The sequence below is a fragment of the Microbulbifer mixtoriginis (SeqCode) genome, from assembly GCF_052466715.1.
On sequence record NZ_CP174288.1, the window covers coordinates 1,441,482 to 1,902,854 of the forward strand.

A 461,373-nucleotide genomic window follows, 5' to 3' on the forward strand; every position below is an offset into this window, starting at 1 on the left:
GATATCAGCATTGCGGTTTTAGATTACAATGCTGATGGCCGTGCAGATATTGCTGTATATGATGACCGTTACGCCAGCAAAACTTGGCATGTCTATCTTTCTACTTATGTGGGTTCCCAATGGAAGCTTTCATCCGATCCAATAGATACCGGGGTTGGAGAGAGGGATGGCGTCTTTGTAGATGTCAACTCAGATGGTCTGTCTGATTTGGTTGTGGTGGCTGGCCGAACTTTACTCGTGTATCCTTTGCAGGTTGGTTTAGACCCAATTAGTTCCAAGACTTATTATCGGTATGGCTCAGCTAAAAGCTACTCATTACCGTTACCCTCCGATAAGTACGTAAGCCGTTTGACTAATTCCCCATTGAAAGCAGCTACTGCAGATTTCAATGGGGATGGGAATATTGATATTCTGATTGCTTTGGAAAAGCCTTATGTTAGTGGCTGTAAAGATTCTCTCAATAAAGTGTTGGACTTGGATCTTTGCCTTGATTCAAATGGGGATTTGAAAAGCGGTTATTCATATATTTATTCGGCAGGTCCTTCTGGGCATGCGGCTTTTGTATATAACGCTGAAACAGATAGCTACGACCTTTTTGCAAGCCTGGGAGGTAATACTGCAAAGTCTCATGTCGCAGCGGACTTTAATGGTGATGGTTTAACTGACCTGCTATTGCAGGAATCTTCTTCGTCAAATCTTTATCTCAGTACTGGGAAACAACTGGTAAAAGTAACCCCTAGCAGGTTTGCTTCAGAGCAAGCTGGAGCCCTGGACTATAACCAGGATGGGATGCTGGATGTTTACTGGCCTGATCATGATGCGGGATTGTTGCGGGTAGAACTTTGGGATCCCCAGACTTCCAGCTTTGGAAAGTCTATCTCTATTCAGACTGTGCCCAATAATGACGATTACCTACACATCTTTGCTGATATCAATGGGGATAATCAGCCGGATTATCATAAGATAAGCGATGAAGGCTTTTTAACATCCTATGTATCCAACTATGGGAACTCTGCAAATAGGGATATTCCCAACAAGGTATTAACCAAAATTGACAATGGGCTGGGTAATACCACTGATATCTCCTATACCAGCACCATTAGGAGTTGGTTCTATAGTCGCCTTGAAATGTCGAAAACCCTTGAAGGTAAGGAGTGTACTACTACTCCGTCTGAGAGAGATGAGAACGGCGTAGAGATCCCCGGAAGTACATATTGTTATCTAAAGCAGGCCGCTAACACGGCGGACTTTTATACTGCACTGAATGGTCCATGGGTCCTTCCGGAGGATAGTGTCACCCTAGGAAAAGATACACCGGTTCTCGATGTGTTGATACCGATGTACTTAGTTTCTAAAGTGGAGAGTACTTCTCCAGCTGCCGGCTCCTCTCCCGGTGCTGTTGATTACACGGCGAAAAGTGCTGTTTCGTATGAATACGCACAGATGAAACTGCAGGCTGCTGGGCGAGGGATGCTGGGCTTCCAGAAGATCTCCACAACTGATGAGCAAACGGGTGTAGAGACATCCACTTACTACCGCCAGGACTACCCGTTCACTGGTATGCCCTTGCAAACTGAGGTTCGGTCTGCCTCAAAGGCATTGATACGAAAGGCTGCCAATACCTGGAGCTTGAAGGGTTGGAATGGTTCTGACACCTCTGTGTATCCTTATCAGCCATATCTAGAAAAGGTAGTAGAGGAAACCTATTCTCTTGAAAATAACGGAAGTTCACATGGTGAGCACCTGCAAACCGTTATCACAGAGAATAGTTATGATAATGATGGAAACGTTACCTCAATAAAATTAAGAACTATTGATGAGGCCACTGGTGAGCAGTTTATTAAAAATACACTCAACTGCTTTGGCGGTTCTATGGCTGTCCATCCGAGCTCACTTTGTTCCGGTGGCACTAATTGGGAGTCAGAAAAGGGGCGCTTGAGCTTTACCAGGGTAATCAACAGCCGCCCGGGCCAGGCAGATCATGTTCGTGAATCTGCCTTTACTTATCATACCGTTGGAAGTTTAAAGGGCCTGCTCCTTACTGAGGTTGTTGAGCCAAATAATACTGAGTTTACGCAAACTACTACTTATGAATATGATGGCTTCGGTAACATTCAGAAGAAGACTTTGAGCGCAGAGGGTGAACAGAGTCGCTATACACGGACTGTTTATGATATTTCTGGGCGTTTTGCGAATAAGAATTACAATAGTCTTGAGCATTTAACAGAAGAAGTAATCAGTCGAAATGCATATGGAGCGCCCTTGGAAGTTCATGGGCTGAATGGCTTTAAGAGTTACTTTAGCTATGACGTGTTGGGCCGTGAGACTTATCGCTACGATAACTCTGGAGCGGATGCACGAACTCAATATTCACTCTGTGGTTCAGGTTGTATTACCGGTGCAAAATATAAGGTTGTAAAAAGTAACAGCACTGGATCTACCTCTGTCGAGTATATGGATGCGCTTGGAAGAGCAATTCGTACAGAAACTCAGGGTTTTGATAAAACTATTTATATTGACCAGGAATATGACAGTCTTGGCAGGGTGAAATATGTCAGCGAGCCTTACTTTTCTGGTAATGGCCGGGTTTGGAGTAAGACTGAATATGACCTGTTAGGGCGAGCAGTAAAAGTTACTGCACCTGATAGTTCGCAGTCCTCAGTCATTTATGATGGTCTCACGACTGTTACAGTAAATGATAAGGTTCAAAAGAAAACAGAGAAGAAAAATGTTCTCGGGGAGTTGGTAGAAGTTATTGATGCGCTTGATGGTCGTATCAGCTATGAATACGATAATCAGGGCAATCTTCATAAAGCCCACTCTTGGGGACTAACAAATTCGGCAGGAACACATGTTGAAGAGAATGATGGCCTCACCTATCCAATTTCTGTTGTAATTTACTACGATGATTTGGGCCGCAAGACCAGGATGTATGATCCAGATAAGGGTGAGTGGTCCTATACCTATACCAAGTATGGCGAAATCGAAACCCAGACCGATGCCAATGGTCATAAGGTCGAGTTCACTTATGATACTTTGGGGCGCAAAAAAACTCGTATCGATCGCCGCAATGGCAGCACTATTACCGGTAATGTAACTTGGCATTACGATACCGCCAGCAATGGGGTGGGGCAGCTCGAGTTGGTGGAGGACTCCATTAGCGGCTACCAAGTGCTCTATCAGTACGATGGTATTGGCCGTAACAATACACAACTGGTGGATTTCGATGGTACTGGCCCGCAAGTGGCTTATGTGACTACCACAGAGTTTGATAATTTTGGGCGTATAACTAAAACCTATGATGCTCTAGATGATTTATTGGTTGATAGTCAGTCTGGCACTGAAAACCATTACAACAGTTATGGGTACCTTGAGAAGATCACTGATCTGGCTTCGGGGGATTTGGTTCAACAGGTGTTAGAGCATACTGCCAGGGGGCAATTAAAGCGCCAGCTATTGGGGAATGGTGCAACGAATGCTTACGGATATGATAATGAGACTGGATATTTGTTGACTCAGACCTCAGATGTATTGGGGATATTCGGTGTTCAGAATATTAGTTACAGCTGGGATACTCTTGGGAATTTGAGAAATCGCCATAACCAGAGTGGCAGTAAAGATCTCAGGGAAAGTTTCTGCTACGACGCCTTAAATCGGCTGGTGAAGAGCCATATCGGCTCGGGTGACTATAACTGCTCAGGATTGGCCTCTTCTCAGCAGGATCTGCGTTACAACACTATCGGTAATATTGTCTATAAAGCCGGTGTTGGTGATTACACATACGGAAATAATGCGGGCCCACACGCCGTTACCTCTGCTGGAGGTGTCGCCTATCGCTATGATAACAATGGCAATATGGTTTCCGATGATTTTGATGGTGGTCGTAAAATTGAGTACACCACCTTTGATAAGGTAGAGCGAATCGAGAAAGGAAACCATATAACTGAGTTTCTCTATGGTACTGAGCGTTCTCGTTACTACCGTAAGGATACCAATGGCACAACTGGTGAAGTCACTGAAACCTGGTATATCGGCAACATCGAGCGTATTGAAAAGTCCTCCAACCCTGGTGAAATCCAGTGGAAGCGTTACCTTGCGGGGACAGCGATCTATACCCTGACTACAAACTCTAACTATGCAGTACAGTTTACAGAAAAAGTATTCCAGTACCTGGATCACCTGGGCTCAGTAGACTTGCTCACCGATGAGGGCGCAAATGTAATTCAGCAAATGTCCTTCGATGTGTGGGGGCAGCGCCGCAATTCTTCGGATTGGAGTGCGCTGAGCCAGTCTAGCCTAGCTGGCTTTGATACCGTCAATACTACGCGGGGATATACCGGCCATGAGATGCTGGATGCAGTAGGGCTCATTCATATGAATGGGCGTATCTACGACCCAAGGCTGGGGCGCTTTATGCAAGCGGATCCGTTTGTCCAGGCGGCAACGGATACCCAGATGTATAACCGCTATTCCTATGTGCGTAATAATCCCCTGAATGCTAGTGATCCTAGTGGTTATTTTCTGTCTATCCTGATAGACCAAGTTATAATCAAATCTCTGCCGGCCCCTGTAGCAGATATGGTTCAGTTATTTGGATCAATTATTACTAGCATATACTGTGGGCCTTGTTCGATAGCTTTTAATGCCTATTTTTCAGCTCAGCGTGGCTATGCTGCTACCGGTGATTTCGGTGCTGCCATGAAAGCAGGGCTTGTTTCCGGTGCGAGCTCGGCGGCATTTTACGGTATCAGTAATGCAACTGGCCTTACTGGAGGAGAGCGTATCTTTGTTTCGGCTGCGGTAGGCGGAATAGTTTCTGAACTCCAGGGGGGTAAATTTGGACACGGCTTTGTATCTGCAGGTTTATCAGCCTGGGCGGGTCAAAGTGAGACTTTCGGGGGGGGGGGTGGTCCCACACCGGAGGGAGCAATTGTGGCAATGCTTATTGGAGGTACGTCTACTGCAATCTCGGGTGGGAAATTTGCAAATGGGGCGGTTACTGGAGCTATGTCATATGTAGCTTCTTCCATCAGGCAAGTGGGGACTGAAGGAGATGGAACTGTACCAACACCTTCCCCTGTTTTAGCTGGTAATAAAGAAAAGAGAATGGCTCTTGATGCAGAACTGGCGACAATTAATGAGAGTGCTGCACAAGAAATAGCAGATAATCCGGATGGGGTTGCTCAATGGCTGCATGACAAAGCTTACGGGATTTCCACAAGATATAAAGTGGAGCTTGGTGCGGGAGTTCGTAAATATGGGGATGGGTATGGTTTTGATCAAGTGGTAACAAGCTATCATATTGATAGTGTTTCCATTGGTAGAACTCCAAGAAGTGCTGGTTGGGCTGGGAGGTGGCATACTCATCCAGCTTCAGCCAGCAAGTTTCATTCTTGGGATTTAAGATACCCTATAATGTTTGGGGTTAATGGGTATCTTTCGAATCAACAGAGTTTATATAAGTTTAATTGGTCCTCATTCAATAACGCAATGAGCAAAGCACTACCTGTTTCTGCAACTAATGCACAAATAGGGAGATTTATCAAAGACGTAAAATCTAACGGAGGAGCCCCCTATGTCAGTGAGCTCTAAACTTTCGGTTTTATTACTATTCTTTTGTAGTAGTGCTCTCGGATATGAGAGTCTAACCACTGAGGTTAATTTTTTCTCTTTAATGGCATCTCCGGCAAAATATAAAAATAGAGATGTTGATGTGGTTGGTGTGCTGGGGCTCGGATATGGACGAGAAGGGCATCTCTATTTCTCGAGGGAGCAGTATGAGGCAGGTATTACAAATAATGCCATTAAGGTAATCCTCCCAAAGGGGTTTCAATGCTCCGGGAGCTGCGGAAAATACTATCTTTTATCCGGTACGGTGAGGGTCGACAATGGAGGGCAGTTAAGGTTTATAGATGATGTGCAGTATATTGTTTGGGCTGGTAATTATCTGTGGCCGGCTGAGAGAAAGATAGAAGAAGAGAGTGATAAGTAGGTTTATATTTGGTGGTAAATGATAGTGCCAGTTGAGTCTTATAGTAAGATGTTTAGGGCTCTCAGGTTTTTCTGAAGCCCTTTCTCCATTCCTTATTGCTTTCCCTATATATAATAAAAAACAATTACCGCATACGTAGTCTGACAAATTCAGCTGCACTACCTATGCAGGAATCACTTGTCTGAAAGTCGATGGTACGGTTTGCCGCCTGGGCTGCTAGGGCGATAGATAGCGCGTGGGAACAGTAAGAATTTTCCGTTGAACAGGCTATGATGGCATTGTACTTGGCGCAGGACGGTTGCTTATTCATTGATTCCATCAAGTGGATATAAACCATATTGCCACTAAGAGCCTCTACCAGGCGAACAGCCTTATCTTCGTCATCCAGTGCAAAGGCGCCGGTGGAGATGGCTGATAATACACACAGGCCGGCTAATTTTTTGATTGTGGTTTTGAATTTCATTTTTTACTCGTTAGTAGTTGGTTTTTCTGTAATTGGTTATTGGAATTTTGCTGGAAAATTGGCATTACGAGCTAATAGAGGGTTCTCGGTTGCCCAAGTCTTTAATTGGTGAGATTCCAGTTTAACTTACCCAGTAGTTCTGAAAATGTCCCTTTAGGTGTCATATTAATCTCAAATACCGTTTCACTTATCGGGTGCATTATTTTAAGTTTGGATGCATGCAGTAACAATCGTGCGCAATCATATTGTCTGGCAAAAAACCGGTTGTGTGAAGACTTCCCATATTTGGGACAACCGATAAGTGGGTGGTGGATATGCTTGAAGTGCCTGCGGATCTGGTGGCGGCGGCCGGTTTTTAGTTGGATTTCAACCAGGGAGTAACGGCTGGTGGGGTATCGATCTACTTCATAGGGTAGCTCAACGGTATCCAGTCGGCGGTATAGGGTGATTGCTGACTTGCGTGGTAGATCAGTTTTGGGGCGCTTGCGTTGATGTTTGAAATCTGCGACAGGTGGTAGAGGGTAGTCGATAACTCCCTGTTCAGGGCAATAGCCCCGGCATACTGCGAGGTATTTTTTGATGGAGTTTTCGCTTTCCAGCTGTTGCTGTAAAAGGGTGGCCATCTCACTACTCTTGCCAAAGATAATAATCCCAGAGGTAGGCTTGTCCAGGCGATGTACAGGGTACAGGTGGTGACCGCTCAAGTCCCGCAGGTATTGAAGTAAAATACGATTTTCGTTGCGGTCTATTTCTGAGCGGTGCACGAGCCAGCCCTCTGGTTTAAATGTTGCCAGAAGGTAGTCATCCTCGAAAATGATTTCAGGTTCGTTGTTCATCCGTAAATAATATGTACCATATCGCGGGGGCATTGTATGGCGGTATGGCAATCATTGCATCTGGAAATGTTTAGCTGCCTTCTTTTAGAGTTGTGGGGAATAATTTTCTAATAAATAATAAATTTTAAGGTTGACAGGCCTGAATTAGCGAATAAACTGCATGGGTAGTTTAGTAACCATTTAGTTAAACGTGGACAGCAACCACGAAGGAGCCATGAAATGCGAAATGTGGATATTAACAACCTGTTTTTTTGATCGCTTTTCATGTGCATCTGCTTGAAAAGTGATTGAGCTTTTCAAGCCAGAATTCTCTAGAGCCCTGGCATTTGCCGGGGCTTTTTTGTTTAGGGCTTTGGAGAGCTTTTAATGATTTATTGGATCAATCCAAGGACTCTATATGCCTGTAAAAATTGTGCTAAATAAAAATGCACAGCAAGGTAGTGTGCCGGTAAAAATATATACCGATGAAATCGAGCCGCAGGCCTTGCAGCAGCTAAAAAATATTGCTCAGTTACCAATCGTACACTCCCATATTGCGGCAATGCCGGATGTGCATTTAGGAAAAGGGGCAACCGTTGGTTCTGTGATCCCAACAGTAGATGCGGTAATCCCATCAGCGGTAGGGGTGGATATTGGCTGCGGAATGAATGCGGTGCGAACTTCGTTACATGCCCATCAGTTGCCAGACAACCTGAAAGCATTGCGGGAGGCCATTGAGGTGAAAGTACCCATTGGACAGGGTCGTCACAAGATGATCAGTGCCAGGGAATCTGCCTGCAAACTTTTAGCTCCCGGTGTGGATAGGTTGTTTGAAAAACATCCTGGGCTTTTTAAAAAGCTGCATCAGCCACAGAAAACATGGGTTACCCAGATGGGGACCCTGGGTGGCGGCAATCATTTTATTGAAATTTGTCTGGATGAAAATAATGCGGTTTGGGTGATGCTGCACTCAGGCAGTCGAGGTGTTGGCAATGCTATTGGACAGCACTTTATCCAGTTGGCTCGAAAGGATATGGCAGGACATGTACGTAATCTGCCAGAAAAAGATTTGGCTTACTTTTCCGAAGGTAACCACCATCTTGATGATTACATCGAGGCGGTAAGCTGGGCCCAGGAGTACGCTAGAGTTAATCGGGAAGAAATGATGAAGTTGGTTTTGAATTGTCTCAAAAATCATCTGCCAAAATTTACGCTCACCAGTGAGGCAATCAATTGCCATCACAATTATGTCGTGCGCGAACGCCATTTTGAGCAGGATGTTTTTATTACCCGTAAAGGGGCGATCAGTGCGAAAAAAGATCAGCTGGGAATTATTCCAGGCTCAATGGGAGCCAAGTCCTATATTGTGCGTGGACGTGGTATTGCCGAATCATTCCACTCATGCGCTCATGGAGCTGGCCGCAAAATGAGTCGTAGCGCAGCGCGCCAGAGGTTTACCAGGCAGGATCTTGAAGAACAAACTAGGGGTGTTCAATGCCGTAAAGATAAGGGAGTGATTGATGAAATTCCGGCGGCCTATAAAGATATAGATCAAGTTATGGATAATCAGTCAGACCTTGTCGAAGTGGAGCATACCCTGCGTCAGGTAATATGTATTAAGGGGTAGACTTCTAGTTTGTAGCAGTTTTGAAAAGGAGTTATTTGATGTGGCATAAGCCGGTTACTTGGCTGAGACTAGCAGGAAAATACCTTGGCTGTTGGCACTTGGCTGCCAAAATTTTCGATAAAGGAGAATGTATATGAAAAAAAATCCACCTAAGGGGAGTGGGAAAATTCGCAATTATATCGCGCGTAATCCACTTATGGGGAAGGGCGGTGCGCACGTTAAAGCAAAGTCAGGAAAACGTTTTCTAAATAAACAAAAAATGAGGAAGGAGGTGCGGGAGTGGAGGGGCTCCCGCGATACTTACTCTCTTGTAGTTGCAGTTCGTTTTAATTTGCCACTGACTCTTGCCGGTTTTTAGGTTCTGCCTTCTTCAGGCCATCCGGGGAGCGCTTCCAGATACACCCACTTTTTTTTATAGAGTTTGAACAGGGATACTTCATGAATTACATGTTCCTGCTCATTTTCTGAATACCACGCCTTAAACTCTACCACCGATCTCTTCAGGCCAGCTTTGCTTTTAATAACCTCCAGTCTCGTCCACTGGGTCTCCAGGTCCTCCTGGCGAAGATCCGGACAGGTGTCTGGATGCCAAGTTTTGCGCAGATAGGCCAGGTTTCCCATCGCATAAGCACAATAACGGCTGCGCATCAGGTTCTCTGCAGTATTTGGATAGGCTTGCCCAGAGAGGAAGAGGTTGCAACAGCTCTGAAATTTCTTACCTGAGCCGCAGGGGCAGGCGTGATCCGTCATAAGTAACTCCGTAATCGGGGGCGCTCACTTTCACTGGTTCGGTCAGCGCGTTTCGTAAACACTTTTTAACCTTGCTTGACGGTGACAGAGGGTAGCATAGCTTGATCTTTTGCTGAGGAGCGTTAAGATACCGACCAGCCGGTTGGTTTGTTGGGTAATCCCGGGAGGTCATGTGTCCAGAGTCGATAAATCTGCCATTGTCCGTGCTGCCGAAGAGGTGGTGCGAGAGAAGGGGGCACGCAAGCTCACTCTCGATGCAGTGGCTACCCAGTGCGGGTTAAGTAAGGGTGGTTTAATTCATCACTTCAGAACCAAACAGTCTCTTCTCAAAGCGATGTTGGAGGCAGCGATTGCCAGGGAAGATGCCAGTGCTGAAGCTTGCACCAAAGCTGGCGGTGACTTGTTGACCTCTCGGCTTAGTTCCATTTTTGAACTAATGGAAGATGATGAAGGCTTGCCCCGTTCATTGCTTGCAGCAGTAGCCGAAGATCCGGCGCTCCTGGAACCAGTTAAGGTTAAGGAGGCTGAATTGCGCAGTGAAATCTCCCAAACCTACAAAGACTCCGAGTTTGCACAGCTGTTGATTCTCGCAGCCCAAGGTATGTTCTTTGGGCGTGTGTTGGGTGTGGTGGAGCCAGAAGATCCGATGCTCACCCGTTTACGCGAACGTTTGTTGATGCTTTCTGCAGATCTCACCTGATTTTTTTCTTAAACACGCTTTTTGGATGACGAATATGAAATTGTCGGTAAGTTCTCGTGCCCCACTAGCCCTGCTTATGGCAGCGGTGGTCATTCTTGCGGGTTGCTCCGGCTCGGAGAAAGAAGAGCAGCGCGCTGAGCGGCTGTGGCCGGTGAAAGTAGCCACCGTTCAGAGCACCAATAAAGTGGCAGACCGCCAATTTGCAGGCAGGGTAAAAGCTGTGCAGAGCGTGGACCTTTCTTTTCAGGTTGGCGGTAAGCTCGATAAGCTAAATCTTCGAGAGGGCGAAATCATTCCTAAAGGCACTTTGATTGCCGAGCTTGACGATCGCGATTACCGGCGCCGGGTAAAGGAAGCTCGGGTAAATGTAGAGCTTCTGGAGAAAACATTGAATCGACAGCGCTCACTGGCAAGTTCGAAAGTGATTTCCCAGCAGCAGCTCGATGAAACCGAGAGTAACTTTGACCTTGCCAAAGTAACCCTGGAAAGAGCGGAACAGGATTTAGCTTATACCAAGCTGACGGTTCCCTTTGATGCGTTGGCAACACGGCAGCTTGTCGAGAATTACACTAACGTTCAGCCAGGCCAGCCCATTGTGCGCTTACAGAATATTTCTGAGGTGCGTATACAAATTTCTGTGCCGGAAAAAATGTTGGCTACTGTCAACGAAGAGCAAATAAGCTCAGTGTTAGCGGAGTTTGAGTTTCTTCCGGGTGAGCAGTTTGCTTTGCAATACCGTGAACACCAAGCGGAAGCCGACAGTGTAACCCAGACCTACGCGGTAGAACTGGGGATGCCGCGACCGCAGAATGTTCAGATTCTTCCTGGTATGACTGCCCGAGTGACGGTCAAAATGAAAGAGGGCAGCGGAGATTTTTGGATTCCTCTGGCGGCAGTGCAGAGCAATAGTGATGGGAAACCCTATGTCTGGCAAATTAATAAAGATCAATCGGTTTCCAAAGTTCAGGTGGCTCTTGGTCGTACCAATGGTGAAGCCGTACAGATCACTAAGGGCTTGTCAGCAGCGATGAAGTTGGTAGCCGCGGGCGGTCAGCATCTCTATGACGGTGCAAAAGTTCGCAATTATGTACAGCACTAATTTTTTGCTTGAGAGCTCTGGCCCTGTGAACAGGGGGGAAATGTTGTGAAGATTTCTGATACATTTATCGAAAAGCCGGTTTATAGCTGGCTACTAATGTTGATTTGCCTGATCGGCGGACTCTGGGGGCTTTCGGATATTGGCCGCCTTGAAGACCCTGCCTTTACCATTAAAGAAGCGCGAGTGTATACCTTCTATCCCGGCGCCAGTGCACAAAGGGTGGAAGAGGAGGTTACTGAAAAGCTTGAGGTCGCTATCCAGCAAATGGGACAGCTGGATAAGGTTTCCTCTACCTCTAGTCCGGGAATGTCAGAAATCCGTGTAGAAATTAAGGATCAATACGCCTCCGCAGAACTGGCTCAGGTATGGGATGAGCTGCGTCGCAAAGTTAATGATGCCCAAAGTGACCTTCCCAGTGGGGCATATCCCTCGGTGGTCAATGATGACTTCGGTGAAGTCTACGGTATTTATTATGCGATTACCGGTGAGGGTTTTTCCCTGACCGAAATGCGTGAAATCACCAAAGCGATTCGTCGTGAATTGCTCGGTGTTGAGGGGGTGGCGAAAGTTTCCCGTTCTGGAATCATTGATGAAGTCGCCTATTTGGATATTGATGAGTCCCGACTCGCTCAGTTTGGTTTCTCTCTCGATGATCTAGCCCAGGTTCTGCAATCGGAAAGCTCCACACAGAAAGTTGGAGAAATCGGTGGTCAGGATTTGCGCACCCGTATCGTAGTGGATAATCCTGCAAGTGACTTGGAAGCAATCCGTAATATTCTTGTGGGCGTACCTGGTTCAACGGCAATGTTGGCCATCAGAGATATCGCAGATATCTCCCTAGGTTACGATGAAAGCCCTAGCTTTATCGCCCGTTATGATGGAAATCAGGCGGTATTACTTGGTATAGCGGGAGCTGAAAATACCAATATTGTTAATGTTGGTAAGGCTGTAGAGGCCAAGCTTGAGGAGATAAAACAGGCACTGCCGCTGGGGGTGGAAATTCACCCGGTTTATGCCCAGCACCAAGTGGTAGAAGAGAGTGTCGATGGCTTTCTGTTTAATCTCGTCTCTTCAGTTGTGATCGTTACCCTCGTACTCTGTGTATTTATGGGCTGGCGCTCTGGCGTGGTGGTGGGTACCGTGCTTGGTCTTACGGTTCTGGGTACCGTATTAATAATGAACCTGTTTGGTTTGAACCTGCAGAGGATTTCTCTTGGTGCCCTCATTATTGCCATGGGTATGTTGGTTGATAATGCTATCGTAGTTGCAGAAGGCATGTTGATGGGGGTTCAACGAAATGAGGAGCCCAAGAGTGCTGCCAGCCGGGTAGTGCGCCAAACATTCTGGCCGCTTTTGGGGGCCACTGTAATTGGTATTATGGCTTTCTCTGGTATTGGACTGTCTGACGATGCCACCGGTGAATTTCTCTTCTCTCTGTTTGCTGTGATTGGGATTTCATTGCTGCTCAGCTGGATTCTCGCTGTAACTGTAACGCCCTATTTGGGGTATCACCTGTTCAAACCCGGTAAGAATTCAGATTCTGAAGACCCCTATAATGGTCGTTTTTACAACATGTATTCCGGAGCCTTAGCAGGAGCATTAAGGCATCGTGGCCTCACCATCGGCTTACTCGTTGCTGTTACATTAGTAAGCTATTTTGCTTTTGGGTTTGTAAAGCAGGGATTCTTCCCCAACTCCAATGCACCGCTGTTTTATGTGAATTACTTCTTGCCACAGGGCAGTGATATCAATCGTACTGATAAGGCTCTTCAACAGGCAACAAAGTATTTTAAAGAGCAGGATGAGGTGGTTTCGGTAACGGCTGTAGCTGGTCGGGGAGCCGATCGCTTTATGCTCACTTATGCTCCTGAACCGCCCAACGCTTCCTATGGTCAGCTAATTGTTCGCACTGAGAATCGCGAGCAGATCGCTCAACTGATAGCGAGGGCAAAGGCGCAGTTACGTGAAGAGCAGCCTGAAGCATTGATTACCTTTAAGCGCCTGGTGTTTGGCCCTGGTGGTGGTGCCGATGTGGAAGTGCGAATTTCTGGTCAGGATTTTCAGACCTTGCGTGCGCTTGCCGTAGATGTTGAGCAACAGTTTCGCGAGAAGGGCCTGGAAGATATTCGCCATGATTGGCGCAGTAGAGAGCCGACTATCCATGCGCACCTTGATGATGAGCGTGCTCGCGTAGCTGGTGTCACGAATACCGATATTAGCCGGATGATTCAATTTGCCTCTGCCGGTTATACCGTGGGTGATTTTGAGAGCGGCGATCGTATTATCCCTATTATTGCGCGAATGCCGGAAGGGGATAGGAACCAAGTGGGTTCCCTTGAGGATCGTTTGGTCTGGAGCCCTAACGAGCAAGGGTATATTCCGGCGGGACAGTTGATCACGGATTTTGAGGTTACTGCAGACGAGGGCCTGATCCAAAGGCGCGATAGGGTTCCGACCATCACTATCAGTGCCGATGCTCCGGAAGGTGTTACTGCTATGGCCGCGTTTGGGAGAATTCGTCCCTGGGTAGAAAGTATGCAGTTGCCACCAGGCTTTAAAGTGGAATTTGGTGGTGAGTATGAAAGCTCTACCGATGCACAGAAGTCACTGGGTAAAGGCTTGCCGCTTGGCTTCCTAATCATGATCCTGGTATCGATCTTGTTGTTCGGTACTGTACGTGAACCCGTGATCATCTGGTTGGTAGTTCCCATGTGTTTGGTGGGCGTAGTTGTAGGCTTGTTGGCGACGGGGCTACCTTTCGGATTTATGTCACTTCTTGGTGTATTGAGTTTATCCGGAATGCTGATTAAAAACGCTGTGGTTTTGGTCGATGAGATCGAAGTACAAACACATGCGGGCTTGCCAAGACTCACTGCTATTCAACGTGCTAGCGTAAGTCGCTTGCGTCCGGTCTTCCTTGCAGCTGTGACCACTATTTTAGGAATGTCGCCACTGCTATTTGATGCTTTCTTTGCGGATATGGCCGTAACCATTATGGGGGGGCTGGGTTTTGCCACTGTGCTTACGCTGATTGCTATTCCTGTTTTCTACGCGGTCTTCCACAAGGTTAAACCTAATGAGGTGGAAGGTAATCTAGATGAGATGAATTTAAAGTCGCAGCCAGCCCCTGCTAAAGAGGTTGTCTCTGTATAGTGCGATGAGCCTGCGTTGATGGTGGGTAATTCGAGATCCTGCGCAATGCCTTTTTGAGTATTGCGTGGGATCATCCTTCCTTTCCCAGATACTAGTGGTTTCTAACTGCCTCCGTTGCGCCGGTTCATACACTTATCTTTTCCTTTCGCTGTTTGTAGGTAATTAATGGTTTCGTTTTTACCTCAGTTTGAACCGGTACATACAATCCCGATCAGTTTTCTAGTAATCTAAAGATCTGATTTGATTGGTAGTTGATGTATGAGTGTTCGGTCAATTTCAAGATTTTGTGTGTGCTTCTTTTTATTTTCTTTCAGCTTTTCTGCTCTGGCGATTAGTTATGAGAGATCAGAGTGGTTACCCAAGTGGTCTGATACAGATAGGGATTGCCAAGATACCCGACATGAGCTGTTGATACGGTACTCCCTTTCGCCAGTTACTTATACTCGCGCCAACGGCTGTAAGGTGGATACTGGGTTGTGGCTAGATCCTTATACCGGCAATTTTTACAGCAAAGCTTCTGATCTGGATGTGGAGCATATTGTGCCCCTTAAGTGGGCTCATGATCACGGAGGAGCTGGGTGGAGCCGCGCAAAGAAAAGGCGCTTTGCTGAGGATATCGATAATCTCTGGTTGGTGGATGATGGCCGCAATCAAAGTAAAGGGCACAAAGGGCCTGATGAGTGGATGCCACCCTATGCGCCCGTCGGTAAAATATATGTTCAGCGATTTATTTCTATCGTAGAGAAATATGGACTGAGCCTGAGTCGAGATGAATCTCGCAAACTACGCACAATAGCGAGTGAGGGCTAGCCAGTCTAAATGCCAACTGGCACATTGAGTGGGGAGTGTCGTCCCGGTGGTACAATTTCGGGCAGGACTTTGCCTCTAATTGGAAGCATGGATGGTTATGCGGGACTCCTCCAAGTTGTTGGTCGAATATTTCAGACGCTGCTATCAGGCGGATAGTCATGATTTATCACTGAGTAATATTGCCCGGCTAGCGGGTAATCGCCGGGTATTTTTCAGAGAGCGGGACTTTTTAGCCAGTGGAGAGTTACCCAGAGTGCCATTGGTGGGGGCCTCGGCTACTAAGCTCGTAGAGCTAACGGATGCTTACCGAAAAGAGCGCAGTTTAATCTATTCGGTGTTCTTTATCTCTGGTGAACTCCCGAGCCAGCTGGGGCTTAGTTCCAAGCGTCAATTGTGTGCCCCGCTATTGTATTTTCCTGCCCGTCTTTGTTCTGACGAAGAGTATTTTGTGGAGGTCAACTCGGCTGATCTCCATATCAACCTTCCACTGCTGCGCTTGATCCTTAAGCCGGATATAGACTCGAGAGTGACAGATAGCTTCCCTATACCGAGCTTTCCGCTGGATAGTCCCCAGGTGGCAGCCATGGGGCGCTGGCTGGTACAAAACAGTCGGTTAACCGGTATTGAAGAGATTAGTCGCTGGCCGAATCTACAGGCGGTTGATTGTGATGAGTTCGGTAGGGCTCCAGCTCTGGCAATAAGTAGTGCTTGCGCCCTCATTCTGGCTGATAGGTCGCGGGGATCGCGAGGTGTCCTTCATGAGCTGAAACTTCTAGGCCGAGAACGAAACTTTTCTGCTCCATTAAATTTGGCCCTCGGGGAGGAAGTTGTTGATTTCCGGCAAAGTGATAGTGAGCCGGAGATGTTGCCGGGACTTTTGAGTGAGGCTCAGGAAAGGGCATTGCAAAATGCTGCGAAGATGCCCTTGAGTCTGGTTTCCGGCCCGCCAGGCACCGGTAAGAGTTTTACCATTGCCGCAATGGCGATTGACCAAATGCTGCATGGCAATACTGTTTTGGTAGTTTCTAAAACCCCCCAGGCCATAGATGTTGTGCGGCAGAAGTTGCGTGAGGCCTATGACTTACAGGAAGGGTATGTACATGCAGGTGAAAAGGGGTTTATACCCAGCCTGAAATTTCATCTGGATTCTTTGCTCAAAGAAGGGGTTGAAGCTCCCGAGGTGAGCGCTGCCAACCTAAAGCGTGGTCTTAAAGTAACACTCAAATCAATGCGTAAAGCTGAGCGCCGCTTTAATGGGGCGTTAAGAGCTGCTCAGAAACTCGGCTCCGATGGTTTTGGTGCTTGGTTAGTGGCATTGAGATTGCGTATTTTAGGTCGGCAACTGGATACGGAATCACTGTGGGAATTCCAGGAGGTAATCGGGACCTTGCGTAAAAATTTTGAGAGGCATGCGTCTCGATTTATTAATGCTTACCGAAAAGAGGCCCTTCTAAATCTTTTAAAGCATGAAAGAAGGCATTTATCGGCTTTCAATCAGGCTCTCAGGGCTAGAACCTCCAAAACGCAAGCAGAGCGTTTTGCTCAAACGAATATGCAGGTTGTTTTACAGGCGTACCCAATTTGGCTTGTGAGCCTGGATGAGCTAAATGAAGTATTGCCTCTCTCTCGCGAGCTCTTTGATCTCGTTATCTTTGATGAGTCCACCCAGTGTGATATCGCCAGCGCCCTACCAGCATTACACCGAGCAAAACGTGCGGTTGTCGTCGGGGATGGCAAGCAGCTGCGTCACGTCTCCTTTTTATCTGTGGCGCAACAACAACAGTTGTGGGAAGACCTAGGCAGCCCTGAAGAATTACCTATGAAGTTGAGTTACCGGGACCAGTCCTTGTTGGATATTGTCTCTGACTCCCTGGGTAGTCAACAGGCCGTTACCTTACTGGATGAACACTATCGCAGTCAGCCGGAGTTAATTGCTTTTAGCAATAACGCTTTTTATACAGATCGACTCAAGGTAATGCAGGCTAGACCAGTAGCCTCCAGTGAGAGGGCTTTAACTCTGCATTACTTGGAGGGAAAGCGAGCAAAAAGCGGCAGAAATCGGCTGGAAAAGGATTGGATACTTGAGCAGCTGCGTGAACATACTCATCGCTATGCCGACTCACCACTTAAGCCAACGGTTGGAATTCTTTCTCCTTTCAGGGAGCAGGCGGATTATCTGGCATCCGAAGTGGATAAGGCCTTCCCTGCAGAAGTGCTGCGCAGTTTCTCCGTCTTGGTTGCAACCCCTTACGGATTTCAGGGAGAGGAGCGGGACCTGATGCTCCTGTCTTTTTCTGTAGACAATCAGTCCCTGCGTGCAGCGACTTATCTTAATCGTGCTGACATGTTTAATGTTGCTGTGACCCGGGCTAAAGAGAGGCAGTTGGTGGCTTATTCCATCAGCCCGGAATCCCTGTCACCTGAGCACTTGCTGCGCCGCTATGTAGATTTTGATCATGAGGCGGGCCTAAGTGCTCCACAAAAAGTTTTTCCCTGTGAGTTTGCCGAAGAGGTGAGCGCGAGCCTGCGGATGGCGGAGGTCAGACATTGGGTAGCATTCCCTATCGCCGGCCAGCGTGTTGATGTGGTCTGTGAATACCACGGTCGGGTCCTGGGGGTGGATTTGATCGGTTTTCCTGGGGAGTATCGGTATCACTTTACTACTCAGACTTATAAAGTGTTGCACAGGGCGGGGGTTACTGTTTTGCCATTACCCTATGCCAGCTGGAAGCGTGACCCAGAGAACTGCCTTAGACGTATTCTTGCGGTTTTGAAGAGGGATCACCTTTAGGGTAGTGGGGGGCTCACTCTTAGAAGTGGATACACAAAATGAAAGTTGCGCCGGGGCTGCTAGGCTTTATAGGAGTTCAGCTTGCAGTTTAGCCGAGTACGCCTATGAAATTGTGGTTATTAATACCCTGCTTTTGGGTGACTGCCGTAGCAGCTGTGGATGTGATATTTGTGGATGCCCAGCAGCAACAGGGGGTGCGAAGCCCGACCTTAAGCTTTTGTCAGGCGCGATTCTATGAGGAGGATGACGGCCGCCTTTACTGTAACTGGGCAGTCAATTTTCGCTATGCCTGTTTTGTATGGTGGCCAACCAATAAAATAATACCGGCAGGAGCCAAACTCTCTGAACCAGAGGTTGTCGGTAAGTGTGGTAACGGTGAGCCGGTTTATAAGCTCCATCACTACTAGCTATTCAGCGGGCCTGGTTGCTAGATTTTATAGCATGCTCTGTCTTTGAGTTTAGCGATTTACTTCCTATTGGTACTGCATGATAGAGCATGTTAGCTTCTCTATTGTTCGGTATTGAGTCCTTGATCTTGCAGTTCTCGCGCTTGCTTAAGGATTTCAGGCATGGCGCTGTCTTCCACCGATAAGGCATCAATGATGGCTGCCAGTAGATCTGCAGAAAACATGCATTTGCTCACCTTGCTACGCAGGTTTTCCGTGGTCATTGAAATCCCTCTTTCGGCCAGGGCCTGGGCGAGATCCCCGTAACGCATACCCCGCAAAGCCATAGATGCGCGCACATAGCGGGCGATAGCCTGTTTGTACGGAGCCAGTGCTTGCTGGTTACTGAGGCTTTGCTTGTGGTCCATGGGCTCGACTCCGTTACAGTTGATGTCACTTATGTGGTAAATATTATCTTTGTGTGTATTATTTGCAACATAAGTTTGAAATAAGTTATTGACCGCCTTTTTTTTGATGCTATATTTGTGACTAATATTCCACAGCGAGGGAGTCGAGATGACCTGGAACCATGAGAATCTACGCCATTTGGCGGAAAGCCACACCGGATGGGTGGTGGAATCTGAGGGAGAGTGCCTCAGTATTTCCAATGACGAAGGAGTCGATGCATTCGTTTATGTCGGTGAGAAGCAGATCGTTGTCGAGAGCATCTTGTTCCCGGTTAGCCAGGTAGCCGACGTGGTCGCCCTTAATGAGTTGATTCTCCAGACTCATCAACTGGTTCCCCTGACGTCGATCGCCATCACCATGATTGGCGGTGAGCGTTACTATGTCGCTTTTGGCGCTTTGTCTGTGTCCAGTAAGGACGAAGTGGTAATTGAAGAAGTTGAAACCCTGTTCTCCAATGTGGGTGACTTCCTGGATTTATATGCTGATCATTTTGAAATGGAGGGTGTAGCATGAGCCTGAGAAAAATTTGGACTGCCTTGAAAGGCGCGGTCAATGAAGGAACTGAAGCCGTTGCGGACAGCCAGTCTATCCGTATCCTCGATCAAGAACTGCGGGAGGCAAAGGCCGAATTGAAAGCTTGTGATGAGAACCTGACTAAAATCATGGCCAAGCGCAAGCTGGCAGAAAGTAAGGTAGAGTCTCTAAAAGCCGATATTGAGACTTACAGCAACCACGCAATCAGTGCCAGCGAGAAAGGTGATGATAGCCTGGCTTTGGAGTGTGCCGAGCGTGTTACTGAGCTGGAAGCTCAACTTGAAACGGAACAGAGCCTCTTGGATGGCTTCATCAACTCTGAGCGTACCCTGAAAGGGAATATCTCCAAGGCGAAAATTAATGTCCGCCGTATGGAGCAGCAGATTGACCAGATCAAGGCCACCGAATCTGTACAAAAGGCCCAAGTAGCCGTTTCCTCCCGCCATATGGGGGCTAACAGCAAAATCAAAACGGCCCTGGACAGCCTTGATCGTATCAAGACCAAGCAACAGGAGCGTGCTGCGGAGCTGGAAGCTGCTGAAGAGCTGGCAACAGAGGAAAGCGGCTCTGGTCTGGACGCCAAGCTGAAGGCGGCGGGCATTAAACCCGGTGGCCAGGTCAGCGGCAGCGACAAGCTGGCCCAGCTACTGGCGAGCCGCCAAAAGGCCTGATCCAGTGCTACTTTATCGAGTGCGGCGCCTTCTGGCGTCGCTTTTTGTTAAGGCCAATATACTAACCATTCTTGTCGGCGTGCTGGGTTATGTAATGGGGAGTTACCTATTACTCAGTGCTGCAGGGGAGCATGAGATTGTTGACCCCGCCAACTTTATATATTGGCTGATAGTGACTGCTTCCACAGTAGGCTATGGCGATTTCTCGCCGGTAACGCCCGCAGGTAAAGTGGTTGTGGCAACCTGGGTGATCCCCTTTGGATTGAGTCTATTCGCTTTGGTGCTTACCAAGGTGGGCTTTGTAATTTCAGAGTTTGTGCATAGAGGAAAGAGAGGGTTGCGCATGACAAACCATGTAAATCATACGGTTATAATTGGCTGGAATGGAACGCGAACCCTTCGTTTGATAGAGCTGCTGTTATCGAAAACCAATGGTACAGCAACAGATATCGTGCTTTGTGTCGAAGCCGATATCGAGAACCCTATGCCGGGTAAAATTGATTTTGTCCGGGTTGAATCCTTTTCCCATATTGAGAGCATGCAGCGCGCCGCACTTGTCGATGCCGCGCGAATCATTATCGATAATCCCCTGGATGATGTCACGCTCACCACAGCTTTGTTCTGTGACAAACTCAGTCCCAATAGCCATAAAACAGCCTATTTCCAGGATGAAAATGTCGGTGAGCTATTGCGCTCACACTGCCCGAATATTGAATGCATCCCCTCAGTAGCGGTGGAATTACTGGCTAAATCCTCCCTGGACCCCGGTTCTGCCAGATTACACCGGCAGCTTCTGGATAGCACTTATGGAATGACTCAGTACAGTATTGAGTATCAGGGTGAACGGCCATTGTTATTTTCTGCTCTGTTTGATCATTTTAAAAAGAATTTGTCCGCAACCTTGATTGCGGTACGTCGTCAGGGAATAGTTAAAATTGATGTAAACCCCGCGTTGACCGATGAGGTGAACAGGGGGGATATGCTCTATTACATTTCTGCTAAGCGGCTTACAGAAAAGCGCTGCTTCGATATAAAAATGAATGAAGGAGAGGGGACAGGTACGTGTTTACCAAGCTGATTGACAAACTCAAAGGTAAAGATATTCCAAAGGTGAAAACCCCGGAAATTATGGGATTGCGACTCGGCGCAAGTTTTGAACTGGACCCATTGGCTATTCGCCTGATACTGGATGAACTCACTATTGAATCCTGTTCTCCAACGCAGATTATCAAAGCGGCCGGAATTGTAGAGCTCGATGGAGCCTGGGTTTATCGGTTTTATACTGATGACGATGCCTGGCTACAGGTTGTGGCAGAAGGCGGTCAAAGTGATGAGCATGTAGTAGACGTAAAGCTGTTTCACTTTTACGATACCCTCGATGTCGCTAATCAGCAGGTTTGGGACAGGCTTCTAAAGCAGGAAATCGGTGCAGCTAATTACCAATTGCAGGACCGTAACTATCAGAGAGTCTGGACTGCTACTGGTGATTATCACAACCCGGTGCATATGGCCGAGAAGACCTATGACGCCGATGGGGACTATTCCCTTACCGACCAATTCACCATGCTTTTTGAACGCGATTTGTCCGATCAGCGTACCGAATCCCTGTTCCTTTCAGCGGAAGAGAAAGAGGAGGACGCTGGTTACCTGAGTCGCAGCTTGGTGATTAGTACCGGTATAACTTTGACACCATCACAGCTGACTATTCACGGATAATAAGGAGATGTATTAATGGACCAGCCCTACGATTTGATGACTGGTATCCTCCATTTTGCGGCCTATTTTGGCCTGTCACTGGTATTTTTAATCGCGTTTAAATTTCTTTATGCACTAGTGACACCCCATGACGAATGGAAGTTGATCCGTGAAGACAAAAACGCAGCCGCTGCCATTGGATTTGGTGGTGCGGTGCTGGGTTTTGCCATTGCTGTTGGCGGCGCTGCCAGTAATTCTGTTTCCATTATTGACTTTGCCACTTGGGCAGTGGTTGCTCTAATCGCTCAGCTTATTGCCTTTGCGATTATTCGTTTTGGCTTTATGCCACGTATTGTTGAGCGTATTGAAGACGGTGAAGTTAGCGCGGGTATTATGCTGGCAGCTACCACTATTTCTGTTGGTGTCCTCAACGCGGCTTGCATGAGCTATTAAGCGGAGGTGAGGATGAAGCGTAGTAAAAATATTAATCTTGCGCGGATGCGCAAGGGCAGGGGGGCAAGTTTTGTTTTACGCCCCCTGGCTCTGGGTATCACCGTGGCTCTGGTGGGCTGCTCCTCCGATGAAGAGGTTAAGGTGGTGTCCTCTGTCGAGGACTGTGTGAATAATACACAGCTTGATGAAGCCCAATGTGAGGCGGCCTACCAGAAGGCCCTCGCGGAAGCTGAGCGGACTGGACCCAAATATGCCAATTTGTCCCAGTGCGAGACGGAGTTCGGTAGTTGTCGCGAGAGTAGCAGCGGTTTTTGGATGCCACTGATGACCGGTTTTATGGTCGCGTCCTTATTGAATGATAATGACCGGCGCTATCACTCCTACGGTCATTACAACCCGGTATACCGTTATTCTGCCTCCGGCTCCCGCTATTATGATCGCCTGATGACCGCTGATGGTCAGGTTATCGGTCGCTACGGTAAAAACTCCTATACCGTAGATAAGACTGCGATGGATCCCAAGCCCAAGGTTACCAAGACGGTTTCACGCGGGGGCTTTGGAGCAGTCGCTTCAGCCAAATCCAACTGGGGTGGCGGACGCTCTAGTAGCAGTCGCTCCCGAAGCTGGGGGGGCTGATTGGTGCTGAGGTTGCCGATCGGTGAGCGCCCGCGCTGGAAAGAGCGGGCGCAGGAGTTTGGTTTTCATTTTCACACCATGTATGGGGAGCCATACTGGGATGAAACTGCTTACTATCAGTTCACTTTGGAACAGATAGAGCAGGATATTGAGGACCCCACCGAAGAAATCCACGCAATGTGCCTGGATGTTGTCGCTAAGGTGCTTGAGGATGAGGCGTTGTTAAGGCGCTTCCGCATACCGGAGCAGCACTGGGATTTTGTCCGCGATTCCTGGAAAAACGGTGACCCCAGCCTTTATTCTCGCTTGGATTTTGCCTATTCGGGGCAGGGTCCGGCCAAACTTTATGAGAATAACGCCGACACGCCTACCAGCCTATATGAAACGGGATTTTGGCAGTGGCTTTGGTTGCAGGATAATGTAGATAGGCGGGCACTTCCCCTACAGTCTGATCAATTTAACAGCCTGCAGGAAAAGCTGGTTAATCGCTTTCGCGATGTACAGTTCCTGACCCCTGGTCGAGAACTACATTTTGCCTGTTGCAAAGATACGGTAGAAGACCGCGGTACGGTTCAATATTTGCAAGATTGTGCCAGTGAAGCCGGCATCACTAATCATTTTGTATTTATCGAAGATATTGGTTGTGATGCGCAGGGAGATTTTACCGATTTAGACGATCAGGTAATTACCTGGATGTTCAAACTGTACCCTTGGGAGTTTATGTTCCGCGAGGAATTTGGCTCTCTGTTGGGGGGCAATAACGTACGTTGGTTGGAACCACCCTGGAAGGCGATATTATCCAATAAAGCACTCCTGCCCATGTTGTGGAAGTTGTTTCCTGGGCACCCCAACTTACTACCTTCATTTTTCGAAGATGAGCTGGATAAAGCTGAGGGCTATTCGGAGCTGGTTAAGAAGCCCATTTTCTCCCGTGAGGGAGCCAATATTTCAGTAGTACGCGGAAAAGATGTGCAATCGCTTTCGGATGGGCCCTATGGAGAAGAGGGCTTTATCTATCAGGCTATGCATCCACTGCCGAAGTTTGGTCAGAGTTTTACCCTGGTGGGTAGCTGGCTAGTGGATGATATGGCTGCGGGTATTTCAATTCGCGAGGATAGTAATCTTATAACTCAGGATATGAGTCGCTACCTTCCGCATATTATCCTTTAAAATACTTGCCAGAGTAATTTCTCTGGCAAGTATTCGTGTAAGTGTGCCATTTTCATAGAGTAAATGGCTTTTTTGCTTTAAGACACAAGTCATTTTAGATATTCAAAGCGCTGCTGTTATCAGTTGCCCGCTTAAAATCAATTCCTCAATTTTGTTGCTGAGCCTATCGTAAGTAAAAGGTTTTTGGATACAGTCGAGAACCCCATCTTTGATAACTTCCTGGACTTTGCTATCGACACTAAACCCGGTTGAAAGCAATGCTTTCACCTCCGGGTTGATGCGCTGCAGAAAGGCGAATAGTTCCTGGCCATCCATTCCGGGCATAATCATATCGAGAATCACCAGGTCTACCTGATCGTAATGCTGTCGGTAATAGGTGATCGCCTGTTCCGCCGAAGCGAAAGTGGTTACGCTGTGGCCATTCATTTCAAAGAGTGTTTTCGAATAGCTGCGGACAATGGCTTCATCGTCCACCACCATAATACGAAGTTGGCGTTTGGCAGATTGCGGTACAGTTTGTTTTTGCAGTCTACTTACTTTTGCTTCGGCAATCGGCAGGTACAAATTAAAGGTGCTGCCCTCTCCCTCAATGCTATGGCATTGTATGGCCCCCTTATGCAAATGGATGGTGCCATGCACTGCGGCGAGACCCAGTCCGGCACCCCGGCCGCATTCCTTAGTGGTGAAGAAAGGCTCAAAAATTCTGCGGCGCACTTCAGGGGGCATACCTGTACCATTATCGCGAATGGTGATTAACAGGTAATGACCAGGTTGCACTTCAAAATCTGCGATAGTAGTAATTTTTTCAAAGGTAATATTACTACTACTAAAACGCAGAGTGCCTCCACTCGGCATGGCATCCTTGGCGTTGATGCCGATATTTAATAATGCACTTTTCAACTGGGCGGGATCGCCGACTACATGAGGCCGGCCAGCTTCTAGTTGCTGTTCAACGCGAATACGCCGATCAATGGTGCGCTCAAGCATGGCACAGACATCGCGGGTGATTTCATGGGTATTGCAATCTTTCAGTTGATAGTTACCTTTGCGAGCAAAGGTAAGCAGCTGCTTAGTCAGCTCAGCGGCATGGCGGGCAGTAGTGAGTATATGATTAGTGTATTCGCTGATACGGGGATCTTCCGCTATCTGCTGGATAACCTCGGCATAACCACTGATTCCATGAATCATATTGTTGAAGTCATGTGCGATGCCGCCGGCTAGCTCGCCAATAGCCTGCATTTTTTGCGCTTGGCGTAACTCCTCCTCCAGCAGGCGCTGTTTGGTGATATCGGTTCCAATACTGAGTATGCCTGTTGGGCAGCCACTTTCATCTGAAAGGATTTTATTAGTCCAGGCAATCCAAACCCTCTTGCCAGACTTGGTGATGTTCTCGTTAATGTTGTAGCGATGTTCTTGTGGATTATCGCAAACATGTTGAATGAGTTGACGTAGATCCCGGCCGCTGGACTCGCAGGCGGGCACTATGGTGCCGATCAGGTGCCGCCCAATAATTTCTGCTTCAGAGTAGCCAAAAAGTTGTTGAGCATATTCATTAAAAGAGGTGATTCGCCCGTGCCTGTCGCAGCGCATAATGATGGAATTCGCATGCTCAACCAGTTCGCGATAGCGCTCTTCACTTTTACGTAAAGCCTCATAGACTTGCTGGGAATCCCGGCTTTGGCTACTGGTGACATAAGTGGATGTGGGGAATACCGGCAAGCTGTTTTCCTTGATCACCTATTCTCCTCCGGAATAATTATTGAGTATTTTTTCACCAGAAACTGCATCATGTAGAAACAAAAAAGTATATAGGGAACCTGGGGCCTTTTAAGAGCTGGTTTGCAGTCTTTGCTGACATGCCGACATTTATAAACCCTTTTGTAATTGTGTGTTTATTCAAATGTGATGGGTATCCACTTGCAGAGCAGATGAGTTTCTCGTTAATTCTTTGGGGCTTTTCTTCTCAGAAGCGAACTTTTCTTCTCTAAGTAGTGGCTAAGGTCAGACAAACTGATAGCATTCACCGCCATCTTCAAAACCATTGGATGAATAACTATGCAGCTGCATTCTCGAGTTTTCGGGCGCGGCATCGCGGCTTTGCTTTGTGCCTCGCTGTTGGTGTCTGCCTGCGGAGAGAAGAAAGCCGGGAGTGAGCAGAGATCTCTGGATTTTGCTCGCCTGGATGCTTTCCCTTCAACTTATTCTGTTACTCAGTCCCAGCCGGTGCTGATTCAGGATGCCACTTTGCTTACTGGGACAGGGGAGCAATTAGAGAACACAGACCTTTTATTGAAAGGCGGAAAGATTGCAAAGATCGGTCAAGATCTTGAGGCTCCCAAGGACGCCCTGGTGGTCGATGGCAAAGGTAAGTGGGTGACCCCCGGAATTATCGATGTGCACTCTCACCTGGGAGATTATCCCGCCCCCTCTATTGAGTCCTCTCAGGATGGCAATGAGATGACATCCCCCAACACCGCGCAGGTATGGGCGGAACACTCTGTATGGACACAGGATCCCCAGTTCCCCTTAGCCCTGGCTGGCGGTGTGACCACATTGCAGATTCTACCGGGCTCTGCCAACTTGTTCGGTGGCCGCAGTGTAACCCTCAAAAATGTACCGGGTCGCAGCGTACAGGACATGAAATTTCCCGGTGCGCCCTACGGTCTGAAGATGGCCTGTGGCGAGAATCCGAAGCGTGTTTATGGTGGTAAAGGTACTTCCCCATCAACCCGTATGGGTAATGTAGCTGGCTACCGCAATGCCTGGATTGAGGCCAGCAATTATAAGAAGAAGTGGGAAGAATATGTAGAGAAGGGTGGAGATGAACCAGAGCGAGACCTGGGCCTAGAGACCCTGGCAGGCGTTCTGAACGGCGATATCCTGGTACACAATCACTGCTATCGCGGAGAGGAAATGGCGGTGATGATGGATGTCGCCAAGGAGTTCGATTTCCAGATCTCTACGTTCCACCACGCAGTAGAAGCATACAAAGTCGCCGACCTGCTGGCGGAGAATAATGTATGTGCTGCGATGTGGGCTGACTGGTGGGGCTTTAAGCACGAAGCCTTCGATATGACAGAGGCAAATATTGCTATCGTCGATCAGGCCAAGGCCTGTGCGATGATTCACTCGGATTCGGGTGTGGGCGTTCAGCACCTGAATGAAGAAGTTGCTAAAGCGATGACCGCAGGTCAGCGCGCAGGTTTCGATATTCAGCCAAAGGATGCTGTGACCTGGATGACCATGAACCCCGCTAAGGCACTGGGTATCGATAAGCAAACCGGCAGCCTCGAGAAGGGTAAGATGGCCGATGTTGTTATTTGGTCTGGCAACCCGTTCAGTGTTTATACCCATGTTGATCAGGTCTTTATCGATGGGGAGCTGATGTACGATCGCTCCGATAAAAAGCGCCAACCGCGCAGTGATTTTGAGCTTGGTATTCTCAATGCAGAGGGAGAGCGACTGTGAAAAAAATAGCTGTATTCTATGCGCTGGCCCTGGGGGTTTTGACAGCAGGGGCTCAGGCGCAAAGTATCCTGATTAAGGGCGGCAAGGTACACACCCTAGCTGATATGGGTACACTGGAATCTGCCGATGTGCTGGTAGTGGACGGTAAAGTGGAGCAGGTGGCTCCCTCGCTGAATATATCTGCCGATCGGGTAATTGATGCGAAAGGCAAGGTGGTGACTCCTGGAGTTATTGCACCCATTTCTGAATTGGGGTTGGTGGAGATCAGCGCAGCCAGTGGCACCAACGACCATTCGGTAACTGGTGAGAGTATCGGCAGCGCCTTCAATCCTGTACCCGCATACAACCCCAAATCTACATTGATCCCTTTTAACCGGGCTGGTGGTGTTACCAGCGCCGTGGTGTTTCCAGCTATCAGTACTTGGGATAGCGCTGCGGTAGAGGCCCAGAGAGTGTTTGCCGGACGCGGCTTTGCTATCAAACTCAATGGTGAGTTCGATAGTGTCGAGGCGGAAGATGTTGCCCAGAAGGCTTATTTGGGTGAGGCCGGTGCTCAACTGGCCGGTGGTAGCCGTGCAAACGCCTATGCGAAAATTGAGAATGCCTTGAATGAGGCTAAGGAGTACCGGGACAATCGTGCAGCGATTCGTCTGGGAGAGTGGCGAGAGCTGAATTATAGTCTTGCGGATCTCGAGGCCTTACAGCCGGTGATTAATGGAACGGAACCGCTATTAATTACAGCCAATCGTGCCAGCGATATCCTTGCAGCTATTGAGTTGGCCAAGACTTACAGTGTAAAGCTGGTGTTGCTGGGGGCGGCTGAAGGTTGGATGGTGGCGGAGCAGCTGGCCCAAGCTCAGGTGCCTGTCGTGATTGATGCGATTAACAACCTGCCCATTTCTTTCTCCAGCCTTGGCGCCCGCCTGGATAATGCTGCTTTGTTAACCAAAGCTGGTGTGAAAGTTGCCATTAGTGGTCCCGACTACGCTTCTACTCACAATGTATACCTCTCACGTCAGTCTGCTGGTAATGCTGTTGCCCACGGGTTGTCCTACGAGGAGGCTCTGAAGTCTATCAGTACAAATGTGGCAGATATCTTTAGCCTTAGTGGCGGTACCCTGGAGAAAGGTGCCGATGCTGATATTGTAGTTTGGAGCGGTGATCCACTGGAAGTAACCAGCTACCCTGAACAGGTACTGATTGAGGGAGAGCCCCAATCTTTGGTTACTCGTTCAACCCGCCTGCGCGATCGTCATCTTAAGCCGAGCAAGGGGCACGACTTTGGCTATCGCAATTAACTAGTGCTTAGTTTGTGAGCAGATGAAGAGCGGGCAAAGCCCGCTCTTTTTTTGGAGTGACGAAAAATGAACAAAAAGGTCCAGCCACTTGTTTAGCATTGGTGTGGTGGGCTGTGTGGTGATAGGGATATATTTACATCTCGTATTAATAAGAAAAAGGAAAATGCCATGGTAAATATTACAGCGCTATATGCCAGCCTCTGTGCAATCCTCATTATCTACTTGGCAGGCCGGGTCGTTCAGTTTCGTCGCACTAAGCGAGTAGGCATTGGCACTGGCGAGGATCGTCATAATGAGATTCGTGTGCGCGTGCACGCGAATGCGGTTGAATATACCCCCATCGCATTACTTCTCTTGTTGCTTGCGGAGCTAGGGGGCTTATCTGCACTGTGGTTGCATGTCTTTGGAATCGCCTTTTTTCTATCCCGCATTTTCCACGCCTATGGCCTGACAGCGGGTAAGGGAGGTACCCATGTCGGACGCTTTTGGGGCACATTAATCAGTTGGCTGGTGATACTAATACTCGCAGTGATCAATATTGTGATATCGATAAGATCTCTGTAAAAGCGTTTGTAGCAGTAAAGAATTTTTTAGGCGATCTGGAACGATTAACGATCTTTATGCGGTGAGAGGCTTCAGCTAAATACTGAAGCCCAGCAAAAAAGCCCGGTTGAACCGGGCAGAGTACAGGGATGAAACTTTAAATTACTACCAGAAAATTTCTTCTGGCAGTTTTACTGGTTTGCAGCAAAGGGAGTAACGGTCTCGTCGGAGGACTCTTCACTGCTCTCATCTTCTTCCAGCAGAACTTCTGGTTTGCCTTTGCAGGCCTTGGCCAGGGCATCGCGACGCTTGGCCAGCAACAGGCCGATCTCTTCGCTCACCTGCTCATCAATACCCTCAATACTGCGCTCAATGAGCGTGGTAATGTTGGCTGCAAGCTCCAGCATCTTATCGTGTTCTTCAGCATCTTTTTTGTTGTCGAACATTGCTCCGTCTCGATCGCATTTCCAAACAGCTACTACGGCCATGATATGCCTCCCAATTGCCTTTAAGACATTCCAGTTTGCTTGTATGGCTATACGGTAACTGTATAAATATTCAGTGTCAATGGTGGTTGGAACCGAAGTGGCGGCTGTTTCGTTGCGCTCAAGAGAGTGGCTATTGCGATGATTCGTCTTTAGGAAGCTGTCGTAACTGTCATAATGCGCCACTGCAGCCGGATGTACTCCCCCCAGGCATCCAGGCTGCAACCTCCGCACTGTGCAGGCCCGTTTGCGGGCCTGTTTTTTTTGGAGTGCCTAATCATCATTCTTGCGGGGGTAAGTTTCGATTTTGGCACGACTGTACGGAGATGGTGCTTAGGTCCTACCCACTAAATAGTGAATACCAAACGTGCGGCCAAGCCAATCAGGAGCAGACCAAACAGCTGCTGGATGCGGTGGCCGAGGTGCTTGCTAACCAGTTGACGTTTGCGGCTGGCATGAACTGCCAGGGCAACGATGCAATACCAGAGTGTATCGACTCCTGAAACCATGGCAGCCATTCCGAGCTTGGTCGTGAGAGCCTGCTGCTCAGATACGAACTGGCTGAATAGGGCAGTAAAGAATACCGCGATCTTGGGATTAAAAAAGGCCACCCCGAAACCTTGTACGATCGAGCGGCGAACACTCATGTGGGGGGCTTCCAACTGGGTCGTTCCCGAGCCGGGAGCCGGGGCTCGGAAGGCCTTCCAGCCCAGGTATACCAACATGGCTGCACCGGCCCACTGCAGAATACTGAATAGTAGTGGAGAGCTGGTAATCAGTACTGCGAGGCCAAAGGCTGTCAGCGCAGCGTAAACGGCAACGCCCGCGCCGTGCGCAATGGCGCTGGCGAGGCCCTGCCGAAGACCGGAGGCGGAACAGCGCATTACGATAAGCAGGCTAGGGCCTGGTGACATTGCGCCTAGGGCACAGATTCCTGCAAGTGATAACCATCCGAGTAAATCCATTATTTAAAGCCGCCCCCTTGTGCCAGCCAGTGCTTTTCTTCTTCAGTGGAATTGCGGCCTAAGGCCGCATTGCGATGCGGATAGCGGCCAAACTGCTCGATAATCGCCTGGTGGGCCAGGGCGTATCGATAGTGGGTGGCAAGATAAGGGGCGATGGACTCATCATCCCCGTACTGCTTCTGCAACTGGGCGAAGTATGCCACGGAGCGCTGTTGGATAGCGGAGTTTTCACTGTGCTCAAGAGGCATGCCGACAAAAATCTGCTGAAACAGCCCAAGTTTTTGCTCATCTGCCCTCTGTAGAATCGACTCGGTGATATCGAGAGCCAGTGGGTCCCCCTTAAAGGCCAGAGAGTTACCGCGGTGGATATTGCGGGCGAATTGATCGCATAACAGCAACAGGGCCAGCTCGCCCTCCAGACTTTGACGCCAGTGATCCAGCTTTCCCTCAAGGGCCATATTGGTGATCTCGGTAAAGTCTTCAGCCATTTGCTTGTCCAGCTTTGGGTCTGCCGAAAACCACCGCTTCTGCCGTTCAGGTGTAGGGCGGTAATTTAAAGCGGGATCACCAAACCAAAAGATCAGTATTTCCTTAATACCGGTCATCTACGCGCTCCCCAATGGTTACAGGCCGATTATTGCGACTTTTGTACTTATTGGTCCAGTAGCCATAGGAAGAAGTCCTCTCACAAAATGTTTAAAAAAATATTTTTGCGCCTGCATCCAAAATCGGTTCTGGCTCCGTCATAGAGGTGTACAAGGAAAAGCGATCTGGAGGTCACAATGTTTACTGCGGGATCATTTAAGAAGGTACAATTTTGCGCCGTACTGATTTTGGCGCTTGGCGGCATGCAGGCCGGAGCGGCGGAGCTGGGATTCTCGGTGGATGATATTCATCGTCAGCTCACTGAGAAAACAGACCAGCACTTTATGCAAAAGCTCAATGAATGTAAGTCAGGCAGTGAGGTTGAAGGCAGCGGGCTTCCCTACCCGGTGCGGATTGCCGAGGAGAGAGCTCCCCAAGGCGCTACCCCCGGACCTTACAGCCGAGGCCGCATAACAGTGATGTAGCGTGCAGGGCTTCCCCGGGCTGACGGTTAAACAGTACAAGAAAGACAACGATTAGAGAGTAACTAATGAGAGCGAGAAATTCACAATCCCTGCGGGTAGCTACCTACTGGTTGGCGGCGCTGGCAGCTACTTTTGCCGCGATGGGCAGCTGGGCACAGGATGACAGCAGCACGATACCCAACCCGCCAAAGCCGCCGGCAATGGAAAGTGAGGCATCTAAGCCAGATACGCGCGTACGCATCATGCGTGATGAGGAGGGGGTGCTCACCATCAAAACCCAGGGAGAGGACGGCGAGCGCAGTGAGGTCCAGGTGGACTTGGGAGCTGAGTTCGGAGGCCCTCTGAGCCAGCGCATTATCGAGAAACTGGAGCGCAAGGGGATTCTCGATGAGCGGGGACAGGTGGCTGAAGAGGCTCTAGATAGTGTGCCAGACAATGTGCAGATTGGCCTGTCAAAAAAATATGACTCTTCACATGAGGGCTGGGAAGAGTCTCAATCAGATTCTGGTTTCCACCAAGTGGTGACTTTACCAATTCTGGCCTTACTTTGTGTGTTCGGTATGCCGGTGTTGATCGTGTGGCTGGTCACTCGCAATAGCTACAGGAAGAAACAGCTGGTGATGGAAAATATCAATAACATGGTGGCTGATGGTCGGGATGTGCCGCCTGAGATGTTGGATATGCTGGAAGATAGCAGCCCTAAGAATACTGGGGACAGAGGGATTACTCTAATCGCAGTGGGTGCTGCAGTGTTTATCTGGCTCACTTCCCTTGCAGGATTTGGGGTAGGTAGTCTGGGCTTGATCCCACTGTTTATCGGCCTGGCCCGCTTTATCAACTGGAAGCTCGATACTAAGCAGGCGTAGGGACCGAAATATGGACCTCAATGATGAGGATTTGATCAGGCGCACCGTCAAAGACGGGGACCAGCGGGCATATGCCCAGCTGGTGCGTCGCTATCAATCCCAGCTGCGATTCTCGCTCCGCAAGCTGTGTGATGGCGATCAGGGCCTGGCCGATGATATGGCGCAAGAGGCCTTTATTAAGGCCTATAAGGCGCTGCCGGCATTTCGGGGAGATGCCCGCTTTAGCACCTGGTTGTACCGGATCGCCTACAATCTCGTCATGAGCCACAAACGCAAGAACGCTCCAGAAGTGGATCAGGAGGCGGTCGATCGGGCCCAGGCGGAAGAGTCGGTTGAAGAGTCTCAGCGCCTGGGGATGGCCCGGGACCTGAACTCCGCAATGGACTCTTTAAGCGATGCCCAACGCCAGGCGATACACTTGTGTATGCAGCGGGGCTTCTCCCATGAGGAAGCGGCAAGTATTATGAAGTTGCCGCTAGGTACGGTAAAATCCCATGTCAACCGCGCGCGAGCAAAGCTACAGAGCTTGTTGCAGCCGTGGCGCGAGGAGGTGGTCAATGGTTAACTTTGAACAGCGCAACACAAAGGGTGGCGCCTTGGGCGATTTAACTATAGAGGGCAAAGACCCACAATTTGATGCTTGGCTGGCAGAGCAGCTGCAGTTCGATGAGCCCTACCTGGACGATGACGGTTTCTGCGAGAGAGTCATGGCAAAATTGCCAATGCCCTCCAAGAAGAACGAACGTCGCGCCAGTCGTGTTCAATACATCGCTGTGCTGGCGGCTTCGGGTATTGTTGCCTGGCAATTTCCTTTTGGCGAAGTGCTTAACGAAGCCGCGCGCCAGTCTATCAGTCTTTATAGTTTGGTTGGTGTGGGAATGCTTTCCTCGCTGGTAGTGATGGCCGGCGGTATCTTTGCCGCTCGTCGCTGATCATCTTGTAGCGGGGAAGCACACTACACAAAATCTGTGCCGCCTCTAATGATGCATTAGAGGCAGACTATTATGCCTTATACCCCCGGGCTTCTATGGGCTTGGAGATTCCTCTCTTCAAAAGCCCGATGTCTTTTATAACTTAATGCCCCGATTTACTGAGCAGCGCTAATGCATTCAGCATTGAGTTGACTTGAACGCTATATTTTCTAAGCACCTTGATTGGCTGGTGTGGAGATATGGCGGTGCACCACATGTCACGATTTTTCCAATTTGATAAAGCAGAAAGTCGCTCGAACAGTATCACGAACTTCCTTGCCATCGAGAAGAGTGCCACCACACTTAATATGGCAGTGGGCAAAGCCTGTTTAACGCCCTGCGGTAATATTTAATTCTTCTAATTCAAACAGTGATGGAGCCTTAAAGGGTGGCTGCCATTCATCAAAGCTCTCCATAGGCTTTACTGGCCATTTTTTCTTAAATTTTATGTTGGCTGGCATGGATGAATTAGGTTGGAACTTGTGGCTCTTAAAAGGCGGCAAGCGAAAGCTATGATTTTTCTCTGAATGGAAATTCTAGATTACATCTTTAAGAATTCTCGCTATTGAAAGCTATAGCTTCATCAAGTTGCAGTGTATTTCTGAGTCTTTATATTTAAATAAATTGCTCAGTACTATGTATGATAAATAGGATTCTTGTGGCGGGTGACGGTATGCGTTTTCCGTGAGATTATTCTGTCAGGAATATAATTGACTCGCTTTATTCGCAGAGCCATGGGCTTGGATCTTGGAGGCTGGCTCTGATAACTATCCGATTCGCGCTGCTGACTTTAATTAATTATCAAGTATATATTCCAGTAGCCGCTGGATTGCGGACTTGTCAAGACAAGTCCGCTTTTTAGATTCACTCAAATGGTTTTAGGCGCTCCATAAGAAGCTTGCGGATATCTTTCATTGATTTTTCTGCAGTATCACCAGCAGAGTTCATCGCGATTAGAAAAATTATGTTGTGCTTTGGCATGATACGTGCGTCGGTGAGCCAATAGCCGTTACTTCCGGTGTGTGTAAGCAGCAATAACTCTGGATCGTACAATGCCCCCCAGCCCAGTGCGTAATGACCATTTACGGGTGAGTGTAGTTTGCGATAAGTTTCGGACTTCAGTAATTTACCGCGGCCATGTACGCCATTGAGTTGGTCCTCTGCGAAGAGAATCCAATCTTTAAGAGAAATATTGATTGTGCCGGCGGGGCCGAGCGCTTGAGGATTATCACTTTGTATGTCAGCGGGATCGAGTGGTACGAGCTTGCCCCACCAGATTTTTTTATGACCACGCGGTTGGTCCAACTTTCCAGAGGATCCGGGCGCTGCAAATCCTGCATTCTTTATGCCAAGCGGAGTAAAGATCTGTTCCTTGATGAGATCCTCCCAAGTCTTGCCTGTTCGTGCCTCGGCGATGGCACCCGCGATAATGTAACCGAGATTGGAGTATTTAAATGAACCAGTTGCGGATGTAGGTGGCATTGCAAGGTAACTGCGTGCAACCGCAATACGTTGCGCCCGAATACTGGGTACTGACTCGATTAAATCTTCAAATTGAGGAAGTTCATTATTGTCGGTCAGAGGTGGTAAACCTGCGGTATGACTGAGCAATTGCGTGATCGTAATATTGCGGTAAGCGGGGTCCATATTTTTTGCGAAAGACGGAAAAGAATCAGCAAGTGTATCCTCAAATCGCATGATACCTTGCTCAACTAAGCGTGCGATCATTGTTGCAGTTAGCGCCTTGGTATTCGATCCAATATGCCAACGATCGTCGATAGTGACTGGTTCCATATGACCATGCGCACGAAAACCGTCTGCAGCTATAGCAGTAGTCTTGCCATCGATTTGAATCAGCGCGGCGACGGCAGGAAGATCGTTTTTGTCACGTGCTGTGGTAAGTGTCTGTTCGAGAAATTTCTGCAGTGCTTCGTCCGCACGTACAGTAATGGTTACTGCTAAGAGTGCGATTGTAAGAAAAATCTTTGACAGAATTTTTGTGTGCCGACTATGCATCATGATAAACCTGTATTAAAAGTAACTTGAAAACTGAGTCAGATCTTAGTTACCGCTAAAAGTGGTACGAAATTTCGAGGTTATTGGCGTACTACTTCGATTTCCGACTGGATCGTTTTGTTTAAGTCCCTAAAGAGTATGTAATTGTGAGGGGGAAATCCTATGCAGAAAATTATTGGCGGTAATTTAAACCGTAATCATGATATTTATAACCTTCCAATACTAAGAAGCTGCTTGTGCAAAGCTTGTAAAAGAGGTTGAGAGTATAAATAGGATAAAAAGCATTTGATAGAGTGTCTTTTAAAAATAATATCAAATAATTTATTTAAGTCATGCGTTTATAAAATTATTGGAAATAGTAAGTTGTTGATGGTCTGCTATATCTAAATCAGATAAGCCGCAGTAGGAAATACCTGCGTACAACTTTAAGAATCTTCTAGAATTTTTCTTATTGATAGATTTTGAGAGTGAGGAAGCCGGATGTTTGTAAAAGCCAGCTGCCCGAAGGCAGCACAATGAAGTAATTGCTCAGCCTAAGCCCAGTTCTTGCTCAATTTGGGCTTTGCGCCAAACGGAATAGTGAGAAGGCAGTTTTGCTTCTTTGGTGTTATCAGCAATGATGGCACGTTTCATACTGGGCCAGGATAAGACGGCTAAAATTTTCGGAGCGATCACCTGAAAGACTTTGGGCGGCCCCATCAGAGTTTTCAGTTTCTGGATCAGCGGAAGCCAAGAGGCGGGAACTACTTGCTCGGCGATTGCCCAGGATGCTTGGGGTTCACTACCCAACTGTTTGGTAAGGGATTCGTAGCGCAGGGTTGCTGCACGCAGCGCTGCTTGAGGGGGTGCCACTAATACAGTACGAGCTCTCCGCTCGGCGCAAAGAAGGCAAATTTCTCTGGGGAGACTACTGAGTTCAGCCAGCTTAGGGTTAATCGCCCAGCCGTTGGCATTAATATGGCACTGACAAATTGAGCAGGAATACCTCGGGGGTTCAGTGGTGAATAGTGCAGTCACTTTTTGTGGGCGTTCACCGTTGCGCCAGAAGAGTGGGTATTTTTCAAAAATTGCACCGGCAAAGTATCGTGCGTAAATTAACCAATCGATAGCGGTAACATTACCAAAGCGGTCTTTGTGCAGTAAATCTGGAATATCCAAACTATAAAGGTGGCGCAAGCAGTGCGGACAAGACTTTAGGTTGTCTCGCGGAAAGGACTTTTGTACGGCGGCGAAGTCGCTGCTCGCCCAGAGGGGCCCTTGGTAATTACTTACTGAAGGGCATTTGGGAGAAATATGGACCTGCCCAAAAGAATCTTCCTGTGTTGAGGGTGAATACTCAAGACCAAATACAAATACTGGGATGCCCCGGTAGCGCCAACCGCAAGAAAGTATATCGAGGTCTGAATAGTCCAGCTGAATACCTAAACGAATGGCGCTCGCCAAGCTATTTCGACTCGGCTTGCAAATAGTTAAAGGCTTCTGTTCGGGATTGAGAAGATTTTGAGAGCTTTGCCTTTGACGCTTATGAATAGGCCGCAAGTCGGTTAGTTTCACAGGGCCTCCTCAAGAATCTGCAAAATGTGGCTTTCAGAGTCTCGCACTACTCGGAATGCAACGCGACGAGAGCGATCTGGATCCTCAATACCACTGTTATTGAGGACTGGGCGGGCGGATGAATAACCTACGGCTGCAACTTTTGCACGTACTAAAACGGCTTGATTTGGGGGTAGTAGCGAGTGGGCATATTGCATTACCGCCCGTGACCGCTGCTGAGAAAGACGTAAGTTATGAAAATACCCCTCCTCTGGCGCCGACTGCTCACCCCACTCAGAACTTGTGTGACCTTCAATTTGTATTGCAGCAATGGAATCCATATAGGGGGTCAGTGCAGCAATATAGCGGGGCACAAATGAGGACATAATTTCACGCGCATTGTCACTCAAAGTAAAATCCCCAGTCTTGAACAGCGCATCACTATTGTTAAAAGAGATAGCTAGGGTCTGTTTATCCAGAGAGGCTCCCCAGCGAGTAAGGTCGCGGGAGAATTCCTGTTGCAAAGTTTGATAAATCGCCAGCTGTGTATCGCGATAGGACTCGGCAAGTTCTCGAATTTTGGCTCGTTCATCTATTAGGGAACGCATCACGAAGACGGCAATACAGAGAAAGACCATCATTAGGCCGGCCATCATGTCAGATAGGCTGATCCATTGGCTTTCACTGGATTCACTGTTGGAGTGAGCGCTCTCAAACATGCTCCTCTCCGGCGGCCTGCTTCACTTGATTGTCAATTCTTTTCATTTGCTGGATTAACTGGCGAAAATCCCGTGAAAACTCACCGCTCAAGGTACCTAGGGCATCACCCATCGCAGCCATTACACTCTCAACTTCGCTATGTAAGCGTTGATCCAGTAACTCATACTGGCGCTTGATGCTTACGTCTGCATTGGTCAAATCACGAGTGATCACTTGGGATAATTCAGTAATCATCTGTTGATGGGTCTTGGCAATAAGCTGCGCAAGCTCAACCATTGATTCACGATGGCTGTTTGCAGTCTCTTGTATAATGTTGGAAAAATGGTTGGGGTCGATATTATTCAGGACATCGGCAAGAGCAACGACCTTATTCGTCCTCTGTTCAAAGACTTTCGCCTGGGTTTCACTCAGGGATATTAGATGTTGAACTTGAGTGCCTAACTGCTGATTCGCTTTTTCGATTCCCTGGGTAATCGACTCAAACTTGGGTGCGATATCCGGAATAGATTTTTGTAGTATTTCAATGGATGCCTGCTGTTCATTAAGCATGACAGAGATTTGTTCGGAGTGAGTGCGCTGCTGTTCAATCAGCGAAGGAATAACGTTAAAGATTTTCGGTAATTCAGTAATACGTTGATGTAACTGCAGAAGATTCTCCTGCGCACCGTTAATTTCAATCAGTAGAGATGTAGTTTGCTCACGGTAGATTGCAGCAAGCTCGGCGTGTTGCTCATGCTGATCGATTAATGCTTGCAAGGCAGGGGATACGGCCTCCAGCTGCTGAATAAACTGCTGTAAGTTATCACCCATTTGTGCGTTCAGCCCCTGATTAAACTTCTCCACAACTGAAGTTAGTGACTGCAGAACCTCTTCACTAATACTGTGTTGAAACTTTGCCAAATCCTGGCGCTGGTGATTGATCGCTTGCAAAATATCATCTGCAGAGGCTTTGGCTGGCTGATCTTTGCTGAATATTTGGAAGATAGTGCGCAAGACCAATGAGAGGAAAAGGCCTAAGATGCTAGTCATAAAGGCGGTTTCCAGACCTTGCATAAGTTCTGAAATTGAGGTGTCGATATCAGCAAGGTCAAAACCATAGATACCAAGAATAATACCGATAAAGGTACCCAGAATTCCAAGAGCGGTCAGTAGAGAAGGCGTTTCTTTTACGAAGCGTGGAAACTTGCCAAATGGGTAAAGGGTCAAGGCTATAGTGCCAAGGGCAAGCATAACTATAAGAAAGGTGTCTGTTACCTGCTCAGGAGATAACTTAGTCAACCAGTGGTAGAAAAACTGGGTCATTATTGATCCTTTACAACTTTCTGCATTGTTATTTCGTGATAAAAGGGCCCGTTGGGTATTCTTCCAGTGCCCTGACTTAGAACTTTCATTTGTGGTAGTGCTTTCACTACATCGGTAATAGTGCGGAACTTTGCCTGCTTATTTCCAGCTGCTTGGATATAGGTTCCAACAAGGCCTGATGGCTGAATCTCGAAAACACCACAATTAACCGGAAGTCGCTCTTGCTTGAACAACAGAAAATGCATCACAGCGCCATTGCTGAGATACTGATATAGCGCATGCGTGATTAACTGAATTTGTTCAGTGGAAAAGAAATTCAGAAGATCCCAGAGTAAAATACAATCCAGGTTTTCAGGCAGGGTGGCCTGTCGTAATGCTGCCTGTACCGCGCTATCAAAGGGTACCTTGCGGCTACATTGCCAGAGAATTGCAGAATAGAGATCGGAAATAAATAGTTCACCCACTTCTCGCTGGAGGTGCTGCATATTCCTACCAGCTTTTTTCCCTACATCCAGAGCTTTACTGACGGGAGAGCGCTTGGCGTGCATTAATGCTTTATCAAGTGCTGTCAAAGGGATTTCGGTAAGGCTTGTTTGTCTAAAAGCGGAAATTGCAGCTGAGGTTCCCCCCGCACGTATAGCGTTTTGTGACTTTACATTACCGTATTCAAACATCAGCTCAATAAGGTCTTTACGCATGCCTTTTCTATGCAGGAGAGAGGAGCGCAGAGAAAAGTTACCCATGGTTTTCATCAGATTGAGCGAAGAGTATCGGTATGTAGGTAATGGCTCCGGCAGTGCTAGGGGGGCTGAGTTAAAAGTGAAGCCGGACAAACGCTTGAAGTCAGCGGGGGCTTTAGGCATTGTGCCGGTGTACAGCATTGTGTGGAAGACAGTGCCAGCTTTTAAGTGAGGTCGGATTTCCTCAATTAATTGGGCAATAAGCTCGGGTTCCATAAAGTTGAACAGGTCCCAGCAGAGCACGACATCAAGTTTTACCCGTTGTGGCTTTCTGGTCAGGTGTTCAGTTAACTTTATAGTTCGTGTCTGCAGGTCAAATGAGTGGATTTCAAGTAGCAGGCTACGTAAATCCTCAATAAATGTCTGGCAGGACAGTTCCAAAAAGGTTTGTGTAGTGCCAAATGAGAGGCACCCCAAATCCAATACTTTACCACCTGGTTGAACCACCTCGTCCACCAAGGCGGCAATACCAAACGAATGATGCTGCAACATACTTTCACACCAAAAGATAGAGCCCCGGCAATAGCCGGGGCTCGTATGGAGGATTAACTGAGGAAGTTAACTCAGCTCTCCACTGTTTCCTCTTCAGTCTCCTTGGTACCGAACAGATAGTCGCTGGTATCGGATAGACGGGATGAATCACTCGCAGTTGAGCTGCTAGAAGTGTAGGAGGCGTTGTTCTGGGAGCGATTTGCTGGCTTGTCTTCCGTTGCCGGCAGATCTGGGTGCACCAATCGGTCTGAGAATTCCTTGTGGCGTTCTTTCATTTCGGAGTCGGTATCTACCATATCCATAGAGCCACGGAACTTACCACCGTCGTCGAGTTTGATTCGAGGGGCAATCAGGTTGCCGTTTACCTGGGCAGTATTTCTGATCTCAATTAACTCATCGGCAAGTGCGTCGCCGTCCAATGTGCCTTCAACAACAATATTTTTTGCATGGATGTTTGCAGTTACTGCGCCGCCGGTACCAACAGAAAGGTTGTGACCAACCATAATTACTGTACCGTCTACGGTGCCTTCTACATGAAGATCTTCGGTGCCAATCAACTCACCGCGAAAATTGATACCCTCACCAAGCACTGATTTGGCGCCTGAATTCGAGAGAGATGATTGCTGTTCACCAGCGCTCATGCCTGCTAGAAAAGGTGTGGAGTCATTACTTTTGTCAGTGCTCATCTAAATAAATCTCTTCGTTGTGGAAAAAGTCAGCGTTAAAACTCTTGTAGCCAGGCCCTCGGCTGAAGTCTTATCCGTAAGCCAGGTAATACATTGAGTCGAAAAATTACGAAAGCTCAATGCGGGAACCGTAATCTCTCGATGGCAAAAGATATATGTTCATTTTTTCACAGAAACATGGATATCATTACGCAAATATTTTCTACTATTAAGCCATCTTTATCTCTTATCCATGCTCTTGGCATTGGAGAATTTGGCTGAATACACATTTCATTCAGCAAGAAAAAGTACGTACATATGGTTTCACCTGTACATAAATCTCTGGTAGATTTTTCATACCTACTCTTAGTAGCTTCAACTTTTTCACAGGCGGTTTGTGCCAGGCTAGAAAATTAATTTAGGCCAGTATGGGAGCATGACAACAGTGAGCACACCAAGTAATTTACAAAACTGAACCCGCAACCTTTAACTGTACAAAAATAGTCCTACTACCTAATTCTAGTGACGATGAATTGCTGGGATTGCTCGACATAACGTCACATTCTTACTTTTACATTAAGGTGTAATTTGTAAGTAAATATTTACTTTTTGTTGTGGAGGGCATACTGCTTATTATCTGCTGATGGGTATTGAGTTCTACTGGGCATACATCAATATAGATTGAGTTGTTACTACCTTACAGCGCGAAAGCCACCGTAAAACGGCTCGGCAATCAATCAAGCTGACCTCGACTTGAATGGGCTGAATTTAGCACGGATTCCACGTTAAAAGTGTGACATAGAGCACTTTTTCCCAGCCCTGACCTGGCTTGCAGTTGCTTTGGTGTTCCAGGTGCAGCAGTGTCAGTGCCATATGCTATTAAGGAGTGTGTTGCTGGGTAGGTAATATGAAGCGTGGAACAATTCCTCATGTATTATGAGCTGACAAAGATGATCTTTTGAATCTAAACCACAAAATACGGATAGTGTCTATGCGTAAATGGGGAAAGCATAAATGAAAGTTTCCGGAAATAAAAATTCCAGCTAGAAAACACTTTCTGGTCGGTAATATTTCGCTCATCGGGTGCGCTGTACATAAAATCCGGACTCTTTTTTGTGGTTATTAAATAATGATCGATTTGGAAAAAGGTTATTCCTTAATTAATGGCATCTTTCCGGAAGGCCAGCTTGAGGTTCTTCAAAATGAGTTTGCAGATTTAAAGCTCGCTAAGCGGACGGGGGGTATACGCAATGTAGAGAAAAAGTATAGCTCTATAGCGGCCTTGGCTACATCGGACTTGATTGTAAATTTAGCGCAGAAGTACTTAATTCAGCGCCCTCGATTGGTAAGGGGTATCCTATTTGATAAAAATGAAAAATGTAACTGGCTTGTTACTTGGCATCAGGATAAGACTGTAGCGGTCTCTTCAAAATTTACTAAGTCTGGATGGGGTCCCTGGAGTGTTAAGGATGGCTCTCACCATGTGCAGCCTCCCCTGCATGTTCTTAAGCAAATGATTACGATCCGTATTCATCTGGATGATATTGATGCTAATAATGGCTGCTTAAAGCTTATTCCTGGCAGCCATCAACATGGAATTTTGAAGAAAGATGAAATATATCAATATGTTAAAGAGCATATCCCAGTTGCCTGTGAGGCAAAATCCGGTTCTGCACTAATTATGTATCCTCATATTCTTCATGCTTCAGATAGAGCTTTATTCCCTAGGCGTCGCAGAGTGATACACTTGGAATATAGTTGCTATGAGTTGCCAGCTGAGGTTACTTGGGCATAGTGCAACTAGATTCAGTTTTCAGTAATAATGTACGACTTAACGCCCATTACACTACCTTGCTATCAATTAAGATGTTCGTGCTGTATGTTACGATCGAAATTAAAACATGAAAGGTCGTGTGGCGTTACCTATCGGGGCGCGGTCCACTGCTTTTGCTTTCTTCTTGAGATTGGGTAAAAAATATAATTATTTACATAGTATTCAGGTTTTCTGAAGGGTTGGTCGGCGATCATGTTTTCTTAAATAAGTCGATGATTTTTTAGTTGTCTTGGCTGATTTAAGGGCGCTTTAAGTGTTGGGAGTTACTGTTGACTGCTTATCAATTTGTTGTTTAGGTCTTTCCTATTGTTGTATTTTTTGTCTTGGATTTTATTTTTTCTTATTTGAAAATTTAAGATTTGTTTTTTTATTGGTTTCTCTATTTGGTGGCATTTCGTCTGTTAAAATCATCTGCGGTCAGATAAGGGGTTGGTTTATTTGATTGGATGGAGGGTTTTACCTTCTGAATATAAGAATGATCATATTGAAAATGGTGAAAAATGAATAATCAAATAATAAGGCTTTTAGCTTGCTGGGTGTTTCTATTGGGCTCTATTCAGGCTAAGGCATTTGAGCCTAAATCAGATTTATCGGTGAGCTTGGAGCGTGTCCGCTACTGTCAAAACCTTTGGTGTACCCAGCAAGCTACTCAATCTGAGTATCTAGCTTGGGAGCAAGAAGGTGTCAGTAATACTTATCAATTATACACTCAGATTGCAAGAGTGCGGGAGCCAGAACGAGAAGATGTGCGAAATTTGGTATTTATTGCAGCTGGGCAACAGCCTCCGGGATACGGTTCTGAAAGTGCGGTAACAGGCCAAGGGGATAACTATAAAAGAAACTGTGGTATCTCAGAAGAATCCTGTTCCAGAAGCATAGATGGCCGCTCGCTTGCCCGGCAGGTTTTAGATTCAGAGTATTTTCCAGCAGATGACACCTTCTTTGCCGTAGCTTTTGATGCACAATTTAACTATATGGTGAATAGTAGTGAGAAATCGCGTATAGAAAGTGCCTACCTTAATTGGTTAAAGTCAAAAGCTTATGTATCAAACCTAGAAACCATCTACTTGGCGGGATCATCCAGAGGGGGCTGTTTAGCAATGCGCTTGGCAAAGGCTCTGCGTAATGATCCGGACTTTCGTAGCATTCGAACTATTGTTCATAGTTTTGATGGAGTCTGTAAATGGGATCAGAATGAAATGGGAGTAACTTCTTCTTTTTTCCGCAACCCCGAAAACTCAACTTATTTGAGCTACTATACTGATCTCAATGCTCAGTTCCCCTATAAAGACAATTTATATATCCGTCAACTGGCAGGCGGTGACGAAGTTATCGAATTTACAGGGGTGCACTCTTTTGTCTATGCAGCAGAAGATATCAATCTAGGTTGGTATGCTCAAAGTTGGGTCAATTTGGATCATATTACTATTGATCGGGATATGTACCCAGCTGTGAGAGATCAAACCGTGGTACCCTTTTTAAAGCATTTGGAAGAAGTTTTTTAATTCGTTACCTTGACTTTAATTAATCTAAAATTCAATATTTGCATGTCTAATTGATTGAGTGTGAGGGCTGCTGTTAAGCAGCCCTCATTAACTAGTTAAGCTTTTTTCTGTGGAGTTCTAATAAGTAAGTGATTAACTGTACTTACGCCGGGTAGTGGGTCAGTTGCTGAGCCAGTAAATGATAGTTTAATATAGCCAGCCTGTTCTGAAGGAAATCCCTACGTATACGAATAGAACGGAGAGAAGTGTTACTGGAATTATATGATAAGCGAGAGCTTTTAGGTTTCTGGAGGAAAGATTCGGAATGATCCTGAGTCTTGCGTCAATAGCAAGAAGGAATGTACAGCCCAATATGATTAGCTTATACGAAATAAGTCTCGAAACCGGATTCGAGAAGTTAAACCACTGGGATATATCGGGCAAGAGATTGAAAGCAAGATAGATACCAGAAATAATCTGTACAAGAAGGGCAGGGATGCCAATTTTTTCATAGCTGCTTTCGAACCTTGAGATAAATTCTATATCCTGACTTCTTAGGGCGGAAGGGAGGATTGTACATGCCAGCACCAGATGTCCCCCGGTCCAAATAGTTGCACCTAGAAAATGCAAAAAAAGTACTACCTCGTACATCTTTATTCCTTTTTGGGTCCTTTTAAGCACTATATCTATAAATGTAATGGGTGCCCACTAATTTCTTAGGTTGGTAAGCTGAATATTGTTGATGTGTCACTTGTGAGATTGTTTCAATTAATATGAGATGGTGATTGATATAAATCAAGAGGACACACTGGATCAGATGGTATTAGTTTACTGTCTTCTAATTAAATAGTGCCGAGATCCTACGTCTTTTGTGCATTAGTACTTGAAAAATTCTCATCCCCACTCCACTCGATAATTACCTTAACCTGGCTCGGGTCCTTATCTATTGTCAGAGGCTCTTAATTTAATGCCAATAGATTTTTAAAGTTAAAAATGAAGTCGGTTTAAGCTCGATAAATACTTAAGCTTTTTAGTGGACCTGATCGGCCGGCAAAGTTATAGGTTAGGACAACAGCTTATTGTTGGAATACTTGTAATGAGTCAAAACTAAGCAATCATCACCAAATCCCAAAAAATGTATATGTGATTACAGAAGAAGAAAAAGTTAATTGTTCGCGATTTAGAAACACCAAGCAATCAATGTGGAAACAATAATGTTTAACCTAGTTCACAAAATGGAAAAAGAATGTTCTTATAATTTTGCTCCAAAATAAGTGTGATTGAGTCTGTAGAGAACAATATGAACAATCTCTCTAAACTTCTAATGGTTGCTGTTTTGTCCGTTTTCGTAGTTGCCTGTAGTGGAGGTGGTTCTAGTGGCAGCAAAAGCAATAATCCTGAAGTAACTAATAATGGTGGTGATGCTGGATCCAACCCAGATCCAGACCCAGATCCAGACCCAGATCCAGACCCAGGTCCAGACCCAGGTCCAGACCCAGGTCCAGACCCAGACCCAGACCCAGATCCCAACCATGGGGTCATTAGTGGTGGGGAAGGTTACGTTAGTGAAGATAATGTAAAGTCTGCTACTGGCATACTGATTGATAGTACAAACCCAAATAGAATTTTTGAGGAAGTTAATGAGTGGGGGAAATACGGCCGCCTCCAAGTTCTCTCAGATGGCACCTGGAAATACACTTTGGATAGTAATCTTTCTGATCCGCTTAGTGAAAATGAACTTGCTACAGATAAATTTTCAATAGCTGTGGGAGCTGGAAATGACTTTACAGTGATTGTTATCGAAGTAACAGGTGCCGATGATGCCTATATTTTCGAACCAGACTCCCCCCTGGCGACATTAATTGTAGGGAGCAGGGGAAGTGCTAATGGTATTTTGTCGCTGCATGATGTGGATGGTAATACGCCGGGCTTTTCAGAGAAAAATATAGAAAGCACTTATGGTAATTTTAACATTAACAGTAGTGGTGATTGGGAATATATCCTTAATGATAAGGCGGATAGCATAAAAAGTGGTGACTCAGTAAAAGATACTGTTAATTTCCAGTTAACCGATGGTGCTCAACAATCTGTTACATTTTCTATAGTAACTTCAGACCCCAATGGGTCTGGCCCTTTTGAGCTTTCACTGGATCAAAAACGGGTAATGCTCGATAGGCATAATCACCTTCGTCAGAGATGCGCCAGTGGTCAATCTGGAGAAGGAGAAGGGCCTAAAACTGCCGGAAATATGCAAACTCTTTTTTGGGATAATGCCTTGGCTAAGATGGCGAAGGAACGGGCATCGGCCTGCTATTTTGGACATTTAGGCGACTCTACGGGTATTAGAGATTCTTTTGATAAAGTAAAAAGTGAAGTATCTTTTGTGTTGCCCGCCGGTTACGTTGAAATTGGTGAAAATGTAGCTATTCATTTTACCAATCCTCCAGCATCTCAATATGGTGCCGAGCAATGGGCTGGTGCGGTTCAGGCTTGGTATGATGAAAGTTACGCATATAATTGGGAGGATGGACAATGTCACGATGACACCTGTGGGCACTGGGCTCAAGTCTGCTATGGGGAAACTCGTTATGTTGGATGTGCGGTTGCTGAGTGTGACAGTATCAATGGTGTTGATGATCCTGCATATAACGATGGCGCGCATGTCACAGTCTGTAATTATTTCCCCGCAGTCGATAAGTCTGTGTTGCCTTTTGTAGATAATTTTGGGTATGAAAACTGCAGAACTTGCCTCAATTATGATATGCCCTTTTGTGCCGATAATATGTGCACTGGCGGAATAGCAAAAAATTGGAATGCATCAGGTAAAACCGACAAAAATATTGATCAGTGTACTGATGGCTTAGGCAGAGATATTGTACCTTGCAAGTATGGAGATCATCCTCCACCCGCTAAGGTTAGTGGCTTTAAATATAGGATAGATGGAATGCAAGTGTTTCTCTCCTGGAATCACACTATTGAAAATGGTGGTGTGCTCCATTACGAGTTATCACGTGATGACGACTTGCTTTTAAAAACACGAGAACCTTCATACAAAGATTCAGATTTAGAGTTGGGGAAAAACTACCGCTATAAAGTCATTGCGGTGGATCATTCTGGTAGAAAAAGCCAAGAGTCCGCCTTCCTTGATGTTACGATAAGTAATAATTAGGTGCTTTATAAGCAGATTTTAAATACGACTAATGAGTTAATGGAAGGGAAATACGGATATGTCCATCGAAAAGGTCATTATCGACACTGCTGCTAATAAAGCATAATCAAACAGGCTGCCCCTAGTAAATTTGCACGCTAATATATTACTTGGTATGGATTTCCTAACTGCCAATAGCCTATTCTAGATAGGTGCAATTCGCTTTTGTGGGGCGCAACCTAAAATAAATAGGTTTTCTAACCTCAATAATAAATAGTTGGATTTTATTTTGAAAAAAATATTATATATCTTCGTGTCTGTTCTTTTAAGTTTAAATGCCTATGCTAGCAATGGAAAAGTGCTTGTTGTCGTTTCAGCAGCTGACCATTTGACCCTAAGAAATGGTGGTGTAGTCGAATCTGGGTATTTTGTGAGTGAGCTATCAGAAACCTTGAGGCAGCTGGAAGCTAATGGATATGAATTTGATATTGCCACACCAAAAGGGAAAACTCCTGTAGTTGATGGTTTTGGCTTGCAAATGTATTTTTATAAAGCATCAGTGGTATCAAATTGGCCTCAGTATGCTTTAAACCCTAAGATAAAAGCCGAGGAGGAGCGCTTAAAAGATATCGCTACAGCAATGAAATATTTCGGTAGGCTCAAGTTTGCTAATCGTTACGCAAATGACGAAGTATCTGCTTTTCTAGATGATGTTGAATACATAATGGAGCAGCAGCAACTTACTGAAAAACCTTTGCTCTCGCTGGAGTCATTGACACAATCAAAATCTTTAGAAAAATATGATGGAATCTATATCCCGGGAGGTCATGCGCCAAAAACAGATCTCCTGTTTAGCGAGGAGCTGGGTAGTATCTTAACATATTTCCATGAAACCCAAAAGCCGACTGCTATAATTTGCCATGCTCCGATAGTGTTGTTGACAGCAATGGAGGGTATCTATGATCCATTTATCCCCTTAAGTGAAGAACAAAAAAATAACTTCATTTACAAAGGATACAACATTACACTGGGTAACAAGTCTGAAGAGTTAATTCTTGAGAACTTTCTTTATTTAAAAGGCAGTCGCCTAGAGTATTACGTTGCAGAAAAAGCAAGAGAGGCTGGCCTTAAAGTAAGTAATTTTCGTGTACCCTCAATGTCGCGAGTAATCGAAGACAGAGAGCTGGTCACTGGAGCGAATCCGTCCTCGGTTTATTCTCTGGCGGATAAATTTATTTATAAATTGCAAAATAGGCAGTAGCTTAGCCAGTAAGCACAGTTCATTAGCATAGGAGGAATCACGATGTACCTAAAGTGGAGTGATCTCCTTTAAAACGTTTCTGAGTAATTTCTTAACTTGAAGGTTACAGATGTTAAGCGCAACTCTTGTGGGTGGATATTGCCTAGCAAGACCTAATAACTGTAGCCTTCAAGACCTGTCCTCTGGGGTAAGTCGGTCACATACAAGCCTGCCTGATTTCAAGGAAAAATTATTTCTTTAGAAAGAGCTCATCCCGGCCGGAATTTCCTGAAATTGATTTACGACAGCTTGGTATTTTCTTTCTGTTCGGAAGCAGATAATTCTTCGTATCATTATCATCCATTTAAGTATTATAAAAAGCTACAAAGCCTCAAAGTTGCCGGGTTGCCAAGAAGTGATTCCTTTCGGTTATTTTATTAGATCTTAAATTTGAAACCTAGATAATAAGTCACTTTGTTATCCCCGCAATTCGAATTATAAAGCCCGCAGCTATTGTTTTGTAAATTTTGTAAAGGGCTGCGACCATTCCGATGACTACCATTTGCAGCCTTTGCGACCCGTAAAGACATTGCGGAATTATGAGCGGACCTCCTTGATCTTCAATCTTTCTAATGTCGCTTTTAATAAGTTTAATTCTATTTAATGGTACAAGTCTGCAGATGAATTCCTGATGGGTTGATTTATTGTTCGTTAATTAGAAACCGGTTGTTGTGAAATTTGAGACAATAATCTATTGTCAGCTTCTTACTTTAAAAGATTCAATCCGTTTTATTTTTATGTATATTGTTGCTTTTGTACCAATATTATTTTTAATAGTAGGATGAAATTATTTATTTTCTGTTTTGTTTGTGAGGTTTGAGCTGGTCGGATTAAATTAATATCATTTTTGCGCCATTTAGGGTCTCTTTAGTTTTTATATCCTTTGCATCTGAGTTTAGAGTTTATTTTTTGGGGAATGTATTGCTTTATTGATAATTAACATTGCCATTGATTATTTTAATTTTGTGTTAAGGGTGGGAGATCTTGCTCGGCATATCCTTTTATCAAAAAAATTAAATTTTGGATTTAGTTATGAATTTTAAGAGAGCCGGCCTGTATATCGTGTATATCATGCTCCTATCTAGCTTAATCATGCCTACATACGCTCATGCAGGCATGTGGGATAATTTCACAAGCTGGATTGCTGAAACCTGGGATAAAGTTGAAGAGAGTGCTGAAGAGACTATCGAAGATGTAGTCACTACAGTAGAAGATGCCGCAACTGCCTCTGTAGGATTCTTAGTAGACACTGGTGAATGGCTATATGATGGCCTGACAAATTCAGTTGAGGGGTCATTTGATTTTTTCTTTGGGGTAGCTGATAACTCAGTTACCGCACTAAACTATTTTGGTCTTGATGTCGATATATCTGATTGGTTTAGCACGGGGCCCCGAAACTCTGAAGATGGCGCACAGCCGTGGACTTTAGCAGACTACGATACTGGATCATACCCAGCCTATCTAGCAGCCTTCCGTGAGCGCCAGGCGGCCTATATAGAGCGGGTTTTCGATTCAGCGAGAGAGGAGCCAAATAATGACCACATGGTTCTCAGGGCTTATCTTGGTTTGCCCTTGGATAGGGCAGCATTGGCTCAGCGATTAACAGAACTTTTCACTCCGGGCAAGCATGCTTATAAAAATCCAGACATGCAGTTGATTCTATATATTCGTGTGTTGGCGGAGAGTGATGAGTACGATGACTTGATTCTAAATGAAATTAATAAGCTCCCTTATTGGCAGGACGAAGACACCGAGCGAGTACGTGTGTATACCTCTGAAAATCATGTGCTTATGTGGCTTTCCACTAGCTGGTTGTTATGGGAAATGGAGGGATGGAATATTGGGGGCGGGCCACAGAAAATCAAAGAGCGCCTTATACGTTATTTAGAAGTTAAAAAACGTTATGGTGTTTATGAGTCTACTTCAAATACCTATAGTGGATTTTCGATATCCGCGCTATTAAATCTTTACGACTATGCCAAGGATCAGGAGATTAAGGAGCTAGCCGGGGAGGTCGCATTAATAATTCTCAATGATATAGCTATGGTGACAAATGATCTTGGCGCTGCAACGGCTGCAGATTCAAGGAGCTATGCGGGAAGTTATGGAGGAGTAAACACTATGAAAAATAGCTTCTCAGAGTATATGGCTTTAGTCACCGGCATGGGTCCACAGGCATTTACCGCTGGTAACCATATAGATATATTTGCCATGACTAGCCTTGATGCTAGCAGTGTTGCTTATAATCGTCTGGAAAAACTAAATGGCGAGGTCAATATCAGCTATTACTCAGGCCACCCCATCACTGAGGTGGATTCGGTATGGGCAGGTCTAGATTTGCAAGATAAGATTATTTTTTCCCAATCTGCTGGTGCCTATGCTCATCCTGAACTGGCTGATGAAATGTTGGAATACTACCTGACGCCTGTTGCCGGATTAAATTTCTTCTTTGAAGATATTATCGTGGAATCTAATCTAGCAGACGATTTGGTTGATATGTCTGGAGTCCTGCTTACGGAGACCAGTGCGCCCTTTACTACCAGTTCTGTAATTTCAGAACAAACCTTGGATCTCTATCGCCATGGTGTAGTGCAGTTGAGCTCTTACCAAGATTACCATGCGGGCAATGCCGGTTGGCAACAACAGCCTTGGGTTGCCACAACCGGCACGCTTCAGGTTACCACGCGTTCAGGAGCGGGAAATGGTGGTTGGAAAGCTGGTGGCCAGAATATGATGAATACGAACTTGCCCTATATCAAGCAAAACAAGAATGTGGCTCTGGTATTGTACAAGCCGGCTATGGAGTTGCGCTTTATGGATGGCGTAGGTAACGCCACGGATTTTCTACCGATTGATGACTTTGTTACGGAATCAGTTAATTTAACTTGGCCAGCTGATAAGTTTGATGAAACATCCAGCTTCAATAACTGGTTATTTGCAAGAGAAGGGGAAGGTTACGTAGCTGTCTATCGTCATTGCCAGGATACAAAAACCTTTATAGATCACGGAAAAACAATAGAGATTTACAGCTGCAATGACGATGAGCAGGTTTGGGCAACCGTTGTTGGTAATACTCAGACTCATGGAGATTTTAGTAATTTTATATTCACAGTTTCACAAGCCAAGATCCAGAGCAAGTGGCGTTGGAGTTGGGCAGAAAAGCGACATGTATGGGAAACTACTCTTGAAGTAGACGGAAAAACACTGGGTTACAGCTGGGAAGCCAATGTCGATGATTTAACCGATCAGGAAATGTGGAATCTGGCGGGTGCCAATAGCTCATCTACCATAGAAACGGCATCTGTGCGCGGTTACCAGGTAAATGATGTAACTAGTAATTTGACTCCTACAGGCCAAGGTAACTGTGAAAGCCCGAATGATGTTCTTCTACATCAAAATGTGAGCTACCATGGTTCTGATCCAATTATTTCACGAATATCGGAAGACGCTAACGGCGAGTGCTTTCTGCTGAATGTGGAGGAGCAATCTTTGGATACTGAAACTGACCACGGCGGTGAACAAATCGATGTGGTGCATTTTCAGAATCGACGTTTTGTTGGAGGGGAAGCGGATAAAGTCTATGCTGTAGACCACGAATGGACCACAGTTCAGCTGGATTTTAGCTATACCAACCCAGTGGTATTCACTTCTGTCATTGGTATCTCCGGTCCCGACCCTATTACGACTGAAATTCGCAATATAACCTCCAATAGTTTTGAAGTTCGGGTAGCAGAATTTTCATGGAATGATGGTGTTCACTTGCCTGAAACTCTGCATTATGTGGTGATGGAAGCCGGCACTTATACAACAGCTAATGGCGCTGAAATTCATGTGAATGCTGTATTGCTGGAAGATAATCTAACTGGTACCCCTGAGTTTCAAACCGTAGGTATTGATTTACAGGATTACCTCCTAGTGAGCCAAGTGCAAGGCAAGAATATGAATGAAACAATTGGTGCTCGTATCAAGGATAAACAAACAGGTTCTTTTGACATTAGTTTAATGGTGCAAGAGGCCCACAAAGAAAAAGGAGAAAATCTGAAAGCCGTAGTGGGTTATATAGCTATTGGTAAACCCGCGGTTAAATCAATGAAAATTGCTTTAAGGGGCCACCATGGTAAATATTTGACCGCAACTAATAATGGTGGTAGTGGGCAAACAGTCAATGCCAATGCTTCAACAATCGGAAGCCATGAGACTATTATTCTCAGCGGTATTAGCAACCAGCAGGGCTGCTTTGTCGATGGTGACGATGTGTGGCTGCAAACCACCGATGGTTATTATTATGGTGCCCAAGAATGGGGAGCACATGATGTAGCCGTTTCTGCCAGATATAGCTGGGAAACATTTAAATTAATTAATCATACGGACAGAACAGGCTGTTTGGAGGATGGTGATCGGATCTCCTTGTTCAATGTCCGACATGGTAACTATATTGTTGCTGAAGAAAACGGTGGTGCAAATGCAAATCGCAAGAATCTTGACATATGGGAGATGTTTACTGTACATAACTTGATCATTCATTAAGCAATACGAAATGGGCACCTCAACTTGATGTGGTGGGGTGCCTTAATTGATTATGAAGAATCTCTCTCTTGGTTGGATTTTTGCACTCAAACTAAACGAGCCCTTCATATAGGAGGGCTTACTTGAGTAAGAATTCCTATACGAGGACAGCTAGTCTGAACTTATGAATTTCTTAATTTCCAAAATTGAATGCCGACTACACCTTGTATTGGTATGGAAGGTAAGGCTTCCACTTCTCCATTTTCATTAAGGATATTTCGGAGCTTATCTTCACCTATGAAAGCTGGATAGCTGCAGGTGATGGCACCTTCGGTGACTGGAGGCAGTGTGAAGCTGGCGAACTGAACTAACTACTGATTTAATTGGGTATGTTAAGAAATTTCTGCATACCCAGGTTAATAGGCATTTATACGGTAAGGGTGTCGATCTTTGATCAATCTTAAGACCGACGCCTTTACTAACTGTAACAATACTCTTCTTTATACTTGACTCCTGAGAGTCTGAATAAAAAGTAATACTTAAAAGCTTGTTTGTTTCCATTCATTCACAGCATTCAGGAAAAATTTCTGACCAGTGTCACTACTATTGCACCTATAAATTTGAAGTTGTTCTCCATTGTCGGCACTTACCCCTGGTGTATCAATACAGTATTGCCAATCTTTGTCGCGATTTTGAATAATACCGCTTTCCTGTACCTGCCATTTTTCTGAATTGCCACCATCGCAATCCCACAGGTGCATTTTATCACCATTGTCTGCAGAGCCTGAGTTGTAGTCGACACAGTATTTATTGTTGCCTTTAGGTCTTAACTGTCCCTCAGCGGTGTAGACAAACTGCTGTTCGTTGCTCGAGTTGCAGTTGGCCAAAGTCAGGTTGGAGCCATTGCCATAGCCTTGAGAAACATTCATACAGAGATTTGGGTTTTGAATGGACTGGATACGAAAATAACCAGGTAGGCTTTTTCGCACACCGACAAAGGGAATAGCTTGGCCGGTATAGCTGGGCGTGTCATTGACGGTATTTGGGTCCATGCCAATAGCGCTAGCGCCGTGTGCAACAGCGATATAGGAATAGCCAAAATCTGTATTGCTGAAGTCGCCAGAGCTGCTCCATAAATGCATCAATTGTTTACTGTTGGCCGCTTCATTGGCTGTTATTTGGTAGTGATCACCGGCTTTTACATTACCGCAAAATATCTTCTGGGAGCTGCTGGAATCCATGGAGTCGACATTGCCAGAAAACTCTTCAGGATCGGCAGTATCTACATCAGGGCAGAGGAAGGCATGTAATGGGTAGTTATCCAATGCCGATTCCATACGATCATTGACGTTGCCACTCTGGCCACCGGTAAACATGACGAGGACTTTCTTATTCTGCGATTGCAGCTCGCCCAAAGTAGGCCAACCTATATTCTTTAGGGTGTTTCGATAGTCGGAGGAGGGGGAGCTTGCCTGTAGATGTGCTAGTAAGTCCTGGTAGCTGAATTGCAAATCGCCCAACTGTTGCTTGATATATTGATCCAACACATATATCTCATCGGCATACCAGGCAGCGAACCAATTACTGTCTGGCTTCATATCAATATAAAGCATTAGCGGTGCATTGAGTTCGTTGTTGTCAAGCCATGCCTTGATGTCGTCAAGGCAATGAACCAGTCGATCATTGTCACCATTACTACGACACATATGATTGCCGATATCATTCTGGCCGTGGGCTACATAGGGCCCATGATTACTACCCTGCCAGGGATCGTGATCGACTATATCCAGTTCAAGGGAGCGGAAACCCTTATCCAGCCAGTCTGTGAGCGTTTCACCGGCTTCCAGGCGCTCGTAGCTGTTGTGAGGTTGGAGGTAGTAGAGTTGGTCGATACGGTGATTACTATTAGCAGTAGTGGCCTGAATCGCTGAGTTTGCAGTGACTGGTAAATAAGTACCACAAATAATCATAAATGTTAAAGCGTGGAGGTTGAAGTAATTCCTAGTCATATGTGGCAAGTGTCTCAAAAGGCTTCGTCAGAATTAAAAAATTAAGTCAAGGATTTTAAGTTCGATAAATGAAGATCTGGTTACATTAGTTTTTGAGGTGACTGTGGTTTAGGTTTGTTCGATTGTGAAAGTGGTTGTCAGTGTCATCAAATGGACGCTTCCAAGGTTTTGGTGCTTACGTATATGGGTTGTTTCATGACCATTGTGACTTTTTAGTAGCTATAATTTTTTCTAGCTGCTACTCATAACGTTTCCTGAAAGCCATTGTTTTAGAGGCTAGTTTTTTAATTTGTGAAGTCATTAGAATTTTAAGAAATCTTTTTTTGTTCCAATTGCTTTTCTGTTGAATGGTCAATTTTTCTTGTGTAGCTTTGTGGCACAGTTGTAGATCAAGCAGTAGTTGTAAAAAAATGGATTTCTCTCAGTCCAAAAGTAGTGTGGACACAGGCCTGTCCTCATTCCTGTTGGTGGCACGTTTCCACCAAACCCCCGCAGATGCTGATCAGCTGCGCCATGAATTCTCTTGTGAAGGAACACTCTTTTCTGAAACAGAGATCGTTCGGGCCGCAAAGTATCTAAAGCTTAAAGCGCGTACTTTTAAGACCTCTTGGAATAAGCTCTCTGGCCTCGCCTTACCCGCTATTGTTTCAATGAAAGATGGTACTTTTGCTGTATTAGCGGGAGTTCAAGAAGAAAAGGTGCTTGTTCATTTTGGGTGTGGCGGGCAACCAGAAGAAATGGAAAAAGAGGCTTTCCTTTCTTCATGGGACGGCCGCACTATTTTGGTCGCAAAGCGATCACTATTACCTGGAGGCAAAGGAAAGTTTGATATCAGTTGGTTTGTTCCAGCAATCCTAAAGTACAAACACCTGCTGAGAGACGTAATAGTTGCCTCTTTCTTTATTCAAATTTTCGCTTTGATAACACCCCTTTTCTTTCAGGTGATGATTGATAAGGTTTTAGTGCATAAAGGGGTGACAACGCTTGATGTGCTGGCATTTGGACTAATAGTGATATCAGTGTTCGATGTGCTGCTGAATGGCTTACGTAACTATATTTTTACCCATACTACCAATCGAGTGGATGTTACGCTTGGTGCAAAGTTATATCATCATTTGACGCGATTGCCTGTTGCCTATTTTCTTGCTCGGCAAGTGGGTAATACTGTTGCTCGTGTTCGTGAGCTGGATACCATTCGCAACTTTATCACCAGTTCGGCTCTTACATTGGTGATTGACTTATTTTTTACCATCGTTTTCTTCGCGGTAATGTACTTTTATAGCCCAACACTCACCTGGATAGTGCTGGGCTCTATACCATTTTATGTGGCGCTTTCAGTTTATATCACCCCAATTCTGCGAAATCGACTGGATGAAAAATTTAAGCGTGGTGCGGAAAATCAGGCATTCCTGACTGAATCAATCGCAGGGATTGAAACGGTTAAGGCAATGGCGGTAGAGCCGCAGATGCAGAAACGCTGGGAAGAGAATCTCGCCGCTTATGTTGCCGCATCTTTCAAGGCAAGCAACCTGGGAAATATCTCCGGTCAGGTTGCCCAGCTAATCAATAAGATCGTCACTGTATTGATTCTATGGGTGGGAGCCACCCTAGTGATGAGCAATGAACTCAGCATTGGGCAGTTGATCGCTTTTAATATGATTGCTGGGCGGGTAAGTGGCCCCATCCTTAAATTGGTTCAGCTTTGGCAAGACTTTCAGCAGGCGGGAATATCTATAGAACGCTTAGGGGATATTCTCAATACACCAGCGGAGCCTGGCCACAACCCAAATCGAACCACCTTGCCAAGAGTCACGGGCAAAGTAACTTTTGATAATGTCTCTTTTCGCTACGCTCCGGGGCAGCCTCAAATCCTTCGCCAGCTTAATCTTGAGGTGAAGGCTGGTGAGGTTATTGGTGTTGTTGGACGCTCAGGTTCAGGTAAAAGCACGCTTACCAAGCTAGTGCAGCGTTTGTATGTTCCAGAGAGCGGCCGTGTGTTGGTAGATGGGATCGACCTGGCTCAGATGGAACCATCTTGGTTGCGCAGACAGGTGGGTGTTGTTCTACAGGAAAACCGTCTGTTTAACCGATCGGTGAAAGAAAATATCGCCCTGGTAGATCCAAGTTTACCAATGGAAAGGGTGGTGCAGGCAGCAAAGCTAGCAGGTGCGCACGACTTCATTGTGGAGTTACCGGAAGGGTACGACACCCAAGTGGGTGAGCAGGGAGCGTCTCTGTCTGGGGGGCAAAGACAACGTATTGCGATTGCTCGCGCTCTTATTACTAATCCTCGGATTTTAATTTTTGATGAAGCCACTAGTGCCCTGGATTATGAGTCTGAGCGTATTATTCAGGAAAATATGAGACACATTTGTAAAAATCGCACGGTCTTTATTATTGCCCATCGACTTTCTACCGTACGCCATGCAGACCGGATTATCGTTATAGATAAAGGAGAGATTGTTGAAAGTGGCCCCCATGAGGAGCTAATAGAGAGGGAAGGCTACTACGCCCGCCTGCATAGCTATCAAAATCATACCCCCAAACTTAAGGCGGTGCCACAAGCGGCAAAACTGGACGAGGGTCAGCTATGAAATGGTTGCCGGCATCCTCAGATAAAAAAGAGATTTTAAGTGATAAGGAAATCCATAGCTTTCGCCCGGCTGCGATTGAAGTGGAGCAGACACCTCCTTCACCTTTGGGGCGTGCAATTATGTGGGCCATTGTTTCACTGTTTATTATCGCGATTCTTTGGGCTTGTTTTGGTCGCATCGATATTGTTGCCACGGCTCAGGGTAAGGTGATTCCCAGTGAAAGGGTAAAGACCATCCAGCCGCTGGAAACCGCTGCGGTAGCAGCCATTCACGTAAAAGAAGGGCAGAGGGTAAAAGCCGGTGACCCGTTAATTACTCTGGATACCTCCATTACTGCTGCAGATGTTCGCAGGCTTAACCAAGAGTGGCGGGATGCGGCTTTGCACCGCAACCGATTAGAAGCTCTAACGAACTGGTTTTCTTCTGAGCGGCAATCATTGCCCAGCATTTCTGTACAGCTCCCAGAGCTCGCTCCCTATATGGGGAAATATGAAGCTCTGCTTCAGCAGGAGGCAGCAGAATTTACTGCAAACCTGACGTCTCTTCAGGGGGAGGCGGCACGCATGGCCGCTGAGTACAAAATGACTGAGGCGGAAGTTACGAAAAATAAACGACTGCTAGAAGTGTTGAATGAGCGAGTCAGCGCTTATGAAATCATGCAGAAGAAAAAGCTTGGGGCTCGCATGGAATATTTAGAGGTAAAGCAGAGCCAGATTGAAGTTGAACAAGATATCAGTATCCAACAGGCTAGTTTGCTTCAGTTGCAAGCAAGCATGGCTGCAAATGAAGCCCAGCAAGATGCGCTTCTACATCAGCAATATAAGTTAGCTCTACAACAATTGCACGATATTCGTACTCGTGAAGCTTCTCTCTATGAGGAAAAGCTTAAAGCGGAGCAGCGAAGCAAGCAATACCATTTAACTGCTCCAATTGATGGCGCAATACAGCAGCTAGCCATACATACGATTGGTGGTGTGGTAACTCCTGCGCAAGAATTGATGTTGGTCGTTCCTGAGCAAAGTGATATGGAAGTCGAGGCTTATATTCTTAATAAGGATATAGGGTTTGTTCATGAGGGACAGTCGGCAGAAGTTAAGATCGATACCTTTAACTTTACCAAATATGGGGTAATTGATGCGGAGCTTGTAAATCTCTCTGATGATGCTATTCAAGATGAGCAGTTGGGGTTGGTATACAAAGCACGCTTAAGGTTAAAGCAAAAAGGACTTTCTGTGAAAGGTAAATTTGTAAGCCTCTCTCCGGGGATGTCGGTGATGGCAGAAGTTAAGACTGGTAAAAGGAATATTATAGAGTTCTTCTTGTCTCCTTTGTTAAGGTATAAAGATGGCTCTCTCACTGAAAGGTAGGGGCGATTTTTTGATGATTTTATTCGAGTCTGCGCGTGGTGTCTTTAAAAAGTAGGTTCTATTTTTTGGTATTCATTAAGAATTGGATGTGTAATTGGTCGAGGGCCTTGTGGTCGTTAAATTCTATTTGATTGTTGTTTTTTTATTATTAAGTTCTCAAGTTGTATTCGGGCAAGAGTTGGTCGAGTGTGATGAGGGTATGGTAAGTGTAGGAGTGTATGATGATTTTTTATTGGAGGATATGAAAGGGCATCTATTATTACAACCTCCCGGTCAGAGCGAGGCTTATTTTGATATTTTTATTGATAGAGTTTTGTCGAGTTTTTTAGATAGGTACTCTAAGAAATTATGTCATCTTAAAGGCGTGGCGGACCCTTTGGTTACCATTTCTTTCATTAATAGGCCCATGGTGGTTTGGCCGTCTGTATCATTTAGGAGGACGAACGCCTTAATGAAACATCGAAAATACCTGGAAGAGATGGGGAGGCTGAAAAAGAAAGTTGTTTCGCCAGAATTTATTGGTGTTCCATCTGAGATAATGCCTGATGAGGAATATTCTTGTAATGTTAAATCTCCATGGGTGAATCTTTCATCGTACTATAATAATGGCAAAGAAGTAGTGCATATTGTTATAAACTGGTCTGTTCGTCAGCAAGTCTTTGATCAGTATTTGATGGTTCATCGTAAAGATCTTGGTGGTTTGAATGAGCTGACTATTTTTAACAGTAAATATAGGTCGTATATAAATTACTTCTCTGGTGCTTGGAGGCGATTAAATCCAAAAGATAGGGAAGCTTATTTTTCCAGAAAAATCCCTCCGGACCTTACTTGGCTATTCTCGACTTCGCCAAATGCAGGAGCAGATGATTCAACTTTTCCTGATTTGTATCAAATTGAGGAGCATGCATTAGTTGTTTATCCGGATTTTATTTCCAATTTAATTGGTGTTTGTTTTGAAGGGGGGAGTGGTGTTTTAAAGATTAATAATATTTTGGATGCTGTTGAATATATTGGTGGCGATTCATTCAAGATTGATCGAGATCCTTAGGGTTCTATAATTGATTGCTTTTAGTAGAGGGATTTGTATATGTCTTTTTTTGAATTTAAGACAAGGTTGAAGTTAACCGGCTATTCGGACGCCGATAAAGGTGTGGTGTTAGGCGCCCTTGAGAATATCTATAACGGTTCAAGTACGTTTAGAAGTATGCTTGATAGTTATTCTGGATTTGTTGAAATAAAATATGCCCCTGGGGAAGCAAAAGTTACGGGAGGTATGGCTTTTCGGCATGTAGAATTTGATCCGGCTATAGCAGATAATACCTTTTCATATATCTCCTCAGGAGGTACTGCGGTCGCATATTCTGTTGAATCAATTTTAGTGCATGAGCTTGTACACCTTTTTGAGGATGTAGTGGACAATTGGGATGATCAATTAGATTATCAAGGAGATACTCTTAGAGCAGAGGCTCCCATCTATGATGAGCTTGGTATTCCCAGGCGATTATCCTACATTGGGTCTGATAGAACTGGCTCTCTAATAGCAGGCCAGAACTATACCGGGGGGGAGGAAATTGATCGTGCAGTAGTTGTTCCTTTTCATGATCAGCGTACTGGTGGGGATTATGTGGGATGGGACTCTACCCCTGCCGGCGATTCTCGAGACCTCTTAGTAGGCAGAGACGCTGATGGGCAGAATTTATCCTCGGGAGATGGGGATGATTTTTTATATGGTTTAGGTGGGAATGATTTTCTTCACGGTGGTAAAGGCGAAGATAAGCTTTATGGCGGTGATGATAATGATACTTTGTATGCTCAGGATGAGTTTGATACAGGCGACACATCAAAAGATGAACTTTATGGTGGTGCAGGAAACGATAAACTTTATGGAGACAGTGGAGATGATCTTCTTGATGGAGGAGAGGGCGCTGACATCCTAGAGGGCGGAAAAGGTGATGATATTTATAAGGCTGATGACGAGGATGAGATTACTGATGAAGATGGAAATGGAAGTGTCTATTTAAATAATCAGCTTCTTACTGGTGGGTCTCGAAAGGAAGATGATCCTGAAAATGAATATAAAGATAGTCGTGGTAATGTATATGTCTTAAGTGGTAGTACATTAACTATCAATGGCGGTCTGAAAATTCATAATTATGATAAAGATAACAGTTCCCTGAATATTGTTCTGGAAGATGAAGATGAAGATGAAGATGATGAGGAGGATAAGCAAGAGGATGAGACTCCAGATACTGGTGATGCGGAAGATACAACATCACCTATCGTTATAGATCTGGATGGTGATGGTATAGAGACTCTTGCTATCGGTTCCAGCTATTTTGATTTAAATGGTGATGGACTGAGTGAATTGTCCGGTTGGATTAGCCCGGATGATGGATTTTTAGTATACGATTTAGACGGTGATGGTCGTATAACAAGTGGCGCGGAGCTATTTGGAAATCACACTATTTTGGACAATGGTGAAAAGGCAGAGCATGGATTCTTAGCTCTTGCAGAGTACGATTCCAATGGCGATGGTGTCATTGATGCCTCTGATGCCTCATATAGTGCATTGCAAATATGGCGAGATACCAATGGTAACGGCATAAGCGATGCTGGTGAATTATATAGCTTGTCTGATAGTGGAGTGCTATCAATAGGTACTTCATATTCCACGTCTGATTTTACAGATTCTCACGGCCATGAGCATAAGCAGATTTCAACCGTTATGCTTAGTGATGGCACTGCTTCAACTGCAGCAGATGTATGGTTTAAAGTTGACTCTACTCGCCGCAAAAATAATGGTGCAGTTGAGTTGTCATCTGATGTGCTATTTATGGCTAATGCGAAGGGTTTTGGTAATGTGCATGACCTTCATCAGGCCATGTCATTAGATCCTGAGTTAAAATCCCTTCTGGAAGAATATATTTCTGCCCCTGATGAGATAAGCGGGGATGCCGCTTTGGATAATTTGATTTATCGTTGGGCTGGCGCAGAAGATGTTGATCCCTACAGTCGAGATCCTAGCAAAATTTATGGTCACGTAATGGATGCTCGCCAGCTTGTGACTTTAGAAAATTTGGTGGGTCGTCCTTACATGGGCACTTGGTGCTGGGGCGAACGTGACCCAAATCCTCATGGGCAGGCTGCTCCCATTCTGATTGCTGAATATCAGGAATTTAAACGATTTACAGCTGCGCAAATCCTTGCACAAACAGAATACGCCGAGGAGCTTGATATTATTCAGTCTGCCTTCGGTTCAGATGCTCACTCGATCACTGTCGATTGGGATAGCTTGCAAGGTCGCCTAATGACCATGCTTGAGAATGGTGAAAGTGAGCGTATTGTTGCCATTATTGGCGTTCTTACGGACTTGGGCACCTATTCTCCCAGTTATCGAGATAAAAGGGATGCGGCTTTCCAGGCGATCGCAGCTGCCAGTGTTGACCTGGCTCCTTTCTTTGACTTTTCATCAATGATTGGCACCTCTAATAATGATTCTCTGAATGGGGTTGGTACTGGCACTATATTTTATGGTCTTGAAGGAGATGATCGACTTTATGGATATAGTAGTAGTGATAGTTACCATTTTTCTTTTGGGCATGGTGATGATGTAATCCTTGACCGCGGCGGGCTTGATCAGATTGTCTTTGGTGAGGGGATTAGCCAGGAGAACCTTGAATTTTCTAGAGACGCTACCTCGGTTTGGATTTCAGTTAAAAATCTAGATGGCAGTGATGCTGGCTCAGTACGTATAGATAATTTCTTTGACTTTGATGGCACCTTAGATTTTGGTGTGATTGAAAAAATATATTTTGCTGACGGAAGTGCATTAGAGCAGTCGGAGATACTAGATCTGTTAATAGCATCCTCTTTGACTGAAGATAGTGATTTAGTATTTGGCTCCACTACCAATGATACGATTGATGCTTTAGGCGGCGATGACAATATTCATGGTTTGGGAGGCGATGATCGTCTGTCTGGTGGTGAAGGTAACGATACTTTGCTGGGAGATGATGGCAATGATCTTCTTATAGGTGGGGCTGGAGATGACAGGCTTGTCGGAGGTCGAGGCAGTGACACCTATATATTCGAGGTGGGCCACGGTAAAGATGTAATTGATAATGCTGCTGAACCGGGAAACAAATTGGACCGGTTGGAATTTGGTATTGGCATAGATCCAGGTTTGGTGGATGTAAAGCGAAGCGGCGATGATCTACTTCTTATTACCTCAGAGAATGATAGTGTTCTGCTAACTGATTACTTTAGGGGAGAGGCTGGTGATGGGACTGCAATTGATGAAATTGTTTTTAATGATGGAACCCTATGGACAATCGCAGATGTAAAATCATTTGTTTTACAAGCTAGCAATGACAATGATTTAGTAGAAGGCTATAGCTCCGACGATGTTCTCAGCGGGTTAGCTGGTGATGATGAACTTTACGGGCATGGAGGTGCAGACACCCTGTCCGGTGGGGAAGGGCAGGACACCTTGTATGGTGGATCAGGTAATGATCAGCTATTTGGCAATGAGGGCAGTGATGTATTGAAAGGTGAGGAAGGTGATGACCTGCTTGAGGGCGGTGGCGAGCGCGATTTTCTCTATGGAGGTGCCGGTAATGATTCTATTAAAGGCGGTTCTGGCAGCGACCAACTAGATGGTGGGGCAGGGAATGACACTTTATACGGTGGGGAAGATAACGATTCTATTACGGCTGGAGCTGGTAATGACTTTTTAGCTGGGGGTAAGGGTAATGATCATCTAAACGGAGGAGCTGGTACAAACAGTTACTTATTTGTTAAGGGTGATGGCCAGGATACTATTGTTGACTCCTATGAAGATGTTGTAACCATCTATGTGTCAGAGCTCTCGCTGGAAAGTTTAGTTTTCCGCCGTAGTGGCACGAGCTTGGAAATTACATTTGCGGATAGTCCAAATGATAAGCTGAGTTTACAGTCATTCTTCATTGATGAATCTCCAGTTGTCGGTATACGCATAGAATATGGAGCGGGCCAATCACTATCTATAGGTCCGGACCAATTACTATTACTCACCTTGGATGGTACCGAAGCTTCAGATCTTATTTATGCTTACTCTAGTGATGATGTCATTGAAGCGCTAGGGGGAGATGATATTGTTTATGCTGGTGATGGTAATGACACGCTGGCAGGCGGGGCTGGTGATGACCAATTAAGTGGTGGCGAGGGCAACGATATTCTCTCAGGGGATACCGGTAGCGACAATATTTCCGGTGGCGCAGGGGATGATATTTATCGCTTTAAGCGCGGTGATGGAGTCGATACTTTTAGTGAAACCTCCGGTGCAGATCGTGTGGAGTTCACTGATATTGCCTCTAGTGAAGTTTTAGTGCGTCGTCAAGCGGCCAATCTGGTCATTAGTATCCCCGGTTCTTCTGATGCAATTACCCTAAGTAATCAGTTCCTTGGGGAACAATTAACTGCTGCAAGCTCCAGCTTTGAAACTGTTACTTTTAGTGATGGCGTAACTTGGGACTTTGAGGCATTGATGGCCCAGGCAATAGCCGGTACTGAGAGCGCTGATACTATCCAAGGGTTTAGTTCAAACGAAGTGATTCAAACCTTAGGCGGTGATGATTTGGTTAATGCTGGTGACGGAAATGACCAAGTTGAAGGTGGTCAGGGTAGTGATGAGCTACATGGTGAGCTTGGCAATGACACTCTGAAGGGCGGCGACAATAACGATACCCTTTACGGCGGTATTGGAGATGATGAGCTTCACGGTGATGCCGGAGAGGATGTCCTTGTCGGCGATAGCGGTTCCGACACTCTTTACGGTGGAACTGAGAATGACGACCTTTCCGGCGGGAGTGGTGAAGACACTCTGAATGGCGGAGATGGAGACGATACCTTACGTGGCGGCCAGGATAATGACACCCTGTATGGTGATGCAGGTAATGACACCCTGTATGGGGATAGTGGCACTGATGAGCTTCATGGTGGTGAGGGTAATGATGAGTTGTACGGTTCTGGTAAGCTCTATGGCGATGCTGGTTCCGATAAGCTCGAAGGTACAGGATTGTTGGATGGCGGTGCCGATAACGACGAGCTGTACGGGCTCGGTGCAGCAACATTAATTGGGGGCTCAGGAGACGATACCCTGGTTGCTGACACTGATACCTGGTCCGGCACGGCAACTACCCTTGCCGGTGGAACCGGTAACGATACCTTGTATGGCTCTTTCGGGGATGACATTTACCAGTTTAACCTTGGGGATGGTAGAGACACCCTGATCGAGCGCCGCGAGGGCGAGAACTTTAGTAATGTTGATCCCTCAATGGATACCTTACAGTTTGGTATGGGTATAAATGCTGCCGATCTGGAATTTATTCGTCAGGGAGATGACCTGCATATTCGCCATCTTAACGGCACTGATGAAATCACGATAAGCAATTGGTTCCGCGAACCAAATGATCACTTCAAAATTAACCGCTTCGAATTTACTGATGGAACGGTCCTTACTGATGCGGATCTTGAAGCGCAGATGGTGACATTGGGAACGGATAGTGCTGATTCATGGATAGGTTACCGAGATCTTAATGAAGAAGTATTTGCTGGTAACGGTGATGATAAGGTTTGGGGGCGTACGGGCAATGATGAACTCCATGGTGAAGCCGGAGATGATTACCTAGATGGTGAAGAAGGTGATGATAGACTCTTTGGTGGAGACGGTGTAGATAATCTGGTTGGCCGTGTTGGCAATGACTATCTGGAAGGCGGCCTTGAGGGAGATACTCTTCAAGGTGGCGAAGGTGCTGATCAATTATTTGGTCAGGATGGCAAAGATAGTTTGTTTGGTGGCGAAGGCGACGATCTATTGGATGGTGGTGCTGATAATGACTACTTTGAAGCCGGAGAAGGTAAAGATACTTTGCTTGGTGGAAGTGGTGATGACCAGCTAAGTGGTGGTGCCGGTGATGATGAGCTGACCGGTGGCACTGGCAATGATACGTATGTATTTGGAGCTGGTGATGGCCATGATGTTATTCACAATAGTGATGGTGGTTCTGATGGTGTGTACTTTGCGGATGGGCTAAGTGAAGACCGCCTGACATTTACCCGTGATGGTGATGATCTGCTAATACTTATCGACGATGGTAGTAGCGATAGTGTCCGTGTTAAGAATCATTTCCTTGGTGGCGAAGCTTCAATTGATTGGGTACAACCATTTGGCACTTCGATGATTAATACCACTAGGATTAATCAGTTGGTAGCTGGGGAGCAAAATGGTGATTTCGATAACGTAATTACTGGTAGCAATAATGGTGAGCAACTGGGCGGCACTAATAATCAGGACCTTATTCAGGGGCTTGATGGTGACGACTCTATCTTTGGTATGGGAGGTAACGACCAGATCGAAGGTGGCGAGGGCGCTGACCAATTATATGGCGGTAATGGCAGTTACTCTGGTAGTGGTGATGACGTAATCATTGGTGGTGCTGGTAATGACATTCTTGTAGGTGAGGATGGAGATGATCAGCTGGCTGGTGGAGCAGGTGATGACCACTATTATTTTAAGGCTGTGCCTGGGGTGAATACCATCGATAATAGTGGTGGTGGTACCGATGGTATCTTCTTCCTTGACGGGCTCCAGAGGTCACGTCTTAGCTACCACCGTGATGGCGATGACCTGGTGATATTGATTGACGAAGACTTGCAGCAACAAGTGCGAGTGACCGATCACTTCTTGGGTGGGGACTATGCTATCAGTTTTGTTCAGCCAACAGATGGTGGCTTCTCAATAAGTGCTGCAGATATTGACTCCATGCTAACAGTATTGCCCACTGATGCCGGCAATGGAGATGGAGACCAGGGTACAGATCCTGGCACAGGAGATGGTAATACCGATCCCGGTGATGGTGATACTGGATCGGGTGATGGTAATGGTAATACCGATCCTGTTCCTCAACCTGGGTTAGGTGGCAATGATGTACTCACCGGTACTGCGGGGGATGAGCTACTTGTAGCTGGCTCCGGTGATGACACTCTTACCGGTGGTGCAGGAAATGATGTTCTTCGTGGCGGTGAGGGGGATGATATTTATATCTTCACCGGTGGGCAGGATATTCTTGAAGAGCTGGGAGGCGTTGATACATTACGCTTCTCGGGAGGCATTACATGGAATGATGTCGCTTCAGGTTTAGTTGGGTCTGGTGATGACCTGATTTTACGAGTTAGCGGAGGACCGGATCAGATTACACTTAAGAATTTCTTCTTGGGAGGGGATAACCTAGTTGAAACGATTGAGTTTGAAACCGGCGGCCAATTGACTGCGAGTGATATTTTTGGTGCCTTCGGAATGGCGATACCAACTCCTCAAGAAGCTTTTGAGCAGGTTATTGATGGTGGCTCCGGAAATGATAGCTCCTTAGATGGGACCGCTAATGTTGATTTAATCCGTGGCTTTAATGGCGATGATCAACTTAGTGGTGGCGCAGGTAATGACCAGCTTGAGGGAAGTAATGGTGCAGACCAATTAACTGGCGGAACCGGTAATGATTTGTTAATTGGCGGTCGTGGAGATGATGTCTATATATTCAATGCTGGAGATGGTCAAGACATTATTGATAATACCGGGGGGGGGCTGGACGTCCTTCGATTTGAAGGTATTGGTTTTAATGATATTGCCAGTGGCTTATTAAAGTCTGGAGATAATTTGATCTTGCAAGTAAGCGGTTCTAGCGATCAAATCACTCTGAAGAACTTCTTCAAGGGTGGAGATCATGCTATCGATAAGATCGAATTTGCCTCTGGTCAAGAAATATCTTCCGACCAACTCTTTGGAGTTTTTGGCATTAGCAATCCTGACTCCCAAGGTTCTCCAGACTATAGTGGATTACCGGATGAGCGTAGTTTTGGCACTATGACTTCTGGTAGTTTTGCAGACGAAGTTATTGTTGCCTCCTCAGATGCTGACTTTATTGATGCCGGAGCTGGTAATGATCATTTGTATGGAAGTACAGGTAATGATTACCTTCTTGGCGGGGAAGGGGATGATGTTTATCACTTCGCCGCAGGTGATGGCATAGATACCATAAACAATTTCTCTAACACCTCTGGCACTGACGAACTGCAGTTTGCCGACGGTGTTGATGAAGCTAATTTATGGTTCAGCCAAAATGGTAATGACCTAGTTGTAGACTTGCTAGGTAGCCAGGATCAGGTGGTCGTACAAGATTGGTTTGCGAATACCGCCAACCAACTTGATAGCGTACGAACTAACGATGCTGTGATCTCCAGTAGTGATATTGAGCAGTTGGTTTCGGCGATGGCGTCCTTCGGCGCACCTTCTGGTGGAGAGGTTACATTGACCACAGAGGAGCAAGAGCAAGTTAATACTGCAATTGCCTCTACTTGGCAGGCTAGCGCTTAAGTCTAGGTAATTCTGGTGCTTTGCTTAAGCGAAGCATCAGATTTTTTATTGAATGGCCTGCTCGTAAATGAGTAGGTCATTTTTCCATCAATAGGAAATCTAGAGTGAGGATTTTTGAGTCTGTATTTTGTGCTGTTAAGTGTTAAGAGGGGAAGGCTAAATCTTGCTGGCTTTTTAAAGGAAGCGTGTTTTCGTACCCTTGGCTGATGAATATCTTTATTTTTTCTCCATCCTCTTCTCTACCTGCTTTTTCTCCCACTCAGGCCCAAACAATGTAAAAGGTTTAAAAGTTCGCACAGCGTGGGAGGCGATTCCGATGCCCCAACCAAGGGCTGCCCAGAGAGACCAAAGGTACTCTGGGATGAGGATTAAATTAGCTATTAAAAGTCCAGCAATCACTATCAAATAAGTAATTAGGTGTTGGTAAAAGCCTTTGAGCTTTCTTACATGCTCGATGGCTTCCTTCTCTCTTGCAGAAGTTGCTTGCTCAGGCTGCATTTTTTGATCTCAGTGATAGATACTGCGGTGGTTATATTTTATTGCTTATGTGCAGAATCTTAACCACTGCGCGCTATGGTGGGCAAGTGTAAAAGCTGGGATAACAGTTGAGTTTTGTTAAGAATTTTATGACTGGATATTCATGTAAGCCAGAGCCCGGAGAAGCCGAGATCTGGCTTACTTAAATAGACTATACAGTGCTATCGGGCTGTTTTTCGGGGTGAGCATCAATAAAAGCCGCTAATTCGTTACAGGCCTGGGTGATCTTTTGTATTTTGGGGTACTGATTCATATCCATACCAAAACGTTCGGCGTTATACACCTGCGGTAGTAAGCAGCACTCAAAAAGCCCGGGGGTGTCACCAGCGGCAAAAGGCGCGGGTTCTAGCTGTTTCTCCAGGGCGGCAAATCCCAAGTGAATCCAGTGCTGAATCCACTGAATTTTCTGCTCTTCAGTCACTTTGAATTCAGAAATCAGATATTTGAGCACGCGGAGGTTTTGCAGGGGTTGGATATCGCTGGCAATGCTTTGTGCCAGGGCTCGAACATGGGCGCGAGCCTCGGCATCTTTGGGTAAGAGCGCTGGCTCTGGGTGAGTTTCTTCCAACCACTCCAAAATAGCCATAGATTGAGTGAGGCTGATGTCCCCGTCATTGAGCGTTGGCAGAAGCCCCTGGGGGTTTAGCTGGCGATACTGCTCGCTGTGTTGATCGCCTTTCACTAGATTGACTGGGAGATAGTTATAGCTCAGGCCTTTTAAATTTAGCCCAATACGCACTCGGTAGCTTGCGGAGGAGCGGAAGTATCCGTAAAGGTCCATTCTCTTTCCTTTATTGTCAGTCATTATGGTGGCGGCTGGGAAAGCTGCCGATTAATTTATTAATTCTTTCCCCTGTTATTGTGGCGTTTTCCAGGAGTTCACGTAATCCTCAAACTCTATCGCCTCGGCATCCGGCAGTATATCCCATGGGGTGCGGCTATCGATCATGACCGCCACTTCATCGGTTGCCTTGCGGGCATGTTTTGCGCCGGTGGCAAATGCCTTTGGGTGGGGCCCGTGGGTGAATCCCATGGGGTGCAATGTGAGCATGCCGGGGTGAATATTATCCCGGCTGAAAAAATTGCCGCGGTGGTAAAAGATAAGCTCATCGTAATCGTCATTACTGTGAAAAAACGGTACTTTTAGAGCGCCGGGATCACTCTCAATGGGGCGCGGCACAAAAGTGGCTACGACAAAGCCCGGGCCCACAAAAGTGGTGTGGGCAGAGGGGGGCAGATGGTAGCGATGACTCATTACTGGGCGAATATCTCTCCAGTTGATTCTTACTGCGAGGTTGTCACCGGTCCAACCAGTGGCATCTAGTGGGTTAAATGGGTAGGTGATCTTGGAGAGTTGTTGGCGTGCCTTCACCACTACCTGCCACTGGGTGTCTCCCTGTTGGGCGAGAAAGGCTTCGTCGATGCTCGGCACATCCAAGATTGCCTCGTCAAAGATAGCATTGGGGCCGAGAATCCCCTTCTCTGGGAGCTGGAAATGCCCACCGCTTGCCTCGATCAGCAGTAATTCCAGGGGCTCGTTTTCAGTAGGGGAGAGTCTCCACATGGTCCCGCGCGGTAGGAGTATATAGTCACCATCGCGGATACTCAGCCGGCCAAAATCACAGAACAGCTTCCCACTGCCGTTGTGGACGAAGAGAAGTTGGTCGCCATCGGCATTGCGTATTAAATGGTCCATGGGTTCCCGGCAAATCCACAGGCCCACCAGGCTATTTTCATTGCGCAGAAGGGGTTTCTGGTCCCAGGGGCTATCGCCTGAATGTTGCAGTTTGGTGCTATCGAAGGCGTGTGGTCGCAGTGGGCCTGTGAATTGGCTCCAGCCTGTGGGGGGATGGCTATGGTAGAAATGCGTACAGGGGCCAAAAAAGCCCTCCTTGCCCATTTCCCTCTCAAAGGTATTGGCCGGGAAATCTGCATGGGCCTGTCGGCTGGTCTTCCCTTCTACGCGGGGAAAGCGAATCCACTTGTTCATGGGCGGCCTCGCATCTTGCTCGCAGGGCGGCTGGCGGAACATTGATCAACTCGATGGACTGCCACGCATGTTTTTTGCGTTTAACCGGCAGACTGGTAACAAAAATGGCGCTGAAAACCCTATACTGTGCGACCAATTTTGTCCGGTGCTCCAGGATGTTGCTGCGCAACATTCGTGTGCGCAGTGGTTACAATTGAAACCAATGTTAGTTAAATTGGACATCTGGTACAACCGGGGTTCGAAGATAGGCAGGTGTGAGAGCAGCCATGACCAATGACCACAATGCGCCGGATGCGGCGGTAAAGCAGGATGAGTTGCGCCTGGAGAAGTTCTTGCCATATCGCCTTTCGGTGCTCTCGAACCGCGTGAGTAACGCCATCTCTCAAGCGTATGGTGCGCGCTTCCATCTCACCATTCCCGCCTGGCGGGTGATGGCCATTCTCGGGCGCTTTCCCGATCTTTCCGCTGCTGAGCTGGTGGAGCAGACAGCCATGGATAAAGTGGCCATTAGCCGCGCTGTTTCCTCTCTACTTAAGAATGATTACATCACTCGCAGTGAAGACCCTGCGGATCGCCGTCGTCAGGTGTTGAACCTGTCTGAGCTGGGGAGTGAGGTGTATGCGCGCATAGTGCCGCTCGCGCAGCAGTATGAAAATGATTTGATTGCCTCGCTCTCCTCTGAGGAGCGGGAGCAACTGGATGGCATTATCGAAAAACTGATGGTTCGCGCTAAGGAGTGGTCCGAGCGCGGCTTGATAGACCAATAAATAGGATAAATAAAGGAGTTTTCAAATGTTTGAGCATTTAAGCAGCCTACCGCCAGACCCAATTCTCGGCCTGCTGGCCAGCTACCGTGCGGATGAAAACCCCAGCAAAATTGACCTTGGGGTAGGGGTCTACAAGGATGAGGCCGGCCACACTGCCGTTTTACAGGCGGTAAAAGAGGCAGAGACTCGCTTACTGCAAAGCGAGGAAACCAAAGCCTATATTGGCCCTGCGGGTACCCCAGGGTTCAATTCGGTGATGCAGGAGCTGATACTGGGCGCTGGCCATCCGGCCATGATTGGAGGCCGAGTGCGCTCAGCGCAAACCCCCGGTGGATGTGGAGCCCTGCGCGCTCTGGCAGAGCTGATCAATCGCGCCAAGGCCGGGGCCACGGTTTGGGTGAGCGATCCTACCTGGGCAAACCATGTTCCCCTTCTTGGTAACGCTGGCCTCAACATCAAGAGTTACCCTTATTACGACCGCGCTACCAGCAGCTTGCAATTCGACAAAATGGTGGAGACCCTAAAGAACGTGGGTGAGGATGATGTGGTTCTGTTCCACGCCTGCTGCCACAACCCTTGCGGTGCGGATCTTTCTCGCGAGCAGTGGAAAGTACTGGCAGAAATGGCGCAAAAACAGGGCTTCACCCCATTTATCGATATGGCCTACCAGGGCTTTGGCGAAAGCTTGGAAGACGATGCCTATGGTCTGCGCCTGATGGCTGAATCTGTGCCCGAGATGTTAGTGGCAGCCTCCTGTTCTAAAAACTTCGGCCTCTACCGTGAGCGTGTAGGCCTGGCGATGGTGATCTATGCCAACGGTGAGAGCGCTGATAAAGGCCATAGCCAGATGCTGAGTGCCATTCGTGGGAACTATTCCATGCCACCTTCCCACGGTGCAGCGATTGTGGAATCTATCCTTACAGATGCAGGCCTTAAAGCGAACTGGGAAGCGGAATTGACCGAGATGCGTGAACGTATCAACGGGCTACGCGCCGGTTTGGTAGAAGGCTTGGCCGCTGCCGGAGCTGCTGGTGATTTCGGCTTTATTCGCCAGCAGAAAGGCATGTTCTCCTTCCTGGGCATTAGTCCAGAGCAGGTGCAGCAGCTGCAGAAGGACTATTCCATCTATATGGTGGACTCCAGCCGCATCAGTATTGCCGGTTTGAGCTCCAACAATATGGAATACTTCTGCAAGGCAGTTGCCAGCGTGCTGTAAATTCGGCACATTTGGGGGTGAGCGTATTGCTCACCCTTAAGTTTTACCTAAAGATGTAAGAGTGAAAGATGGAAGTTGAGCTAGGAGTCCCAGTGTCTGAATCCCCCACCCAAATCTGGACCCCGCAGAGCTGGCGAAACTTCACCGCACACCAACAGCCCAAATACACCTCCACCGATGATGTTGCCCAGGTTGCCAAACAGTTAGCTGGCCACCCACCTTTGGTATTTGCTGCCGAAGCGCGTGAGCTGCGCCGTCAATTGGCCCAGGTAGCGGAGGGTAAGGCGTTTTTGTTACAGGGCGGCGACTGTGCCGAATCTTTTGCCGATTTCAACGCAAACCGCATTCGCGATACATTTAAAGTGCTGCTGCAAATGGCTGTAGTACTGACGTTTGCAGGTAATTTACCCGTAGTAAAAGTGGCTCGGATGGCCGGCCAGTATGCCAAGCCCCGATCTGCCGATACTGAAACGATTAATGGTGTTGAGCTGCCAAGTTACCGTGGAGATATTATCAACGGTATCGACTTCACTGCGGAAGCTCGCCAGCCAGATCCTCAGCGTATGGTCACCGCTTATAACCAGTCGGCGGCGACTCTCAACCTGCTGCGCGCCTTCGCCCAGGGCGGCCTGGCTGATTTACATCAGGTGCATGGTTGGAACCTGAGCTTTCTTAAGAACAATCCGCAGCGTGAAAAATACGCACTCTTAGCCGAACGTCTGCAAGAAGCGCTGGAATTTATGGCGGTGTGCGGCGTTACCTCAGAAAATACTCCCGCAATTCGAGAGACGGTGCTTTACACTTCACACGAAGCACTATTACTGGAATACGAGCAGGCGCTCACTCGCACCGATAGCCTTACCGGTAAATGGTATGACTGTTCTGCGCATATGCTCTGGATTGGTGAGCGAACTCGCCAGCTGGATGGTGCCCATGTGGAATTCCTCTCCGGGGTTTGCAATCCTATCGGCGTAAAAGTCGGCCCCAATATGCAGCCTGATGAGTTGCTGCGCTTGATTGATAAACTCAACCCTGAGAACGAAGCTGGCCGCCTTACCTTAATTACCCGTATGGGAGCCGATATCCTCGCCGATAAGCTGCCCTCACTGGTACGTGCAGTGCAGGCAGAGGGGCGCTCTGTGGTCTGGAGTACCGACCCCATGCATGGCAACACGGTAAAAGCTGGCAATGGCTACAAAACCCGCGATTTTGATAAAGTTTTACGAGAGATCCGCGACTTCTTCTCGGTACATTGGTCCGAAGGCAGTCACCCCGGCGGTATTCACCTGGAAATGACCGGTGAACATGTTACCGAGTGCACTGGTGGCGCCTGGAAAATTTCCGAAGCGGATCTTGCCAGCTGCTATCGCACCCAATGCGACCCAAGACTGAATGCCGACCAAGTGCTGGAGCTAGCTTTCTGCGTATCTGAATGGCTGCGTGCAGGGCGAATTGCCTAACGGCTTAATGTAAATACTACTACATTAAAACCCCTTGCTCTGAGATCGACAATTGGACAAGGGGTTTTTCTTTACTGGAAATAAAGCTGAGAGTTCAAAGCCGGGAGCTAAGAAATGGCCCCCAGCTTGAGTGCCAGTTAGTAGTTCCAGAGTTCAATAATTTCAAATTTGAAACCTACATCCATTTCGTGACCCAAACAGACCAGAGATTTCGGTCGTCGTGACCGTTATTTCTGAGTATTTGTAGATTGGTGATGAAAGCCTAATGAAATCAACGGGTTGGATGCGGCAAGAAATCTGTGATAGTGGTCATGATGACCATTTTTCCATTTGTGAAGATGGTGCCACTTGATTGTATCTAGTTGATTTTTGAGGGCAAGTCAGAGCCATGGCGGGAATTTGCAACGGAAATAGTAATCAAGATAATAGTGGTCGTGATGATCACTATATAAATGTTAAGTTTTCACAATGAAAGCAATAAGTGCAGAAGAATACAAACTACTAGGTCTTTTTGAGCGGGAGCCTGAAAGGCAGGGGCTAGATGACTTATGGTTGTTTGATGATTCAGTTTATACCGCAACTCAAGAAAATCTGAAACTAACGGTTGCTATTCATCCGTATCATAAAGATGTTCGCATAATACTATGGCTAGGCGACAGAGAAGTTTACGAATATTCTGCGATAGACGTCCAGGATATAAAAGTGCATAAAGATAGCTTTCGCATAGATATAAATCCTAATCAGGCTATCAACATAAACATAAGGCCTTCAATTGGCATTAAACATGAAGCCACAAAAACTTAACAAGTAAAGGCAGTCGGACGGCTGCGCCGCTCGCTGCTTTGGGCGTTATTGGTGCCGGCAAATTTTTTCCGTTTATCCGAGGTTGCTGGAGTTTCAGTGCCAAAAATAGCATCCAGTATTGATGCCAGTTTGGCAGGTTGCTATTCAAGTATGTTCGTTCCTAGAGCGTTCGCTCAGGTCCGGCAGGATGGGGCAACTCAGAGTATTCCTCTAGAGTGCCCGTAAGATAAAAAATAGTTGGGGAAAGCGCGGTATTCTTTCCTCGTAAATTTTAGGCAGTGGCCAGCCAATTCGTGGCTGGCATAGTGCTAGTAGCTGGTTCAGAGTGCGGCCACAATAACCAGGCTAGGCAAGATCGCCCAAGGCCCCTGCGGGGCCCCGGGCTGGACAGCCTACGCTGTGCTCCGGCTGCCCCTGCTAGCGGCGTTAGAACTCCAGACCGAGAAGCGAGATGGATTTAGATACCTTTTGTAGGCAAATTAAGGAAACCTATCCTGAAATATCAGCACATGCTGACAAGTTATATGATGACTATTGGAACAGGTTGGTCCAAACGGAATTCTCTTCATATTCTTGGTTTGAATCACTAGCGAATGCCCTGAATAGCGAAATGAAAAAGAAAGTGGCAGCTGATAATTATCAGGCACTTCTTGAAATCATTAGTTCAGAGTACGAGCACGGTGAAAGTGGAATAATGAAAGCAATTGACGTCGCGTTCGTAGAGAATCTGTTTTGGCAAGTTAATAGCGATAATGCTCGGCCGTACTGGGAAGTAATGCCTAAGAATCTAAAGGGGCTCTATGTCGGGTTTCACGGGCAAGCACCGCTCTAACAATCACAGGCACGTTGCTACGGCCCTGCGGGCCTCTGCAGGACGGCCTACGCTGCGCTCCGGCCGCCCGTGCTGTGGGCGTTAGGCATCATATGGAAATAATAACTGAGCAAGATGCTTTCTTCCTTGTCGCTCTAAGCGCATCAGAAGAGTCGTCCCTGATCGAGCTTAGATGGGAGTTCGAGAAGTGGGATCATAGCTCTATTGAAGTAACCACCATCATAGAAAGCCTCATTAAGGACGGTACCATTTTACTAAGTGAGCGCGAAGGTGAGAGCTTTAGTGACTACTCCGTAAATGACTCCCTGGCTATAGCAGTGACTTGGAGTAAATCTGAGTCTTGGAATACCATCCTATTTCTAACCGAGGCTGGTGATCAGCGGTGGAAAACCGACGATTGGGGCATTACCACTAAGCGTGCAAAACATTTAATGTTTTCAAACAAAGGGAGCGTTACCCGTGTTCAGTAGCTGCGTAGAGAGCATGCCTAACAAAACGCTCAACTACACTCCGGCCGCAAGTGGCCTCCGTCGGACAGCCAAAAGCGTGCTTCGCACTGGCTGCCGGTTAGCTCAGCGTTATGTGTCATGAGAAGGGTATGAAACCTAAAGGTTCAAGTATTACAGATAGTTTGTTGTGGTTTTTAATAGCCATATTCCTAGCTATATGGCTTGGCAGCCAATTGTATTGGGCAGCAGTAAATTTAGAGATTCAAGACCTACGGGTTGCAGCTGTGGTTTCGTTCAGCACACGCCCAACCTGGTTCTCTTTTGTTGTCAGTATTAAGGCAGTCGCATGGTGTTTTTCCATTTTTGTGGTTTACAAATATGCAAAATCAAAACTCGTCAAATCAAACACATAACCAGGTGCAGCACAACGCGGCTTCGCCGCTCGGACGCCGCAAGCGGCGCCCGTGTGCACGGCGTTATGTGTAAATCGAGACCCGAATGAGCAAGAAAGCCAGGCGTATTTTTATCGCAACATATTTTATTCTTGGGGCCGTTGGCATCCATTTTCTCGGCGAGGTACACGCGTCAAGAATGATGGAAGTATTGACTAAGAATCCGTCACCTGACTTGTATGCTAATAATCACGGGTTCCAATACGTAGCGTTCTGGTTTCCATGGGGTATAGCCTTATCATTTGCTCTAATATTTTCAACAGCATTACTCTACAGGGTTCTGAACAGGAAAAATGCCAAAAGCACATAACAAAACGCTCAACTACACTCCGGCCGCACGCGGCCTCCGTCGGACAGCCAAAAGCGTGCTTCGCACTGGCTGCCGGTTAGCTCAGCGTTAGGGCTCTGCGAGCATGATTCGAATACACAGTCTGACAAATTGGCGTTCAAACTATGAGTCACGCCTTACCGGAAGCGAGGTTATTCTTGATGCTATTGTCCCCAAATTCGGTACGACGCTCAGAGTTGAAATCTCTCGGTATGAATATGCAGTTGAGGGTGATGCTAACTTACTTTGGTGTCCGCCGGATTCAGAGTTAAATGGGTGGGAATGTAGGCCTTCAGAGATTCTTCATAGCTATATAGTTGAAGGGTATCTATCTGAGGAAAAGAACGGGGTATTTAGCTGTAATATTAAGTCCGTGACTCCGCTACTAGATGTCTTGGAATCAGCAACTAATTCAGGCGACTTTAGCTTTCCTCGCTGTGGGGAAGTGGATGGAACTAGCTTTAATCTGTGGGAGAGAGCTTATTCGGTACAGTCAGCAGCAATTGGTCGCTATATTTACTTATCGGGCTCTGAATGTGAAACGAGTCTTGAGGCAATATTCATAGAGGGTTCATCTGGGTTAACACTCTTGTATCACGCTATGATTCCTCCTGCTACAACAGAAACCGTAATTACTCAGCATGCACTATCAACCGAAGAGCAAGCACTCTTTAGGAAACTAATTAATGGGGCAGAGAAAATTGTCGAGTCTAGTGCGTGTTATCTGGTGTAGCCCTAACAAAGCCAGCCAGAGGGACCAAAAAACCGCCGCTTCGCTCTGGTTTTTCGGCCCCTGCTGGCGGCGTTATGCCAACCAAGGAAAATAATATGCAGCTAGACATGACGCTCGATGAGGCACAAAAAAGAGCTATCGAAAGTGGGCTGCTTTCGGACGAGGAGATAGAGTCCCTAAATAATTCTCTGGTTGAAATGAGGAAACTAGCCGAGAAGGATCGACTTTCCTATCGAGAAGAGAAAGAAATGGAAAGGTTAAGGTATATATTTGACGATTTGGCGGTAAAAGGTATGCCTGAATTTGAGCATTTGCGTCCCAAGCCACAAAGTCTATTTACTAAAATACTGCCATTTGTGGTCGGAATCCTATTCGTAGCTGTATATTTCTGGTGGGAAGTTACAAATGCATAACAAAGCCAAGCACGACCGCCAGCAAAGCTGGCTGGACCTCCATTTCGGGGCTTCGCCCCTGCATTGCGGCCCGTGTTGGCGGCGTTACGCATCCTGGTATAGAAAATGAGAGTTGAGTTATCTTACGGTTGGTTGGGCTACTTCATGAAGTATTTTGGGGGAGTCATCATGTTGGCTTTGAGTCTCACAGTTAGTGGTTTAATGGTAGCTGTCCTCGTTAAGGAGACCTATCATGATGATATTGCTAATTTTGCACTTATCTGTTCTGTCCTCATCCCAGTAGCTATTATCTTCAGTAGATCTTCGTACCTACTATTTAAATACGCCACTTTATTCACGAGAAATTTTGTCGTGACAGATAGCTGTCTTTATATTAAATCTTCTGAGAGAATTACTAGACAATATTCATATGCTGATCTTGAAAAAATCGTGTACATTAGACTTCTAAATGTTATTGAGCTGCATTTTTCAGCATCTCCAGAACGGCCTGTCGCTTTAATGAATAATAAAAACTACATCACAGAAGAGTTTTCTGAAATTAAAGATTTTTTCTTGGGGAATCCCAAGATCCAGAAAAAGTGGATTTAGCTAAATGCATAACAAAGCGCTGCAAAGAGACGGCTTACTTTGTGCACTTTATGTGCCGTCGCTTCGCTCCAGAATTGCACATAAACCACACAAGGCAAGCCGCCCCCGAGCGCGGCGTTAGCCATAAGGTCGTCTTAGAATGAAGATATTCATAATATTATTATTGCTGTTTAAAGCTCAGTTGGCGTTCGGTTGCTACTGCGTAGATGCTCCGCTTGAGGAGAGATATTTGGAATCTGACTATGTTTATCTCGGTCAGGTTCAGTCTTCAACACTTGGTGAAAATGGCGTAGTCACAAACGAACTAGTTGTATTAGAAAAAATTAAAGGCGTAGCAGATACCAAAACTGTCAAAAATACATTGTTTTCCGAAGATATGTGTGCGTCTCACATGGTGGTAGGATACAAGTATGTAGTTTTTGGGAAAACTGGTTCGATTCCAGAAATTAGTTCCTGTTCAAACACTCGCTCGCTCGGGGATATCGGTAAAGAGGGACTGACGCAGCTCCAAGAAATGGCTAACAAGCGCAAGCAGTAAGCTACGGCCCTGCGGGCCTCCGCGGGACGCCCAACGCTATGCACATTTTGTGCGGTCGCTGCGCTCTCAGTTTCGCACAAAATGTGCATAGCATTGGTCGCCCCTGTTGCGGGCGTTATTGGTCGCTCGCTCCAGTTTTGTAGGGATTCAATTAAGAATAGCGGGTGATTGTTAGAGCGCTGTATAAATAAACAGTATTGGCGGGAAAGCCCATAGTCAACGGTTCGACCTTCGTGTAAGCTTCGAAGCTTCAGCGACGCTCGCATAACGAAGTTGATGCGGACGGCGCAGCCACTTCGAAGCAAGGCCGCGAACCAAGTGCTGCTAATTTCTCTCTCCGAATCGTGGTAGACAGTAAGAAGAAAGGTATTTGTAGTGAATTTGTACAGAGTACCACGAGCAACAAATAACAACCCGATGATGCGGAAACCTAAAAGTTGTCATTCCCTTTGCTTGGGCAAAGGCACTGCCAACTTTCTTAACGGTTCCGCATATCTATTTTCGTTATTGTGGCGGTCAATTTTTAGGTAGTTTGTTGTTGCTGCAAGCACCAATCTCTTCCTGAGCACATTTCTCCAGAGAGTTTTCCTGCAAGTGGGCACCGTAGTTCCGTTCAAGTGCCTTCGTTTTAAGCCAACAAGTTCTGCAAGCTAGCTGCATCATTGTGGAGTGCCAGTCAGTTAGTTAACTGGTGGGGAAAGTATGGTATTTTTCCCAGTAAATTTATAGGGCAGTTGCCAGCCAAAGGTGGCTGGCAAAGAGCAAGTAGGTCGTTAAGTACGCGCCAGCTATAACCAGGCCAGGCAAGATCGCCCAGCCGGAGGCTGGGCTGGACAGCCTACGCTCCGCTTCGGCTGCCCTTGCTGGCAACGTTATGCATCGGATAAATTGATTTCATGAAAGTTGTAGCATTTGGCCAAGAACATACAAAAGGCAAACATGAAAGTGATATTTTCAAAGTTAGTGACGATGAAAATGGTTTAACAATTACTGTAGATACGGTTGATGTAAAGGGAAGCCGTATGTACCTCATTGTAAATTTTGAATTCGTTCGCGGCTATCGCTATCTAGATGAGGGCGATCTAATGTGCTACTGGGAAAGTGATGCTTTTACTTCACCTGTTCACGTCTTTCAAGTTTTGGCTGGCGGTTGGAGCAATGGAGAAGCTTGCGAGCCTGGCGTGCTAAATATAAGTAAAGCTATAGACATTAAAGAGTGGTTTGTAGGTACTACAAATGGTTGTATTTCTATACTTTCTGATGCAATCCCAACGATCGAGAGCAAAAATGCATAACAAGCACCGGCACAATCAGCCACTTCGTGGCTTGGACTCGCAATAAGTTACTCGCCTGTGCGGTGAGCATTATGTTTCAGAGTTACCCACGAAAAGTAGACGCCAGTTTCACAACCATGAGCAAGATTGATCTGATAAAAGAAGAGTTGATGAGAGTTCGTGAGGAGCTAAAGCTTAAAGCTGAGTCTGAGCTAGACACTCTCGGTAAAAACATGCTCGAACGGACATACGATATCTTTGGCAAGGAGTATCCGCTTCTGGCATGGAGCGAAAGAGACCCAGATGGTGCCCTTGCAGTAATAATAGAACTCCGTAAAAAGTCCTGGTTTGGTTCAATCTCATGTTTTCAGTCTGGCTTTAGGCTTAAAGACGGAGCCTCAATAAACCTGAGTGAAGCGGAGCTTTGGGAGTATGACTAAAAACATAACAAATCAATCAACTTCGCCCCTTCGGCGCCGGATAGCTTACACTACGCTTCGCTTCATTCCAGCTGCCGGTTATTGAGGCGTTATGAGCCTAGATGGACATTGTAGATGGAAGTGATTCCTGGAATTGGAACTGACATTATTCGATTCGGTGTTACGGAAACCGAAGCTATTGCTTTGCTAGGTCGGCCTAACAAGGCATATAGGACTGACGAAGGCTGCAAAAGGTTACAGTTCAACATACTGAGCTTAGAGCTTTCATTTGAGCCAGATAATGAAGATCGCTTAAGCTGGATAGAGATCCATAATCCTGAGCTTTCCCTAGCTGGAAAAAAATTAATTGGCGTATCACAAAACAAGGCTTTAGCTTACGTTACCGAATTTCTGAAAGAACAGGCTGAATTTGAAGATTATGGTTCATTTATTTCTGCGTCTTACGATAAACATTGGTTGGAGCTGCAGTTTCAGTTTGGCCGTCTTGATTGTGTAAATGTCGGGGTGCTTTACGATGACGTGGAGAGCCCTATTTGGCCCAGCTCATAACAAAGCCGGGCAATTTGCTCCGGGCCTGCGACCCTCCGCGGGACAGCTTACCTTGTGCACTTTTTGCGCAGGTCGCTGCGCTCCCATTTTTGCGCAAAATGCGCACAAGGTAAGCAGCCCCTGCCGGCGGCGTTATGATTCTTAGAGAGCGTTGAAATGAAAATCAAAGTTATTCTCTGCATTGCAGTACTATTTTTGACCTCATGTAGTACAAATCAAGTACGAGAGGCCTCGCGCCTTGACTATAGTGCACTAAAAGTTGGCGAAGCTTCTCAGGAAGATACAATTGCGCTACTTGGGAAGCCTGCTTATATAGACAACAATCCAGATGGTAGAAGCGTGTATATGTATGACACTGCTACGAACGAAATATCCGGATTTATGTTTAATGAAGCGGGGGTTCTCACTAAAATTGTAGTGTATAGAAAGTGAGGAAAAATCATAACAAATCAATCATCGACTTCCCTGCGGGGCTGGACTTTCACTCCGCGGCTTCGCCGCTACGTTCCGGCCCATTATTGAGATGGTCAATTTTTAGATATTTTGTAGTTGCTGCAAGCATCAATCTCTATCTGCGCATGCTTTTCCTGAGAGTTTTCCTACAAGCTAGCACCGCAGTTTCGTTCAAGTGCCTTCGTTTTAAGTCAACAATCCCTGCAAGTCAGTTGCACCATTATGGAGTGCCAATCAGCTAGTTAATTGGTGGGGAAAGTATGGTATTTTTCCCTGTATATTTATCGGGCAGTGGCCAGCCATAGGTGGCTGGCAGAGAGCAAGTAGGTCGTTCAGTGCGCGCCAGCTATAACCAGGCCAGGCAAGATCGCCCAGCTGCTGGCTGGGCTGGACAGCCTACGCTCCGCTTCGGCTGCCCTTGCTGGCAACGTTAGCATTATGAAAATCATCGAACTTAGATATCGCGGAAATGGAGTTGCTCAGATAATACTTGGGGGAGCCACAATAGCGGGTGCTTATCTGTTTTGGGCTTCATCTATGAATCTTAAAACCCTGGCCTTCTTCAGCATATCTGTTGGCGTTTTTGGGTTGGCCTTCATTTTACTTGGGCTGAAGACACTTCGGTATAAGCCACTTTCAATAAAATATGGTAATGGTGAGGTTTGGCTTCCAGAGAATGTTGGCTCAAGAAATTATGTAAAAATAAAGGTTCATGAAGTTCAGAAGGTTTTCATAAAATCACATGTTCCTAATTATATTAAATCCCTCGAGGTATTTTCGGCGGATGGAGCATCGTCAATTTCACTTGAAGCAATACCAAAAATTCAATTAGGTGAGCTGCTCAATTATCTCGGAGAGCACCAATGCTAACAATCGCAAGCAGTATGCAACGGCCCTTCGGGCCTCCGCGGGACGCCCAACGCCATGCGCATTATGTGCGGGTCGCTACGCTCCCAGTTTCGCACAAAATGCGCATAGCATTGGTCGCCCCTGTTGCGGGCGTTATGTGCCCCAAACATGAGAGATATATTTTGAGCAAGTGGCTCTATTTGATTGTTGTTTTCGTGCTCGCTGGTTTGCTTTACCCGGCAATCTATCTGTTTGGCCTTGATGGCTTTCGAGACGGCATCCTATTCAAAGTTCCCACATTAATTATCTACGGAGTTCTAGCAGGGTTCTTTCTGTACCCCTTCGTTGAAGGCTACAGGCGATACAAAGCTGGGAGTAAGCGCGTAGCCTTGGTTATGCTCGTTTTTGGTATTATCTTTCCCGTCGTAAGTGGGGCGTTCTTAATAGTTCTCTTTGAATCAATGTTACGCGAAGGAAACAATAGTGGGCATAGCAGCACATAACCAGGCCAGGCAGTACGCTCCGGCGCTGCGCGCCTCCGCGGGACAGCCCACGCTGGCAACGTTATGCGCTTAAGGAGAGCTATCATTGAATATCAAATATCATGACGTAGAATTTTCTTTAGAGATCGAGGAGATTGACGAATATATTATTCAGGGGCGCTTAATTTTAGATCCAGACAAGGAAAAAATATTTCGGAAACTTCACGAAGCAGAGAGCGAAAGTTGGTATTTGAGTAAAAATGGAGAAAGATTAGAGTCAGAAGAACTATTTGAAGCATCTCCATGGAAATTTAATAGCCCGAACGGAGAAGTAAAGTTGCTTTGCCGTTTTCATGATATGTACACAGGTGAAATTCGTTTCAATACGCAAGATGGCTACGGTGGAGAACTATTTAAATGGGTACGAGAGTAATAGATTTATCGCATAACAAAGCAAGCCAAAATCGCACCTTCGGTGCTGGACTCGCTATCGCTCGCCTTTGCTTGCGGCGTTATTGGTGCCGGCAAATTTTTTCCGTTTATCCGAGGTTGCTGGAGTTTCAGTGCCAAAAATAGCATCCAGTATTGATGCCAGTTTGGCAGGTTGCTATTCAAGTATGTTCGTTCCTAGAGCGTTCGCTCAGGTCCGGCAGGATGGGGCAACTCAGAGTATTCCTCTAGAGTGCCCGTAAGATAAAAAATAGTTGGGGAAAGCGCGGTATTCTTTCCTCGTAAATTTTAGGCAGTGGCCAGCCAATTCGTGGCTGGCATAGTGCTAGTAGCTGGTTCAGAGTGCGGCCACAATAACCAGGCTAGGCAAGATCGCCCAAGGCCCCTGCGGGGCCCCGGGCTGGACAGCCTACGCTGTGCTCCGGCTGCCCCTGCTAGCGGCGTTATGCGAGAGAGAGATCGTGAGTACACCTCAGCATAGTAAAATCATCAACAAAGTTGCACGAGAAATTTTAAAGCCCCTTGGTGTGAAGCGAAAAGGACAATCACGCATTTGGCTTGATGATAATGGCTGGTGGATCACTGTAATTGAATTCCAGCCTTCGGGGTGGTCTAAAGGAACATACCTAAATATCGGGATAAATTGGCAATGGTATCCCAAAGAGCACTATGCATTTGATGTCGGTTACAGAGAGCAAGGCTTTGTAGAGTACGAAAACGACCAACAATTTGAAGAAGGTGCGAGATCATTTGCGGAACTAGCGAAATCTAAAGTATTGGAGATACGAGAGTCACTTTCTACTCCTGAAAGTATGAAGAGGTATATCATCTCCGCTTTCAAAGAAATTAGACCTACGATATGGGGCGAGTTTCACCAAGGACTTGCATGCGCTGTAGCAAGAGATAAGGCTCAGGCAATTTCATTTCTTCAGAGCGTTGTTTCAAACTCGCTTGATACGGAATGGGCGTTAGAGTTAAAAGATTTCTCCAAAAAACTCATAAATCTAATAGAATCGGGTTCTGATTATCATACATACCTTGATGAGGTAGTAAGCAAGTCGCGAGAACTCAAGAAACTTGAAACAACGGATATTAAAATTGCAGTAATCGCATAACAAGTGACTATGGTCCTTTGTCAAGTATTTAAGCCATTTTCTCATCCCAGTAAGTGTTGTTTTTTACCATCGTATTTAGAATGGTAAGTTGCTTCCTCATACATGCGATAAGGGCTACTTTCTTTGGTTTACCAGCAGCGACCAGGCGCTCATACATTGGCTTTAATTTAGGGTGGCATTGTATTGCCGACATCATAGAAACAAACAAAACCGTGCGTACACGATGTCGCCCACCTCGAATATAGCGCTTACCTTGGAAGCTGCCGCTATCACGATTCATCGGGGCGATACCCACAAGTGCCGCAATCTCTTTGCGGTTCAGCTTGCCCAGCTCAGGAAGTTCGCTCATTAGCGTGTAAGCCAGTACATTGCCGACTCCTTTAGCGCTTAATAAGAGATCGCGTTTTTGTCGCCACTCGGCAACGCTGTTAACAAGTTTATCAAGTTGCTTATCGACTCCTTCTAGCTCTTTTTTGATGGCCTTTAAGATAGCCTGAATGGGCTTGCGAACAGACTTAGGCATTCTCTTGAGGCGATTCTTTTGCATTGTGCTCATTTCTAAGCACTGGTTCCTGACCGTCAGCAAATCACTGATATTTCTTAGTTTTTCAGGTTTGATCGATGACAATCTTGGCTTCATTGCTTCACCAAAATGTGCGATATCAATTGCATCCAGCTTATCTGTTTTTGCGAGCCGCCCTGCTGACTTTGCAAAGTTTCTTACTTGTGAAGGATTGCAAACAACTATCGGCAGTCCCGCTTTATGAGCAGCACAGACAAATTCTAATTCTAGCCTTCCTGTGGACTCGATCCATACTCTTTCAGGTTTAAGAGGTTGTAGTTGTTTAATGGCATCCTTAATACCATTTTTATCATTGGTAACACTATAGAATTGGCCAATAGGTCTCACATAAATATCGAGTTGTTTACTGCTGGTATCGATACCGACATTGATCTCTTGAGGTTCCATAAGATAAGCTATCTCCGCCTTGCTATTCGGGCTCGAGGCCCACATGACTATTCGAGTTATGCCTAGTGAGTGCTTATCACGTTCATACTTGTTATCGGTCTTTTACGAACCGGCCAGGCAGCGAACTGTGATAAACAAGGCCTTGGGTGGCCGCCGAAGGTGGGTCTCAATTTACCCGTTAGCGAAAAGGATTTTCAACATCAGAATCGGGCAAGAACAACCATACAAGGCCAAGCAGCGCCGCACACCTCGTGTGCTGGACAGCTTTTCCGCGGCTTTGCCGCTACAAATCTGCCGCTGTTGGCAGCGTTAACTTACTATGAAGCATCCTTCTGGATACACAATTGAAGACGTAATTGAGCTTGGAAAAGAAAAGCGATCTCAGTTCGATTATAAAATATTTAACCCTGATTTCATGGGGCTGGTGTTTTTAAATGAAGATAGAGGTTGGCCTATAACAAGCAGTTATCGCCCAGCTCATCAGGTAACACCTGATATCCTTACTACTGGCGAGCAAATGTTTTTTGAAAACGACATATTAATACCTGGGGAGTCCGCACGCGCATATATAAGATTACTTTCCCCTGAGCACTATCCGCACTGCTTGTATATTGGAAAAGAACTAAATATTAACGAGGGTTCAAGAGTTGTTGGGCGAGTAAAGGTTTTGGAGGTCTACAATGATCTTTTGCTGGCGGCCAGTTAACAAGTTGTGGCAGCGAGGGCGCTTTGTGCAGGGACAGCTTACACTGCGTTCCAGCTGCCCCTGCACAAAGCGTTAAGAGGCAAGTATGAGGCTAATTAAATACGGTGTAATCTGGTATCTTATGGGTACATTCAGTTGGTACTTGTCCGGCGTTGCTATTAGTTTTTTTGAGGGCCCAGAAATTTATTTTAAAGGAATCGCCTTACTAGCTAGCCCTATAGTTGTACCGTTTACTTTGTATGATTTTATATGGAACTCTCAGGAAAAGTTAGAGAGTAGCATCGTTCCTATGGGGGTATGTTACGCGCTTGCTTTAATTCTAGTGTTAGTATTTTGGTGTAGAAATAAAAATGCCTCTTAACGAGGCCAGGCAAGATTGCCTAGCCGGTGGCTGGACAGCCTACGCTCTGCTTCGGCTGCCCTTACTGGCAGTGTTAGGCGTACGGATGGAGTATCATGACAATCAAGATGTTCGGCTCGGGGGTATCGTAGAGTTAGGTATGCCAGATGGCCGAGAAAAAGCAAGAGTTGTTATGCTAGGTGATGACTATAAGCATCTTGAACTTGAGGCCTCTTTTGAGTCGTGGGTAAAAAAAGATAAAATTTTAAAATCTGACTCAATTGTAATTGAATGGCTTGGTAAAAACCCTTTAGCTCATAGTGACCCAAACTATGCTCTGGTTGGTAATTATTTGTTTACCGGCGTTAGTGCAGATTTAAAACTCATTGGTAGGGCTAGGCATGAGTAAAACACCTAACAAACAGCAGCACGCAAGCCCGGCAAAAGACGCCGGGCAGGACGGCCTACATTGCGCTTCGCTTCATTTCGGCCGCCCGTGTGCTGGGCGTTAGGTGCTACCTTGATCCAAATATTTGGGCTTCTAATTACATTACTAGTGGTCGGCTGCAGTACTCAAACAGTTCAGGAAGAGAGATTGGCTAAGCTGCCATGCTATGACGGATGGAGCAGCTATAAGACTGGAAGTAGTGTGGTCTATTTGCCTAACGAAGTAGAAGTGCTCAATGTTAAAAAACAGCTAGCTGTAGATCGAGAACTGGGTTATTGGCATCTGAAACCCTCTAGTGAAATAATTGTACTGTCAGTTGATTCAATTGGTATTGCTCGTTCAACTGAATTTGTTCGAGAAAAAGAAGGTCTAACCAAAACTAATAGCCCGGAGGAATTCATTGTTTAAGTTCATTAGTACTATCGCACCTAACAAGGCGCTGTTGTCGCAGCCTGATCTTGCCCCGTTTTAACGGACACCAAAGTCAAACAGACGAGGTGTCTTATGCCGAAATACAACAAACCTAGAAAGACTTGGCAGTATTCAAACGAATTCAAAGTGAAAGCGGTAATGCTTAGCTTGATAGAGGGTGTTCAAGTTAAGGAAGTGGCCGAAACTCTCGACATTCACCCTTTCATGCTGTCACGATGGCGAAAAGAGTTTCAGGAGGGGAAGATTGTGGCAGATAAACGAAGAAAGCTTACTGGTGTAGTCTCTAAAGCAGAGAAAGAACTTTCTAGGGTAAAGCGTTTAGAGGCGGAGAATCGTAAATTAAAGCAGGAGCTTGATTTGTTAAAAAAGTGGCAACGGTTTCTTGCGGAGGAACATCAGCAAGATATCGATTCATCCATAGGTTCGGATCAGAACTAGGTATCAAAAGAACTTGTCAGTGGCTGGGAGTATCGCGCAGTGGCTATTATGATTGGCTGAAGAGGCAGCGATCGCACCGAAAACACCAAGATGATGATCTAAAGGTTCAGATTCAAAAGATTTCGGATGACTCTGCAGGGCGCTATGGTAGTCCAAGAATTTGGAAAGCCCTGCTGACCAAGGGATATGAAGTTAGCCGTAAGCGCGTAGCCCGGCTGATGCAGGAATTAGGAGTCGTAGCCAGAGTTACGAGAGTGACACGTAGAGCAACAGGCATAAAGCGTTTCCTAGCCTCTGGGGAGAATCTTAGACCGGATGGAGCTGTGCCTAAAAGCAAGAATCAAGTTTGGTTTGCTGACATAACCTACCTTAAGGTTAAGGGTCAATGGCAGTACTTGTCAGTGGTGATGGATTTGTATTCTCGCCGAGTAATCGGTTGGAGTTTAGATACGAAAAGAACAACAGAATTAACCCGAAGAACCCTGATGAATGCTGTAAGGAAAAGAGGATCAAAACCGGGATTAATATTACACACGGACAGAGGTGTAGAGTACAGAGGGTCCGAGTATCAAAAAGAGTTGAGAAAATATGGAATCCAGCATAGCTTGAGTAGAGCGGGTAAATGTACGGATAATGCCCATATGGAGTCGTTCTTCCATAGCTTAAAAGCTGAACTGATTAGAGGAACTAGATTCCAGACAATGAGCCATCTAAAGTATGCTTTGGCTCGATATATTAATGATTTTTACAACCGTAGGCGGCTGCATTCAGCTCTAGGCTATCGATCACCAATGGAATATGAGCGAATAGCAGTATGAAAAGTAGTGTGTCCGTTTTATCGGGGCAAGATCAGCCTTCGGCTGCTGGGACGGCCTGCTACACAGTCCGCCCAAAGCTTAGTGTTATGGTTCCTGAGAATCCATGAGAAATTTAATATTTATGCTGGCTGTATTTCCAATTTTTGCAGCTGCTTATGACACAACCAGATTACATTCACATCATGTCTATGTTGAAGGCGTCCTCCCTGAGCCATATAAAAATGTATCTTTGAAAATTGATTTAGATCCAGAAAATGATGATTTAAAGAGCATCACTCTTAATGTAGATGGGAAATTAATCAGTTTCCCCGAGTCAGAGAGGGCAAAGCTTACTGATCTTGATTTACATACATTGCAAATTGAACACGGCATATTTAGTGCTCATGATAGTGAAGTGGGCGATGTTCTTTATATAAAAATCGCAAAAAAAGAAAGAAAGTCAATGAAGTGCAATTTTGATCAAGAAGGCCTAAACCACGGTGTCTACGATGTTGCATTAATCCAGTATAACTTCGAAGCCCCACCCGTTGTCATGTTGGATAATCCGTACAAATATTATGTTGGAAGTTACCGGTGGTGCATCGAGGGGTAAAAACCATAACAGTCGCAGGCAGTTTGCTCCGGCCCTTCGGGCCTCCGAGGGACGCCCAGTGCTATGCACTTTTTTGTGCAGGTTGCTGCGCTCCCAATTTAGCACAAAAAAGTGCATAGCAGTGGTCGCCCCTGCTGCGGGCGTTATGCATATTCTGGTGATTCATGAGCTGGTTTCGAAGACAGGACAGTAAAAAGAACAGTGACTATCTTCTCGAGGGTTTGCTCGCAGGGATGGCAGTCTCTCTTGGAAGTTCATTATTAGTCATAGGAGCTTTGGGTGGCTGGTTAGGATTTGTATCCTTTGTCGCTCTTTGTACTGCTACCTACTGGTGTGCAAAGATATTTATATACAAAAAGAAGCTTTTATCGGGTATCGGAAGAAGCGAATTTTGGTGGCTAGGTTTTTTCGCTGGCGGCCTTATCTTCATGGGCTACGGTTTTGCCGCATTGGGAGTGGTAAATGCATAACAAGGCGCTGTTGTCACAGCCTATGGCTGCTGGGACGGCCCACTGCGTGGTCCGCCCCAAAGCTTGGCGTTATTGGTGCCGGTCGGTATTTTTTTGTTTTTCGTGGTTGCTGAAATTTTAGTGCCACTAAATAGCTTCCAATATTGAGCCGTTTTGGCCGGTTGCTATTCAATCAGTTCCGCTCCTAGAGTGTTCGGTCTGTTTCAGTAGAAGAGGGCAGTCCTTAGTTATCTTTTGGAGTGCCATTAAGATGGAAAATGGTTGGGGAAAGTGCGGTATTCTTTCCTCGTAAATTTTAGGCAGTGGCCAGCCAAGTCGTGGCTGGCATAGTATTGGTAGCGGGTTCAGAGTGCGGCCGCAATAACCAGGCTAGGCAAGATCGCCCAAGGCACCTGCGGGGCCCCGGGCTGGACAGCCTACGCTGCGCCCCGGCTGCCCCTGCTAGCGGCGTTAGAAGCACTTAGAGATGGCACGAAGAAAACAACTTAAGGGAGTCGCTGGAAATATAGTCCAATGGTGCTTGGGCAGAAACTTTGACTGTCAAGGGTACTGGGCTGTCGGCCAGCTATATGCCTACGCCCAAGAAAATGGCACCAATGAGTGTGTAATAAATCTTGTAAACGAGCATGTGCCAAATGAAGTTATGGATGTAAAGTTTTCAGGAGCTATCAAGCTATTGTCACGTATTTTACAGCGTGACCTTGAATCACTGAAAATACCCGATTGGTGGGTAAAGGAAGTGAAGGTAATCTTTACCTTTAATACTGATTATCAGAAAAAGTATCACCTTCTGGCATCTGGCCTTGGTGGAAAACCAGCAATTTGTCTGGTTGAAATTACTACTGACCTAGGTAAAACATATACCAAAGAAGGTGGTTGCAATGTTTGGGTTCACAATCCAGAAAAAGAGAGTCGTCGCTATGGCTTCTAACAAAGCCAAGTACTCGGACAAATTACTCGCTGCGCTCCTAATTTCCCGGTGTTGGCGGTGTTATGTCTCAAGGAAGTAAATTATGGAACTGAAGAATTATATTAGTTCGACTATTGAAGAAATTGCTAGAGGAATACTCGATGCTAGTGAAAAGCTAGCGGATACTAATGCAGTTGTCAGTCCAACTGATTTCCAAATAAATTCTAAGGAGTCTCAGGCGTTTGGTAGAACGAAGTCACCTCATATTCCAGATCATGTTGGAAAGGACACTAGAGTTGTTCAAAAAGACGACTTTGACATAGCCGTGACGGTTGATGAAGCAGATAAATCAAAAGCTGGTGCAAAAATTTCGGTACTCTCTATCGGTTTAAGCGGTGATCTCGAGTCATTATCCAAAACTGGCACCAGCTCAAGAATTAAGTTTGCTGTTCCTCTTGTATTGCCAACTAAAGAAACATAACAAACCAATGTAGTTCGTGCTTTACACAGGACAAATAAGAACTGCGCGCTAAAAGAAATTTGCCTCTAATTAGTGGCGTTACGTGTAATCGATAAGGTGGTGAGGCCCTAGTAATGAAAAGAGCAATATTGTTAACAGTATTTCTAGCGGGATGTGCTACGAATCCAGAGATGCATCAACCGAATTTAAATAAAGTGATCTTGGTTGCCCAAAATGATGCGTGGGGAAAGTCATTTATTCCACTAGAAACCCAAGCCAATACACGGATTGAATCAATTGATGGTGAGAAGGTATCGGATTTCTTCAATAGTACAAAAAATATTTCCATTGATTCTGGAGAACATAAGGTAGTGGTTTCTTGCTATCTCCGAAGGGGGGGACTTCATCAAAAAGCGGAGCACGAGTTCACCCAAATTTTCAAGAAAGGCATAGTGTACGTTTTTGCGGGTAAGCTCGGTAAGGGCGCAGAATGTGAAGTTGATATTGAGCAACGTACATAACAATTACAAACAGGTTGCTACGGCCCTGCACGCCTGCGCGGGACAGCCTACGCTATGCTTCAGCCGCCCCTGCTGTGGGCGTTAAGCGTCAATTATGACTGAACAAGAATTTATAGAATCAATTGACTTTAGCTTTCCATACAATGACAAAGAGAAAGCTATCGAGCTGATCGTACAAGGAAGAACCATATCAGCAAATGCTACGTTCATGGTTCTTCACGAAATAGTTCGTTCGCCTAGTGAAGTCAATAAGGTAACTAAATAGTCACTTTTTAACCATTGGAGCAAAGGATTCTCTAATGAACTTCTGCCTCAGGTGAAAGAGGCTGCGACAGCACTTCTAGCAAACGAAGAACTACCCGTTGAGCGTGCTATAGAGCTAATGGAAAAAATAAAGAATCATACGGGTGAGTTTTGCGCTCTTAGTATTGTCTACTTTTCGTGCGATGATGCAGAGTGTAAAGCAGACGAAAAATACAATCAGATAGTTGAACAATGGCAAAGCGCTTAACAGGCAAAGGCAGCATCGATCTCCGGTCTGGACGCGCTAAAGCAGCGTTGCTGCTTTGGACGTTAGCTGCCATTTAGCATTTACTTTTTTCGGAGAATTGAAATGGATTGGAACAATATTTTTACGTTTATTGCTGTGGCAACATTGCTCGTGATTTCTCCTGGGCCTAATGGATTCCTCATAACGAAAACAGTTCCTTTGTCAGGGCATCGAGCTGGTTTGGCCAATATCACGGGGTTCGTGGCTGCTTTCTATGTACATGGTACGCTATCTATATTTGGTATATCTATTCTCTTGGTGCAATCTGCAAACGCCTTTCTTGTTTTTAAAATACTGGGCGCTGCATATTTAATTTGGCTGGGATTAAAAGCACTCAGAAATGCTACAAGTAAAAGCACAGCTGCAAATAACTTAGAGGCAGTATTGCAGCAAAAGCCAACATCTATAAAAGGGGCTTTTTTTGAAGGCTTTTTAACTAATACTCTTAACCCTAAAGTATCAATCTTCTATCTCGCTGCTTTTCCGCAATTTATTTCCGTAGATGGCAGTGCTTTCAGTGCATACTCTCTTGTTACTGCACACTCACTAGTTAATGTTGTATGGTTTTCGGCTATGGTCTTCATTTTAGCCAAGGTAAAAAATACTACCAGCCACCCTAAATTCAAAACTTGGTTAAACTCTATTACGGGTGTTGTATTTATTGGATTTGGCACTAAATTGGCCTTGGCGAAGAGCAGCTAACAAACCAAGTAAGCGGGAAAATTATACGTGGTCTCCCGTCACTCCGTTCCGTATTATGACCCACCTGTTATTGCCCCATCTTGGGGTGTTAGATATACATAAAATCATGGCGACTCTATCAAAACTAAAGCAAGCTTGAGGGTTATCGGAGATGAATTATTACCTGACGAACTCAGTGAGTTATTAGGCTGTGAGCCTACAGCGAAGATGATTAAAGGTGAGCCATTTTCGTGGATGCGTAGTGGAAAACCACGCATAGTAAGGTCTGGAATGTGGCGTATTGAAACTAATGAAAAAGTGCCAGGTGATTTAGATTCTCAAATATTCGAAATTCTAAATAAGTTGACTCATGATTTAGAAGTTTGGAAAAAACTCTCAGAGAAATATAGGTTAGATTTTTTTTGTGGTCTCTTCATGGAGCGCTCGATGGAGGGTATAAGTATAAGCTCAGAAGCGCTGCTTGCGTTGGGGCAGCGTGGAATTGAAGTAGATTTTGATATGTATGGCCCGGATGATGAAAATGTATAACAAGTGACTATGGCTCTTTGTCAAGTATTTAAGCCATTTTCTCATCCCAGTAAGTGTTGTTTTTTACCATCTTATTTAGAATGGTAAGTTGCTTCCTCATGCATGCGATAAGAGCTACTTTCTTTGGTTTACCAGCAGCGACCAGGCGCTCATACATTGGCTTTAATTTAGGGTGGCATTGTATTGCCGACATCATAGAAACAAACAAAACCGTGCGTACACGATGTCGCCCACCTCGAATATAGCGCTTACCCTGGAAACTGCCGCTATCACGATTCATCGGGGTGATACCCACAAGTGCCGCAATCTCTTTGCGGTTCAGCTTACCTAGCTCAGGAAGTTCGCTCATGAGCGTGTAAGCCAGTACATTGCCGACTCCTTCTAGCTCTTTTTTGATGGCCTTTAAGATAGCCTGAATGGGCTTGTGAACAGTCTTAGGCATTCTCTTGAGGCGATTCTTTTGCATTGTGCTTATTTCTAAGCACTGGTTCCTGACCGTCAGCAAATCACTGATATTTCTTAGTTTTTCTGGTTTGATCAATGACAATCTTGGCTTCATTACTTCACCAAAATGTGCGATATCAATTGCATCTAGCTTATCTGTTTTTTCGAGCCGCCCCGCTGACTTTGCAAAGTTTCTTACTTGTGAAGGATTGCAAACAACTATCGGCAGTCCCGCTTTATGAGCAGCACAGACAAATTCTAATTAACACACAGGTAAACCACCGCCTCTGGCGGTGAGACTTGACAAGGCTCAGCCGTTCCGGCGTGCAGAGTAAAAATATGGCCTCCATGAACGGGCAAGTTCTAGAAGGAGGCCATATGCGAGATTGGCAGTGCCAAGCTCACGTGAAACATTATTGCAGGTACCACGTGGTATTTGTGCCCAAGTATCGAAAGAAAGCGTTATTTGGGACATTGAGGCGGGAGATTGGAGCAATATTCCGAGGCTTATGTCGTCAAAAGGGCATTGAGTTAGTCGAGGGGTACGCAATGAGGGATCACATTCATATGCTGTTAATGATTCCTCCGAAGTTTAGTGTTTCCAATACGGTTGGGTTTCTGAAAGGGAAATCTGCGATCCAGATATTTCGGAAGTACAAGCATGTAAAGAGAAATTTCACAGGAAGACACTTTTGGGCTCGGGGTTACTGCGTGAGTACAGTGGGGCTTGATGAGCAGATGATTCGAGAGTACATCAAGAATCAAGAGGTCGAAGAACGCCGGCAAGAGCAGATTCAACTAGCGGGGTTGTAACTAGCCCCCTCTGGGGGCTTTCACCATACCACCCGCTATGCGGGTGGTTGCTGATTCTAGCCTTCCTGTGGACTCGATCAATACTCTTTGAGGTTTAAGCGGTTGTAGTTGGTTAATAGCGTCTTTAATACCCTCTTTGTTATTGGTAACACTAAAGAACTGGCCATTAGGTCTCACATAAATATCGAGTTGTTTACTGCTGGTATCGATACCGACATTGATCTCTTGAGGTTCCATAAGATAAGCTATCTCCGGCTTTCTATTCAGGCTCGAGGCCCACATGACATGCCTAGTGAGTGTCTGTCACGTTCATACTTGTTAACGGTCTTTATGAACCGGCACAGCAACGAACTGTGACAAACAAGGCCTTCGGTGGCCGCCGAAGGTGGGTCTCAATTTACCCGTTAGCGAAAAGGATTTTCAACATCGGAATCGGACAAGAACAACCATACAAGTACAACTGGCCACTTCGTGTCTTGGATCTCCAAATCGCTGTGCAGCTTTCCCGCCTGTCCAGCAGGCGATAGGTGATCATGAGTACAGAAGGAATAGCCTTAGTCAGCTACATCTTATTTTTAATATCTGGTATCACCGCGTTGGCAGTTGGGTCCATTGCTTTTTTCTATAGCTTGGAGGTGAACAAGAACATGAAGGAAGGAAGGAAGAAGGTGGGGCGCGATGATGCCGTTTGCAGTTTTTATGCCTTTGTTTTTTCTTGTGCTGCGAGCGTTATGTATAAAACTTACCCATGGAAAAGAATCTTTACCTGATGAAATCCAATAAAGAAGATTGGAGAGCGATCACATTTGCTTTTTACTCCCTAGTACATAATGACCTAAGAGATTGGGGAAAACTTCCAGATGAATTGAAAAATAGTGAGATTGGAGGTTTATGTCAGAAATATATTGATACTAAAGATATCCGGTATTTAATAGAGGCAGGCGAAATGCTTGCAGGTAAAAACTGGTATACAGCTCTCGGAAGAACATTTTGAGCTTTAAAATAAAATGAAAAAAGAGTTGATACTTAAGGATTGTTTAACATTGCAAAATCAAGTGTGATTGTGTCGCCTTATGTCTACACATAAAGAAAAAATGCTTCCGATCTAGGTTGAGCTAAGTGTCTCAGGTGGAGGCATTTAATTTAAAACGGTCCATCTCAGTATTCTAGGGCAGACGTCGCTTTTCAAAGAGTATGTGTTAGGCTGCTTTATCAAGAGTGTAGTAAAAGCAAAGTCTCCCATTTGCACGAAAATAAGGGGGTTGAATTTTGTGATGCGCCAGTTCAGTAACTTCTCAAGTGAAAAACCAAAGAGTTTGGCCTTGGTAAAATTGCCTCTTTTACTGTTTAAAAGTTCGACAAAACTAATAAAATGCTGAGAGCTAGGATATGGTTTACTTGGGTTCAAAATTTGAGGTAATATGAAAAATTTCGTATAACCTGAGTAAAGGTGGTATCTACATTAAAATAGCTCTCCCTAAGCTTGCTAGGTGATCTGTTGATGTTTTAAGTTGGTGATCGCTAGATATAATTTTTAATACATTTTGTTCGTGACTTTCTTGGTGTAGTTTTAAAAGGTTGAAATTGTATGGGAGGGTGTTGGATGAAAGTGTTTTCTTTTGGGTATTAATTTTTATTGATGGATATAGAAAATTGAAGGTAAAAAGCAGTCGAGGAATACTTCTCAGTATTGCAGCTATGCTCTGTATAGCTGGTATGGATGCAACCGGTAAACTACTTGTTCAAACCTATCCTATTGTGCAAATTATGGCTGTTCGATTTGCATTTTTTTTTATTGTTGTAATGCTCATAGCTTCACTCAAAGGTGATCTCAAGCAAGTTCGAAGTAATATTTGGGGTACTCAAGTTTTAAGGTCGCTTTTACTTGTGGTTGAGGTTACGGTATTTATACTTGCCTTTAGCATGATGCCATTAGCTGATGTCCATGCTATCGCTGCAATGGCCCCATTGTTCGCCATACTAATGGCTGGATGGCTTCTTGGGGAGAAGGTAGACCGAAGAAGCTGGATTGCCGTTGCTATTGGCTTTATAGGTGCTTTGATTATCATTCGCCCTGGATTGGGTGTTATGAGCTGGTATGTTGTTATACCGATCAGCGGGGCTATTTTATGGGCATCCTATCAAGTCCTTTCTCGTCGTGTCAGCCAATTTGATAGTTCCGCTACAACAGTCTTTTATACGGCCTTTATAGGTCTCATTGTATTTGGTGGGCTTGCTCCCTTTAACTGGGTAGAGCCGACGTCGATTGGCTGGCAACTATTAATACTTAATGGACTGCTTGGTGCAATGGGTCATTATTTGTTGATTAAAGCTCTTGCCTATGCTCAGGCTTCAACTTTGCAGCCTTTTAGCTATACCTTGTTATTTTGGGCTATAGCAATAGGCTTTATTTTATTTGATGAACTGCCAGATGAGCTCACACTGATTGGTGCAACTATTGTGTTGAGTGCGGGGATATATGCTTCGGATGCTGGACGGAAAATTAGTGAAATTTATTTGGCTGGATTTAAAAAGAGGTTTCATAGTGCACGAACTACGCCAAAGATAATAGATTGACATTTTTTATTAAAAGATGGGTGCTGTTTTAGATGTCGCAAGCAATGTTTTATTGTATATCCTAAAATTCATTTTTAATTTTACTGACTTGACATAGATCTAAAAATTATTTGCTTAAGGTATAGTTTTACTTTTTTCAGCATTAGAGGAGGCTGAAATCAATGTACCTTCATATATCAAGTATTGCTTGATTGTGAGGCTGTAAAGTGTTTTATTTAAAGTTTCAAAAAAAGAATGGGATGTGTTGAAAGGTTAATCTTAATTATATTTGGAGGGTGGTAGTGCATATCCTTATCCCTGTCTACTTTATGGCGCCACTGGGCGGACTTCATTCTCATGTATATGCTCAAGCAAGAGCAATTGTCAATGAAGGGTGGCGCTGTACTATATTGTGCAAACCTGGCCCTTTCGCTCAACAATGTCGCAGTAATGACATAGAAGTTATTGAAGACGATTTTAGCAGTCCTTTTGCATCGGCCGATCGAATTGCTGAGACTTATGATTTCGATCTTATACATACACATCCCTTTGCTTCTAGGGAGATCGGGCAGCGTATTGCTAAAATATTAGATATTCCCATAGTTCTAACAATTCACGGTAAGTATACCGATTCTTTGGAAGATGATTGTGAGGATTTTAGTCGTATTTACTGCGTTAGCCTTGGTGTAAGGGATCATCTTGTAAAAAAGCGAGTCGAAAATCTTCATAAAATATTGGTATATCCAAATGCAGTGAATACCGATATTTTTTATTGTGACCATATCAGTCAAGAGGATAAGGTAGGCCTTTTAAGGGATTTGATTTCTAGCCCAATCAGGAAGGATGATCGAATAATTGTTTTTACGTGTCGAATGGGGCCGGATAAAAAATTTATAATTAAATGCGTTATAGATGCCTGGAAGGATCAAGGTAAGAAGGGGTTGGATTCTTGGCAATGGATAGTAGCTGGTGATGGCTCGGAGAGAGATGAGTTGATATCTGCCGCAAATACTTTGAACAAAAATCTTGATCGTCAATGTATAACCTTTTTAGGATGGCAGTCGGAAGATAAGTTAAACACCCTTTATCAGTCGGCAGACTTAGTTATAGCTCCCGGAAGGAGTGCTCTAGACTGTATGGGAAGTAATAAGCCAGTAATTGCTATCGGTTCTAAGGGTTATATTGGCATTATAGATGAGGAAAACTGGTACAGGGGGGCCTATTCAAATTTTGGTGGTGTTGGTGAAAAAGATTATATTTCTGGCAGGTTATTTCAGGATATTAATACCATTATCAATGATGATGAGAGGCTTGCAGCGCTCGGTAGATTTGGTAGAAAACAAATTTTAAGCTTTTATAATCAAAAATATTGGGATAATTTTTTGCTAAACCAGTATCGTGAAGTTGTGACGCTACACAAAAAAGTTATCCCTCACCTTAGTCAATCAAAGAAAGATTTAATCTCGCTTGATATTTGATTTAATTCTAGTAATAGTTTCTCGGCCAATTTTTAAATTGGCCTATTCTGGTTGATAGAATACTGTGTCGTATTTTGCCAAGTATATGTCGATTAGAATACTACTTTTTTGATGTTCTGATGTATACACCATTAGCTGACAATGAATTAGGTTGGGGATATGCGTGTGCTTAAATATATAAATGTAGTGGAATACCTTAAGAGCAGTTGGTGAGGTCGTAGCTACATTTGCAGCAGTTGCTATCTTGGTTTGTCTCGCTGATTTGATCAGGGCACAAAACAAGGAGCCGAAAATAGCTTCTTCGTATGGAATATCTGTCGTATATAGGGAGGTTATGACAGCCATCTGTGAGTGAGATATGGCATATATCTATGCCAAAGTGATGAAAGAGTTTGCCTTCCTGCCCAGAGCAGATACTTTACGACTTATAGGGTTTGTATGTGGATTTTTTAAGGTTTAGGTTGAAGTCTTTTTTCAGTATAAGACTAATTGATTGGATGTTATCTCTTGGGGATCAAGGCGGTATAACAATTAGCAATGCCTGAGTCTAGACAAGTGGGAATATATTAAGGCTAATGTGAGATATCTGAAAATGAATGATATCTTTTATAGTTACCATAAGTTTCTAGTAGAAGATTCGTAGCAGCATAAACTCTATCAATCCGCTAAGGACACCTAAAGAAATTTTAGGGAGTCTGCTCCATGATTATATCTAAATCCTTCACACAGGGAAGGGGGGGTACTCCCCCCAGGCTAGGCATCGACGAAGATTACTTCGCCAGTTATAAATCCATCTACAGAACGCTCAAAAGCTTTTCCGACCAAGTGCCCCGGTACGGGCTCAAAGCCTGGCATCATGTCACCGTAGACATCCCAGGCTTCTTCCAATACCGTCGGATTAACCGCATTGATTCGAATCCCCCTGGGGAGTTCATAAGCAACGCATTTGACAAAGGTATCAATTGCTCCACTGGTTGTTGCATCGGCAATTGCCATGGGGATCGGCTTTATGTTTAGAATGCCGGATATTAGCGTAAAGGATCCTTTATCGGCGATATACTTTTGACCGATTCTTACAAGATTGATTTGCCCCATCATCTTGCTCATTACCGTTGTCATCCACTGTTGCTCAGTCATATCGACAAAGTTTGCGTATTCACAGAAACCAACGGTGTTTACGACAGCATCGAAGTCACCCACTGTCTCAAACAGTCGTCTGATAGACTCTTTATCAGTAATATCAACCTGATGGTCACATCCCTTGCCCGAACGACTTGCTGTGATAACCCTATGGCTGCTTAACCCTGTTAAAGCGGCCTGTCCCATTTTACCTTGTGCGCCAATGAGGATAACGTTTTTCACTCTAAGTACCTGTTTTATATGAAGAATTTACTATTTTCCGCAATGCGATGCTGCTCAATTACTAGGAGAATGCTAGTTTTATTGTGATACAATGTTAAACAGTATTTATTTGTAAGAGATACAAGTGTGAACCAAATAAATCGATTGGAGGTCAAGCAGCTCCGAATATTCCAGGCATTAATATCTGAAAGAAGTGTATCTCGTGTCGCAAGTCAGGTCGGCCTTACTCAGCAAGCTGTTAGTGAACATTTAAAAAAGTTGAGAGATATTTTTAGTGATGAACTTTTTCTCCGGAAAAGCAATGGACTAATTCCAACGCCGACAGCAATAAACTTAGGGAAAAAGGTTGATGCGATCCTCCAAGGGTTAGATAAATTGTTGGAGCCAGCAGTTTTTGAGCCATCTAAAATAGCACAAACCTATACCATCGCTGCGACAGATTACTCCCAACAAGTGGTGCTTCCCGGCTTATTGCCTAAACTCAGAGCGCTAGCTCCCAACTTGAAAGTGGTAATACGGGATATTGCTACAGACAGACTGGAAGAGTTAATGAGTGAAGCCAAGGTGGATTTAATAGTTGCAGATTCGGATATAAATTCTGACCTGTACTCTTCTATCACATTATTTACTGATTACTATGTCTGCGTTGCGGCAAAGAGTTCGCCTCTGGTAAAGAAGAAGCTGGGTTTGGAGGAAATAGCTTCTGAGCCGCATCTTATGGCATCTCCTGTTAAGTCTGGAGCATCAGGAATTATTGATGGTTGGTTTGCAAAGCACCGTTTGCATAGAAATGTAGTTATGTCTACACCATGTTTTACCACGGTTCCACAATATCTCAAGAAAACAGATATGCTTGCTTTTTTACCTAATCGGATAGCGAGTGATTCAAACCTTGCCATTCTTAATCTGAAAAACAAACCGATAGAGTTTGATGTTATAGCCGCATGGCACCCACGTTCAGATCATGATGCTTTACATAATTGGGTTGTAAACTTGTTGAGAGAGAGTGCCTAGAAACTGTTTCATAACTTCTTTAGCGTAATTAACATGCAGGCAATATAGAAAAAAGCTCTGTATGAAGATAAGTAGCGATCCCACCTGACGACTAAACGGCGGTAGTTCCCTAGCCATGCAAAAGTTCGCTCAACTTTCCAGCGTCGCACATATCTCCTAAGCTTTCTGCCATCTTGTTTCGAAGGTTTTCTTCTATTCCTGCGGTGAGGGCAAATTAGGTCAATTTCACGGCGGGCCAAACTATGGCGTAGTGGATCAGAATCTGCAGCCTTGTCGTACACCAGTCGTCGAATTTTTGTATTTTCATAGGTAACATCGAGTAGTGGATGTAATAAATTTACTTCTGCTGGTGAGGCCGAAGTAACGGTGCCTCCCAATGGAATACCTTCGCCATCGACCACCACCATCCACTTTGTACCCTTGCCTCGCTTAGTTTTTCCGACTTCTGCTCCCCTTTTTTTGCTGAAGCAAAGCTACCATCCGAAAAGACTTCTTCCCAATTGAGCAGGGATCTTTGATCGAGCTGTCCGAGAAATTTTCTCCAAGCCTCCAACCAAGCGCCTTGCTCTTCCCAAAACTGGAGCCTTCTCCAGCAAGTACTCGGCGAAGGGTAAGATGGGGGGAGATCCTTCCATCGTGCTCCTGATCGCAAAATCCACAAGATACCTTCAAAACATGCACGGTTATCAATGGGTTTGGGACCTCCTTTTCCACGTTTTAGCTGGGGAAGGCAAGGCTCAATCAATTTCCACTGAGCGTCGGTTAATTCTGACTTAAATCTACTCACACTTACTGGTCTTATCATTCCATGAGGTCGCAAGAATAACTGATTTCAAGTTATGAAACAGCTTCTAGTATTCTGTAGTTGATATTAAAGTGCATAAAGGTACGAGAGGGCATAGAGAGTTCTGGGGTTACTGAATAAATGAGATCTTTAGAAACGCAATTTTATCAGAAAAACAAATGACTTTTGATTTTTGTTCGTGCAATAAGAAGTTGAATATGAGGGGCACGTCGGAGAGAGTGGCGTAGAAATATATCAAGCCCTTAAATGTAGAGATTGTAATAGAGCATGAGACTTTGCTATTCCTGTTGGGATGCCACAGTTTAGCTCTGTGGGTGAGCATGCCCATTGTGATATTGAGGAGATGTATATCATTTTAAAAGTTAAAGGTACTATGGCTATCGAAGGCGAGAAGATACGAGTTTCCACTGAAGGTATAATTTCAACTAAAAAGCTGGAGCCCATGGATTAGTTAATGACTCATCGAAAGAGATGGAATTGTTAATTAATCAAGCCATTTTGAAGTGGTACCAGCTTAGTAGGTCAGTTAATTTGACGGTAGAAAATTACCCGGCTTTAATGCCCCAATTTTCATTGGGGTGACGATTTAACAGCGTGATTGGGAGTAGGGAAGAGTGTTGAAAATACGAAACTTCTTAAGAATGGTCTTTATTGGGATTGGTTTATCTGTGGTTAATGTGGCTGCAGAAGAAGTCGAGATAGATATAGACCTCACTATTTATTATGAACAATCGGGGAGTGGCGATACTGCCATTATTTTTATTCCTGGCTGGATGATGTCGGCAGACGTTTTTGAGCATCAACTTGCCCACTTTAAAGATTCTAAAAAGTACCGCGCGCTGGCATATGATCCCCGTGGGCAGGGCAAATCATCAAAGCCCGTCGAGGGACACACCTATCAACAACATGCTAGAGACCTGGCTAAGTTAATAGAGACATTGGATCTAGACAGCGTGATCTTGGCAGGTTGGTCATATGGCGTAACAGAGCAATTGGCCTATTTGAATCAGTTTGGTTCCGATAAACTGAAAGCGATGATCATGATTGATACTGGACCAGATATAGCGGGAGCAAGTCGTGATGAGTGGGTTTGGTATCTAAATGATGATTCGGACGGCTATTCACGCTCATTTACTGAGGGCATTATAGAAGATCGAGATAATGTAATTAGTGAATTTGTGAATTGGATGCTTGAAAATCCTTCAAAGGAAAATATTGCCTGGGTTACCCAGATTGCTAATCAGACCTCTAGTAGTGTCGCTTCAATTACCAACGCGACCGGGTTTTACCTGGACTATAGTGATGATCTTGTAGCATTGGAAGGTAAATTGCCCCTATTGTATGTTGTGAGAGAGGAAGTTAAAAGCGTTGCGGATAAATGGATTAAGGCCAATACACCGTCTGCCACTGCTGTTTATATGGGAAAACACATGATGTTTTGGGAGAGACCTAGAGAGTTTAATCAGGTGCTCGATCAATTTCTTTCTGCCATGGAGAATGATAAATAATATATAAGCCCCTGCTTTACTTGACTTGTATTTAGAGTGGTTTCGTGGTGATAAACACAGAGGATCAGGAAAATCTGGTTCTCTGTAGTTTTGTTTCAAAAGTTAAAGTGCTCCCCAATGGGAAATGATTTGTAAAGCGCATATTATGTCTAGAAAAATATTATCCTTAAAGGTAAAAAGAAATACGGAACCTAAAAATATTGATAAAAAGCAAGAAGATACTTCTGATCCAAAGAAGCGGTTCTTAAATGGCGTAGCTATTAATCCATCTGAGCCTATTCGCCTTGAGTCAGGTTCTCAGCAACTTACGGTACGGGCGATGGATTTGATTACGCCAATTGGCAAGGGGCAACGGGGCTTGATTGTGGCTCCACCGGGCTGTGGCAAAACCACTATCCTTAAGCATATCTGCCAAGCAGTGGGGAAGGCTTACCCCGAAATAAAGCTGTACGCTTTGCTTATTGATGAAAGGCCAGAGGAGGTTACTGACTTCAAGCGAAGTGTACCGGCGGAAGTTTATGCGTCCTCTTCTGATCATAGCTATAAAGAGCATGTGCGGGTAGCTAATGAACTCCTTGATAGGGCCTGTAAGGAAGCCGGTGAAGGCCAGGATGTAATGATTGTGGTTGACTCGTTGACAAGGCTATCACGGGTGCATAATGCGCAGCAGAGTGGTAGGGGACGTACAATGTCAGGTGGGATAGATGCCAGGGCTATGGAGATACCCAGAAAGCTGTTTGGCGCTGCGAGAAAGATTGAAGATGGTGGATCACTTACGATTCTGGCAACGATACTCGTGGATACGGGAAGCCGAATGGACCAGGTGATATTTGAGGAGTTTAAGGGTACGGGAAATATGGAGGTAGTATTGTCAAAGGAAGTTGCGAGACAGCGAATTTTCCCTGCCTTGGATATTACTAAAAGCAGTACTCGCCGTGAGGAAGTCCTGTTTAACTCGAAAGATATTGCAACGATAAGAGCTTTACGAAGAACGCTTGCCAGCCTCAAGACTGTAGACGGCACTAAAAAACTTATTGAGCTCCTTAAAAAGTACCCGACTAATGCGGAGTTACTTGGCCATTAATTTTGGTTAAGTTTAAGGGGAGTATTTAGCCGCTTAGCATTTAAGGAGTTAGTTACTGAACGCCCGAGTCCTTATTATGACAGCTGTTAGTCAGTCGGGGGCTTCACACTTCAATTCTATGGTGTGTTTTTGCAGGATACTCTTCAATGGCTTCCCCCTCTAGTATTTCACTACCAGTTTGGTAACGCATTGTCATCTGGCCAGTTGCAAGCAGAGTTCCTACACTGTCATAAACTTCGGTATAGGAATAAAAGATTTTATGCCCCGAGCTGGTCAACTTACCTATGGCGGTTAACTGGTTGGTTTTGGCTCGACCGGTGAAATTAGTTGTTAATGAAAGCGTGAGGGACTTACGCCGACGATTTGGGTATGGGCAGTAGAGACCACAGTAGGAACCGGCAATATCAATTAACGTTGTAATAAATCCCCCATGGGGTACTCCGTGGCTATTCAAATGCTCAGGAAGTACGGTTACGCTGATCACTACACGGCCTTCCTGCCACTCATCAATTTTTACACCCAAATGATCATTAAACGGTGGTTGTTTTTTATTTTGCCAGCTCATTTCGACTTACCTTTTGGGAAATTAGTTAGGAACAGGGTGCGTTCGGGCAGCCTGCTGGGTGGAGAAATACACTGTGAGCAGGCCTGCTGTGACCACTATACAAATTCCTATCAGCGCAATTGTGTTAGGCAGATGTTGCCATATCAGCCAGCCAAAAATGCCCGCAATAACCACTCCAAAATAGCTGATTGGTGAAACTACACTGGGTTTTGCATAACTATAAGCTTTGGTATAGAGCCATATCGCTAATAAAACAGAAACCCCATTAAAAGCCAGGTAGGGAATAGTCCAGCTAGGTATTGATTGCCAGTAGTAGATACCCAGGGGCAGGCTGCACATAAATGAGATAAGGACATAGTAAAACAAAATAAGACTCGACTTATCAGTGTGAGACAGAATACGTGTGCCCACCATAGAGGCAGCTAGAGTAATACCTGACAGTAAGCCGAAGGCGTGGCCACTGCTGATACCATGGATATCAGGTTGAAGAATCAGTGCGATACCAAGTAGCCCAAGCACAATGGGTAGCCAGCTTGCGGCGGGAATCTGTGCGCGCGCCCAAAGCCAGGCTACAAGCGGAACAAAAATAGGGGCGGCATTGCGCAGTAAGCCTGCCTCCATCAATGAAATACGGCTGAGTGCATAAAAGTAGGAAAAGAAGCAGAGCCAGCCTGCAAAGCCGCGCAGTAAATGGGTTTTCCAGTGTTGTGTTATGAGCTTTTGGGGTGACTGGCGCACCAGCCAGGGAATAAGTAATAGTAAGCAGATGCTGTATTGGCTGAGCACTATTAAAGGTACTGGTACGGCGGGTGATATCCATTTACTGGCTGCGGCGGCTGTACTGGCAACCATAGCGGTGGCCAGTGCGTAACCTATGCCTTTCCAATTGTTTCTCTTAACCCTGGCTTGGATCGCTTTGTGGTGATCTGGCGGTTCTGGTGACTGTTCGAGCTGCAGCTCATTAAGACGCATTTGGCTCGGTCGTAGTTTCGATTCTATTAACGTATCAGGCCTTATCATTGTGCTGCCAACTAAAAATCTCTCAACTTTGGCAAAAAGGGTAACCGGTACTTTTACCGGTTACCCTTGAGAAGCGAATACTATCGCTGATCGTCTGCCCAGTCCGTAAATGTTTTACCTTCTTTTGCCAGTTGGACGAGCAATGGTGCGGGAGTCCAGTTGGCTTCGCCATGTAGGTCACGGAATGTGCAAATAGTATCGTAAATCTTTTTCAAGCCGATGCTATCTGCGTAAAACATGGGGCCGCCACGATGGGGGGGGAAACCATAGCCATAAACATACACAACATCAATATCACTGGGACGTTGGGCTATTCCATCTTCCAGAATCCTGGCTCCCTCATTAATTAGGGAGAAAGTAAGGCGACTAAGAATTTCTTTATCAGAGATTTCTCGCCGCTCTATCCCGTGCGCTTTGGCTTGAGCCTCTATAATTGCTTGGACTTCGGGGTCACTGGTACGAGCGCGAGTTTCTGGGTCATAGCGGTAATAACCGGCTCCACTCTTTTGGCCCAGGCGTCCCATCTCTACTAAAGCATCCGCAATGCAGTAGGTTTTGGGGTCGCCTTTTTCTGCTTCGCTCAGACCCTCGCGGGCCTTGTGGCCAATATCGAGACCGGCCAAATCTCCAACCGCTATGGGCCCCATGGCCATGCCCCAGGATTGCATTACGGTATCTATTTGCTCCGGGGTGGCTCCTTCTATCAAACAGAGTTGCGCTTCGCGGGCATAGGGCCGCAGCATCCGGTTGCCAATAAACCCATAACAGTTTCCGGCCAGCACGGGAACTTTCTTGATAGTTTTTGCCAACCGCATTGCGGTAGCAATAACATCGTCGGCGCTCTTTGAGCCACGAACGACTTCTAGAAGTTTCATAACATTGGCGGGGCTGAAAAAGTGTAAGCCGATAACATCTTCTGGCCGATTGGTAGCAGCGGCGATCTGGTCGATATCCTGGTAGGAAGTGTTTGTTGCGAGAATGGTGCCAGGTTTACAGTATTGGTCCAGCTTGGAAAAAATTTCCTTTTTAAGCGTTACATTCTCAAACACAGCTTCGATAACGAGGTCTACTTCTACCAGGTCGGAATAGTCAGTGGTTCCCTGGATTAGTGAGAGACAGTGTGCTTTTTGGGGCTCTGTAATCTTCCCCTTTTTCATACTGATATTGTAATTCTTGTCGATTACTGCTAGGCCACGTTCTACGGCAGCTTGATCGATATCTAGCAGCTTGACTGGGATACCGGCATTGGCAAAATTCATGGCGATACCTCCCCCCATCGTGCCGCCGCCAATAATGCCAATACTGTTTATTTCTCTGATAGGGGTATCTTTGGAGAGACCCTGAACTTTTGTCGCACGTCGCTGGGCAAAGAACATATGCCTCAGGGCGGCAGACTGACTTGAGAGTAGACATTCGATGAATAGATCCAGCTCTTTAGCCAGCCCTTTATCGAATGGCAGCTTCACCGCTGCCTCCACACAGGAGACAATATTCTGTGGGGCCAGTTGACCAGGTGCTCTTTTTTCCAGTCGCTGGCGGAAATCCTCGAACAGGCCCTCTGGAATACTGGCAGGATCTATTGTGATGTCCCGGACTCTGCGTGGTGGGGCTTTCTGGTCAATTAGCTCGCGAGCAAAGGCGAGGGCCCCTTCGAATAGATCATCATCAACCACGTGATCGATCAGCTTCATGCTTTTGGCTTTCGCGGTCGGGATTGGGGCACCTTTGGTGATCATTTCTAATGCAGCCGCAACGCCGGCCAGACGTGGAGTGCGCTGAGTACCACCGGCCCCAGGCAATAACCCCAATTTAACTTCAGGCAGGCCGACTTTGGCAGATGCCAGGGCACAGCGATAGTGACAAGCCAGTGCCACCTCAAAGCCCCCGCCCAATGCGGTACCGTGAATAGCGGCAATCACCGGTTTACGAGAGTTTTCGATTTCGGTAATCACTTCAGATAAGGCAGGTGCCTGTGGAGGTTTACTAAATTCTGTGATGTCTGCACCAGCAATAAAAGTGCGGCCTTCACATATTAAAACCAGTGCCTGAGAGGCATCTTCCTGGGCACTCTTGATCGCTCCCCAAATGCCTTCGCGCAGCCCGTGGGAAAGCGCGTTGACAGGGGGGTTGTTAAGTCGAATAACACCAATATTGCCAATAAGTTCATAATTTACGGTAGACATTGTTATCTCCAGATCTTAAATGACTATTAGATGGTCTTGCCGGTTTTTATATACGCTCAATAATCACTGCGATTCCCTGACCAATACCAATACACATGGTGGCTAACCCGTAGCGTCCACCGCTACGCTCCAGCTGACGTAATGCTGTGAGTAGAATGCGGGCTCCGCTGGCGCCGAGGGGATGCCCAACTGCAATTGCACCACCATTGGGGTTTACCCTGGAGTCCCCGTAATCAATCTCGAGCATTTTCAGGCAGCCCATAGCCTGTACAGCAAAAGCCTCGTTAAACTCCATGACATCCATATCTGCCAGGCTCAAGCCTGCACGAGCCAATGCCTTACGGGTAGCCGGGACCGGGCCTAAACCCATTACTCTTGGCTCCACTCCCGCAATAGCACTGGCGAGAATACGTGCGCGGGGCTTGAGATCGACGGCCTGGCCGGCTTCCTGGCTGCCAATAATGAGTGCTGCGGCACCATCGTTGATTCCGGAAGCATTTCCAGCAGTCACTACGCCGTCTTCAAACAATGGGCGTAGTGTTTGCAGGCGCTCCAGGCTAGTATCGGGGCGGGGATGTTCATCAGTATCGATAAGGCGGAGTGGTTGCTTTCTGCCCTGTGGCACCTCGATAGGGATAATTTCATCAATAAAAAAGCCATCAATACGCGCACTTTCATATTTTGCTTGTGAAGCTAGTGCAAAGATATCGCACTCTTCCCGCTGAATATTCAGGTCTGCGGCGATATTGTCTGCAGTTTGCGGCATGGTATGGCTGCCAAATTCTGCAACAATATCGGGATTGGTGAAGCGCGGACCCAAAGTGGTATCCGCCAATTGCTGGGTGCGATCGAAAGGGCTGCTTGCTTTGGAGAGGACCAAGGGGGCACGGCTCATGGATTCAACACCACCGGCAATGAACAAATCACCTTCCAAGGCCCTAATGCAGCGGGCTGCATCGGCAACGGCAGATAAGCCTGAACCACATAGGCGGTTTACCGTAATACCACCGGTGGAGATTGGCAGTCCTGCAATTAGCCCGGCAAAGCGGGCGATATTACGACTGTCCTCACCGGCCTGATTGGTATTTCCGGCAATCACATCCTCAAATTGCTTGTGATCGAAATTATTACGTTCAACCAGGGCTTTAATGACATGCGCGAGCATATTGTCTGGCCTGATACTGGAAAGGCTACCTCCATGGCGACCAAAAGCACTTCGGCCGCCATCATAGATATAAGCTTGTGGCATTGTCAGTTTTCCCAATGATTGATTATTGTTTTGTGAGCAGTAGTAAATGTCCGCGCTTAATCAAACTCCAGCGCTACCGGAATATTTTCCAATGCCTCCTCTGCTACCGTTTTAGCTGAAGGTTTTTCCAGACGAACTTTTGCAACCTGGCCCAGGGCACTATCAAAACGGGCAGAAAACTCTGCAGATATATTTTTTTCCTGAAGTGCCTGACCAATAACATATTCGGTAGCGCGATTGCGCAAGGCGGGTTTGAATACCTTGGCTACAGCGGTTAGGGGGATTTCATCAATAATCTCTACCCGCTTGGGTATCGCTGCACGTTCAGAAATCTGGGTGCGGCAGTAGTCGATAAGCTGCGCTTCTGTGGGTGGATTTTCGGACGGGTATAGAGTGACGTAGGCCACCGGAACCTCACCGGCATAGGCATCGGGCTGGCCAACGGCAACGGCCATAGCCACGGCGGGGTGACGGCTTAGCGGTTCTTCAATCAAGGCTGGATCTATATTGTGGCCGCCACGAATGATTAAATCCTTGGCTCGCCCGGTCAGATAAAGATTGCCATCGCCATCGACATATCCCATATCGCCAGTATTAAACCAACTGTGGTCAACCCAAGCCTTGGCGTTATCCTCTTCGGAGAGATAGCCTGAAAAAATATGTGGCCCTCGTGCAAGTACAATACCGACTTCACCGGTGTTACAGGTTCTCACTAGCCGGTTTCCATCCACTTCGGCAATTTTCATTTCCATATAGGGGAGGCGGCGGCCGACGCTGCCCTCGGGTGCTTGCATATCTGTTGGGGGGCGGGCCAGCAGGCAGCTGGACTCTGTCATGCCATAGCCGTTACTTACCGTCACATTGAATTTTTCCTCAAACGCACTCTTAAGCGCTGGGGGTAAAGGCGAGGCCCCGCAGCCAACATCTGTCAGGCAGCTGATGTCATTGTCGCCCACAGGGATTTGCATCAAGATGCCGAGAATAGTGGGCACGGCGCCAAAGCCCTGTACACGGAAGCGGGCGACGTGATGCCACCAGTTGGGGAGCACATTGGGGGAGCGAAAACCTGAGGGGGTCATTATAACAATCGTGCGGCCGGCGAGCAGAGTGCCTATGCCGGCGACCACAGTGCCGAAAATGTGAAACAGAGGAAGGCCACTGAGGGTAGCAAATCGCCCCTTACTGGATGTCGTGTCCACACTCAGCTGTGCGACAAATGCAATATTGCTGTGGGTCAGGCGTGCAATTTTAGGCCGCCCGGTTGTTCCTCCGGTGTGGAAGTAACTGGCAATTTCATCGCCTTGAATAGTTCTCCCACTAATTAAATGGTCATTTGGCTGTTGGGCAATAGCCAATACAAAATTCTCTACCTTAATGCCGGAAGGTATGGATAGGGTGCTAACCGGTTTTTTACTGATTAGCAGCAGTGCCTTCAAGGTTGGAACCTGCTTAATAACCTGCGCAACCTTTTCCCAAATCTCCTCACTGAGATCCTGCCCAAGGCTGACTAATACCTTGGCTTTGGTGGCATTCATGATCTCGGCGATATGCTCCGGTTCCAGCAACGGATTGATAGGGCTGGCGATTCCCGCGGCTTGTCCACCCCAGAGTGCAAAATGCGTTTCAGGAAGGTTGGGTAATAGTAATGAAACGGTATCTGTCGAATTAATACCGAGAGAATGGAGTAGATTGGCGGTTTGGTGAACTTTTTCGGATAGCTGCGAGTAGCTCACAGTCACACTTTCTTCATCTGGTACAGCGGTGGGAAGAAATTCGATGGCTGCATCTTGTTGGTAAAGACGGGCGGCCTGCCGAATTAAATCGTAGGTGTTTTCCCAGGGATAACGTTGTAACAAAGGTACTTTTTCATATTCCTGGATTTCTGCAAGAGATTGCAGCATGGGACTGCCAGTGGAAGTGGACGTGATAGACATGGGGGCTTCTCTCACTATGGTTATTATGTTGATGACAATATCAAAAGTGAAAAGAGCATTCCACTCTGCGGAATTCAATGGTAATGTTTTGTGCGTCGAGTGGTTATTTAAAAGCTAATTGGTGGGAATTGGCGGATAAATATTTACATCAGCTATATATAAACGCCACTAAGTAGAAAGTTGCGTCAATAGAGTTGGCTCGATAATTGAGGACCTACTTGCGTGAGTCGGAAAAAGTCAAAATTGCGATGCTCAGATATCAATATCATCCTGAAATTGTTTGTAGATAGGTTTAATTAAGACAAAGAGTGGAGCTCGCCGAGCCAGATCGAAAGTGAATTTATTCCGCTTGTATAAGGGAACTTCCGAATTTAGTACATGTTGATTGTGCAAGTTGGTGAAGGAAGTTGGCTGAAAAATCTCTGCCAATTGCACCCATATAAACAGGAGCAAGCGAATGAATATAGATTTTTCCCCCGAAGAATTAGCTTTTCAGCAGGAAGTTAAGCAATTCCTGCAAGAGAAGCTTCCGGCGGATATCAGTGAGAGGACTTTGGATGAAATTCCCCTGGGAAAAGAGGACTATGAACGCTGGCAAAAGATCCTGTACGAACAGGGTTGGGCTGCGACTAACTGGCCAGTTGAATATGGGGGGACCGGTTGGACGCCAACACAAAAATACATCTGGGCCAATGAGTGTGCCAACTTTGGCGCGCCAGATGTAATTCCTTTCGGCTTTAAAATGGTTGCACCGGTTATCTTCACTTATGGTAGTGAAGAGCAAAAACAGCGGTTTTTACCGGATATTTTGGCAAGTAATGTTTGGTGGTGCCAAGGGTATTCGGAGCCAAATGCGGGCTCTGATTTGGCGTCGTTAAAAACCACAGCAGTGCGAGATGGCGATGAGTATATCGTTAATGGCACCAAAACCTGGACTACTCTGGGACACTGGGCCGATTGGATTTTCTGCCTGGTTCGTACCGGAGGCCCCGAAGTCAAAAACCAGGCGGCAATCACTTTCCTGTTAATTGAAATGAACCACCCAGGCATTACTGTATCGCCCATTATGACTTTGGGCGGTCATCATGAAGTGAATGAAGTGCATTTTGATAATGTACGGGTACCCGTGGCCAACCGTATTGGAGAGGAAGGTCACGGCTGGACCTATGCCAAGGTACTGTTGACCCATGAACGCACGGGCATTGCACGGGTTGCCACTTCCAAAAAACGTTTACAGACTTTAAAAAAACTGGCAGGTGATACTTGTGATGGTGACGCCAGCCTCCTGGAAAATCCAGCCTTTGCGCAAAAGCTCGCAGAAGTTGAAATAGATCTTTTAGCTTTGGAGTTTACTGAGCTAAGAGCGCTTGCGGCAGTGAGTACCGGTAATGCACCGGGACCGGAATCCTCCATTTTAAAAATTAAAGGAACTGAAATCGCCCAACTTATTGATGAACTTTACATGGAAACTGCGGGTTACTACGGAATGCCATTTGTCCGGGAGCAATTTAAAAGCGGATTTGATGGTGAGCATGTAGGCCCTGGAGTTATTACCAGCAGCGTGCCCCGTTACTTAAATAACCGTAAATCCTCGATTTATGGTGGCAGTAACGAAATTCAAAAAAATATTATCAGCAAGTGGGTACTTGGCCTGTAAACGTGACGTTTAATGAGGATTGGAACGATGGATTTTTCCTATAGTGAAGAGCAGCAGATGCTACAAAGCAGTGTGAGCAAATTTATTCAACAGGATTATGACTTTGATCGTCGCAGTAAGTTAATAGACAGTGATACTGGGTTTAGTGAAGATAACTGGAAGTTATTTGCTGAGCTGGGCTGGCTAATGGTTCCATTTAATGCAGAAGACGGTGGTTTGGGTGGCTCTGCTGTTGATCTGATGGTAGTGATGGAAGAGTTTGGTCGTGGCCTGGTAGTGGAACCCTTCCTGGCCAGTGCAGTTTTAAGTGGTGGACTAATAGCAAGCGGTGCCAATGAGGCGCAGAAGCGAGAGCTAATTAGCTTGTTGATGGAAGGCCAGTTGCAGCTGGCATTTGCATTTGCTGAGCCCCAGAGCCGTTTCAATCTGTCTGATATTGCCACTAAAGCTATAAGGAGCGGAGACAGCTACGTAGTGAATGGCCACAAAGCCGTTGTTTTGAACGGCTCAGCCGCAGATAAACTATTGGTGGCAGTACGTACTAGCGGCGGCCAACATGATTATGAAGGTATCACTTTATTATTGATAGATGCCAACTCTGAGGGTGTTCACCGCCAGGGGTATGCCACTGTGGATGGGCACCGTGCGGCTGAAGTAAAGTTTAATAACGTCATGGTTCCTGTGGCAAACCGGGTTGGAGAGGAAGGAGCCGCTTTGCCAGTAATGGAACAGACAATTGATCGGGCCACACTGGCGCTGTGTGCCGAGGCAGTAGGGGCCATGGAGAAAATATATAAAAAGACCGTGGAATACACAAAGACCCGGGAGCAGTTTGGCGTTCCCATTGGTAAGTTCCAGGCCTTGCAACACCGGATGGTGGATATGTTTACCGAATATGAACAGGCCCGCTCTATTCTATTAATGGCAGCGTTACAGTTGGATGTGAATAATGGCGTTGCCCCTAAGGCAATTTCTGCAGCAAAAAGCCGCATTGGAAAAGCTGCCCGGTTAGTAGGCCAGGAAGCAATTCAGTTACATGGCGGTATAGGGGTTACAGAGGAGTTGGATGTGAGCCACTACTTTAAACGTTTAACCACAATCCAGTATTTGTTCGGTAGTACAGATTATCATACCCGCCGATTTGCCGGGCACTAGCGAGGCAGGCAGCCGTGAGGTGATGAGTTATCCCCCAGGTTGGTCGCATTGCGCTACTAACCTGGGGTTAAGCTATCTAGTAGCGGATCAGCATGGCCTCTATATTGCCGACCATATTCTTCAATAAGGGGGCGACTTCTTCTTCCAGGAATTCTGGACTCAGGCGGTAAGCAGGTCCGCCCGCATTAAATGTATAAATGCGCCCCTGGCTTAATTGTAGGGGGACAGCAATACCATTAACATCGCGGTTCCAGTCGCCAAAGGAGCTACAAAAGCCGCGCTGCTTATAGCTTGCTACCGCTTCTTCAATTCCAACCTTGATTTTAGGCCAGCGCTCGCTATTCCTTTTCTCCAGGTGTCCATAAAAGTACTCGCGCTCCTCTTGAGGTAGCGCTGCCAGGAAAGCCCTTCCTGAACCACTGGTAGCTAAAGAAACACGGTTACCTATTTCGTAGCGAAAAGTCGTAACATTAGCGGCTGCACAAAACTCGACAAATATCATGTCGAGTCGATCACGGTCAGACAGCCCTACAGCAGTTCCTGTGGAGTTTGCCAGGTCTTGCATTAGGGGTTTGGCAACCTGCCGAATAGCCAGATTAGAGACGAAAGAGTAGCCCAGCGCTAGTACGCCACTACCTAATTGGTACTTTTCCAGTCGGTCTGAGTAGGTCAAATAGCCTAATTTTGTCAGAGTATAGGTTAACCGTGAAATACTGGAGCGAGGCAAGCCTGTGCGTTGGGCGATTTCAAGGTTACCCAGAAAGCCATCACCGGGCTGAAATGCCCGCAGAACATCCAGTCCTCGGGCGAGGGCTTCAATAAACTTGCGATCGGGTTCTGCGCTTTTCTTTCTTGGGAGATCACTCAGCGGAGCCATGGTCTTAAATCCTGCTTCTACAGTAGCAAGTATACAAATTTTACTCCTGGATCTGAAGTTAGATACTTAGCCTTAAAGAGAAATTTAGGCCTGTGAAGGGTGTTTGGAAAATAATGAGCAGTAACGTAAATTGTGGTTGTACTTGGAGGGCAACTGTGAGTCCCGGGCAAGAGTGTTCTTTAAAGCAGATATGGTTTAATTGTATTTTTTGCGGAATACCTATATATACATTCTATTTATCGTATTTTGCATAGTTGCTCCTTGTTTCAAAGATGAAATTAGTGTTTGAATCCGTTGCCAGTGAACTTTTCCAGGTTTGAGCTCATTTAAAAAAGAATTTTAGATATGACAATAAGGCTTCTCATTAGTATCACAATGGCTTTGATTGTCGTTAGTAACTGTTATGCCATAGATGATAATGTTGGAAAAGAAATAAAATCAGCTCTGGAAGAGCTGTCTAATAGCAACCGCTTAATTGGCTCACATTTTGTTGCGGTAGTTGATAAGAACGGGCTTGATTTCTTTTATGCCTATTCTGAAGGTGGCCCTCAAGTTACAGAGAACACGCCCTTCTTAATCGCAAGTCACACAAAGTCTTTTACCAGTACTTTGATGGCTATCCTGCATAACTCGGGCAAGTTAGATTTAGATAAACCCATATCATCTTATAAGCTCCAGCTGGGGCTTGAGGGAAAAGTTGACACCAATAAAATCAGTGTTAGGGATTTACTTACCCATACGTCTGGATTTACAAGTGTTCAACATACCTTCAAGTCAGCTTTTTTAGGTTATTCCGGTCAAGAGGAGCTGGTACATTCATTAAGTGAGAATCTACTTATAGCGCCAGATTACAGCTTTAGGTATTCAAATACGGGCCCGATAGTCGCGTCGATGATTGCAGAGAATGTCACTGGAAAAGCTTGGGGAGAGCTTATAGAGAAGTATATAGCTGAGCCTCTGGATATGAATTCGACTACGAATAAGGTATCCAAAATGGATAATTTTCTTCCATCTATTATCACCTCCAGTGATGGTAATATCTTTACTTTAGGACATTTCAAGTCTGATCTAACGATGCACCCCTCAGGAGGCTTGGTTTCTACTGTAAGTGATTTGGCGACATGGCTTCAGGTAAATATAAACAAAGATAGGTCAAATGTATCTAAGATTAATATTTTTGATGACCTTCATGAAAAGCAGGTAGATCAATCAAAAACCTATTTCACCTATAAGAGAACAGGCTACACCTTGGGGTGGGATCTGGCAGAGTATAATGAAGAGACTCTTTTAACTCGGTTTGGAAATTATGGTGGATATAGCATCCATGTATCATTTATACCAGAAAGAGAGATAGGTGTAATTGCATTCACCAATCAGGATGCGGCTTATATGTTACCCCATGTAATAGCGAATTATACTTACAACTCAATTTTAAATAAAGCAAATAGGGATACGCTGTTTGAGCAGGAGATGAATCGACTGAAGAAATCTGTTCGAGGCGAGCTATTGGAAGCGCCAGATCCTGCCTTGGTTGTGAGCGCCGAAAATTTTCCAGGAAACTTGCTTGGTATCTATGTGAATAGTAATGGCTGGCCGGAGCAAAAACTCTATATTGAGGGTGATAAAATAATGGTTGGTTGGGGAGGGCTCAGTGAACCATTGCTAAAAACTGGGGAGGTATATAAGGTGCATTTAGGAGCGCTCCAAAGAGATCTTTCATTTCATTTTCAGGGTAAGGGCGTTGTAATGTCTCAGAATGGATCAGTCAAGTTTATTAAAATATAAGCTGGGTGCTAAAGAGGTGTTCCATGAAAGAAAATACAGATTTTTTTGTCAGTAAATCCTTGGCCTCCTGGGATGAGGCTGGGCCTGTTCACTGGGAATTCAGCAAGCGGCTACTTGAGAAAGTCTCCGAGTCTAATTTTAATGCCTTAGAACAAGACTTTGATGGCATGTTGGATGGGTTTGATCTTTCCGGAAAGTCAGTGGTTCAAATTTGCTGCAATAATGCGAAAGATTTAATCTCCATCAAAAAGAAAGGTGCCGGGCTCTGTGTGGGGATTGATGGATCCCAAGCTTTTGTCGATCAAGCTCGGCTTTTGGTAAATGCCTCAAGGTGTTCGGATGTAGAAATCGTATGCTCTAACATCTATGAGTTGCCTGATGAGTATATCGGCCGTTTTGACTTTGCGGTTATCACTATTGGCGTACTTAATTGGATGCCGGATCTAAAGCAGTTTATGAGAATTTGTACTTCCTTGCTGAAGCCGGGTGGCTATCTTTTAATGGAAGAAATACATCCGGTTCTAAATATGTATGAGGAAGGTAATCCCTCACACATTGCCATGTCTTATTTCAATCGCGAGCCGCAAAAGGATGATCAAGGTTTGGGCTATTTGGATGGTAGAAAATATCAGGCTAAAGAAAATTATAATTTTCATCACACCTTGTCAGATATTTTGATGGCGGCAATTGAAAGTAATCTATCTCTACAGAAGTTTGTTGAACTCGGGAAGAATGTGGGTAATTGGTGTGGAGATTTGGAAAGCTCTAAATGTGTTCCGCCAATGGCAATGCTGGCTTGTTGGAAAAAGGACGTATAGATTTTGACGTTCACCAAGGTCCTAAGCTATAGAGCCAGTAGAAATAGGCTAAGAAAAGAGGCCTGCCATTAAAGTTGAGTCTTAAATTCCTTAATTTTTGTATTTATACGGACAATATTTCTTCCGGCGGTGAGAACTCAACATTTTAGCGGGCGTGCCACTGTTGTCTACTTGGTGTTCTGTAGATTTCTTGGGTAACAGCATCTGCATTGAGATCGCCCAACTTGCTTTATTGTGAGGCTAAATGAGCCACATTGGCTAATTATTCGAATGATTTATAAGTTAAAATGAAACCACTTAATAACTCGTTATCAAGATAAAGTATACTCTTTTTGCCCATGGTGGCGCCGGTAGTCCAAAGGGGGAGGTTGTCGCACAAATCACTCACTTAGCCGCAGTTTCAGACTGCTGAGACGGTAGAATTGGCCGGCATAGGCCAAGAGAGGGTAGAATCCCGCTCTTAAAACTATTAAAAGACCCTTTTTTACGAGGAGATAGCAAATGCGTCAGACAATGATCGCACTAGCCGTAGCCGCATCCCTGGCGGTTGTGGGCGGTTGTGGTGAAAAGGCAAAACAGGCTGAGGTAGCTAAAGACACTGTGAAAGCCGAAGAGTCCATGGCTGTAACTCCAGAGCACGCCAGTAACATGCTGCTGGCAGAGTGGACTGGTCCCTTTGGTGGTGTACCTGCGTTTGACAAGATGAAGCTGGAAGATCTCAAGCCCGCAATTGAAAAAGGTATTGAGATAAGCCTTACCGAGCTAGGTGCGATCGCTTCAGATTCCGCTAAGCCAACCTTTGCTAACACCATTGTGCCGATGGAGCGCAGTGGCGCCGAGCTAAGCCGCGCAACGGCTTACTATGGAATCTGGGCTGCGAATATGTCTTCACCAGAGTTCCGCAAAGTTCAGCAAGAGCTGGCACCGATCTGGGCTGATTACGAGTCCAAAATTTACCAGAACAAAGACTTGTTTAAGCGCATCAAGGCGATCTACGACCAGCGCGACGCGATGGACCTGGATGCTGAACAGAAGCGTGTGGTTGAGCTGATCTATACCCAGTTCTCTACCAATGGTGCCACCCTGGAAGGTAAGGCCAAGGAGCGCTATGCGGAAATCAACAAGCGCCTGGCTGAACTTTATACCAAGTTCTCCAACAATGTACTGGCCGATGAGGAAGGCTACGATATCTTCCTGAGCAAAGATCAGTTGAGCGGCCTGCCGGAATCCTTTGTTGCAGCGGCGGCAGCTCTGGCGGAAGAGAAGGGCGAGAAGGGCAAGTACGCAATAACCAATTCCCGCTCCTCTATGGATCCATTCCTGACTTACTCCGATGATCGCGAGCTGCGCAAGCAAGTATGGACCAACTACTACAGCCGTGGGGACAATGGCGATGAGCACGATAACAACGCCATCATCGCTGAAATCCTGAAGCTGCGTGATGAGCGCGTAGGCCTGCAGGGCTTCGATAACTACGCTCAATGGCGCCTGCAAGACCGTATGGCTAAAAATCCTGAGCGGGCCATGGACCTGATGGAAGCGGTATGGCCCGCAGCAGTTGCCCGCGTAAAAGAAGAAGTAGCTGATATGCAGGCGGTGGCGGATGCCGAGAAAGCCAATATCACTATTGAGCCCTGGGACTATCGTTACTACGCCGAGAAGGTTCGCAAGGCCAAGTACGACCTGAACTCCGATGAAGTGAAGCAGTACCTGCAGCTAGATAACCTGCGTGAAGCCATGTTCTACGTAGCTGGTGAGTTGTTCAACTTCAAATTCACCCCGGTGAAAGAAGGTTCCGTACCGGTATTCCACGAAGATGTTAAAGTCTGGGAAGTCACTGACAAGACCAGTGGTGACCATATCGGCCTCTGGTACCTGGACCCATTCGCCCGTGCTGGCAAGCGTTCCGGTGCTTGGGCAACCATGTATCGTGACCACTCCACCTTTGATGGCAAGAAGAACGTCCTGTCTTCTAACAACTCCAACTTTATCAAGGGCGCGCCGGGTGAGCCTGTGCTGGTGAGCTGGGACGATGCCGAAACCTTCTTCCACGAGTTTGGCCACGCGCTGCACTTCCTTGCTTCCAACGTGACTTACCCGACCCTGAACAGCGGTGTTCGCGACTACACCGAGTTCCAATCCCAGCTGCTGGAGCGTTGGTTGTCTACCGATGCGGTTATCGATAACTATCTGGTGCACTACAAGACTGGTGAGCCTATTCCTGCGGATCTGGTGAAGAAGATTAAGAAAGCCGCCAAGTTCAACTCTGGTTTTGCCACCACTGAGTACCTGGCCTCTGCGCTGATTGATATGAAGTTCCACACTGCTGATCCAGAGGGTATCGACCCAGATAAGTTTGAGCGTGAAACTCTGGATAAGCTGGGCATGCCGAAAGAGCTGGTCATGCGTCACCGCACCCCGCACTTTGGCCATATCTTCTCTGGTGAAGGTTATGCAGCTAGCTACTACGGTTACATGTGGGCCGACGTGCTGACTTCCGACGCCTCTGAGGCCTTCTCCGAGTCTAAAGGTGGCTTCTACGACAAAGAGGTAGCAGCCAAGTTGGTGAAACACCTGTTTGCACCGCGTAATGCTGTAGACCCCGCTGATGCTTATCGTGCTTTCCGTGGTCGTGATGCCAATATCGAAGCGTTGATGCGCGATCGTGGCTTCCCGATCCCGGAGAAGAAAGAGAGTACGGTTGCCTCCAAGAACTAGTTTATTGATTTAATAAATTGTTCATGAAAAAGCCGCATCTTTGGATGCGGCTTTTTTTGTTTAAGTGGTCTTTGAGTTAAGAAGTGCTCGAGAATAAAAATTCATTAACCATATGTTTGCGGCATATGCAATCTGCATTGTAAAAATTTCCTATTCAATATTGGTCTCGTGATCCCCTCTTTGGCTGGTTAGTAGATACCCAGAAGTTATTTCTAGGACGAATTTTCAATACTGGGCAAGGTCTTCATTTCTAAAAGTAAGTCCCTGGCTATATCTGCTGCCCTCTATTTTTAGCGGAATCAGATAGCTGGTTCTTTTGTTCCATTTTTTATTGGTCGTTGTTTTTTTGTTTTGTTATTTGTTAAAAAAATTTAACTAAAAATATTAGGTTGCTTGTTGAAGTGTTCTTATCTTTTTCTGCCCTTGTGCTTATAAATTAGCAATAAATATCCTATCGACCTTAAATTTCAACGGCTGTATTCTTGCCCGCGTCGACATGCCCATTGATATTTTATTATTTTGACTTATATCAATTGGTTTTGTCGTCTTTCAAAATCTTAAACACCAGATTAGGTTACAAATTCGTGAATTTTCAGAGAAGGAACATGAAAATGAAAAAGTTAACCGGTGCAGTGCTGGGGGTTACCACAAGCTTGGCCTTATTAAGTCAATTGACACTGGCATCAAGCCAGGCAGTGGCTAATAGCATTCCAAACTTTACCGAGAATGAATTTGCACAACTGGAAGAGCAATTCTCCTCAAGGAAGGTGATGGTTGATGGCAAACTCTATCAGTTAACTGGGGATATGCTGGAACTGGTTCCACAGGAATCTGGGCAAGTCAGTATTAGGTCGGCCTTTGAGTTGTCAGCAAATAAGTGGCCTGAAGGTATTGTCTATTATGATTTTCATGAAGACGTAACAGAAGAAAACCGCCAGCGATTCGTTGATGCTACCAAGGTCTGGGAAGAGGTCGCAGATTTACATTTTAAATTGCGCAAAGACCAAACCAATTATATCTACGTGCGAAATGGCAGTGAAAATCGATCTATGGTTGGAATGTCTGGTGGCGGGCAGTTTTTCAGTATGAAAGACTGGAGTATGAAATATATTATTGTTCATGAGCTGGGTCATGCCATCGGCATGAGACATGAGCAGCAGCGTTCTGATCGGGATCAATATGTGATGATCCTGGAAGACAATATAAAGCCAGCGTACATCTACAATTTTGATGTTCGCCAATCACACAACTACAGCGAATACGACTTCCTGTCAGTCATGCACTATCCCTCCCGCACATATAGTGCTAATGGGGGTGCGACAATTGTCCCCAAAAAAGGCTATGAGAAATATGATGGCATTGTAGGGCAGCGCGTTGACCTCGGAGCTGGTGATCAGGTAGGGGCGGCTTTTCACTATGGTGCTGTGAATATCAACATTCCTGATCCGGCATTTAAATCTTATTTGCTTGCTTACTTTGATGCAGATAATAATGGTGAAATCAGTAGTTTAGAGGCGGCGAAGGTTGAGAAAATTCATACCCCTGGAAACGGTGAAATTCAATCTTTGCAAGGTATACATCTTTTTCGATATCTAAAACATCTTACTGTTGCTAGTGAAAATCTAACCGAGGTTCCTGAGTTACCCAAGCGCTTGGAGTCTATGAATTTCTCTGGCAACCATTTGGATTCCGTTCAATTTGAGTGGGTAATGGATAAGCCTTTCCTAAAAGAGGTAGATTTCACTAATAATTTATTGGATGTTTATTCCTGTGAAATGCTCACTTTTATCAATGGTGTGATCGAGGGCGGTAATATCCAATACAGCCCGGTTAAGGGTGGTGAAACATTTATTTGTGATGAAGAGGCGGAGCGAACACTTATTTCTGGCAAACCAAGGGTCGACTTACGGGGGAAAGATGGCAAGCTATTTCACATTGATGTCCCTGAAAATGCTCAAAAACTGACTATTCAAACAGAAGAGTCGGAAATAGGCGGTGAGATGAATGTATATGTGGCTCATAACCGCCTACCCGACACCACAGATTTTGACTACAAGTCTGAAAATGCCGGTAATATCGAAAACATACAGATCATCTCGCCTCAGTCAGGCCGTTGGCATGTATTGCTCACTCCGGTAGAGCGTTCATTTGAAGGCGTGGATCTAACCGCGACTCTGGATTTGGGAGGTGAGCCTGGCAACCAGCTAGTCAACCTTCAGGAAATAGGTGGGTTGGCTGCCAGCAAGGGGGAGGCCTTGTATTTCACCATGAACGTTCCCCAAAATACTAAAGATCTACAGTTTGCCATGAATGGCGGCAGTGGTGATGCAGATCTCTATGTGCGTTTTGGTGAGAAGCCAACGGAATCTGTCTACGACTATCGTCCCTATATAGGTGGTAATGACGAAACTGCTTCAATTGCTAATCCCAAAGCCGGTGTGTGGCATATTATGCTATTGGGCTATGCTGATTTTGAGCAAGTCACTTTAATGGGCTCCTTCAAAACGTTTATCCCAGAAGAATTCCTCGTAGCTGGTGAGACCATTGCAGACTTGGATGGCAAAACGGGTGATGCGATCACTTTTAAAGTTCAAGTGCCAGAGGGTGTAGCTAAACTCTCTATTGCCACCGGACCTTCATTTATCTCTTCTCTTGGTGATGCAGATTTGTATATAAAGTACGGTGAGGAGGCTTCTGTGAGCAACGCGGATTTCACTTCAGAAAACTGGACCAGTCATGAGTCTATAAATGTGAGTGCGCCTCAAGCAGGGGTCTGGTATGTCACCGTTTATGGCTATACTGATTTTGAAAATCTCTGGTTAAGTGTTGATTATTAACGGCTAGGTAATTTATTTATTTTGGGTGATGGGTTGATTTAAATTTAAATCAACCCATTGCCTGCTTTGCTTTTAAAAAATTGATCAATTGCAATATTTTGTGTGTGTGCTTGATTCAGTGAATGCTATTTAGGGAAGGTTGGGTCATATTTTATTGGTGATATTAGTTGAAACTACTTAGGGCTTCATCCTAGGAGGGGTTAAAGCTCAGTTGATCTCTCACTTCCATAAGTGCAAAGCCCATAAGGTTAAGGCCTGCCCAGGTTCTTGGGTCTTGTATTGTCGAGCTATCCTGCGCTTGACCTATCCCCCAAATTTTATCAACGGGACTAGCCTCCACCAGGATCCTATCTTTTGTATTGAGCAGAAATCTCTTCAGGTCATTATTTTGGGAAAACTTAGCAAGGTTTCCATTAACGACAATCTCAAATCGTTTTTTTATCCAGATGTCATGGCTAAAACCAACAACCTGCCGGCCTAACTCCTTGGCTTTACCAGGGTGATCTGAAGTTAGAATCTTTTCACAGGCCTTGTGGTCCTTAAAAAGTTTGGCCTTGTGGTACATCATGTAGTGTTCAGCGGTAATAAAATGATATCCATCTTCCTCGAATTTGGTGTCATACCACTGGCTAAGACAGCTCTTTGAGATCTGGTTATCTATTTCTTGATGCCCCCAAAAAAAGACATACTTAACTTTATTTCCTTTGTCTACGAAGTCGATAAGTTGATCTCTTGACCTTATATTCATTTTTCATCCATTTAAAGATTGTTTTGGTGTAAAACTCTTTGCTCGGAGAGTTTGTTACTGAAAAGCTATAGATCCACTTTTAATGGAACATTATAGATATAATTGGAGCCGCTGGAGCTCCAGATCACATACTTTTAGTATGAGTTTAGACAAGTATCTGGGGATTTATGCAGGGAATATAACTCTTAGCTAATTATAATAATTGCTGAGATTCTTTCTCTCCTTCAATCCAAGTTTGCAAAACCTATACTTGCCAGATTTCTTGTGAGTCAATTTCAACAATTCATAACTCGAAAGATAAAATCGGCAAACTTTCTGGGCGGTAGGCCGCCTATGATCTCTTCCTGATGGCTGGCATAGGCTGCATTCAGGGAAAAAGTATATAAAAAGCCTCAGAGCCATTTCTTCTATGGTACGCCAGCCTCTACTGGGGGTACTCAGGTGGTCAAGACGGATTACTATTGTATGGAGGCAATCAGGGGGAGCTGCAGGAAGCGGATAATATCTCCACCTCAACCACCTGCGCTGGCAATATCCTTACTGACTTTTCTTTTTATCCAGGGTCTTAAGAGCTCTGAGCACGATGTGGTTGGCTCTACAGCCAATTTCATGTTCGTTTGCCTGAAAATTGTTATCAATGGCCAGCTTTAGTCGCGATAACAGTTTTCTCTCTGGGTAGAGCTGCAACCCTTTCTCCTATCAGTAGTCGTGATAGTATTCCAGAAGCGCCGCGCCACGCCTGCCCAGGGCGCCATCGGTAGATAATTTAATACTGCGTATGTAGTGTCGCGCATCAAAGTTGATACTAAGAATTTTGTTCTTAAATAATATTTTTTAGAAAATATATTTCTAGAATTAATCTTAAATAGAGGAAAAGTTACTAGAGGCTGTTTCATAACTTGAAATCGGTTATTCTCACGTAATTACATAGAAAAAAGTCCAGCAATAGTGAGCCGATTCAAGTCAGAGTTAACCAATGATCAATGGAAATTGATCGAACCTTGTCTCCCTGAGTTAAAACGAGGAAAGGGAGGCCCAAAACCCATTGATAATCGAGCTTGTTTTGAAGGCATCCTTTGGGTTTTACGTTCTGGAGCGCGATGGAAAGATCTTCCTTCACACTATCCATCACCGAGTACATGCTGGAGAAGGCTTCAGTTTTGGGAAGAGCAAGGAGCTTGGCTACAGGCATGGAGAAGGTTCCTGGAGTTGTTGGATCAACAGTCTTTGCTTAACTGGGAGGAGGTATTTTCTGATGGCAGCTTTGCACCAGCAAAAAAGGGGGCTTCGAAATCGGAAAAACCAAGCGGGGCAAGGGTTCAAAGTGGATGGTGGTGGTCGATGGCGAAGGTATTCCACTGGGAGGCACCATTACTTCGGCCTCACCAGCAGAAGTAAAGTTATTGCATCCATTACTTGATGTTACGTATAAAAATACAAAGATTCATCGCTTAGTTTATGATAAAGCGGCGGACTCTGATCCTCTTCGAGATAGCCTGTTGAGTCGTGGAATCGACCTTATCTGTCCACACAGGAGAAATAGGAAAAAAGCCTCAAGGCAGGATGGTAGAAAGCTCAGAAGGTATACTCGCCGTTGGAAAGTTGAGCGGACTTTTGCGTGGCTGGGAAATTACCGCCGCTTGGTTGTTAGATGGGAGCGATATTTATCCACTTATCGTGCTTTTTTCTATATTGCATGCATGTTAATTACGTTGAAGAAGTTATGAAATAGCTTCTAAGGGGCAGTTTTTTGACTTGGCTAGTAGTTTGTTTTGCCATTTGAGTGCAGCACAAAGCTAGTATGAGCGCTCAGATCCACTGAAGGTCAACATGGTTAGATGAAAGGAAATAAGCTCAGGTCTTTCGTGTCATTATTTTAAGTCCGAACTCATCATAATTGCATCGCATTTCTTACTTGCATGTCACTTGCGGTTAAATGTTGACGCTTATTGTTATGTTGTGGCGTGACACATCATTAATTTTTTCAAGGCGGTTAACTAAGGTATTTGTTCGCATCGTATTTTAGCACGCTGGGCGAGAATGTGTAAATAAGCTCCCTAATGTTGTGAATTTTTTGAGGATCTTACATATTCTTATTTGGCATGGTTGAAAAGTATTTGTAAATGGCGACAATATTTTGTGATTGAAATAAAAATTTCTTTTAGATTAATATAAAGCCGAATAAAATGAAAAAAATAATTTACTTTCCCTTGCTGGCTCTTTCTTTGGCTGTAAATGCTGAATTCTATGATCCTATTGATGTGGATACTTTTATAGTATCAGATACCTATAAAAAATTGAGATTACAAAGAGATTTCAATTTAAAGACTCCATTTTCGCAGCAAAGTTTTTGGGGGTCGCACAATACTTACAATACTTACTCTCATAATTACCCATGGCCTAACCAGGGTATCAGTATATTTGATCAGTTGCGAATGGGGGCTCAATTCATTGAACTTGATTTGAGTTACGAAAGGAGTGAAATTCGACTATGCCATGCAGTTTGTGGGACTGTTGATCAGAGTTTGAGCGATGGACTTTTAGAAGTAAAAAACTTTCTTGATAACCCGTCTTTTAAGAATCAAGTTGTTATAATCTATTTGGAAGATAGAAATAATAATGTAGGTTATAGTGATAACGCAAGTGCCGAGTTGTTGGATACAATTAACAATACGATTGGAAATTATGTCTATAAAAGCAATGGCATTGGTAGTATTCCGAAGAATTTAACTCCGCAAAATGTTTTGGCTCAAGGCAAACGCGTGGTTATTTATAAAGATCGTGATGTCAGTGTTAACGGTACATTAAATAACATGCTGTTTACTGGCTTGGGGCATATTGGTAGGAGCGCAGAATCAATTGCTAATGATTTTATTCCTCCCCAGAACCCATGGGAGAGTTTTAAGAATTTTGACTTCGATAAAATTCAAAATATTCACAGAAGTAACCAAGCTAATCTAGTTAATCTTGACCATATTGGTGGAGAGTACGATGACCTTACCGCAATGGTTTGGAGTTGGGATCCACTAATGAAAGGAAATGCAACTGGTGATAGTTACTTGAGGGCTATTGCTTCTGATGGTGTGTACCTCAATTCTGGCTGGAACGTAAGTAGTAATACATCTGAAAAGGCGCGATTTGCTTGTACAGATGGGAATACCTGGAGGATTACAGCTGGGGAGAACACATTTAATACAGGCGAGACGACCTGTCAGAATGAATTTAATGAGGGATATCACTTTGCGTATCCGAGAAGCGCCTATGAAAATCAGCAATTAATAAATGCAATTACGGAATTGTTTCCCGATAGTACTTCTCTGATTGTTTATGACAACCAGCACAAGACTGGCGAGTCAAAGGTCATCAATGTTGAGGGTAGTTTTGGAGGAACCATAAATTTGAGTGAAGACTGGCATGACCGAATAAGCTCTCTGGTGGTTCCGAGTTGCTGTTACATAACAGCATGGACTGAAGAAGATCAAGGTGGGATTCCACAATTTTTCTACGGAGGAACATATAATACCATTTCGAATGGTTTTGATAATGCAATCAAGAGTTTTGCCATTTCTGAGAGGGGGCCTAGCGATCCCTACCGTCCGCCGGTAAAAGTGTGGTTAGCATTGACTGTGGGGGACAATCAAACTACCACTACTACCACACAGGCTTTTTGCGGCCAATCTGAATTGCCAGTATCAGATAGCCTGCCAGCAGATCATACAAATTTTTACAATGGTGAAACTCTGCTAGCCACTAATAAGGCTCGCCTTGAATTTAGTGGTGGGGAATTGAATTACTATGTGTGTGAAAAAAGAGTATGGACTTCTCCCAATTGGAGGCCTACTAATGACTCTCCAAGGGTGGTTTTCCAGGGGGACGGACACCTTGTAATTTATGGTTCATTAGAGGGTGGATTCCATCATCCCGTTTGGGGGTCGGGGACACATGGTAAAGGTGTTACCGCGCTTCGTATAGACGAAAACTGTAAGCTTGTATTTGAGGATCCTAGCGGCGTAGTTAAAAAAATATTAGTTGATGGGTCATCTAACTGTTCCAAATGATCGGCAACGAGTCGCTCTTAATTGCAATAATAAGATTGAGGGTCCTTGTTGCTTCAATTTAATCGAATAAATCTTAGTGCAAGTATTTCTTCTATAAAGTTGAAACATATTTTCCTTGCTTTAGATAAAAACTGATAAATCTGCAGCTTATCGATGCACAACTTAGATCGCTCAGACTAGTCTGAGCGATCTGTTTGTGAAAAAGTAAATAGGGAGCTAGCAAGTCCTTGTAACTATTTACTATGAACTAAGATCTGCCCTTTAATACGATATCTGTAGAGTCGCGCCTTTAAATTTATGGATCCGAATCCTGCAGTGGATATTCGTTGACCACTCAGGGCAGGAGAAGTGTAGACAAACCTATAAAAACGTATTCTGGTATACCCTTTTCCCCTCAACCCAGGTCTCCATTACTTTTACTTTCCAGATTTCCTGAGGGTCAATCTTAAAGATATTTTTATCCAATAAAATAAAGTCTGCAAATTTCCCTGCTTCAAGGCTGCCAATCATTTTCTCTTGGTGGCCGGCATAGGCTGCATCCAGGGTAAATGCGCGTAGGGCTTGCTCCAGCGTCATTGCTTCTTTGGTGCGCCAGCCTTTGCTAGGGTTACCCTGGCGGTCGCGGCGGGTGGTTGCGGCATGAAGGCCAAACAAAGGGTTAGCGGGTTCAACCGGGAAGTCGGAGCCAGCGGCTATTGGTGTGCCCTGGTTGAGAAGTGTTTGCCAGGCGTAGGCGCCGATCAGGCGTTTATCACCAAGGCGGTCACCCGCCATATTTTTGTCGCTAGTGGCGTGGGTGGGCTGCATGGAGGCAATCAGGTTGAGCTGTGCGAAGCGGGGAATATCCTTCACCTCTATAACCTGTGCGTGCTCTACGCGGTGGCGATACTCTTGCTGGCTTTTCTTTTTATCCAGGGCCTCAAGATGGTTGAGTACGATATGATTGGCTCTATCGCCAATCGCATGTACGTTCACCTGGAAGTTGTTATCCGTGGCCAGTTTCAGTAGCGATAACATTTTGCTCTCTGGGTAGAGCAGCAACCCCTTCTCCTGTGGGCGGTCGTGATAGGGTTCCAGAAGCGCTGCGCCACGGCTGCCCAAGGCACCATCGGCAGATAATTTAATGCTGCGCATATAGAGTCGCGTTTCTGGGCTGCCGATATGGCCAGCCTTCAGTAACTTAACATAGTTGTGGCTGTCCACCGATAACATTGGATAAACCCGCATAGGAATGGCGTTTTCCTTGGCCAATTCTCGGTAGGCAGTGAGGGTTTGTTCGTTGATACCCGCATCGTGCACACTGGTCAATCCCAGAGAAAGCGCCGTAGTAAAGGCGTTTTGCAGGGACTTTTTTTCCTGGGCTAGGGTGGGGGAAGGTACTGCCTGTTGTAGCAGGCTCATGGCGTTGTCAATTAAGATCCCAGTGGGTTCCCCTTCGCTATCCCGCAGAATCTCTCCGCCCTCAGGGGCCTGCGTGCTCTTATCGATACCGGCAAGATGCAGGGCTTTGGAGTTTGCCCAGCCTGCGTGGCCATCTACCCGACGCAACCAGATGGGATGATCAATCTCCAGAGCGTCCAGTTGCTCTCGACTAGGGAATTGTTTACCGGGCCAGGTGACTTGGTTCCAACCGCGGCCAAGCAGCCACTGGCCTGGTTCCAGTCTCTTTGCTTGGTGTTTTATCGCCGCGAGGGAATCCTCCAGAGAGTGGTCGCGCAGATCCAGTAATTCATTAAGTTGCCCAAGGCCCAGCATATGTCCGTGAGCATCAATCAGGCCGGGCAATAAGGTCTTGCCCTTGGCATCTATCCGTTCAGCATCTGAATACTTTTTATCCAGCTCAGTAAAATTACCAGTCTCCAGCACCTTGCCCTGGTCGAAGGCCATGGCATTGAACTGAATTAACGCTTTATCCGTGGTTTGGTACCCTGAAAAGTTATGGATGAGTGTCACTGCCTGGGAGCTGATAGAAGTGGCGGCAAGTAGTATCGCCGCCAAAGTTTGGGCTAGACGCATATTGGAATGCCTTGTTGTTTTCGTTATTGGCCATTCTATGGTGGCTTCATGCCCCCTGAAAAGTAGATTAAATGGCTACTGGGTTAATGAGTGTGGGAGTAGGGGGCTTCTTACTGATCGGGTTCTATACGAAGTAAATGGCCTTGGGGTCCATCGGTGATGATGTAGAGATTGCCGTCTGCTCCAATTTCAGCGTCTCTAACCCGCTCACCGATGACAATTCTTTTCTCAATATTCAGCGGATCCCCTTGCGGATTGATTACCCGCAGGTCTTGGGTGACCAAACCAGCGGAAAGGAGGTGACCACGCCACTGTGGAAATGCTGTGCCGGTATAAATGGTGAGGCCGCCGGGGGCATGAGTATCAATCCAGGCAAGGAAAGGAGAGGTAAATTCCGGGCTGGCAATTTTGAAAGAGATGTTGGATCCATCCCGATAATCCCTACCAAAGGTCACTCTAGGCCAACCGTAGTTAGCGCCTTTTTGAACTTGGTTTAATTCGTCGCCAGCTGCAGGACCGTGCTCTGAGGACCAGATAACCTGGCTTTCAGGGTCGATAGCAAGCCCCTGAGGGTTGCGGTGGCCAAAACTCCAAATCTCTGGGAGGGCGCCTTTGGTACTTACAAAGGGGTTGTCATCAGGTACTGAGCCATCAGGGCCAATACGGATGATTGAGCCAAAGTGTGTTTGTAGATTTTGTCCCTGCTCACGGGCAAAGATGTCGAGAAAATCCTGTGGGGGATTGCCGCCGTCCCCAATACTGGCCAGCAGGGTACCGTCAGGGAGAAAGGCAAATCTCGAACCAAAATGTGCGCTATTCTTTTTACCTTGGGCTGCCTTGAATATCTCTTGAAAGTCCGCCAGCTGGCCACTTTGCCACCTTCCCCTACCAATAGTTAGGCGGTTATTTTCGGTATTGCCACTAGCGTAACTGAAATAAAGTAGTTGGTCTTTGTCAAAGTTTGGGCTGGCAATTACATCCAGAAGCCCTCCTTGCCCCTCAAAGAAAACCTGCGCTGGAAAATCAATAGCTTCGGAAAGGGTATTGCTGCTTATGGTGCGTAACTTACCATCTCGCTGAGTGATGATTAGAGTGCCATCAGGGAGCAAGGCTATACCCCATGGATATGGAATAGGGCCTGTCACCTTACTAATCTTAATTTTGTCTATCACGGGGATCGCGCCCCGGGAAAGAAAAGTATCAGCAGAGCTTACACCAGAGATGATTGTGCAAGTGAACGCTAATAATGTTGTATAAAAAGAAACCCTTCTCACTTTAGGCGACCCCTGGGGTAGGTGGGTGTGCCGAACAGTATAACAATAGGGCTATTGACAACAATATCGATTTGCCCAGTGTAGTGAGCACTACGCATTGCATGAAGAGTCTCTTTCTTAGTGGTACCTAGTCTATACTGAACTATTTTTTATTTTGTAAGAATTCAATAGTGAAATAATCAACCGTTTCAGCCTATCAGCTAAAAGTAGTAGGAGAATAGTTTACCCAAAATTTTTAGGTTTTTCCGCTTTCTACTTATATCGAGATTGTGATAATGGTAGTTAAATTAGTTGATGTGACGCCAAAATGCTCCTGACCTGTGGGAGTGGATGGGAGTCAATTAATAGTAGATAACGGGGGGGATAGCAGGTCTTTTGGTGAAAAACCAGTAAAGGGAGGTAGTTGTTTTAGGAGGTGTAATTGGAATTTATAGACTTTATTGTTCAACGGGGGTGATTTTTCTGGTTATCAATACGGTCAAACAAAATCCTCTGTTTATGGTTAAGCGGTATTTTAATTGAGCGTGGTATGTAATACCTATGTTAATACTATGGCCTTCATTTTCTGGGGTTTAAGATCTACATTGACAGGCCTTAATAGTCAAGCAGGCTATAGCAACTCTTAAAGAGTTCTTCTCAAGGAAATCTGATGTTTCAGCGGATTCTACCCCAGCCTCATTGAGGCTAAACAAAGAAGTTAACTCCCTTCTTTTTGAAAGCAAGCATACATGTACTCCATGTATCAACCAAGGAGTAATGGCTACCGGCACAGGCTGGAGTTAAAGAAAGCCTGTTGCTTTTCCTTTCATTGGTGAATAGCTGTTACTCAGGCGACTAATAATTTAGTTTTACGCTAGATAATAAGCCATATCTACTAGTTAGGGTTGTTATTTGTTGAGATAGAAATAACGTGTTAAGCAGCTCTTTATATTTTTATTTTAAACAAAACTATTTTAATACTTTTGTCTTAGTGACGATTGTTGTGTTTAGCAGTTGCTTTTATATTTGCCACTTGCCTTACCCCAAGCCCGAACCTTTTGGCAACTGCTGATCGAGATTCACCAAAGTGCAAAGCTTGTAAAATCTCACGATTACGTGCCTGAATGTCGATTTGTCGTGATGTGGGTAAGGTGAGATAGGTACCGCCATAGATGTCACTAAGGGTTTGCAAGGATTGGATGGGTAGTATATCTATCAGCTTGCTTCTCTCTGGATATTTAGGGATATAAACATCCTGCCCTCCAAAAGAAGCTATCAGTATAAGCATATCGCTATAGCCAATTAGCTCGATAAGCTCTTGCATCAGATCTGGTAGCTTCTTGTGATCAATCTCCACACTATAAAAGCGGTTTTGGTTCCCTTGCTGCATTTTGTCATCCTTGTCAGATATAACATGCAACGAGAGTACGATTAACGATATACCCTGGCGTAGAGTGAAATGGTTCCCAGTGCGTTATGGTGTGGCTTTGTGCTCTTTTGATTTTTTAGGAATGGATGAAAGTGAAAAAAGATTTTATGATGAAAGGAAAGGTAGTATTTACAAGTTGTGGGGAAAAGTAACAACGGAGTTTGCAGTATCCGGGATTGAATTTTGATTTTTGATCTTTGTAGATATTTAGGAATTATATGTGGGCTCAAAGGCATTGACCTACTAGCCGATAGCCAAATACTTTAATTCATCGTTCTATGGTAGCTCGTTGTTAATGATGAATGTTGACATTTTCAATAAATGTCAATGATTTAATGCTTCTTGGTTGGATGGAATTAATCATTGGTTTATCTCTACTTGAACTTTTCTTCTTTTAAGGGGCGTTCTATGAAGCAAGCCCTCTTGAAATAATTGTCTGGGAGAGGAGCTGATAAAAGTTAGTAGCCGCTTAAAACCATGTAGATGCAACCATCAGAGGGGTATTGTTTGCCCATACTCCTAGGAGTCAATCCTTTGGTGCTTTATGCTCTTTAGCTGTGATTTATAAGTAGGGCGATTCTAAAAGATGAAAGAAAATGTTCACTTTAGAGAATAGTTGTTAGTTTATTGGGTGAGGGGTGGTATTCAAGAGTTGAATACACATGCCTCACGCCCTTCTATCATTCTATGGGAAGAGAAGTCTATATAGGTGTTTGAGGCTTCTTTACTCCCTATCTTCTTTGCTGCCTATCTTCTTTGCGGTACAGGCTTTACTTTATAGCTTATGAGGATGCTCTATTTGTCTTTTTTTGATTAAAAGAGGTAAATAGAGAGTAAGAGTTTAAAAATTTATTTTTGAATTGTGATGTAGTTCACCTGCTGTGTAAGTGAATTACATTGATGTGTAGAGTTTAAGTCTTAAAAATTTGCTCCATGTAGGACCGTAATAATGTTTGTGGGGTGTTGTTGCTCTATGAATTTATTAGTTTTTTCTTAGAGACGTCAGAGTTTTTAATAAATTTTGGTTTTGAAGCTGGCTAAAAACTATTTTGTAATTAGGAGGGTGGTTGTCTGGATATGATAGGTGGCACTGTATGGTAATGTTTAATGTAGATGCGCCCAGCGTATGGCCAGGCGCTATTTTCCTACTGAGTGTCAGGTCTGTTGTACAAGGTGTCTTCAGGTTCTAGCAACTTTTCGCTGTTTGAATTCCTGGCTGCATTGGGGGCAAAAAATAACTCTGCGCAAACCCATATTGCTCCAATGCCTGGTATGGCAACGATCAACATACGACGGGGTAGCCCAGAACTGCGAAGGCGTTTGCTGCATACTGTTAGCGAAACCCAGATTATGCTTAGCTGAACCGGGACACTGACTACCGCCATAAATATTTCTGCAGTTTTCCAAATTCCATCGCTGAAATTAAAATTGCCATATTCCAATATTAGCCCAGTAATAAACTGAATGCAGAGCACCGGTATTATAAAAAGCAGCCAGAACTGTCGCCGCGTTACGTTACCATCAAAGTTGAAATAAAAATCCAGATAGTCTTGATCCCTCATGAGCATTTCCTCATCTGATTGTCAGAGCTTATATGGTGTGGTTCCGAGGTGATGTATTATCATCGGGAATTGCTTCACTGTTTTTCTTAAGGCTCTCAAGTTGGGATCGATAAGCGGCTTCTCTCTGAAATATTTTGCGCACATAATGACGGGTTTCCGTGCCGCGGCAATAGCCATATTTTACCTCTGGACTATTGTAGAACTCTGCTTTTTGCAAGAGTACGATGTAATCTTCAACTCCTTTGCTGTTGCTGGTTGAGAACCATTGGTTAGGGTTCACCCCATCCTGCAGTGCTAGTCGGCGGGCATCTAAGACATGTCCTGCACCTGCGTTATAGGAAGCAAAAGTAAAGGCCATGGCATCCCGTTTCGGTAAATTCATCCAACGTTGATATTGATTCAGATTGTACTTGGAGCCACCTTGGATATTTTGTGCCGGGTTAAAGTTATCCTTTACTCCCATTTCATTGGCAGTTTCAGGCATTAACTGCATGAGCCCCTGTGCCCCGGCGCGGGATATGGCATTAGGCCTAAAGTTGGATTCTGTAGATGCTTGTGCGGCGAGCCATACCCAATCGAAAGGTTCAATTGCATAGCGTTTAAAGAGCTTGTCCCAGGGGCTTAGCGTGTTATTGGGTAGGATATATTCTTGTTGGTAGCCTATTCTTAGCTTGTTCGGTTGGCTCAGAAATTTCTGGAGTATTGTCTGGGCCTCAGCACTTTCCAGCCAACTGTTGAGGTCGTCTAGGAGAGAGGTATCATTATCCTTAGTTAAAGCAAAAGCAACCTTTCGATTTTCCCCAAATACCAGCGAGGTATCTAAGTTATTTCTGTAACCATTACTTCCATTCACGATATGTTCATCGGCGATAGTGAAATCTATTTCCCCCATGCTAACGGAATCAATGAGTTCAAGAATTGATACTGCTTTATCCGCAAAACCAATTCTGATTGCTGTCATGTTTTTTGCGTTTCCGGGATAGGTCAGGGGAATTTCTTGAGATAGGGCTTTCTCCTCTATTTCATCAAGATAGGCGCTATCTTGATGAATAGTGAGTGTTTTTCCTTTTAGATCCTTGAATACTGCTAAAGCTTTTTTTTTGCGCTGTACGAGTACCTCTCGTGTTTCAAATAATGTGTGACTAAACGTTATTTGTTTTTCCCGTTTGCGGGTGTGAGTAAGATCTGCAGCTGCTATATCTACGTTTCCTTCTTTCACTAAAGTTAAAATTTTTTTAATCGATGACGCTTTTTTGAATTCAATATTTACGCCCAGGTGCTCTGCATAAGCTTGTAGTAAATCGCATTCCAGCCCGGCAGGCTGACCACGATGATAATAACAGCCCACCCCATCCATTCGTGTGGCGACAGTTAACGTATCTATTGCCAGGATACTGTTGAGTCGATTCTTCGGGATCTTGCAGGCATAGATAATGACTCCTGAGAGGATCATTGCTGAGAGAAGGAAAATCCAACTTTTATTGAATGACTTCATGATAGCTCCTTGACTTGGTTTAAATCTTGGAGCCTATCGATGTCTCGCTAAGCCAAAAGGAGGAAGCAATTCCCGATTAACTGGTTATAAATCGCGGTTTAGAGTGATCGGGCTACATACCTAGCAACCCTCTAAGAGAAGGAAAAAACATGTCTGATGAAACTGATAGCAACTTGGAAGGAATTGATCCCTCGCCTTACCGGGATCGGCTCGACCCCAAAGTATCTGATGAAACCACTTCAAGTGCTGCGAAAAGCCTAAATCTAGATGGATTGCGCGATCTGTCTGCACTTTCCAAATTACAGGTACGTGAATTTACTCATACCAGTTCTACCCAGATGCAGGCCACATCCAATGCCATGACACAAATGGCTGCGGCTGGCGCCACTGCGGTAAATGCTATTTTGGGTAATGGTAGTAAAGGGGAAGGGCAGAAAGATACTGCACAGCTATCTAATCGCTGATGGAGAAAAGTTTCCCGATTATCAGTGATTGGGATTTTCCGTACAGTGATATAGCCCAATAACTGGGTTGATTAATTAACTGATTGAAAGGAAAAAATTATGTCTGATGAAACCAATACTGTAGACGGTATTCAACCTTCCCCTTATCGCGATCGTGTTGACCCTAAAGTGTCTGACCAGACAACCAGTTCTTCAGCACAAAGCCTGAATCTGGATGGTCTACGTGACCTGTCTGCGCTCTCCAAGCTGCAGGTTCGTGAGTTTACTCACACAGGTGCAACACAAATGCAAGCAACCTCCAATGCTATGACGCAAATGGCGGCGGCAGGTGCAAAGGCCGTAAATTACATCATGGATGGCGGTAAGTAAGGTTTTTGACCTTCAAGGGGTAGCGGTTTATCGCTACCCCTTAATAAAAGGAGCAAGTTATGAGAGATACTTTCCGAGATCGCCTGGCGACTAAAGTGGTTGATCAGATGGCAACTTCTTCAGCACTTAGCCTTCATCTAGATGGTCTGCGCGATTTGTCTGCACTATCTAAACTACAAGTGCGTGAATTTACCCATACCGGCGCAACTCAAATGCAGGCAACAGCAAATTCAATCCTGCAAATGTCGGCAGTTGGGGCGCGCACATTTAAAGATACCTTCTAATTTACTGTCTGAAAGGATGAACAGATGGCAAAGGATGATGATACACCAACGCTTAGGGAGCTCTCCGCAGGGAAGGGGAGGCTGATTGATGTGATGTCTAGTGCTTACTTGCAGCGTTCCATCAATAGCGCTGTGGAAACTACGCTGCAAGATCAAGTTAATGCGCGCAACCAGCGTATGTTGTTGATGACTAAACAGCTAAATAAAATAGTTGATTTGTAATTTTATGAAAGACGAGGGGGGGGCGGCAAAAGAAGGGAAGCGTATGTCTTCCTCTTTTTTGGTTCAAAGTGCAGCCGATCATGTAAGGGATACAGCCTTGCAAACCTCTACAGTTGCCGGGAAAGCTTTTCAGAAATGGTTGACCCAACCATTCAACCTCATCTTCCTGCTGATAATCATCGTTGCACATATACAGTTGATCGTGGCTGTGATTCAGAGTTTCTTGATGTTGTTGCTTTCGATGTTCATGCGTTAAGGATTTCAACTTATGCCTAATACAAAACCTACAAGAGAAAGTTACCTCCCTCCGGATTTTGAAGAGCAGCTGGATAAACTGATTAGCAGTCAAGGCACTGATGTTGACTTGGGTGAAGAACTACAGCAGTCAATCATGGCTATCTGCCGAGAAGTTAACGATGCATTGACAAAATCCTTTTCGGATATATCAACTACAGGCTTTGAGATGGATGACCAAACAAAGGGGCAAGGAGAAGATAATGAGTAATCAGACTAAAAATACTTTTCAGCCGGATGTGAGTAATATTTCCAAGCAAATTGTGAGAAACGCGGTAGAGCTACAAGGAATTCACATTTTACAAGGAAAATCTGACTCGTTAAGAGATGAAAGGCTTAGCAATATCATGTTAAAAAATAGTGTGATGATGAAGTGGCTTCAGAATCCATCCAATACCAGCTATAAGGAAGTATTAAGTGGTATAGGTGTCAACTCACTAAAAGACGATGTCAGAGAAGCTTATCAGTATGCTCTTGAAATGGTCCATCAAAAGAGTGATAAAAGTTAATATAGCGCTCTATTTGACCTTTAGTGACTAGAGGGCAATAACTCCTGGGGTTTCCTGGAGAGACCGGGGAGAGAAAATACAGCAAGGAGCTTGCTGCAATGCAGCCAGATTATGATTTTGCGGTTTTTATCGGCCGCTTCCAGCCATTTCATTTCGGCCATTTGGCTGTGATTTAAGGTCGCTTACAAGAAACTAAATTTTTATATATTGAGATAATTATAGTTCTCTAGAAAAAATTTCCAGAAATTTAGATGGCGACGATTGATTGGATAGAGGGCTTGGTTAATCTTTTTCTCTACGCCGATCGTTAACGGCTTCTCCAGTGCTTGATCTATTCACCATGAAATAAATGTATATGTAATCAAGCTAAGGATTAAGATACAAAGTAAATGCCAAGAGTATACAAAAAGGAGAAACATAAAGACAAAAAACCTTTCTAGTTAGCCCTAGACTTCTGTTAGCTATGTCAATGTAGCTTATTGAACACTCTGTAATTTTTTAAGATAGGAATTAATGATGCCAGTAACACAACTTAGCCAATTACCTAATGCCCGCGCAATTTGGAGTGCAATAGATCAGTACAATATTTATGTGGTCGCCACAATGAGCGATGCTTTCGCACAAATACCGGACACTGGAGCCGACTTTCAAATGCCACCTCCGATACTTATGTATCATGAAGGAGACATGTGTGCACTTCTTATAATGGGAGAAAGGCATGGCGCACAATCTCAGGATATAAGAGCAGCTGCAAAAAATACTGCAACTGCAATTTTAAATATTCCCGACACGATGATAGCAGTTGAAGAACCTATTGAAGTTAATGATAGGCTCTATTCCAATGGTGGGGCCCAGAAACAATTATCATTAATTGGTGATCAAAACCTACTTACATACGACCCCTCTTTGAGAGGTGCAATTAGCGCCGAGCTTGCTGATCAAGGCTATCGTCTAAATACTGATGCTCAGCCCTATCGTTTTTCTGCAGAACAAGGAAGGCGTTATGATCCTAGATATGGACAAAATGGAAATGCGCCATTGATAAACAACCAAATGGCCACTTCTTTAAGCACCTATGCTAACACGGGGGCACTCATAGCTTATCCAGTTGGACCCGACCATCTAAGGTTTGGGCCCGCTGCCTACGTCAGAAATGAGAATGAAACTTTACAAGGTCAACTCCTAGCAAAAAATTGGACGGTACTTGAAATTTCAGAACCTCCTCGTGGCGGTAACGGTAACGGTAACGGTAACGGTAACGGTAACGCTCAAAATTGACAGATAAATAAACATATCAAATTATTAATCTGTTGTAGTTCAGACTTGATCTGACAGTCACCGGTTTTTCAGAAGGTGCTCTGTCAGGTCAAATTCAGTTTACGAGCTCCTCCTTCCAGATACTTTTACCCTCTTCAAAGGTTGCTATCGGTGTGCGACCACAACACTTTTTACCCTGATGAGTTCGATCATTACTGTAATATACGAGCCATTCGTCTAGATCCTTTTGTAGGTCTTCTATTGATCCATAGTTCTTTCGTCGCAACGATGGTTGGTAAAACTCTTATAATATAGTTTTATGGAAGAGCTCACGATGGCCAGCTGTTGGTCGACCAGGATTTTGAGGCCGTCCGCTTACTGGCAGAAATGCCCACACAGGAGGGGATGCTGGCAACAGCTATCTGAGCTCTTCTTATTACATCGCGTTCAAGAGCCGGCTTATACCGGCTTTACCATTCATTGGCGACTGATAGCCCAACCTTATAGAGATCTTCTGCCAAGGTGTGAATTTCTTCCGACAAAGAGATTTGCTGGGCCCATTCCTCAGGTATTCCAGAAACTCCATAGTAAGCTCCGGCTATTTGTCCGCAAATGGCTGCTGTTGTATCAGCATCGTTGCCAATATTGGCTGCCAAAAGAATGGCTTCCCGAAAACTACTGGTATTGAAAAAACACCAAAGCGCCGATATTAGGGGCTCGATAACGTAACCACTTCCGGTTAACTCTTCATAGTGCTGGTCTAGAAATTGCCCACTGGCAATGGTTTTTACTTTTTCATTAGTTGGAGTTTGTTCGATAGAAGCGAGAAGCTCATTTTTATTGATGCCAATAAATATGGAAAGTATAAGATTACAGAGGAGTCGGCAGCTTTCGATGCATTCGTCCGAGCCATGAGTGGTTCTGGAGCTTTTCCCTGCGAAATAAATGGCATCCGAAGCTGTTGAAGAAAAAAATATGGGAATAGGCGCTAAGCGCATGAGTGAACCATTACCTGACGAGCGTGTAGATGTTGAACCACTAAAAGGATCACCTGTTTGCAGATATCGATTTAATGCGGATAAAACTGTTGAACCAATATCGAAGCACTCACCCGTAGAGCTCATATACCCATACTGGTACCAGTTACAGTAACGATTCATGTGATCAGTCGCACTGAAGCCTTTTTTCTGGAGTAAACTGTGGGCCAGGCTGAGCGCCATGGAGGTATCATCGGTCCATGCCCCTTTTTTAATCCAAATGGGCCTCCACCTTCCATGTTTGATAAAGGAGTGAATTCCCCTTTGTACTTAAACTCCAACGTGGTGCCCACAGCATCACTGCATGCGAGTCCGACGAAACAGCCTTTTACCTTGTCTAGCGTTTCAATATTCACCTAGAAAATCCTTCTTATACCTGCTTGAGAGTGATTGCTAAATAAAATTAGGGACAATGGGGCAGGGCTATTGCTCCAGATTCCGCACAAAAGTATGTTTCCCTGAACCTGGACGCAAACTGTACAACGCGGCCGGGCGACCTCGCTCAGTACGTTTTTCACCGGTATCTATCAGAAGATCTGCCTGCTCAATCCTTCTGCGAAAGGACTTTTTCTGTAGAGGCTTGCCGATAATGACTTCGTGCACCTGTTGAAGCTCGGGTAGAGTGAATTTTCTGGGCAGCGCGTAGGCTGGGATAATACTGTAAAGAGCCTTTTGAATAAGACGCTCATGTGCCTTATTAATAATTTTGAGATGGTCAAAGGCCAAGTTTATTTTCTTAACTATTCGATAGGCAGCCAGGCGATATCGGAGATGGTTTCTAATTCGCTTTCACAGGCCTGATGAGCGATCAGAGCCGTGTAACAAATGGTTACAGACCAGCCCCGCTGATCTCTGGAGGCGCCACCAAAGGTAGCTAGCTGCTCAACATAAGGGGGAACAACTCCGGTTTTCTCTTTGAGCTTTCGGGTGACCGTATCCTCTAGGGTCTTATCTTCGCTCTCGGAAATGAAACCTCCCGGCAGCGCCCATTTTCCCTGTTCGGGATGATTGGAGCGCTCTACCAGCAAAACTTTGAGTTGACTATCTTGATAAGTAAACAAGACGGCATCTACGGTAACTAGAGGGGCTTCAAAGTTGCCCTTGTCGTAGGCGGCAAGGAATTCTTTCTCGTTCATTGCCTCACTAAGTGTCAGTTGGTCACTTATGGTAGCTGCCTAATCCTGCGTGCTCAAGGGGGTTAGTGGGGTAAGCAAATTCTTCTTGTCAATTGAATAGAGCAAAGTGAGAGGAGAGATATGTCACGCTGGTTGATAATTACTGGATTGGTCCTGATAGTCGTTGGTATAGCGCTGCACTTTGCCCCCTGGCTATTTAACTGGTTTGGCCGGTTGCCGGGGGATATTCGTATTGAATCTAGCCGCACTCGTTTTTATTTTCCAATTGTCTCGATGATTATTGTCAGCCTGATATTAAGCCTCTTAGTTAATTTTTTCCGCAGATAAATATTCTATTGATGCAGCAGAATAAAAAAAGGCCGCATGGGGGCGGCCGCAAGGGACTTATAGGAGAGTATGAGAAAAGGAGGGTGCGTTCTCCGCTAGTCAAAAAAAGGTCGTCCGTGACCTACCTGATTCAGCCTCTGAAATTGCGCAAAAGCGCAGAGTGATTTGTATTTCAGGGGCTTTGCTGGCCGTGACCAGCGACGACGCTTCCTTGCGTCGTATCAATCCGGCTATCCACAAATTAGCCGGATTAATAACTTAGAAATCGTACTTAATGGATGCAGAGAAAGTACGGCCCGGAGCAGAGTTTACGTAGATATCACTGTCTTCATCCCAGCCAGCAACATTTAGGTAGGGCACATACTCCTTGTCGAGCAGGTTGTTGACGGCCAGGTTGAGAGACATCTGCTCCATCAGCTGGTAGCCCAGAGTCCAATCTACAGAGCCATAGCCTGGAGTCCCTGTTTCGCCTTCATTGACATCTTCCATGCGGTCTGCCCAGCGCACTAGTACTTGGCTGGAAAGTTGTGCGCCTGTGTAGCTGGCACCAACGACACCGGAAAGCGGGCTGATACTGGTTAGGTATTCGCCGGTGGTATCGTTTTCACCGCGTTGATAGCTGGCATTAGCAAATAGCTCGAACGCTGGAGATAGGTACCAATTTGCGCTCAGCTCCACTCCTTTGATCGTCACTGAGTCTATGTTTTGGTATTGGTATTGCTCAAACACGTGCGAGAAACTGCCATCGTTGTTGAAGAAAGTTTCGCTGTCTATGAGTTCAGTTTGGAGGAAGTCATCGTACTCGGTAGTGAAGGCGGCAGCGCTGAAGGCAATGGGGCCCAGGTGTCCACGCAGCCCGAGTTCGAAAGAGTCGCTGGTTTCTGGAGACAGATCATCAGCCGGTAATACCTCGTAAGCATAAGTAGAAGTTGGTTGTTTATAGTGCTCGATATATGCCAGATCGTAGGCTGGTACTTTGAAACCCTGGCCGTATTGGATGAAGGCAGACAAGCGAGAGTTGATTTTGTAGAGGGCTCCCAGATTGAAGGAGAGGTTGCTCTCCTCAATCGTGGCAAAAGGAGTACCGTCAGCTTTTTCTGCACCATTGGGGTCCATTTCGTACCAATCGTAGCGTACCCCTGGGGTTACAATCAGCTGTCCATTGGCAAAAGTCATTTCATCGTTCAGGAATAATCCCGCACGGGAGACTGCATTTTCTGGGAACTTTTCTGTTGGGATATTCATTGTGGATGTACCAGCCACTTCGCGGTACTGGAGTAGGGTACGACGGCTTTCGGTTTTTTCCAGGTCTAGGCCGTATCCCAGCGTGTGGGTCTCGCTCAGAGTCTTGCTGGCATTGGAGAGGAAGCCAATAGTATCTTGGCTATAAAGGCCAGTTTCCCACATATCACGGATTTCAAAAACTCCAAACATTGGGGCATTGATGTCCAGCTGGCCATACTGCTCATCTTGCTGTTCGGATTCGTTTTTATACAGGCTAATATTCAGCTGGTCATAGACTGCACTGGGAGTCTCGCTGTGGTAACGCAGTTGGTAAGCGCGGACCTCTTTATCGGAGATTGATTTTTCCTTGACGACGCTGTAGCCGTAATCGGCCAGCCCGCGGAAGTAGTGAAGCAGGCCGTCGGCGCTGTCGCCGGTGCTTTCCTGATTCCAGTGATCAATGCTGAAACTGACAAAGTCCTCACCACCAAGGTTGTACTTGGCCTTGTAAAGCAGGCTCTTTGACTCAATTTCGAAGGGGGCCTGGCTTTCGTCGAAATTTTGTTGCTCCTCTCCATCGCGGAAGGTGGTATGCAGTAGTTGTTCAAAGTTGCCGGTGCGCAGAGCCAGGGTAGGGGAGATGTGTGATTGAGTGGTAATACCGGTGTATCCGGTTTTGATCGCACCGCCGAATTGCTCTCCGTCCTTTAAGTAGTCGCTGGCATCTTTGGTGGTGAATACCACGATGCCGGCAAGCGCGTCAGAACCGTATAAAGAAGACGCAGCGCCCTTGGCCACCTCTACCTGTTTCAGGGTATCTATTTCAATAAAGCCGCGGCCCACGATGTCATTTTTACCATTGGCTCCATAGCCTTCGTTAACCCGCATACCGTCTTTGATAATCAGTACCCGGTCGCCACCCATGCCGCGTACCAGGATATTTTGTGCACTGCCGGCGGCGCCGGTTACTTCAACTCCGGGCTCGTATTGGAACAGCTGATTCATATCGTTCAGCTGAAGCTGTTCGATGTCCTCATTGGTGACAACAGAAACACTTCCTGCGACATCTTTCAGCGGCTTTTCCGCGCGGCCGCTGACCACAATCAGTTCCAGGTCGCTGTTGGCTTCTGAACCTGAAGTTTCGGCATGCAGGTTAGCGACGGAAGCCAGGCCCAGTATGGCCGCTGCAATTGGGCGAAGTTTCATGGTGTTGTCCTTGAGGTAATTTCTGTACTTCTGCTCTTGTTGGTCGGCAGTGGTTGGTTGCTCACCACTGGCGCCGATTGAGGGGGGATTATAGGGATGATTTTCTTAATGTAAAGCTAAATGCGAATCACTATCAATTAGATTAAATTTGACGTTGATAGGGAGTTCCGTTAGTTTCCGCGGCCATTAAAACAGAACGAAAGTGCTGGGCTGAGGAGACTTGCAATGAATATTTCGATAATTGAGAACCTGATGGCCGATGTGGCTGATTTGTTTATGGCCCCAGTATTACTGGCGATTCTGGTTCTTTTTATCTACGCACTTTACGCAACGGGGCGCTTTATCTCTCTATGGCTGCTGCGACGCCGCAATGCTGGCACCTACAGCTTGGCCTTAAAGCAAGGTCGGAAAGAGGAGCTGCCAGGCTTTCAGGTGCACAACTATTACGTGCGACACCCTTTGGCATGTGATGACGAGTTGGAAGTTTTTGCACTGAAAAAGTTGGAGATGCTGCGTATGGCTACACGCATTGCCCCCATGTTGGGCTTGATCGCCACCATGATCCCGATGGGGCCGGCGTTGCGAGCCTTGGCCGATGGCAATATCCAGGGGATCAGTGAAAACCTGATTATCGCTTTTGCTGCTGTGATCTGGGGCCTCGCAATTTCTACCCTGACCTTCTGGCCGGCCTCGGTAAAGAAGCGTTGGTTTGCTGCTGAGCTAATTAACATTCGCAAATTGAAGGAGTCTGTTTAATGCGCTTCCTGGATGAAGATGAAGAGCTCAACCCGATTTTGAGTGCGGTTAACTTGATTGATGTTTTTCTGGTGATTATTGCCGCACTGCTTATCGCTATCGCACAAAACCCACTAAACGTGTTTTCCAATGAAAAGGTCACAGTCATCAAAAATGCCGGTGAGCCCAATATGGAAGTCATCGTAAAAGATGGGGAAGAAATCAAGCAGTACAAATCCACCGGTGAAATTGGTTCCGGAGAGGGCACGCGCGCTGGCGTTGCTTACCAGATGGCAGACGGCAGCCTGGTCTATGTACCGGAAGGAAAAGAAGAGTCTGCAAAAGACAAGGCTGTAGAGGGTAAATAGTCATGTTGAAGAAGGTGTGTATGCAATTGGCATGCTTCGTCGTAATAGCCTTCACTACGATGATGGGGCAGGCTAACGATAAACCCAAAGTTTTGCTGATGATGTCCAGCCATACCGCGAAAGCCAAGGGGGAGTTGTTATCTGACTTGGCTGCGGACCAGCCGTTTACCCTGGAGATATTTAACAGCAAAGGGAAGAGTGAAGAGCAAATAGCGCAGGCCTGGGGTTCCTCCAGCCTGGTGATGCTTGACGGTATCAATCCGGCACTCTCCCAATTTATGTTTGGAAAATACCAGCCGCTGCTAACCCAGTTCCCCAAAGTGCCGGTGCTTTCCCTGGGAGATGCCGATAACGCCTCCATGAACCAGGGGCTGACAGCTGAACAGCACCAATCCATCGCTGCGTATTTCAATAATGCTGGGCGTCAGAACTACCGGCACTTGATGCAGTTCCTCTCCTCCAACGTCTTTGGCCTCTCTGAGCAGTCTGTAGTCGACCCAATTATTGTGCCTAAAGTGGGTTTTTATCATCCGCGTCTGCCAAACCTAGTGACTGACAGCGAAGGAGATTTCTTTAATTGGCTGCAGGTATCCGCAAAGCAGCCGGTTATAGGTTTGGCTATCCATCGCTCAGTCGTGGATTACGAGCAGCAGCAGGTTGTAGATGCCATCTTGGCTGGCCTGGAAGAAAAAGGTGCTAAGGCTTTTGCCTTTTTCTTTGAAGGTGAGGATCTGCCGCTTTCCTATCCGGATTTACTGCAAGACGAAGCGGGGCAAACACGTGTTGATCTGATGATCAATTACCGCTCTCTCCATTATGTGAGTAAACGTCGCGCGGAGTTCGAAAAGTTGGGTGTCCCGGTGATTCATGCCCTGAACTATACCGAGGGCAGTGAAGCGGATTATCTTGCCGATAATAGTGGGGTCTCTCCTTCGTTAACTCCATTCTTCCTGGTGATGCCTGAAGACACCGGTAGTATCGATCCGGTAATTGTTGCCGCAAGTGAAGGTGGCAATAAGGTTGTAATGACAGACCAGCTCGATGCGTTGGTGGAACGCGCCTGGAGTCATGCCTCTCTTGGCTACAAAAAAAACAACCAGAAAAAAGTGGCTACCTTTATCTGGAACTACCCTCCCGGTGAGAAGAATATTGGTGCGGCCTTCCTCGATGTCCCTTCTTCTATTGAGTCTATCGCCAAAGCCATGGCGGAGCGTGGCTATCAAATAGAAAAGCAGGACTCCAAGACCCTGATTGCCTGGGCGGGCCAATTGCTGCGCCCTTATCATCGCCGTGAAGACAGCGTGGCACTGATTGATAAAGGTTTGGCGGACTGGATGCCACTTTCCACCTATGTCGATTGGTTTAATCGTTTGCCGGCCTCTGTGCGTGATCCCATTGTGGAGCGGTGGGGTAAGCCGGAAGATAACGTCATGTTGGCAGACCATAATGGTGAGCGGGCGTTTGTGATCCCACGTATGACATTGGGTAACCTGATTGTCCTGCCGCAGGGGGCGCGCGCGGATAATGCCAAAGATCACGCCTCCCTCTATCACGATATGAAAACGCCGGTAAACCATGCCTACCTGGCGGTTTATCTCTACGCGCGCAAAACTTTCGGGGCCGATGCCTATATTCACTTGGGAACACATGGTTCCCAGGAATGGTTAACCGGTAAGGAGCGCGGGCTCTCTGTGTTCGACGCCCCAAATTTGGCTCTGGGTAATATCCCGGTATTTTATCCCTACATTATTGATAATGTAGGCGAAGCTATGCAGGCCAAGCGTCGCGGACGTGCGACGATGATCAGCCATTTAACACCAGGCTTCGCTAAAGCGGGTCTTTATGCCGAAGTGGCAGAACTCTCTGAGTTGATTGGTAATTACTTGATTCTGGAAGAAGGGCAAACCCGGCTGAATACCCAGGAGCGTATTATCACCCTGGCGGACAAGCTGAATATGCTCAAGGATCTGGAAATCAGCGCTGAAACCCTGCAAGCTGATTTCGATGGCCAGCTCAGTCGTCTTCAGGACCACTTGGCCCAACTGGCTGAAATGAGCCAACCACTGGGTATCCATCGTTTTGGTCAGCTGCCCAAGTCAGAGCATCTCACCAGCACCATGCTGCAAATGCTGGGTGAAAACTATATTTCAGCTGCTGGCCAATATGAGAGCGACCAGGGCCTGAGTTTGCCGCAGGATCAGGTGCTGGATGAACGCAATGTAGTCGCCTTGGAAGCACAGCCGGGTTATCAGCTGTTAAATGCCTACCTGGCTGGCCGCAAGTTGCCAGAACTTTCTGAAGAGCTGCAAAATTACCTGCAGCAGGGCCGGGAGTATGCCGATAACTTTGCCGGTATCGCTGAGCTGCAAAACCTGATGCTGGCGCTCGACGGTGAGTACATTCCGGTGAGCTATGGGGGTGACCCTATTCGCAACCCGCAGGCAGTGCCTACCGGTCGCAACCTGATTGGATTCAACCCGGCTAAGGTGCCATCCAAGGAGGCTTATGAGGCCGGTGTTCAACTGATGGAGCAGACCATTGCCGACTATCGGGAAAAACACGGCCGTTTCCCGGATAAGCTGGCATTTTCCCTTTGGTCCCTGGAGACGATGCGTCACCAGGGTGCGTTGGAAGCGCAAATACTGCATGCGCTGGGTCTCAAGCCCAAATGGAATCAGCAGGGCAATGTTACTGGAACTGAGGTGATTCCCTATTCAGAGCTAAAGCGCCCTCGTATCGATGTGGTGATCTCTGCTACGGGCCTTTACCGCGATGCTTTCCCTAATGTGATGCTGTGGCTGGCGGAAGCTATCGATAAAGTGGCGCAGATGAAGGAGGAGAACAACTTTGTTTATCGCCACAGCCAGGCCTTATTAAAGCAACTAAAGGAAGAAGGCAGTTCCGAAGAAGATGCGCGCTATCTTTCCTCTGTACGCATTTTCTCCAATGAAAGTGGCAATTACGGTACCGGCTTGAATGGTGCCAGCCTGGCTTCCGACAGCTGGGAGACAGACGACAAGCTGGCCGATCTGTATATGCGCCGCATGGGGTTTGCCTATGGCAAGGATGAATCCCGTTGGAGCGAGGACCAGCGCAATGTTGCACTTTATAGCAAGGTGCTTTCCGGTACCGATGGAGTGATATTCTCGCGCTCCACCAATCTCTACGCAATGATGACTAATGACGACCCTTTCCAGTATTTTGGTGGTATGGGGCTTGCGGTGCGCAATCTCGACGGTAAGACACCCGAAATGTATGTCTCCAACTTGCGTCGCAAGGACAACATTAAGACCCAGACCCTGGGAGAATTTGTCAATCAGGAAATGCGTAGCCGTTATTTCCATCCTCGTTGGATTGAGGCGATGCAGGAATCCGGCTATGCCGGCGCAACGGCAATCCTGGATCGCGTGAACAACATGTGGGGCTGGGAGGTGATGACTCCGGAAACCATCCGCGACGACCAATGGCAGGAGATGTTTGAGGTCTACGTGGAGGATAAATACCAAATGGATATGCGTGAGTTCTTTGAGGAGCACAATGCAGAAGCCCTGGCACAAATGCTGGAGCGTATGCTGGAGGCTGTGCGCAAAGGCTACTGGCCTGCCGATGCAGAAACGCTAAGGAAAATGGTGGAGACTTACACCGAGCTCGCCAACCAGCACGACGTAGCAACAGACAATGAGAAATTTACTGACTTTGTGAATCAGCAGGCCCTTGGATTTGGTCTTGCCCCGCTTGTGAGTGGCCAGACGGTAGATAATGTCGCTGCCAGCGCTCCCGCGTCTCAGCAAGTTAGTGGGCAGAAACTAGAAGAAGTAAAAGAGCCCGCAGCTCAGGATAAGCCCCGGGACTTCTTGTGGTTATTACTGTTGGCAATTGTTATCACTGGATTTATTAGCGTATTTTTTGAGCGCTTTTTTGAGGGGGGAGGGCTGCGAGTGACCCATGTCTAGGCATTGGGGGTTACCCGTGGCGATAAAAGCCAATCCTAAAGTCACTTTTTGATCAGTTAAGGCCAGCAATTCTTACCAGCGTTGCTGGCTTTTTCTTTTTTGGCAGAAAAAATTTTAAGCTAATGTTGTTGTCATTTTTCAGGAACCTGTCGATATTTTTTCGTATCCAGCAGGTAAAGTCAGAGAACACTCACAGGCTACCCATTCAGGGATGACATTTTTGTGAAATAATTCTGAAAAATTAATTGCGTGGAAATTAGCATTAAGCGTCTCAGCATAGTGGTCCATGTTAGGAAAGGTTAAGTCTCGGTTTTGCTGTAGCTCATTAAGTAATCAGCACCATTGAGATTTTTTCTGAACTAGCATAAATATTTTGCAGTGAGAAGCTAATGAGAAAAATAATTCCACTGATTGCTCTCCTTTGTGCGGGGGGGTATTTTTTCTGGGCAAAGAGTCAAACAGATAGCCCACAACCGATTACTGAAAAACCAGTCTCACCTCCCTCCAATAAAATTGTTCCAACTGAAACTAAATCTACAGAAGAAGTGGTAGAGATGCCTTCCGCCCAAGAGCAAGAGACGAACCCTGATAGTGCCTTGATGTGGGCAGAATCGGATGTCGCAAGGCAGGTTTTACATGAGTCAGGACGCTTGCCGCTTGATTTAAATGGAGAGACATATCTTGAGATTGATGTAGAGGCTCTGAAGAATTTATCTATTGGAGACTATGTTGATATAGAAATGCCTGGGGTGAAGGGAAATTACGATGCGCAGGTGGATAAAGTCCAGGAGCATGCCAGTGGGAATAAAAGTGTACAAATGAACCTACCTGGTTATGGTAGCGTGTATTTTGTAAATTTCACAATTGGCAAAAACTCGGTATATGGCAATTTAACATTGCCTTCAGGCTCATACTCCCTAGAGGCGCAGGGAAATTATGCCTGGGTGGCTTCGAAAAAAGATTTAACCAGGAGTCACTTGGAGGAAGAGGTAAAATTAAAGTAAGAATTTATCTAATGTTGGGGCAGGAATTTTCTGACCTGGCTAACAGCAAAGGGAGTGCTGTTTGAGGTACCTGTTACTGCCAGAAGCGATTGCTTTTACAGGTGGAGAAGAGAGCAGGGAGTAATCTGTTTTCCAGTTAGGGCAAGTAAATTTTGTGATTTGCTCAGTGCGGTTAAAAATGTAACCGGTTTCATTGGTCGGATTGCAAAGATTGGGGTAAATAATTTAATAATAAAAGGAACTGCTATGAAGCTAAGAAATAGTTTGGCTGCCGCAATAACGGCTCTCACCATCTCTGGGGCGGCAAGTGCGGAGACGATAAAAATTGCGGTTTGGTATACCGATCCTGCGGCTCAGCATACCGGGGATATTTCCGTAATGGTCGATAATCTGATCAGTACCTCTAACCGTATCTACGAAAATAATGGTCTGGATATTCAGTTGGAATTGGTAGACTCAAGAGAGTATTCCAAGGAGGACCTCCTCATTAATGGAGACAACCTCAATGAATTTTCTGGCTTAACTGAGTACTTTGCCGAGGATAGTACGCCGACCTACGCTGAAATTACGCAAGTTGCTCCCGGCCCAGTTGGGGTGCAGCGTCAACTTTTTGAAGCCGACATGGTTGCTCTGTTAGGCAAGGGCGAAGAAGTTTGGGAAGATGGACGCTTTCTTGGTACCCGCTGTGGAGTAGCCTGGGGCGGAATAGGTAGTAACGGTGTAATGGATCCTAGTGCCAAGCGCTTGGCCTATAGTTTGACTGCAGTTGATTGTGGGGGTACTGATCTTACATTTATTCATGAGTTGGGCCACAACATGGGGCTGACTCATTCTCGCCAACAAGGTGATACCAGTGGTTATGTTTACCGTTGGGGACTTGGTTACGGTGTAAATAACAGTTTCTCCACTATTATGGCGTATCCATCTGCATTTGGAAGCGCTGAAAGACTGGATACATTTTCTGATCCAGGCAAAATCTGCAACGGGTTACCGTGTGGCGAGAGAAATCGGGCTGATGCTCATAGAGCATTGGAGCCGATTATTGATGATGTAGCTGGCTATTATTAATCTACTTTTACTCTCTTGATCTATTGAGAAGTTATTGACCGTTAACTCCATTGTTTTGGGGAGGGCTTTGCCCTCCCTTTTTTTGTTCTTTAACTTTTGGGTTGACTTGTTCTGCAGGTGTCTTTTTTATCTTTTGGTGTAATTTATCGCATCCTTTTTTTTGGTTATAGCTTTATAACCATTTAAGTTCCTCAAGTGGATGAACTTCTCAATATTTTTAAGGACTTATATTTGTTGGTTGCGATGAGGTTTGCAGTTTTTTATGATTTTGTTGTCGGCTTCAGTTGCGATCATTTTTTTATTTTTCTTATCTGTGAAGTGTTTTCAAAAAAATATTTTGAGGTCCTGATACCATTCTTCGTCTGAGTCTGGGCGATAGCGAGAATGTCTGGAAGTAACCTTTTCTGGTTGATATTGCGAGAAAAAATTTTCTTCTGAAGCTTGGGGGTTTCGGGAGTGTTATTTTAATAAATGAATGTTGGGGTAGTGAGCTGTGAAGAAGTTGATATTTCCTGTTTTGGTGATCTTGCTAGGGGCTGGATATTATTTTTGGTCTAAAGGGCAGTCTAATACTGAAAGACAGGTCGCAAAAATTCCAGAGCCTAAACTGGCTATTGATCGGTTTCCTGTAGAAGACTCTTTGGATGAGGTTGTTGAAGGTGAGGCATCCGCAATGGATGAGCCTCTGGAAGAAGTTGAAAATATTCTTTGGGAAGAGTCAGAGTTAGCCAAGCAGGTACTTCATGAAAATGGTCGCCTACCAAAAGATCTCAAGGGTGAAACTTATCTTGAGCTTAACGTGGATATGTTAAGGAATTTAGAGGTAGGCGAATATGTTGATATGGATCTTCCTGGAGTGGAAGGTGACTACGATGCTCAAGTTGGAAGTATTCAACAGCACGCGAGTGGAAACAAAAGCTTGGAATTAAACTTTCCGGGGCATGCACGCCTCTTTGGGGCCACAATAACACTAGGAAAGGATGTGGTTTATGCTCAGCTGAACCTGCCATCGGGCTCTTACACTATGGAGGCACAAGATGGTTTTGCATGGATTGCGCCTAATGGGGCTTTAATTCAGGGTCATGTAGAAAACGGTGATCTACGTAGAAAGCCATCGTCCCAAGGTAAGAAGTTAGAAGGCGGCGATCTTTTAGTTGAAGATGAGCTGTAAAGAATCTAAAGATGAGAGATGCATAGTTTCAAATCTTTAGGTCGACAAGGGATGTGTCTATATGTAGCCCGCAAATATTAAGAGTTTATTTTCTCGATAGGTTGGAAAAAAAGGATAGTTTCTTTGCGGGTTAGGGTGCAAAAGCATGTTATGTTGGCAGTTGATCAAATTTTGCAGCTGCCAAAAAAGTACATGCATTAATTATATAAAAAAGGAAGACTACAATGAGTCTCAAAAAAAGTTTAGCTGCTGCCGTTGCAGCTGCTGCAGTTTCCGGTTTTGCACAGGCTGAAACTGTTGATGTAGGCATCGTATATACAGATCAAGCGGCAGCTTATACTGGCGACATTTCTGCAAAAATTGATCAGTATATTGCTTATGCCAATAATTCTTTTAAAAATAACCTTGTTGATATTCAGCTAAACTTGGTAGGTACAGCGAGAACCTCTACAGATCGCCGCCCTACAGAAAGTGACATCGATACTATCACCGCGAGTAGCAGCTACCAGAACTGGCGTGCTTCAAAAAAAGCGGACATGATCATTTTGTTGGGCATGGCCGAAACTGATGGTCGTTATACCACTTGTGGTATCGCCTGGGTTGGTCAAGGTAGCAATGGCACAATGTATGCTTCTACCCGTGATCAAGCTTATAGCATCACTGCCGTAGACTGTGGCTACAACACTTTCGTTCATGAGCTTGGCCACAATATGGGCCTGAGTCACTCTACTGCTCAGCAGGGTACTCCTGGCGTGTACTCCTATGGTTATGGCCATGGTGTACAAAATAGGTTTACCACGATTATGGCTTATCCGCATGTATTCGGTACTACAACCCAGTTTGATATTTTCTCAGATCCGGATTGGGTAGCCTGTGATGGTTTACCTTGTGGTGAAAGAAGAAATGGTGTTGATATCTCCAACGCGTACCGCGCAATTGGCCCGATCGTAGATGATATTGCAGGTTATTACTAATAGCTCGCTGTATCTATATGATCAAAGCAAGCCGTCATTTTATATTTAGTGGCAGAAGCTTGCACCTCTAGTCTTCGACTAGAAAAAAGCCGGGGAAAACCCCGGCTTTTTTGTTTGACGACTGTTAGTCGCTAAAATTACGCGGATACAACTTAAGCTATGTATGTCCGAGCCAGGCGAGCTTATAACTTATTGAAAAAAGCGAATACTGAGTGGGTAGCGCCAAAAAACGCCCTCATTGGCTCGGATGGCCCCAATAAGAATAAAAACTACATTGATTAAAGCGAGCACGATCAACCCCAAAAGACCTACGCCGAGAACGATAAGAATAGTGCTCACAATAGAGTAAATAAACAGGCTGATCATCCAGTTGAAGATCATCTTTCCATGCCTGTCAATCTCTGGAACCTGATCTTTTGTGGTTGCCCACATAATGACTGGTAATACAAAGCCTGCACCAGGAATAATAATCCAGGCCAGTTGACTCAGATGTAGGAGCATTAGGAACGTATTTCTATCTAGTCCCCATGGTTTATAACTATCCATTAATGCCTTCTCTTGCAATTTTACGTTTCATGTAAGCTTTAATATGGCTGAATTTCACCCGGCTAGCGTTCAGTTGCTAAGCGAGCGGCAAGGCCGAGGAAAATAGCCCCCAGGATGCCCTCCGAGTGTCGAGTCAATGCGGCGGGCTGTTTAAATACGTGTCCCAACCGGCTAAATGAAAGAGAAAATATTGTATTGACTATGAGGGCTGTGGCACTGAGCAGAATGCCAAGAAGTAATATTTGGGGCATAAGGGGCTCTGTACTTGTGGTGAACTGCGGTAAGAACAAGCTAAAAAATAAAAGCGCCTTCGGATTTATTAAATTATTAATCAGGCCTCTACTGAGGAGCTGCCAAGGAGTTAGCCTTTCTGTTACAGGTTTAGTGTTCTGAACAGAGAGGTTGGCGCGCCAGCTACGTAATAGATTAAATCCAAGCCAGGCAAGATAGAGGGCTCCTACAGTTTTTACTACTATGGCGACCAATGGCATGGCCTGCATTATTTGGCCGAGGCCAAATGCGACGAGTAGCGTTTGAATAAGTCCTGCAATGAAAATCCCCAAACCGATTAAAAATCCAGCCAAAAAACCTCTTGTGGCGGAGTAGGTCGATATCAACACTAAATCTGGACCTGGTGAGATGGCCAATAGGGCAGATGCACCAAGGAAGGCGGTCAAAATATGAATCTCGGGCACAAAGAAAGCTCCTAGGGGACTTGTAGCTGGGGGATTATAACCCTGGGGTCACTACTTCCCCTGAAAAGTAATGTCATGTTATGAGGAAATCCAAATTGTACTTTTGCTTTAGATGATGCAGCGTAGTTATCTGGAGAGGAGGGTTACTGGGGAGATAATCGGGGTCTTGGGTTTAAGTCAGAAAATGAGCCTTTACTAAGAGTATTTATTTGTGGGTCTCTTGGATGTAAAGGGGTATTCACCTTCTTCGAAAGCAGGCAAGGGTTGATAGTGTAACCTTAAGTCTGTTTGGCTCTTCGCACAATCAACCCCGCCTCTGCTTCTCAGTAGGCCCCTACTGCTCCTGTATCATTTCCACTGGGCCATGATCATCACAGTGATCACCGTGTACATGATGCAGGTGTCCATCTACCAGGTAATCGAAGTGATCTCCATGGGGAATACGTTCGTGTCCGCAGTTTTCCCCATGGACATGAGTGGCGTGTGTGCTGGTAGTGATAGGATTGCAGCTCGCGGGATTTCTGCTGCTGACTTCCAGCACGTGCTCATCGTAGTGGCCATGGTGGGGATGGTGTAGATGGCCATTGTGCAAATAACAAACATGGTCTCCATGCCGTATAGCGGCATGCCCGCAATGGGGGCCGTGCTTATGGGAGTGGTTGTCCGCCTGATGACATGAAGAACTGGTCATTTTGAGCCCTCAGTGGTGGCACTGAACTTCTAAATACATCCTTGTCAGCTACAACAAGGACTCCTTCCGTGTATTCGCATAATTCTACTTTAGAAACGCATTGACCCCTTTCAAAGCAATAAATACGTCTTGGGGTCTGTGGCAGCGTCTGCTCACTTCACCGGGAGGATGTCTGGCGGAATCTTACTTCCTTAGCAAATATGACCAAATACAGGAAATGGCCACAAATTACCCCGTCACCCGCATTGCAATCGATTGCAATCCTGCTTTATAGTTGTTCCAAAGTGTCGTCTCACAGGACGGGTACATAAATTGCAATCGTTTGCATTGACGTGTACCAGACACATCTCAAAATCCAATAAGAATGACGATGAGAGGGAAGTTTTAATGAAGAAGAATCCTCTAGCGCTGGCTATACCTCTTGGGGCCATGCAGCTGGGCTTCTGGGGCTATGCCACAGCCCAGGAAGCCGCTTCACCATTGGCGTCTGAAGATAGGGTGATTGAGGAAGTGATCACCACGGGAACCCCAGGTGGTGCCGGTATAAAAAAGCTGGATGCGAGCTTTTCAATCACAACCCTGAGTGACGATGAAATCGGTAAAGCTTCCCCGTCTAGTACTGCAGATTTGCTGAAGTCTATCCCAGGTCTTTGGGTTGAAAGCTCTGGCGGGGTATCTGGCGCAAACATTGATGTACGGGGATTTCCGGGCGGCAGTGACGCTCCGTTTGTTACGGTCTCTATGAATGGCTTGCCACTTTACCCGGCACCGACTCTTTCTTTCATGGAAAACTCTTCTCTATTCCGAGTGGATGAGACTATCCAGCGCGTAGAAGGCCTGCGCGGTGGCCCTAACCCGGTTTACTCTAACGGCCAACCGGGTCTCACGACCAATTTCATTTTGAAAGAGGGGACCGAAGAGACCGAGGGTCGCTTTAAATACACCACTTCGGACTATGACCTTCAAAGGGCTGATGCCCTTCTGACCGGGAAGCTCAGCGAAGATGTGTACTACATGATGGGTGGGTATGTGAGTTCTTCTCCCGGTATTCGCGATGCCGGTTTTGATGCGGAAGAAGGTCACCAGTTCACCTTGCACCTGACTAAAGAGATGGACAACGGCAAAGCCGGTTTCTACGTACGAGATACTAAAGATACTGGCACCTGGTATCTGCCAAATGCTTCCTTCCTGGCAACTGACTACACTCAAGTGGGTCCCAGCAATCGCAAAGTTTCAGTACCCATTTCCCAGGCCGACGGAAATGGTGGCTCTGAAACACGCTGGGAAACTTTTGATATGGGAGAAGGCCGTGGTTGGGACGGTAGCGTAGCTGGCGCCTACCTTGAGCTGGACCTGGGCAATGGCTGGAGTCTTACAGAGCGTTTTGGTTTGACCAGTGGTAATGCCGATACTTTAGGCTTTGTTCCCAATGGTCGCCCGGTATTACCCAGTGAGTTGCGATACGACGATGGTACAAGCGTGACTTCAGCTACTACCGTGTCTGGGACTGAGGTCAGTAATGATACTTTGTTGCAGCAATTCGGTGCTTGGGTAGTACGAAAAGATATTGAGGCAACGACCAACGATATCAGCCTAGCCAAAGAGTGGGATGACTTTAAGGTAACCGCAGGCTATTACACTTCTAGTTGGGAAGTTGATGAGTGGTGGAGTCTTGGAAACCAAGCGTACTATGTGCTTGGTCATGATGGTGAGCAAGTTGCTGGCGATATTTCTTGTGATGATAAAGAACTCGACCCAGTTCTCTGTTGGAGCCATGATCTTGAAGCGATAGGTGATGCCCGAGAAAACGCATTCTACATTGCAGGTGAGTTTTACCTGGGCGACTTCACTTTTGATTTGGGTGTGCGCTCTGCAAATCGTGAAACTAACTACTCAGTAGATGAAGGTGTTCGTGATGGTATTTTTAACACCTATAAGGCGGATGAAGAGGGTGCTGCCTATACAGCTGCAGTAGATTGGGCCTTCGCTGAGAATATGGGGGCTTTCTTCCGTATAAATTCAGGCTTCAAATTTGCGGACTTTGATAATTATCGCGAGTTTGGCGAGAGCTTCCGCGCGGGTTCCGATCTGATTATCGATATCGACCAATATGAGCTGGGCTACAAGCTGCAGGATCAAGACTACTCGCTGTTTGCCACTCTTTTCTACAATGAAACCCAGGGAATGCCTGATTGCATTATTGGTAGCACCACATGCGCCCGCCTGGAAACAGAGGCGTTGGGTCTTGAGCTGGATGGCAAGGCTCACTGGGGTGACTTCACTTTGGGCCTGAATGCAACTTTGCAGAAGCCAGAAATCACCAGTGGTGACTTTAAAGGTAATCAAGTGATGCGCCAGCCCGAGTACCAAGTACGCCTAAGCCAGAACTACGATTTCACGATCAACAATATTGATATGGCAGTGTTTGGTGGAGTAAGCCGCGTGGGTGATCGTTTCAATGACAGTAAAAACTCGGTGACCCTGCCGGGTTATACCAAGGTTGATTTTGGAGCAGTGGCCTACTTAAACGATATTACCGTTCAGCTTGCACTGGATAACCTCACCGATGAGGAGGGCATTACCGAGGGAGATCCAAGGGATCCTCAGGCAACCAATGTTCGTTATATCCTGCCGCGCAATATCAAGTTAAGCATCGCTTACGACTTCTAGTATAACTCAAACCTCTCCCGCAGGTTTTCTGAGCTTTGCCGCACAATTTCTATTGTGCGGCTTTTTTATGCCTGCCTTCTTGCACTTGTCTATAAAATGCCAGAATTGGTCGAATTTTCAGCATTATTAATATTGATTATTGTCCCTAGCAATTAATGAGACTCTTATAAAGTAAATATTATAGAGATTTCCCTGGCAAAGGTTTTCTGGGATAGTGCCTGTAGATGTTGCTGGATAAATTGGTAAGTTGTACGAGTTGTTCTTTCGACAGGTATATTGTTCAGTTAAATATGCAGCATTAAGAACTACGTCTGTGTCGGGTAAGTAGTGTTATTTTATTTAGGTGAATGAGGGATAGGAGTTACTGGTTTGATAATGGTTTGGGTGCCGATATTCACCGTAGATATTATGTAAGCTATAAATTCCAAGGAAGATTATGAAAATTTATGCCGCATTTCTTCTCAGTGTTCTTTGTTGCTCAGTTTGGGCGCAAGATGAGCATAAATATGAGTTTGTTACCATTGGAGGGAATACAATATCCTATCTTTGTAAAGAGGAGGGTGAGGGGAAAAAAGTTGTATTGATGGTTTCAGGTATGGGGTTAGATGCCCATAGTACCTATAAAAATACCTTTCATAAATTCTCTTCTAAAGATTTTATGCTTTGTATCTACGATCGGCCTGGAGCTGGAAAAAGTGCGCATGCTGTTCCAAAAGTTAGATCGATGGATGCGCTTTCTGCTGAGCTTGAGGCCTTCGTGGAGTTTAAAAAATGGGATTCCGTAGTTCTTGTGGCCCACTCATTTGGTGGTTTAGTAGCAAGGGCATTTGCAAGTGAAAACCCCAGTAGGGTGTCTGCCCTTCTATTTGTGGATGCAGCCCATGAATCCTGGTACGGAAACCTGAAGTCTTCTTTATCCAAGGAGGGCTGGGCAACGATGCAGTGGATTATGGCGTGGGAAAAGGAAAAGCATTCCTTCGAAGATTTTGCAGAGTCTGCATCAAAACCAGAGCGCTATGAGTTAAAGAAAGAGATTCCAATCACGGTAATGAGTAGAGGGTTGCCACATACCACAATTCGTCAGACTAAAATGAGTTATGCAGATGTAGATGCTTACAACAGGACTTGGGATCAGTCGCAAATTGAACTCACCAAGATTAGTGACAGCGCCAAGCATGTAATTATGAAATACTCCTCGCATCTGTACGATGAAACCGATCCGTGGATTGTACTTGAAGAGCTGAATCAACTTTTATCTAAAGTTAAGCCTTCCCCTGAAGAATATCAGGAACGTAGGACATCAAACTAAAGTTTGATGCTATTAAAGAATCCCGGGCTCAATTTTAGTGAGAATTTTTATTTTTATAAATGTGCTCAGGGTTGATCTGGTAATGTGTTGCCCCTAAATAGGGTAATTGTCAAATTAAGCCTGAACCAATAGGTGGGACGGTTTTCATGGTGCGGGCTTAATAAGTAGTACCCACTTGCAATGACCTGCCAAAGAGTACCTGTGATCAAGATGTAAACTGGGTCAAAATAATGTGAATCGCGACTCAGTCCCAAAGAGTTAAGCCTGTATTCCTCTGTTGGCACTTCCTGTCTCAGGTGAATGGTTTAGTTGTACGTCAACTTTTCTTGGCTATTAAATCCAATTGCCTCGGTTTAATTAAAAAAGAAGCCTAGTCATCAACTTAGATTACACTTCTATAGCACCAGAACACTATTTTCTGTAAAGATCCCAATTTCAGTTCAATAAGAGGGTTGCATGTCTATTGATCTTATCGATGCACAGGTTTCATCTACAGGGCAGTTTGAGATCCTATCCAAGTATGAAATTAATCGGCTTAGTAGCGAGAGCCGTGGTTCACAATACCAAACCTTTAGAAACTGCTCACTAGCGGTGCTAAATAGTGGCGGTTTTATGGATGATGGTAAGGAGCTTCTGGAAACCTTTGCTAATTTTGATATCTCTGTTGTCCCCACAGAGCGCAGTATAAAACTACAGCTTAGAAACGCCCCGGCCAGTGCTTTTGTTGATGGAAAAATTATCAGTGGTATTGCAGAGCATTTGTTTGCGGTACTGAGAGATATTATTTATGTAAATAGTGAAATTACCGGCAGTAAGTTACATGACTTAACATCTTCTCAGGGCATTACTGATGCGGTTTTTCATATTATGAGAAATGCCGGTACCTTCGATAGAGTCCGCACGCCTAGGTTAGTAGTATGCTGGGGAGGGCACTCAATCTTATCTGAAGAGTACGATTACACTAAGCAGGTCGGTTATGAATTGGCTCTGCGCCACCTTGATATTTGTACCGGTTGTGGGCCGGGAGCAATGAAGGGGCCAATGAAAGGTGCCACTATTGGACATGCCAAGCAGCGCGATCGCCATGGACAGTACCTTGGTGTTACCGAACCCGGTATTATCGCTGCAGAAGCACCAAATGCAATCGTCAATCAACTGGTTATTCTCCCAGATATTGAAAAACGATTAGAAGCTTTTGTACGCACAGGCCATGGCATTGTAGTTTTCCCAGGGGGGGCGGGTACTGCTGAGGAGATCATCTATCTCCTGGGGATACTCCTACACGAAGAAAATAAGGATCAACCATTCCCTGTTATCTTCACCGGCCCACCTAGTGCAACGGAATATTTTGTTCGTATTGATGAATTTATCGCCTCTACTTTGGGTAAGGAAGCTCGTTCAAGATACCAAATTATTATTGATAACCCACAGGAAGTGGCTAGACAAATGTCGGTAGGCATACAAGAGGTCAAGTCCTTCCGCAAAGCAACGGATGACGCCTACTATTTTAACTGGAAGTTAAAAGTCGCTAACGAATTTCAGCAGCCGTTTATACCAACTCATGAAAGTATGCTGAACCTCGCCTTACATAAAAGCCAAGAACCTTATCTATTAGCCGCCAACCTGCGACGTGCATTCTCTGGCGTCGTATCAGGTAATGTGAAAAATGAAGGGATTCGGATGGTTGAGGAGTATGGACCTTATGAGCTGCGTGGTGATTCGAGCATTATGCGCAGCATTGATATTATGCTGGAGTCTTTTGTGAAACAACAGAGAATGAAGTTGCCGGGTAAAGAGTATGTTCCCTGCTATAAGGTAATTTCCAAGTAGTTTCAGAATTTTCTATCAGAAATAGTAATGTGCAAGGGATGCTAGGTGGGGTAGGGCTCTTTACAATGCTGCCCTCTATTTGAGAAGACCTCTGGAAAAATAATTTTTATGTACAGTAAAAATTACACTCCTTTGTGAGTTTGCTGTGTAACCTAGATATAAAAAGATGTTTAGTGGGACTAAAGAAAAATCTCTGCTTTAATTGGCTTGTTATTATGACCGGTTAGTTGTTAATAAGGATTTATATGAAAGACCATAACTATTACAACAAGATTTGCGAAGGTAAACTTCCAGGGCTTCTCGGGATTGAGCTTGTGAAAGTTGCTGAGGGCGAGATCCATGCAGAGATGAGAATTTTGGAGTCTCATCTGGCACCTAATGGCTACTTGCATGCTGGTAGCGTCGTTTCTTTGGCCGATACGGCCTGTGGCATTGGTTGCTTGGCGAACTTACCAGAAAAGGCTTCTGGCTTTACTACTGTTGAACTGAAGTCGAATCATCTGGGAACAGTTCGTGATGGGGTTGTTCTTTGTGCTGCAACACCTGTTCATAAGGGGCGGACCACTCAGGTATGGGATGCTTCCGTAGTTTGTAAGAGTACGGGTAAAAAGTTAGCATTGTTTCGCTGCACGCAATTGATTTTATACCCGTGACTGAGGATTGCCTCTAGCTTGAACAGCTGTACTTATTTGCAGGGGCTCCTTCTGGAAGTTATATTCTTACCATATTGGGAGGATGATCGATCCGAGTCACTCTCCCCCTTGCCTTATAAGAATAATCCGCTGGTGCTTTTCAAATGCTTCGTCCATTTCTACTTGCTCTAATATTTCTCTCTTTCGTTTTTCCCGTTCTCGCAGAAGAAAAGCCATCTGGCCAGCTAGATAGTTGGCGATTGGTGAGCTTTAAAAATGAGCCTTTATTGAATTTACATCTATATTTGTATGAATTGGCAAGAGATAAAAATCTATATGTGGCTCTAAAGAAGGAGGAAGGCATTGTTGCTGATCAGTTGTACCTCTTCGAGAGGGCGATCAATGATTATATTACACATGGGGCTGAAAAAAATATTAATATTATTCGGTCTAGCGGGGAAGTGGCAGATCTAACAGCGATGCTTTTATCAGGTACTCCTATCGATTCTGAATCAGTCAATAATAGTTTATATGCTCATTTACAAGAGCTTTCCACTCTTTATAATGAAAAAATGTGGGGGCTGCATAGAGAAAGTAACTTTAGGTGGTATTTAAGCTTGCGGGAGAAGCTGGATGTGTATGGTGACCCAATTGCTAGCCGGCTCGAAGATCTCTTTGGTGAAAAACTGCTAGTAAATGCGCATACAGTGAATATTGTCTATAAGCCTGGTATGCGACAGGGAGCTACCACTTCAGGAAGAAGTTCTCAAACTATTATCAATAGTACCTATTCAGATTACTCAGGCTGGCTTGCATTAGAAATGTTTTTTCATGAGTTAACACATGCTAACAGTGTGAATCGCAAAAGCAAACTTCAAGGGATAATCAGCAGTGAGTTTGATAAATATCACTTAAAGGCTCATAAACATATTTGGCATCCAATTCAATTTTATACAGTTGGTGAAGTTGTTAGAAGAGTTATTTCAGAGGAGGAGCCAAATTTCACAGATTACGCAACACTGAACGGTTTATATGTTGGGCGCTGGAATTATAAATCCCTTCTTGATAAGCATTGGATGCCTTACTTGAATGGTTTGGTTTCAATGGAGGAGGCGGTAGCTGATCTTGCCAAAAATCTGTCAAACGAAAAGCGTGAGAATTAAGTGCCTCTTTGGTTGGGATCAATTTTAAGGTTATTGTTAATTTCATTATAGGTCTTAAAGGAATAGTCATGCAGCCTATCAAATTATCTGAACACCCTGAAGGGGGGAGATTTCTTGAGGTTTTCAGATCCAATGCAGTGGTGACCAATAACAAAGGGCAGAGGAGATCAGCGCTCACTCACATTTACTTTTCATTAGATAAAGGCGAGGTAAGCCGATTTCATAAAGTGCAATCGGATGAGGTGTGGAATTTATATCAAGGCGCAGGGCTCTATCTTTATACTTGGAATGACTTGGATAAGAATGTTCAGAGGATGGAAATTTCATCCAAAAATAATACGTTTTGTCAGGTTGTTCCAGCTGGAACTTGGCAGGCAGCTGAACCTATTGGAAAGACAGTTCTGGTAGGCTGCTCCGTTGGGCCAGGATTTGAATTTGCTGATTTTAGTCTGATTGATCCACAATCGATTGAGGCTAAAAAGTTAATCTCCATAAATTCCGACATGTTGAAGTTTATTTAGTTTTAGATGGGTGATTGTTCTCCTGCAAATGAAGGGGTAAAAGGGTATCTATAGCATTGTAGGCCATATATTCCTTACTATATTTGGGGGTTGATTGTTGGTTTGGGGTTTATAAGTCTGGGGAAATGGGGCTGGTAATTTTGCTCAATTACACAGTGAATTCTTAGGAAAGGTCAGATACTTATTCTGGTTTTTATTTCTTCGAGTACACGTATTTTCCAAATATGCGATATAGGGTGATTTCTCCTTTACAATATTAGAAAGCAAGTAACACTGAATAGAAGGAGAGCAATCTTTCTATTCAGCTTGAATATTGATTTTGCAACAGCTCTTACATTTAACTGATTGAAGCTGCGTGGATAGCAGAAAGAAAAAAGTCTTTAGGGACGAACTCCGACAGGCTGCCGACAATAAAATCAGCTTCTCTCAGGGAATTTTCACTCCCCACCCCAACAGCAGTCATTCCCTTGGCGGCTTTGATCGCAGCGACCCCGGCAGCAGCATCCTCAAAGGCAACACAGAGTTCAGGTTCAACTTGTAGGCCTTGCGCTGCTGCGAGGAAAATATCCGGGCAGGGTTTAGGTGAGGACTGTTCTGGATCGGCAATTGTTGAGAAGTAATGTGATATCTCCAATGCTTGCAAAACGGCCGGCGCATTCTTACTGGCTGATGCCAGGGCAATGGGGATTTGTTTCTCGTTTAACCAGGCGAGAAGCTCCCCAGCACCGGGCAGTAGATCTTTTGGAGATAAGCTACGAATCAGTTTCTGATAATAACTATTCTTTCTGCTAGCTAGATCGATCTTTTCCTTTTCACTAAACCGATCGCTCTCTTCCCCAAGAATCACTTCCAGTGAGGCCATACGCTCCAGCCCCTTAAGCCTTTCACTGGTATCTTCAGCCCATGGGCGTTTGAGTTCTTGGGCCAGTTGGTGCCAGGCTTTCAGGTGTAGTCGTGCGGTATCAGCGAGTACACCATCCAGATCAAAAATTGCTGCACGATAGATCACTGTGTTACCTCCACTGGTGGTGCTATCTCAAATGTTTGGGTTTCGCCTGCTGCGAGAAATACGGGTTTATGGACGTGATGAAGGTTGATGGGCTCGCCAGTTATCAGGGTATAGCTGGCATTACTGCAATTGATGTCCACTTCCAGGGTGCGACCACGGAATTGCAGGCGGAAGCGATAACCTTCCATACCCTCGGGTACAAACGGGGCGAAGCGCAATTCGGTACCATGCAGGCGCATACCGGCAAAGCCCTGCACCATGCACATCCAGGTGCCGCCCATACAGGCAGTATGGATACCGTGCTGAGTATTATTGTGGTGATTGTCCAGGTCCATTCGTGCTACTTGCTGGAAGTAGTCGAGCGCTTTTTCCGGGTATCCCACCTCGCTGGCAATAATGCTGTGGATGCAGGCGGATAGGGTAGAATCGTGTGTAGTGAGCGGTTCGTAAAAGTCGAAGTCGCGGCGTTTTTGTTCAATGGAAAACTCGGAACTTTCGAGCAATAGTCCCAAGACTACATCTGCCTGCTTGCAAACCTGGTGTCGATAAATTACCAGTGGATGGTAGTGCAGTAGCAGGGGGTAATGATTTGCCGGTGTTTGCTCAAAGTCCCACACTGGCTTGTCGAGGAAGCCATCATCCTGCGGGTGAATACCTTGGGATTGGTCGTAGGGGAGGTACATGGCCTTTGCGGCTTTTGCCCAAAGCATGGGTTCCTGTGGGCCCAGTTGTATACGTTGGGCCAAGGCCAGGCCCGCTTCTGGATCAAAGGATTGCAGCCACTGGTATACCTCTGCAGCATACTCCAAATGCGCACGGGCCATCAGGTTGGTATAGAAGTTGTTATCTACCAACGCGGTATATTCATCCGGGCCAGTGACTTCATTAATACAAAATTGGTTGTTGCGGCGAGGATTGAAGTGGCCGATTTCCATCCATAGGCGGGCCCCCTCAATAACCAGCTCCGCCCCTTTTTCCCGCAGAAATTCCGTATCACCAGTGACTCGGCTGTAGTGGCGCACTGCATAGGCGATATCCGCATTGATATGAAACTGGGCAGTGCCGGCAGGGTAGTATGCAGAGCACTCCTCCCCGCCAATGGTGCGCCAGGGAAAGAGTGCGCCCTTGCTGATCGCCAGCTCTCGGGCACGGGCACGGGCCGCATCCAGGATCGAGTGGCGATACTCCAGCAGGTGGCGGGCCATATTGGGCTGGGTGTAGAGAAAAAACGGCAATACATAGATTTCTGTATCCCAGAAGTAATGACCGTCGTAACCATCTCCCGAGAGCCCTTTTGCAGCAATATTCGTGCGTCCATCCCTGCCAAGGGATTGGAATAGGTGGAAAAGATTAAATCGAATACCTTGCTGTAGGCTGTCGTTGCCAAACACCTGGATATCGGATTCTTGCCAGAATTTATCCATCTCTATGCGTTGGGCCTTGGCATATTCGGCAAAACTTTTATTGGCGCTGAGTTCAAGGTATTTGCGCAATGGTCCAGCTTCAATCGGCTCAGCACTTTGCTCTGCGAAGTAAGCTAGGTATTTGGTCAAGCACAGGGGCTTGCCCCGCTGGGCATTGCAGCGATATTCGGTGGCTACCCGGTTTTCATGGCGTAGATTGGTCACGGTGTGGCCCGCACTAGCCTGCAAGCGGTGTATGGCTGCGCAGCGAATCTCATAGCCGCTACTTCTGACTGAGAGCGGTAGTGCCAAGTAGTCACCATCAGCGACGTTATCCAGCCATTGGATATCCTCCTGATTGATGGGAGAGGCCAAGCGTGGATCGTCGCTGTGCTTGGCTTGATCGAGATTGCCATCCAGCCCCGTCAACAGGCTTATTTCCCCATCAAAATCCAGTGGAGTAACTTCAACATGGATGAGCACTAGGTGTTTTTCAGTTAGGCAGATTTGGCGCTGGGTTTTGAGCCTGAGGGTTTTTCCAAGAGGCGAACGCCAGATGAGGCTGCGCGCAAGGGTTGCGCTGGCCATATCCAAGTGGCGCTCATATTCAAGTAGTGCACCCTCCGCGAGGCTGAAACGCTCCCCATCAATCCAGATTTGAATACCCTTGCCGTTCGGTACCGTTAGCATGCGCTGATTATTGCGAGCGTAGCCGTAAGCGGCCTCGCCGTAGCGAATAGGTTCACTGGCGTAGACCCCATTGAGGTAACAGCCATCAGAAAAGGGCTCGGGATCAAAGCCTTCCTCAAAGGTGCCTCTCAGGCCAATAAAGCCATTGCCCAGGGAGAATAGGGTGGCGTTAAGAGGGTAGTCATCCGCTTGAAACTCTCTTTCCCGCAGGCCCCAGGGGTGAATTTCAAGCTTATGTTGTTGTTCTTTCTTCATACCACTTACACAGAAACTGATGGTTAGGTGCTTTGCCAAAGTAATTAGTGCTTTGGGCAACTGCCTGCAGTCTATCGCTTGTACACATTGAAATGCAATCGATTGCATTTCGGGGGTAAAAAATCTCCTTGTACAGTAACTATGTGCTATTTGTGAGTATAAATATCCATTAACATATTGATAATAAAGAATTTATTGGCATTGTTGTTATCTAGTAACCCGCTAGTCTGACCGGCGATCACGGAATGGTCTCTGTTTGGCAGCTTGAAATATTGCAAACGATTGCAATTCTTTTGTGGTAAGTCATACTGCTGAGTTCTGGGGGCGTGAAAATTTACAGTCATCAACCCACACTAAGAGATCAAAAAATGTACAATAACAGGCTGGTAAGGCTGTACGCCTGAGCCATAGACCGATAAAGATTTCCTTATGAACAATCAGCGCATACTGCTTTCCCTATTCGCCATCTACTTTGTATTCGCCATTCTCTTGAACAGTGTCGGCACTGTGATACTGCAGGTGATTAATACTTACGGCGTGAGTAAATCTGCAGCCAGTGTATTGGAGGGCTTTAAGGATATCCCCATCGGCATCGTATCTTTTCTGGTGGCTTCGCAACTGCCGCGTTTCGGATTTAAGCGCGCCATGCTGATGGGGCTCGCTATTGTTACCGGGGCTTGTATTGCCATGCCCCTATTGCCAGGTTTCTGGACAGCAAAGCTACTGTTCCTTTCCGTGGGAGTCGCATTTGCCTTGGTGAAGGTCGCGGTTTATTCAACTGTGGGCCTGTTAACCCGTGGTCCAAATGAACATGCGAGTATGGTGAATACCCTGGAGGGGGTATTTATGGTGGGGGTTCTTGGTGGGTATTGGCTGTTTAGTGCCTTTATCGACTCTGCAAATCCAGGTTCCACAGCTTGGTTGAGTGTGTATTGGGTGCTGGCCGCGATTTGTCTGTTTGCCTTTATTTTATTGTCGCTGACAAAAATGGATGAGTCGGGTACCCGGGTTGAGGGCACCAGTCCACGGCAGGATTTCTGGGCAATGATAAAACTGATGGCCAAGCCCCTGGTTTATATTTATGTAATTTCCGTTTTTATCTATGTGTTGATCGAACAGGGTATCGGCAGCTGGTTGCCCACGTTTAACAATGAAATTTTGAAGCTACCAGCGGCGATGAGCGTCCAGGCTGCCAGTATTTTTGCCGCAGGGCTCGCCTTGGGCCGCTTGGGGGCAGGGGCTATTATGCGGCGTTTACACTGGTATCCAGTGCTGAATGTCTGCCTGCTGGCAATGGCATTACTGGTGGTACTGACTCTTCCGCTATCCAGTGATGTGCAGGCCAACCCGGATATCAACTGGTTCAACGCGCCGATTGCGGCCTTTATTCTGCCTCTGATTGGCCTGTTTATGGCTCCCATTTATCCGGCAATCAACTCGGTGATGCTGAGTTCACTACCGACCCATCAGCATTCGGCGATGACCGGGCTACTGGTGATTTTTTCTGCACTGGGGGGCACTACCGGTTCCCTGATTACGGGTTCGGTTTTTGAAGCCTTTGATGGCCAAGTGGCCTTTTACTTATCACTGGTGCCGATCTCGGTAATTCTAGTCAGCTTGTTCTTTTTCCGTAGGGCAGTGGAAGGGCGAGAAATTGGGGCCTCAGCCAGGCTGGCGGTTTGAGCTATCAGGGTTCATTTTACAAACTCTTGTAGCACGCCTAAGATGGCGTATTTCCCGCGAACAAGGTGAAGTACGCATGCCTAAGGATTCCTCCTCTCCCGTCTCCATGTCCGATATTGCACGGCTGGCGGGAGTTTCTGAATCCACTGTTTCCCGCGCGCTGAATAACAACCCGCTGATCAATGAAAAGACTCGGGAGCGTATTCAGCAAATCGCGCGTAGTATGAATTACAAAATCAACGAGAGTGCACGCAATCTGCGTTTAAAACGCAGCCATACCATTTCTGTCGTCATCAATACCGGCAGCGCCGGAGGCCAGACTTTTTCCGACCCCTTTATGTTGGACATGATTGGCGCGATTGCCGATCGCTTGGCCGAGCACCGATATGATCTACTGTTTTCAAATCGTATCGTTACAAGTGACGATTGGCATGCCTACTTAATGGGGTCTCGCCGCGCCGATGGGGTAATTGTGATTGGCCAAGGGGTGGACGACAGCCCCCTGCGTGAACTACAACGCCAGGGCGATCCGTTGGTAGTATGGGGAGGTACTACCAAACCAGATCTCGATTACTGCATTGTAAGTAGTGACAATCAGATGGGAGGGCGCCAGGCCACCGAGCACCTACTCAAGCTGGGCCGTCGTAACATCCTCTTTCTTGGTGATACTGCGCACCCCGAGATTTACGGTCGCTACGAGGGTTATAGGGCCGCGCTTACCGCAGAGGGGCTGGGTAATAGCGAGCGTCAAATTCAGGTTTCTTTCTCCAGTGAAAGCGGTTATCAATCCATTGCAGACTTGCTAAAAACCGAGGGGTTGAGCTTCGATGCGATTTTCGCCGCAAGTGACAGCATTGCAATGGGAGCCATCAAGGCTTTGCAGAGCCAGGGTTACAAGGTTCCCGACGATATTGCAGTAGTTGGATTTGATGATATCCCCATCGCGCCTTTCTATACGCCCCCACTAACGACTGTGCGACAGAATATCCAGCGCGGCGGTGAGCTGATGGTGGAGAAGATGATGCAGTTGATCGGTGATAAGACAGCAGAGCCAGCAGTGCTGCCAACCGAACTGGTGGTACGCTCTTCCTGTGGCGCTAACCCTGATTTCCAACCGATCCAGGAATATAGTCAGTAATCAGTCTTGGCAGCTCCCCCTGGAGTTGCCTGATGCGTTCTTGGACTTCTTCTGGTTTCTCCAGGCACGCCAATCTTCTACCGAGTCCGTTGCTCTACGACCTAATAAGCCAAACTGTCAAAGCAATGGTCTTTGCTCTGATGAAAGAGCGCGCTCGGTAGAACTCAATGGCAGATTCCAATACTTCCAAAAGTAAAGAGAGGTTGTTGGCGCTGATTGGCCTCAGCTTCGCTGTATTTTTGGTGGCAAATGATCTAACCATATTCCCCGCCGCCATCCCCACCATTGAGCAAGAGTTTAATTCTGACATTACAAGAGCCCAGTGGATTATCAACGGCTACATCCTCGTATTTGGTGTTCTGATTATCACGGGGGGACGTTTGGCTGATATTTATGGGCGACGACGCATTTTTTTTATAGGTGCAGGTTTTTTTGCCTTCTTTTCGCTGCTTGCCGCTTTATCCATGGATATTTGGATGCTGCTAGTGTCCAGAGCCTTGATGGGAATTGGTGGGGCGCTGATGTGGCCGGCAATATTGGGGATGGTCTATGAACTCATACCAAAAGAGCGCGCGGGCCTGGCCGGCGGCCTGATCATGGGAGTGTGTGGAATCTCTGACTCCTTTGCCCCAATGTTAGGAGGCTTTTTAACCGAGTTTGCGAGTTGGCGATGGATATTTCTTCTTGATGTTATAGTCGCTGCATTAGTGTGTTTAGGGTGCTGGAAAACGGTCGCTGATGATAAACCAGAGAAGATTGAAGAGCATATTGACTACTTGGGAGTGACGACACTCTCTATTTCTTTGTTTAGCTTGTTAATGGCCTTGGATCTTGTCGTAGAGCTGGGCTTTAAAAGTCCGATAGTTGTCCTCTTATTTATCATTAGCGTGTTTTTTCTAGGAGGCTTTACTGCTGTTGAGCGTAATGCCGGTAGTGATGCGCTAATTCCCAAAGATGTTATGAGTAACAGACGTTTCTTTGCGGCATGTGTAGTGACCTTATTGCTTTCTGTAGTCTTCTTTTCTGCGCTTGTATATATTCCACAGTTTCTCACCAAAGTACGGGGTTATTCCCCAACATTGGCCGGCATTGGGTTGATGCCGATGATGATGGCTTACGGCTTGGTTTCCTATATATCCGGTAGGCTTTACGAAAAAATAGGAGCCAAGGTGATCATAGCGATAGGCTCGGTATTTATCAGTGCAGCAATGTTTATGCTCTCCCATATACAAGTAAATACCAGCTTCCGAGAGTTGATACCAGGCCTATTGGTGCTTGGTGCCGGGGTTGGTTTTTTCTTTTCGACGGTGACTACAGTTGCAGTGACCATTGTTGCCCGCAACCGATCGAGTCTGGCTGGTGGGATTATCTATATGTTCCAGATTGCCGGCGGTGCATTGGGCTTGGGAATGAATACCACCATAATTGCCTTAGCCCCAGATCTGTCAACCGGTATAGACCGAGCTTTCACGATTAATGCCTACTTAGCACTCATCGGTCTGGTGGTATCAGTTTTGTTTATTGAGGGGGAGCCTTGTAGGGTAGGGAGTACAAAATAAAATTTCTAAAAGGGTAGTAACTCCATTTATTATCAGAAAACCTAAAAACTCCTTTGTTTCTAACAATCAATATTGTCTGGATATATATGCCAGTATTAATCTTTTTTGGGGACAATATGTCTCTAGGAGGAATCACTCTTAGGTAAGCAGTCTTTATAGAGTTGGTTGTGTAGGGTGAGAGTGTACGAAGGGTTGAAATGGAGGGAAATTGCTAAATTTTAGAGCTTGTTTCTAAGGATATTTTAAATCTTAGTCCGTATTATTTGCTTTGTAACTGCCAAGAGTTCGCCCACCATGCGGTAATCAGTCAACATTATAATTCCTCTAAATATTTCCTGTTTAGTCAGGAAGTGGCAAGAAACACAGAGGGCGGATTAGTCTATGAGTATAGGGATGTTACAGAATTACTCCCAGGAAACCTTGGGAGCTAAGATCTGTATCGATAATAGTTGGCCTTTTTTTCTGCGCGCCTTGGATTCTATACCAAATAAAAAATTTTGTAACACTATCGATTATGGCGCTGCAGATGGTGGTACTTCTATGGAGTTATGGGGGCGAGTATTTAAAAAACTCGGTGATAAAACGATATGCCATATCGCTAATGATTTACCATCCAGTGATCTGTTAACACTCGCTGATAATCTAAACGAATTAAGAGCTAAGTTTGAAAATCTAGTGGTCTTTATACAACCCAGTAGCTTTTATAGTCATGTGGCACCCCAGGCTTCAATCAATATTGCTCTGGCGGCTACCACAATGCACTGGCTATCTAAAATACCTGGCACTTTTATAGAGCACATACACGCAAACAAGGTGCGTGGCTTGCGGCGCGAACCCTTTAGAGCGCAGTCCGTGAATGATTTTGATTCACTGCTTGAGGCGAGAGCCTGGGAGTTTGAAGTGGGTGGTCAGTTTGTCCTTGTGGATTTGGCTCAGGATGATAGCGGCCATTTGCTGGGTAATAACGCAAAAGATAAAGACATGTTCGACACGCTGTATGATATTTGGTTGCAGCTGTATAAAGCTGGAGAAGTATCGAAAAGTGCCTTTGAAGGGGCAGTCTTTCAAAATTATTATCGCACAGATGAAGATATTTGGCAGGTTTTAAATATGCCTCATCAAAAGAAAAACTGGATCGTGCATGAAGTGTCAATACAAATGACACCATGCCCATATCGCAGTCAGTTTGATTTGGATGGAAATGCTTCAGCCTTTTCCGAGGGGCTGATGAAAACTATACGGAGTTGGAGTGAGCGAACATTTCATACATCAATTGTTGAGCATGGAGGAAGTTCAACTGCGATTAAAAAGTTATATGATGAGTTGCAAGAACGTATTTTTAATAGCCCTGATAAATATAGTATGGATTATGTTCATCACTATATTCGTTTGGAGCGTCGCTAATACGGTGGATCTATCATGAGCGTAGATTTACTTTCGATTGAAATGTCATGCGGAACACTCCACTTCGCTTGCGCTAAAAGAAGTTCGCTGCCAGCGAATGGTGGCTTGAGAGTATTAGAGTATCAGAAGGATGAATATGCTGCTGATGAAGCTTGTCAGTTAGCAGAGCGAATGCAGATTAAGCACCAAACTTATCATACAGGATTTAGGGGTGGGAAAATTGTTGCAAATGTCAACAGCATATGGCAAGGATCCTTTGATGAAATTATTACCATAGCGGCATCAGAGCTCAATAAAAGAAAAGGGGATATGTTCACCGGCGCAGACCTTAACTTTGGAAACACGCAAGTGATGCGTCTAGCTGCGAAAACCCAATATGTGTTAGCGGCATTAGGTTCGAAGATGCATTATGCAGAAGCGACGGCATCAGGTGCTTTAGGTGCTATTGCAGCGGGAAAATCTGCACTCAATATACCAAGGGCAAGGGTTCTAGTGCATGGCGCAGGAGCTGTTGGGAGCAGAATCGTTAAAAGGTTGGTAAAAATGGGAGAGCTGGTATCTGTTTATGATCATACCTTGGAGCGGGGGAATATTTCAGGTGCCGTAAATTCTGAAAATATAGAAAATTGGATTTTACAGGACTGGGATATCATTGTTCTCGCCTCAGCCTCCCGGATAATTGATGTGGCTTTGGCCAGGAATCTAAAAGCTAGAGTGTTAGTTTGTGTGGCTAACTTACCTTTTGCAACTGGCGCTCAACAAATATTGGAAGAAAAAGGCACGATAGTATTTGATGAAGGGCTTTCTAGTGCCGGTGCAGTGATGGCTGATTCTATTGAGTTTTACAATCCAGAGGTTTGGCGATCTGTGAGTCCACGGCAAGTGTATCATTTTATATTTAGTAGAATTTCTGAAGCTTGCTTTAAAAAATTGGAATCCGGGTACCCCCATCTTAGTTATTTAGGAAGACAGTTTGTTGGCTACGGTTAGAGCGTTAAGATGACAAGCTACTATGATGTGATAATCATTGGTGCGGGTATGGCAGGGCTGAGTTCGGCTTATGCGCTACGTAAATCTGTGGATTCCATTCTAGTTTGTGACCAATTCCAGATTGGAAATACTTTTGGTAGTAGCTCCGGTAGTACGAGAATGTTCAGAGCGATGTACTCCAATCCATATTACTGCCAAGCTGCAAAATATTCTAATGTACTTTGGGAGTCTCAGGAAAAACAATATGGTAAAAAACTTAGAGTATCCCATGGCCTGTTATTTTATGGTGAAGACTGGGGGGAGGAAACCATTGAAGGGAGTATCTGTGCGGCTAAACAAGTCATGCAGAGGCAATCAATACCTTTTGAAGAGTTGACTGCAAAGGAAATTAATGCGCGCTGGCCACTGCGTACCAAGCCCGGCTGGCAAGGGCTATTTGAGCCAGCAGCAGGCGCTGTGTTATCCGGCGAGTCCTTAAATTTTTGGAAAAATGAAGTGATTCGTTGCGGCCATAAAATTAGATTAGGAACCAAAGTGGTTTCGGTCTCTGATGGTGCTGATGTAAATGTCCTACTTGAGAATGGTACTAAAGCTTCATCCAAGCGTTGTATTATAGCAGCAGGCCCTTGGTCTAGATATTTCCTTGAACTATTGGGGTATCAGGTACAGCTTCAGATTTGGCCAATGTTATGGGCGTACTATACGATTGAAAGAGATCGTATGGATACCTATCCACAGTGGTTCTGTTTTCAGGAAAAAGCTAAGAATGATCCTGATCAAGGGCTTTACTATGGGTTTCCTTGTATGGGGGATAAGAAGAACGGCACAGGTTTGATCAAAATAGGGATTGATTGGACACCAGATAAGTTAAAAAGGTCAGATTACACTCCCTCTGCGAATATGACGATTCCTACAGAGTTACTGCAAATTCTAGACGATTTTGTATTTTCTTATATAGAAGGTGTTAGGTCCCGCTCAGAGGCGCACTTATGTCCTTATACAATGAGTACAGACGCAGGGTTTGTATTAGACCGCTTGAGCAAAAATATTTTTATCTTTAGCCATGGTTCAGGTCAAGCCTTTAAGTTTGCCCCAGTGATTGGGGAAAATTTAAAGCGCCTAGTATTGGATGAGACACCGTTGTTTGATTTGTCACCCTGGTCTGTAAAAAGAGCTGCTTTGCAAGTTTGAGGTATTAAGGGGGCATGAGGATCAATTAAATTGGATTCTAAATGTTCGTGTAAACGTTTTTATTTTTAATTTCCGATTGAGTTATTGATTGATTGGTTGATTGGTTGATTGGTTGGTTGGTTGGTTATGTGCCCATAATTTTTTTGTTGAAATCTAAGACTATTTGTGGTCTGTCAGTAAATACTCCATCCACACCCTGTGAGGCAAGCAGTGCTAAGTCGTCAGGATTATTTACAGTGAAAATATAGTTTTTTAACCCTCGATATTTGGCATCATTAAGTAAATCTTTGTGGAGGAAGTCCAAGGCAGTATGTAGTGAATAAGCTTTCAAAGGGGCTGTACATGCGGCTAGGTCGAGGGGAACCCCAACTATTATTACACCGCGCCGAACTTCTGGCAGTAGGCGTAGGCATTCATATAATTGTAATTGATCAAATGAAGATACTATATATTGATCAAAAGTAGCCCCCCTATCTGTAACAAATGTACGAATCTCTTGTGCCAATAGTGTCGCACAATTAGGGCCTTTGATTTCTATATTTAATTGAGCCTTGTCACCTATTAAGTCTAAGACTTCTTGTAGCGTTGGAATCTTACTGCCGCAGGGTAGAGGCATGGCTCTAAGAGTTTCTGGTTGCATGTCTGTAATAATTGTATTCCCAGGTTGTAAGCGGCCTAGGCGCCTGTCATGAGTGACAAGAAGTTGACCGCCAATATTCCATATATCAATTTCCACTCCTCCAACCTTCAAATCCAGTGCTTCGCTTATTGCTTGTAGCGTGTTTTCACTAAACAAGCCTTGGTAACCTCGGTGAGCAAAGCAGAAGAGGGTGCCTAATGCCATTTTCAGAAAGTCCAAGTAGTTGATATAAATAAATGATTTATAAGGTGTATTCTAGAAGATTGTGTTGTTATTAATACTAATCGATAGTGGGGGCTTTAAAAAATTAATGTGTTTCCTTAGCTAATTTGGCTGAGTCATAATAGGTCACTGTTATGGGTTGAATTATGAATCCTTGTGGGGCTTACCATTTAACAGTGGCGTGAAATTTTGAGAAACAATTATCCTTTATGGCATAAATAATAAGTGGCTATATTTAACTCTATCTTAAAGATAGTGTATTTGATAGGTTTTATGGCTTGGGTGTGTTATTCGCTTCTATGATTTATAGGTTTGGTATTTTAAATGTGGAATTATAATGTCACGAATATTGGTTGCAGGTGGCGCCGGCTTCTTAGGGGCTCATCTATGTGAAAAATTATTGGGAGAGGGGCATGATGTCTACTGCGCTGATAATTTACACACGGGGGTAAAGCGCAATATAAAACATCTGTTATCGAATTCATGTTTCAATTTTATTCAGCATGATGTAACAAACGCATTATATGTTGATGTTGATGAAATTTATAATCTGGCTTGCCCAGCTTCGCCAATTCATTACCAGGTTGATCCAGTACAGACGCTAAAGATTAATATTAATGGCGCAATTAACATGCTTGACCTTTCAAAGCGAGTTAACGCCAAAATACTCCAGGCTTCATCAAGCGAAGTCTATGGAGACCCTGAAGTGCATCCTCAGTCTGAGCAGTACTGGGGAAAGGTAGATCCGGTGTGTATGCGTTCATGTTATATTGAAGGGAAACGGTGTGTTGAAACCTTGTTTTTCAGTTACTTCCGTCAATATGGATTACAAATTAAAGTAGGTAGGATTTTCAATACATACGGACCAAGAATGCACCCAAATGATGGGCGTGTAATAAGTAACTTCATCGTTCAGGCGCTTAAGGGTGATGATATAACCATATATGGTACGGGCCAACAAACACGAAGCTTTTGCTACGTTGATGACTTAGTTGAAGGATTGATTCGCTTGATGGGGGCTCCAGCAAACATAACGGGACCCATCAATCTGGGAAATCCATCTGAGATTACTATCAGTCAGCTGGCTCAGCGTATACTTTCATTAACGGGGTCATCTTCAAAATTGATCTACCTACCATTACCTAGAGATGATCCTCGTCAGCGTAAACCAGTTATTGATCAGGCAAAATTTTTACTTAATTGGGAGCCCAAAGTAAAGCTAAACGATGGACTTAAACAAACCATTATTTACTTTGAGAAGCTGCTTTGTATAAGAGGGAGCTCTGGGTTATTGAAAAATTAATTTCAAAGCCTTAAACAATGAAGTTGGCAATATTGATAGATAAATACACATTAACTTCCTATTCGTTCATTCTGGTGAAAATAAAATGCTTTAGCATTTTGCCAAAGAACTTGGTTAGCTCCCGTTTCATCCAGAGCATTTTTAATTAATGTGACATCCTCATCTCGAAAAGGACGCGGTGCTCTAGTAGACGGTAAATCTGAACCGAACATAAGGCAGATAGGGTTAGCCTGATAAAGATCCTTAATGGCGTTAGATGGATTGAAGTCCAGGCGCCCAAATCCTGTTGCTTTCACTCGTACACCTTTTTCGGCAAGAGATAGCAGCAACTTGAGCCCAGATTGACTCAATCCCAGGTGATCAATAGACACGCTGGGTAGGGTTAGTAAGGTGTTTTCTAGAGGGGCCAAATTGGCTGAATCTACATAGAGTTCTACATGCCAATTGGCCAGGTCATAGACTCTTTGTGCGAAATCCTTGATAGTTGCTGCAGAGATTGAACCCCCACGCTTTAGATTGAACCTTACAGCACGGACGCCATGTTCATTGAGCGCCAATATCTTCTCATCACTGGTATCTGGCGGAAGCTGGATCACTCCTACAAAATTCTTCCCTAGGTTTTTTAGGGCATCCATTAGGTAGGTATGATCATTTCGCTGAAAAGACCCAGAAATAACTGCACCACCGAGAAGGTCGTAATTTTTTACCCGGTCCAAATAGTCGCTGGTGGTAAAGAAATCAGGCGTAAATCCTTGATTTGAAAAAAGAGGAAAACCAGGGGTAATAATGTGAAAATGACTGTCGAAAATAGCAGTTTTATCTGTAGGCATAATAAATAACATCTAAAGACTTTGGGTTGAGTGACTTTCTAAAAGTAATGCGCTCACAAAAAATTAATACTAAAAGGGTCAGATAGGCCAAACTTTCTAGAACGATTTTTTAGTTCGTGCTGTAAAAATAAGTGCCGGGAAGGATACCATGACAGAAACTAGGACTCCCCTGACAAAAACCCAATTTTGGGGTTTGGTAGCACTCAGTCTAGCGGTATTTCTTATTGCAAATGACTTCACAGCTTTCTCTGTAGCGATTCCTGCAATGGAGAAGGAGTTTAACTCTGATATCACTACGGCTCAGTGGGTTATAAATGGATATACCCTGGTTTTTGGCGTTCTAATCATCTCCGGAGGGCGCTTGGCCGATATGTTTGGGCGCCGACGTATCTTCTTTATCGGCACTGCAATCTTTGTCTTTTTTTCTCTTCTTGGTGGACTGGCTGTAGACATGTGGATGCTTCTAATATCTCGGGCACTAATGGGTATTGGAGGCGCAATGATGTGGCCGGCCATTCTGGGGATGATCTATGGATTAATGCCGGAGGATCGTTCAGGCTTGGCGGGTGGCCTAATTATGACAGTCTGCGGAGCATCCAATGCCATTGGGCCAATGTTGGGAGGAATACTAACTGATTTAGCTAGTTGGCGCTGGATCTTTTTTATTAACATCCCCATTGCGATTCTGGCTTGCCTAGTTTGTTGGAAGGTGATCGCCGATGACAGTCCGGATAAAGTTGATGAAAAAATAGATTATGCAGGAGTAACGACTCTGTCTATCTCTTTGTTTGGTTTGCTCGTTGCGCTGGATTTGGCGGTAGACTTTGGCTTTAAAAGCCCCTGGATAGTCTCTTTATTTGCAGTTTTCTTGATATTTTTGGGGCTTTTTATCATCGTAGAACGCAATGCTGGCAAGAATGCCTTAATCCCTGAAGATGTAGCTACAAATAATAAGTTCTTTGCGGCGGGCATGGCAACATTACTACTCTCTGTGGTCTTTTTTGCAGCATTGCTCTATATCCCTCAGTTTCTGACCAAGGTTAGGGGTTACTCAGCAGCATTTTCTGGAATAGGGTTGTTACCTATGATGGCGGTATTTGGCATAGTTTCCTATATATCTGGCAGTTTGTATGAAAAGCTTGGAGCTAAAGTGATTGTTTCTGCCGGTACCATTTGTATGTGTATCGGAATGTTTATGCTTTCGCATATGACTGCCAATACCACCTATCCGGTGCTTATTCCCGGCTTGATGATTCTGGGTGCGGGGGTTGGGCTCTTCTATTCTACAATAACGACTGCGGCGATAACGGTAGTCGATCCATCCCGGTCAAGTTTAGCTGGAGCAATACTTTATATGTATCAAATAGCTGGTGGGGCATTAGGATTAGGAATGAATACCACCATCGTTGCTATGGCTCCAGATCTTCCCACAGGTATTGATAGAGCTTTTACAGTCAATGCCTACCTTGCCTTGGCAGGCTTTGTAGTGTGTGTTTTGTTTGTAACAGGTAAAGATGTGAAGGTAGATTATGAAGAAGAGGGGATTTTGTGAAGCTCTTTAGAGAATTTATAAGGTGCTCTAACTTAAGTTATTAGGGAGGCCATAGATTCTCAGTGATCACTCTTCAATGGTTGAAAACTATTTAATCAATAGAAACATCTTTGGTAAATAAAAAGCATGTAAAACCAGATCTAAATTAAGCCATTCAATGATGTTTAATAGTCTACAATCATCTAGGCACTTTTTAAGTGCCCAATAGAAAAACAATTTTTCAGTCAAATCGATTGTATTAATGCTGAGAATAATTTGCTGATGTTGAGAGAATGCCTATGAATTATACTTTTATACAAAAGTTATCTGCAGAATTGATTGGTACTTTCATTCTCGCTACAGCGGTATTAACCTCACTAACCCCAAGCAACCCTTTTCCCATAGCGACACCTATTGCTGCGGGGCTTGCATTGGGCTTATGCGTATATCTCCTTGGGGGTATTTCTGGCTGTCATATCAATCCAGCAATTTCTTTTTCCATGTTAATTTCCAAGAAGATTAGCTTTAGAGACTTTCTAGGTTATGTAATTGTTCAAGTTTGTGGAGGAGTTTTGGCGTTACTGATGGTAACCATGTATGTGCCATTGGGTCAGGAAGGTTGGCTGGTTTCTCATAAAGCCTCTGTTTTTAGCGGTATTGGTGAAGCATTGGGAACTGCTTTCTTTAGTTTTGGGGTTATGTCTACGACATATAATAAAGATATAAGTAAGGCCACCTCAGGGATTGTTGTGGGTGGCTCACTACTGCTAGGGTTGATTGTATCCCACAACGCTTCATACGGAATTTTAAACCCGGCTGTGGCTTTGGCAACAAAGGCCTGGAGCTGGGATTATTTATTCATGCCCTTTGTTGGTGGAACTGTAGGAGCATTGATTAGTTATTTACTATTTAGGCCCAGTAAACATACTTAGTAGCATTGTAGAATCACCCTTTTTAAGTATAAGTTTGATTTTTACTGTAAATAGATTTCTTCCCTTGGAAGGATTCATAAAATTTCAAATGTGAGTCGTAAGAAAAGGTATCTAGCCTTGTTTTATAATCCTTTATCCAATTAACCAGCATATTTAGATTTGAATCTTGAGCTTCTTTAGAGTCATACTTATGCGGTTCCCATGGCCTAGACTTGGCATTGTGTATACATTGCTCAATGTTAAGATCCATAAATATGATTTCAGTGGCTTGGTCAGCCAGAATTTCTAATAAATCTGTATAACACCCCTCTACCACCCAGTTTTCATGTTTCTCAAGAAAGTCAATGACCTTCAATTGAGATTCATCTAGAGGCATTCTTTGAGGGGGAGAGGTTGGCAGCCATGCCAAAGTGTCTAAATCTAAATGTGCAAGTCCTAACTTCTGGGAAAGATGTTTTGCTAGAGTGGATTTTCCTGAGGCTGAATTGCCAAATATTAACACCTTGCTCAATGATGTATCCTATAAAATAGTTGAAGAGAATTAGTTAATAACTCTTCCTATTGATTTTAAGAGCAGAAATAGTAGCAAAGAACGATGTATGTGCCTAGCTTGTCTCGATACTAAGGTTGACCAATATTACTATTTCTGCGCGTTGAATAGATATTTTCTTGTGATGTAAAATAGCCAATAGTTATATTCTACCCCATAATAACTTTCGCCATATTCAGATGCGGATGCTGTGGATTATACTTAATTCCGTTGTTCGGTGAAAAACCGTAATGCTCTGCCAGCGCTGTTACAAGCACGTAAGTATAGAAGTCGCCTATGGATGTATCGCCACTGAATTTGCCAGCAGCATCTAAGAGTTTCTGCTTGTTTTCTGATAATTCTAGACCGGTTTTATTAAAATTTTTAAGGTCTCGTATATCGCTATACATCCACGCGACAATAATTGTATTTCCTACTGCTGTAGGTGCAAAAAGACCAATGATATTTGAAGCAATAGCCAGAAAATCACGACGGACAGCTCTATAGTGTTCGCTCCAACTGGTATCCACCGCCCCAAGATTTTGTTTTAGACTTTTAAGTGCAAGTATAGTGGCCACAATTCCATTGATCTTTGAGGGGATATCATGGATGGATGAGGCTAAAGAAGAAGTTGAAATGCCAAGGTTAATTTTTCTGTCTTTTTTGAGAGCATTATTTTTCTCAATTTTCTTGTCAATATTGTTTGTAAGGTGTGCTGTGGAACAAAGTCTTTGATAATCTACAACCGTTAACAAAAAGCTGTTTTTCATCGAGTCAAGCTGTGAGATTTCACTAGCTGGCACTTTAGAAGTTAAGTATTCCCTGAGAAAGGAGTGAATAGCCAAAATACAACTAACTTCACTGTTAAGGTGATTCCAATATATCTGACCTTCTATAGAACGATCGCGGCCAGCAACGTAGTTGTTGCTGATATCTCTCTTGATAATTTTACCCCATACATCATAGCCAGTAGAGCAAAATTTAATCATTTGCTGGATTTTTAAGTCGGTGAAAATATCTGGAGTCATATGCAATCCCTTGATGAAATTAAATATTCAGTATTTTCTCATTATTATTAGTTCTTCAAGCGTAAGAAAATTACTTAACCAAAAGGTATAGCTAGACAGGTTGTGAGTAAAATTTGATATAAACCATATTTTGAAGAGGCTGTATACCAAATGCCTTTACCTATAGCTACCCGTTACAAACCGAGCGAATACTAGCATACTCACTTCTCAAGCAAATTACCTCTTGGCACACTGACTTTAAGGGTTGGATTACTGGCTTGAGATGAAAGAATCTGAAAAGAGCCAGCTATGAACACTTACACCTAATTGGCACCAATGTGCACACTGCAGTGGGACTTCAATATCTGTACTGATGTTTTAGTTAGTCTCTTTATGAGGCAATGATAAAGTGGAATGTACCAGATATGGAAAGTTTGGCACCTTATGAATCTTATCATATGTCGGTCTGATACCCGTGCAGGGTATGATTTGAACGATGTTTCATTGAGTTGCAGCACTGCAAGCGCAGCATTCTTTTCATAGCGATAGTACAAATAATACGATATAGCTGATCCTTTTGGATCTTTCAGGGTTCGAAATGCTTTATTGGATTAATATCGGTTTAACCTAAAGTTAACAGTTTACTTAACTTAGTAAATCAAACCCAGAGCTCTGTCGATTGACCAATATGCACTAACTACTCCAACTGGATAAATAATGTAGCTTGACGGCGCCAAGGTATATTTATAAACAAATGAAACGCTCCATCTTGAAAAGGTCCACTTGATCAGGAAAATTGAAACAATCAAGACTAAAACAAAGAGTATTTGCCCAAGCTCTACACCTATATTAAAGCTAAATAAAGCGATGATTTTCTGACTTTGTGGAAGGCCTAATTCTGTTAATGCGCTGGCAAACCCAAACCCATGTAACAACCCAAATCCACCAGCTACAATAGCAGGATAACGCCAGGTCAAAGTGTTTTTATTACCTCGCTCAATGGCGTATACAATTTCTGCGGCTAGAAACATAATGCTTAATGGGATCAAAACTTCCACAACATCAATTCTAATGGAGAATAGATTTAAACTTGCGAGCCCCAATGTGAGGGAGTGTCCTAATGTAAATCCACTAATAGCGACTAAAATACTCTTAAGACCTTGGGCAATAAATACTAAACATAATACAAAAAGCAAGTGATCATAGCCCTCTAGTATATGTAGAAATCCAGCTTCGATATACTGTTTAACGCACTCCCAAATGGTTAATTTATAAGGCAAGTCTATTACTAAGATCTTTGGGCCATTAAAGATGTTGATTGTATCACCCTTAAGTTTTTTATATTGAATTAAGCTTGATAAGGCAGGGTTAGCAATTGGGTATGAGATTTTTAATTTAAGGGTGTTCTCTGCTCCTTTAAAATCTTGCAGGTGGGGGGCTTGACATAGATAGCTCTTAACATGGCGCCCAGAAAAATCTAATGTAGTTGAGTGCCTTTGGCAAAAATTTCCTGTCAAGCTTACTTCAGGCTCAGTACCAGGCTGCATAACTGGCGGTGTTTTCCAGCGAAGGATGTATCTGCTTTCCGAGATCTCTTTTAATTCAATGTAAAGCGGTCTTCCATCATGCGCAAAACTTAGATTATTAAAGATTGTAACTAGTAAAGAAATTATAATGGTTGTAATGGTCTTGTAGAGACTTCTATTTAGCATAGGTTGTGTCCATAGGCACATAAGGTAAGGAGTTGTCCCACTCAACTCTATACTCAGCCAGCAATTCTTTAAATTTCATTTTTTTATTCACTTCCAATTTTTCTCGTCGATAATCCTCTAGAACTAAGGGGTAGGCCTCGCTAAGGCTGGGTAGGCGACTTTTTTTGTGATCGCTAACCAATATCAGGTGTAGACCATAGGGGGACTCAAGCGGGCCAGACCAGGTGTTTAAGGGCAGGCGGAAAACATTCTGCGCCAAAGTATTTCCGAGATGGCTAGCTACTAGTTGAGAAGTTCGTTCTACATAGTTTCGATGGAAAAGAAACCTATCCCCATAGAGGGAAGATTTTTCAAAAGGGATTGATTGTTTTAAAAGTTGATCCAAAGTCTGCTTGGCGGTCTCCTTTAAATTTTCTTTAGAGTAATGCCTCGCATCAAAGAAAACATGGGTGAAAGTAATTGATGCTTCGATGCGATATTTTTCTTGATTAAGTTGAAAGTAATTTTTCAAATCTTCATCAGTAATACTTATCTTACTAGAAAAGCCTCCAGTTACGTAGTCCAGCTTTTGAATAAGTCGTCTTCGTATAATTTGATCATGCTCCTGTAAACCTAGATTGATCGCTTCTCGATAAAGTATTTCTTCCCTAATGTAATCATCAATCAAGTTGAATTTTTCAGTTTGAGTTAGGCTTTGCCAATAACGTCTAGCAAATGTTTGGTTGAATGTTTTTTTCTGAAATTGGAGGTGCTCAATTATCTTGTCTTCGTTTATAAGTAGGGTGTATTCTTGATTGAATCTATTATCTTTGTTTAGAAATTCTGCAGCGATGAATAGTATTAATGCGACAATGAAAAAGTGTAGCAGGGGTTCTTTTCTTAGTTCTTCAAACTTCCACTGCATTTAATGTCCTCCATTGATATTTATAGAGAGTTTCTATTCTTCATCAGAATGGATTAACGAAATTAACCATCAGGCTTCTTTAGTTATCGGGTTTATTAAAGATATTAGGGGGTATACCAGATAGGAGAAGTGTAAGCACGCTCCTGGAGAACCGCGGGCCCTTCAGGTGGTATCTGAATACTTCCATCATTAACTTCTTTTGAGGCTACGGCATCGTAGAGTGAATGGCGTGGAGTAGGGATCTGCAATACTCGAACATAGTAAAAAGCGCGTGCATTTACATCAAAATCTGGGTCTTGCCATAAAGTGGATAATTCAATAGAACCAATCTTATTGGTATATTGTCCTGTTTCTCGATTTACTGTATCACCTACGGAATCTAATTTCCCTTGGTTGTTAAGAGTACGTTCCCCAGACCAAGCAACATTGAATATTTTTTCATGGCTTTTTCCTGTCGTATCTAACCAGGATTTAACAACTTGGATTCTATCCAGATTTGCTCCTTTGGGATCTTTAACCGCACGTATGAGCAGCTGAATTGGTTTGTTAGCTTCTTGTGGTTTGGTCAAATCTCCTCCCATAGGTACGCCATGGATGTATCCCAATTCGGCGATATTTTCAGCATCGATGGCGTGCTTAGGGAAGTTCCAGCCGGCAAAGACACGTACCTGTATTCTAGGTCCGGTAGTGGCATACACTTCACGGCGTTTAAACGCAGCGAAAAGGCTCTCTCTTGTATTTTCTTCTGCCCAAGCGGCAGCGAGTCCAGAAGCAGACATATTCCAGCCAGTAGCCTTGGTCCCGCCAATGACAGTGTTGGTACGCTTGCTAGTTGGTATGGAATCATGGGCAAATTTACCCCAGAAATTGTTCTCCTCTGCAGTAGACATACCAGTATGTGAATCCGTGGACCCTATAAAACCCAACTTATAAGGGTTTGCACCAATTTTATCCTGTATCTCCAGGCCAGTACGCAAGGCGGATCTAATGAAGTCACCTTTAGCAATACGGTAAGCCTCTGGATCAGCTTGTAAGTAAAATGGATAATTTTCGAAGTCGGCGAAGGGATCTCGCGGTGAAAGTTTTGAATGGGTTTCTGAATCCCCCTTAATTTGTGTTATTTCGACTAAGGGCTCCCAGCGCATACGTGTGCGCGCATACTGTGCATCAATTGGCTCACCGCGCAGTGTGGTTTCTGCGAACATGTAGCCTTTGGAAACATTGGAGTTATGAGGAATGGCAATAAATTCACTGCCAGTTCGTTGAGAAGTCTCATCTAACCAGTGCCATAAATCCTCTGGATATTGGCTCTGGTCAGACCCAAAAGGAAGATACTGCTTAGCCTTTTCTGCACCATCTAGGGACACCACGACCCGGTGTAAATTAGCCCCGGTTGGTGTTGAACTCCATTCCCAGCCTATAAAGCTGGTGAAGGTACCTGGGTTATTGTGACGCTCTGCGGCGTCGATTATATCGTTCCAGGCGCTTGTCCGGGTTTTATTCAAATCTCCAAGCACTGGTTCCGGGGGCTGGTTAGCTGGATCCTGGACAGGATCAAGGTAGGTTTCGGAGTCTAGTGCTTTAGCTGGCAGCAGCTCATTGAAAATATCCATACCCTCATTGATCGATACCTTATAGCGAATATGCTGCTTGGCAAACCAGCGCATCATCGACTGATAAAAGGACATCTCGCTATCGAGCTCATCTGTTTCATTAACCACTGCTCTCATAACACCCAATCCTTCAGCGTGATCCGATACCACTAGAAAATCCAGAGGTGTATCGATACGTACTTTTGCATGGGTATAAGGGTGAATGACCGGTTGCCCCTTTGCCCAGCGGTAAGCGGTATCCGGGGTTGCCGAATAATTTTGGCTTAAGAAGGCATCAAATGAGTATGAGGTATGAAGGTGCATATCTCCCCAAAAAAGCTGAGTCGGCTCATTGGCAATAGCTACATGATGCATAGTGACTACTACCAGCCCGGTAAGATACACAACTTTTTTAATAAGACTTTTCATGTTTTTAATCGTTATAGTCGTTTATCTTTTTTAAAGCATAGACTCACTTAACATGCCAAGATTGTTAGGATAATCTTGACAGGCAAGGAAATGAGTCAGTGGATGCTAATCGATTGGCTTATAGGTTTCTTTGCCGATAAGGCCAATCTCTTGACTAATTAGGACATATGTGTAAATGGCTGAGTATGGACACACGACCATTGCAACGTGGGTATTACCCATTATTGAAACATTGAAACCATATTGTTCTGCCCAAGAAATCCTGCGGTGTGCAGAAATTGACCCAAAATGTATTGAGGATGCAAATCAAAGAATACCTCTAGATAATATGAAAAAACTATGGGAATTCGCTGAAGCTATCTCAGGTGATGATTGTATTGGATTGCAAGTTACTAAGTACGTCAAACATACAAATCTTCACGCTCTAAGTTATGCGCACTTGTCGAGTAGCTCCATTAGAGAAAGTTTATTGAGGTCAGCACGATTTTCAGAGGTGGTCACCACCGCAATGAGAATTAATATACATGATGAAAAGAAGCAAGTTATAGTATCTTGGAAAAAAGTCGATGACTTTATTTATGAGCCAAGTATTCATGCTATAGATGCCTTTATGGCATTGCTTATAAAGTCCATTGGCAAGATATGCCCAGAAGTCCATCAACACTTAATATCCATTAATCTACAGAGACCGAGACCTTCCGTTCTTAAATACCATCAACGGATGTATAGATGTCCAATCAATTTTTCGGCTGATTCTTGCGAGATTAGATTTAAGCAAGAGTTTGTTGACCGGAAGCTCTCTTCAGGAAACAATGAGTTAGTTAGCATTAATGAACAGGCCTTGATAAGTTATTTAGAGCGATTGCGGAAGAGTGACATAGTCAGTATGACTAATAGAGTGCTTATTGACCTGATGCCCTCAGGAGATTTTTCACAAGAGGCAGTGGCCAGGGAGCTTGCTATTAGTTGTCGTAGCCTACATAGAAAACTCAAAGAAAAAAATTCCAGTTATCAGATCATTCTGGATAAAATACGTAAATATCAAGCGGTTCAATACCTTAAAGAACATGAGCTTCCTATCACTTTAATTGCCTATAAACTAGGTTTCTGTGATACTAGTAGTTTCTCTCGAAGCTTCAAAAAATGGACTGGACAATCACCGCGCGAATTCCGGAATAATTGTAGTGAAAGTGTCTCTATTTAAATTGGTATAGGCTGAGTGCGAATATGATCTTTCAAAGAGACAGCGGCTATATTTGAGTTTTGTATATGTGAGATTAATTGAGTCCAGATATTCTCTTGTTTGGTGTCGGTGATCCAGATCTTCTTGAGGCTATCTATAGATAGGCCTTTGCATATTGAGCTATTCAGGCCAATCCATTTTTGGCGATCTTTGTTGTGCGAATATAGTGTGAAGATCTATTATTTTATGGGCAGTTAGTCGATTATCTAGAATATTAAGCTCGTATTTCTTGTCTCCTATTACCATATCTTTGGTAGTTCGATGGTCTTCTTAGTTTTAGTGTTTACGTCCTGGGCGATCCAATATATAGGATAGTGTAGCACTGACAGGCTCTGTGGAGGATAGATGGAATCATATTATCTACTATTTACTAGGGTAGGGTGGCTAAATTTATGACCACAAAATTTTAGGCTTATATATGATTTAATACTGTGCTAACAATCAGTAGCATACAGTAACTATGATGAAGTATGCCCCATACTGTTGTCTCAGCCGTTAGAGGCTAATTGTCAAGGGTCGGTCTTAGTAACGTGCTATTTGCGGATACTTAAATGCTTAAGCTTTGATATTTCATTGCTTGATACCATTTTAGTTGTTTCGTAATTTTCCCAAATTCGAGTTTTTATAAAAATCTACGAATAGCTATGGTTAATGTGGCTGAATAGTGAAGTCTGTCAATTCAAATCATAATTTTGATATCGTGTTATGCGTCCCCGCAAATTTCCGTACTTACCCAATCGTCTGCTTCGCTTAATGGGTATCCCTGATATCTGTATATCTCACCTTCATCTAGGCCTTTATTCTCAATAAGATATTTTACAACAATATGGTAATCCCGGTATCTTTGTTGCTCTTTACTTTCAGTGAGTGTAGAAGCGCAAAGAGGGATAGTAGACTCTCCGCGAGCATATTCAGCCACACCTTCCAACTTCCATGTGTCTACCTGAAAGTGTTGTATGCCCAACTCCCAATATTGCTCGATATGCTTAGCTTCATGCTTAATTACTCCGTCTATAGATGTCTTTGCATTTTTTACCGCCGTTTCGTTGATGTAAGCAACACCGATGAAAGGAAGTGTAAGCCCTAGAGAATCACCAGAGATAGGGTTAAGTAGTTCAAAAAACCAAGGGTTTTTAATTACATATACTTTATCTTCTGTGTCTTGAGAAAAAGTAAAAGCATGAGCTGAAAAAGCTCCGTGTACTAGAAGCCATATCCAAGTAATCGTATTAACGATTGATTTCAAAGTCTTTGTAATTTTTATTTTCATAAATTCTATTTTAATAGGTTACGCTTTATGAAGCGACTTTTAAAAATTTGTAAGGCTTTTGGTGCTAAAGCATACTGGAGTTATATGTTGCCTGAGCATCGCCACAATAAGTTTTGATCAGCGCTATTACTAAACTCAAACCACTATGCTTTAGACACGAAACCCGTGATTGAATGAAAAATGTCAAGTGTTGGAAGTCATTATTAAATATTATTTTATGTGTATAATTTGTAGTTGGGGTTAATTCTTGACATTAATATCATATCTATGTATCGACCATTTTTAAACGTGCTCAAACGCTTTACACCCTCTGTTTCAAATCCAATTTTTTCATATAGAGATTTTGCTGATATGTTATCAGCATGCACTTCTAATTCCACGCGTACTAAATTCAGCCAGTTATCAGCCTGATTAATTGCCTCTTGCATTAGAGATTTCCCTACACCTTTACCTTGACTAGCAGGGTGAACAGCAATAGCTACTGAAGCAGTGTGTTTGCCACGTGCTTTATTTGTTAGGAATAAAGTGGCGTGTCCAATTACTTTCCCATCTATTTCTGCAATCAGAGTGTATTGATCCGATGACGAGAACAGATTTGAAACTTGTGAGGAACTCAAAAATGGAGGCTGTGAAGTATTCGCTAATACCTCACTAAAGCTATAAATTTCATGAAGATCTTTATGGTCTATTTCTTCTAAATGTCTTATTTTCAAACTACATCCTTATTGTAAATTGGACTGAACGCATAACGTTCGGTTTAGGGGCGGCTGAAGCATAGCGTAGAAAGCCTCCCCCCTTAAAGTAGACACCACCTTATGCGGCTATTCTTTCATATTCATCTGGGCTTTTGAACCCAATTGAACTATGTCTTCTCTTCAAGTTATAGCATTTATCAAGGCACCAAGATGAGTTCGCCCTAAGGTCCTTAACCGACTCAAAGTAAAAGCCTTTGATACTATCAGTTTCAGTGTCTGGAAAAATGATTCTACATACACATTATTATTCATAAACCCTGGTCGATTCATGCTTGGGTCAATACCTGGTTCTTTGAGTCGGTTTTGGTATGCATAGGCACCGTACTCAGACTCACGGTCGTTGTGAAATATTAGATCTGATTTTATTGCTTCTGCGACGGAAAGCTTTATTTAGCGCTGATAGTGTCGATTCAACAGTTCGAGTATCCAACAATTCCCAACCCACTACTTTTCGGGAGTAAAGGTCAATAATTACGGCTAAATATTGCCATTTCCTATTGATCTTCAGATAGGTCACATCACTTGCCCATGGGAGTCTGGTTTCGCCGACATACCATGCTCTCGTTGTATATTTTCAATCTTAATACAAGGGTTTTCAGGTGACGGGCGTTGACGATAGATCTTTCCTGCTTTTCCCACGACTTCAGTCTCTCGCGTAAGGCGCTCAACGTGTTTGTGATTTGCTCACTCACCATTAGCTTTCAGCTCTGTGCTAATTCTTGGGCTTCCATAATTACTATTATGCTGCGTGTAGATAGCCTCTATAGACCCTAGAATCCGTTTACTTTCTATGTCTGGAGTACTCTCATCACTGTTAAGCCGCTTATAAAAAACTTGAGGTTTAATATTTAAATTTCTACATAAGTACCTGACACCAAAGTCTGATCGATTAAGAGCTATGAACGTTCAGGTACATTTCCCACTTTTTTAGGAGATCATTCTCCTTTTGCAATTTCTCAACCTGCTTTTTAAGACGTTTTATCTCTTTATCATCAGTTTGAGACTGAGTTTTCGTTATCTTTGTCATACTTATTCTACGACTGGGCTTCTCGACCAGCTTGCCTTCTCTACTTTCCTGTCGCCATCTATACACCATTATTGGATGCAAACCAATAATGTTAGCGATAGTAGTCGTATCTACTTTCAGTTGATTAGTGAGAGCTACCACTCTAACTTTGAGCTCTGTTGAGTATTCAACAATCCGCTCTTCACTCAGTATTTTCGGCATTTTTTCCTATCCTATTCAAAAGGTAGGCGTCTATTCCATGGGGGGAGGTTTCAAAGCCGTTCCAGTCATGCAAAGCATGGCGACTACAGCCGCTTGTTAGGATCTTGATTCGCAAAACTCTCTCTCATGAACTCTATTACACCAGTAAAGAGAATTCTTATACCACAATTTACTGATGCGGCTCTCAGGGCCTGCATAAGAAATTAATGGCTGATAAAAAGTACTATGTAGAAAAATAGCGGTACGTGCGATTGTATAACCTGGTTCTACACCAACTGTATATCTGGCCATCAGAGGATATAAACAGAAGAACCCAGCTATATAGAATGAAGCAATCCACACAGTTAAGTAGGCGAATATTCTGTGCTTTCTCTGCATTTGTGGGCCTCCTAACGCCCACGGCATGGGCGGCTTGCCTTATGCGCGTTTTGTGCGAAAATGGGAGCGAAGCGACCGCGCAAAACGTGCATAAGGTAAGCCGTCCCGCAGAGGCCCGAAGGGCCGGAGCTTCACTGCCCATGATTGTTATGTTTGATCTCGCCGCGTAGCCTCTAAATATACAGTTCTTTGACGATAACTCTCTTCAAATGCCACCAGCGACGCTAGCAACCCGGCCAAAATAATCCCAAAAGCTGCGTAGACAGCAAACGAAAGCATATATGGCACGGAGACACCAAAATACATTCCAGGAACAATACAGATCGGGACTAAAGCAAGTACAGCAGTTGAAATGAAATGCAAAATTTTGAGGACTGCAAGTAGCGGCTTCAGATTTTCGCTTCTAAGATTTTTATAGCTGAACATTTTGCTTTCCTTGGCTTTCTGCTACCGAAACATAACGTTGCCAGCAAGTGCAGCCGAAGCGGAGCGTAGGCTGTCCAGCCCAGCCTCCGGCTGGGCATTCTTGCCTGGCCTGGTTATATTGGCGCGCACTGAACGACCTACTAGCTCTCTGCCAGCCAACTTTGGCTGGCCACTGCCCGATAAATTTACAGGGAAAAATACCATACTTTCCCAACCAGTTAACTATCTGATTCGCACTCTATGATGGCGTAGCTGGCTTGCAGGGCTTGCTGACTTAAAACGATGGCACTGGAGCGAAACTGCGGTACCAGATTACAGGAAAACTCTCAGGAAAAGAGTGCTCAGATAGAGATTGATGCTTGCAGCAGCTACAAAACATCTAAAAATTAGACCGCCACAATAACGCCCACAACAGGGGCGGCCGAAGCGTAACGTAGGCCGTCCCGCAGAGGCCCTGTCAGGGGCCGGCGCAAACTGCCTGTGAATGTTAGGGCTGATTTTGCACGGCACTATCAGCCACCTTAATTAATACCACCGGGGGTAACCTTCTTGCTTGATCAAATGCGAACTTCTCTGATTCAGTTAGAAGAAATTCTTTGTTGCGATACTTTACGTAAAAGTATGATTTTTCATCCATGAACTCACTTTGGAAGGTGATTTGGTTTCCATGTAAGGAGTATGAACCTCTATAGGGCCTGTATGGCGGGTTATTAAGATGACAATTTGGGTCACTTCTATCGCATAGGATGTCGGTGGTCATTTGGTGAATAAAACCACCTTTGTTTACTTCTAAGATGTGCCCGCCAAATAGGCCTAGGCCTATCGTTGATTCGCTTTCATACTTGCCATAAATTTCACTTCCTAGAACTGAGCTAGAAATTAGCAAACACATGGCAGCAACAATTCTTAGCATGATGCTGCCCTAACGTCGCAAACACGCGCTTGACGCGTGCTTTGCCTTGTTAACCCCACTCAACAAAACTCTCCCCTTGCTCATTTATTTCAATGAAAATATCTGAGTAAGGCGAAATTTCAGGAAACTCGACACCAGGGTCACAGCGAACAGTAAACCCAAGAGCCTCCACTAGCCTTCTAGCAAATTCAACATCAGAGTTCCATTTTTCTGCACCCTTGATAAAAACTGATATATAACCATCTTTAATGCCAGTATTAATCAGAACCGCAGTCTTATTACACGTGAATAAAGTATATCTCTCATTGATTTCGCAATCGCAAGACAACGCACCAATCTCTTCATTGAGGAATGAAACCACTTGCGTTGTTTCATTTCCTTTCACGTAAACTTCTATATCTTCCATTTTAGTCATATGGGTTAACGTTGCCAGCAAGGGCAGCCGAAGCGGAGCGTAGGCTGTCTCGCGGAGGGCCGCAGGCTCGGAGCAAACTGCCCGGCATTGTTATGAGTTTCCGCGACTTCAGTGGGCACCGTATTCTCCCAGGCTTGGAAAAGCGAACGTAGTTGTAACGAGAGAAAACATTACTAAGGATTTTATTAAAAGCTCTACTCTTGATCTACGCCAAACTTCGGGTGAACCTTCCATGTTGCTCCACTCTCCCGGCATATCATCATCTAGCGTGACCAAGTGACCGATCACAGCCCACACCGATAGACCGCAAAGTGTATAGATGTACGCAACACCCGCAAAAATTGACAATCCAACTACAACGACAAGGATAAACAAGCTTGATAGAAATATATTTATTTTCTCATTCACAATGAAACCCAGTCATTCGGACTCATAACGTCCTGCTAAACGGCAGCCGGAACAAATTTCAGCAATTTGTTAGGTGTTTCTGGCACGATCTACCCTCTCGATTAACTCAGTTACAATGGGATTTTTTGAAAATGGGTTTAGCCTCATTGGGGGATTAAACGCCAGCTCTTTGCCTATGGCACCATCTGAACGGACATGTAAGATAATCCTTTCTGGTGAGCTCATTTGGTTGTAGCTAATGTTAACAATATCTTTGAGAAGAACTTTTTGCTCCTTCCCTCCTTTTCGGAAGAGTAATGAATCACCATCATCATAGACTTCGTCAGCTAGATCCCAGAGTAGATTTTTGAAGAAGAAAAAGCCAAAGGCAGCCATGAACACTGGCATGACCAAAACATCAATGACTCTTTGGTTGCCCCAGCTATTAAAGAGGTGACCAAAAATAATGTAAGAAACCCAAACCATATACTTGGGAAAAGCTTCTTAAAATAGAATGTTGTTCCAGATATTTTCTTCATGCAATCTCTGATACCTAACAGCGTATTCAAAAGCAGCTGCATTATATCTCCATTCATATATCCCATCATCATAGACCGCAGGCATAGCGAAAAAAACCAGAAAACTCAGTCTTTTAGACATAATTAGTACAAACGTCAGAATGTGGATATAAGAAGTTGCATAGTTATCTTGTTATTTCGTGGCTTTTGATATTATTGACAATGCCTTAAAAGTCAGTGAGTTGGCTGGTTGCTCCGGTGGATATGTGCCGCTGCTTTTGATCTTGGATACATCTAGAGAACAGCGCCGTAGCTACATTGTTTTAAGCATTATTGCCATTTAACAGTGACATTTTGGGTTTGGCTAAATAGGGTGGGGCTGTGAGCGCTGGGGAGGGGGTGGTAGGTGATTGTGATTTTGAAGTAAAAAAGAGCGGGCTTTGCCCGCTCTTTCAGCTCTTAAGGCTTACTGCCCCAAGCTAAACAGCTGTGTATTACCACCAGTGGCAACGGTATTAATGGTTTTGGTTTTCTCGGTGGCAAAGCGGAACAGGTAGTGGGGGCCGCCGGCTTTGAAGCCGGTGCCGGATAGGCCCTGGCCGCCGAAGGGGTTTACACCTACTACTGCGCCGACCATATCGCGGTTTACGTAGCAGTTGCCCACGTTCACACGCTTGAATACCGCGTCGGCGCGGCCTTCGATGCGGGAGTGCAGGCCGAAGGTGAGGCCGTAGCCGGTGGCGTTGATGCGGCGGATCACGTCCTCCAGTTCTTCGGCTTTAAAGCGCACCACGTGCAGGAAGGGGCCGAAGACTTCGCGCTTGAGCAGGGAGAAATCTTCAATTTCTACCACTTGCGGGCCGAAGAAGGTGCCTTGGCCGGGTTTTTTGTTTTCGTCGAAGGCAAATAGCGGTTTTGCTTCTTTGGCCATACGTTCCCGGTGGGTTTCCAGCAAGCCCAGGGCTTTCTCGTCGATCACTGGGCCGATATCGGTTTCCAGTTTACTGGGGTCGCCAAGGGTCAATTCTTCGCAGGCACCTTTGAGCATATTGAGCAGGTTATCTGCAATCACGTCCTGCACACACAAAATACGCAGGGCGGAGCAGCGTTGGCCGGCACTCAGGAAGGCAGATTGAATCACGTCGTCCACTACCTGCTCGGGCAGGGCAGTGGAGTCTACGACCATGACATTCTGGCCGCCGGTTTCGGCGATCAGCGGCACGATCGGGCCCTCTTTAGCGGCCAACTGTTGGTTGATCAGACGCGCAGTTTCGGTGGAGCCGGTAAAGGCTACGCCGCCCAGGCGCGGATCTTCGATCAGCAGTTTACCCACGGCGGCGCCGGTACCGGTTATCAGGTGCAGTACCTTGGGGGGAACGCCGGCGTCGAGCATGATACGCACGGCGTGCGCGGCGATGATGGGGGTTTGCTCGGCGGGCTTGGCCAGTACGGCATTACCGGCGGCGAGGGCGGCAACCACTTGGCCGGTAAAGATGGCCAGGGGGAAGTTCCAGGGGCTAATGGCCACAAATACGCCGCGGCCGCCAAGGAACAGTTGGTTCTTTTCACCGGTAGGGCCGGGCAGCTCGGTGGGCTCAGCAAAGTGTTGGCGCGCGGCATTGGCGTAATAGCGGCAGAAGTCTACCGCTTCGCGCACTTCACTAATGCCGTCGTTGAGAGTTCGGCCCGCTTCCAGGCAGATAATGGCTGCCAGTTCGTTGGTTTTCTTCTCATAGAAGTCGGCGATACGATCGAGAATCTCAGCGCGGCTGTTGCCACCCTGTCGGTCCCAGTCGATCTGCGCTTCGGTGGCGGAGGCGTAGGCCCGCTCAATTAAATGTTTGTCGGTATTGGCGGTATGGCCGATTACTTCGCCGCTGGCTGGGTTGTAAACCGGCTCTTCAGACTTGCCCATTACGCCATCAACAATAGGGCCACCGAGGAAGTGCTTGCCCTGTTGTTTTTGTACTTCTTCCAACAGGGGTTCTACTGCGAGTGGGTCGGTCAGTTCTATGCCGTGTGAATTTTTCCGTGGCAGGGCCTCTGCGCCCATATAAATATTCTCCGGTACAGGAATTTGCGGGTGGCGGAGTGGGTTGCAGGCTTCGCTTAAATCGAGGGTATCCTGCACCAGTGCTTCAATGGGTGTGTCTTCATCCATAAAGCGGTTCACAAAGGAGCTGTTGGCGCCGTTCTCCAACAGGCGACGCACCAGGTAGGGCAGCAGGTCGCGGTGGGCACCCACGGGGGCGTAAACCCGCACGGGTACACGCTTGCCGTGTACGGCTTCGATCTGTGCGTAGAGCAGGTGACCCATGCCGTGCAGGCGTTGGAATTCGAAATTGGTGCGCTCGCCGGCCATTTCCAAAATCAGGCCCACGGTATAGGCGTTGTGGGTGGCGAACTGCGGGTAAATCGCTTCTTCCGCGTCCAGCAGTTTTTTTGCACACACTTGGTAGGACAAGTCGGTGTGGCATTTGCGCGTGTACACCGGGTAATCGCTCAAGCCCATTTGTTGGGCGTGCTTGATTTCGCTATCCCAGTAAGCACCTTTAACGAGGCGCACCATCAGCTTGCGGCCGGTGTCGCGGCCCAGGGCAATCAGCCAGTCGGCCACATGGGGGGCACGCTTCTGGTAGGCCTGCAAAACAAAGCCGAGGCCCTGCCAATCTTTCAGTTCCGGGTCGCGGGCCAGGGCTTCAAAAATATCCAGGGAAATATCTAGGCGCTCGGCCTCTTCCGCATCGATATTCAGGCCCATATCGTATTTGGCGGCGGCCACACACAGGCGTTTAACCTGCGGCAGCAGTTCGCCCATTACACGCTCGCGCTGCAATACGCTGTAGCGGGGGTGCAGGGCGGAGAGTTTGATAGAGATGCCGTTAGCTTCGACGACATCGCGTTTACTGTTGTCTTTGCCGATGGCTTCGATGGCCATCATATAGGCGTCGTAATAGCGCTGGGCGTCGGCCATGGTGCGCGCACCTTCGCCGAGCATGTCGAAGGAGAAGCGGGTGCCGGGCAGGTTTTCCTTGGGGCCGCGCTTCAGGGCTTCTTCGATGGTGCGGCCCAATACATATTGGCCGCCCATAATTTTCATGGCCTGCATCATAGAGGTGCGCACCATGGGTTCGCCGATGCGGCTGATCAGGCGCTTCATCCAGTGAGAGGGGCGCTCGGTAATATCCGGGTCCAGCTCGACCACGCTGCCGGTGAGCATCAGCCCCCAGGTAGATGCGTTCACAAACAGAGAATCTGACTGGCCACGATGGCTGGACCAGTTGCCGGAATGCACTTTCTCGGCAATCAGTTTGTCGGCAGTATCAGCATCGGGAACCCTGAGGAGGGATTCCGCTAAGCACATCAGTGCCACGCCTTCTTTATTGGAAAGGCCGAACTGCTGCAGGAAGGCATCGAGAGTACCGCGCTTGCTGCGCTGCTGGCGCGAGTGGCGCACCAGCTCGCGCGAGGTGTTCAGAATTTTCTTGCGCAGGGCGTCACTGGGGCGGGGGGCGGCCAGGAGCTCGCTAACACATTGGTTTTCGTCGGCGTGCAAATACTCGTGTGCCCGCTCTCGGGCATTCTGGAGATCTCCGGCGAAGTTTGTCGACATATCGTCTCCCAAGCTCTATATCTAGGGTCAGAATAAAAGACCGGATTATGTGCGAAAGTGCTTAGAATTAATCGCCATTTTGGCGACGGTTGTGGTTAAATATCACGCCTAAATGCGTGATTGCCAGTAGGGTATTTTGTAATGTCTCGACAGTTGGAAGATCTGGATCGTATCGATCGCCAAATACTGCGGATTCTTCAACGGCATGGCCGCCTGCCAAACGTAGAGTTGGCGCGCCGTGTGAACCTCAGTCCCACCCCCTGCCTGGAGCGGGTCAAGCGCCTCGAGCGAGAGGGCTTTATCCGTGATTATGTGGCGTTGCTGGACCCTCTCAAGGTTCATGCCGGCTTGGTGGTATACATCCAGGTGACGTTGAATAACACCGCTACCGAGGCCCTGGAGGCCTTTAACCAGCATGTGGCAGGCCTTGAGGAAGTGCAGGAATGTCATATGGTGGCCGGCGGCTTTGATTATCTTGTGAAGATTCGCATTAAGGATATGCTGGGTTACCGCCGTTTTCTCGGTGAGAAGCTGGCCTCGGTACCGGGTGTACGGGAAACCCACACCTATGTGGTGATGGAGGAAGTAAAAACAGATACTGCCGTGGCGGTACCTGATCCAGAGCCTAAAGGTAAAACTACCAGGCGCTAGGCCTGCGTTTGAACGGTCAAGGATGGCCGAAACGCTCACCACTTGGCAGATAATAAACAAACAAGGTTGCCGAGACGGTGGGGGAGAGAGCACTCTTAGGTATCTTTCCGGGATAAGCTCGAACAGGGCTACACACCTAAACACTTCCCAGCACCGCAAACCTTTCTATTGATTGCAGATTTCCCAGGGGAAAATGGCGAATTGACAACCAATGTCTGCCAGGATTTTATTATCCTCAACATTATGAGTGAGCGGTGCCCTGTGCCGCCCATCCAACCGCGATAACGATAAAGTAGGTACTGTATGGATTTTTCACTGAGCGAAGAGCAGCAGATGATTCAGGATGCGGCGCGTCAGTTTGCCGAGAGCGAACTGAAGCCCATCGCCGCAGAGCTCGATAAAACCGGTAACCGCGAGTTGATGCTGGCCAAGCTGAAAGCCTTGGCTGAACTGGGTTTTATGGGGATCAATATCGATCCCAACTACGGTGGCACCGGTGCCGGCACCATAGCTTTCAGCCTGGCGATTACCGAGCTCGCCCGCGGCTGCAGTTCCACGGCTACGACCACTTCTGTTACCAATATGGTGGCCGAGGTCATCCAGGCCGTCGGCAATGAAGAGCAGCGACAAAAGTATTTACCCAAGATTTGCAGCGGTGAATATGCCGCGGGTTCCTTTTGCCTGACAGAACCGGGGTCAGGTTCCGATGCCGCAGCCATGCGCACCCGCGCCGTGAAAGACGGTGACGAATATGTGCTCAGTGGCAGCAAACTGTTTATCAGCAGTGCTGAGTTCGCTGGCATTTTTGTAGTTTGGGCAGTAACCGATCCCGAGGCGGCCAAAGGCAAAGGCATTAGTTGCTTCCTGGTGGAGGCTGGCACACCGGGTCTGATTATCGGTAAGGCCGAGGAGAAGATGGGGCAGAAGGCGTCTGTTACCAATGAAGTATCCTTCGACAATTGCAGAATCCCCGCCGCCAATCTGTTGGGTGCAGAGAACCGCGGTTTCCGCATTGCCGCCGGCGAGTTGGCCGGTGGGCGCATTGGTATCGGCTCACTAGCGCTGGGCATCGGTCTTGAGGCATTGGACTGCGCTCGCAGTTACATGCACGAGCGCGAGCAATTCGGCAAGAAGTTGGCGCAATTCCAGGGTTTGCAGTGGCAATTAGCCGATAAATATACCGAGTTGGAAGGTGCTCGTTTGCTGTTGTTACAAGCCGCATGGCAAAAAGATGCCGGTCAGGCATTCGGCCCTGCGGCCTCTATGGGCAAGCTGTTTGCCAGTGAAAAAGCCAATGAAGCCTGCTACCTGGCCCTACAAATTCACGGTGGGGTGGGTTATACCCGCGAGTATCCGCTGGAGCGTATGAGCCGCGATGTACGCATTACCACTATTTACGAGGGAACCAGCGAAATACAACGCCTGATTATCGCCCGGCATCTACTCGATGTGCGTTGATGGATTTATGTAGCCAGTGACTTGTGGCCCTGGGGAGGTGGACTATTTCCGACTTGCCCAGTGCCCCTGGAGCCGCACCTTATAGTGTCCCAGCCAGGACACCCTGGCTGGCCCCGCTCTTCATAGCGGGGCTAGTGACTAACGACCTTCCTCTGCCAGCCTATAATCCTTCCTATTCTCTACAGAAGAGTCTCTTCTTCCACTTTGCTCTCAACCATTATTTTTTACTAATAGGCAGATCCACTACAGGGTTTGGCGCAATTTAATATCGGGTGAGAAAAATGAAAAAAAACCGAGGTGCTATTGCTAGAAATGGCGCTCTGATCTTATTTTTTTTGTTATTCATTCCCAGTTTACTGTTGGCGTACGAGCCAAAGCCTGCCAGCGTAATTACAAAAAAAGCAAATCAGGCGGTACTGAAAGAGTTGCCCTTTGCCAATCGGGAGGATTTTGCCAATGTAAAAAGGGGATTTATTGCCCCACTTTTGAATGACGGTATTATCAAAAATGAAAAAGGTGATCAGGTATGGAACCTGCAGGCCTTCCAATTCGCCAATGACCAACAAGCCCCTGCCACAGCTAACCCCAGTCTCTGGCGCCAGCTTCAGTTAATCTCCCAGGGCGGTCTCTATGAAGTGATACCGCGAATTTACCAGGTGCGCAGTGCGGACCTCTCCAATATCACTTTTATTGAGGGGGATACTGGGGTCATTGTTATGGACCCCTTAATCTCTACGGAAACCGCAAAAGCCGGGTTGGATTTATATCGTGAGCATCGGGGGCATAAACCGATAGTGGCAGTAATTTATACTCACAGCCATGTCGATCATTACGGCGGTGTGCGTGGGGTTGTTAATGAAGAGGAAGTAAAATCTGGCAGGGTGAAAGTGATCGCACCCAAAGATTTTTTAATTGAGGCGGTCAGTGAAAATGTGTTTGCCGGTAATCATATGGCGCGCCGTGCCAGTTTTATGTATGGCAACCTTATACCCAAAGGCCCAATGGGTACTCTGGGATCGGGCTTGGGGCTGGAAACGTCCACAGGTACGGTCACTCTGATTGAGCCTACCGATACGATCAGTAAAACTGGTGAAACAAGAAAAATTGATGGCCTCACGTTTGAGTTTTTGATGGCACCGGGCTCCGAGGCCCCAGCAGAAATGCACTTTTATATTCCCGAATTAAAGGCGCTTACTGCTGCGGAGAATGCCACTCACACACTGCACAACCTTTACACCCTGCGCGGCGCCAAGGTGCGCAATGCCCGAGCCTGGTCCCGCTATCTCAATGAGACACTTCAGCGTTGGGGGGGGCAGGCGGAAGTCCTCTTTGCTCCACACCACTGGCCCACCTGGGGGCCGGAGAAGGTCGTCAACCATTTGAAAAAGCAGCGCGACCTGTATAAGTACCTCAATGACCAGACCCTGCGATTGGCCAATCATGGCTATAACATGGTCCAGACTGCCGAGTTAATGCAGCTACCCCCAGAGCTTTCCCAATACTGGGCCAATCGTGGATATTATGGCAGTGTCAATCACGATACCCGAGCGGTCTGGAATTATTACCTTGGGTTCTTCGATGGAAATCCAGCGCGGCTCTATCCAATGCCACCCACGGCGGCGGGAAAAAAATACGTTCAATATATGGGGGGGGCGGCCAATCTCATAAAGCAAGCCAAGAAAGATTATGAGGCTGGAGAATACCGCTGGGTGGCGGAAGTGCTGGACAAGCTGGTTTCCGCTGAGCCCAACAACCGCGCTGCCCGTGACCTGCTGGCGAATGCGCTGGAACAGATGGGTTACCAACAAGAGAATGGTACCTGGAGGAACTTTTTTTTAAGTGGTGCCAGGGAATTGCGTGATGGTATAGAGCGATTGCCAGTGCCATTAACTGCCAGTGCCGATACCATCCGCAGTATGCCTACGGTGCTTATTTTTGATTATCTGGGAATTCGATTAAATGGGCCCAAGGCCACCGGGAAGCAGATTGCTATTAATATTAGTTTGCCGGACATACAGGAAGCATACTCTCTTGTGCTTGAGAATGGTGTGCTCAACTACGGCCCCCCAATAGAAAAGCCCCAAAGCTTCGTTACTATTAATCGCAATGATCTCAACGATATTATCCTGGGGGCATCCTCTATACAGGAAAAACTGAATGAAGGTGCGGTGAAAATTGATGGGGATGTGGGGCAATTAAAGGTATTGCTTTCCCTTATGGATAAATTTGATTTTTGGTGGAATCTGGTTACTCCAGAACCAATGAATATAAATACTCCAGCGGAACAGCCTTAACCATTTTTCTCTGGCTGATATTAGAAATTATGGGGTTTCATTTTCGTTGGTAACTATAAGTCGGAATGCTTATGAAAAAGGGCACTTTGGCGGAAATGCTTAAAGGATTTGGCTCTATAGAGGAGGTTGCTGGTGGGTTTGAAATAACAAGTCTGCAATCCCTGCGGGTATGGGCGATGGTGGCACTGGTAATGCTTCATAAAGTATTTGTTCTGCCATGGCAGGGGAAAAAGAAAAAACGATTGCTTGATGATCTGGATTCGCTTAAAAACCTGACTGTAACTATTTCTCGAGATAAGCTGGATAGGCCAAAGGAGGGGGGCTGCTTTCTCAATGAAAAAGATTTAGACTTTTTTGAGAAGAATGGTTATCTGCCTCCGTTTCAGGTTATTTCTAAAAGTGAGGCAGAGCAACTTAGGGGTGAGCTACTGGACGAGTTTTCATGTGATTTTCATGGGAAAAATTACATGAGCGAAAAAGTTAAAGACATTGCTGAAAGGCACGATCAGTGGTCGATAGAGGTGGCCGGGCTTTATCAGGCATTGAGAATAAAGTCACTAAGAGCACTATTTCGCAGGCCGCAAATAACAGAGCGCCTAGCTAGCTTGTTGGGTGATGAAGTTATGTGTTGGCGGAGCCAAATGTTTCATAAGTTCCCTGGTGCAAGGGGGACGATATGGCATCAAAATGCTACTTTCCGAGAGACAGGGAAGTATGCCAAGTTACAGCCAAGCCAGAAGATGGACCCAGCTGTTATCCAGTTGAACGCCTGGGTGGCGCTTACAGACTGCACGGAGAAAAATGGTTGTTTGCGTATATTGCCAGGGTCAATGGGCGATGCTCGGATGGATTATCTCTATGGTTATGTTCAGGACAATCAAATCTTTTACTTGTCATTGTTGCCATTTTCTATTTCTCATTTATATGCGTTGCTCAAGATAGCGCTCTATGGAACTATTTTTGTTAAGAGTACACTACTTTTTCGTACAGCAGTTGAGCTGTTAGGTGAGGACTACTTTGATAAGTTTAAAGTTGTTGACCTCCATATGAAGGCTGGTGAATGCCTGATTTTTTCCTCCTTAAATATGCACGCTTCATATCCAAACACCAGTAATGATGATTCACGGTTTTCTGTTGTGGCTCGCTGTACACCAAATCATGTTAGGGTGGCTCCATCAGGAGTTGATGTGTATTCAACGGCAGAAGGGTTAGTTGAATACAAGCTTCCAGACGTACCCAATTTTCAAGTATATGGGACAGATAGTTATGGCTACAATAAAGTAATGGACGATTAAGTTTTCATTCTTGAATTTTGTATAAACTCTCGTTTATTAGCTTAGCGCCTTGCTACTCCACATAAAACTGGGGCATCGCTTAACGGTCCTCTATTGTTTAATGGGTGGCCATATCTTCTGTTATATTAGTGTTAGCTGTTTCTTTTTCTAAGTTTGCGGAAGCCTTTTTTGATTGAAAGGTAAGATAAGCATCCTTAATAGGCTCCTGTAGTAAAATTTTGTAATCTTGTTCGTAATTATTCAGAAGGCGCCACGGATATTTATTACCCTGGCGGGGAAGGGCATGATTTCCTCTTCTGACATAACCGGAACTCAGGCTACTCATCACAGAGTTGTTTTCAGCGCAGGCCTCGTTATCTTCCGCCAAACAAATCTCATACTGATGTTCATCCATATAATTGATTAAACGGCAGATGTAGCGGGCAGAGATATCTGCTTTTAGGGTCCAGGGGGCATTAGTATACCCAAACACCCAAGACATATTGGGGACACCTTCCAAGAGCACAGCTTTATAAGTGAGCTTCTCACTGATGGGTACTTTCTTGCCATCAATACTCAGCTGCATGCCTCCGAGCACTTGGATATTTAATCCGGTAGCTGTAATAATGATATCCGCCTCGATCTGTTGCCCTGATTCCAACTCGATACCCTGTTTGTCAATGGCCTTTATCTCCCCGGTTTCTACTGAGGCTTTGTCTGATTTTATTGCTGCAAAGAAATCATCATCGGGCACTGCGCAAATACGTTGATCCCAGGGGCTGTAGCTCGGTGTGAAGTGACGCATATCAAAGTCGTTGGGTAGGCTTTTGCGAACCCCCCGCAGGAACAGTTTGCGCATAAAATGTGGCCAGCGTTTAGAAGCCTTAAAGAGCCAGCGTTGTATTTTTATATTTCGCCAGCGCGCAAAATTAAACACCCAGGATTTTGGTAGAAACTTTAGTAACAGTGCCGAGAGTTTATCGAACGCGGGTACGGAAATAACATAACTAGGAGAGCGCTGTAACATGGTGACATGCTTGGCTTGATCAGCCAGGGCGGGTACCAGCGTAATAGCGGTGGCACCACTGCCAATCACAACAATTTTTTTGTTTTGGTAATCCAGTTCTTCCGGCCAGTGCTGGGGGTGGATGTAGTCATCCTGAAACTGTTCGGCACCAGGAATTTTTGGGAGATATCCCTGGGAGTGATCGTAATACCCGGTACATGAGATTAAAAACTTACAGCTGTAGTAACAGGGCTTGCCGCTCTGAGTATTGCTTCCCTGCAGAATCCATAGTTCTTTTTGGCTATCCCAGTTGGCGCTGTGGAGGTCGACATTAAAGTGAATATCTCTACTAACTGCATACTCGTTTGCAGTATCAATGAGATATTGGCGGATAGAGGGTCCATCAGCCAATACTTTCAGCCCCGGCCATGGGCGGAAGTCGAAGCCAAAGGTGAACATATCTGAATCCGAACGAATACCTGGGTAGCGGAATAAATCCCAGGTGCCTCCGATTTGAGAGCGACGCTCTAGGATGGCAATTTTCTTGGAGGGGCATTCGCGGCGCAGGTGGCAGGCGGCTCCGATACCGGAAAGCCCGGCTCCAATAATTAGCACATCAAAGTGAAGTGGTTGCAAAATCATCATCCTTTTTGTGTCTTTAGACGCAATAGACTGCGTAGATGTGAAGCTTTTTTATTGCTACATTGCGACAAAAAATTATCTTGAGGCGTCAGCTGGCGCCCTGGAGGAGCAATGGGTAGTTTGATACGAGCCAGTGTGCTTACGGGGTATAGCGAACTGGCATCGGAGCTTGGAGGAGATGCCCGCACATTTCTTACGGAATTTAGTCTTCCTGAGGATATTGTCATATCGGATAGCCGCTTGCTGTCACACTTGGATGTAGCGCGCTTGCTGGAGCTAACCGCCGAGCGGTTACAGTGCGCTGACTTTGCCCTTCGTCTGGCAGCAAGACAGGGGGTCGATCGATTGGGAGGGATTGCGGTGATAGCCTGCAACTCCACTTCGGCCAGAGAGGCGATTCTGGCGGTGGCTAGGTTTATGTCATTGCACAGCCCCGCTATTCACTTGCGGATTGAATCGGTCCCTGGTGGTACTTTAGAGCGCCTGGTATTCGATCAACTCGATCCGGCTTTATCGTGTTTTCACCAGATCCATGAGCAAACCTTGGGGAATGCGCTGGTGATGTTGCAAATGCTGATGGGCGCGAATGTGGCACCGCAGCGAGTCCTGTTGCCACATGCCGCTCTGACCGATCCCGCCGATTACTTTGAATACTTTTCCTGCCCGGTGGAATTCCTTTCCGGTTACTGCGCCATGGAGTACCCGGCACAGCAGCTGGATACTCCGCTCGCTTGTGCCGATCCGGTTACCAAACGGTTGGCCATCAATTATTTAGAGCAGCAGTCTTTTTCTTCTGATGCCTCTCTGAGTACACAGGTTAGGGACTTGATGCGGCAATTGCTGCCTATTGGCCAGTATCAGGTGGGGGTGGTCGCGGCCCACTTAAGCCTGCATCCACGTACTCTGCAGAGACGTCTGGCAGGTGAAGGTCTGCGCTTTGATGCCTTGTTGGACCTGGTGCGTAGGGAGATGGCTGCGGAGTACTTGGCAAATACCGGGCTAGCTCTGGGACAGATTACCGGGCTGCTGGGATATGCGGAGCAGAGCACTTTTCAGCGCGCTTGTCGGCGGTGGTTTTCGGATACGCCGCGTAACTACCGTCGCCGGCTGGCCCCTGCCGATCAATAGTCTGTGGGCTCAACCTCTCCTGGGCGCCAGGTCTTCTCCAGCCAGGGCCCCAGGGGGCCATAGAGTCGCAATATCACAAAAAACCCCTTGCCCGGCACTGTCTCCAGCCAGTTGTGTTCGAAGCCCTTGGGGGCTTGGGGACCAAAGTAGATATCGTAAGAGCCGTCGGAATTTTGTTTGATCCCTTTGCTCTGGCTGCTTACCGAGGGGAATTTCTGGCTTGTCTTGAGCTGTGAGCGGGTCTGGCTGTCGTAGATATTAACGGCCCAGAAAGCGTTGACAGGCACCTCCGGCGGTAAGTGCAGCTTGTACTTCTTGGCGCCATCGAAGGGCTCCTTATTTTCATCGACAAAGGCGATGGCGTAATCAGAGCCCTTGCCGGGCTCAAGGGCAATCATTGCCGGACTTACCCCAGTGTAGGGGTAGAAATAGCTGACCCGAGCATCGCTATTGATGGTTTTGCCATCGGGGCCATTAAAGAAAATATTCTTGCCGGGAAATGCCATTACCCAGGCGCTGTCGGTGCCGGGGTAGATCTTGATATCGGCAAGGGATTTGTCGGTGCGGGGATACCAGACGATAGAGCGGGCGATGCCATTGCCGATGGCAACGGCATCAGTAAGGATCTTGGTCATGCGTTCATCGGGGCTAAACGCTTTGCCTTTTTCGATACCAATAGAGGCAAACAGGCCGCGGGTTTCCGGGTTCAGCATGCCAATCCATTCGTACTGAATGACTTCATTGAGGTGTTTATAAAATTTGTAGTTGTTGGGATGAATGGTATTGAAGGCCTTGCCCGAAGCGCTAATGAACACCATCGGCGGGGGGGTTCCCTTTCTGGAGAGGGGGTAAATCCTGAGGTGGTCTTTGACACTTTGGGCGGCGGCTTCCAATGGCTGTTCCCCTGGTGAGCGCATAAATACCCATACTCGAAAAGAGCGAGGGTAGACGGGAAAATACCCAAAGGGCAGATTGCCTTTGTAGTCTGGCGGAAGAACCAGATATTTACCGCCGCGCCCTTTATCTGGCCCGGAGCGACCAATGTCCTCCACATAGCGGAACCAGGCATCATTAAATGCTCCCGAAACCCCTGGTGGTGAATGCAGCACAGTGGGGCCATCGCGCTTGAGATCCAGAAAGGCGAGGGTGTAAATCGTCGATGTGTTTCCGGTTAGAAATAGAGATTCAGAATTCATCAGCCGATCAAAGATTAAAACCTCATTGGCGGCTTTAGCTCCCAGCTCACGAGCGCCTTTCATTAATCCGTGCACCGAGGCCCCTTGAATGCCTTTTAAGAAGCTATCTACTGCACGCATATGATCCAGGTAGTCGTAGAGTTTCTCTGCCGTATCGGGATAAGGGGCGCCATCGCGAAACTTGAGCAGCCCAATGCTGCTTTCTACTTTATCTGGTGTACTGATGGATTCTACAGACTCCCTACTCACATCAGCGCTTAGGTTAGGATGTAATAGCGCAATGAGGATTAATGGAGTGAGAAAAATCATCCGCGAGGTTATGTTGGATTTTTGCGGCTGGTGGGTGAGCGGCAATGGCCAACTGTTCAATCTCAATTCCTCTTTGATTTTCTATGACAGCTCATAAGACTGATGCAGTAAAAACTCGGGCTGCAAATCACATAAATCATCTTTATCGTTTACAACTTCTGTAGCGAGATGCATTGACCGGAATGCGGTTCAAAAAACTATCGACGCAAGCACATCCTAGGAAATATTTAGTGACTGATGGTTCAGGTTTTTGCGGCGGCTGGAAGCCAATAAATCGGCTTCTGCTTTGCCTATATTGTTTCCAGTGAAACTATTTGTGCCGCATGAAATTAAAAGCCAAGTGAATCCCGCAAGACTCTTCATGATCAAAACCAAGCTTTGGTCTGATTATATTAGCCGCTACTTCTAAAAGCCTTTTTTGGCTTAATTTTCCACCAATTCTTGTTAAGGATTTGGCCATTAGCCTGACGGAAGTGTCGCCAATAACTCCCCAAAGAGCGCACTGGAATGGCTGTGTTGGTTCTGAGCTCGTGGTGCCTGATGCATTTAATGCCGAGAAGCACAGTAAATAATTTTATTGTTAGATGTTTAATGTAACAAAAGGTCAACAACTTAAAGATATAATGTCAATTTTAAAGATTTAGGTTGTTCATGTGGCTATTGGGAGTGGCGAGATACTTTAGAGATAAGCCTCATTAATAATGGAAATAATTTGCACATTAATAACTGATTTGCGGAATTCAAGGTGTCACTAAAAAATAGTTTCCCTTTGCTGCCCACCAATAAAATTATTTTTCTGCTGAATGTCCTGTTCAATAATAATCAAAAGTCAACATAAAAAAAATTTAGGAAATTATGACTTTCCTGAACTGCATGAGCCGGAATGAAAACTTCATCACAGGATTTCAAGATAATGCTTGTCATTATGGAGAGCTCACTTTATAAAATGATCGTGCCATCTAGGTAGCTCCAGTTTCTTTTTTGGGGGGAAGTCGGGAGCTATAGAATAATTTTTAAAAAAAATATTTGGACTAATGATGTTCTCGCTTGCCGACCTGTTCGATAGGGTTATTAGTGGCTTCTGGAGTGGAAGCCTTGAAAATCTGACTGGGGAAAACTTATCAAATCAATGCTGTGAGAGGGCTCTGTCACTTTTGCAGTTGGCCGATACTCCGTTGGTCCATGGAGACAGGCTGGTAATCAGAGCGCAAAACGATATTCCTACAGTGGCAACAATGTTGGCGGCCTGGCACCTCGGTTTGGTGGTGGTTCCCGTCAAGGGTGATGCCTCACAATCCGCAGTGAGTGCAATAGCAAGCGACTGCAATGCCAAGGCCATTGTGGAAGGTGAAAATGTTATTTCGCTGGCTACTTATCGACCGCAGCAGCGATTATTTGAACTCAGCACACCTGTCAGGGTGACAGGTGTTGACCTGGCCCTCATTATCTACACCTCGGGAAGTACCGGTAAGCCAAAGGGCATAATGCTCACCCACCAGAATGTGCTTACTTCTCTGGATTCACTCTCGCAGTATCTTCGCTTGGCTGAGACGGATCGCATACTCTGCCTTTCACCATTGTCATTTGATTACGGTTTATACCAGGTGTTGTTTGCCCTCAAAACGGGGTGCTCAACAATTCTTTACGATAAAACGTTCAACCCTCTTCATGCTTTGAAAGTAATATCTGATCAGAAAATTTCAGTGTTACCCATTGTTCCGGCGATGGGGGCTTCCTTGGCGAAAATTTTGACACTGGTAAAACCTGATCTTTCTGTACTTCGCGCTTTAACCAATACTGGTGGGCACCTACCTGAGTATGTCATTCGCACTTGGAAAGAATATTGTCCGGCGCTCGATGTTTTCTCAATGTATGGTCTCACTGAGTGTAAAAGGGCCCTTTATCTGGAACCGGAACTTTGGGAGCAGAAGATGGGGTCTGTGGGTAAGCCTATTCCCGGCCTAGATGCTCGAATTTTTCTGATGGATGCCGGTACCAACGCCTATAGAGAGGCCGAGGCCAATGAAATTGGTGAGCTTTTCGTGCGTGGCTCCGGAGTTATGCAGGCATATTACGATCCCTGTGCTCAAGGGGGGGCACAAATCTTTAATGGTCTGTACCGGGATGATAACTGGCTTGCTACTGGCGATTTATTTAGTCGGGACCAGGAGGGTTTCTATTACTTCAGGGGGCGCTCCAAGGATCTGATCAAGCAAGCAGGTTTTTGCCTTTTCCCCAAAGATTTGGAAGCCGTAATTGATACATGCCCGTTGGTACACCTCAGTGTAGTGCTCGGTTCTTTAGATAAGTTTCAAAATGAGGTTGCGGTTTGTGTAGTTGAACTGCAGGAAAACACGCCCGAAAATCAACAGCAGCTCAAAGTGTGGTTGAAAGAGAATCTGGATGCTGATTACACTCCGAGGGAAGTGCGATTTGTTGAATCAATCGACCTAACAGCAAACGGCAAAATTGATAAGAAAAAACTTGAACAAGAGCTTCAAGCATGAGTTTTCTCAGTTGGAAATACTGAGACTATTTGGTCGGCGGGCAGCGTACTAGCTTATTAATAAATAATATTTTAGACCGGTAAGTCGTAAATACGGCTGAAATATTTGTGCCCTATATAAGAATGAATTTAAATTTATCCTGGTGATATCATGAAAGCTTCATTGGAAAAGCTCGTTGCCCAGCTGAGCCAGCAAAGGCAACACTTTTCAACACCGTGCTATGTCTACTCCCTAAAAGATATTGCCGATAACTACCAAAAACTGAAAGGCCGCCTGGGAACATCTCTCATATATTCCCTAAAGGCGAATAGCTGCCTTGATCTTGTCGTACGTAGTGGTCATGTTTTTGAAGATGGAGTTGAAATTGCCTCTGTGGGGGAGTTGAATCTTCTCCCTCGAGGTGAAAGCCCTCGCTATATCAATAACCCTTCCGCAGATAAAAGTTTCCTCAGAGCGGCAATTGCAAGTAAGTGCACACTGGTGATCGATAATCTATCCCAGTTAGAAATCGTTAAGGAGTTTCAGGGGAAGCGTCCGATTAATCCGCTGATACTTCGTTTGAACCCCAGTACCTTGGATCAATTTGAGAAGGCTCCGGTAACCACGAGAAGAGACCACTTTGGCTTTGGTTGGAGTGATGTTGAAACGGCCTTGGCATTCTGTAAAAAACATGAGTTGAAAGTTGCTGGATTCCATGTGTTCCGAGGATCCTATAATTTCGCAAAGCTCGCTTTTAATACTGCGCAAGCAGCTTTGCAAATAGTTGAGAAATTTGAGAGGGAGCTAGGCTATGCCATTGATTTAGTTAACCTTGGCGGTGGCTTTGATCTGAATTGGGAAAGTATTGATTTTAATTTTGAACAATATAGGGAATTACTTGGTGAATTTCCCTCTCACATAAAAATCGCCCACGAAAGTGGGCGTGCTCTGGTTGCCAGTGCGGGATATTTTGTAACTCAGATTCGCTACGTGAAATCGATAGAAGGGCAGCAGTACGGAATCTGTGATGGCGGCATGGCGCAGAACTTTCTTTTAGCGAAAACGGAAAGTACTTTTAAACGCTTCAGTCAGCCACTGATATTGCGTGGCGATGAAATATTGGAATTTGAGAGCAGTACAGAGAGCTGTTTGCTGGTAGGTACTTCCTGTAACAAGGAAGATGTGATCGGTGAAATAAAAGGCGGGCCTGTACAGCCTGGCGACCTGGCTGTTTTCAGCAATTGCGGAGCCTATAACGCGAGCTATACCGTTGCTCCATTCCTGAGTTTACCTTCTGCTAAATCCTACCTCATGGAGTAACTTATGGAACTGCAATCTATTGCCGGCAGCTTTGTAATCAATCAGCTTTCTTCCGTTTCTCCAGTGCCAGCTTCACTGCAAGGGCTTCTTGAGGAGGCCTGTGTGCGTCTGTTCGATGCTTCAATGATCATTGAAGACCCTCTGACAGAGCCTGCCCCTCTTCGAGAGCCATCGGTCAAGCAGCCACTAGAACAATTTGAACAAACTTTTGTTATTGATCAAATTATTGACAAGGTGCGCGATGAGGGGTTGGCCCACCATTTCCATGAAATGATAGGACTGTTTGGTTCCATCATGATGAGTCTGACGGCGACTGAAGATCAGCTGGCTCAAGTGAATAACTGGGTGGAGCAGGGGATTTTTGGTCACTTCTTGATGACAGACCCCGGTGGCCCAAGCCTGCAGAGCTGGAAGACTGAGATACAGGATGATGATGGTGTTTTGCAGCTTAATATCAATAAAATTCATGGTATAGAGGCACAAAAGCTAGGGTTTGCCATGGTTGTTGCCAAACAGGCAGCAAGGCCATTCCCAGTTACATTGATGCTGCCTCCTGAACTCTGTGCTGAATTGAAGCAGTCATCTGTTGGTGAGCCCTTCCTGGATGGCAAGCTGCAACTGGGGAACTGCCGTGGTCGTGTCTCAGTTACTAAAGAGATGCTGCTTAGCAAAGGTGGTCTAGGGAGTGTTAATCGCTTCCTGACACTTGTGCGTCCCCGTTTTGTGAAGTCTCTGATGCACTTTGTGCTTTGGTTACGAGATCAAGGGGAGGTTGAGTTGTCTGTTGCGGATCAGGAGATTGTCGAGTATCTGATTTATCTCTGTAATGAGCAAACCTCGGCCACCATCTTCTCAATGCATAGTGTGAATAGAGTGCTGGCAACAAAATTTGCCAGTAACGAATTACTTTTGCACTTGGTATCTTCGGGTAAGGTACAAAGCAAAACTCGCCAGCGGGATTTGCTGGCGTTCACCAAGATGGAAGGAAGTTCCTACCGCTGCTTTTTCGAGATTTATAGTAAGGCGAAAGGGCATCGGCTATGAGCTTATACCTGAAGTCAGCGGCATTTACCCCCATAGAAAATATTACTTTTGCAGAGAGTGGAGGCTTGCAAGAAGCCTTCGCACAAATCGGTGAAATTATATCTGAACAGAGTGCTCGTGTAACAGAGGTTATTCCAGAGGAGGTAAGGGCTGAGATTAACCGACACTTTCTTTGTTCAACCATGATTGAGCTACCTTTTACGACTGGGGCCGTTAATACGGACGATTTAAACTCTCTGAAAAATCGACCAAGTATTCCTGTGACCAGTTTTGTGAACACTTATGAGTGTGCATCCTGGGGTTACAGCCTGCGCTATTACTTGCGACAAAATCCAGCTGTACGTTATGTACTAGTCAGTATTCTGGATGCCAATGTGCTGGATTTAAGCTTTTGGCAGAGTAATGAAAATTGGGGCAAGAGCGGCTTTGGTTTATGCACATTGCTCTTGGAAGTCGACTCATTCAGAGTGGAAGATATTACAGCCGGTTGTGCGGTTACCTATAACACAACACCAGAGTTTGCAACAATTATCAGAAAGATGGCCAGTGCTGGGAAGGATCTAACTTTATCTTTGCCATTTTTCCCAGAAAACATACGACAAATATTTACCCGTTTACTCAGTAGTTTCCAGCAGCTTCCCGATCTTCATGAAAGGTGGGGGCACTGTTTTGGTAGTGATCCCTGGTTAAACATTATTAGCCACGGAGTTGAGGGTAGATTCCAAGAGGAAGAGAAGCTATTGGTATGTTCTATTGCTCTCAATGGCTATTACTGTACGGCTGAAGTTAGGGTTGACCAGGGTAGCACTTTTTACTTGGCGGAGGCGGTATGAGTAAAGTGATAGAGCTTTCCAGTAGGTTACTGCGCAATCCCTATCCGCAAACCCCTAAACTCTGCGCAGCCCAGACATTGCCCTTGAAAGGTGAATCCGATTTTCTAGCAATTTCTCAGTTACCGGTGGGTACAACTCCAGTACTTTTAAGCTTTGCTGAGCACTATCAACTCTTGGTTGAGCTATTGGAGTGCTTGGATCAATCTGGGGTTCTGATCGAAACAATCTTGATGAGAATGCAGATGCCTGCTGGTGGAAGAATGCCAAAAGTATTTCTACATGAGCGCGTCTTAATGTTGCAGGATATTCAGGCTGAGGAATATATCTTACAAAGGGAGGGCAAACCGTATCTGGTTATTGAGGATAACTTGGTACGACACCCTCTGGAAGCAGGCAATAATAGTATTCACATCAGGATATCTGCTACAGAGAACTGTGAGAAATTAGTTTCTTTATACTCTGAAAAATTATTGGAATTAGGTTTTGGTGCCATTGAAAAAATGGCCAGGGAAGGAACCGCATAAAATGTATATAAGAAGCCTCTGGGTTGATCATAAAGGGGAAACAGAGCAACTGTTGAACTCCCTAAACCATTACCTTTCGGGATTGGATTATATCCCAGAGCTTGTATATATCGTTTCAGCCGGCGAGGCTAATGTGTTATTGGAGCGGCCGGTTGTTGAGTTTCTAGTTCAGCTGGAAGAGGCTGGGCATAACATTCAATTTGTAGGTAGTGCATGTACCAGTTTTCATGCTGCGCTTTTAAGTTATTCCAAACGTCATGAAGAAGACGCCCTAGTTATAAATTTAGAGCTGGGTAAAGAGCGGCAGCAGGAATGCCTGGATGCCCTGGGTATAGGAATAAAGCCTGGGCAGGACGGTTTGGATGTGATTACAGGAGTGGCAGTTTCCTGGTTATGTAGGCATTACCAAGAACGGAGTTTATGCCAAATTTCCAGTTGTGATATTTTATCGCAAGCGCCATCACTCAATGGGGCGCCTGAGCTGGTGCAAAACCTCAAGAAATTAATGGCGACTGATCTGGACAATTCCTGCCGTGTAGTGTCCTTTGATATTCAATCTCGCTGGGCGAAAGGATTGCTGAAAGGCTTTTCTCATGAGGATAAAACTCATTGGCTGCCTAGTGTTGAGCTTGATGGGCTTCACTATCTTAGTATTAAGCCTCTTGCGGAGATTGATAAATATTGTTTGAGAGACGAAATTGAAGGTCTCTGGATAATCACTCTTGGTGGCGGTGGTAGGGCTGGTTGCCTCCGGGTACACAGAACCCCACAAGCAAATGGACAGCTGCTTTCCCGTCTGGTGAACACAGAGACCGTTTCTCTTGAAGAGGCTTATCAGGGTTTTAATGCAGCACAAAGTCTCGAAGATGCATACGGCCAGGATCACCTTCCTCATGTTCGCGGCGCCATGATTTATCCCCAGAAAAAATACCGGGGAAGACATAATCAAATATTTCACTGGGTGCTGGGTTCCGGCAGCTGGCGGTCACTCTTGGAAAATCAAGGAGCCAAACATGGGTAGAAATATCTATAAGTCTGATTTGCGGGAATTTAAATTTCTTATTGAAGACCAGTTTCATCAGGCCAAAACACTATTTGAGCACCCACGCTATAGTGATTGCTCTGCTGAAATCGTAGATGATGTTCTGCAGCGTGCGAAAAAATTTGCTACTGAGGTATTGGGACCAGGTTATCAAGAGGCTGATGAACAAAGTTGCCACTTGGTTGATGGCAAGGTACAGCTGCCTTCCTCTTTTCCGGAGATGTGGAGTCGTTTTAAAGAGGAATGGGGAGACTTATCTTCTAGCAGTGGCGGTCAGGTAACCGATCTTCCGCCCTTTATAATGCAAATGCTGTTAGAAATGTTTATGGGGGCCAACCCCAGCTTTATGACCTATGGTGGTTTTTGTTTGCCATCTTCTACCCTGGTAGAAAAATATGGTTCAGAAATTCAAAAAGCACTATTTAAGGACAAATTGGCTACTTCTGAGTGGACTTCTTGCCTTTGTTTGACTGAGCCACAGGCTGGCAGTGATGTTTCCCTGGTCGATACCAAGGCCGCGCGGCAAGCAGACGGTACCTATTTACTCACCGGTGAAAAGTACCTAATCAGTGCTGGTATGCACGACCTAACAGATAATACCTTGTACTTTGTGATGGGTAGAGGGGAGAAGAGTGGCTCGGGAACCTATGGCTTGTCTTGCTTTATCGTACCCAAATACTGGGTTGAAGAAGATGGCAGCCTAGGAGAGTTTAATCATGTTGAATGTATCTCCCTTGCTGACAAAATGGGTTTTAAAGGTTGTGCCAATACTCACCTTACCTTCGGCAAGAATGGCCAATGCCGTGCATATTTACTAGGTGATCGGGAAAATGTTGGATTATTGCAGTTCTTGACCCTGATGAATCAGGCAAGAATTAGCACAGGGGTTTATGCCCTGGGAATGGCTTCCTCGGCTTACTACAACGCTCTAGCCTATGCCAGTAAACGCATTCAGGGTAAACGTTTTCATGAAAGCTTCAGCGCTACGGCAAGCAGGGTCAATATTGTTGAGCATGTAGATGTGCAGCGCATGTTACTGGAAATGAAATCCAAGGTTGAGGGCTGCAGGGCCTTGATTGCCAAGCTGACCCTATCTGAAAGCTTACTCAAGACATTCGAGGGGGATGAGGCTAAGAAAACTGAGGCTACCTATCATCAGGGGCTGGTAAATCTGCTGACTCCCGTGGTGAAAGCCTATATCAGTGATCAGGCATGGCGCATTTGTGAACTGGCCATTCAGACCTGTGGTGGCCAGGGTTACCTGAAAGAATTGGGTATTGAGCAGTATGCTCGGGATATCAAGGTACTCGCCATTTGGGAAGGAACTAATTATATCCAGAGCCAGGATCTTATCCGAGATAAGTTAGGGCTGGGCAACTCCAGCAAGCTGTTTCAAATTTATAAGAGTGAGTTTGAATCATTTATTAATAGAGCGGGTGATTTCCCCAATTTCAAAACCGAATTTAGCCGCCTTCAAGAATCCTTTGAGCACTTGGAGACTGTCCTGAAAACCGTACATGTGTGGGTCAGGACCAAAGAGATGTTCAAAATCCCGGCTTACAGTACTCGTATTCTGCACATGATGGGTGACATTACTCTTGCCTGGTTGTTGTTGGAAGCTGCCTGTAGTGCATCCAGTCGCCTGAGTAAAGGAGAGGGGGATAAAGCTTTCTACGGGTCGAAGATCACTAGCGCTAAATTCTTTATCAGGAATGAATTACCAAGAACCAAGATGGTGATGGACATTATTCAGGATCATGATTCATTTTGTCAGGTTGACTCTCCCGTATGGGATTCTCTTCTCACTGGGGTGGAATCGCTGTGATGAATGCTTTCGATCAAATACAAAAAGAATATGACGTTGTCATCATTGGCGGTGGCTGGGCCGGCTTGACTCTGGCTCGGCAAATTAGACGCGGTGGCCAGGATGTTTCAATTTTGGTTGTAGAAGCCAGTGATAGTTTCCGTGCAAAAGTGGGGGAAGCTACTGTTGAGATGACCGGCCATTACTTTATGAAGCGGTTGGGCTTGGTTAATTATCTTTATAGGAACCACCTTCCGAAAAACGGTTTGCGCTTTTTCTTTGATAAACCTGATCACAGCTTGTCTCTAACCGAAATGAGTGAGCACGGAACTACTAGTATTCCGCCTCATCCAGCTTTCCAGCTTGACAGAGCTCGCTTGGAGGCGGACCTGGTTGAAATGAACCGGGAAGATGGTATTCAAGTTCTGATGGGTGTGAAAGCCAAGGGCCTCAGTATTGAGTCTGACGATAACCGTCATTCCGTTCTGCTGTCTGTGGCTGATTGCAAGACTGAGATTGCAGCCCGCTGGTTGGTGGATTGTAGTGGGCGCAATCGCTTTGCAAAGAAACATAAAAAGTTAACACGCCAGGAGAATGTACCCGAGCACTTCTCTTCTTGGGGACGCTTCAAGAATATCCTGGATATTGACTCCATGGGAGATGAATCTTGGAGAAAACGGGCTTTTGGCCGTTTCTTATCTACCAATCATTTTTCCGGAGATGGCTATTGGGTGTGGTTTATTCCACTGAGTGGTGGCTACACCAGTGTCGGAATTGTCGGTGAAAAGGATAAGTTTGAAAAACCACCCACCAAGCGTGAAAGCTTCCTGGAATTCCTGATGAATTATCAGGCAATTTCAGAATTGTTAGATGGCGCTGAGCTGGTGGATTTTGAAGCTTGGGGGCAGCTTGCCTATCGTGCGGATGAATTTATTTTCCCCGATCGTTGGGCCACCTCTGGTTTTGCCTCTATGTTTCTTGATCCCCTGTTCAGTGGTGGTGGCGATATGATCGCTTTATTTAATGATCATATCTGTAAATATATCCTGATGGATCTCGCTGAACCTGATAGAGACAAAGCCCAGAATATACTGAATCAGGAGCTAGCCATTGCGAATCAGACCGTAAAAGAGTTTTATCAAGGCCTCTATGCTCATGTGGCCAATGTATACCCGGTTATTGATTCTGCTGAGCTCTGCTCACCTCTGTTGGCATACAACACTGCTGCTTATTTTCTTGAAATCGCCTGGGACTATATGTCAGGCAGCTACCTGGATCAGGAGTACTGGCAGCGTAAAAGTTACCTGCGCCGAGGTTATATGGCATTGGAGCTTATATTGCAGAGGCAGTTGATAGATACCGCGAAAGTTCTTAAATCGGAAGATCGTTATTACCGTAGGAATGATGAAGGATTTTTTGAGTCTGGAGCGGATCATTACAAGTATTTTGTCTACCTGATGGGCACTGCTGGTCGGGATGGTTGGCGCATTGATTTAAGGGTAAAGCTGTGGGTTGAGATATTTCTCAAGGTGATTGAGGCCAAATTGGATTTCCCTGGGCTAGCTAACAAAATGGTAGTTCAGCAAAGTATATTGTTGCCGGATTTATTGGGGAGGCCCAATTTAAGTACTGCCGACAAGGGGTGGTTGCTGGAGAAAATTTCTGAAAAATTCTCAGAAATACTCTCAGATGAGGCGGAGCGCCCTGTTCAAGTTAGAGTGACGGAAGACTCTTTCCATACGGAAGCGCTGGAAATTAAGGATTCTTCGGGAGAGCTAACTATAGATGAGCTTGACAAGCTCGCTAAAAAAGCCAAATCGCTATGGTCTCAAAATCAGGAATACATTGCGATGCCAGGTATGGTACCGGTTTTCTTGGCGTTTGCACGTAGCCAACCCGACAGCATTATGGATTCTGTAATTGATCAGAGAAAAGCTATGGGAATGGATCAACAAGCCTCAGAAAGTCCTGTAGTGGAGGCGGTGTGATTCAAGAGTTTTTCAAAGCGCGTGATAGTAAGAATCTGGCATTTCGCTGGCTGCCAGCAGAAGATACAGAGACCGCGCTTATATGTATGCACGGCAGCACTTTTAGCAGTCAGTGGTATTTAATGTTTGGGCGAATGCTACACAAACAGGGAATGTCCATTTGCTTACCGGATTGGCGAGGGCATGGGAAAAGTGAGGGGCGTCCTGGAGATCTGGATTATCCGAACCAATTACAGGATGATCTGCAGGATCTGATAGCGCACCTCAAGGAGAGAGGAGTTCGCCGTTTTGTACTCGGTGGGCATAGCGCCGGCTCTCTTGCCTCTCTGAGATACCTCGGAATATATGGTACCAAGGACATCGTGGGTTTTTTTGCTATAGCACCACCGCTAACCCAGGCAGAAGAAACTCGAAAGTATGATATTGCCACTTCAGGACTTGAGTACTTTATCCGCTATTTTCGTAAACGGCGACACAGCAGACCAATGGCGGGCCCAGAGCAGCAAAATTTGCCCAAAATAAATCTTTGGAAATATTGGCTGGCGATGCTTATTCCTGCATTCAGGCGGATGCCTGTTTTAAGCTTCCCTCCAGTAGGTTCAGCTGCTGGTAATCAGGGTAGGGTACTTGATTGTAGCTTCAACTTACTTAGTGCTTACACTATTAAGAGATATACCGATCTATTCGCCAGTATTGATATCCCGTGTCATATCACCGTGGGCCAGTACGATGAAGTAGTCGATGCACATACCTTATATACGGTAATGAATTGGTATATCTCACCTAAAGTAGAATCCTATTTAACTGAGATTCCCAATGCTACCCATATGTCAGCTATCTCAGCTTCGGCTAAACCGATCTCCAGCTGGCTCGATAAGGTGGTAGATAGGCGATTGGAGGCTGCTTTGTGAAACAAATGGTTTATGATATTTCTGGGGTAAAGCCTGTAACACTAGCAGTGGGTGCGGAGTTCTCTGTGTTGGACTTATACCCCGATAAATATAAAAAATTATTGAGCACATCAGAGGTTAAGCATAAGGGTGTTATCCAGAGAAGTGATCGCAATTGCTTTCACATTAAAGTTGCAGATTTGTTCAATTTGCCCCTGTATTACTTTACCCTGAATGAGCAACTGTTCATCAGTGCGAAATTGTCCTCATTTTTGGCCGTAGGTGCAGATAAAGTCGATCTGAACTATTTGGTTGAGCTTGAATATTTCGGTTTTCCTACTGAAAGAAAAAGCCTGCTGGAAAATGTCAGAATGATTTTTCCGGGTGATGAGGTGACGATCACAGCTGAGTCATTAATCTGGCTGGATGATACTCTTGCTACAGAACCTAATTTGAAGGCTGCTTTGGTAAAGCCTCAAAGCAGAGGGGAGGCCTTATACAATCTTCTCCCCATGGTGGCTTCACAATTATTTACACCTTTCGATCATGTGTTCTTTGCTCAAGTGTTTGAGCAAGTAGAAGCTTGTGAAGAGCTTTTGTGCGAAATTAGTAAAAATAGCCTGCCGCGAAAATTTGGGTTTAATCGTCAAAGGTCAGATATCTTTAAAGCGGCGCACAAGTCCAGAAAGGTTGAAGGTATTGATCTGAAAAACTATGTTAGAGAGATTAATGATCAGCTTGAATTGAGCTGGGAAGCTTCTGGTAAGGAACAGGATAGGGATGTCTACCTGGCAGAGTATTTGTATCATCCTTTTATTCTTTTTCATCTGAATATTCTGGCTGCAGAGTTAGGTAAGGAGGTCAGGCTTGTCGACGAGAGTAATTTGAAAGAAAAGGGTGGCCTGAATCAAATTTTCTCTTTGGATGACAGCCCTATAGTTAATGTTTATGAGTCTTTTCAGAGGGTGTTTTTTTACGGAAACCGATGGCTTTCACGCATCTGGTTTTTTATACCCCCTATGATTAGCGCCAAGATTATTAAGCGGCAACAGAAATACTCTGAAGGTGAGCAGCATGTATGTATATATGCTTTGACCCTAGATTATTTGTTGCGATTCTATCCCTTGAAAGTTGGTAATGTAACTGGAGATTAGGTATGTCTACAGCAGTCGTAGAGAGCAAAGTACAGGAACTCTGTGAGCAGATCGCTCTTATGCTCAATGTTGATTCTGTTGATGCGGATACCCCTATTGCTGAGTTGGGTGTGGATTCACTCAATATTGTTGAAGTGATATTGATTTGTGAACAGCTTTATCCTGGTGTGATGAGCCCAGAAAATCTGGTTTTTGATGAGCACACTACCCTAAAGGAAATGGATACACAGTTGCTCGAAAATTCAGCTGAGATTTAAATCTTTTTTAGGGGGTAGCCCATGTTTAAGAAAATGCTAACAATATTAATAAGTAGTCTTCTGATTGGTAACATTATTGCCTGGTTTTCAGGGGCTGCTCCCATTGACTTCAAAAAGATAGACTATAGCAAAACTGAATTTGAACAATTGGAGTTTCTGACAGCTGAGCTGGATCAGAATCAATCTGACCCTGAATTAATGTTGCAACTTGGGCAGCTGTACAGCTACCACAATGAAATAGATAGAGCGGATAATTTACTGGCTACCGCCTACCAACAAGATCCTGAAAATATGCTGATTAAAGCAGCCTATTTTTCCAATGAAGGTAAGTTGGCTGGTGCCATGTTCGATCCGGCCATGGGGTTATATAAACTTTATCGTCTGCGTCAAGCGATGAATCAAGTGGATGAAGCGGCGCTACAAGCTAGCTCTGACTTTAATGTGCGACTGGTTCGGCTGCTCACTTTTTCTTTTGTTGGTGAAGTTAGCGGTCACTTTGACAGAGTGTTTGAAGATGAAGACTGGTTCATAGCTCTGATAGAAAAAGATAAAGATGCTTTACCTGGGGAAGTCAAACAACTTGTGTATCTGGCTCTCGCTAATGCCTACAGGATTAAAGGGTTGGATAATAGTAATGAACTTAATATAGCTCTGGATTATTACCAGAAAGCAGAAAGTTTGGCTGAATGTCCTTCTACCATGCTGGATGCCTGTGAGCAGTTGAGTCAAATGGTTATTACTTTGGGCGAAGCCTAATGTTGGTTGAATTGCGCAATGTATCTAAACGCTATGCCATGGGTGATATCTGGGTAGACGCCCTAAAAGATATCACTCTTTCCTTGGGAAAAGGCGAATTTCTCGCTGTGAAGGGGCCTAGCGGTAGTGGTAAGAGTACTTTGCTTAATATTTTGTCGGCTCTTGATCAGTGCGATTCCGGCACTGTTCAGGTTGGCGGTGTCAATATCGGTAAATTGGGAGAGCACAAGCGTTCAAAATTCCGAAACCGGCACATTGGCATTGTATTTCAGTCCTTTAATTTGATACCAGTGCTTACTGCCCTGGAAAATGTGATGTATCCACTGACTCTCAGGGGAGTGAAGGATGCCAAAGCAAGGGCTCTGCAGGCACTGAAAGATGTAGGCCTTGAAAAGCAGGCTGGGCAAAGACCAACCCAGTTATCGGGGGGGCAGATGCAGCGGGTAGCTATAGCCAGGGCGATTGTCACACGGCCTGATATTGTATTAGCAGATGAGCCTACGGCAAATCTGGACTCGAAAACCTCAGAAACGATCATGGCGCTGATACAGAAGTTGAATAGAGAGCAGGGCATAACCTTTGTTATTTCAACACATGACGATTATGTAACTAGCCTGGCATCCAGAGTGATTACTATTTTAGATGGAGAGTTAGTGAGTGATCGCCTTAGTGGTGACGTTCTGGCCAATGGGTATGATAAATCCAGTATTACAAGTTCGGGGGTTGAGGTATGAAAATACTTAGCACACAGGATTTTCTGAAGGTACTTACAGTTTTCTTTTTTCTGTTTGTCAGCCTTCCAAAGGTGATTGCTAAGGAGTACACACCCCCTTCAGAGATCCCCTCTTCTAACCTCGAGAGAGTTCGCCTGGTTGAAGATTTAAATGAAGAATCCACACCAGAACAAAAGAAAATTGCGTATTTGGCCGAATTGGCATTGCTGACTTCCTCAGGGGATACACGAGTTGAACAAGTGGAATCCCTGGAACAAAAAATGACCAAATTGAAGAGCACGCTGAACAATGATCCAGAGTTGAGTGCCGCTCTAGGATCGGCAATTTCCTTTCGATCTAGTTTCTATCTCGATCAATTAGCAAAGCTATCCTTATTTTCAAGGCGGGGAAATCGCATGATGGATAGGGCAGTAAAGCAGGCCCCTTTCAATCTTGGGGCAAGATTGCAGAGGGGCATCAGCTGCGCAAATATGCCGGCCTTCTTGAAACGGGCCCGCTATGCAGTAGAAGACCTGGAGTTAGTTCAACAAAAAATTGGTGGTAAGTACGGTGATGAGTTCCAGGCATTTGTCGACTACTACCTTGCACAGGCCTATGAACGTAATGATCAGGCAGATAAAGCCAGAGAACTCTGGACAAGGTTGACAGCTTCAGAAACCGAATGGGCGAAAAAATCTCGCCTGGCCCTGGAGAAACTTTAGTTATGACTCTGGGTTGGAAGGTAGCGCTGTTAAATATTCTTAGAAACGGTCGACGCAGTATAATCACCCTTGCGGCGGTTATTTTTGGCTGTACCAGCTTGATTGTGTTCGGTGGTTTTGTTCAGTCCATGTACGATGGCATGCGTGAAAGCATGATTCGATCGCAGCTAGGGCATATCCAGATTTATGCCGATGGCTACAACCAATATGGTAAAGCCGAGCCAGAAAAGTACCTGATTCCCTCTGCCAGCTTAGAGCAGATTACCCAGCTAATTGAAGAGAAGAGCCAGGCTTTGGTTGTTGCACCGCGACTGAATTTTAATGGTCTTCTGAGTGATGGGAAGCAGTCAATTGCAATATCGGGTATTGGTATCGATGCTGAAAAAGAGGTACTACTTTCCTCTGCAATCCATATTGTAGAAGGTGAAGATCTATTTCCTGAGGATGTTGCTGCTGCGCATTTGGGAGAGGGGTTGTTCAACTCCCTGGACGCTCAGGTAGGGGACTACCTAACATTGCTTGCAAGCACCCAGGATGGAGCAATAAATGCGGTAGATATTCAGATAGCCGGTGTGGTGACCACTGGCGTGAAGGAATTGGATGATCGCTTACTCAGAGTCAATTTGCCACTTGCGCAGGAATTACTTTATACCTCGGATCTAACCCGGCTGGTTGTATTGCTTGAAGAAACTGAACAAACCGATCTAGCTGTAGACGCCTTGCGTAAGGCATTTAAGCAACAGAATCTAGGGCTGGAATTAAGAAGCTGGTGGGACTTGGCGGCTTATTATCATCAGGTTGTTGGCCTATTTAATGGAGTGTTTGGTTTTATCACCGTAATTGTCCTGGTGATTGTAGCTCTAAGCATATCCAATACCATGTTGATGGCTGTGATGGAGCGCACCCGAGAGATCGGGACGATTCGAGCCATGGGCGGGACACCTACGCAGGTAGTCGGCTTAATTCTTTTAGAATCTGTTTTTTTAGGTATTATCGGTAGCGTCTTAGGATTGCTTATCGGAATTCTTGCGGCAAAGGGCATTACTTATGCCGAATGGATGATGCCGCGGCCGCCGGGCAGTACTCAGGATTACCCGATAAGGGTATTTGTGGTTAATGAGATTCTTATCAAAACCTTTGCCTTGGGTTTTTTGGTCTCCTTAATTTCTAGTGTTTATCCAGCAGTAAAAGCTTCCAGAATACCGGTAGTGAATGCGTTGAGATTCACTTGACGGTAATGCAATAGGTTTATAGGTGTAGGGTAAAAAGATGAAAAGAAGCCGTTTTATTTTTTTTGTTGGGTTTTTATTCTCCCTAGTCGTGCCAGCAGTGGCTGAGGTAACGGCTGAATCCCTGGTGAATCGATTAGATGAAGTTAGGGGGTATAAGGATCAAGGATTTGTTTTTAATATTACTAATATAAGCTATAAGAAAGATAAAGAACCTCGAACTAATACGCTTAGTGTTAAAGTGTTTAACGATAAGTCTTTGATTCACTTTGAATCTCCCGCCCGTGAAAAGGGGAGGGCCATGTTAAAGGAAGGTAACAATATGTGGCTCTATATTCCCGGAACTCGCCGAGTTATTCGTATTGCACCGTCTCAGCGACTGATCGGGGAAACCAGTAATGGAGATGTCGTTGGGACTAATTTCTCCAGAGACTATCGTGCAGAAATTATTGGAGAAGAAACCCTCGAAGGGCAGGGTTATTGGTTGCTAGAGTTAACTTCAGTGGCTTCCGGTGTGGCTTATGCAAAAGTGAAAGTGTGGATGGGAAAGTCAGAAGGAAACCAACCCTTTAAGAGCGAATTCTATTCCCGGTCAGATCGCCTACTGAAAACAGCTTTTTACAAAGAATATAAAACCTTTGGCGATGAATTGAAATTACATAAGCTCCTTCTCGTGGATGCCCTGTTGCAGGAAAACTATACCTGGATGAAATTCGATGATTACCGTCTCAAGGAATTGGATCAGGCTATTTTCCAGAAGGCCTCATTGGGTAAACTGAATTAATATAGAAAGACCATGGCGATGCCAAATTTAACCCAGCATAAACTGGCCATAATTTTAAGTGTCTCTGCCTCAGCTGCTTTAGCTAGTGAACAAGAGTATAAAGACCCTTTCTCTAATGAGCTCTCTGAAAGTTCCAAATCACAAGATCTTTCATCCAGTAATAGGGAAAGTGGTTATTATTGGAATTATGATATTTCCGCTATTACCTATCAGCAGCAGAATAGCGTGCGGGAAGACCAGTATTTTAACCCTGGAAATCTACAATTTGGTGAAAGAGAATCTTTGCTAGCACTGGATTTCAGTAGTCAGTTTTTATCGGGGCCACACTTTTCTACTTTTACTCGCCTAGCCTTTATTCAAGACTATAAGGTGGATGACGGTGGCGCCTCTTCAGAAGAGTTCAATGCCTACTTATTGGAGGGCTACTTATCTTCGTACATATCTAACCGGAGACTGGGTATTAATATTGGCAGGATCAAACCTCAGTGGAGTAATGGTTACAATTGGTCCCCTGCCAACTTACTCAAGCCTGTCTATGACCGACCAAATCTGGATACAGATGATCTGACTCAACAACAGGGTTGGGATATGGCGCATCTGGATCTTCGCTACGGTGACTGGAACGCGGGTATCTACATTGCTGAAGTGGAAGATAATCTGGATCGGAAGCTGGACCATCCGTTTGCTGACCACGAGTATCAATATGCATTGGTTCTGAATAGGGAGGGAGATCTGGATACCAGGTTGGTAGTACACCAGTTGGACGGTGGAGAGCTGAATGCGGCCCTGGGTTTGAGTGCATTGGCACGTGATAATATTACTCTACGATTTGAAGGGGCCTGGGAACAGCAACGCGAGCTGCCAGTGGCTAGTGATATCTCCTATGGAGGTCTACAGGATCACGGTTACCTAAAAGCAGTGCTAGGTGCTCAGATGAGCCTTAAAGGCGGCTGGGATATTACGGCAGAATATCTATACAACGAACATGGGTATGAGTCAGAAGAGTGGGACCAGGTTATCGAACAAGTGGATCTTGCCAAGCAAGGTTTACAGTCCGTTCAAGCGCCAGCTGCCTTTAATTTCCTGATTGATAGCTATGAGCTGTTATCGGTGGGACAGTTGCGCCGAGAGTATTTGTTTTTTATGTGGGGTAACACCCGGATTGAACGTAAGTTTCAGTATCGTCAGAGTATTCAATATAACATTGATGATCAGAGCCAGTATCATAACTTGGAATTAATCCAAAATTGGACAGAGCATTTCAGCACTCGACTTCAGGCCCAAGTGTTTAGTGGCTGTGAGAGTTGTGAGTTTGGTCTAATTCCGAATGAGCACTTGCTCCGCTTAAGTTTCTATTACGATTTTTAGTAATCTACTAACTGTTTATCTTCAACTAAAACAGTAAGAGGCTTTTGGGATTACTTATTGCTTCCAGCAAGGAAGTTTTCATATTTTTTTGCCTTCTCCAGGTTGCCGGATTCCCGATTAATGGAGATTAAAGCCCGAAGGATATCTATTGAGGAAGGGAATTGCTCAAGCCCCTTCTCAAGCGTTGCCAGGGCTTGTGTAGAGTTGCCAGCGGAGTGTAGTGCGATCGCATAGACATATATATAGCGGTTATCAGTTTGTGTAGACTCAGCGGCCAGTTTGAGATAACCGATAGCCTCTGAGTAGCGTTTCTGTCGTATTAAAGATAGTCCTAAGGAGTGTTGTATTGCTGCCTTCCTCTCGGCCTTATCCAGGGCATTTCGTAACACTTCTTCTGCACTTTTCTCTTTTCCCTTTATTCGATAAAGGTCTGCCAGATTGATGTATGCAGCTGTGTAATAGGGCGCTCTACTTATAGCTCGATGATAGAATACTTCTGCTTGCTGAGAGTTATCTCTCTGTTGATGTAGACTCGCCAAGTTGGATAAGGATTCTGGTCGATCACTGTTAAACAATTCTGAGGTTATATATTCCTGAAGTGCCAGAGAAAATTGCTGGCGAACCTGGGCAGGGTAATTTCCCAGGGGTAAGGTTGCTAGAGCATTGGCGGCCAAAGAGCGGGTGACGCGTTCTCGCTCGTAGAGTAGAGGTATTCCCAAGGCGGGTCGTAATTGCTCCGGTATTCTATCTAATGACTGTGCCAGTGCCAGACTGAGTAGTGGTTCATTGCTTTGTGCTATGGATTGCAATAATTGTACAGAATCGCGGCTGAGGTATTCCGCCAGAAAGGTTATAGCGGTTGCTCTAGCGATTGCTGGCTGTTCTCGGTCTAGGATCAATTTACTTAGTTTCTTCTCTGCATCCCATGCTCCTGTAAGGCCTGCGTGTAGAGCCTCACCAAAGTGGTTTGTTTCTGCTGGGCCAAATCGCTTGCGCAGAGCTTCAGCAGCCCACTGATTGCTTTGATTCTTATGGCAATTGATACAGGCATTTGGTGTTTTTAATTGATCTGAAAGGTCTGGACGGGGGATGCGAAAACTGTGATCGCGGCGGCTATCTACCTGCATAAAGTTCTTTGCTGGCATATGACAATTGATACATCGCGATCCGGGGCTGTTTATTGGGTGAAGATGATGATCGGTTTGAGCGAACTTCTCAGGTAGATGGCACTGGGCACAAACCCCGTCGCCACTGCTACGTAACTGTAAACTATGGGGCTCATGACAATTGCTACAGGTGACGCCTGCGCTATACATTTTACTTTGTAAAAAAGAGCCATAGACATAGACCTCTTCGTTAATTTGACCATCCGCATAATAGAGAGGTGGTTGTAGTAGGGCGAGGTTATAATGATCCAAAAATTTACTCCCAGCAGTTGCGCCAGGTGAGAATGTCGCGCGCCTAGAATGGCATTGTGCACAAGTTTGTATTTCTTTGGCGATCTTGGTTGATTTGCTTGACGCTATGCCAGTTTCAAGGTTCATTTTCCACTGGTTTGTATTTATCCCCTGTAATTCATGAGTAAATCCAAAATTTTGAAGGCTCTGTTGTTGATTCTGAGCCCATTCAAGATGCTTGGAGGCGGGCCCATGACAGGATTCACAAGCGATATTTATCTCAGACCAACTGGTTTGAAATGTATCGGTTTGAAGATCGTAATTTTTTTGTAGATTAGTAGAGTGGCAATCCGCACACATAAAGTTCCAGTTTTGATTAATCCCACTCCAGTGTAGGTAGTCTGTATGTTCGATCTTTTCATTCGGGTATAAATGGAACCAGCGTTGACCACCATCTACTGCTGGGCGGTTATCCCAAGCGATACTGAGCACCTGTAGCCTCCCGCCGGGAAATTGAATCAAGTATTGCTGGAGAGGAGTTACCCCAAAAGTGTATGAAATGGGGAATTTTTCTAGAATACCTTCAGTTCCTTCGGTCTCGACAAAAAAATTTCCTTTGCGCTTGTAAAAGGTTGTAGTTACTCCGCCGTGGTCAAAGGTGGTTCCATCGAAGTTGCCGAGGACAGTGTCTTCACTGGCTGGCATCATGGCTTGCGCGTGATGGGAGTCTTTCCAGGCAGTGCTTTCTTTTTGGTGGCAGTTTTGGCAGGATGCTGAACCGGTATATGTTGCGTGCTCTTTCTCCGAATGATTTATCTGATGGGTAGTGGTTAAGATAGATTCGTTTTCATCAGTTTTACCCATTTCGGATTTTTCATTGTTATGCCCGCCACATCCAGCTAGTGGTAATAGAGCGAGAACAATGAAAATTATGTAAATTTTTCCAGCTATATTTATCATATATTTAGTTTTATTGACTTTTCTGTTGGATTGATCCGGCTTTGACAAGCCAAGATTAGTTCATTGTGTGCCACTTCAAGCAATCCATGTTTACTTGAGTCTCTTATCCTAATGGCTTTCTCTCAAAGAAAATTGACAGTTTTTTGCTTGCTGCTTCTGATAAATATTTTCCAATCCAGTCCAGGTGTGAGTGCAGATCTTCCATCATGGAATAATACGTCAAAAAAATCTGACATCATAAGTTTTGTAAAAAAAGTGACGCGAGAAGGCAGTTCCGACTTTGTTCCTCCAGAGCTGCGTATTGCTATATTCGATAACGATGGCACTTTGTGGGCGGAGAAGCCTGCTTACGTTCAGTTACTTTTTGCGATAGATGAGATTAAGCGATTGGCACCTGAGCACCCGAAGTGGCAGAAGGAGCAACCTTTTGCCTCCATTCTAAAAGAAGATTTTCATAGCTTATTGACCCTTGGCAAAGCGGATAGGTTAAAAATAATCAGTACGACTCAAACAGGTATGACAGATACGGAATTTAATAAGGTTGTAAATTCCTGGCTTACTGCCGCCAAAAATCCCCTTACGGGAAAGCCTTATCGAAATATGGTTTATCAGCCGATGCATGAATTGCTGGAGTACTTACGCGCAAATGGTTTTAAAACCTATATATCTTCAGGTGGTGGAGTTGATTTCATTAGGGCACTCTCAATGAGCTTCTACGGCATCCCGCCGGAACAGGTAATTGGTAGCCGTTTTAAATTACGATATGAAGATAATGATGGTCATCCTCAAATCATTACAACGGATAAACTTGACTTCGTGAATGATGGTGTAGGCAAGGCTATTGGCATAAGCCAGGTTATTGGGTTCCGCCCAATTTTTGTTGCTGGAAATTCAGACGGTGATTTGCATATGTTGGAGTGGTCTACTTCTGGTAAAGGGCCTCGTTTTGGCATGTTAGTTCACCATACCGACAGTAAGAGGGAGTGGTCTTATGATAGTGGCTCTAAGGTAGGGCACCTGGATAAGGCTCTAAAAGCTGCCAAACTCTATGGGTGGACGGTTGTAGATATGGCAAAAGATTGGGCAGTGGTTTTTCCTCAGTCTAAAGTCACCACACCTGAAAAGGAAATATCTGAAACACCGGTTGAGGATGGTGGTTAACATCCATCTTTCATGCCCTTAAATTCATTGCCGCAAAACCTTCTCTAATGAACGCTTTAAACAAGTTTGTCTAATCTTGTTGTATTACCTTTCCAAAAAAGCGTGAATTTACATCTATTGACACCAGTAATTTTTAAAAGGGTTTTGTTGTCAATAGAGGTTTATTTGTCGCTATATGCATTCTCTATAGATGTTAAATGATTTATGAGACCCAATATGTTTTCATCCGCTCTGGTATTCCGTCGATTGTTCATGGGTGCAATTGTATTGTGTTTTTTGCAATGGCACGTTATTGCTCAGCCTCAGCCTCAGCCTCAGCCTCAGCCTCAGCCTCAGCCTCAGCCTCAGCCTCAGCCTCAGCCTCAGTTGGAGGAGCAGGGGCAAACTCAAGCCCCACCGGAGCTTCAAGTTCAGGACACCCCGCTTACAAAGCCCAATATCCTGGTGATTTGGGGGGATGATATCGGTATTTGGAATATCAGTTTTAATAGCCGAGGCATGATGGGTTATGCCACGCCCAACATTGATCGATTGGCTGTTGAGGGGCTGTCATTTACCGATTACTACGGCCAGCAATCTTGTACGGCCGGAAGGGCCGCTTTCCTGGCAGGTAATGTGCCAGTGCGTACTGGAATGACCAAAGTAGGGCTCCCAGGAGCCAAGGAAGGCTGGCAAAAGAGTGATGCGACAATTGCCACGGTTATGAAAAGCCTCGGTTATGTTACTGGTCAGTTTGGTAAGAATCACCAGGGTGACCGGAATGAACATCTGCCCACTAACCATGGGTTTGATGAATTTTTCGGAAATCTCTACCATCTCAATGCTGAAGAAGAGCCAGAGAATCGCGATTACCCCAAAAATCCTGAATTCCGCAAAAAATTTGGCCCACGCGGAGTGATCAAGTCTTATGCGGGTGGCTCCATTGAGGACACAGGCCCGCTCACTAAAAAACGCATGGAGACAATTGATGATGAAACTCTAGCTGCAGCTATTGACTTTATAGAGCGTGCTCATCAGGCCGGAAAGCCTTTCTTTGTCTGGTGGAATGCTACTCGGATGCATTTTCGTACTCATGTGCGAGAGGAGCATAAAAATCTGGCTGGACCGAACAGCAACGAGTATATGGATGGCATGGTAGAGCATGACATCCTGGTGGGAAAATTACTGAGTTTACTCGATCGTCTGAAAATTGCTGACAATACGATTGTATTTTATTCCACCGATAATGGACCACACTTCAATACCTGGCCTGACGCGGCCACAACTCCCTTTCGCAGTGAAAAGAACTCCAACTGGGAGGGGGCTTATCGGGTACCGGCATTTGTTCGCTGGCCTGGAAAATTCCCAGCTGGCACTACCCTGACGGGCATCGTTTCCCATGAAGACTGGTTGCCAACTCTGGCTGCCGCCGGCGGAAACCCTAATATCAAAGAGCAACTAAAGCAGGGGGTAGAATTGAACGGTCGTCGCTACCGCAACTATGTCGACGGTTATAACATGTTGGATTACTTTTCTGGTAAGGCCAAGTTGTCACCACGAAAGGAATTTATATATGTTAATGATGATGGTCAAATAGTCGCTATGCGTTACGAGCCATGGAAAGCCATTTTCCTAGAGAATCGTGGTAAAGGTTTTGAAGTCTGGCGCGAACCTTTTACTGAACTGCGTATTCCTTTACTGTTTAATTTACGTCAGGATCCTTTCGAAAAAGCACAACATAGCTCCAATACCTATAATGATTGGTTTATTGATCGTGCATTTGTATTGGTTCCTATGCAGCAGCTCGCTGCCAAGTTCCTGAGCACCATGAAGGAATACCCCCCCAGTCAAGTTCCCGGCTCTTTCAATTTGGAAAAAGTACAAAAACAGCTAGAGGCTGGAGCTTCGGGTAGTAATTGATCTTGTTTAGATATTGATAATTTTTTAAATGCAGTATTTATCTACCATAAGAAATATGAACAAGAGGATTTACATTTCTGCTGTCTATTCTATTTTTAAAGTACAATTGATATTCTCAATTTCCTTGTTCTTTTCTGAGGTGGTGAGAATTAATAATTTCTGCTTATCTGAATCCTAATATCAAGAGTTAACTCATAATGATTTGCTGAGGCTTGATCTGCTAGGTTACGCTACCTATTAAATCGAACTGAAATTGTTGAACGTGAATGAGTAGAAGCTATTTCATAACTTCTTCAACGTAATTAACATGCATGCAATATAGAAAAAAGCACGATAAGTGGATAAATATCGCTCCCATCTAACAACCAAGCGGCGGTAATTTCCCAGCCATGCAAAAGTCCGCTCAACTTTCCAACGGCGAGTATACCTTCTGAGCTTTCTACCATCCTGCCTTGAGGCTTTTTTCCTATTTCTCCTGTGTGGACAGATAAGGTCGATTCCACGACTCAACAGGCTATCTCGAAGAGGATCAGAGTCCGCCGCTTTATCATAAACTAAGCGATGAATCTTTGTATTTTTATACGTAACATCAAGTAATGGATGCAATAACTTTACTTCTGCTGGTGAGGCCGAAGTAATGGTGCCTCCCAGTGGAATACCTTCGCCATCGATCACCACCATCCACTTTGAACCCTTGCCCCGCTTGGTTTTTCCGATTTCGAAGCCCCCTTTTTTGCTGGTGCAAAGCTGCCATCAGAAAAGACCTCCTCCCAGTTAAGCAAAGACTGTTGATCCAACAACTCCAGGAACCTTCTCCATGCCTGTAACCAAGCTCCTTGCTCTTCCCAAAACTGAAGCCTTCTCCAGCATGTACTCGGTGATGGATAGTGTGAAGGAAGATCTTTCCATCGCGCTCCAGAACGTAAAACCCAAAGGATGCCTTCAAAACAAGCTCGATTATCAATGGGTTTTGGGCCTCCCTTTCCTCGTTTTAACTCAGGGAGACAAGGTTCGATCAATTTCCATTGATCATTGGTTAACTCTGACTTGAATCGGCTCACTATTGCTGGACTTTTTTCTATGTAATTACGTGAGAATAACCGATTTCAAGTTATGAAACAGCCTCTAGTAATACATCTTGATTTTGGTTATAACTGCAATTTCTTATGTTGCTAGTAGATCATCTCGCAGCCCCTTAAATAACTCATTTGGTGTCCTACCACCCCGGCTTACTCTAGGTCTACTGTTCATACGATCCATTACAAATTGAACCTGCTTGTCAGTTACTTGTTAAAGTCGGTTTTCTTTAGGAATTACTGTCGAATGAGGCCGTTAGTGTTTTAATTGATCCCTCTCTCTTAGGATGAGTATGGGTGGGAAAAATAACTATCGGTTTCTTAACCCTTAGAAATCCTATCATGACCAGAGAATTCAAGACCATTTTCGAAGCTAGTTGTCTTGATTTTATCTTTAAAGCTCACCATCTAACTATTAGCTGCTTCAGCCAATAAATCATATTGTTTGCCTGTCAACATAAAAATAAACAGAGTCTTACGCTCGATCATAGTCAGCAAAGCTCCGCCACGCCCCTTTTTATAACGGTATCGCCTTCCCAGTCACCTATCCGATTCATCCGATCAACAACCGCTTACCGATTATCTATGCTCTTTCTGTCAATGATCTTTCCGTTCCGATCGTTCTTAACTAGCGTTTGCGATAAGGTTTTTATGCAATTCAAAGATGCTTGTATAGGTCTTCATAATTTGACTTATGTAAATACATCAGCTGGTAGATCGTCTCGTGATGTAGCGATACATCCGTATATCTCTTTAAATATCTAGATGTCTACTGAGGGCTTAACTCTTTGCGAGTTAGGATGTCTGTTTTTTGACGCACGCCATCAGAAACTTTTTGTACCTTATACGCTTGCCAGAGCCTTAGATCCGCAAATCTATGTGCTTGTCTTGGGCGATATCCTCTAAAACCAGTATTGCGTTGTAGCTCTCGATTGGTCGTCGAAGGATGCTTCTCCAATAATTCTTCGATGGCTTTCTGTGAGTGTCCGGATTTTCTCAGGTTGTAAATCTGGTATCGTTCGTTCTCACATTGTTGGTAGTAGCTCATCAGTATTTTTCTCTTGGTCGGGACAAATACTGACTTTACCAGCTGAGTCCTCCCTTAACATATTATCTGAAACCAAGGAGGACTTTCGTTGCATCTTAAATACTATTCTTACCTCCACAAGAAAAAATCAAGCTGGAAGAAGTCCCTTTGACAAGGTGTTGATGTTCAAGGCGCTCGTATTACAGTATTGATGCAACTTGTTGGGTGATGAGCTGGGATACCAGTTACGTGAACAATTTTTATATTGTCCATTTCTTAGCTTGAGCTACAGGGATATAAAAAACCAGAAAGATCAAGTAGCTTATGTCAGTTTTACAATGCGGCGATGTAACGAAATAGCTGAGAATAGAGCAAATAAATTGAGACAGGAAAGATTTCGAAGTGAAATGGACAAGATCCAAACGTCAAGTGGCAGAAGGATCTTGATGCTCGTTGGTCCGAGAAAAACAATGGAAGTTACAACGAATATAAGTATCACGCTTATAGAGGCAACAAGCACAAACTGATACGTAAATACGAAGCAAGCTCTGCTGAAGTGCATGTTTCACATGTGTTCACTGAATTACTTAATGACAACAGTTCGAAGGATGTATGGGCGGAAAGTGCCTTTTCTAGCGATGAACCTGAGATCACATTGGAATTAATGGGCTGCGACAGCCACGTACACAAATAGGGCTGTAGAGGTAAACATCATAGTGAATGCGATACCAAAACCAACTGCGGAATTGAAAAAATTCGGTCGAGAGTTGAGTATGTGTTTGGCTCTATGGATAATGAATAGGGTAGAGCGGTTCGTGCGAAATATTGGACTTGCGCGTGCCAGTGTTAAGGTTGGCATGATGGATTTAGTTTACAATATGTGCCGATTTGTCAACTTATATGATCTCTAGATTTCCACAAGAATCGACATACTTGGCGAAAGCGGGCCTACTGGTAGAAGGCTGGTTAGCTTCCACACAAACAAGCCAGGAATCCCATGGGAACCCACATCAGCCAATTGACCCTGAACGAATGATACCAGATCGAAGTCCTCTACAGCCAGAACTATTGCGCACCAACTTAATCTTTCTAGCAAAAACTATCTCCCGTGAGCTAAGCCGCTGTAGCCCTTACAGTGTGGAGATCGCTCACCGACAGATGCTACAGCGGCGGCATGGAGCACCTAAGAACACAAAGTTCGATTTCGCATGGGAGTACAAATTGATCATTAGTTGAAAATGCATGCCCCGAACAAATTGCGGTCATATGCAGTTTGATAAGTGCGGCAAAACAGTCGGCTGTTCAACTATTTATCGATAGGTTAGATGGCTCAACTGGCGATCGCGTGGAAACGGGGATGCAATATATATATTGCCTGGCCATATCACTCTTGGGAGCCTGGGTTGAACGAAAATACTAATGGGCTGCTGAAACTTTTATTTCCCAAAGGGATGAAAGTTGGCAAAGTACTGAAAGCTAGATTGACCATAGGATATTCTGAATTAATCTTTCGCAAAGAAAATGTTAAATTATTGGAGCCCGCTGGATTTTTTAGTGGCCAAGCGTGTGTCGTTTATGTTGGTAGACTAGTGTCGAATTGCGCCCGTAGTATTAGAAAGGACTAAAGTGGCTGAGGATTTCAGGGAAAAAGACTATAAAATACATTGGCTGTTAATATTTTCTGAGCAGAATTATTTTCACCATTAAAAGCCTACTATAAAAAGAGTGTCAACAGTTCGTAAATTTATCTTCGAATCTATAGCTGCGCCACTTAAAGTGGATGTGTTTATTTATTTCAAGCTTTGTATGATCTTTCTCTACTCAAGGTTGACCAATATTTGGCCGCCCAAAACTTATTACTTTGTAGGGTATAGAAGTAGACAAATTGGTCCTCAGGCTACATATTTTAAGATTAAATTGATACAATTCCTTTTTTTGTGTTTAGGATCCCAATAGATGTTCAATAGAAAGAAAGGGCTAGGAGGGCAGCTTGCATGTCTTCTTTTTGGTTTGTTGGCAACCAATCAGGGGTGGGCATTTAAGTTAAAAAGCCATGTATATGTTGGACAAGAAGTGATCAACGATCTTGCCGATGATGGCAAGCTAACTTTTGAAATCAACAATAATTACTATGATATCGATGTTCCAGATGATGTTTCTTCAGCGATCCTGAAGAATCAGTCCGCTTATCTGCTTGGCAATATAGGGCCCGATGCTTCTCCCGATTTTGTAGTTGGCCAGACTAGCGTTCACCCTGGGGCACTGGATAAAAATGAGGCTGGTGATGCGATAGTTCAAGAGGATAATACACGTTATAACACAGACGACTGGCTAAGGTACTTGCTGACCCAGAAGGACACCTCTAGTAAGGGTAAAGCTTATATCTATGGATACCTCGGACATGCCTCGGCAGATGTATTCGCTCATACCTATGTAAACCAGTACTCAGGTGATATCTTTGCTATTTTTGATGGTGAAAGTTTAAATGAAAAGCGCCATATAGCTCTTGAATCTTATATTGATTCCAAGGTGCCTGTATTACGCGATTATCTGGGTAAAGCTCTCGGTGAGCCTTATCAAAGAATTAATCTCAATGATGATGAGCTGTTTGAGTTTCTTCGAGACAAGCTTATTTATGCTGATATTCCAACAGAGCAGTATGGAAAAAACCCCCTGGCATCTCACTTGGCTTCAATTTCAAAGCTCAGGGAGCAGCTATATAACCAGGCAATTGATGCAAATGGCTATTGGCACACCATTGATGTGTGGGTAACCCAATACCTTGTAGAGAAGTGGACTGGCTATGAAATGCCGGCGTCAATGGCTAGTGATCTAAATAACATTGCTAATGATTTTATTGATGAAGCCAACATAGGTATTGATAAAGCCCAATCAATAAGTAATAACTTGTTAAAATACAGGCTTGATTTTGAAGGGCGTGGCTTTGATGGGGTGGCTGATGCCCTAGATAAGGTACAAATCTCACATGCTAAGTTAGTCAACAAAAAGCATGAATTAGAAAAAGCTCAGCTGGACTGGCGCACAGAAATAACGGCAAAGGGCTGTGAATTTGCTCTGAAAACAATAGACCCGGCCGGTTTGATTGACCGATCACTTGACCTTGATCCTATTGCTAATATGTTGGGGGTAGATAGTCTAGAGGATTTAGTTGAGTTATCTTTAAACCCGGGAAGCCTCTTTGACGGTGACGGTGAGGATCACTGGTATTCCGATGTCAAAGGAATAACTGCTGGACAACTACATTCTGATTCCTATTTAAAAGAATGGGCTGATAGCTTAAAAAAAGAGATTGAGAACATCAAAGAATCTTCAAGTCCAGCCTGCTCTTGGTCCGGAGCTTCGTCAAGTTGTATTATAGACCCTAATAAAATCCGGAAGGAGTTATTACTTAGCCATCTAGATTACATGGTCGACGGTGTCACTAATGTCGTGAGGTTGGCACGAAAACACATTCAACACCCTTTTGTACCTATTGCATTAGGAGACACTTTTATCCCTCTTGTTAATAATAAAAAATATGACTGGAGGGTTCGGCTAAGCTTTGATCATAATGTTGTGGATCACTTTTGGATTCGTGAAGTTGACTCTAAGAAAGCAGTGATAGGCATGCAATCCGATAAACTTATTTCGGATGATGTTGGTATGTGCGAGAGTCTTGCAAAGACTGTCCACGTTGGCGAATATGCAGCGCTTAAAATTATTCATGAACTAGAAGAAGAGGCAAATGATTTAGCTAAACAGAATATTGAGGATGCTCGAGAAGCTCATGCAGAAATGCAAAAAGCACAGAGAAATCTGCATGCCATTGCAGATGCCGCCATCGATCTTTTGCAGCTTCTGAATAATGATGTTAGCCCGATCCAGTCCAAATTTGAGATGTGGAAATCAGGGGTTGATGTTGCAATGTTGGAATATACACGCACTACCGCAACCATGATGGTAAATACCATGGATCAAAGTGCCAGTAGTGTAGACCCTTTAACTGATTGGGTGTACTGCTACGGCCCAACTTTTATTGGAGTGCCATCGCAAGCTTGTGAGATTTGGCAAAATGTCGATAGTATGATCGATTCCCTGTCTGATGTTTTGACAGTTCTTGATAATGCACCAATTCCTCTTACGGTACGCAATGCCAGAGAAGAGCTCCGAAAGGTAATCGATGGATTAAAGGGAGAGGTAAAAGAGTATGCGATTGAAGAGGTGGAAGATGTGCTGCCCACCGAATTTAAGGAGTTACTCGACCTGCTTGATGCACCCATGACCGATACTGCGTTGAATTCCTGGTATTCGAAAAATGAATCCAATACTCAGCATTTGGTTAAAATCCCAGATATGGCTTATCGAGTCACTGCAGAGATGCGTCTGGATGGTAATGGCGACTACAGTGTGAGTGAGTATCCGGTAGTGGCAAACGCAATTACTTTGGCGAAACTGGCTTTGTTGGATGCGGCGGGACTGAAAGCATTGGCGAGGACCCAAGGTTTGAGCGAGTCTATTTTTAATGGATTAAGCGCTGATAATTTGGTTGCTGGTTCTTTCAAAAGCATTGATGGTAACCATCAATGGATGTTGTGTGCCCCGCCGTTACCAAGATCTATTGGGAGTGAAGGCAAGTACCGTTTCTTTGACAACTTCTCTACATCATCAGGTTTTGTACTCTGGAAAGATTGGCGTGCAAAAGATGCTCTGTTTGATGGTTTGTTTAAGGGACCGTTAACCGCTGGAGTGACCAATCCCGCAATGCTAGGTTTCGATTGGATTCTTGATGCAGGTTCTGCTTACAGAACGCTGAATGAAAGCTTTCCCTACCCAGATCGTCAATGTGCCACTGCTGATGATTTTGGGCGGGGCTAGTGATGCAAATTCTACGTACATTTGCTCTTCATAGTATTTTTGACTGAAAGGTTAAGAGCTGTACCTTAAGAGAGAAGACACTAATTTAAGTGTCTTCTTTGTATTGGTTTTTTATATTTGATTTATGCCCTCATTAGAGAAGTTTATCTAAAGGGGGCTATTTGATGTAAGTGCACTTTAGATATCGCTGTTTTTAAGATATTCTAAAAATTCAAACACTTTATATTGATTGAATTTATATTTGCTGTGTTGCTTTTGTGGTTGGTTTGAAAGTGCTTGAATTTGAAATTGAATTTTAGCTACAGATGGGATTCTATTGTGTATTAGGTTTGGTCGAGTAGTAGAGTTTCCAGATTACAATGATGTCTTTGTGACATTTTATCCGGGGAAACTGAGTGATTCACAAAAAATACAACTAATGATAGTGTTGATCGTGTAAAAATAGTGCTTTAATAGGTTCAAGTTTTTCGTGAGATTTTTAAGTTGTTAGAACCTGTTTCATAACTTGAAATTGGCTATTCTCACACAGTTACATAGAAAAAAGTCCAGCAGTAGTGAGCCGATTCAAGTCAGAGTTAACCGATGATCAATGGAAATTGATCGAACCTTGTCTTTTTGAATTAAAACGGGGGAAGAGAGGCCCAAAACCCATTGATAATCGAGCTTGCTTTGAAGGTATCCTGTGGGTTTTGCGTTCTGGAGCCGTTGGATCAACAGTCTTTCCTTAACTGGGAGAAGGTCTTTTCTGATGGCAGCTTTGCACCAGCAAAAAAAGGGGCTTCGAAATCGGGAAAATCATGCGGGGCAAGGGTTCAAAGTGGATGGTGGTGGTCGATGGCGAAGGTATTCCACTGGGAAGCACCATTACTTCGGCCTCACCAGCAGAAGTAAAGTTATTACCCCCATTGCTTGATGCTACGTATAAAAATACAAAGATTCATCGCTTAGTTTATGATAAAGCGGCAGACACGGATCCTCTCAGATGTAGCTTGTTGAGTCGTGAAATCGACCTTATCTGTCCACACAGGAGAAATAGGTAAAAGGTCTCAAAGCAGGATGGCAGAAAGCTCAGAAAGGACTCTCGCCGCTGGAAAGTTGAGCGGACTTTTGCGTAGTTGGGAAATTACCGCCGTTTAGTTGTTAGGTGGGAGCGACATTTGTCCACTTATCGTGCTTTTTTCGATATTACATGCATGTTAATTACGTTAAAGAAGTTATGAAACAGCTTCTAGATCTCTTTCATAGTAATGAGCAAGTAAAATAGAAGACTCAACTCTCTGCGTACACCTTTAGCCGGCCTCGCAGTCTATGGATTGCGAGGTATCCCCGATCCTGAGTTGAAATTAATTGCTGTTTACCCAGTATTGTATTTATATACAGTATTTGATAGGTTTGTAGTAGATGGAGTGCTGACCTGTGGAGAGTTTGAGTTTAAGAATGAATTTTTAGTCATTGCTACTATGCATCTTTTAGTTCTGCAGTTATTGCATCCCATTGAGAGATGGTTCTATCTAATGCCTTTTTGTCTTCTGTAGAGTTGTTTTAAGTTTGATTGATTTTCTAAATTTCACTTAGTACCAATTGGAGGGTTTTATGCCACATGTAACAATTACAACAGTTAAGGAGCTAGTTGATGAGCGTGTGAAGAAGGAGTTGCTGCAAAAAATCAGTGATATTATGGTGGAGGTCGAAGGCGGCGGAGATGAGAGTTTTAGGCAGCATGTGTGGGTTTCTTTAGACTTGGTTGAGGCAGAAAACTGGTCGTTAGGTGGGCAAATCTTAACGAAAGAGATTGCCTTGCAAATCAAAAAGAAAGCAGATTCCTGTAGAGCGTTGTAGAGTATTTCCTCCTGATACTTTTATCCTGCGCTTAAAATAAGCTTAATGTGATAAATAGGATGGTACTGTCCACAGCATATTATTAATTTCTGACTGTAGATTATTGGAAATGGGATTAACGAGATGATCAAAGCGATAGATATCGGTATTCCTAATGCCCTCGCTTTCAGGGTATCTGATTCAATTACAGAAAGTGATGTTTCTGAGACTTTGGCTCAAGCAAAGTTGCTTGGTGAGAAGTATAAGAGGATCACTATCTATGAGGAAATTGAGTCATTTAAGGGGCTTGAGTTCTCGGCAGTGCTAGAAAAATTGAAATACTTGGTTAATGTTGGTATTTCTAATATCTCTGCGGCAGCCATTCTGACGGATAAGCAATGGCTACAAAAGATTGTGAAGGCTGAAGATAAGATATTTAGGAATATAGATATCCAGTGCTTCTCTTTGGAACAGCGTGACGAGGCGGTTCAATTTCTCAACCGTTACAGGCCAGAAAAACTCGATTAACTCAGCAAGAGGTAGTTGTGGAATTTTTCTTCGGTTTGGGGCTCAAAGCAAGGAAATTACTACAGGGAAGGAGCTACCCTTAGCTTTAAGGTGAACCCCTTTAGTTGTTCATCCATGCACTTAGCTGTGTATTGGAATACAAGTAACATCAATAATTGATAAAAATGAGGTAGTTATGGTTGTTGAACAAATTCCCGGCCTTGATCTGGTGGGGCTATGCGCAAGAACAAAGAATGAGAATGAGGCGGATGCCTCTACTGCGCAAATAGCTCCCCTGTGGGAGAAGTTTAGTACCGAGGCAGCTCCCAAGTTTACGGGAGTTCCCCAGATTTATGGGGTTTATACCAACTATGAGTCAGACCATAGCGGGTTGTTTGATGTCTATGCTTGCTCAGATCTGCTTTCGACAGATATGTCCGAAGATTTCAAGCCGATACATGTGCAATCGGGTAAGTATCTGGTGTTTTCCGCCCAGGGGGAAATGCCGCAGACGGTTATCGACTTATGGGGTGAGATATGGAATTACTTTTCCTCACCGGATTGTCCTCATCAAAGAGCCTACACCACAGACTTTGAACATTACCTGAGCCCAAATGAGATAAGAGTTGCCATTTCAATTAAATAGTGGCCTTGGGGCTCCTAAGAAGACTGTGCCTACAGTTTCAGGGCCCCTCTATCTTGCTTCGCTTCTACAAAGAGCTTTTGCTGAAAGGCTTTCTGATGGTTGAAAAATGATTGCCTGCTTTACCGAAACTTCAAGACGCCCAGATAGACAGCATGGTCACTATGGACATGTTCCTGCGCCAAAATAGACAGTACTACTATTGCTGTTTCTGTTTGCTTGTGCGCTAGGTGCTGGTTGGTGACATCCTATTTCCCACCTCTTCGATACTTTGTCTTTGCAGGTACCAATTCTTCCTCCCTCAAGCTTTCTAACCACATTTTCCTAACTTCCTCTTGAGAATTCCCATGAAACTATGGGGCTAGGAGGGAAATACAGGTGGGCAGCACACTTCTCCTTACAGGCTTCGCAGTTGTTTATTTCTTACTCTCGTTGTTCCTGGAGTCGTTTAGTCTCAGCCCTGAGAGCATCGGTAAAAAGCAAGCTAGCATGATTAAAAGGCACTTATCCTGATCCCAAGGTGCAGAGGGTAGGCCTTGTTAAAGTCCATAACACTAGATAGTCTTTAAGCCCCCTTGGACTGGCGGGTTTGTGCAAATTAGTGGCTCCCTTTGCATTATTCATTAAGGTTGGAAGCTATTTGCGCAATATGTCTCGTCTATCACCGCATTGAAAAAGCAGGTTTATGAGCAACAACGAAAAGCGTCCCTTATATATCCCGCATGCTGGCCCCTCTCTACTGGAAATGCCACTGCTAAACAAAGGCAGTGCATTTACCCTAGAGGAAAGGCTCGAGTTTAATCTGGCGGGTCTCTTGCCGACCAATGTAGAGACTATTGAGGAACAGGCTCGACGGGCCTATTACCAGTACCAACAGTGTAAGACTGGCCTGGATAAGCATATCTTTTTGCGTGGTATACAGGACGACAATGAAACGTTGTTCTTTTACCTGATTGAGCATCATATTGATGAAATGCTGCCGATCATCTATACGCCTACCGTTGGGGCGGCCTGTGAGGAATTCTCTAATATTTATCGCAACCATCGAGGTCTGTTTGTTTCCTACCCAGACCGAGAATACATAGATGATATCTTGCGCAGTGCCACTAAGGAAAACGTCAAGGTTATCGTCGTTACCGATGGTGAGCGTATCCTCGGTCTCGGCGACCAGGGTATTGGCGGTATGGGGATTCCCATTGGTAAATTGTCTCTATACACCGCCTGTGGTGGTATCAGCCCAGCTTACACACTTCCGGTCACTTTGGATGTTGGCACCAATAACCGCACTCTGCTCAGTGATCCTATGTATATGGGTTGGCGCCATGAGCGTATCTCTCAAAAGGAGTACGATGAGTTTTTAGAGCAGTTTATCGAGGCGGTGAAGCGTCGCTGGCCCAAGGTTTTGGTGCAGTTTGAAGATTTTGCTCAAACGAATGCCATGCCGTTACTGCAGCGCTATAGGGATCAAATCTGCTGTTTCAATGACGATATCCAGGGTACCGCCGCTGTTACCCTGGGCACTATTTTGGCTGCTTGTAAAACCTGGCAGGAGCCCTTAACAGCCCAGCGGGTTTTGATTGTGGGTGCTGGTTCTGCCGGTTGCGGAATTGCTGAGCAGGTGGTGTCCGCCATGGTACAGGCGGGGCTAAGTGATACGGATGCGCGCTCGCGTATTTTTATGTTTGATCGCTATGGATTGGTCACCTCGGATATGAAGGGGCTGCACGACTTCCAGGCTGCACTGGCTCAGTCACCGGATATCTTCGATGGGGCGCCAGAGTCAGACCTGCAAAGTCTGATCAGTAAGGTGAAACCAAGTATTCTTATTGGCGTATCCGGGCAAGGTGGGTTGTTTAACCAACAAGTAATTGAGGCGTTACAAGCTGGTCATGAGCGCCCACTGGTGATGCCGCTTTCAAACCCCACCTCCCGCGCGGAGGCGACTCCTACGGAAATATATACTTGGACTAAGGGAGAGGCGCTGGTGGCTACCGGTAGTCCTTTTGCTGCCGTGGAAATTGATGGGCGCCACCACCCGGTTGCTCAGTGCAACAATGTGTATATCTTCCCTGGTATCGGTCTTGGGGTGATCGCAGCCAACGCCACACGGGTTACCGATGGCATGTTGATGGCAGCTTCCAACGCCCTGGCGGAGCAGGCTCCAGTGGTGAAACAGGGGGAGGGCGCGCTGCTGCCGCACTTGGATGATATTCGTGAGGTGAGTATTGATATCGCCAGAGCTGTAGCTGCCCAGGCACAGCTTGATGGAGTTGCCCCCAAAGTGAGCCACGAGCAGTTAGAGAGGTCTCTCAAGCGCAACTTCTGGCACGCAAACTATCGCAGTTATCGACGTCGTTCCTTCTAATCGCCCTTAAAAAATCTATGCCGGGTACTTTTTACCCGGCTTTCTTTCCTTAAGCCAACTGCTCCCCAGAGTAGAAAACTTCCGGCCTGCGCAGAACAAGGTAATCCTCCCATTGAAATCCGTTGCTTAGGAACTCGATCGCCGCCCTTACGCCGGAAAGGAACAGGTGTTCGCAGTGTTCTCCTGGCATGGCGAAATCCAACCAGTGGGGATGCTCGCCGTTGGTCATAGGTTCTATAGCGATCTCTTTCACCAGCGTGTGGTATTCCGCATTTAGGCTGGCCCGCACATGGTTGTCGAGCATGTTACGGCAGGTATTGATCAGCCCCATGGCAAAGCGCCCCACCTTGTCAGACTTGGGTTGGTAGTGGTCCACTTCCAGCTTAATGCCAAAAGTGGGTAGTTTGGGGGTACCGACTGGCTTGTGGAAGATATCAAAGGGGAAGTTGGATACCAGGCCACCATCCACAAACTGAATTTCTTTAGGAAAACCATTTTTAAAGAACAGCCTGGGATCACCAATTCCCTTGATACTGCGCCAGTTCTCGGCCACTGAACTGCATTCATCCAGCTGGGGAATATTCTTCACTGTATAGGGTTTGAAAAAGCCCGGCACAGACATAGAAGCTCGTACGAATTCGGCGGGATTTATCGCATCCGGGTTGCTAAAGTAGAGGGGGGCCTTTGCCGGAAAAACAGCCCGTGTCTCAGTGGTAATATCCGCTGCTACCAGCGCCACTTCTGCAGCGCCCACCTGATGATCGGGTTCTCCCCGATAATGGAGAGTGGGAAACTGGTTGATACGCTGCTTAAGTTGTGCGGTATTGGTAATGCCCAGCTGGCATAACTCTTCTTGCAACCATTGGCTAAAAGCGTCGCCAGGATTGAGGCCCTTATCTCGCAATAGCTGTTTGCAGGTACGCAGGGAGTCGAATGGGTGTAGGGCCAGGCTACTAAAAAGCCCTTTGCCTTTGAGCAAGCGCTGCACCGTTTTACGTGCAAAGCGCTCACCATCTTCAAAGCTGGCAAAGTCCGCCTTAGCCATAATGTCCAGTAACTTTGCACTCTTAAGTGAGCTCGGCGTACCGGCAGCGGCTAAAAATAGTGCATTGATGGCACCTGCAGAAGTACCTGCAACCTTGCGAAAGCGAATACCGGCCTTCTCAAGGATGTAGGTGTAGCCCACCAGGGCAATCCCTAGCATGCCACCGCCTTCCATCACCAGGTCGACATACTGGAGGCCGTTAGAGTCCTGCACATCACTAAATGACTTGCCTTCGATCGATGTACGCGAATTTTGCCAAAGGGTATCGGCTTCGGAGATGGCGCTGGTCACCCACGCTGTGTTACTCATATGATTTTTCCCTGAGGTGGCAGTAGGTTCCATACGAAAGTTGAAATGATTATTGGCTAAAAGAATGGGGCAGGGTATCACCCAGAATCAGATTCGCCATAGCATCCAGTTTGTTTTTCGTGCCTTCCCACTTGGGCATCACTTGATTCATTAAACGGTAAAATCGCTCGCTGTGGTTGTGTTCGGCGATATGGCAGAGCTCGTGCAAAATGACATAGTCGATGCACTGGCGCGGCGCTTTTATCAGGTGGGGATTGAGGGTAATACGCCCCTGGGGGGAGCAGCTGCCCCACTGGGTTTTCATACTAAGGATACGCAGGGGCGGGCGCCCGGAAACCCACAGGGTCTGCTCAAGCAGAGTATCCAGGCGGCGGTGAAAAATTTCTTTGGCGCGCGACTTGTACCATTCGACCAAAAGCAGGCGCACCCTTTCGGGGTCTTTTTTCCGCACGGATACTTCCAGCTTGCCGCGCAGTAATTTCACCTGTTGTTGGGTGTCTTCAGACTCAATGACTTTCAGCAGATATTGCTTGCCTAGGTAGTAGTGGCTCTCGCCGCTGATATATTGCCGTGGCGTTATATATTCCAGCGCTTTGCGGAAATCCCGCAGCTGCTGGTAAATCCAGCGCCCGCGTTTTTTTACCGCTTTTAAAACCGCATCGTTATCGATAGGTTCCGGTGCGCTGACCACCACACGGCAATCTGGGTGTACTTTGATCAGCACTCGCCCATTGGCCTGGGGGCGGGGCAGGCATTCAAACGTGATGCGTTCATCCCCATAGGCAAAGCTCAGTTGCCGGGAGTTGGGGTTAGTTGGGGGGGAAGTAATGGGCACATTCATGCCGGGATTAGTCTCCGCTTAAACCAACGCGGGTGATCTGTAGGATCATCTCCACCATTTTCTTGGCCTGCACCATACCACTGCCGATGGATTTGCACTCCATAAATAATTTGGGCATCAGCTTTTTATGGATATCCTTCTCAATATTTTGCGGGCTGATGGAGTGCTCCATTACTGACTGGGCAACCATTGTATCGATCTCGAAGGCCAGCTTGATCCACTTATCCTGTACCTGGCTATCACCAACCGCAAAAACCTCCGGCAGGTTTTTCTTGAATACACCAAAATAGGCCTGGGCATGGCGGTTATCGGCAAAGGCATTGGGGATTTCATCCAGGTTGCGGGCTTTTACCTGGACTTCCAGCGCTTCGAACAGCAAATACTGCTTGAGCGGGTGATCGAACAGTTTTTCCGCTTCCTCAATGGCTTGCAGCAGTAACTTGGAAAAGGCTTCCTGGGCATAGGGATCGTCGCGCAACTCCTGTTCGATCATGCGGGTGACGCGGGTTTTGATAATATCGGTTTCGTTGCGGGTTTTGTCCTCCCCCCAATCTTCAGGCCGCTCCGCCTTGCCCATTTTATTGACTTCGTATTTACCCTCGGGCTCTAAGATTTCCACGCCCACCACATGCTTATCCAACAGGTTTTTTACCTGGGCCGCGTATTGGTCATAGTCCACAGAGATTCCGGTTTGCTGTAGCGCCCATTGGCGCAAACTGGCAAATTGTTTAACCGTCTGTTTGTAGTGCTGGCGATCACTATCGCTAAAGCTTTTGTCTTCGAAGAAGGTGGCCGATTGCAAGGCTACTTTCAGGCAGGTGGTGAAGTGGGTCAGTGCCTCGTAGAAGTCCTCGCGCACTTTTAGGTTCACATCAACTAGCTCACCATTGCGCTGTTCAATTTTGGGCACTATCACCTGGCGCAGTTGCTCGGTGTCCTGCTTATTTTTTACGCCGGCGAAAATGCCCCAAAGGTTTTTATACAACAGGGGCAGGCGCTTGTACTCGCTGCTCATGGGGCTATAGAGCCCGGCGATATCGTCGATATCGTAACCGCCCTGGGTGCGCGCGGCCAGATCCTGGTATTTCTGCATGGTGGTATCCAGCTCTGCCAGGATGCCCCGGTAATCGATCAGCAGGCCGAACTTTTTATCCGGGTGCAGGCGGTTGACCCGCGCGATCGCCTGGATCAGATTGTGTTCCTTGAGGGGCTTATCGATATACAGCACCGTATTCTTGGGCTCATCGAATCCTGTCAGTAGTTTGTCCACCACAATCAGCAGTTTCAGGGAGTCGTCTTTATCGAAGCGCTCAATCACTCCCTGGGTGTAGCGCTGTTCATTTTGCGAGCCCACATTGTCTTTCCACCACTTCACCACCTCCGGCATCGAGGATTCATCTACCGCCTCGTTGCCCTCGCGGGTATCCGGTGCACTGATCACTACCGCCGATTTAAATCTCTGCGCTTCTGGCCAGTGTTGTTGGGCCTCATCCAGGTACTTTTTATATTGGATGGCAGTGGCTTTGCTATCGCAGGCCAGCTGGCCCTTTAAACCCGCATCGATGTTATTAACAAAATGGGTGGCGATATCGGTAGCAATCAGTCGAATGCGATCGTCTGCAGTGTAAATCTCTCCCTTACGGGCAAACTTGCGCTTTAAATCTGCCTGCTGCTCCTCACTTAACCCCACCGTAATGCGCTCAAACCAGCGGTCAATTGCGCGCTCGTTAACATTCATGTCCGGGATACGCTCTTCGTACAGCAGTGGGGTTACGGTGCGATCCTCCACCGCCCGCTGCATGGTATAGGCATGGACTATGGGGCCGAATTTATTGGTGGTTTTGTCGTCTTTCAGAAGGGGCGTGCCGGTAAAGGCCACAAAGGCGGCATTGGGCAGGGCCTGGCGCATACGGATATGGTTTTCGCCGCCCTGGCTGCGGTGGCCCTCGTCGATCAGCACAATCAGGTCGGCACTGTCATTGCGGCATTCCGGCAGCGCAGTGGCGCCGGTAAATTTTTGCACCAGCGAGAAGATAATCCGCTCATTGCCGCTGCCAATCTGCTGGGCCAAACGCTTGCCGGAAGTAGCCATCGCCGCTTCCTTATCTTTCTTGCCCGCCAGTTCGCCGCCGCTGGCAAAGGTATTGCTGAGCTGGCGCTCCAGATCCACCCGGTCGGTGACAATAACCAGGCGGCTCTGTTTGAGGCTCGGCTGGAAGATCAGCGCCTTGCTTAAAAACACCATGGTGAAGGATTTGCCGGAGCCGGTGGTATGCCAGATTACGCCGCCCTCCCGCGCGCCGTCATTGCTGCGTTGGGCAATGCGCTCCAACAGTCGTTTGATACCGAATACCTGCTGATACCGGGCGACAATTTTGCCGGCCTTTTTATCGAACAGAGTGAAGTAACGGACCATCTCCAGCAGTCGCTGGGGCGATAGCAAGCTGATTAACAACCGATCCTGGCCGCCCAGGGCCAGCTCGCCGCCGGCGATCAGGGTTTGGTACCAGTCCAGATCTGATGGGGAGCGCTGTTTAAACAGAGTTTGGATTTGTTCGCTGGAAAGGGGGCGGTTTTTGATCGCCAGCATTTCCTCATCGGAGATATCTTCCTCGCGCCAGGCCGCCCAGAATTTTGCCGGGGTGTTACAAGTGCCGTAGCGACCCTCGGCACCGTTGACTGACAATAATAGTTGGCTGTAGGCGAACAATTGTGGGATTTCATCGTGGCGCTGGTTGCGCAGGCTTTGGGAAATGCCCTCGTCAATAGAGGGCCCTTTCTTGCCATCAGGGCGCTTGGCCTCGATCACTACCAGGGGAATACCGTTGACGAAACACACCATATCCGGGCGGCGGCTCTCCACGCCGTTGGCGCGGGTTACGCTGAATTCCTCGGTAAAGGCAAAGTGATTGTTTTCGATGGTGTGCCAGTCGATCAGGGCAATCGTGGGGGTGGCTTTTTTGCCATCGACAAATTCGGTCACCGAAATGCCGTAGAGCAGGTGGTTGTATAACTCTTCATTGGCTGCAAGCAGCCCTTTGTTCAGCGCAGGGCTGCATACGATGCCAATCAGGTGGTCGATGGATTTTTGTGAGAGTGGCTGCTCCTTACCGGCGAAATGGAAGGTCCGTTTGCCCAGCTCCCGGCGCAGTATCTCCGTGAGCACCACCTGGTCCTGGCGCCCACTGCGGGCTTGGTTGGCCTCGGCGGGTGGTAAAAACGACCAGCCCAGATTGCACAACAGGGCCAGGGCGGGGATCTTTGCGGCGTATTCTTCTTGGAATTTCGGTACTGCTGTGTAATCCATTTCCACGGTAATGCATGTCTCCAAGGGGAAATCCGTTTTTATTGGGATAAAAGTGTCTCTGTTTCCGGGCTGTGGAGCAAGTGGAAAGGGGCGATTGCCAGTCCACTGCTTGCGAGATGGTGCCGCAAGCGGCGTTAGTTCGAGAGCTGTGGGGCTGGAAGGTTTAGGCTAGTCGTTGCTGTTGCTTTTACTGGCCGGTGGTTTTGGGGAGCCCCTGGTATGGGTATCTGTACTGAGTAGCGGAGTACTTATCTTATTGCTGGATGGCCTTGTGAGTATTGCACCGCGCCAAGAAGTGGGAAAAGGCACTCCTTGGGCGGGGCTGCAACTAGCGTGTAAATATTATTCAGTAGCTAAAGCTGGTGCCTTTTAAATTGAGACACCCATATTGCCTTTAGTACCGACACAAAATCCAAATATTTCATGGAAATAGAGGCTTTTACATTCAAAATTGGAGGCGATATGGAAAGTGTCATTCGGGAATTTTGGGTCGTAGAGTCCCAGTTTCCCACTGGTATCCACGCAATAGATATCACCTCTTGGGTCACCGGGCCTAAAGGCAATCCAGTCCAGTTTCCAGCCGCCGAGATCACCCTGATCATCCCACTTGTTGTCAATGGGGTTCCATTTGCCAACGTTACCTTTTTCGCCAACACACCACATTTCTCCAGTGTTATCGAAGGCAATCATCTTTAGGTCCCAGGGCTTTGCAATGTCCGGTTCCTCCCAGGCTCCAGTGGTGGTATTCCACTTGGCAAGATTACCTTTAGTTCCAACGCACCACATGGCATTTGACTTGTCAAATGCAATCATCTTGGAATCCCAGGATTGGTTGTACTCTTTTTTGTCAACGAGACCAAAAGTTCTTGAGTTCCACTTTCCGATATTATTCGAAGTGCCCACACACCACAGGTTATCCTCTCTATCAAAAGTGACCATATTTAAGTGCCACGTTGAGAGGAATCCTCTGTCTTTAAAGTTCATTTCCATGGTTAATCTCCTTTGGGTTTTGGGATCAGTTTTTTCTGATGCTTCGGGGTACCAAAATGTAAAGGCTTAAAGTGAATTCATTGATTAATTGATAAATAAGTCAGCTGGAGCCTTGGTGTCATTTTTGTTAGAAGTTTCCAGGTAAAAAGTATGTGCGGCCTTTTGAAAGGAAAAGTGTTTTATATGCAATTAGCACTTTCCAGCAAAGACTTATGCTGTGCTGTCTTATTTTTTTCACCCACTGGGTACGGCCCATCCAGTGGCGGCTATTACTGCGAAAAGTGAGGTTGAGGCTTTATGCTGGTTATATTTCTGCCCACTAAATAGCAGGGCCAAAGAACAGAACTGGCCACTCGGCTTGATAAAAACCTCCTAATCAGTTGTTTCAAGCGATCTTAAAGCAAAGGTCTGTTATTTAATATGCTCCTCCGTTAAAAGGGCGGGGATTCCTACCGGTGGTTGGCGCCATCTTGGAAGTGGTCAGCCAGCTCAAAATAAATTGGAAAAATCAAATAATTGCGGGCCAGTTGGGGCAGTATTTATAGGTTGTTGCCGTGGCGCGTTTATCAATTAATAGGGCTCTGTGATATAGAATGTCGTGAATTTTTTGGTTGGAGCGGCAGCCACTGAATTTTCAAAAATAGATTCGCCTCAGCGATGGGTTTTTAAAAGTTGGCATTTGGGTGGTGTGTGTTTTCGTCGACAGGAAAGGAGCAGCTACAGGAAAGAGGAAGGGAAAGAATACGCTGTGCCCGGACCCTATAGGGTATAGGTGTCGATTGGGCGTTTCTAAGATGTCTTCACACGACATCTGAAGTGCAGCGTATTCTATTCAGCGGGAAAGCGTTCTCTATTTTATGCGCGGCCTCGTGTATGGCCGCTATCAATGCAAACAGCAGCGTTTAAACTTTTTACCGCTGCCACAGGGGCAGGGGTCGTTGCGGCCGGTTTTGGGGTCGGCTCGATGGGGGGCTGTTGCAGGCTCCGGGGCGCGCTGTTGCAGCCAGTGGCGGTGCAGGGCGCGGGCGGCGGGTTCTATTTGGGTAACGGTCTGCTGATACTCGGCCTTCGTCAAGCCCCCAAGGTAATCGAAATGTTCCTCGCGTGCGTGCAGGGCGATGGCTTGCAGTTGGGTGTCGAGTTCTGCGGGCAGGCTGGGCCACTGGCCCAGGTCTACACCCTGCATATAGCCGAAACACCATTCCCCAGGGAAGATAAAAGAGGGCTCGCCCTCTTTATTGGCCTCATTGAATAGGGCTTGGAACTCTTCGGGGGCTTCCGTTAGCACCATGGCATTACTGTTCATCAACTGGAATAGCAGCGCCATAAAGCGCTGCATCTCCTCCTCGGATTCCCACTCCGGTTCATTGCCGGGGCCGCCCCAGATTTCGGAGAACCAGCGGCTGGGGGAAATCATCTCCGGGCCTGACACCAGGGCGGTGAGAAAGCCGTCCAGCTCGCAGATATCCAATATTGAGTCGTCGTTGCCGTACTTGTGCAGTACTTCGTCTATATAATCCAGATCGGCTTCACTGATGGGCGCATCGAGATCGACGGTTTCGCTAAATGTCATTGGGCTTCCTCTATCTGGACCCGGCGCTTGCCGGTAAGCAGCTGTTGCATCAGGGCTTTTTTCTCCTGCTTTAGGCAGTCGAGTTTTTGTTGCAGGGTTTCGATTTCTTGATCGGCTGATGAGAGAGTCCCAGAAATTCTATACTGTTCCTCTAGGCTCGGAAATTGCCACGATATTTTTTTAAAGTGATTAAACTTCAAGTTCCATGTGTCGGATACAAGGCCTTGGGAATGCCTATAGAAAACATGGATTAATTGAGGGAGCTTGAAAAGCTGAGCAGCATATGCCGGCACTACTCTTTCTCCTGGGATTAGGATTGTGTATGCCGGACTTACAATGCCTTCTTTGTCGGAAAGGCTTGACCGGCCCTGCCACATTCGCATCGTATTATATCCAATATCATTAATATTAATCCGGCGGTACTTGGATTTATCTTCATTTGAAGTGTTTTTTCTCCCAGTATCCTCTTGATAGACAACGCCGTCATCGGAAGTTATTGAGAGAAGAGGCAAGTCTTTTCTACCTGTTTCCACTCTCTCGCTAAATAAATGTCCGAGTTGATAGGTCTCCCAGTGTTCACTAAACCGAACTCCATTCTTATCCCGCAGGCGCTTTTTGCCGGTGAGCAGTTGCTGCATCAGGGCCTTTTTCTGCTGGCGGCTGTTGGCGAGCAGTTTTTCGCTGGTGTCGATGGCCTTATCCCAGGTAGATAGGATTTGGGCGATCTTTTTTTGTTCGGGGAGTGGTGGCAGTGGAAACTGTAATGATTTTACATCTTGCTGATTAATGCTGCATTGAGCTACAGCCCTCTTTGCGACTTTACAGAAATGTACTCTAGCTTGATGAGTTTGAAGTACTCTTGCTAAATATCCTGGCAGGATAGCCGACTCATTTGGCTCAATTCTCATCATATTTGATTCATAAACAGATGGAGTGCTACTTCCTTTCCAAAGGATGGATTTGCCAAGGTGAGATAAGCTATTTACTCGGTTAACGATAATATCGCTGTTTTTTAGCTGATAAGATTCAATCTCTTTGGTTGTTAAATTAACTTTCTGAAGTTTTTTTTCTGTCAAGTTGCCATCATTATCAAAATCAGTAATTCTCAGAATAGGGGTGCCTTGCCCATAAGACTCTGAGCTTTTGTAAATTCCATTTTTATACGGTTTAGGTAATAGCTGGCCAAGTTTCACAATGGGTAAATCTTTAGTTGCCATAACCCAACTCCTGCAAATACAGCTCCATTTCCCCTTCCAGCTCACTTAACTGTGCCTTAAGCTGCTGCCGCTCGGCGCGCACGGCCAGCAGGTCGATCTCTTCCTCCTCCTCGAAGGTATCCACATAGCGGGGGATATTCAGGTTGTAGTCGTTATCCTGGATTTCCTTGAGGCTGGCCACATAGGCGTATTTGTCCAGATCGGTACCCTGGCGGTAGGTCGCCACTACCTTGTCGATATTGTCCTGGGTGAGCAGGTTCTGGTTTTTGCCCGCTTTAAATTCCCGCGAGGCATCGATAAACATCACGCTGTCGTCCTGCTTGTCGCGGGCGAAGATCAGGATGGCGGCGGGGATGCCGGTGCCGTAAAAGAGTTTTTCCGGCAGGCCGATCACCGCGTCCAGCAGGTTTTCCTCAATCAACTGCTTGCGGATCTTGCCCTCAGCAGAGCCCCGGAACAGCACGCCGTGGGGCACCACCACGCCCATGCGCCCGCTCTTGGGATTGAGGGTTTCGATCATATGCAGGATAAAGGCGTAGTCCCCTTTGGTTTTTGGCGGCACGCCGCGATGAAAGCGGCCGAAGGGGTCGTTGCCGGCTTCGTCGTGGCCCCATTTGTCCAGGGAGAAGGGCGGGTTGGCGGTGACGATATCGAACAGGTCCAGGTGGCCGTTTTTGTCCAGCAGCTTGGGGTTGCGAATGGTATCGCCCCATTCGATTTTGTGGTTGTCCTCGCCGTGCAGGAACATATTCATCTTGGCCAGAGACCAGGTGGAGCCGATGGCTTCCTGGCCGTAGAGCTCGTACTGCTTGCTGTTGTGGTGTTCCCGCACCTTGCGCCCGCACTTCATCAGTAGGGAGGCGGAGCCACACGTAGGATCGCAGATGCGGTCGCCGGGGCGGGGGTCGAGCAGTTCGGCGATCAGCTCGGACACTTCCGGTGGGGTGTAGAACTCGCCGGCCTTCTGACCGCCGCTGGCGGCGAAGTTCTTGATCAGGTATTCGTAGCCGTTGCCGATCACATCCAGGTTGCCCACGCGGCTGGGGCGCAGGTTCAGCTCGGTTTTGGCGAAATCTTCCAGCAGGTGGCGCAGGATGGTGTTCTTCTGCTTCTCCTCGCCCAGCTTGTCGGTATTGAAGGAGATATCCTGGAACACGCTCTTGCCGGCGTCCTTGAGCTTGGTGCCGTTGGCCTCTTCGATAGCGTGCAGGGCCTGATCGATGCGCTCACCATTGCCGGGTTCGTGGCGGTGCTCGTACAGGGTGTAGAAGCTGGCACTTTGCGGCAGTACAAAGCGCTCGCTCTTCATCATCTCCTCGATCAGCTCCGGCTCGTTGCCGTAGGTTTCCACATACTCCTCGTAGTGGTCCTGCCATACATCGGAGATGTACTTGAGGAACAGCATGGTGAGGATAAAGTCTTTGTAGGTGTCGGCGCTGATGGTGCCGCGAAAGGTGTCGCAGGCATTCCACAGGGCCTTGTTGATGCTGTCCTGGCTGATTTGTTCGGCGGCGCTATTGCTGCTCATGGGGTGCTTCTTGTCCTTTGTGTATTGCTGGGGCGCTGTGGCCCAGTCGAATTCGGTTTGCGCTGGCATTGCTACAGGTGTTGTCGCGGGCGTTGTTACCCGGTTTTACGGTGCTATCTGTTTGGGTGGCTCGCTGGTCGGGCATGGTCGGGAATTGGTTGCTCGGCGGTGTGGGAGCTTCCCAGACAAGGCCGGGACAAACCCGCATTGCGCTAAATGTTGGGGATGGTGATTCAGCTGCCGGATGGCGTCAAGGGCATTTATACCCTTCTATCCTGAGCGTGATGCAGCGGCTTAGGCTGTGGGGGTCACTGCCGGATAATTCGTGTTGGCGACAGACTCTCCTTGATTGTTTTTTGCGCTGCTGTGGTGGGTCTTCGGTATGGCTGGGCTGGCTAATCTATAGAGAGCCCTGTTCGCGGAAGCGCTGTTGAGGCGCTAATGGCGCCAGAGCAGTGGCTGGGGCTTGTTAGCAGGGAGAGGAGGTCAAATATGATTCGGCATATTGCATGTATCTTGGCGAGCCTGGTTCTGGGATTCAGTGGGAGTTTGAGCCTGGCAGAAACGGAGCAAAATAAAGGAAGGTATCTCGGGGCCTTTAATGACCCCGTGGCTTATTGCCGAGTTGTGGTCAATGCCGATAGCCCGGAAGAACCCTATATCGGCCCGGCAAAACCGCAGGTAGTGTTATCGGGTATTTACCAGGCAGCTGGTATTTCTGCCGGTGCACCGAGGGATTGGGTTGCGGGGGGCACTTTTTGGCGTTGTATGCATGGCGGAGTCTATGCGTGCTTTGTCGGCGCCAATCTTCCCTGTGAAGAAAAGGCGGACACTTCGAAGGAGCCAAGTGAGGCAATTGCCGCTTACTGTAAGAGCAATCCTGCGTCGGAATCTATACCAGCCGTTGTGACTGGACGGGTGACTATCTATGCATGGCACTGTGAGAATGGCGTTCCAGAAATTACCCGCCAGGCGCTACAGGTAGATGAACGGGGTTATATTGCTAATTATTGGTATCGGATGGATCGATCAGGATAAAGAGTAATTTTCGCGAAAGTGGTTTGCCTTATGGTAATGGGGGGCTTCTGCTACTGAGGTGTGAAAACATAACGCCGCTGTGAAATGCGGGCAAACTATTTTGGGTTTAGCGCACTTGGGGGTAGCGTACTTAGTGTTAGTGTCGGATAAGGCCCCAGGGGAGGGGGTTACTCCCCGCTGCTTTTGTGGCCTCTAAAACCTGCCAATTTTCCCCTTTAGGCCTGCTCGTTATCCAGTTTTTTCGCGAGCTTGTGCCCTTCATCAGAGTCCCCAAGTTTCCAATAACTGGAAATGTAAATATGGGTTTTGGGGATTTCTTTATCCTGCTTAAAAAATTTCCGTAATTGACGCATATTATTAAATTCGCAGGCGGCCCAGATGGCGGCTTGGCCTGGAAGCCAGGGCAGTGCCTGAATTTTAGGGAGGAGAAGTTCACCGGTGGGGAAGGAATTTACCACCCAGTGCAGCTGCAGGTTTTTTGGATGTTTCAGTGGCTGAATATCCGATTCGCTTGAAACTTCTATCACCGCATATCCGCTGGCCTCATCAGGTAGTTGGGCCAGGTTAACGCTAATGGCGGGTAGGGCGGTCATATCGCCGGCGAGCAAAAACCAGTCGGCCTCGGGGTTAACCAGCTTCTTGGGGCCAGGCCCTCCTATCAGAATAGAGTCTCCGGGTTGTGCATTGGCCGCCCAATTTGAGGCTGGCCCTTCATGTTCATGCAAAGCGAAGTCGATATCGATTTCTGCCTGCCGTTGGTGCCTGATGGTATAGCTTCTCATCAGTGGGCGTTCACCTTCACCCTGGGGGAAAACCAGTTTTATATAGGCGCTTTCCTGGTCGCAGGGAAAGGATTCCAACCCTTCGCCACCCAGAGTGATACGTAACATGTGTTCTGAGACTTTGGTGGAGCGCAAAACGACCAGCTCTCGTGTGCGTTTTTCAGCCATAGTATTGAGGCTCCTTAATCTGAAGTAGGATGTTCGGTCAGGTTCTCGATCATAACGCTGGCGATATGGGCAAACGCCTTGAGTTCTTTTTCGCTCAGGTTGTGAGTCATTACAGCGATAACCTCTGTTTCCAGGTTTTGCACTTTTTCAAGAATCTTTTTTCCTGATGCTGTGGGAGCAAGGAGCTGACTGCGGCGGTCATTGGGGTTGTCTGTTTTTTTGATAAGCTTGGATTGAACCAACTCATTAAGTACCCGTGTAATCTGGGCCTTATCTTGATTCATTCGCAGTGCAATTGACCGTGCGGTACTCTGCGGATACTTGCAGATTCCCTTAAGCACGCGAATATGATTTACCGGAAGGTCAATTCTTTGCTCCTGAATGCTGATCCGCAGCTGCTTTTTGTAAGCGTGGATCAGCTGGTGCAGGGTTTCGTTGACTGAGTAGCTCACAGGGTTGCCGCATTAACTTGATTGATATTATCAACTTTATTTTAGGTGGTTGATTGTGTCAACTAAATTGAAGAGTATTGTTTTGGGTCGAAAGAAGCTTTTCGGCGGGGGAGAAATTAGGGGGTGAGCTTTGCAAAAAGCTTTCGCCTTTGGGCGCAGAGTATTGAAAGCTAAAAAGCCGATTAAAGGGGAGGGGGAGCCCCTCCCCAAGAGCGAAAGGAGTCGCGCTTACCAGGTTAAGCTGATATCGGTTCCATCAAACTTTACGTCTGAGTCATACACATATTTCAATGTGCCCTTCCAGAAGGAGCCGTGCCACTCCCAGTCGGCATCGTAGCTGACCTCATTGAGCACCTTTTGACTAAAGGCTTCAAAGCTGCCATAGCGCTCCTCGCTACCCATAATCACTACCCAGGTTTGTTCGTTCCAGTCGCAGCTAACGGTATTGGAATCGCCGTTACCGCAGGGATAGCGCACGGCGATATAGCCGTCGTCTTCCTTGCCGAATTTCCAGTTACCGCTGCGCTTCTCCTCCTCAAAGCCTTCTGGCCATTGCAATGCCACGTTGGAGCCACCGGAATGGAACAGTTCAATTGCCGGATAGGGGTTGTATTGGATTACGGCAACATTGTTCACCTGCTTAATCTTAGGGTGGTGATCGTTTTGCATGGTGCTGTTGCCATCGCCAACCTTCGCCCAGACCGATTGGGTGCCGGTAGTGGCAATCCAAGGCGTTTGCTGATAGCCCTGGCGACCACCCCAGTAATTCTGAATGGAGTGCATCATCACACCGCCATCCTTATACATGGAAAAGTTAGCGCCAGAAAGCACGGAGCTGCGGCTGAATACCGCTCCGGCCTTGGCGGCAGCAGGGGCGGCAGCTTCTGAAAGCCCTAGGAACTGGTCGAAGGCTTTCAGTCCTTCATAGCCTTCAAGCTGATATTTACTGACGAACCAAGCGGTATCGGCAGCTACATCCGGGTGGAAATAAGCCCCCTGACTCCAATAGAAAGGCACGCGCTCTTCGCGGGGAAAGTCAGCATAAATATCGTTTTTGGCATCGCCGAGAGAGTGGCCTACCGAGTAATTCATATTCAGGTCTTTACCGAAATACTTGAAGATGTCATCGGTAATTTCCAGGCCAGAGGTGGCCAGCATTACACCTGCGGGACTCGGTGTTCTCACTGATTCCTTACCGAGACCCGTTAGCAGGTAGATGATGCGGTTGATGTTGCCGCCGGAACCGTTCCTGCGGTAGCCATCATTACTGCGGCCTGCGGCTGAGAAAAGGATGCCCTGGTCGTTGGTGACCAGCAGTATGTCCTGCAGCAAGCGTTGCGCAGCGCCCGTAGCCAGCTCGCGAATTTCTGCATCTTCAGAAAAATCGACGAGGTTAAGTAGCGCAGATAAGGTGTAGGGGTAATAGACCGGGGAGTAAAATTCATAGAAACCATACTGGTTTTTTACTTCCAGGTAGCGCTTTAAGCGCTTGTAAGTTCTGTCGTCTTCAAATGCACCGTACTTTTCCTGTAGAAGATACTGGGCAGATGTGTACATGATCATATGGTTTTCAGAGGCGAAGACGTGATCCCCAGTGCCGCCTTCCTTAAACCAGAAGTGGTATCCGTCCAAAGCAGAAAAGAGTTCATCTTTAATTTCTGGGCGGAAAAACAGGATACGGATGAGTCTGGTAAGGGTGAAGTCTGAATTCTTCTTGCCGCCATTACGCAGGACATCCAAATTCTTATTCAGCGCCTCCCAATTGAGCTCATCGCCGGTGTATGCCTGTAAGACGACAGCGGTATCATTAGTGGAAGAAACGCCCTCTTCAATATATTGCAATTGCCTATCTTGATAGGCGCTCTCATCAAAAGACTGCGCATTGACACTGGCTGAATGTATCGCCAATCCTAAAAAAATCGGGTACAGCATTCCTACTACTGGTACTTTCATCAGTACTTGTTCCTATATTGATTTTGATTTCTGGTGTTAAACACCATAAATGTACCACTTGTGTATTACAGGAATTTATTGGATTAAACGATAGGTATTTTCTCTCGCTGAAGGTTGCCGATTCGATCAGTTGGGTCCCTTGGTTCTCACTTTTAAAATATATTTTTACTCAGGTTTCTTTTGGGGGTGATTGTTTATTTTTTATGTCTTAACAATGAGTTTTAGTGCTTGTTAATTGGTACGGTTTGGTATTAAAAATAAGTTTGCTATTTGCTTAGGGGGTAGATGGTCTATTACAGGTTGGTGGGTTTTGTAGTCTTTTGAGGGCTGTGCAGGAGAGTGCGAATAAAAGGCGTTGAACGGTTGCTACTTTTTGCTGCCGTAAAAATTTGTAGTAGTGGTGTTAGTCTGTTGATAAGGAGCTTGGCTTGGAGGTCTCTAATTTATTCAGGCGTGAAATCTTGGCGCGGATTTAAGTTTGCTACTTTAAAGTCAGCGTTTAAGGTTTAGAGGTATAGGCTTCTAAAGATTCTGGGACAAAAAATGAAAAAACTACTAATTTTCTTTGCGGCCGGCTGTTTGGGTGCTGTGGCAAATAGCGTTGTGGTCTGGCTGTTTGGGGATTTTGGAATAACCCCATCTCTGGGGGTATCTATCACCCCTACCTTGTCTGCTGAATGGCTATATCCCAGAGTGGTATGGGGTGGCATTTGGGGTCTGTTTTTTATTCTTCCTTTCCTACCATCAAAGCTGTTGTTAAAAGGAAGCATCTTGAGCCTACTCCCCACGGCGTTCCAGCTTTTTGTTGTTTTTCCTGTGATGGCCGGTAAAGGTATGGCAGGGCTTGAGCTGGGGGCGCTTACCCCAATTTTTGTAGTATTTTTTAATTGGATCTGGGGGATTGTTACCGCGCTCACCATAAAGTGGGCTGAGTAATTCCGCTTGTTTCCTTTATTGATCGGTTTACATTAACAGGATTCTTTTGGCGGCTTTCAAGCCCCGGCTGGTCGTTGTTGATGGCCCCTCCAGCCAGTGATCAATAATGCGGTAAGCAAGTTCGTGTCTTTGCGGTCCGCTTCTATTCTCAGTTAATTCCCCCAGAACCCAGTGATTGTGTGCTATCCAGGTATCCCGAGCGATAGACCGAATTTGTGGGTCTGCCTCGCAGAATAGGGGCAGCGCCGTACTGAGATTGCTGGGTTGTTGTAAGGTCTCCCTGCTAATAGGTGGTTGCCCTTGGGCTTTCCACCAGTCTCGGGCGCCTTCGGGGTCGTGTCCAAAACGTTGTTTGAAAGATTGGGTGAATGGGCTGAGGAAGGGCCAGTTGCCCCCTTTTACTATCCGCTCAACGATTTCTCTGGTGGTTGCCCGGTCGCCAAAATTCTCCGGATCGTAGAGCACACGGTCTTTAGTTGCGGCATGTATTGGGCTGGTGGCATCGGCGGTAATCTGGGTATTTGCCGGCAGGGCAGCTGCGGCAATCGGCAGCAGTGATGGAGCACCGAGTCCGAGGCAGTGGAATCTTTGCAAGGGTATGTTGTGATCCTGGTAGCCATCTGTAATGCCTTTAAGCACTTGTGCCAAGCGCACATAACGGCGTGGTACAGGCCTATCCAGTTTGAAAGAGGCTCGGTGGAGCACAAAGAAGTCTGTCGCATTTAAATCCCCGCAAATACTGGCCAGTCCTATGGCAGCTGAACGCACCCCGCTTTGTGCGGCTAGCCGACCGGCGTCCCGGCCGGTGTTGTAATCCATTGCGCTTAGTACTGCATAAACAGTCAAGCCCTGGCTTAGTGGGTGTTCAGCGATTTTTTCCCATAGTCTCAGGCTCTGACGATTGCGCGCGGCGATACGCTCTGGTCGCCAGCCGGTAATTTCCCGCTCCAGGTCCAAAGCCACCAGGCATGTAGTGGCAAAGTCCTCCTGAGCGATCAGGTGGGTGGGGTGCATTAACAGCTGGCGCTGCAGCAGGAGATTGGTATCAATGCTATTTGAACGCTCATTACAGTTGGCCAGTACTCTCTCCGCCAGTGTATCTGCCAATATGCGCAAATCTTTTGGGACTTCATTGCCGCGGGGCAGTTGACCCAGTTGACGGCGCAGAGCTTTTACCCGCAGGGTTACTTGTCGGGCTTCTTCAGAGAACTGCGAGATGACCGCATCAATCAGTTGTTTGGTGCCGTTATCGGCAAGCAGGGGCAACCCTCTGCGGCGCACTTCTGCCGCCATTTGCAGATTGGAATTGGTAATCCGGTGGGCAGATAGCAGGTAGCCTTCGGCGGTAATCATATGGTTGGCAAAGGCATCCAGTGTCTGCCGGCGTAAATTGGCGATAAATCGCATGCTGGTCATTAGCCAGTAAAAGTCTCCTCAAATCAGTGCGTGGGAGCAGGCTTTGTATTCATCGAGTAGTGCGTGGGCTACTTCCAGCTCAATTTCGAGCTCCAGGGCTATCTGTTCGAACAGGTCCCAGGCAGCGAGCACGTCTGGGTGAGTTTCAATGCACTCGGATACTGCGTGATCCATTGGCTCTATGGGAAAATCCATTTCATCCTTTTGATGTAAGTTGGGCAGGCTGGGTATCGCTGTCTCCAGGCATTCGCTGCGCACTGTCTCTTTGGCGGCGTGCCACTCCGCTTTTGCCAGCTGTGCCATCGCCAGAAGTACATCTAATTCCGCAATCTGGTCGTGGACTCTGTCCAGTTCTGTCATGCATCCATCATCTGGTGGCATAGTAGCCCTCCTAAGGACGAATTAGGGGCGTAAATAGTAGCTCTCCGGCCCCCAAGGTGGCCTCAGAGTGCTCATCAACTTGGTGGGCACCAAGAGACCAGTAGAGATTGGCGTTGCTACGCCAGGGCTGGAACCAACGGTTGGCGAGCCTTATAAAGCTCACTTCGAAGCTGGACTTACCAATCTCGGCCAGGGCCAGGGAATCGACCTCAACGGCGGGTTTACCATCGAACAGGCTTGAGTGATGTCTATAAGTGCCACTGAGTCGGCAGAAAGCGCCTGGACAAATGCCGGCATGTGGTAGGTGAGCAAAGCGCACCACGGCATTTGCCTCGGCATTACTGGAGGGATCTTTCAATATCAGGTGGCTTAATAGCATGCCGCCCTCCTGAGGTGGAGAGGTGACCTTTTCGACAAAGCCTCTGATTTCAACAAACTCTCCCTCAGGACTGGTTTCTAGCTTCGACAGTTCTACATTTTTACCGTTGGGAAGCGTTGCTGAAAAAGGCATGGTGTAGATATTTTTCTGAAGGTTTTTGATCTCTCTATCGGAATTAAGCCCCTCGCAACCAAGCGCAAGTCGATAACAGGCAGCCTGGCTAGCGATGGCGATGCGGGTGAGAAAGTGCGCATCCACCGCGAGATCGCCAAGCCTCTCCGCCAGGCCGCCACTACCACGTCGCAATATTTCGGTAATTGTGTTGTGTATTACCGCTTGAGCGCTTGCGAACTGGGGGAGTTTGCTCTCAATATCTCCGGCCAGAAACAAGCACGCCTGTTTGATCTCCACTGATTTTCCAAGAAGTAGGGCGCTGTAAATACGCTTGTGACCACTTTTAAGTAGGTTGGAAAATACTTTTATAATCGTTTTAATGGAATGTATATTGCGCTTGGAAAAGTCGGTACTAGCTGCTTCAGTATCTAGAGCAATATTGAATTGAGCATGTGTTAGCGCGAGTAGCCCTCGACTTAGGCACATGATGACAGCATCAGCGGCACTGTTTAATCTCAGGGCCATTGAAGATGTATTTTCTGGAAAATAAGCCTTTAACAAGTCTATATTTTTTATCTCCCCATTAGCTAATCTGGCCATGGATTCCTGCAGGTTAATTCTCTCGTCCAGGCCTGCAATTTTTTTGCGTAAACGCGTGAGAGTCTGTTCTGAGAGCTTATTACCAGCTAATTCTTCTGCTTTAACGAGAATCTTATTTAACCGATCTTCGGGGTCCATGCTGCGAATTCGCCGCTCAAGGTTTTCAGCCCATTGGTTTCGACTATCGCCAATAGCAATGCCACGCAGCACAAACAGAAACTCTAAACCCATACGGTGATGCAGAGTGTGCAAATAGTTGGTGCTTTCTAAGTGGCTTTGAAGATTGCGATACTCGCCATAGCCCAACCCTATACAGAGCCGTGCCTGTTGATCTAGTTCTTTCCATGAGAGAGATAATATCGATTGTTGAAGAGTCAGGGCCTCGCGAAAGAGTTTCAATAATTCAGTAGGCTGTTTGTTAAAGGCAGGGAGTAAATCAAATTGGGCACGCTTTAAAGTATCTTTGAGTGGGTAGGGGCTTTCATTGGCCATTGGCATCAGTGTCTCCTGGATGCGATGGGTGGCTCAATATTAACTATTGGCGGAATTGCCACCTTTTCTATTTGGCATGTTATTAAGCATAGTAAATTGTTGAGCGGACATACTTTCGGCGGCTTATTTGCTTTGATGCTTACCTGGGGTTGGGGCTTATATAAAGATAGGTCGGTCTGGTTAAGTTTAAAATTTTAGGTTTTCAGAGGATATTTTAAACACCCTTTAATTCAATGATTTTATTGGATTGAAAAATGGGTACGGTATTTATAGTTCTATAGGTCTGAGCATATGAGCTTCCCGTCAAGCATACTGTTGAGAAATCTATCCCTTATTTCAATTTTCACTGGTTATTGAGGTGCTCATTGCGCTGGGTTTGGTGCTCTTTATTTGAGATGTGAATATAAATATATTTCTATTTCCGATTCATTATAAGGGGTGGCATATTGGTTACAGTTAAAGCTTGCTATATTGGGCTGCGCCTAAATCAAGGTGTTTCTTGGAGGTCTCAGGCTTCATCTTAAATATTCATTAAGAGAGAAATAAATATGTCACAGGTAAGTGATGACGTAGATTTGGTGGCGGAGAAAAGTTCCAGCCCAGTGGTGGTGAAACTTTCATTAGCAAAAGCTTTCAAGCATAGTGCTCAATCTATTCGCGAAACTCAGAATACGTACAAGCAGAATGTAGTTGCAATAAACACTCTGGTGACTAGCGTTTTGTCCTCAAGCTTGCCTACCTTAAATCAAAACCCGCCGGATTGGAGTGAGTTTGTAGCGGCCTATACACAGGCCAATACCGATGCGCTTGATTGGGTGAATAATGTACTGGCCAGGCTTCTGGATGTGCCGAGTGAGGTGCAAAGTTACAACGGTATTATCAGTCAGTTGTTGCAGGATGCTTTAACCCAGGCGAATACACTCAATAGTGACCCAGGTAATACATCGGCTCTTAATATATTGAAGAACGACCTGGATTCAATCACCTCTCAACTGGGTATTGTTTCGACCTTTATCAGCGGCGCAGTTCAGGCAATTCAAGGGTTTCAGGATAAATTGCCTGATATGGCGACTCAATTGCAGTCAATTGCCGATAAGTCTGTTCAGGATGCGCAGGCCGATGAACAGCAAATTGCTGATTTAAAGAAAGAAATAAAAAATCTTCAAGCAGATATCAAATCACTGACAACAAGCATTGTTGCTCTTGGTATTGCGGATGCTACTGCTATTTCTTTGGGTACTGTCGCTTCTATAGTAGCCTTCCCTGAAGGTCTGCTGACCTGGTTCGTTATGGGGCCGGTAGCTGCAGTGGCAAGCACCTTTATTGCATTGGATGCTGCCAAAATTGTTGCAGACCAAAAGAGCATCAAGGCTAAGCAAGCAGAAATGAATCTGGTAACTGCAGATGTATCAACTCTTCAGATGTTGTCGCAAAGCTTTGGGCAGCTCGCTGAGGAGACCCAGCAGGTAGAAGATAATTTGCAGGCTGTATTGCAAGAGTGGCAAACTCTTGAAAGTGATGTATCTGGCGCCATCAGTGATATTCAGACAGCCATTTCTGACGAGGAGGGCGCTAACTTCTCGGCCGTGATCAATGACCTCAATGATGCGATCACTGAATGGGATGATGCCTATTCCCAGGCGGGCAGCTTGTATCTTGAGCTTAATGTAAATGATGCAGATCTGACAATTGGCATGAGCTCAGATCAAGTTCAGTCTGCTTTTGCCAGTGGCAATGCGGTTGGAGTAATTCAGTACTACAACAGCCTCTAGAAGTAGATAACGCAATATTGATTCAAAGGCTTATTTCGAGGGAAATAAGCCTTTTTTATTTATCAATTAAAAAATCTATCTATTTTTCCTGCTGTTATGCTAAGGGTTATGAGGAGTTGGCTTCTACTCTTCGTAGCGGATTTCAGTAATAAAATAAGTCTGCCATTTTTCCCCCTGACGAATATCTATCTCATCGTCGAGTCTGCGCCCTAGCAATGAACGTGCTACGGGAGAATCCATAGAGATCAGGCCGGCTTTTACATCAAACTCATCTGGCCCAACGATTCTGTAGCTTATGACTACACCTTCTTCATCTTCCAATGTGACCCAGGCACCGAAGAAGACTTTTTCACGGTCTTCAGGCACTTGATCTACTACGGTGATCTCCTCCAGGCGTTTGGTCAAAAAACGCACACGGCTGTCTATTTCACGCAGGCGCTTTTTACCGTAGATATAGTCAGCATTTTCCGATCGATCGCCCAGCTTAGCGGCATCACTTACCGCCTGGGTGACTCTGGGGCGCTCCTCCTCCCATAGATGCTTAACTTCGGCGCGCATACGTTGCGCGCCCTCCGCAGTGATATAGCGGGAGCCGCGCGGACGCGGTGGTCTCCATCTTCCCATGGTATTAATGGCTTCCTCTAAAGGTTTGGGATGATTGATTACAGATTCTCAATGGTAATTCCGGGGCCGGCTTCAGCCAGGGGAAAATTGAAAATACGGCTGTAAAATTCCAGCTCTCCCTCCAGGGCCATTTTGATGCTGTCTCCACTACGGAAGCCGTGCCCTTCATTGGTAAAGGTGATATGGGCAACTGGAATACCGCGCTCTTTCAGGGCTCCCACCATAGTTTCCGCCTGGTTTGGTGGTACTACCTTGTCTTCCAAACCTTGGAAAAAAATCACCGGGCAGCTCAGTTGCTCCACATGATGAATAGGAGAGCGTTGCTGATAGATTGCTTCGGCGGATGGCCAGGGGCCGACTAATTTGTCCAGGTAGCGGGATTCAAACTTGTGAGTGTCTTTGGCGAGACTACTCAATTCGCCGATTCCATAATGACTGGCCCCGGCTTTGAAAGTGTTGTGAAAAGTCAGTGCTGCTAACACGGTATAACCACCTGCGCTGCCACCCTTGATCAGAAGCCGCTCCGGATCGGCCAAACCCTGATTGACCAGGTATTCGGCGCCTGCACAGACATCTTCCACATCATAGATGCCCCACTTATCGGTAAGGCGGTCACGGTACTCGCGGCCATAACCTGTGCTACCGGAATAATTCACATCCAGAATGGCGAAGCCGCGGCTGGTCCAGTACTGTACTTTCAAATTGAGGCCGGCAGAGGTGGCTCCAGTGGGGCCGCCATGGCTAAAAACAATAAGCGGAGGTTTTTCGCCCTCTGGTGCCTTGAAGTCCGGGTTGTGTGGGGGATAGTAAAATCCGTGTACCTCTCGCTCATCGACATTGAAAGTAATGGCCTGGGCGCTGGAGAAGAGTTCGGCAGGCAGTGAGCGTTTGTTACTGCTGGCGATTGTCTCAAGGGCCTCACTTGCCAGATCAAAAGAGATTATTGCAGGGAAGCTGTCTCTTGCGGCGGCAATCATAATCGCTTTGCCATTTTCACAGTGCAGGCTCTCGATATCACAGTAGGGCTGCTGGATCAGCTGGTGTTCACCAGTAAGGGTATTTACGCTGGCCAAATACCAAAGGCCATTCTCGGTGTAAGTACAGAGAATTTCCTCAGTACTGATAAAGCCATAAGTGGACATTCCAAACACCCACTGCGGTGTGGCGAATTCAGCCTCTTTTTTCCAAAGCGGGGTATCTTGTCCCAGCTTGTATAAGTTCCACCAGTTGTTGCGGTCGGAGACATAGTAAAGCTCCCCCAATGGCGACCACTGGGGTTGGAATATGGATTCGTTATTTCCGCCGGCCACTTGAGTGATCTCAATGGCCTCTCCTTGCTCACTCAGAGTGGCCAGGCACAGTTCGGTGCCATCCCAAGGCAGGTTGGGGTGATGCCAGCGCAAGAAGCTCAACAGGTCTCCGCTGGTGTTCAAGGTGGGGTTTGAGTAGAAGTCTGCGCCTTCAACCAAAACCCTTGGGGGGGTAGTCAGCGGAGACTGTAGGTCGATGGCGATAATTCGTGCACGTGCTTCCTGTCCCTTAGCGTGGCCGCTGTCGTCTTCTTCAATACAAATCAGACGATTTCTTTTTGTGTCGAGGTGCAGGTCTGCGTAGCGGGATTCGTTTTCTGGAGTAATGGCCTCAGGCAGGTCACTACCGATCTCCATCCGGTAAATACGCTGATCTTCCGCAAGTACAAAGTACAGGGTGTCGCCGTGGACAAGGTAGCTACCACCGCCATATTCGTGCGCCTTGGAACGAATACTCAGCGGGGTGGGGGTGAGATCGCGCCGGCCATTTTGCGGGCAATACTGCACCAGAACATTACGCCCTTTTTCTGAAGGACGCGACTCTAACCAGTAGTAACGCCCATCCACCAAGCTGGCTTCCGCCAGGCGAACACTGCCTTCAACCAATAATTCTGCGTTGATTGCAGATTTCCAGCTGCCATAAGGGGTGGAGTTTGTTATGGAGTGATCACTCATCGGATACCGGTTTCCTAAATTAGATTTTTTTGCATTCTGCCGGGCCTGTTTTAGCGATACAAGGTGCCTTTTTACGGGTTAAAGCCTGTGTTAGTCTTTGGCCACCAAGCAAGCGCTTGGTGGTGGGGTTTGATACCTCCTTCATTAACCCCAAAGTATGGATGCGGCTCAGGGTATTTCGCGCACGGATGAGGCGCAGGTACTGAGAGCATGACAATCAGCGGAATTCGGCAAAGCCTAGTGTGCCGAACCTAAAGCGGCCCAAATAAAGATAATTCAGGAGAGCCTGCGATGTCCGATGAAGTGGTAATCACCTGCGCCCTAACCGGGGTGCTCACCAATCCGCAACAACACCCGGTTCCGGTAACGCCGGAACAAATGGCAAACTCAGCCCGCGAAGCCTTTGATGCCGGGGCTTCGGTAATGCATGTACATTTTCGGGCTCAAGAGCCGGGCAAGGGGCATCTTCCCAGCTGGGAACCGCAAGTGGCGTTGGAAATTGCCGATGCAATTCGGGCTAAGTGCCCCGGAGTTATTTTAAATTTTTCCACCGGCACTATCGGTCGGGACCAGCGCGGACCTCTCGAGTGTGTGCGCGCAGGTAAGCCGGAAATCGCCGCCTGCAATGCGGGCAGCTTGAATTACTTAAAAGCCCGTTCCAACGGCACCTGGGCCTGGCCGCCGATGGTGTTCGATAATCCGGTAGACAAGGTGGAGGAACTGCTGGCGGTATGTCGTGAAACGGGTACCAGGCCAGAGTTTGAGTGCTTTGATGTAGGTATTGTCCGCTCCGTTGGTATGTATGCCGATGTGGGTATGGTCGATAAGCCCAACTATAACCTGGTGATGGGGGTGGCTTCTGGTATGCCAGCGGATCCCGAGCTGTTGGAGTTGCTGCCTAAATATATGCGTGCAGATAGCTTGTGGCAGAGTACTGTGATTGGGCGCGAGGAAATCTGGCCGGTGCACCGCAAGACTGCGGAGCTGGGCGGCCATTTACGCTCTGGAGTAGAGGACACTTTCTATTTGCCTGGTGGCGAGCGTACCTCTGGCAATGGCCAGTTGATTGAGGCTTTGGCCGTGATCGCAGAAGAGAGTGGTCGTAAGGTGGTGTCTCCAGAGCGGGCGCGGGAAATCTTCTGCTAATTCTTTTCAGTGCATAGACCAGTGGACCCTCAGTGTCACTGGTCTACCTCTCAGAGCCCACTTCCTGTTGGCTTTCCCCATTTTATACCTGCTCTATCTTGATTGAGCGCCAAGAATCCTTTTCGCTTCCCTTTCCAGCTGGTCTGGATTTTTTAAGCGCCATAGAACCAAGTGATTCTTACTTTTCCTGCAAAAGGTCCGCTTGGTTACCTACCCGTTAGCACTGTAGCGGCTGCTAGTCTTTAGTGGGGATGGCCGTTTCCAGCGGTTGATCTATGCATAAATATAGGCTGTGCCAGGGAGCGGTGGATGCAAGAGTTGTTGGACCGAATAATCAAGGCGATTGATTGGGCCAACCGGCTTTTGTGGGGGGGGATTGAAGGGCAGTGGTGGCTCGGTGTCCTGATTATTGCTTTGCTACCTATTGGCCTTTACTTCTCCATTCGCAGTCGCTTTATTCAATTTCGCCACTTTGGTCATATGGCGATGGTGATGGTGCGAGGTATTCATAAGGATCATCCGGGCTCAATTTCCGCGTTTCAGGCGTTTGCCACCAGTGCCGCAGCACGGATTGGCACCGGTAGTTTGGCGGGTGTTGCCGTGGCAATTACTGCTGGGGGTCCTGGGTCGGTTTTTTGGATGTGGATGGTGGCTTGGCTCGGTATGGCCACCAGCATGGTCGAAAATACCCTCGCGCAAGTTTATAAAGAGAAAGGTGAGCAACCTGGGACCTTCCGTGGAGGACCGGCTTACTACATCAAAAAAGGCCTAGGCCCTAACTGGAAGTGGCTTTCAGTAAGTTTTTCTATCTTCTTACTGATGTGCTACGGCTTTGTCTTCAACTCCATTCAATCGAACGCTATGGCCACGGCCCTAAACGACGCCTGGGAAATCAACCCCATGCTGGTCGGGATTGTAGTAGCTGTGATTGCGGGCATTATTGTGTTTGGTGGTATCCGCTCTATCGCACGCTTTGCTGGAGTGGTGGTGCCTTTTATGGCTATTGCCTATTTAACGGTGGCGTTTATGGTTTTGCTGATGAACCTGGGGGAGTTGCCCAAGATTCTGGGTACGATATTAAGAAATGCTTTTGGACTGGAACAGGCTGGCGCAGGAGCCCTGGGGGCGGTAGTTTCCAATGGAATAAAGCGTGGGCTATTTGCCAATGAGGCGGGGCTTGGCTCTTCACCGAATGTGGGTGCAGCAGCGGATGTTAAGCATCCACTGGTGCAGGGCTATGTGCAAATGGCTTCCGTTTTTCTGGATACCATTGTTATCTGTACCTGTACCGCGGCAATTATTTTAGTTGCCGATGTGTATATGGTGGGCAATGTAGAGGGAGTTAAATTAGCTCAGGACTCTCTGTCTAGCGTGGTGGGTTCTTGGGGAAGTGGTTTCGTGGCGTTTGCACTGCTGTTTTTTGCCTTTACTTCGATTATTGGTAATTACTATTACGGTGAAACCAATATTTTTTATCTTTACCATACTCCCACTTCTATATTTTGTTATCGGATAATTTTTTTAATTTTTATCCTGTTTGGTGCCTGGGTTTCTTACAGTGGAAGTACTGAGAATTTTACCTTACTCTGGCGCATGGCAGATGTGGCGATGGGATTTATGGCCTCTACCAATATATTGGCTATTACCTTGCTCTCCGGTGTCGCTTTCAAAGTGCTTGGAGACTATGAAGCACAGCTTAATCAAGGAATTAAGGAGCCGGTGTTTGATGCGAGAAAATACGATATTAAAGGGATAGATCACACAGTATGGGATCGGAATTGAGCTCGCTGCCCACTGAGTTGTGAGCACTGGCTTTGTGGGAAAATTGAATAAAAAAATGTATTAGAGAGTAGGCTTTTGAATTGCCAGATAAAAAATAAAGCCAATCTGCATCATGGCCAAAAGAGCCGCAATGATGCGTGTACGTTGAGGAATGGATTGGCGCAGTGCGAAGAATCCGGCAACCACATAACCGAATACCAGTGCAACCTTTACCGCAAGCCAATGAAAGACAGCCGGATTCCAGCTGCCGATAACAACCAGCGCTACAGCCGCAGATAACAGCAGGGTATCATTGGCATGGGGCATCCAGCGAAGGAAGGTTTTTCTCCAGTGAGGCTTTCCTGAGAACTCCAACCCCATTCGCAACAGAAAAAGAGAGAGGCTAAGTACTGCGGCTGTGATATGGGTATGCTTAATCAGTGTGTAGGTAAACATCTATAAAGCTAAAGGGTTATTTGAAAATAGATTTCTCAGTCATGGTGAAAAGGCCACCAAGTTAACTAAGAGTGCAACGAGAACCGCTGCTGATGATAGCGGCTCATCGTGATTCTGTACATCAAAAAGACAGAAGGGTAAGTCCACTAACGTATTAATGTTAGTGGACGATGATTTTCCGGTTAATTGCAGTTCTCTAATTAGAGTTGCTAAATGTGACACTTCCTTGTGCAGTCGATTGCTGTATTAGTTTAAGTTACCAATGCGTCCGTACTTCATCCTGCGTGCAACATTGTGCTCGGCACGAATCATGTTCTCATTGATAGCCAAAAGGTCATTGGGCACATTATTCTGATCATCACTCAAGCCCACCGTAGCTATCTCTTCTTTCAACTCCATGGAGCCACCAACCCAAATCCAGCCGGAGGTTCTAGTAGTGATCATATTGTTAAGGTTGGATACCGTTGTGTTGTTATACGCGATATTGTTACCACCATTAGTAATTCTTGCCATTAACAAACCATTGCCTTGCTGGCGCAATACATTATTCATGGGGTTTTGTCTTTGATCGGCAAGATAGGTGGAATTGGTGGCTCCTGAAAGGTACAAGCCACGATTACAGCGATCAGCATGTACCAGTTCGTGGCCCAGAGCTATGTAGCTGGGGCAATTGCCCATGGTTACGGTTCCGGCATTGGTAAGGTTGGCCGTCTGCAGGGCATTATTGTTCCACATAACCACACCACTGGCACCGGTGCTCATCACTTTTGCCATAAAACCCTGGTCTGCACTCACCAGGGGGATATAATTCTTGAAGCCACTCCAAATTTGATCTTTTATCCATTTGTCGGGTCTGAACCCCAGCGCATTATTCTCGGTGATTCGCGTATCGTGCCGGCTGTTAATCAGGCGTCGAACGAGTGTTGTGCTGTTGGCCCTTAAGCCAGCAGCAGTCAGAATACCGACACCTTCAGTCACTCGTACTACATTGCGGCCGCCCGTGCGGTATTTTTCAGTTGTGTAGACAAGTGCTGTGCCGACGCCTCCTAATAGAGTGTTAAGCGCTGTTCTTACCTGGGTGATAAATGTGTTGTTCGTTGAGTCAATACAAAGTCCCATTGTTATTCTCCTTGTACTTCTTGGTAAAACTGAAATAAGCGTTGTTGCATGGTGAAACTGGGAATAAAAATTCTCGGCGTGGAGCTATCTTTTGAAAAATTGAAGAGGAAGGACTTGCTAGCTACGGAGCAGGGGGCAATGTGCTGAAATAGAGTAGATAATCTTAAATGCCCAGGAGCCCTGCTACTTAGGGTGGGAGAACAGCTCTGCTTTAGGAGCAGAAGAGATAGCCTAGCCAGCACATCCATTGATTATTGACCAAGTGAAAGACTTATTTGGCACTTATTCGAACCTTACTAATATTTTCTTTCAGTTGCCATACTTTCATAAAAATATTTTTAATGATCAAACAATTTTGTTTAATTTTACTGTCTCGATATTTTCAGTGCTGTGACTGATAGGGGCGAAGTGATTCAAGTAGACTTTTTATAGAAGAGTACTTCTCTGCGTAAGTAATTGAACCCTATCCATATTCAATATTTATCAGTTAATGATGGGTGGACAAGCGGCTCAATGTTGACATTTGGATAAGTTGCTGGTGAGTTGCTCTCCGGTGATGTTATCTAAGACTCACCTCTATTTCTTTTTAGTCTTGGAGTGTTTGTTGCGTTCCTGATGCCGGATAGTGTGAGAGTCTGAGGAGATAAAGAGTAAAGGGGTAACAGGCTTTTATTAAATTTGAAAAAAAATCAACCGAGTAGATGCTGGGTGTCAAAGATATTTGTTTGAGAGACCAGTGAGCTTTTGTAAAGCAACTTGCTTTCAATAGATACTTTGACTTTACGATTCAGTCCTGTTCCTATCGCACCATTACAGTTAGCCTACATCTGTTTGGTGGATATTCTTGAACTCTCTCTCATGGTGAGTAGACTGAACAATTCGAAATGGCCTGTAAATACGAGTGTTACTCGAGAGGCAGTGAGAGAAATTGTTTACGGCTTAGTGAAAGCTATTTTTCTTAAAGGATATGTCGATATGCTAAAGGCAGAGTATCGTGAGCGCGGCCCTGTGCCGCAGGATGTGATTGAGGCGGTTCCGTTTAATGAGCCGGAACTGGAAGAGGGGCAGGTATTACTGGAAATGCTGGCTACACCTATCAACCCCTCAGATGTACTCACGCTGACCGGTGAATATGGCATGTTACCGCCTCTGCCTGCCATTGGCGGGAACGAAGGTGTTGCCAAGGTAGTTAAGCAGGGTCCGAATGTGTCAGGCCTTGATATTGGCCAAACTGTTCTGTTGCCCGTTGGCAGTGGCACCTGGGCCACGCACATGGTGGCAAATGCTAAGGGACTTATCCCTCTGCCGAATGAGGTAGACCCCATACAACTATCCATGATTACCATTAATCCCCCAACGGCCTATCTCCTACTCAGTGAGTTCGTCGATCTGAAAGAGGGAGACTGGGTGATTCAAAACGCAGCAAACTCTGCGGTAGGAACTTATCTGACAAGTCTGGCAAAAATTCGTGGTCTGAAGGTAGTCAATGTAGTTCGCAGACCCTCACTGATCGAGCCAATGCTGGAAGCCGGTGCCGATGTGGTGCTGGTGGATGGTGATCAGGAAGGGGAGAGCCTAGCCAAGAGGGTTAAAGCTGCAACCGCAGGTGCTGAGATTCGCTTGGGTATAGATGCCGTTGGGGGAATGGCTACTGCTAGGCTAGGTGAAGCCCTTAGCGAGGGTGCCACACTGGTCAACTATGGTGCCCTGAGCGGTGAACCATGTCTGCTTGCTCCAGGGGTGATTATCTTTAAGGATATTACTGTACGCGGATTCTGGCTGGCCAAGTGGTTTGCTAATGCTTCACCTGAGCGGCAGCAGGAAGTTTTTGGAACCATTACGAGCCTAGTTGCCCAGGGTAAGCTTTCTGCACCAATTCATGCAACTTATCCCCTTAGCGATGTGAAGGAAGCCGTTAAAGTTGCTGCGGCAGGTGAGCGTAACGGTAAAGTTCTTTTGGTTGGTAATTTAAAAATTCAATAAATTCATATTTATTATTGATTGTCTATCAACTATGTAAGATCCATTCGTTATAGGGTGGATCTTTTTGATATTAATCACCACTAGCTTCCCGTATCTTGAGTGGAACACATCCCCCGCTAAATACAGCTTTTCTTTTCGGCTAATTATCTAGATTTAAATAAGTTCTAAGTACGCCTATCCTATAAGTTAGGTCTAGTATGGGTCTGTAAACAGAACTTTTAATTGGTTAATATTTTGAAGCTCTAATTTTAGGGTTGTTATTTGATGTTAAATAAGTAAACAAATAAATAAAATAAACAATAAAGTCACGATAGTGGCGAGGGTATATCATGATAAGAAAAAAACAAATGATCAAATCATCCCTTTATGGGCGGTTAGTAATTCTCATGCTGGGCCTTTTTCTAGTTCCGGATGTCAAGTCGACAACAACTCAGGGTGTTATACAATTGTCCCTGCAAGAACAGTTAGATAAAGATGTGCCTTTCAACCATTCGCAATGGGTGGGTACTCACAACTCTTATAATGCGCGGGAGTGGGACAGTGCCTACTGGGCGGATCCCAATCAGGATATTTCAATCTATGATCAGTTAAACTCTGGTGTGCGTGAGCTTACTTTAGATGTCGGCGATTACGGAACATTTTTTGGGGAGAATCAGCTGCGGTTATGTCATGGTGTCTGCTTTGGTGGTGAAAAAAAGTTTCGCCGTGGGCTGGAAAGTATTGTTCGTTGGTTGGAAGAGGGGAATGTTGAGTCAGTCATATTGTTGAAACTTGAAATAAATTCTAATCATTATGGCCAGATAGCCAGTCAGTTGAGAGCTGAGTTAGGAAGCTATCTTTATGAGGCGAGTTTCTCTGGAGGGGGATCTAATCGTTGTGCCGGCCTGCCGGTGGATTCCTTGAGTAAGCAGAATGTGTTGGATTCTGGAAAAAATATAGTCGTTGTAAATACGGATTTAATCTGTCCACAATCAGGGAGCTTTAGGTCTGTGGTACATCTCGGTCTGCAATATCAGGGGTTCCACAAAGACAAATTTAGTAAACCTACAGACCCCAATACTTGTGAGTTAATGACAACCTCGGCAAGCAAGCAAATGACGCGGTTACACGATCCAAGCACTCTTTATGGCATAGGTAGTGGTGGTAAAGGGCCGCAAGACAAAGAAATCACTGAGTCTAATGTAAAAAGCTATCTTTCCTGTGGGCTCAATATATTTGAAATGTTCTGGTTCAATGGTGATGGTAGTGCGGGGCATCTTGAGCCCGAAGACCTACTCTGGTCTTGGGAAAGTACGGAGCCGAACAACTGGAATGGCAATGAGCATTGCGCTATTTCAAAGGCGAACGGTCGTTTTAATGATGTGGTGTGCTCCAAAAGCTATCGCTTTGCTTGCCGTGATGAAGGTGACTGGAAGATTACTGCTGCTGATGCGGACTGGTCTCAAGGAGAAGTGGCTTGTAAATATGAGTATCCGGGGTCAGTTTTTGATGTTCCATTCAATGGCTATGACAATGCACGCCTTATGAGTGCCAAGATCGGAGCTGGGGCTTCCACAGTTTGGCTAGCGTATCACGATCTAAATCAGGAAGGCCTTTGGCAAAAGGGTGTGAACAAACAATAGAATAATACTGCTGCTTCACATAGGAGGAAATCAAGGAGAGAGGTGGCCTTAATGATGAAGTAATATTTACCAAGTATTCTCGCAATTGTTGGGGGCTGGGTTTATCGCTTGTTCTTTGCCGAGAAAAGTGCAACACAGCCCCGAATTTCTATTGAATATTCTGAGAATCTGCTTTGCAGGAAATCCTCCAGATCTTTCTGGCTGTCTAGGGTGTTAGAGAATATTCCTTTCTTGTTGTAGAAGGTCATTAATCGTTTGGCGATTGCACTTTTGTAAACACCTTCATGTAAAATTGTAGAGCCAAAGATAGTGCCATGATCTGAGAGTAGTTTATTAAGATAATCTATGGCAATAAGCTTTTCTGATAGTCTCCCCGGTAAGCAGTGGAATAAATAATTAACAGAAATGGAATCAAATGGCTCTATATCATTAGGCATTTCACTCAGTACGTTTGTGTGAAACAGAATAGGTTTGTATCTTGCAACACGCTTTGCTGAGATATCCAAGCAGTTCTGGTTTAAATCCATAAGTGCCAATCTGATATGAGGTGAGGGGAAATGACATTTATCCATAAAATAGCCAGTGCCGACACCCACGTCCAAGTGGTTGACGCTTACATTTTCATCAAATTGCTGAAGAATTATTGGTGTAGGGCAGCGCCAAATAAAGCGATTTGATAAAAATAACACCCAAAAATCATATAGCCATAACAGTGTCTTGGAATATGCGGCTTGGCCCTTCCAGACTTCTTTACTTATTCTCATGATACTCTCCAAGCTACTGGGATGGCCGATAGCTGATAAGGTTGCTCCTGATTGAGGATGTAAGCGTTTATCGTGGGAAACCCGCCAGAACCTTTTGATTGATCTCCTGAGTTTAATTATATGAATCGTACATTTGTGGCCTTTAAGGTCAGTATCCTTGCCTCGGTTTATGTCTGCGCCATCTATTGATGGATTGGTTGAATACAGTGGGATATAGCAAAACATGAAGATGTTGGTATGAAATGCTAATGGATTAATAGGTCATATCAAGGGAAAACCGATCAGTTACTCCAGGCATAAGTAGCTACAGATTAAAAAGAGTGGGGAAAATGAAGGTGAGCGATTATATGACAAACCACGCCGGTTATTGGCCGGCGGTGGTGACATATGGCGTTAAGCCTGGGTAGTGAGGTATTTCAGAATATCGATAACTTGTGCAGGGCTCTGGGCCCAGGCTTGGGCTGAACCATCGACTTCTTTCAAGGCGTGAACCAGGGATTCATCGTGTAGGGTGATATAAGGCTTTCCCAGAGCTGCGCAGTAACCGGCATCGAATGCGGCGTTCCACTGCTTATATTTTTCTCCAAAGCGAATGATGGCCAGGTCGCAGTTCTCAATAGAGTGTTTGATTCGGACGGCATTGACCTTGGCCGATTTATGATCACGCCAAAAAGAGTTGGACTCTTCACCAAGGCCATCACCCGCTGCATCACTGGCATCGTGATCAGTCACTGCGGATGAAAAGGTGATATCTAACCCTAGATTTTTGCAACCCTCTATAATTTGGGTTCTCCAGTTAGAATGAATTTCACCGGAAAGGTACACTTTTAGCTTCATGGGGCCGCCTCTTGGGATAATAAGCACTATGTATCGTATAGTTCGGCTTATTTTACATGATGCTGCAGTGGATAGGAAAAGACACGGTATTGGCTGTAGCCTCTACAGTGAATGTAGGGCTGGCCCTAAGGCCAGCACATTGAGCTTAACTTTAAATTTAGAGTTTTTGCTTGATAAAGGTTACTTTATCGGGCGTTTTACCAGCTGGTAGCCGGGTAGAATGCATTTGGCGAAGTAACCAGTTCCCATCTACCTTGGCTAGGACGGCACTCTCCAGCCAGATAACATCCTCGCTTTTGTTTTTCTGGGTAAAGTTGGCTTTGTTCCAATAATTGACAGTCAGTAATTCGCCTTGCTGCTCGTAGTTGATGATGCTGAAGTAATTCGTTCGGGTGTAACCAGCGGGCTTAACTACATTAACAAGATCCTCTATGGTCCAGATCTCCCCATGCTCTAAAAGGATGAATGAATCAGTAACCGTACTTCTCATTGCCTGATGATCAAAATTTGACATGGCGGCAAAAAGTTTGTCGATGGTGTTAAAAGCTTCAGGCCTCTTGTCAGCATAGCAGCTGGCGGTGACGAAGAGGAGTAGCAAGCCGAAGAAAGTTCTGGTCATAATGTGTATCTCCCTATACTCGTGCATTTTGATGTAAACCTGTGCAGGTCTGCAGTGATTATATCTTTGCAAAGCAATGGCCGGTCAATACTGATCTTATGTGGTTGGTATCTTGAGCTGTATTGTTTAGGAAGGCTTCACCCATATAGGATCCCCTTTAATTCCTGTTATGTTCATTTGGGGGCTCGGCAGGGCTTTCGTCGGGTTGATGAGGTGGGTTTACTAAGGGGCTACTAAGCCGGCCGGGATGCAGCTAACTCCAATATCGCCTGGCATTGAGATTCGATGGTGCTTGAGTCACCGGGGATTTTTTTTGCACTCCATTGCAGTGCATGCCAAAGTACACATAGATATTTATAGATTAGCCGCCAATGGTAAAGGCACTGCCTGTCATCTCCATTTGGTGGGCGATGGAGATAATTGACCAGTAGCTGTTGTTGCTCAGCAGGGGAAAATTGGTGCTCCTCAACCAAAGCGGCAAGGTCATAAAATCGATCTCCCATGGAAGCATATTCCCAGTCGATTGCGATTAGCTCCCCGCTGGTACTTTCGATCAGGTTTTCTTTGGTTAGGTCATTATGACAGAGACCGGGAGTATCACTTACAGCCTTTAAAGCGCTAATACTGCTGGATAGTTCACGGTGTAATTGTTTAAGACGTGGATAGAAATCAGCTTGAGTATTAATCGATGACCAATAGCGGTCTATTTTCTGATCAATATCCAGGTGGTTCTTAACCGGCGAGAGAGAGTGAATGCTATTAAGTCGTTTGGCAAGCCGCTTCAAAGCGCTGGGGCCCTCTTTGTGCCAGGGCTGGCCTTGAATAAACCTTGTTACCAAATAGTGATATTGAGGGTCACAATAGACAAGGGGAGCACAGAGCCCGGCGCGAGTGGCCTGGTTGAGGACTTGGGCCTCTGTTGCCCGGTCGAGATCCAGCGCTTGGCTAAGTGGGGAGTTATGGCGAATAACCAGGAGCTCTTCCCCTGATGAAACTAAATAGGTTCGATTGGTCTGTCCACCTGCCAAGGTCTGTATAAACCTAGGTCTGGACTGGCTCCACTGATGCCAGTCGCAGGGAATGATGTCGCTTGGGCTTTGGCGCATAGGTATAGATAGGGCGATATTGCTACTGCAAAGCGGCGGAAGCTTGTCTTCCCGTTAAAGAGGTTAGCCCGGGCTGCTCGGCCAGATTTTGCTTATTGTAGATGGATCTCCACTGGAAAAAACCAATAACAACCAATACCACGTAGAGCAAAAAGAGGAGCGCAGTCAGGTACAACCCTCTATCCAGGTAAAGGTAGATGGAGGCCCCATCCACTACAATCCAGTAGATCCAGTTCTCCAAAACTTTGCGGGTCACCATGTAGGTGGTGACCACGGCTCCCAAAGTGGTGAAAGAATCGAGATAGGGTAGGGCGGCACTGGTAAAGTTATCTAGCAGATAACCGAATACCAGGGTTAGCAGGAAAACACCACTAATCACCATCAAGTGGGTTTGCAGTGGCCAGCGATGAATTCTTAAATCTTTGTTTTTATCCTTGTGATGACGCCATTGCCACCAGCCAAAAATCGCCATACCCAGGTAGAACACTTGCAGTGCTGATTCCATTAGCAGGCTGACATCCCAAAATAAAACTAAATAGATTGCCGTGCTGATAAAGGCAGCATACCAGCAGCTGATTTTCTCGCGCATCGCCAATAACAGGTAAGCAAGGGCGAGAACAACAGCTGCCGCTTCCCAAAGAGACATGGCTGCAATTGAGGTGCGCAGAATTTCTAGGAACTCTGAGTTAAGCATGGGGTTTTGCCGGGGCTAGGTCGCCATCAATAAATTTACAAACAAAAATAGCGCGTCCAAACTGCTCATAGGATTTGCGCATTTCTATTTTGAGAACATCCATTAGCAAATCATATTCGCCAAATACCTGAGTGCTCATAGTGTTAGTGATTACTCTCAGGCCTGAATGGCTATTCAGGCGTTCAATAAAGGCTCGAATACTGGGTATGTACTCATCTTTGAGAGGGTACATGCTGATTTCTGCGGAGAGCTGCATAGCTTTTCTCATTATTCACCGAGATCCAGGGGGTAACTATCCTTGGCTCCTAGCTATCCAACCCGATTAAGTCCGTGAATTATCAGATAGCTATGTATCTGATAATTCACGGGCGTTAACCATTGGCTATTTGCTAAATTACAAGGTGTCCTATTAGAAAGTATAAGTACCGGTTATCCCGGCAATACGTGGTTCACCCTGTTGATAATAAGCTTCTGAGCTATAGCCATTAACTGGGTTATTTCCGAAATAAAAGCCTCTGGTATAGTAATCCTCACCTGTCAGGTTTCTACCCCATAGAGAGACTTCCCAGTTATCAAGCCTATAGGTGAGGCGGGCGTTAACCAATTCGTAGGCCGTGGATTTTTCATTGTGGCTATTAGAGAAGTAAAACTCATCCTTGCCTTCCAATTCCAGACGCAGTACCCAGTGGGTAGTGAGATCAATCTCGGTGCCAGTGAAGAACTGATAGCTTGGCGCATGAGCGACATCACGCCCATCCAGATTTACCGGTAGTACCGTGCCGGTTTCTTTATCCTTCTCTGTATCTACGTGTGTACTGCTTATAAAGTTTTCAAACTCGGCGTTTAGCCAGCCTGCAGAAGCGAAGAGGCGCACAGTATCCGTGGCTTGGAAATTTATTTCCGCCTCAAAGCCGTAAGTTTCACCACCTGCTGCATTACCCAGGTATTCCCTAAACTTTTTACTTTCTGGATTAAAGAGTGATTGTTTGGCTTGAACATCGCTGCGGTCTTGGTAGAAAGCTGCTAGCTGCGCCTGTAGGCGGTTATCCAGCCAGTTGCCTTTGGCGCCGAGTTCGTAGTTAAGCAAATGCTCTGTATCGAACTCGAACATCTCCCTGTAAGTTTCTTCATTACCCGCGAACTCTGCGATGATAGCACCGTTCACACCCCCTGCCTTATAGCCGCGTGAAACGGTGGCGTACAGTAGCGTGTCTTCAGAATAATGATATTCCAGGGTTATATTTCCACCCCACAAATCCTCATTGCTATCTGCCTTAGTGGAATAGGAATCAGAATAATCCGCGCTGCGTTTTTCCAAGCGAAGCCCGGTAATCAGGTTGAGAGCGTCGGTTAGTGTGGTGCTCAGCTGTCCGTAAACAGCGCTGTTTTTGGTATCAAACTCACTGCTAAAAAAACTGTATTCCGTGATTGTGCCTTTAGTTTTTCCTGAAGTCTGCAGGAGGTCTTCTTGCTCATTACGATGATAAACCCCCAGTACCCAGCTAGTGCGCCCCGTAAAGAGTTTGGAGCTTTCAGTGGAGAGCAGGCGTAAATCCAGGCTGGCGTTGTCTTTGTCCCGCTGGTAATTGTCAGTTTGGCTGTATTCCAAAGGGTGAAATCCGATATAGCTCCAGTCCTCATCGTATCCGTATTCGGTATCGGAATTGGCATGGCTTAGGGTGGCTTCAAGAGTGAAATTCTCGTTACCAGACCACTGCCCAGTTAAAGCGCCAGCCCAGCTTTCCTGTTGGTCCCGACCGGGCTTGTCGGAGAGGGTCTTGCGGGTATTGTATAGAGAGAAGGCATCGTAGCCGTTATCGGCGTCAAGGTAGAAAAGGGTGAAGTCGAGCTTTAAATCGTCACTGGGAGAATAGGCCAGCTTACCGCGCAGTACGGATTCATCAATATTGTTCGTGTCATCGCGGCCCAGATATTGATTTTCCATATAGCCGTCGGACTTTCGCTCGCTGGCGGCTATACGGTAGCCAAGCTGCTCAGTCAGGCTGCCGCTGCCAATGGCGGTAAGGCTACGACCACCGTATTCACTCAACTCGGCGGAGACTTTGCCCGTTGTTTCTGAAGTGGGCGCGGCACTGCGCATATTGACCAGGCCTGCTAGGGCATTGGCGCCATACAAGGTGCCTTGCGGGCCTCGTAGAATCTCGACTTGTTCTATGTCCAGGGTGTTGGCGGCCAGGCCAAGGCCTGTGAAGTCGATACTATCAATAACCAAGCCGACTGAAGGGTTTACTGGGTCGATAAATTGGCTGCGTTCACCGATACCGCGAACCTGGATAAAGCGCCCCCGTGAGGCGCCCGTAGAAAAATTGACATTAGGTGCCATGTTCAGGAGTTGGTCCAGGTTGCCAGCTCCGCGCGCCTCAATACTGCTGGTGCCAATTACACTGACACTGCCGGGTAGATCTAGCAGGTTGGTATCACGTAATTGAGCTGTCACTACCACTTCCTCAAGCCCGCCCTCCATGGGCTTAGCGGCCATTGCTAGCCCAGCGGACAGGCCAGCCACAAGGCCGATAGATTGAGCAATCGGGCGGATTGTGAACAGTTTTTTCATGGTTCTCTCTCGAATCAACACTAATGAAAGAGACCCGGAGAGCGACGAGGGGAGGGCTTTGGCACGCCTACCTATTCCTACGCCGGTATTAACCGGATCAGGTTCAAGGGTTTGCTTAAGGTGATCTTCTTGATCCCTTTGCATCTCAGGCCTTGGCCACCCCTTAGGTTTTTGCGGGCGCGATGATAGCAGATGTTTTGCCTTTTATGGGCAGGAAGGCGTTTTTGAGTGAGATTGGACCGCCTGGCTATGGGGGGGCAGAAGTATTGGTATTGAAGGATATCCAATATAATTTTAGTTTTCGGTTGCCAGGCTGTGGCTAGATTTAGGTGTTGGAGTAACAGTGAAAAATTGTCCTGGTTGTAATGAGAAGCCTATCTCTCTGATTGGCTGGTGTAGTGGTCTCAACTCGATAAAATGTGTCTGTAAAAGCTGCGGTTTGAATTTGTCAGCAAATTTTGTCACTTGGCTTGTAATGTTTGTCATTGTTGTAATGATGGGTGCAGTTGCTTATACCGCATTAGTTCACTTCGATGTGCATTTTAAGCAGGACCGCTGGTTGCTGATTGGTTTGATCTCTATCCCTGTGCTTATCGGATCGTTGCTGGGGTATTTGGTTGGTGGCTACAAGGTGCAGAAAAGGGGCGGTAGGTAGAGTAGGGTATATGCAAGTATTCATCGTGTGGTGACTTCCTACGTTGAAGGGGCTAATAGTGGCATTTCAAAGGCAGTGTCACTCTCTTGAATAGTAACTTTTGTCCATTGCCCATGGTAGATTGGTAGAGAGAAATTGATGGAATTGGTAGTACAAGAAAAATTAAAAGCACTTGAAGCTGAGAAAGGTATAGAAATTTTATATGCCTGTGAGTCTGGTAGTCGGGCGTGGGGCTTTGAGTCGCCGGATAGTGATTGGGATGTACGTTTTATTTACAAGCGAGATCTTAACCACTATTTGACACTTGGAACTCCTAGAGATGTTGTAGAAGTGCCTTTCGATAAGACCTTGGGGGATGAGCTTGACCTTGTTGGCTGGGATATCAATAAAACCCTGGGACTGTTAAGGGGCAGCAATCCGACATTAATCGAGTGGCTGTTTTCACCAAAAGTGTATTTCAAACGGCAAGAGGTTTTGGATGAACTTCGGAGCCTGGCACTCAAGTGTTGGCAGCCGCGGGCCTTAGCGCATCACTATATCAGCATGGGGTTTAACTGTTATACAAAATTTGTGCAAGAAAAGGACGCTGGTGTTAAGGAAATTAAGGTTAAAAAGCTGTTATATGTAATACGCTCAATTCTGAATGCGCTTTATATAAAAAAATTTCTGTCAATCCCTCCAGTCAACTTTATGCAAATGTGCGAAGAATTACTAGAGGATGATCAAGAGGAATGGCTATTCAAGCTGATAGTCAATTTGATTGAGCAGAAAAAGGGGGTGGATGAAGGCAGGTTGGTGGTTCTGGATGGTCAGCTTGATAGCTGGATTAATGCCAAACTGGATCGCGGAGTGGCTAACTCAATTGAAGAACGACCTAAATTAGATTTGCAAAGTTTTGATAAGGTTTTTCATTGGGTGCTTGGTGTAAATCCTAAGTAATATTTCTTTAAAGCTTGGGCCTGGCTGATTCAGCTTGGGTGGTGGATATTTGATTCTCGGCTTCTCAGTTTTATTGTTTGCGACCTTAAGTTAGTTCATTTTTCAAAAAATCAACAAAGACTTTTGTATTAGTTGGCATAGCTCTGCCGCTTGGAATTAGGTCGCTTACCGGTGGTCCTGGCACTACTTTTTCAGGGAGCAGTTGAACAATTTTACCATTCCGGATGGATGTAAATGGATTGGTTAAACCTCCTGTAGTTTTCTCAGTAGATATTGCTTGTATTGTAAATGCAACTCAAGCATCAAGTTTTCTTCTTTCTATTTCACGGGAGGCCAGCTTTTATCATGACTCTCTTTTAAATAATGGTTTAAAAATTTCTGGGTACCATTACATGGGTCTTACAGGTGAAGGGTAATTTCCACCTTGAGGCATTTTTAAACTCATAGTATTCATTAGCAGTTCATGCTGCTTTCCATATTCTTTCAGTGAACTTTAGGGAGATCCCCTGTTTCAACTTTATTCACCGGATGGAAGGAAGCATCTTATGACTGAGGCAGAGAAAAGGCAGAGAGCAAGAAGTCGCTGGAGACATTTGCGTTCTACATTGAAAACGCTGGGGCTTTTAGGTCGCTCAAGGGGGGGCAAAAATGGTAGCCACTCCTTATTGGCCGGAAGTTCATCATCCCAACCACCAGGCGACCCATGGCCGTAATGGCAATGTCCGCTATCTCTCCGACCGGGATAGGCAGAAACATCTGGCCACATTTACAGGAAACATGCTGATTATTCCTACGCAAAGAAGGTTTGAGCTGGGTATCCTGCAAAACACTGCGGGCAACATAATTTATGTTGTGGATTCACAGCGTAATTTCTATGTCGGAAGAAAAAATTTAGGTCATTTCCATCATTCCTCATTTCTGGCTGGTGGGTCGGTGTTGGGTGCAGGAACCATTGTGCTGGGCGCTGGTTATCAAATACTTGAGGTCAATAACCACAGTGGCCACTACAGGCCAGGTGCCCGGGAATTGAAGCGGGTGGCGCTTGCTATTAGTACGCTCGGTGGGGATTTGAATCAGATACCATTTCGTGTATCGGGGGCTGGGCCCGATGTTGTTTATGGTAATGGGTTAGCACTTCTCGACGCGGCGATCTAGTTGGTTTGGTTAGTGCTTAATAGGGGGAAGCTGGAAAGGGCTTGGGTCGACCTCAGTTTTCTGTATATGAGATTTGTGAGGGGTTTCAGGCAAGGTATTTAATTGGGGACATAGAAGAGGACAATGCCGGGGTAGAAGTAGTATGCCCTTGCCAATGTGGGCAGGGGCACACTCAGTCGAGCATCGACCTTAGAAGCGTCGGCGGAACATTGGCAGAGGTTGATCTACACCGGACTGATAGCTATCCCCAAAATCCTGTAGGGATTCTTTCAGGCTGGTGAGGGATTGGTTGCCTTCAAAGGCGTAGGCGTTAAAGCCACAGCGCTGCAGGTAAGTGAGCTGGTCGCGCATAAAGCCACCCACCGCACGCAGCTCCCCTTTAAAGCCAAAGCGCTCGCGCAGCATACGGCCGGCGGTAAAGCCACGGCCATCGGCAAATGCCGGGAAGTTAACTGCGATCAACGGAAAATTATTCGCCTCGTTGCCGATAAGCTCAGCACCTTCGTCGCTGTCTATCCAGACCCCTACTTCTGCACTGCGTTCTGCCAGGGCCTCCCGATGGGCTAACCACTGGCGCAGCGGTAGGATCAGCTTGCCGGAGGGCAGGGTATTTGGATCAATGGTTCCCTCTTCCTCCAGTTGCGGTAGTAGCTGCCAATCATTGGCGCTGACCTCACCATTGAGAATTAGCTCGGAGGGGTTGCCCGGCTGTGGGCCCAGCTTAACTGGCTTTGGCATAGACTCTCTCCTTGAAGGGCTGCAGGCCGATGCGGTTATAGGTGTCGATAAAGGGCTCTTCTGTCTGGCGCTGTTCGATGTAGAGATCGAGGATCTTGCCGATCACCCCGGTAACTTCTGCACGAGAGAAGCTGGGGCCCAGTACCTTGGCCAGACTGGCTTCGTTGGAAGCACTGCCGCCTAGTTGTATCTGGTAGAACTCCTCGCCTTTCTTGTCCACACCGAGGATGCCGATATGGCCCACATGGTGGTGACCACAGGCATTCATACAGCCGGAAATGTTCAGATTCAGATCGCCCAGGTCGTAGAGGTAATCCATATCGTCGAATTGGCGCTGAATGGCTTCGGCGACTGGGATCGACTTGGCGTTGGCCAGGGAGCAGTAGTCGCCGCCGGGACAGCAAATCATATCGGTGAGAGTGCCAATATTGGGTGTGGCAAAGCCGTGTTTGCGCGCCTGTTGCCACAGCTCGTACAGTTGGCCCTGTTCCACATCGGCCAATACCACGTTTTGGTCGTGGGTGGCACGGGCTTCGCCGAAACTGTAAGCATCGGCCAGATCGGCGATGGCCTCAAGCTGGCGGTCGGTGACATCACCAGGGGGCACACCCGTTGGCTTGGTGGAGAGCTTGATAGCGCGGTAACCCGGTACCCGGTGAGGGTAGGTGTTGCGATCCAGCCAGCGCGCAAAAGCCTTGTCGCTATCAGCCTGCTGCTGCAGGACTGCCTCGCTGGCTGTACCATCAAAGCTCTTGTAGTCAGGCTCGGTAAAGAAGGACTTGGCCCACTGCAGAGCTTCTGGGGTCAATTTCTCTACCCCGTCTTTAATGTGCTGCCACTCTTCTTCCACGCGGCGGCCAAATTCTTCGGGGCCTAGGGCTTTCACCAGAATCTTGATGCGCGCCTTGTATTTGTTATCACGACGGCCCAGCTGGTTGTATACCCGTACAATCGCCTCCAGATAGGAGAGCAGATCTTCCTCCGGCAGGAAATCGCGGATGGTTTCGGCGATAACCGGCGTGCGGCCCTGACCGCCGCCGACAAGCACCTGGAAGCCAATCTCTTCGCCGCGCTTCACAATCTGCACACCGATATCGTGTACACGAATCGCAGCGCGGTCCTGCTCGGAACCGCTAACCGCGATTTTGAACTTGCGCGGCAGGAAGGCGAATTCCGGGTGGAAGGTGGACCATTGGCGGATTAGCTCGCAGTAGGGGCGGGGGTCGGCAATCTCGTCGAGAGCGATGCCCGCATAGGGGTCAGAAGTCGTGTTGCGGATACAGTTACCGCTGGTCTGTACAGCGTGCATCTCCACTTCAGCCAATTCGGCCAGAATAGCTGGGACATCTTCCAGCTGGGGCCAGTTGTACTGCAGGTTCTGGCGCGTGGTGAAGTGAGCGTACCCTTTATCGTAGTCTCGGCTGACGCGGGCGAGACGGCGCAGCTGGTTGCTGTTGAGCAGGCCGTAGGGCACGGCGATGCGCAACATGGGGGCCAGTCGCTGAATATAGAGGCCATTTTGCAGGCGCAGTGGCAGGAATTGTTCCTCACTCAACTCGCCGGCGAGGTAACGTTCCGTCTGGCCGCGGAACTGGGCAACGCGATCATTGATGATGGCGCGATCCCGGTCGTCGTATCGATACATAACAGCTTGATTCCATTGCCTTTGTGCGCGGATGGTGGAGAGAGGGGCAAGCCCCGGATGGTTCTCCGCTGGCGCCTAACATACCAGTACGCTTATGCAATAAATAACAATATTTTCCGCTATGTCTGTAACCAACAGTTATAAGAGGGGTACCGCTGGCTTAGGAGAACCGGAAAGTAAGCGTCTTCTGTCCCCGTTGATCATATTTGATTGCGGTTGTACCTGTGGAGTATAGCGACAACGCTTTTCTGAGGGGTAGCTTGGGTAACTCGTGTGAAGCCAAGGAGCACCAATGGAGAGGGCAACATTGATGCTCACCTTTACGGTCTTCGATAATGGTCATGAGCTGGTTATGGAGGTTGCTGGTTTAAGAATCTCTGGGGGAGATGCTCAGGTATGTCGGTTCTGGATTGCTGTAAGTCTGATTTTATTGGCCGGGTGGCTATAGCGGCTCTCGCAGGATTGCATTCCTAGGAGTCCCCTCGTGTATTCTCAGCGAGGATGAATCCAGTATCGCTCACACCAAGAGGCTCGATTTGAGGTTGATGCAGCTGTACTGCGCTTATAAAGAGCGTAGATTGTGGGTGTAACTTAGACTTTGATAGTGGAATAAAGTGATAAAGCAATAGTGTTAGTTCTTCGTTATTGAGGCCCCGCCAAAACCCTCAATTCACTTGCCAGGTTCAGATCACATTTGAATAACATTTGGTGAAGACAAGGGGGAAAGAATTCAGTTTTGGTTGGCACTGATTCCGGTTAGGCGTGGTCTCCGCAGGCTCACCGGCGTTAGAAAAAGCCGCTTTCAGTTTGACAGAAGGCCTTTTGGCCGGTATTGAGTCTTCCTCAGGCATCCGGCCAGATAGAAAAGGTGGGGAGACTGCCGCCCTTTATTAGCCTGGCTTCCCCGCGATACGTTTCCTTTTGCTTCCCTCAATACTTCTTTTCTGAAGTCGTATTTATTTGATTGATACCTTCGTCTTAATTATTGCTCCTGACAATTTTGTAAAAGGGAGGGGCTTTTGTAAATTCAGCCTGATAAATCCTTCGTGCTAGGTTTTTTTGCTGAAGGGTTATTTCATTTTGTGCGGCCTACAAAAAATTAGAGCTATTTGTATTGCGGGGTTTCACTGAATAATTGTTCTTCAATTCTCCAAGGAAATGCAAATCTGGTACACGTAGGAAGGCCCGCTCAAGATTCTCTGTTCGGGGGGCAAGTTTTGGGGAGGGGTGAAAATTGTGGAGGCGGTCTATTTTTTTTACATGATGTGTCTTGTTGAGGGGATGAGATGTTTGCCTTAAAAATTATACAGCCGACAAAGCTTGCTCAAATTATAAAATCATAGTGAATAGGTGATGAAGGTGAGGCTTAAGCTTGCCCCTGAGCTTAGGATGATTCCAGCTTAAGAAATCAGATAACAGAAAAATCAACCTGACAATACAATATATTTATTCTGCACACCTGACTTAATTGACAGTAGACGCCCTATTGTTAATTTTTTTTGAAGTTGATTTATATGTCAGTATACTCGCGCGCACTATTCCCGCCTCAATGATCGGGAGTGGTTATTCCTAGTAAAAAGTAAAGAGTATCTCAGCTGTGTCAAAGGATTGTATTGCGCTAACTCGTGCCTGGTTGTCTGGATTTATTTTTCTTTGTTTGTCTTCTGTGGCTTTGGCGAACATGTCGGGCCCCGCATCCAGTTCTACAGGAAAATTTACAATATCCGGAATTGCACGTGCCCAGTTTCTTACTGAATACAGAAATGGTCTTGCAATAAGGGATATTCCTGTCAGCGAGGGTTCGATATCAATTGCTGTTTCATCCTCAGGAACCTATAAGTATGAAGGCTGGTGGCGGTTTTGTTTGCTTGACAAGCCCGTCCCCGACCCTCGCGCATTGAGCCTCCCCGATCCCGGCTTGCCTGACCCTGGCCTCCCCGATCCCGATCAGCCTGAAGATAGCTGTAAAGCTTGGGATAGTAAGAAGAACTCCATCGGCAGCCATACAGTTGAAGTTACCCTAGAGCCTGACGCAACCCCCCCGGGCCCTATTTATTTTCCAAATAGCAGCACTTTGCCTAGCGAGGAGCCGGGTATTGGCGTGGACATTAAATTAAACCTCCCTGTGGACAATTTCAGGGTGGCCTGGGGAGAAGCTTCTGAAAAGCCGAAAAGATATGAACTGTGGCGAAAAAGTGAGGGAAGTTCTATCTGGCAAATGGATTATTCTGGCCCGGATCTCTATAAGGACTTTACTAATCTGTTAACTGGTACGCATCAATTTCGTGCCCGTGCCTGTAATTCTGGTTGCAGTAGTTTTACAGAGATAAAAAGCACCACAGTGATTGGCACCCCATTTGAAGTGAAAGCTTTTTACTTTAATGACGGCAAAATAGTTGTGAGTTGGCTTCCGGTTGAAGGTGCCGATCATTATATTGTTCAAGAGCGGAAGGATGGCGGTTCATGGACTGAAGTTTACCGAGGAACAGAGAATCGTACGACCTTAACCAGTCGCGGTTATGGGAAATTCGTATTTCAGGTTGCTGCGGTTAAAGATGGTACTACTGGAGTTTTTAAGGCCACTTGGATCACAGTGGATAGGTCTCCAGTTTCTACGCCTCCGTTTGTAGCTACAGTGCCATCTCCTACCGATCCCAGTGTATTGGCCTCCGATCGGGTCGGCACTTTACCAGGGGGATTCCACGTAAGTGAATCTGGCACGGCTACATACACAATTCCCCTTCAGGTAGGCCCCTCATCCGGTGGTAATACTCCGGCGCTCAGTGTGACTTATAGCAGTTCCGTTAGCAATGGCCCTCTGGGAGTTGGTTGGGATATCAGCGGATTATCCGCTATTTCCGCTTGCCGCAAAACGCTTGAAGAGGATGGTGTTAATGGCAGTGCCTTTGATCGTTTCTGTCTGGATGGCCAACGTCTGAAGCTGGTGTCAGGACAGTACGGAAGTTTCGGCAGTGAGTATCGCACCAGCATCGATAGCTTCGTACGGGTAAGATTGGTCTCAAGCCCAACCGGCAATGGTCAGGGCTTTGAAGTGTATCGAAAGGATGGCTCTGTATCTTACTATGGCATGAACGTAGATGCACAGCAGGAGAAGGTTTGGCATTTAAACACCCATGAGGACAGTGTTGGCAATCGTATCGAATACACCTATTTGAAAGACGCGGTCCTTGGTGAACACCTGATCGAAACAGTAGATTACTCCGCGAACGGACAGGATGCGACACTGAATCGGATTCAGTTCCACTATGATACGAACCGTAACGATAAGATATACGGCTACCGCTTCGGGCAGAAGATAGCCGCAACTCGCAGACTCACAGCGATTACTTCTAGCGCGCATTCTGTAGTGTTGCGCCGCTATAATTTCAGCTACCAGAAAAGCTCTACCCGTCGTTTGCTACTCGAAGAGGTGGAGGAATGTGTAAAAAGTAATTGCCGTAAGCCGACTGTATTTACTTATACAAAATCTGACGGTAATGGCTTAGTTAATGGTCTTGCCAATCCCAATATTTTTCACTCTGGATTTGAGAGTGGTAAATATGGAGATGTTAACGGTGATGGGCGTACAGATTTTGTATTTATTAGCTACGATGACAGTACTCGAAAGCGTTATATTCGCATAGCACTAGGTACAGACCAAGGTTCACTTGCTATCCAGCCTGGACAGATGTACATCCACTCGGGTGACGGGAGAGGTTGGCATTTGTTAGATTATAATAACGATGGTAAAGATGATTTATTACATATTCCAATAAATGATAGTGGAAACTGGTGGGAGGTTAACTACTCCAAGGGCACGGCATTTAGCAGTACGAATATCTCTACATCGATAAGATATCAAAAAGGTCAATTAGGGCAAATGCATGATTTTAATGCAGATGGCCTACCGGATTATTTAAAATTTACTAGTGCGGAGGGTGTGTACTCTGGAGGTGGTAGGCCAACTATTATAATCCATGAGCTGCAGCGTAGCAGTAATGGAACGCTATCCTTCAAAAGTTCAGAGACGACTCATACTTTGTCCTTACCCAAAGTCAGCGTTCCCGGAGGAGTATCGCCGGCCAATTTTCTGAGTACTATCCAAGTGAAACTGCGTAACTCGGATATGGTGGCGGACCTTAACGACGATGGTATTGCTGATCTCACCGCAATTGTAAAGATGAATTGGGTTTGTAGAGTGGCTCCTAGTGATTGTAATAATCAAAGTCATGTGACTACCAATTACTTCGTTGTACTGATGTCTGAGGGTAATAACAGCTACAAGGTAGTATTCCATCGTTCCCTCAATGGAGAGGCTGTGCAGGTGTATGATGCTGATCATCGGATTGCAGATCTCAATGGTGATGGTCTACTGGATTTGTTGTTCCGCTCTAGCGCTGACTCGAATTGGGAGTTGCATTACTTTACCGGTGAAGGATTTGTCTCCAAGGGAACGCTCCCAGGGTACGTGAGCAATAAAATCCAGCTATACGATTGGGATATGGATGGTTTAGTAGACATCCTTTACCCCACAGTCAGAGACCAAGTAAATAATGAATATCAATACCTTTATGTGAAGCTCAATTCCTCCGATGGTTTTGAGAACCCTATTGATACAGGAATATTATTTGGTGCTGACACCAATGATCATAGTCATTATATAATGGATTTAACTGGTGATGGTCGCCCTGAAATCATTGAGAATTGTGCTAATCGCGATGAAAAAGAAAATCATTGCGATGATATGCTCAACCGCTCAGGTTTCTTTAGTGGTTCTGGCTCTACAGACAAATATGTTCGTGTCCTTAAGTCTAAACATGCCGATAAACCAGTGGATGTGCTTGAGTCTGTTGAGAATGGTTTCGGTGTTAGAACAGAAATTCAATATGCACGCCTTAATGACAACAGTGCCAATGTCTACACTCGAAAGAAAGGCTCCTTTAAACTTAATTATGGGCGCGGCTCCCCCATTTTTGACTTATATTCACCGATATATGTTGTGAAGAAAGTGATTTCTGATGCGCCGGCGGCCAATGACAATAATAATACTGTCGAGGCTCACTACCACTACGCGGGCGCTCGTACGCAGAGCGGTGGGCGAGGCTTTCTCGGTTTCGAGTCGGTCACTACCTATGACCCACAAAATAAGGTGAAGGCAACAACTCGATATCGCCAGGACTATCCTTACGTTGGGATGCCCTCACAGACGGCCAAGGTGATTGAGCCCAATGCCAATAATATCAAAACCCCGGCTTCCTGTAGTGAATCCAGCCTCAAGCTGATTAGTTGCTCTGTTAATACGCTTAAATCGGTTGAGCCGGTATTCGGTAAAACAGTAATGCCTTATATCAGCCAAGCACAGGACAAGTCCTATAGCCTGAATGGTGATTATCTGGGTAAGGTGGTGACTACCACTAATTACACGGCTGCTAACGATGTTAAATATGGTAACGTCAGCTCGGTGGTGGTTAAAAACTACGATGCTTCTAACGCTCTGGTGCAAAGCAAAACCACAAGTAACAAATATAATAATGTGGATAGCAGCCGCCGCTGGCATTTGGCTCGCCTAACTGAGAGTAGCGTTACTACCCAACGGTATGGGAGCTTGGCTGCACCACAGATCAAGCGCACTGTACATTTTGGTTATGACGATCAGACAGGCTTGTTAACTGATGAGTGGGTAGCTAAAGGTAGTGCACAAGAGATGCATACCCATTATGAGCACGATCGCTTTGGCAATCGCATTAAATCTATTGTCACAGATGCGCTTGGTGAAAGCCGTTCCAGCCGTACTGCTTATGATAACTATGGCCGCTTCCCCATCAGTCAAACCAATACTCTTGACCAGAAGGTAGCCCAGTATCTGGAAATAGATGCCTATGGTCAGCCGCGCCAAGTGTTAGATATTGGTGAGGTAGCTACCATTTATGCTTATTCCGAATTTGGAACCCGCTTCTTTGAGCGTCATGAAACAGGCAGTTATAGCACTACCTTGAGCGCACTCTGTGCTGACAGCGGTGGCTGTCCCACAATAGCCGGGGTGCCAGCCCACTTTAAAGTGACCACTACCGGGATAGAGCAGGCCGAGAGTGTGACATATCACGACCGCCTGGGCCGCGAGATTCGCAAGCAAACCCAAGACTTTCACGGTAATCCGGTATATGTCGATATTCAGTACGATGCGCAGTCCCGGGTTAAAAGGATTTCTGAACCCTATAGCAGTAGTAGCTCCCCGCGCTGGACTACTTACTCTTACGATATTCTAGGGCGCACCACCAAAGTGGACGCCCCTAGTGGCCAGTGTGATAGCACCATTACCTATAATGGTCTGACGGAAACCATCCAGAACTGTGCTCAACAAACCAAGGTTACCCAGAAAAGCGTTCTCGGTGAGCTGGCTCAGGTTACCGACAATATTGGAGGAAAGCTGCGGTACAGCTACTATGCCGATGGAAAGCTCAAACAGGTAAGCACCCTAAACAGCGGCGGTGCTGAAACTTCCGCAACCCTCGTTGAGTACGATTATCTAGGTCGTAAGACACGTATGGTAGACTCGGACAAGGGTTCATGGACTTACGGTTACACGGGCTTTGGCGAACTGGCCTGGCAGAAGGACGCAAAGGGGCAGGGCACAGCCATCAGCTATGATGCCCTCGGTCGCATGGTGACTCGTGCCGATTACACAGGCTTCAATTCCAGTAGCCAAACTGGCACCTTGCAAAATTTTAGCCGTTGGTTTTTCGACGAGTACCCCGGTTGTAACCCCATCAAGTTTAAGGGCAAGCTGGTGGCTGTGGCCCAAGCTCCTGTTAATATTAAGGCTGGCTGCAATATCAACGTAGAGGACGTCAGCTACCTCAAGTTGTTGCACTACGATAAATATGGTCGCCTCGGTGAGACTGTTACCGTGCTCGGTGTGCTCGATGGTGAAGGAGATTTTTATGAAAAAGTCGCCTACGACCAGTACGGCCGCATCAGCCGCAATTTCGATGCAAGCAATCAGCAAGTAGATAAGAAGAGGGACTATTTACACGGTGTAGAAACAGTCTATAACCCATTTGGCTATAAAGTAGGTGCGCGCGATGTAACCGCCCCCGCAGACAGTGGCTACTATTACCGAGTTAAGCGTATGAACCTGCGTGGCCAGGTGGAAGAAGTTCTGCTTGGCAATGGTCTCACTACTACATACGCTTACGACCCACAAAATTACCGCCTCACCAGTATTCTCACGGGTATCAATCCCGGTTTGGGTCAAGTGCAGAATCTGCATTACGATTGGAATGCCGTCGGCAACCTACTCTCTAAAAGCGATTTCAGTGGTGATGGTAGCTACCGCAAGGACCTTCAGGAACGTTTTGAGTACGACGACCTCAACCGTCTTCGTTATACGTACCTCTATCAGGCCGGCAGCCAGGCTGCCACCCAGGAGGTTCGCTATGACGATGCCGGCAATATCACCTATAAAACTGGCGTTGGTAGCTATGAATATAATGGTCCACGTCCCCATGCGGTAACCAAAGCCGGTAATACCAGCTATCAGTACGATAAGAACGGCAACATGAGTGGCGACTCAAGTAGCCGTACGCTGGACTACACCGTCTTTGACAAACCCAGCCTGATTACTAAAGGCAATCACGATACACGCTTCTACTACGGTCCTGACCGCAACCGCTTTAAGCGCGTGGATGACAACGGCAAAGGCACTGTGACCACCTTGCAGATCGGCAGTGTAGAGAAAGTGATTGAGCGCAGTGTCTCTGGTGCTCATACCAAGAGCTTCTATCGTCGCAATATCGCAGGGGTTGCTATCGAGCGTGTAGAGCTAGATTCTACTGATGAGACTTCCGACAGCAGCACGCAGTATCTACACAAAGACTTACAGGGCTCCTTAGATGTTATTACTGATAGCAAGGGTCAGGTTGCCAAAGATGCTGCCGGCAACAAACTGGTTTACAGCTTTGATGCCTGGGGCAAACGCCGCAACCCGCTGAATTGGGGGCATATCGGTTCTGGCCCCTCGAATACGGTTAAGGCCTTAAACGTTGGAGCCTTTTATCACCTGAGTAATAACCGCGGTTATACCGGTCATGAAATGCTAGATGAGGTGGGCTTGATCCATATGAATGGACGGGTCTACGATCCAGTCTTGGGCCGATTTTTACAGGCCGACCCACACATTCAGGCACCTAGGGACGGTCAAAATTTTAACCGTTATAGTTACGTGCTAAATAGTCCGTTGATTCATACCGACCCAAGTGGGTATTTTTTCAAAAAATTAAAAAGATTTGCAAAGAGATTAAATCGCTGGAGAAGAAAGAGTCATCGATATAGTTATGCCTATAAAAAGTACAAGGTAACGTCAAACTCTACTTTAAAAATTCATTTTGGCATCCATCGAACGTTATCAAAAAATGTAAAGTTTGTAAGGAATGTTGATAATTACATAGCAACCCATAGGTGGGCGCAAGTAGGCGTGCAGGCAGTAGCGACATATTATGGGGGAGCTTATGGTGCTTCTGCAGCATCAATGCATATTGCTTATACACAAGGCGCAAGTATTGAAGATATTAGAGCAGCGGGACAAAAATCCTTTGTTAGTGCTTATATGTTTCAGAATATCAATAATTACTATGGAAACACTTGGGATGCGGGGCGAGTGGGTTGGACGGCCACAGCAGGTGGCGTAACTTCTAAACTTAATGGTGGTAAATTTATTGATGGGTTTAAGTCTGCAGGTGTCATGGCGTCGGCAAGATATGGATATCGCAAACTTAGTATGATGCCAAATGCTGATGGGCAACCTTACAATCAAAATGGTGAGCCACATTTATGGCAAGAAGGAAAGCCTGATGTTGGGAAGCAATTAACTCAAGGTGAACTAGATACTATTGCTGCAGGGGGTTCCATTCCGTTATCATCAGATCAATCTGCATTTATGCGAGGGGTTGCAAAAGGTCCATATATGGATGCTTTTGCAGAATTCCATGATGGCTTACACGGACTACCGTACGTTCCGGTAGATCAAGTATCACTGGTTTTAACTATGCCACCTTCTTATGTGGTGACATTACTTGCAGCTATGCAGCCTTATACTCACTCATATATTTGGGGGGAAGAAAGTAAGTAATTTTGATTGTTAGATCCTTTGGCTGTTAGCAGAATATATCATTGCTTGATTATGCTCTATGCAGGGATTTAATAATATAAGGGATTTTAACTTGGAAGTTATATTTCAATAAAGGTTGCTGTATTCTAATAATTTTCAGCTAGGGGGAGAGCACCCTAGCTATTAAAGGATGGAGAGAAATATAGAACTCAACTTTTGTCTTCTTGATAAAGAGTAGATTGAATTCCCGATGTTTAGATACCTCTTTCTATTTGACGGAACCTCTACTTAATAGCCCCGGCAAAGTACTTTCCGGGGCTATGTTTTTAAGGTGATCAGAGCTTTAGCTAGGCCTTGCTAAGGAGCTGTGAATATGAAGGCCTTAGCCACCTATGCTATGCGCATTTCTATCAGGCCGACGGCCAAGCTACCACCCAGGAGGTTTGATACGATGATGCCAGCAATCTCACCTATAAAACTGCACTGGTAGCTATGCATACAATAGCTCATGCCCTCATACGGTAACCAAGGCCGGTAATGCCAGTTATCAGCATGATAACAACGGCAACATGAGTAGTAACTCAGGTAACCATACTCTGGACTACACCGTCTTTGATAACCCCTGTCTGTTGGCTAAGAGCGGCCACGATACATGCTTTACTTACGGCCCAGAGCGCAGTACCTCCGGTGCCACTATCAAGAGCTACAGGGATTGCTATCGAGTGTATCGAGCTGAATGCATCCGATGAAGCCGCCAGTATATAGAATGAGCACAAAGATCCCTAAGGCTCCTTGAATCTCATCACCGATCGTTCAGGCAGGTTGACAAAGATACTGCTGGTAACAAACTTGTTTAAAGATTTGATGGGCCAAACAGGTACCAGAATACACTGATTAGGAAATTGAAAAGATTTAATTTCCATGTTTATGAAGATGAAAAGCTTCACTCTGTATAACAACTTTCTTATCTCCCATATTGAGATTGCTCATGTTTGTTTGAGAAAAGATTACACATAAGAAACAAGGCTGTGTAATTTGGATTGAGGCGAAAACTTAAATTAACTTCATAAAAGGAAATGTTATGCCATTACCAAAAGATATAAAGGAGATGGGAACTGCTGTTCACCCTGTTGGTGATTTTGATTTGCACTATCAAAATCCCAAGCCCCATGAAAATGGTAGCCGTTCTATTTTGACGATGAATGTATCGGTATATCTTGAGCTCGGTTATCAGTCTAAGCACGATAAAATAGTACATGGATATTGCAGTAAAAACGATATACAACAAAGAAATACCGATGGAAGCCAGATTTATTATAAGGATAATCCTAGTGCGGATAAGGTGCTGAGTACCTTTTACAAAGCGCGTGCAGAGACTGCTGCAGTGATAGTAAAAGATTACTTTGTTAATCAGTGGTTAAAAGGACAGACACTTCAAGAAAATAAGAAGATGTTCCCCTCTGTGCAAAAAAATGAGCAAGACGATGGTTATCACTATGATGTTACATGTTACTACACTCCGGATACTACCTATGTAGTATTTCATTGTCATCCACCGAAAGATATCAGGGTCGCACTCTAACTATCCTTAAGTGAATTGCAGTCTTAAGTAATGAAGTTCTGCTGTTGAAAATTATGAAATAGATAATGTGGCCTTCAAGGGGGTGGTTCTCTTGGAGGCTATATTATGAATATTTCTAAGAGTGTTGTAATTATTTTACAGGTGTGCAATTTATAGATGATATTAGTCGTTTTGTGAGTTTTTGCGGGTGAAGTTGTAATAGTTGGGGTTCATGAGTGTAAGGGTCGCTCAGCTGATATCTTGAAGTTGTACTTTTAATATGTGCTGTATTTCTGTAAGCCTTGCCCTCTGCATTTTAGGTGTTTATTGGTGCCGCTTTTTGGGTTTAAGTATTACGCCCAAATGTTGATGGGGTGGGACTTATGCCGGTAAAGGCTTTGACTCAGGGATGGAGGCTAATTACACTCTTTTAGAGTGGTAATTAATTTTCTGCGTAAGAATGATTTGTATGATCTGAAATTTTATTGATGTGGGTCAAGGTATTTTATTCTAGGGTGTTTTTTGATTGGTTTTTGTGAAGATTTTTGGTGCTAAATAGAGTTTCTAAATCTGAACGATGGTTTCAATTGGAATATAAAGACAGTTTGTGCATTTTAGTAAGGCGCATAATTTCCCTTTGAAAAGCTTATACGATAGACTCCGCGACCTGTTTTTGAGGTGGAAGCCTCGTGGTTAATTACATCGGAGTTCAGTGTGTCCAGGGATTGGAAGGCTATTTTTAGCATTTTTACATTTGTATTTTTTTACTTTTCTTTCTCTGGTCTTGCCTTGGCCGGAGTCATATCCGGAACAACCAATAGTTCCACGGGAACTGTCAAGCTTACTTTCTCTAAGGTTTCTCTTGCCTCAAAGGCTGAGTTTAGAATTTATAAGAGTGGTTCGCTTTATCGAACCTATAGCGTAAGTCCTAGCGGAGGAACAAAGACATATAATTTGGGAACTGGAACTTATCGTTTTGATTTGTGGGCTGGGAATGAATGTCTACAATGGGGTCGCAATGGGCACTGCTATGAACCGGGTTTTTTCTCTAAAAGAGGTAGCCATACGGTCAAGGTAAGTATTGCTGGACCAGGCGCTGTTACTTTACCTAAAACTAGCAAAACTGGAGGGTTTAAGGTTAGTTGGGGTAAAGCATCAAAAACTCCAGATAAGTACATATTGTGGGAGCGAAAGAACGGTGGAGCCTGGAGTGATATTTACTCCGGTGGGGGTCTTTCAAAGACATTGGCTGGTCGATCAACGGGTAAATATGAATATAGAGTGCAAGCATGCTTTACTGCGTGTAGCAGCTATGTGTACTCTCAGGCAATAACCGTTGCTAGAACACCAAGCTCGGTTACTGTCCCCTCTAAAAGTACAAATGGGAGTGTTGCAATCTCGTGGAATGCAGGTTCTGGTGCGTCAAAATATATACTGCAAGAGAAGAAAAACAGCGGCTCATGGGTCGAAGTATATAAGGGAAATCTAACTAAAAAGACGCTAACAGGTAGGGGAACCGGTATCTATAGCTATCGGGTTGCCGTGATTCAAGGGAGTTTGATAAGCTCGTATAAAACTTCATCAAATGTCACTGTTTCCCGGGCTCCAGGTGTTCCTAAGAATCTTGTTGTTCCCGGTAATGATTCTAACGGGGTTTACAAGATCAGCTGGGACTCGGTATCTGGCGCCTCTAGGTATAAAGTTGAACAGACGGGTGATGCTACAGGGAGCTGGAGCCAAACAGGAATAAGTAAAACATTCACTAAAACAAAAAACGGTAGTTATTCCTATCGTGTGAGGGCATGTAAAACATATAATAAGGTTGAGTCCTGTAGTGGATGGACAAGCAAAAAGACAATTAATCTAAAGTTACCCAACATCGCATTGCAATCAGTATCCAAGTCTGGAAAGGTAACTTTAGTTTTTAACACTGATTGGCCAAGGGCCGAGCGTTGTGAGTTAAAGCGAGATAATGTTACTGTAAGTAGTGCTAAATTTAGTTCTGGGTCAATATTTTCTGAGACTTTGAGTGCTAGTGGGACCTACAGCTATCGATATTCATGCCAAACGTGTTTATTAGGTAGCTTTCCTAACTGCCCGGAGCCTGATTTTGCAGGTTATGCATCAGTTTCAGCTACGGTAGTCATTGTTCCCAATAAGGCTACTCTCTCGATAAAAAATAATAAATCTTACAATGGTAATGCCAGTTTAAAATCCAATAGTACTGGGCCGATCAGCTCCGTACGTTGGCAGAAGCGAAAAAAAGGCACTGCTTGGCCCTCTGATAGCTCTTACAGCACAGCTGGAGCAGTAGATTTTACTGCTCCAGGTTTAACAGATGGAAGCTGGGAGTTCCGTAGTAAAAACTGTAACTCTTCAGGTTGCAGCGCTAGTTGGAGCGCTACAGCAGGCATTACTGTTTGGAATCAGCCTCTTCCGTCTGCCCCCGTTTTGGACTCTATAGCCAATAGCTCTAACGGTAGTATAAGTTTGAATTGGAGTGATCGCTCCAATGAGTTTGTATATCAGTACAAAATTTATGAAGGCGGTAAATTTTTAAAAACTGTTTCTACTAGTTCCACTTCTCCATCCAAGGTTACAGGTACACAATTGAAGCGGAATGATGGTGTTTATAAATATCATCTTGTAGCTTGTAACTTGAGGGGGTGTTCGGGAACGGGTAACTCTAAGTCTGTTATTGTGGCTAAAAAGCCGGGTAAGCCTAGTGGTTTAAATTTATCTCCGCTTTTCTCCCGAACGGGAAGTGTTGACCTGAATTGGGGAAGTAGCAGTGGCAACTTGGTTCGTTATGAAATTTTTTCAGGTACAGCCACTTCCGTGGATGGAACTATTTCTTGGAATAACTCTACAGTAATCAAACATACAAACCTGGATAATCTGTCTAAGTCTTTTAGTCTTGATGGTGGATTCTTTGCTTATAAAATCCGTGCTTGTAATCAGGTTTCCAGTTTTTCTAGTTGCTCTGCTACAGCAGTAACAGAAGTTGTGCAGGTAGAGCTTTCATCTCCTCCTGTTTCCGTAGATACACCACCACACAAGGCTACTGCCCTAGCGAATACTGATCCCGCGGTATTGGCCTCAGATCGTGTAGGTATTGTGCCTGGAGAGTTTCGTGTCAGTGAGTCTGGTGCGGCCACCTATAGCCTACCGATTCCAGTTGGCCCCTCATCGGGCAGTAGTGTGCCCAGTGTTAGTGTTAGCTATAGTAGTTCTGGGGGGCATGGTCCACTGGGTATTGGTTGGGGCATTAGTGGGCTCTCAGCAATAACCGCTTGTAGAAAATCTTATGAAGAAGATGGAGTGAATGGCAGCCAGTTTGATCGATTCTGTCTCGATGGTCTGCGCCTAAAATTAGTCTCATCTGGCCAATACGGTGGTATTGGCACTCAATATAGAACATCCCTGGATTCTTTTCTCAGGGTCAAGGTGGTATCGACCGGCGTCGGTAGTAAAAAAGGCTTTGAGGTCTATCGTAAGGATGGGTCCATTTCTTACTATGGCCTAACAGATGATTCTCAGAGTACCAATGCTTGGTATATCAACAAGCAAGCAGACAGTGTCGGCAATCGAATTGAATACTCCTATCTTAAAGATAGTAATGTTGGCGAACACCTCATTGAGTACATAGATTATTCGGGTGGAAGTAATGATATTCTCGTTAACCGAATAGAGTTTAACTACGATACTAATCGTTCAGATAAACGCTATGGCTATCGTTTTGGACAAAAGTCCGCTTCGACGAGACGATTGACCTCAATCATCTCTACGGCAGAGTCCGAGGAAATACGGCGCTATAAGTTTTCCTATAAAAAAAGTGGGACAGGTCGATTATTGCTCGAAGAAGTAGAGGAATGTGTAAAGAGTAATTGTCGTAAACCAACGGTATTTACCTATTCAAAGTCTGATGGTGCTGGTCTTGTTAAAGGGCTTGCGAATCCCAATATTTTTCACTCTGGCTTTGAAGGTGGTAAATATGGCGATGTAAATGGTGATGGACTTACAGACTTTGTATTTATTCGCTACGACGGTAGTCATGGAAAACGCTATATTCGAGTTGCTTTAGGCACTAAGCAAGGGTCGCTTGCCATTCAGCCCGGGCAAATGCGAATTCGTTCCAATGAGCGTGAGGAATGGCACCTCTTAGACTACAACAACGATGGTAAAGATGATTTACTGCATGCGCCAATTTCCGACAGTTCTACATATTGGGAAGTCAATTACTCTAATGGATCTGGGTTTAGTGTAACTGATACTCCTACAGCAATTACTTTCCAAAAAGGTCAGTTGGGTAAAATGCATGATTTTAATGCAGATGGTTTGCCCGACTATATCTATTTTACTGGGGGTAACGCTGATCATTTCAGGAGCCAATCACCTAACCTTAAAATCAGGGAGCTGCAGCGCAGCAGCTCCGGCAAGTTATCATTCAAAAATAGTGAAGTAGTAAGAAGTTTGTCTCTTCCCAGTTCTACCCCGCCTGGGGGAAGAACTGGCTTATATATAAATCGAACTAATGTGAATGTGCGCGATAAAGATATCGTGGCTGATTTCAATGGTGACGGAATTGCAGACTTAACTGCGATTGTGTCAACTAACTGGCGTTGTACCGAGCCATCTATCGATTGTTATAATGATATTACTTCAAAGACCGATTATCATTTTGTTGTGTTGATGTCCAATGTTAATGGTGGGCATTCTACTGTCTTTTCAAGGCAAATATTTAATAGTGGTGGGTCCACTGAGCACATGGTGAGTGATCTCAATGGTGATGGCTTACCTGATTTACTCTTTAGGGTCAGCAATAAAAGTGCCTGGAGTGTTTATCACTTTAATGGGGTTAAATTTATAACCACAAAAGCTCTACCAGCCATCGTAGATGATAATATTCAGTTATATGACTGGGATATGGATGGTCTGGTCGACATTCTTTACCCGAATGCTAACGATAAAATAAATAACGAATACCAGTATTTATATGTGCTCCCCAATAAATCAAATGGCTTTGGTACAGGAGTCAAGACTGGGTTAATACTTGGCGTAGATAAGAGTGACCACAGTCACTATATTATGGATGTGACTGGAGATGGCCGCCCTGAAATCGTTGAGAAGTGTGCTAATCGTGATGAAAAAGAAAACCACTGCGATGATATGCGCACCCGCTCAGGGTTCTTTAGTGGTTCTGGTTTTACAGATAAGTATGTTCGTATCCTCAAACCTAAGCATGGTAATAAACCAGTTGATATTCTTGAATCTGTTGAGAATGGTTTCGGCGTTAGAACAGAAATTCAATATGCACGCCTAAATGACGACAGTGCTAATATTTATAATCGCAAGAAGGGCTCCTTCAAGCTAAATTATGGACGCGGTTCACCCGTTTTTGACTTGTATTCACCGATGTACGTGGTGAAAAAAGTGATTTCTGATGCGCCGGCGGCGAATGACAATAACAATACTGTAGAGGCTCATTACCACTATGCAGGTGCGCGTATGCAGAGTGGTGGGCGCGGTTTCCTCGGTTTTGAGTCGGTTACCACTTATGACCCTCAAAACAAGGTGAAGATAACAACCCGGTATCGCCAAGACTACCCTTACATAGGGATGCCTTCACAAACGGCTAAGGTAATAGAGCCCAATGCCAGCAATATCAAAACTCCGGCTTCCTGTAGTGAATCCAGCCTTAAGCTGATTAGCTGTTCTATTAATACGCTTAAATCGGTTGAGCCGGTATCCGGTAAAACAGTAATGCCCTATATCAGCCAAGCGCAGGATAAGTCCTATAGCTTGGATGGACATTATCTGGGCAAGGTGGTGACTACCACTAATTACACGGCTGATGTTGATATCAAGTATGGCAATGTCAGCTCTGTGGTGGTTAAAAATTATGATGCTTCAAATAACCTTGTTCAGAGCAAAACCACAAGTAACAAATATAATAATGTGGTTAGCAGCAGCCGTTGGCATTTGGCGCGACTGAGTGAGAGCAGCGTCACTACTCAGAGGCAAGGTAGCTTGGCTGCACCACAGATCAAGCGCACTGTACATTTTGGTTATGACGCCCAGACCGGCCTTTTAACTGATGAATGGGTAGCCAAAGGTAGCGCAGAAGAATTGCACACCCGTTACGAACACGATCGCTTTGGTAATCGTATTGCAGCTACTGTGACCGATGCGCTTGGTGAAAGCCGTACTAGCCATACGGGTTATGACAGCTATGGGCGCTTTCCGACCAGTAAGACTAATGCGCTTAGTCAAACGGTAGAGCAGTATTTGGGAATGGATGCCTTTGGCCAACCAGGTAAAGTATTTGATATTAGTGGGGTGGCTACCAATTATGCCTACTCTCAATTTGGTACTCGCTACTTTGAGCATCATGAGACAGGTAGTCATAGCACGACCCTGAGTACACTCTGCGCTGACAGCGGTGGCTGCCCTACGGTCGCTGGTGTACCGGCGCATTTTAAGGTGACTACTACCGGTATTGATAAAACAAAAACGGTAATGTACCACGATCGTCTGGGCCGGGAGATCCGCAAACAAACTCAGGACTTTCATGGTAAATCTGTATTTGTAGATACCCAGTACGATGTGCAGTCCCGTGTTAAAAAGATTTCCGATCCCTATAAAAGCGGGAGTTCTCCGCGTTGGACCTCTTACTCCTACGATATTCTAGGACGCACCACCAAAGTGGATGCACCCAGTGGCCAATGTGATAGCACCATTACCTACAATGGTCTGAGAGAAACTACTAAAAATTGTGCACAGCAAACTAAGGTTACCCAGAAAAATGTGCTCGGTGAACTGGCCCAAGTCACTGATAACATCGGAGGAAAACTTAAGTATGAATATTTTGCTGATGGCAACCTCCGACATGTTCGTGTATTGAATAGCGGAGGCGGTGAAACTTCAGTAACCAGTATTGAATACGATAATCTGGGTCGTAAGAAACGCTTGGTAGATCCGGATAAGGGCACATGGACTTACGGCTATAACGGTTTTGGCGAGTTGGCTTGGCAGAAGGATGCCAAGGGGCAGGGTACCACCATGACCTATGATGCCCTTGGCCGTATGGTGACTCGAGCCGATTACACTAGTTTCAATTCCAGTAGCCAAATAGGCAAGCTACAGAACTTTAGCCGTTGGTACTACGACCAGGATCCCGGCTGTAATTCCAAATACCGATTCGATGGCAAATTGGTGGCCGTGGCCCAAGCTTCCGTAGTTATTAACGGTAGCTGCAATACAAATATGGAGGACATTAGCTTCCTTAAGCTAATGCACTACGATATTTACGGTCGCCTGGGTGAAACTACGACGGTGCTGGGTGTACTTGATGGTGAAGGGGATTTTTATGAGAAGGTCACCTATGACAAGTACAGCCGTGTCAAGCGTAGCTTTGACGCCAGTAATCAGCAGGTAGCTCGCCAACAAAATTACCTATATGGCATGGAAACTGTTTATAACAGCTATGGGTATAAGGTGGGTGTGCGGGATGTGAAGGCTCCTGCCGGGCAGGGTTACTACTACCGTGTGAAGCGCATGAACCTGCGCGGACAGGTAGAAGAAGTATTATTGGGTAATGGCCTCACAACCACTTATGAGTATCACCCACAGCACTATCGCCTCACCAGTATCCTCACAGATATTAATCCTGGGGTAGGTCAAGTGCAGAATCTGCATTACGACTGGAATGCTATCGGCAACCTTTTGTCTAAAACCGATCTCAGTGGTGATGGTAGTTACAGCAAGGATCTACAGGAAAGTTTTGAGTACGATGGCCTGAACCGCCTGCGCTATGCACGGCTCTATAGTGGCGGTAGCGAAGCTAGCGTGCAGGAAGTGCGTTACAACGATGCCGGAAACATCAGATTTAAAAGTGGGGTTGGAAATTATAGTTACGATAGTGCTCGACCTCATGCTGTGACAAAAGCTGGAAGCCTTAGTTATGAATACGATGAAAATGGCAACATGGTGCGAGGTTCAAATAACCGCATAAGGGAATATACGGTATTTGATAAGCCAAGTTTACTCACCAAAGATAGTCATAAAACCCGCCTTTATTATGGTCCCGACCGTAGTCGCTTCAAGCGTGTGGACGACAATGGCAAAGGTACTGTGACTACCTTGCAGATCGGCAGCGTCGAGAAAGTGATTGAGCGCAGTACCTCCGGTGCCCATATAAAGAGCTTCTATCGCCGCAATATTGCGGGGGTTGCTGTTGAGCGAATACAACTAAATGCGTCGGATGAAATTGCCGGTACTAGCACTCAGTATTTGCACAAAGACCTACAGGGCTCCCTGGATGTCATTACTGATAGTAAGGGGCAGGTTGCAGAAGGTGCTGCAGGTAACAAGTTGCTATACAGCTTTGATGCCTGGGGCAAACGCCGCAACCCGTTGAACTGGGAGCGTATTGGTTCTGGCCCCTCGAATACGGTTAAGACTTTAAACGTTGGTGCTTTTAATCATTTAAGTAGTAACCGTGGTTACACAGGTCATGAAATGATGGATGAGGTGGGCCTTATTCATATGAATGGTCGGGTGTACGATCCCAATCTGTCACGCTTCTTAACAGCGGATCCGATCATTGATGGTATTACTTCGGTCCAGGGCTACAATCGTTATGCCTATGTACACAATAATCCGCTGAGTTATACGGATCCTTCTGGGTATAGTTCCTGGAATAAATTCAGGAATGCCTTCTTAAATAACCGTGATCTTCATCGTTATATGGCTGGGAAGCCACTTTTGAATGCTGTTGCACAAGTTGCTATTTGCGTAGCTTCTAATGCTGCTTGTCCGGCGGCCCTTGCCGCTTATAATGCGAATCAGACATATCAGGTAACTGGAGATATAGGGTTAGCTTTCCGAAATGGTGTACTTGCAGGGATTTCTGCAGCAGCCTTTTCCGCCATGCCTCGTGGGTGGAGTCCGACTAATATTGCAATCCGTGGGGTAACCGGAGGTATATTATCAAAACTGGGTGGTGGAAAATTTGCCCACGGTTTTGTCTCGGCGGGAGTTGGTGGTGGTTTTGCGGACGATACTCATGTTGCAGTGCGGATAGTTGCTTCTGGATTGGTTTCGGAGGCTACTGGTGGGAAGTTTATTAATGGGGCGGCGACCGCAGCCTTTACGGCAATAGCGCGTGCTATTAAACGAGCTGGGAGTTCCCCCAATCCCTCATTCCCTACGCCAAGTATTGAGATTGAGATAGAATTTGAGTTCCAAGAGGAGGTGTCAGTGGATTTGGAAGTTATACCTCCAGAAGCTTCTGAATACGTGCCTCATTTGTATTCTCCCCCAGAAAGGCGAGTTATGGAGGAGGTGAGTGTTGTCGCTACCCCCATCAGGTATGATTTTTCTGGGCCGGTAGCTATTTATTATCAAAGGCTAGCGGCAAGAAGAATGCAAGATGCTATGATAGCAAGGTATTCAAGTGCCGTCGCTCAGCACCAATCTTGGGTAAGGTTTGCAAATGCGGCTAATTTTGTTGGGGCGGAGTTACCAAGCTACTTATTAGGAGCGGGTTTAGGGGCGCATGGGCTTAGAATGGCTACGCCTTATGCTCTAAAGAGTGGGAGAAATGCTTTTCTTGCTTTAGAGCTCTTAAGCGGGGAGGTGACTGCCGTCGGATATCAGATGCTGCGATATGAATATGTATGGGCGACGTCGGGTGGAGCAGCAGGTCACGCTTATTCAGCTTCAAAAGTCTTAAAGCCTAGAATGCGATGGCCAGCATATTGATTTCTTTGGCAAAATATTCTCTCTTTCGTGTTAAGTGAACTATTGGTGTAGAAGCTTTTAATGGATGGATTCTCTAATTCCATCACACAAAGGGTGGTAAAACTAATATCTAGGTACAGTAGTATGGATTGGAAAGAAGAGTTAATAGCGCCTTTACCTGAGTATGTCGCCGCATTTTCAGGTGCTTTTGTTATTTGGTATTTAGGGTTGTCAATTCAAGATGTGATCAAGTTGATAGGTCTTGCTCTTGTTATATTCTACTTTTCTTACTTTTCTTATGGTTTTTTTGGTCTAGGGGTTTACTCTAGGGTTAGTGTTTCGTCAATCTTGTGGGTTTGGTTTTATAGTTGGACGTATTTTTTCAACGATATTATTGTGGGCTTTTTATTTCCGGTAATTTTAATCCTTGCTGTGTGTTTTGTTGGTTTTCTGCTTGGTTTTACAAGGAAGTCTTAGCCTGGAGCCTGGATTTTAGAATTATTGATAGAAAAATAGAGTGTCGATGTCAGGAAACTAACGTATTTGTTTACAGGCAGAACTTTGGCAGGTCATCTGATAGAGTTCTGTTTTACCTGTATTCTACTCAGCTACACCTTAAAGCTAAGGAGCTTAATAATTTTGTCGGTAAAAAACTCAAGTAGTATTGAAAAGATTTCTAGAAAGCCTTGAGTGCGACGGCCTTAACCGCCAGTACTACCACCTCTCTATCAGGCCGGCCCCTCAAGCTGAAACCAGGAAATCTGCTACGATAATGCCAGCATTACCAGCTGTCAGTACAATAACAGGAGTAACATAAATATCGCTCAGGCAAACTTACTGTAACCACCTTACAGGTTGACAGCGTAGAGAAAGTGATTGAGCGCAGCACCCCCGGTACAACTACCAGGAGCCTCTATCACCACAATAACATAGGGGTTGCCATCGAGGGTGTCGAGATGAGTACACACGGTGAAGCCGCCAGCACCATTACCCAGAATTAAAATAAAGAACTCCAGAATTCCCTGAATCTAATAACGATCAGATTGACAAAGATGCTACTGGCAACAAACTAGTTTAAAATTTTGATGACCTAAGCGGGCACCAGAATACACAGATTTGGAATTTTAAAAGATTTAATTTCCGTGTTTATAAAATGAAAAACTTCACTCTGTATAACAGTTTCCTTATTTCCAATATTGAGATTGCTCACGTTTGCTTGAGTGAAAATTACACATAAGAAACAATGCGGTGTAATTTTGGTTGAAGCGAAAACTAATATTAACTTCATAAAAGGAAATGTTATATCATTACCAAAAAATATGAAGGAAATAGGGTCTGCTGTTGACCTTGTTGGTGATTTTGATTTGCACTATCAAAATCCAAAGCCCCATGAAAATGGTAGCCGTTCTATTTTGACGATGAATGTATCGGTATATCTTGAGCTCGGTTATCAGTCTAAGCATGATAAAATAGTGCATGGATATTGCAGTAAAAACGATATACAACAAAGAAATACTGATGGAAGCCAGATTTATTATAAGGATAACCCCAGTGCGGATACGGTGCTGAGTACCTTTTACAAGGCACGTGCAGAGACTGCTGCAGTGATAGCAAAAGATTACTTTGTTGATCAGTGGTTAAAAGGAAAGACACTTCAAGAAAATAAGAAGATGTTCCCCTCTGTGCAAAAAGATGAGCAAGACGATGGTTATCACTATGATGTTACATGTTACTACACTCCGGATACCACCTATGTAGTATTTCATTGTCATCCGCCGAAAGATATCAAAGTGAAGCTTTAGTTAGAGTTTAGGTGAATTACTGATTTAGGTAATGAAGCTTTATGATTAACCTTCCAGGCTAGATAATTTGGTCTTCAAGGGAACATTTGCTTCTCTTGGAGACTAAAACATAGTTTTTACTAAAAGAATTGCATAGTATTTTTCAGGGTTCTATTTGTCAGCAATGTTTATCTTTTGGTTATGCGCGGCATTGCCGATTTAGATAATTTTCGATTGAGTATGGAAATTGCCGGCGCGTTGGCGAATATAGTTGGCGCCCTCTGCGTGGGAGCCTGTAATCCCCCGAATTGCAATCGCATTAATATCGGTCATTAAATGCTGGATAAGACAGGCCCTGTCCCTATAAATGGACAGATCTACAATCCAACCCCGGCCTACCTTGCAACTGCAGACTCAATTTGCTCTACTTGATATGCCGCTGCCTGCGGCTCACCTACTTTGAATAACAATAATTTGTAATCGGAGAAATTCGATGAAGGAAGAAGTAGCTGTTACCCCGGAAGAAGACAATTTCGCAGATGCCATCGCCGCTGTAGCTCTGGTCGCTATCTTTGTTGCAACCTGTATTTTCTGGGTTGCTACCCGCTGACCCATATGTTGTCCCGACCCGGAGCCGAGCCGTACCGGGTACTTCTCCATAAATCTCCCTTTATGACCCACAGCAATATCTTCCCTGGGGCTATCTGCTTGGGCTGAACTCTATTTATGCAGTAATTTTTGTAATCAAGCGGGCGAGGAGCCCGCTTATGATGAGAGAATTCTAGCTGGAAGAGAGCGTCAGCCCATATTGCCCAGCACGGTCTTTACGATCAGTATTAGGGTTAAGACAAACAAAATGGTGAAGACAATTCCGGCGACAACAAAGTGCATCATGCTGCCGCTTTGAAAGTCCTTCTCTCGGTTCTTGTTGCTCTGAACTCCAATGGCCCCTGCCAAAGTGCTTAGTACAATCTGGCCAAGTCCGGGCTTCCTTGCTCGTTTGTTATTATTTTCCTGCATGGGGGGGTCCTCACTCTTCGAGATTTGGGCGCAGCCAGCGCTCCAGTTCCTGTTCACTAATTCCTTTGCGCTTGGCCAGGCTTTGCAGCTGGTCCCGACCGATTTTACCGACATTAAAGTATTTGGCCTGCGGGTGGGCGAAGTACCAGCCGCTGACTGCGGCCGCTGGCATCATGGCGAAATGCTCGGTCAGGCTGACCCCGGCATTTTCTTCGGCGTTCAATAAACTGAACAAAGTCGCCTTTTCTGAGTGGTCCGGGCAGGCGGGATAGCCGGGCGCCGGGCGGATACCCTGATAGGCTTCTTTGATTAGCTGCTCATTGCTCAACTCTTCGTCTGCCGCATAGCCCCAGTATTCCTTGCGTACCTGGCGGTGCAGGGTTTCGGCAAAGGATTCTGCCAGCCGGTCTGCCAGGGCCTTCACCATAATTGCGTTATAGTCATCGTGCTTGGCTTCGTAGCTCTGTGCCAGCTCGTCGGCGCCGATGCCAGTGGTAACTGCGAAGCCGCCGACATAATCGATATAGCCGGAATCCAGAGGCGCGACAAAGTCTGCCAGTGAACGGCACAGACCATCGCCGCCCATCTTTTGTACCTGTTGGCGAATATGATGTAAACGCGCCAGTTCATCACTGCGCGCTTCATCTTTGTACACGATGATATCGTCGCCGATGCTATTGGCGGGCCACAAACCGAACACAGCGCGGGCGCGCAGCTGCTTTTTGGCAATCATCTCTTTCAGCAGGCGCTGGGCATTGTGGTAGAGATCGCTGGCAGCCTCGCCGACCACTTCATCCTTGAGGATAGCCGGATACTTGCCCGCCAGATCCCAGGATAAAAAGAAGGGTGTCCAATCAAGCGTATCGAGGAGGTTTTCCAGGGGAAAATCTTCGATAACGGTAATTCCCAGTTTTTTGGGTTTTACAGGTTGGTAATTTTGCCAGTCGAATTCAGGGGCGTTATCTCGGGCTTCCGCATAGGTCAGCCGGGTGTCGTTGCGCTTTCTATTGGCGGTGCGGGTGCGCACCTTTTCATATTCCGCGCGGACCTTTTCAACAAAGGCGGGGCGCAGTTCATCGGAAATCAAGCTGCTGGCCACCCCCACAGCGCGCGAGGCATCGGCCACATACACTACCTGATTGCGATTGAATTGGGGATCAATCTTTACTGCGGTGTGTGCCTTGGAAGTGGTGGCACCGCCAATCAGCAGGGGGATATCGAACTTCTGGCGTTCCATTTCTGCGGCGACATGCACCATCTCATCAAGGGAGGGGGTGATTAAACCGGATAGGCCGATAATGTCACAATTCTTTTCCCGGGCGGTTTGCAGAATAGTTTCTGCGGCCACCATCACGCCGAGGTCGATTACCTCGTAATTGTTACAGGCCAGCACCACCCCGACGATATTCTTGCCGATATCGTGAACATCGCCTTTTACCGTGGCCATAAGGATACGGCCGTTGGGCCGGCTGTCCTCGGTTTTTTCCGCTTCGATAAACGGTTGTAAATAGGCGACGGCCTGCTTCATCACCCGTGCCGATTTCACCACCTGGGGCAGGAACATCTTGCCCTCGCCAAACAGGTCGCCAACGATATTCATACCGTCCATCAGCGGACCTTCGATCACATCCAGGGGGCGGCTGCTATTGGCGCGGGCCTCTTCGGTGTCTGCCTCGATATAGTTGTTGATTCCTTTTACTAAGGAGTGCGCCAGACGTTCTTTGACCGGCAGCTCACGCCAGCTCAGGTCTTCCTTGCGCGTTGTGCCGCCGCCTTCACCCATATATTTGGGGGCGATATCCAGTAGGGCTTCGGTGGCTTCGTCATTGCGATTGAGAATGACGTCTTCCACCTTTTCCCGCAGTTCTTCAGGTAGCTCGTCATAGACCGCCAGCTGACCGGCGTTGACAATGCCCATATTCAGGCCGGCTTTGATGGCGTGGAATAGGAATACCGAGTGGATGGCCTCACGCACTGGGTTGTTGCCGCGGAAAGAGAAAGAAACGTTGGAGACACCACCGCTGATTTGAGCACCCGGTAGGTTCTCACGAATCCAACGGCAGGCCTCAATAAAGTCCACCGCATAGTTGTTGTGCTCCTCAATACCAGTGGCGACAGCGAAAATATTGGGATCGAAAATAATATCGGTGGGGTCGAAACCGACTTCCTCTACCAATACTTCATAACTGCGCTTACAGATTTCGATTTTGCGCTCAAAGGTATCCGCCTGACCCTGCTCATCAAAGGCCATCACCACTACGGCGGCACCATAGCGCAGGCACAGTTGCGCCTTCTCAATAAACTCCTCTTTGCCTTCCTTGAGGCTGATGGAGTTCACGATGGGTTTACCCTGAATACACTGCAGCCCGGCCTCGATCACCTCCCATTTGGAGGAGTCCACCATAAAGGGCACCTTAGCGATGTCGGGCTCGGTGGCTGCCAGGTTGAGAAAACGGCGCATGGCGGCGTGTGCATCGAGCATCGCCTCATCCATATTGAAATCAATCACCTGCGCGCCATCTTCCACCTGAGCGGCGGCGACCTGCAGGGCGGTATCGTAATCCTCTTCAAGAATCAGTCGCTTGAAACGGGCGGAGCCGGTCACATTACAGCGCTCGCCCACATTGACGAAGAGGGCGCTTTCGTCGGCCACAAAAGGCTCCAAACCGGAAAGGCGTAAAGCCGGTTTGATCTCGGGCAACTGGCGTGGAGGGATATCGGATACCGCCTCTGCAATGGCGCGGATGTGTTCTGGAGTGGTGCCGCAGCAGCCGCCGAGAATATTGATAAAACCACTGCGGGCAAATTCTGCCACGATCGCCGCGGTTTGCTCCGGGGTTTCGTCGTATTCGCCAAACTCATTGGGCAGACCGGCATTGGGGTGCGCGGAAACATAAGTGGCACAGGCGCCAGATAAAGCCTCTACATAGGGGCGCAGCTCAGTGGCCCCTAGGGCACAGTTAAGGCCAACGGAGATGGGTTTGGCGTGGGCGATGGAGTAGTAAAACGCCTCGGTAGTCTGGCCGGAGAGGGTGCGGCCGGAGGCGTCAGTAATGGTGCCGGAGATCATAATCGGCAATTCGAAGCCCAGCTCCTCAAACAGCTTCTGCATGGCGTAAATGGCCGCCTTGGCATTGAGCGTGTCGAAGATGGTTTCAATCAGGATCAGGTCACTGCCGCCCTCGATCAGGGCGCGGCCGGCTTCCACATAATTGTGTACCAGCTCATTGAAAGTCACATTGCGCGCACCCGGGTCGTTGACATCCGGGGAAATACTGGCGGTACGTGAGGTAGGGCCAATCACTCCGGCCACCCAGCGGGGGCGCTCTGGGGTGGAGAGGGCATCCGCCGCGCGGCGGGCCACTTCTGCTGAGGTTCGATTCAGCTCTACTACAAGATGTTCCATGTCGTAATCAGACTGGGACAGCTCAGTCGCATTAAAAGTATTGGTCTCGATAATGTCGGCGCCAGCTTCCAGGTATTGCCGGTGGATCTGTTCGATCAGGTAGGGACGAGTAATGCTTAAAAGGTCGTTATTACCTTTCAGATCCTTATGGAAGTCAGCAAAGCGGGCGCCGCGGTAATCTTCTTCCTGTAATTTTTCCCGCTGAATCATGGTTCCCATAGCGCCGTCGAGAATCAGGATGCGCTGAGCGAGCGCGGCTTTGAGTTGCTCCAGGCGTTGATTACGGGAAAGCGCAGACATTGACCAATCCTTAATTGTCTATGGCGGGAAAGGCATCAATCTTAGCACACGGATACTTGTCAACAGGGGCTAAATTGATGGGCAAAAAATACCACGACACAATAACCGGTAAATTTTTACTAACGGCGTGCAATTTCTATCTATAGTTTGGCCTTCAGCAGACATAAAAACTCAGGAGAGGGCCTGGCTCGCCAATGGTACAAAAGGTTGTACCAAGCGAAAGTCTGGCTCAGTGAAGGAGATACATCGTGCAATCAATGGATAAGAACCGCCGGGTTGTATTGGCTTCCCGGCCGGAAGGGGCACCGAGCGAAGACAATTTTAGTATTGAGGAGTTGGGGGTGCCCGAACCTGCTCGGGGTGAGGTGTTGTTACGAACGGTTTTTCTCTCCCTGGACCCCTATATGCGCGGCCGCATGAGTGATGCCAAATCGTACGCAGAGCCGGTACCCCTGGGGGGCGTTATGGTGGGTGGCACAGTCAGCCGGGTGCTTGTGTCACACCTGGATGATTTCGAAGAGGGAGACTGGGTACTGGGTTATTGCGGATGGCAGGATTATGCAATCTCAGATGGTGAAGGGTTGGTGAATCTTGGTAAAAATCCCAGCCATCCCTCCTATGCACTCGGTGTTTTGGGTATGCCGGGTATCACCGCCTATTACGGGCTGCTGGAAATTGGCCAGCCAAAAGCAGGGGACACTCTGGTTGTCGCTGCAGCTACTGGCCCTGTGGGCTCCACTGTAGGGCAGATTGGTAAAATTCAGGGATGCCGGGTAGTTGGTATTGCCGGTGGAGCAGAAAAATGCCGCTACGCGGTAGAGGAGTTGGGCTTTGATATCTGTCTCAACCACCGGGCAGAGGAGTTTCCCGAGCAGTTGGAGGAGGCCTGTCCAGACGGTGTGGATGTGTATTTCGAAAATGTGGGCGGAGATGTATTTGATGCAGTTTTACCGCTTCTCAATGACTTTGCCCGGGTTCCCGTGTGTGGGCTGGTTGCTCACTACAACGCTACGTCACTGCCCGAGGGTCCGGATCGCCTGAGCTTGTTGATGCGTGAAACCCTTACCAAGCGCCTTAAAATCCAAGGATTTATTATTTTTGATCAATATGAGCGCTTCGGCGATTTTATTATTGGCTTGAGTCACTGGGTTGGCGAGGGTCGCATCAAATACCGTGAGGATCTGGTTGAGGGGTTGGAAAAAGCGCCCCGCGCCCTGATGGGGTTATTACAGGGGGAGAATTTTGGCAAAGTCGTGGTGCGCTTGGGTACCGACGATTAATTGCAGAACTGAATCAATAACAGGCACCAGGGAGGTCGCCGATGAAAATTTTAATGGTTTTGACTTCACACGATAAGCTGGGCAATACCGGTAAGAAGACTGGTTTTTGGCTGGAGGAATTTGCCGCGCCTTACTACGTCTTCAAAGATGCCGGGGCGCAAGTCATACTGGTTTCCCCCAAGGGCGGGCAACCACCGCTAGACCCCAAAAGTGATGAACCAGATTTCCAGACCGATGCCACCCTGCGTTTCCGCCAGGATCCGGCAGCCCAGCAAGCGCTTGCCAATACGGGCAAGCTTGCCAATGTGCAGGAGGCGGATTTCGATGCTGTTTTTTATCCCGGTGGTCACGGCCCCCTTTGGGATCTGGCAGAGGATAAGGATTCCATTTCCCTGATTGAGGCGTTCTATGGGGCTGATAAGCCGGTGGGTGCTGTGTGTCATGCACCGGCCATTTTTCGCCATACCCGGCGCAAAGGCGGCCATCCCTTGGTTTCCGGCAAGAGTGTCACCGGCTTTAGTAACTCCGAGGAGGAGGCGGTGGGATTGGTGGATGTTGTGCCCTTTCTGGTGGAGGATATGCTTAAAGATCGCGGAGGTAACTACTCCAGCGAAGACGATTGGGCACCCTATGTGGTCGTGGATGGCAAGCTGGTCACTGGTCAGAACCCCGCTTCTTCGGAGGATGTGGCACAAACCCTGATGGGAATGATCCCCGTTTGAGCCATTTTTTGGGGGGTGTCCGGAGCTTTCACACTCCCGAAAAACACACCGGTTTCACTTGGGCGTTTCTGAGAGTAAAATACCCGACAAAGAAGCTCGGTTATTTGAGAAGGCTTATGTCAGAACTGAATGTCACCATCACTGAATCCGCGCAGGAGTACCTGAAGGAACTGCTGGCCAAGCAGGACTGCGAGGGAATCGCGATTCGTATGTTTGTCTCCAATCCAGGTACTCCCAGTGCCGAAACTTGCATTGCCTACTGTCGCCCCGGCGAGGAGGAAGCAGAAGATGTGGTGATGGAGATGAACGGCCTCAAGGCCTACTTTGAAGGCCGCAGTGTGCCTTACCTGGACGATGCCAGGGTTGACTACTCCTCCGATAAAATGGGTGGCCAGCTCACCATTCGCGCTCCCAACTCGCGAATGCCGAAGATCACCGATGACAGCCCAATAGAAGACCGTATTAACTATGTACTCTTCAATGAGGTAAACCCCGGGCTGGCGGCTCACGGGGGTCAGGTGAGCCTGGTGGAGGTCACAGAGGATAAATTTGCCGTGTTGAAGTTTGGCGGCGGCTGCCAGGGTTGTGGCATGGTGGATATGACCTTGAAAGAAGGTGTTGAGAAAACTCTAAAAGAGAAAATCCCCGAACTGGCCGGTGTTAAAGATATTACCGATCACACTGATAAGTCTCAGGCTTATTACTAATAGTTGGGTCCGTATGCTCTTCCCGGAGAGAATTAAAAGGCGAAGTAATACTTCGCCTTTTTTCTTGCTTATCTGAACTGGTTAGTTCCTTTCTTATGATTTTGCCTCCCTTCTTACCTGTCGCTGGACTCCTTATTAACTTCTGAAGGCGCCTGGGCCGCCCCGGACTTTGCCTGCCCCGTATATATTTTAAAGACCTCTTGGATTTGTAGCTGGGGTGGTATCCACGCTCAAAAGGGGTGTATGGCGCCTTGTGGGCGCTCTGACTTCAGTGGCTATAGCGGGCAGGCCGGGATAGAGTTCTATGTTCGATCAGGTGGTATTCGCCGGTGGAGGAGTGCGCTGTACCTGGCAGATTGGGTTTTGGCAGTCTGTTGCAGACAGGATTCAACTTAGACCCAAGGTGGTGAGTGCCGTCTCAGCCGGCGCCCTGGTTTCCAGCCTGATATTGATGGGCAAGTCCTTGGATGCAGTAGAGTATTTTGCCGAGGCCTTCGAGGAAAATCCCAGTAATGTTCACTGGGGCAATCTCTTTCGTAAAGACCCGCTATTTCCCCATCACCACATCTACCGTAACGGTATGAGCCGACTGTTTGAGGGCGGTTTTGAACGCCTGCGAGAGGCTGCGGAAATGCGAATAGCAGTTAGCCATTCGCCGGGCTGGTTAAATGGCTCTTTAGCACTAATTATCGGAGTTGGTATTGATTACTCCGATACCTTTCTCACTCGCTCACTGCACCCAAACACCGCCAAGCGCCTTGGTTATCGACAGTCCTTTTACTCGGTAAGAGACTGTAACAATATGGGAGACCTGCAAAAACTGATCCTCTCCTCTTCTTGCACGCCACCTTTTACTCCCCGGCAACAGGACCGGGGCAGAGAGGTCCTGGATGGCGGTATCGTAGATAGCGTGCCGGTAGGCGGGCTCAAGCCGGGGCCTAGTCAGGTACTGATTCTGTTAACCCGCAATTACCCCCAGTACCCAAATCATTTCAGTTGCCAAAAGGGTGAGCAACTCTGGACCTATGTGCAGCCGAGCCGGCCCTTGCCGGTGAGCGTCTGGGATTTTTCCAATCCACAGAGTGTGTGGCAGGCCTTTGATGCGGGTTATGCCGATGGGGAGGCATTCCTGGCGGCATATTCTCCAGAGGGGAGCGCCAAGTGAAGAATTGGGTTATTGCTAGGTGGAGCAATTAAAGGGTGTTTGATCAGGTGGTATTTGCCGGTGGGGGTGGCCGCTGTACCTGGCAAATTGGGTTTTGGGAAGTGATTGCCGACCAGATAAAGCTCAAACCGAGAGTGCTCACAGGGGTTTCTGCTGGGGCCATGATTGCAGGTTTGATATTGATTGGTAGAGCAACTGCTTCGGTGGATTATTTCTCATCGGTATTCAATGCGAATCCTCGCAATGTGTATTGGAGAAACCTTTTGGGTAAGGCGCCAGTGTTTCCCCATTATGAAATCTATAGGGAAGGTATCCAAGAGCTATTTAGCGACCGCTTTAAAGACTTGAAATCCGCCGCGGAACTCAGGGTTGCTGTTTCCCGGCCACCCAATTGGCTGCCAGCATCAGTGGCATTGGCTGTTGGAGGGGCAATTTATTACTCCAACAAATATTTGCACCGCAAAATGCATCCAAAAGCGGCGCGGCGGTTGGGTTACAAACAGGATTTTTTCTGCGCTCAGGAATGTACTGATATCGGAGAATTTACGCAGCTGATCCTGAGTTCATCGTGCACACCACCATTTACGCCAAGGTTGAGCTTGGCGGGGAAAAAAGTTTTGGATGGTGGAGTAGTGGACAATGTACCGGTTGAGGGCATTGACCCTGGTGAAGGGCGAGTGCTTATTTTACTGACCCGTCGCTATCGGGGCTTTCCCGATTGGTTTACCCAGTCTCAAGGCAGGCAATTGTGGACTTATGTGCAGCCATCACAGTCGCCCCCCATTAGTGTTTGGGACTTCACTAATCCTGAAGGCTTGATCAATGCGTATGAAATAGGGCGCCGCGATGGACGTATATTTATGCAGAACATGTTGGCTGAGCGGGGTTTTTATACGGGCTCGCAGAAAAAGTAACCCGGTATTTTAATCGGCATAAACAGTTGCCAAGAGATGATTGCTACAAATTAGATTTATTCAACGGGGGAAGTTCGGTAAGTGCCGGCTCAGGAAGAGCGGTACAGTGGTAACAGGGAGCTTTTCAATGTTTGATCAGGTAGTTTTTGCTGGCGGTGGCGGCCGTTGTATCTGGCAGATTGGTTTTTGGGAATCTGTATCTGGTGAAATCAATCTATCTCCCAGAGTGGTGAGTGCTGTGTCGGCGGGTGGTCTTGTTGCGGGCTTACTGCTGATCGACAGGGGCCCGGAGGCGGTGGAGTATGTTCGCTCAGTTTTTAGTACCAATCGCAAAAATATCTATTGGGGTAATTTATTTAGGCAGGAGGCGGTTTTTCCCCAATACGCTATCTGCCGCGATGGGATTCGACAGCTGTTTGAAAACGGACCTCAGGCCCTGCAGAGTGTGGCTGAGCTGCGTCTGGCGGTTAGCCACCCGCCCGCCTGGATGTACGGCCCATTGGCGCTAACTTTTGGTGCAGTTATTTATTATGCCGATAAGGGATTTACCCGCAATCTGCACTCCACGGCAGCCACCAAACTTGGCTTCCGCCAGAATTTTTACCGCGCTCAAGATTGCAAGAATATGGATGAACTAGAACATCTAATTCTGAGTTCCTCTTGCACCCCCCCATTTACTCCAAGGCTCCACCTGAATGGCAGGGAAATTCTGGATGGCGGAATCGTGGACAATGTGCCGGTTGGCGGATTGGATAGCAAAGAAGGCAGGGTGTTAATTCTGCTAACCAGTCGCTTCCGTGATTTCCCTGACTGTTTCACCCAGCGTCAAGGTGAACAGCTATGGACCTATGTGCAGCCCTCCAAAACGTTGCCGATTAAAGTGTGGGATTTCACCAACCCAGAAGCGGTTATGGAGACACTGGAAATCGGTCGCGCCGATGGCAGGGCGGTAATAAAGAGTCTTAAGGGGGCAGTTTCTTTGGGGATGGGTCTACAGGAATGCCCAGAATCTTCTACTCAAATTTAGTAATAAGATAACCCTGGTGCATTTATGGTTAATCGAAAATAGGGGCCAACTTCTTCAATGGAAATACGTTGGTAGAGAGTGATGCAATTATTTTTGATGGTTTCGGTAGATGAGTAATGGTGACCCTAACTGGGGGTTTATAAAGTCGTTTGGGTGTGTATTGCGCCTTTTATGTTGATTGATGTGTATTGTGCTTGCATTTCCAATCATTGAAATGCCTTGTTGCTTATAACATCGTGAATGGTTCACTAGGGCTGTGAGCTGTCACTTTATAGCTTGGTGGTCGTTGATGTCAGAGAGGGTGCTTAAGTCCGGAGCCAGCAAAGCTTAAGAAAAAATTAAGAGGTTTTAGTTGAGGGGGGTGCTATTATTGGAGTGCTGTTTTATAAGGGAAGTTTTAGCTGCGTAGTTTTTTCTGAAGCTTCATGCCGTCAATGTAAATATCACTATTGCATTCTGAGAATGTCGGAGAGGAGGGTCTGGTGCCAAACATAATTCCCAGAGATAAAATACAGGATTTTATTGGTTTTGATGCTGGGCCTACAGAGTGGATGGAAGTTGACCAGTGGCGTATAGATGCCTTTGCTAAATTCACAATGGATGAGAATTTTATACATGTAAATCCTGAGAAAGCAAAGAAAACGCGGTTTGGCGGCACTATTGCCCATGGCTTTCTAACGCTATCACTTGTCCCCCACTTTTTGGAGAAGTTAGAGTTCAAAATCGAAGGGCTTAAGATGGCAGTAAATTATGGGGTGAATAAGGTGAGGTTTATTTATCCCGTTAGGTGTGGCAGTCGAGTTCGGATGCGAATAAAAATCCTTGATATTTTAGAGAAAAGACCTGGCCAGTTTCTGTTTACTCTGAGAGCAACCATGGATATTGAGGGGGAGGAAAAACCAGCTATGGTTGCCGATTGGTTAATTCTAGAATTTACAGATGATATTCAGTGATGAGTGGTTTGGTGTTAGATGTTTATGCTGAAGAAGTTGGAGGGTTTGTGGGGTAAGCGATGAAATTCTAGCTGAGTAAAGATAAATTGGAAAGGCGTATATGTCTTCTGTTGGGTAATGAAAGTAAATATTAGGTTGCCTACAATGTCGTAAGCCGTACCAGGGGGCGTGAGGCATATTACTCACTCGAGGTAACCTCGATTTATAACTCAATGGACTCATTATGACTTTAGTAGAAAGTAAACTTGATGGCTCGGGTGTAATCCACATATCTATGAATAACCCCCAGAAACTCAATGCACTTGATGATGCAATGGTGACTGAGTTAACGACAGCAATTTTAGATGCCAATAATAATCCTCAAGTAAAAGTCGCTGTTTTGTCTGGAAATGGAAAGGCATTTTCTGCCGGTGGTGACGTAAAAAGTATGCATGAAAGGACGGGTATGTTTGGCGGAGACCCGTCACAAATTCGACACAATTATCGCTATGGGATTCAACGGCTGCCGAGAGTGATGTCCCAAGTAGAAGTTCCTTTCATCGCTGCAGTACAGGGTTATGCCGTGGGTGGAGGTACGGATTTGGCAGCTTCCTGCGACATACGCCTAGCGGCAGATACTGCAGTTTTTTCTGAACGTTTCATAAAATTGGGGATTATTTCTGGTGATGGTGGTTGCTGGCTCTGGCCCAGAATAATGGGGCTGCAAAATTTCTATATGATGGCACTGACGGGTGATTGGATAAAGGCAGAAGATGCTTTGGCCATGGGGATGGTTGTAGAGGTTGTCCCCGAAGATAAGTTGCTTGAAAAAGCCATGGAATATGCCGGTCGTATTGCGGTGAACCCTCCCGCAGCTATTCGAGCAACTAAAAGGTTGATCCGTGAAGGGGCCAGCTCCTCACTTGAGGGAGGTCTGGATTTAGCCGCTTCAATACAAGCTGGGCTGCATTTTACCCAGGAGCACCGTGATGCAGTAGCTAAAATCGTTGCGCAGATAGAAAAGCGACATCAGCAAAAAGGGAAGTAGTTAACCTACTATCAATCGCCAGGGACATAACATGACGTATGAAACCATTTTATGGGATGTTGAGGAGTCAATTTTAACGATAACCCTCAATCGTCCAGAAGTTCATAATTGCTTAAATGACAAAATGGTATTGGAGTTAGAGGATGCCTTCAAGAAGATGCAAAGTAATAAAGACGTACGCTTAATAATTGTAAAAGCTAAAGGCAGGTCATTTTGTGCAGGTGCTGACCTTAACGATATGAAAAGGATGGTGAAGTTTACCAAAGAGGAAAATGTTGAGGAGTCCACACATCTATCACGCTTAATGGAGGCCGTTCGTAAAAGTCGTATCCCCACTCTTGCATTGGTACAGGGGCCGGTTTACGGAGGAGGCTGTGGATTGGTGGCGTGTTGTGATGTGTCGGTGGCTTCTCCCGCGGTAACATTCTGTTTCTCAGAGGTTAAGTTAGGTCTTATTCCTGCCGTTATCAGTCCTTATATTTGGAAAAGAATTGGCGCTGGTAATATGCGCAGGTATTTTATTACTGCAGAAATGATTGATGCCTATGAAGCGAGGCGTATAGGACTTGTACATACTGTCGTTCAGCAAGATGACCTGCATGCAGAAGCTGAGCGAATTAGCCATCATATACTAAATAATAGTCCGGCTGCGTTGCGAGCAGCCAAGGATCTAATAGATACCATAGAAGTTGACCCCTATTGTGAGAAAACACGTAAATATACGATAGAGGCTATCGCTGATATACGCGTTTCCAAAGAGGGACAGGAAGGTTTGAGCGCTTTCTTTGAGAAACGTCCTGCAGCATGGCGGGGTAATCAGAAATGAAAGATGAAGGTGAAAAATCTCGTGGCCCATTGTCAGGAGTTCTAGTTCTCGATATGAGCCGAGTGTTGGCGGGGCCATTTTGTGGAGCAGCTCTCTTCAATCTGGGGGCAACCGTAATAAAGATTGAACGCCCCAATACTGGTGATGATACCCGGGCATTTCTTCCCTTTGTTGAGGGTAAACCGTTGTATTTCGATTCAGTTAATTACGGTAAGAAGAGCATAGCGCTGAATCTTAAGGACCCTGATGATATTGATGTGTTCGTTAAGCTCCTACAAAAGGCTGACGTTGTTCTGGAAAACTTTCGTCCTGGAGTGATGGAAAGATTGGGTTTTGGGTGGGAGGATCTACATAAAAAATATCCTTCGTTGATTTACGCCTGTATCTCTGGATTCGGTCATACCGGGCCATTAGCAAGTCATCCCGCTTATGACCTGATTGTGCAATGTATGTGTGGAATAGTCAGTGTAACTGGCCCCGAGGAGCCTGAAAGACCTGTTCGTCCAGGTACTTCTTTCAGTGATATCTACGGGGGGCTAATGTGTGCGCTGGGAGTGAATGCGGCACTGATTGACCGAGAGAAAAGTGGTAGAGGCAGTAAAGTTGATATTTCAATGCTGGATTGCCAAATGGCGGTTATGGAAAGTTTCATTGCCCACTATTCGGTCACTAAAATTGATCCAATCCCCTTGGGGGCTGCACATCCAACTTTCTCACCTTTGGGACTCTACCGGGCAATGAACGGTTTTATTGCCTTGGCCGCAATCACGGATAGTGAATTTTCCAGTCTTTGTCTAGTGCTTGATTTGGCTCCTTTGATTAAAGATTCACGCTTTGCAACCATGCATGATCGTGTCGAAAACCGGGTTGTACTTGATAAAATTTTGCAGCAGAAAATTTCTCAGTGGAAATCCTCAGACTTGGAGCGGGCTCTAAATGATGCTGGAGTGGCTTGTGGACCTTTGCAAAATGTTGAAGAGCTTATCAAAAGCGATATTGCTGTAAAACGTAAGCTGATGAAAGGCTTAAATGATCCGGTTTATCAGAAGAATGGCGTATTTATATCTGGGAACCCGATGAAATATGATCGATATGAAGATCCCGACCTATGGCCAGCACCACCTAAGTTAGATGAGCATAGGAGTGAGATACTTTCTTGGTTAAGCAATGGGGGTTCGCTATGAACGAGGAAGATTTTTTCTCTGGGGCGAATCCTGGCCCTTTAAATGGAATGTTGGTGGTCAGTCTTGAGCAAATTCTTGCCGGTCCTTACTGTACTAAATTATTGTGGGAGTTGGGGGCTACAATTGTTAAAGTTGAGCAACCTGAAGGTGATATAACCCGCTCTATGCCACCGTTTTTTCATGGGAATTCTGTTTATTTTTCTCATGTAAACTATGGCAAGAAAAGTATTGCCCTGAATCTTGAAGATGAAGCGGATAAAGATATTTTTAAACGCCTGATTCAACGGGCTGATGTTTTTTTTGAGAATATGCCGGTTGGTTATCTTGAAAAAATTGGTTTCAAAGCCAAATCCCTTCTTGCGCTAAATCCTAAATTAGTATGTGCTAGTTTGTCTGGTTTTGGTCAGAACATCGAAAATAACACGATTGCCTATGATGTGGTTATTCAGGCTATGAGTAGCCTTATGAGTGTGACAGGATATCCAGATGCTGGACCGGCAAGGGTGGGGGCAGAAATTGGCGATGTTACTGGCGCTACTTATATGGCTATTGCCATTGTCTCCAGTCTTTATGAGCGAGTGAAAAATCAAGGTCCTGGTATTTGTATTGATGTGAGTTTGCTGGATTCCCTCGCTGCGATTATGGAGGGTACACTGCTGGATTATTCGGCGAATGGCGAAATACCTAAACCAAAGGGAAATAAGGAACCGGTTACCTCTCCATTTGACTTGTATCAATGTCAAGATAGGAAGGTGGGCATTGTATGCGGTAATCAAAGCTTGTATGAGAAATTTTGTAGTGCGCTGGGTTGTGAATATTTACTTAAAGACCCACGCTTTGTTGATAATCAAGCACGTGTTAAAAATTGCGATGAACTAAAGGCGGAAATTAATAAAATACTAAGCAAAATGCCAGTGTCTGAAGTTTTCGAGACCCTGGCGAAAGCCGGAGTTCCTGTGAGCCCGGTTAACCATGTCAGCGACCTATTTGATAGTGAGCAGCTGAAAGCTAGAAACATGATTGTCTCTTTGACTTCGCCTGATTTTGAGGGGATTAGTACCGCTGGTAACCCCATTAAACTATCGGCCTATCCCGATAAATCTGAGACACGCCCACCACCACCATTTTTGAATGGTGATCGCGACACAATTATCAAACTTCTCAAAACCTAGCTTTTCTTTACAGGAGGAGGAAATGAACCTCCTTCTAATCATGCTCTAAGGCGGTCGGGGAATCTGGTCAGTGTGTCTCTCGGCCAACTTTTTAAGCGAAATTTAACCACCTACTTTCATTCATGTCTCCCTCATTGGCAGTGTTCGACTCGTTGGCTAGGGACATTAGGCATGGGTTGGTGCCTAACTGTCACATAAGCTTTGCAAGATTAGGTGTCAGGAATCCTCTGGTTGCACTAACCCGCTGATTCTATTAGCTTATGCAATTAGTTGCATATAAATTCCATATTGCTAAATCTACAGTGAAGGCCGGCTATAGGCCTGCCAGGGTGATTAGCCCATTGAACAGGAAAGGGACGCATGTTTGATCAGGTTGTATTTGCCGGTGGTGGCGGGCGCTGTACCTGGCAAATAGGATTTTGGGAGTCTGTTGCCGGTGAAATTGGGCTGTCGCCGAGGCGGGTAACCGCGGTATCTGCTGGTGGGCTGATGGCAAGCCTGATCCTGATGGGGCGTATTGAAGCGGGTAGGGAGCACTTCTGGTCGGCTTTTGCCGCCAACCGCAAGAACGCTTATTGGGGCAACGTGCTAAAGAAAGAGCGGGTGTTTCCCCAGTACGGAATTTACCGCAATGCCATGCTGGAGTTATTTCGCGATGGCCTTGCGCCCCTGAGTGCGGCCGCAGATTTGCAGATTGGTGTTGTACACCCGCCGCGCCTTTTGCCTGCTGGGTTGGCGTTTGGGGTGGGGGCTTTGGCCTATTACACCGATAAGCACTTATTGCGCAGTCTTCATCCAAAAATAGCTCTGGGCCTGGGTTTCAAGCAGAACTTTTACCGCGCACAGGATTGCCAGAGCGTTGAAGAGTTGGTGGAGCTCATTCTTTGCTCATCCTGTACGCCGCCTTTTACACCGCGTTTGCGTCGTGCAGGAGATCCCGTGCTCGATGGTGGAGTCGTGGACAATATCCCCGTGGCTGGGCTGGATAGTGAGGCGGGACGGGTGTTGATTCTGCTCAGCCGCTGCTACCCCCGTTACCCAAACCGCTTTACCAGGCGCCGCGGAGAGCAGCTTTGGACCTATGTGCAGCCCTCGCGGCCGCCTTATCTCAGCGTTTGGGACTACACCAACCCTGAGTTGGCACAAAAGACTTACGAGCTCGGCCGTACCGATGGTCGGGAGTTTTTACAAAAACATATGCTTGAACAGGAGATGCTCGATGAGCAATACCAATAACCCAATAGCGGAGTCAATCGCCCTGTGGCACGAGATGGTTGCGGAGCGGGACCTCAGTCGCCTGCCCACTATCGTTGCGGAGGATGCGGTATTCCGCTCACCGGCGTTCTTTAAGCCTTACCACAGCTCTGCGGCGGTCTGCTTGATCCTCAATACAGTGATGCAGGTATTTGAAAGCTTTGAATACGATCGTAGCTTCACCACCGAGTCAGGCCGCGATTTGGCTTTGGAGTTTAAGGCCAGCATCGGTGATAAGAGCCTTAAGGGGCTGGATATCATTCGCTTTGATGAAAATGGCAAGATCGTGGAGTTTGAGGTAATGATACGTCCCCTCAACGCCTTGCAGAAGCTGGCGGAAGAGATGTCCGGCCGCCTGTCCCGGTATGTGACTCAGTACAAGGATTCCCAGCCAGCCTGATTCCTAATCTCCACCCATCCAGTTGGCGATGGGTGGAGATTGAGGCGACATGAAAGTGAGGAGTACGCTTATTCCTCGGTTTCGAGAGAATCGAAATACTCAAAAACGTCGATGCCATCCATATAAGCACCATCGAAGCCCGCATCTACGATCCTGAAGATATAGGAGCTGTTGTTGCCATAGATAATGTCCTGCCAGCCGGCTTTCCAGTACTCCACGTAATAGTTGCCCGATTCATTGGGGACTTCGTCCAGTAGCCAGGCCGGCGGATTGGTGGACCAAGAGTTTTGCCAGTAGTAGCGGTTACTCTGGGCCATGCCAATATTGACATAGGCCATCAGCAGGCGATCTCCGCCATTGTTCTTCTTTTTTAATTGCTTGATCTGCTCTTCGGTATAGGGCTGGTTATCCCTAAAGAATAAGTCGATGATCAGCAGGTCGTAGTCGGTTTCGGATAACTTGTCCACGAATTCCTGGGGTGTGGAGAAGCTCGTAGTATTGGTGATATTAAGGAAATTTTTGACATCTTCTAGCTTATCAATGTCGTCGTTGTTCACATTGAAAGGTTTTTCCGGGTAGGAAGGAATATTGTTCAGAAGCGTATTGTCGGCGGCGAAGGAGACGTAGCCGGCGTTTTCGTTCTCCTCGTAAGATTCTTTAACCTTGTCTTCGCTATAGGCGTAATCGGTCACCAGGATTTCACGGCCTTTCTCTTTGGCCAGGTTGAGATAGTCCTGCAGGCGCTTGCTTTCAGTTTCGCTGGTGGGTTGGTCTACATTACCGTTCTGCCCAAAGAAGACCGCCTCCTGGGCGATACCATCGGTAGAGTTCACATAGGCGTCATCTACCGGGCCATTGGTCCTGGTATTGGTGGTGATCAGCTCAATACCGTTTTGCGGAACGATAATAAAGTCTCGCTCAAGGCCCTTTGCATACTTGCTGATATCCTCCACAAACAGGCGCATTTCTTCATCGTAATCGATATTTACGGGAATAATGATGTCAGGTAAATCATCACTACAGCCAAGAAAGAGTAGTGGGCTGAAAAATAGCGCTAGCTTCCTATGCAAGGTCGTTCTCCAACTAGATGTAATAGTTAAGCTTAGATGTTTTGTCTGTTAGTAATCTATGGGCAGAAAAGTACAGATATTGTTCCCCATTGGCAAACGCCAACTTAAATTGCTGCAATCTAGTGGGGGATTGCTGAATGCGGACTTAACAGGGCTGAAAAACTTGATTTGGGGCTCTTAGGAGCCCCTGGGGTTATCCATTCTCTTTTTAGTCTTGTTGGTGGCGACCGCGGTACGGGGGTCATCTGGCCAGTAGTGCTTCTGATATTTGATACGCAACTCCTTTTTGACCTCTTCGTAGGTGTTTGCCCAAAAATTAGCCAGATCGCGAGTGATCTGTACCGGGCGACGAGCAGGGGAGAGCAGGTGAATCATTAGCGGGTATCCCCCACGCAAAACTGCGGGGGTTTGTGCCAGGCCGAAGAGTTCCTGTAAGCGCACAGCCAGGATTGGTGGGGATGCTTCGTAATCGATAGCAATGCGTGAGCCGCTGGGTACGGTGTAGTGGCTGGGAGCCAGCTCATCAACCTGCTGAATATGGGCCCAGTCGAGTTGTGCGCGCAGTATATTGAGCAGGTCCAGCTGCTTGAGCTGCTCAAATTTATGGAAGCCATGTAGATGCGGTAATAGCCAGCGCTCAAGGTCCTGCAACAGCGTATCATCACTCCAGTCGGGCAGCGGAGTGCCTTCCAGTAGAGATTTTCCACTTTCCTCTGTTCGCAAAAATTCCACCCGCGCGCGAAATTGTAGGGCTTCTTTACTCCAAGGCAGTAGAGAAAGCCCTTTTTGGCGAATGGCATCGAGTAGTGCCCGGCTCAATAACTCTGATGGAACATCTCTGACGACTTGCTGCTGCAGCACCAGTTTGCCCAGTGTGACCTGCTCCAGGGCTTCGGCACGCCCGGCGGTATCATCCCAGCGAATAGTGGTATTTTGCTCGATTTGGTCGGCAAAACAGCGCTGTAAGGCGTTTTTTGAAATTGGAGCGGCCAGCTGTATTCTCGCATCGCGCCCCAGTCCATCCAATTCGGCAACCACAAGGAAGTCGCTGAGAGCCAGGGCGTCTTCGTGCGAGAAATGTGCGCCTCGGCCGCTGCAAAGCAGGTAGCGGCGAGCACTATCTTGGCGGCTTTTGGCAATTCTATCCGGATAGGCGAGCCCCAATAGCACCCCGACTCTATCGGCCTGATCAATACTATCGCTGTTACGAGGTTCTTGCGGCTTGAAATCCTTTAATTGCCCCTGCCAAGTGTTGGCCTGCTGGCGAATACGTTGCACCGCACCGCGGTCGATATTTTGCCCCTTAGAATGGGCCTGTAGTGCTTCGATACGTTTGCTGATGTCTCTATCCCAGCGTGCTTCTCCCCGGAAGATATCCCTCTCTGACAGTAGCGCCGCGAGTAGGCAGGCCTGTTGTGATAGATGCCAGTCGAGGCTGCGAAGCATCATATGGGCGAGGCGTGGATGGCAACCCAGGGAGAGCATGGAGCTGCCGTGTGGAGTGATGCGCAAGTCTTGGTCTAGTGCGCCCAGTTGCTTTAATAGTGCCTGGGCTTGGGCTAGAGGACCTGTGGGGGGAAGGTCCAGCCAGCTCAGGTCGGTGGGATCACTGACTCCCCACTGGGCTAATTCCAGCGCCAGGGGGGCCAAATCGCTGCGTATTATTTCGGGGGTGTTTTTACTGCTGAGGCTGCGTTGGCGGCCCTCGCTCCACAGTCGCAGGCAGAACCCTTCGCTGAGGCGCCCGGCGCGGCCGCTGCGCTGGGTGGCAGAGGCTTGTGAGATTCGGCAGGTCTCCAGCCGATTCATACCGCTGTTAGGATCGAAGCGAGACTCTCGCATTAAGCCGGAATCCACAACTATGCGGATTCCCTCAATCGTCAGGCTGGTTTCTGCCACATTGGTTGCTAGTACCACTTTGCGTTGATCAGGAGCGGCCGGAGCGATGGCCTGATCCTGCTGTTCGCGGGTCAAGTCTCCATAGAGTGGGGCGAGAATAATGCTATCTGGTTTGAGATCATCCGCAGAGGCGAGTTGTTCGCGCAGTAACTCCTCTACCTTGCGAATCTCTGAAACTCCCGGAAGAAATGCGAGTACACTGCCTGACTCTCTGCGAAGTGCTTCGAGAATCTTGCGACTCATGAGCGCGGGCATAGAGCGGTGATCTTCCGGCTCCTCCCGCTGGTCAAGGTAATCGATATGTACGGGGAAGCTGCGCCCCTCACTACTGACCACTGGCGCACCGCCGAGCACCCTGGCTACCGCCTCGGTTTCCAGGGTTGCAGACATTACCAATAGTTTCAGGTCTTCGCGCAGATATTCTTGGGATTGCAGGCACAGTGCCAGGGATAAGTCGGCTTGCAGACTACGCTCGTGAAACTCATCAAAAATAACCAGCGAGGTTTCTGACAGTTCTGGGTCAGACTGCAGCAGCCGGGTAAGAATACCTTCGGTAACAACCAGGATACGGGTTTTCGCACTTCGCCGCCGTTCCCCGCGTACCTGGTAACCCACAGTCTCGCCTAGCTTCTCTCCGAGCTGGGCAGCCATACGTGCCGCAGCCGTGCGCGCAGCCAGGCGACGAGGCTCCAACATAATGATATTGCGTTGCCCCAACCAAACGGTTTCGAGCAGGGCCAAGGGAACAACGGTAGTCTTGCCTGCGCCAGGAGGAGCTTGCAGTACCACATTGTTATGTGTTTCCAGTGCTTTGAATAACTCTGGTAGGGCGGAATAAATTGGTAACTCTGGCATAGCAGAGAATTATAGAGGATTAAGGGGGGTGAGTGTATGGGGCTATTGCACTTGTAAAAAGTAGTAACTATTCGGCACTGAGTACTATTTGTACCTGATGACTACTTAATAGGCCCCATCTTTGCTAAGAAACTGAGTGGTATTTCTGAAAAGTAAACTAGCTAGTAACCCAGTGAGAGATAAGCAGAGAAAAGCGATCATTAACGCATGAAATCCAGAGTGAAATGATGCTTGCCCCCACTCCAAAACCTGAGAATGTAGCGAAGAATCTGGGAAAAATTTTGTTATGTTTTTGAGAGGTTGAGCTCCAGTTATAAAGGGGAGAACATCCAACATATTAACTTGGTGCTCATTGGAGAGAGTTTCTTTTGAGAGCATTGTGAAAGTTCGGACACTGACAGTGCTTACTATTATTCCTGTGAATGATATTCCTGCAGCATACCAGAGGTAGGTGTTAGAGATGAACAGCCCATAAGCTGCTCCCTTTTCATTTTTTGGGGCACTTTGAACTGCTGCAAGATTGGTTGAGGAGTACATTATTCCAGCAGTAATGCCCATAAAAACCATGCCGAATATGAGGTAATGCCAGGACAGTTTATCTGGCATCAGTATTAGTGATAGAGCAGCTGTTAGGCAGGTAAATTGGGCAAAGACGATGGAGGGGATGGGGTTGAATTTATTATTGAATATTCCAGCTGCAATTGAGGAAAAACATAAGAATATTGTCATTGTGAGAATGATGAGGCCAACCTTGGCAGCTTCATAGCCAAGTATATTCTCTAGGTATAAAGGTAAAATAAATAGGAAAGAGCCAAATATCATTTGAAAGCATGCGCGAGTTATAAGTAATCCTTGGAAAAGTTTGCTTTGGAGTAGGTTCAGGTTTATCAATGGTTGGGGTAGGGTTCTCTGCCAAAGGAAAACAAAAATTAAGATAACTAAAGAAGATGCAAGAGGTAGAATAAACTGAAAGCTGGCTATTCCTTTGTGAGGTTCAAGGTTAAGTGAAAGTAATATTAGGAGGTAGGCGGCTAGAATAAGAAATCCTGATTTGTAATGAATATATATTTTTTTGTTTTGAGTATCTCTTTTTGCGAAAATTTGCAAGATGGTGAGACATAGCAAGCATACAGGAATATTGATTAAAAAGGCCCATCTCCAACCCAGGTGGGTGACAATAAAGCCGCCTAGAATCGGGCCTATTGACTGAGCTGTAGCGGTAAAGATCACCAGTAGGCCAACGGCTAGGCCTTGTTCAGACTTTTGAAAGTGGCTTTCCGCTAGAACAAAAATCATGCCGAAAGAGGCTGCCATGCCAGATCCTTGTATAAACCTGCCGGCGATTATGGTCTCAAGGTTGGGGGCTACACTGGCAATTACTGATCCTAGAAGAAAAATGGTTATGCCCAGCATGAGGGTGTTTTTATGACCAAATCGATCTCCAAACTTACCCGTAGTAATGATTAGCCCGCCCATGGCAATAAGATAAATATTGTTAACCCACTGCAGCTGATATATTTTTGCAGAAAAATTTTCTCCTATAGTAGGGATCGCAAGGTTGATCACTGTGACATCAATATTGATGATCATTAGGCCAAGTCCAAGGCCGCCTAGTACCCACCATCGATGTTGATAAGGAAGTTCCGTTTGCTTACTCATGCCGTCCAATTAATCATGACTTTAGGGGAAGTGAGGGGATCTTTTTAGCTTGTAAGTAAAATATCTCAATAAATGAATATGTATCTGCTATCAGAATTTTGGAGTGTCTTTAGTTTCTCTAGAATCTCATTATGTATGGTAATTGAATGCTTGATATTAAAAGTTATAGCTTTGTTATAGGGGAGATATTACTTATTGGATTGGACTGTAACAATATATGACAGTGATGTTCATTATTTGCTTGTCTACTTGAACCTATCAAATTTTAGGGGGCATCTATTGTTGATTAAGTTGATCCGAAATCTGAGTGGAGAAAGGTGTGGGGCTAAATTTAAGGCGTGTAGTAACAGGGCATGATAATTCTGGTAGACCTATTGTGGTTCTAGATGACAGCGGTGAACATATATCTAGCTGGCGCTCGCATATGGAACAGCAACAATTCTGGACGACAGTTGAGCTGCCCGTAGAGATTGACTCAGAGAATAGTGATAAGGGCGCACGTGAGGTTGGCACGGTGATACCTGGTGGCTCAATCTTCAAGGTGGTGGAGTTTGGTCCTGGGGTAACTCCTCGTGTACACCGTACAGATAGCCTGGATTATGCAATTGTACTCTCTGGAGAGATCGACATGGAGATGGGGGAGGATACGGTAATCCACTTATCGGAAGGTGATGCTTTAATTCAGCGAGCTACCATTCATAACTGGGTCAATCGGGGAGATAAACCCTGCAGAATTGCGTTCGTATTAATCAGTGCCCAGGGCGATACTGCTATCGGTTAGCGACGGACTATTAAAAGCTAGGGGGAAAGGGTATGCCACCCATGAGTTAAGTGAAGAATTATTGATCGTGAGCCTATCGGAGCAGGCTTGCTATTCATTAGAAAGACATCTCTTTGGGCATCAGGGGGTGTAAATATTCAACGCTGAAACCGGGCTAAATTTGGGGCTTGGAGAGAATAGGTTCATCAATATCCTCAGTGTGCCCCAGTGCAGCTTCAATTCCGGCATGCACTCCGAGAGCCGCTGTCTCTCTCGACATGCTGGGGGTGCCGATATTTTCTGCCAGCGCGGCTACTTGAGGTAATTGAGGAAGGTGTATCCAGCCTGCGCGAATATCCAGCTGATTGGTAATAATATAGTGAAGTACCCCGTACATCAGGTGGTTACAGCAGAAGGTGGCGGCAGTGTCGGAAATATCTGCGGGAGCGCCGGCATTGCGCATGGCTTTTACCATAGCGCGAAGCGGTAGATTACTGCGATAGGCCACCGGGCCATTGGGTATGGTGGGCTCATCCTGCATCTCCACCCCGCGGTTATCTTTAAGGCGGTAGCGTGTTGAGTCATTATAGTTTTGTGCGATTCTCTCTACAGTGATAACTGCACGGCCGGCATATTCACCAAGCATCATCACTATTTGTGGGCGAAGTTCGTTAATAGCCCTCGTGACGATCTCGATACATTCGAAAAAATTGTTTGGCACAAGTAGACCGCAGACTTCAGCGCTGCCAATATGGGTGCCATCCAGTACACGCATCACGGCTTCGGCCGGGTTGATTGGTGTATGGCCAAAAGGTTCAAATCCAGTAACAAGAACTTTTGTCATGGCAGTTTATTGTTGATAGTAATTCGATGAGATCCGTATCTAACTAAATCCCCGAATTCACATTTATCAGATCCGGGGTTTTAGCTCCTAGGGTTTACTGGATCAGCCCCAGCTCCTCAAGGAAAGAGTATTTATCCCAATCCACCCAGCTTTCTACCATCTTTCCACCTTCGTAGCGATCAGTATGGGTGCCTGTCCAGCTGCTGGTTTTATTGGTGGCCTCATACTGCATGAATTTACCTGTGTGAGTGGCCGTTACGCGCCAACGGGTACATACATAATCACCCTCTGCAACTTGCAGTAAAATCTCCATTTTTACGTCGGAGAAGCTATTGTGAAACTCCTTCACTAAGTCTTGCCACTCTTCTAGCGTTTCTGTTGAGGTACCTCCAGAGGCATCTGGCATTTGGTGATTTTTGTAATTGGCAGATAAATAATCTGAGGCTTCATGTGGGGTATTGTCCCCCCAAAGCTCAAGTAACTTTTTAGAAGTTGCTTTATGGTTGGCGGACATAGTGCTCTCCAGGATTGTGGATGGCGACATTTGTGTTGTCAGGCAGGGCAAGCATAGTGTAGAGAAGGAAAAATGCCCTATTGAGGCTGCTAGAAATTGCCCTTTTACACGGCTATTCGATCAATCTTCCGATTGTGTATCGTTTTGATATTGTTCGACAAAGGTTTCAGAAAGGTTCAACCAACAAGAAAGGGGCCTTGCGGCCCCTTTAGTTTGCTTCGCAAACTCTATTGATAGGTCATCAGTTACTAATCCTGTTAGCGGTAGTTACTGATGCACTGATTGTATTCGCGGATGTAGATCTTACCACCATTCGCATGGTTACGGTTCGCCTTGTCTGCCGCGAAATTCATGCAGCCTCTTACTTGGTCTTGAGTCAGACCGTAGTAGCGAGGCGTAGGCGCACGCCAATAGTAGTTAGGTCGAGAACCGCGCCAGTAATAACGAGGCTGAGAACCGCGCCAGTAGTAACGGGGCTGAGAACCGCGCCAATACATATTTCTGGGCTGCTCATATTGACGGATAGCTGTGGGCGGATTTACTGGGTAAAAATAACGGCCTTGTTCATTAAAGGCATAAAAGGTATTTCCGCTTTGATAGTAAGTCTTGCCGAGTATTTGTACTGGTGAAGAGCCGGCAGGTAGCTGAGCGAGACGCTCTTGGGCTACACCGTACCCCGCAAGAGAGAACAGTAAGATCATTGAAAATAAATAGCGCATAACGTTTTCTCCTTCTCCCAACTTGGCAACAAGTCTACTCAAATGTGTGTTGTGTCCCAATGCGCTCTATTGGAAGTTTCGGTTGCTTCACCACTAGTTTTAAAGACTACAACGAAATAAAGGAAAATAAACCAATAGTAAAGTTTTCTGATATATTCTTGGGGTGCAAAAATTGCTCTAATTGATGATGTTTTTAGGGAATTTAAATTCTACTCCATGGCAAAGATAACAACAGGGCAGGTAAAAGTGTTTTTCAGTTGGAGGGAATATGAAGTTGATTGTCTTTTGGTCGTCTAGCCCTGAAAAGGGCTTTGCCATGAGATGAATATATTTTTTTATTTTCAGTTGTGTGGCTGTGGGGGGGGTGAATTCTGTGAATATTAATGATGCCTGTTGTGTTTAACCTATATAAGGACACTAGTGGGGCCTACTTTGCTGGAGGTGCGGATGTCTTCCAGGGAGTGATGTTTTCCATGCAGAGCAGAGTTGGCTAGTGGCTGGATAGGGTATTTACTAGGTTTTATTGCTACATCGGTTGACTTGGTGGGATTGTTGCTTTGTATTTGGCTGGTTTTGATCGTTCTTAATCTTTTATCGTAGTGTATCAAAGCGTATTGTTGAGCGTAGATGAAAAGTCACTCAGTCTAGCTATTGGTCGCACGCAAAAGATGGAAGGGTTTAAAAAGTTTTCTGAATTAAGCTCCTCATTTACTACGGGTTTGGTAATAGTCTACGGGTGTTTTCTAAACACATATTGTATTCGCGTATATAGACTTTGCCACCCTTAGCAGGATTGGCATTAGCCTTGTCTGCTGCCATATTCATACAGCCTGCAATTTGTCCTCGAGTCAGCCGCGGCCCTGGCTCCGTACGAGTAGAAAGAAAAGATAGGTTTCTTGGGCGTTCATATTGGCGAATAGCGGTAGGAGGATCTACCGGATAGTAGTAACGTCCTTTTTCACTAAATGCATAGAAGTTATTGCCACTTTGGTAGTCAGTTTTTCCGAGAATTTGTACTGGCTGGGCATCAGCTGGAAGTTGTGCGAGTCGCTCTTGAGCAGTGCTGAAATTGGCAATGGAGAGTAACAATAGTACCAAAAATAAAAAATGCATTCTGCGACCTCCCTCGCGCAACCTAGCAGAATTTTACTTTAGTTAAATGTAAGCCCCAATGTGCTTTTTAGGGCTCCTATCTGCTGTGAGAAAGATAATTTTAAAGCGATTTATAAAGACAGTTTCACTTTTCCAAATAAAAACTGAGCAAATTAATCTATAGAGAGGTGGCATATGGGGAACCAAGATCTAAATTCGGAAGCTTTTGGTTTCATAATCTGTCTGTTAGCGCTTCACCCTGGATATCACCAAGCCAGCTTGGTTTATGTAAAAGGTATAGGTTTGTCGTTGAGATAAAGAGAGGTTGTGACTGGTGTGGCTTTGGCTACCGTTTGTAGCGACATACAGGCTTGCCGGCAGCAGTGGGCAAACTCCACGAGTTTTTCCTCGGTCTCATCACTTTCTATAATCAAGTGAATCTCCACCCGGTCACCCTGGCCAAATACCTTTTCGGGTTGAATTCCACCAAAGTTAAGAGTGGTTGAAAATTCGGTCTTTTGTTCAAGCCTTACCTGCTTAAGTTGAATATTAGAGAGTTGTGCCAGCATCTCTACATGAGACATCATGCAGAGTGCCAACCCTGCAGAAAAGTACATGATGGGTGATGGAGCGCTACCCCGGCCTCCAACCGCAGTTCCTTCATCACATATCAGCTCCCAAGTTCCTCCATTAGGCACATTCGAGAAAATAGTTGCCTTCTTTAGGTGATGTCCTTGGGGCATTTGTTCCACATTGATATGGGCATGAAATCTTAAAAGCTCCCCCTGTTTCACTTTGTCCAGGTGAGGTGGGGGAAATGTATCTTGCTCAGCGTCATCATTAAGCTTACGAACAATGGTTGTCGAGGACATATCCCATTCTACGGATTCCATAGTGGGTACCTCTTAATGGTTGTGGGTTGGCTTTGAAAGTGCCAGATGCTCAAAAGAGTATATAAATGTCGGTAGTTTAGAGTTTCTGATGAGGGCTCCCCAATTGCTGGGGGAAAACCAGGGTGTTTAAATGTGAGGTTTTTCGCAGAGCCTTTAGGAGTTATGGTATTTGTCTATTGATCTTAGGCAAGCAGTGCTAGGCCTGTCCGTTGTTCTAACTCATAGGCATAGCGTTGAGCTTCTTTCAATTGCTGGTAGGCCCTTGCCGTAATGCCCTCATTAAAAGTCGCGTACGCGTATTTGAAAATAAGCACTACCTGATAGCTGGTATGGCCACTTCTGCTCTCTTTAGAGTGGTGAGAGCAGGAAACTATTTTAATACCTTTGAAAATTGTGAGAGGCTTTTCTTCTGTCCAGTTGTGCCAGAGAATTCGATTTTGAGACACGTATTGCTTAGTTTCAAAATCAATATAGTGATCTTTCTTGAACGAAAAAGTGATTACGGCGAGAAGGCAAAGTAGGGTGGTGGCAATCCAGGAGAATACAGAGCCAGTATCTAGGGCAAAGCTCAGGCTCACAAAGAGCCATATCAGAACAAAACCACCCAGTATATAGGTAAGTATTTTATTAGACTGCAGTTCCATTTAGCTGCTTCTATTCTAAAAGATTTATTCTTGATCAATATTTATACAGGTTTGGTTCCCTGCCTATCTGGAAAACTGGGGGAAAACCGCTTCCTATACCCTGTTTACTGTGGGGAGGGTACTCCTACGGCGTCCCATTGTCAGCCTTTCTGAGGCTTTTGGTGGTTAGGAGATATCTAAGCTCGCCATGAGGGCACTTGGGAGGGGCTGGCAGCCAGTATTAGAAATAAATAGCTGCCAGTTAGAGAAATGGGGGCACAGTCCCCTATAAAGTCACATACTTAGCAAGTTCTACTCTTCAGTGGCTCTCGCAATTGTTCGGCCATACCCAGTAATAGTGAATCGGTAGTTTCCCAATCGATACACTTGTCGGTAACAGAGACGCCGTATTCCAGGTCATTCAGATTGGCGGGAATCTTCTGATTACCGGCTTTCAGATTACTCTCCACCATAATGCCAATAATTGATTGATTACCATCAAGAATCTGGTGAGTCACGTTATCTACCACCAGGGGCTGTAATTCGTGATTTTTATTGGAGTTGGCGTGGCTGCAGTCGACCATGATATTGGGGGTAATATCGGCGCTACGCAGTTCCTGTTCACACATGGCAACGCTGACCGAATCGTAATTTGGTTTGTCGTTACCGCCGCGAAGCACAACATGGCCATAAGGGTTGCCGGAGGTATGAATAATGGCAACCTGACCGCGCTTGTTGATTCCGAGGAATCTGTGGGGATTAGCGACAGACTGCAAGGCATTAATCGCTACTTCTAATCCGCCATCGGTACCATTCTTAAAGCCCACAGCAGAGGAGAGGCCGCTGGCCATTTCCCGATGAGTTTGGGATTCGGTAGTACGTGCGCCAATGGCTGACCAGGAAATCAGATCTTGCAGGTATTGGGGAGAGATTGGATCCAGTGCTTCTGTTGCGGTGGGCAGTCCCAGTTCGGCGACATCTAAAAGTAGCTTGCGGCCGATATGAAGGCCTTCCTCAATCTTGAAGGAATCATTCAAGTGGGGATCGTTGATCAGGCCCTTCCAACCAACTGTGGTGCGGGGCTTTTCGAAATAGACTCGCATTACTATCAGCAGGGTATCGGAAACCTTATCTGCCACCGCTTTCAGGCGCTTGGCATAATCCATTGCAGCGTCCACATCGTGAACGGAGCAAGGTCCGATAACCACCATCAAGCGGTGGTCTTTACGATCGAGGATATCACGCACGGCGCTGCGCCCTTTGGCGACGGTCGCTTCGGCTGCATCGCTAATGGGTAGCTCTGCTTTCAGCATCTCCGGGCTGATCAGGACTTCCTGGGAGACGACATTCAGGTCGTCGAACTGCTGTGTAGTCATAGCGTCTTCTGATTACTCTGTTCCTTAGTGCCGCTCTGCACCTGCAGGCGGATGACTTATCCTACTGTGCCGCAAAGAATAGGGCGAGGGTTTCATTTGCAACCAAATATTTGGGCTGGTTTTGGGATGTACATTTGAATTTTTCCTATGACAGTTTGGCACTTCAGGAGCGTTTAGAGGAAGTCGCTTAGGAGAGTTTTGGCGTGGAAGAAGTGATGATTTGGAGCTTCATCAGTTGAGTACAAGCCTACCTATGAGTACCCAGTGATTAAGAGGTGATCAATGGGCCTTCCTTTCGGGGTCGTTCATGCTGAAAGGAGCTAGCTTATGATGAGCCACTCATTATGTGAGAAGTTCAGTTTTACAGAGGTAGGAATAGCATTCCAAGTAACCACCTTGATAGATCTAATGCCAACTGCTTAGATGGCTTAACTCAGGGTAAAAAATTTAGTCTGTAGCTAAAACGACTTATATAAACTGTGCAGGAGAGTTTAGAAGTACCCCTGAAAATGAGGGGCAGTATTCATGAAGTGAGCTGATTTCCCCGGACTGCAACTTGTGTCAACAAAGTACTAGGAAAGCTTAAGATGAAGAGGGATTGATCTCTAAGGCTTAGATGACCTTAGATATTGCGCTCATCCCTGAGCTTTACTTTTATAGACTTTTCAAGTCTGTTGACGTTGCAAAGAAATCGTTAGTTACTCAAGAAACGCCAATAAATAAAGTAAAAGCTAAAACCTATCATTAAGCACAGGCAGGCATAAGTGTAAACTAAGTACCACCCTTTTAAGTGATACTCTCTTGGTACCCATTTCCCGTTCATAACAAGAATGTTGAGTAAAGCAAAGATTGGAGCACAAACGAAAGATAAAGTGGTTACAAAGTCGATAAGGTTTTTTAACTGATCAGCAAATAGGGAGATAATAAACCAGCTTATAAGGCTTAGTGTAATAAGGGTGGATACGTAGACTCTATTTTCTGGAATCTTGATACTATTCGATGATCTCAAGGCACTTCGCCAAACTTGAGGAAAGCCATCGGAGACTGCAAAGGTGGTTGAGAAAAGCGCGACAAAACAGATAATGCTGATTGTTAAATGGCTCCAGTCACCAAGGGATTCGGTATAAATATTGATTAGCTGACCAGCAAATATGCCTGCAGATTGGGATAATTCAATATCTTTCCCAAACATTACTAGTGCACCTAACCATACAAATACAATCGCTAATAACAAACTGGTGAAATAGCCAACCTTAAAGTCAAATACGAGAGATTTCCTGGCATACCCTCTATCTGGTTTTTCCTTTATCCTTCGCTCCGACCAAATAGAGTGCCAAACAGAAACTTCAATCGAAGTTGGCATCCAGCCGACTAAGGCGACAACAAATGCGATGCTCACAGCTGGTGCTATATCGGCGGTTAAATGGGATTTAGAGGGAAGGAGCCCATATTGACTTATTGCAGCAATGAGTGTGATCAAGCTGGCAATAGCCAGTATGAGGACCATCCACTTTAAGCTTTCATTCAGCCATTTAAATTGGCCAGCAATCAAGATTGCACAGGTAATGACCAGAATGATGGCAGACCACTCTGAAACATTTAGGATATCGCCAAATAAATTGAGCGCTAAAGCAGCTGTGACAATCGTAACTGCAGCTTGAACAAAGAACATTGTTAGAAATGTAAGAGCCATATAACTATAAAAACCCACTCGACTGTGTTTTTTATAGCCTTCCAATAAACTCTCGCCGGTGACAGCTGCATACTCTGGACCGATTTTGAAAAAAGGGTATTTGACTAAATGAGCTAGGAAAATAAAACCAATCAAAGCGAAAGCGTAATCTGCTCCTGCGCGTGTTGACTGCACGATATGAGACACGCCAATACTGCTTGCGGCCCAAATAATTCCAGGGCCTAGGTTTGAGAAAGTGCGTTTAAATACATCCATTAAATCAGAACTGCTCGGAATGATGTTGCTCAAAATAGCTCTTAGCCACATCGATAAAGGTTTTAACCTTCAAGGAAAGCTCGCAGCGATGAGGGTAGAGCGCAAAAATAGTCAGTGGCTTTATTGTGAATTTAGGTAAAATCTCAGTGAGTTGGCCAGAGTCGACATAAGATTTGACAGAGTAAAAAGGCGCTTGGATTACTCCTTGTCCTTCAGCCGCTGCCTCATTCAATAGCCTCCCATTGTTAGATTGCCAGGCCCAGGGGAGTTTGATTTTTTTTATCTCTTCTTTGTCTTGAAATAGCCAGTGATCCCCTCGTATGCTGTGGTTAAAGAAAAGTAATTGATGCTTCTTTAATGAATCCATGTTTTCAGGGAGCCCATTCTTCTCAATGTAAGAATCACTTGCCCAGAGTGCTAGCTTAGTTTTCGCGATAGATTGGACGATATAGCTAGAGTCGGGTAATTCTGGTGCGATTCTAAAAACGAGATCGATTTTATTGTCGAGTAAATCGAGTGGGTCATTGCTGAGGTGAAAATCCAGGAATACCTGAGGGTATAGCCTGCGGTAATTGGCAATCAATCCTGAAAAATATTGACTGCCTAGCTCTATGCTGGTCGATATCGATAGCCTGCCTCTGGGCTCTTGATTATATTCTGACATCGCCTGGTCGACGGAGTGGAGTTTTTTTAGTATTGGTGAAATTTGCTTGTAGTAATCATCGCCCGCTTCGGTTATTGATACTTTGCGTGTATTGCGCATCACCAACAGGCAGCCCAGTTCCTCTTCTAACTGCTTAATGTACTTACCAACCATTGCTGCGGAAATGCCGAGTTCGCGAGCAGCAGCTGCAAAGTTTTGTTTTTCGCATACCAAACAGTATGCCTCAAGGGCGTGTAACTTGTTCATTGACTCCCCTGATGGCTAGTCTTCTTCTCTTCTTACGGTGGGCGTAAACTGGAGTATACCGATAAGTATAATAAACCAATAGTTTATACACTATAAATTTAAATGATATTTAAAGTGCATCCCAAATGACGCAAAATTTTGCTATTAGGTTAAAATTCCCGACAGTCTTCTTTTAGATAAGTACATGAAAATAAAACAAATTTTTATTCTAGTGGCTCTATACATTGCTACCAACGGCGTTGTATTCGCAGAGGAAAGTAAGCTAGAGCAAGTCTTGCTCATTAACGCCAATATAGTGGACGTTAAATCACTCAAAATTGATGAAAGACAGTCGATTCTTATTGAAGGCGATAAGATCAAGAGAATTTCCTCAACGAATAAGCTCTCCAAAGTGAGGGGGGCCAGTGTTGTCGATTTAAAAGGGAAGTTTGTGATCCCCGGCCTGATAGATGCGCATGTCCACCATGCAACAGATCCGGATAGCTGGGATAAATTGTCAATCACTACTGAGCGACTTCGATACCTGCTTCGTGGTGGTGTCACTTCTGTGAGAGATATGGGCGGTGATGCGCGAGCCTTGGCCTACTTAAGACGTCAAGCAGAAGTCGACGCCATCGCTTCGCCAGACATCTACTTTTCAGTCATTATTGGTGGGGAATCCTTCTTCTCGGATCCGAGAACCATTGCCTCAGCTAAAGGGCGTACACCAGGCCACACAACATGGATGAGAGCGGTAGATCATAATTCAGATATGGACGCAGTAATGCTCCAGGCCATAGGCGCTGGTGCAACAGGCATCAAGATATATGCAGATGTTGAGGCCGAGACAGTGCCATTGCTTGCAAATGCAGCCAAAAGACATGGTTTAAAAGTCTGGTCGCATGCTTATATTGGCCCCTCCAAACCTTTGGATATTGTCAATGCTGGTGTTGAGACTATTTCACATGCCTCTGATATGTCCGCTCAGTTAGTTGATAACTTCAAGGCGTGGCGCAGGAAAACTGCCGAATTCGATGATTCAACTTGGGAAAAAATGCTACAAAAAGATAGCTATTTAGATCTTTTTGACGCGATGAAAGAGAAAGGGACAATATTAGATGCGACGCTTACAGTATTTGAAAGAAGAAATGACTTAAACGAAAAATACAGGCAGCTTGATCAGCTCAGTACACAAATGACACAATTTGCCTATCAAAGCGGCATTACCATTGCTGCTGGCACGGATGCATTTAGTGACCTTGAAAATGACACTACACCGATGATTCATCATGAGCTAAAGCTGCTCGTAGATGAAATCGGCATGACACCTCTCGAGGCAATTCAAGCTGCAACTTTAAATGCTGCGAAAGTGATAGGGATAGAAGGTTCTGTCGGTAGTATTGAAGAGGGAAAGAAAGCAAACATGGTTGTGCTTTCAGAAAGTCCCGAAACAAATATTGAAAATAGCCAGGCGATAGCTCATGTAGTAAAGAACGGTCGTTTTATTTTTATTGGTGACGACCCACAGTTGCCTTTCTCTTCTTCACGTGAAATGAATGGAACCATTTGGTTATCCGGGCAAATCGGTAATCATCCTTCAACTTTAACCTTGGCAGGTGAAAGTCTGGAAGCTCAGATGCATCAAACAATGAAGAATATTGGCCAAGTTCTTGAGAGCAAAAACCTGGGCTTTGACGATGTAGTTAAGTGTACTTTGATGCTCGCTGATATTGATGATTGGCCAGCGGCGAACAACGTCTACATCCAGTACTTCAGTGGGAAAAAACCAGCGAGGAGTGCTTTTGCAGCGAGCGGCCTGGCACTTGATGCCAAAGCTGAAGTGGAATGTATTGCTTCACGAAGCACTGATTAATTCTGGAGTGGGGATCTTATGAGCGATATAAATAGAAGAGCACTAATTAAATCTCTAGTATCAGGTGGCGTTGGTTCATATTTGGCTATTAACTCGGGTATATTAAATGCTTTTTCTGGGGGTAATGCAGGAAAATCAACGTGGAATTCATACGGTTCATCGATTGTAATTGATGGTCTCAGCGTAGCATTCTCGCTCAGGGAGCCAGTCTCTGAAGAAGCTCTGGGAATATTCAAGAGCTCGGGTATTAGTGCCTTGAATATGACAGTTCCCTATCCAGGTGATGACTATTCCGAGACTTTAAAGAAGGTTGAAAAAGCCAAGTCCATCATCGAGCAGAACTCAAACTACTTGAGCTTAATTCAATCCGCATCAGATATCCTGAAAGCGAAGCAGGAGAGTAAGCTCGGTATCATAATGGGATTCCAATCAACTGAAATGTTTGATGAGTCACTTTCAGGTATTTCAGAATTCGCCAAAATGGGCGTTAAGATAATGCAGGTATCCTATAATGGTCCTTCTATCCTTGGCAGCGGCGGTCTCGTTAAGGAGGATTCAGGGATAACTTCCCTTGGCAAGCAAGCCATAGAAATAATGGAGGCGGAGAAAGTTCTGATCGACCTCTCGCATTCAGGAAAGAAGACAGTTTCCAGTGCTATCCGTCAATCAAAAAGACCGGTTGTGATCTCTCATACTGGCTGCAACGCAATTTACGACCACCCTAGAAATAATGACGATACAGAATTAAAAGCTGCTGCAGACACCGGTGGCTTGGTTGGAATCTACTTAATGCCATTTTTGGAAGGTGGCGAGCATGAAATAAAGGCCGATGTGGTAATAGAACATATACTGCATGCCTATAAAGTATGCGGTGAAGATCATGTTGCCATAGGTAGTGACCAAGGCGTAGTGCCGGTCAATGATGGTCCTGAGTATCGAGAAAGTATTCGTAAGGAAGTTGAGCGTCGTATTGCGGCTGGAATTTCGGCGCCCGGCGAAACACCAAATCGTCCACCGTTTATTCCGGAATTAAACTCCGAGAGACGGATGGAGCTTGTTGCCTACAAGTTGAGCAAAAAAGGAATTCCTGATCGAGTGGTAGAAAAAATAATTGGTAAAAACTGGTTGCGTGTTTTTGCTACCGTATGGAATTAAAGGAAGGTGAGATTCAATGGTTAAATATATAAAGTTTGATGATGTTCTATCTCGACTGGTTGTTTGTGTTACGCTTCTCTTTTCACCTTTGCTTTTTGCTGAAGAGCTTAGCACTTACTCAGAATTTCCAAAAGATTCAAAGACTGAAGTAATTCCTTTTCCTATCGAATTTGCCTCAGATATCACCTTGAATGGTATTGAAGAGCTTGTGTTTCTGCCTGGCATGTATAAACAAGAAAAAGAAGATTTTTTTAGTTATGCTTTTTCTTGGACCCACAAGCCAGTGAAGAATCAAGTTTTTGGACAGTTCGAAATCCAGGATTTTATAGCCGCCTACTATAGGGGATTGTACAAAGCTGTCACTGAAGGCAAAGAGTATGAGCCTGCTATTACAATGGAGTGGGTTGATCGCAAGTATACTGGCCAGATAAAGTGGATTGAGCCATTTGTAACTAAAAAAGAACAGACCCTCTACTTTAAAGGGGATCAAGTTAACTGTAAAAAAACGAGCGAGCTTCGGTGGTACTTTATTGTTTCTCCACAGAATTCCTCTCACCCTGTATGGAGAGAACTTCAGTCGATAAAACCCAAAAGCTGTTAGTGACAAAAATCAAATGTTATCAATCCCTATAAAGTATTTTATTTTGGGGGATCATAGAAAGCGCACAGCTTATACTCATCTGATTTTCAGAATTTTTTTTGGTCTTTTAGGTGAATAGGCCCTAAGTGTTTCTCTGCTTTGGGCCAGCTCCGTTCGTCATACGCAATGACTTGGCTGTCTGGGGTAGCAACCTAGTCGGCAATTTATTAGTATCTGGCTATCAGAAAATTCTTTTTTATATAAAGTATCCCTTATCTTTAAAGAATCTACACTACTACCAGTATTCAAAGGCTGGGGGATGGCTATCTATCTCTTTACGAGAAACACACCTGGTTGGGCTCATAACATGGTTCTTTTGTCCTAACAGCAATAGTCGAGTAGATTTTTTTCTCCAGGTCTTAATGCAAAAGCTAAAGTAATAGTTAGGCGTTGCTTGCAAAGCCCTTTTGATTGCTATTCTTAGCAAGTCGATATGGTTAAAAGACCATTTGAAGCGCGGGGAAAAGAACGAGATGAATATTATTGTTATGGGCGCCGGAGCCCTCGGAAGCTACTTTGGCGGCCACCTGGCGAGGGCAGGACACAAAGTGCTTTTTATTGCTCGAGGGAGGCAGCTGAAGGCACTTAAAGAGCGTGGTTTAACGGTGCTGCCACTTGAAGAAGAGCCCTTTACTATCCAGGTTGATGCTGCGGAGACTACGACTTCGGTGGGGGGAGTGGATCTAATCCTATTCTGCGTTAAGACCTACGATGCCGAAGCAGCCATAAAGCTTATCGCCCGTGCTGTAGGTGAAGACACAAAGGTGCTTACCCTGCAGAATGGTGTCGACTCCTTGGATTCCCTGAACGAAGCCTTTGGGCGAAAAGCTATTCTGGGCGGTATCTCATGGACTAATGTGGCGATCGAAGAGCCTGGAGTTGTGCGGCACAGATATCCCGGCCCACTTGTCTTTGGTGATCCAAATGCAACTGGCTCAAAGCGCACCCAAGTGCTTAAAGATACATTTCTACAAGCTGGGGTTGTCGCTGATGTCAGTGATGATATCACTCGGGCTATTTGGGAGAAGTTCCTGTTCATCTGTGCGGTGAATGGAATGACAGCACTCACACGATTGCCTGTGGGTACGCTTCTAACCTGCCATGCCTCTCGCGAGTTATTTGTTGACATTATGTGTGAGGTTTATTCCTTAGCACGGCGAAGTGGAATAGAGCTTTCGGAGGATACGGTTGAGCGTACAATTAGGCATATGGAGAAGGAGTTGCCTCCTGGAGTACTCAATAAGACTCTTGGTTCGATGTACTTCGACATAGCATCTGGAAGGCGCCTAGAGCTTGAGTCTCTAAATGGTGCTGTTGTACAAAGAGGGAGGCAGCTGAAGGTAGCAACACCGGTTAACAGTTTTGTCTATGGGGCATTGAAGCCCTGGGCCAATGGCGAGCCTATGCGCAATGGGGTATAACAAGTTGAGCAAACACCCCGTATATAGCGCCTGATTCAAACGTTTGCTCCCATTTCCTTGATCAGTGTACACAAATAAGCCGTTGCTGAGCCGGATTCGGGGTTACTCCATAAAAACACAATCATGGAGTTCTTGGGTTAATGGTTTGGAGTAGTCGATAACTCCCGTTTAACCAGATACCGCCAGTGTGGTCATGTAGTGACCTATCTTGCCCTCCCCATTACAACCATGCCTCAATGGTCTCGCGTATCCGGAATCCCCTGGAGCTACCGGATCAGTGTGATGTCATTATCGAAAACGATTGTTATTGTAATAATATTAGCTGGAGGGGCCAGAGACTGTGTTCCTCACCTAGAAGGTGGCTTCAGCACGGACCATAGATAGCAGGCAGCAGGCAGCAGGTAAATGAAGGGGAGGCATCCCCACTAAGTAAAGGCACGCTCGTAACAACTAGAGGGCTAGGTTCTGAGAACTAGAGAAGAAGCATTTCAACTATTGGACAATCTGGATGCGCCCCAGCATCTCATTAATCACGTTACATTAGTTGGTGAGGCGGCCGATCTCCTGATTAAAAAGTTTATCGAAATGAAAGTGAATTTCGATCCGGACTTTGTCCGTGTTGGTGTAGTGATACATGATATTGGGAAAATTATACATACCAATGAAATGTATGGCCCAGGATCACAGCATGAACCTGAAGGTGAAAGGATATTACTATCAAAAGGTTTTACACCAGCAATCGCTCGATGCTGTCTTTCTCATGCCCGTTGGAGTGATATGGAATGTACGATAGAAGAGCTAGCGATAGCGCTCTCAGACAAGTTGTGGAAAGGTAAGCGCGTAGAGGAGCTTGAGCTCCAAATAATAGACCGAATATCACATATCTTAGATGTGGAACGTTGGGATATCTTCTCCGAATTAGATTTATGCTTTGAGAGTATTGCTATTGAAGGCCTTATGCGGTTACAGCGGAGTGTCACTAGTGGATAGATTATTCGAGATTTCTCTGATTAAAATGGTACGTTTTTTCTAATAAGAAGCATTCAAAATTGACGTCACTTTATTAAGAAGCTCCAAGATTAGAAATTAACAGCCAATTGATATATCTCTTTCCTTAAATCCTGATATGGTTACCGAGAAAAATAATGCACGTGTTGGCAGAAGCCAGTGATTACCTACTGCTTGATCTGCTTTTGTAGGATGTGGAAACCGAAGCTAACAGATCAAGGGGTTATTGTCGACTTGATTGTTTTGAGTAGTCTTAAGCCTTGATAGCCGAATTACTGTGAACCTTACTCAAGACATAGAAGTTTTGGGTTTATTTTTGGTTGGGATTTGAACTCATTTTTAATTGGCGCCGTAATCTTTAGATTCGATAGTGAGTTGAAATATAACTTGCATCGGGTGTGAGGGTGAAATGATACTCGTATTAAAGAAAGATTATAAATAAGGTGCTGGGCACCAAGGGAAGATTGTAATGTGCAGCAAAGAAAAGTTGGCTGGTTGGGTGTTATCAATATATGCTTTTCTATCACTTATAATATATATTTTTGGTTTTGTTGTTTTCTATTTTTTCTTTTTTAGTGAATTTCCTGAGTTGTTATCGTGGGCATTCATAGTTCTTTTGGTGTTATTGATGTCTATCAATTCTATTGGTCTGGCAGCAGGTATAAAGCTGATTCAAGAGGATAGAGGGGCATACAAAATAGCTATCCCTTATTCAATATTCTGCTTACTCAATTTCCCTGTCGGCACAGTGGTCGGCTTTTTCTGTCTGTGGGTATATTATGAGAAGGACGGTTAATTCATGGTGGGTAGATATTTTGTAACCAGCCTCTCTGTGGTGAAGAATCTATGTATTCTTATGTTGAGTGTTTAATATTGTTGGCCACATTTATGGAGTCATGATATGAAGATGAACTATGTGGTTCTCGGTAGTAATGATCTGGAGGCATCAATAAGGTTTTACAATTCACTTTTTGAAGATACGGGATTTGAACAACTATTCTCTAATGAAAGGATGACTTTTTGGCGGTACAAAGAGTTTACATTTTCGGTGGCAGAGCCCTTTGATGGGGAAGAAGCTACGAATGGAAATGGAACAATGATTGGATTTAATGCTGAAGCAAAGAAAGAGGTGGTAAGACTATATGATAAAGCGGTTGAATTGGGTGGCACCTGTGCGGGTAAACCAGCTCAGCGGGGCTTGAAATTTGCCGCATATGTAAGAGATTTAGATGGGAACAAAATATGTTTTTTTGAATAGGATATTTCAATGAGGTGGGTGATTTTTAACTTTAGGATGTCTGCTTTTGGTGTGATATTTCATAGAGCTATAACTATCAATTGATAGAGTTTGATAGGAAGTGTCATGAAAAGAAGAGAAATGCATAGTGGGCTAATGGCAGCTTTTGTTAAAGCTTAATTCTACTAAAATTATTCTTAGTGCTACCAAAAGGGAATGAAGGTAAAGCCTATGCTATTAAAGTTTAGAGTATCATGGAAAGAGCTGTATGAATAACGTCAGGGTTTCCGAGCTAGATTGGTTAAGAGTTATATTGATTTTGGCAGTATTCCTACATCATGCATTAATGCCGTTTAATGGGGATAAATGGCATATCATGAATGCGGAGTCTAGCAAGCTGCTTGATGATGTTATGGTATATTTTGAGCAATTCAGGCTGCCAACACTATTTTTTATTGCTGGTGTAGGAAGTGTATTGTTGCTCCGCAAAGTCTATCCATCTCAGTTTTTACGAGATAAATTTTTCAGATTTTTTATTCCTTTACTTGTAGGGGTGTTAATTGTTGTGCCGCCTCAGAATTATATTGAGGATATTGGCCAATATGACTCATTTTTGCAGGCCCTTCCTCAGCTTGCTCTTAAGTTTGATTCAAACCATCTATGGTTTATTGAGTACCTGGTCTTCTTTTCTTTGCTTGCAGTACCGTTTTATTTTTTTCTAAGGTCACAATGGTCAAATTCATTTAAAGGGTTTGTAGAGTGTTTGTCGGATACATCAAGTGGTCTATTTAGATTAGTTTTGGTATTGATTGTAATCAGAGTGGGGCTGAAATTATATTTTCCTGATAATGGTCATGGCATAGGCAATCTGTCTTCCACTTTGTTTTATCTTTATTTCTTTTGTGTCGGTATGTTTTTCATACAATCTCGGAAGATTTGGGCATCATTAAAGAAGTATCGGAAGGTAAACTTTGTGTGGTTACTGGTCAGCTCATTAATTTTATATGCTTATTACTATTCTCCGGACTTAAGCGAGTATTTGTCGTTGCAAGCTCGTTGGTCAATTTGGTGGTTTGTAGGTTGTTTAGTCGCCTGGTCAGCGTTATTGACCCTGTTAGGTTATGCTCAGCGCCACCTAGCAAGCACCCCTAAATGGCTAAAATTTAGTAATGAATTGATATATCCATTTTACATTTTTCACCAAACGGTCATCGTTGTGCTTGGTTACTTTGTAATTAGCTTGTCAATGTCTTTGACGTATAAAGCTATGGTACTAGCTGTTGGTTCTTTTTTGATAACTACAGCTATATGCTTGTTAGTTGTATATCCATTCAATGTAACTCGTAGACTCTTTGGGCTTAAGCCTAGAAGAAGTAACGTAAGTGATGATATTGTTTGCAATAAAACAATTCACGGGACTGTCAGGTAATAGTAGTGTAAGTATGAGAATTGCAGTTTCTAACTGATAAGGCAAGGTTGTTATAAAAAGTAAATGGAGTACCGTGATGAGCTTTTCTAACTTTATTAGAAGAGCGGTCACATAATAATTCATAGGGCTACTTTGGTTGAGGACACCTGTCTCTAATCAGCAATTTTTAGCACCTAGTATTGTAGGTGAGACGTATGTTTTAATTTTTTGGATGTCACTGGTTCTGAGGGTTAGTATTAAAATCTTAACTTCCCACTAATGACAAAGCTGTAAGTGGGCTCTGCGATGAGGGGGGTTACTGGAGGAGTGTGGTGGTCTTTTAGACGGTAGATGTACTTAAATGGAAAAGAGTAGCAAAGAAAATCTTGCAAGTTTAATTGGACTACGGAGCTTGCTTGGCCATGAATGGTTATCCCCACTACAGCAGAACAGCTCAATATATCTAGTACAAAAATCTCACCTAGAAGATGGCAAGTAAGACCATGGTATCAATTTTACTTCAGAGTAAACCCGGACTACTCAGCGTCTCGCCCTATCAGATATTGATTCGGAAAACTGCTCTTCTTAAGTTGATAGTTTTGATTAAGTAAACTGTAAGGATAGCAGTTACTTAAAGTGAAAATTGGAATAATCTTTTAATAAAAATTAAAATCAATGTTATATTCGATTTTTGAGAAGCTTCTTTGTACAACTTCGTTACAAAAGGATAGGGGTAAAATGAAAAGATTAATACTTGGCATATTTCTGCTGATGTTGAATTTAAATGTGTCTTTTGCTGATGTGATAGAAGATAGACAGAGGCGTTACAAAGAAATTTTGGTGGAAAACGTTAAAATAGGTGAGCCTGGCGTCGCGGTTATTGTCAGTAAAAAAGGAAAGGTGATTTTCCAGGGGGCTTATGGCCTCGCAAATCTAGAGCACAATATACCTTTGACAGCTAATAGTGTATTTCGCTTGGGTTCTATCACTAAACAGTTTACTGCAGCAGCAATAATGATGTTGCAGGAACAAGGTAAGCTTTCACTAACGGATAATATTCATAAATATGCACCTGATTTTCCAACTGAAGGGAGTGATGTAACCATTGAGCATCTTTTAACTCACACTTCTGGTATTGCTAATTACACTGAAGATGAGGAGATTTTTGCTAAAGAAATACAGTTGCCGACAACCATTGACGATATGCTAATTCGATTTGCCAAGCACCCGATGAAATTTAAGCCAGGCGAGCAGATGCGTTATTCGAATACGGGTTATGTTCTTTTGGGAAAAATTATTGAGGTTGCTAGTGGGCAATCATATGCTGATTTTATCGATGAAAATATTTTTAAGAAAGTCGGCATGAAATCTAGCTACTATGGTGGTTCCAAAGTTATCCCAAATAGGGCTAATGGTTATGATACATCACCTGATGGCGTAGTTAATGCTACGTATATCGATATGATGTGGCCTCATGCTGCTGGAGCACTTTTATCTACTGTGACAGATCTGGATATATGGTTCAGAGCTTTACGAGATGGCGAGGTACTTTCCAAAGAAAGTTATCAGAAAATGATTGAACCGTTCAAGTTGAATGATGATTCTATGTCAAATTATGGCTATGGGTTGGGTATCGGAAAAATTAATGAATATGACATGGTAGCACACAGTGGTGGTATACCAGGTTTTGCTACTGATGCATTTTATATTCCATCTGAAGATTTGTACATTGCCGTCTTAAGTAATCTAAGTAGCCGTAACCCAAGTTTAATTAGTAAGTTATTAGCAGCTGAAGTTCTTGATATACCTGTTCCGAAGTTTAAATCAGTTGAATTAGATGAAAGTAAAGTTAAAGGGCTTCTGGGTAGCTATAAGATTGATGAAAATTCCATTAGGACATTATCTTTGGAAGATGGAATTTTTTATTCTCAACGAAGTGGTGGTCCAAAATACGAAATCATTCCAATGTCTGAGAATAGTTTCTATTTCGAGAATACTTTGACCTATATGGTTATTGAGCAGGATAAAAATGGTAAGCAGGTCATGAGTTTCTATAATGATCTCGCCGTAAAGCCCCAGCAGGCAGTCAAGTTGTAGAAATATTTTACCCCCTCTTAAAAGGAGGATAGAGAGGGGGTAAATTGCCGTCATCAGGTATAAGGATAATATGAAAGTTGACTTAATCTTTCTTTATCGTATTCATGTGTAATCAAATATGGGAAAGCTTCTTATGGATAATGCTCCCACTGCTACGATAGGTATATTCTTAATGCCTATTCTAATAACAGGAGGGGTAATCCTAGAAACTCATGAAGATTCTTGTAGTTTTGTTTCGCACAGTAGAATTAAAGTAGAAGGCTCGACAGAAGTCGCTTGGGCAATCAACTGAAATGGCTTGGATAAATTAAAAGAAATGTCGGAATCACCCTGTAAAAAATCAAAGAGTAATATCATCATATTCAGTAACCATATCTGAAGAATTTGTAATTCAGTCTACCAATTGAGAATTATGAAAATACACCATTTAGAAATTGTTACTCTAAATGTAGATAAAGTATGTGCAGCATACGAAGCTGCTTATAATGTCCGATTTGATGATGCCGATGAACTTCTCGGTGGAGCTCGAACATGTAGCTTAAAAGATGGCAGTATCGTCGGTGTGCGTCGACCTTTACGAGAGTCGGAAGAACCCGTAGTCCGCCCATATTGGCTTGTTGAGGACATAGAAAAAGCCATAAGCTTGTTAAAGCTCAAGGGGCAAAGATTGCGGTTCCACCATTAGAGATACCTGGTAAAGGGGTATTCGCTATTTATATCAATGGCGCTGTTGATCATGGCTTTTGGCAAGTTTGACAAGGGTAATTTTATTACGATGCTTGAAGCTAGGTTCATTCTCTACAAGCCCTACAATCGATCAATTTTTGATTACCATATAAATCATCTTTGTGGTAGATGAGAAGGAATTTAGGGGACGTGGATTCTCCCTCTAACAATTAGTTTAATTCTTATCTTAACTCAATAATCTATATGCAAGCATTCCGCTAGAGAATGATTAAAGTATCTCTGGCTCAGCTGGCTCCAGATTTAAGCATGTGATCCAAGCGTTGGGTCGACGGTTCGGTACTTAATCTAATTATGAAGCCTGGTCTGAGTAGAATAATTTTTACAAAATCGCCATATATCCCTGCTTAGACAAGTAATACAGTTAAATACGCATTTTGGATGCATGTAAACTTTAATAAGGAAGCCTTTAACTACAGTTTAATCTGGCAAATTTGGGGTGACTAAAAGACCTTGGTTTCAAATGATTCTCGTTTATATGTTATGATGGATTTAGATTTTAGGTTTAAATTTGCGTCAGTTGATGGGTTTTACGTTTTACGTTGGGCTTTTCATTGTTCTGAGTATTTTTCATTAAAACATTATATTTTAAGGCTAAATCTATGTCGAAAATTAAAATGGAGTGGAAAGTTATTTTACTCTCCGCTTTCGCTGGGGCTTTCTTAACGGGTGTATCTCAATATTTACTTTTAAATGCTTCATATGATAATGATATAAAAAAAGCAAAATTATTGGTAAGGCAAGAGCTCCTTATGAAAGAGCTAGAAGAGCGTAAAAAAGCATATAAAGGTATAAGGAAAGCTGTCCTGGAGTTTCATAACGCCAGGTCTGAAAGAGATATGCTGGTTGCTGGAGTTAAAATAAATGCTCTTAAGCCATATTTTGAAAGGGTATATAGATCTCAAGCAAATGTTGAAGTTTGGCGGGAAAAAATGATGGAAAAAATTAAAAATAAGGATAAAGAAGCCTCTGACTATTTTTTTGAAGAGATGGAGGCGGCTTTTCATGCAGATTTAAAAAGAATTGAAAGTCAAATACTTGAATAACCTTTAATTAGCACATCCGTCAATTAAATTCCCTATGCTTCTGAACCCTGATTTTGAAGAAGTAAGCTAATGATCTAGCTTAAGGTGTTATTTTAATGGTGGATTTAACTTAAACCTGTAACTCTAAATTAAATGTAAAATGTGATTAGTAAAATACTGATTTATACCCCCTTAAATGAGCATGGCTTTTCATACTTCATTTCGACGGATTTTTGTTCACGATATTGACCGAGTAGCGAGATTCCTATTCCGGCCATGATAATAATTCCTCCAATAATTTGAGCAAAGTTTGGAATCTCTTGAAGGATAACGAACGCGAAGAAAGTGCCTGCTACGGGTGTGATGGCGGTAGCGATAGAGATGTCGGCAGAGCTGGCCCCTCCTTGGAGCCCTTTAAACCAGGTGATCTGCCCAAAAACAATAATGACCGCTCCATATACAAGCATCCACACCCAGAGGAATGGGGAAAGGAGGTCGTTAAAGTGGTTGGCTCCAAATACAGAGAGGACAATGACAGAGAAGAGGATCACACCCGCAAGCATGCGGAAAACTGAAAAGACGCCAATAGGGACGCGATCAAGCAGTTTCCGACTGACCTGAACGGCAATGACGCCTAAGAGTGTTGCTACAGCGGTTAAAATTTCTCCAGCTTTGGGGAGGGTTTCTAGGAATTGGTTCATTGCTGGATTTCCAAGATTCAGCATTTTCATGCTCATTGGATCTTCCATCGGAGGCTGATGTAGCACAAAAATTGCAATAACACCAACCGTTACCACAAGGGCACCCACTATTGAGAACCCTGTTGGCTTCTCCCGGAACATTAAAAAAGCAAATAAGAGTCCTAAGGGAGCATCTAAAGTTGCGATTAAAACGACATTAGTCACCTCTGTGATCATTAGAGCAATAAAAAAGAAAGCTGGGGCAAGAACACCAGACATCAAGATGAGCACAAACATGTAAAACCAGTCCTTGAAAGGGTACTGTTTTAAGATGCTGAGGCGCCAATCTTTCCTATAGATTATCAAAAGGGTGATACCCGCCAAGAGATTTCCTGCGAACAAGAGATTGCAAAAAGAGATGGGATTGTTTCCATTAATGAGATGATGGGCACCGAGATCCCCGATTTTCGCAACAACAGAGTTGGAAGCGGCAAAGATAAGAATCGAAATCCATAGCCAAAATCGGGTACTTTTTACGGTGTGCTGATTTTCCATTTTGAATCCCCTGAGTGCTATGGCAAGCTTAAGCGGATTTACCTCGCCCTTTGCCAACTACAACTTATCTGATAGTGAAGGTGGGTCATTTTAATCTGGATTAGTTTAGACTAAATCTCATAATCGGCTGCCTAAAAGCAGTTAAAATTAATCTATATATCCACGTCAGAGTGATTTTTCTGGTCAATGTTTTAGGCAATGTTGCACACTTTCCACTTGCGCTCAGTAAAATATTCGAATTTAGTTCGGAAAACATGATTGTGAATTCTGATTGGGCGGATGGATTTTATAGGCGTAATTTCATCTCTTATGCTGCATCGTCAAACAGTCAAGAGATGGATATTTTCTACGAGCTGAAAGTTTTATGAGTTAGTGACGCTAATGGATGTTCGACTGCCTAAGGTGGTAGATCTCTTCTCGGTGGATAGAGTGAGGTCTAGGGCTTGGAAGTCCATAACCACTTGATCGTTTTTCACTTCCTGCACTGTAACTGAGACACTGTAAATAATTCTTATTTTTGGACGGTTGAGCGCTATGGGTTAACCGGCTCGTTTTCTGCTAACACTCAAGATCAAGGTAAGTATTCTAAGCTGGGGAAGCTTGGTAATAAATGGTGCCTGTAGTCTCATCATGGTGAACATAAAGGTAGAGAGTATCGAGTTGTGAAAGGTGGGTGTTAGGTTCGCAGTGATTAGGGATTTCTTCCAGAGGAATGAATATATTTTACTCTTTTATCTCGAACCAACTTGGCTAGCTGGTTCTTCATGCTTCGTTTAACTTTCTTCTTCAGTCAATAGCCTTGGTAGTTTATACTCTGCTGGTGGGTAGCCAATGGTTACTTCGACTGTATCTTTGTGAAAGGAGTGCTAGATATCAAGCCGTTTCATCTATCGTTCGTTGTTCCAGACTTAGAAAAGGCAAGGGAGTTCTACGTAAATCTACTTGGCTGTACTGTAGGCCGAGATACAGGAGAATGGATTGATGTAATATTCTATGAGCATCAGATTACTATACATCAAGAAAAGGATGGAATGGTAGCCAAGCCTATAGATCACTTTGGCCCATTACTTGAGAAAAAACAGTGGAGTGAAGTATTAGCTTTACTCAAAGACAGTTCGATTCCATTTGTACTGGAACCACTAGTGAGAGGCAAGGACTCTGAAGATGAAGCTGGTAAATTTGTAGTTAAAGATCCGGCGGGCAATTTACTTGAGTTTAAGTACTACAATAATTTTTCAGGCACTGTAGCTGGTAATGATAAATAAAAAAGACAGATAGTAGCTATAGCTGTGTATTACTTAGCAAGTTAGTTCGACAATTCAGGCTTGATGCATCTTGCAGTCTAATCAAATTCAACCTATTTATCTTTACTGAAAATCAATTCTGGGGATTTCCCGATCGGGAAGCATTGTGAGCGATGCCTGGTGCCTGGTGCCTGGTGCCTGGCGGCGGAGTAGGTGACGGGCTTTTAGTGGGGAAGGTGGGCAATAGGCTTTTAAAGCTTGGGGGTCTCTTCAATTTATTCAGGGTGCTCGAATTTCATATTAAAGGATGTAAAGTTGGCTGGTTGATTTTTAATTTTTCTAAGTATTCTTTTTAGCTGTTAGTCTAGATGAATTGTACTTCTGTTTTGTAGGTGTCTAGGGGTATATATTTTCAATAGGGTTGCCAGATTCGGATTAAGATTGAAGAAATAACTGTACTAACTATGACAGCAGTCCAACTTCTTTAATTGTGGTTATTTATGCCTAGCTTATCAGCGATTAGGTAATCAAAGCTAAATCGACCAGGACCTGTAGTTATTAACCATACAAATAAAATAATATATAAAACCTGGGGTAGGTAAATAAACCAGCTTAGCCAATCCAATGGCCCTATGCCTTTGGGGATGACATGCTCAATTTCAACAGTGGTGATAGCAACAATCATTACGATAATTAGTATAATCGCAACAATTGAAGAAAAAAGCCCTGCTATTAATAGTAAGCCACCAAAAAATTCTACAGAAGCTAAAAATATAGCCATAAGTTCATGAAAGGGCACTCCTATTTCTTTCATTAAATTTATTAGGTCTGCATGTCTCTCAGGTACAAATAGCTTGTTATACCCAGATACTGAGAAGAATAACCCCAATGACACACGTGCTACCAAGATAGGTATCCATTCCCAATTATGAGCACCAACAAGTATTTTCTTCGTCAGTGGGGAATCTTGTGTGAACATAAGCGCCTTCTTCTATAGCTGTATTCTAACTGTCAGTTTTAATTTTAAATGCTTTGTATGATTTTAAAGTCTTCTTTGTAGTCGGTACCAAATATTGGAATATTTTTATTCTCACCTGTAGGTGTGTATATTTTAACGTCTTTTTTACTGAGAGCTGTCTGCAAGTAAGTAACCAGCTCAGTCATTAATGTTGTGTCGTTAATAAATTATTTTTATTTAGGTGTTAAGCATGGCTAAAATAGCTGGTGCAGACGCAAATTGCCTTACTCGTTATACACCGAATCGGCATGATTGCGCATATCCTAAATGCCAGCGACCTATCTTGACTGCGCACTCAATTTCGGAGGCGAAAGCTAGAGAGATATTAAAAAACACGACAAATGCAATACAATCCGCAATGCTTTCACCATCTTAGCCTATTCAAATGTCAGGGCAAATTAAATCGATGATTGACCTTTTCCGCGCCATATGAAGTGTTTGTGGTTAGGTAGCCCACAGAGCTCCTTATCCAATGGGAGCTTTGGTGCTATTTCTAATTTTTGCCGGGACTCACTCATGGTCAAGTGTGGAGATGGATCAGAATATCCTATAGCCCTTTTGAAATCGTGGTGAATAAAAAATCGGTAAGGAACAGGAAGCAGTGAGTGGCTATATCAAGGGAAGAGATTTTAATGGGGAGAAATGTACAAATGAAAAATGCCACCTAGCTTAATTCAAGAATTTATAAGAAGCTCGGACAAAAACAAGAGCAAAAAAGCATACTCTTTCTTCTTTAAATATTTGCCCCTTTAGCCTCCTCTTCTGTAGCCGAAATAATATTCCCAGCTGTTATTCTTTACCGTTTCGGTATTTTTTACCAATCTCTTTCTTTTCTACCGGTGCTCAAACTGCGGTGGGCATTCCTTGATGAGTTCACTTGGAAAGTGGCTTAAAGCCGGAAGGTAAGGTTGGGGCCTGGGTTGTGTTCTTTGTATAGTAGGTATGATAAATTTTGTAAATGTAAAGATGCATAATATAGAGCAGCTATTTTTGAATTAACTGTTAACCTCTTTAAGAGATCATAAATTGAATATTAAAATTCGTAATGAAAGTGGTGGAGATGCTGAGACAATCCACCGAGTTACAGTCCTAGCATTTCGGGATGCTCCACATACTAATCACACTGAGCAGCTTATTGTGGAGGGTCTTCGCAAGGCAGGTGCATTATCTTTATCTCTGGTGGCTGAGTCAGATGGAGAAATTGTAGGTCACGTTGCCATTTCACCAGTAAACATTTCTGATAACTCGACCAACTGGTTTGGACTTGGGCCGATTTCAGTACTACCTGAGTATCAAGGAAGGGGAGTTGGCTCGAAACTTATGGGGAAAGCTCTTGCAGACCTTAAAGAAAAGGGGGCAGAGGGTTGTGTAGTACTTGGGGATACTAATTATTATGGGCGCTTTGGCTTCAAGGTGATCGATGGATTGGTTTTGCCAGGGGTTCCAGCAGAGTACTTCCAGGCACTGTCATTTGGTAGCAATTTTCCGCAGGGAGAGGTTGTGTACCACGAGGCATTCTCGGTTCAAGGTTAAGAATCGGCTACACAGCGACTGACTTTCTACCGTTTTGCGGCTCTGGGCCGACGCGTGGCCTGAGTCAAGCACGGTTTATACACCGTTATTTGCTAGGGTTGTCTCTATAGAGATTATTAAGGCTCTTTTTTTTGGGCCTCCTTCCTTGGAGAATCTACTTTCAACGCTTCCCATTGCCTGCTTTCGCTCGTTTCCGATACGTACATAGATCTCTTCTTCGGTTGATAGTCTTGGCGATTTATATTCTTATTTGGCGGGTGCCTAGGTTTGCCATTCGAGTTTTCCTACAAAGTTGAATTTACGAGTCGTGAACCTCTACAGCCAAATCCGCGTAAGAAATCCACGATTATCAGCTCGATTAACCTTAGATCCGTGGCAACCACATTCCCATCGTAGCGGCAAAAATACCAATGGCCATAAACACAGTCAAAGGTATCAGGGTACTGACAAAAGCAATCTGAGTACCTTGTGCGGTTCCACGCTTTTGACAGTGAAAATACCATTCCAGCATGGCCAGCGGGAGGAGGTATTGGCCGAAGCCCAGTGCATACAGGAATGGCCCGGTAAAAGATTCCCAGTCGACTCCCCAGCCGCCGGTGAGCATTGCCCAGCCCATCAAGGCTACACGAAAGAACCACACCGCACTGGCAGCCATAAATAGGCGTAAGGCCCAGCGACGGTGCTCAGCAAAGCGTCTGGCCATCGCGGTACGCACCGCCAGAAAGGCAAACATCAAAATTAGTATGCCGTCCATGGTGATACTGATCTGTGATACCAGATTACCAATAGTGTGCCGCGTCCAGGTCATGTAGAGCCCCGCAACACTGGCGATGACGGCAGTCAGCAGATAGCTGCGTCCCAACCAGCGATGGAAGTTGGGGGCATGCCGTCGCACTGGAGGGATCAGCTGCAGGGGCCCACCGCCGATTACAATTGCGGCCAATAGCACGTGACTCACCGAAGCGAGATTACCCAGTGTATCTCCCTCGCGGAAGCCTGCCGGAAGGTGCAGTCCTTTCAAGCCGTGCACCCCCGATTCGGCAATGGGTGGGTAGAAGACGGCCAGGATATAGGCAAAGAAGATCGCATGGCCGATGGCCGCGATGCAGAACCAGGTTTTTACCGACAGGTAAACGGCCCGCCGGGTGTCGAATGATCGCGGCAGTGTTTGGCTGAGTACAGCGTCGTTCATGGGGTTTCTCCAGGCGTTTATGGTGCGTGCTTGGGCTGAATGTGCCTGCCGAGCATGTTCGGTTTTTTCAGGCACACGCACATCGGCCACAGGCAGGAATCGGGCCTCCCTCAAAAGGTGGAGATGCGCCTGCACCCGCCTCCCCCGAAAGCCCCATGACAGCTGGTTGCGCCTGGTTTAGCATGCGGAAATGAAATCGTCGTCCCTAAATACGCCTGCGCCGAATCCGCTCAACACCAGCTCGGAACTACCCACGCTGCCGGTGTGGCAGCCCTTCCGCGGGCCATTCGAACGCTGGCCGCACCTGACTGATCTGCTCATCGCCTTGCTCATGTTTTTGCTGACGCTACTGATGTGGTCGCGCGACGAGGCGCGGGAAGTGCTGGCCATGCAAAATCTGGGGGATGTTATTGCTTTCCAGTGTGCGTTCATTGGCTCCTTCGCTCTGTTGTGGCGTCGCACACACCCCTGGCAGGTACAGGCCGTTATTCTCGGCGCAACAATATTGCTGGAACTGGGTTTACCGGCGGATGGCATCGTTGCCATGGCGGTTTCGCTGTATAGCCTTGGCCGCTACGAGGCCAACACCCGAGCCAGCTTTATCGGAGTCATCGCAACGCTGGTTTTTGTGGCGTTTGATCAGGGGATTCCGGTTCAGCCAACTGCGGCAGGCACGGTAACGGTGATGCTGGTATGGGCGTTGTGGTATATCGGTCGCCGGCTGCGTTTTCGCGGCGAATATCTGCGCTTGTTGGAAGAGAGGGCCAAGTATTTGGAGCGCGAACGCAATGCCGAATCCGAGCGTGCGGTAGCGGCCGAGCGCTCCCGAATCGCCCGCGAGATGCATGATGTGGTGGCACATCAGGTGAGCCTTATGACCGTGCAAGCCGGTGCCGCCAGGGCCATCAGCCGCAATAACCCGCAAGCCGCCAGTGAGGCCATGGCTTCGGTGGAGGCTGCTGGCCGTCAGGCCATGACAGAAATGCGCCATTTACTTGGCGTACTGCGCCCGGCCAATAGCGACACCGCGCTCACGCCGCAACCGGGTCTCAATGATTTACCAGCTCTGATTGAAAAGGTCCGGCAGGTGTTAAGCGAGGTCGACTACGAAACCCACGGCGTGTTGGAGAATGTACCGACCAGCGTCGCTCTCACCGCCTATCGTATCGTTCAGGAATCTCTCACTAATGTCATCAAGCACGTTGGAGCCGCTGCGCGGGTTCAAGTGAGCCTGCGCGTAGACCATGAGACTCTAGTGATTCGTGTAGCCGATGATGGCAACACCACTGGCGACCAGCCCATGGTGGAAACAACTATTGACGAGCAGCCTGGCGGTGGGCACGGCATTGCAGGCATGCGCGAGCGCGCGGAATTGCTCGGCGGCCATCTGTATGCGGGCGCAGTAGATGGTGGTGGTTTTGAGGTATATGCACAACTACCCACAGGAATGGTGAAAACATAATGTTGCGAGTGATGGTGGTGGATGACCAGGCTTTGGTACGGTGTGGTTTTGCGCTGATCCTGAACAATGAGCCCGATATTGAGGTGGTCGCCGAGGCGGGTACCGGCATTGAGGCAGTTGAAGCCGCACGAGCGCATCAGCCGGATATTATCCTGATGGATATCCGCATGCCGGAGATGGACGGGTTGGAAGCCACGGCACGCATCCTGGAAGCTAGTGATGCAACTTGCCGTGTCATTATTTTGACCACGTTCGATCCCGATGAATACGTGTTTCGTGCGTTGAGGGCAGGGGCCAGTGGCTTTGTGCTCAAGGATATTCCCCCGGAGGCACTGGTGCAGGCAGTACGCACCGTAGCAGAGGGCGGTGCCATGCTTGCACCGGGCATCACCCAACGCCTGATCAGCCAATTCGCACAGAAATTGGGGGCAGGGCGCAACCTGTCAGAACGCCTGGAACGCCTCACTACCCGCGAGCGTGAGGTACTGGAGGCCATCGCCGCTGGCAAGAGCAATGCCGAGATTGCCGAGGCTCTGTTTATTGGCCCCGCCACTGTGAAAACCCACGTTTCCAGCTTGCTCTCCAAACTGGGGTTACGCGATCGTGCACAGGCGGTCGTGTTCGCTTACGAATGTGGCCTGGCCACCGTAGGGGAGCGCGATGTCGGTTTCTAGGTCAACACGCGCTTTGCAACGCAATGCACTGTATCGGCTTGCTGCCATCGGCGCAGTAATTCTGGGGCTGTTCCTCACCCTCGGAGCTCAAGGTCACTTTATAGCCGTTTGGCCACTGGTAACCAGCGACGGAATGGGTTTATCCCGTCGCTTGCTGTTGATATTGCCCGGCATGATGCTTGCCGGCACCGCGGTGTTGAACTTCCTGCTCTGCAAACCACTCTGGCAAGAACGTGGTTACGGCCTTAACGTTACACTTGCGGGCAATCTGCTTGCTATGAGCTATTTGCTCTACCTGTTGTTACGCGGCGTACCTAATCACCCTATTGGCGTTTTCCTCGCATTGGAGATGTCTTTTGTACTGCTGCTCGTAGTAACAAGGGCGGGACTGGTCTGGCCTGCGGTAGCAGAAGCGCCGGTTGAGAAGGGCATGCAGTAATGTATACGCTCGGGGATTGCACTAGCTACCCGGCACCTTAAACCCCAAGCTTGTTATTAACTTGCTAGCTTCATTCTGAAGTCAGACAAATCGATTTCTCTTTGTACTTTTGAAGCCCTGACCGGGTCGTTTTTGGAAAACAACTTCACCCGTCAAAATGATTTTGATCACCACCAAAACTTTCAAAGTAAAACACCTGTCCGCTAGTATTATCACGAAGTGACTCGAAAAGAATCTTCCCGGTAAGTGCATTGCTTTTTCTCTGAAGCTCGATCGATAGCTTCCCGCATAAACTTTGCTGAAACAAAATTTACCTGCTTGATGATTAATGTTTAGACCAGCAGATCCTTGTTCAGGGTTCTATCAAAATCTTTCCCTAAATATGTATACCCGTTAAAGAAGGCTTCTTGATCCATTGTATATTTTTGTGTGATCAGGGTGATGAGCTTTGTAATTAGGGAGTAGCATGATATATAGATGTTAATTTTGAGTTAACAGATATGTGCCTTAGGTAAATTACGAGTATGGGTTTAAGAGCGACTCTTTATCAGATCACGAAGGAACAATATCGAGAGACCGGTCAAGGTAAGAGCTATGTAGATGGAATAGATGAGTCTGTTACGCCGCTATCACTTGATAGGTCTTGGGGCTGCATCAGTTATCTGATAACCCAAGATGAAAATGCATCATTTCTAAATACCGGCAGGCAATGTGAAGATGTGTGTGAACATTGTGAAGCTCACTCACCTGAAGCTATCAGTGAGCTTGCAATGTATTTAGACGAATGTGAGTCGTCAGCGATTATGCAGCGTTATGATTCACACACTTTGCGGCACTTAGGTGTATATGAAGCTGATTACCCCAAAATAGATATTAGTAACTACCTAGTTCAGTTTACCGATTTTGTTCGGTCCGCAAAAAACGTGGGTAACGGAATATTGGTGGTAATATGCTAGCAGAACACAACAAATTTATCTTAGTGTCTTTTGTTACTAAGCTTCATTTTTGGGTGGTCACGCCATAGTACCTCAAACTACATTTCATAACAAAAGGTCTATATAACCACGTCAAATGATCCATGGAGAGTAGATGAAATCATTCCTCATTAATCTAATCGGCTTAGTTGGATCGTGGTATTTGATTGATCTTGCTTCCAAGAAGCCGCTTAATTCTACTTTTGCCCCGTTTGTATTTGCAGCTTTTTTAATATCCAGTTTGCTATGGTTTATTGTGAGGTTTGGAGTGACTCAGCGCTCTGGCTTTGCTGGTGACTCCGGAGGTGGTGATTCTGGTGGCTTTAGTGGGGAGTGGTGATGGTGGTTGTTAAATCAATTAACAAGCCTATATTGTGCGTCGCTATCGAAGTCGGAGTGTTCAGCCACAGCAAATATGAACGTTATGTATCAATAGTAGAGAATTATGAGTACTCATAAATTTGTTTGTTATGAATGTTTGCAAGCACTCAAGTGAGATCTAACAGATAATTCAATGGTTTGTGTCCCTCATGTCGCGCTGAGTGCGTGTATCTTGGAATGAAAATACCCATTCTCCAAAATCCAAACCATAAAAAATGAGAAGAGCTTAGGGTTCAATTCCTGAGTATGATTTTTAAAAGGCGGGTGTACTCGACCTTCGGCGGGTCCATGCTTTGGTTATATTTTTAGGTGAATTGTGATAGAGGTAATAATTTCAAATTTTCGGTATTTTTTATATAAACCAAGTTATTTGCAATCCTTTGTACGTTTGCCATGTTTTGTAAATCAAACGGAAGTTATGCCAAGTATCAAGTCAATATATTTGTTCTCTTAATTCGGTTCGTGGTGGCAACTCTCCCTCTTGGGTGGATGTTGCTTTGGCTCAATTACTCTGAGTCTGGCAGAAATGGGGAGCCAGGATTATCATTATTTTTTTATTAACTGGTATAAAATATAACAAGAAAAGGAAAAATGACAGATAAATAGGCACTTGCTTTTGACGTAGTGTATTTTAATTGGTACCTACATCTAACCTAAAATAGACTGTGGAGCAGACCTTTAACGTTTGTGTGCAGTAACTCGAAACGAGCTATGCAGTCTATCGAACCAATAGTTGAATACATAGGTATATATCACGATGTAAATCACCATGACTATCTCAAGCATAAATGCTTCTAGGATAGTCAGATTAAAGCTCCAGGCGATTACTGGCAACGTCAGTACCAACATACCCCCCTCAAACAATAACGCATGTATGGCTCTAACGATAAATGTCTTTTCTGGGTTTTTACGTATATTCAATAAGTACCAGTCAAAGGCGTGATTGAAAATCATATTCCAGACCAACGCAAATAGTGATAGTCCAACAGCAATTGCGAGCGACTGGTGTACCTCCAAATCAAATATTGGAACCACTAGTAGGCCACCCGTGAGCAGCAGAAAAAACTCGTAGGAAATTGCTTGTACTAAACGATTCTTCAATGAATAAGTCATCAACCATACTCACTCTGCTTGAGAAAATGTGCTTGAATGATATATAGTTAAGTTAGATGGAAAAAGTTAGATACCATACGTTAAACAGATAGATTGAATGAATGGCAGTTTCTATTGAACAACTGGAAGCATTTGTAGCTACTGAGCAGGCTGGCTCGTTCTCAGCGGCTGCACGTAAATGTGGAAAGGCACAGTCGGTAATCAGCTCACTGGTATCGAACCTTGAGGTTGACTTGGGAGTCAATCTATTTGATCGAAGTCAACGATACCCGCGATTGACGGACGCTGGTGAGTCACTGCTGGAACGCGCACGGAATCTTATCGAGCAACGTGAGCGATTGATGGCGATCGCACAGGGGTTGTCTCTGGATGTCGAGGCCCGGTTGACGTTGGCTATTGCCCAGCATGTTCGTATTAAAAACCTGGGTGGACTCTTTCAAGAGTTTGAGACCAAATATCCGAATGTTCAAATTACGCTCAGAGCGGGAAGTGTTCAGGATGTACAGACCTGGGTTGAAGGGGATATAGCCCAACTCGGGATTATCACACAACTGGATGAAGTGCCCGCTGGATGCGATTTCAGAGCCCTGGGCCATCTGAAGCTTACAGGCATCGCCTGCGTTGATCACCCGATTGCGAGACTCACTGAAGTTACCTGGGAAGACCTGAAACAATACCGACAAATCTTATTGCAGGAGTTTGAGATATCCAGCCAAACTCGCTGGCTGGTGTCTCCCGACGTGTGGAGTGTGTCACGGGTTGATGATGCACTTGACCTTGTCGAGGCCAATTTGGGCTGGGCAGTATTACCACTACACGTGGTTGCGAAGGGGATAGCGGCGAAAAAACTGATACAGCTCCCCCTAGTGTTTGAGCAGGAAAAGGAGCTGTCACACGGCGTAGATATCATTTGGTCCAGTAAGCGGCCACTGGGCCCCGCCGCTACTGATCTGATGAAGCGGCTGAGCACAGAGGACGCAATACTGAATAAGGACCAGGCGCTATGAAGCGTTTGATAGTTCTCGTGCAAAATCAGTGATGGTTGCTTCCGGTTTGCCTAACACCTGCCAGGCTTTTTGACTTACCGGTTGCTCCTTAAGTTGTTCTACATAAGTCAGCATATGTTCCATGAATACTGCCTGCTCCTCGGGCAGTCCCATTTCTGCAATGGCCGCGATAGGGTAGACGGCAATTTCTGTTCCTGGAGAATATGCCTCAACAAACGTTCTGGCCGCCTCTGGTAAAGACATACCTTCTGTACCCTGAACTGAAAAACTCTGGTTGTAGGCCATCTCATTCCCGATAGCATTACCGATCATCTCTGCCAGATCTGTTGTGTTGGTGTAGTAGATAGGGTGGACATGATCGCCGATGATAGAAAATTGACCGTTCTCTATAAATGTGGGGAAAGAGTCCAGGAAGAACGAGCAGAAGAAGAAGGTAAAATCCATACCCGAACTTTTAATGGCCTCTATCCCTGGCTTACGGATTACATTGGTCTTGTATTCAAGCCCCTTGTCCGCAAACTCTGGGTGGAGATAATCAATACCAGCAATCTGCATAATGTGCTGCACACCAGTGACCTTTGCAGCCTCCACGATATTAATCACACCTTCACGCTCACTATGAAAGGGTAAGGTCGGGTCGAGTGACGTGGTATTCAGGGTGATATAAAGTGTTTTGGTATCAACCAGTGCAGACACCAGGCTTTCTTTATCCGATACATCTGCTTCGACAAGCTGGATACCCTCTGGAAGGATAGTTCGAGCGCTAACCGCGTCCCTTACGAGCGCAGTTACCTGGACACCTTTAGCGTCTAGTTTTCGTGCTACCTGACGACCTAAATGGCCTGTGGCACCAATAATCGTAATAGTTTTCTGCATGATTCAACCTTTAAAGCAATGAATGGGATAGACCGTACTTTGCCCAAGTTCTAAAAAATCCTACAGTTATGTACCATCTATCAAACAGATACTACGGAAGTTTTCACTGCATAAACGTATCTAAGCGACCGACACGTTGTAGGGCGTAATTGACTTAAAGTGGGCCATGACTGACGATTCTTCAGTCTAATTACTGAAATATCGTCTGCATCAAATTTGTAGTTTGTGATATCGACGACTGATCATATGATCATCTAATTTAGGTGGCGGGTGTCATCGGGTATTGGTATTCAGTTTAGTTTGCTAATCCATTTATTATTAATGTGTAGCAAGTATTCCAAGTGTAAGAAAAAACGTGACACTTAGTGCAGTGCCAAATGAGATCCAAGAAATGAGCTTGTGCTATGAATCTACTAGCACGTTTCACAACACCGAAGGAGTTAGGGTTTAGATTGTTATCTAATCCATTTTTTAAATGGCCGCCAACTATAATTGATCATTACTTATAGATATTATAATAAAGTAAAAAGATAATCTTGCTGACACTAGGTTTTTAATCATCTAGCCTATATGCGATAGATCAATGCCGATTTCATGGTCATTGATAGCGGGACCACGGAAAATAGCTGCATCAAAATAGTAATTGCCAAGGAGTGCAATTCTATTATCTTTTTATTTTATAAGGCTATTAGCTTTGTTAAATCTATGATTTTTTCAAAAGATTTTATTTTGCTGCATTCTTTGAATATATTATTACACTTGTTGGCTTCGGGAGTGGGGAATATGTTAAAAAATTTATTCTTTACTTCTTCAAGTGATAAAGGATTGTTGGCTGAGCCTTTAAAGTCAATAACTTCCTTGTCATAGCAGCTTCCATCAAGTAGTACAACTTTAACGTTGGCGCCAAAACAATTGTCCGTATAATCTGGATTTTGATACAAATAAATAGAGTCCATGATAGATAATATTTTTTCATCTTTAAATAATTTTTCATCATACTTTATGGAGGTAGGAGAGCCGCAAGTGAAAGTAAGAGCTACAACATAGTATATAGATAGTTGGGCGCTTAGTGAGTCAGTTATGTTTTTGTTAGAGCAGTGATCGATTGTAAACTTGCTAACTCCAATTTTTATACTACGTATAGAGTTAACATTTATAGGGTGTGCATTAATCAGGTATTCCACTGCTTCTACAGCACCATGAAGAGCGTTGCAACAGTTGTATTTCTTTATTGCTGTTTCCATGAGCAAAAATTTCTGCCCAAGATGATTTAATATGATATTAAAATTTCGCTCCTTGCTAAAATTGCAAATTCCATGTTTTCCTTCGATGACTGTATGAGGCGCTGTTATATTTATGGAGGCATAATACGCAGATTCAATACCAGCGCCAACTGCTACTGAACATAACATCCTCTTAACACTACCACCATGATCAGCCCACTCCTGTACCCCTCCACTATAAGAAGCGGCAATACAAAATGCATTTAGAAGCTGTTCCTCATTTAATCTCATGAGCAAACCAGCAGTAATGGAGCTCGCCAATGGCCCGACAACTGTAGGGTTGTAAAAGCCATAAAAATTGTCATCCCTGAATGCAGTTCCGAGGCGAACAAAAATCTCCAGCCCAATGCAGTAGCTATAGAATACATCAGCGCCACTAGCATTATATTCTTCACCTATAGCTAGGGCTGTTGATAGAATAATGGTGGAAGGGTGAACGATAGCAATCATTGATGTCTCATCAAACTCAGTTTGATTTGCTAGGATGGAATTTATTTTTGCGGAAATTACTGCGAAAGATTTTTTGTTGAAGCCAATTATAGAGGCTTTATTTGAGTTTTGAATTAATTTCTTTCTCTCGTATAAAGATATGATATCTTTGGGTATGTTAAATGTTGAGCCTGCCAGCATTAGCCCTATACTATTAAGTAATAATTTCAATGTGTGAGACTCTACTTCTTTTGGAAAATCTCTATCTGTATATTTTTTAATTGAGAAATTAACAAGCTCCTCTGAAATTTTACAATCTAAGTCTTCTGGATTCATAACATAACCCCTTTTAATGTTAAGAGTAAAAAGTAAATTGCTACCAATGGTTATCTAACTGGGTGAGATGAAGTCAAATATCATTTGGTATCATCAGCCTTTCAGCCTGGCGAGGACCTGCTGCAATACCACTGCTCAGACTCAAAGGCTGGGGCTAGGTTCCCATGAACCGCTTTAGGGGGAACCCATGAGCCTTCAAAGTATGTATTACTCCATTTGGCAAGTTCCTGAAGGATTGGCAAGACGTCCTTGCCTTTTTGTGTTAGCAAGTACTTATATCGCTTAGGTTTTGACTGATATTGTTCTTTTACCAACATTTCCTCTGTTTCTAGCATCTTTAATCTCTCTACTAGTCTATTTGTTGGTATTTTCTCAGGTGAATCAGCAAGTTCGTTATAGGTTTCTTTACTACATAGTAAGTCTCTTAGAATAACTAGCGCCCATTTATCGCCAAATACATCCAGTCCATTCAAGATAGGGCAATCGGAACGGATAAGTTGATCGTCAGGGCTCGTACACGCACACTTATACATAAAAAATGAAATGGTAGACTAGTGACTACAATTTCGTAAGTAATGGTAGAAATTCATGCCCAAAATATCCGGAGAGTGTTTGTACCGTTTTATTAGTTATAATTGCTCCGAAGAGCCTATAGTGGCGGGGCTCTGTCAATGTACTGATTGTCAGAAAGTTAGTGGGGCTGGAAACATTGCCGATATTGCTGCTCCTCACGGAATTCAATCATCAGCGGTGATCTTGCGTTTCATGAGAAGCAGGCGGATAGTAGAAATACAGTAAGGAGGGTTTTTTGTCCTCGCTGTGGTTCGCATAATTATGCAGAAAACCGTGGTATATCGTGGTTAGAATTTGTCCATGCCGGAAGTCTTCATGATTTGGAGCAATTCAACCCTACGATGATCGTATATGAAAGTAGCGGTGAACCTTGGGATTATATGGACCCAGATTTACAAAAGATTGAAAAAGTGCCAAAGATGTGATTGTAGCCACTGGGGCCAGAGGCCTACAAGACAGTTCGAGCTATGTCTAGTGGGTGCTTATTATATTCCTGCTTGTTTGAGATTGTTATTAAGCGACGTTTTATACAACGTTTGAAGATTTGTATTTCTACGAGTAAGTCTGCATAAGATGTCATAAATGAATTACCCCACGAGAGAATCAGCCAATGAGAAATTTAGCCCTATTGATATTTCAAACTCTTGACGGTGTAATGCAAGCACCCAGTATGCCCGAGGAAGATTTTTCAGGCGGCTTCCGTCATGGAGGTTGGGCAAAGGATTGTTGGAATGATGTTATGGAACAAGTTATAAAGGAGGCAATGTCGGAACAGTATGACCTGCTATTAGGCCGTAATACATATAATTTATTTGCCTCAAATTTTGCCAGTGCTGAACCTGATAATCCAGTAGCAGACAAACTAAATATGGCAAAAAAATATGTGGTGACATCAGGTACTGATAACCTAGCATGGAATAATTCCTTCAAACTAAAGGGCTCTAATGCAGCTGTAGAGGTCGCAAAAATTAAAGAAATAGATGGGCCCCTGTTACAGGTTCACGGTAGTTGGCAATTAGTGCAGTTACTTCTTAAGCATAACTTGGTAGATGAGCTTAGACTTTGGACCTTTCCAGTAGTTGTTGGCGAAGGAAAACGCTTATTTGAAAATGGTGAAATTTGGTCGAAATACAAACTTATAAAATTTGCGACGTGTCCTTCAGGAGCCTTTATGCACTTCTATCAACCATTAGATTGCAGTGCAGTATGAAATTATACTTCGATAGACACTCACTCGTATGGTCTCTGATGCAAGGCAATATATTTCTTTTAGTATTGAGTAATTTTCGCGGTTAACGCAAAAGAAAATCCACAGAGTGACCAGTGATGCAAATGGCACTCGACAAGATTAAAGAGCATATTGAGCTATTTGCAAACCAGACACAAAATGATGGTTTAATCGACGATGAAAATTTTAGGTAGAATACTTCATAGCATATCTCATCTGAATAGATTGTTGAATTGCAGAAATCAGATTGGTTAAATCGATCAAGATTTACACAGTGAGTTGTCTGAAACCCCAATCGACTTCATCCCTTTAGGTTAAAAGGCATAACCGGTCAATACATCAGCCGGTAAACAATGCAGTTACTGACTTAGGTGTTTGTGCGATATCTGTATCTTACAGTCTAATACAGTTTTATCTTCTATAGACAAGACTCAGCTGGAGTTTCCTTCCTTAAAGAGTTTGTTCTTAACACACGTCCAGTGTCTACTTCTTGTTCTTTTTTACGCTCACAATTTGCTAATTTTGCAGGATCGTCTTTCGGCTCTGTGTACTTCAATATATCGTTTGAAAAGCGCCTTTGGTCTGAGCTCCCCAATGGTGGAGCAGCGCGAAGGAGAAGAAAGTCAGGTATAAACCTCGGTTAACGGCCTAGTCTATATGGCATTGAAGCCTTGGATCTATCGCTGGCCTGTGCCCAACCTCGTGCGTCATTATCAGATACGTTGAGCGCGGGCTCACACCGGGTGAGGGGCTGGGGAGAGGTTTAGCTGCCAAATAATCGTGACACGTCAGAGAATCTTATAAATCTCATATCTCTGCTTGGGGTAATATTTCTAGAATAAACGAAAGACCGTTACTATAAGGGGTGCTACTGGAGCAAAAATAAAGAATATGGGCATCTTGCAGCACATTTTGAATACATCTCTGTAGACTTGCAGTCGGGAGTTTGCGTTATAAGGCTTTGCATGGGGCCTATTCAGCCAAACCAGCTATTCACTAAGCCCAATAATACGATCAGTATCAACGTGCATCTTTATTTCGCAATACTATTGAGTAACCCTTTAATCGGCGCATCTACACTGGTGACTTGGTGATTAATTTATCGTAGTCTTGACTGACAACTGATTAGCACCAAATTCACTCTGAGCTAATCAGAAGTTCCCCAGGATTTGAAATGGAACTATTGCCAAACGAAACTGTGACACATAATAATTAAGGCGGTGACAATCCTATGTTAAGTTTTGAATTTAATACTACAAAATCGATTATAAACGGCCCTGGCGGGTTAAATAAAATTAGTGAGATATGTGACCAACTAAATATAACTAAGTTGTTAGTGGTCACTGATCAAGGTATTGTAAATTGTGGTTTGGTTGAGAAACTGAAGGAGCAATTACATAGTAAATTCGCGACCATTATCTTTGATGGAGTTAGTGCTGATCCTAAAGAGCAGATCGTATTGTCGGCAGTAGCCTTAGCAAAGCAGTATAATGTTGATGGTGTAATTGGATTTGGTGGTGGCAGTTCAATGGATACCGCTAAAGTTGTTGCTGTAATGATGGATTCTCACCAACCTCTAGAACAGCTATATGGGCTTGAACGAGTTCAAGGAGGTCGCGTACCTTTGGTTTTAATACCTACCACTGCTGGCACAGGTTCAGAAGTAACACCCATCGCGGTTTTAACAACAGGGGAAACCACCAAGGATGGCATCGTCGCTAAACAATTATTACCAGATGTTGCCTTATTAGATGCACAATTAACTCTAGGGTTACCAGCTCATGTGACTGCTGCAACTGGCATTGATGCTATGGTGCATGCCATAGAGGCATATACGTCTAAGCATAAAAAAAATGCCTATTCAGATATGCTAGCTAAGCAAGCGTTGTTATTGCTATCAAGAAATATAGAACAGGCCACACATCATGGCGAGGACATAGAAGCAAGACAAAATATGTTATTGGGTGCCTGCCTTGCAGGTCAGGCTTTCGCCAATGCACCAGTTGCCGCTGTACATGCTCTAGCTTACCCATTAGGGGGACATTTTCATGTACCTCATGGATTAGGTAACTCGTTAGTATTACCACATGTAATGCGCTTTAATCAGAGTGATACAGCCAAGCTCTATAGTGAATTGGCGCCATATATTTGTGAACACATAAATACGTCTCAATCAGATCAAAAAGTGTGTTCTGATCTCATTGCCTTTATTGAGCGGCTAATTGAACGATTAAAATTACCCCGGACCTTAAAGCAATTAGATATTGGCGAGCACCATTTAGAGATGCTCGCCACTGATGCAATGCTACAAACTCGCTTATTAATCAATAATCCGAAACCGCTGTCTCATGATGATGCACTCTTGATTTATCAGGCTGCTTATGAGGAGGCTTTGTGAGTAAGCAGGCTGTGTTACGTACAGATTATTTTTATTTTGAAGAGTTAACTACCAGATGGATGGATAATGATGTGTATGGGCATGTAAATAATGTAGTTTACTATTCCTATTTTGACACCATTGTGAACAGCTTTTTGATTAATAAGGCTGAATTAGATATTAAAACCAGTGAGAACATTGGTTACATAGTCAAATCTGATTGTAATTATTTGGCCGGTATTTCTTACCCTGAAAAAATCCTTGGTGCTTTTAGGGTTAATAGAATAGGCAATTCTTCGGTGGAATATGGTGTTGCGATTTTTAAAGAAAATCAAGAAAATGCATGTGCGCATGGCTCTATGACGCATGTCTTTGTTAATCGCCATACCGAACAGCCGACAAAAATTTCTGGTCAATTGCTCAAGGCATTACAAAGTGCATCATTTGGTGCTGGTTAACTTTTTAGTCGATAGGGTTGAGGTTATACTTTTTAATTGGTTGGCGTCCAGGATTACTCTTTACGTTGATGACCTATTTTCGTTCAGCCGGTTATTAAGATGAATGGGAAAAGGTAACTGATAAAAATAGAGTATACAGATTGCAGTAACGCTCACTATTTATTGAACTCAGTTGATCGTCCCAGCTAGTGTTGGTTTTTCACTTATAGAGGGGGCTGCTTTCTGATACATATGAAGGTAACTATAGAGCTGCGACTTGGCTATCTTTGAGATAGTGTGCCCTCAGAGATACCACTATGAGGATAATGGGGAGGAGGTTTGGATGGGGCCTCTCCATCGTGAATCTACTCCCACAGCCTTTCAGTGCCTATTTTTTGTTTTACTTTGATACGCGTATAGATCTTTTCACGATAGGCGGGAAGAGATTTAGGGGCGCGGATGCTATCTTTACTTGATTGACTTTCACTACCAGTACAGTGACCGAGACATTTGTTCCAATTCTTAGGTTTTCGCCTATTCGGCGCTTTAGGATCAACATGTTTTCTTCCTATCGATACTCAAGCCTTGGGTGAGTATTCCTTGGTAGGGAAACTTTGTAAGTGATGATTGTTGGAAGAGTGGTGTGGGGCGCTGGAGTGGTGAGCGCAGAATAGAAATAGGCTACCAAGCTTAGAGAATAGCTTCCAGCTGATGACTTTTTATATTATCAGGTTGACGAGCTTTGGAATTATTTTGGAATTATAGAGAAGCGTGATATATAGATGTTGCTTTTGAATTAATTGTTAGGCGCATAGGAGATACAATTGACTGAAATAGCGAATGGTTCCTGTAACTGCGGATCAGTAAATTTCAGAATCCATATGATTCCAGACGAAGTATATATATGTCATTGCTCCATTTGTCGTAAGGCTACAGGCGGGGGCGGAATAGCCGTAACGGTGATTCCTAATGAAAGTTTTGAGTGGGTTTCTGGTCAAGACCATATAAAAACATGGATGAAGCCAAATCATGATTGGCAAACAAGTTTTTGCTTAGAATGTGGATCATCCTTACCCGGGAAGAACGATGAAAAGGCTACCTATGTTCCTGTTAGCTTACTTGATACCGGCTTTGAAAGGCTGAAAGTAAAGCAGCATTTATTTTTGGATTCAAAAGCAGTTTGGGAAGAAATTTGTGAAAAATGTTGCACCCAACAAGGTGGTTAGGTTTATTTCGAGGACTGTGTAGAACGTTCAGAGAAGCCTGCGGTAACACTACTCTTTCCTCAAAAGATATAGAGCGTGGAAACTACAGATATATAGAGATACTGCTCTATTTCTTTCTTTGAACACTTGTATCAACTAAAGATGATATCTTGACCCTCTGTATCGTCGGGCTGATGGGCTTTGGATTTATAGAAAAGCGTGATATATAGGTGATGCTTTTGAACTAACTATTGTGTCCTTTACGATTCAGAAATAAAAGGGAATTATTCATGAACAAACTGGGTACCTTTACTCTTTTTCTAATGCTCGGCATTTCTGTTTGTGCTGGGGCGAAAACTACTACTTCAATTAATCTTGAAAATGTAGTTAAGGCTGTAAATGAAGCACAAAATAAAGCAATGCTTGCGACTGCATCTATCAATGATTTGGATAAGTTGTTTGACATGTATACAGATGACTTTGTCTATGTACATAAAGTTTATGGTGGAACCTACACAAGAAAAGAGCTCTACGGCAATGCCGCTAAATATATTACTACCAAACACTACAAGCTTACTGAAGGTAGGTATAAAATTTTGAGGGTTTTACCTGGATTTGGTGCCGCAGCTGTAGAGAGGCTTGAGGTTGCTAGCGGGAATATTCATTTGTCAGTTTTTGAGTTTGAAGGTAATAAGATTTCTAAGATTATTGAGTATTGGGAATGATGGTGAACCTGTTGCTATCCTCAATGTAACGAGTCGTTCAAGGGGAGGAATATTACTACTCACCGGTTGTGCTGATCATTACGCACCCATTTTCATAAAAAAGGTGAATAGCATTTCCACCCCTGATTTCTGGATTAGTGCGAGAGTCGGAACTCGATATATCGGGCTGACTATGAAGGCTTGATCTCTATATAGAATTCGGATGCGGTCTACTTCCTTTGAAAATTTGTCCATAAGCCCTCCATTGTCTACTTTTTGTCCTCATTCAATGCACACATAGATCTCTTTTCGATGTGCGAGGAGGGATTTAGGGGTGTGAATGCATATCTTTACTTGATTGTTTGTCTCCTTCGGCACTATGGGGGGATACATTCGTACCAATTCTTAAGTTTTCGCTGGTTCGGTACTATAGGGTTAACATGTTTGTTTCCTATTGATACTCAAGCTATGGGTGGGCATTCCTTAGTGGCGAAGATTGGTAAGTGATGTCTGTATAAGAATGGAGAGCGCGGCAACGGTGGGGACAGAATAGGAATATGCAGCGCTAGATTCCTATAAGTAGCAGCCCCCATGGTGTTTTGTTTGACTCTCCTCTTCAGCCAGTACCTCTAGCGGTTTATACTTCTAACTTAGTGGGCGTACAGGGTTACACCTACTAGTGATGTTAAATTCAAAGGAGTGTTCAAGTAGATAATGGAACAATTTAAGATACTCACGGATTTGAGAGACTATATTAAGAAGCTCGCGGAGAATGAAGGAACAGTTTTTGGACGCCCGATACCTGAAGGTGCGAGCCCTGTATTTTATCGGCAGCAAGATGTTCCAAAGGGAAGAGAGCTAATACAAGGTATACAAGTTTGTGATTATTGCTTTAGTCCATGTAAGGCATGGGTGATTCCTCATAATCAGATGGGGCTCAGTTTTTCAGCGAACTGGCAGCACCTAAAGTCAATATATAAGCTGAAAGCATCTAAAAACCCTGGGAAAAATGTCGACGTATTTTGGGTTTTGGAGAAGTCAGATTTGCCGCCTGATCTGAAATTTGTGCAAGATCAGAAAGATAATAGACACTACTTTCTAACCATTACAAGGAGAATGACGGTTTCTCAACTAGTCCAAAAGCTCCAGATGGTTGCTGATCGTATGAGTGTAATAAGAGATGGTACGAAGGTGATAGGATGATTAATTATAAGTTGCCCGAGGAGAAAGAGTTTCTTTTGCATTATGCAGAGTTACTCAATGATAAAAAAAGCCTTGAGATTATCAATTCGGGATCTTTGGCTAATAAAGAAGAGGCCATTCACTTCGCTGAGTTTTTCTGGAGAACTGTTAGCGAGTCTAACAAGCAAGATGAAAAACAAGGTGAGAGCAGTGAATATATCCTTGAGAAAATCATCATTACGTTGATGGCCTATTTTCGTTCAGCCGGTTATGAAGATGAATGGGAAGAGGTAACTGATAAAAATTAGTGTAAAAAGATTGCAGCAATGCTAACTATGTCTTGAACTCAGCTGATCCTCCTAATTAGTGTTGATTTTTCAGTTATAGAGGGTGGGGGCTGCTTTTTGATACATGTGAAGGTAACTGTAGGACAGCGACATTGTCTATCTTTGAAATAGTGTGCCCTCAGATATACCACTATGACGATGAAAAAGGGTAGGAGGTTTGGGTGGGGCTGCCTCCATTGTGAATCTGCTCCCACCGCCTTTCATTACCTACTTTTTGTTCTCTTTTGATAGACATAATAGTATCGCTCCAACAGCAAATATGCCCCTCGATGAATTCAAGGGGCTACTTTCAAAACTGGCATTGAAATGTCAGAAGGTATTCAAAAAGCAGATTGCGTTATGAAACATATAAAAGAAATGAACTCATCACTATGTGATTGGGAAGCCCGGATAATACTTGAAGCAATAACTCATGAAGCTGAGCGTTTAAAGTCTATTTGTGAAACATCTGAAGATGAGGATGAAGTGGCAGATGCCGGGAATGACTATCTAGAAGTTTTTGGCCTCAAGGAACGTTTAGAAAATCAAGCAATAGAAGTTTTTGGTCAACAAATTACCAATTTTAGTAGGGAGCCACTTTAGCTCTAACAAGTTATTGTGCTGATGTGTTGCCCTCAATGTTGCTTATCCGAGCAAGCATTAGCAAAACTCAATCCTAACTATTTGGTTACGGCTCAGCAAAGAGCTAGATTTGTTAACTAAAGGAAGGAGGATCGTCTGGAGTCTCCTTCCTTGGAGAACCTTCCCTCAACACCTTCCATTGCTTACTTTTCGTTCTCTCTCGATACGCACATAGATCTCTTCACGATGGATGGGGAGGGATTTGGGGGCGCGGATGCCCATCTTTACTTGATTTCCCTTCACTTCCAACACTGTGATCGAGACATTCGTTCCAATTCTTAGGTTTTCGCCTGTTCGGCGCTTTAGGATCAACATGTTTTCTTCCTACCGATACTCAAACTGTGGGTGGGCATTCCTTGGTGGGGAAGCTTTGTCAGTGATACTTGGTGGAAGAGTGGGGTGGGGCGCGGGGGCGGTGGGCGGAGAATAGGAAAAGGCGGGCGCTAGGCTCCCAGAGCTTGAGGAATCGCTCCAAGCTGCTGATTGTGCTCCACTTTATTGAAGACGAGCGGGTTTCTAGCGTAGTATGCATACAGCCATCTTGATACTCGGTTTATCAATTTGGTTAGCTGGCCCCTGGTGTTGCAGCACCTTGGGTCAGCGCCTTCTCTCTACTCTTAATTCACCTTGTGGTTCTCTTGTTGATAGTGTGGACGCTTCAGAAATTTGAGGATCTTGGTAGAGGGCAGCGACCGTAGAAATTTGCTTGATTACAACCCGCCATGCAGATAGATATCTGTTAATTTTACTCAGCCGTGACACTGAATAAAACTTAATATATTCCAATAAGAAAATTTATGCGCCTATATTTCTCTAATCTTCTGTGCTGAAAGGCTGTTTTCCTTAATTGCTCATTGTGCTCCCGTATTTGGTGCTGGTTAACGCTTTAGTAGATAGGGTTGGGATTATATTTTGTAATTGATGGGTGCCCAGTATCGGTCTTTATGCTGATGGCCTATTTTCGTTCAGCCGGCTATGAAGATGAATGGGAAAAGGTAACTGATAAAAGTTAGTGTAAACAGATTGCAGCAACGCTAGCTATATAGTGAACTCAGCTGATCATTCCAACTAGTGTTGATTTTTTACTTATAGAGTCTGAGAAGCTGCATTCTGATTCGTGTGGAGATAGTGTGCTCTCAAAGATGCCACTATGACGATAAAAAAGGGGAGGGGGTTTAGGTAGGGCTCCTTTCATTGTGAATCCACTCTAACCGTTTCTACTGTCCACTTTTTGTTCGTTTTCGATCCTTTTATGGATCTCCTTTCGATGGGAAAGAGGGGGTTGGGGAGTGGCCATGGTGGAGCGGAATAGGGAAGTGTGAGGGCTAGTGGCCTAAGCTGAAATTCCACTGTAACTTATTGAATTTAAATAGTTTCCTGAATTCGATGTCAGTCTTATCATTTGGCTACTACTGCCTTGCCCGCCTCGCTATTTTGTGCGCTATTTTGTGCGCTATTTTGTGGGTGTCCAGAATTGCACTTAATGAGCTATCGAATAACCAGCAACCGGTGGGGCAGTTTAGGCTCTTGCGAATGGCGTTCAACTTTCTCGCCGGCGCGGTCCAGGCTGGTGGAGGATAGCCCCAATTGTTTCAGGCGCAGTTGCCGTTGCCATAGGGGGCGCCGGGCTTCCAGCTTGCTAGGTGTTCAGTCGTTAACGTTGGTCTCGGCATGTTTGTGCCAGCGCCGCTCTATTTGGTGGGTGTCCAGAGTTGTTTCTTCTAGATGCCCAACAGCCCGTGAACATGGAGCTTTCGCGCTCCTTGGTACTATCGACCAATCGTTCGCCGATTGAGTGCGTCCAGTGGAGGCGACCAAACCGTTTTGTTCAGTCACGACATCATTGTCATTGTGGATTCCCCGATTTTCCCTTATTCTCCCCTTTTTTATCTTTGCGATTCATACATGCTATGAGCGATCAAATATTGACCTTGAAAGAGGTGGCAGAGTATTTAAAGCTCGCTGAGAAGACAGCTTATAAGTTAGCTGCCGCCGGTAAACTTCCGGGTTTCAAGGTCGGTGGAAGTTGGCGCTTCAAAAGAGAAGATATTGAATACTGGATAGAAGAGCAGAAGAACTTGAGTAAAGGGTAGGCACCTTTGAATGCAGTAGAAATAGAAGAAGCAATATCACTTTTAGCCGAGCAAGAATTTGATTCGGATAACTTTCCCTATGCCTTTTTAGAAGCATTTGGCAATAAACCTGCCACCATTAAACGCCTGAAAAGCGGTAATACAAACTCTTCCGATATTGAAGGCGGTGTTTTACAGCGTAACAACATTCACTTGGCTGTTTGCGAACAAGGCAGTGTATCCGACACCTTGGCACTTCTTAAAAAAAGTCCCGCGACTAAGAAAGGTAAGGTCAAGTTTGTTCTAGCAACCGATGGTATTGATTTTGAAGCAGAAGACATAACCTCAGATGAGCCACCTGTTGTATGCGCTTACGAGGAGTTTCCAGATCACTTTGGGTACTTTTTGTCGTTAGCCGGAATCACAACCGTAAAGCAAATTCGTGAAAGCTCTTTTGATATCAAGGCGACTGGGCGTTTAAATCGTCTTTATATTGAGTTATTGAAAGACAACCCTGAATGGGGAACAGAAGAGCGTCGTCATGATATGAATCACTTCATGGCACGTTTGATTTTTTGTTTTTTTGCCGAGGACACAGACATCTTTCATGGTGAAGGACTGTTTACCCTGACCATCGAGCAAATGAGCGAGCGAGATTCATCCAACACCCACAAAGTCATGAGTGAGATATTTCGCGCGATGGATACGGCGATTGAACATCGAGCAAAAGCCGGGTTGCCACGATGGGCAGACACATTCCCATATGTAAACGGCGGTCTTTTCTCTGGCAATACTGATGTGCCATGTTTTAGCAAGATTGCCCGTTCCTATTTAATACATATTGGTAATTTAGATTGGACGAAAATCAACCCTGATATTTTTGGTTCAATGATCCAAGCAGTAACGGATGAAGAGGAGCGTGGTGCACTCGGCCTGCATTACACTTCTGTACCGAATATTCTTAAAGTCTTGAACCCGCTTTTTCTTGACGATCTGCGAACAAAGCTCGAAGAAGCTGGAAGCAGCCCACAAAAGCTCCTCAACCTTCGTAAGCGAATGGCAAAAATTCGTGTGTTTGACCCAGCTTGTGGTTCGGGAAATTTCCTAGTTATTTCCTACAAGGAAATGCGTGCAATTGAAGCTGAAATTAATTTGCGTCGCGGTGAAACAGATAGAAAGACAGATATTCCGCTAACAAACTTTCGTGGCATTGAGCTTCGTGACTTTCCAGCAGAAATTGCACGCCTCGCTCTCATCATTGCAGAATACCAATGTGACGTGCTCTATAGAGGCCAACAAGAAGCGCTTGCTGAACTTCTACCTCTCAATAAGATGAATTGGATTATCTGTGGTAATGCACTTCGCCTGGATTGGCTCAGTATCTGCCCACCTACTGGAACTGGCGTAAAACTTCAGAGCGACGACTTATTCAGTACGCCCCTAAATCAAGTCGAGATAGATTTTGAGAATGAGGGGGGGGAAACATACATTTGTGGAAATCCACCATTTAAGGGAGCAAGAAAACAATCGGCAGATCAAAAGGCAGACCTTTGTGAACTCTTTTTTGGAGGAAATGATTACAAGGATTGTGACTATGTATCGGGTTGGTACATTAAAGGCGCTAAATTTTTGCGATCCACAAAGTCAACTCTTGCATTTGTATCAACTAGCTCTATTTGTGAGGGGGAGCAAGTACAGCATGTTTGGAGTCGCGTATTCGATAATGAAGTTAGAATAATTTTCGCTCATAGATCATTTGCGTGGAGGAATAATGCAAGTAACAATGCGATGGTTACTTGTGTAATTGTGGGGATGGGGACTAACGAATCACCTGTAAAAGGAGTTTTTAGTAACGATGTTTTTAAGGCTTGTTCCTCGATATCGCCCTACTTGGTACCCGGAGAATCTCATTTCGTTGCAGCGTCAAAGGTACCGATATCTCCCGAGTTACCGCCAATCGTGTCTGGAAGTATGCCTCGTGATGGTGGACACTTGATACTAAGTACTACCGAAAAAGAGCTGTTACTAGGTGACTATCCAAAAGCAAGGAAATTCGTCAAGCAATTTTTAGGTTCAAGTGAATTAACAACAGGAAAATTGCGGTGGTGCCTATGGATTGACGATAATGATTTAGATGAAGCTCTATCAATTCCGCCAATCAAGGAACGAGTAGCGAACGTTGAGATGTTTCGACTTTCTTCTAGTGCGAAGACCACAAGAGCATATGCGAAAATACCTCATAAATTTGCGCAGAGATCTCATTGCAACGCGGTAGCTATTCCGGTTGCAAAAACTAGCTCGGAAAGGAGGGAGTATCTTCCTGCAACCATATCAAATGATGATTGTGTTGTATCTGACGCCGCATTTGCTATTTATCAATCAGATAGCTGGAATTTTTCCATTGTTGCATCTCGCCTTCACCTAATATGGGTGGCCACAGTCTGTGGCAGGTTAAAGACAGATTTTAGATATTCAAAAACTTTAGGCTGGAATACCTTTCCTCTATCTAAGATGACAACGAAAAATAAAGAGGATTTAGCTCGTTGCGCCCAAGATATAATGTTAGCGCGAGAGTCACACTTTCCTGCAGCTATCGCCGATCTTTACGACCCCGACAAGATGCCAGACGATTTGCGCAGAGCGCATGAACGCAACGACGAAGTGCTAGAGCGCATTTATATTGGCCGTCGCTTTAAAAATGATACAGAGCGCCTAGAAAAACTCTTTGATCTTTATTTTAAAATGACCAAAACAACGGTAAAGTCTCAGAAAAAGGTTTCTTAAAAATGGCGGAGAACAAATCTATACCCTCTGTAACAGTAAATTATGCGCGCAATGGCAGCTCCAAAAAATCCAATGAATTGGGTATGCGAGTCATGCAGGAGCGCGCCTACGAAAAACGTGGCGAGCAGTACCTACTCATTAAATCTCCGCCCGCATCTGGTAAAAGTCGTGCTTTGATGTTTGTTGCCTTAGACAAACTTAATAATCAAAGAATTAAAAAGGCAATAATCGTTGTGCCCGAAAAATCGATTGGTGCAAGCTTTAATGATGAACCACTTTCTCAATATGGCTTTTACTGGGATTGGGAACTTACGCCGAAATGGAATCTATGCAACGCGCCCGGCGAAGATGGCGGAAAGGTTAATTCGGTGAAGGCTTTTATCGATAGTGATGATTCAGTCTTAGTCTGTACTCATGCGACCTTCCGTTTCGCCGTAGATCGGTATGGCGTGCCTGCGTTTGATAATTGTTTGATTGCAGTTGATGAATTCCACCATGTCAGTGCGAACCCTGACAACAAGCTCGGCATGCATTTAGGTGAGTTTATTGCGCGAGATAAAGTACATATCGTCGCCATGACTGGTTCCTACTTTAGAGGTGACGCCGAGGCGGTGTTGTCACCCGAAGATGAATCTCGATTCGAAACCGTCACTTATACCTATTACGAGCAACTAAATGGGTATGAGTATCTAAAAACATTGGACATCGGTTATTACTTTTATTCAAGCGGTGACTATACCAATGAGATAAGGGATGTTCTTATTCCTTCTGAGAAAACAATTATTCATATCCCAAATGTTAATTCTCGTGAAAGTACCAAGCAAAAAATAAAAGAAGTCGAAAATATCTTTGCAGCCTTGGGGGAATGGGAAGGCATTGATGAAGATACAGGCTTTCAATTAATTCGCTCCAAAACAGGAAAGTTACTCAAAGTTGCTGATTTGGTTGATGATGATGCGAAACGAGAGAAAGTATCAGCAGCGTTAAAACGACCAGAAGCCAAAACAGACCGAGATTTTGTGGATGTTATTATTGCATTAGGAATGGCGAAAGAAGGCTTCGATTGGGTTTGGTGTGAGCACGCCTTAACTGTTGGGTATCGATCAAGCCTTACTGAAATAATCCAAATTATCGGGCGTGCAACCCGCGATGCAGAAGGTAAAACTCGCTCGCGCTTCACCAATTTGATAGCAGAGCCGGATGCTGCCGAAGATGCAGTCACTGACGCAGTGAACGATACGCTAAAGGCAATTGCTGCCAGCTTATTGATGGAACAGGTGTTAACTCCCAAATTCAATTTTACGCCGAAAACCCCGACCAGCGGCCCACAAGAAGGGTTTGATTACGGCGAGCAAGGCTATGACCCCAATGGCAATAATGTTGGATTTAATGGTGAAACAGGGCAATTCCAAATTGAGATTAATGGCTTAGTTGAACCTAAAAGTGACGGCGCAAAACGAATCTGCCAAGAGGACTTAAACGAAGTTATTACTGCTTTTGTTCAAGACAAAAACGCGCTTGAAAGAGGATTGTTTGATGAAGAAGTCGTCCCCGAAGAGCTAACCCAAATCCGCATGGGTAAAATCGTTAAAGACAAATATCCAGAGCTGGATGACGACGACCAAGAAGCCGTTCGTCAACATGCGATTGCCGCGTTAAATTTGACACAACAAGCAAAAGAAATCGCTAACCAAAATGGGAGTGGTGAAACTTCCGCAAATACGGCCTTTGTTGATGGGGTAAGGCGGTTTGCTATGGATGTTCGTGAATTAGATATTGATCTGATTGATCGCATTAACCCATTTAGTGAAGCGTATGCCATCTTAGCAAAAGCGATGAATGAAGAAAGCTTAAAACAAGTTAAGGCCGTGATTAACGCTAAAAAAATTAAATTGACCGAAGAGGAAGCGCGCGAATTAGCTATAAGAGCGGTTCAATTCAAGCGTGAACGTGGACGCTTACCCGATATCACATCGGCAGACCCTTGGGAGCGTAGAATGGCAGAAGGTATTGCCTTCCTTCAAAGAAAAGTCATGGAGGAATCTAATGGCTGATAGTACTAATAAAGGTAAGTCTAATCGGGAACTATTAGCAGAACTTGGTGTAGACGCTAAACCGGAAAAGAAAGCTGCCAGAACACCCAAAGAAGAGCGAATAATTGCTGGCTTTGAAGAAATTCAACGATTTGTCGATGAGCACGGTCATGTACCAGAGCATGGCGAAAACAAAGATATTTTTGAGCGCCTATATGCCACGAGGCTAGATCAAATTAGAAAGCAGGAGGAATGCCTAACCCTTATTGAGGAAATGGATCATCAGGGCATATTAACTGGAGCTATGAAAATTTCAGAACCGCCTGCTGAATACAATACAGATGAGGAGCTTTTAGCAGAGCTAGGGATTGAAGCACCGAAGGAAGGAGATATTACCTATCTCAAGCACGTTAAGTCTCAAGCAGATAAGAAAGCAGCGGAAGAAATTGCAAACCGCACTCCGTGCGATGACTTCGAGAACTTCAAACCATTATTTGACAAAATTCAAAGTGACTTAAAGCATGGTGTGGTTGAAGCAAAACTGCTTAAAGATCAAAAAGATCGTGACTACATGGCAAAAATCCAGCAAGGAGATTGGTTCATCGTTAGCGGACAAAAAGCCTATGTCGCAGAATTAAGCGAAGAGCGTATCCATGGCTTTGATAAAAACGATTACCGTTTACGTGTAATCTATGACAACGGAACAGAGAGTGATTTACTCCTGCGCTCTTTACAAAAAGCACTCTACGAAGATGAGGCAGGCCGAAGAATCGTTTCACTATCTGCCGGGCCACTTTTTGATGATGTGGCGGAAGAGGAAGATTTGGCGAGTGGCACGATTTACGTGCTTAGCAGTAAATCAAACCATCCTCTTATAGAGCAAAACCGGAATGTCATTCATAAGATTGGAATTACCGGAGGAAAGGTAGAGCAGCGTATTGCTAATGCTAAGCTTGAACCTACCTACCTGATGGCAGATGTTGAAATTGTGGCAACATATAATCTGGCAAATGTTAATCGGAGCAAGCTAGAAAAAATTATCCATCGATTTTTCGAGGCTGTTAAGTTAGATATTGAAATCAATGATCGCTTTGGAAATCCCGTTGTGCCTAGAGAGTGGTTTTTAGTTCCTCTGTTCGTGATTGATGAGGTTGTTGAAAAAATCAAAGATGGATCAATCACTAATTACACCTATGACAAGGAAAATGCACGCCTCATTGAGGTGTAATGGCTCGGTAAATTATTTCTTAATCTTGAACTTGTTCTTGGTTTTTTGAACAGTCATAAAGCCTTTCATTTTGGCTTCTTTCGGATCAGCTTCACCCGGCATAGGCTCGGTTTGCTTTTCTTGTTTAGTAAGGGGCTTAAAGCGAGCAAATTTGTTTACTTTTATACTCAATCTCTAACTGTCCAATGGGTGTATTTTGTGCGAGCAACTCCCCTTGCCATTTTATAAAAAGTGCAGGTACCAGACCTGCACTATGCCTAGCGCCCCCTAATCCAACTCCACCAACCTCTGCATCAACGGAAAATACAGCGCACACCGAATATTCCGCTCCCCCCGCGCATAAAAGAGCTTGCGGTAATTCTCCAACTGATTCCGATACTGCTCCAGCTGAGCCGCAATATACTCTTCCTGGTTTTCTTCACCACTGGGCTCGGCCGTTTTGTAGTCGACAATCCAACGGGTGCCTTCGTCATCAATAAAAGTGCGGTCCACAATGGAGCGTCTTAACTGTCGGCCGCCGCTGTGGAGTTCCAGTTCGCAGGCGGATTCCCTTAGTGAGCCATCCAATAGCCAACGGCCGGTGGGGCAGTTGAGGCTGTTGCGTACGGCGATCTCCACTTTCTCGGCGGCACGGTCCAGGCTGGTGGCGGATAGCCCCAATTGTTTCAGGCGCAGTTGCCATAGGGGGCGTTGGGCTTCCAGTTTGCTGGGGGTCCAGTCGTTAATGTTGGTCTCGGCAATGGTGGCGAGGGTTTCGTGGGCTACGGTGCCGGCGTGTTTGAGCCAGCGCAGGGCTACCTGGCCCAGTTCGGGAATATTGTCTTCTTCCTCAGTTTTGGGTTGGTAGTCTGGCATGCGGTATTGGGCCAGCCATTCCTGCCGGGGCATGGCTTGGGGTTGCCATTGGTTGGGCAGGCGTGACAGGTAGTCGTGATCTCTGCTGGCTTCTTCCTGGTTTAGCAGGGCTTCTTCCGCTTCCAGCCAGTGGCACCAGTCGTTTTCCTGGTGGTGCAAAACACTGGGCCAGATGCCGGCGAGTAGGGCGGCGCTGCCGGGGGCTTTTAGGTGGCCCTTTTTTTCATCCCGGTTGATGCAGGCTAAAAGATGCAGTGAGCGGATAGCGCGGGTGCAGCCTACGTACAGCAGACGGGTGCCTTCCAGGCGTTCGCGTTCGCTGTTGTCGTGCTTCAGGTATTCAAAAACCGGGTCACGGCCGCCGCGCGCATTTTTGGGGGCGAGCAGGAAGCGGCTTTCGCCTTCCCGGTTGAGCCATTCGCTCCAGCGGAGTAATTGATCACTGCCGGGTTTGCCGCCTTGGTCCAGGCCTGGGATCAGTACGTGTTCGAACTCCAGCCCTTTGGATTTGTGAATGGTCATCACCTGCACTTTGGCATCCTGGGCGGGGCGGGCGTAGAGCTGTTCCAGGGCCAGGGTGAACTGTTGCCAGTCGGTAATGGCGCCGCCGGTATCGAAGGCTTCTAATAATTGCAGAAAATCCTGCACATTATTCAGGTCAGATTTTTGCGCAACGGTGGCGGGGCCGCCCAGTTCCAGCCAGAGGCCTTCAATCCAGGTGCGCAGGGGTTTGCGGCCGCGCTGTTGCCAGGCGTGTAGCAGTTTGGGAGCTACTTGGGCCAGGCGCGCGCGCCCTTCATCGCTGAGCAGGGCGATATCGTCTACTTCCTGCAAGGCCATTAATAGTGGGCGCGCGCTGGTATCGGTTACGGTGATATCCCCATTGCCCCAGTTGGCCAGGGTGTAAAGGTCCGGCAGTTGCAGTCCACACCAGGGGGCGCGGAGTACGGCCAGCCAGCTGATTCGGTCGCTGGGGTCGAGCAGGGCGCGGGTGAGGCTGAGTAAATCCAGCACCACCATTTTACTGGCGAGTGGCGCCAGCTCTGGGGCCTGGAAGGCGACATTGGCGGCGCTTAGGGCCGGCAGAATCTTTTGCAGGTGTTTTTTCTTGCGCACCAGAATGGCGATACGGCTCTCCGGATCTTGCGCTTGTAATTGCTGCACCAGTTCAACTGCTTGGGTGGCTTCGCGGTTGCGGTCTTCGTCATCAATGCAGCCGTAGAAATTCACCGAGGGCTCAGCCCATTTGCTGCCTTTAAACGCTTCGGATTGTAGATAGCGCACGGCGCCGCGACCGATATTGTCCGCTTGTGGAAAGGCCCTCTGGAAAGTCTCGTTGACCCAGTTCACCACCGCACTTTCGGAGCGGAAATTTACCTGGAGGTCGAGGGCTTCCAGGGGCACTTCACCGATACCGCGTTCGCGCGCATCCAGGAAAATACCCACGTTGGCATTGCGGAAGCCGTAACAGGATTGCATGCCGTCGCCGACAATAAATAGGGTGCGGCCGTCTCCCTGCTGCCAGCCGGCAGTGAGTTTTTCCAGCAGTTGTAGCTGGGTGTGGGAGGTGTCCTGGAATTCGTCCACCAGAATATGCTGGGTTTGCAGGTCCAGTTTCAGCGCCAGGTCTGTGGGGTTATCGCTATCGCCCAGGGCGATCAGTGCGGCTTGGGCCACTTCGGTATAGTCTGTGGCGCCCAGCTGTTGGAATACCAGTTTTAATTCTGCGACTAACTTGGGCAGTACCTGGGCGAGCCCTTGCAACAGTTGCCATTGACTCTGTTGCAGTCCGCTGGGGAGCTTGCCCACTTCCCGCAGTGCGGAGAGCAGCGGTTCGTTGCCGGCCAGTTCTGCCAACAGATCTTTCATGCGCTGTTTGTATTCTTCGGCGATGGGGCGCTCGGGATCTTTTTTATCCGGCAGGCCAAAGCCGAGTTTTTTATTGATGCCGCCGCCTTTGCGCAGATCACCGGTGGTGGTGAGGAGCAGACTGCCGAGGGCGAGCCAGGCGGGCAGACCGCTGCTGTCCGCGCTTGGGAAATCGTCCAGTTCGGCGAAGAGGCACAGGCTGTGGCTGGGGTTTTCCTTTTGTAAATTGCTGCCGGCATAACTGGCCAGCTCCAGCAGTTCCCCGGCGTAGCTGCCGAGGGCTGTGGTGAGGTCTTGCAGCTTTTTTGCTACCAATTCGTCGATGACAAAATGAAAATAATCCTGGGCGCCGTCAAAGTTGACGCTCAAAAGTGGGCCGAGCCATTGCTCGCGCTTGTCCAATAAAATACGCAGCAGCTTATTGAGTTGGCCCAGGTCGTTGTCCAGATGGAGCAGTAGCTGCTGTAGGTCTGCGTCTGGGGTTTCGCCATCGAGGTGTTTGAGCAGGTTCACTACGGCCAGTTCGAAGGCAATTTGGGTGCGCTCCAGGGGTTCGCCCGGTGCGCCCAGGCCGCTCTCGATCGGCAGTTGGCTGGCGAGGCTGCGGCAGAGGCCGTCGATGGTTTGAATACGCAGGCGCTGGGGTGTTTGCAGCAGTTCCCATTCCAGTTCGCGATCCCGCTCCAGCAGGGCGCGGGCCAAATCCCAGGTGATGGCATCGTGGGGGTTATCTGGCCGGGCTTGATCGCGGGCGCTGTGCAGGGCGCCGATCAGGCGCTCGCGCATTTCACCGGCGGCTTTGCGGGTGAAGGTAATCGCCAGCACTTCTTCCGGTTGCTGGCAGGCGGCGAGCAACTTTAATACGCGCTGGGTGAGCAGGCCGGTTTTACCGGAACCCGCCGGGGCAGACACGGCAAAGCTACGGCTGATATCCAGGGCTTGGCTGCGGGCGTCGGCATCGATGGGGCGGCGCAGGTCGGGAGTGGTCACGACTTCGTTCATTCGGTTATTTGCTCCCTTTCCGGCCAGCGGTTTAGGGGCCAGAGTTCACTGTTGTTATCGGTGGGGCGATCAAAGGCGAGGGTGGCTACACCACTGCGATATTCGGTGGCGAGGGATTCCAGGCTGTAGCGCCAGTGCTCCACCAGATTGCTCCAGGTGCCGTAGGGGGATTCCTTTTCCGTATCGCCCACGGCTTTAATGCCGGTAATGGGGTGCTCCAGGTCTCCGCAGCCATTCCATTTGCAGTCGCCGTTGCGCACCTGGCCGAAGGCGATGGCGTGGGCGTCCGGTTGGAATAGGGCGTAGAGCGGCAGCTGGGGTTCGCGGATACGCTGGGTCAACCAGTCGCGAATACTGGGAATACCGGTTTTGTAATCGATTACCAGTTGCTCGCCGCTGGCGAGTTGATCCAGTCGGTCCAGGCGCAGGTTAAAGTGCAGCCCGCCGATTTCCACGGCCTGTTCCCATTCGACTTTTTCTACGGAGAAGTTGGGCCTGTCCAGTTCGACAGACAGCCATTGTTGCAGCAGGCGCTCCAGGCGCTGCTTTTCCATGGCCCAAAATCCGATCGGCAGGTGATTGTATTTTTTGCGCACACTGCCAAGGGAGCGCTCCACCGCGCGTTCGATTTGCGCTTGGCGTTGCTCGTCGTCAATAGCTTTCAGTTGTGCGAGGGTGCCGCACTGTTGCCAGAATTCCGCCAGCACTTGGTGCACCACATTACCGCGCTCGGCAGGGCCGAGGCCGATATCCGGTTGGGTAAAACTGCTGGCGCCAAGGCGGAAACGCAATTGTGCATTTAACGGGGACAGGGCCTGGGCCTTGAGCACCGAGGCTCCACCGCGTACCCGTTCGCATTCGGCGGGTGTGAGTGGTGGTAGCTTTTTGTCTTCGACTTTTTCCAGTTGGCAGGCTTGCGCCAGTTGGCTGTAGTGATTGTGCAGGGCGCCTTCGGCAAAGTGCTGGGCTTGTTGCGGGCTTTCAAACAAGCTGCTCAGTCCCTGCTGCACACCGTCTTCTTCACAGGTGTAACTCACGACGATATCGCCGCTGGCATTCTGCAGGTCGGCGGTGAGTTCGCGGGCCAGTTCCAATTCCCGCTCGGCGCTGGCGCGGGGCATCTTCCAGTGTTTTTGCCATTGAATCGGCAACAGTGGATTGGGTGCCGGTGCCGGCGGCCACTGCTGCTGGCCGAAGCCGACCAGGCGCAGGTGATCGAAGGCGAGGCCGCCGGCTTCCAGTACCCCGAGAATTTGCAGGGGGCCATCGCGGGTTTCCGCTTGGAAGGGGGTGCGGCTGGCAATCTGACGCAGCAATTGCAGGGCCTGGGTGAGAGTAAGGTTGCCACCGCAGGCGCTGAGTGCGGCGAACTCTTCCAGGATGGACTCCCATTGCATCAGCTGCTGGTATTCCTGGCTGTCCGGGTTGCGGCTGCCGGGCCAATTTAATGCGCTAAGTGTTTCGGAAAAACGCGCGGCCCAAATTTCTGCGGGGGCTCGCTGCCAGCGCCGGGCGCGCTCGGCCATTTGTTCTAGCTGACGGGGCAGTTGCGGTGATTCCAAGTGGAGGACTTCTGCGGTGCGCTCGGCCCAGTAGCGCAGGGTTGCACCGTCGATACGGCGCAGCTCCAGTTTTTGTAAACGGCGGAACAGGGCACTGCGCAGCCAGGTTTCACTGTCGTCACCCCAGAAAGGGCTGAACAGGATATTTTGCAATTGAGGGTAATCCCATTCGTCTTGCAGTAGCGATAGCAATTGTAAGGCGGCGCTGCCGACCGGTGTCTGTGCCAGGGGCGTACCGGCGGAGAAGTTAAACGGCAGTGTGTAGCGCGGTTGCTGCGGGTCCAGGTATTGGGGTTCGAGCACGCGGGAAAATACCGCTTCCACCTGGGCGCGGCATTGGCCGAGATTGTTCACGACTATGCCGACGCTGTGGCCGGGATTTTCGGCGAGCTTTTGTCCGGCCCAAAGAGCTGCTTGGTAGAGTTCTTCATCCAAATCGGCGCAGGCGGCTACGGATAGTTCACTCTGCAGGGTAAGTCCTAGCCTTTCATTAACGGCTGTTGCACCTGCGTGAATCAGGGCATTGGCGAGGGGCGAAATCTGGGCAAAGCCGGCGGTATCAATTTGCGGCAGGGGCTCCAGAATGCCTTCCTGGAATGCGCGCAGGATCAATTGATCGCGCTGGTCTGGGGTGATGGCGCTGTGGGCCTGAAGCTCAGTGGCAAAGGCCTTGATCATGGCGCACAGCGGCAGTTCGTCGCTGCGCATAGAGAGTGCGAACTGTTCCAATAGGGGAGTTAGCGCTTCATCTATTTGCGAGAGGTCGGAAATCAGCTGCCATTGGAGTAGCTGCGCCAGGGCGCTATCGGCATCCCGGCACAACTGCTGGCTGTTGAGCAGTTGCCGGTCCAGGGATTCGTCCAGGGCGCGCTGCCAGAGTAATTGCCGTTGCTCGCGATTCAATACCTGCTGCAAGGCGGGCTGCCAGTTGCGCTGTTGCAGTTGGAACCAGAGCTTGTCCAGCCAACTGCGCAAGGACTCCACCGGCGGCGGCATCCAGCAGGCACCGGGCGACTGCTGCGCGGCAAACACCTGTTGGCAGCGGTTGCGCAGGCGGTTGTTGGGGGTGAGCAGCAGTCCGCCGGGGGGCAGCTGCGCAAATATTTCGAGAGCGGGAAATGCCGGCTTCAGCATGAATTCGGGTACCGGTTAGGGCTTGTTATTCGGGGAACGGTCGCGGTTTGTGACGGAGCTGTCAACTCTGTTGCGCGGTTCTCATCATTTAATGGCTTGTTATTAGGGGTTAGGTGCGAGGGGTTCGGCAACTGGGGCGAACTCGCGGAAGGCCCGTTCTATATTGCCGGTTAGGTCCACCGTGCTGGTGATCAGACGGCCAGTGTTTGGCGCATCCGGCAGCATCAGCTCGAGTTCTTCCAGCCACCAGCGCACTCGCCGGGCGATGGCTTCGCCGGAATCCAGCCATTGGATTGAGCGCGGGGCGAATTGGTCGAGTTCTTCCCGCAGCAGGGGGAAGTGGGTGCAGGCCAAAACGGCAATATCCACTTGGTCGCCGCCCGCGGTATGGAAGACGCGGTGTAATACCGGCTCCAAATCCTCTGCGGTTATGGCCTCGCCGCGCAGTTTGCTTTCCGCCAGATGCACCAACTCCGGTGCGGGCACATTAATTACCCGGTTGCCGTTGGCAAATTGCTCGATCAGCTCGCGGGTGTAGCGGCGATTGACGGTGCCTTCGGTGGCAATCAGGGCAATGGTGCGGGAATGGCTGGCGGCAGCGGCGGGTTTCACCGCGGGTACAACGCCCACTACCGGTTTCTTCAGGGATTCGCGCAGCTGGGGCAGGGCGAGGGTGCTGGCAGTATTGCAGCCCACCACTAAGATGTCGGCCTCGCAGTGTTCCATCATGGCTTGGGCCTGCTGGACGATCCGGGGGCGCAGCTCTTCTTCGCTTTTATTGCCGTAGGGATAAAAGCCGTTGTCCACACCCAGGTGCAAGGTCAGGCCCGGCATCAGGCGGCGGATTTCCCGCGCAATGCTGACGGCGCCCACACCGGAATCAAAGATCAGGGCGCTGGGGGCTGGGCTATCTGGGTGGGCGCTGTGTTTGTGCATGCGTTCTGGAGTACCAACATCGAAACCAATCCTCAAAGAATACCCTAAAACCCTTTGTAAGTTACTGCTGCGCCACGCATCCTCGGTAGGCTTCATTGGGGTTAAGAGTACTTTCCCTGGCCAAGCTGTTAGAATGGCCGCCTCGCCCACGGCTAGTAGTGGGTATGTCGATTGCGGGCGCTTGGTCTGAGCAGAAGCCTGCTTCACACTTCTATTCCGGGTCTGGGAGTACCTCTATATGCCAGCGTTCCCGCTTCAATTAAAAGCCGATCACGTGCTATTGGCGGCTGTCGCCTTGTTGATTTTGCTGGGGCTCGCTTTCTGGGTGGGCCGTTCTGCTGGGCGCAGACGAATCCTGCAAGCGCAAACAGCACAGCAGGAGGCGGTAGCAGCTCAGAGAGAAACCTTAGCGGCGCAGCAAGTCATACAGGCACGCCTGGATACCAGCCGTGAGCGGGAAACTCAGCTGGGTGAAGAGGTGGATACTTTGCGCGGTGAGCTGGCGGCTAAGTTACAACAGCTGACCCGCAGCCAGGTACTGGTAGAAAAAGGAGAGCAGGCCCTGGCGGAGCAGCGCAAGCTGATGGAGCAGATGCGCGTTGCTATGGGGGAGCAGTTCGAGAATCTGGCCAACCGGATTTTCGAGGAGAAGCAGCAGAGCTTCGTGCGCCGCAGTGAAGATAGCCTGCGCAAAAGCCTCGATCCACTGGAGCGCCAGCTGGGGGATTTCCGTAAGCGGGTTGAGCATGTCTACGATCGCGAAAATGCCGAGCGCAACAGCCTGTTGGGGCAGATCAAGGCGCTGCGCGAGCAAACCCAGCGCATCAGCGATGAGGCCCTGAACCTGACTTCTGCCCTGAAGGGAGATCGCAAGATCCAGGGTAACTGGGGGGAAGTGGTGCTGGAGCGTTTGTTGGAGGAATCCGGCTTGCAGAAGGGGCGCGAATATGAAACGCAAGTAACCCTCACCAGCGATGGCCGCAGGCGCCAGCCGGATGTGATTGTGCGCCTGCCGGAAAACAAAGACCTGATTATCGATTCCAAGGTCTCCCTGGTGGACTACGAGCGCTATAGCTCGGCGGAAACCGATGAGGAGCGCACCCAAGCCCTGAAACAGCATGTGAATTCCCTGCGCGCCCATATCACCGGCCTTAACAAGAAAGCCTACGAGCAGCTGGAGGGTGTGCGCACCCTGGATTTCGTTTTTATTTTCGTGCCTATTGAGGCTGCGTATATGTTGGCGATGCAGGCGGACCCGGACTTGTTCCGTTTCGCTTATGAGAAGCAAATTGTCCTGGTGAGCCCCACTAGTCTGATGGCGACCCTGCGCACCGTCGAGAATATCTGGCGCTACGAGAAACAAAACAAGAACGCGGAAAAAATCGCCGACGAAGCCGGCAAGCTGCACGACCAGTTTGCTATGGTGCTGGAGTCACTGGACGCTTTGGGTGATCGCCTGCGCCAGGCCGATGACGCTTATCAACAGACTTACAAGCGACTGGCGACAGGCCGCGGTAATGCGGTGAAACGTATTGATAGTCTGCGTAAGTTGGGTGCCAAGACCCGCAAACAAATTTCTGCAGACTTGCGCGATAAAGCCGAAGAGTCAGCGCTCAAACCACTTCCCCAGGCTGAACTGGCACTGGACGAATAAATAACGATGGAAAATCTGGCTTTTGCTCTGCTGGTTACTGGCCCGATCTTTTTAATGATCGTCGGTGGTTATCTGCTCACACGGCAGGGCATGCTGCATCAGCCATTTATTAATGATGCTACTGCATTGGTTTTCAATGTAATGCTGCCGGCGCTGCTATTTAACAGTATTTATAGTTCCACCGTGCAACCATCCAAAGAAATCCCCTTGATCACCGCAGCAGTTTTGGGGACTTTCGCTATATTGCCGTTCTCCTGGTTACTGGCCAGACCAATAGCAGTGAAAGATAGAAGCGCGTTTATCCAAGGCGCCTTCCGCGGCAACGTAGCTATTGTCGGCCTCGCCTGGGTGGAAAAAGCCTTTGGCACTGTTGGGGTTTCTCACTCGGCCGTGCTGGTGGCAGCACTTACCATCCAATTCAATGTATTCGCGGTGATCCTGTTCGTTTTTTACGATAAGGACAAAAAGTTTGGCCTGGGTATGTTACTGGCTGAGCTGGGTAAGAATCCGCTCATCATCGCTGTAATTCTGGCCATTCTTTTTAGAGTGGTGAGTATTCAGTTGCCAGAAGTGGTGCTCGATACGATTCAAATTCTGGCCTCTGCCAGTCTGCCTATGGGGCTAATTTGTATAGGCGCCAGCATGAAGTTTGGCCAGCTGTTGCGCAGTTCCCCAACGGCCTTAATGTCTTCATTTCTGAAACTAGTGGCTGTGCCGGCGCTCACAGTAGCTATTGGTTGGGGTATGGGGCTGAGCCCACAGTATCTCGGCTACCTGCTGCTGATTACCGGCTCACCCTGTGCGATATCGGCATTTGTTATGGCCCACTCCATGGGTGGTAACAGCCAGCTGGCGGCCAATATTGTTGGTCTCAGCACTTTGCTTTCTGTTGTATCTGCCAGCATTGGGCTGGCTTTGCTTAAGGTGTATATCTAATGACGGAATTTCCCATCTGGTTGCTGGTTATTGCGGCTTTAATTATCTTCACCCTCGCCGTTATTGCCGGCTACTATCTGCGCAAGCTCTCCGCAGCGCAAAAAAAACAGGCCGAACAACTAGCTGAATTGGAGCAGGCCGCACAAGAGCAGCGCCAAAGAGTGAACGATAGCATTCAGATTATTGCGCGTTCACTACTGGATGATGGAGTAGGGCTTACTGAAGCTTCCATTCGTATCCGCGTACTTCTGGATGCGCTTCAGGTGGAAGATAGTGTGCGAGAAGAGTTTGTCGCTTTCTACACCATTGCAGAAAAAACCAGCCATATTCCAATTCTAAAAGAATGGAAAGCACTCCCGCGCAAAGAACAATTCCAGTATGAGTTGGAGATGGCGCAGGTGGAAGCGGACTATAAAGATTTCGCCCTAGATGCAGCTAAGCGTATTTTGGGTCGTACTTTTTGAACTCAAAAACTGACAAGTGAAAAAGTACTCAGCGAGCAGAAATCTGCTCGTTGAGATTAGGTGAAGCCTTTCCTCTAAAGCCAGTCTAAATCGCCACTTGAATTAATTTTTTATTAAATCTCATATTTGTGAAAATATATCCCAGTTAACTCACCTGCTATCAATTGTAAACGCCAGCGTAGATATGTTTATAAGTTGACATCTAGCCTGCTTTTTAGCCTAATCCCGCTCAAGGTATCTAAAGCCAAAACCAGCCTCGTCTGTTTGCAGTACTTGGAAGTGGGCTAACTCATTGATTTTTAATGAAATTAGCAGTTTTATCTAAAGTAAAGAAAGCGAATATGTAAAGAGCCGGTGTTATCTGTCTGCCAGGTGACTCTATCGTCGATAGCTTTCATTTGCTGAAGATCTTATTTCTGCTTTTTAAGCAGGTTAGAGATGTAGAGAAGGGTGTTATAAGGCCGCCTGCATAGAGTTAATTGCTAGCTGATATAAAGCGTATGGAAGTATTAATAGTCCTCTTTTTCTCCATTATTTTTCGAAAAGCAAATGGGAAGCATATATTTCTACCTAGTATGAAAGGTGCAACTTATGTGGATAATTGGGTTTCAGGTTGCTCATTAAGTACCTTTCGAGTGCTTGGCGGGGCTAGTAATTGCTTGTGGATTAAAATCACAGAGAGAGATATATAAATTGGCCCTCACTTTCCATTTTCGCTATTTTTCTTGCCGGAGATTTGGGGGTGTGAGTGCCAGTTGAAGAAAATAGATCTTGTAAAAGTTGAGAAGTGTTCCGTGGGAGTTTTGCTCTTATATGAAAAAAATGGTCAGAGAAAAGAGCTCAGACTATATCCTTCGGACCCAAAGAGATTCATTCGGACGGTTAATGACTAACAAGCCAAAGTAGAGCGCTGGATTTTCTATTGCACCCTTGACCTCACTGGGAGATCGCATTCGCTGGGTGCTACGTCATTGGTGGTTGGTTATAAATAGTACAAAAAGGGAAAGATAATATTCTAGAAGGAATTGCAGGGGGTTCCTGCAAAAATATTTTTCCGGTATTTAAAATTGTGGCTGGATATATTCAGGAGTTTGAAGATGTGCCCTTCGGTCAAAGAAATAATGTTAGTCAAATATGTGAATATTTTATGGGTGGCTTCTTAAGGCCCGAAGGCTCACTGTTTGAACTGGCGAGGTTTGTTAAGGTTGTGCCAGATAAGTATGAGGTATTAATTCAGTATCTTAACAGTTTAACTGATTGATGTGTTTAATTTTCAAGGTGAAGTATAGAGGTTAAAGTGAAAAGTATATTATTTTTGGTTGCGTTTATTTCTATGGGGGTGTCTGCTCAGCAGCCTAAGGTTGATTTGGCTATGGAGTTGATGGCGATTATGGATTTTGATTCTCAAACGGATGTTATAGTTCAGAATCTAAGTGCTATGCAAATTCGTCAATTGGAGCAGTTCGATATTCCTGAAAAAGCCAAGCCATTAATAAGGGAGTACATGGAAGAAATCAATAATCTACTCTTCTCTACTTTTCAGTCCAAGGAAGTAAAGAGGCAGTATGCAGATTTGTACGCAAGTGTATTCTCGGAAGAAGAGCTGAAAAGTATACTGGCATTCTATAAAAGTGATCATGGAAAGGCTTTCTCGAAAAATTTTCCAGAAATTGTGGCGGGCATAACAAAGATATCAGAGGGGCAGGTTCAATCTGTACTTCCGCAATTAGCTGCGATAGATCAAGAGTTTAAAGAAAAGCTAGAGGGGCTTGAGTAGAATTGAGGGGTGCTTGGGGGCTAAATTAATTTCCATTATTTTATTGTGATGCGCTCCTGCCATGTGTAAAAGCTGAGATAAAAGACGTGTTAACCATGAAGAAAGTTGAAGATTACACCATTCAAGAGTTGCAAGAAGCTATTGATGGAATAGATCAGGAAAAGTACCGAGAAAAATATAGTGAGCTTCAGTCTGAACTATCCAAGAAGATGATGGAGATTCAAGAGCTAAATGCTCAGATTGTGAAGTTGTCTGGATCCACCCCTTTGCAGGGGGCGATGGATGAAAGTCAAAACACATTTACTTTCAAACGTTGCTTTTTAGCATGCTGTTGCAGTATTGGGCTGTTATGGTTGCTTCTTGGCATTCTAGGATTTTTTGGTTTTGGAACAATCATCGCAAATGGTGAGCAAGTACACGGTATTAGTGCATTGGTTTCCGCAGTGTTTGGTGGTGGTATTAGCTGCCTAATCTTTGGTTTTATGGTTTGGCTGGGTGAGAAGGCCCTTCGGATTTTCGAAGGCGCATAAAGTAATTCGCAAGTGAGACGATTTGTCATTAAGTTCGAATAATAAAGATCGAAATGGAAATGAAAAATACATTTTACCTGGCTGCCATTTATGTGGTGGAAGACGCTGATAAACTATATTGAGTTCAGTTTCCCTTATTTAAGTGGCTATCTTGATTGACCTTCACTGAGTTGGAAGTTCTGGGTAAGTTATCCAATATCGGAATATCAATATTTGTTGTTGATATTATCTGGTGCACAGGCCTACCGGGGTCGGGCAGTCAAGTTCTGGTTAACGTTTATAGTTGATTTAGGTGAAAAGTAGTGAAAATAGAAGCAAGACAAATGTTTCAGTCAAATGGGTTGATTGATGATCTTGTCCTATATGCGAATTCAGAGGATTACTTACGGCTCGCTGATATTGTTGGAATAGCTATTAGTTCAAATAAGCCAATGTTCATGATGTCTGAGTCAGAAATATCAATCGAGATTATTTTTGATGAAACAAAAGAGGAGCTTTTTACGGCTCTTCAGAACAAAGCTAATGACTACTTCTCAATGGATGATTGGAATGGCCGGAACATTTTAAGAGTATACGGAAGTGGTGATATCCTTGCTAACTTTCAGCAGTTTCTGGTCAAACTATCTGGGCGAGGTCCCGGGTACAGTTATATCAGTGAATACTCAGAAGACTATAGTTACTCGCGCTATTCACCTGAGTGGAGGCTTCATGTTGAATCCTGCTGATAAGTTAATAAATATCGTCACCCGATAGCCGCACTCTATGTTGTTAGTTCTTAGCTGTGGGCGCCTGAGCTCTTAAGTACAAATTAGATTATGAATGATATTTTACTTGGGGTGATTTTATTTGGTCTTCTTGTCCTAGGTCTGTTTGGGGTCATTTTTTTGATTCCGCTTTGGTTAAAGGCGTCAACTGAGTCAGAGCGAGATCCCAATCATCTTTACAGTATTTTTTGGGAGGAGGCTGGCTTTAAGGGAGAAAAAATTTCATCCGCTTCAGGGTGTCTTTTCCCCTTCATTGTTTTGGCTAATCCTAATTTCGATATTGAGGGGTTGATTTTATGTATTGTTGTTTCGGTAGTTTGCGGGCTATATCACTCTTCTGTTTATAGAGGTTATGCGATAATTACCGGAAAAATGAAAGTGGCTGGTGCGGCAGCTTTATGTATGCTTACTGCCGTTAGCTTTATGGTAAGGTATCAAGAGTTATCAGGATTTTATATTATCTTCTGTGTCGCTTCAATTGGTGCTACTTGGGGTAGTTATGCTGTCTACAGACGCGCTTACCTAATTCGATTAGAAAGGGTGGTATGGAGAGTAAAAAACCAGACTAAGCCGCCTCTTGTAAGCTGAGCCCCATATGAATTCTACTAATAGGCGAAGTGGTGCAACCTATATCTGGCTAAGAGGCCGCAGGAGTACAATATAGACGGCTAAAGCGACTGTCATTACATCTCTATTAGGCTGGGTGGTTATCATTTATGATACAGAGGTCTATAAATGGTGATGTTTCACGTTTCATAAGGGGCTGCCCTATATGAGCATAAAACCGTCAAAGATTTTACTGATAAATATATTGATTACTGGCGCATTTTATGTGGCCGGTTTTGTCGCATTAGGCAGCTCGTATCCAACTATCGATTCTAGTGGTGAGCAAATAGTCCATTGGTTTTTAAATAATGGATTGAATGCTCGATTTTATGCTTGGACAGCCGCTTTCTTTTCGCTTGGCCTCGCTATCTTTGGTGGGCAGGTTTCAGCTTTGTTACCAAAGCCGAGTAGGTATATCTTTCTGGCAGGTGTACTAGGGTTTGCTATCACTGCCCAGGTGCAGGCTTGGCTATGGGCAGGATTGGCACTGCATCCTGAAGGATTAGAGCCTGCAGTTGCTCGCACACTCTTTGACATATCTTCTTATTGGGGACCTTTGGTGAATGGGTCAACAACTGCGATGGCGGTAGCTTTCCTTGTTGTAGGGTTTGATAAATATGTTGAGATCCCGCGTTGGCTTACATGGCTCAGTATCATTTTCTTTGTAGAGCAGGCAATTGAGACGATTACTGTATTCGGTCACAAAGGCTTTATAGCCCCGGGGGGAACTATGAATGTCTATTTAGGGGGTCTTATAGGGTTTCTATGGATTGCAGGGGTTGTACGTTGGGCGATACCACGCATCAATCAGTCCTCTTAATATAAAATTAGTAATCGCAGTTTTATTTCGCTTATGTGCTGCACTAGGAATACCTGATGCGAATTTTCAGCATTGGGCTGTATAAAATTTTAGGTAATGTAAGGGCTGAATCTAAAAGATTAGGAAAGAAACTTAGCGGGGGGTTCCTTTGGTATCTATGAAAACCTTCTCAGCCGTAAAAATTCTACTCTAAACTCATCGGTCAGGGTTCTATAGATTTCTTCATATTTACATTATCAGATTTCGATTGCTACATTCGTTTGAGAGCTGCAATCTGTTATGGTGGCTAATTGATAAGGTATGGCAAGGCATAAATACTAATAGGTTGTAGCAGACCTTTGGTTTTCAATGAGATAGTAATGCTACTTGCCTGTCGCCCCAGTTACGGATATTAGAGGCTCAGGAGTAAAATGACACCAGCGATTTCTATGGCCAAGAAGGCTAAAATCTCTCATAAAGTACATGAATACACGCATGATTCATCGAGTGAATCATACGGATTGGAGGCTGCTGAAAAATTAGGGGTGCACGAGTCTAGGGTCTTCAAAACACTAGTTGTTAGCCTGGAAAACAAAGAGCTGGCCGTTGGGATAATTCCTGTTTCATCAATGCTCAGTATGAAGCTCTTAGCAAAATCTGCTGGCGCTAAGAAAGCCACAATGGCTCCAAAATCAGATGTAGAAAGATCAACTGGTTATGTGTTAGGAGGTGTTAGCCCTTTAGGTCAAAAAAGGCGACTTAAAACCATCATTGATTCTTCGGCTAGAAATAACGCTACGATTTATATTAGTGCGGGCCGCAGGGGGCTTGAAATAGAGCTGGCTCCTGATGACTTAGCAAGTCTTGTCAGCGGAGTTTTTTCTGAAATATGTCAGTAATTACATATCTAATTGTATTGAGTGATTAAACTAGTAGGGGAGTGATTATGATCAAAGTACAAACTTTCAAGGGCTAAACTTAGCAATTCCATACGTTTCAAACTACACAAGGGGTGTGCTGGTAATGGGGATTGATACACCATTGCGAACAATAAAGCTGAAAATACTATGAAAGCTATCGAATATCTAAAATTTAGCGAGGTAAATCCGCACAAATTTCTGCCTATATTAAATGGCCATAAGACAAGAAAGCATCTGATTGAGCATGAGATATTTACACTTAAAACAGTAACAGAATGGATGCATTCAAAAATAGAGGTAGATAAAGAGGCTGGTTGTAGAGTTAGAGCCATTATTGTTGATGATGAATTAGCTGGTTGGTGTGGGATTCAACAAGAATGTGGAAAGTATGAGATCGCGATTGTCATTGATGACCAGTTTTGGGGGGTAGGCAGAATAGTGTTTCAAGATCTAATGAGGTGGGCGCGGGAGCTTAATCATGATGAGGTATTAGTCAACTTCCATCACACTCGTCCTATTTATAAGTTCTTGGAGAAAATCGCTGAGGATATTCATGAGTCTGAAATATATGGCAGTAAATTTACAACGTATAAAATCAAGTTGAAATAACATTGTTCAAAAATCAATGTTGATAGACACTAGAAAACTTAGTATTCAGGATGATTCGAACGTTCATTGCTACAGACTTTCCAAGAATCTTGGAGATCTATACTCTCTCTAAGTTAGATGAGCTTAGATTTGAAGCTGTGGAATTTGAGTTTCTACCGTTGGAAAAAGATGCGAAGAGGCTGTCAGCGCTAAGGGAGTCAGATATTTATGTCTACGAAGATGAAACAATTCTTGGCTATGGCGCAATGTTCCAGCAAGAAATTCGAGCTCTGTTTGTATGCCCGAGTGCCAGAGGGGAAGGGGTAGGGAAGTTGATGCTTGAGTTTCTGCTAGCAAAGGTCAGTGGCCAAGCTAAGTTGTTCGTTGCAAAATCTAATTGGCCTGCAATCAAGTTTTATCAAAAGTTTGGATTTGAAACAACCAAAGAGTTCATTGCTGAATACAATGGTACGCCGGTGCAGGCTATCGAAATGGTTTGTTCAAATAAGAAGTGTTAGCATCTTGATGCTTAATACTCCGACCCTACAGGGCTCCCAGAGGTTGCCCTAGCTTTACCTAGGCGATGGGCTAGCTCTTTCTAAGGAATCAAATATGACTGGTAGATTTAATTATTTGGGATTGGCGGGAATACTTACTCTGATTGTTGCAGGGTTGCATGCTGGTTGTATTCTGTTTGGTGCGGAATGGTATCGATTTTTAGGTGCCGGAGAGGCAATGGCTCAAATGGCTGAAGCTGGAGATTCTTATCCTACAATAGTTACAGGGATTATTGTGAGTGTTTTGCTAGTTTGGTCTGCGTATGCTTTTTCCGGGGCTGGCCATATACTCAGACTCCCATTATTACGCACAGGGCTTATACTTATATCTCTAGTGTTGCTTGTGAGGGCGCTCGGTTTTTACTTTATAATGCCGGCTTTTCCAGATAACTCATTAACCTTTTGGCTTGTTAGTTCAGCATTGTGCTTTACTTTAGGTGTAACCTACTTGCTAGGCTTGCATCAGTCATGGGTGCGTTTATCTAGCGAGGCCTAACCAAGCTGTTAAGAATTGTCACTAAAAATACAACAGTAAGAACCTAAAGCATCGCTTAATTTGCATGATCTTTTTGCTCAAAATAGAAGTAGTTTCTAAAAGCTTTACATTAATATCTGATGTAGCCAATATAACTTTGCTATCTCAAAGAAGAGGGTAAATGGAGTTGGGTGTATGTCTAAAAGAGCAACTCATACCCTGATTTTTTAAGTTCTTTGTTAACGAGTCTACGTAATTTGGCTGTGCACCTACGGTTAGCCCTCTGGTTATATAAGCGGGATATCGTTCGTAGAGAAGGGAGTCTGCGGCTACCAATGCCGTCGATAACCACAAAATGGCTATTAATCTCATCCCATACAATATTAACCGTACGTAAGTCACGAACGACAATAAAGGTCTGCTCTAACCATTTTAGTAGGTCAATAAGGCTGTCGATATGCTTCTGGTTGAACTCCTGACTGGTGATCAATTTATGAAGAGTATCAGCTAACTCTCCAGTATGTTTTTTAACGGCTCTTACAGTAATCCCCAGCCCTAAGTTAGTATCCACAAATCCTTTAAATTCTTGTACAAAGTGCGTATCTTTCACCTTACCTTCGCGCAAATAGATGTGCTCGGAAACCTCCTTTATGTATGGCCAATAGTAAGTAAGTCGGCGTAGCCGAGTGGAGATGGAAAACTTGTAGTCCATTGTTCTTCTAAACTGATCACTGATTACTTTAATAAGGAGATCATCTGATTCCGGGTGAGGAAATACTAGCTTCTCATTTCCCTTTGCGATGGCTTGGTCTAGCCTTAACTGCATATCCATAGTGCTTGCTCAAGAAAACTAGTCTTTTTTATTTTGTATTCCACTTTGAGGCTTGGTAGCCGATCAAAGGGAATGACTACTTAATTATAGTTAATATTTACTTTTTCTCTTGCGAAATGTTAGTTGAGAGAAAATGGGTTTAACTGCTGTGCTGATACTGGCTGTAAACTCTAGTGGACTTTATTTGTATAGGTACGGTGGTTTAGAAATTGGTAGTTAGGGAGTGAGTAGATGTATTTTTCTGAAGACTAAGAGAGTCTCTGAATAATTTCGTGATACCTCTGGCCTTTAAATCAAGACGTGGCTTTGCAGGGGTGTCTAAACCTTTCAAACAGTCGCAATGCTGAGTATGAATGGCTCTGCAAGCACCGTAAGGGCTGGCCATGAAGGCCACTGATGCTGCGTGCACGAGAAATAATCGAAAAATCTGAGTTGAGAAAGTAATAGAGTATGATAAGCCGCTCGTATGAGGGAATATGTTTTTATAAATTGAATAAAGCTGCCGTTAATGGCTATGTGGGCATACCTATTGTCGGTGAAGAATAGCAGTATTTTCTTTAGGTTTAATGAAATCAGATAATGCTCGATGTTTTTTTAAAGATTAACTTATTCTCTTAATTATCCACTACGATGATTTTCTATCTTAAATTTGCAAGCACGTGAAACAGTCTAACCGAAGCCTAATGACTATTTCTCTCCACTATTGACTCTATCAATCAAAAGAGTCATATATTTTATCTTTGGGGTTTATCTATCAATACCCTCGCTTCGCCGATACTTCGCATTTGGGGTGTTGAAACTCATTTTATTTCAGTGCTTACTATAAAACAGAAAATTGAAGTTTTCTTTTTAGAAGCCTTTTTAGTTAATTTTATGTTGCGGTCTTATAAGAATGATTAATGTAAAGAGAGCGGGTTTAGGTGCATTGGTAGTTTCATCGGTTCTTATGGGGTGCTCTGTTGCCGATAATAAGACTGGTGTGACTGATAAGAAAGCCGTTGACGATTCGGTGTTACTCTATAGCTTAGCGGATCAGTATGCCGAAGTATATTTAGAAAATTTCCAACCATATGCTTACTTCTCAGATATGGAGCTGGACAGGCACAACCTTTTCTTAAGTAACTCCCCCGCGAACTCTGCCTCTCTAGCGGCCTCTGAGGACAAAATTCTCAGTAAATTGGCTGAAATAGATCTGAATGGGCTAAAAAGTGATCAAGAGAAAGTGTTCTACTTCAAGCTGAAAGAGCGATTGGAGTCGAATGTTGGTTTAAGGGTCTGTAAGACTGAACTCTGGTCTGTTGATCATATGTTCGGTCCCCATATTATACTTGGCTTTTTGACGGAGGTTCAGCCGGTTGAAACTGCCCAAGACAGGGCTGATGCGATTGAGCGTTGGCTTGACGCTGCTCGTTACTATGAGCAAGAAATAGCCAATCTCCGCCGTGGGTTGGAGCAAGGCTACTCCGCACCTCAGAGTGTGGTTAAGCGAGTCATTCAGCAAGTTGATGGTTTGACCCAAGTACCCATTGATGAGCATCCTTTCCTGGGGTTAGCGAAGAAAGCTAAGGACCCGGAATTTGAGGCAGCATTTAAACAGGTGCTTTCAGATCACGTTATCCCCTCAATGGTGAATTATAAGAATTTTCTAGAATCCACCTATTTACCTGAAGCCAGAGCCGAGCTTGGCATCCATGCGATTCCTAATGGCCGTGAATGCTATATGGCTCAGTATCGTTCTTATACGACATTGCAGAGAACACCAGAAGAAGTTTTTGAGTTGGGTTTAAGTGCTGTCAACGCAAACAAGAGCGAAGTGGTTCGCTTAGGCAAGGCGTTCTATCAAGTAGATTCCTATTCTGAGGCAGTGGCAAGTGCCAGTGAGGATAAAACTCAGAAATTTAACAGCGTTGATGAAATGCATCAGTTTTTTGAGCGCTTGGTCGATAAGTCTAGAGATTTAACCGTAGACTTTTTCCATGAAATGCCTTTGATCGAAATGGAAGTGAAGGCCATCCCTGAACATGAGCAGGGTTCTGGTCGCAGTGCACACTATATTCCGGGCACTAAGGAGCGAAAGGCAAGATTTGGATATGATCCGACAACCTACCAGGATGAGTCATACGCTTCTGCCGAGAAGGTAACTATCCATGAAGGATACCCGGGCCATCATATGCAAATTGCTCTCGTACAGGAGCAGGAAAAGTTTCATAAAATAGAAGATGCATTGTCTAACTCTGCTTTTGCTGAAGGTTGGGGCAGGTACTCTGAACATCTAGCGGAAGAAGCGGGGATGTATCAGTACGGGTCCACCAAAATCCTTAGGCGTGCTTGGCCAGCGCGAGGTATGGTAGCGGATACCGCAATGCATGTACTCGGTTGGAGTGATGAAAAAGTTGCGGAGTTTTTGCAGGATTCTGGCGCTTCATTTGCGAAAGGCCCGAGGACTCTAATGGACCGAATGGCAGTAATGCCGGCCCAGCTTACCTCTTATGATTCTGGTGCCCTCGAGATTTTCGCCTTGCGAGAACTGATGCAGAATGAACTGGGTGAGGACTTCGATATTAAGGACTTCCATGAGATTATTCTGAGAAATGGCAATGTCCCTATGGCCGTACTGAGTGAGCAGGTAAGGGACTTTATCGAAGAAAAGAAGAAAGGTTAATTTAGGATCTTTACTAACTCAGTCCCACACCCATGCGGGACTGAGTTATAAATAGGCTTAGCAAGGCTTTTATCCTGCTATTCTAAATTCCCATCTGCCTGGAGGCCAGATCCCGCATAATTTCTTCGGATCCACCACCAATCGCATTCACCCGCACTTCACGATAGATGCGCTCAACACGACTGCCACGCATATAGCCTGCGCCACCTAACACCTGCATCGCTTCCCGGGCGCAGAATTCAAGGGTTTCTGTGGCTTGGACTTTGAGTAGAGCGATATCGGCTACCTTGAGCTGATGCTGTTGCTCCGCCCAGGCGCAGAGGTCCAGATAGGCTTGGGTGGCATTGATGCGTTGAAGCATCTGGGCAAACTTGTGTCGAATCACCTGGTGATTGGCGAGGCGCTTTCCGAAAGTTTGGCGCTCTTGGGCCCACTCAATGGCATCCTGCAAACAGACCCGGCTGAATTCTACACAAGAGGCGGCAATGCCCAGGCGCTCGCGATTGAAGTTGTGCACTATGGGTAAGAAACCTTGGTTCTCACCGCCAATTAGATTGCTCGCGGGTACGCGCACCTGATCAAAAAAGATACTGGCCGTATCAGAGCACCACCAGCCCTGCTTTTTATCGAGTAGCTGCCGGCTTACCCCTTTGGCATCCGCAGGGATTAAGAGCAGGGAGATACCGCCGAAGCCTTCTTCACCAGTGCGCACGGCAGCAGTAAACCAGTTAGCGCGCATTCCGCCAGTGATATAGGTCTTTTCGCCGGTAACGATATAGCCATCCCCATCACGCTCTGCGCGGCACTGGAGATTGGCTACATCGGAGCCTGCGCCTGGTTCGGTAATTGCCAGGGAAATATGCTTTTCGCCACGTAATACAGAGGGAATAACCTGATCTTTTAGGGCCTCACTGCCATAGTGCAGTAATGGGGGCAGGGCAATGCCGTGGACCATTAGGCTGGCGTAGAGTCCACCTGCGCCGGGGCGGGCTAGCTCCTCTGCGGCAACAATCATATGGAAGACATCGGTTTCGATGCCGCCGTAGTTTTCCGGATAACTCATTTGCAGAAGGCCAACTTCTGCCGCTTTTCTCCAAAGTTCAGCGGGCAGTTGGCCGTCTTCGTCCCATTGAGTGATATAGGGGCTGATTTCGCGGTCGACAAAGCGGCGCAACTGGGTGCGCCATTCCTGATGGCCTTCGTCATAAAAGGGGTTTGCCATACGGGAGGCATCAATATCGTACATGCTGATCTCCTTTAGGAAGTAGCGTCACTGGGAATTTTGGCGGTTTCCGTGGGAGCGGCTTCGATTTGAACTAACAGCTGGCCACCGCGTACCTGGTCTCCTTCACAGGCGCCCAGTTTAATTACGGTACCGTCGCGGTCTGCGCGCAGGGCGTGCTCCATTTTCATGGCTTCCATTAAGGCGATAGTGTCTCCCCGCTGAACGCTTTGATTGGGCTCAACCAATACCTGCACCAGGCAACCGTCCATAGGAGCCGTGATGCGGCCACTGCCTTCGTTAAGGCTCGATTTGGCCGGGGCGTGGGTGATATCGACAAAATGAAATTGCCTGCCGTCTAACAGGAGATGCAGATTGCTTTGGTTGGCTAGGAACAATCTCTTTTGGCTAACGTCATCCAGCAGGAGTTCAGCGCTATAAACTCCACTTTCTTTTTTTGATTTCTCAAAATGGACCCACTGAATCAGGAACTGCTGGTTGCCTACTGAGATCTGATATGAATTATCTACTAACGCCAGCAGCTCACAGTTTAGAGTTTGTCCTGAAATTTCCAGTCGGTAGTTGGTCGGCACGCTGTTGTCGCCACTGCGCCAGTCACTGCGGCCGCTGCGCCGATCCTGAGGGTTGGCTTGGTGCAAGTGATTCAGTAATGCGGCTTGGGCTGCAACTACTGCTGGAACCGATTCTGCGGATATCAGCGTGCTGTTTTGGTCGAGAAAACTGGTATCGGCATCGCCAGCGATAAACTGTGATTCGGCCAGGATCTTCTGCAGGAAATGGATATTGTTTTTAGGGCCGATAAATTCCAGCTGGCTTAGGGCTTGGGTTAGCTTGCGCCGAGCTTCTTCTCGATTCTGCCCCCAGGCAATTAATTTGCCGAGCATGGGGTCGTAAAATGGCGTAATTTCGCAACCACTTTTCAAGGCGTGGTCGATACGGATTCCTTGCCCCTTTGGCGTCTTCCAGTGGAGCACTTTTCCGGCCTGGGGTAGGAATTGTTGTTCCGGGTCTTCGGCATAAAGGCGGACTTCAATGGCGTGGCCATGCTGGGTGATTTGCTGTTGGGAGGCTGGAAGGGCTTCGCCGCGTGCTACTGCCAGTTGCCAAGTTACCAAGTCAAAACCGGTTACCATTTCTGTTACCGGGTGCTCTACTTGCAAGCGGGTGTTCATTTCCAGGAAATAGAATTCGCCGTTGGGGCAGAGTAGAAACTCTACGGTTCCCGCGCCTAGATAACCGCAGGCTCGCGCGGCATCGACTGCGGCTTGCCCCATTCTTTCCCGCAGCTGGGTGTCGACCGCTGGGGAAGGGCACTCTTCGACCACTTTTTGATGGCGTCGTTGTACGGAGCAATCTCGCTCCCCCAGGTGAATACAGTTGCCATGACGATCCGCAAATACCTGGATTTCGATATGGCGAGCGTTGACCAGTGCCTTTTCCAGAATTAACTCGTCGCTGCCGAATGCACTCATGGATTCACTGCGGGCAGCGCGCAACTGGGAGGCCAGTTCGCTGTCTCCGTGAGCCAGGCGCATGCCGCGCCCACCACCGCCTGCGGCGGCTTTGATCATTAACGGGAAGCCAATGCGCCGCGCCTCGGCGATCAGGGTGTCGTCGTCCTGGGCACCCTGGAAGCCGGGAATACAGGGTACGCCGGCAGCGGCAACAAAGTCCTTGGCTTTGCGTTTGTTGCCCATTAGCTCTATGACTTCGGCACTCGGGCCAACAAAACTCAGTCCATTCTCTTCGCAAGCGCTGGCAAATTCCGCATTCTCAGCGAGAAAGCCGTAGCCGGGGTGGACGGCGGTGGCTCCGGATTTTTTAGCCGCGTCGAGAATTTTCTGGATATCCAGATAGGACTCCGCCGAAGTCTGCCCGCCAATGGCTACGGCGATATCGGCAGTCTGTGCGTGAAGTGCATCGCAGTCCGCATCGCTGTAGACGGCGACCGTGCGATAGCCTTCCGCTCGGGCAGTACGCATAATTCGCAGTGCGATCTCGCCGCGGTTGGCGATTAACAGGGTCTCTGTTGTCGACATCAGTGCTGCCACTCCGGTGATCGTTTTTCCAGAAATGCACGGGCGCCTTCGCGCCCTTCATGGCCTTGAATTGCGCGGGAAAACTGTTGCGCAGCGCCGTCGAGTAGTTGGCCGAGTGCAGTTTCATCGCTTACCCGCGCTGCATCCAGCAAGATCTGCTTGGTCGTTGCCAGGGCGCCGGGTGCGCAGGCATTGATCGCGCCCAGGTGTTCCTGCAGCGCGCCTTCGAGGGCTTCGGAATTATCGAGTAACTGATGGATTAACCCAATTTCCAAGGCCTGCTGTGCGTTGACTTTTGCTCCGCTGAGGGCCAGGCGTCGTGCCTGAGAGAGGCCGACCCGTGCTACGACAAAGGGAGCAATTTGTGCAGGCGGTAAACCCAGGCGGGTTTCCGGCAGGGCAAAGCGGCAGCTGCGATTGGCGATGGCAATATCGGCACTGCAAGCGAGCCCGAAACCACCGCCCATTACGGCACCTTCCAATACCGCAATGACTACCAGGGGAGTGCGATTAAATCGCTCCATCAATTCGCCGAAACGGCGGTTGAGGTGGAAGAACGCATCGCTATTACCATTACTCGCGCCCTGTTGCGCATTGAGCATATCGGCAATATCACCACCGGCGCAGAAATGGTGTTCTGCGCCCCGCAGTACCAACGCTCGCACCTGCGGATCTTCTTCCGCTTCTGCGAGCTTTTGCAGAAGCTCATCTACCATTTGCAAACTGATGGCGTTGCGCTGTTGTGGCCGGTTTAGGGTGAGGTGGCAGGCGATGCCGATGGTTTCATCAATGATTGTCTGCATGGCCTGACCTTATGCGTTGGGTTTACGCTTGCCGGGCAGTATGCCCATCAGCTTACAGATAATGCCGAGCATTACTTCATCGGCGCCGCCGCCGATAGCGGTGAGGCGGCTATCCCGATAAGCGCGGTTGATAACGGTTTCCTCGATATAGCCCATGCCACCCCAAAACTGCAGGCACTGATCGGGAATAGAGCGGGACAGGCGGCCAGCCTTGAGCTTGGCCATAGAGGCGAGGGTAGTGACATCTTCACCGGCTACATAAGCTTCCACCGCACGCCAGGTTAGAGAGCGCAGGCATTCCACTTCAGTCTGCATTTCTGCGAGGGCAAAATGGATAGTTTGATTGTCGATCAATGGTGCTTTAAAGGCCTGGCGTTCGCGCACATAGTCGATGGTGGTACTTACGCAGTTCTCCAGTCCTTTTAAGTTCAGCGCGGCGCCGGCGAGGCGCTCCTCCTGGAATTGCAGCATTTGCAACAGGAAACCGGCACCTTCATCGCCGATACGGAAATGTTTGGGTACCCGCACATTGTCAAAAAAGATAGGGGCGGTTTCTGATGAGCGCATGCCCAGTTTGTCGAGCTTTTCGCCGATGCGTACCCCTGGCGTTTTTGCCGGAATAATGATCAGGGATTTGTTGCTGTGGGCTTTGCCCTCACTGGTATTCACCAGGGTGCAGAAAAAGTCTGCGCAGGGGGCGTTGGTGATCCACATCTTGCTGCCGTTGATCACATAGTCGTCGCCATCGCTTTTGGCAGTGGTTTTAATTGAGGCAACATCGGAACCGGCGCCGGGTTCGGATACGGCGATTGCGCCGATCATCTCTCCGTTCACGGCGGGAATCAGGAACTGCTCTTTGAGATCCTGGCTGCCGAAGTTGGCCAGGGCAGGGGTACACATGGAAGTCTGTACCGAAATCGACAGGGGCACGCCGCCACAGTGGGCACCGCCCAGCTCCTCCAGAAAAACGGTTTCATAACTGAAGTCGAGACCCAGGCCACCGAAGTCTGTGGACTTGCTGATGCCTAGCAGGCCCAGACCGGCCAGTTGTTGGAAAATTTCGCGGATGGGAAAGCGGCCGGCCTTTTCCCATTCGGCCACGTTGGGATTAATTTCCTGCTGTACAAAGTTTTGTACGGTGCGCTGCAGTTCCCGGTGTTGATCGCTAAATATCATTATTATTTTCCCTGCCTTGAAGTGTGAACCCGGTGATTGTGTAAATGGGCAACTGCACTTCCTTGTTGCCCAGGTTTTTCGAATTAAAACCTAGCTACGCCAAAGGTATTTTTGTTGAGTTTGCTCTGTTCGGCCTCATTGCAAATTTCTAGCAACATGCCTAAAAGTTTGCGCGTATCGCGGGGATCGATAATGCCGTCATCCCAGAGGCGCGCACTGCAGGCGAGAGCATCGGAATTTCCCTGCATAAATGCGCTGGTGTCGTTTTCCAATTTGTCTAATACCGCCTCATCGATATTGCCGCTGCGTTGCATTTTTTGCTCGGTGACGATGCGCATCACCTTACCGGCCTGGGCTGCACCCATCACTGCGGTGCGTGAATTGGGCCAGGCAAAAATAAAGCGGGGATCGAATCCGCGGCCACACATGGCGTAGTTGCCGGCCCCATAGGAACCGCCCACGACAATACTGAGTTTTGGCACGCTGGCATTGGCCACGGCCTGAATCATTTTGGCGCCGTGCTTGATGATGCCGTTGCGCTCCACCTCGGTACCCACCATAAACCCGGTGGTGTTATGTAAAAACAGCAGTGGCGTGCCACTCTGTTCGCACAACTGAATAAACTGCGCGGCCTTGTTGGCGCCCTTGGGGGTGATCGGGCCGTTATTCCCAATAATTCCCACAGGGAAGCCTTCGATACGAATATGGCCGCACACGGTTTGTCGATCGAATTCCGGCTTGAAATCCAGCATGGCGGAGCCGTCGGCGATACGAGCCAGAATTTCGCGCACGTCGTAGGGCTTTTTGCTGTCTGCTGGAATCAGGCCGAGCAGGTCGTCGATAGGGTGCAGTGGGTCTCGGTAATCTTTATCTACTGAATTTTTTATTGGTGAGGGTAGGGCGGCAACAATCTCTCTTGCTATGCGAATACCATCGGCGTCGTTCTCTGCTAAGTAATCGCCACTGCCTGACTCGGTACAGTGCATTTCTGCTCCGCCGAGGCTTTCCGCATCGGCAATTTCACCGGTGGCAGCTTTCAGCAGCGGCGGCCCAGCCAGGTACATGCCGGTTTGTCCGCGCACCATAACGACATAATCTGACAGGCCCGGCTGGTAGGCGCCGCCGGCAGTAGCGCCGCCGTGTACCACGGTTACTTGCGGAATACCTGCGGCGGACATTCGTGCCTGGTTGGCAAAACCCCGCCCACCGGGAGCAAAAGTGTCGCTGGCGTACATCAGGTTGGCGCCACCACTTTGCGCCAGGGCGACTACCGGCAAATGATTTTCCAGAGCGATCCGCTGCATTCGCAGGGCTTTATCCATACCGGCTGGTGAGATGGTGCCGCCTTTTACGGCATAGTTATCTACCCGCACCATACAGCGTCGACCACTGATTTGACCGATTCCGCAAATGGCACCGCCACCTGCACCGGTACCGTCCTGGTCGTCAAACAATTTATAGCCGGCGAGGGAGCACAGTTCAACAAAAGGGGCGCCGGGGTCGAGGAGCAAATTGAGGCGCTCCCGTGGCAGCAGCCAGCCCCGTTCACGATAACGGGCCGCCTTACTTTTTTCAGCTTGAACTGGGCGCTGCTCAGCTTCACGAAACTGGTTGATCTGCTCCAGCATGGCAGCCTGGTTGTCATTGAATTCTGCAGAGCGGTTGTCGAGCTGGGAATCAATCGGCTGCATTAGAGCTTGCCCTCCGCTTCCAACTCTTCCACAACTTGCGGCCGGCGTTTGCGATGGAATCCGTTAAAGCGTTTAGAGTTGTTCGCGGCTTGTGGCTGCCAAAGAGGAGAGTGGTGCTTGAGGCTGGAGCCACCGTCAATACGCAGGGTTTGCCCGGTAATATAGTTGGCCGCATCGGAGAGTAGGAAGCACACGGCCCCGCTAACTTCCGCTTCCTCTCCCAATCGGTAGAGGGGAATGCTGTCGCGGAAGCCCGGTAGTAGCTCGCGCAGGAATTTGTGGTCGTAAGTATCAAAGCCGCTGGAAAGAATATAGCCTGGCGCCACGGCGTTAACTCGAACGCCAAAAGGCGCCCACTCCAATGCAGCGGTTTCGGTAATATTTTCCATGCCTGCGCGAGCGGCACCGGAGTGGCCCATCATTGGCATGCCGCCGGCGTTATCTGCGGTGATATTTACGATACTGCCGCCATACTGTTTCATCGACTGCACAAAGACTTCTCGGGACATTAAGAATCCACCGAGCAGGTTACTGCGTACAACAGCATCGAAGCCTTTTGTGTTGATCTGCTCAAGGGGGGAGGGGAACTGGCCACCGGCATTGTTCACCAGCCCATGAATTTGGCCTCGCGCCTGGACAATTTGCCCAACAGTTTCCTGAACACCCTCTTCATCGCGAATATCCAGGCTGAACAAACTGCACTCGCCACCATCGTTATTGATTTCACCGGCAACCCTTTCCAGCTTCTCCAGTTTGCGCCCAATCAATACAACATGGGCGCCGAGGCTGGCCAGTTCGTGGGCGATACAGCGGCCAATACCACTGCCGCCACCGGTGACGATATAGGTTTGCTCGCTAAAGCTGCCTGAGCGCAGCTGGCTTTGATAGCGCATGAAAGTTTCCTTTTCTTGGGCCTTTAAGGCCTATTCAGTTTTTATTGTTCTTGTTGGCGCTTGCGCCTGCGTGTGGGAAAACGCAGAATAGCTTAACGCTACCAAGCAAGCGCTTGGTATTCAAGGGTTGGCGCCTTTTTGATTGTGTGATTGTTAGGTTGCCGATTAGTCTGCAAAACAAAGCAAAAAAGAAAGCAAAGAATTGGGAGTGTTTCGTGCAAGAGGGCGCACAAGTGGTGGTAGAGGTGCAAGGTGCTATGTCGCCACAGCAACTTATTGGAACCCTGGTAAAGGCAGGAGAGCTTACAGACCCGGCCTCCCCGCGGGGGCGATTGCTCAATGCTGCCGCGCGCCTGTTTGAGCAAAAGGGGTTTTCACGTACTACTGTGCGAGACCTGGCGGCGGAAGTGGGCATTCTGTCTGGCAGTATTTTTCATCACTTCTCCAGCAAAGAGCAGATTCTCTGCGAGGTGATGAAGGAGGTAACTATTTTCGCCAGTGCTCGTATGCGTAGTGCGGTGGAGCAGGCCGCGTCACCTCAGGAAAGACTGCGGGCCTGTATTCAGTCTGAGCTTGAGGCGATTCACGAGCGGGCGGTGCCGGGCTTTTCCATCTTGGTAATGGAGTGGCGTAGTCTGTCAGATAAAAGCCAGAAAGAGGTGTTGTTGCTGCGCGATGAGTACGAGCAAATATGGCTGGATGCGATCAATTCCGCCCGTTGCCCAGGTGGGGATGCCACAGTGGTGCGCCGACTTATGGTTGGTGCATTGAGCCATACCTACAGCTGGTTTAAAGCTAGGGAAAATGGATTGACCATTCCCGAGCTCGCCGATCGGGCCTATCAAATCTTCGCGCCCAAATCCTAAGCGTTAACAATACGAGTTACTGGCAAGGCGCCGTTAAAACTGTGCACTTTGCCACCTTTCCTGCCAATTTCTCTCTTTTGAAGAATTTCCTGAGAACTGGTGCGCACCTGTTTTCCTCCGAATCTTTTACCCTGCGCGCAAGATGATAAGAATGTGACAATAAGTGTCACTTGGTGACAGGAGAAGGGAATGGCGGGCCAGGATTTATACCAGGTGGTTTCCACGGGAAGGACACTCCACGCCAAAGAAGCAGGGGCTGTGACTCGGGATATCGCCAAACTATTTTCGGTTCCAGAGGCCCAGGCTCGCAGATTACTGTTAAAAGGCTGGGTGATTAAAGACAGCCTGGCATCGTCACAGGCCCTGGAGTACAGGGCCAAGCTGCACAAGATCGGTCTTCGTGCCGAGGTTTGCCCTGCGGGAAAGTTCGATAACCAACAGCTGATTGCAAAAATCAAAGTGGCCCAACGGCGCAAGGCCAATGCAGCAGAAAAGATACCGACAAGTACGGCCTCGAGAGATGCATCCAAGGCTGGGACTGCACGAGCGCAAGAGGTAGAGAAACCGCTTTCGGTGAGCAATGCCAAAGGAAGCGTTGCCCCCCCTGTGGATTCCGAAAAGATCAAACCACAGGCAACAGAGCCTGAAGCCAATGAAAAGAGGGCGTTCTTCAGAAATAGAAAAACGCAGCCGGCTACAGTGGGTTGGCGAGTGCTTTTCGGATTACTCCCTGCTTTAACGGTACCTACAATTTTTATCGGCTTGGCAGCTCTGTGTCTCTATGGTGCCGGTGCACTGCTCTGGCAAACTCCCTTGGCAGTTTGGCAGGGGGAGTTAACTGGTGGCACTTTACTCATCAGTCTAGGGGGGGCGGCAGTCTTTATTTTTTTATTGTTGCTGGTCGCTTTGCCTTATTTTTGCTTCCCTCGAGAAATGCGTCCAAGGCCTGGCGAAGTCCCTCTGAAGCAAGCGGACAACCAAGATTTATTGCCCTTACTTGAGCAATTGTCTAGTGCAACGAAACTGCCCAGGGTGCAGGAGCTAATAGTCAGTCCAGACGCTCGTATTTATTGCGAGCCCAGGTTTTCTGAGGTGATGCGTCAGCAATTGCGGTTAAACCTGGGCCTGGCCAGTGTGGCTTCCCTTAGTGGCCGCGATACCCTGGCGTTAGTGGCACGTAGCCTTGGCCTTTTTCAGGGAAAACTCAATGGGCTATTGGCCTGGCTGGTGTTAGATGGCGTTAGGCGCTTGGAGCTGATGCAGTGGGCACTGGAAAATGATCGAAGTGTGCTGTACCGAAGCGGGGAACCGGGTCCGCTGAAATCCTTGCATCAATTACTGGCAACTTGTGGCCACTTTCTATTGCCATTGATTGAGCGGTTAGAAAATCTGCACCGTATTGTCACTCGGGGCAGCGCACGCTATCTGGAATGCCGGGCTGATTTCTGGGCTGCTGACTTGATTGGCAGTGGGGCTTTTGCCGAATTTGCCGAGAACTGGCATCGCCTGGTGCATGCCGACCTAATGGTTGCCGAGACCGCCCGCGAGGCCTCGGCAGTGGGACAGTGCTTTGAAAATATCCCTGCTGCTGTAGCCTGGACACTGAACAATCTGGATGAGGAAACCAGTAATACCATTGAGCTTGCGATGGCTCAGGCCAGTGATCCCTGGGATGTTTTTGAGGCGGCGGATCTACAGCGTATTGAGGTGGTTCAAAAGCGCAATATTAGTGGGCGTCTACAACGGGAGCTTGGCTGCACGGAGCTTTTTGCCGATTTTCCCAAGTTGGCCAGTGAGGTCAGCGGGGAGGCTGGCGCGTCGGACTGTCAGGTTGTGGAGAATCGCCGATTACTTTGTGCCAGTCGCGAAGCGGAGGACGCGCTACAGATTCTGGATGTTTATTTTAACCGTCTGCCGCCGCTCAACCTGCTGCCACTACGCAGGCCTGCAACTCAGGAAATGCAGGCGATGGATTTACAGGCCAGTATCGATTGGCTAAGGAGCAAGCTCATTGAGCTGCGTGAACTCCGGGAACAGCGTGAGAGCACACGTCAGCTTATGGTGTCGGTGCAACTTGGCGCGGCGCTGATTCGGGCCAAGGTGCGTATCGAACCACAGGAATACTCTCTGAATAGCGCAAGCCTTGCAGCGGCGCAGGAAGTATCGGCGTTGAAGCGGTCTGAGTTGGAGGAAATCGAGCGTCAGCTGCAGAAGATCTACTCGGTGTTTTACCAACGGTTGTGCTTGGCTTTAGTCGCTATGCCGGCACGGGAGCGCCAGCAGGCAAGGGGAATGCTTAGCCAGTTGGCGGCCTACGACGCGCTGGCCACACACCTTGAGCGTCTTGCGGGGTACAGCACCAGTCTCTCTGTATTCTCACGCCGCTTATCCCCAGGTCTTGCCGAGCGGGAATTGGTACAGAAATACCTGGCCCTCTCCGCTCGAGAGCTGGATGCGACTTTTGCCACAGTGGAGTCTTCTGAGCTATTAAAAGCCCAGGGTTTGGATAGCGCACTTTGTATCAAGGCAAAGCGCGAGCCATTGCAACAGCTACCGCAGCGCCACCAGGAGGCGTTGGCCGTGGTGCGTACTATGGAGTCCCGCTGTAACTATGCAAGTACGGTAATTCTGGAGCGCTATCAAATCCAACTGGCGGCCCTGCTGCAACGTTGTCTGCATAGAGAAGGGCAGCTGGAAGTGAATCCTTTGCGTCTCCTGCAAGCGGTTTAGAGCCTGTTGGTACTCAATGAGTTGTCGCCAGGCTCTATCCGCCGGCAAGCTTCACTTTGTAGTTTTTGGATTCCAATAACGCTTTGATTTCCGCGCGCTTGTCGCCCTGGATTTCGATCACACCGTCTTTCAGGGCACCACCGCAGCCACAGCGTTTTTTCAATTCCGCCAGTAGTAACTTCAGCTCACCATCGGTGCCGTCCACGCCACGCACACAGGTAACTCCTTTGCCCTTGCGCCCTTTAGTCTCTCTTTGGATGCGCACAATCCCATCACCCTGGTGACGCTTCTCTGCTGCGGGCTCTTCTTTGATACGACCGCGGTCGGTGGAATAAACGAGACGGTTCTCCTTGGCCATGGTTGGGCGCTCTCCAAAAAATTGTTGCACAGGGTAACTGGGGCGCGATTGTGCCCGAGGCGTGGGGGAAGTCAAAGAGGTCGCGGCCGAATATCTGGATGAAGTGGAATAGGGGGCGACCCACCAGCCCCCAGCAGGTAAAATTTGAGTGCAAATCCTTGGTAGCTGGTAGAAGAGGTTGATCCATGGCGTTGACTGGACGTCGCAAACTGCTCAATGAAGTGATCTTTGGCACCGAGACGCCCGCAGGGCGCAACTTTGATGTGTTTTTGATCTGGGCAATTTTAATTAGTGTGGCACTGGTACTGCTGGCTTCAATTGGACCAATAGCTGACCGTTACGGCACGCTTCTGATCACATTGGAATGGCTTTTTACCGGGCTGTTTACCCTGGAATATGCCGCCCGTATCTATTGTTCAGTAAACAGACGCAAGTATATTTTCAGTTTCTACGGTGTTGTTGATCTGCTGGCAATTCTGCCTAGCTATCTGGCTCTTCTGTATACCGGTGCAACCTACCTGTTGGTAATCCGTTTGCTGCGGGTGTTGAGAATCTTCAGGATATTGAAGCTGGTGCGTTATTTACAGGATGCCAACCTGCTACTGCGGGCCCTGGGTTTGGCTCGGCGAAAGATCCTGGTGTTTTATTCCAGCGTACTAGTGATGTGCGTTATCTTCGGCTCATTGATGTTTGTGGTAGAGGGGCCGGAAAATGGATTTACCAGCATCCCCACCAGTGTTTACTGGGCCATTGTAACGATTACCACGGTTGGCTACGGGGATATCTCTCCGCATACGCCACTGGGTCAGGCGATAGCGGCCATGACCATGTTGATTGGTTATTCAATTATTGCTGTACCCACCGGAATTTTGACTGCAGAGCTGGCCGGTGAGATGCATCGCGAACGCAAGCATCACCGCTGCAACAACTGCGGGCGCAGTGTCCATGATCCAGATGCTGAGTTTTGCAAGTTTTGTGGTTACCGGCTCGAGCCGTCTTTACAAGTGGAAGAGGTTTGATTTGATTGCGGGTGCCTCACAGAGGCTCCCGCTAACCCTAATTTTTGCGGATTACCATTCGTCGGGTACACGTACCGCGACTACGTCGGCCTTAGCGCAGAGGCGCCCGTCACTGCTGAGTTCACAGTGCAGGATAGTTTTCTTGGGGCCGCGCTCGACAATGGTGGCTTCCAAGAGTACTGGTTGATCAATAGCGGCGGGAGCCAGGTATTTTATGTCCAGCTTGCCGGTGGCGAACCAGATCTTGTCTCCGCTACCTACCGTGCGACCAGCCTGCAGATAGCCATCGGCGATAGCGGTACACACAGTGTGGCAATCGATGACTGTGGCGATAATGCCACCGTTCAAATATTGAGCGGGCCCTGCATTGTGGTAAGGGCTGGGAGTGAATAGACAGCGGGACTTATCCGGCTCTACCCAATAGCTTTTAATACGCAGGCCTTGGTCATTGTCCGGCCCGCAGCCAAAACAGTGGTTGCCTTGAATCTGATCCTGAATGGCGATTTGCTCAGTCATAACTATCCCTCGCTGTGGACGCGCATAGTAACGATTTGCGCCAGGGAGGGGAAGAAACTAACCTTGCGGACCTGCAATAGAGTTACCCAAATTATTCGGACCTAGATACATGGAAATATACGGCTTTTGCGCTCCCGGTTTTGAAGCCCTGTTCGAGGCTTTCGCCAAGAATTTTCGCGAGTGTGGAGATACCGGTGCCGCCTTCGCGGTGCGCCAGCATGGCGAGTTGATCTGCTCCCTGTGGGCGGGCTGCGCCGATCGGGATGGGGAGCAACCCTTTACCGAAGAGACTCTGGTCAATGTGTTTTCATCCAGTAAGGGTGTACTGGCACTGCTGGCTATGCAGCAAGTGCAGGCTGGCAAACTGGATCTGGATCGCCCGGTTGCAGACTATTGGCCGAAATTTGCACAGCACAAAGAATCTGTCACTGCGCGACAATTACTTAGCCATCGCAGTGGTTTGGTCGCTTTTCACGAGCGGGTTAAAGACAACCTTATTTACGATTGGCAAGCGGCCTGCGATGCGGTTGCCGAAACAGCCCCCTGGTGGGAGCCGGGTAGTGAACAGGGATATGCGCCTTTTCTCTACGGCTGGAGCCTGGGCGGCCTGATCGAACGGGTTGCCGAAAAACCTCTATTGGAACTTTATCGGGAAATGCTAGCCAAACCCCTCAATCTCGATGGCGGCTTTGGTGCGTTGGGGCATAGTTCAAGCCGAATTGCCGATGTGAGCCCTTTGAAGCAGCCATTGCCGGAGTTGCGTGAGAATGCCATTGGCCGGGCAATTAAAGAGGATCGCAAAGGCCCCGTGTCCATGGCGTTTAGCAACCCCGTTAGCTTGATGATGGGCACCAATAGCCCCGAGTGGCGCGGTGCCCTGATCCCTGCAGCCAATGGCCATTTTAGTGCGCGGGATCTTGCCGCAGTTTACGGGGACCTGGCGGGGGGAAATCCAATTACCCTGGGGCAAAAATGGGTCGATGAGGCTTCACGAGAGCAGAGCCGTGGGCGGGATAAAGTATTGCAGGCTGAGGTGAGTTTTGGCTGTGGCTTTATCCGTAGTGCTCAGGCGGCCGATCTGCGTTTTGGTGGAAAGCAAGGTTTTGGTCACCCTGGTGCTGGGGGTAGCGTCGGCTTTGCCGATCCGGAGCAGGGACTGGGGGTGGGTTATATCACTACACGACTGGGACAGAGCCTGTTTATGGATCGGCGCGCGGTTAGTTTGGTCGAGGCTCTGTACGGATTATTGAAATGACAGAAGAAGTTTTAAAACTGATGGAGCGAATCGACGAGCTGGAGACTCGCTTGGCTTTTCAGGAAGATACGATTTCTCAATTGAATGATGTCATTGCGCGCCAAGATGCGGATATTCGCTCTGTCGTAGCAAGAATGCGTGAGCTTGGAGAGAAGTACAGCGCGCTGACCTTTGAAATGCAGGCTGGCGGCAAGCCAGTCGACGAAAAACCCCCTCATTACTGAGGAACATTAAAAGCAGGGCAATAAAGTAGGCGGGCACGCTACTTGATTGCCTTAATAATATGCTGGCGCAGAAATACAAATTTGCCGGCTTTGATGAAATTTATGTCGACAGGCATCGCCAAAATTTATTGAAAATAACTCGATGTCACTTCGGCGCTGCCTTAAGTATTAAAGCGTCTAAAAAAATTTGTATTGTATCGTCTTTGCTATTGACAAACTTTTCCACACTCAATAGTGGGCTAACTGGCGCTCTAGTATTTATCGGCCCAGCTGATACATAATTTTTTCGTCGCCTATAACTCATTGTTTTTAAAGAGAAAACTAGAGAGTTTAAAAAATAAACAAATCGCTGTAAGCGAGAGTCAATGCCGCCTGGCGGGGACCTTCGTTTATTAATGCACAAAGTTATCCACAGAAGCTGTGGAAGAAGTTTGCAGCGTTTACTTTTTGTGCAGCAACTTAGTGCGAAAGTGCCGCAAGCTGGAAATTCGATGCTTGCAATGGGGACTGGTCAATAGAACTGGTAATGGCTTCGCCGTAATCTTCACATAATTTGGTTGGGTTGATTCAGCCGCCGGTCAGCTTTTAGCTGGATAATGCCGGCACTGTGATGGAGCACTGGGTTCAGTGCGTCCCGATACCCATTTATTAAAAGTGCGTTAGGAGAACCAATAATGAAACATTGGGTAGCAATTCTCGCTATGGGCTCACTGGTAGGCTGTTCCACCCTGGACCCCTACACCGGTGAAAGCAAAACCAGTAATGCCGCCAAGGGGGCCGGAATAGGTGCCGTAGCGGGTGCTATTGTCGGCGTGGCAACAGCGAGTAAGAAAGACCGCAAGAAGGGAGCTCTGACTGGTGCTCTGGGCGGTGCCGCGATTGGTGGCGGTATCGGTTACTACATGGATCGCCAGGAAATGGCTTTGCGCCAGCGTCTGGAAGGCAGTGGTGTGCGAGTCCAGCGTGAAGGGGACAACATTCGCCTGATCATGCCGGGCAACATCACTTTTGGTTCCAATCGCTCAGATATTCGCACGGATTTCTATGACACGCTCGAATCCGTAACGGTAGTTTTGCAAGAGTTTAATAAGACCGCCATCCGCGTGAGTGGCCATACCGACAGCACTGGTTCCGACGTGTATAACCAGTCCCTGAGTGAGCAGCGGGCTAACTCTGTGGCGAGCTTCTTCAGCCATAACGGCGTTTCTTCCGGCCGCGTACAGGCTGTTGGTTATGGTGAGCGCTACCCGCTGGCCAGCAATAGTTCTGAGTCTGGCCGTCAGGCCAACCGTCGTGTTGAGTTGGAGTTACTGCCTTTGTAAACACTTTGTGCAGCGGGTAAACGGCTGCACTGTCAATCACTGCGTCTCGATAACCCCAAGCCCAGGTGGAAGTCTTGTACGCAGTGAAGTTACTTTTCTTTTTCAGCTAATAAGATTCCAGTTGAAACTCTTCCCTCTGTATAAATTCTCTCCTTTCGATTTCTATTAGGCACTGAGTTGCACAAGGTTCTAGCGGACACCCTGGACGTTTTTTGCACCCATATAAGTTTTGCTCCGACAAATGATTCCGGTGCATAGCTGAAGATTAAAAAACCCGGCGATTGGCTGGTTGGCTGTGCTATCTCTACATCTACTAATAAGTAAATAGTGGAGCAAAGCCGTGAGTCATCGCCTGTTCAAATGGAAATCCTTATGGGTTTTTGCCTTGGTGCTAGTGGCCATCCAGGTTTTTGCCTGGCAGGAGGAAATGGCGGAATCCAGCACTAACCTGGAGGTCCGTTTTGGCGCGGCTGCCGTAGTGGCACAGGTGGAGGTCATAGGTATTCACCGGGATGTAGACAGCGCGCTGTCGGAGCCGGGTGTCACGGCGATTTCAGGCTATGTCTATTCCGCGGTGCCAGGCCAAGTCTGGAAAGGTATTGTGGCGGACCAAATTACCTTTCGCCTGGGATTGGAATATTGCGACAAGAAGCTTGAAAAGGGCGAGCGCTATCTGATTTTTGCCAGGCTCGATAGCTACGGCAGGTTGCAGTTGCAGAGCTGTGATTCCGCGGTTGTTGAATCTGAGGCTGAGGCACTGTTGGCTGAGCTCAATGAATTCAGCTCCCAAGGCTGATTTCTCCAAAAGGCCACACTCATTAGAATATTCGGTTGTAAGTCGCGGGCCAGTTACAGCAATCCAGACTCTTCTGCGTAACCCCCGTGCCTTGAAGAACCCTCATGCCGGGTTATTCTTATCATTATTGGCGCCACCTTCTTTGGCCGATTGAAGTTGAACTTCCTTTGCTTCGGCGTCAAGAGGCTGCAAGGCCAGCGATTATCGCGCGGAAGTAGGTTCCCAGAACCCTGGGGGCTGGCCAAGCAAGAGCGCAATTCTTGTAACTGCCTGGGGTCGAGAGGTCGATATATGAAGAAGCTATTGATTCCACTGATCATCCTGCTGCTGATCATCGGATACTTTATGTCGCGTAGCGGCGAACATAAGGCCAAGGAAGCCTACGATTCGATGAACACTCCGAATAGTGAGCAGATGAATGACAGTTCCAAGCCACCTGGCAGCGGAAGTGATTCAACTACTCCCAACAGTACTACCACGCCACCAGACGGTATGGGTAACCCCGATGCACAGATGCCACAGGGCTCTGGGCAGACAGATCCAACACCGCCTGGGGGGAATGGCTCCAGCAGTGGGGAAGGCCCGGATACTATGGGGGCTGGATCGACAGGGGATGCTGGGGATGCTGGCGCCGCGGGTGCTCTTCGTGGGCGTCCTGGTGAGCCTGGCGCAGAAGGGGACTCTGCAGATACGCCTAATGCAGATTCAGATACCCCAGCGGGCAGCGTAGCGGAAGATGCTGCCAATGAGGCCCAGAAAGCTGTGGAAGGTGCAGACAATATGGATAGCACTACACCGGATGGCGATAGTGAGATGGATCAGGGCGTGGACAACAACGAAGACCAGCCCTAGTAAAAGGATTATTAGTTACTCAGTTAATAAGGAGATATTGCGGGCCACCTGTTGAGGCGGCCCGCAACCTGTACAAAATGATCGAACATAAGTGGCTACAGGGACATACCGTTTTACAGGTTCGGCCGCGTGGAAAATTTACCGCAGAGGATTTTCATCAGCTGGCAGAAAAAATAGATCCGATTATTCGCGAGCAGGGCAGGATAGAGGGTTTACTGATTGACGCTGAAGATTTTGCCGGCTGGGAAAATTTTGTCGCGATGGTCTCGCATTTTCGCTTTGTACATAATCACGAGAAGCATATCCAGAGGATTGCGGTGGTGTCAGACAATCCGGTTCTGAAATTTATGCCGCACCTGGTTTGCCATTTTATCAGTGCGGAGGTTCGGCCTTTCCCCCTTAATGATTATCCTGAAGCCCTGGCATGGTTAAAAAATCCGGGTTAGCATCGCGCACCGTTTAACTGTTATATGGAGTGCCGGTGAGTCCAGTCTTGGCCATTATTGCGACGACTTCCGCAGACCTGCCCAACGCCCAGGAATTATCCAGTCAACTCAACCTTCCCTGTTTGGGAGTTGCTTCCCCCAGCGAAATTAATGAGGTTCCCCAAGTATTAGCTTGTGGAGAGCAGTTGCAACTCTGTGCGACCGGGCGCAAAGCACCGGGGCCAGTTTCTGTTGATTTCGTTGGTGGGGCTTTAGCACATAGGCGCAAATATGGTGGGGGTAAAGCCCAGCCGGTTGCCAAGGCCGTGGGTTTGCGCCCTGGTTTTTACCCTCGCGTATTGGATGCCACTGCCGGGTTGGGCCGTGATGCTTTTGTGTTGGCGACCTTGGGCTGCGAAGTGAAGATGCTTGAGCGCAATCCGGTTGTACGCTTGCTCCTTCAGGATGGTTTGCGGCGATTGCAGGAGGCTGCCACTGCCGACCCGGAATTGGCCGCCATTGCTGGGCTTTTATCACTGGCCGATGATGTTACACCGGCCGCAGACTGGTTGGCCCAGCAGGCTGAGGAATCTTGGCCGGTTGTTTATCTGGACCCCATGTTCCCGCCCCGGGGCAAAAGTGCCAAGGTAAAAAAAGAAATGGTGGCTTTTCATCATCTGGTTGGAGAGGACCTGGATGCGGACGATCTGCTAGAGCCAGCACTCAGGGCCTGTTATTACCGCACCGTGGTCAAACGTCCCAAGCTGGCACCATATCTTGCAGATAAAAAGCCAATGCTTTCTTTTGAAGGGAAGTCAGGGCGTTTCGATATTTACACCAAGCACGGTGTGCCGGGGTAATAGGCGGAATTTAAATAGAGTTGGTATCTACTAGTATTTTTGAAATTTCTACACCTTAAGTCATTGCCTAACTTATCTACACTGGCAGATAGTCATTCGCTAAGTGCCTAATCCGATAGAGTGGAGGGGTAGCTGTGAGGCGTAACATCGACGAATCGCAGCAGCCAGATATATCCAACCGTAAAATATTCTCTGCCAGCGCTCTAGGCTTTCTCACCGCAGCAACGATCGTAACCAGCCTTCGCAATTTGCCCATGATGGCGCAGGAGGAGATGACGATGTTTTTCTACATCGGCATTTCCGCCCTGTTATTTTTGATTCCGGCTGGACTGGTGGCAGCCGAACTGGGCAGTGCTTTCTCCGACCGCACCGGCGGTGTTTATACCTGGGTGGGAGAGGCTTTTACGCCCAAGATGGGTTTTGTCGCTATTTGGCTGCAATGGGTGGAGTGTGTGGTCTGGTATCCCACCGAGTTGGGGTTTGCCGCAGCCGCTATTGCTTATGCGCTCGGAGAGCAGAATCTCGCCAGTAATACCTACTATATCGGCGGCTTCTGTATCGTTGCCTACCTTATCGCCACTGCTGTCGCCCTTTCCGGAACCAAGTTTCTGGTGGTAGTCACCAAGTATGGATTCCTGGTGGGTACACTAATGCCTTGTTTGATTCTTATTGCCTTGGCAGTGGGCTGGGTGGTGATGGGAAACCCCTTGGGCTGGGAAACCGCTGCCGACCCGGCTGTAGCCGTAAGGGAAGATGGGCAAGTACATCCGCGCTGGTTTCCCCATATTACCGGTCTCGGTGCTGTAGCCTTTCTTGGAGGGATACTGCTCTCTTTCGCTGGAATTGAGGCCCAGGCCAGCCATGTCTCAGAAATGCCCAACGCCCGCCGTGGTTATCCGGTGGTTATTGGCATTGCCGCTGTCGTTTCTTTTCTGATCTTTACGCTTGGGGCGCTCGCCATTTCTGCCATGCTTCCCTATCAACAGATATCAATAGAGACGGGATTATTCACAGCGTTTGGTCAGGGGTTTTCCCAGTTGTTGGGTATCGGTTGGCCGGTTCAGATTCTGACGGGATTGATTGCTTACGGTGCCCTCGGGGGAGCCCTGGCTTGGTTGGCCGGTCCCAGCAGAGGGCTATTGGCTACCGCCCAGGATGGCATGCTGCCCCCCTGGTTTCAGCGGGAAAATGCTCGCGGCGTACAGAAAAATATCCTTTACGCCCAATGCTTGATTGTCTTGCTCATCTCATCGATTTATATCCTGGTAGATAATGTATCGACCGCCTTTGTTTTGATCTCGGTTATGGCGATAAGCCTGTATATCATTATGTACTTAATGATGTTTGCTGCGGTTATCCGTTTGCGTTACACCCAGCCAGACCTTCCCAGGGTTTTTAAAATTCCCGGTGGTATCACCGGCGTTTGGATTACGGCAGGCACTGGCATGGCTGCAGTTTCTTTTGCGCTGTTGGTGTCCTTTTTTCCTCCTCAGCAGCTTTCAGTGAGTGACCCCAGGCTGTATGTAGCTTTGGTCTTTTCCGGAATTGTTATTACGGTGACTATTCCACTATTTATTTTCTACTGGCGTAAGCCTTCCTGGCGTAAAGAGGGTGGGCATAAGCAGCAATCTTTTTCAGACATTAACGAGTGACAAGGAGGTCGGTCGTGAAGCAAAAGTCGCCATTCGATATGTTTTTCGATGAATACAATGAGGATATCCCCGAGGATCATTTCCCCAGGGGGAGTATCTCTGCGCATGCGGCGGAAGCGATTGTTACCAGTGAGACCTGGTCTGATGCCAAGCCGGCCATGAATCTTTCTTCTTTTGTCACTACATTTACCGAGCCAGAAGCTTTCGATGTCGCTAAAAAACATTACCTGAAAAATTATATCGACCACGATATGTATCCGCAGTTATTTGCTATGGAAGCGCGTATGGTGCGCTGGCTGCATCAACTGTGGAATGGGCCTAAAGGAGTGGAGCCCTATGGTGCTGCAACTATAGGATCCTCTGAGGCCTGTATGTTGGCGGGATTGGCTCATAAATGGAACTGGCGCAAAAAGAGAGAGAAGACAGGCAAGGATACTTCCAGGCCAAACCTGGTTACCGGGGCCAATGTTCAAATTGTCTGGGAAAAATTTATGCGCTATTTCGATGTGGAACCGCGCATAGCAGCCCTAAAACCTGGGCATTACCGCTTTAATAGCGTACATCTGGATGATCTGGTAGATGAAAATACCATCGCGGTGGTGGCGATTGCCGGGCAGACTTTCACAGGAGAAGACGACGCTTTTCGCGCTATCCATAACTGGTTAGACCGCTACCAGCAGAAAACAGGCCATGATATCCCAATGCATATTGATGGTGCCTCTGGGGGATTTGTGAACCCGTTCTTATACCCCAACTATCAATGGGATTTTCGCCTGCCGCGGGTAAAATCTATTAATGCGTCGGGGCATAAGTTTGGCTTGGTGCCACCGGGGCTGGGCTGGGTGATTTTTCGAGAGCGTTCTGTTTTTGATGAAGATCTGATGTTTTATGTCAATTACCTGGGGGGAGAGATGCCCACGGCAACTTTGAACTTCAGCCGGAATGCATCACCGGTTGCCTACCAATACTACAACTTTATTCGTCTCGGTTTCGAAGGTTATAGAGATATTATGCAGCACACTTTGGCGAATGCGCAGCTATTACGCCATCGTCTGGTAGAAAGCGGCTACTTCGAAATTATGAATAAAACCCAGCGTATTCCTGTAGTGTCGATGACCCTGAATTCTAAATATACCAATTTCAATGAATACGATATATCTGACAAGGTACGTGAACGTGGCTGGGTGTTATCCGCTTATTCCATGCCGCCTAATGCTCAATCGGTAAATTGCTTGCGTATTGTAGTGCGCCCACACCTTAATCTGAATGCGATTGAAGGCCTTGCTGACGATATTATCCATGCGTGTGAGTGGCTAGAGCAGCATGGGGGTAATGCCACTCCACCAAAATTGCATGATCCTCATAAGGTAGCGGCGAGTAAATGTTAAGGATTTGATTTATCTCTGTAATGATTGTTCAGAAAACAATGAATAAAATAATAAGGCGACTTAAATTGTTCTGTAGAGAGGAACGAATTCAACGGTAAATCCTATGGAAAGGTGTGTGCTGAACAGTGACTTGCAGGAACCGGAAGGCCCGGTTTGTTTACCTGACGGCCAGATATTCGTTGCTGAAATGTCGAGCGCGCGGAATTGTGTTAGTCGCATTGATATATGTGGAGGATATCATCAGGTCGGCCATCCCGGCTGGCGCCCCAATGGTATGGCGATCGATGGCGATGGCAATTTTTGGATAGCGGGAGGCGGGGGGAAAAAGCTGGTATGCATGAGGCCCGATGGGACAGTCCTCAATACTTATGGGGGGCCTGCAGAGCGCCCCTATCTTTGGCCCAATGACTTGGTATTTGGTCAAAATGGTTTGCTGTATATGACAGACTCCGGCATTGATCCGGATAGCTTTGTTGAGGGGCAGGCAATCCGCCCTGACTTCCGAAAGTGTGGTTATGATGGGCGGGTATTTGAAATTGAACCTCGTAATGGCCGCGTATTACGCTTAGTGGATACGGGTTTGTTATTCCCAAATGGCATTGCATTTGATGCCGATGACTTACTGTATGTGGCAGAAACCCTAACAGGAAATATCTACCGCTACTATCTCAGCTCCTCAGCCCCCGGTGACCCTGAGCTATTTGGCAATGTTAACCTGGGATCACCAGAAGAATTTATTGGGCCTGATGGAATGGCTTTTGGTGATGATGGCCGGCTTTACTGTGCCGTATTTGGTCAGGGTGATGTGAGCGTTTTAGATCACGATGGCAGGGTGGCTGAGCGTATTCCGACTTGCGGGAAGCGCCCCACCAATATCGCTTTTTGTGAAGATCAAAAGGGTGGGGCGGTGGTGACAGTTTTAGATGCTGGTTGTTTGGAATGGCTGGGCCTGCCCTGCCGAGGTAGAGATTTATATCACCCCGAGATACGAACTTTACTTGGTTAATACAAAAGAAAATGTAGGATTACAATAGCGCAATGTTCAGAAGCCGTTTCATAACTTCTTTAGCGTAATAAACATGCAGTCGATATAGAAAAAAGCTCTAGAAGCCAAATAGGGATCTCACCTAACGGCCAAGCAGTAGTAGTTTCCGAGCCATACATAAGTTCGCTCAGTTTTCCAGCGTCACATATGCCTTCGAAGTTATCTACCATCTTATTTCGAAGGCTTTCTTCTATTCCTACGGTGAGGGCAATTCAGGTCAATTTTACGGTGGGCGAAGCTATTGCGTAAGGGGGCAGAATCTGCAGCTTGGTCGTACACTAGGCGCCGATATTTTGTATTTTTATAGATGACATTGAGAAGTGGATGTAATAAATTTACTCCTGCTGGTGAGGCCGAAGTAACGGTGTATCCCAATGGAATACCCTTGTCATTGACCACCACCGTCCACTTTGTACCCTTGCCTGCTTGGTTTTCCAGTTTCTGCTCCTTTTTTTGCTGAAGCAAAGCTGACATCCGAAAAACTTCTTCCCAGTCAAGCAGGGATCTTTGATCGGGCTGTCCGAGAAATTTTTGCCAAGCCTCCAGCCAAGCGCCCGGTTCTTCCCAAACTGAAGCCTTCTCCAGCAAGTACTTTGCGATGGGTAAGGTGGGGGAAAATCCTTCCATCGGACTCCTTAGCGCAAAATTCATAAGATATCTTCAAAACATGCAGGGTTATCAATGGGCTCGGGGCCATCTATTTCACGTTTTAGCTGGGGAAGGCAAGGTACAATCAACTCCAATTGAGCGTCGGTTAATTCTCACTTAAATCTATTCACGTTTGCTGGTCTTATTATTTCATGAGACCGCAAGAATAACTGATTTCAAGATATTAAGCAGTGTCCAGTAGTAGTTGGCTAACCTCTCCTATATTCCTATTGCAACTGCCATACCTAGTGGTAGTAGAGGACGCCTGCAGGATGATTGTGTTTTATACAGACAGGCCACTCCCTAAGGGAATCTCTACCAGCTGAGTATCCTTTTGGGGCGATGGTAAATCAAACCTTAATGTGAGTACGGCTATCTAACTCAAGCAGTTGTATTAAATTTTATGGATATATACGTATCAAATGCATATAATATATTAGTTAGGCATGATTGGGTTTAGGATATTTTTTAATGAAGGTCTTTGTCAAAAAAATTAAGCGATCAACTTTTTTTTCGAGAAAAGATGAAGGAAAGTACATAGTTGAATTTTCATTTCAACTATGTGCAGATGATTCTCGTCACGCTCGATCAACAAATGCAGGTAAATCCAATGTAAAGTTAGGTGGAAATTCTGCTCGTTTTTTCTTTCGGGATGACCTGGAGCTCCCACACCCTGACTTATGCGCTTTAGCAGCACTTAAGATTATAAGCCCTTATATCGGCAGTACTTTAGTTATGGATAGGCCGGTATCATATAAAATGGCTCAAGCGATAAAGAGGGCCTACCCAAATATAGCATATGTCAATGCTGCAGACGTTAAGCCTAGACAAGCAATTAGTGAATCACCAGCAGTATCATTTTCTGGAGGCGTGGATAGTGTCGGTGTTGCTTCAGTTTTAGAGGAGGGCGTACCGCTAGTACTTTTAGCTAGAGTTTTTCATCCCGATATAGGCCCATTTGAAACTTGGTATAATACATCTTCAAATGTCAAGACTTTAGAAGCCATGCCAGCAAGATTCAAGAAAATTGTAGTTTATAGTGATTTTGAATTTTTGAGCACTAATGGGCACTGGTGTATTTATCCCGATAGTTATGCGTTTACAATTCCCTGTATATTACTCGCCGACAAATTGAATTTGTCTCATATTTTGACTGGAGATATTTCATTTGCCTTTACAGGAGATGAAACTATTTATAATAAAGATCTTACTACTCGGCATGGTACATTATTTGAGGCTGTATCTTTACCATTGGAGTATCCCTGCAATGGGTTGGGAGAGCTTGGAACGTTGAGGCTGGCGAATCACTATGGTCTTGATGATATCCCAACTAGTTGCCAGTACGGTTTTTTTAAAAAGCCTTGCATGAAATGTATTAAATGCTTTAGAAAGTCATTATATGCTTGGGCAATTTTCAATAAACCTTTGTCGGATAAGCAGCTGTCTGTTTTCGATATGTGTGCTCCAGTAAAAAAACTGGCTCAAGATGAGAGCAGGAATGGTTGGAAGATCATGCCAACTTATAAATATGTCTTCAGTAAAATTGGTAGAAAATTTTCCGGTAATATTGGAATTATTCAGTCTAGGGCGGAAAAGATAAATTACGATGTGGGTTTTGTAGATAAAATATACCCGGGCGCTTATAACTCATCCTCTGCGAAAAATAGACCAAAATTTATAGTGAGGGCGCTGGAGAGAATTGAAAGAATTGTTCCGTATATGTCTCAAGCAGATGAGCAAAACTTTAAGAAGATGGATTATAAAAAATATGTAAGTAAGGGGTGAGCAGAGGGCAGCAAGCCAATGATGGATAATTTTTAGCAGTCAATTCTTTTTGGCTGCTGGGCTCTGAGTATTCCAATATTTTTTCGCCAGATTTGGTAGAAGTTTATCATTTTCTGGGGTATTGAAAATTCTTTATCATTTCTTTACGGTTAACTAAAAAGAGTTTATCTATGACCAAACCTACTTTCTAATTGGATGCCATCATCAAAGCTTTGGGTGAAGGCAAAGACCTCAATGGCAAAGATGGCATCTTGACCTCTCTGATCAAACAACTCCTTGAAGTTGTCATGAAAGTGGGGTTGGAGGAGTACCTTACCAATACGGAGCGGAGCTTTACAAAGGTACCTCTGAACTTCAAGTTTGGCGTGAGCGTGATCTGGAGGTGATCTAATTCATTTCCTAGTTTGATGCTATCCACGACATAATCAAGGAAAATAGTCGCTACCCCAACAAGCCCATTTACGTGAATCTTAGGCTCAATATCGAAGGATAGAAGGAGCTGCAGGGGCTCTACTCATCAGACCAAGAAGGCGCACATGACTGACTGACAGCTCTACCAACCCCTGCAATCGTGTAGTTAAAGATATCCTAATAGTTTATGTTGGTGGTCTGTAGGGTTTTCCAGAGGCCTAGTGGGGGGATCTTTATCTGATGGTGATTAGGTTCTAGTGCGGTAAATGGCCGACTCTCTCGGCTTACTTTAAGTATCCATAATACAGCCGCACACTGACCTAAACCACTAATGTGGAAGAGGTTGTCCATAGGGATTTCCACAAGTTGACTAATACCAAAGGCGTTTTCGCCAATGAGGGTAGCTGACTGAGGCTTCTCTACGCCGTTTTACTAAAAGCCACCGAATGCTGGGTACTCCCGATTCAATATTGGAGTTCGATTGCAGTAGTTGATGTTTCACTTCCCTGATTGTTTGGAGAAATGTATCAACCTGTAAGGCTATTATAATTACTGACAAAGAGTCCTGAGCGCTAGCAGTTATTATTTTCTGCTCTGTCTGGTGATTATTCTTCTATTGATTGCCTTGTTTAATTTTTATTGATTGTTTGGGTGATGTGAGTGTTTTAGATCACGATGGCAGGGTGGCTGAGCGCATTCCGACTTGCGGGAAGTGCCCCACCAATATCGCTTTTTGTGAAGATCAAAAGAGTGGGGCAGTGGTGACAGTTTTAGATGCTGGTTGCCTGGAGTGGTTCGGCCTGTCCTGTCGCGGCAGAGAGTTATTTCATCCAAAATTATATACGTAATAGATTTTTCGTTTAGATGTTACGGTGTGATAAAGGAAAGCGAGCATGCAAAATTTAATACTAAAGTTTGCTTGCCATGAATTATAAATTGTTGGCTTTACCAATCTGATCGAACTGAGCGAGTCTAATTGTGCTCATAGTGGGGGGTGCTTAACAAACCAGAGAGATGGTTAGTTTTATAATTCAACTGAAAGAAATATATATTTTACTCTAGTTTTATGGGGGGTAGTTGAAGAGTCCTGTTCTGTTGGTGAGTGTTGTAAGTAGGTAGTATCCGTTTTTAGTTGGTGTTGAAATTTTGTAAAGGGTTTGGTTTCACGTTTTAGTTGTATTGTAATAGAGGGCACAATTGGATTCTTTATGTTGTTTTTTGTTGTTATTCTTGAGTCGAAAAGAAAGCAGTTTGTTGTGTTTTCTCGGGGTGAGATAGTGCCCGTGAAGGATACCTCACCTAAGAGAATGGGTTTGATTATTTATATCCGTATTCAATGGCGTAGATGTGGCAATAAGCATTGCTTGACCCACTCCATAAAACATCAGTAAAACCACGAAGGTTAATCGAGTCGCCGCTATGATAAGCTGCCAAAAGCATGCTTATGCTTGAAGAATACCCGATATCATCAACTTTAAGCCAATAACCTCCACTACAAGAACTTCCGTTGTTCTCAAGTATAATGCTGACGTCACCATTATAATAGGACGTTATTCTCTGTATTTGGGAAGTTGGGGAACGTTCAATGCCGGCAAATGCTGAACTGGCATATAAAGTAATCAGAGTTAATAAGAGTGCTCTTTTCATGAAGGGTAAAGCTGTAGTTAGTTTAATGTGCGGCGTTTGCCAGTTGATGGCGCTGATTATATGGGTTTGTGTTTTCTGGGAGAAGGGGGTGTTAAAAATAATTTCATTGCGCTTGAACTTTCGCTTTTTTTTGAAAGTATTTTTAATGTTTTTTTGTTTCTTTTTTTGCTTTTAGTGAGCTTTTCCGTTTTTATTATTTTTATTTGTTGGGATATTTTTCTCTGCAGGTTTGACTTGTCAGTTTTTTAAGGGGGTGGTTATTTTTTTGGGTTTGTTGGGTTGGCACGCTAGATGGGGGTGTTGCTCTCAAAGGTAGGTTTTTCTAGGTTTTTTATAAAAAGTTTTCCTATAAAAATGCATTTATAAAGTACGGTTTCTAGCGTGCTTTATGTCTTCAATCCCCGGTGATGCCTTTTAGAGATGTTTATGCGCACTTCGTTTTATTTTTTATTGGTGCTCTTTGTCACTTTTTCTGCTCATGAAGCTGTCGCTTCGGGGATTATGAAGAATGGATATACGGTTTATCGTGGGGATGTTAATGATGACGGACGTGAAGACCTTTATTTTGAGTACAATAGACCAGTAATTCTTATACATGGAGATATTGCTTCTCCTCTGGTAATGCCCCAGCTGCCGAACTTTGTTCTGTACTTAAATCGAGGGAGCGAGAGCTATAAAGATCCGGTTGAAATAAGCCTGACAGAACAAGAAGTCGCAAATCTCGATCAGCTTGAGGATAGTCTTTCAGTATTTGGGGACTTCAACGGTGACGACGCAACAGACTTACTATTTATCGATACCATGCCACTGGTTATACATGCCCAAGGGAATGGGCTACCAGAGCTTGTTCAGACCCTGTCGGTTGAAAACCGGGATGATGAAATTTCTTATGCGGCGGCCATTCTCACCAGTGTAAACCCTGACTCTATTGTGGTGTTGGATGAAAATAATGATGGTAGGGCGGATATATCTGTAGGAGACTTTATGTTTCACGCAGATGAATCTGGGGTTTTTGGTAGCTATACCACTCCAACCACAATTCAAGCGCCCAATATGGCTGGAACCTCTGGAGGCCAATTCCGGGTTAGTGAATCCGGTGCGGCAACTTACTCTTTTCCAATAGCAACGGCTACTGGTACAGCTGGTGTTGTACCAGAAATCTCCCTGAACTATAGCAGTAGTGGTAGTAATGGTTTAGTCGGTAAAGGGTGGGCTATTGGAGGTCTTTCTGGAATTTCCCGCTGCCGTCAGACGCTGTCAATTGATGGAAATGTGGGGCCTATCAACTGGACAGACTCAGACAGGTTCTGCCTTGATGGTCAGCGCCTAATAACAGTAAATGACTCTCAATATGGCGCTGTTGGTGCCGTATATAAAACTGAAATGGATTCCTTTGTCAAGGTAACTTCACTTGGCGGCAGCCTTGGAAATCCGAACCACTTTATGGTAGAGCGCAAGGATGGATCAGTCAGTTATTACGGCGAGAGTGATGACTCTAAGCAGCTTGTAGGAGGCAATGTACTTACTTGGGCACAAAATAGATTTGAGGATAGTGTCGGTAACCACATTGAGTATCTGTATGATGGGGATTCAGAATCAGGGCACCGTGTCAGTTCAATTCGATACGCTTATGGTTCTGGCTTCTATGAGGCGGATGTAGAGTTTGTTTATGAAGATCGTCCTGAGCACCTTAGAGGCTATACCGCAGGTTATGCACTCAGTACTACTAAGCGCCTGGATAAGATTATCTCCAGTTCTAATGGTAGAGTGATACGCGAATATAAGTTGGGTTATAAGCCGGTTCTGCCATTTATTCCCGGTGAGAAATATAATGACAGAACCTCATTGCTAACTTCATTACAAGAGTGTGTAGATTCTAACTGTCTTCCTGCAATCAGTTTTGAATGGCTGCAAGCTCCATGGATGCAATACGGAACTCAGTCAGAAGCTATTGATTTTTCTCCTACCAATAACCGATTTTTGAGCGATTATAAGTACGCTGACTTCAATGGAGATGGCAAGCAGGATATCGTTTGGATTGAGGGGTACAATGACGATGGGAGTGATACTGACATTCGTGTTAAATACGCGATTTCTTATGGCTCGAAGTTCGTAAAACAAAATTTCACGGGTGGCTTGTTTTCTTCCGAGTATTTTACCAGTGCCAATGTTGGTGAGGGTTTTTCGATACGAGTGTTGGACTACAACGGCGATGGTCGGCATGATTTGGCGATCTACAATCCACGTACTACCAAGTATGGAATTCCAGGCAATTATTGGCATGTTTTTTTAAGCCGTTATGATACTGGAAGTAAGCGTTGGAAATTGGATTCCAGACCAATAAGTACGGGTAGATCAAATAAAGATGCGATCTTTGCTGATTTTAATGGTGATGGACTGGCTGATTATATTTCTGTCAGCTATAGCAGCAGTACGGGTGCAAGAGTACTCGTTAGGCTGATGGAGCCTTCAGGGGATGACGTTTCATCTTATAAGCATTATAAATTCAGTGATGAATACACCAGTTATCCCTTAAATATTTCTGGTGCTAACAGCATGAAGTCTAGCGGCCGAGTACCCGATACTTTAGGGGACTTTAATGGCGATGGAGCTATGGATATTCTGGTGGCAACTTCCGCTGGATTTGAAGCAGCAGTATTTGATCAGGAAGCGGGAGAGTTTCACTCAATTGGCCTTTTCTCTACAACAAATACTTCAAAAAGCCCGATAGCAGTAGATATTAATGGGGATGGCCTAACGGATGTTGCCTATCCAGGAAACTCTGGTGGCTTGTTTGGTCAACTAAGTACAGGAACTGGATTTGTTAGTTTGGGATACTTGGGGGGCAGTAAGGGAACTTTTGTTGATCTAAATAATGATGGTTACCAAGACTTTGTTTGGCCGGTTTCTTATAGTGATTTTATTTATGTACGTTTCTTTGATCAGAACACCGGTACTTTTGTTGACACTGATGACCGTAAGACTTTTGATGCTATTTTTCCTTGTACCTCGCAGGCAAAAGAACTCAATATCGCCTGTGGTGATCTGAAGGATAACGACTTTATTTGGTTTGCTGATACTAATGGGGATGGCGAGCCAGATTATCATCGCTATGAAAGTTCCAGTGGTAAAGTATATACCCGCCTGGATAACTCAAAAGATTCGCAATACAGCAATACTCCACGTAATGTAATTCATAAGATTGATAATGGGTTGGACAATATTACCCAGATCACTTATGAAAATATGGTAGATGGAGAAGTCTATTCTCGTTTGGATGTAGCTACATCAGGAAGTGTGACCGATTTCTACTCTGCATTAAATGGCGAATGGATACTGCCAAGCGGAAGCCAAACTTTAGGTAAAGACAAGCCTGTACTGGATATTTTAAGCCCAATGTATTTGGTGGCTAAGGTAGAAAGTTCTGCCCCTGCCGCCGCTGCAGCACCTGGTTCTGTCGACCAGTCCGCCCTCAGCTCGGTTTCTTACCACTACCATCAGATGAAACTCCAGGCTGCTGGAAGAGGGATGTTAGGCTTCCAAAAAGTTAGCACCACTGATAATCAAACTGGTGTAGTAACAGAAACCACCTATCGACAAGATTTTCCTTTTGTAGGTATGCCCCTACAAACAGAAACTCGCTCAGCAGAAGGGCAACTGCTAAGCCGAGCGAGCAACAATTGGCGTCTACAGGGCTGGAATGGTAGCGGGAAACCTCTGCCGTCTTATCAGCCTTATATTTATCAAGCGGTGGAAGAAACTTATGACTTGAAGGGTGCCGGTAGTGCGCAGGGAGAATTGCTGCAAAGTGTTACCACCACAAACAGCTACGATACCTATGGCAATGCGCTCAGTATTGACGTTGTCACTAAAGACGGCATCTCTGGTGACCAGTTTGCTAAGAAAACGGAAAATACCTATGGCAGCAATGTTTGGGAAAAAGAAAAGGGCCGTCTAACTGCAACAAAGGTGACCAGTTCCCGCCCAGGTATGCCCAGCCATATCCGTGAGTCGGCCTTTAGCTATTATGCATCGGGCATACATAAAGGCCTTTTAAAAACCGAGGTTATTGAACCTAATAAACCAGAGTACAAGCAGATTACCGCTTATGAATATGACAATTTTGGCAACGTTAGTAAGAAGACGGTAACTGCCCCCGGCGAAGTCGCTCGCAGTGCAAGAACGCTGTATGACCTCTCGGGCCGCTATGTGTTTGAAAGCTACAATGCCCTCGATCACCTAACCGAAAGGGTAGTATCCCGCAACCACTTTGGCGCTCCGTTGGAAGTTAAAGGGATGAATGGGCTGGAAACCGTGTTCGCTTACGATGGGTTTGGTCGTGAAACCATTAGCCAGAGCAATACCGGCGCGGATAAGCTGACGGATTATGATCGTTGTGTTATCGCCTGTCCGGCCGGTGCACAATATATGGTGACCACTCATAGCAGTACCGGTAGCTGGAGTAGGGAATACTTCGACGCACTGGGGCGCTCTATACGGACTGAAACCAAGGGCTTCAACAGTAAAATCTATACCGATAAAGAATACGATAATCTAGGCCGCGTGAAGTTTGCCAGTGAGCCTTATTTCTCTGGTGATACCCGCCTATGGTCCAAAATGGAGTATGACCTGCTCGGCCGCCCAAGCCGTGTCACTGCGCCAGATGGCTCAGTGTCCAGCATCACCTACAGCGGCCTTGAGACCATCACCACGAATGATAAAGGCCAGCAAAAAACTGAGATCAAAAATGTTGCTGGGGAGCTGGTAGAAGTCATCGATGCGATTGATGGCCGCCTCACCTACGAATATGACAGCCAGGGTAACCTGTATAAAGCCAAATCCTGGGGTAAAACCAATGCTGCAGGTGCTCATATCGACGAGGGCGACGGTCTCAGTTATCCCATTGTGGTTACAATCGAATATGACGATCTGGGCCGAAAAACCCGTATGGACGATCCCGATAAGGGAGAGTGGCACTACGAATATACCGGCTTTGGTGAGCTGAAAAAACAAACCAATGCAAATGGACACACCGTAGAGTTAACCTACGACGAATTGGGCAGACAGTCCACGCGTATTGAAAAGTCTAAAGGCTCTTCCGCCCCCACTAGCGATGTCATCTGGTTGTATGACAGTGCAGCCAATGGTTTGGGCCTGGTGGAAATGGTTATGGACAGCGTCTCTGGATATCAGGCGGTGTATGAGTATGACCAAGTTGGCCGAAATCATATCCAGGCGGTGGACTTTGATGGGGCTGGTACACAACCCTCTTATGTCACCACCACGGTATTTGATGGTCATGGCCGTGTCGAATACAGCTACGATGCGCTCGATAGTATACTCGATGGTGGCAAATCAGGGACTCAGAATTTCTACAATACCTATGGATATCTCTACAAGGTAGTAGACTTGGCCACCGGGGACTTGATTCAAGAGGTGAAAGCCCAGACCGCTCGCGGCCAACTGAAAGAGCAGCTATTGGGTAACGGCGCAACGTCTAATTTTACTTTCGAAGCTGCCAGCGGCCGCCTAACAAAGCAGACCTCTACGGTATTGGGAGCCTTTGGTATCCAAGATATCAGCTACCAGTGGGATACCCTCGGCAATCTCACCAGCCGTCACAACCAGAGCGGAAGCAAGGATCTGCGTGAGAGCTTCTGCTATGACAAGCTCAACCGTTTGATAAAAACCCATATTGGTAACAGCAATGTCAACTGTAGTGGCCTAAGTACGTCCGAACAGGATATCCGCTACAACGCTATCGGCAATATCACCTTTAAAGCCGGCGTAGGGGATTATATCTATGGTGAAAATGGCGCTGGCCCCCATGCGGTGACAACCGCCGGAGGCGTTAGCTATAACTATGACCTCAATGGCAATATGACTTCGGATGGTTTTGATGGTGGCCGCACCATCAGCTACACCACCTTCGATAAAGCCTCCCTGATAAAAAAGGGAAATAACACCACAGAGTTCCTCTATGGCCCGAGCCACAGCCGCTATTACCGCAAGGATACCAATAGCAGTAATGGCGAGGTGACAGAGACCTGGTATATCGGCGGTATCGAGCGTATCCAGAAGTCCAGTAAGCCCAATGAGATCGAGTGGAAGCGTCACCTGGTGGGCACGGCGGTCTATACCGTAAAAACCGACAAGGAATTCAAGGTACTCTCGACTGATAAGCTGTTCCTCTACAAGGACCACCTGGGCTCCATGGATCTCATTACCGATAAGGCCGGTAAGGTAGTGCAGGAAATGTCCTTCGATGCCTGGGGGCAGCGCCGCAATAGCGCCAACTGGAATGCGTTATCCCTGACTGCGCTATCGAACTTCGATCACAGCCGCACCACCCGTGGTTACACCGGCCATGAAATGCTGGATGAGGTGGGGCTGATTCATATGAATGGCCGTATCTACGACCCGCGTCTGGGGCGCTTTATGCAGGCGGACCTTATTGTTGATGGTAAGTTTAATACTCAAGGCTACAACCGATACAGCTACGGGAAAAATAGCCCTCTGAGTGGCGTTGATCCAAGTGGCTATGGATTTTTCTCAGAGGTATTCGATGACATCTTGGGTATTACTGAGAGTTCAATTCTTAATGCGGTTGTTCAAGCTGCGGCTTGTTATTATGGAGGCCCAGCAGGTTGTGCTGCCTACGCAGCGGCATCTGCTAAAGGACATGGAGCATCTTGGGGGGACGCATTTAAAGCAGGAGCTATAGCTTATGTTTCGGCCTACGCGTTTGGAGAAATTGGTACTGGTTATGAAGCTGGTGCTATTTCCTTGGGTGAAGCAGCTCTCTATTCTGGCTTAGTGGGCGGCACAATGAGTGTTTTGCAAGGTGGAAAGTTTGGGCATGGTTTTGTTTCTGCTGGAGCAATGGCAGCTACGGGCCCACTAATAGGAAATATAGGCAACAGAGCTGCTCGCGTTACTGGCCGAGCTATATTGGGTGGTACAATTTCTAAGCTTACTGGTGGTAAGTTTGCAAATGGTGCAGCGACAGGAGCATTTCATGAGGCGGTTAGTTCAAGGGCATCTGATAAAAATATCTCTGATGATGATTTAGTGGGGAAAATGGTTCCTGAAGTCCAATGGAATCAACTTGATGATGCAGCTGCATATCAATATGCCGCAGAAGGGTTAGCGGCAATGGAGGGGGATTTGAATGTCGATCAGGGGGCCCTTCGAGTTGCCCAATATAGGTTGGGTGCCCATCGAGTTATATCAAGCTTGGCTGCATCTACACTAACTTCTAAAGAGGTTTCTTGGGGAGTGTTTAACCATAATTTTTATCGCGATCAAAAATATATTGCTATTGGTGGTGCTGGCGTTTTGTGTGGAGGTTTTTTCTCAGCCTGTACTAGTGGGTTAAGTTATTACGGTTATGGCCAATTAGGAAAATCCACTTATGATTTGGTTACTGACCCTTCTGCCGGTAATGGGTATCGTTTTGGTGTAAATGTTACTAGAGAAGTGTTTACAACAATGGCACATCAAGGGGCACCAGCACCAATCAAACCTATCATTTGGTTTAATGCAGCTGTTGGTGAGGCTGCGGGGAGGATTCCAGTTGAATAGCCATAGAAAAGTTCGGGAATTTATTTTAATCTTTAGTACTGCTTTAGCCTTAGTTCCTGTTTGGTTTGTAGGGATAGTCGAGGTCGAGATTTGGGTTTTGTTGCGAGTAATTTTGTTGTTTTGTGCATTGATGCTCGGCCTAAAAATTTATGATCTACTTGGTGTGTATGAACTAAAGGTAAGGCTCGTAAGGTATGGTTTTTTATCTTCTGCGCTTATCTCAGTAATTTCTTTTCAGTTTTTAAGGGGAGGGTTTGCTGGGGCTTCAGAAAGAGAGTGGTTTGTTGCGGTTTCTTTTTTGCCGTTAATCACTGTTGTGCTTTTGCAGAAAATAGTTTCTTTTAGGGGGTTGGGTAAGGATGAGTAAGGAATAACTGGGCTCAGAGTAAAATGTTGGTGTTATATGTCTCTTTGTGAGAACAATAGGGCTGGGAGTAAGTGGTCGGTGCTGATTTGACTTTCGAAAATGTCTTTTTATAGGGTATTTTGATGGCTAGGTCTTTAATAGTTTTAATAGTGCTTCTCTGCGGCTGTTCTCAGGCATATTCAGATTCTGAGAGTTCAGATTTGAATGGAAAGGTATCTGGTTTTATGGAAGGGGCAGGGTCAACTTTAATAAAATTGATTCCGGAGATGCGCAATTACTCGAATGGTGAGCCTGTCTATACTGATAAGTTTTTGTGTTCTATAGATCCTGATACAAATGAGAGGGGAAAGTATTTATTTATAAAAAATTCTTTGCTCTTGATAATAGGAGAGGAGTTTCCTTGTGAGCGAGGTATAGATGCTTATAGGCGATACTTTACATTAGAAGATGACGCTCTTTACTGGGTGTCCTTGGCGTCAGGAAATGAAATGTTTCTCAATTATTTTGAGAGGTTAAACGGTGTTTGTAAATTACGTGATCGGTATCCTGAGTCTATACGTTTTTTGAAGCATCGCACTCATACTAGTATCGCGAAAAGGCTTCTACTTCAGTGGAAAGAATGCGATAGGTAATGGATAAGGCTGGGAGAATGAATGCTTTAAGTGGTCTTAAGTGCTGGCATTGTATGGTTATTCAGGAGGATTATATAGTTGGGAGTAAGTCGTGAATGCTGACTTGGCTTTCGAGAATCAATTTTTGATTAAGATTGGTTTGAATATGGGGTAGGATATTGTATTGGTTAATGGTTTTTAGACCTTGCTTTAAAAAATAACCTTTTTGTTCTTTTCAATTCCTTCGGTTAAGTCTTCAGTCACTTATGATATTGGTCCTTTGGGTAGGGCCTGTCCTGATGGTGCATCTATTAAATTATGATTCTTAAGTGGCTCCTGTAAAGAGTATTATGAGTGAATATTAAGAATTAAAAATTAATAAAGGTGATTTTTACGTGGTATGGGAGTGTTTTAAAGGTTTAAATCATCAATTAAGATTTTCAAAAAATGTTGGTGTGAATGGTTTCGAGCTTATTGTATATCATGTATAGAAAATAGAGTTCTTCATGATTTTGGATGGCTAACTCTTATTTATAGGGATTATAAGCTCTCTAAACGAGCTAGGAGATGTTCCCTCCCAACGCTTAAAAGCTTTACCAAACGCACTCTCATCCGCGTACCCAAGTGCTACGGCAATTTCTAGGTTGGTTTTTTCGCCCTCTCTTAACCACTGCTTCGCATAATAGCTGCGTACCTCATCCTGTAGTACACGGAAGTTAAGTTGTTCTTCTTGTAATTTTCGCGCTAGGTGCCTTGGGCTAAGGCAAAGGCGCTGTGCGACTTGCTCACGTGTTAAGTTTGGAGCTTGCTGCAGCAATAGGGTTACTTTCCGGTGCAGGGATTTCTTTGTAAGCGCCTGTAGGAGGGCTTCTGCCTTTGGCTTTAAGCAGGCCTCCACTTCTTTATCTGCGGCGATTAATGGCAGCGACAGATCTTTAGTGGGAAATTGGATTGCCGAAATCCCTGCATTGAACTCAACGGGTATTTGTAACAGTGCCTGATAGCGTTGCTGCAGGGCAAGGCTAGGCGCAGGGTAGGCGAGCAGTAGTTTGAGGGGCTGAAACCTCCCACCGGTTAACATTCGGGTTTGCGCAATACAAGCAGCGAGCACCGTTTCTACCCGGATTTGCGCAAAATTCAGGAAGTTGGGGTGATAGCAGAGGTTTACCGAGAATGCATCGCGTCGCAGTTCAAAGTGCCCACCTTCGCCCAGCAGTGGGTGGTAACTAATCAATTGCTCTATCGCCTCTCCCAAATCTTTTTGCGTCATCAGCAGGTAACCAACTAGGCCGATTTGGTTGGCCTGCATGGCAAGCCCGAGCTTAATACCCAGTAGAGTGTCGGGGTAGCTATTGATTACCGACTCCCACAGCCGCTCCTGCAGATGAATAGAGATGCGTTCCTTCTGGTGTATTTGGGACAGGATTTTATTGGTTTCCCCCGGTATAGGGAGATCCATGCTGGCTAAAGCCTCTAGTAAAGCTTTGGTATAGCTCAGATTAACGCTTCTGGTGTCGGTCAAATCCATTATGAATGTCCCAAAATAACTAGTACCTGCCCGATAATGACGATCCTTAGTGTGTTTGTCACGATATATTCCTTCTGGCTCGGCTCTTAAACAAGTCAACAGGGAGGGGCAACTACCGTGAAACCTTACGCCGTAATTGGTGCCGGTCCTATGGGGCTTTGCACCGTTCGAAATTTACTCAAATGCGGTATTCCCTGTATTGGCTTTGAGTCGCACAGTGATGTGGGTGGCTTATGGGATATTGATAACCCCACTAGTACTATGTATGAGTCGGCCCACCTTATTTCCTCCAAGAAAATGACTGAATTCGCTGAGTTTCCGATGGGGGAGAGTGTTGCTGACTACCCAAGTCATCGGGAGATGCGGGATTACTTCTGCTCCTATGCGAGAGAATTTGGCCTTTACGGCCATTACGAGTTCGACACAGAAGTTTTGAGATGTGAGCGCAGTGGAGAAAACTGGCTGATTACCACTCGTAGAAAGTGGCAGGAAAGAACTCGGGAGTTTAGCGGATTACTCATTGCCAGCGGCACTTTGCACCACCCCAATCAGCCTGCACTTCCAGGCCAATTTAGCGGGGAGTTGTTACATTCTGCACAATACCAGTCCTCTGAAATCTTTGCTGGAAAAAGAGTCCTGTTGATTGGTTGTGGCAACAGTGGAGCGGATATTGCTGTAGACGCAGTCCATAAAGCGAAAAGCGTTGATATCAGCCTGCGCCGAGGCTATTACTTTCTGCCGAAGTACATAGCCGGTAAGCCTATCGATCAGCTGGGCGGCAAGTTTCGGTTACCTCTCTTTGTTAAGCGGCGCCTTACAAAAGCGCTGGTCAAATTCTCTTTAGGCAGCCCATCTCAATATGGTTTGCCAGAGCCCAATTACCGACTCTTTGAATCCCACCCGGTAGTCAACTCCTTACTGCTGCATCATATTGGCCATGGCGATATCAACCCCAGGTCTGATATCAAATCGGTGCATGGGAATAAGGTGAAGTTCTCAGAGGGTGGATGTGGAGAATATGACCTGATCGTACAGGCCACCGGTTACAAGTTGCACTATCCGTTTATCGATAGCAGTGAACTGAACTGGAGTGGTTATGCACCGAGCCTGTATCTGAATGTATTTCATCCTGAATCCGATAACCTATTTATGATGGGTATGGTGGAAGCGGCTGGATTGGGGTGGGAAGGGCGTAACAAGCAAGCAGAGCTTGTTGCCCTTTATATTCGCCAGTTAATTTCTGGTGCACCGTCTGCTAGTAGATTTAGGAAAATCATCCAGCAGAGATCGGCAAATCGTGTAAACGGCGGTATGCGTTATCTGGATCTTGAGCGCATGGCGTATTACGTACATAAAGAGGCCTATTTAAAGGCACTCAGAACGCATAAGGCAGATTTACAAAAAGACCTGCTACCGCGAGAGGAGGTTTTTCATACAAATGGATCAGAAGCGACTTCCTGATAGGAGCCTCAGAATGAACAAGCGGGTTTTAATTACCGGGGCGGCGGGATATATCGGTCATCAGCTTGGGGAGCAATTGAGGAAGACTTTCCCTGTGATCGGGATGGATATTCGAACTAGAGCCGCGAGTTTTCCCATTCTGGCGTGGGATATTTGTGATAAAGACCTTGGTCAGTTTATTCAGGCGGAATCTATAACCCATGTGATTCATCTAGCGTCGGTAATGGCTGCGTGTCGTGATCATGCCGCTGAATACCGTATAGATGTGGAAGGCACAAGGAATGTATTAGAGGCCTGTCTCTACGCTGGGGTTGAACATATCACTGTGACAAGTAGCGGCGCCGCCTATGGTTATTATCCGGATAATCCACCCAGGCTCGAAGAGCATCATCCCTTGAGGGGGAACCCTGAATTTGGCTACTCCAATAACAAGCGTAAAGTAGAGGAGTTGCTGGCTGAATACCGTGAGCGGTATCCGTATCTCAAGCAACTGGTATTTCGCGTGTCTTCCGTTTTAGGTGCCAACACCAATAATAAGATCAGCGCACTCTTTAGCCGAAAAGTACTTCTGGACCCCGGTGGGCATAATTCCCCCTTTGTCTTTATCTGGGATCAGGATGTGATCCGCGCACTCACGCTTGGTGTGAGTGCTGGGAACAGTGGCATATTCAATCTAACCGGTGATGGCAGTCTCAGCCCCAAGGAAATAGGTCAAATTCTGTCCAAACCACTGATGAGACCACCAGTATGGCTGATAAAAGCGGTTCTCTGGCTGGGTTACAGCCTCCACCTAACGGATACCCACCCAGACCACGTGGCCTTTTTGCAATACAGGCCGGTACTGGATAATCGCCGTTTAAAAGAAGAGTTGGGGTTTATTCCGGAGAAGACTTCAAAAGAGGTTTTTCACCTGTTTGCAGAAAGGGCACTCGGCATAGTAGCACTCTCCAGTAAAACTCCCTTGTCTGTGGAGGAGAGTTGAGATGGACACAAATCAGTCGGAAAATTTACAGAAGACTTTTGTGATTACAGGGGCTGCCGAAGGCTTGGGTTGGGCGATTACCCTGTGCCTTGCAAAAAAATATAGAGCTGAATTTGTTCTGGTTGATATTTCCACTGAAAAACTTCGCCAAAGAGAGGCCCAACTCAGGGCTATCGGTGTTCGAGTCAGGATATATACCGTTGATCTATCAAATTATTTGGCCGTAGAGGAGCTGGTTGAATCCTTACGGAATGAGTGCTCGAGAGTTGACCTGTTGGTAAACAATGCCGGCATTACACACCGAAGCCTCTCTACACAAACGTCCAGCGCGGTTATTCGCAAGGTGATGGTGGTGAATTACCATGCACCGGTAGAGCTTACTCAAGGCTTGTTTGCGGGGCTAAAAGCGGCCTCTGGCTGTGTGGTAAATATCAGTTCAATGGCTGGATGGATGCCGGTATTGGGGCGCGCGGGCTATTGTGCAGCCAAGAGTGCATTGCACCAGTATTTCGAGGTATTCCGTGAGGAAGTGCGCAACGATGGAGTTAGTGTATTAATGGTTTACCCAAGTTTCCTGGCTACAACGATTGAGCAAAACGCTTTAGCTGGAGATGGTGGGCAGGCCAAGCACCAAAGGAGCACGGTGGGAGCGGTGCGTAGCCCTGAGTGGATGGCCAATCAGATTATGACGGCATTAGAAAAGGGCAGGGAGCGTTGGTTTCCGAAAGATATAAGCCTGATTGGAGCCTACTTGTACAGGCTGGCCCCGATGACCTTTCTCAAACAGTTAAGAAGGCGCTTTCGTATGGAGCTAGGTACCACTCCCTAAGGTACAACTCCCTAGTGGGAGCACTCTAGGACGCTGAGTGAACTATAGCTTAGGAGGAAAATCTTTAAAGTAGGCCATTTATAATACAGCTATTGAGTTATCTGCTTCATTCCTTCCCTTAATTTCTATTTTTATAGACAAGAGTTAGCTTTAGGTGCTACTATCCTGATAGCTGGTATAAACGCCCAGTTTTTATTTTAGTTCAACTCGTAGTTTTAGTCATAATCCTTCGTTCTGTCTCTTTTAAATTCTCAGTTTTTGCCCGCTCGACCAACAGGTCAACTATGATCAATTTATTTTCTCAGGATATTTATTATGTCTAACACAACGACTGGTACTGTTAAGTGGTTTGATGAAGCCAAAGGTTTTGGTTTTATTGCACAAAAATCCGGCCCCGATGTTTTTGCACACTTCAGCAATATTGCCAGCAGTGGCTTTAAAACATTGCAGGAAGGGCAAGCTGTAGAATTTACAGTGACCCAGGGCGCCAAGGGCCCTCAGGCAGAAAATATTATTTGCCTTTAATTTTTAAGTCTTATTGCTTTTTAGTGACGGCTTGTTTGTCGCCCTTTCGAGTTTTGCTCGTAAGGGCGATATCGTATAAATTGTATATATGATTTATGCTATTTCTTCAAGTAGCCAATCAAGAAACACACTAACCTGCTCGTTATTTATATTACGGCCTGGGATTACTGCGTAGTATGAAAGCCCTTCAGCCTTTTGCTTTATAGCTGCGCTTTTATACGGCACCAACCATTCGTTCTGTAAGGCATTCTGAATCAGTAGGGAGCTAACTAATGCAATCCCCTGGCTCGCTAGTGCGGCTTGTATAACATGATACTCCTGATCATATTGACGAAAGGTAAGGTTTTTATTGAAGTTGCCAAGTAAGGATTTCCAACTGAGTGGGGTTAAAGACTGGTTGATCCACTTGGTTTCTAATAGCTGCGCCTGCTCGAGATCGGTTTTGTTTGATAAGTAGTTCCGCGTAGCATACATACCCACTGATTCAGTAATAAGCTTTGTGGTATTTTTGGCTTTTGGATCAAATTCACCGTAGCGAATAGCTATATCAATGTGTCGGTCGCGCTCAATATCATCTATCTGTTCACCGGTCGAAATGGATATCTCGATACCAGGATGCTTCTGATAAAAGCGCTCCAGGTGGGGAACCAGCCACAGTGCAGCAAAAGATGAAGTTGTACTGACAGAAATCACACTATTTGAGTTAGCGATTTCACCTATTGCTGCGGCAAGTTGCTGAAAAACTCGTGAAGTTGTTTCTGCGAGTAGCCTTCCTTCTTCTGTTAATCGTATTGCGCGGGTTTTACGCTCAAACAGCTGGCTGCCTAGCGTTTCTTCCAGGCTTTTTATCTGATGGGATACTGCTGTAGGGGTAATAAAGAGTTCCTCCGCAGCTTTCTTAAAGCTACCGAGCCTCGCAGCTGCATCAAAAACCTTTAAGGAATTGAGGGAGGGTAGGTTTGGATACATGGACTACTCTTCCTTATAGATGAAATTAATTCATCTATAAGGAGAAATATCTCATTTGTCAAGAATGCTTATAGACTGCACTATCGCTAGACCAAATGATGAATTTTTCGAGGTCTAGTAGATGAAAACCCTTCTTCATATTGAAGCCAGCGCTCAGATTTTTGGGACTATTCAGGTACCGGAGGAGTATAGGGACATACCAAAACACTCCTCTATCTCCAAGGCCGTTGCCGCGACTTTTGTGAAGCGTTGGCTTGGGCTAAGACCAAAAGATAAACTCATCTATAGGGATGTTGGCCAGACCCCGCCAGGATTCATTACCCAGGACTGGATTGCCTCTGTATTCACTCCAGAAGATCAGCGCAGTGAAGAGCAAAAATCGTTGGTTACATTATCGGATACTTTGATCAATGAACTCGACCAGGCGGATGTCATAGTAATGTCCTCCCCAATGTATAACTACGGTATGCCGGCGGCTTTAAAAGCCTGGTTCGACCAGGTGATACGTATTAACAAGACCTTCACCTTTGACTTGGCCCGTGGAGACTATCCTCTTGTGCCCATTATGTCGGGGAAGGTTCTGGTGCTAATTACTTCTGCCGGAGAGTTTGGCTTTGCAGAGGGGGGAATACGCGAGAACATGAATCACTTGGGTCCTCATATCAGGACATTGAGCCATTACCTGGGGGTCGATCAAGTCCATGAGATCAACGTTGAATATCAGGAGTTTGAGGATGAGCGGCATCGAAATTCGGTAAACCAGGCCTTGTTGCAAAGTCAGTCATTGGCCGAAGAGCTTGCGACTAAACTCAAAAGTCAACTTACTCACTCTCATTCAACGCAGCCCAAAGCGCTCGCCCTAAGAAAGCAAAGTATTGCTCAAATACAAGATTGAACTGCTGGCGTTGGTGTCCTATCGGGAAGAGGCCAAGCTAGGCCTCTTTACTGACCTTTAAGCCCGCCACCAGAAGATTCATAAAGCGGATGCACCTGGCCGACTGCCGATTCCATAATGAAAAGATAAGCTGTCTCTCAGAAATATAATTGCTTCTGGCCCGTCTAGGATGGCCATTAAATCAACAAGGGGATCGTAAAATAGGCCCACAGTATGATCCTGCTCATTAGTAGTAATCCATAGGCCGATAGCGATAGTGTAAAAACCAGACTGCCGCCACTCACTAGTAAATTAAGAGGACGATCTAAGTATTGTGGCATGAAAACTACGATAAATTTCTCAGGTTATAACCTATAGATATCAATAAGTAGGGGTAGACAATAATCACTTCAATTAGGAGCTTGCGATTGTCTAACGGCAGCAACACTATTCTCTTTTGACTTTGATAAAGTAAATCTTCAGAAGGCTACAGCTAAAATAAACTCATTGGAGAAGGGTTAGAATATTCAATAGCACGTGATCACTTAGCTGTAGATAAATTAACTATTGTGCATTTGGCACTATCGTGTCAAAGAGCAAAGATACAACTTCTCCCTTCCATCTGTTAAAATCAGTTGTATTAAAGTGGGCGGGCTTAAGTCGAGGTATAATCTATACAGTTAACCCTAACCCTTCGGGATATTCATTATATTTTTAATGTACTCTCGAGCATATAACTTTTAATCAAGGACAGAGCTATGACACAAAATAAACAAGGGACATCTAACCCACCGAAAAAGCCTAGGCTGCTCAAGCCCACAGAAGAGCAGAAACTACGTATTCAAGAGGCATTCAGGAAGGCTCAGGAGTATGATAATAAGTATGGTGTGAATTTCAAGCTAAGGGTTAAGTGAGAAGATTATGAGATCTATCGAGTTATGGTGGTCCAATGGTTTTGACCTCCAGCTACAAAACAACCCTATACTAAATGCGCTTGTTGACGACTTCGCTAATTATATAAAGGGCGAATTAGAATTTAATGGGCTTGGAGATATTGGTTACCTTAACGCCAAATACTTATTTGGTCGTGATGTTGCCTGTGATAGGCCGCCTGTAGAGATTTTAGGTATTGATTACCCCAGAGATAAAGCAGGTACTTGTAGTCACATACATTTGATTGATAGAACTGTGCAGACCGGCAATGTTAGTGGTCAAAAATTTACTTATAGCGAGCTGACCTCAAAACGCCATCTTAGAGATTACCAAGAGCGCTGGACAAGTGACTGCTTTTTAATTTATTACCAGCACTCTCTAAAAGAAAATGCCTACGCTATTTTAGATTTTTGGCCAAATGGGCATAGTAGATTTTCTCATGCAGAAAGGCTAAAACTGCTGGATATGATAGAAATTTACGAAGATAACGATGCAGCCAAGCGAGTTATATGAAGACTAAGCCACACTGGTTTCCTGGTGATAACCCCGGTCAAGCAGCAAATGTCCTTCTTGTAGTAGCACTAAAAGAGGGAGACCGTATAATTTACGACGTTGTTTATAGACGTTATACGAGGCACCTAGATACTTATACTTGGGTGGATTTAGACCTGGGCCTCTCTCCAATAGTTGGGTATATACCCTTAACAGACCTTGTAGGTTGGTGTACAGGGACAGATAATTACCCGCATGTAGTAGATAGTAGTGACCGTACATTTTTGAGCTGGACAATTGGTGAGCCTAGTGACCCAAGTCAGCGTTATATAGTTTCTTTAGCTTCACAATATGATATTCAGCAGTGCATCGACGGTGATTGGATTTTACCAACAAAAGAGGAAACTGACAGTGGTTTCGATAAATACATACCAATGAATGACTTTATCGACTATGTTGCACGTTTTTTTCCATTTACTACTTAATTAAAATAGGCCTGCTATTTAACAGAAACTATGAAAGTGTCGTTTTTCTAGTATTTAATACAGGGGATTAACAAAAATTTCGGTGGAGCCTAATAGTTAATTTCAGGCTCCTCAACCGTTGATGGTGCTACTTCAAGTAGTTGACCTTTCGTTGGCCTCAGTACAGACTGAATTTATTATTGTGAAATGAACTCTAGTTTTTTACTACTTTCCGATTAGTACCTGTATGAAGTGTGGTGGTTTATTACTGGATGGTGACCTAATGGCGCTATTAGTTTACAGGGAAATTTATATTTTGATTAAATCTAGAGAAATAATGAAGTCTACTTGCTGCTAGCCATTATATACACATTCAAAATAGGAGCTTTAATGTTTGATCAAGCGCTTGCTCAGTATTACAACGCTGCACCTCTAAATGATGAACACCGTATTTGCGAAGCTTTTCCTGAATTTGAGCTAGCTCCTCATCGCTGGTGAGGCGAGGATGCCTGGTAAGGCGTACTTGCATTGCTGTTCCCGCCTCGACGAGTAGCTCTACACATTGCCAGGGTGCGGTACCGCTACCATCCACCCCGGTAATGGCTGAGTAATTTTCCGGCAACGCTTTTATATCCAGCCCAACCCAGTCCAAACTGGGGGTCAAGTGACTCAGTTTCCGAGGGTAGATCCCGGCAGTATGTAAACCTATCTTAAACCCCAGGCTTCGGGCTTGGGCAATGGCGGCTTCCAGTGCCCCCTGGGCAGTTGGCTCTCCGCCAGAAAATACCACCGCATCCAGCAGTCCTTTCCGGCTGGCTAGAAACTCCAATATCTGGTCCCAGTCGTACGCACTGGGCGCGCGGGCCGGCAACAGATCACCATTATGGCAGTAGCGGCAACGCCATGGGCATCCCTGGCAAAAGACCACTGCGGCCAATTCACCAGGGAAGTCGATAGCGGTAAATGGTGTAAAACCGCCTATGCGCAGCTTTTCAGCCATAGCTATTTGTCACTACCAGCAACAAAAAAGCGGCGTTCTCTGTGTTCCGATTGTTTGCCTGGATTCCAGAAGGAGACCGGGCGGTGATAGCCCATCACCCGGCTCCAGACTTCACAGCGGGTACGGTCTTCATTTTTGAGTGGTGAGGTTGGTTTATTCATGATGTCTCTCTTTGGTGGTTGGTTTTAATCGCTGCAGCAAGATTGCTCACGAGCGAGCAGGGCCTCATCGCAGCGGGGACAGAATTCGTGTTCGCCACTCAGGTAGCCGTGTACTGGGCATATAGAAAAGCTGGGAGTTACTGTGATATAGGGCAGCCGATAATTTTTCAGGGCGCGCTGTAATAAGCGGCGGCAGCTATCGGCATCTGGCAGTTGTTCGCCCAGGTATAGGTGCAGCACAGTGCCGCCCGTATAACGGGATTGTAGGGATTCCTGCCGGGCCAAAGCTTCGAAAGGATCATCGGTAAAGCCAACTGGCAGCTGGGATGAGTTGGTATAGTAAGGTGCTTCCGTGCTGCCAGCCTGAATAATATCCTCATAGCGCTTTTGGTCTTCGCGGGCAAAACGGTAAGTAGTTCCCTCAGCCGGTGTGGCTTCGAGATTATAGAGGTGGCCGGTTTGTTCCTGGAACTGTGTCATTCGCAAACGAATATGATCGAGCAATTGCTCGGCAAGTTTTTTACCGGGCTCTGTGACGATACTTTCACGGTCTTCACTAAAGTTTCGCAGCATTTCATTAATGCCGTTAACGCCAATGGTGGAGAAGTGGTTACGCAGAGTGCCAAGATAACGACGCGTGTAGGGAAACAGGCCGGCATCCATATGCCGCTGAATCACTTTACGTTTCACTTCCAGAGAGTCCCGTGCAAGTAGCAGTAGTTTATCTAACTGGGCGAGCAGGAGGTCCCAGTCCCCCTTATACAAATAGCCCAGACGTGCACAGTTGATCGTTACTACACCGAGAGAGCCGGTCTGTTCCGCGGAGCCAAATAATCCATTGCCCCGTTTAAGCAGCTCTCGAAGGTCCAGTTGTAGGCGACAACACATGGAGCGCACCATGTTTGGACTGAGGTCTGAGTTTATAAAGTTTTGGAAGTAGGGCAGTCCATAGCGGGCAGTCATGGCAAATAGCCGTTCCGCATTTTCGCTCTCCCAGGGAAAGTCCTCACTGATATTGTAAGTTGGAATTGGGAAAGTGAAGACCCTGCCGCGCGCGTCCCCCTCGCTCATCACCTCAATATAGGCGCGGTTTATCAGGTCCATTTCCACCTGCAGGTCACCATAAGTGAATGGCATTTCTTTGCCGGCAATCACCGGTACCTGCTCTCGCAAGTCTTGAGGACAAACCCAATCGAAAGTGAGGTTGGTAAAGGGAGTCTGGGTGCCCCAGCGGGATGGCACATTCAGGTTAAAAATCAGCTCCTGCATGCACTGGCGTACGCTGGCGTAATCCAGCTGATCCTTGCGTACAAAGGGTGCGAGATAAGTATCGAAGGAGCTAAATGCCTGGGCTCCAGCCCATTCGTTTTGCAATGTGCCAAGAAAGTTAACGATCTGCCCAACTGCGCTGGTCAAGTGGGCGGGCGGTGCCGACTCCACTTTGCCAGGAACTCCATTCAGCCCTTCGTGCAGCAGGGTACGCAGCGACCAACCGGCGCAATAGCCGGCTAACATATCCAAGTCATGGATGTGTAAATCACCATCCCGGTGGGCTGCACCAATCTCCGGGGAATAGACATGATTTAGCCAGTAATTGGCAATCATTTTACCGGCACTATTTAAAATCAGGCCGCCGAGGGAGTAGCCCTGGTTGGCATTGGCAGCGACACGCCAGTCCGCCTGCTCCAGATATTCTTCAATGGAAGCCCCAACATCTACCAGAGTTTGTCGATCATTGCGTATGCGCGCATGTCGCTCCCGATAGGCGATGTAGGCCCGAGCAGTATCTATATAATCGCAATTGATTAATATTTGCTCGGCAATATTTTGGATCTCTTCAATATCCACTGGTGTCACAGCATCAAAGCGATGATTAATCACTTTCAGGATGCCCTGGATTAGCCAATCAACTTCATCCTCACCGAATTCACCAGTAGCCTGCCCGGCCCGCACAAGTGCCGAAGTAATACGTTGAGGATCAAAAGCCACAGCGCGACCATCCCGCTTTCGTACCAGAAAACTGCTTAGGTTTTGAGTAGGAGATGCGTCACTGTCAATTTCTGGGGTAGAGGTACTGGTCATGGGCTTTCCTTCACAGATTGTGCGGGAAGCTTATAAAAGTCCAGGGGAGAAGCACTTGATCTGGATCACTATATATAGTGTCTTCCGATAATTCCTGGCACATTATATTGTATCTATTGGCTGGGGTGCCTAGCTGAAAAATACTGTGTCTTCAAGATGTCGGCACAGGGGTAATGGGGGTAGGAGCATAGGATTTTCAGATGCTTCGTATAAGAAATAATCTATTTAGTGCTTTGCGCCAGATATCAATATGTCATTGATATTTTCATATCAAGTGATTGGCACTATAAGAAAATGACTAGAATGCTGAGCCTTTGCTCTTTCTGAGGAGCCACAAGGATGTTATTTTTATGTCAATATTTTATTTGGGCTCCATTTTTTCAAAAACCAAATATGATGATTATGCGAGTTTATTTTGGAGGGGATGTAGATATGCCTGGTTGTGATTTGGAGGGCATAAGTGAGATTTGGTGATGCGGTTAGACGTGCAGTTTTAGCGATTATTCAGGAGAAAAAGCTACCACAAAGTGTTTGGCATAAAAATCACATACATTTTAATGTCGCGTCGACATTTTGGACGGCATTTTTATTATCGGTTTCAATATTGGCTGCTCCACTTTTGTGGTTGCTATTTCAGCCAATTCTCTACTTTATGTCTATGTCGATAACCTCTCCCGTAGAGAGATGGCTTTGGTTTTTTCTATTGGTTGGGTTTGTATGTGTGGTGAACTGTTTTAGCGATTTTATAGAGAAGGCAGATAGAAATAGCAATGTCTCTTATGGTGATTTGAACTTTGGAGAAATAGTGATTTATCGCATGGTTTCGGTTGTGGTTTTTAAGTGGATGTTTATTTCTGGTGTTAGGACTGTAGTCAATAGATTTTTCTCAGGGCTTTTAGCTATTTGGTATGTTTTCTTTTGTGCATTTCTTGCTGGTATGTTTTAAGAATAAAATTCTTAACACCTAGTGCGCCGAGCTAAATCGACAAAAAAATGGAGGTGAAAGCCCTCTGTCCGGTAAGGTTTAGCAAGCCGCTGGGATCCCGAGTCATGGGCGTTGTTCGGTAACGGCCAGCGTTAAGTGTTGACAGAGGTCGGTACAGGCTCAAGGTCCTCAATCTAGGACCTCCATAGATTAGAAAGAGGCGATAGCCAGCGTTACTGGCGCTAGTTTCGGTACGATTTCTTTCTACTTTATAGTTAAGGGGAAGTGCAATGCTGAATATCTATGCTTGGGCTTAGAAAACTGTGACTTTGGAGAAAAAGTGGAAAGTAGTATCGAGAGAATGGGTAGGAAATAGCAGGGTATGGCAGAAAGGTAGTGTCGACAGTCGCTTATGCCGTGTACCCAGCGTTTGTCGAGTTGGAAACAGGTATGTCTTACAGCCGCCGCTTACTCCTCTAAGCCTTTAAAGCATCTTTTAAATTTTCACCTGAGATAAAATCAGTATTGGGTGAGTCGCTCAGCTTTATAGAATAGGGGAGGCGATTTCGGCAATAAAACCTCACCTTCCGAGCCCCAAATATCGGCCACCCCGGCCCTCTAACTCCAAAATGATCACCGCAACAAAAAAGATCGCACACCGGCTCTATTGGTTATCTCTTTCCTGTTACTGATAGTAAATAGAAAAGTAATCAGGAATAGTGGCCAGTTACCAAGACCGCATCGCATAAAAAAGATCAAAAAGCACCTAGCATCAACTGACCAACCCTAGCTAGAAAGCAAAAGGTAAAAAAGAAAGCCTCTATAATAATACAGCCAATACCACCTCTGACGTCTGTAAACTCACAAAGAGATAAAAGCCATCACCTTCGCTAACCCCCGCAGCTGCCTAAGGCAGATTTCACCGATGCAGCTGAGAAAGAGTTAATATCCAAAGGTAAATCCCATTACATTAGATTCATTTCTGGAGGCCCAGTGATTGGAGAACCCAAATCCAAACCAGATTTTTTGCATATGCTTTTTTGTAACCGATCATGAGGAGAAAGAGGAGGCCAATGGTCTCCTATTCCTTATGATCCAATCCGATTAGAAATCTCCTTCAAACGAATAACCTGCTGAACATAGAGTGGTAACGCAGATACCTTCCCAATAAAGTCGAAAACGTACATTAATAAGGCAACGATCAATCCATAGTTAACCAGGCCCCCATCGATTGCTGCTATGGGAGCGTAAACAAACAAAGCGACTATGCTAGCCCACAATATAAAGTAGGTGCCTGTTTCCAGGTCGCTCAATTCAATATTCCACCGCATAAGGCGCCGGAAGTGTGCTTTTGCATGCTCAACATTTGGTTGTTTAAGCGCATCAACCTGATATTCCAGCTCATTATTATAAGATTCATTCAGCCGGTAATTGGTATTTCCGATTACGCAATAGATCAGGATAATCAAAGCGAGAATTGCCAGGCAAGCCAGAAAGACGTTGAGATTGATAGCACTGATGATAATGAGCAAACCCACCATACCAATAGAAACGGTAATAACTTCTGGCAGGCTATTTTCAAAGAATTCGACAATTTCAGTTAATAAACTGGAGCGCGCAGTAATAGTCGATACAGACTGTTTCTTTGCTTTTTCACGGGCCACCATTTCCGATGTAACTACCTGGTAAATATGTGCATAGATTCGTGTATCGTAAAACCTTCGAACACTTCCCATGAGGACAGAGATAGTGCCCAAGATTGCCAATAAATAAATGCCATCATAGGACTGTTCTAATAGACTATTGATAGCCCAGCCGATGGCAAGTGGAAAAAGTAGTTCGAGGAGTGTTTCAATAACGACCAGCGATAGGGTCAGAGATACTCGCCACTTAAATCGGGTAAAAATCGAAAGTAAAGAATGTTTGTGCTTGCCTTTCGTATAATCATCATCTGTTGATTTTGAAACAGTGGTAACTGGCTGAGTCATTTAACAACTCTCTCAATGCTTAACGAGCAACGCCATTGCAAAATGTGTGAAACGCTAAATCGGCCAGCGTATCGTGATCTATGGATTCTGCATTTTTTGTTAGCCAGGATGTATAAAGCAGGCCCTCCACCAGGTTTACCACCCAGGAAGTAGGAAGTTTCTTGGACAGGCTGCCTTCAGATTTTGCGTATTCCACCAATGTAGCGATTTCACTCTCTTGTTTCTCATAGATAGCGGTGAGCTCTGGGTCATCTTCATCAAAGTCTCCCAACTTCATTAAAAACTCCATTTCGGCCGACAGCGGAAAAATCGCTTTGAACATCAGGTGGAAAGCTTGCAGAGCTGATTCAGCCTCGCTTTCCAAGTGTTCGGTGGCTTTATCAAATGCCTCCAGGCAGTGAATCGCAACCGCCTTAATCAGCTTTTCTCTCGTGTCATAAAGACGGTAAAGGGTAGTGCGCCCAACTCCGGCCGCCCGGGCAATATCGCTAAAGGATGCCTCCCTATTTTTGCTCAGGAGTTCCATACTCGCCTTCATGATCGCAGTTTGTGACTTCTGAATACGCGCATCTAGGTGATCAGCCATGGAGTTATTACCTGAACTTTATGGAACATGCTTGTATCATAATCTGCTATTGGTTATGGTGC

At 46.0% G+C, this 461,373-nt stretch carries 373 protein-coding genes, 9 pseudogenes and 1 riboswitch (1 of these 383 cut by a window edge); of the genes and pseudogenes, 242 read left to right on the top strand and 140 right to left on the bottom strand.

The window, feature by feature from the left end; genetic code table 11:
* Positions 1-5,592, top strand: the 3' portion of a protein-coding gene (locus tag ACJJH9_RS06580) for an FG-GAP-like repeat-containing protein (RefSeq protein ID WP_444924692.1). Its footprint begins 1,767 nt before the window's first position; the window shows 5,592 of its 7,359 coding nt (coding positions 1,768-7,359); the start codon falls outside the window, past its left edge; its stop codon occupies positions 5,590-5,592.
* Entirely contained in the window at positions 5,576-5,992 is a 417-nt protein-coding gene (locus tag ACJJH9_RS06585) for a hypothetical protein (protein WP_444924693.1), read from the top strand. The genes ACJJH9_RS06580 and ACJJH9_RS06585 overlap by 17 nt, the downstream gene beginning before the upstream one ends.
* A gap of 124 nt (positions 5,993-6,116) precedes the next feature.
* Here ACJJH9_RS06585 and ACJJH9_RS06590 read toward each other — a convergent pair whose 3' ends face one another.
* Both ACJJH9_RS06590 and ACJJH9_RS06595 read right to left on the bottom strand, forming a co-directional pair.
* Positions 6,117-6,455, bottom strand: coding sequence for a hypothetical protein (locus tag ACJJH9_RS06590; RefSeq protein ID WP_444924694.1), 339 nt, complete (start codon positions 6,453-6,455; stop codon positions 6,117-6,119).
* A gap of 101 nt (positions 6,456-6,556) precedes the next feature.
* Positions 6,557-7,291 carry a pseudouridine synthase gene (locus ACJJH9_RS06595; RefSeq protein ID WP_444924695.1) on the bottom strand — a complete coding sequence of 245 codons (735 nt, stop codon included), beginning with the start codon at positions 7,289-7,291 and terminating at the stop codon, positions 6,557-6,559.
* 397 nt (positions 7,292-7,688) lie between these two features.
* On the opposite strand from ACJJH9_RS06595, the gene ACJJH9_RS06600 reads away from it, so the two are divergent.
* Together ACJJH9_RS06600 and ACJJH9_RS06605 are read left to right on the top strand one after the other, a co-directional pair.
* A complete protein-coding gene (locus ACJJH9_RS06600; RefSeq protein WP_444924696.1) occupies positions 7,689-8,897 on the top strand; it encodes an RtcB family protein in 1,209 nt (402 codons plus the stop codon).
* Positions 8,898-9,030: 133 nt separating this feature from the next.
* The gene (locus ACJJH9_RS06605; RefSeq protein WP_444924697.1) at positions 9,031-9,255 is read left to right on the top strand and encodes a hypothetical protein; all 225 of its coding nucleotides are present in this window, start codon (positions 9,031-9,033) and stop codon (positions 9,253-9,255) included.
* On the opposite strand, the gene ACJJH9_RS06610 is transcribed toward ACJJH9_RS06605, so the two are convergent.
* Entirely contained in the window at positions 9,252-9,647 is a 396-nt protein-coding gene (locus ACJJH9_RS06610; RefSeq protein WP_444888619.1) for a YchJ family protein, read from the bottom strand. The genes ACJJH9_RS06605 and ACJJH9_RS06610 overlap by 4 nt on opposite strands.
* Positions 9,648-9,819: 172 nt before the next feature.
* On the opposite strand from ACJJH9_RS06610, the gene ACJJH9_RS06615 reads away from it, so the two are divergent.
* The 6 genes from ACJJH9_RS06615 (at position 9,820) to ACJJH9_RS06640 (ending at position 18,607) form a co-directional block, all read left to right on the top strand.
* Complete coding sequence (locus ACJJH9_RS06615; RefSeq protein WP_444924698.1) at positions 9,820-10,347, top strand: TetR/AcrR family transcriptional regulator; 528 nt, start codon at positions 9,820-9,822, stop codon at positions 10,345-10,347.
* 34 nt (positions 10,348-10,381) lie between these two features.
* Positions 10,382-11,446 carry an efflux RND transporter periplasmic adaptor subunit gene (locus ACJJH9_RS06620; RefSeq protein ID WP_444924699.1) on the top strand — a complete coding sequence of 355 codons (1,065 nt, stop codon included), beginning with the start codon at positions 10,382-10,384 and terminating at the stop codon, positions 11,444-11,446.
* A 45-nt stretch (positions 11,447-11,491) separates the two neighbouring features.
* A complete protein-coding gene (locus ACJJH9_RS06625; RefSeq protein ID WP_444924700.1) occupies positions 11,492-14,599 on the top strand; it encodes an efflux RND transporter permease subunit in 3,108 nt (1,035 codons plus the stop codon).
* 258 nt (positions 14,600-14,857) lie between these two features.
* A complete protein-coding gene (locus ACJJH9_RS06630; RefSeq protein WP_444885399.1) occupies positions 14,858-15,409 on the top strand; it encodes an HNH endonuclease family protein in 552 nt (183 codons plus the stop codon).
* Positions 15,410-15,500: 91 nt separating this feature from the next.
* Positions 15,501-18,200, top strand: coding sequence for a DEAD/DEAH box helicase (locus tag ACJJH9_RS06635; RefSeq protein WP_444924701.1), 2,700 nt, complete (start codon positions 15,501-15,503; stop codon positions 18,198-18,200).
* Between the two features lie 104 nt (positions 18,201-18,304).
* Complete coding sequence (locus ACJJH9_RS06640; protein ID WP_252085404.1) at positions 18,305-18,607, top strand: hypothetical protein; 303 nt, start codon at positions 18,305-18,307, stop codon at positions 18,605-18,607.
* Between the two features lie 101 nt (positions 18,608-18,708).
* Here the strand turns inward: ACJJH9_RS06640 and ACJJH9_RS06645 are convergent, their stop codons facing one another.
* Positions 18,709-19,014: a DUF6471 domain-containing protein gene (locus tag ACJJH9_RS06645; protein WP_252085405.1), complete on the bottom strand. Its 306-nt coding sequence runs from the start codon at positions 19,012-19,014 to the stop codon at positions 18,709-18,711.
* A gap of 148 nt (positions 19,015-19,162) precedes the next feature.
* Here ACJJH9_RS06645 and ACJJH9_RS06650 point away from each other — a divergent pair, with 148 nt between their 5' ends.
* Genes ACJJH9_RS06650 through ACJJH9_RS06680 form a run of 7 tightly spaced genes read left to right on the top strand, consistent with a single transcriptional unit; the run spans position 19,163 to position 24,213 of the window.
* Entirely contained in the window at positions 19,163-19,567 is a 405-nt protein-coding gene (locus tag ACJJH9_RS06650) for a DUF2170 family protein (protein WP_444885397.1), read from the top strand.
* The gene (locus ACJJH9_RS06655; protein ID WP_252085407.1) at positions 19,564-20,259 is read left to right on the top strand and encodes a PspA/IM30 family protein; all 696 of its coding nucleotides are present in this window, start codon (positions 19,564-19,566) and stop codon (positions 20,257-20,259) included. Before ACJJH9_RS06650 ends, ACJJH9_RS06655 begins: the two co-directional genes overlap by 4 nt.
* Before the next feature lie 4 nt (positions 20,260-20,263).
* On the top strand, positions 20,264-21,337 hold the full coding sequence (locus ACJJH9_RS06660; protein WP_252085408.1) for a potassium channel family protein: 1,074 nt from the start codon (positions 20,264-20,266) through the stop codon (positions 21,335-21,337).
* A complete protein-coding gene (locus ACJJH9_RS06665) occupies positions 21,322-21,975 on the top strand; it encodes a YjfK family protein (RefSeq protein WP_252085409.1) in 654 nt (217 codons plus the stop codon). Before ACJJH9_RS06660 ends, ACJJH9_RS06665 begins: the two co-directional genes overlap by 16 nt.
* Positions 21,976-21,990: 15 nt before the next feature.
* Positions 21,991-22,407 carry a DUF350 domain-containing protein gene (locus ACJJH9_RS06670; RefSeq protein WP_252085410.1) on the top strand — a complete coding sequence of 139 codons (417 nt, stop codon included), beginning with the start codon at positions 21,991-21,993 and terminating at the stop codon, positions 22,405-22,407.
* A gap of 12 nt (positions 22,408-22,419) precedes the next feature.
* Entirely contained in the window at positions 22,420-23,043 is a 624-nt protein-coding gene (locus tag ACJJH9_RS06675; RefSeq protein ID WP_444924702.1) for a DUF1190 domain-containing protein, read from the top strand.
* Positions 23,044-23,046: 3 nt separating this feature from the next.
* On the top strand, positions 23,047-24,213 hold the full coding sequence (locus ACJJH9_RS06680; RefSeq protein WP_444924703.1) for a glutathionylspermidine synthase family protein: 1,167 nt from the start codon (positions 23,047-23,049) through the stop codon (positions 24,211-24,213).
* A 102-nt stretch (positions 24,214-24,315) separates the two neighbouring features.
* Here ACJJH9_RS06680 and ACJJH9_RS06685 read toward each other — a convergent pair whose 3' ends face one another.
* On the bottom strand, positions 24,316-25,950 hold the full coding sequence (locus ACJJH9_RS06685) for a two-component system sensor histidine kinase NtrB (protein ID WP_444924704.1): 1,635 nt from the start codon (positions 25,948-25,950) through the stop codon (positions 24,316-24,318).
* 318 nt (positions 25,951-26,268) lie between these two features.
* Here ACJJH9_RS06685 and ACJJH9_RS06690 point away from each other — a divergent pair, with 318 nt between their 5' ends.
* The 3 genes from ACJJH9_RS06690 to ACJJH9_RS06700 all read left to right on the top strand — a co-directional run bounded on the left by ACJJH9_RS06690 (position 26,269) and on the right by ACJJH9_RS06700 (position 29,543).
* Positions 26,269-27,681 carry an amidohydrolase gene (locus tag ACJJH9_RS06690; protein ID WP_444924705.1) on the top strand — a complete coding sequence of 471 codons (1,413 nt, stop codon included), beginning with the start codon at positions 26,269-26,271 and terminating at the stop codon, positions 27,679-27,681.
* A complete protein-coding gene (locus ACJJH9_RS06695) occupies positions 27,678-28,979 on the top strand; it encodes an amidohydrolase family protein (RefSeq protein WP_444924706.1) in 1,302 nt (433 codons plus the stop codon). Before ACJJH9_RS06690 ends, ACJJH9_RS06695 begins: the two co-directional genes overlap by 4 nt.
* Positions 28,980-29,147: 168 nt before the next feature.
* Positions 29,148-29,543 (top strand): MAPEG family protein, encoded by a 396-nt coding sequence (locus tag ACJJH9_RS06700; protein WP_444924707.1) that lies wholly within the window; start codon positions 29,148-29,150, stop codon positions 29,541-29,543.
* 170 nt (positions 29,544-29,713) lie between these two features.
* On the opposite strand, the gene ACJJH9_RS06705 is transcribed toward ACJJH9_RS06700, so the two are convergent.
* From ACJJH9_RS06705 to ACJJH9_RS06715, 3 genes are all read right to left on the bottom strand, one after another.
* Positions 29,714-30,010 (bottom strand): YebG family protein, encoded by a 297-nt coding sequence (locus ACJJH9_RS06705; protein ID WP_444925209.1) that lies wholly within the window; start codon positions 30,008-30,010, stop codon positions 29,714-29,716.
* A gap of 344 nt (positions 30,011-30,354) precedes the next feature.
* Positions 30,355-30,972 (bottom strand): LysE family translocator, encoded by a 618-nt coding sequence (locus ACJJH9_RS06710; RefSeq protein WP_444885390.1) that lies wholly within the window; start codon positions 30,970-30,972, stop codon positions 30,355-30,357.
* Positions 30,972-31,577: a DUF924 family protein gene (locus tag ACJJH9_RS06715; protein WP_444898547.1), complete on the bottom strand. Its 606-nt coding sequence runs from the start codon at positions 31,575-31,577 to the stop codon at positions 30,972-30,974. Before ACJJH9_RS06715 ends, ACJJH9_RS06710 begins: the two co-directional genes overlap by 1 nt.
* 177 nt (positions 31,578-31,754) lie before the next feature.
* Here ACJJH9_RS06715 and ACJJH9_RS06720 point away from each other — a divergent pair, with 177 nt between their 5' ends.
* The 4 genes from ACJJH9_RS06720 (at position 31,755) to ACJJH9_RS06735 (ending at position 33,840) form a co-directional block, all read left to right on the top strand.
* On the top strand, positions 31,755-32,042 hold the full coding sequence (locus ACJJH9_RS06720; RefSeq protein WP_444898546.1) for a hypothetical protein: 288 nt from the start codon (positions 31,755-31,757) through the stop codon (positions 32,040-32,042).
* A 65-nt stretch (positions 32,043-32,107) separates the two neighbouring features.
* The gene (locus ACJJH9_RS06725) at positions 32,108-32,908 is read left to right on the top strand and encodes a DUF6249 domain-containing protein (protein WP_444904415.1); all 801 of its coding nucleotides are present in this window, start codon (positions 32,108-32,110) and stop codon (positions 32,906-32,908) included.
* 10 nt (positions 32,909-32,918) lie between these two features.
* Entirely contained in the window at positions 32,919-33,473 is a 555-nt protein-coding gene (locus ACJJH9_RS06730) for a sigma-70 family RNA polymerase sigma factor (RefSeq protein WP_252085422.1), read from the top strand.
* The gene (locus ACJJH9_RS06735) at positions 33,466-33,840 is read left to right on the top strand and encodes a hypothetical protein (protein WP_444924708.1); all 375 of its coding nucleotides are present in this window, start codon (positions 33,466-33,468) and stop codon (positions 33,838-33,840) included. The genes ACJJH9_RS06730 and ACJJH9_RS06735 overlap by 8 nt, the downstream gene beginning before the upstream one ends.
* A gap of 903 nt (positions 33,841-34,743) precedes the next feature.
* Here ACJJH9_RS06735 and ACJJH9_RS06740 read toward each other — a convergent pair.
* The 6 genes from ACJJH9_RS06740 to ACJJH9_RS06765 all read right to left on the bottom strand — a co-directional run bounded on the left by ACJJH9_RS06740 (position 34,744) and on the right by ACJJH9_RS06765 (position 41,368).
* Entirely contained in the window at positions 34,744-35,895 is a 1,152-nt protein-coding gene (locus tag ACJJH9_RS06740) for a serine hydrolase domain-containing protein (RefSeq protein WP_444924709.1), read from the bottom strand.
* Positions 35,896-36,423: 528 nt separating this feature from the next.
* Positions 36,424-37,449 carry a hypothetical protein gene (locus tag ACJJH9_RS06745; protein ID WP_444924710.1) on the bottom strand — a complete coding sequence of 342 codons (1,026 nt, stop codon included), beginning with the start codon at positions 37,447-37,449 and terminating at the stop codon, positions 36,424-36,426.
* A complete protein-coding gene (locus tag ACJJH9_RS06750; RefSeq protein WP_444924711.1) occupies positions 37,446-38,147 on the bottom strand; it encodes an OmpA/MotB family protein in 702 nt (233 codons plus the stop codon). Before ACJJH9_RS06750 ends, ACJJH9_RS06745 begins: the two co-directional genes overlap by 4 nt.
* The gene (locus ACJJH9_RS06755) at positions 38,140-39,450 is read right to left on the bottom strand and encodes a MotA/TolQ/ExbB proton channel family protein (protein ID WP_444924712.1); all 1,311 of its coding nucleotides are present in this window, start codon (positions 39,448-39,450) and stop codon (positions 38,140-38,142) included. The genes ACJJH9_RS06750 and ACJJH9_RS06755 overlap by 8 nt, the downstream gene beginning before the upstream one ends.
* Positions 39,450-40,682: a class I SAM-dependent methyltransferase gene (locus ACJJH9_RS06760; protein ID WP_444924713.1), complete on the bottom strand. Its 1,233-nt coding sequence runs from the start codon at positions 40,680-40,682 to the stop codon at positions 39,450-39,452. The genes ACJJH9_RS06755 and ACJJH9_RS06760 overlap by 1 nt, the downstream gene beginning before the upstream one ends.
* Positions 40,683-40,753: 71 nt before the next feature.
* A complete protein-coding gene (locus ACJJH9_RS06765) occupies positions 40,754-41,368 on the bottom strand; it encodes a bactofilin family protein (RefSeq protein WP_444885381.1) in 615 nt (204 codons plus the stop codon).
* Positions 41,369-42,476: 1,108 nt separating this feature from the next.
* On the opposite strand from ACJJH9_RS06765, the gene ACJJH9_RS06770 reads away from it, so the two are divergent.
* Positions 42,477-43,142, top strand: coding sequence for a phytanoyl-CoA dioxygenase family protein (locus ACJJH9_RS06770; protein ID WP_444924714.1), 666 nt, complete (start codon positions 42,477-42,479; stop codon positions 43,140-43,142).
* Positions 43,143-43,681: 539 nt separating this feature from the next.
* Positions 43,682-44,686, top strand: coding sequence for a hypothetical protein (locus ACJJH9_RS06775; protein ID WP_444924715.1), 1,005 nt, complete (start codon positions 43,682-43,684; stop codon positions 44,684-44,686).
* 186 nt (positions 44,687-44,872) lie between these two features.
* Here the strand turns inward: ACJJH9_RS06775 and ACJJH9_RS06780 are convergent, their stop codons facing one another.
* Positions 44,873-45,316 carry a CopD family protein gene (locus ACJJH9_RS06780; protein ID WP_444924716.1) on the bottom strand — a complete coding sequence of 148 codons (444 nt, stop codon included), beginning with the start codon at positions 45,314-45,316 and terminating at the stop codon, positions 44,873-44,875.
* 649 nt (positions 45,317-45,965) lie between these two features.
* Here ACJJH9_RS06780 and ACJJH9_RS06785 point away from each other — a divergent pair.
* The 3 genes from ACJJH9_RS06785 (at position 45,966) to ACJJH9_RS06795 (ending at position 53,640) form a co-directional block, all read left to right on the top strand.
* Complete coding sequence (locus tag ACJJH9_RS06785) at positions 45,966-47,834, top strand: VCBS domain-containing protein (RefSeq protein ID WP_444924717.1); 1,869 nt, start codon at positions 45,966-45,968, stop codon at positions 47,832-47,834.
* Between the two features lie 268 nt (positions 47,835-48,102).
* A complete protein-coding gene (locus ACJJH9_RS06790) occupies positions 48,103-49,074 on the top strand; it encodes a DJ-1/PfpI family protein (RefSeq protein WP_444924718.1) in 972 nt (323 codons plus the stop codon).
* Between the two features lie 1,071 nt (positions 49,075-50,145).
* On the top strand, positions 50,146-53,640 hold the full coding sequence (locus ACJJH9_RS06795) for a fascin domain-containing protein (protein ID WP_444924719.1): 3,495 nt from the start codon (positions 50,146-50,148) through the stop codon (positions 53,638-53,640).
* Between the two features lie 518 nt (positions 53,641-54,158).
* On the opposite strand, the gene ACJJH9_RS06800 is transcribed toward ACJJH9_RS06795, so the two are convergent.
* Positions 54,159-55,628 carry a ricin-type beta-trefoil lectin domain protein gene (locus tag ACJJH9_RS06800; protein WP_444924720.1) on the bottom strand — a complete coding sequence of 490 codons (1,470 nt, stop codon included), beginning with the start codon at positions 55,626-55,628 and terminating at the stop codon, positions 54,159-54,161.
* Positions 55,629-56,038: 410 nt separating this feature from the next.
* Between ACJJH9_RS06800 and ACJJH9_RS06805 the strand changes: the two genes are divergently transcribed.
* The 4 genes from ACJJH9_RS06805 to ACJJH9_RS06820 all read left to right on the top strand — a co-directional run bounded on the left by ACJJH9_RS06805 (position 56,039) and on the right by ACJJH9_RS06820 (position 68,998).
* Complete coding sequence (locus ACJJH9_RS06805; protein ID WP_444924721.1) at positions 56,039-58,222, top strand: type I secretion system permease/ATPase; 2,184 nt, start codon at positions 56,039-56,041, stop codon at positions 58,220-58,222.
* Positions 58,219-59,589, top strand: a complete 1,371-nt coding sequence (locus ACJJH9_RS06810) for an HlyD family type I secretion periplasmic adaptor subunit (protein ID WP_444924722.1) — start codon at positions 58,219-58,221, stop codon at positions 59,587-59,589. Before ACJJH9_RS06805 ends, ACJJH9_RS06810 begins: the two co-directional genes overlap by 4 nt.
* A 109-nt stretch (positions 59,590-59,698) precedes the next feature.
* Positions 59,699-60,637, top strand: coding sequence for a hypothetical protein (locus tag ACJJH9_RS06815; protein ID WP_444924723.1), 939 nt, complete (start codon positions 59,699-59,701; stop codon positions 60,635-60,637).
* A 39-nt stretch (positions 60,638-60,676) separates the two neighbouring features.
* Complete coding sequence (locus ACJJH9_RS06820; RefSeq protein WP_444924724.1) at positions 60,677-68,998, top strand: calcium-binding protein; 8,322 nt, start codon at positions 60,677-60,679, stop codon at positions 68,996-68,998.
* A gap of 216 nt (positions 68,999-69,214) precedes the next feature.
* Here the strand turns inward: ACJJH9_RS06820 and ACJJH9_RS06825 are convergent, their stop codons facing one another.
* The 3 genes from ACJJH9_RS06825 to ACJJH9_RS06835 form a co-directional block, all read right to left on the bottom strand.
* On the bottom strand, positions 69,215-69,496 hold the full coding sequence (locus ACJJH9_RS06825; protein ID WP_444924725.1) for a 2TM domain-containing protein: 282 nt from the start codon (positions 69,494-69,496) through the stop codon (positions 69,215-69,217).
* Positions 69,497-69,686: 190 nt separating this feature from the next.
* Complete coding sequence (gene maiA / locus ACJJH9_RS06830; RefSeq protein ID WP_444898531.1) at positions 69,687-70,316, bottom strand: maleylacetoacetate isomerase; 630 nt, start codon at positions 70,314-70,316, stop codon at positions 69,687-69,689.
* A 75-nt stretch (positions 70,317-70,391) separates the two neighbouring features.
* Positions 70,392-71,525, bottom strand: coding sequence for a homogentisate 1,2-dioxygenase (locus ACJJH9_RS06835; protein WP_444898530.1), 1,134 nt, complete (start codon positions 71,523-71,525; stop codon positions 70,392-70,394).
* Positions 71,526-71,791: 266 nt separating this feature from the next.
* On the opposite strand from ACJJH9_RS06835, the gene ACJJH9_RS06840 reads away from it, so the two are divergent.
* From ACJJH9_RS06840 to ACJJH9_RS06925, 18 genes are all read left to right on the top strand, one after another.
* Positions 71,792-72,292, top strand: a complete 501-nt coding sequence (locus tag ACJJH9_RS06840; protein ID WP_444898529.1) for a MarR family winged helix-turn-helix transcriptional regulator — start codon at positions 71,792-71,794, stop codon at positions 72,290-72,292.
* Positions 72,293-72,317: 25 nt separating this feature from the next.
* Positions 72,318-73,508 (top strand): amino acid aminotransferase, encoded by a 1,191-nt coding sequence (locus tag ACJJH9_RS06845; RefSeq protein ID WP_444924726.1) that lies wholly within the window; start codon positions 72,318-72,320, stop codon positions 73,506-73,508.
* Positions 73,509-73,600: 92 nt separating this feature from the next.
* Complete coding sequence (locus tag ACJJH9_RS06850; protein ID WP_444924727.1) at positions 73,601-74,968, top strand: class II 3-deoxy-7-phosphoheptulonate synthase; 1,368 nt, start codon at positions 73,601-73,603, stop codon at positions 74,966-74,968.
* A gap of 468 nt (positions 74,969-75,436) precedes the next feature.
* Positions 75,437-75,772, top strand: coding sequence for a hypothetical protein (locus ACJJH9_RS06855; protein ID WP_444924728.1), 336 nt, complete (start codon positions 75,437-75,439; stop codon positions 75,770-75,772).
* 451 nt (positions 75,773-76,223) lie between these two features.
* Complete coding sequence (locus ACJJH9_RS06860) at positions 76,224-76,604, top strand: DUF7674 family protein (protein ID WP_444902864.1); 381 nt, start codon at positions 76,224-76,226, stop codon at positions 76,602-76,604.
* Between the two features lie 92 nt (positions 76,605-76,696).
* Complete coding sequence (locus tag ACJJH9_RS06865; protein WP_444909073.1) at positions 76,697-77,074, top strand: hypothetical protein; 378 nt, start codon at positions 76,697-76,699, stop codon at positions 77,072-77,074.
* Positions 77,075-77,202: 128 nt separating this feature from the next.
* Complete coding sequence (locus ACJJH9_RS06870) at positions 77,203-77,466, top strand: hypothetical protein (protein ID WP_444901995.1); 264 nt, start codon at positions 77,203-77,205, stop codon at positions 77,464-77,466.
* A 1,084-nt stretch (positions 77,467-78,550) separates the two neighbouring features.
* A complete protein-coding gene (locus ACJJH9_RS06875; protein ID WP_444924729.1) occupies positions 78,551-78,979 on the top strand; it encodes a hypothetical protein in 429 nt (142 codons plus the stop codon).
* Positions 78,980-79,084: 105 nt separating this feature from the next.
* The gene (locus ACJJH9_RS06880) at positions 79,085-79,567 is read left to right on the top strand and encodes a hypothetical protein (RefSeq protein ID WP_444924730.1); all 483 of its coding nucleotides are present in this window, start codon (positions 79,085-79,087) and stop codon (positions 79,565-79,567) included.
* Positions 79,568-79,796: 229 nt separating this feature from the next.
* Positions 79,797-80,105 carry a hypothetical protein gene (locus ACJJH9_RS06885; protein ID WP_444924731.1) on the top strand — a complete coding sequence of 103 codons (309 nt, stop codon included), beginning with the start codon at positions 79,797-79,799 and terminating at the stop codon, positions 80,103-80,105.
* A gap of 896 nt (positions 80,106-81,001) precedes the next feature.
* The gene (locus tag ACJJH9_RS06890; RefSeq protein ID WP_444924732.1) at positions 81,002-81,400 is read left to right on the top strand and encodes a hypothetical protein; all 399 of its coding nucleotides are present in this window, start codon (positions 81,002-81,004) and stop codon (positions 81,398-81,400) included.
* A gap of 116 nt (positions 81,401-81,516) precedes the next feature.
* Positions 81,517-81,819 (top strand): hypothetical protein, encoded by a 303-nt coding sequence (locus tag ACJJH9_RS06895; RefSeq protein WP_444924733.1) that lies wholly within the window; start codon positions 81,517-81,519, stop codon positions 81,817-81,819.
* A gap of 114 nt (positions 81,820-81,933) precedes the next feature.
* The gene (locus tag ACJJH9_RS06900) at positions 81,934-82,368 is read left to right on the top strand and encodes a hypothetical protein (RefSeq protein ID WP_444924734.1); all 435 of its coding nucleotides are present in this window, start codon (positions 81,934-81,936) and stop codon (positions 82,366-82,368) included.
* Positions 82,369-82,524: 156 nt separating this feature from the next.
* On the top strand, positions 82,525-82,800 hold the full coding sequence (locus ACJJH9_RS06905) for a hypothetical protein (RefSeq protein WP_444924735.1): 276 nt from the start codon (positions 82,525-82,527) through the stop codon (positions 82,798-82,800).
* A 459-nt stretch (positions 82,801-83,259) separates the two neighbouring features.
* Positions 83,260-83,691, top strand: coding sequence for a hypothetical protein (locus ACJJH9_RS06910; protein ID WP_444924736.1), 432 nt, complete (start codon positions 83,260-83,262; stop codon positions 83,689-83,691).
* A 161-nt stretch (positions 83,692-83,852) separates the two neighbouring features.
* Positions 83,853-84,173 (top strand): hypothetical protein, encoded by a 321-nt coding sequence (locus ACJJH9_RS06915; protein ID WP_444924737.1) that lies wholly within the window; start codon positions 83,853-83,855, stop codon positions 84,171-84,173.
* An 85-nt stretch (positions 84,174-84,258) separates the two neighbouring features.
* A complete protein-coding gene (locus ACJJH9_RS06920; RefSeq protein WP_444902876.1) occupies positions 84,259-84,585 on the top strand; it encodes a hypothetical protein in 327 nt (108 codons plus the stop codon).
* Positions 84,586-85,063: 478 nt separating this feature from the next.
* Positions 85,064-85,717 carry a hypothetical protein gene (locus ACJJH9_RS06925; RefSeq protein ID WP_444924738.1) on the top strand — a complete coding sequence of 218 codons (654 nt, stop codon included), beginning with the start codon at positions 85,064-85,066 and terminating at the stop codon, positions 85,715-85,717.
* A 28-nt stretch (positions 85,718-85,745) separates the two neighbouring features.
* On the opposite strand, the gene ACJJH9_RS06930 is transcribed toward ACJJH9_RS06925, so the two are convergent.
* Complete coding sequence (locus tag ACJJH9_RS06930; RefSeq protein WP_444924739.1) at positions 85,746-86,687, bottom strand: IS110 family RNA-guided transposase; 942 nt, start codon at positions 86,685-86,687, stop codon at positions 85,746-85,748.
* Positions 86,688-87,006: 319 nt separating this feature from the next.
* Here ACJJH9_RS06930 and ACJJH9_RS06935 point away from each other — a divergent pair, with 319 nt between their 5' ends.
* From ACJJH9_RS06935 to ACJJH9_RS06985, 11 genes are all read left to right on the top strand, one after another.
* Positions 87,007-87,393, top strand: a complete 387-nt coding sequence (locus ACJJH9_RS06935; RefSeq protein WP_444924740.1) for a hypothetical protein — start codon at positions 87,007-87,009, stop codon at positions 87,391-87,393.
* Between the two features lie 446 nt (positions 87,394-87,839).
* On the top strand, positions 87,840-88,142 hold the full coding sequence (locus tag ACJJH9_RS06940; RefSeq protein ID WP_444924741.1) for a hypothetical protein: 303 nt from the start codon (positions 87,840-87,842) through the stop codon (positions 88,140-88,142).
* Positions 88,143-88,328: 186 nt separating this feature from the next.
* A complete protein-coding gene (locus tag ACJJH9_RS06945) occupies positions 88,329-88,589 on the top strand; it encodes a hypothetical protein (RefSeq protein ID WP_444924742.1) in 261 nt (86 codons plus the stop codon).
* Positions 88,590-88,685: 96 nt separating this feature from the next.
* A protein-coding gene (locus tag ACJJH9_RS06950) for an IS3 family transposase (protein WP_444924743.1) occupies positions 88,686-89,869 on the top strand; the annotation gives its coding sequence in 2 pieces (ribosomal slippage) (positions 88,686-88,968 and positions 88,968-89,869; 1,185 coding nt in all).
* A gap of 103 nt (positions 89,870-89,972) precedes the next feature.
* Positions 89,973-90,461, top strand: coding sequence for a hypothetical protein (locus ACJJH9_RS06955; protein WP_444924744.1), 489 nt, complete (start codon positions 89,973-89,975; stop codon positions 90,459-90,461).
* Between the two features lie 164 nt (positions 90,462-90,625).
* Positions 90,626-90,931 (top strand): hypothetical protein, encoded by a 306-nt coding sequence (locus ACJJH9_RS06960; protein WP_444904433.1) that lies wholly within the window; start codon positions 90,626-90,628, stop codon positions 90,929-90,931.
* A gap of 466 nt (positions 90,932-91,397) precedes the next feature.
* Positions 91,398-91,862 carry a hypothetical protein gene (locus ACJJH9_RS06965; RefSeq protein WP_444924745.1) on the top strand — a complete coding sequence of 155 codons (465 nt, stop codon included), beginning with the start codon at positions 91,398-91,400 and terminating at the stop codon, positions 91,860-91,862.
* Between the two features lie 82 nt (positions 91,863-91,944).
* Positions 91,945-92,322 carry a hypothetical protein gene (locus tag ACJJH9_RS06970; protein WP_444924746.1) on the top strand — a complete coding sequence of 126 codons (378 nt, stop codon included), beginning with the start codon at positions 91,945-91,947 and terminating at the stop codon, positions 92,320-92,322.
* Between the two features lie 113 nt (positions 92,323-92,435).
* Positions 92,436-92,822 (top strand): hypothetical protein, encoded by a 387-nt coding sequence (locus ACJJH9_RS06975; protein ID WP_444924747.1) that lies wholly within the window; start codon positions 92,436-92,438, stop codon positions 92,820-92,822.
* A 613-nt stretch (positions 92,823-93,435) separates the two neighbouring features.
* The gene (locus ACJJH9_RS06980) at positions 93,436-94,074 is read left to right on the top strand and encodes a LysE family translocator (RefSeq protein WP_444924748.1); all 639 of its coding nucleotides are present in this window, start codon (positions 93,436-93,438) and stop codon (positions 94,072-94,074) included.
* Between the two features lie 117 nt (positions 94,075-94,191).
* Entirely contained in the window at positions 94,192-94,602 is a 411-nt protein-coding gene (locus ACJJH9_RS06985; RefSeq protein WP_507021896.1) for a DUF4279 domain-containing protein, read from the top strand.
* A gap of 28 nt (positions 94,603-94,630) precedes the next feature.
* Here ACJJH9_RS06985 and ACJJH9_RS06990 read toward each other — a convergent pair whose 3' ends face one another.
* Both ACJJH9_RS06990 and ACJJH9_RS06995 read right to left on the bottom strand, forming a co-directional pair.
* Entirely contained in the window at positions 94,631-95,068 is a 438-nt protein-coding gene (locus tag ACJJH9_RS06990; protein ID WP_444925210.1) for a transposase, read from the bottom strand.
* A pseudogene (locus tag ACJJH9_RS06995) lies at positions 95,054-95,281 on the bottom strand (IS110 family transposase); the annotation flags it as partial. The pseudogene ACJJH9_RS06995 and the gene ACJJH9_RS06990, both read right to left, overlap by 15 nt.
* A gap of 143 nt (positions 95,282-95,424) precedes the next feature.
* Here ACJJH9_RS06995 and tnpA point away from each other — a divergent pair.
* Complete coding sequence (gene tnpA, locus ACJJH9_RS07000) at positions 95,425-95,859, top strand: IS200/IS605 family transposase (RefSeq protein ID WP_444924750.1); 435 nt, start codon at positions 95,425-95,427, stop codon at positions 95,857-95,859.
* Here the strand turns inward: tnpA and ACJJH9_RS07005 are convergent, their stop codons facing one another.
* Complete coding sequence (locus ACJJH9_RS07005) at positions 95,860-96,096, bottom strand: hypothetical protein (RefSeq protein ID WP_444924751.1); 237 nt, start codon at positions 96,094-96,096, stop codon at positions 95,860-95,862.
* Between the two features lie 296 nt (positions 96,097-96,392).
* Here ACJJH9_RS07005 and ACJJH9_RS07010 point away from each other — a divergent pair, with 296 nt between their 5' ends.
* The 4 genes from ACJJH9_RS07010 to ACJJH9_RS07025 all read left to right on the top strand — a co-directional run bounded on the left by ACJJH9_RS07010 (position 96,393) and on the right by ACJJH9_RS07025 (position 99,893).
* Positions 96,393-96,629: a hypothetical protein gene (locus tag ACJJH9_RS07010; protein WP_444885355.1), complete on the top strand. Its 237-nt coding sequence runs from the start codon at positions 96,393-96,395 to the stop codon at positions 96,627-96,629.
* Complete coding sequence (locus ACJJH9_RS07015; protein WP_444885354.1) at positions 96,629-96,853, top strand: hypothetical protein; 225 nt, start codon at positions 96,629-96,631, stop codon at positions 96,851-96,853. Before ACJJH9_RS07010 ends, ACJJH9_RS07015 begins: the two co-directional genes overlap by 1 nt.
* A 605-nt stretch (positions 96,854-97,458) precedes the next feature.
* Positions 97,459-98,436, top strand: a complete 978-nt coding sequence (locus ACJJH9_RS07020; RefSeq protein ID WP_444924752.1) for a DMT family transporter — start codon at positions 97,459-97,461, stop codon at positions 98,434-98,436.
* Positions 98,437-98,717: 281 nt separating this feature from the next.
* Positions 98,718-99,893 (top strand): glycosyltransferase family 4 protein, encoded by a 1,176-nt coding sequence (locus tag ACJJH9_RS07025; protein WP_444924753.1) that lies wholly within the window; start codon positions 98,718-98,720, stop codon positions 99,891-99,893.
* A 753-nt stretch (positions 99,894-100,646) separates the two neighbouring features.
* Here ACJJH9_RS07025 and ACJJH9_RS07030 read toward each other — a convergent pair.
* The gene (locus tag ACJJH9_RS07030) at positions 100,647-101,255 is read right to left on the bottom strand and encodes a short chain dehydrogenase (RefSeq protein ID WP_444924754.1); all 609 of its coding nucleotides are present in this window, start codon (positions 101,253-101,255) and stop codon (positions 100,647-100,649) included.
* Between the two features lie 126 nt (positions 101,256-101,381).
* On the opposite strand from ACJJH9_RS07030, the gene ACJJH9_RS07035 reads away from it, so the two are divergent.
* Positions 101,382-102,269: a LysR family transcriptional regulator gene (locus ACJJH9_RS07035; protein ID WP_444924755.1), complete on the top strand. Its 888-nt coding sequence runs from the start codon at positions 101,382-101,384 to the stop codon at positions 102,267-102,269.
* 8 nt (positions 102,270-102,277) lie between these two features.
* Here the strand turns inward: ACJJH9_RS07035 and ACJJH9_RS07040 are convergent.
* A pseudogene (locus tag ACJJH9_RS07040) lies at positions 102,278-102,709 on the bottom strand (IS5 family transposase); the annotation flags it as partial.
* Positions 102,607-103,074, bottom strand: coding sequence for a transposase (locus tag ACJJH9_RS07045; RefSeq protein WP_353505443.1), 468 nt, complete (start codon positions 103,072-103,074; stop codon positions 102,607-102,609). The gene ACJJH9_RS07045 and the pseudogene ACJJH9_RS07040, both read right to left, overlap by 103 nt.
* A gap of 614 nt (positions 103,075-103,688) precedes the next feature.
* Between ACJJH9_RS07045 and ACJJH9_RS07050 the strand changes: the two genes are divergently transcribed.
* Together ACJJH9_RS07050 and rho are read left to right on the top strand one after the other, a co-directional pair.
* Complete coding sequence (locus ACJJH9_RS07050) at positions 103,689-104,582, top strand: alpha/beta fold hydrolase (protein ID WP_444924756.1); 894 nt, start codon at positions 103,689-103,691, stop codon at positions 104,580-104,582.
* Between the two features lie 145 nt (positions 104,583-104,727).
* Positions 104,728-105,666: a transcription termination factor Rho gene (rho, locus tag ACJJH9_RS07055; protein WP_444924757.1), complete on the top strand. Its 939-nt coding sequence runs from the start codon at positions 104,728-104,730 to the stop codon at positions 105,664-105,666.
* A gap of 103 nt (positions 105,667-105,769) precedes the next feature.
* On the opposite strand, the gene ACJJH9_RS07060 is transcribed toward rho, so the two are convergent.
* The 5 genes from ACJJH9_RS07060 to ACJJH9_RS07080 all read right to left on the bottom strand — a co-directional run bounded on the left by ACJJH9_RS07060 (position 105,770) and on the right by ACJJH9_RS07080 (position 112,617).
* On the bottom strand, positions 105,770-106,231 hold the full coding sequence (locus ACJJH9_RS07060; protein ID WP_444890677.1) for a PaaI family thioesterase: 462 nt from the start codon (positions 106,229-106,231) through the stop codon (positions 105,770-105,772).
* A gap of 21 nt (positions 106,232-106,252) precedes the next feature.
* Positions 106,253-107,203 carry a DMT family transporter gene (locus ACJJH9_RS07065; RefSeq protein WP_444924758.1) on the bottom strand — a complete coding sequence of 317 codons (951 nt, stop codon included), beginning with the start codon at positions 107,201-107,203 and terminating at the stop codon, positions 106,253-106,255.
* A 128-nt stretch (positions 107,204-107,331) separates the two neighbouring features.
* The gene (locus ACJJH9_RS07070; protein WP_444924759.1) at positions 107,332-109,434 is read right to left on the bottom strand and encodes a 3-hydroxyacyl-CoA dehydrogenase NAD-binding domain-containing protein; all 2,103 of its coding nucleotides are present in this window, start codon (positions 109,432-109,434) and stop codon (positions 107,332-107,334) included.
* A gap of 46 nt (positions 109,435-109,480) precedes the next feature.
* Positions 109,481-110,683 carry a 3-oxoadipyl-CoA thiolase gene (locus ACJJH9_RS07075; protein ID WP_444924760.1) on the bottom strand — a complete coding sequence of 401 codons (1,203 nt, stop codon included), beginning with the start codon at positions 110,681-110,683 and terminating at the stop codon, positions 109,481-109,483.
* Positions 110,684-110,739: 56 nt separating this feature from the next.
* The gene (locus tag ACJJH9_RS07080) at positions 110,740-112,617 is read right to left on the bottom strand and encodes an acyl-CoA synthetase (RefSeq protein WP_444924761.1); all 1,878 of its coding nucleotides are present in this window, start codon (positions 112,615-112,617) and stop codon (positions 110,740-110,742) included.
* Positions 112,618-113,074: 457 nt separating this feature from the next.
* Between ACJJH9_RS07080 and ACJJH9_RS07085 the strand changes: the two genes are divergently transcribed.
* Positions 113,075-114,274 carry an acyl-CoA dehydrogenase family protein gene (locus tag ACJJH9_RS07085; protein WP_252085468.1) on the top strand — a complete coding sequence of 400 codons (1,200 nt, stop codon included), beginning with the start codon at positions 113,075-113,077 and terminating at the stop codon, positions 114,272-114,274.
* A gap of 27 nt (positions 114,275-114,301) precedes the next feature.
* Positions 114,302-115,429, top strand: coding sequence for an acyl-CoA dehydrogenase family protein (locus ACJJH9_RS07090; RefSeq protein WP_444924762.1), 1,128 nt, complete (start codon positions 114,302-114,304; stop codon positions 115,427-115,429).
* Between the two features lie 76 nt (positions 115,430-115,505).
* Here ACJJH9_RS07090 and ACJJH9_RS07095 read toward each other — a convergent pair whose 3' ends face one another.
* Positions 115,506-116,306, bottom strand: a complete 801-nt coding sequence (locus ACJJH9_RS07095) for an IclR family transcriptional regulator (protein ID WP_444885339.1) — start codon at positions 116,304-116,306, stop codon at positions 115,506-115,508.
* A gap of 375 nt (positions 116,307-116,681) precedes the next feature.
* On the opposite strand from ACJJH9_RS07095, the gene ACJJH9_RS07100 reads away from it, so the two are divergent.
* The 4 genes from ACJJH9_RS07100 to ACJJH9_RS07115 all read left to right on the top strand — a co-directional run bounded on the left by ACJJH9_RS07100 (position 116,682) and on the right by ACJJH9_RS07115 (position 124,464).
* Positions 116,682-118,091 (top strand): serine hydrolase domain-containing protein, encoded by a 1,410-nt coding sequence (locus ACJJH9_RS07100; RefSeq protein ID WP_444924763.1) that lies wholly within the window; start codon positions 116,682-116,684, stop codon positions 118,089-118,091.
* Positions 118,092-118,114: 23 nt separating this feature from the next.
* Positions 118,115-118,909: a class I SAM-dependent methyltransferase gene (locus tag ACJJH9_RS07105; protein ID WP_444909929.1), complete on the top strand. Its 795-nt coding sequence runs from the start codon at positions 118,115-118,117 to the stop codon at positions 118,907-118,909.
* Between the two features lie 501 nt (positions 118,910-119,410).
* Positions 119,411-121,627 (top strand): M3 family metallopeptidase, encoded by a 2,217-nt coding sequence (locus tag ACJJH9_RS07110; RefSeq protein ID WP_444924764.1) that lies wholly within the window; start codon positions 119,411-119,413, stop codon positions 121,625-121,627.
* 503 nt (positions 121,628-122,130) lie between these two features.
* Positions 122,131-124,464, top strand: a complete 2,334-nt coding sequence (locus tag ACJJH9_RS07115; protein ID WP_444924765.1) for a M12 family metallopeptidase — start codon at positions 122,131-122,133, stop codon at positions 124,462-124,464.
* A 190-nt stretch (positions 124,465-124,654) separates the two neighbouring features.
* Here the strand turns inward: ACJJH9_RS07115 and ybiA are convergent, their stop codons facing one another.
* Positions 124,655-125,212 carry a riboflavin biosynthesis intermediates N-glycosidase gene (ybiA, locus tag ACJJH9_RS07120; RefSeq protein ID WP_444924766.1) on the bottom strand — a complete coding sequence of 186 codons (558 nt, stop codon included), beginning with the start codon at positions 125,210-125,212 and terminating at the stop codon, positions 124,655-124,657.
* Between the two features lie 948 nt (positions 125,213-126,160).
* Here ybiA and ACJJH9_RS07125 point away from each other — a divergent pair.
* The 3 genes and pseudogenes from ACJJH9_RS07125 to ACJJH9_RS07135 all read left to right on the top strand — a co-directional run.
* Positions 126,161-126,340 (top strand): annotated as a pseudogene (locus ACJJH9_RS07125) (transposase); the annotation flags it as partial.
* 146 nt (positions 126,341-126,486) lie between these two features.
* A pseudogene (locus tag ACJJH9_RS07130) lies at positions 126,487-126,939 on the top strand (IS5 family transposase); the annotation flags it as partial.
* A gap of 459 nt (positions 126,940-127,398) precedes the next feature.
* Positions 127,399-129,270, top strand: coding sequence for a phosphatidylinositol-specific phospholipase C domain-containing protein (locus ACJJH9_RS07135; RefSeq protein WP_444924767.1), 1,872 nt, complete (start codon positions 127,399-127,401; stop codon positions 129,268-129,270).
* A 360-nt stretch (positions 129,271-129,630) separates the two neighbouring features.
* Here the strand turns inward: ACJJH9_RS07135 and ACJJH9_RS07140 are convergent, their stop codons facing one another.
* From ACJJH9_RS07140 to ACJJH9_RS07160, 5 genes are all read right to left on the bottom strand, one after another.
* Positions 129,631-131,286, bottom strand: coding sequence for an amidohydrolase (locus tag ACJJH9_RS07140; protein ID WP_444924768.1), 1,656 nt, complete (start codon positions 131,284-131,286; stop codon positions 129,631-129,633).
* A 110-nt stretch (positions 131,287-131,396) separates the two neighbouring features.
* Entirely contained in the window at positions 131,397-132,458 is a 1,062-nt protein-coding gene (locus tag ACJJH9_RS07145; protein WP_444924769.1) for a PQQ-dependent sugar dehydrogenase, read from the bottom strand.
* A gap of 1,069 nt (positions 132,459-133,527) precedes the next feature.
* Positions 133,528-133,929, bottom strand: coding sequence for a hypothetical protein (locus ACJJH9_RS07150; protein ID WP_444885330.1), 402 nt, complete (start codon positions 133,927-133,929; stop codon positions 133,528-133,530).
* Between the two features lie 1,184 nt (positions 133,930-135,113).
* Positions 135,114-135,530, bottom strand: a complete 417-nt coding sequence (locus ACJJH9_RS07155) for a DUF805 domain-containing protein (protein WP_444885329.1) — start codon at positions 135,528-135,530, stop codon at positions 135,114-135,116.
* A 28-nt stretch (positions 135,531-135,558) separates the two neighbouring features.
* Positions 135,559-137,025: an MltF family protein gene (locus ACJJH9_RS07160; RefSeq protein WP_444924770.1), complete on the bottom strand. Its 1,467-nt coding sequence runs from the start codon at positions 137,023-137,025 to the stop codon at positions 135,559-135,561.
* Positions 137,026-137,174: 149 nt separating this feature from the next.
* Between ACJJH9_RS07160 and ACJJH9_RS07165 the strand changes: the two genes are divergently transcribed.
* The 8 genes from ACJJH9_RS07165 (at position 137,175) to ACJJH9_RS07200 (ending at position 140,445) form a co-directional block, all read left to right on the top strand.
* Positions 137,175-137,489, top strand: coding sequence for a hypothetical protein (locus ACJJH9_RS07165; RefSeq protein WP_252085480.1), 315 nt, complete (start codon positions 137,175-137,177; stop codon positions 137,487-137,489).
* A gap of 99 nt (positions 137,490-137,588) precedes the next feature.
* Positions 137,589-137,858: a hypothetical protein gene (locus tag ACJJH9_RS07170; RefSeq protein WP_152453976.1), complete on the top strand. Its 270-nt coding sequence runs from the start codon at positions 137,589-137,591 to the stop codon at positions 137,856-137,858.
* 59 nt (positions 137,859-137,917) lie between these two features.
* The gene (locus tag ACJJH9_RS07175; protein ID WP_444888690.1) at positions 137,918-138,142 is read left to right on the top strand and encodes a hypothetical protein; all 225 of its coding nucleotides are present in this window, start codon (positions 137,918-137,920) and stop codon (positions 138,140-138,142) included.
* A gap of 24 nt (positions 138,143-138,166) precedes the next feature.
* Positions 138,167-138,364: a hypothetical protein gene (locus tag ACJJH9_RS07180; RefSeq protein WP_152453974.1), complete on the top strand. Its 198-nt coding sequence runs from the start codon at positions 138,167-138,169 to the stop codon at positions 138,362-138,364.
* 4 nt (positions 138,365-138,368) lie between these two features.
* A complete protein-coding gene (locus ACJJH9_RS07185) occupies positions 138,369-138,620 on the top strand; it encodes a hypothetical protein (protein ID WP_252085482.1) in 252 nt (83 codons plus the stop codon).
* A 12-nt stretch (positions 138,621-138,632) separates the two neighbouring features.
* Positions 138,633-138,869 (top strand): hypothetical protein, encoded by a 237-nt coding sequence (locus ACJJH9_RS07190; RefSeq protein WP_444924771.1) that lies wholly within the window; start codon positions 138,633-138,635, stop codon positions 138,867-138,869.
* Complete coding sequence (locus ACJJH9_RS07195) at positions 138,862-139,167, top strand: hypothetical protein (RefSeq protein ID WP_252085484.1); 306 nt, start codon at positions 138,862-138,864, stop codon at positions 139,165-139,167. Before ACJJH9_RS07190 ends, ACJJH9_RS07195 begins: the two co-directional genes overlap by 8 nt.
* 516 nt (positions 139,168-139,683) lie before the next feature.
* The gene (locus ACJJH9_RS07200) at positions 139,684-140,445 is read left to right on the top strand and encodes a hypothetical protein (protein WP_444924772.1); all 762 of its coding nucleotides are present in this window, start codon (positions 139,684-139,686) and stop codon (positions 140,443-140,445) included.
* A gap of 94 nt (positions 140,446-140,539) precedes the next feature.
* Here the strand turns inward: ACJJH9_RS07200 and ACJJH9_RS07205 are convergent.
* From ACJJH9_RS07205 to ACJJH9_RS07220, 4 genes and pseudogenes are all read right to left on the bottom strand, one after another.
* Positions 140,540-140,770: pseudogene (locus ACJJH9_RS07205) on the bottom strand (IS481 family transposase); the annotation flags it as partial.
* A 124-nt stretch (positions 140,771-140,894) separates the two neighbouring features.
* A complete protein-coding gene (locus tag ACJJH9_RS07210; RefSeq protein WP_507021897.1) occupies positions 140,895-141,719 on the bottom strand; it encodes an ADP-ribosylglycohydrolase family protein in 825 nt (274 codons plus the stop codon).
* 165 nt (positions 141,720-141,884) lie between these two features.
* Entirely contained in the window at positions 141,885-142,187 is a 303-nt protein-coding gene (locus ACJJH9_RS07215; protein ID WP_444924774.1) for an NrtR DNA-binding winged helix domain-containing protein, read from the bottom strand.
* A 14-nt stretch (positions 142,188-142,201) separates the two neighbouring features.
* Positions 142,202-142,597 carry an NUDIX domain-containing protein gene (locus ACJJH9_RS07220; protein WP_444924775.1) on the bottom strand — a complete coding sequence of 132 codons (396 nt, stop codon included), beginning with the start codon at positions 142,595-142,597 and terminating at the stop codon, positions 142,202-142,204.
* Between the two features lie 120 nt (positions 142,598-142,717).
* Here ACJJH9_RS07220 and ACJJH9_RS07225 point away from each other — a divergent pair, with 120 nt between their 5' ends.
* Positions 142,718-142,924, top strand: a complete 207-nt coding sequence (locus ACJJH9_RS07225) for a DUF2905 domain-containing protein (protein WP_252085488.1) — start codon at positions 142,718-142,720, stop codon at positions 142,922-142,924.
* Positions 142,925-143,182: 258 nt separating this feature from the next.
* On the opposite strand, the gene ACJJH9_RS07230 is transcribed toward ACJJH9_RS07225, so the two are convergent.
* A complete protein-coding gene (locus ACJJH9_RS07230; protein ID WP_444924776.1) occupies positions 143,183-145,354 on the bottom strand; it encodes a TonB-dependent hemoglobin/transferrin/lactoferrin family receptor in 2,172 nt (723 codons plus the stop codon).
* Between the two features lie 225 nt (positions 145,355-145,579).
* On the opposite strand from ACJJH9_RS07230, the gene ACJJH9_RS07235 reads away from it, so the two are divergent.
* From ACJJH9_RS07235 to ACJJH9_RS07265, 7 genes are all read left to right on the top strand, one after another.
* A complete protein-coding gene (locus ACJJH9_RS07235) occupies positions 145,580-146,110 on the top strand; it encodes a MotA/TolQ/ExbB proton channel family protein (protein ID WP_444924777.1) in 531 nt (176 codons plus the stop codon).
* Positions 146,110-146,457, top strand: coding sequence for a DUF2149 domain-containing protein (locus ACJJH9_RS07240; RefSeq protein WP_444924778.1), 348 nt, complete (start codon positions 146,110-146,112; stop codon positions 146,455-146,457). The genes ACJJH9_RS07235 and ACJJH9_RS07240 overlap by 1 nt, the downstream gene beginning before the upstream one ends.
* Positions 146,458-146,477: 20 nt before the next feature.
* The gene (gene cobN / locus ACJJH9_RS07245; protein ID WP_444924779.1) at positions 146,478-150,410 is read left to right on the top strand and encodes a cobaltochelatase subunit CobN; all 3,933 of its coding nucleotides are present in this window, start codon (positions 146,478-146,480) and stop codon (positions 150,408-150,410) included.
* Between the two features lie 389 nt (positions 150,411-150,799).
* The gene (locus ACJJH9_RS07250) at positions 150,800-151,414 is read left to right on the top strand and encodes a protease inhibitor BamI-like protein (RefSeq protein ID WP_444924780.1); all 615 of its coding nucleotides are present in this window, start codon (positions 150,800-150,802) and stop codon (positions 151,412-151,414) included.
* Between the two features lie 246 nt (positions 151,415-151,660).
* Entirely contained in the window at positions 151,661-152,482 is an 822-nt protein-coding gene (locus ACJJH9_RS07255) for a reprolysin-like metallopeptidase (RefSeq protein ID WP_444924781.1), read from the top strand.
* Positions 152,483-152,975: 493 nt separating this feature from the next.
* On the top strand, positions 152,976-153,653 hold the full coding sequence (locus ACJJH9_RS07260; RefSeq protein ID WP_444924782.1) for a protease inhibitor BamI-like protein: 678 nt from the start codon (positions 152,976-152,978) through the stop codon (positions 153,651-153,653).
* A gap of 224 nt (positions 153,654-153,877) precedes the next feature.
* Positions 153,878-154,627, top strand: coding sequence for a M12 family metallo-peptidase (locus ACJJH9_RS07265; RefSeq protein ID WP_252085495.1), 750 nt, complete (start codon positions 153,878-153,880; stop codon positions 154,625-154,627).
* 189 nt (positions 154,628-154,816) lie between these two features.
* On the opposite strand, the gene ACJJH9_RS07270 is transcribed toward ACJJH9_RS07265, so the two are convergent.
* The 3 genes from ACJJH9_RS07270 to ACJJH9_RS07280 form a co-directional block, all read right to left on the bottom strand.
* Positions 154,817-155,173: a DUF4870 domain-containing protein gene (locus tag ACJJH9_RS07270; RefSeq protein WP_444888700.1), complete on the bottom strand. Its 357-nt coding sequence runs from the start codon at positions 155,171-155,173 to the stop codon at positions 154,817-154,819.
* A gap of 62 nt (positions 155,174-155,235) precedes the next feature.
* Positions 155,236-155,868, bottom strand: a complete 633-nt coding sequence (locus ACJJH9_RS07275) for a LysE family translocator (protein WP_444924783.1) — start codon at positions 155,866-155,868, stop codon at positions 155,236-155,238.
* Positions 155,869-156,202: 334 nt separating this feature from the next.
* Positions 156,203-156,559, bottom strand: coding sequence for a hypothetical protein (locus ACJJH9_RS07280; RefSeq protein ID WP_444888702.1), 357 nt, complete (start codon positions 156,557-156,559; stop codon positions 156,203-156,205).
* Between the two features lie 387 nt (positions 156,560-156,946).
* On the opposite strand from ACJJH9_RS07280, the gene ACJJH9_RS07285 reads away from it, so the two are divergent.
* From ACJJH9_RS07285 to ACJJH9_RS07310, 6 genes are all read left to right on the top strand, one after another.
* Positions 156,947-159,229: a TonB-dependent receptor gene (locus tag ACJJH9_RS07285; protein ID WP_444924784.1), complete on the top strand. Its 2,283-nt coding sequence runs from the start codon at positions 156,947-156,949 to the stop codon at positions 159,227-159,229.
* Between the two features lie 436 nt (positions 159,230-159,665).
* The gene (locus ACJJH9_RS07290; RefSeq protein WP_444924785.1) at positions 159,666-160,538 is read left to right on the top strand and encodes an alpha/beta fold hydrolase; all 873 of its coding nucleotides are present in this window, start codon (positions 159,666-159,668) and stop codon (positions 160,536-160,538) included.
* Between the two features lie 456 nt (positions 160,539-160,994).
* Positions 160,995-162,368: a nucleotide 5'-monophosphate nucleosidase PpnN gene (gene ppnN / locus ACJJH9_RS07295; RefSeq protein ID WP_444885314.1), complete on the top strand. Its 1,374-nt coding sequence runs from the start codon at positions 160,995-160,997 to the stop codon at positions 162,366-162,368.
* A gap of 245 nt (positions 162,369-162,613) precedes the next feature.
* The gene (locus ACJJH9_RS07300; protein WP_444885313.1) at positions 162,614-163,021 is read left to right on the top strand and encodes a PaaI family thioesterase; all 408 of its coding nucleotides are present in this window, start codon (positions 162,614-162,616) and stop codon (positions 163,019-163,021) included.
* Between the two features lie 143 nt (positions 163,022-163,164).
* Positions 163,165-164,163 carry a hypothetical protein gene (locus ACJJH9_RS07305; RefSeq protein ID WP_444924786.1) on the top strand — a complete coding sequence of 333 codons (999 nt, stop codon included), beginning with the start codon at positions 163,165-163,167 and terminating at the stop codon, positions 164,161-164,163.
* A 68-nt stretch (positions 164,164-164,231) separates the two neighbouring features.
* Positions 164,232-164,684: a cupin domain-containing protein gene (locus ACJJH9_RS07310; protein WP_444909909.1), complete on the top strand. Its 453-nt coding sequence runs from the start codon at positions 164,232-164,234 to the stop codon at positions 164,682-164,684.
* Between the two features lie 337 nt (positions 164,685-165,021).
* On the opposite strand, the gene pgmB is transcribed toward ACJJH9_RS07310, so the two are convergent.
* Complete coding sequence (pgmB, locus tag ACJJH9_RS07315) at positions 165,022-165,693, bottom strand: beta-phosphoglucomutase (RefSeq protein ID WP_444924787.1); 672 nt, start codon at positions 165,691-165,693, stop codon at positions 165,022-165,024.
* A complete protein-coding gene (locus tag ACJJH9_RS07320; RefSeq protein WP_444924788.1) occupies positions 165,690-168,041 on the bottom strand; it encodes a glycoside hydrolase family 65 protein in 2,352 nt (783 codons plus the stop codon). Before ACJJH9_RS07320 ends, pgmB begins: the two co-directional genes overlap by 4 nt.
* A 429-nt stretch (positions 168,042-168,470) precedes the next feature.
* On the opposite strand from ACJJH9_RS07320, the gene ACJJH9_RS07325 reads away from it, so the two are divergent.
* From ACJJH9_RS07325 to ACJJH9_RS07350, 6 genes are all read left to right on the top strand, one after another.
* Complete coding sequence (locus tag ACJJH9_RS07325; RefSeq protein ID WP_444885308.1) at positions 168,471-169,724, top strand: MFS transporter; 1,254 nt, start codon at positions 168,471-168,473, stop codon at positions 169,722-169,724.
* Between the two features lie 76 nt (positions 169,725-169,800).
* A complete protein-coding gene (locus ACJJH9_RS07330) occupies positions 169,801-170,862 on the top strand; it encodes a LacI family DNA-binding transcriptional regulator (RefSeq protein WP_252085508.1) in 1,062 nt (353 codons plus the stop codon).
* Positions 170,863-171,029: 167 nt separating this feature from the next.
* Entirely contained in the window at positions 171,030-172,421 is a 1,392-nt protein-coding gene (locus tag ACJJH9_RS07335) for an MFS transporter (protein WP_444904478.1), read from the top strand.
* Positions 172,422-172,802: 381 nt separating this feature from the next.
* Positions 172,803-173,825: a class I SAM-dependent methyltransferase gene (locus ACJJH9_RS07340; protein ID WP_444924789.1), complete on the top strand. Its 1,023-nt coding sequence runs from the start codon at positions 172,803-172,805 to the stop codon at positions 173,823-173,825.
* 15 nt (positions 173,826-173,840) lie between these two features.
* Positions 173,841-174,815 (top strand): NAD(P)-dependent oxidoreductase, encoded by a 975-nt coding sequence (locus ACJJH9_RS07345; RefSeq protein ID WP_444924790.1) that lies wholly within the window; start codon positions 173,841-173,843, stop codon positions 174,813-174,815.
* Between the two features lie 9 nt (positions 174,816-174,824).
* Positions 174,825-176,006: an FAD-dependent oxidoreductase gene (locus ACJJH9_RS07350; protein ID WP_444924791.1), complete on the top strand. Its 1,182-nt coding sequence runs from the start codon at positions 174,825-174,827 to the stop codon at positions 176,004-176,006.
* Between the two features lie 124 nt (positions 176,007-176,130).
* Here ACJJH9_RS07350 and ACJJH9_RS07355 read toward each other — a convergent pair whose 3' ends face one another.
* A complete protein-coding gene (locus tag ACJJH9_RS07355) occupies positions 176,131-176,850 on the bottom strand; it encodes a glycerophosphodiester phosphodiesterase (RefSeq protein WP_444924792.1) in 720 nt (239 codons plus the stop codon).
* Between the two features lie 355 nt (positions 176,851-177,205).
* Between ACJJH9_RS07355 and ACJJH9_RS07360 the strand changes: the two genes are divergently transcribed.
* Positions 177,206-178,171 (top strand): UDP-glucuronic acid decarboxylase family protein, encoded by a 966-nt coding sequence (locus tag ACJJH9_RS07360; RefSeq protein ID WP_444924793.1) that lies wholly within the window; start codon positions 177,206-177,208, stop codon positions 178,169-178,171.
* 50 nt (positions 178,172-178,221) lie between these two features.
* Here ACJJH9_RS07360 and ACJJH9_RS07365 read toward each other — a convergent pair whose 3' ends face one another.
* Positions 178,222-179,013 carry an amidohydrolase family protein gene (locus ACJJH9_RS07365; protein ID WP_444924794.1) on the bottom strand — a complete coding sequence of 264 codons (792 nt, stop codon included), beginning with the start codon at positions 179,011-179,013 and terminating at the stop codon, positions 178,222-178,224.
* Between the two features lie 136 nt (positions 179,014-179,149).
* Between ACJJH9_RS07365 and ACJJH9_RS07370 the strand changes: the two genes are divergently transcribed.
* Together ACJJH9_RS07370 and ACJJH9_RS07375 are read left to right on the top strand one after the other, a co-directional pair.
* Complete coding sequence (locus ACJJH9_RS07370; protein WP_444885300.1) at positions 179,150-180,553, top strand: MFS transporter; 1,404 nt, start codon at positions 179,150-179,152, stop codon at positions 180,551-180,553.
* 278 nt (positions 180,554-180,831) lie between these two features.
* Positions 180,832-181,464 (top strand): MIP/aquaporin family protein, encoded by a 633-nt coding sequence (locus ACJJH9_RS07375; protein WP_444924795.1) that lies wholly within the window; start codon positions 180,832-180,834, stop codon positions 181,462-181,464.
* A gap of 22 nt (positions 181,465-181,486) precedes the next feature.
* Here ACJJH9_RS07375 and ACJJH9_RS07380 read toward each other — a convergent pair whose 3' ends face one another.
* The 5 genes from ACJJH9_RS07380 to ACJJH9_RS07400 form a co-directional block, all read right to left on the bottom strand.
* Entirely contained in the window at positions 181,487-181,966 is a 480-nt protein-coding gene (locus tag ACJJH9_RS07380) for an AAA family ATPase (RefSeq protein ID WP_444900914.1), read from the bottom strand.
* Between the two features lie 197 nt (positions 181,967-182,163).
* Positions 182,164-183,021, bottom strand: coding sequence for a hypothetical protein (locus tag ACJJH9_RS07385; protein ID WP_444924796.1), 858 nt, complete (start codon positions 183,019-183,021; stop codon positions 182,164-182,166).
* 629 nt (positions 183,022-183,650) lie between these two features.
* On the bottom strand, positions 183,651-184,712 hold the full coding sequence (locus tag ACJJH9_RS07390; RefSeq protein WP_444888719.1) for a HupE/UreJ family protein: 1,062 nt from the start codon (positions 184,710-184,712) through the stop codon (positions 183,651-183,653).
* Positions 184,702-185,616: a peptidylprolyl isomerase gene (locus ACJJH9_RS07395; protein ID WP_444924797.1), complete on the bottom strand. Its 915-nt coding sequence runs from the start codon at positions 185,614-185,616 to the stop codon at positions 184,702-184,704. The genes ACJJH9_RS07390 and ACJJH9_RS07395 overlap by 11 nt, the downstream gene beginning before the upstream one ends.
* A 104-nt stretch (positions 185,617-185,720) precedes the next feature.
* The gene (locus ACJJH9_RS07400; protein ID WP_444924798.1) at positions 185,721-187,637 is read right to left on the bottom strand and encodes a DUF3604 domain-containing protein; all 1,917 of its coding nucleotides are present in this window, start codon (positions 187,635-187,637) and stop codon (positions 185,721-185,723) included.
* A gap of 175 nt (positions 187,638-187,812) precedes the next feature.
* On the opposite strand from ACJJH9_RS07400, the gene ACJJH9_RS07405 reads away from it, so the two are divergent.
* On the top strand, positions 187,813-188,841 hold the full coding sequence (locus tag ACJJH9_RS07405; protein ID WP_444924799.1) for an AraC family transcriptional regulator: 1,029 nt from the start codon (positions 187,813-187,815) through the stop codon (positions 188,839-188,841).
* A gap of 742 nt (positions 188,842-189,583) precedes the next feature.
* On the opposite strand, the gene ACJJH9_RS07410 is transcribed toward ACJJH9_RS07405, so the two are convergent.
* The 8 genes from ACJJH9_RS07410 to putA form a co-directional block, all read right to left on the bottom strand.
* Positions 189,584-190,150 (bottom strand): hypothetical protein, encoded by a 567-nt coding sequence (locus ACJJH9_RS07410; RefSeq protein WP_444924800.1) that lies wholly within the window; start codon positions 190,148-190,150, stop codon positions 189,584-189,586.
* Positions 190,151-190,365: 215 nt separating this feature from the next.
* The gene (locus tag ACJJH9_RS07415; protein WP_444924801.1) at positions 190,366-190,863 is read right to left on the bottom strand and encodes a GNAT family N-acetyltransferase; all 498 of its coding nucleotides are present in this window, start codon (positions 190,861-190,863) and stop codon (positions 190,366-190,368) included.
* A 373-nt stretch (positions 190,864-191,236) separates the two neighbouring features.
* Entirely contained in the window at positions 191,237-191,422 is a 186-nt protein-coding gene (locus ACJJH9_RS07420; RefSeq protein ID WP_444924802.1) for a DDE-type integrase/transposase/recombinase, read from the bottom strand.
* 372 nt (positions 191,423-191,794) lie between these two features.
* Positions 191,795-192,133, bottom strand: a complete 339-nt coding sequence (locus ACJJH9_RS07425; protein ID WP_444909891.1) for a transposase — start codon at positions 192,131-192,133, stop codon at positions 191,795-191,797.
* 525 nt (positions 192,134-192,658) lie between these two features.
* Positions 192,659-192,937, bottom strand: coding sequence for a hypothetical protein (locus ACJJH9_RS07430; protein WP_444909890.1), 279 nt, complete (start codon positions 192,935-192,937; stop codon positions 192,659-192,661).
* Positions 192,938-193,899: 962 nt separating this feature from the next.
* On the bottom strand, positions 193,900-194,265 hold the full coding sequence (locus ACJJH9_RS07435) for a hypothetical protein (protein WP_444924803.1): 366 nt from the start codon (positions 194,263-194,265) through the stop codon (positions 193,900-193,902).
* A 477-nt stretch (positions 194,266-194,742) separates the two neighbouring features.
* Positions 194,743-195,138: a hypothetical protein gene (locus tag ACJJH9_RS07440; protein ID WP_444924804.1), complete on the bottom strand. Its 396-nt coding sequence runs from the start codon at positions 195,136-195,138 to the stop codon at positions 194,743-194,745.
* A 498-nt stretch (positions 195,139-195,636) separates the two neighbouring features.
* Positions 195,637-198,783 carry a bifunctional proline dehydrogenase/L-glutamate gamma-semialdehyde dehydrogenase PutA gene (gene putA, locus ACJJH9_RS07445; RefSeq protein WP_444885288.1) on the bottom strand — a complete coding sequence of 1,049 codons (3,147 nt, stop codon included), beginning with the start codon at positions 198,781-198,783 and terminating at the stop codon, positions 195,637-195,639.
* Between the two features lie 141 nt (positions 198,784-198,924).
* Between putA and ACJJH9_RS07450 the strand changes: the two genes are divergently transcribed.
* From ACJJH9_RS07450 to ACJJH9_RS07465, 4 genes are all read left to right on the top strand, one after another.
* On the top strand, positions 198,925-199,434 hold the full coding sequence (locus tag ACJJH9_RS07450; RefSeq protein ID WP_252085528.1) for an Lrp/AsnC ligand binding domain-containing protein: 510 nt from the start codon (positions 198,925-198,927) through the stop codon (positions 199,432-199,434).
* A gap of 303 nt (positions 199,435-199,737) precedes the next feature.
* Positions 199,738-200,892: an acyl-CoA dehydrogenase family protein gene (locus ACJJH9_RS07455; protein WP_252085529.1), complete on the top strand. Its 1,155-nt coding sequence runs from the start codon at positions 199,738-199,740 to the stop codon at positions 200,890-200,892.
* Positions 200,893-201,173: 281 nt separating this feature from the next.
* Entirely contained in the window at positions 201,174-203,186 is a 2,013-nt protein-coding gene (locus tag ACJJH9_RS07460) for an alkyl/aryl-sulfatase (RefSeq protein ID WP_444924805.1), read from the top strand.
* 71 nt (positions 203,187-203,257) lie between these two features.
* Positions 203,258-204,481, top strand: coding sequence for a phytanoyl-CoA dioxygenase family protein (locus ACJJH9_RS07465; RefSeq protein ID WP_444924806.1), 1,224 nt, complete (start codon positions 203,258-203,260; stop codon positions 204,479-204,481).
* A 97-nt stretch (positions 204,482-204,578) separates the two neighbouring features.
* Here the strand turns inward: ACJJH9_RS07465 and ACJJH9_RS07470 are convergent, their stop codons facing one another.
* Positions 204,579-206,108, bottom strand: coding sequence for a flavin-containing monooxygenase (locus tag ACJJH9_RS07470; protein ID WP_444925211.1), 1,530 nt, complete (start codon positions 206,106-206,108; stop codon positions 204,579-204,581).
* A 111-nt stretch (positions 206,109-206,219) separates the two neighbouring features.
* On the opposite strand from ACJJH9_RS07470, the gene ACJJH9_RS07475 reads away from it, so the two are divergent.
* Positions 206,220-207,236 carry an AraC family transcriptional regulator gene (locus ACJJH9_RS07475; RefSeq protein WP_444924807.1) on the top strand — a complete coding sequence of 339 codons (1,017 nt, stop codon included), beginning with the start codon at positions 206,220-206,222 and terminating at the stop codon, positions 207,234-207,236.
* Here ACJJH9_RS07475 and ACJJH9_RS07480 read toward each other — a convergent pair.
* The gene (locus tag ACJJH9_RS07480; RefSeq protein ID WP_444890624.1) at positions 207,230-208,801 is read right to left on the bottom strand and encodes a DUF1254 domain-containing protein; all 1,572 of its coding nucleotides are present in this window, start codon (positions 208,799-208,801) and stop codon (positions 207,230-207,232) included. The genes ACJJH9_RS07475 and ACJJH9_RS07480 overlap by 7 nt on opposite strands.
* Before the next feature lie 977 nt (positions 208,802-209,778).
* Here ACJJH9_RS07480 and ACJJH9_RS07485 point away from each other — a divergent pair.
* The 17 genes from ACJJH9_RS07485 (at position 209,779) to ACJJH9_RS07565 (ending at position 227,655) form a co-directional block, all read left to right on the top strand.
* Positions 209,779-211,248, top strand: coding sequence for a class I adenylate-forming enzyme family protein (locus ACJJH9_RS07485; RefSeq protein ID WP_444924808.1), 1,470 nt, complete (start codon positions 209,779-209,781; stop codon positions 211,246-211,248).
* Positions 211,249-211,398: 150 nt separating this feature from the next.
* Positions 211,399-212,547: a type III PLP-dependent enzyme domain-containing protein gene (locus ACJJH9_RS07490; RefSeq protein WP_444888732.1), complete on the top strand. Its 1,149-nt coding sequence runs from the start codon at positions 211,399-211,401 to the stop codon at positions 212,545-212,547.
* A 3-nt stretch (positions 212,548-212,550) separates the two neighbouring features.
* Positions 212,551-213,591 (top strand): hypothetical protein, encoded by a 1,041-nt coding sequence (locus tag ACJJH9_RS07495; RefSeq protein WP_444909881.1) that lies wholly within the window; start codon positions 212,551-212,553, stop codon positions 213,589-213,591.
* Complete coding sequence (locus ACJJH9_RS07500; RefSeq protein WP_444885280.1) at positions 213,588-214,424, top strand: hypothetical protein; 837 nt, start codon at positions 213,588-213,590, stop codon at positions 214,422-214,424. The genes ACJJH9_RS07495 and ACJJH9_RS07500 overlap by 4 nt, the downstream gene beginning before the upstream one ends.
* On the top strand, positions 214,421-214,948 hold the full coding sequence (locus ACJJH9_RS07505) for a hypothetical protein (protein ID WP_252085537.1): 528 nt from the start codon (positions 214,421-214,423) through the stop codon (positions 214,946-214,948). Before ACJJH9_RS07500 ends, ACJJH9_RS07505 begins: the two co-directional genes overlap by 4 nt.
* A 1-nt stretch (position 214,949) precedes the next feature.
* The gene (locus ACJJH9_RS07510; RefSeq protein ID WP_444924809.1) at positions 214,950-215,969 is read left to right on the top strand and encodes a hypothetical protein; all 1,020 of its coding nucleotides are present in this window, start codon (positions 214,950-214,952) and stop codon (positions 215,967-215,969) included.
* Positions 215,962-217,815 (top strand): acyl-CoA dehydrogenase family protein, encoded by a 1,854-nt coding sequence (locus tag ACJJH9_RS07515; protein WP_444924810.1) that lies wholly within the window; start codon positions 215,962-215,964, stop codon positions 217,813-217,815. Before ACJJH9_RS07510 ends, ACJJH9_RS07515 begins: the two co-directional genes overlap by 8 nt.
* Positions 217,815-219,782, top strand: a complete 1,968-nt coding sequence (locus ACJJH9_RS07520) for an NAD(P)/FAD-dependent oxidoreductase (protein ID WP_444924811.1) — start codon at positions 217,815-217,817, stop codon at positions 219,780-219,782. Before ACJJH9_RS07515 ends, ACJJH9_RS07520 begins: the two co-directional genes overlap by 1 nt.
* Positions 219,779-220,693 carry an alpha/beta fold hydrolase gene (locus ACJJH9_RS07525; protein ID WP_444924812.1) on the top strand — a complete coding sequence of 305 codons (915 nt, stop codon included), beginning with the start codon at positions 219,779-219,781 and terminating at the stop codon, positions 220,691-220,693. The genes ACJJH9_RS07520 and ACJJH9_RS07525 overlap by 4 nt, the downstream gene beginning before the upstream one ends.
* On the top strand, positions 220,690-221,826 hold the full coding sequence (locus tag ACJJH9_RS07530; RefSeq protein ID WP_444888738.1) for a hypothetical protein: 1,137 nt from the start codon (positions 220,690-220,692) through the stop codon (positions 221,824-221,826). The genes ACJJH9_RS07525 and ACJJH9_RS07530 overlap by 4 nt, the downstream gene beginning before the upstream one ends.
* Before the next feature lie 2 nt (positions 221,827-221,828).
* Complete coding sequence (locus tag ACJJH9_RS07535; RefSeq protein WP_252085543.1) at positions 221,829-222,083, top strand: acyl carrier protein; 255 nt, start codon at positions 221,829-221,831, stop codon at positions 222,081-222,083.
* A 21-nt stretch (positions 222,084-222,104) separates the two neighbouring features.
* Positions 222,105-222,839: a tetratricopeptide repeat protein gene (locus tag ACJJH9_RS07540; protein ID WP_444888739.1), complete on the top strand. Its 735-nt coding sequence runs from the start codon at positions 222,105-222,107 to the stop codon at positions 222,837-222,839.
* On the top strand, positions 222,839-223,573 hold the full coding sequence (locus tag ACJJH9_RS07545; RefSeq protein WP_444888740.1) for an ABC transporter ATP-binding protein: 735 nt from the start codon (positions 222,839-222,841) through the stop codon (positions 223,571-223,573). Before ACJJH9_RS07540 ends, ACJJH9_RS07545 begins: the two co-directional genes overlap by 1 nt.
* Positions 223,570-224,274 carry a hypothetical protein gene (locus tag ACJJH9_RS07550; RefSeq protein ID WP_444888741.1) on the top strand — a complete coding sequence of 235 codons (705 nt, stop codon included), beginning with the start codon at positions 223,570-223,572 and terminating at the stop codon, positions 224,272-224,274. Before ACJJH9_RS07545 ends, ACJJH9_RS07550 begins: the two co-directional genes overlap by 4 nt.
* Positions 224,235-225,506, top strand: coding sequence for an ABC transporter permease (locus tag ACJJH9_RS07555; RefSeq protein ID WP_444924813.1), 1,272 nt, complete (start codon positions 224,235-224,237; stop codon positions 225,504-225,506). Before ACJJH9_RS07550 ends, ACJJH9_RS07555 begins: the two co-directional genes overlap by 40 nt.
* Before the next feature lie 37 nt (positions 225,507-225,543).
* On the top strand, positions 225,544-226,287 hold the full coding sequence (locus ACJJH9_RS07560) for an outer membrane lipoprotein-sorting protein (protein ID WP_444888743.1): 744 nt from the start codon (positions 225,544-225,546) through the stop codon (positions 226,285-226,287).
* An 18-nt stretch (positions 226,288-226,305) separates the two neighbouring features.
* Positions 226,306-227,655 carry a hypothetical protein gene (locus tag ACJJH9_RS07565; protein ID WP_444924814.1) on the top strand — a complete coding sequence of 450 codons (1,350 nt, stop codon included), beginning with the start codon at positions 226,306-226,308 and terminating at the stop codon, positions 227,653-227,655.
* A gap of 50 nt (positions 227,656-227,705) precedes the next feature.
* Here ACJJH9_RS07565 and ACJJH9_RS07570 read toward each other — a convergent pair whose 3' ends face one another.
* Entirely contained in the window at positions 227,706-229,916 is a 2,211-nt protein-coding gene (locus ACJJH9_RS07570; RefSeq protein ID WP_444924815.1) for a tetratricopeptide repeat protein, read from the bottom strand.
* Between the two features lie 207 nt (positions 229,917-230,123).
* Between ACJJH9_RS07570 and ACJJH9_RS07575 the strand changes: the two genes are divergently transcribed.
* Together ACJJH9_RS07575 and ACJJH9_RS07580 are read left to right on the top strand one after the other, a co-directional pair.
* The gene (locus ACJJH9_RS07575; RefSeq protein ID WP_444924816.1) at positions 230,124-231,173 is read left to right on the top strand and encodes an HAD family hydrolase; all 1,050 of its coding nucleotides are present in this window, start codon (positions 230,124-230,126) and stop codon (positions 231,171-231,173) included.
* Positions 231,174-231,389: 216 nt separating this feature from the next.
* Positions 231,390-233,072 (top strand): arylsulfatase, encoded by a 1,683-nt coding sequence (locus ACJJH9_RS07580; protein ID WP_444924817.1) that lies wholly within the window; start codon positions 231,390-231,392, stop codon positions 233,070-233,072.
* Positions 233,073-233,354: 282 nt separating this feature from the next.
* On the opposite strand, the pseudogene ACJJH9_RS07585 reads toward ACJJH9_RS07580, so the two are convergent.
* From ACJJH9_RS07585 to ACJJH9_RS07595, 3 genes and pseudogenes are all read right to left on the bottom strand, one after another.
* Positions 233,355-233,807 (bottom strand): annotated as a pseudogene (locus tag ACJJH9_RS07585) (IS5 family transposase); the annotation flags it as partial.
* The gene (locus ACJJH9_RS07590) at positions 233,744-234,133 is read right to left on the bottom strand and encodes a transposase (RefSeq protein WP_444924818.1); all 390 of its coding nucleotides are present in this window, start codon (positions 234,131-234,133) and stop codon (positions 233,744-233,746) included. The gene ACJJH9_RS07590 and the pseudogene ACJJH9_RS07585, both read right to left, overlap by 64 nt.
* Positions 234,134-234,236: 103 nt before the next feature.
* Positions 234,237-235,196: pseudogene (locus ACJJH9_RS07595) on the bottom strand (IS30 family transposase).
* A 1,935-nt stretch (positions 235,197-237,131) separates the two neighbouring features.
* Here ACJJH9_RS07595 and ACJJH9_RS07600 point away from each other — a divergent pair.
* From ACJJH9_RS07600 to ACJJH9_RS07630, 7 genes are all read left to right on the top strand, one after another.
* Positions 237,132-240,050: a zinc dependent phospholipase C family protein gene (locus tag ACJJH9_RS07600; protein ID WP_444924819.1), complete on the top strand. Its 2,919-nt coding sequence runs from the start codon at positions 237,132-237,134 to the stop codon at positions 240,048-240,050.
* A 554-nt stretch (positions 240,051-240,604) separates the two neighbouring features.
* Positions 240,605-240,778, top strand: coding sequence for a transposase (locus ACJJH9_RS07605; protein WP_444924820.1), 174 nt, complete (start codon positions 240,605-240,607; stop codon positions 240,776-240,778).
* A 57-nt stretch (positions 240,779-240,835) separates the two neighbouring features.
* Positions 240,836-241,090, top strand: coding sequence for a transposase (locus ACJJH9_RS07610; protein ID WP_444925212.1), 255 nt, complete (start codon positions 240,836-240,838; stop codon positions 241,088-241,090).
* A 553-nt stretch (positions 241,091-241,643) separates the two neighbouring features.
* Positions 241,644-241,889, top strand: coding sequence for a tautomerase family protein (locus ACJJH9_RS07615; protein ID WP_444890603.1), 246 nt, complete (start codon positions 241,644-241,646; stop codon positions 241,887-241,889).
* A gap of 123 nt (positions 241,890-242,012) precedes the next feature.
* Positions 242,013-242,396 (top strand): SpoIIAA family protein, encoded by a 384-nt coding sequence (locus ACJJH9_RS07620; protein WP_444890602.1) that lies wholly within the window; start codon positions 242,013-242,015, stop codon positions 242,394-242,396.
* A 175-nt stretch (positions 242,397-242,571) separates the two neighbouring features.
* On the top strand, positions 242,572-243,021 hold the full coding sequence (locus tag ACJJH9_RS07625; RefSeq protein ID WP_444924821.1) for a GyrI-like domain-containing protein: 450 nt from the start codon (positions 242,572-242,574) through the stop codon (positions 243,019-243,021).
* 682 nt (positions 243,022-243,703) lie between these two features.
* On the top strand, positions 243,704-245,383 hold the full coding sequence (locus tag ACJJH9_RS07630; protein ID WP_252085557.1) for an NAD-dependent malic enzyme: 1,680 nt from the start codon (positions 243,704-243,706) through the stop codon (positions 245,381-245,383).
* A 49-nt stretch (positions 245,384-245,432) separates the two neighbouring features.
* Here the strand turns inward: ACJJH9_RS07630 and ACJJH9_RS07635 are convergent, their stop codons facing one another.
* From ACJJH9_RS07635 to ACJJH9_RS07670, 8 genes are all read right to left on the bottom strand, one after another.
* Positions 245,433-246,737: a patatin-like phospholipase family protein gene (locus ACJJH9_RS07635; RefSeq protein WP_444924822.1), complete on the bottom strand. Its 1,305-nt coding sequence runs from the start codon at positions 246,735-246,737 to the stop codon at positions 245,433-245,435.
* A gap of 49 nt (positions 246,738-246,786) precedes the next feature.
* The gene (locus tag ACJJH9_RS07640; RefSeq protein WP_444924823.1) at positions 246,787-247,578 is read right to left on the bottom strand and encodes a M48 family metallopeptidase; all 792 of its coding nucleotides are present in this window, start codon (positions 247,576-247,578) and stop codon (positions 246,787-246,789) included.
* A 7-nt stretch (positions 247,579-247,585) separates the two neighbouring features.
* A complete protein-coding gene (locus tag ACJJH9_RS07645; RefSeq protein ID WP_444924824.1) occupies positions 247,586-250,909 on the bottom strand; it encodes a type I restriction endonuclease subunit R in 3,324 nt (1,107 codons plus the stop codon).
* A 345-nt stretch (positions 250,910-251,254) separates the two neighbouring features.
* Complete coding sequence (locus tag ACJJH9_RS07650) at positions 251,255-251,875, bottom strand: NHL repeat-containing protein (RefSeq protein WP_444924825.1); 621 nt, start codon at positions 251,873-251,875, stop codon at positions 251,255-251,257.
* An 883-nt stretch (positions 251,876-252,758) separates the two neighbouring features.
* Positions 252,759-253,448 (bottom strand): UPF0149 family protein, encoded by a 690-nt coding sequence (locus tag ACJJH9_RS07655; protein WP_444924826.1) that lies wholly within the window; start codon positions 253,446-253,448, stop codon positions 252,759-252,761.
* On the bottom strand, positions 253,445-254,665 hold the full coding sequence (locus tag ACJJH9_RS07660; protein ID WP_444924827.1) for a restriction endonuclease subunit S: 1,221 nt from the start codon (positions 254,663-254,665) through the stop codon (positions 253,445-253,447). Before ACJJH9_RS07660 ends, ACJJH9_RS07655 begins: the two co-directional genes overlap by 4 nt.
* Positions 254,655-256,193, bottom strand: a complete 1,539-nt coding sequence (locus ACJJH9_RS07665; protein ID WP_444924828.1) for a type I restriction-modification system subunit M — start codon at positions 256,191-256,193, stop codon at positions 254,655-254,657. Before ACJJH9_RS07665 ends, ACJJH9_RS07660 begins: the two co-directional genes overlap by 11 nt.
* Positions 256,180-256,401 carry a hypothetical protein gene (locus tag ACJJH9_RS07670; protein ID WP_444924829.1) on the bottom strand — a complete coding sequence of 74 codons (222 nt, stop codon included), beginning with the start codon at positions 256,399-256,401 and terminating at the stop codon, positions 256,180-256,182. The genes ACJJH9_RS07665 and ACJJH9_RS07670 overlap by 14 nt, the downstream gene beginning before the upstream one ends.
* A 284-nt stretch (positions 256,402-256,685) precedes the next feature.
* Here ACJJH9_RS07670 and ACJJH9_RS07675 point away from each other — a divergent pair, with 284 nt between their 5' ends.
* The gene (locus tag ACJJH9_RS07675; protein WP_444924830.1) at positions 256,686-257,231 is read left to right on the top strand and encodes a hypothetical protein; all 546 of its coding nucleotides are present in this window, start codon (positions 256,686-256,688) and stop codon (positions 257,229-257,231) included.
* A gap of 215 nt (positions 257,232-257,446) precedes the next feature.
* Here ACJJH9_RS07675 and ACJJH9_RS07680 read toward each other — a convergent pair whose 3' ends face one another.
* The 3 genes from ACJJH9_RS07680 to ACJJH9_RS07690 all read right to left on the bottom strand — a co-directional run bounded on the left by ACJJH9_RS07680 (position 257,447) and on the right by ACJJH9_RS07690 (position 260,586).
* Entirely contained in the window at positions 257,447-258,181 is a 735-nt protein-coding gene (locus tag ACJJH9_RS07680) for a siderophore-interacting protein (RefSeq protein WP_444924831.1), read from the bottom strand.
* 14 nt (positions 258,182-258,195) lie between these two features.
* A complete protein-coding gene (locus tag ACJJH9_RS07685) occupies positions 258,196-258,633 on the bottom strand; it encodes a MarR family winged helix-turn-helix transcriptional regulator (protein WP_444924832.1) in 438 nt (145 codons plus the stop codon).
* A gap of 228 nt (positions 258,634-258,861) precedes the next feature.
* Complete coding sequence (locus ACJJH9_RS07690) at positions 258,862-260,586, bottom strand: hypothetical protein (RefSeq protein ID WP_444924833.1); 1,725 nt, start codon at positions 260,584-260,586, stop codon at positions 258,862-258,864.
* Positions 260,587-261,129: 543 nt separating this feature from the next.
* Between ACJJH9_RS07690 and ACJJH9_RS07695 the strand changes: the two genes are divergently transcribed.
* Positions 261,130-261,522 (top strand): hypothetical protein, encoded by a 393-nt coding sequence (locus tag ACJJH9_RS07695; protein WP_444888761.1) that lies wholly within the window; start codon positions 261,130-261,132, stop codon positions 261,520-261,522.
* Between the two features lie 27 nt (positions 261,523-261,549).
* Here ACJJH9_RS07695 and ACJJH9_RS07700 read toward each other — a convergent pair whose 3' ends face one another.
* Genes ACJJH9_RS07700 through ACJJH9_RS07710 form a run of 3 tightly spaced genes read right to left on the bottom strand, consistent with a single transcriptional unit; the run spans position 261,550 to position 264,910 of the window.
* A complete protein-coding gene (locus ACJJH9_RS07700; protein ID WP_444924834.1) occupies positions 261,550-262,938 on the bottom strand; it encodes a hypothetical protein in 1,389 nt (462 codons plus the stop codon).
* 18 nt (positions 262,939-262,956) lie between these two features.
* Complete coding sequence (locus ACJJH9_RS07705; RefSeq protein ID WP_444890592.1) at positions 262,957-263,319, bottom strand: hypothetical protein; 363 nt, start codon at positions 263,317-263,319, stop codon at positions 262,957-262,959.
* Between the two features lie 10 nt (positions 263,320-263,329).
* Complete coding sequence (locus ACJJH9_RS07710) at positions 263,330-264,910, bottom strand: hypothetical protein (RefSeq protein WP_444924835.1); 1,581 nt, start codon at positions 264,908-264,910, stop codon at positions 263,330-263,332.
* 542 nt (positions 264,911-265,452) lie between these two features.
* Between ACJJH9_RS07710 and ACJJH9_RS07715 the strand changes: the two genes are divergently transcribed.
* Positions 265,453-266,676, top strand: a complete 1,224-nt coding sequence (locus ACJJH9_RS07715; RefSeq protein ID WP_444924836.1) for an enterotoxin (HBL) — start codon at positions 265,453-265,455, stop codon at positions 266,674-266,676.
* 123 nt (positions 266,677-266,799) lie between these two features.
* Here ACJJH9_RS07715 and greB read toward each other — a convergent pair whose 3' ends face one another.
* Both greB and ACJJH9_RS07725 read right to left on the bottom strand, forming a co-directional pair.
* A complete protein-coding gene (greB, locus tag ACJJH9_RS07720; protein ID WP_252085569.1) occupies positions 266,800-267,300 on the bottom strand; it encodes a transcription elongation factor GreB in 501 nt (166 codons plus the stop codon).
* 38 nt (positions 267,301-267,338) lie between these two features.
* Complete coding sequence (locus tag ACJJH9_RS07725) at positions 267,339-269,285, bottom strand: S9 family peptidase (protein ID WP_444924837.1); 1,947 nt, start codon at positions 269,283-269,285, stop codon at positions 267,339-267,341.
* Between the two features lie 291 nt (positions 269,286-269,576).
* Here ACJJH9_RS07725 and ACJJH9_RS07730 point away from each other — a divergent pair, with 291 nt between their 5' ends.
* Both ACJJH9_RS07730 and ACJJH9_RS07735 read left to right on the top strand, forming a co-directional pair.
* Positions 269,577-270,431, top strand: a complete 855-nt coding sequence (locus ACJJH9_RS07730; protein WP_444898427.1) for a beta-keto acid cleavage family enzyme — start codon at positions 269,577-269,579, stop codon at positions 270,429-270,431.
* A gap of 309 nt (positions 270,432-270,740) precedes the next feature.
* Positions 270,741-272,213, top strand: coding sequence for an alanine/glycine:cation symporter family protein (locus ACJJH9_RS07735; protein ID WP_444924838.1), 1,473 nt, complete (start codon positions 270,741-270,743; stop codon positions 272,211-272,213).
* Positions 272,214-272,273: 60 nt separating this feature from the next.
* Here the strand turns inward: ACJJH9_RS07735 and ACJJH9_RS07740 are convergent, their stop codons facing one another.
* Both ACJJH9_RS07740 and ACJJH9_RS07745 read right to left on the bottom strand, forming a co-directional pair.
* On the bottom strand, positions 272,274-272,648 hold the full coding sequence (locus tag ACJJH9_RS07740) for a SirB2 family protein (RefSeq protein WP_444924839.1): 375 nt from the start codon (positions 272,646-272,648) through the stop codon (positions 272,274-272,276).
* 246 nt (positions 272,649-272,894) lie between these two features.
* On the bottom strand, positions 272,895-273,767 hold the full coding sequence (locus ACJJH9_RS07745) for a M91 family zinc metallopeptidase (RefSeq protein ID WP_444924840.1): 873 nt from the start codon (positions 273,765-273,767) through the stop codon (positions 272,895-272,897).
* A 975-nt stretch (positions 273,768-274,742) separates the two neighbouring features.
* Here ACJJH9_RS07745 and ACJJH9_RS07750 point away from each other — a divergent pair.
* Positions 274,743-275,750 carry a zinc-dependent alcohol dehydrogenase family protein gene (locus tag ACJJH9_RS07750; protein ID WP_444888769.1) on the top strand — a complete coding sequence of 336 codons (1,008 nt, stop codon included), beginning with the start codon at positions 274,743-274,745 and terminating at the stop codon, positions 275,748-275,750.
* A 329-nt stretch (positions 275,751-276,079) separates the two neighbouring features.
* The gene (locus ACJJH9_RS07755) at positions 276,080-277,372 is read left to right on the top strand and encodes a phosphoinositide-specific phospholipase C-related protein (RefSeq protein WP_444924841.1); all 1,293 of its coding nucleotides are present in this window, start codon (positions 276,080-276,082) and stop codon (positions 277,370-277,372) included.
* A gap of 101 nt (positions 277,373-277,473) precedes the next feature.
* On the opposite strand, the gene ACJJH9_RS07760 is transcribed toward ACJJH9_RS07755, so the two are convergent.
* From ACJJH9_RS07760 to ACJJH9_RS07790, 7 genes are all read right to left on the bottom strand, one after another.
* Positions 277,474-278,136: a class I SAM-dependent methyltransferase gene (locus ACJJH9_RS07760; RefSeq protein ID WP_444924842.1), complete on the bottom strand. Its 663-nt coding sequence runs from the start codon at positions 278,134-278,136 to the stop codon at positions 277,474-277,476.
* Positions 278,137-278,529: 393 nt separating this feature from the next.
* Positions 278,530-278,973, bottom strand: a complete 444-nt coding sequence (locus ACJJH9_RS07765) for a YtoQ family protein (protein WP_444885243.1) — start codon at positions 278,971-278,973, stop codon at positions 278,530-278,532.
* A gap of 157 nt (positions 278,974-279,130) precedes the next feature.
* Positions 279,131-279,592: a nuclear transport factor 2 family protein gene (locus tag ACJJH9_RS07770; protein ID WP_444888773.1), complete on the bottom strand. Its 462-nt coding sequence runs from the start codon at positions 279,590-279,592 to the stop codon at positions 279,131-279,133.
* 233 nt (positions 279,593-279,825) lie between these two features.
* Positions 279,826-280,698, bottom strand: coding sequence for a phosphotransferase (locus ACJJH9_RS07775; RefSeq protein WP_444924843.1), 873 nt, complete (start codon positions 280,696-280,698; stop codon positions 279,826-279,828).
* 22 nt (positions 280,699-280,720) lie between these two features.
* Complete coding sequence (gene pnuC, locus ACJJH9_RS07780) at positions 280,721-281,392, bottom strand: nicotinamide riboside transporter PnuC (RefSeq protein ID WP_444924844.1); 672 nt, start codon at positions 281,390-281,392, stop codon at positions 280,721-280,723.
* The gene (locus ACJJH9_RS07785; protein ID WP_444885239.1) at positions 281,385-281,660 is read right to left on the bottom strand and encodes a hypothetical protein; all 276 of its coding nucleotides are present in this window, start codon (positions 281,658-281,660) and stop codon (positions 281,385-281,387) included. Before ACJJH9_RS07785 ends, pnuC begins: the two co-directional genes overlap by 8 nt.
* Positions 281,661-281,801: 141 nt before the next feature.
* Positions 281,802-283,967, bottom strand: a complete 2,166-nt coding sequence (locus ACJJH9_RS07790; RefSeq protein ID WP_444924845.1) for a TonB-dependent receptor — start codon at positions 283,965-283,967, stop codon at positions 281,802-281,804.
* 57 nt (positions 283,968-284,024) lie between these two features.
* Positions 284,025-284,141: riboswitch (TPP riboswitch) on the bottom strand.
* A 169-nt stretch (positions 284,142-284,310) separates the two neighbouring features.
* Between ACJJH9_RS07790 and ACJJH9_RS07795 the strand changes: the two genes are divergently transcribed.
* The 3 genes from ACJJH9_RS07795 to ACJJH9_RS07805 all read left to right on the top strand — a co-directional run bounded on the left by ACJJH9_RS07795 (position 284,311) and on the right by ACJJH9_RS07805 (position 286,716).
* Positions 284,311-284,622: a hypothetical protein gene (locus ACJJH9_RS07795; protein ID WP_444888778.1), complete on the top strand. Its 312-nt coding sequence runs from the start codon at positions 284,311-284,313 to the stop codon at positions 284,620-284,622.
* A gap of 138 nt (positions 284,623-284,760) precedes the next feature.
* A complete protein-coding gene (locus ACJJH9_RS07800; protein ID WP_444924846.1) occupies positions 284,761-285,561 on the top strand; it encodes a nucleotidyltransferase domain-containing protein in 801 nt (266 codons plus the stop codon).
* 648 nt (positions 285,562-286,209) lie between these two features.
* Positions 286,210-286,716: an IQM protein middle domain-containing protein gene (locus tag ACJJH9_RS07805; RefSeq protein ID WP_444924847.1), complete on the top strand. Its 507-nt coding sequence runs from the start codon at positions 286,210-286,212 to the stop codon at positions 286,714-286,716.
* A 189-nt stretch (positions 286,717-286,905) separates the two neighbouring features.
* On the opposite strand, the gene ACJJH9_RS07810 is transcribed toward ACJJH9_RS07805, so the two are convergent.
* Both ACJJH9_RS07810 and ACJJH9_RS07815 read right to left on the bottom strand, forming a co-directional pair.
* Entirely contained in the window at positions 286,906-287,454 is a 549-nt protein-coding gene (locus ACJJH9_RS07810; RefSeq protein ID WP_444885235.1) for a DUF934 domain-containing protein, read from the bottom strand.
* Positions 287,438-289,099 (bottom strand): nitrite/sulfite reductase, encoded by a 1,662-nt coding sequence (locus tag ACJJH9_RS07815; RefSeq protein ID WP_444924848.1) that lies wholly within the window; start codon positions 289,097-289,099, stop codon positions 287,438-287,440. The genes ACJJH9_RS07810 and ACJJH9_RS07815 overlap by 17 nt, the downstream gene beginning before the upstream one ends.
* Before the next feature lie 292 nt (positions 289,100-289,391).
* Here ACJJH9_RS07815 and ACJJH9_RS07820 point away from each other — a divergent pair, with 292 nt between their 5' ends.
* The 6 genes from ACJJH9_RS07820 (at position 289,392) to ACJJH9_RS07845 (ending at position 311,312) form a co-directional block, all read left to right on the top strand.
* Positions 289,392-289,547, top strand: coding sequence for a hypothetical protein (locus tag ACJJH9_RS07820; protein WP_444924849.1), 156 nt, complete (start codon positions 289,392-289,394; stop codon positions 289,545-289,547).
* 1,416 nt (positions 289,548-290,963) lie between these two features.
* On the top strand, positions 290,964-298,226 hold the full coding sequence (locus ACJJH9_RS07825) for an FG-GAP-like repeat-containing protein (RefSeq protein WP_444924850.1): 7,263 nt from the start codon (positions 290,964-290,966) through the stop codon (positions 298,224-298,226).
* Between the two features lie 1,060 nt (positions 298,227-299,286).
* Positions 299,287-299,787 carry a hypothetical protein gene (locus ACJJH9_RS07830; protein ID WP_444924851.1) on the top strand — a complete coding sequence of 167 codons (501 nt, stop codon included), beginning with the start codon at positions 299,287-299,289 and terminating at the stop codon, positions 299,785-299,787.
* Between the two features lie 693 nt (positions 299,788-300,480).
* Positions 300,481-309,531: an RHS repeat-associated core domain-containing protein gene (locus tag ACJJH9_RS07835; protein WP_444924852.1), complete on the top strand. Its 9,051-nt coding sequence runs from the start codon at positions 300,481-300,483 to the stop codon at positions 309,529-309,531.
* Positions 309,532-309,654: 123 nt separating this feature from the next.
* A complete protein-coding gene (locus ACJJH9_RS07840) occupies positions 309,655-309,987 on the top strand; it encodes a hypothetical protein (RefSeq protein ID WP_444924853.1) in 333 nt (110 codons plus the stop codon).
* A 779-nt stretch (positions 309,988-310,766) separates the two neighbouring features.
* Positions 310,767-311,312 (top strand): hypothetical protein, encoded by a 546-nt coding sequence (locus ACJJH9_RS07845; RefSeq protein WP_444924854.1) that lies wholly within the window; start codon positions 310,767-310,769, stop codon positions 311,310-311,312.
* Between the two features lie 777 nt (positions 311,313-312,089).
* Here the strand turns inward: ACJJH9_RS07845 and ACJJH9_RS07850 are convergent.
* Positions 312,090-312,311 (bottom strand): DUF2970 domain-containing protein, encoded by a 222-nt coding sequence (locus ACJJH9_RS07850; protein WP_444898413.1) that lies wholly within the window; start codon positions 312,309-312,311, stop codon positions 312,090-312,092.
* A 10-nt stretch (positions 312,312-312,321) separates the two neighbouring features.
* Positions 312,322-316,017, bottom strand: a complete 3,696-nt coding sequence (gene metH, locus ACJJH9_RS07855) for a methionine synthase (protein ID WP_444924855.1) — start codon at positions 316,015-316,017, stop codon at positions 312,322-312,324.
* Positions 316,018-316,274: 257 nt separating this feature from the next.
* On the opposite strand from metH, the gene curA reads away from it, so the two are divergent.
* The 13 genes from curA to ACJJH9_RS07920 all read left to right on the top strand — a co-directional run bounded on the left by curA (position 316,275) and on the right by ACJJH9_RS07920 (position 328,648).
* Positions 316,275-317,297, top strand: a complete 1,023-nt coding sequence (curA, locus tag ACJJH9_RS07860; RefSeq protein WP_444925213.1) for an NADPH-dependent curcumin/dihydrocurcumin reductase — start codon at positions 316,275-316,277, stop codon at positions 317,295-317,297.
* Positions 317,298-317,338: 41 nt separating this feature from the next.
* Positions 317,339-318,019: a type 1 glutamine amidotransferase domain-containing protein gene (locus ACJJH9_RS07865; protein WP_444924856.1), complete on the top strand. Its 681-nt coding sequence runs from the start codon at positions 317,339-317,341 to the stop codon at positions 318,017-318,019.
* Between the two features lie 116 nt (positions 318,020-318,135).
* Positions 318,136-318,726: a Fe-S biogenesis protein NfuA gene (gene nfuA, locus ACJJH9_RS07870; protein ID WP_252085598.1), complete on the top strand. Its 591-nt coding sequence runs from the start codon at positions 318,136-318,138 to the stop codon at positions 318,724-318,726.
* A gap of 304 nt (positions 318,727-319,030) precedes the next feature.
* A complete protein-coding gene (locus ACJJH9_RS07875; protein ID WP_444924857.1) occupies positions 319,031-319,891 on the top strand; it encodes a patatin-like phospholipase family protein in 861 nt (286 codons plus the stop codon).
* A gap of 35 nt (positions 319,892-319,926) precedes the next feature.
* Positions 319,927-320,805, top strand: coding sequence for a patatin-like phospholipase family protein (locus tag ACJJH9_RS07880; protein ID WP_444885224.1), 879 nt, complete (start codon positions 319,927-319,929; stop codon positions 320,803-320,805).
* A 127-nt stretch (positions 320,806-320,932) separates the two neighbouring features.
* Positions 320,933-321,832, top strand: coding sequence for a patatin-like phospholipase family protein (locus tag ACJJH9_RS07885; protein ID WP_444924858.1), 900 nt, complete (start codon positions 320,933-320,935; stop codon positions 321,830-321,832).
* Between the two features lie 482 nt (positions 321,833-322,314).
* Positions 322,315-322,785 (top strand): MaoC family dehydratase, encoded by a 471-nt coding sequence (locus ACJJH9_RS07890; RefSeq protein WP_444924859.1) that lies wholly within the window; start codon positions 322,315-322,317, stop codon positions 322,783-322,785.
* A 223-nt stretch (positions 322,786-323,008) separates the two neighbouring features.
* A complete protein-coding gene (locus tag ACJJH9_RS07895) occupies positions 323,009-323,812 on the top strand; it encodes an enoyl-CoA hydratase-related protein (protein WP_444924860.1) in 804 nt (267 codons plus the stop codon).
* Between the two features lie 31 nt (positions 323,813-323,843).
* Positions 323,844-324,638, top strand: a complete 795-nt coding sequence (locus ACJJH9_RS07900; protein WP_444924861.1) for an enoyl-CoA hydratase-related protein — start codon at positions 323,844-323,846, stop codon at positions 324,636-324,638.
* Positions 324,635-325,822 carry a CaiB/BaiF CoA transferase family protein gene (locus ACJJH9_RS07905; protein WP_444924862.1) on the top strand — a complete coding sequence of 396 codons (1,188 nt, stop codon included), beginning with the start codon at positions 324,635-324,637 and terminating at the stop codon, positions 325,820-325,822. The genes ACJJH9_RS07900 and ACJJH9_RS07905 overlap by 4 nt, the downstream gene beginning before the upstream one ends.
* A complete protein-coding gene (locus ACJJH9_RS07910; RefSeq protein ID WP_444924863.1) occupies positions 325,819-326,994 on the top strand; it encodes a CaiB/BaiF CoA transferase family protein in 1,176 nt (391 codons plus the stop codon). Before ACJJH9_RS07905 ends, ACJJH9_RS07910 begins: the two co-directional genes overlap by 4 nt.
* 360 nt (positions 326,995-327,354) lie before the next feature.
* A complete protein-coding gene (locus tag ACJJH9_RS07915; protein ID WP_444924864.1) occupies positions 327,355-328,230 on the top strand; it encodes a patatin-like phospholipase family protein in 876 nt (291 codons plus the stop codon).
* Positions 328,214-328,648 (top strand): nuclear transport factor 2 family protein, encoded by a 435-nt coding sequence (locus ACJJH9_RS07920; protein ID WP_444924865.1) that lies wholly within the window; start codon positions 328,214-328,216, stop codon positions 328,646-328,648. Before ACJJH9_RS07915 ends, ACJJH9_RS07920 begins: the two co-directional genes overlap by 17 nt.
* A 68-nt stretch (positions 328,649-328,716) precedes the next feature.
* Here ACJJH9_RS07920 and ACJJH9_RS07925 read toward each other — a convergent pair whose 3' ends face one another.
* The 3 genes from ACJJH9_RS07925 to ACJJH9_RS07935 all read right to left on the bottom strand — a co-directional run bounded on the left by ACJJH9_RS07925 (position 328,717) and on the right by ACJJH9_RS07935 (position 334,131).
* Positions 328,717-329,718: an endo alpha-1,4 polygalactosaminidase gene (locus ACJJH9_RS07925; RefSeq protein WP_444924866.1), complete on the bottom strand. Its 1,002-nt coding sequence runs from the start codon at positions 329,716-329,718 to the stop codon at positions 328,717-328,719.
* A gap of 177 nt (positions 329,719-329,895) precedes the next feature.
* On the bottom strand, positions 329,896-332,472 hold the full coding sequence (gene hrpB / locus ACJJH9_RS07930; RefSeq protein WP_444924867.1) for an ATP-dependent helicase HrpB: 2,577 nt from the start codon (positions 332,470-332,472) through the stop codon (positions 329,896-329,898).
* A 105-nt stretch (positions 332,473-332,577) separates the two neighbouring features.
* Positions 332,578-334,131 (bottom strand): MFS transporter, encoded by a 1,554-nt coding sequence (locus ACJJH9_RS07935; protein ID WP_444924868.1) that lies wholly within the window; start codon positions 334,129-334,131, stop codon positions 332,578-332,580.
* 424 nt (positions 334,132-334,555) lie between these two features.
* On the opposite strand from ACJJH9_RS07935, the gene ACJJH9_RS07940 reads away from it, so the two are divergent.
* Positions 334,556-334,912 carry a cupin domain-containing protein gene (locus ACJJH9_RS07940; RefSeq protein WP_444924869.1) on the top strand — a complete coding sequence of 119 codons (357 nt, stop codon included), beginning with the start codon at positions 334,556-334,558 and terminating at the stop codon, positions 334,910-334,912.
* Between the two features lie 154 nt (positions 334,913-335,066).
* Here the strand turns inward: ACJJH9_RS07940 and pcp are convergent, their stop codons facing one another.
* The 9 genes from pcp to ACJJH9_RS07985 form a co-directional block, all read right to left on the bottom strand.
* Positions 335,067-335,735 (bottom strand): pyroglutamyl-peptidase I, encoded by a 669-nt coding sequence (pcp, locus tag ACJJH9_RS07945; protein ID WP_444924870.1) that lies wholly within the window; start codon positions 335,733-335,735, stop codon positions 335,067-335,069.
* A 94-nt stretch (positions 335,736-335,829) separates the two neighbouring features.
* A complete protein-coding gene (locus ACJJH9_RS07950) occupies positions 335,830-336,249 on the bottom strand; it encodes an ester cyclase (RefSeq protein ID WP_252085609.1) in 420 nt (139 codons plus the stop codon).
* Between the two features lie 257 nt (positions 336,250-336,506).
* Positions 336,507-336,968 (bottom strand): hypothetical protein, encoded by a 462-nt coding sequence (locus tag ACJJH9_RS07955; RefSeq protein ID WP_444885215.1) that lies wholly within the window; start codon positions 336,966-336,968, stop codon positions 336,507-336,509.
* Positions 336,969-337,679: 711 nt separating this feature from the next.
* A complete protein-coding gene (locus ACJJH9_RS07960; protein WP_444924871.1) occupies positions 337,680-338,081 on the bottom strand; it encodes a hypothetical protein in 402 nt (133 codons plus the stop codon).
* A 263-nt stretch (positions 338,082-338,344) separates the two neighbouring features.
* The gene (locus tag ACJJH9_RS07965; protein ID WP_444888801.1) at positions 338,345-338,953 is read right to left on the bottom strand and encodes an OsmC-related (seleno)protein; all 609 of its coding nucleotides are present in this window, start codon (positions 338,951-338,953) and stop codon (positions 338,345-338,347) included.
* Positions 338,954-339,135: 182 nt separating this feature from the next.
* Positions 339,136-339,597 (bottom strand): hypothetical protein, encoded by a 462-nt coding sequence (locus ACJJH9_RS07970; protein ID WP_444924872.1) that lies wholly within the window; start codon positions 339,595-339,597, stop codon positions 339,136-339,138.
* Positions 339,598-339,878: 281 nt separating this feature from the next.
* Entirely contained in the window at positions 339,879-340,952 is a 1,074-nt protein-coding gene (locus ACJJH9_RS07975) for a 3-deoxy-7-phosphoheptulonate synthase (RefSeq protein WP_444924873.1), read from the bottom strand.
* Positions 340,953-341,646: 694 nt separating this feature from the next.
* Positions 341,647-342,933 carry an NRAMP family divalent metal transporter gene (locus ACJJH9_RS07980; RefSeq protein WP_444924874.1) on the bottom strand — a complete coding sequence of 429 codons (1,287 nt, stop codon included), beginning with the start codon at positions 342,931-342,933 and terminating at the stop codon, positions 341,647-341,649.
* A complete protein-coding gene (locus ACJJH9_RS07985; RefSeq protein ID WP_444924875.1) occupies positions 342,905-343,810 on the bottom strand; it encodes a LysR family transcriptional regulator in 906 nt (301 codons plus the stop codon). Before ACJJH9_RS07985 ends, ACJJH9_RS07980 begins: the two co-directional genes overlap by 29 nt.
* A 184-nt stretch (positions 343,811-343,994) precedes the next feature.
* On the opposite strand from ACJJH9_RS07985, the gene ACJJH9_RS07990 reads away from it, so the two are divergent.
* From ACJJH9_RS07990 to ACJJH9_RS08040, 11 genes are all read left to right on the top strand, one after another.
* On the top strand, positions 343,995-345,662 hold the full coding sequence (locus tag ACJJH9_RS07990) for an amidohydrolase family protein (protein ID WP_444924876.1): 1,668 nt from the start codon (positions 343,995-343,997) through the stop codon (positions 345,660-345,662).
* An 18-nt stretch (positions 345,663-345,680) separates the two neighbouring features.
* On the top strand, positions 345,681-346,817 hold the full coding sequence (locus tag ACJJH9_RS07995; protein ID WP_444924877.1) for a dipeptidase: 1,137 nt from the start codon (positions 345,681-345,683) through the stop codon (positions 346,815-346,817).
* Between the two features lie 16 nt (positions 346,818-346,833).
* Entirely contained in the window at positions 346,834-347,418 is a 585-nt protein-coding gene (locus ACJJH9_RS08000; RefSeq protein WP_444924878.1) for a hypothetical protein, read from the top strand.
* Positions 347,419-347,930: 512 nt separating this feature from the next.
* Positions 347,931-348,878, top strand: a complete 948-nt coding sequence (locus ACJJH9_RS08005; protein WP_444924879.1) for a 2-dehydropantoate 2-reductase — start codon at positions 347,931-347,933, stop codon at positions 348,876-348,878.
* A 495-nt stretch (positions 348,879-349,373) separates the two neighbouring features.
* On the top strand, positions 349,374-349,868 hold the full coding sequence (locus ACJJH9_RS08010) for an HD domain-containing protein (protein ID WP_444924880.1): 495 nt from the start codon (positions 349,374-349,376) through the stop codon (positions 349,866-349,868).
* A 487-nt stretch (positions 349,869-350,355) separates the two neighbouring features.
* Complete coding sequence (locus ACJJH9_RS08015; RefSeq protein ID WP_444924881.1) at positions 350,356-350,682, top strand: hypothetical protein; 327 nt, start codon at positions 350,356-350,358, stop codon at positions 350,680-350,682.
* A gap of 105 nt (positions 350,683-350,787) precedes the next feature.
* Positions 350,788-351,144, top strand: coding sequence for a VOC family protein (locus ACJJH9_RS08020; protein WP_444924882.1), 357 nt, complete (start codon positions 350,788-350,790; stop codon positions 351,142-351,144).
* Between the two features lie 247 nt (positions 351,145-351,391).
* Positions 351,392-352,552: an acyltransferase family protein gene (locus tag ACJJH9_RS08025; protein WP_444924883.1), complete on the top strand. Its 1,161-nt coding sequence runs from the start codon at positions 351,392-351,394 to the stop codon at positions 352,550-352,552.
* A 717-nt stretch (positions 352,553-353,269) separates the two neighbouring features.
* Positions 353,270-354,628 (top strand): serine hydrolase domain-containing protein, encoded by a 1,359-nt coding sequence (locus ACJJH9_RS08030; RefSeq protein ID WP_444924884.1) that lies wholly within the window; start codon positions 353,270-353,272, stop codon positions 354,626-354,628.
* A 412-nt stretch (positions 354,629-355,040) separates the two neighbouring features.
* Positions 355,041-355,313 (top strand): VOC family protein, encoded by a 273-nt coding sequence (locus ACJJH9_RS08035; RefSeq protein ID WP_444924885.1) that lies wholly within the window; start codon positions 355,041-355,043, stop codon positions 355,311-355,313.
* A gap of 661 nt (positions 355,314-355,974) precedes the next feature.
* A complete protein-coding gene (locus tag ACJJH9_RS08040; RefSeq protein WP_444924886.1) occupies positions 355,975-356,418 on the top strand; it encodes a hypothetical protein in 444 nt (147 codons plus the stop codon).
* 161 nt (positions 356,419-356,579) lie between these two features.
* Here ACJJH9_RS08040 and ACJJH9_RS08045 read toward each other — a convergent pair whose 3' ends face one another.
* Complete coding sequence (locus tag ACJJH9_RS08045; RefSeq protein WP_444924887.1) at positions 356,580-357,632, bottom strand: DMT family transporter; 1,053 nt, start codon at positions 357,630-357,632, stop codon at positions 356,580-356,582.
* Between the two features lie 863 nt (positions 357,633-358,495).
* On the opposite strand from ACJJH9_RS08045, the gene ACJJH9_RS08050 reads away from it, so the two are divergent.
* Positions 358,496-358,897, top strand: a complete 402-nt coding sequence (locus tag ACJJH9_RS08050; protein WP_444924888.1) for a VOC family protein — start codon at positions 358,496-358,498, stop codon at positions 358,895-358,897.
* Between the two features lie 463 nt (positions 358,898-359,360).
* Here ACJJH9_RS08050 and ACJJH9_RS08055 read toward each other — a convergent pair whose 3' ends face one another.
* Complete coding sequence (locus tag ACJJH9_RS08055) at positions 359,361-359,855, bottom strand: DoxX family protein (protein WP_444924889.1); 495 nt, start codon at positions 359,853-359,855, stop codon at positions 359,361-359,363.
* A 1,065-nt stretch (positions 359,856-360,920) separates the two neighbouring features.
* Between ACJJH9_RS08055 and ACJJH9_RS08060 the strand changes: the two genes are divergently transcribed.
* Complete coding sequence (locus ACJJH9_RS08060) at positions 360,921-361,427, top strand: GNAT family N-acetyltransferase (RefSeq protein ID WP_252085631.1); 507 nt, start codon at positions 360,921-360,923, stop codon at positions 361,425-361,427.
* A gap of 364 nt (positions 361,428-361,791) precedes the next feature.
* Here the strand turns inward: ACJJH9_RS08060 and ACJJH9_RS08065 are convergent, their stop codons facing one another.
* A complete protein-coding gene (locus ACJJH9_RS08065) occupies positions 361,792-362,754 on the bottom strand; it encodes a DUF2306 domain-containing protein (protein WP_444924890.1) in 963 nt (320 codons plus the stop codon).
* A gap of 55 nt (positions 362,755-362,809) precedes the next feature.
* On the opposite strand from ACJJH9_RS08065, the gene ACJJH9_RS08070 reads away from it, so the two are divergent.
* The 5 genes from ACJJH9_RS08070 (at position 362,810) to ACJJH9_RS08090 (ending at position 366,508) form a co-directional block, all read left to right on the top strand.
* Complete coding sequence (locus ACJJH9_RS08070) at positions 362,810-364,081, top strand: sensor histidine kinase (protein ID WP_444924891.1); 1,272 nt, start codon at positions 362,810-362,812, stop codon at positions 364,079-364,081.
* A complete protein-coding gene (locus ACJJH9_RS08075; RefSeq protein ID WP_444888822.1) occupies positions 364,081-364,755 on the top strand; it encodes a response regulator in 675 nt (224 codons plus the stop codon). The genes ACJJH9_RS08070 and ACJJH9_RS08075 overlap by 1 nt, the downstream gene beginning before the upstream one ends.
* Positions 364,742-365,194 carry a hypothetical protein gene (locus ACJJH9_RS08080; RefSeq protein WP_444924892.1) on the top strand — a complete coding sequence of 151 codons (453 nt, stop codon included), beginning with the start codon at positions 364,742-364,744 and terminating at the stop codon, positions 365,192-365,194. Before ACJJH9_RS08075 ends, ACJJH9_RS08080 begins: the two co-directional genes overlap by 14 nt.
* A 524-nt stretch (positions 365,195-365,718) precedes the next feature.
* Positions 365,719-366,150 carry a DUF1877 family protein gene (locus ACJJH9_RS08085; RefSeq protein ID WP_444924893.1) on the top strand — a complete coding sequence of 144 codons (432 nt, stop codon included), beginning with the start codon at positions 365,719-365,721 and terminating at the stop codon, positions 366,148-366,150.
* Between the two features lie 133 nt (positions 366,151-366,283).
* Positions 366,284-366,508 (top strand): hypothetical protein, encoded by a 225-nt coding sequence (locus ACJJH9_RS08090; RefSeq protein ID WP_444924894.1) that lies wholly within the window; start codon positions 366,284-366,286, stop codon positions 366,506-366,508.
* 719 nt (positions 366,509-367,227) lie between these two features.
* Here the strand turns inward: ACJJH9_RS08090 and ACJJH9_RS08095 are convergent.
* Entirely contained in the window at positions 367,228-367,650 is a 423-nt protein-coding gene (locus tag ACJJH9_RS08095) for a PACE efflux transporter (RefSeq protein ID WP_444924895.1), read from the bottom strand.
* A gap of 113 nt (positions 367,651-367,763) precedes the next feature.
* Between ACJJH9_RS08095 and ACJJH9_RS08100 the strand changes: the two genes are divergently transcribed.
* Positions 367,764-368,669: a LysR family transcriptional regulator gene (locus ACJJH9_RS08100; protein ID WP_444924896.1), complete on the top strand. Its 906-nt coding sequence runs from the start codon at positions 367,764-367,766 to the stop codon at positions 368,667-368,669.
* On the opposite strand, the gene ACJJH9_RS08105 is transcribed toward ACJJH9_RS08100, so the two are convergent.
* The 3 genes from ACJJH9_RS08105 to ACJJH9_RS08115 all read right to left on the bottom strand — a co-directional run bounded on the left by ACJJH9_RS08105 (position 368,664) and on the right by ACJJH9_RS08115 (position 372,126).
* On the bottom strand, positions 368,664-369,545 hold the full coding sequence (locus tag ACJJH9_RS08105) for an SDR family oxidoreductase (protein ID WP_444924897.1): 882 nt from the start codon (positions 369,543-369,545) through the stop codon (positions 368,664-368,666). The two genes, ACJJH9_RS08100 and ACJJH9_RS08105, sit on opposite strands and share 6 nt — an antisense overlap.
* Before the next feature lie 677 nt (positions 369,546-370,222).
* The gene (locus ACJJH9_RS08110) at positions 370,223-371,593 is read right to left on the bottom strand and encodes an MmgE/PrpD family protein (protein WP_444924898.1); all 1,371 of its coding nucleotides are present in this window, start codon (positions 371,591-371,593) and stop codon (positions 370,223-370,225) included.
* Between the two features lie 101 nt (positions 371,594-371,694).
* The gene (locus ACJJH9_RS08115; protein ID WP_444924899.1) at positions 371,695-372,126 is read right to left on the bottom strand and encodes a winged helix-turn-helix transcriptional regulator; all 432 of its coding nucleotides are present in this window, start codon (positions 372,124-372,126) and stop codon (positions 371,695-371,697) included.
* A gap of 55 nt (positions 372,127-372,181) precedes the next feature.
* On the opposite strand from ACJJH9_RS08115, the gene ACJJH9_RS08120 reads away from it, so the two are divergent.
* The 5 genes from ACJJH9_RS08120 (at position 372,182) to ACJJH9_RS08140 (ending at position 376,229) form a co-directional block, all read left to right on the top strand.
* Positions 372,182-372,391: a GFA family protein gene (locus tag ACJJH9_RS08120; protein ID WP_444924900.1), complete on the top strand. Its 210-nt coding sequence runs from the start codon at positions 372,182-372,184 to the stop codon at positions 372,389-372,391.
* Entirely contained in the window at positions 372,337-372,591 is a 255-nt protein-coding gene (locus tag ACJJH9_RS08125; protein WP_444925214.1) for a GFA family protein, read from the top strand. The genes ACJJH9_RS08120 and ACJJH9_RS08125 overlap by 55 nt, the downstream gene beginning before the upstream one ends.
* A gap of 185 nt (positions 372,592-372,776) precedes the next feature.
* Complete coding sequence (locus ACJJH9_RS08130) at positions 372,777-373,376, top strand: dihydrofolate reductase family protein (RefSeq protein ID WP_444924901.1); 600 nt, start codon at positions 372,777-372,779, stop codon at positions 373,374-373,376.
* Positions 373,377-374,625: 1,249 nt separating this feature from the next.
* Positions 374,626-375,792, top strand: coding sequence for an iron-containing alcohol dehydrogenase (locus ACJJH9_RS08135; RefSeq protein WP_444924902.1), 1,167 nt, complete (start codon positions 374,626-374,628; stop codon positions 375,790-375,792).
* A complete protein-coding gene (locus tag ACJJH9_RS08140) occupies positions 375,789-376,229 on the top strand; it encodes an acyl-CoA thioesterase (RefSeq protein WP_444924903.1) in 441 nt (146 codons plus the stop codon). The genes ACJJH9_RS08135 and ACJJH9_RS08140 overlap by 4 nt, the downstream gene beginning before the upstream one ends.
* Positions 376,230-376,573: 344 nt before the next feature.
* Here the strand turns inward: ACJJH9_RS08140 and ACJJH9_RS08145 are convergent.
* A pseudogene (locus ACJJH9_RS08145) lies at positions 376,574-376,767 on the bottom strand (carbon storage regulator).
* Between the two features lie 265 nt (positions 376,768-377,032).
* Between ACJJH9_RS08145 and ACJJH9_RS08150 the strand changes: the two are divergent.
* From ACJJH9_RS08150 to ACJJH9_RS08170, 5 genes are all read left to right on the top strand, one after another.
* Positions 377,033-377,434, top strand: a complete 402-nt coding sequence (locus tag ACJJH9_RS08150; RefSeq protein WP_444924904.1) for a GFA family protein — start codon at positions 377,033-377,035, stop codon at positions 377,432-377,434.
* 269 nt (positions 377,435-377,703) lie between these two features.
* A complete protein-coding gene (locus tag ACJJH9_RS08155; protein ID WP_444924905.1) occupies positions 377,704-378,138 on the top strand; it encodes a hypothetical protein in 435 nt (144 codons plus the stop codon).
* A 693-nt stretch (positions 378,139-378,831) separates the two neighbouring features.
* On the top strand, positions 378,832-379,320 hold the full coding sequence (locus tag ACJJH9_RS08160; RefSeq protein WP_444922374.1) for a hypothetical protein: 489 nt from the start codon (positions 378,832-378,834) through the stop codon (positions 379,318-379,320).
* A complete protein-coding gene (locus tag ACJJH9_RS08165; protein WP_299587158.1) occupies positions 379,317-379,607 on the top strand; it encodes a hypothetical protein in 291 nt (96 codons plus the stop codon). Before ACJJH9_RS08160 ends, ACJJH9_RS08165 begins: the two co-directional genes overlap by 4 nt.
* A gap of 345 nt (positions 379,608-379,952) precedes the next feature.
* Entirely contained in the window at positions 379,953-380,228 is a 276-nt protein-coding gene (locus ACJJH9_RS08170) for a hypothetical protein (RefSeq protein ID WP_444924906.1), read from the top strand.
* A gap of 165 nt (positions 380,229-380,393) precedes the next feature.
* Here ACJJH9_RS08170 and csrA read toward each other — a convergent pair whose 3' ends face one another.
* Positions 380,394-380,582, bottom strand: a complete 189-nt coding sequence (gene csrA / locus ACJJH9_RS08175; RefSeq protein WP_444924907.1) for a carbon storage regulator CsrA — start codon at positions 380,580-380,582, stop codon at positions 380,394-380,396.
* Positions 380,583-382,177: 1,595 nt separating this feature from the next.
* Between csrA and mads1 the strand changes: the two genes are divergently transcribed.
* From mads1 to ACJJH9_RS08195, 4 genes are read left to right on the top strand one after another with little or no spacing between them, the layout of a single operon-like run.
* Positions 382,178-382,360 carry a methylation-associated defense system helix-turn-helix domain-containing protein MAD1 gene (mads1, locus tag ACJJH9_RS08180; RefSeq protein ID WP_444924908.1) on the top strand — a complete coding sequence of 61 codons (183 nt, stop codon included), beginning with the start codon at positions 382,178-382,180 and terminating at the stop codon, positions 382,358-382,360.
* A gap of 6 nt (positions 382,361-382,366) precedes the next feature.
* Complete coding sequence (locus ACJJH9_RS08185; RefSeq protein ID WP_444924909.1) at positions 382,367-385,123, top strand: class I SAM-dependent DNA methyltransferase; 2,757 nt, start codon at positions 382,367-382,369, stop codon at positions 385,121-385,123.
* Between the two features lie 2 nt (positions 385,124-385,125).
* A complete protein-coding gene (locus ACJJH9_RS08190) occupies positions 385,126-387,177 on the top strand; it encodes a DEAD/DEAH box helicase (RefSeq protein WP_444924910.1) in 2,052 nt (683 codons plus the stop codon).
* Positions 387,170-388,384 carry a GIY-YIG nuclease family protein gene (locus ACJJH9_RS08195; protein WP_444924911.1) on the top strand — a complete coding sequence of 405 codons (1,215 nt, stop codon included), beginning with the start codon at positions 387,170-387,172 and terminating at the stop codon, positions 388,382-388,384. Before ACJJH9_RS08190 ends, ACJJH9_RS08195 begins: the two co-directional genes overlap by 8 nt.
* A gap of 12 nt (positions 388,385-388,396) precedes the next feature.
* Here the strand turns inward: ACJJH9_RS08195 and ACJJH9_RS08200 are convergent, their stop codons facing one another.
* The 4 genes from ACJJH9_RS08200 to murI form a co-directional block, all read right to left on the bottom strand.
* Positions 388,397-388,555, bottom strand: a complete 159-nt coding sequence (locus ACJJH9_RS08200; protein ID WP_444924912.1) for a hypothetical protein — start codon at positions 388,553-388,555, stop codon at positions 388,397-388,399.
* A gap of 96 nt (positions 388,556-388,651) precedes the next feature.
* Positions 388,652-392,110 (bottom strand): UvrD-helicase domain-containing protein, encoded by a 3,459-nt coding sequence (locus tag ACJJH9_RS08205; protein ID WP_444924913.1) that lies wholly within the window; start codon positions 392,108-392,110, stop codon positions 388,652-388,654.
* Positions 392,107-394,806 carry a PD-(D/E)XK nuclease family protein gene (locus ACJJH9_RS08210; RefSeq protein WP_444924914.1) on the bottom strand — a complete coding sequence of 900 codons (2,700 nt, stop codon included), beginning with the start codon at positions 394,804-394,806 and terminating at the stop codon, positions 392,107-392,109. Before ACJJH9_RS08210 ends, ACJJH9_RS08205 begins: the two co-directional genes overlap by 4 nt.
* Before the next feature lie 102 nt (positions 394,807-394,908).
* Positions 394,909-395,949, bottom strand: coding sequence for a glutamate racemase (murI, locus tag ACJJH9_RS08215; protein WP_444924915.1), 1,041 nt, complete (start codon positions 395,947-395,949; stop codon positions 394,909-394,911).
* A gap of 31 nt (positions 395,950-395,980) precedes the next feature.
* Here murI and ACJJH9_RS08220 point away from each other — a divergent pair, with 31 nt between their 5' ends.
* The 12 genes from ACJJH9_RS08220 to ACJJH9_RS08275 all read left to right on the top strand — a co-directional run bounded on the left by ACJJH9_RS08220 (position 395,981) and on the right by ACJJH9_RS08275 (position 405,833).
* Positions 395,981-397,396, top strand: a complete 1,416-nt coding sequence (locus ACJJH9_RS08220; RefSeq protein ID WP_444924916.1) for a DNA recombination protein RmuC — start codon at positions 395,981-395,983, stop codon at positions 397,394-397,396.
* A gap of 6 nt (positions 397,397-397,402) precedes the next feature.
* The gene (locus ACJJH9_RS08225; RefSeq protein ID WP_444924917.1) at positions 397,403-398,332 is read left to right on the top strand and encodes an AEC family transporter; all 930 of its coding nucleotides are present in this window, start codon (positions 397,403-397,405) and stop codon (positions 398,330-398,332) included.
* Positions 398,332-398,796: a DUF2489 domain-containing protein gene (locus tag ACJJH9_RS08230; protein ID WP_252085672.1), complete on the top strand. Its 465-nt coding sequence runs from the start codon at positions 398,332-398,334 to the stop codon at positions 398,794-398,796. Before ACJJH9_RS08225 ends, ACJJH9_RS08230 begins: the two co-directional genes overlap by 1 nt.
* Before the next feature lie 1,297 nt (positions 398,797-400,093).
* Positions 400,094-400,573, top strand: a complete 480-nt coding sequence (locus tag ACJJH9_RS08235) for a DUF2059 domain-containing protein (protein WP_444924918.1) — start codon at positions 400,094-400,096, stop codon at positions 400,571-400,573.
* Positions 400,574-400,668: 95 nt separating this feature from the next.
* Positions 400,669-401,103, top strand: a complete 435-nt coding sequence (locus ACJJH9_RS08240; protein ID WP_444924919.1) for a hypothetical protein — start codon at positions 400,669-400,671, stop codon at positions 401,101-401,103.
* A 302-nt stretch (positions 401,104-401,405) separates the two neighbouring features.
* A complete protein-coding gene (locus ACJJH9_RS08245) occupies positions 401,406-401,828 on the top strand; it encodes a hypothetical protein (RefSeq protein WP_444924920.1) in 423 nt (140 codons plus the stop codon).
* Between the two features lie 90 nt (positions 401,829-401,918).
* On the top strand, positions 401,919-402,455 hold the full coding sequence (locus ACJJH9_RS08250) for a hypothetical protein (protein WP_444924921.1): 537 nt from the start codon (positions 401,919-401,921) through the stop codon (positions 402,453-402,455).
* Between the two features lie 184 nt (positions 402,456-402,639).
* Positions 402,640-403,293, top strand: a complete 654-nt coding sequence (locus tag ACJJH9_RS08255) for a hypothetical protein (RefSeq protein WP_444924922.1) — start codon at positions 402,640-402,642, stop codon at positions 403,291-403,293.
* A 410-nt stretch (positions 403,294-403,703) separates the two neighbouring features.
* Positions 403,704-404,171: a Cys-tRNA(Pro) deacylase gene (ybaK, locus tag ACJJH9_RS08260; protein WP_444904587.1), complete on the top strand. Its 468-nt coding sequence runs from the start codon at positions 403,704-403,706 to the stop codon at positions 404,169-404,171.
* Positions 404,172-404,339: 168 nt separating this feature from the next.
* Positions 404,340-404,801, top strand: a complete 462-nt coding sequence (locus ACJJH9_RS08265) for a GNAT family N-acetyltransferase (RefSeq protein WP_444904588.1) — start codon at positions 404,340-404,342, stop codon at positions 404,799-404,801.
* A 50-nt stretch (positions 404,802-404,851) separates the two neighbouring features.
* Positions 404,852-405,298 (top strand): GNAT family N-acetyltransferase, encoded by a 447-nt coding sequence (locus ACJJH9_RS08270; RefSeq protein ID WP_444924923.1) that lies wholly within the window; start codon positions 404,852-404,854, stop codon positions 405,296-405,298.
* A 94-nt stretch (positions 405,299-405,392) separates the two neighbouring features.
* Positions 405,393-405,833, top strand: coding sequence for a hypothetical protein (locus ACJJH9_RS08275; protein WP_444924924.1), 441 nt, complete (start codon positions 405,393-405,395; stop codon positions 405,831-405,833).
* A 178-nt stretch (positions 405,834-406,011) separates the two neighbouring features.
* Here ACJJH9_RS08275 and ACJJH9_RS08280 read toward each other — a convergent pair whose 3' ends face one another.
* On the bottom strand, positions 406,012-406,644 hold the full coding sequence (locus ACJJH9_RS08280; protein WP_444924925.1) for a YrbL family protein: 633 nt from the start codon (positions 406,642-406,644) through the stop codon (positions 406,012-406,014).
* A gap of 892 nt (positions 406,645-407,536) precedes the next feature.
* Here ACJJH9_RS08280 and ACJJH9_RS08285 point away from each other — a divergent pair.
* Complete coding sequence (locus ACJJH9_RS08285) at positions 407,537-409,306, top strand: DUF885 domain-containing protein (RefSeq protein ID WP_444924926.1); 1,770 nt, start codon at positions 407,537-407,539, stop codon at positions 409,304-409,306.
* A gap of 82 nt (positions 409,307-409,388) precedes the next feature.
* Here ACJJH9_RS08285 and ACJJH9_RS08290 read toward each other — a convergent pair whose 3' ends face one another.
* The 6 genes from ACJJH9_RS08290 to ACJJH9_RS08315 form a co-directional block, all read right to left on the bottom strand.
* Positions 409,389-410,552 (bottom strand): acyl-CoA dehydrogenase family protein, encoded by a 1,164-nt coding sequence (locus ACJJH9_RS08290; RefSeq protein ID WP_444924927.1) that lies wholly within the window; start codon positions 410,550-410,552, stop codon positions 409,389-409,391.
* A gap of 11 nt (positions 410,553-410,563) precedes the next feature.
* Entirely contained in the window at positions 410,564-412,588 is a 2,025-nt protein-coding gene (locus ACJJH9_RS08295; RefSeq protein WP_444924928.1) for an acetyl/propionyl/methylcrotonyl-CoA carboxylase subunit alpha, read from the bottom strand.
* Positions 412,588-413,391, bottom strand: a complete 804-nt coding sequence (locus tag ACJJH9_RS08300) for an enoyl-CoA hydratase/isomerase family protein (RefSeq protein ID WP_444924929.1) — start codon at positions 413,389-413,391, stop codon at positions 412,588-412,590. Before ACJJH9_RS08300 ends, ACJJH9_RS08295 begins: the two co-directional genes overlap by 1 nt.
* Before the next feature lie 9 nt (positions 413,392-413,400).
* On the bottom strand, positions 413,401-414,567 hold the full coding sequence (locus ACJJH9_RS08305; RefSeq protein ID WP_444885149.1) for an acyl-CoA dehydrogenase family protein: 1,167 nt from the start codon (positions 414,565-414,567) through the stop codon (positions 413,401-413,403).
* Between the two features lie 83 nt (positions 414,568-414,650).
* Positions 414,651-416,258, bottom strand: coding sequence for an acyl-CoA carboxylase subunit beta (locus tag ACJJH9_RS08310; protein WP_444924930.1), 1,608 nt, complete (start codon positions 416,256-416,258; stop codon positions 414,651-414,653).
* Positions 416,258-417,151, bottom strand: a complete 894-nt coding sequence (locus ACJJH9_RS08315) for an SDR family oxidoreductase (protein ID WP_444924931.1) — start codon at positions 417,149-417,151, stop codon at positions 416,258-416,260. Before ACJJH9_RS08315 ends, ACJJH9_RS08310 begins: the two co-directional genes overlap by 1 nt.
* A gap of 215 nt (positions 417,152-417,366) precedes the next feature.
* On the opposite strand from ACJJH9_RS08315, the gene ACJJH9_RS08320 reads away from it, so the two are divergent.
* Entirely contained in the window at positions 417,367-418,017 is a 651-nt protein-coding gene (locus ACJJH9_RS08320) for a TetR/AcrR family transcriptional regulator (protein ID WP_252085690.1), read from the top strand.
* Between the two features lie 189 nt (positions 418,018-418,206).
* Entirely contained in the window at positions 418,207-420,747 is a 2,541-nt protein-coding gene (locus tag ACJJH9_RS08325) for a hypothetical protein (RefSeq protein WP_444924932.1), read from the top strand.
* 34 nt (positions 420,748-420,781) lie between these two features.
* Here ACJJH9_RS08325 and yciH read toward each other — a convergent pair whose 3' ends face one another.
* Entirely contained in the window at positions 420,782-421,105 is a 324-nt protein-coding gene (yciH, locus tag ACJJH9_RS08330) for a stress response translation initiation inhibitor YciH (protein WP_252085692.1), read from the bottom strand.
* Between the two features lie 185 nt (positions 421,106-421,290).
* Here yciH and ACJJH9_RS08335 point away from each other — a divergent pair, with 185 nt between their 5' ends.
* Positions 421,291-422,124, top strand: a complete 834-nt coding sequence (locus tag ACJJH9_RS08335) for an ion transporter (protein WP_444888866.1) — start codon at positions 421,291-421,293, stop codon at positions 422,122-422,124.
* Between the two features lie 51 nt (positions 422,125-422,175).
* Here the strand turns inward: ACJJH9_RS08335 and ACJJH9_RS08340 are convergent, their stop codons facing one another.
* A complete protein-coding gene (locus tag ACJJH9_RS08340; RefSeq protein WP_444909769.1) occupies positions 422,176-422,640 on the bottom strand; it encodes a PaaI family thioesterase in 465 nt (154 codons plus the stop codon).
* Between the two features lie 109 nt (positions 422,641-422,749).
* Between ACJJH9_RS08340 and ACJJH9_RS08345 the strand changes: the two genes are divergently transcribed.
* The 10 genes from ACJJH9_RS08345 to ACJJH9_RS08390 all read left to right on the top strand — a co-directional run bounded on the left by ACJJH9_RS08345 (position 422,750) and on the right by ACJJH9_RS08390 (position 432,420).
* Positions 422,750-423,895, top strand: a complete 1,146-nt coding sequence (locus tag ACJJH9_RS08345) for a serine hydrolase domain-containing protein (protein WP_444898334.1) — start codon at positions 422,750-422,752, stop codon at positions 423,893-423,895.
* On the top strand, positions 423,892-424,119 hold the full coding sequence (locus ACJJH9_RS08350; protein WP_444898333.1) for a SlyX family protein: 228 nt from the start codon (positions 423,892-423,894) through the stop codon (positions 424,117-424,119). Before ACJJH9_RS08345 ends, ACJJH9_RS08350 begins: the two co-directional genes overlap by 4 nt.
* A gap of 674 nt (positions 424,120-424,793) precedes the next feature.
* The gene (locus ACJJH9_RS08355) at positions 424,794-425,441 is read left to right on the top strand and encodes a YiaD family glycine zipper/OmpA-like lipoprotein (protein ID WP_252085697.1); all 648 of its coding nucleotides are present in this window, start codon (positions 424,794-424,796) and stop codon (positions 425,439-425,441) included.
* A gap of 340 nt (positions 425,442-425,781) precedes the next feature.
* Positions 425,782-426,237, top strand: coding sequence for a hypothetical protein (locus tag ACJJH9_RS08360; RefSeq protein ID WP_444898332.1), 456 nt, complete (start codon positions 425,782-425,784; stop codon positions 426,235-426,237).
* Between the two features lie 291 nt (positions 426,238-426,528).
* Positions 426,529-427,089, top strand: coding sequence for a hypothetical protein (locus tag ACJJH9_RS08365; protein WP_444924933.1), 561 nt, complete (start codon positions 426,529-426,531; stop codon positions 427,087-427,089).
* Between the two features lie 77 nt (positions 427,090-427,166).
* On the top strand, positions 427,167-427,535 hold the full coding sequence (locus ACJJH9_RS08370; protein ID WP_252085700.1) for a SpoIIAA family protein: 369 nt from the start codon (positions 427,167-427,169) through the stop codon (positions 427,533-427,535).
* A gap of 35 nt (positions 427,536-427,570) precedes the next feature.
* Positions 427,571-428,374: a class I SAM-dependent methyltransferase gene (locus ACJJH9_RS08375; RefSeq protein WP_444924934.1), complete on the top strand. Its 804-nt coding sequence runs from the start codon at positions 427,571-427,573 to the stop codon at positions 428,372-428,374.
* Between the two features lie 134 nt (positions 428,375-428,508).
* A complete protein-coding gene (locus tag ACJJH9_RS08380; RefSeq protein WP_444909764.1) occupies positions 428,509-430,026 on the top strand; it encodes an amino acid permease in 1,518 nt (505 codons plus the stop codon).
* A 14-nt stretch (positions 430,027-430,040) separates the two neighbouring features.
* Positions 430,041-431,414, top strand: a complete 1,374-nt coding sequence (gene gad, locus ACJJH9_RS08385; RefSeq protein WP_444924935.1) for a glutamate decarboxylase — start codon at positions 430,041-430,043, stop codon at positions 431,412-431,414.
* 115 nt (positions 431,415-431,529) lie between these two features.
* Positions 431,530-432,420: an SMP-30/gluconolactonase/LRE family protein gene (locus tag ACJJH9_RS08390; protein WP_444909762.1), complete on the top strand. Its 891-nt coding sequence runs from the start codon at positions 431,530-431,532 to the stop codon at positions 432,418-432,420.
* 210 nt (positions 432,421-432,630) lie between these two features.
* On the opposite strand, the gene ACJJH9_RS08395 is transcribed toward ACJJH9_RS08390, so the two are convergent.
* On the bottom strand, positions 432,631-433,086 hold the full coding sequence (locus ACJJH9_RS08395; protein WP_444924936.1) for a hypothetical protein: 456 nt from the start codon (positions 433,084-433,086) through the stop codon (positions 432,631-432,633).
* A 492-nt stretch (positions 433,087-433,578) separates the two neighbouring features.
* Here ACJJH9_RS08395 and ACJJH9_RS08400 point away from each other — a divergent pair, with 492 nt between their 5' ends.
* Complete coding sequence (locus tag ACJJH9_RS08400; RefSeq protein WP_444909760.1) at positions 433,579-434,892, top strand: DUF6395 domain-containing protein; 1,314 nt, start codon at positions 433,579-433,581, stop codon at positions 434,890-434,892.
* A gap of 1,728 nt (positions 434,893-436,620) precedes the next feature.
* On the opposite strand, the gene ACJJH9_RS08405 is transcribed toward ACJJH9_RS08400, so the two are convergent.
* A complete protein-coding gene (locus ACJJH9_RS08405; protein ID WP_444909759.1) occupies positions 436,621-436,950 on the bottom strand; it encodes a hypothetical protein in 330 nt (109 codons plus the stop codon).
* Between the two features lie 426 nt (positions 436,951-437,376).
* Here ACJJH9_RS08405 and ACJJH9_RS08410 point away from each other — a divergent pair, with 426 nt between their 5' ends.
* Both ACJJH9_RS08410 and ACJJH9_RS08415 read left to right on the top strand, forming a co-directional pair.
* Positions 437,377-444,534 (top strand): FG-GAP-like repeat-containing protein, encoded by a 7,158-nt coding sequence (locus tag ACJJH9_RS08410; protein ID WP_444924937.1) that lies wholly within the window; start codon positions 437,377-437,379, stop codon positions 444,532-444,534.
* Complete coding sequence (locus ACJJH9_RS08415; protein ID WP_444909757.1) at positions 444,527-444,901, top strand: hypothetical protein; 375 nt, start codon at positions 444,527-444,529, stop codon at positions 444,899-444,901. Before ACJJH9_RS08410 ends, ACJJH9_RS08415 begins: the two co-directional genes overlap by 8 nt.
* Positions 444,902-446,032: 1,131 nt before the next feature.
* Here the strand turns inward: ACJJH9_RS08415 and ACJJH9_RS08420 are convergent.
* Positions 446,033-447,040 (bottom strand): AraC family transcriptional regulator, encoded by a 1,008-nt coding sequence (locus ACJJH9_RS08420; protein ID WP_444924938.1) that lies wholly within the window; start codon positions 447,038-447,040, stop codon positions 446,033-446,035.
* A gap of 117 nt (positions 447,041-447,157) precedes the next feature.
* On the opposite strand from ACJJH9_RS08420, the gene ACJJH9_RS08425 reads away from it, so the two are divergent.
* The 4 genes from ACJJH9_RS08425 (at position 447,158) to ACJJH9_RS08440 (ending at position 450,837) form a co-directional block, all read left to right on the top strand.
* Positions 447,158-448,501, top strand: a complete 1,344-nt coding sequence (locus ACJJH9_RS08425) for a flavin-containing monooxygenase (RefSeq protein WP_444909755.1) — start codon at positions 447,158-447,160, stop codon at positions 448,499-448,501.
* A 13-nt stretch (positions 448,502-448,514) separates the two neighbouring features.
* The gene (locus tag ACJJH9_RS08430; protein ID WP_444909754.1) at positions 448,515-449,483 is read left to right on the top strand and encodes an SDR family oxidoreductase; all 969 of its coding nucleotides are present in this window, start codon (positions 448,515-448,517) and stop codon (positions 449,481-449,483) included.
* Position 449,484: 1 nt separating this feature from the next.
* Positions 449,485-450,312 carry an SDR family NAD(P)-dependent oxidoreductase gene (locus ACJJH9_RS08435; RefSeq protein WP_444909753.1) on the top strand — a complete coding sequence of 276 codons (828 nt, stop codon included), beginning with the start codon at positions 449,485-449,487 and terminating at the stop codon, positions 450,310-450,312.
* A gap of 315 nt (positions 450,313-450,627) precedes the next feature.
* A complete protein-coding gene (locus tag ACJJH9_RS08440; RefSeq protein WP_020412807.1) occupies positions 450,628-450,837 on the top strand; it encodes a cold-shock protein in 210 nt (69 codons plus the stop codon).
* Between the two features lie 93 nt (positions 450,838-450,930).
* Here the strand turns inward: ACJJH9_RS08440 and ACJJH9_RS08445 are convergent, their stop codons facing one another.
* Entirely contained in the window at positions 450,931-451,806 is an 876-nt protein-coding gene (locus tag ACJJH9_RS08445) for a LysR family transcriptional regulator (RefSeq protein ID WP_444924939.1), read from the bottom strand.
* Between the two features lie 121 nt (positions 451,807-451,927).
* Here ACJJH9_RS08445 and ACJJH9_RS08450 point away from each other — a divergent pair, with 121 nt between their 5' ends.
* From ACJJH9_RS08450 to ACJJH9_RS08460, 3 genes are all read left to right on the top strand, one after another.
* A complete protein-coding gene (locus ACJJH9_RS08450) occupies positions 451,928-452,701 on the top strand; it encodes an FMN-dependent NADH-azoreductase (protein ID WP_444924940.1) in 774 nt (257 codons plus the stop codon).
* A 900-nt stretch (positions 452,702-453,601) separates the two neighbouring features.
* Positions 453,602-454,126 carry a type II toxin-antitoxin system YafO family toxin gene (locus ACJJH9_RS08455; protein WP_444924941.1) on the top strand — a complete coding sequence of 175 codons (525 nt, stop codon included), beginning with the start codon at positions 453,602-453,604 and terminating at the stop codon, positions 454,124-454,126.
* The gene (locus tag ACJJH9_RS08460; protein WP_444924942.1) at positions 454,123-454,590 is read left to right on the top strand and encodes a hypothetical protein; all 468 of its coding nucleotides are present in this window, start codon (positions 454,123-454,125) and stop codon (positions 454,588-454,590) included. The genes ACJJH9_RS08455 and ACJJH9_RS08460 overlap by 4 nt, the downstream gene beginning before the upstream one ends.
* A gap of 352 nt (positions 454,591-454,942) precedes the next feature.
* Here ACJJH9_RS08460 and ACJJH9_RS08465 read toward each other — a convergent pair whose 3' ends face one another.
* Complete coding sequence (locus ACJJH9_RS08465) at positions 454,943-455,569, bottom strand: anaerobic ribonucleoside-triphosphate reductase activating protein (protein WP_444924943.1); 627 nt, start codon at positions 455,567-455,569, stop codon at positions 454,943-454,945.
* A 2-nt stretch (positions 455,570-455,571) separates the two neighbouring features.
* Positions 455,572-457,812: pseudogene (locus ACJJH9_RS08470) on the bottom strand (ribonucleoside triphosphate reductase).
* A 460-nt stretch (positions 457,813-458,272) separates the two neighbouring features.
* Between ACJJH9_RS08470 and ACJJH9_RS08475 the strand changes: the two are divergent.
* On the top strand, positions 458,273-458,758 hold the full coding sequence (locus ACJJH9_RS08475) for a hypothetical protein (protein ID WP_444924944.1): 486 nt from the start codon (positions 458,273-458,275) through the stop codon (positions 458,756-458,758).
* A 1,067-nt stretch (positions 458,759-459,825) separates the two neighbouring features.
* Here ACJJH9_RS08475 and ACJJH9_RS08480 read toward each other — a convergent pair.
* Both ACJJH9_RS08480 and ACJJH9_RS08485 read right to left on the bottom strand, forming a co-directional pair.
* Positions 459,826-460,725 (bottom strand): ABC transporter six-transmembrane domain-containing protein, encoded by a 900-nt coding sequence (locus tag ACJJH9_RS08480; protein WP_444924945.1) that lies wholly within the window; start codon positions 460,723-460,725, stop codon positions 459,826-459,828.
* Between the two features lie 19 nt (positions 460,726-460,744).
* The gene (locus ACJJH9_RS08485; RefSeq protein WP_444909749.1) at positions 460,745-461,311 is read right to left on the bottom strand and encodes a TetR/AcrR family transcriptional regulator; all 567 of its coding nucleotides are present in this window, start codon (positions 461,309-461,311) and stop codon (positions 460,745-460,747) included.
* Positions 461,312-461,373: the final 62 nt, after the last annotated feature.

Coding starts and splice junctions, on each gene's coding strand:
- ACJJH9_RS08220 (WP_444924916.1), top strand. CDS start 395,981: ATGCCAGCGTTCCCGCTTCAATTAAAAGCCGATCACGTGCTATTGGCG.
- ACJJH9_RS07170 (WP_152453976.1), top strand. CDS start 137,589: ATGTCTGATGAAACCAATACTGTAGACGGTATTCAACCTTCCCCTTAT.
- ACJJH9_RS07955 (WP_444885215.1), bottom strand. CDS start 336,968: ATGCGCTATTTATTTTCAATGATCTTACTGTTCTCTCTTGCGGGGTAC.
- ppnN (WP_444885314.1), top strand. CDS start 160,995: ATGTCTATTGATCTTATCGATGCACAGGTTTCATCTACAGGGCAGTTT.
- ACJJH9_RS08165 (WP_299587158.1), top strand. CDS start 379,317: ATGATTAATTATAAGTTGCCCGAGGAGAAAGAGTTTCTTTTGCATTAT.
- ACJJH9_RS07285 (WP_444924784.1), top strand. CDS start 156,947: ATGAAGAAGAATCCTCTAGCGCTGGCTATACCTCTTGGGGCCATGCAG.
- ACJJH9_RS07195 (WP_252085484.1), top strand. CDS start 138,862: ATGAGTAATCAGACTAAAAATACTTTTCAGCCGGATGTGAGTAATATT.
- ACJJH9_RS08015 (WP_444924881.1), top strand. CDS start 350,356: ATGTGCAGCAAAGAAAAGTTGGCTGGTTGGGTGTTATCAATATATGCT.
- ACJJH9_RS07390 (WP_444888719.1), bottom strand. CDS start 184,712: ATGCTAAATAGAAGTCTCTACAAGACCATTACAACCATTATAATTTCT.
- ACJJH9_RS07185 (WP_252085482.1), top strand. CDS start 138,369: ATGAAAGACGAGGGGGGGGCGGCAAAAGAAGGGAAGCGTATGTCTTCC.
- ACJJH9_RS06750 (WP_444924711.1), bottom strand. CDS start 38,147: ATGTTTGAGAGCGCTCACTCCAACAGTGAATCCAGTGAAAGCCAATGG.
- ACJJH9_RS06600 (WP_444924696.1), top strand. CDS start 7,689: ATGCCTGTAAAAATTGTGCTAAATAAAAATGCACAGCAAGGTAGTGTG.
- ACJJH9_RS08315 (WP_444924931.1), bottom strand. CDS start 417,151: ATGCGCTATCAAAGCCAGCTGCGCTCAGGCAGCTTTAGCGAGCAAACC.
- ACJJH9_RS07340 (WP_444924789.1), top strand. CDS start 172,803: ATGAGTATAGGGATGTTACAGAATTACTCCCAGGAAACCTTGGGAGCT.
- ACJJH9_RS07300 (WP_444885313.1), top strand. CDS start 162,614: ATGAAAGACCATAACTATTACAACAAGATTTGCGAAGGTAAACTTCCA.
- ACJJH9_RS06775 (WP_444924715.1), top strand. CDS start 43,682: ATGAATAATCAAATAATAAGGCTTTTAGCTTGCTGGGTGTTTCTATTG.
- ACJJH9_RS07200 (WP_444924772.1), top strand. CDS start 139,684: ATGCCAGTAACACAACTTAGCCAATTACCTAATGCCCGCGCAATTTGG.
- ACJJH9_RS06900 (WP_444924734.1), top strand. CDS start 81,934: ATGGAAGTGATTCCTGGAATTGGAACTGACATTATTCGATTCGGTGTT.
- ACJJH9_RS08355 (WP_252085697.1), top strand. CDS start 424,794: ATGAAACATTGGGTAGCAATTCTCGCTATGGGCTCACTGGTAGGCTGT.
- pnuC (WP_444924844.1), bottom strand. CDS start 281,392: ATGCTTAACTCAGAGTTCCTAGAAATTCTGCGCACCTCAATTGCAGCC.
- ACJJH9_RS06980 (WP_444924748.1), top strand. CDS start 93,436: ATGGATTGGAACAATATTTTTACGTTTATTGCTGTGGCAACATTGCTC.
- ACJJH9_RS08280 (WP_444924925.1), bottom strand. CDS start 406,644: ATGGATATGCAGTTAAGGCTAGACCAAGCCATCGCAAAGGGAAATGAG.
- greB (WP_252085569.1), bottom strand. CDS start 267,300: ATGGGAAGATGGAGACCACCGCGTCCGCGCGGCTCCCGCTATATCACT.
- ACJJH9_RS07705 (WP_444890592.1), bottom strand. CDS start 263,319: ATGCCACCAGATGATGGATGCATGACAGAACTGGACAGAGTCCACGAC.
- maiA (WP_444898531.1), bottom strand. CDS start 70,316: ATGGACCTTTACGGATACTTCCGCTCCTCCGCAAGCTACCGAGTGCGT.
- ACJJH9_RS07190 (WP_444924771.1), top strand. CDS start 138,633: ATGCCTAATACAAAACCTACAAGAGAAAGTTACCTCCCTCCGGATTTT.
- ACJJH9_RS07355 (WP_444924792.1), bottom strand. CDS start 176,850: ATGGCATTAGGCACCCTCTTCTGCTTTGCTCACCGAGGTTACCAAGGC.
- ACJJH9_RS07805 (WP_444924847.1), top strand. CDS start 286,210: ATGGTAGCCACTCCTTATTGGCCGGAAGTTCATCATCCCAACCACCAG.
- ACJJH9_RS06970 (WP_444924746.1), top strand. CDS start 91,945: ATGGAACTGAAGAATTATATTAGTTCGACTATTGAAGAAATTGCTAGA.
- ACJJH9_RS07620 (WP_444890602.1), top strand. CDS start 242,013: ATGATCAAAGCGATAGATATCGGTATTCCTAATGCCCTCGCTTTCAGG.
- ACJJH9_RS08275 (WP_444924924.1), top strand. CDS start 405,393: ATGACTGGTAGATTTAATTATTTGGGATTGGCGGGAATACTTACTCTG.
- ACJJH9_RS08345 (WP_444898334.1), top strand. CDS start 422,750: ATGGAAATATACGGCTTTTGCGCTCCCGGTTTTGAAGCCCTGTTCGAG.
- ACJJH9_RS08135 (WP_444924902.1), top strand. CDS start 374,626: ATGTTAAGTTTTGAATTTAATACTACAAAATCGATTATAAACGGCCCT.
- ACJJH9_RS06810 (WP_444924722.1), top strand. CDS start 58,219: ATGAAATGGTTGCCGGCATCCTCAGATAAAAAAGAGATTTTAAGTGAT.
- ACJJH9_RS07615 (WP_444890603.1), top strand. CDS start 241,644: ATGCCACATGTAACAATTACAACAGTTAAGGAGCTAGTTGATGAGCGT.
- cobN (WP_444924779.1), top strand. CDS start 146,478: ATGCAATTGGCATGCTTCGTCGTAATAGCCTTCACTACGATGATGGGG.
- ACJJH9_RS07105 (WP_444909929.1), top strand. CDS start 118,115: ATGAAAGAAAATACAGATTTTTTTGTCAGTAAATCCTTGGCCTCCTGG.
- ACJJH9_RS08120 (WP_444924900.1), top strand. CDS start 372,182: ATGCCCAAAATATCCGGAGAGTGTTTGTACCGTTTTATTAGTTATAAT.
- ACJJH9_RS06990 (WP_444925210.1), bottom strand. CDS start 95,068: ATGCAAAAGAATCGCCTCAAGAGAATGCCTAAGACTGTTCACAAGCCC.
- ACJJH9_RS06725 (WP_444904415.1), top strand. CDS start 32,108: ATGAGAGCGAGAAATTCACAATCCCTGCGGGTAGCTACCTACTGGTTG.
- ACJJH9_RS08265 (WP_444904588.1), top strand. CDS start 404,340: ATGAAAGCTATCGAATATCTAAAATTTAGCGAGGTAAATCCGCACAAA.
- ACJJH9_RS07500 (WP_444885280.1), top strand. CDS start 213,588: ATGAGCTTATACCTGAAGTCAGCGGCATTTACCCCCATAGAAAATATT.
- ACJJH9_RS08255 (WP_444924922.1), top strand. CDS start 402,640: ATGAGCATAAAACCGTCAAAGATTTTACTGATAAATATATTGATTACT.
- ACJJH9_RS06675 (WP_444924702.1), top strand. CDS start 22,420: ATGAAGCGTAGTAAAAATATTAATCTTGCGCGGATGCGCAAGGGCAGG.
- ACJJH9_RS07410 (WP_444924800.1), bottom strand. CDS start 190,150: ATGAAAATAAAAATTACAAAGACTTTGAAATCAATCGTTAATACGATT.
- ACJJH9_RS07760 (WP_444924842.1), bottom strand. CDS start 278,136: ATGAGAATAAGTAAAGAAGTCTGGAAGGGCCAAGCCGCATATTCCAAG.
- ACJJH9_RS06780 (WP_444924716.1), bottom strand. CDS start 45,316: ATGTACGAGGTAGTACTTTTTTTGCATTTTCTAGGTGCAACTATTTGG.
- ACJJH9_RS07965 (WP_444888801.1), bottom strand. CDS start 338,953: ATGGAATCCGTAGAATGGGATATGTCCTCGACAACCATTGTTCGTAAG.
- ACJJH9_RS06890 (WP_444924732.1), top strand. CDS start 81,002: ATGAAAGTTGTAGCATTTGGCCAAGAACATACAAAAGGCAAACATGAA.
- ACJJH9_RS06975 (WP_444924747.1), top strand. CDS start 92,436: ATGAAAAGAGCAATATTGTTAACAGTATTTCTAGCGGGATGTGCTACG.
- ACJJH9_RS07915 (WP_444924864.1), top strand. CDS start 327,355: ATGTTTGATCAGGTTGTATTTGCCGGTGGTGGCGGGCGCTGTACCTGG.
- ACJJH9_RS06895 (WP_444924733.1), top strand. CDS start 81,517: ATGAGCAAGATTGATCTGATAAAAGAAGAGTTGATGAGAGTTCGTGAG.
- ACJJH9_RS08030 (WP_444924884.1), top strand. CDS start 353,270: ATGAAAAGATTAATACTTGGCATATTTCTGCTGATGTTGAATTTAAAT.
- ACJJH9_RS07625 (WP_444924821.1), top strand. CDS start 242,572: ATGGTTGTTGAACAAATTCCCGGCCTTGATCTGGTGGGGCTATGCGCA.
- ACJJH9_RS07700 (WP_444924834.1), bottom strand. CDS start 262,938: ATGACCAGCATGCGATTTATCGCCAATTTACGCCGGCAGACACTGGAT.
- ACJJH9_RS06905 (WP_444924735.1), top strand. CDS start 82,525: ATGAAAATCAAAGTTATTCTCTGCATTGCAGTACTATTTTTGACCTCA.
- ACJJH9_RS07060 (WP_444890677.1), bottom strand. CDS start 106,231: ATGAGCTGGCAAAATAAAAAACAACCACCGTTTAATGATCATTTGGGT.
- ACJJH9_RS08110 (WP_444924898.1), bottom strand. CDS start 371,593: ATGAATCCAGAAGACTTAGATTGTAAAATTTCAGAGGAGCTTGTTAAT.
- ACJJH9_RS07910 (WP_444924863.1), top strand. CDS start 325,819: ATGAACGAGGAAGATTTTTTCTCTGGGGCGAATCCTGGCCCTTTAAAT.
- ACJJH9_RS07710 (WP_444924835.1), bottom strand. CDS start 264,910: ATGCCAATGGCCAATGAAAGCCCCTACCCACTCAAAGATACTTTAAAG.
- ACJJH9_RS06860 (WP_444902864.1), top strand. CDS start 76,224: ATGGATTTAGATACCTTTTGTAGGCAAATTAAGGAAACCTATCCTGAA.
- ACJJH9_RS08210 (WP_444924914.1), bottom strand. CDS start 394,806: ATGCTGAAGCCGGCATTTCCCGCTCTCGAAATATTTGCGCAGCTGCCC.
- ACJJH9_RS08100 (WP_444924896.1), top strand. CDS start 367,764: ATGGCAGTTTCTATTGAACAACTGGAAGCATTTGTAGCTACTGAGCAG.
- rho (WP_444924757.1), top strand. CDS start 104,728: ATGTCTAGAAAAATATTATCCTTAAAGGTAAAAAGAAATACGGAACCT.
- ACJJH9_RS07305 (WP_444924786.1), top strand. CDS start 163,165: ATGCTTCGTCCATTTCTACTTGCTCTAATATTTCTCTCTTTCGTTTTT.
- ACJJH9_RS07775 (WP_444924843.1), bottom strand. CDS start 280,698: ATGCGCCAAAGCCCAAGCGACATCATTCCCTGCGACTGGCATCAGTGG.
- ACJJH9_RS07740 (WP_444924839.1), bottom strand. CDS start 272,648: ATGTTTACCTACACACTGATTAAGCATACCCATATCACAGCCGCAGTA.
- ACJJH9_RS08430 (WP_444909754.1), top strand. CDS start 448,515: ATGAACAAGCGGGTTTTAATTACCGGGGCGGCGGGATATATCGGTCAT.
- ACJJH9_RS06620 (WP_444924699.1), top strand. CDS start 10,382: ATGAAATTGTCGGTAAGTTCTCGTGCCCCACTAGCCCTGCTTATGGCA.
- ACJJH9_RS07405 (WP_444924799.1), top strand. CDS start 187,813: ATGGCTGAGTATGGACACACGACCATTGCAACGTGGGTATTACCCATT.
- ACJJH9_RS06755 (WP_444924712.1), bottom strand. CDS start 39,450: ATGACCCAGTTTTTCTACCACTGGTTGACTAAGTTATCTCCTGAGCAG.
- ACJJH9_RS06910 (WP_444924736.1), top strand. CDS start 83,260: ATGAAAATCATCGAACTTAGATATCGCGGAAATGGAGTTGCTCAGATA.
- ACJJH9_RS07425 (WP_444909891.1), bottom strand. CDS start 192,133: ATGCCGAAAATACTGAGTGAAGAGCGGATTGTTGAATACTCAACAGAG.
- ACJJH9_RS07815 (WP_444924848.1), bottom strand. CDS start 289,099: ATGTATCGATACGACGACCGGGATCGCGCCATCATCAATGATCGCGTT.
- ACJJH9_RS06730 (WP_252085422.1), top strand. CDS start 32,919: ATGGACCTCAATGATGAGGATTTGATCAGGCGCACCGTCAAAGACGGG.
- ACJJH9_RS07155 (WP_444885329.1), bottom strand. CDS start 135,530: ATGAGGGATCAAGACTATCTGGATTTTTATTTCAACTTTGATGGTAAC.
- ACJJH9_RS08115 (WP_444924899.1), bottom strand. CDS start 372,126: ATGTATAAGTGTGCGTGTACGAGCCCTGACGATCAACTTATCCGTTCC.
- ACJJH9_RS08250 (WP_444924921.1), top strand. CDS start 401,919: ATGAATGATATTTTACTTGGGGTGATTTTATTTGGTCTTCTTGTCCTA.
- ACJJH9_RS07265 (WP_252085495.1), top strand. CDS start 153,878: ATGAGTCTCAAAAAAAGTTTAGCTGCTGCCGTTGCAGCTGCTGCAGTT.
- ACJJH9_RS07070 (WP_444924759.1), bottom strand. CDS start 109,434: ATGTCTACCGTAAATTATGAACTTATTGGCAATATTGGTGTTATTCGA.
- ACJJH9_RS07175 (WP_444888690.1), top strand. CDS start 137,918: ATGAGAGATACTTTCCGAGATCGCCTGGCGACTAAAGTGGTTGATCAG.
- ACJJH9_RS07570 (WP_444924815.1), bottom strand. CDS start 229,916: ATGGGTAAAACTGATGAAAACGAATCTATCTTAACCACTACCCATCAG.
- ACJJH9_RS07755 (WP_444924841.1), top strand. CDS start 276,080: ATGATAAGAAAAAAACAAATGATCAAATCATCCCTTTATGGGCGGTTA.
- ACJJH9_RS07370 (WP_444885300.1), top strand. CDS start 179,150: ATGACAGAAACTAGGACTCCCCTGACAAAAACCCAATTTTGGGGTTTG.
- ACJJH9_RS07460 (WP_444924805.1), top strand. CDS start 201,174: ATGAAAAAAAACCGAGGTGCTATTGCTAGAAATGGCGCTCTGATCTTA.
- ACJJH9_RS07350 (WP_444924791.1), top strand. CDS start 174,825: ATGACAAGCTACTATGATGTGATAATCATTGGTGCGGGTATGGCAGGG.
- ACJJH9_RS06820 (WP_444924724.1), top strand. CDS start 60,677: ATGTCTTTTTTTGAATTTAAGACAAGGTTGAAGTTAACCGGCTATTCG.
- metH (WP_444924855.1), bottom strand. CDS start 316,017: ATGTCTGCGCTTTCCCGTAATCAACGCCTGGAGCAACTCAAAGCCGCG.
- ACJJH9_RS07495 (WP_444909881.1), top strand. CDS start 212,551: ATGGAACTGCAATCTATTGCCGGCAGCTTTGTAATCAATCAGCTTTCT.
- ACJJH9_RS07715 (WP_444924836.1), top strand. CDS start 265,453: ATGTCACAGGTAAGTGATGACGTAGATTTGGTGGCGGAGAAAAGTTCC.
- ACJJH9_RS07160 (WP_444924770.1), bottom strand. CDS start 137,025: ATGAAGTCATTCAATAAAAGTTGGATTTTCCTTCTCTCAGCAATGATC.
- ACJJH9_RS06965 (WP_444924745.1), top strand. CDS start 91,398: ATGGCACGAAGAAAACAACTTAAGGGAGTCGCTGGAAATATAGTCCAA.
- ACJJH9_RS08205 (WP_444924913.1), bottom strand. CDS start 392,110: ATGAACGAAGTCGTGACCACTCCCGACCTGCGCCGCCCCATCGATGCC.
- ACJJH9_RS08170 (WP_444924906.1), top strand. CDS start 379,953: ATGTCAGAAGGTATTCAAAAAGCAGATTGCGTTATGAAACATATAAAA.
- ACJJH9_RS08395 (WP_444924936.1), bottom strand. CDS start 433,086: ATGGAAGGATTTTCCCCCACCTTACCCATCGCAAAGTACTTGCTGGAG.
- ACJJH9_RS08080 (WP_444924892.1), top strand. CDS start 364,742: ATGTCGGTTTCTAGGTCAACACGCGCTTTGCAACGCAATGCACTGTAT.
- ACJJH9_RS07075 (WP_444924760.1), bottom strand. CDS start 110,683: ATGCCACAAGCTTATATCTATGATGGCGGCCGAAGTGCTTTTGGTCGC.
- ACJJH9_RS06800 (WP_444924720.1), bottom strand. CDS start 55,628: ATGACTAGGAATTACTTCAACCTCCACGCTTTAACATTTATGATTATT.
- ACJJH9_RS08300 (WP_444924929.1), bottom strand. CDS start 413,391: ATGCAGACAATCATTGATGAAACCATCGGCATCGCCTGCCACCTCACC.
- ACJJH9_RS06740 (WP_444924709.1), bottom strand. CDS start 35,895: ATGCATAGTCGGCACACAAAAATTCTGTCAAAGATTTTTCTTACAATC.
- ACJJH9_RS08420 (WP_444924938.1), bottom strand. CDS start 447,040: ATGGATTTGACCGACACCAGAAGCGTTAATCTGAGCTATACCAAAGCT.
- ACJJH9_RS06590 (WP_444924694.1), bottom strand. CDS start 6,455: ATGAAATTCAAAACCACAATCAAAAAATTAGCCGGCCTGTGTGTATTA.
- ACJJH9_RS07850 (WP_444898413.1), bottom strand. CDS start 312,311: ATGCAGGAAAATAATAACAAACGAGCAAGGAAGCCCGGACTTGGCCAG.
- ACJJH9_RS07335 (WP_444904478.1), top strand. CDS start 171,030: ATGGCAGATTCCAATACTTCCAAAAGTAAAGAGAGGTTGTTGGCGCTG.
- ACJJH9_RS07230 (WP_444924776.1), bottom strand. CDS start 145,354: ATGAAACTTCGCCCAATTGCAGCGGCCATACTGGGCCTGGCTTCCGTC.
- ACJJH9_RS07820 (WP_444924849.1), top strand. CDS start 289,392: ATGGAGAGGGCAACATTGATGCTCACCTTTACGGTCTTCGATAATGGT.
- ACJJH9_RS06715 (WP_444898547.1), bottom strand. CDS start 31,577: ATGACCGGTATTAAGGAAATACTGATCTTTTGGTTTGGTGATCCCGCT.
- ACJJH9_RS07085 (WP_252085468.1), top strand. CDS start 113,075: ATGAATATAGATTTTTCCCCCGAAGAATTAGCTTTTCAGCAGGAAGTT.
- ACJJH9_RS07345 (WP_444924790.1), top strand. CDS start 173,841: ATGAGCGTAGATTTACTTTCGATTGAAATGTCATGCGGAACACTCCAC.
- ybiA (WP_444924766.1), bottom strand. CDS start 125,212: ATGAATATAAGGTCAAGAGATCAACTTATCGACTTCGTAGACAAAGGA.
- tnpA (WP_444924750.1), top strand. CDS start 95,425: ATGCGAGATTGGCAGTGCCAAGCTCACGTGAAACATTATTGCAGGTAC.
- ACJJH9_RS07375 (WP_444924795.1), top strand. CDS start 180,832: ATGAATTATACTTTTATACAAAAGTTATCTGCAGAATTGATTGGTACT.
- ACJJH9_RS07785 (WP_444885239.1), bottom strand. CDS start 281,660: ATGAGAAAAGCTATGCAGCTCTCCGCAGAAATCAGCATGTACCCTCTC.
- ACJJH9_RS06865 (WP_444909073.1), top strand. CDS start 76,697: ATGGAAATAATAACTGAGCAAGATGCTTTCTTCCTTGTCGCTCTAAGC.
- ACJJH9_RS07985 (WP_444924875.1), bottom strand. CDS start 343,810: ATGAACAAGTTACACGCCCTTGAGGCATACTGTTTGGTATGCGAAAAA.
- ACJJH9_RS06635 (WP_444924701.1), top strand. CDS start 15,501: ATGGTTATGCGGGACTCCTCCAAGTTGTTGGTCGAATATTTCAGACGC.
- ACJJH9_RS07635 (WP_444924822.1), bottom strand. CDS start 246,737: ATGAGTAACACAGCGTGGGTGACCAGCGCCATCTCCGAAGCCGATACC.
- ACJJH9_RS07225 (WP_252085488.1), top strand. CDS start 142,718: ATGTCACGCTGGTTGATAATTACTGGATTGGTCCTGATAGTCGTTGGT.
- ACJJH9_RS07520 (WP_444924811.1), top strand. CDS start 217,815: ATGAATGCTTTCGATCAAATACAAAAAGAATATGACGTTGTCATCATT.
- ACJJH9_RS06585 (WP_444924693.1), top strand. CDS start 5,576: ATGTCAGTGAGCTCTAAACTTTCGGTTTTATTACTATTCTTTTGTAGT.
- ACJJH9_RS06655 (WP_252085407.1), top strand. CDS start 19,564: ATGAGCCTGAGAAAAATTTGGACTGCCTTGAAAGGCGCGGTCAATGAA.
- ACJJH9_RS07670 (WP_444924829.1), bottom strand. CDS start 256,401: ATGCGGGTTTGTCCCGGCCTTGTCTGGGAAGCTCCCACACCGCCGAGC.
- ybaK (WP_444904587.1), top strand. CDS start 403,704: ATGACACCAGCGATTTCTATGGCCAAGAAGGCTAAAATCTCTCATAAA.
- ACJJH9_RS06835 (WP_444898530.1), bottom strand. CDS start 71,525: ATGAACAAGTGGATTCGCTTTCCCCGCGTAGAAGGGAAGACCAGCCGA.
- ACJJH9_RS07555 (WP_444924813.1), top strand. CDS start 224,235: ATGGGCGAAAAAATCTCGCCTGGCCCTGGAGAAACTTTAGTTATGACT.
- ACJJH9_RS07650 (WP_444924825.1), bottom strand. CDS start 251,875: ATGGAAATGAACTTTAAAGACAGAGGATTCCTCTCAACGTGGCACTTA.
- ACJJH9_RS08365 (WP_444924933.1), top strand. CDS start 426,529: ATGAAGAAGCTATTGATTCCACTGATCATCCTGCTGCTGATCATCGGA.
- ACJJH9_RS07690 (WP_444924833.1), bottom strand. CDS start 260,586: ATGAAAGTACCAGTAGTAGGAATGCTGTACCCGATTTTTTTAGGATTG.
- ACJJH9_RS07005 (WP_444924751.1), bottom strand. CDS start 96,096: ATGGAACCTCAAGAGATCAATGTCGGTATCGATACCAGCAGTAAACAA.
- ACJJH9_RS07015 (WP_444885354.1), top strand. CDS start 96,629: ATGAAATCCAATAAAGAAGATTGGAGAGCGATCACATTTGCTTTTTAC.
- ACJJH9_RS07095 (WP_444885339.1), bottom strand. CDS start 116,306: ATGGCTCCGCTGAGTGATCTCCCAAGAAAGAAAAGCGCAGAACCCGAT.
- ACJJH9_RS06785 (WP_444924717.1), top strand. CDS start 45,966: ATGAACAATCTCTCTAAACTTCTAATGGTTGCTGTTTTGTCCGTTTTC.
- ACJJH9_RS07240 (WP_444924778.1), top strand. CDS start 146,110: ATGCGCTTCCTGGATGAAGATGAAGAGCTCAACCCGATTTTGAGTGCG.
- ACJJH9_RS07580 (WP_444924817.1), top strand. CDS start 231,390: ATGTTTTCATCCGCTCTGGTATTCCGTCGATTGTTCATGGGTGCAATT.
- ACJJH9_RS08305 (WP_444885149.1), bottom strand. CDS start 414,567: ATGATATTTAGCGATCAACACCGGGAACTGCAGCGCACCGTACAAAAC.
- ACJJH9_RS07465 (WP_444924806.1), top strand. CDS start 203,258: ATGAAAAAGGGCACTTTGGCGGAAATGCTTAAAGGATTTGGCTCTATA.
- ACJJH9_RS07970 (WP_444924872.1), bottom strand. CDS start 339,597: ATGGAACTGCAGTCTAATAAAATACTTACCTATATACTGGGTGGTTTT.
- ACJJH9_RS07045 (WP_353505443.1), bottom strand. CDS start 103,074: ATGATAAGACCAGTAAGTGTGAGTAGATTTAAGTCAGAATTAACCGAC.
- ACJJH9_RS08445 (WP_444924939.1), bottom strand. CDS start 451,806: ATGTATCCAAACCTACCCTCCCTCAATTCCTTAAAGGTTTTTGATGCA.
- ACJJH9_RS07660 (WP_444924827.1), bottom strand. CDS start 254,665: ATGGCAACTAAAGATTTACCCATTGTGAAACTTGGCCAGCTATTACCT.
- ACJJH9_RS06845 (WP_444924726.1), top strand. CDS start 72,318: ATGTTTGAGCATTTAAGCAGCCTACCGCCAGACCCAATTCTCGGCCTG.
- ACJJH9_RS07135 (WP_444924767.1), top strand. CDS start 127,399: ATGAAAAAAATAATTTACTTTCCCTTGCTGGCTCTTTCTTTGGCTGTA.
- ACJJH9_RS08155 (WP_444924905.1), top strand. CDS start 377,704: ATGAACAAACTGGGTACCTTTACTCTTTTTCTAATGCTCGGCATTTCT.
- ACJJH9_RS07735 (WP_444924838.1), top strand. CDS start 270,741: ATGCAAGAGTTGTTGGACCGAATAATCAAGGCGATTGATTGGGCCAAC.
- ACJJH9_RS07575 (WP_444924816.1), top strand. CDS start 230,124: ATGGCTTTCTCTCAAAGAAAATTGACAGTTTTTTGCTTGCTGCTTCTG.
- ACJJH9_RS07550 (WP_444888741.1), top strand. CDS start 223,570: ATGAAAATACTTAGCACACAGGATTTTCTGAAGGTACTTACAGTTTTC.
- ACJJH9_RS07865 (WP_444924856.1), top strand. CDS start 317,339: ATGAAAATTTTAATGGTTTTGACTTCACACGATAAGCTGGGCAATACC.
- ACJJH9_RS07270 (WP_444888700.1), bottom strand. CDS start 155,173: ATGGATAGTTATAAACCATGGGGACTAGATAGAAATACGTTCCTAATG.
- ACJJH9_RS08410 (WP_444924937.1), top strand. CDS start 437,377: ATGCGCACTTCGTTTTATTTTTTATTGGTGCTCTTTGTCACTTTTTCT.
- ACJJH9_RS07545 (WP_444888740.1), top strand. CDS start 222,839: ATGTTGGTTGAATTGCGCAATGTATCTAAACGCTATGCCATGGGTGAT.
- ACJJH9_RS07365 (WP_444924794.1), bottom strand. CDS start 179,013: ATGTTATTTATTATGCCTACAGATAAAACTGCTATTTTCGACAGTCAT.
- ACJJH9_RS08230 (WP_252085672.1), top strand. CDS start 398,332: ATGACGGAATTTCCCATCTGGTTGCTGGTTATTGCGGCTTTAATTATC.
- ACJJH9_RS08370 (WP_252085700.1), top strand. CDS start 427,167: ATGATCGAACATAAGTGGCTACAGGGACATACCGTTTTACAGGTTCGG.
- ACJJH9_RS07800 (WP_444924846.1), top strand. CDS start 284,761: ATGGAATTGGTAGTACAAGAAAAATTAAAAGCACTTGAAGCTGAGAAA.
- ACJJH9_RS06955 (WP_444924744.1), top strand. CDS start 89,973: ATGAGAAATTTAATATTTATGCTGGCTGTATTTCCAATTTTTGCAGCT.
- ACJJH9_RS08290 (WP_444924927.1), bottom strand. CDS start 410,552: ATGTACGATATTGATGCCTCCCGTATGGCAAACCCCTTTTATGACGAA.
- ACJJH9_RS07490 (WP_444888732.1), top strand. CDS start 211,399: ATGAAAGCTTCATTGGAAAAGCTCGTTGCCCAGCTGAGCCAGCAAAGG.
- ACJJH9_RS07655 (WP_444924826.1), bottom strand. CDS start 253,448: ATGACATTTAGCGAAACCGTCGATCTCGATGCGCCCATCAGTGAAGCC.
- ACJJH9_RS06720 (WP_444898546.1), top strand. CDS start 31,755: ATGTTTACTGCGGGATCATTTAAGAAGGTACAATTTTGCGCCGTACTG.
- ACJJH9_RS06855 (WP_444924728.1), top strand. CDS start 75,437: ATGAAAGCAATAAGTGCAGAAGAATACAAACTACTAGGTCTTTTTGAG.
- ACJJH9_RS07875 (WP_444924857.1), top strand. CDS start 319,031: ATGTTCGATCAGGTGGTATTCGCCGGTGGAGGAGTGCGCTGTACCTGG.
- ACJJH9_RS08075 (WP_444888822.1), top strand. CDS start 364,081: ATGTTGCGAGTGATGGTGGTGGATGACCAGGCTTTGGTACGGTGTGGT.
- ACJJH9_RS07950 (WP_252085609.1), bottom strand. CDS start 336,249: ATGTCCGCCAACCATAAAGCAACTTCTAAAAAGTTACTTGAGCTTTGG.
- ACJJH9_RS07100 (WP_444924763.1), top strand. CDS start 116,682: ATGGCTTTGATTGTCGTTAGTAACTGTTATGCCATAGATGATAATGTT.
- ACJJH9_RS06640 (WP_252085404.1), top strand. CDS start 18,305: ATGAAATTGTGGTTATTAATACCCTGCTTTTGGGTGACTGCCGTAGCA.
- ACJJH9_RS08190 (WP_444924910.1), top strand. CDS start 385,126: ATGGCGGAGAACAAATCTATACCCTCTGTAACAGTAAATTATGCGCGC.
- ACJJH9_RS08240 (WP_444924919.1), top strand. CDS start 400,669: ATGAAGAAAGTTGAAGATTACACCATTCAAGAGTTGCAAGAAGCTATT.
- ACJJH9_RS07885 (WP_444924858.1), top strand. CDS start 320,933: ATGTTTGATCAGGTAGTTTTTGCTGGCGGTGGCGGCCGTTGTATCTGG.
- ACJJH9_RS07675 (WP_444924830.1), top strand. CDS start 256,686: ATGATTCGGCATATTGCATGTATCTTGGCGAGCCTGGTTCTGGGATTC.
- ACJJH9_RS07470 (WP_444925211.1), bottom strand. CDS start 206,108: ATGATTTTGCAACCACTTCACTTTGATGTGCTAATTATTGGAGCCGGG.
- ACJJH9_RS06605 (WP_444924697.1), top strand. CDS start 9,031: ATGAAAAAAAATCCACCTAAGGGGAGTGGGAAAATTCGCAATTATATC.
- ACJJH9_RS07630 (WP_252085557.1), top strand. CDS start 243,704: ATGAGCAACAACGAAAAGCGTCCCTTATATATCCCGCATGCTGGCCCC.
- ACJJH9_RS06870 (WP_444901995.1), top strand. CDS start 77,203: ATGAAACCTAAAGGTTCAAGTATTACAGATAGTTTGTTGTGGTTTTTA.
- ACJJH9_RS08465 (WP_444924943.1), bottom strand. CDS start 455,569: ATGGCTGAAAAGCTGCGCATAGGCGGTTTTACACCATTTACCGCTATC.
- ACJJH9_RS07790 (WP_444924845.1), bottom strand. CDS start 283,967: ATGAAAAAACTGTTCACAATCCGCCCGATTGCTCAATCTATCGGCCTT.
- ACJJH9_RS07510 (WP_444924809.1), top strand. CDS start 214,950: ATGTATATAAGAAGCCTCTGGGTTGATCATAAAGGGGAAACAGAGCAA.
- ACJJH9_RS08225 (WP_444924917.1), top strand. CDS start 397,403: ATGGAAAATCTGGCTTTTGCTCTGCTGGTTACTGGCCCGATCTTTTTA.
- ACJJH9_RS08005 (WP_444924879.1), top strand. CDS start 347,931: ATGAATATTATTGTTATGGGCGCCGGAGCCCTCGGAAGCTACTTTGGC.
- ACJJH9_RS07235 (WP_444924777.1), top strand. CDS start 145,580: ATGAATATTTCGATAATTGAGAACCTGATGGCCGATGTGGCTGATTTG.
- mads1 (WP_444924908.1), top strand. CDS start 382,178: ATGAGCGATCAAATATTGACCTTGAAAGAGGTGGCAGAGTATTTAAAG.
- ACJJH9_RS07290 (WP_444924785.1), top strand. CDS start 159,666: ATGAAAATTTATGCCGCATTTCTTCTCAGTGTTCTTTGTTGCTCAGTT.
- ACJJH9_RS08485 (WP_444909749.1), bottom strand. CDS start 461,311: ATGGCTGATCACCTAGATGCGCGTATTCAGAAGTCACAAACTGCGATC.
- ACJJH9_RS07745 (WP_444924840.1), bottom strand. CDS start 273,767: ATGGGACTTTGTATTGACTCAACGAACAACACATTTATCACCCAGGTA.
- ACJJH9_RS07560 (WP_444888743.1), top strand. CDS start 225,544: ATGAAAAGAAGCCGTTTTATTTTTTTTGTTGGGTTTTTATTCTCCCTA.
- pcp (WP_444924870.1), bottom strand. CDS start 335,735: ATGACAAAAGTTCTTGTTACTGGATTTGAACCTTTTGGCCATACACCA.
- ACJJH9_RS07485 (WP_444924808.1), top strand. CDS start 209,779: ATGTTCTCGCTTGCCGACCTGTTCGATAGGGTTATTAGTGGCTTCTGG.
- ACJJH9_RS07220 (WP_444924775.1), bottom strand. CDS start 142,597: ATGAACGAGAAAGAATTCCTTGCCGCCTACGACAAGGGCAACTTTGAA.
- yciH (WP_252085692.1), bottom strand. CDS start 421,105: ATGGCCAAGGAGAACCGTCTCGTTTATTCCACCGACCGCGGTCGTATC.
- ACJJH9_RS08295 (WP_444924928.1), bottom strand. CDS start 412,588: ATGTCGACAACAGAGACCCTGTTAATCGCCAACCGCGGCGAGATCGCA.
- nfuA (WP_252085598.1), top strand. CDS start 318,136: ATGTCAGAACTGAATGTCACCATCACTGAATCCGCGCAGGAGTACCTG.
- csrA (WP_444924907.1), bottom strand. CDS start 380,582: ATGTTGATCCTAAAGCGCCGAACAGGCGAAAACCTAAGAATTGGAACG.
- ACJJH9_RS07725 (WP_444924837.1), bottom strand. CDS start 269,285: ATGAGTGATCACTCCATAACAAACTCCACCCCTTATGGCAGCTGGAAA.
- ACJJH9_RS08340 (WP_444909769.1), bottom strand. CDS start 422,640: ATGACTGAGCAAATCGCCATTCAGGATCAGATTCAAGGCAACCACTGT.
- ACJJH9_RS06700 (WP_444924707.1), top strand. CDS start 29,148: ATGGTAAATATTACAGCGCTATATGCCAGCCTCTGTGCAATCCTCATT.
- ACJJH9_RS06880 (WP_444924730.1), top strand. CDS start 79,085: ATGAGAGTTGAGTTATCTTACGGTTGGTTGGGCTACTTCATGAAGTAT.
- ACJJH9_RS07065 (WP_444924758.1), bottom strand. CDS start 107,203: ATGCGTCTTAATGAGCTGCAGCTCGAACAGTCACCAGAACCGCCAGAT.
- ACJJH9_RS07840 (WP_444924853.1), top strand. CDS start 309,655: ATGGATTGGAAAGAAGAGTTAATAGCGCCTTTACCTGAGTATGTCGCC.
- ACJJH9_RS07750 (WP_444888769.1), top strand. CDS start 274,743: ATGCTAAAGGCAGAGTATCGTGAGCGCGGCCCTGTGCCGCAGGATGTG.
- ACJJH9_RS08460 (WP_444924942.1), top strand. CDS start 454,123: ATGAAGACTAAGCCACACTGGTTTCCTGGTGATAACCCCGGTCAAGCA.
- ACJJH9_RS07310 (WP_444909909.1), top strand. CDS start 164,232: ATGCAGCCTATCAAATTATCTGAACACCCTGAAGGGGGGAGATTTCTT.
- ACJJH9_RS07905 (WP_444924862.1), top strand. CDS start 324,635: ATGAAAGATGAAGGTGAAAAATCTCGTGGCCCATTGTCAGGAGTTCTA.
- ACJJH9_RS07180 (WP_152453974.1), top strand. CDS start 138,167: ATGGCAAAGGATGATGATACACCAACGCTTAGGGAGCTCTCCGCAGGG.
- ACJJH9_RS07535 (WP_252085543.1), top strand. CDS start 221,829: ATGTCTACAGCAGTCGTAGAGAGCAAAGTACAGGAACTCTGTGAGCAG.
- ACJJH9_RS07475 (WP_444924807.1), top strand. CDS start 206,220: ATGGGTAGTTTGATACGAGCCAGTGTGCTTACGGGGTATAGCGAACTG.
- ACJJH9_RS07600 (WP_444924819.1), top strand. CDS start 237,132: ATGTTCAATAGAAAGAAAGGGCTAGGAGGGCAGCTTGCATGTCTTCTT.
- ACJJH9_RS07080 (WP_444924761.1), bottom strand. CDS start 112,617: ATGTCTATCACGTCCACTTCCACTGGCAGTCCCATGCTGCAATCTCTT.
- ACJJH9_RS06760 (WP_444924713.1), bottom strand. CDS start 40,682: ATGTTGCAGCATCATTCGTTTGGTATTGCCGCCTTGGTGGACGAGGTG.
- ACJJH9_RS07280 (WP_444888702.1), bottom strand. CDS start 156,559: ATGACCAGTTCTTCATGTCATCAGGCGGACAACCACTCCCATAAGCAC.
- ACJJH9_RS07935 (WP_444924868.1), bottom strand. CDS start 334,131: ATGAGTAAGCAAACGGAACTTCCTTATCAACATCGATGGTGGGTACTA.
- ACJJH9_RS06765 (WP_444885381.1), bottom strand. CDS start 41,368: ATGAGCACTGACAAAAGTAATGACTCCACACCTTTTCTAGCAGGCATG.
- ACJJH9_RS07960 (WP_444924871.1), bottom strand. CDS start 338,081: ATGCATTTTTTATTTTTGGTACTATTGTTACTCTCCATTGCCAATTTC.
- ACJJH9_RS06690 (WP_444924705.1), top strand. CDS start 26,269: ATGCAGCTGCATTCTCGAGTTTTCGGGCGCGGCATCGCGGCTTTGCTT.
- ACJJH9_RS06770 (WP_444924714.1), top strand. CDS start 42,477: ATGATCGATTTGGAAAAAGGTTATTCCTTAATTAATGGCATCTTTCCG.
- ACJJH9_RS07440 (WP_444924804.1), bottom strand. CDS start 195,138: ATGGTTTGGGTTTCTTACATTATTTTTGGTCACCTCTTTAATAGCTGG.
- ACJJH9_RS06610 (WP_444888619.1), bottom strand. CDS start 9,647: ATGACGGATCACGCCTGCCCCTGCGGCTCAGGTAAGAAATTTCAGAGC.
- ACJJH9_RS07920 (WP_444924865.1), top strand. CDS start 328,214: ATGAGCAATACCAATAACCCAATAGCGGAGTCAATCGCCCTGTGGCAC.
- ACJJH9_RS08335 (WP_444888866.1), top strand. CDS start 421,291: ATGGCGTTGACTGGACGTCGCAAACTGCTCAATGAAGTGATCTTTGGC.
- ACJJH9_RS08450 (WP_444924940.1), top strand. CDS start 451,928: ATGAAAACCCTTCTTCATATTGAAGCCAGCGCTCAGATTTTTGGGACT.
- ACJJH9_RS08195 (WP_444924911.1), top strand. CDS start 387,170: ATGGCTGATAGTACTAATAAAGGTAAGTCTAATCGGGAACTATTAGCA.
- ACJJH9_RS07320 (WP_444924788.1), bottom strand. CDS start 168,041: ATGAAGAAAGAACAACAACATAAGCTTGAAATTCACCCCTGGGGCCTG.
- ACJJH9_RS06645 (WP_252085405.1), bottom strand. CDS start 19,014: ATGGACCACAAGCAAAGCCTCAGTAACCAGCAAGCACTGGCTCCGTAC.
- ACJJH9_RS06935 (WP_444924740.1), top strand. CDS start 87,007: ATGAAGCATCCTTCTGGATACACAATTGAAGACGTAATTGAGCTTGGA.
- ACJJH9_RS06960 (WP_444904433.1), top strand. CDS start 90,626: ATGAGCTGGTTTCGAAGACAGGACAGTAAAAAGAACAGTGACTATCTT.
- ACJJH9_RS07975 (WP_444924873.1), bottom strand. CDS start 340,952: ATGACTACACAGCAGTTCGACGACCTGAATGTCGTCTCCCAGGAAGTC.
- ACJJH9_RS08400 (WP_444909760.1), top strand. CDS start 433,579: ATGAAGGTCTTTGTCAAAAAAATTAAGCGATCAACTTTTTTTTCGAGA.
- ACJJH9_RS08350 (WP_444898333.1), top strand. CDS start 423,892: ATGACAGAAGAAGTTTTAAAACTGATGGAGCGAATCGACGAGCTGGAG.
- ACJJH9_RS08045 (WP_444924887.1), bottom strand. CDS start 357,632: ATGGAAAATCAGCACACCGTAAAAAGTACCCGATTTTGGCTATGGATT.
- ACJJH9_RS08480 (WP_444924945.1), bottom strand. CDS start 460,725: ATGACTCAGCCAGTTACCACTGTTTCAAAATCAACAGATGATGATTAT.
- ACJJH9_RS08325 (WP_444924932.1), top strand. CDS start 418,207: ATGGCGGGCCAGGATTTATACCAGGTGGTTTCCACGGGAAGGACACTC.
- ACJJH9_RS06940 (WP_444924741.1), top strand. CDS start 87,840: ATGGAGTATCATGACAATCAAGATGTTCGGCTCGGGGGTATCGTAGAG.
- ACJJH9_RS06795 (WP_444924719.1), top strand. CDS start 50,146: ATGAATTTTAAGAGAGCCGGCCTGTATATCGTGTATATCATGCTCCTA.
- ACJJH9_RS07255 (WP_444924781.1), top strand. CDS start 151,661: ATGAAGCTAAGAAATAGTTTGGCTGCCGCAATAACGGCTCTCACCATC.
- ACJJH9_RS07450 (WP_252085528.1), top strand. CDS start 198,925: ATGTCTCGACAGTTGGAAGATCTGGATCGTATCGATCGCCAAATACTG.
- ACJJH9_RS08055 (WP_444924889.1), bottom strand. CDS start 359,855: ATGTTCACACAAGATTCCCCACTGACGAAGAAAATACTTGTTGGTGCT.
- ACJJH9_RS08270 (WP_444924923.1), top strand. CDS start 404,852: ATGATTCGAACGTTCATTGCTACAGACTTTCCAAGAATCTTGGAGATC.
- ACJJH9_RS06710 (WP_444885390.1), bottom strand. CDS start 30,972: ATGGATTTACTCGGATGGTTATCACTTGCAGGAATCTGTGCCCTAGGC.
- ACJJH9_RS07110 (WP_444924764.1), top strand. CDS start 119,411: ATGCGTCAGACAATGATCGCACTAGCCGTAGCCGCATCCCTGGCGGTT.
- ACJJH9_RS08435 (WP_444909753.1), top strand. CDS start 449,485: ATGGACACAAATCAGTCGGAAAATTTACAGAAGACTTTTGTGATTACA.
- ACJJH9_RS07900 (WP_444924861.1), top strand. CDS start 323,844: ATGACGTATGAAACCATTTTATGGGATGTTGAGGAGTCAATTTTAACG.
- ACJJH9_RS07090 (WP_444924762.1), top strand. CDS start 114,302: ATGGATTTTTCCTATAGTGAAGAGCAGCAGATGCTACAAAGCAGTGTG.
- ACJJH9_RS07395 (WP_444924797.1), bottom strand. CDS start 185,616: ATGCAGTGGAAGTTTGAAGAACTAAGAAAAGAACCCCTGCTACACTTT.
- ACJJH9_RS07330 (WP_252085508.1), top strand. CDS start 169,801: ATGCCTAAGGATTCCTCCTCTCCCGTCTCCATGTCCGATATTGCACGG.
- ACJJH9_RS07150 (WP_444885330.1), bottom strand. CDS start 133,929: ATGCAGCAAGGGAACCAAAACCGCTTTTATAGTGTGGAGATTGATCAC.
- ACJJH9_RS06670 (WP_252085410.1), top strand. CDS start 21,991: ATGGACCAGCCCTACGATTTGATGACTGGTATCCTCCATTTTGCGGCC.
- ACJJH9_RS08025 (WP_444924883.1), top strand. CDS start 351,392: ATGAATAACGTCAGGGTTTCCGAGCTAGATTGGTTAAGAGTTATATTG.
- ACJJH9_RS07990 (WP_444924876.1), top strand. CDS start 343,995: ATGAAAATAAAACAAATTTTTATTCTAGTGGCTCTATACATTGCTACC.
- ACJJH9_RS07695 (WP_444888761.1), top strand. CDS start 261,130: ATGAAAAAACTACTAATTTTCTTTGCGGCCGGCTGTTTGGGTGCTGTG.
- ACJJH9_RS08310 (WP_444924930.1), bottom strand. CDS start 416,258: ATGCAGCCGATTGATTCCCAGCTCGACAACCGCTCTGCAGAATTCAAT.
- ACJJH9_RS07565 (WP_444924814.1), top strand. CDS start 226,306: ATGCCAAATTTAACCCAGCATAAACTGGCCATAATTTTAAGTGTCTCT.
- ACJJH9_RS07505 (WP_252085537.1), top strand. CDS start 214,421: ATGAGTAAAGTGATAGAGCTTTCCAGTAGGTTACTGCGCAATCCCTAT.
- ACJJH9_RS08085 (WP_444924893.1), top strand. CDS start 365,719: ATGGGTTTAAGAGCGACTCTTTATCAGATCACGAAGGAACAATATCGA.
- ACJJH9_RS06650 (WP_444885397.1), top strand. CDS start 19,163: ATGACCTGGAACCATGAGAATCTACGCCATTTGGCGGAAAGCCACACC.
- ACJJH9_RS07730 (WP_444898427.1), top strand. CDS start 269,577: ATGTCCGATGAAGTGGTAATCACCTGCGCCCTAACCGGGGTGCTCACC.
- ACJJH9_RS07810 (WP_444885235.1), bottom strand. CDS start 287,454: ATGCCAAAGCCAGTTAAGCTGGGCCCACAGCCGGGCAACCCCTCCGAG.
- ACJJH9_RS08035 (WP_444924885.1), top strand. CDS start 355,041: ATGAAAATACACCATTTAGAAATTGTTACTCTAAATGTAGATAAAGTA.
- ACJJH9_RS07360 (WP_444924793.1), top strand. CDS start 177,206: ATGTCACGAATATTGGTTGCAGGTGGCGCCGGCTTCTTAGGGGCTCAT.
- ACJJH9_RS07940 (WP_444924869.1), top strand. CDS start 334,556: ATGGAACAGCAACAATTCTGGACGACAGTTGAGCTGCCCGTAGAGATT.
- ACJJH9_RS07895 (WP_444924860.1), top strand. CDS start 323,009: ATGACTTTAGTAGAAAGTAAACTTGATGGCTCGGGTGTAATCCACATA.
- ACJJH9_RS07765 (WP_444885243.1), bottom strand. CDS start 278,973: ATGAAGCTAAAAGTGTACCTTTCCGGTGAAATTCATTCTAACTGGAGA.
- ACJJH9_RS08105 (WP_444924897.1), bottom strand. CDS start 369,545: ATGCAGAAAACTATTACGATTATTGGTGCCACAGGCCATTTAGGTCGT.
- ACJJH9_RS07250 (WP_444924780.1), top strand. CDS start 150,800: ATGAGAAAAATAATTCCACTGATTGCTCTCCTTTGTGCGGGGGGGTAT.
- ACJJH9_RS07430 (WP_444909890.1), bottom strand. CDS start 192,937: ATGTTCAGCTATAAAAATCTTAGAAGCGAAAATCTGAAGCCGCTACTT.
- ACJJH9_RS08020 (WP_444924882.1), top strand. CDS start 350,788: ATGAAGATGAACTATGTGGTTCTCGGTAGTAATGATCTGGAGGCATCA.
- ACJJH9_RS07830 (WP_444924851.1), top strand. CDS start 299,287: ATGCCATTACCAAAAGATATAAAGGAGATGGGAACTGCTGTTCACCCT.
- ACJJH9_RS07680 (WP_444924831.1), bottom strand. CDS start 258,181: ATGGCTGAAAAACGCACACGAGAGCTGGTCGTTTTGCGCTCCACCAAA.
- hrpB (WP_444924867.1), bottom strand. CDS start 332,472: ATGCCAGAGTTACCAATTTATTCCGCCCTACCAGAGTTATTCAAAGCA.
- ACJJH9_RS08040 (WP_444924886.1), top strand. CDS start 355,975: ATGTCGAAAATTAAAATGGAGTGGAAAGTTATTTTACTCTCCGCTTTC.
- ACJJH9_RS07435 (WP_444924803.1), bottom strand. CDS start 194,265: ATGACTAAAATGGAAGATATAGAAGTTTACGTGAAAGGAAATGAAACA.
- ACJJH9_RS07455 (WP_252085529.1), top strand. CDS start 199,738: ATGGATTTTTCACTGAGCGAAGAGCAGCAGATGATTCAGGATGCGGCG.
- ACJJH9_RS08455 (WP_444924941.1), top strand. CDS start 453,602: ATGAGATCTATCGAGTTATGGTGGTCCAATGGTTTTGACCTCCAGCTA.
- curA (WP_444925213.1), top strand. CDS start 316,275: ATGGATAAGAACCGCCGGGTTGTATTGGCTTCCCGGCCGGAAGGGGCA.
- ACJJH9_RS07140 (WP_444924768.1), bottom strand. CDS start 131,286: ATGCGTCTAGCCCAAACTTTGGCGGCGATACTACTTGCCGCCACTTCT.
- ACJJH9_RS06705 (WP_444925209.1), bottom strand. CDS start 30,010: ATGGCCGTAGTAGCTGTTTGGAAATGCGATCGAGACGGAGCAATGTTC.
- putA (WP_444885288.1), bottom strand. CDS start 198,783: ATGTCGACAAACTTCGCCGGAGATCTCCAGAATGCCCGAGAGCGGGCA.
- ACJJH9_RS08130 (WP_444924901.1), top strand. CDS start 372,777: ATGAGAAATTTAGCCCTATTGATATTTCAAACTCTTGACGGTGTAATG.
- ACJJH9_RS08000 (WP_444924878.1), top strand. CDS start 346,834: ATGGTTAAATATATAAAGTTTGATGATGTTCTATCTCGACTGGTTGTT.
- ACJJH9_RS08090 (WP_444924894.1), top strand. CDS start 366,284: ATGAAATCATTCCTCATTAATCTAATCGGCTTAGTTGGATCGTGGTAT.
- ACJJH9_RS08070 (WP_444924891.1), top strand. CDS start 362,810: ATGAAATCGTCGTCCCTAAATACGCCTGCGCCGAATCCGCTCAACACC.
- ACJJH9_RS07665 (WP_444924828.1), bottom strand. CDS start 256,193: ATGAGCAGCAATAGCGCCGCCGAACAAATCAGCCAGGACAGCATCAAC.
- ACJJH9_RS08160 (WP_444922374.1), top strand. CDS start 378,832: ATGGAACAATTTAAGATACTCACGGATTTGAGAGACTATATTAAGAAG.
- ACJJH9_RS07385 (WP_444924796.1), bottom strand. CDS start 183,021: ATGACTCCAGATATTTTCACCGACTTAAAAATCCAGCAAATGATTAAA.
- ACJJH9_RS06735 (WP_444924708.1), top strand. CDS start 33,466: ATGGTTAACTTTGAACAGCGCAACACAAAGGGTGGCGCCTTGGGCGAT.
- ACJJH9_RS08440 (WP_020412807.1), top strand. CDS start 450,628: ATGTCTAACACAACGACTGGTACTGTTAAGTGGTTTGATGAAGCCAAA.
- ACJJH9_RS07400 (WP_444924798.1), bottom strand. CDS start 187,637: ATGAAAAGTCTTATTAAAAAAGTTGTGTATCTTACCGGGCTGGTAGTA.
- ACJJH9_RS07995 (WP_444924877.1), top strand. CDS start 345,681: ATGAGCGATATAAATAGAAGAGCACTAATTAAATCTCTAGTATCAGGT.
- ACJJH9_RS07540 (WP_444888739.1), top strand. CDS start 222,105: ATGTTTAAGAAAATGCTAACAATATTAATAAGTAGTCTTCTGATTGGT.
- ACJJH9_RS06630 (WP_444885399.1), top strand. CDS start 14,858: ATGAGTGTTCGGTCAATTTCAAGATTTTGTGTGTGCTTCTTTTTATTT.
- ACJJH9_RS07640 (WP_444924823.1), bottom strand. CDS start 247,578: ATGAATGTGCCCATTACTTCCCCCCCAACTAACCCCAACTCCCGGCAA.
- ACJJH9_RS06595 (WP_444924695.1), bottom strand. CDS start 7,291: ATGAACAACGAACCTGAAATCATTTTCGAGGATGACTACCTTCTGGCA.
- ACJJH9_RS07165 (WP_252085480.1), top strand. CDS start 137,175: ATGTCTGATGAAACTGATAGCAACTTGGAAGGAATTGATCCCTCGCCT.
- ACJJH9_RS07515 (WP_444924810.1), top strand. CDS start 215,962: ATGGGTAGAAATATCTATAAGTCTGATTTGCGGGAATTTAAATTTCTT.
- ACJJH9_RS06840 (WP_444898529.1), top strand. CDS start 71,792: ATGACCAATGACCACAATGCGCCGGATGCGGCGGTAAAGCAGGATGAG.
- ACJJH9_RS07010 (WP_444885355.1), top strand. CDS start 96,393: ATGAGTACAGAAGGAATAGCCTTAGTCAGCTACATCTTATTTTTAATA.
- ACJJH9_RS07325 (WP_444885308.1), top strand. CDS start 168,471: ATGAACAATCAGCGCATACTGCTTTCCCTATTCGCCATCTACTTTGTA.
- ACJJH9_RS06805 (WP_444924721.1), top strand. CDS start 56,039: ATGGATTTCTCTCAGTCCAAAAGTAGTGTGGACACAGGCCTGTCCTCA.
- ACJJH9_RS08405 (WP_444909759.1), bottom strand. CDS start 436,950: ATGAAAAGAGCACTCTTATTAACTCTGATTACTTTATATGCCAGTTCA.
- ACJJH9_RS06930 (WP_444924739.1), bottom strand. CDS start 86,687: ATGGAACCTCAAGAGATCAATGTCGGTATCGATACCAGCAGTAAACAA.
- ACJJH9_RS08285 (WP_444924926.1), top strand. CDS start 407,537: ATGATTAATGTAAAGAGAGCGGGTTTAGGTGCATTGGTAGTTTCATCG.
- ACJJH9_RS06825 (WP_444924725.1), bottom strand. CDS start 69,496: ATGCAGCCTGAGCAAGCAACTTCTGCAAGAGAGAAGGAAGCCATCGAG.
- ACJJH9_RS07770 (WP_444888773.1), bottom strand. CDS start 279,592: ATGACCAGAACTTTCTTCGGCTTGCTACTCCTCTTCGTCACCGCCAGC.